Here is a 461,373-nt window from a genome sequence, read left to right on the forward strand (position 1 = left end):
AAAACAAAGAACCCCGGGAGAAACAGGGTTCTTTTTCCAAAGGAGGTTGGGTTTTAGCAGTATTTCCAAAACTAATATACACATTGCGTATTAAGATCATATTATTGTATCGTAAACAATAGGTTAAGATTTTTACTTATCTCTCTTCCTTCTGCTCTATTCTTCTTTGTTCTTCTCCTTTATAGTATAATGGAAATGGAGGATTTGAGATGCAAATATTGAAAAACGACTGGCATGATTTGCTTAATGAAGAATTCCATAAAGATTACTACTTAAAATTGAGACAATTTCTGATTGAAGAATATCGGACAAAGACAATCTATCCGGACAAATATGATATTTTCAATGCCTTGCATTATACCGCTTATCAGAATGTCAAAGTTGTGATCTTGGGACAGGACCCTTATCATGGCCCAAATCAGGCGCATGGTTTAAGTTTCTCTGTTAAACCTGGAGTACAGCCTCCTCCTTCTCTCGTTAATATTTTCCAGGAACTGAACAGCGATTTAGGCTGTCCCATCCCCAATAACGGCTACCTGAAAAAATGGGCCGACCAGGGGGTTATGCTTCTGAATGCCACCTTAACGGTCAGGGCCGGTCAGGCTAACTCCCACAGTACCATTGGCTGGGGGAAATTCACAGATAAGGTTATTGCCGTACTCAATGACCGCCAGGATCCTATCGTCTTCATCCTGTGGGGCAGAAATGCCCAATCCAAATTGAGTATAATTACAGACCCGAGACATTACATATTGAAGTCCGCCCACCCCAGTCCCCTTTCTGCTCACGCCGGCTTCTTCGGCAGCAAACCGTTTTCCAAAGCCAATCAGTTTCTGGCTTCCATTGGTAAGGAGCCTGTCGATTGGCAGATTGAAGATATCCAGGTTTAATCAGATAAAGGAGTAAGAACCCGGTTTGAGCTCTTACTCCTTATACATTCTGACGTTTATATTGATTCCGCTATTTTAATTAGTTCTTCTTTAGGAAAATCTCCTTTCCCCGACATGCTATACAGCACCTGATTCGCTTCCCAATCAATACTGGTATCATCGCTTATTACAGCATTAACACCATTGACTTTTACTTCCTCTATTTTTCCGTCAGTGCCTATTGTATATTTAGTTTCCTCTTTGGAAGCTCTTTGCTGCATAAATATTACTTTTCCGTTCTGCTCATTAACAAAGAACAAGTCTACATAATCCTTGCTTATCTTCCCTTTTTCGCCCTTATACAATTCAGCCCGATCGAATGTATAGTTTTCCGGCAAATAGGCCGGCAGCTTAACATCAAAGGACAGATATCGGGCTAACTGTGAATAATCTTTAATGACTTCTTTCCTTACAGACATTTGTTCACGCGTAACGATTTCTCCATTTGAAAAACCAGTGATTTCTTGACCTTGGGCATTATAAATTCCGCTTCCATCCTGGGGATATTCTTTGATTGCTTGACCATCCTGATTAAAAATCTTTCCTTGCAGATCATTCGGAATAGTCCTGTCTAAATTGCTTGGTTCAGACTGTATAACTGTAATATTACCCAGGGAAATCGCTTTGATTACTTTATCGACAAGGTCTGTTGCGAAGGCTGTTTGCGAGAAGATGCCGCATATTATGGCAAAAGAAGCTGCACTAACAGAAACTTTTTTCAACAGCTTGTTATGACTTCTTTTCTCATTCAAGCTTTTCAGAACTTTATTGGCAACACTTTTTTTATTACTGCTCTTGCTGAAATCATTGCCGGCTAAAGCTTGACTAAATTTCAGCATCTCCTCATATTCTCTGTCTTTTATTTCGGCTTCTGATTCTGTTCCATTGAGATAAGCCTCTAAATCTATTGAGAAATTCTCTTCAAGATATTCTCTCTCTCTCATCATTAAGACTCCTTTTCCATTTCATTTTTCAACTTTCGGATTGCCCGGTATAAAATTACGGCTGTATTACTTTCCGTAATATCGAGTATTTCTGAAATCTCTTTATTTTTGAGGTTGCCTCCAAACTTCAAAGCAATCAGATGCCTTTCTCTTGAGCTTAAGATATTCAAGGATCGTGCAAGGTCATCATTGGTCTCAGCCTTGACAACCAGATCTTCGGGATTTTCCTCCCTGGAAATAAGATTTTGAGGATCATTGATTAACGTAAGCTTTTGCTTTTTTAAACTTCGAAAATAATCAGTTATGACATTTCTGGCTATCGCGAATAACCAGACTTCAAAGGGAGATTTCCGGTCCGAATATGTTTTTATACTCAGCATTGCCTTCTCAAAAACCCGGCTGGTCAGGTCTTCAGCTTCTTCCTTACCGTTGATCCTATAGAAAATATAGTTATAAATTCTTTTATAGTAGGTCTCAAAAATATAGCTGAATCCTTTATCTTTGATTTCCTTACTGATTAATACATTACTTATCGCAATTTGCTCCATCCATCCAAAAACTCCTTCCTTGTTTTTCCTTAGCTAAGGTTCATCTGTTAATACGTTTAAATTGGCTTTTCATTACACGAGTATCAAGAATTTTTTCATAAAAAATAAAACCCTTTTCACTATTTTTATAAAAGGAAAAGGGTTGATCTATTCTTCTTAATAATTACAGGATTATTCTATCCGCACAGCCGTCCCGGAAGCACTGACCATCAGCATGCTTCCGCTTTGGCCCACCACTTCGTAGTCCAGATCAATCCCGACGACAGCATTTGCTCCCAGCTGGACGGCTCGTTCCTCCAGCTCTTTCAACGCCAGATTGCGTGCATCCTGTAATTTTTCTTCATAAGCTGCGGAACGGCCTCCGATCACATCCGTTACTGCGGCAAAGATGTCCCGCACAATATTTGCTCCCATAATGGCTTCTCCGGTGACCACTCCAAAATAGGCCGTAATCTTGTGTCCCTCAACAGACGGGGTAGTTGTCAGGATCATTATAGAATCCTCCTTTATTTTTATCCTGTTTTCCAGTTACATGATAATTCTTCATTAACAAAAAATATATTGTAAACCTATCGGCATTTCGGATTAGAAATCAATTTCTGGTTCCTTTATTTGCAAACATCGCTTTAATCTTATTCCAGACTCCCTTGCCAACCATATTATCGGCAATCTTTATGATTTCCTTGACTTTAATCAAAATATCCCCTTCGCCTGCCCAGTGCCGGCTGATCACTTCCGGAGCAGTATTATTGATGATGGAATTGAGAACAAAAGCCGCAATAGCTACATCGTCAAGATATCCTGCCGGACCAAGAAGGATTTCCGGGATCAGGTCAACCGGTGAAACAAAATAAGCGATTGCTACTGCCAATTTCGCCTTGTCTTCTACATTGACCTCTTGCTCTACGGTCAGTTTACAGAGAAGATGAAACAAGTCGGGGGCAAGCAGGACATATTCCGCAAACCTGTTTGTTTTACCTTCTTCGCTTTTAAAATAATCCCTGATTTTCCCCCTCAAGGATTGATAAAAATCCTCATTGTTCTTCATCATTTCCCTCTTTTCATTTTCCGTTTAAAATCAAAGTTCAAACGTTGATTATCCTGCCAGATCAAACACCCGAAATCATATGTTGACTAATATTATTGTATATTATCAATATATGATAGGCAATAGAAGTACCGGAACATTCAAACGCTCCGGCCTTCCCTTCCGCTTATTTGAAAGATATCTTGCTCTAATCGGTTGTTTTTTTTCTGCTTCTTTTATTGTTCGTCATGATTTCTACCCGGAAGCCTTTCCTGCTTTCACGAACCGTAGCCGCCATGAAGCCAAAGAATATGAGCGACCAGATCCCGCCGGTTAAAATAATCCCCAATCCTATTCGTAACACAGGAAGCCAGAGCAAAGGACGGCTCAAAAGATACAGACCGTAAAGGATAGTGGAGAAAAACTTGCCTTCCAACACGGGAGGTGAAATCACCAGCGCAATGGAGGTGAGCTCTGCAGGGGGGAAAAGATAGCAAAGACTCAATCCTAACAGGAGAATAAAAAGAAAATTAATCAAATACATGATCAGGGAGGCACCTGGAGAAATCCTCATCTGGGGTTTATCCGGGTTAAAGCGGCAGTTATTGATCGAATAGTAAAGTCCGATCGCACTGGAGCCCAAGCTGAGGAGCACCGCGGCTATCGCCAGGACAAAAACCACTCCGGCCGAAACCCCGATTGCCAAAGATGTCCCCACTAACAGGGCTTCCATTAATACCAGAGTAGGCAATACGGCTGCCATTAATTTCCCCCAGATTACCGGCCATCCCGCCAGGGGAACGCTGTTTAACAGCCAGTCGGACTCTCCCTCCCGGCCAAAGGATTGCAGGGCCAGATTGCCGCTCATCATTACAGTATACATCATGAGGATATATAACAAAGAGGTCAGATTAGCCTTGGTGGAAAAAAAGGAAAATTGAGCAATAAAAAAAGCCATAAATATCAGGGGGAGAAGATAGCCAAACCATTCTCTGGCATCCCGTTTGAGGGAAAGCAAATCCTTTTTGGCAACTGCCCACATGCCGGGCCAGGAAGAAGTTTTTGGCGCCGCTTCTTTTTCATAAAGAAAAGCCATTTTCGCAGGAGCTTTATCCTGAGTATTCCGGGTTTCTAAGACCGGGGCCTGTTTTTGACGGCGTCTTCCCCCTTCTCCCTGTCCAAGTGCAATAAATCCCTGCCTGAACCCCCGTTCTAAAAGGGCCATCGAGAACAGAAACATTAAAATACTGCAGATAAAAATCAAAACACTCCAGGCAAATCCGGCAAGAAGGTCTCCTGATACCCCTTTAATCAGAGCGAGTGAAGCCCACCCCCAAGGAAAATAGTTCATGATGGCCAGTGATTGTTCTTTCCCTGTCAGCAAATTACTGATATCCATGGTTCCCTGACTGCTGAGAAGGAGATTGGGAACCTGAAAGATTAAAGCAATGATCAGTCCGGCTACAACCCCAATCAGACCTATTGCTTCTTTACTCCTGTGAGGGGGGACAATACGCATGACAAGAAGATTAATCAGTTCGGCCAAGGCCGCACCCATCAGCCATAGCCCGCAGCCGATCAAGAAAACCAAAACATAAAAAAATACACCGGCATGATAAAGCAGCCCGCAGAAAATTCCCGGCAAAAAAGCAAAAAGTAAAGCAATCAGTAAAGTGCTGCCGAGTACGGAAACGGACTTTACCGCAAATACTACCTTTAATGGGACAGGTGTCATAAAAAGCAGCTCTAAATCCTCGGACATATAAAGAGCCGCAAAAGCGGCAGTAATCCCGAAAAAAATCTGACCGGCCAGCCCGGTCATAAAGATAAAGGCTAAAAAAACCTGTGCTGACTGCAAGGATATGGTTTTTAAGGTCTGATAAGCTACCGTGCTTAAAAGGCCCATCAGAGACAAGAAAACCGCGGCAAGGACAATGATTCCCACAATAGATCCTTTGCGTTGATAACGGATCGAATTGAAAGTTACCCGCATTTGGTTCTTCAGGAGCAAAACAAAATCCCGAAAAAATGACTGTTTTCGAGGTAATTCCGTTAAAGGCGGAGGAAGGATGATCTTGGCGGCCATTACTGTTCCTCCTTCAAGCTTGCAATTAATTCAGCATTCTCTTTGTCGCCGGTCAACTCCAGGAAGATGTCTTCCAGGCTTTCCCCGCCGCGGCCCGTCTCTTGCCGCAGCTCTTCTGGACTGCCCTGAGCAATCAACCGCCCGTTTTTCAAAATACCTACGCGGTGGCACATTCTCTCAGCAATTTCAAGAATATGGGTTGAAACAAAAACTGCCGCTCCCTGCCGGGCCAATTCCTGCAGGATATCTTTCAAAAGCCGGGCACTGGCAGGGTCAAGCCCTACCGTAGGTTCATCCAGGAGGATAACTCTGGGCTGGTGGATCAAAGCCGACGCCAGCACTACCTTCTGTCTCATTCCGTGGGAATAGCCCTCCAAAAGTTCATCTGCCCGATTACTAAGATCGAAGATAGCCAAAAGCTGTTCCACTCTGTCTTTGGCCATGTCCTTCGGAACCCGGTAAAGGGCTGAAATCAGAAACAAAAATTCCCGAGCCGAAAGCTTATTGTAGATTTTCGGCTGGTCAGGTACATATGCGATTAATGCCTTGGCTTGAGCCGGCTGTTTCCGTATCTCATAGCCCCCGATAAAGATTTCTCCTTCACTGGGGTCGAGCAATCCTGTCAACATTTTGATCGTCGTCGTTTTTCCGGCACCGTTCGGCCCTAAAAAACCAAAAATCTCTCCGCTCTTTACCTCCAGGTTCAGGCCGTTTACCACCGGAACAGAACCATAACGTTTAACCAGTTGTTTTGTCTTTATCAGAATGTTATTCATTGATCATTCCTCCTGACTGCTGCCAATCCTATTTTGCCCTACAGGGTCTATTTTTTACATATTTGTTAGTATACCACAAAATGCCCTTTCTTAAATTTGCATTATGGGTTTCAAGCAGAATGATCTTTTCTTGCCGGAAACCGGTACAAATTCTGATCTGGCAACCCTGTCTCTTGAAGATTTTTACAGATGGTCTTTTTTCATAATGTCTCATAAAACAAACCATACTATAACCACCAATATCAGAGGATGAAAGTGAATGATGTCAATAGAATGGTTTATTGTAACCGCAATAAGCGTAATGGTCTTTTTATCCGTTTTTTATGTGCCGAAGGCTAAACATAGACTGGCATTCATCAGTTTAATCACCTTCGAAGCAACGACTTGGGCGTCCATAAATATCCTTGTCCAAAGTAACCAGATCTCTTTTCCGGTACGGGAATTCGCTAAAGCAACCCAAGTCGGTTTTCTGCAAAATTTCTTATTTTACCCAATGATTTTTGCCTGGTTCATGATTTTGTATCCTGCCGGGCCGTCTAAATTGAAAAAAATCTTGCATTATCTCGTCTTTGTATCCATTGTCGTTTGGTTTATTTACTTTGTCAGCGTATATACTGATCTGGAAAATTTCATCAGTCACACAAAGTATTCCCAACTTATTCGTTTATATTTAAGTTTTCTGTTGCAATTTATTTTCAGCCGCACTTTTATCAAATGGTTTGCCAAAGAAACAAATCTGCAAATAGAGGTGTAATTCTTGTACATACTCGAAAGATTATTCTTAATCAGTTCACTGACCATTATTTTTATCTCGGTTTGGTTTATTCCGAAAGAAAAGAGAGCCCAGGCATCATTCATTTTCTTTACGACCCAGTTCTTTACCTGGATCATGGGGCTTACCGTTGTCGAATTGAATTGGCTTGAATACCCGGTACGGGAATTTTATAAAGCAAATGGTACGAGCTTCTCCTTTGAGTATTTCTCCTTACCTGTCATTACGATCTTTTTTATTCTCTACTATCCTTCAAATAAGCCCTATATAATCAGATTAATCTATAATCTGTCCTTTAGCTTATCTATTACGGTCATTGAACACTTTATCGAAAAATATACTCTGGTCATTAAATATCTTTCCTGGAAATGGTACTGGACATCGATTAGTGTCCTCATCGTATTTCATCTTGTCATGTTTATCTATAAGTGGTTCTTTAAACTCAATGGTTCAAAGGATTCTTTGGATTAAATCACAATGATGTCTTTTCCCCCACCCGTAATGCACCTGCCGCCTTGGGGGGTAACAATATAGGTATCTTCCACTCCTACCATCCCAAGATCAGCCAAGCCCTTTTTGGGTTCAAGCGCAATAACCATGTTTTCAGCGAGTGGATCCTTAAAGCCATTGGCAATCACCGGAAACTCATCAACATGGAGACCCACTCCGTGACCGAGAAATTTTACTTGTCTTTGGCCAAAGCCCATAAAGTTTTGTTTAAAATCATCACTCAACTCATTGGTCACCGTCTGGTAAATCTCTGAAGGAACAGCTCCGGGTTTTAGAAGTAAAGCCAGGCGTGCCTGCACTTCGATACAGGCTCTTTGGAGCTTGATCATCTCATCAGTGGGCTTACCGCCAAAAAGATATATCTGAGTCTTGTCTGTATGATAGCCGTCATAACCAAAACCGATATCTACAAAAATCAGATCACCTTTCCGGAGTTTTCTTTCCCTGCTGCCGCCAAGCGGTACTGCAGGGCACAGCCCATATGCACCCCCCGGTCCATCAAAACTTGTCGGATAGATGGAACTTTCTCCAAACCCGATCTGACCAACAACCATTTCCGTTTGAAACATCGAGAATCGGCATATGCCCTGATGCCCAAGTTCCACCATCTTTACTAAAATCTCGGCGACAAACTCAGCTTCATTCATCCCTTCCCTGAGCAGGGCAGGCACAATATGTTGGAGCAAATCATCATGCTGTTTTCCGGCATGCTCCAGCTTTTCAAGCTCAAGCGGTGACTTTACCGATCTGACGGCAAGGATCACCCTGTCCAATGAACTGATTGTTCCCATCTTAAAATATTTTTGCAGGCGATCCATTATGCCCCATGTCACAACCTCAGTTTCCACAAAGGTATTGCCGCAGTCTCCGCCAGTCACCGCCACGGCATCCCGGTAGCTTTCCATCGGATAAATATCCGAGAAAAGCGATTCGGCCTTAGCGCGTTCGAAGCTTCGGCGGACAAAATAAAAAGCCTTCCTTTCTTTTGTGACCAACAGCATGCCATCCTGCATCGTGCCGGTAAAGTAATATTGATTGACTTTGCTTAGAATAACAGCGGTATCCCAATCGGGATACACCTCATTCATCAGAGAATAAAATTTGGTCAGCCTGTCGTCCAGCTCTTGTTTGGGAATGGGTGTTTTGAACATTTCTGCCTCCGTTTAGTCAATTTTATTTCGTATGCTTAAAAATAAATCAGTTTATATAGGCCCGATGTCAGCAGGACAAAGGAGCTTGACCAAAGGTTTTTATTATATGGAAAAACAACATTAAATAACTCCGCTGCCAATAACAACAAAATTCCGCTTCCGGCAAAAACCGCTGTTTTCAAGAGCGGATTAGATGACTTTTGCATGATCATACCTATAATAAATAATTATATCATTCCTGCGACATATACAATCAAATATGAACTGGGTAACAGCAATAACAGAGATGCGAATGTACCTATTGTTTTACTCCCCACCAAACCTATTACACATAACCGAAACTGCTCCTGAGTGCATTTGCCGTCAATTACGTCATCCGTCATCATAGATAATTGAGGATCAATAAAAATCGTCATTAATATCGTGGCAATTCCATTGACAACCGGAGAAAGAGTAATACATGTCGCTCTCAGATCCGGTTCTAAAAATCCTGCATAGATCGGAGCAAGAGAGCCAACCGTAATCAGCGCAACAGCAGCAAGATTATATACCATAATCCTCTTTGGCAGCTTTCTGTAAGATATTTGTCTGACATTTTCTTTGGCTGGCACGGAAACACATTCCTTGATATATCGGATTCCGGACTTGGAAAAGCTATGTAAAATCAACTTTGATAATGACCTGTCTATGGAGAATGACATCACCCCCTTGTAGAGAATTCTTTGAAATGTTGGAATTAAAATAGCCCCAAAAACTGTTGCCACTCCGGAAATCAAAATTATGATATTGAATATGATTAGCAGATCACCGGCTCCGGGGTTACTTTCAACATATTTGGTCAGGATCGGGACCTGAAAGGTTACTGCAATTCTGGACACCAACATCAACATATTGAATAGTGCAAAAGATACAGCAATTTTTCCCGTTCGCACTCCTACAAGTCTGACCGAGTAAGCCAGGGTCCCGATCAGCGATATGATAAAATTCAGGGTGATGACCAGTATAATTTGACTGTTCATGTCCGACTCCTTACATCAATTTCCGATTTTACCGAATCTCAAACCTCTTTTTCAAACACCAGATCAAACTGTTTAATTAGACCATTTTTATCCAGATCCCTTCTTTTTGAGGGTTCATTTTTCCTTTGCTTTTTACTTCCAACCATTCTTTTCCTAAAATGCTTTGATTAATGATAACAAGATATGTTATAATCTTTCAATCTCACTTTTTACCTCAAACGATTAAGCAGTATCTCAAACTCTAATTTATCTCATTCACTACATATTGTACTTTATAAAGGAAGGATACATCATGAAACGCAGTCTGGAAATGGGGAGTCAAAGTATTGGCCGGTTACTGTGGGAATTTTCCCTTCCCGCGGTGATTGGAATGCTTTTGTACTCTCTTTACAATATTGTTGACAGGATCTTTGTCGGGCGTGGAGTCGGCAGCATAGGGATTGCTGCGATAACAGTGGCTTTTCCCATCATGATCATTTTGCTGGCTATTTATGTTTTTATCGGTATCGGATCAACAGCTTTAATCTCCTTACGGCTGGGCGAACAGAAATATGAAGAGGCTGAAAAAGTTGCAGGCAATGGTACTCTTATGCTGATAATATTACCCCTGCTGATTTCTGGTATTTATTTTTTATTTGCAGAACGGATTTTAATTCTGTTTGGAGCAAGCCCAACCGTTTTACCTTATGCTCTTGATTTTACCCATATTATTATTCTGGGTTCAGTTTTTGGTTCTCTTGGTTTTGGCATGAACAACTTCATCAGAGCGGAAGGCAATCCAAGATTCGCTATGATGACTCAGGTCATTGGGGCTTTATTAAATGCGGTTTTAAATTACATCTTTATCTTCAAATTGGGGTTGGGAATTAAAGGGTCTGCACTGGCGACAGTATGCGGTCAATTATTTTCAACGATCTGGGTATTAAGCTATTTTTTGTCCGGGCGCAGCATGATGAAAATCAGACTAAAAAACTTAAAACCACAGATGTCGATTCTTATTGGGATTATGTCCATTGGTTTTGCTCCTTTTGCCATGCAAATAGCAAGCAGTGCCCAGCAGGTTATTTTAAATAATACTTTGATGATTTATGGTGGAGATAAAGCACTTTCAGCTGTCGGAATAATTATGAGCATTGCCACCCTGCTGTTCATGCCGGTGATCGGAGTCAGTCAGGGGGCTCAGCCTCTTATTGGCTACAACTATGGTGCCGGGCAGTATGAAAGAGTGAAGGAGACATTAAAAAAGGCTGTCATAAGCGGAACCTATATTGTTTTGGCCGGTTTTCTGCTGATTCATATTTGGCCTGAAGAAATTGTAGGGCTTTTTAGTAAAGGCGATGTCGAACTGACCCAAATTACAACCCATGGCCTCTTGATTTTCCTGGTCATGCTTCCGGTTATTGCCTTTCAGATCTTATGTTCCAACTATTTTCAGGCTGTAGGCAAACCTGTGCAGTCCACAATTCTCAGTTTGTCCAGACAGGTATTGCTGTTTATTCCGCTTCTTCTGATTCTTCCTCGTTTCTGGGGTATGAACGGAGTCTGGTTGACTGCCCCTATTTCGGACGGAATAGCCGTCCTCTTGACTGCGGCTCTGATTTTTGCAGAAATGAGGGGCCTTCCCACAACTTCCTCTACAACCAATAAAATAAGAGCGGACCAATAAATATCATTCTCGCCGGCACGAACCGGTTAGCGGCTGATTAGCATAATTTGTCTGTATTCTTTTCCCATGTTATGCTAATCATACAATGATGGGATATTTTGTATGGGAGGTTCGTTATGGCTACAACTGCTTTAATCATAACGATTATCCTGTTTATTGCAGGTTTAATCGGAACCATATTACCCGTTCTGCCCGGTGCGGTCCTTATTTACGGAGGCATGGTTTTTTATGGGTTTATGACGGGTTTTTCCACTTTGAATGCTTACTTCTACGTCCTGCAGGGTGTTGTTTTCATCCTGATATTTTTCATTGATTACTTTGCCTCAGCTGTCGGTACAAAACGCTTTGGAGGCAGCAAGCAAGCTGCCTGGGGATCGGTAATCGGGTCGATTATCGGCATCATAACAATGGGACCATTAGGCCTTGTCATCGGGCCATTTGCCGGCGCTGTTATTGCTGAATTAATCCGGGGAACAGAACTAAAACAAACACTGCGGGCCGGGTTCGGAACGCTTGTCGGTCTTCTTGGCGGAACTGTGCTCAAGTTGTTTGCGGAAATCATTATGATTATTTATTTCTTTATGCGTATCTCTTGAATTGTAAACCATTACTCCGAATCCGCGGGAAAGGTCATCCAAAGCAGGTCAGGTTACCATCCTTGCTTTGGGTGACCTTTCTTGCGGGGATACGAGTTCAAGCGGCTTATTGTTTAAACTAAAATGACGATTTCCATCCCATCAGGTAAATAAATAAGCTGTGTACCGGATATTGAGAGGTACACAGCGATGATCTGTCAGCTTACTTTTTTACCGGTTCCCATTTACACCTTACCGGCGAGGCAATAGCTTCATCTTTTTTCAGTTCCTTGAACGCCTGATCAATCTCCTTACGGTCTATACCGATTATTTTTTCCACATCTCCGGCACTCAGCGGTTTTCCTGCCTCAATCATAGCCTGCAAAACTTTTTCTTTCGTTCCCATGATGATTGCCCCCTTTAATCCTTTTCATTATATGTAAGGAAATGATTAATCCTTGCTCAAAGAGTCCAACAGCTTCTGCAAATAATCTCTTTGCTCGGTTGTAAGTTTTTTGGCTGTATTCAATAATCGACGCAGTTCAGGCTCCAGTTCCTGATTATCCTCGGAGAAAAAATCAGCCAAAGAAATTCCTAAAGCTTCACAAATGCGTTCCAAAGAACCAAGCGATGGTTTAGCGTCATTCGCTTCAATTTTATAAATCGTTGTGGGATCAAGACAGACATTTTTCGCCAAAGCATTTGCTGATATTCCTGCTACATCACGAAAATACTTCACCCTTTTTCCGTAATTCATTCAATCACTTCCTGAATAATATTCAAGTTTATTATATCTCAATATTATTCAAGTAAATATCATGAATTTTATTCGTTTAAAGATATTGACTTAATGAATTATATTCTGTAAGATTTTATATGGGGTGGTATATTTTGGTTAGACCGGGAATTCAAATTAAGGCTCTCCGTAAATCATTAAATATGACCCAGAAGCAACTTGCAGAATTGGTTAAACTTGATGAAAGCATGATTAATAAGATCGAGAACGGGCACTCTGTCGGCTCAGTACAAACACTGAGCAAAATCGCTGCTGCCCTGAAGGTAAGCATAACTGAACTCTTGGATGATCCATGCTTTCCCCTAGAAAATAAAAAGCCGGAGGATGATCATGCCTGAAAATAATCAAAGTGATTTTGAAATCGGTTATAATTATGCCCGTCAAAAGCATTATTTATTAACAAACCGTGATTCTCGATTTTTTCTGGAGCTTGGTCTGGCCTTTTTATTTGAACAAGGAGTGACAGCAGAGCTTTCCAAAGGTATGGGGACATATTATTTAGAGCAGGTCATTAATCTCTTTACTCCGGAAAATACACACTTTTCTGGTTCCTCTTGACTTCATTTCTCTTCTTATGTAAACTACTCCTAACCTTTAATTTTTTTAATGCTGAATAAGAGTCGGCCGTAGAGTTTCTTTCGCTACCGGCGGCTTTTTTATTAAGGCATGTTTCTTGCCAAAAATAGGAATTTACAATAAGGAGGCTATACTTATGGCGTATTTATACAATGAACCATCGAGAACTTTTAATGAATACTTGCTTGTTCCCAATTTGACGAAAAAAGATTCTGTTCCTGATAATGTATCCCTTAAAACTCCTATTGTCCGGTACAAGAAGGGTGAACAATGTCCTCTATCCACCAATATCCCTTTAGTTTCGGCCATCATGCAGTCTGTTTCCGATTCCAACATGGCCATTGCCCTCGCAAGATGCGGAGGCCTCTCCTTTGTCTTTGTTTCTCAGCCCATTGAACAACAGGCTGAGATGGTCAGGAAAGTTAAAAAATACAAAGCCGGTTTTGTGGTTAGTGATTCCTGTCTTAAGCCTGACCAAACCCTGAAAGATGTCTTAAATCTGAAAGCGCGGACAGGACACTCCACCATTGCCGTTACTGAAGATGGTTCCTCGACAGGGAAGCTGCTCGGACTCATTGCCAGCAGGGATTACCGTCTGAGCAGAACTCCCCTGGACAAAAAGATTTCTGAATTTATGACTCCCTTCTCTTCCCTGATTTATGGTACGGAAGGTATTACCTTAAGTGAAGCAAATGATATGATTTGGGATCATAAACTGAATTCCCTGCCGATTGTCAATAAGGATCAACTTTTGGTTTATATGGTATTCCGCAAGGATTATGATGCCCATAAAGAAAATCCGCTTGAACTTCTGGATCAAAGCAAAAGACTTGTGGTTGGAGCGGGGATCAACACCAGAGATTATAAAGAAAGAGTACCTGCTCTGGTCAAGGCCGGAGCCGATGTTTTATGTATTGACTCTTCCGATGGTTATTCTGAATGGCAAAAAGACACCATTCAGTGGATTAAACAGGAATATAACGGTGAGGTTAAAGTGGGAGCCGGTAATGTGGTGGATAAAGAAGGCTTCCTCTACTTAGTCAATGCCGGAGCGGACTTCGTTAAGGTAGGTATTGGCGGTGGTTCAATCTGCATCACTCGTGAGCAGAAAGGAATTGGCCGCGGCCAGGCTACCTCTGTTATCGAAGTGGCCAAGGCGCGCAATGAATATTTCAAGGAAACGGGAATTTATGTACCGATCTGTTCTGACGGCGGGATTGTTCACGACTATCATATGACCCTGGCTTTAGCTATGGGAGCCGATTTCATCATGCTGGGAAGGTATTTTGCCAGATTTGATGAAAGTCCTACCCGCCGGCTCAAAATGGGTTCAAGCTATGTCAAGGAATATTGGGGCGAAGGCTCTAACCGCGCTCGCAACTGGGAGAGATACGACACCGGCGGTGAAGAAAGGCTTGAGTTTGAAGAGGGTGTGGATTCCTATGTCCCTTATGCCGGAAGCTTAAAAGATAATGTGGATATTGCCATCAGTAAAATGAAGTCTACGATGTGCAACTGCGGCGCTGTCACCATAGAAGAGTTCCAAAAAACTGCCCGTCTGACTCTTGTTTCCTCAACCAGCATCATTGAAGGCGGTGCTCACGACGTTATATTAAAGGAAAGCTGATCCCGGATAAAGATCACTTAAATGAAATAGGCTGCCCGTTGAAACAAAATCAGTTTCATCCGGGCAGCCTACTTCATTTGAAGGCTTTGTCTTCCACCTTCCCCCAGCACCTTCCATCCGTAAGCAATACCATCTATTGTCAGCCCGGCTATTGTAAATTCCTTTCTGTCCACCTCCTGTCCGCCCAGTTCTTTATAAAACCCGGCATATTTATTCCCGGCCAATACCCAGACAAGCAGCGAATCAAGCTTCAGCTTTTTCAGGGAGTCAAGCGCCGCTTGCCAGAGAAGCCTGCCAATACCCTGGCCCTGGTAATCGGCCAGAACATAAATGGCATAGATTTCCCCTTTAAAAAGGGTCTCTCCTGACCTTTCCATCCCTCCGAATACGTAGCCGACAATTTTCCCTGAATCATCCTCCGCAACATGGACAAACTTTTTGTGGCTGCGGTTATTAATCATATTTCGATAGAACTTTTCTCTTTCCTCATGAGAAAGAGAAGCAAGCTGCTCATCAGGCAAAAGCCCCCGGTAAGTTGTCAGCCATGTTTCAATGTTCACGCTTGCTATCGCTATGGCATCTACCGGTTCAGCTTCCCGGATTTCCATTTTTTCACCTCCCCGCTAAACCCAGAGACTCTCTTCACCTATTTTTGCTGGTTCATCTCAAATCTTTCAAAATAGCCGATCAGCTCTCCGTTTTCATCCCTGACAGGGACAATATATACCCGTTCATTTCTGACATTGACATGCAGAAAAGCCTCATTGCCATGATTTTTCAACCGCTCCACCGTTTCACGGATAATTTCCTCCGACTTTGCGTTTTGGTGGCAGTCAAACAGGGACTTCCCAATCAGGTCTCTGTATCCGCGCTCCCTGTAATAATGGTATTGGGCTCTTTTATTCATATATCTGATGATATGGTCACAATCCGCAAACAAAATCGGGTAAGGATAAGAATCCAAAATATACGACAAGAGTTTTTCTCTTTCCATAAGTTTTCCTCCATATTGGCATGATTCTAATTAAGGAATTTCAAGGATACTCTCTGTTAAAAGTGCCCTCGCTGTCCTTGACTTTTTATCAATTCTTCTTACACTTTTCTGCCCATCATCACCGCGAAGAAATACCATTTATACACACAATCCACATCAGTGAAACCGGCTTCCTTTAACCAAATCAGCTGCTGGGAAAGAGGGGCTTCCCTGTCCAGCTTAGTCCTGTCATAGGCCGCTGAAATATCGGCTTGGCTGAGTCCGCTTTTCTCAATACTTTCTCTCCAGTGCGTCTTGTTTAGGGAATCCAGGTATGGGGTCTCTCCCAGCACCTGGTCACAATTAATAAATATCCCTTTGGGGTTCAGTATGGAATAGCATTTATGATATAGTTTGATTTTTTCCTCGTCACTGAGATGATGGATGGAAAAAGCCGAAATAATCATGTCATATTTTTGCTGAAAATCATATTGGGCATAGTCATCAACAATATACTCTACTCCGGGAATATCAGAAAATCTCCGTTTAGCCATCTCCAGCATCTGATCAGAGAGATCAATCAAGGTAATTTGGGCGGTGGGTATTTTTTCGATAAAAAAAGAAGTCAAAAGTCCGGTCCCCGCTCCGATATCTAAAATCTTAGGTCTTTCTGTCACAGGCTCGATTAATGAGACAGGGATATGATAAAAATCATCAAAACAAGGAATCAGTTGCCTTCTTTGCCCGTCATAGACTTGAGAAACATCATTGAATTTTGCCCTAATATCGTCCTTCATGTTTACACCCCGATTAATCCTTTGTTCCACCTTCATCATACTCTATCTTTATGGTTTACTGTCTTTACTTCTCTATTTTTCTTTACTTTCCTTCTGTCCCTCAAATGAAAAATATTTAAACATAAAAAAGCTGCCGCAAGTATACGCAACAGCCCTGAGTGTGAATGGTTAATTGTTAATGATGGTCCCGCCGTTCACGTGGACAATTTGTCCTGACATGTAAGATGAATCTTCGCAAGCAAGAAACAAATAAGTACCCGCCAGTTCAAAGGGCTGCCCCGCTCTTTGCATAGGTGTGGTACTGCCAAAGACTTCTACTTCTTGCGCGCTGAAAGAGGCTGGAATCAACGGCGTCCATATCGGTCCGGGCGCTACACCATTGACCCTGATTCCCTGTTTGGCCAGGGATTCGGACATTGACCTTGTAAAAGATACGATTGCGCCTTTCGATGAGGAATAATCAATCAGACGGTCATGTCCTTCATAAGCAGTGATCGAAGCTGTATTAATGATGGCTGCCCCGGCCTTAAGATAAGGCAAGGCAGCTTTCGTCAAATAAAACATGCTGAATACATTTGTCTGAAAGGTCATCTGCAATTGCCCGGCTGAAATATCCAGCAAAGAATTTTGAGGATACTGGACTCCCGCATTATTAATCAGGATATCAAGTTTTTTAAACGTCTCGATTGTTCTGGTTATGACCTGGTTGCAAAAATCCTCATTGCCTGTATCTCCTGCTATTGCTAAGCATTGTCTTCCTCTTTGTTCGATTTTACTTTTGGTGAATTGGGCATCCTCATGTTCATCCAAATATGTAATCACAACATCTGCGCCCTCTTTGGCAAAAAGAACAGCGATTGCCCTGCCTATCCCGCTGTCTCCCCCTGTAATCAACACTGTTTTTCCTTCAAGTTTACCTGTTGCCTGGTAATTGGGATGTTCAAAAACGGGCAGGGGGTTCATGATTGATTCCACTCCCGGCTGTTTATCCTGATGCTGGGCCGGGAAAACCGGTTTGGCTGTTTTGCTGCTGCTCATAAATTTACTCCTTCTTTTCTTTTTTATCCGGACCTGTTTTTATTTTCCGCAACTTTTTTCTTTCTATACTTTTTATCCAAAACAGCTCTGACTTAGCCTTTTTTATAAAATAAAAATAATGAATCTCCCAAACCGGGATCACGACAAAATCATGAAAAAATAGAGTATACTAGACGATAAGACAGTTTTTAAGGAGATGATCATCATCATTCGGATCGGAGAATTCAACAAACTGAGAATAAACAATTTTACTTCAATTGGAGCCTATTTAGATGCGGAGACCTCCAACCGTTCGGATAATATCTTGTTGCCCAGAAAGCAGCTACCCTCTGATGTTCAAATTGGGGATTACCTGAAGGTCTTTATCTATAAAGATTCGGAAGACCGCTTGATTGCGACAATACGGGAACCCTTGGCCAAGGTTGGGGATTTGGTCTGTCTGAAAGCCAGCGCCAAAACCACTTTAGGTACTTTTATGGATTTCGGACTTGAACGCGGACTTTTCCTTCCTTTTAGCGAGCAGAAATATTTGATTGAAGTTGGCCGCAGTTATCTGGTGTACGTTTATTTGGACAAAAGCTTGAGGTTATGTTGTACCACCGATGTTTACAAGTATTTAAAAACCGATTCCCCTTATCAGAAAGGGGATATGGTTGCCGGTACAGTCTATCAGATCCGCAGAGAAATCGGGGCCTTTGTTGCTGTTGATCATACATACAAAGGTCTGATCCCCCGGAGTGAATTATATCAAAATCTCCGCAATGGAGACCAGATCCGAGCCAGAGTGCTGAGAGTCCGCGAAGACGGCAAATTAGATTTGTCTATTCGAGAACCCGCCCATAAACAGATGGATATCGATGCCGAAACTCTCTTGCAGGATATGAAAAACAATTTGGGCTGCCTTCCTCTCACCGAGGACGCCGGTCCGAAAGAAATTGAGGTTAGGTATCAAATGAGCAAAGCCGCCTTTAAGAGAGCGGTCGGCGCCTTACTCAAAGCAAAAAAAATCATCAAGGAAGACGGCAGACTTAAACTTGTTTAACAGCAACCCCCCTGCTTTGGCAGGGGGGTTGTACCGGAAAGATTTTTTATTTTTTTAATTTCGCCAGTGCTTGAGCGAGAGCATCATTGATCATGCCGTTATCTTCCTGTTTATTCAGGTACTTTTGTACATCTTTTTTGTTAACTTTCCCTGGATTCTCGCTTTTCCTTTGAGTGAAAGAAGCCAGTTTTTCCCGGTAGCCGCATGTACAAGTAAAAATCCTGTTTTCGCCCTCTCCCTTGAGATCCATTTTTTTATGGCAATTCGGGCATCTGGCATTGGAACTAACCGACAGACCTTTACGATAACCGCATTCCCGGTCCTGGCATATCAGGAGCTCACCTTTTTTTCCCTTGACCTGTAAAAGGAATTTTCCGCATTCCGGACATTTGTTTCTGGTCAGATTGTCATGCCTGAAGACTTGATTATTTTCGCTGACTGTTGAAACAAGCTGACGAGCATAGCTTCTAATTCCATTCAAAAATTCAGTGCTTTTTACTTTCCCCTTACTGATTTCGCTTAACTGCTGCTCCCACTTTGCTGTTAATTCCGCAGATTTTAAATCGACCGGTACCAGTTCGATCAGTTGAAGACCCTTGGAGGTGGGGAAAATCTCTTTCCCGTTGCGTTCCAAATAAAACGAACTGAAAAGCTTTTCAATGATCTCCGCTCTGGTGGCCGGTGTACCTAAACCCCCCGTCTGCTTGACCGCTTCTCTAAGTTTTTCATTTTCGATGTTTTTCCCCGGATGCTCCATGGCAGTGAGCAGGGTTGCTTCCGTATATCTGGCCGGAGGTTTCGTTTTCCCGGCTTTTGTTTTGACCTCAAGTATCGGAATACGCTCTCCCTTATGCAGATCTGGCAGAGTTTGCTCCCGCTCTTCATCCTCCTGTTCTTCTTCCCAATTGCCGGTCCCCTGATAAACTTCTTTCCAGCCGTTTTGTTTCACGATTTTACCCTTGACTTCAAATAATTCCCCCCGGATGTCAGCCTTTACTGTCGTTTGCTCATATTCAAACGGTTTGGACAGCACAGCAAGAAATCTTTTCACGATCAAATCATATATTTTATACTCTTCATTGCTCAGTTTCTGCAAATGAACCGGTTGTTCAGTCGGAATGATGGCATGGTGATCACTGACTTTGGATTGATCAACAAATCTCTTTGTTGTCGTTATCTTATTTTTTAATATCTTCGCCGCAAACTGAGCATAAGGACCCACGGCAATACTGTTCAACCGTTCCGGTAAGGTGGAGACAATATCTTCGGTGATATAACGGGAATCTGTCCGAGGATAGGTGACAATTTTATGGTATTCATACAACTGCTGCATGACTGAAGAGGTTGTCTTAGCAGAAAAACCATATTTTCTATTGGCATCTCTTTGCAATTCCGTCAAATCATAGGCCAGAGGCGGCAACTCCTTTTTGCTTTCTTTTTTTATTTCTGTTATTTCCGCATCGTGTCCTGAAATTTTTTTGATCATTTGGTCTGCTTTACTCTGGTCAAAGATTCGTGACTGTCCGTTGGTTTTGTCGTGCCAGGTCATTGAGAATCCTTTCGTGAAAGCTTGAATCGTCCAGAATTCCTTGGGAACAAAACTCTTGATCTGCTTTTCTCTTTCCACAACCATAGCCAGGGTAGGTGTCTGCACTCTGCCCGCAGACAACTGAGCACTGAACTTGCAGGTCAATGCTCTGGTCACATTAAGCCCGATCAGCCAGTCAGCCTGGGCCCGGCATTCAGCGGAAGCATAGAGATGATCATATTCTTTGGCGGGTTTTAGCGCAGCAAAGCCCTCTTTGATTGCCCTTTCGGTCTGAGAGGAAATCCATAGCCTTTTGATCGGCTTGCGCCAGCCTGCTTTCTTGATAATCCACCTGGCGACTAGTTCCCCTTCTCGTCCGGCATCCGTGGCAATGATCAACTCATCCAAATCCGGCATTTTCATGAGATTTTTGATTACACTAAATTGCTTGGATGTTTCTTTAATCACTACCAATTCCATTTGTTCCGGTAACATCGGCAAATCGTCCATTTTCCAAGTCTTATATCTCTGATCGTACTTTTCGGGATCCGCCAAAGTGACCAAATGACCCAGTGCCCAGGTAACAAGGTATTTTGGACCGGTAAAATAACCCTGGTCTTTTTTATGACAACTCAACATTTTGGCAATTTCCCTGCCGACAGAAGGTTTTTCAGCGATAACCAAACTCTTCCCCATTTCGATGCTCCATTCTTTTAAGCAAAAACCCGAATAACACTTCTGCTAAGTTGAATTATTCGGGCAGGGCTTTAATTTTTATGATTAATCCTCAAAAATAAAAGGTCATTTGAGCTTTAAAACTCACTTCAGAATTATGAACTGGCATACTGTGCGTAACTTTTTTCCAACCATTGTCCATATAAAGCCGTTCAATATGTCTCAATGTTTCACAGTTATATGTTCCATCAAGAATAATAATTGCCCTGTCATTATTCACCTGATCGGTAATTAACAATTTCTCGTCAATCCTGCGGCAGATATCGGCAATTACGGCATCTCCCTCTTTGAATATTGAATTTAAGATTTTATTTTCTTTCTTCACTTGCTCCGGTGTTAACATTCTCTTTCCCCCTGCATAATTTTTTTGTCTCATATCCTGGTGCCATAGGCTTCCTGATTCTCTTCGCGCTTACAAGACCGGTATCTTACCTTCTTTGACTTCCCTCTTTGAGAGAAAAGCCCTTCACATTTTTTACACAAAAAAATCTGATCAAGCGATCTAAAATAAACATACTCATTTTCTTTAAAATCATAACCACAGAACTGGCATTCGGAGATAGCTGTTGTTTCAATTTTGTTTAAAGAAAAGAGCATTCCCATTTTTATTCTCCTATTACATCTGTATTTTAGCATACCATCCTTCTGTTTACTATTTCAAATATTTAAATTTATATAATTCGCCCTGCATGTTCCATAATATTCCAATCATCATATAATATCATGTAATTTAAACATCACTGAGAAAAGGAGTTGAAATAAATGTACGGTGCTGGTGTTGGCGGTTGGTCCGGAAGAGGCGGCTATGGCATTATTGCAATTGCTATCCTTATTCTTATTGCTTTAGCTGTTATATTCTAAATAGCAGTATTTAATTTTAAAGGAGGTGCCAATATGTCAATAGGTGCTCTCGGTTCCGGCGATCATGGTGTAGGCGGATCCTTCTGCGGTATAGCTATTGTTGTCATCATTATTCTCTTATTGATCGCCTTAGGAATCGTCTTCTAGAACGTTTATCCTTCAGAACTGAATGAACAACGGGGGCTATCATTTTTTGATAGCCCCCGTTGTTTTATCCTCAGTACAACTAAATCAAGATCGTTTTATAATCACAAAAAACATATAGTTTCTTCCCATCCGGAAGGATAAGTTCCTCTTCGGGTTCATCATATATCCAATCTTCAAGCATTGGGCCCAGAAAATCGGATAGAGATTCCAGCCCTCCCTCTCCATCCATTCCCTCTATATTGGCATAACCATAGGCTGAGACATTATTTTCGTGTATTTCAAAAGGAATGATTTCACAGTCCGGATTTAAGTGGTCAAGCATTTTTTGAATATGTCTTGGTCTTAAAGTCTCATCAATGGATATTATACTGATCACAATATCATACTTTTCCATCGTATTATTCCCTTCCTGAAGCAAACCCTTTTTTCCATAATCTTGACATGAAAACTGTTACGATTAAAGCAAAGGCAATTCTGATCAACAGCAGATACACTACATTAATTCCCAAAGGCAGAAAAACAAGAGTATCTTCGACTACCGCATGGCAGGAAACCAGAAAGATCGTTGCCAAATAGAGATCCTTCTTGCCGAGGTTTTCTTCTTTAGCAGTCTGAATAATCACACCGGCTCCATAAGCAATCCCAAACATGATACCCGCCATCAACGGTATCCCTGTTTTGTCGTCCACACCGATTGCCCTGGTAAACGGTTTGAGGACGCCTGAAAGCCGAGCTATCGCGTTGATATCTTTAAGCACCTGAATAAAAACCATAATCGGAATAACGATTACCGCGACTTGTAAGACTGCCAGTCCGGCAATCTTGACAGCCTGAATGCAAATCTCCGGCCATCCGGACAATGCCTGATTCGAGGATACGATCAGTCCAAATTTGGCCATCTCCTGTCCGCCCGACCAAACTAAGTTAATCCCCAAAGCCATAGAGACCGCTATTCCCAGTCTCAAGCAGGCGATAAAAACTGGATTAACCCCTATTCTGGTACTTATTGAGGTCTCAACCAGAAGATTGTGGGAAAAGCTGAGCATCACTGCCAGGATAAATACTGATTTCACCGTCAGCTGCATTGCTGCGATCGCACCAACCGCCGCATAAAGATTCAGCAGATTCCCCAAAACGAGAATCACCGCACATTCTCCGGGAAGCCCAAGAATTCCTATCACCGGGGTCAGTAAATCTGCAATCCAGCCAATGACAGGGGTATATTTTAGCACGGATATGAGAAGGGTCACCGGAAAAATAATCCTTGAAAGACTCCATGTTGTAGAAATGCCTTTGCAAAGACCGTCCCTCCAGGTAGATCTTGTTACCCTCATGTTAAGACAACAGATAATTCATGTCTTCTAATTCATCTTCAGAGAGCGAGAACAATTCTTGACCTTTACTGCGGCAGAATATAACTGTACCAAATATAGGCTCCCCACCGATAAGCCTATTCAGAGTATGGACGTCCTTGCCGTCGGGATCATATAATATGGAAAGCCCGTCTTCCTCGACAACATGGATAATATAATCCCCTCCAATAATTTCCTTTATTATCTCCGTCCTATTTTCTATTGTACCCAGCTCAGGCTTACTTTGCGGTTTGCAAATCAAAACTGAAATCTCTTTTTCCGCCATCATGATCTCTCCTCTCAACACATTTAATTTTAATATTATTCCTATTATAAAGATAAATAACAATATAGAGCAAGAAAAAATCCTGCTCTATAAAAAACTTTCCGTAACTTTGCAGCTTAATCTTCAACAACCTTGCTTCTCAGTTCCCCTACCATTTTGGGTACATCAATTTTCATTGGACATTGTTCTACACATCTTCCACATCTCAGGCATGTATAAAGCATCGGTGCCGCCACATCAGGCCCGCCATCGACAAACGCAGTCCAGATTGAACCGATGCCACTTAAATATGTTCTGCCATAATGACCTGCCGTCACCTGGAATACGGGACATTCATACATGCAGCCGCCACATCTTAAGCAAAATAATGCCTGATTATAGTCGAGGTTATTAATCATCTCACTCCGACCATTATCAAGGAAAATAACATGGAACTCTTTTGGTCCATGGGCCCCATAGGTAATCACTTTCTCAATATCCCCTGTCTTACTGGGACCGCTGATGACGTTTACATAGCTGGGTGCATCATACTGGGCATAGCGCCAATTGACTTCCGCCACTTTCATGGCGTCCTGAAACGAAGGCACAACCTTTTCAATGCCCACGATCACGATATGGACAGGGGGGGTCCCTGTTACCAGTCTGACATTGCCCTCATTCTCAATGATCACAATCTGCCCCGTATCAGCAGCCACAACATTAGATCCGCTAATACCGACATCAGCTTTAAAATATTTATCTCTTAAAAATTCCCTGACCGCAGCCACTTCCGCAGGGATATCCGGCGGAACTTCTTTCTGAAAGAAATTGCTGAAAATTTCCGCAATCTGTTCCCTGGGAACATGTACGGCCGGTGAAAGAATATGCATAGGACGGTCATTTTTCAGTTGAAGAATAAACTCTCCAAGATCTGTTTCCCATACTTCGTTACCCAATTCCTCCAGCCTGTGCCTTAATTGAATTTCTTCACCGAGCATACTTTTCCCTTTTATCACAACTTTGTCTTTACCGATAATCTGATCTACAATTTTGATTGCCTCATCTCCGTCTTTGGCAAAATAAGCGCTGCCATGGTTTCTCTCAATAGAAGCCATCGCTTTTTCCAGAAGTTCTTTATTGTTTTTCACGGCACTTGCTTTAATTTCCCTTACTTCCGCCGCTAACGCTACAGTATGAGGGAATCTTGCCAGAGTAGAAGCTACATTTGTTCGAAAAGACTTTACCGCTCTGGTGACCGCCCTATTGATATTCTCATCTTTGCTGGCTTTATTCAGGTTTTTTGTATAATCACTGATTTCTTTATTCAACTCGCTCATTATCTTCAAACCCCCTATAGATAAATTCAACAAGGTCCTCCAAAATCAGACTGTCATCTGTTGTTTTCAAACCGCCTTCCAATGCCGACAAGCAGTAGGGGCAGGAAATCAGTGCCCTGTCAGCCCCGGTCTCAGCCAATTCAGTGATTCTCCGGCCAGACACTACTTTTGATACATCAGGAAAAAGCAGTTTGCTTGGTCCGCCGCAGCAAGTGGTCCAATCCTTATTCCTTAATGGTTCCACATATTCTGCACCCATCGCCTCAAGTATGACCCGTATTTCATCAAATACACCGAGATCCCTGGCCAACCTGCATGAATCATGAATCACTACAGGCTTTTCCAATTTTATTTTAGGCAGCTGATTTGCCTTTTCCGCTACCATATCCACAAAAGTACGTACCTTCACGTCAGGGAACCCTGTCATTTCAGGGAAAATCAGTTTAAACATCTCAGCAGCATGTGGAGAAAGACAAATTATTGTCTCTGCTCCTGTCTTATTAATATACTCAATTACCTTTGGAGCATGTTTTTTCAAGTCTTTCCAGAACCCCAGCTCATAGAGTAAAGCACCGCTGTACAGTTCTTCCGCCCCGTTATAGCAAAGATCATAGCCCAGCCTTTTCAGAATGACCGCTGCCTTATAATTGATTGACCGATATCTTTGTTTATCCTTGGCCAAAATTGAAGCATAGATCTTCTCGGCATTAATTCCGGTCTTATTGACCAGCCCTCTTACTTTCATCAGCAACGAAAACAAGCCGCTGTTCGGATCAATGATTGACATGGTCTTGACCAGAGAATCAATGTAGGGAAGTAACTGATATTCTCCTCCCGTATAGAACAACAATTTGCCTGTAGTCGGCAAATTGAGTTCTTTGGCCCATGATGATATCTCTTTTCCGTTTAAAGCAAGCGGATTGCCATATTTCATTATGTTCCCACGAATTATTTCAAACGTTGCGGGAAGTTTCTTTCTACCAGCCACTGAGGTCAACAACCCTTCCGCAAAATATAGTTACACTAGCATACTATAATATTAAATAAGAATATCCTCTTTGAGTAAAGAGCTATCAGTGAAGTATTTTGTATTCTTGATATCAAAAACCTGATCGTTTTCCTACTTATTCCAGTGTTCCAGCTTGACCTTTTCTGATGATTCCGATTTCAATATTTATAGATTTTAAAATTGAGTTATGGTAATATTATACTAAACTCCAAGAGCATTCTGAAAGGGGCGATTTCCATGGATGCTGAATCTTCAGCTTCCCAGCCTAAAATTCCCCGATTCACTCATTTTAAAGGTAAATTGATCAAATTTGTTATCCTGTTGGTTCTGATTGCTTTGATTATTGCAGGTATGATCTTTAAGGCATATACGATTATCCCCCCTGGACACAGAGGGACTGTTGTTCAGCTTGGTGCTGTCAGTTCACGGATATTGAGTGAAGGCTTCCATTTTAAGGTGCCTTTTATTCAGGAAATCATCCCTATGGATGTCCGTATGCAGAAAATTGAATCTGATCATGAAACATCCTCTAAGGATCTCCAGGTTGTTCACGCAACAGTAGCTGTAAACTACAGTCTTGATCCGGAAAAAGTTAATGTTCTGTACCAAAACATACCTGACTATGCGTCTAATGTTGTTACCCCTGAGATCAGGGAATCCCTCAAATCTGTGATCGCCCAGTATACTGCCGAGGAATTAGTGTCTAAAAGGGCTGAAGTCAGTGCCAAGGTCAAGGATGTCCTTAGGGAGAAATTATCCAATTATTATATGATCCTTCATGAAGTTAACCTTACCGAATTAAAATTCAGCGATCAATTTGATCAAGCGATTGAACAAAAGCAGATTGCCGAGCAACAGGCTTTAAAAGCTAAGCTTGATTTACAGAGAGTCCAGGTCGAGGCCCAGCAAAAGCTTGAGCAGGCCAAAGCTGAAGCCGAAGCTTTAAAAATCCAAAAGGATTACGTCACCCCTGAGTTAGTGAAACTCAGACAAGTGGAAGCTCAACTGGAAGCAATAAAAAAATGGGACGGCAAACTGCCGGCTGTAAATGGCAGCAACGTATTCCCCTTTATTAATATGGATGGTTCAGGCTTCGGAACCCAGACCCCTTAAGAGTCTTCATTTATGGACTTTTTGCTATTCTTTGCAATCTAACGGGGCGGCAGATGATTACTGCTGCTGTCAATATCAACTCCTATGCTTTATTAGAGAGGGCGTAACAAATTTTTTTGTTGCGTCCTCATTTCTTATTTGTAACTTTAGTCCATACTGAGAATTTTTTCAACATTCACTCGTCTTGTATTTAGAAAAATTAAATTGGTTATACCCTGCCAAATTTTTATGATCTTAACACATGCTTGATATGTCAAAAAGATTTTTTTGATGTAAATTCGCCATTCTACCTGGAACACTTTGTCCCAAATCGCATAGATTGTTTCATAGAAGAGAAAGGAGCGATGCTATGTCAAGCCAAATTCTACCTGCATCGGGAACAACATTTGTTTCCAATGCTTTACCTGATACCAACCTCTCGGCGACAAACATCATCGTTGTGGGAACAGACCCTGCATTCCTTAATTCCATCGGTTTCCTTCAGTTTGATATTTCTCTGCTGTCGGGACCGGTTGACAGTGCGGCACTGGTATTGTTTGTGTTATCTAAAACAGGGACTACCCCCAGTCCGATTATCGTCAACCGAGTGACATCACCCTTTGATACCGGGACTGTCACTTATAACACCCAGCCACCCTATGTGGCAACATCTTCAATGGTTAATGTTGTTGCTTGTGATGTACTGGAATATGTGGCGATAGATATAACTGATCTGGTAAATGGATGGATAAATGGTCTCTTTCCCAATTTTGGTATTGCCTTGACCAACCCAGACGGAACAACCTCTGTTGTCTTCGGAGGTAATGGCGCCGGTTCCGGATACGAACCTCTGATTGTCACTTTTACAAGTGACCCTTCAGGGCCTACCGGTGCTACCGGGGCTACAGGACCAACCGGACCGACCGGGGATGTCGGACCTGCCGGGGCAACCGGTGGCACCGGACCGACTGGACCGACCGGTGATGCCGGACCTGCTGGACCAACCGGTGGCACCGGACCGACTGGACCGACCGGTGATGCCGGACCTGCCGGGGCAACCGGTGGAACCGGACCGACCGGTGATGTCGGGCCTGCCGGGGCAACCGGTGGAACCGGACCGACTGGACCGACCGGTGATGCCGGACCTGCCGGGGCAACCGGTGGAACCGGACCGACCGGACCGACTGGGGATGCCGGACCTGCTGGACCAACCGGTGATGCCGGACCTGCCGGAGCAACTGGTGGCACCGGACCGACCGGACCGACTGGTGATGTCGGACCTGCTGGGGCAACTGGCGATACTGGACCAACTGGACCGACCGGGGATGCCGGACCTGCTGGGGCAACCGGTGGAACCGGACCAACCGGACCGACTGGTGATGTCGGACCTGCTGGGGCAACTGGCGATACTGGACCAACTGGACCGACCGGGGATGCCGGACCTGCTGGGGCAACCGGTGGAACCGGACCAACCGGACCGACTGGTGATGTCGGACCTGCTGGAGCAACTGGCGATACTGGACCAACTGGACCGACCGGTGATGCCGGACCTGCTGGGGCAACCGGTGGAACCGGACCAACCGGACCGACCGGGGATGCCGGACCTGCTGGGGCAACCGGTGGAACCGGACCAACCGGACCGACCGGGGATGTCGGACCTGCTGGAGCAACCGGTGGAACCGGACCAACCGGACCGACTGGTGATGTCGGACCTGCTGGGGCAACCGGTGGAACCGGACCGACCGGACCGACCGGGGATGTCGGACCTGCTGGGGCAACCGGTGGAACCGGACCGACTGGACCGACCGGTGATGCCGGACCTACTGGGGCCACTGGCGATACCGGACCTACTGGGGCCACTGGCGATACCGGACCTACTGGGGCCACTGGTGGAGGGGCCATTATACCCTTCTCATCCGGTTCTCCAATTGCAGTTACTGTTCTAGCGGGAGGACTAGTTGGCTTACCCGGGCTAATCGGTTTCGGTAGCTCCACTCAGGCGCTTACAATCCTCGGCCTTACGATTGATCTCAGCGGGCTGACCAACTATTCGTTCTCTATGCCACGTGACGGTGTCATCACCTCACTGGCCGTATACCTGAGTGCAACGGCCTCTCTAACCTTGCTTTCCCCTCTGACCTACACGGCACAGGTATACAGTTCGGCAACTCCGGATGATATTTTTGCCCCGGTGCCCGGTGCCCTTGTCAATATTGTAATTCCAGGCACAATCGGCATTGGGGATACCTTCAACGGCATTGTGACAGGTCTGAATATCCCAGTAACCGAACAGACAAGACTCCTGCTTGTAGCCAGCGCAACAGGCGGCGGCCTTTTAATAGGAGGATCGGTTGCAGGCTATCTCAGTGCAGGACTTGGCATTGAGTAATCACCTTCGTTAATGGGAGTATCGCAAACTACTTGGATAAGTAGTGAGCGATGCTCCCTTTTTCTTTGATAATTCCGTGTTATTTGACTGCTTCATCCTAATCTATCTGGAACACTTTGTCCCAAACCGCATAGATTGTTTCTATAGAAGAGAGGGTGATGCTATGCCAAGCCAAATTGTACCTGCAACAGGAACAACGTTTGTTTCCAATACCTTACCTGATACTAACCTTTCGGCGACAAACATCATCGTCGTGGGGACTGACCCCACATTCCTTGATTCCATCGGGTTCCTCCAATTTGATATCTCACTGCTTTCAGGGTCAGTTGACAATGCAGCACTGGTATTATTTGTGTTGTCTAAAACAGGGGCTACCCCAAGCCCGATTATTGTCAACCGAGTGACATCACCCTTTGATACCGGGACTGTAACCTATAATATCCAGCCACCTTATATGGCAACATCCTCAATTGCTAACGTTGCTGCTTCTAATGTACTGGAATATATCGTGATAGATATAACGACACTGGTAAATGAATGGATAAACGGTATTTTTTCCAATTTTGGTATTGCCTTGACCAACCCTGACGGAACAACATCTGTCGTTTTTGGAGGCAATGGCGCGGGTTCCGGATACGAACCTCTGATTGTCACTTTTACAAGTGACCCTTCAGGGCCTACCGGTGCTACCGGACCGACAGGGGCCACTGGACCTGCCGGGGCCACTGGTGATACCGGACCGACAGGACCAACCGGCGATACCGGACCTGCTGGCCCAACCGGGAATGCCGGACCGACTGGACCAACCGGGAATACCGGACCGACTGGACCAACCGGGAATACCGGACCGACTGGGCCAACCGGGAATACCGGACCGACTGGACCAACCGGGAATACCGGACCGACTGGACCAACCGGGAATACCGGACCGACTGGACCAACCGGGAATACCGGACCGACTGGACCAACCGGGAATACCGGACCGACTGGACCAACCGGGAATACCGGACCGACTGGACCAACCGGGAATACCGGACCGACTGGACCAACCGGGAATACCGGACCGACTGGACCAACCGGGAATACCGGACCGACTGGACCAACCGGGAATACCGGACCGACTGGACCAACCGGGAATACCGGACCGACTGGACCAACCGGGAATACCGGACCGACTGGACCAACCGGGAATACCGGACCGACTGGACCAACCGGGAATACCGGACCGACTGGACCAACCGGGAATACCGGACCGACTGGACCAACCGGGAATACCGGACCGACTGGACCAACCGGGAATACCGGACCGACTGGACCAACCGGGAATACCGGACCGACTGGACCAACCGGGAATACCGGACCGACTGGACCAACCGGGAATACCGGACCGACTGGACCAACCGGGAATACCGGACCGACTGGACCAACTTCTGTCCTCCGGGGGATTCAGGCTCAACTTCAGGGAAGCCCAGCTACGATAATTAATGACAATTCGGTTGTCGTTTTTGACACAGTCCTTATTAACCAGTCATCCAATATCAGCTACAATAATATAACAGGAGAATTTACCGTTTCAGACTCAGGAAACTACTATATCGCATGGTGGTTGAATACCGACGGTTCCGCCGGCCCTGTCAACATGATGTTTTCCATAATGGTTGACGGGATCCCGACCTCCTCAGGAAATTCCCCTGTTGTGACCGGTCAAGTAAACGGTGACACATTAATTACGATATCCACTGCTCCTGCTGTTATAACTTTAGTCAATCAGACAGGCGCAGATGTGCTCTTCGGTGCTACAAATATTCAGGCAAATATTATAATTTTTACTATAACAGCCTAAGGTGGCCGTTTCCCAGGCATTTAAGTTCTCCAGCCCTTTTCAACATCACGGAACATTATTACTCTGTTTTTCCTTATCCTGAACAGATCAAAAGGCAGAGCATATAATGGGATAAGCTTTCCGGTATGTATAATAAACTATTTAGGAAGCTGGACAAGGAGGAACCCCATGGGGAATCAAGCTTTACAAATCCAAAGATTAGCCGGCGGCAATATTGGGGCCACAGAAGCTGTCCTTTTTGATACAGTTGTTTATTCTGCCGGAAATATCCTTTACGATCCTTTAACAGGCATCATCACTTTTCAGAAACCGGGCAGATATTTTGTGAATTGGAGCGTAGCAACTCAAACAGCCATATTGCCGACCGGAATTATCTTTGCGCTTTCCTCATCCCAGGGAGAATTTTTACAGGGCAATTCACCGCTGAAAACAGGGGAGGTTACCGGAACAGGCATCATTAACGTTGTCGCCGCTCCTGTCACACTATCGCTTGTCAATGCGGTCGGGAACAACATCTATTATGCCTCCCAACTGCCAATAAAAGCTGACCTGATCATATTTTCGGACACCTCCGGAGGGTTAGCGGATACTTCGGCCTGCTTCAGCATGGCCCAGCTTGCGCATATTATCGAACAGCTTATTGTTTTGTACCCCACCAGCACCATGTCTGTTTTCACCACAAATTTGATCACCGTCACCTCTATGCCCTATCAACTCTATACCTCTCCAGCTGCCGATGGCCCGGGACTTTTTATTCTGAAAGATGCCGGCAATCGAATTGATATCGTACCCCTTACCTCTATCGTCGCGATTTATGTGGGCGCAGACACCGTATATAATCCGGCCATCACCTACCTTCCTCCTCCTTCACCGCTGCCCTTAGGCTGTGATACCAACTTAATCGCCGCTATGCGGGATTACCTGCCCATCGGGACGGATGTCGTCATCCGTTTGGGAGTCGCCGCCCAAGCCAGCGGAGCAATTTACAAAAGCGATTATGGCATTATTGTCCTGTCTGATGCAGACGGCAATACCCCCATTTTTATCCCGGTGATGCAAACGGCCTCTGTTGCTTTGACAGAGTAATCATCGGCTATTAAATAAATACCCTGTTGGTTCTAATTTGTATGTTTCTGAGCGAACATACAAATTAGACTCAACAGGGTATTCTTGTCAGATTTATCCTCGCTGCTATGACTCTTAGGCTCTCCCGTTATAATAAATCTCAACGTTTGTATTGCTGGAGGCCACAACCCTTAATCTGGCATATTTCATCGCTACAGTCACGGAAGTGATATTATTGTTTCCTGCGGTAACTCCTTGAGCTGTTGAATGGTCAACATAGTACGCGTTTGAGTCCACCGGTGCGATCTGGAGGGTAACGGTGATCGTAGAGGAGCCGGTGTTGCGGATAAAATAACTATTTTCCCTGTAGGCACTGATATCTTTGGTAAGAAGAAAGCTGGTACCCGAAGGCGCTGTTGTTGAAAGGCTCTCCTCCACAAACCCGAGATTATAGAGCTGAACAGAATCCTGAGTCCCACTCAAGTCCCTGATATCCAGATTGTTTGCTGTGACAACGACCGAATCCCGAGCGGAGCTTAAACTCCGGATATCCAGATTATTTGCCGTAACAGTAATTTCACTGAGAGGAGAAAATAGAAACAAGCCGTCGGCATCCACAGCTATAGGCTTAGGTTCGTTATCATCCATCCCGTAAATGACTGCCTTAAGGTTTTCTGCGCTGGTATTAAAAATTAAATAGTTCATTGAATTCACCGCTCCGTTTCCATGGGCATCAGGACTGCCCAAAATAATTGACGATTACACTACCCAAAAGTACGGCTGATACTCTGATCCTGACATATTTCATCAGTTTGGACGGTGTAAATATCTGGGTACCGCCGGCAATCAAGCTAAAAGAACTCCCATCATCGACATAATAATTGTCACTGTTTACCGGAGCGATCTGTAACGTGACGGTAACCCCTACCCCTCCCACATTTCTAACCACATAATAATTTCTGCCATACCTACTGACATCCTTGGGAAGAAAGTTCCTGCTGCCTAAGGCTACAATTGTACCTGACTCCATATCTTCGGTATAATTCCTAGCCTGTATTTGTACAGAATCCTGGGAGCCGTTTAACGCCCTTACATCAAGATCTGAAGCAAGAATAGTCAGGCTATCCCTAGCCGCGGTTAAATCCCTGATATTAAGGTTGTCCGCCTGGATATCAACATCAAGAGTTGACGATAAAATCAGTCTTCCTTGGGAGTCCGTAATGAACGGCAGATTTTCTTCTCCGTTTTTTCCCTGTGCTTGCAGTTTCAACCATCTGGCTTCATTATTTCTAACGTCCTTGTTCATCGAAACGTTTCCTTCTTTATTTATATAGATACTCTTTACGGATACTTCGATGTTGGATTTATAACATTTCTGTTTATAAACGATTATATGTTAACCATAGATCAGGTGTGCACTTGTCCGTAAACCAGATCGATAACTTGTCGCCTTTTGTCACTCCGAAGATCGAAACAGCATAACTTACAATACAAGCTATCCTGAGTTTATTGGAAAGAAGGATTGATGCTATGAATAATCTGGTTTTTAATACTAAAGCCGAAGAACTGAAAACCAGTATTTACGCCCAAGCTCCGGATTTGAGCACAAAACCGTTGCAATTGGACGCTAACGATAATTTGCTGGTCGCCGGGGACTTTACCATTTCTGAAATTACCAACCCTGTTACCATTGCCAATGCTTCCCTCACCGTCGCCGGTACCGTTACTGTTTCCGAAGTCACCAACCCTGTCACCATTGCCAATGCTTCCCTCACTGTCGCCGGTACCGTCACTGTTTCCGAAGTCACCAACCCTGTTACCATTGCCAATGCTTCCCTCACTGTCGCCGGCACCGTTACTGTTTCCGAAGTCACCAACCCTGTTACCATTGCCAATGCTTCCCTCACTGTCGCCGGCACCGTTACGGTTTCCGAAGTCACCAACCCTGTTACCATTGCCAATGCTTCCCTCACTGTCGCCGGTACCGTCACTGTTTCCGAAGTCACCAACCCTGTTACCATTGCCAATGCTTCCCTCACTGTCGCCGGTACCGTTACGGTTTCCGAAGTCACCAACCCTGTTACCATTGCCAATGCTTCCCTCACTGTCGCCGGCACCGTCACGGTTTCCGAAGTCACCAACCCTGTTACCATTGCCAATGCTTCCCTCACTGTCGCCGGTACCGTCACTGTTTCCGAAGTCACCAACCCTGTTACCATTGCTAATGCTTCCCTCACCGTCGCCGGTACCGTTACTGTTTCCGAAGTCACCAACCCTGTTACCATTGCCAATGCTTCCCTCACCGTCGCCGGTACCGTTACTGTTTCCGAAGTCACCAACCCTGTTACCATTGCCAATGCTTCCCTCACTGTCGCCGGCACCGTCACTGTTTCCGAAGTCACCAACCCTGTTACCATTGCCAATGCTTCCCTCACCGTTTCAGTTGGTGGTTACCTGTTTACGTCTGACTTGGTGGCAGACAACCCTATCACCGGTACAGGCGTATTATTTAACAATACGGATATCTCCCAGGTTAAAACGGCATCCCTGCTCTTGTATAACCAGGGAGCTGTTCCCCTAACACTTTCTCTGCAAATCAGTCCCACAACAACAGACGGGGATTATATCGACGATCCCAGTTATACCAATGTGGTTTTAGAAGCGAATGAGAAAAAATATATGGCCATAAGCTCTTTCGCCCATTATGTCCGCCTGCAATATCTCATGGGCGGTTCCACCGGAACAATTACCGCTTACTACAACGCACAAACCTAAGAACAACCACTGGTCAGACACAATTCTCTTTCTGTCTGTATGGAATTCCATCAGTTCATCAAGATCCATACAGACATCCTATACCTGGGCTCAGCCGCCCTACCATCTATTCTCCATAATAAATAGAAAGCACGAGGGATTCTTATGGAAAAACAAAAAACCGTCAGCCTCTGCATGATTGTCAGAAATGAAGCCTTACTGCTAGAACGTTGTTTAAACAGTGTTCAGGGCCTGGTAGATGAAATCATCGTTGTCGACACAGGCTCAACCGATAACACGAAAGAAATCGCCCTGCGCTTTGATGCCAAAATCTATGATTACCCATGGAACGACAATTTCAGTGAAGCCAGAAACTACTCGCTCGCGAAAGCGGCTTGCGACTGGATTCTGCTGCTGGATGCGGACGAAGCGTTGTGCCCGCGGGACAGAGATAAATTCATTCACTTAATCAACACTTGCCCTTATGATGGGTGCCATTTCACCATCTGCAATCATATGAGCAGAGGAAATGAGTATAACCTTCATCAGGCTTTTCGCTTGCTGAAAAACAACGGACAATATGAATTTTGCGGCGAAATCCATGAACAGATCACCAGAAAAGATCGCCAACCGGCCTTTAGCCGGCTTTCAGTGGAAGAGATCACGATTGATCATTACGGCTACCTGCCTGAAATCGTAGCCGCTCAAAAAAAGAGGGAGCGTAACCTGCCAATTTTACTCAAACAAATCGAAGCCGATCCGGAAAACGCCTTTTCTTTATTTAATCTCGGAAATGAATATCTGGCGCAAAACAAAATTGACGATGCCCTAAGCTGGTATGAAAAAGCATATACCCGTATGGACAAAGGTCAGGCCTATGCTCCTCATTTGTATTATCGCCTGATTATTTGCCTAAACGCGAAACAGGAGTTCCTCAAAGCTCTCCGCCTGGCGGAGGAAGCTTTACTGGTTTACCCTCGTTGTACAGATATCGCCTACTGCAAAGGATTGATCTATGTCCAGCAATACAATCATCTCCTGGCCGCAGATGCTTTTCGCCGGTGCCTTGATTTGGGTGATCCTCCAGGAAACTTGAAATTCCTGGAGGGCTGCGGCACTTACCGCCCCTATCTTTCTTTGGGAGAGATTTATTTACAAAATGAAGCCTATGACCAAGCCATCGAATATTTGACCAAAGCCTTCAACCTTGATCATACTCATTGCGAAGCCTTATACGCTTTAGGTAAAGCTTATGCCAAAAAGCATAACGACCCAAGCAAAGCGGCAGATGCTCTATCCCACTATTTCTCTAGCCTGGAGCATGTCCCCAACAGCATCGTATACACTGACATCCTGATCAAGGAAAAGATCTATGGTCCCGCCCGTGCCGTTCTGGAACGCTTCGACACCGACCCTGATCATCAAGCGGAAATCACCTTTTTGCAGAGCAAGCTTCATTTTTTCACCAAAAACTATCCCGCGGCTTACGAAGGCTTTAAGAAAGTTGCCGATGTCAGCTCTCTTCAAAGTGTGCTGCCCAATCTTCAAGGAGAAAGCATCCGCTTCATGGCGATCATCGGCCTGCTCCTGGATTCCTTGGGAAATGAATCAATGTCCTATCTGGAGCGTGATTTTGATCCACTTTTGTTTCAGATCTACGACCGGCTTCATTCCCTTAGGCAAAACAAGAAACCGGCCGCTTTGGATGCCGATCCCTCCCGTTGTTTACAGATTATTGATGAATACCTGGCAATCATCTTAAAAGTGGGAGAATTTGACCTGTTTACCTGTTCCCTGGAGGTGCTGAACCTGGTCGACAGCAAAGAAGTCTTACTGCACCTTGCCAAGCTGTATCATCAAAATGGCTGTCCCGAACTCACCGTTCAAACCATCCTGTGGTCGATTAAAGAGCTGGACGCCATCGATCTGGAAAATGCCTTTTTATTGAGGAAAAATTTAATCCATCTCCCTTTTTCTCATTCCACTGTGTCTTGTTGAGACAAAAAAGGTGCCGCCAGAAGCTGGTTGTTTCCTGGCGGCAGAATATTACATCGAAAAATCATGCGTATATAACCGGTTCTTTTCTTGTTCAGATTATGATCACGATCTCATGTTCCTTCCCATCATCAGCCAAAGTTATTTGCGGCTCCAAAACAGCCTGACCATCCAGCAGGATTTTTTCTTCTGCCTTTGAGGCATTAATGACCTCGATATGATATTGCGTGCTTCGATATTTATATTTGATCTTAAACCCGGGCCAGCTTCCCGGAATACAAGGCTTGACAGATATTTTATCCCCTTCAATGCTCAGTCCCAGGATGCCTTCCAGAGCAACCTGATACATCCAGCCTGCGGCTCCCGTATACCAGCTCCATCCGCCGCGGCCGTTATTGGGAGGATATGAGTAAACATCTGCTGCCATAACATAAGGCTCAACCTTGTATCTGACGGCTTCCTTGTCTGTACGGGCATGGTTAATGGGGTTAAGCATATTAAACAATTCCACAGCCTTCTCCCCGTCATGCAGTTTTGTATAGGCCCAGACGGCCCAGATGGCAGCATGAGTGTATTGTCCGCCGTTTTCTCTGACTCCCGGTACATATCCTTGAATATATCCCGGATAAACGCCTGATTGATCGAAAGGAGGGGTCAGGAGCTTCAGGATTCCCTCATTTTTATCCCATAAATAATTCTCCAAAGCGAGCATGGCGTCTTTTGCTCTGCTTTCCCTGGCAAACCCTGATATGACCGCCCAGGACTGGGCAATGGCATCAATTTGGCATTCCATACAGGTGATTGATCCCAGCGGATCGGCATTGTCAAAAAAGGCCCGCCTGTACCAGGCTCCATCCCAACCGTGTTTTTCTATATGATCCTTTAGCTCTTCCATTACTTTTTGATATCTCTGTGTATTCTCGCTGTCATGCATTCTTTGCGTAATTGGAATCATCTTCTGCAAAACAGAGAGCAGGAACCAACCCAGCCAGACACTTTCTCCTTTTCCTTCTCTGCCCACAGCACTGAACCCGTCATTCCAGTCCCCTGTCCCAATGAGCGGGAGTCCGTGCTCCCCGAATTTGAGGCTGTAGTCTATCGCTTTTAAACAATGTTCGTAAATTGTTCCCGTAAGCCCGGACTTAGCCGGAACGGAATACCTCTCATCTTCATCCGCGGCTAAAGTCTGATCTGCCAAATATCCTGCCTGCTCATCAAGAATGGAGTAATCGGTTGTATGCTCAATATAGTCTAGCGTGACATAAGGGAGCCATAACAGATCATCCGAAAATTTTGTTCTGATCCCTTTACCGTTTTCCTGATGCCACCAGTGCTGGACATCCCCTTCCTCAAACTGCCTTGAGGAATTTAACAATATCTGCTGTCGGGTGATTTGCGGTTCGATCGCCGTCAGCGCCATCACATCCTGCAGCTGGTCCCTGAACCCAAATGCCCCCCCTGCCTGATAGTAGGCTGAACGAGCCCAGATCCGGCAAACCAGGGTCTGGTAAAGAAGCCAGCGGTTGAATAAGAAATTGAATGATTGATCCGGCGTCTCTATCTGAATGGTGCTCAGAAGAGTATCCCAGTAGGTTTTGACTTTGTTCAGGTCATCCTCCACGCTTTCCGGACTGAGCGTCTGAACGGCTGCTCTGGCTGCAGCGGCATCTTTTTCATCCCCGATCACAAAAAACAGTTTACTTTCTGATCCTGGCCCTATCTTTACTTCTGTTTGGAGGACACCGCAAGGGTCAATTCCCTGCAATGCTTCCAGCTTCCGTTTCCCTAAACCGGCCGGTCTCTCCAGGCTCCTGTTATTTCCGATGAATTCCTCCCGGCTGCAGGTATAGGCAAAATTGTCCCCGCCCAGCACTGTCAGATAAGCTGTACGACCAGTAAATTCCTCCTGATAAGTATTGCGGGCAAAGATTGTTCCATTCTCCTCTTCAGAAAGAATAAATTGAGCGTTCTGATTGCGGTTTACTCCCAATACCCATTCCATATAATAGTAAACGGCTAAAGTTTTCGTTGTTTTTGTGGTATTGTTCAGCTTAAGTTCCACTACTTTACAGGATTTATCCATCGGTACATACATGATCGTCTCCTGAACAATGCCCGACCTCTCATGGCTGAATACGGAATACCCCTGTCCGTGCCTGACCAGATAGGAGCCGTTGCCCATAGCGGGCTTGGGTAAAGGAGACCAGTACTGTCCGCTTTCAATTTCCTTAATATAAACCGCTTCCCCCGTCTTATCCAATAAAGGGTCATTAAACCAGGGTGAAAGCTTATATTCCCTGCTGTTTTGCGACCAGGTCCAGCTTGAGCCCGCTTCTGACACTACAGAGCCAAAGACAGGATTGGCTATGACATTGACCCAAGGCATAGGGGTGGCCTTTTCGGGGCCAATTTCGATCACATATTCTTTTCCCTCGCATGTAAACCCACCGAATCCGTTATAGTAAAGCAACCCGATTTTGTGATTTTGCCGGGAATGTTCAATTTTTTCAATTTCTGCTTTACTCTGCTCAGCACTCAGAGCATTTTGGTTCAGCCCAATCGTACGCTCGCCCAGTTTCACCTGCTTGAGAATCTGGTTCCTCAAGGATCCGTTTTCACCGGAAAAAACCAGTCTGGCTGTACTGAATAAGAGATACTGGATATCTGGAGGCAATTGGTCTCTCTTCAGAAGGAATACTCCTCCGGGCTTATTCATCAGCCTGCGGGCATGACTGATTCCGATTTTTTCGTTGATTCTTTCTTGAACGGTCTGATAATAGCCGGTCTTATCCTCATTCATCACGACCAAATCAATAAACAGGCCTTTGATTTTCCAATATTCATGGATCTTCAGCATTTGCTCAAGAATATTTAACTGGTCCAGCTCCTGCAGACGGAGAATAATGACCGGCAAATCTCCGGAAATCCCATATGCCCATAAAGATGACTGGCCTTTACTGTTATTTTTGACAAAACCGCTTCTTTGCTGATTACTGAGAAAAACCACATGACTGGCCAGGCTCATTAGGAGGTTGGCCTCTTCAAAGCTGAGATCTAAGCTGGTCAACTCCATCAGGTTATGGGACCAGGATAATTCCCTTGCTTTTTTCAGCATATTGGAATTTCTGTATTTCTCACTCAAAGTCTTGATGCTTTGTTTATCTTCCGAGACTCCTGTCAGAAAAAAAACCTCTTTTGTTTTGCCTGGATGGACTCTGACTCTTACTCTCATGCTCATGATTGGGTCAAGGACAGAACCTGCTGAATTAGATAAGGGCTGATTTGTCTCTAAAGCCCTGGGATTGGCATAGTCCCTGCCCCGTCCAATAAATTTCACTCTGTCGGTTTCAAATTCCAAATCACCAATTTGCTCCCCTTCTACAAAGACCGTATGCATCAGAAAGAAATCACTGCGGTTGCAATGGTGGCGCGACCTTTTCGAAGCATAAAGGGTCCCCTGATCAAAGCCTGTTTGGATGAACAGCTTATTGAAGGCAGGATGGGCCTGGTCTGCCGGTAATTCATCCAGGACGATTTCGGCAAAGCTTGTCAGTTCAATATCCCGATCATATTTACTTTCATTGGTCAAAGAAACCTTTCTGATTTCCACCGGATCTTCAGGTGATACAAAAATTTCGGTTTGTGTGATCACATTTCCGTCTTTTCTGGAGTACCTGATCAAATTGGGAAAACAGGTCACTTTATACTCCTCAACTTGATGATTCAGAGGCTTGGAGAAAGCCGACCAGACACTGCCTGAATTGAGGTTATGCACATAGATATAGCTGCCGTACTCATCCATTGTCTGATCCTCTCTCCAGCGGGTCAGATACTTTTTATTGTATTTGCTGTAACCCGAACCAGAGAGAGTAAGCATAACAGAGTATTCACCATTAGATAAAAAATGGGTCCTTGGCAAAACTGTATTTGGGTTACTGTAAGTAACCGGTTTCTCCCCGAGTTTCTTGGCTTTGCTTGATAATTTTTTTTCTCTGGTTTCTTCAATGATCGGGTTAAATGTATATTCTTTGAGCGGAACCTGTTCCTGAAGAATAAGCTCCACCGCTTTGATCTGTGGTTCTCTGTGAAACCTCTCTTGCATGCTCTGGTCAAAGACAGCATTGGTTAAGGAAGCCAGGCTCATCCCCTGGTGATGGGCCATATAGCTTTTTACGATGCTGTATTGCCGTTTATACTGCACTCTGTCCGGTGTAAAATCTATCGCTTCATAGAGACCGAATTGACCGTTAAAACCGTAGCCCCGCATTTTTCGCAAATTGGCCAAGGCGGTTTTCCCGTCCACCATTAAAGCCATAAAGGTTGAATACGGAGAAATCACCATATCCCTGGTCAGTCCTCTTTTCAGTCCTAACCCCGGAACGCCGAAGGCTTTGTATTGATAGTTATTTTGAACATCAAAGAGAAAAAAACCTGATTCTGAGATACCCCATGGGATTTGGCAACTGTCTCCATAGCTTTTTTGAATTTTGACCACGGCCTGATAAGTCTCATCAAGCAAAGTATTTTTAAAATTCTTGATCAATACCAAAGGCATTAAGAATTCAAACATGGTTCCGCTCCAGGATACCAGGCATCTCTGTCCTTTAATTTTGGTCAAAGGGCGTGACAGCTTAAACCAGTGACTTTGGGGCACATCCCCTTTAGCAATCGCTAGGAGGCTGGTCTGCCGGGCTTCTGAAGCCATTAAATCATAATAGGATTTATCCAGCCTTTGCTCTGTGACATTGTAGCCAATGGCAAAAAGCTTTTTTTGCTGATCAAACAAAGGTTTAAAATCCATACTCATTGCCTGCTGGTACAGTTCTTTTTGAATCCTGCCGCTCCTGTTAAACAAGTCAATGATATTGCTCAAGCCTTCGGCAGCCTTTTGTTTGAATTCAGCGGAAAGATCCTCTTCCAGAAGTCTCCTGTATACAACTGTCAGTTCCCGGTAAGTGCAGTCTCTGAATTCCGGATCTGATCTTTCCGGCCAAGATTTTCGTTCAAGGCTGAGCCAGGGGAAAAATCTATCCATTTCCGCCTGAGTATCCTCAATCATCTTCCAGAGACTGTATCTCCAGAACTCCTCACCGCTTCCGTCCGGCTTTTTGATTTCCCGCCGCCATTTTTTCAAGAATCCGTAAAGCTTCTGAAGATCAATTTCGACCTCAAATTGCTTTAATTCCTCCAAAAATTGAATGATTGTCTCCGTATTTTTCTTTTTTTCATCGAAGGCATTCAAGACTTGGCAAGTATCTTTGAACCCCTGAATGATTCTCCGGTCAATGACCTTCTGATCAATCAATTCCCCTAACCCGTTTTTAAGAGCCAGGTAATATCCGGCCAGATTGCCGCTGTCTACGGTTGAGACATAGATTGGATGCAGAGGCTTCAGGGTCTCCGTATCATACCAATTGTATAGATGCCCGTTCCATTTGCCCAGCTTGCCGATAGTCTGCAGCATTTTCTCAGTCCGTTCGATCATCAGGCCGGCTGGAATATAGCCGAAATCATAAGCTGAAAGATTGGCCAAAAAAGCTAACCCGATATTCGTTGGTGAGGTGCGGTGAGCAATTCCTTTATTTGGCTCAAGCTGGACATTATCCGGGGGCAGGTAATGATCGGCCTCATTAATGAAACGGTCGAAAAACCCCCATATTTCCCGGGCAAAAAATCTCAGTTCCTGAATTTCTTCTTGATTAAATTTTTGCTCTTTTTCCGAAGAAAGGCTTAACCTGTAAGCCGCCCAGGGTGAACCAAGCCAGCCAAACATCAAACATCCGAGCAAGATTGCCGCCGAAGTACTTAAAGAGGGGAATAAGACTGCCATCACCAGACTGACCATTAGCCCCGGCAGCATCTTACGGTAATAGGTCAGAGCATTTGTGCCAACTCTTCTCTCCGAATCCGCCGCGGTTTCCCACTCCAGCAGGTACCTCCCTGTAATTTGCCTGACCAGACTGCGAAAAACAGCATCAAGCTGAATCAAGGCCTGATACGGCAAAACAGCCAGAGCAAACAGGATTCTGATAAACTCTATCTTTATTTCCCGGTTGAAAATTCGATAAGTCAGACTCCTGGTGATGATTCTTTCCGAGAGATTGATGATGAAGGGCAGCCCCATACTGAACAGGACAAGGCCCATAATATAGGGCAAAACATTTTCGAAAACAGCAAAGCCCAAAATGATCAGGGTAAGCTGAAAGGGCTCTTCCAGACTTCGCCGCAGATTATCGAGAATCTTCCAGCGTGACACGACAGGCAGCTCACTGTGAAAAATATAGCGGGCGATCTGCCAGTCCCCTCTGATCCAGCGGTGCAAACGGCTGGTATAAGCTAAATATTTGCCCGGATAGGCATCAAAAAACTCAATATCCGTAGCCAGTGCCGTACGGGCAAATAATCCCTCAATCAGGTCATGACTTAAAATTCTGTTTTCCGGGAACCGGTTTCCCGTCACCTGATTAAAGCTTTGTAAATCATAGATTCCCTTTCCGGTAAAAATACCTTCGCCGAAAAGGTCCTGGTAAATATCTGAAATGGCACAGGTATAGGGATCTATTCCGGCATTACCGGTAAAAAGCCTGGAGAAGCCCGTTGCTGAGGCACTGCTGGCCAGAATCCCGATTCTGGGCTGGATGATGCCGTAACCGGTGTTGATCAACTTTCCTTCCGCATTTAATTTGGCACTGTGCAAAGGATGGGCCATGATCCCGACCAGCTTGATCACTGCCTGGCTGGGCAGCACAGTATCGGCATCAGCCGTAACAACATAGCGGATATTATGCAGCTTGGAGATCGCGCCGATCCGGATATTGTAGTCTGAGTTTTGATCATTATTGATCAACAGATTGTTAAACTGAATGAGTTTTCCGCGTTTTCTCTCCCACCCCATCCATTTTTTTTCTTTTTCATTCCAGGTTCTTTTTCGATGGAAATAATAAAAGCAATCCGTATCATACTTTTTATTCAGTTTGAGAATTTCCTTTTGGGCTGTATAGATGATTTCTTGATCATATTCTGCTTCTTCCTGGCGACAGTCCGCAAAATCACCCAGTATCGCGAAGAAGAGGTTGCTTGAACGGTTATTGAGATAATGCTGCTCCAGATGGGCAAACAATTCCTTGACCTTGGCTGCCTGCTTAAAAATTGCCGGAATCACAACGATCGTCTTATTTTCTTCGTCTAATCCCTGTTCGAAATCGATTTTCGGTAAAAAGGCAGGAGGAAGCAGCTTACAGGCAACTCGATTAATGGTATAAACCGCTATTCCGTTTCCAAGCACCAAAACAGAAAAAAAAAGCAAAACTAAAGGCAAGCCGGCGTTAAGATGCTCCGTTCCCGTGATCTTCCAGAAAAAAATCCCTATGATCAGAAGGGTAATCGCGATAATTGCGGAGAAATATCCTGATCCAGGTTTTTGCCTGAAGAAGCAATTGATGCTGTGGAGCTTTCTTTTTACCCTGCCGAAGCTGATCGCCAGTTCTTTTTCAATTTCTATTCTCCCTGCCCCCAAGAGGTAATATCCTACATGTTTTTGGGGAAGTTCTGCTGCATCCCGGGCATACTCCCGGATCAATCTGGCCACAGATATTTCTGATACTTTATATTGATGGGCCAGGTTTTCAATTTCATGTCTGTATTTGTCCCTGGACCCGAAATCCATTTGATTAAAGACACCGGCCGGATCATTTCTCAATATTTCCTGGACCAAACTGACATCCTCAAAAAACGCCGACCAGTTTTCGGAATTGACCAATTTGATGGCAGCAATAATATTGCCCATTCCGACACCGGAGGAAGTTTGTGAATATTGTTCCGCCGCCATAATATCTTCAACCGTTTTATTGCTGTTGGCCGCAATATTGTCCAGCCAATTCAACAGCACTTTAGCATCAGGACCATAATCCTTTAATCTCCTCGCCACTCTTTCTATGAAAACAGGTGAGTATTCCTGGCGCGGATTTTGCCTGATTCTTTGTTTTTCTTCCAGATCGCTGTTTAATATAGATTTCAGCCAATTTTCAGCCGATTCTCTCTCTCTTTGGGTGGATATGATTTTTTCTACTTGAGAATGGAGTCTTTCCAGGAGAATAATCCGCAAAATAATCGGAATGGCCCATATCTCGGCTGAGGATAATGGCGCTTCTTTCTGGTATCTGCTGACAAATAGTCTTAACGCATCAAAATCAAGCTCATCATGGGCATATTTAATATACTCTGTAATCAAAACATAAATCCTGGGGTAGCCGGAATGATCTCCTTCTTTAAAATAATTCAGCTTTGCTTCACAAGGCCTGGACAGGTCTTTTTCCGTTTCTTTCAGCAAATCATTGATCAGATAATAATTATCCAGGTACCATTCCGCCGCCGGTATGACATCCTCGGTCATGTAATAATAATTATTGATTTCCGTGTAAGCACTTTGAATAGAGGCTTTTTTTGTTTTGATATAATCCTGAAGGCTTATTCCGTTTTTACTTAAACCCATCCAGTTATGATACTGGGCCAACTCGAACGCTTTATTCTCTAAATCTAATTTATACCCGTCCATATTTAAACTTTTTTCATTTTTGGTGGTATTTATGCTTTTCATTGTTCAACCTCATGTAAAATATAATCACTTTTCCATTATGTCCATTTTTTTCTGGCTAATTCGTTTTTGTATTGGAACAAAATAAAAACACCTTCATCCGAAAATGGATAAAGGTGTTTTTGTTCTAAGATTTAATCCAGAAAAGCATTTTGAAATTGCTCCATATTCATGAGGATTTGTCTCGGCTTATTTCCGTCATATCCGCCTACTATACCGCCTTCTTCCAACATATCCATCAATCTGGCTGCCCTCGAGTAACCGACTTTGAGCTTTCTCTGCAGAAAGGAAACTGAGGCGATTCCTGTGGCAATGACAATTTGAGCGGCATCCGTAAACTTATCATCATATTCTTCATTCGCCATCTCATTGGCCTGTTCCAAAACCAGTGCGTCTTCCTGAATCGCATAGACAGGGTTTCCCTGAGCTTTCCAGTGGCTGATCAGGTTCTTCTCTTCGTGATCATCAATAAAGCAACCCAGGACTCGGACGGGCTTATTCAACCCCAATGGATTAAAGAGCATATCTCCGCGTCCAAGCAGTTTTTCCGCTCCGCTCCCATCCAGAATCGTTCTTGAATCGATCTGTGAAGATACCGCAAAGGAGATTCTGCTGGGGACATTGGCCTTTATGACCCCTGTGATTACATTCACCGAAGGCCTCTGGGTGGCAATGACCAGATGAATCCCGGCTGCTCTGGCCATTTGGGCCAGTCTGCAGATCGACTGCTCAATATCATTGGCCGCTACCATCATCAGATCAGCCAACTCGTCAATAATGACAACGATATAAGGAAGACTTTTTTCCCGGTTTTCCTGTGCTTTGTTATAGCTGTCAATATCCCTGACCCCATTGGCGGCAAAAAGCTCATATCTGTTTTCCATCTCCGAGACAATATGTTTGAGAGCGGCGGTTGCCTTTTTCGGATCCGTAACCACGGCGGCAAGCAAATGCGGTATCCCATTATACTGATTCATTTCCACCATCTTCGGATCAATCAGCAAAAATTTGACATCATCGGGGGTGGCATGATAAAGCAGTGAACAAATCAGGCTCTTAATAAACACGCTTTTTCCCGCCCCTGTCGCTCCCGCCACAAGCAGATGGGGAAGCTTATCCAGCTCAGCGGTGATTGGACTGTTTGCGATATCTTTGCCTATGGCAACTCTCAATTTTGATCCGGTTTCTACAAATTCAGGCGAAGAAAGAACTTCATAAAAGCTGACCGGTCTGGGATAAACATTAGGGATCTCTATCCCGATAGCGGCCTTGCCGGGAATTGGCGCTTCGATCCTCACATCTTTTGAAGCCATGGCTAAAGCAATATCATCGGCCAGATTTACAATTTTACTGATTTTCACACCCGGTGCAGGATGCAGCTCATATCTTGTTATGATTGGTCCAACTGTAACATTAATCACTTTTGCGCTTACTCCAAAACTCTCAAGCACCTCTTCCAAAATATGATCTTTCCGGGGTTCCTCCTGGACCTCTATATTTTTTTTCTCCAGTAGACTGTCATCAGGCAGTCGCCAAACCCCTGATTTTTGCTCAGCCGTATTGGTCTTATTGCTGATCTTTTGCTCATCCTGCCTCTCGTCAACAATCTTCTTTTCTATCCGTTCGCTCATCTGAAAACCGAAGTTTTCCAGGCTCTGATGATTGATGGCAGGCTTTTCTTCGCTTTGCTGATCAAAAGAGTTGTTTTGCTGACTCAAATGAATATTGATGTTTCTATCGGGACTAATCTCCGGTAACGGGGTCTTGGGAACAACATATAAGCTGCCGGCTTCCTCTTTAGCTTTCGGATGATGACTTAAAAAGTAGCCCCGGAAACCCTGTAAACGAATTGGCCTGGAAGGCAATACGATACTTTTTTTCCCTTGACCGAAATAAGTCGAAAAATCACTGCCCAGCTTTTCATCATTTCCTTCAGTCCTTCGTTCATCCAGCTCTTTAATCGATAAGCGGTCGGCAAAGTACAGAGTAAAATTATCTTCTTTCTCACTTGGTTGAGTCCTGAAAATAATATTATCAAGCTCATTTCTATTTTTATTTTTTCCTTTTTTGGAATATCTGGCCTGTTTTTTAACTTTATTGGTTTTCTTTCTTTTTGTTGGCGGGGAAAGATCTTCATTATCCGGGAGTTCTTTGTCGGTTCCGGCTATTCCCCCGGCATACAGCCAGCTGATCGTTCCGAACAAAGCAAATAAAATAGGGATGGACATTGAATAAATCCCCAATATGTTATAAAAAAAATCATACACATTTTGAGCAAAATCAGTGATTTTCCAGTAGCCAAACAAAAACACTCCCACTACTGCAAAATAAACGAAAGCCAGACATTTCAAAAATATTTTTCCTATGCTTGCCATCTATTGCCTCCATCTTCGGTCAAATCATTCATCCTCTATTTAGTTTATGTCCAAATATCGTTTCAGTTTTGATACACAATCAAAGGGCACCTCTATTTCACCGATAGCCACAGGACTAAAAAACCCGTGATAATCACTGCCTCCGGTCGCCAGAAGCGCTTTCCCCTTTGAGATTTGTTCATAATGCCCGATGATCCCCTTTTTATTTTCCCAATAGCCATAATATACTTCTAAACCTATTTTACGATAGGTCAGGAGCTCATTCACCATGCTTGGCTGTTTGATCAGCCCGGGGTGGGCCAAAACGGGCAGTCCTCCTGTCGCAAAGATAAAATCCACCGCTTGTTCAAATGGATTCCCCTCATAAGGGACATACGCAATGCCTCCCGGACGAAACCAAGAAGCAACTTCATTCCAGTCTATTTTTTGCTGAGGCAGTTTTTCCCGGATCTTTTTTTCAAGTGCCAGCAAAATATGCGTCTTACAGACCACCCCGCGATAACTTGCCTGCAGTTCTACTTCTTCCCAAGAAATCTTCACTCCATATTCGATGAGTCTTCTGACCATTCTTTCTGTTAAGGAAATTCTGTTCCGGCGGATTTGTTCTAACTTTGTCTGAAGCTGGTCGTTATCGACGCTTTTATAATAGGCCAGCAGATGGATTTCCTGATTTTTATAATCTGTTTCAATTTCAACTCCCGGAATAAGATTAATCTGATAAACTTCAGCAAGCTTAAAGCTTTTTTCCACACCCACAGTTGTTTCATGATCGACAAAAGCAATTGTCGAAAGTCCGGCCTGAGCGGCAGTTTGAAATGCTTCTTCAACTGAAAGCAAGCCATCTGATTCTTTTGTGTGGATATGCAGGTCCGCTTTGAATTGTTTCTCCATCAATATCCTCTCAACTCAGGCTTTCATACTATTTTATTCTTTATTTTATGAAAAAATCCTTCATTTTTGTTCTTTTAAGCTTCGCCGAAGAAGATAATTTGTTCTTGTGTTTATTGACACTTGGCAGGATTTCAGCTATAATACATCTCGTCTTTCAAATACAGGGGATTAGTTTAATGGTAGAACAGCGGTCTCCAAAACCGTCAGTGCGGGTTCAACTCCTGCATCCCCTGCCAAAACGCAAAAACACAGTCAGGTTTTAGAGTTGGCAAGAAATTACCGGCTCTTTTGTTTTTTAGACCGTTCTCTTCAATGTTATAAAGGATAACCGACTTAGGTTTAAGAACAGCATAAGAGAGCGTTTCAGATTTTGTGTAAACCTTCATGTTGATGCTAAGATAAGAGCATAAACATGGAGGTTTTTTGTTAATGGCAAAGAGGAGAATCACCCCCGAGAGAAGAGAACAGCGGAAAAAGTTACTGGAAATGCTGCAGGAAGCAGGGATCAACGACGTCTCAGGCGTACAGAACTTATTCAAAGAAATGGTCAGTACCGTCCTGGAAAACGGGCTGGAAGCAGAGATGGAAGACGAACTGGGTTACAGCAAATACGACTACCGGAATAAAGAAACAGACAACAGCCGCAATGGCTACAGCGAAAAAACCATCAAAACCAGCCTAGGAGATATGGATATTTCCGTTCCCCGTGACCGCAAAGGTCACTTCGAGCCGCAGATCATTAAAAAACAGCAGACCACACTCTCCGGAGACATCGAAGAGAAGATTCTGTCCATGTATGCCAAAGGCATGACCACAGGAGACATTGAATCCCATATTCGTGAAATTTACGGCATAGAAGTTTCAGACAGCACCATAAGCCGCGTCACCGACAAAATCCTGCCGGTAGTCAAAGAATGGCAAAGCCGCCCGTTGGAAAACATTTATGCCGTCGTATTCATGGACGCAATTCATTTTCATGTACGCAGCGAAGGTCAAATTGTCAAGAAAGCAGTCTACATCGCCATTGGCGTCCAAATGGATGGCATCAAAGACGTCCTGGGCATGTGGATCGGTGAGAACGAAAGCGCGAAATTCTGGCTTTCCGTGATGAATGGGATTAAAAACCGTGGCACAGAAGATATTCTTATTGCGTGTGTAGACGGCCTCACAGGTTTCACCAGTGCCATTGAAGCAGTGTTTCCCAAGACGGAAATTCAGCAATGCATCATCCACCAGATCCGGAACACAACAAGGTTTGTGTCCTATAAAGACATCAAAGCTCTTATGGCTGACCTGAAGAACGTTTACGCAGCTGTTGATGAACAAACCGCCCTTTATGAGCTGGATACCTTTGATGGAAGATGGGGAAACAAATACCCCAAAATAGCCCTGTCCTGGAAAGCCAACTGGGCTAATTTATCCACCTATTTCAAATATCCACAGGAAGTCCGAAAGCTGATTTATACCACCAACGCCATTGAAGGATTTAATCGTCAGCTCCGTAAAGTCACCAAAAGCAAATCCGTCTTTCCAACCGATGACAGCTTACTCAAAATGCTTTACCTGGCCATGATGGACATAACGAAAAAATGGACAGGCAGGCGGCAGGACTGGGGGCAGATTCATTCCCAGTTGCAGATTTTCTTCGGAGACCGGTTGGAATAATTGGACTAAAACTTTGCTACCCTCGCGCCGCGATTTTTGGGGTTGTCAATTGACAACCCCAAAAATACTTGTATAATGCAGACAAAAGGAGCAACAGCCACATAAATTCTATTGCTCCCATAAAATATTCGCCTTATCTTTCATCAATTTTGAAGTTTACACAGAGTTCGGGATACACCCCAGCATTAAGTTCAAAGTATAGTTGCCTACGACCAACGATACTTTGAACTTTGTCTACCAATGGTTGCGCTTTTGATTGTCTGCGATCTTTGACTTATCCTTTTCTTTGATTTCTACAATAAAATACGATGCAAATAGACCTTAAGCAAATTTCCGGACAGATTTTGCTGAAAAAGTCCTTTTCTATTGTTCAGAACATGTCTAATTTTGAACTTATGGACATATCTTTTACTATAAATATCTTTCATTTGAAAGGTATTCCGGTAAAGCAACCAATTCTTCTGGAGAGGAGGAATTGGGGAATGAAAAAAATTTATCAGTTATCGATGATCGCCCTCGGTTCCTGTTCCCTGCTGATCAGTCTTTTATCCCTGGTCATACAGATTATAAAAATATCCCATAAGTAGGATTTTTACTCAGAAATGCTGTAAAAAGTAGCCGTCTGCAAAACCGAACTACTTTTTACATACTCATAAAGGTTGCTTTGCCCTTATCTATAAGAATATCTCTTATAGATTTTTTGTGCTCACAATTTTATTATATTGAACGGATTAAACTTTTATATCAAAATAATGAACTTTTATCTGGAGATACCGGTTAAGAATTATACACCCTCCAAATCAATTCTCCCATTCTCAGTCTTCAGTTCTATTCTGGGCTTCGGATCACCCAGAATACCTTTAAACTCAGTCCCGGATTCTCTTCTTTCTTCTATTCTGGGTTCCGAATCGCCCTGGATACCGTTTAAATCAGCCTCGGATTCATCAGGAGTACGTTTCAAATCATAGCCTTCACAACGGATTTCCCCATTTTGGGATACTGCCGCAAAGGTACCTTTTTGGGCCTTCGGCAAGGTTGCCCGGATATCTCCATCCCGGCTGGTTATGATGATATCCTGATCTGTAACGGAAAGATTTTTTAAGACAATACTGCCGCCATACTGCTGATCAAGCTTCAGCCTGCCTGTATTGTTTTCCACCCTGATATCTCCCGAGGAACTCTCCGCTTCAAGCTCCCCCTGATGCTCCTTGACCTGAAGATCTCCGGCCTGGGAGACAATCGTCAGCTTTCCTCTCACTCCTTCCACGAAGGTATCGCCATTTTCATTGCGAATTTTGTAATCCACCTCTTTGGGTACTCTCACAGTATAGTTGACCTTCACCTGAAAGGTCGTATCAAAGTCTAAAATATCCTCATATTTCGTCTCAATTTTCAGGGTTTCCCCTTCTCTCACCATCACCAGCTGATCGGCAAGCTGGACAGCAGTCTGCTCCTGATTGCTTTTGATGAGCATTTCAGCATCTATCTCCACCGAGTTTCCTTCGTTTTTCTCAATATTGATATTGCCTTTACTGTTACGGATATCAATACTTTTTACTTTAGCCGCATCAATTGTATATGATTTATTGTGCAAGGACTCGTATTTATACAGGCCGAGCCCGTTGAACAGGGCCGGGGAGTATTCACCGGCGAAGATACTCTGCGCTGCATATACCCCCGTGCTTGCCAGGATGACCAGGAGCACCAGAAAAATACTCAAGCCGTCAAATTTTAATTTTGGCTGCTCTTCCCGCGAAAAAAACAGATAAGCAAGAATCTCTGCCCCGAGGACAATCAGGATCAGCGGCCACCAGCGCATAATGAGAATTGCTCCATTAATCCCGTTAAACTGACCGCCAAGCAGCAATATTCCGGTTGCGATGAGCATACTGCCCATGGATACCGTTCCAACTCTCCACTTTCTCATCAAAATTTCTCCTTTTGCTCTTCTATGTTCGGTTCAGCAGCCTCATTTGCCGGGATCTTGGCCATACCGGTGATATTTGGAGCAGCTTTAACTTTGCTGCCCATTAATAGCTTGATCCCTCCGCCGATAAACAGCAGGGCGATGATTCCTGTCCGCAGATATTCTTTGATTTGCTCGCTTAACCAAAGACCGATTTGCGGCATAACAATTTTATCAAAAATCATAATGCCGCCAAGAGCGATCAAAACAATGCCTGCAACCTTTGCCCAATTGTCTGCCATCTGATGATCTTTCCATAATTCAGTAAAGAAAACTTTCTGTTTTTCCTCAATGACAGGATCGGAAAATTTATGCAGGACATCAAATACACTATAAAACCATAAGAGCGGCGCGAACATCAAAAGAAACGACAGGTGCAGGAAATCGTTCAAATATAAGGTCAGAAAAAAGCCCGCCATTAGATTCAGTCCTTTTTCCATCAAACCGAGATACATATGACCGGCCCCGGGAATCACGGAAAATACCAAGGCAAGGATTTTACGGTTCTCAAAAATAAACTCTCCGGTAAGGTCAACGGGACTGTCCCCAGCATCGAGCCCCGTTGGCTCCAGTGCTCTCCTGTTGATTTTATCCACTAAAACGAAACTGTCGACCAAGGCCGCCAGCCAAATCACAGGCACTGCGATAAGCGGAAGGGGTGCATTGAAAAAATTGACGATGGAAAAAAGCATACTCATCGCAAACACAAAACCGGTGGCCGTCAAAAATACCAGTCCTCTGGGAATCAGCTCCAGGTAAATATGACCCAAACCGGGGATAAAGGATAACATAAAGGTGATCAATTTACTCTTTTTCTTCATACAATTGCTTTACTCCTTTCACGTGTGAATCTCCAAATTTCTGTCCGGACATTTTGATCTCTTCCTTTTTGATCTTTCATTCGCCCTGGACTCATCTTCTATTCCTTTTTCTTTCTAAGCTGTTCCATCAAGGATGGCCTCTGTTCAAAGACCCTCTCTGTCCAGCCGGGCCGGATAATTTTGTCCTCCCATCTCTCTGCAACGACATGATCCCGATCGCCCCCGGCAATTTGAAAGATCTGAATATCCCCGCTGAACACACCGGATAGCCCATTAAACAATCCTCCTGCCCAGAAAAGCAATGCTATACCGGCTACCGCACAGTAATAGAGAAACAGATTATCCTTTGTTCTCCTCTGCTGCTGACGGATATCCGGCGCAATCAAATTCATGACTTTGTCCGTAAAGTCAGGCGACAAGCGGCAATCTGCAGAATGATCCGAACTGTTTGGGGTGAGCAGAGAAGCTTGCATTGTTTGAAGATAGATTTCCAGACATTTGCCGCAAACAAGCAAATGCTCTTCCATCTTCCAGGCCAGCTGTTCATCAACTTGTCCCTGCCGGTACATCTGCCAGATATTTTTTTCATAGCACTGATTGTTTATCTGCTTCTCGCTCATGTCTTATTCATCTCCTGGAAATATTCTCTCAGTATCTTTCTTCCCCGGTACAATCTTGTTTCTACTGTTCTTGGACTGATATTTTCTTCAACGGCAATTTCCTTACAGCTTTTTCCTTCCTCGTAGCTTTTTTTTAGAACCCTCATATATGGCTCCGGGATCTTTTGCATACAGGCTTTCAGGATTCGAATTTCTTCTCTCCTGTCGATCATTTCCTGGACCGACATCCCATCATCGATTATTTCCTCAATATTTTCGAAAGACCTGATTTCTCTTTCAAGTCTTGACCGGGCTCTGCGCTTGTAATCTATGGCCTTATTGATCGCAATCCTGCTGAGCCAGGTCTTAAATCCTTTGAATTGATACTGCGGAAGGGACCGATAAACCTGTAAAAATGTTTCCTGGGCCAGGTTTTCTGCCTCAAATGAATCCTGCACAATATTCAGACATATGCTGAATACCAGCTGTTTATATTCTTCGACGAGTAAGCGAAAGGCCTCCTGATCGCCATTTGCTGCTTTTTTCACGACTAATTCAGAGTCTATTGTCCCCTCCTCCTTTCCCCTCATCTATATAGACGATAGTAAATCAACATTTACTTCAGCAAATTCGATGAAAAAAGACTGTCCCTTTTCTAGACAGTCTGAAGTATGGCAATAAAGTATTGTACTGTATTATTGTTGATCGCTGTTCGGGGAGCTTAAGGCCTGAATCAATCGGGCAGTCATTTTCACAAGCATCTCTTTAACGATTGAAATCTCGTCCTTGGTTGCCTTATCAAGATGTATCCCACAGCAAACAGCAACATTTTTATTCAGGGCCGAGGAAATTTGATCGGCAACCACTCCGATCACTTCCCCCTCCCGATGTCCCGGAAGGACGATCATTTTCATATCGCCGGACCAATCTGAGCCCGGAGTGACTTGCCGGACAGCAACAGCCCCAATGTGCGGAGTATCGCCACCGGAAATAAGGATACATAAATCCTCACCCATTCGGACAGCGTAAAAAAGGATTTCGATCCGACCCTGTTTTTCACGGAAAATCAATAGATCGTTTTCCATAGGCTACCTTTGATCACATCCCGACAAGCAGGTCATTCCTGCTCCGCCCTGTTCGCATATACATGGTCTCTCCTCAGCCGTTCATCGGCATGGGGCTCTTTTTGTTCATCAGGATAGCCGATCCCTATGATACAAGCCAATTTGAGACACTCCGGTATGTTCAGAATTTTTCTGACATAATCCTCACTTGTGATCTCTTTACTGTGTTTTCTGTTTCTCACCTGAACCCAGCAAGACCCCAGTCCCAAAGCCTGTGCCGAGAGTTGAATATAGGTTGCCGCAATACTGCTATCCTCAATCCAGGCATCCGTCGTTTGAGGATCAGCGCTCACAACGATACACAAAGGGGCGTTTTTGAGGAAAGAAGATCCTACTTCCCTGGCCTTGGCCAGCTCAACGATCAGCTCCTTGTCATTGACAACAAAGAATCTGGTTGGATAAATTGCATTTCCGGAGGGAGCCAATAGGGCTGCCTTAATGATCGCATCAACTTTTTCCTGCTCGACGGCGATCTCTTGATATTTTCTGATGCTTCTTCGATTGGCCATGATATCCAACATTGCAAATTCCCCCTTTTGCCTTTTTATTTCTTTATCATTATTTTAACAAATTATTGGAAAAATTTTAACTGTCAAAAATAATATCCCGGCAATTTTAAGCAGACTATCTTCAGCTGAGAAGCTAAGCCGATCATATTGAGCCCTTCAACAGATCGGCGGTGATCAGGCTTTAACAGATTCTGGGGAGACCTTCCCCCTGTAAAACATCAATGATCCTGCTGCCGCCCAGTTTTGTTTTTACTGTAACCAGCTGGTTCCCCGTCTCTGTGACTTTGCCAATAACCCCTGCCATTTTTCCCAAAGAATTCTTTCTTAGGATTTCCAGTGCTTTTTCCTCATCCCTGGAATCCACGATCACCATAAATTTGCCTTCGTTCGCCATATAAATGGGATCTAACCCTAAAATATCACAAAAGCCTTTCACTTCCGGATCTATGGGGATCAGTTTTTCTTCTATCTGAATACTGATTTTACCGGCTTCGGCCACCTCATTCAGGACCGTGCCCAGTCCGCCCCTTGTGATATCCCTCATGATCCTTAAGCCGAGACCGCTGTTTAATAAGGCCTCAACCATGCTGCCTAAACAAGCGCAATCACTGGTGATTTTGTTTTCAATCTTCATTCTCTGAGCGAAGATACAGGATTGATGATTACCCAATGTGCCGCTCACAATAATGGAATCACCCGCCTTGATCCGCTCTGCGCCCAATTGATGCCGATGTTTGATAAATCCCAGGCCGGCAGTATTAATATACAGTCCGCCGCTGCCTTCGATGACTTTTGTATCACCGGTAACGATTTTGACATTGATCTCTTTGGCCGTTTGAGCCATTGTTTTGACCGCCGCTTCCAAGACTTCCAGTTCAAGCCCTTCCTCAAGAATAAAGCCCGCTGTGATATACTGCGGCTCCGCCCCGACCATCCATAAGTCATTTGCCGTCCCGCAAACAGCCAGTTTTCCGATATTGCCCCCTGGAAAAACAATAGGGGTAATGACATAGGAATCCGTGGTCATGGCCAAAGGATAAGCGGTCGGAGGCAAACATGCCGAATCCTCTAATCTGTCCAAAAACTCATTGGAGAAATACTTTTTAAATAAATTGCTGATAAGTTCCCTGGTGGCGTTTCCGCCGCTGCCGTGGGCTAAGTTAACCTTCATCTTGTCACCTGCTTTGAGAGATTACTTTGAAAATCTGTACCAAATCCCGCAAGAACCTTCTGCCGATACCATACAAGGGCCTTTGGCCTTTGTCGGCGTACAAACTGTTTTAAACAACGGGCACTCATCAGGATTTATCCTGCCGATAATGACTTCCGCGCACCGGCAGGGTGATGAGGCATCAACCTGTTTATCACGAATATCAAATGATCCGGCGTCATATTCCCGGTACTCAGGACGCAAATAGAGACCTGAATCCGGAATGTCGCCCAAGCCCCGCCAGGCGGCTGTTCCCTGTTCAAAGTATTGATCAATTAAATGTAAAGCCTTAATGTTGCCCTCTTCCCGGACTGAGGAAGAATATAAATTATGAACCTCCGCCTTGTTTTTTTCCTTTTGTTTAACCAGGTCATAAATTGCCGCTAAAATATACTCTCCCTCAAAACCGGCGACAGCGAAGGGACGGCCATAGTTTCCGGCCAGTTCGGCATAGGCCTTGGACCCAAGGATTGAACTGACATGTCCGGGAGCGATAAACCCGTTTATCCCCGTGTCACTGGCACAGACAAATTCCAGAGCCGGTATCACTCTGCGCAGTGCCGTCAGCAATTTAACGTTATTTAAACCGCCGGCAATGATCTGCTGCAGCACCAGCGCATAGGATGGCACCGTCGTTTCAAAGCCAACAGCGGCTATGATAAAGGTCATACCTGGTCTTTCTTTCGCTCTTTTTAAGACATCTAAAGGGGAATACATGATCTCGACTTTGGCCCCTTCCCCTTTGGCTTCACTGAGGGACTGCTTTGTTCCGGCAACCTTCATCATATCACCGAAGGTAAGCAGTAAGCAATCCGGCTTCTTTGACCATTCTATGGCCCGGTCAATATATTCAGCCGGTGTGATGCAGACCGGACATCCCGGTCCGGAAATCAGCCTGATCTTATCGGAAATCAGGCTTCTGATGCCATGACGAAAAATACTGGCGGTGTGCGTGCCGCAAACCTCCATAATATTAACCTGTTGATCATAGGCTTTGAGTTCACTGATGATCTCTTCGATATTCATTTGGTTATTGACTCCAATTCAGCAAATATACTGATGATTTCTTCTGCCATATCCTTTTGTACGGTCTCTATCGCGCAGCCGGCATGAACCAGAACATAATCCCCTTCTTTGGCGTCCACCGCGCCCAGCATAATATCGACAATATTGCCGTTAAAATCCACTTTTCCCGTCATTCCATCCGTTTCAATGACTTTTCCCGGAATAGCCACACACATTGACAACTCACATCCTATTTTCAAAATATAGACACGATCTCTAGATCGGCAGGCTTCCTTAGAATTATGATCATTATACCATGATCCTGTCTGCAAATAAAAAATATGAAAATTGAAATATATTACAAATAAAATAAGTGTGGATATTGTCATTGCTCATCCACACTTCAGTTTATTTACTTGCTTTCCGCAAAAGCACTTATCCCATTCCGTTGTCTTGTTCAGCCGACTTTTTGGCTGATCCAGTCAGCCACTGCGTTAAACCCTTCGCCTGTCTTGGCATTGACTTCGAAAATTGGAGCAGTCTTGTTCAGCGCCTTGATTCCTTTTGTAAAGAACTCATCGTTAAAGTCGACATAAGTTTTCAGATCGCACTTCGTCAGCAAAATGATATCTGCTTTTTCAAAAGCCAGAGGATATTTATAAGGCTTGTCACTCCCCTCAGCCGCTGAACAGATTAACATTTTTATGTGTTCACCGATCTGAAATTCGGCAGGACATACCAGATTTCCAATGTTTTCAATAAAAAGAATTCCCGACTGATCAAGGGGCAGCCCCTTCAGAGAAGTCTTAATTGTCGGCGCATCAAGGTGGCAAGCCCCGTTCGTATTGATCTGAATGGTTTCTATCCCCAGCTCTTTCAGTTTGACCGTATCAATATCCGATTCAATATCTCCTTCGATCACATAGATCTTCTTAGAACCAAGATGTTGAACCATGCTAATGATGCTTGATGTCTTTCCAGCCCCCGGAGCACCCATGATGTTCACACAGAATATTCCCTTGCTCTCCAGTTCTTGGTTCGTTTCTGCCGCGATTTTATCATTCTCATCGTAAATATCCTGAATAACTTCAATTTCCGTATTCGCCATTTGATTCACCCCAATTAAGTTTCGATTTCAATATTTTTTACATAAAATTCTTTGCCGATCTCACTTGGTTCGCCGTCTTTCCCACACTCCGGACAGGCGAAGGAAAGAGGCTTTCGGACATAATAGATCTCACAGTCCGGACATCTCATCTTGGCCTTGACATTCTCTATTTCCAGAACCGCCCCTTCACAGGGCGTGTCCTTGGAAATAATGTCAAAATACATCATAATCGAATCTCCGATAAATCCGGAGTACTCCCCCACAACCAAGGCAATGCGCGTAACTTTACGCGCATTATTCTCCTTGGCTTTATCCGAAGCAATTTTAATAATTTGTTTGGTTATCGGAAACTCATGCATTTTCCTGTACTGTTTCTCCGGTAATGGTCACCAAACGCTGTGTATAGTCCGTCATCGGCTCAGCATATTGTTTTCCGGTGTTTAAGCAGTTTTTCGGACAAACTTCCACACAGAAGTTGCAAACAATGCATCTGGTTCTGTCAATTTCCCATCTTTTATCCGGTCTGCTGACAGAAATCGCATCGGCCGGACACCTCTTGTCACACATTCCGCAGAAGATGCAGTCCGCGACATTAAGCTCGATCCTTCCGCGTGTTCTGGGATAAAACTCATTTTTGATTATCGGATACATCGCTGTAGCAGGTTTGCCGAAAAGGCTCCTCATTACAGTTTTTCCAATCACATTAATGGCCACAGAGATCACCTTACCTTTCTGTACAGCTGATGCACGGGTCGATTGTTAAGGCCAGAATAGGAATATCGGCCAAATCAGAGCCGGGAATCATCTTCAAAAGTGGAGGGATGTTCGCAAAGGTCGGTGTTCTTACCCGGACTCTGTCAAGGAACTTCGTCCCGTTTCCTCTCGCGTAATAAACAACCTGTCCGCGCGGCTGTTCCAAACGGGACATGTATTCTCCCTTAGGAGGATTTCCCTTGACCTTGACCTCAATCTCACCGTCAGGAATCCTTTCGACTGCCTGACGGATAAGATCTATTGCCTGGAAAAGCTCACCGATACGCACATTGCAACGCGCATAACAGTCTCCATCTTTTTCTACAATCGGTTCAAAGCTCAAATCACTGTATGCCGCATAACCAAGTTTTCTGAGATCCATGGCAATACCGCTTCCCCTGGCCACGGGTCCGGCTGCTCCAAGCTCAAAGGCCTCCTTATAGGTTAAAACACCTACGCCCTTCGTTCTCTTCTGCACCGTAAAATCCTTGACAAAAACTTTCGTCAGTTCTTTCGTTTCGGTTTCAACAACCTTAAGAACATTCACGATTCTCTTCAGTGTATCATTGTCAATATCTTTCCAAACACCGCCGACTTTACAAACACTGAAAATTACGCGACCGCCGGTCGTTTCCTCAAAAATATCCAGAACCTTTTCTCTTACTCTCCAGCAATGCATAAATAAGCTTTCAAAGCCAAACGCATCGGCCATCAGGCCCAGCCACAATAGATGACTGTGGATACGAGAGAGCTCAGCCCAAATTGTCCGGAGATATTTCGCACGATCCGGTATTTCAACACCCATGATGCCTTCAACTGTCTGCACATAGCCCTGGCCATGCATGAAGCTGCAAATGCCGCAAACACGTTCAATCACATAAGCCATTTCGTTAAAGTCTCTTTTTTCAACCAGCTTTTCCAAACCTCTATGGACAAATCCAATCGAGGGCACGGCTCCAACCACTTTCTCATCTTCTAAAATCAGATCGAGATGGAGTGGTTCTGGCAGTACCGGATGTTGTGGTCCGAAAGGTATAATTGTGCGCTCACCCATGGTTTACCAACCCCTCCCTGCTATTTCTTACTAGAATCCGGCGGAATTACAAAAGGATGCTTGACCGCTGTCTGATATAAGGTCCCTTTAAAGTCAACAGCCATTCCGGCTACATTTACCCCATACAAGTCATGAATTTCATTTTCATACAGAAACGCATGAAGAAAGATTCCGCTGACACTTGGTATTGTATCCCCAACCTCTACCGGCATTTTCAGGTTTATCATTTGATAGTTTTCCTTTTCGAAGGTATAAATGATATCCATTTCGGTAGCGCTTTTTGTACAACACATCTGGATCAGGCGAAAACCTTCTTTGGCATATTGTTTTGTCCGGTTCTCGATTTCAGAAGCTGTGACTGGAAGGTAATTTTGTACTTCGATCATTTATTTCGCCACCTTCCCCATATTCTTATATTTACTTTCAAGAACGGCCAATCCCTGGACAACTCCATCAATGATGGCTTCCGGTCTCGCCGCGCAGCCCGGGACGTACACATCTACGGGAATCACTTTATCTACCCCGCCCTGGACATTGTAGCACTGACGGAATACTCCGCCCGATGTCGCACATGCTCCAATAGCCACGACTACTTTGGGCTCAGGCATCTGATCATAAATATTCTTGATGACTGTTTTGTTCTGCTCATTGACTGATCCGGTTATCACGAAAATGTCCGCATGCTTCGGATTGCCGATATTTAACACTCCAAAACGTTCAACATCATATAAGGGAGTCAGGCACGCAAGCACTTCGATGTCACAGCCGTTACAGCTCGACGCATCATAGTGTACCAGCCAAGGAGACTTCGGCAAGTAAGACATTAATTTCACCTCTATCGCTTTAGATATATTCTTACACGCTACTGAAAACTATTTAAGAGCCAGGACCGCAATGTTGCCTACTCCTAAGATCAAAGCAACAATCCAGGCGCTCCCCAATGTGGACTGCCATTTCAGACGGGAATTGTTGTTGTCAATAAAGATTTCAAGGAAGTAGGTCAGGGCCGCAATGACAAGCGCGATAATCGGATTTGAAGCAAAGAACAGACAGACAATACCCAGTAAGAAAACATTTTCATACCAGTGGGCAATTTCTACATAAGCAAGTTCTTTACCGGAGAATTCGGTCAGGATACCGCGGACAATTTCCTGATGGGCATGATGGGACGCGGAAATATCAAAAGGAGATTTTCTGAACTTAATGGTCAGGATAAAGAGGAACCCGAGGAAAATTCCCGGCAGACTCAGAATCAAAGGCTGACCATAGGTGGCTATGTCAAGAACGTTAAAGCTCTTGGTCACCATATACATCCCGACAATGGTCAGAATAACCATCGGTTCATAAGCCATCATCTGGATCATTTCTCTTTCCGCCCCCAGAAAGGCATAAGGAGAAAATGTCGAATAGGCGGCAATGATCAGAAATACGCTGGCCAGGGTCAAAGCAAAAATCGCTAAAAGCAGATCCCCGCCGGAAAAGAAAATGCAGCCGGTAATGATCACAAAGATCAGAAAACATAAAACATAGAACTTCTGGTGTTTGTTTACCACAATGTTCTGTTTGGAAAATAATTTCATGACGTCATAAAAAGGCTGAAGTAAGGGAGGTCCTACCCTTCCCTGCATTCTGGCTGAAATAATACGGTCAATACCTGCGATCAATCCTCCGATAAAGGGTGCGAGAATGACGTATAAACCTACAGCCAACCATGTATTCATACCACTCATTATACTCCCACTCCTATCATGATGATAATTAAAAGGATACAAGATACCACTCCAAGCTTGAACAGCTTGTCTTCACCAAAGATGCTGTCCAGGTAGAAGCTTCTCAGGCTTAAATCTCTGGTAATCCCCATTGAACCGTAGAATTTTTCTCTCTCCGCGAGATTTGTGCCTGCCAGATATTGAGCCTTATAATTCAGCTTATTGCCATAAGTGAGCAATCTTAACGGCAGAACAATAATCAGCCCCATCATTAAGAGAAGAATGATCATATTGCCCTGACCGAGCAGATAGGTTTCTCCGTAGATTGCCTGAATGAACGGCTCTAAGGCAAAATAGGAGATGGCGGGGAACCCGATACATACCGCTACCGTGAAAAACGCCAGCAAAGATAAGGTAAAGGATTCTGTAGCCGGAATCTTGGTCGTGAAATCAGCAGGCTTGTCTTTGATCATCAGAACCTTGCCGAGCCACTTCGTCCAGAAGAACAGGGTCGCAGCACTGCCAAAGGCAATAAATACCGTCAGAATAGGATTGGCTGCCACTATACCTTCCAGGGCGGCCCATTTGCTGATCAGCATACCGAACGGCGCCAGGAACATGCCGCAAATCCCTATGACTACGCCGATTGCCACCTTGGGCATCTTAACAATCAGACCGTCCATCGATTCAATGATCCGGTCGCCGAGATTATGCTCAATTGTTCCGACAGAAAGGAACAAGAGAGACTTCGCGATTGCGTGGAAAATGATTAACATCACAGCGGCCCAGGCCAGCTCATAAGATCCGATCCCGGCACAGACAACGATCAGGCCCAGATTGGCAATTGTAGAGTAAGCCAGAACCCGTTTGGCGTCGGACTGGGAAATCGCCATGAATGATGTCAGGACGAACGTTACGGCGCCAACAAGCGCGACAAACAGTCCGATTGTGGAACCGCCTTCAACAAACGCAAAAACAGGTGATAATCTGACAATCAAATAAACACCCGCTTTAACCATGGTACTGGAATGAAGAAGAGCAGAAACCGGTGTCGGAGCGACCATGGCTCCCAGAAGCCATGAAGAAAACGGCATTTGAGCCGATTTTGTAATTCCGGCAAAAGCCAGCAAGGCGGCCGGAAGGAGAACGGCGGCAGATGCCAGGGTCGGCAGCTTGTCAAGTTCAACCGTATGTGCTTGTGTGTACAGGAAAATAATTGCGACCGTAAAGCCGATTCCTCCCAGAATGTTCATCTTAGCTGCTCTAAAAGCATTTTTGATGGCAATCTCTTCACGGCTGTAGCCAATGAGGAAGAATGAGCAGAAGGTCGTGATTTCCCAGAAGAATAACAACCACATCAGGTTATTGGAAAATACCACACCATACATCGCGCCCAAAAACGCAAAAACGATGAAGAAAAAGAAGGGTGTTCTATTCTTCATCTTAGGATGGTGATGATGATAGTCTTCCATGTAACCCAGTGCATATACTGCGATAAGCGTACCAATAATTCCGATGATCAAAGTCATAATCAATGAAAGATTATCGACAAATAAATTATGTGTTGCATGTATTTCGCTTCCATGAGCAACTTCAAACCAAATGACCAGCACAGCTCCGATCAGCATCAGAAGTGCGGCCAGAAATTGCTTATAACGAATGGAAATCCCGATGATCAATGCAGCCAGAGCCACCTCGATCGCAAACATGCCCAAGCTGATCTCATGAGCATATTCTCCAGCCTCAAAATATACTGCCCCCGTTTGAAAATACTGTACAACTAAAAATAATGAAGCCGCAATAATGGCAATTGATGATGCTCCAACGATTATTTTCCTGATGAACAGTTGTGGCAGAATGAGCAAGAGAAACGCTACAATTATCGGAAAAAGTATTAAAAAAACCATTGTGTTCATGTTGGCATCCTCTTTCCCCTCAAGTAGAATTTAGCGTAACCATAGAATACAGAAACCAGACACTTGAAACAGTCCAATGCTTCATATTGGACAATAAGAATCTCCTGTTTCTTCCAATCACTCCTTTCAATTCAATATCGCTCTATTCGACGATATTACGTTTTTTATATGAAGAAAATAGGCTTACAAGTCATGTTTATTATAATGATAATCCGTCATAATAGCAACTGATATAGATAAACTTTTCACAATGCTTTCCTAAAATTTATTGTTGTTCATCAAAACGCTCTGCCATATTCAAACTATTCTGCTAATATTATAAACAGAATCTTGCATTTCTATAAATAACCGGATTAAATTTACAAAGATTAACGCATTTTTCCATTTACCTTCAAGGAATTCTATCCTAATCTCATTTGATCAAGCAAGCAAATCAGCAATAAAAACTGGCGGTCATCCCGTCAGTTTTTATTAGCTACTTTCCCTTATTTCGCGTTTGCCAGAGCCAATATCTCAGTTACGACGATTTCAGTTGCTTATCCCTTTCTTTCTCTTCAGCCTGATATGATTTGAGCTTAGCCACCAGAGCATCTGTCAGCCGGGAAGGAACTTCTTCATAGTTATAGAAGCGGAAGGTAAATGTCCCCCTGCCCTGGGTAATCGAGCGCAAATCTATGGCATACCGCATGAGTTCCGCTTGGGGCAAATGGGCTTTAATGACTTGCTCTTTGCCGTCAGGCTCCATGCCTAAAACCTTGCCCCGTTTCGTATTCAAATCCCCGATCACATCCCCCATGAATGCTTCCGGAACACGAACCTCAACTTCGGCCACCGGTTCCAGCAGGACAGCCCCGGCCTGTTCGGCACCTTTACGGAAAGCTAGGATCGCGGCCAGCTTGAACGCCATTTCCGAGGAATCCACACTGTGATAGGAACCGTCATAAAGTGTAAATTTGACATTTGTCATGGGATAACCGGCAAGAAATCCTTCATTCATGGCTTCGCGCAAACCCTTCTCCACAGCGGGAAAATAGTTGCGCGGCACAGATCCTCCAAATATCTCTTCCTTAAATTCAAAATCCTTGCCGGGATTGGGCTCGATTTTTATCCATACATGTCCGTACTGCCCATGCCCGCCGCTTTGCTTCTTATGTTTGCCTTCAACCTTTACTGTCTTTTTGATGGTTTCCCGGTAAGGTACCCGGGGGACGTCCATCTCTACCGCAACCCCGAACTTGCGGAGAAGTTTTTCACTTACGATATCTAACTGGGTCTCTCCTCTGCCCGATAGGATGGTCTGTTTTGTCTCGGTATTTTTTTGGACACTGATTGTCGGGTCTTCATCCATCAGGCGATTCAGGGCTGTGCCCAGCTTATCTTCATCTCCCTTGCTTTTCGGCTTAATGGAGACCGGCAGACAGGGCAGGGGAAATTTGATCCCATCCAGTTTGACCATTTGGTCTTTACCGCAAAACGTGTTTCCGGTCTTCGCTTCCTGAAGCTTGGCGATCACAGCGATATCACCGGCAAATACCTTTGCGGTGTTTTCCTGATTTTTTCCTCTGAGGAAAAATATCTGGCCCATTTTTTCATCGGCTTCCCTTGTGGAATTATACACAAGCGTTTCGCTGGAAAATGAACCGCCATATACCCGAAAAAAGGACATTTTCCCCAAGTAGGGATCGGCCAGAGTCTTAAAGACCAATGCTGCTTTATCTTCAATAGGAGCCGGAGCCGGGACATAATCCACTACAAATTGGGTAAGCTCTTGCACCCCTATATTTTTTTCCGCGGAACCAAAAAGGACCGGAACGATAATATTCTGAGCCAGGGCTTTTTGCAAAACTGTTTTCAGCTCGGCATCCGTAATCTGTTCCCCGTCAAGATATTTCATTAAAATATCATCATCGGCTTCAACTACTGTTTCCAATAAAGTATCCTTAAGAATTTCAGCCTCATCACTGTATTCCGGAGGAATCTGAGACTGTAAAATATCGATGATTCCTTTAAAGTTTTCTTCTTTTCCTACAGGTATCTGCATCTGGACAAAATGGGTCTGAGGATACGCCTGCTTGAGTTCCTCAAGAATCTTTTCGGAGGCGGCGTTTTCCCGATCCATTTTATTGACATAGATGATTCTGGGCAGTTTCTTTTCCTCCATCATGTCCCAGATCATTTCCGCCTGAACCTCCAGTCCGCTTGCCCCGCATATGACCAGGACCCCTGTTTCCGCTACCCGCATCGAGCTGATCACTTCACCGATAAAATCCGCATAACCCGGTGTATCCAGAACATTGATTTTTACTCCGTTTGACTCAACAGGAACCAAAGATGTGCTGATCGAAATCCTGCGCTGAATTTCTTCCTGCAGATAGTCTGATACTGTGTTTCCATCAGCAACTTTGCCTATTCTGTTTATTGCGCCTGAATGAAAAACCATGACTTCAGCCAAAGAAGTTTTGCCACTGCCTCCGTGGCCCATTAGACAGATGTTACGAATATTGTTGCTTTCGTAGATCTTCAAATGTCATCTCCCCTTTGCTAAAATTTCTGAATATTGAAATTGATCTTATTATAGATCATTTCCCTACAATAAGATATGTTTTTTAAAAATTTGGAAAATGAGGTGTTGTCCGCTCCATTTAATTATTCTGAACTCTTAGGTATTTGCTTTGATCCGGCCGCATAAGTTGAATAAACGCAATGCTGATTTTCATTATGCCCAAGGAGATGCCCATGCCGAAGAAAAGCTTAATTCAAGGTGCCATCATTCTCTTTTTAGCGAATTTGTTTAACAGGATACTGGGCTTCATCTATCAGTACTTAATCATGAAATATGTCGGCAGCGAGGCCTATGGCTTGTACCAGATGGTCTTTCCCCTCTATATGACAATTTTAGTTTTTTCTACCGCGGGGATTCCTTTAGCGGTCTCTAAAATGATTGCGGAAAAGATTTCTTTGGGCCGGGAGGGGGATGCCGCAAGAATATTCCGGGTTGCCATCCTGCTCCTCAGCTTTTCCTCTGTTGTGGTTACCCTACTCATCTACATCAATACTCCTGTGATTGTTGCCAAGTGCTTCCCGGACGCCAGAGTTTTTTATGTCTTCAGAATATGTATTCCCGCGATCTTCATTGTTTCGGTCTCTTCTGCTTTCCGGGGCTATTTTCAAGGTCATCAAAACATGGTCCCTTCCGCCGTCAGTCAAATCTGCGAGCAATTATTCCGGATTGTCGTCGGCTTTTATTTGGCCATCAAGTTTTTGCCTTATGGTATCGAATTCGGGGCCGCCGGTCTGGCCGTTGGTATGCTGGTCGGAGAGTTCGCCGGTCTTTTCGTGATCATGATTCACTACCTGATCAGCCGAAGAAAGCGTACTCACCGTCCCCAAGCGGTTACCCGCTACCATGAGATCATCAGAGAAATGTTCGGTCTCTCCCTGCCTGTTACCGGAAGCAGACTGGTTTTCAGCGGCCTTTCCGCACTCGATGCGGTAATTATCCCCCGTCAACTGCAGGCAGCCGGTTACTCTTTAAGAAAGGCAACGACACTTTTCGGTGAACTGAACGGGACAGCCTTCACTTTGCTTGCCTTTCCCAGTGTCTTTACTTTTGCCCTGGCGACTTCTCTGGTCCCGGCCATTTCGGAAGCAGTGGCAAAAAAAGAATACAGGCTGGCCAGATCCCGCTGCTCAGACTCCATCCGCCTGACCATTCTGATTGGGCTCCCCTGTATTGTGATCATTTATTGCTTTGCCGATCTGTTTGCCGGTATTTTTAACAGCTCCGATATCGCACCGATTCTGAAACTGCTTTCTCTAGGGGGAATATTTACCTATCTTCACCAAACCACAACAGGGATTCTGCAGGGACTTGGCAAAACCCATTTGCCCCTCGTTCATTCCGTGATTGGCGGCATGATCAGAATTCCCCTGATGATTTACCTGACTGCGATGCCGCACTTGGGTCTTACCGGCACTGCCGCCGCATATTTAATCGGGTTTTTCATCGTCGCTGTTTTGAACATGATTGCTGTCAATCATTATATTAAATTGAATCTGGACTTCGAGAATATTATTCTCAAGCCCTTGATCGCCGGAGCCGGGATGCTCCTGCTGGTGTTTCTTTTCCTCCGGTTTGCCTTACAGACTGTTGCCGGCAGTCTTTTGATCTCAGTGGCCGGATTAATCGTTTATTTCAGTATTTTGCTTTTTAACGGCGGCATGCGTAAACAGGACCTAAACAAAATCCCCATTCTCAATAATCTTTTCAAATAGAAGAAATGTTCATCACCAGCCGATGTGCTTTCCTTCATTCATTAAGGTTCCCCTTAGAGCCACCTTCTGAACTTGTCCTTCCATTGCCAATAGGAAAACAAAATCAAAACCGCACCGATAATGACGAACAATATCTTATAGATCACATATAGCTTGATTACCGACAGTAAAGATAACACTAAGGCAAACAGTGCCGGTAACACAATGATGATTCTCAGATTAAGAGGCTTGCCCTTTTTTCTGGATGATAAAAAGATAAAAAATAAAACAATAAAATAGAAGAAAAAAATGCCTAATTTCATTCGTTACTCCGTTCCCTCCGGCTCCATTCAGACAATACCTTTATTTGCTCATCGTCTGTCAAGTCACTGTGCAAAGGCGTAATCGAGACATAACCGTCTTTTATCGCCATCAGGTCCGTATCCGGATCATCCTGAGATATGATTGAACCGCTGGTCCAGTAGTAGACCGGACCGAAAGCGCTTTCCTGACACTCAAATTTATTATCATAGATTGTCTTTCCCAGTTTGGTGATCTTCATTCCCTTCCAGTCTTCCTGATGACTGCCGGGAAAATTAATATTTAACAGGCTGGCTCGGCAGTTCTGAAGAAATTCCTCCTGGCCGATCCATTCCCTGATTAATCCCGCGGGTTCCGTATAATCCACCATCTCGCTTTGGGCCAGGGAAACCGCAATTGAAGGGACTCCCAATAGAACACCCTCCATGGCCGCCGCCACTGTTCCTGAATAAAAAACATCACTCCCCAGGTTCCAGCCATAATTTATGCCGGAAATCAGCAGTTCCGGCTTTTGGGAAAAAAGATCCCCCTGAAGAGCCAACTTTACGCAGTCGGTAGGTGTACCGTCAACTGCAAAACCATATACGTTTTGTCTCAGCTCATATTTTGTCACAAATAACGGCTCATGGATCGTGATTGAACGGCCTGTCGCCGATCTTTGCCCGGCAGGGGCCACTATGGTTATTTCATGCTTATTTTCTTTGCTCAATTCCTGATACAACGCCCTTAACCCGGCCGCAAAATACCCATCATCATTCGTCAGCATGATTCTCATGAAAATCTTTAATCTCCTTGCGTCCCCTTCATTCCCCAGGGATTTTCATCACCGATTGTTATTTTCCCATGATCAGAGAAAAAGCTTCCGCTCTGGTTGCCGAGCTTGTTTGAAATATTCCTCTTACTGCTGAGGTTACTGTTTTGGAGCCGGGCTTTTTAATTCCCCGTAAGGTCATACACATATGTTCAGCCTCAATGACCACCAGAACACCCCTGGCTTCCAAAGAATTCTTTATGGTATCGGCAATCTGGGTTGTCAACCTTTCCTGAAGCTGGGGCCTGCGGGCATAGCCGTCAATCACTCTGGCCAGCTTGGATAACCCTGTCACTTTACCGTTGCGCGGGATATACGCGACATGAGCCTTTCCGAAAAAAGGAAGCAAATGATGTTCACACATGGAATACATCGGGATATCCTTGACAATGACCATCTCTTCATGGTTTTCATCAAAAATCACTTGCAGGTGCTTACTTGGATCATCATGCAAGCCCGCAAAAGCTTCCGCATAAAACTTCGCTACTCTTTTCGGTGTATCGATCAATCCTTCTCGTTCAGGGTCTTCACCAATTGCTTCGAGCAGCATACTTACCGCCTGTTCCAGCTTCTGAGTATTGATTTCCATTCCTATTGCCTCCTGTTATTGCGTCAATGACTAAAAACCTTTCTTCATATTATAATACATCTAAGCAAATTCTAAAAATTCTTTGCTATGGTTAAGCTAAGCCATAAGAGGCATTGTAACAATCAACGGCAATAGAGTGCTTCTCCATATTGTCGTAAACATTCCCCAGCAGCATCCAGGCTCCCCCATTATTGGGGTTAACATCCAGGATCTTATTCAAATGGACGATCGCTTCATCCCACATTGCCCTTTTGACCAAACACACACTTAAATTATAGAGTATGGTCTGATCATCCGGGGACATGTTCAAAGCGGAGCGGTAATAATCGATGGCTTTCCTGAACCTGCCCATATGATAGAGGATAAAGCCCAGATTATTCAACATAATGTAATCATGATTATTTAAGAGGTACGCTTTCTTTAATAGGGAATAAGCCTCCTCAATTTTATTGTGATTACTTAATATTCCGGCCAGATTACAAAGGACATCGTAGTTGTGCGGTTCATATTTTAAGACTTTCCGGTAAAGTCTTATTGCTTTATTTACCTTTCCGCTTTGAGCAAGACAATACGAATTTCTGGCCAGCAGCTCTATACTCCCCCCACACCTGATTGCTTTGGCAAAGCATTTGCCGGCATAGTCTATATGATTGAGTTTAAGCAGTGTCTCCGCCTTCATCTCCCAGCAATAGGAGTCGAACGGCCTGATTCGGCAGCAGCCGCAAAAACAGTGATAAGCTTCCTGATAATCTCCTTTGGTAAAATAAAGGCTGCCCAAACGAAGATTGGCTTCAATATGCTGCGGGAAGGCTCTGATCGCTTTATTCAGGCACTCAATCGCCTCCCCTTCCTCGTCTCTTTCAAAATGAATGTTTGCCTTGATGTTCCATAGATCTGCTGTCGGTCTGTCACGGGTCAAAGCGCATTCAATGTTTTCCAGAGCTTCTCCCAGCTTTCCCAGCTCATAACAGCATTTTGCCAAAAGGGGCCAGACCTCATTCTGATTTGCCAGCCTGTGCCCATTCTGACCTATCATCACTTTACGTGACAAGTGCTGATAAGCTTCCGCCCAAGCGTCGTTCTCGATCAAAACCTTGATTTCAAGTAGAGATAACTCCTCAGTTCCTTCTTTCATTTTACCTAAAACATTTTGGTAAACGCTTTTCTTCCTGCCGGTTAATAACCAGCGGTATTCTTCCATCTTCCCGGACAAAAATGGTTTGGTCACAAGAGCCTTGCGCTGAAGATTGGCAATGAGAGATTCGATCATCATCGTCATAAACACTCCTTTCCTCTATGGGGGATATTCTTGGAAAGGAGCTTCTATCCCTCCCTGCCATGACGATTTTCAATCCCGAAATTGTGCCTGAATCAGCGGCCAAATCAGATGATGTTTATTTTTTCGTAATTATTTACGAAAATATGTATAATAACATTAATAAGAATTTTTATCATGATTAGGAGTTTATATGTTTAAAATCAGGTTGAAGCTATTGATCTTCATTTTATTCCTGTCCTTCATCCCGCTTAACGGCTGTAACATATTTAAATCAAAGGATGCAGATATCGAAAGAATATCCCCCTTATCACCCGACTCTGTCCTTTTTGATTCCCAAGCGATAAAAACTCTGACTATCAATATGATTAATCATGCCGCAAAATCCGTCTATCTTCAGCAGTTTGCCATGGATGACCAGGACGTGCTGAAGGCCCTTGTGGAAAAGGCCCATCAGGGAATAGACGTCAAAATTCTATTAGACCCCTGGCAAAGAGAAAATGAAAATACCCTGAATTACTTAAAAAATGAGAATCTTTCCGCCCAGCGGTATCCATCTGAAAAAGGACAGTATGACAGGGTAAAATATATGGTTGTTGACAACCAGACTGCTGTCTATTACGGGGCGCCTCTGACCTCCGCCGGGTTCAGCACCCATACGGTTGCTGTTCAATTGAGCGGTACCAGTGTGTCAACCATTTCTAATTCTTTCAGCAAGGATTGGGAATCTACAACAACGAACAAGCTCTCGATTGACGAGAATCCTTCTCTGATCGAAGATCAGATTACCTTTTCTGTCAACGCCGGAATTAAACAAACCCTGCTCAACCGGATCAAGGCTGCCCAATCAACAATTTGGATCGAAGTAGATCAGCTTACAGACACAGAGATTAAAGATGCCTTGATCGCCGCCCAAACACGCGGCTGCACTGTTCAGATCATTGTCAACCCTTCCTCTGCCCCCGGCGGGTCGACTTCCGTCAATGAGATGAAGAACTCCGGTATCGCTGTCCGCAGCTATAAAAACCCGGCCAACCTGCCTCTGGGCTTTAACTGGGCCATCTTTGACCAGAAGACCGTCCTCATGAGCAGCTCCGGCTGGACATATTCTGCTTTTGTCATGTGCCATGAATCCTCGATCACCATCCCGTCCCCTGATATTGCCGCTAAAGTCAGCAGTGTCTTTCAGCAGGACTGGGAGAAGGCGACTCCGTAAAAGACACCCACAAGAAAGCTAAAATGGACAGAAATTATTCTGTCCATTTTAGCTTAAGGGGGACGTTAACGAAACTATCGTCTCGTTAACGTCCCCTTTTTTTCGCCCTTTTCAGGGAATTTTTTACTTGTTGACCAGCTTATCTTCAACATCCGCTACTCTGTCCTGCAGTACGGAAATCGTCATCTCCTGAGTCCTGATTCTTTGCCGGAGCTGTTCCAAAAGATTGGACATACTCTTAATCTGCCCGATCAGCACCTCTACATTATCTGGATCTGTCTTTATCTCAGAAAATTTATTCTTTTCCTTATCGGCTCCATCTCTGGTCTCATTTAAGTATTTAAATTTCCCGTAACGGGTATTCCTCCCTTGTTCAACGGCAATGATCCCATCCTCTTCCAGGATCTGAATCGCTTTTTTCAGAGTTATGCTGGCGACCCCGGTTTCCATTTGTATTTCCGAATAGGCGGCTTCAAATTCCTTTCCTTCATTTTTTTTCGCTAATTTCTCAAAACAATCAATAAACTTTTTATATGTCTTATCCTTAAGTTTCAATTCCTTCATCCTTTCACTAAAGCTGTATTCTTTTTCACGATATTTTATGTTATTTATACTTTTTTTCTCTGATCAATATAATTATATATTCTTTGCCCCAAAAATTAAATACAAAACGATAAATATTAAATTTCAGATATTGGTTATTTCAATTCTTTGTCTATTCTGTTCATGATTTCTTCATCTATTTTGTAAGAATGTTCTTCTGCGGGAAAAACTCCGGTTCTTACATCTGCACAATAACGTTTTAAGGCTTCAACCGCTTTTATTCCTAACGTGTCATACTGTTTCACAAACTTGGGCACAAACTTATCGTATAAGCCCAATAAGTCATGATAAACGAGAACCTGGCCGCTGCACTCATTGCTCGCGCCGATTCCTATTGTCGGAATATCTATGGCTTCCGTAATTTTCCCCGCCAGCTTAGCCGGAATAGCTTCTAAAACCAGCATGAAAACGCCTGCCTCTTCCAGAGCGCGGGCATCATGAAAAATCCTCCGGGCACTGTCATAGTCCTTCCCCTGAACCTTGAATCCTCCCAATTTCGTGATGGTCTGAGGCGTTAACCCGATGTGTCCGACAATCGGAATCCCGGCTTTGACAAGGGCTGCCGCCATCTCCCTGATCTCCTCCCCGCCTTCCATTTTCACCGCGTCCGCTCCGCCTTCTTTCACCAGTCTTGCCGCATTATGCATAGCGTCCTCAATCGTCGCATAACTCATAAAGGGCAGGTCCACAACGACAAAGGTATCGTGAGCTCCCCGCCTTGCCGCTTTGGCATGGTGCAGCATTTCCTCCATGGAAACGGGCACTGTAGATTCATATCCCAGCACAACCATTCCCAAAGAATCTCCCACCAGAATCATGTCGGCCCCTGCTTTTTCTACCAAGCCGGCACTGGAATAATCATATGCGGTGACCATTGTAATTTTTTCTTGTTGGCGGGACATCTTCCAGAAATCAAGAATCGTTTTCTTCATCATCCAAACCTCTTTGTTTTTATTCTCAGATAAATATTATCCGGACCACAAGACATAAGCCTTATCTCCCAAGCATATTTTGTATTGTTACAATGTTGCTGCGGCAAGGAGGTAACTTCATGGAAAAAACATTTCAGCTTTCCTTAATCATCAAAGGTCTTCTGGTTTCTGCCGTCATTTCGCTGATTTTGTCCCTGGTCCTTTCTTTAATCTACTATTTCTCCGATCTATCTGAGTCCGTTCTTTTCAATTTTTTGTGCACCGCCCTTGGCGTTTTTGGCGGAAGCCTCTTTATTTCTTATAAAGCAGGTTCAAAAGGCCTGTTTTACGGTCTCGCCGTCGGAATTGGTTTTGTGATCTTTACGATGATCCTTTATTTCGTGTTCAGTACAACCGCTCTATCCTGGCTGGTTTTAGGCGAAAAATCCGCTGTTTCGATTTTTTCCGGGTGCCTGGGCGGTATGACCGGGGCTGTTATCCGCCGTTAGCCGGATGTCTGCTTTTGACTTTAAGATACCCCAGAATGATTATGGCTAAAATAATTGTTACCGCACTGGTCCATTGGGCAGCTGTCCAGCCAAACAAGTATCTGATGCTGTCCCCTCGGAGATACTCCAGAAACATCCTGCAAAAATTATAAGAAACAAGGTAAAAGAGAAAGATAAACCCCGGAGTCCACTTTCTGATCTGTAAAATCAGAAGGATGGCAAAAATGACGATATCAATCTGCCCCTCCCATATTTCCGCCGGCCAAAGAGGCTGAGCCCCATAGGTCTCGGCTGCTATCGTCTGTGAAGGGTAGAGGATTCCAAAATTCCCTCCGGTCGGCGCTCCGAAAGCGTCTCCATTTAACAGATTGGCATCCCTGCCGATACTCTGCCCCAAAATCACAGCCGGGGCCACTAAATCGGCAAATTCCCAAAATGGCAGCTTATTCAGCTTAACATAGAGAAATCCGGTTATTAATGCCCCGGCAATTCCGCCCTGAATAGCCAGGCCTCCATGCCAGACAGCCAGTATTTCTCCCGGGTTTGCACTGTAATAGGCCCAATCAAAGAAAAATACTTGCCAGGCCCTTGCTCCGACCAGGCCTCCGATCAGGACTAAAGGGGCAATATCCAGAATGTGAGGAATGTACTCCTCCTTTTTTTGCACCTTGGCTAAGAAAACAGCTACACCGACACTGAGAACAAAGGCCAGAACCAGAACCGTTCCATAGGCCCGGATCGGGAAACTTCCAAGATGAAACCAATATTGATGCATGTTTAACCTCCAGTTGTCCAAGTCAAGGCAATCCGGTCTCCCCGATTGAGTTCGCTTGAATAATCCGCATGCTTACCATTGACCATCATCAGCAACCTGGCATTTTCCGGTCTCTTTTCCAGATCAAGATAATGCGCCAATACATCTGCCAGAATCGGTTTTTGTTCAAAAGCCGCCGCTCTGATCTCCATCCCGTTCTCCAGAAACTCTTCACCATTCATCTCTTGACCACGATAATAGAACTTCACTTCTTTCGGCGGCAGCAAGGTTTCCTCATTATTGACGAAAAAGTTCATGGGCTCCGGTGTATAGTTTAATTGGTTTAAATTGATTCTTTTCGGAATATAGACAACATCGTCTTCCTCCTGCAGCAGGTATTCTTCCGTCTCAATTTCTCCGTTGACATAGTAATCAAGTTTACTGGAAATGATTTGTTCCGACCCATTAATCCAGATGCTCAGCTTTTTTTCTTTCATTTCCGGCAGCTTTTCCCGTTCGATGAGCTCTCCCAACGTCACGGTTTCTTCCAATTCAATTTTCGCGCCGTCTTCTAGCCAATCTTCCAGAGAGGCCTTTTTCTCATTAACCTTAAGGAGAGGAGCCAGCTCGATTTCCTGACCATTGACATAGACCTTCTTCTCCGGCAAGACTTCAAGAACCTCTCTCAGCCTGACCTTCGCATCACTGCCCTGGGTAGCGGGAACAAACTCGATGACATCATTAGGGGCTAATTGCCGGTCTAAGCCTGCCGGCTCGCCATTTACCATGATTTCCGCCTGGCCGCCCAGTCTTCCCTTGATCACCTGCATATTGCCATTTACCCAAAAGAGTAATGCCAAGCCCGGTTTGCCCGAAAAAAACCTTGGATCGAGCCCCGCGGCCAACAGGGCTTCCGCTACCGTAGCAAGATGAGTCTCAAAAATCGGAACAGATTTCTCATTTACACCGACCGTATAGTATTTTAAACCCTTATCCTCCAAGGCTGTGATCCCTATCCCTATGGGTGTAATGACATCTGCTCCCTTCAATGAGGAGTCGCCTGTAATCTGTGTCAATCTTTCTCTGATCTGAATACCTACTCTTGCTTTAGACAATTGCAGTTTCTCTGCAATGCAGTCGACCAGATTGGGAGTCAGACTCCCGCCGCCGATCAAAATGAGGGCCTGAGGCGGTTTACCGTTTAAATCCAAAATTTCCTTGCTGATTTTTTTTGCTAATTCATGGACACAGGGCTGAATCAATTCTTCGATATCTTCTTTATTTGAAATCGTCTCCTGACCGAAAAAATTACTAAAGATAAATTCCGTGTCTGTTGATAATCTTCTTTTGACATCCTCCCCTTCCTGAAAATCCAGCAGATAATGCGTGCAAATCGCCTCTGTGATTTCATCTCCGGCCATCGGGACCATACCGAAGGAAAAGAAGGTCCCTTCATTTGTCAAGGCAATATCTGAAGTTCCTGCCCCAATATCAACCAGAGCGAGGTTCATTCTCCGCATATCCTGTGGTATTGCTGCCTGCCCGGCCGCAATGGGCTCTAAAGTCAGGCTCTGCATTTTCAGTCCCACTTTTTCCAGAACGGACAACAGCCCGTCGACAACTGTACGGGGTAAGAATGTTGCGATGACTTCAACACCGATCTTTTTTCCACGCTGTCCGGAAATTCTGGATAGCTGCTCATCCTCAACACTCTGGGAAACCGTACTGTAACCCGCACAATAATAAGCGGATTCTTTCGCGGGATCGATCATGGTCTCTATTTTTTTCCTGGCTTCCTGCACTGCCTCCATTTCCAGGGCCAGAATATCTTCCTGCCGCCAATGCATAATATAGGTTTCTTCCCGGACCGCGGAAGCCGATTCTGTTTTTAACGCTCTGCCGGCGGCAGCCACAGCCACCTTATCCAAAGTCATACCGGTTTTTTGCTCAAGGCTGTTCTTCACTTCTTTAACGGCCTGGGCCACTTCTTCCACATCGTGGACCTGACCATCATACATCGCCCGTTGTCGATGTTCAGTTCTGGCACTCGCCAGGATCTCATAACCCGCTAAATTTTTCTTCAGCACCAAACCCATAACCACCCTGGTGCCGATATCCAACGCAAAAACAGTATCCATTTCCAACACCTCGTCTAAGAGCTCTGCTTCGTCTAAATTGCCAGCTCATCTGCAGTTTGATAAATCTTTTCTTTAGAGTATGGTTTGGGCGCAAAGGCAATATCCAGGCTTTTGGTGACGATTTCGTTTCCCGAAGAAGCGATCATCACTTCCGACTGTCCTTCCAGCAGGGCCTCTACGGCCTTGGCCCCCATAAGACCTGCCAGCACGGCATCCGCTGAAGAAGGAGACCCGCCCCGCTGCACATGTCCTAAGATGGTCACCCTGTTTTCAAATCCTGATTGATCTGTGAGCTGTCTGGCAATATCGATCACATTTCCAGCTCCTTCAGCCACCATAATAATGCTGTGGTTCTTCCCTCTTTGAAATCCTCTTCGCAATTTTTCACTGATTTCTTCCAGGTCAAACGGAATTTCGGGAATTAAAATCGATTCAGCACCCGTGGCCAACCCCGCGTGCAGAGCGATATCCCCACAGTTCCTGCCCATTACCTCCACCACAAAGACGCGTTCATGAGAAGTGGCCGTATCCCTTAATTTACTTACGGCCTCGACGACAGTATTTACAGATGTATCGAATCCGATGGTAAAATCTGTTCCATTAATATCATTATCGATCGTACCCGGAATCCCGACGACCTTGATCCCCAATTCGGCTAATTTTTTTGCTCCCCGGTATGTACCGTCTCCGCCAATCGCCACCAAAGCGTCTATTCCTCTGGCAATAAGCTGGTCTGCCGCCAGCTTTTGCCCTTCGGGCAAAAGCATCTCCTTGCACCTGGCGGTTTTCAGGATCGTTCCCCCGCGATGGACAATATCGGCTACAGAACCAAGTTCCATTTGCGTGATCTGACCATTGATCAAACCAGCAAAACCATGGTATACGCCAAAAATCCTCAGATTATGAAATATTCCCTTCCTGACGACAGCTCTTATCGCCGCATTCATCCCCGGAGCATCTCCTCCGCTTGTCAACACGGCAACCTTATCAACAGCCCGCATGCCTATCACTCCATATCTTCGTCATTTTTACTCCGGACTTCCCTATGAGGAATCCCGCAGAAGTTCCATGGTATTTTTCAGATTTACCGGCGATTTCAACATGATCTGATCAATATCTATTTTGCCGGAAAAAAATTGTTGATTGCAGTACCTGATGAACTCCTGTATTTCCAGTTTTTCCGGCTGAAAAACCGGTATGCTCACCGAGCTTAATAATCTGGAAGCAAACCTTTCTCCCAGGTAAGCAAAGGACAAATGAAGGCCCGAACAGGATATGGCGAACTTTCCGCCTTGAAGAATAATTGAGTCATAGGTATAGAAAAGCTCTTCTATTGTTCTCTGTTTTCCGGTCAGTTTATGCAGATCATCCAGAATGAAAAGATCAGCTTTCCGAACTTTGTTTCGGAAAGCTTTTATTCTCCCGGCAGATAAGGTGTAAGCAAATTCCCTGGAAAATTTTTCAGCCTGGTAATAAATTGTCCGATACGGTTCGTTTTGCATTTTATGATACAGACTTTTCAGCAGTTCACTTTTTCCGACCCCGTCATCTCCGTAAATGATCACAGTCTGCGGACCGTTCTCCATGGAGAACCTGTCCAGGGCCTTAAACGCAACTTCATTAAATGTGCTGATGAACACCCTTGTCACCCCTGGCAATCATTGTGCCGACGCTTTTTGACGGCAAGATTAATACGTTTCCAGATAATTGTCTATTTCCCATTGATGTACGGCAATCCGGAAATTATCGTACTCTTTTTGTTTCGCTTCAATAAACCTGTTCATAATATGCTCGCCCAAAGCTTCCTTAATCACATCGTCCCGGCCCAGCTCCTCCAGCGCTTCGGCCAGATCGCCCGGCAGGGAAGAGATCCCGAGCTCTTTACGCTGACTGTCATTCATGGCAAAAATGTTCAGGTCTACGGCAGGAGGAGGAGTCAAATTATTCTTGATCCCCGCCAATCCCGCTTTCAATTGCACGGCCAAAGCCAGGTAAGGATTACAGGAAGGATCCGGGCTGCGCAATTCCACTCTGGTTGAAGCGCCTCTTTTGGCCGGAATCCTGATTAATGGACTCCGGTTTCTTCCTGACCAGGCAATATAACAAGGTGCTTCATATCCGGGAACCAGCCTCTTATAGGAATTTACGGTCGGATTGGTCACTGCGGTGAAAGAGCGGGAGTGTTTCATCAGTCCGGCTATGTAATTATAGGCAATTTTAGACAGACCCATTTCGTTTTCCGGATCATAAAAGGCATTTTTCCCGTTCTTAAACAGTGATTGATTGACATGCATGCCCGAACCATTAATGCCAAAAATGGGCTTGGGCATAAATGTGGCATGAAGGCCGTGCCTTTGAGCGATTGTGCGGACAACAAACCTGAACGTGACCATTTTGTCCGCCATATCAAGCGCATCCGAATATTTAAAATCAATTTCATGCTGGCCGGGTGCGACCTCATGATGAGAAGCCTCAATCTCATAGCCCATTTGTTCCAGATTCAGAACCATATCCCTGCGGGCATTTTCCCCTAGGTCAATCGGAGTCAAATCAAAGTACCCTGCTTTATCGTGGGTAATTGTCGTCGGGCGGCCTTCAGAATCCACATGGAACAGAAAAAACTCCAATTCCGGACCGACAAACATTGTATATCCCAAATCGGCCGCTTCTTTCAGCGCTTTTCTCAAGGTACTTCTGGGACAGCCGGAAAACGGAGTCCCGTCAGGATGATAAACATCACAGATCAGCCTGGCAACGGCGCCATCACCCGGACGCCAGGGGAAAACCACAAAGGTATTGGGATCCGGTCTCAGGTACATATCAGATTCTTCAATCCGCACAAAACCTTCAATGGAGGAACCGTCAAACATAATTTCGCCGTCCAGGGCTTTTTCCAGCTGCTCAATCGTAATGGCCAGATTTTTTAATATCCCGAAAATATCCGTAAACTGCAGCCGGATAAACTTGACTCCCTTTTCATTCGCTTCGCGCAGCACATCTTCCTTGGTCATCATCAAAGTAATTACCCCTTTCAAATACGTTCCATTCACTGTCCCTGAATAATTTGACATAACATGGGATGGATATAAATCACTCCCTGGTCTTTTTGAATAGCCGAAAACTTTTTGATGGTTTGCCTGCCGAAATGCAGGGAGAAAAATAATTTTATGATTGACTTTTCATCTTTGGAGCGCAGCTCCACTTTGTCCGGATAAAAAAAATAGTGAAAATCAATATCCCTCCAGGACAGCTCCAGATCACCGGCTTGAATATTGATTAAACCGAATTGATCTATTTTAATATTCCTGATTACTGAAAAAGGAAAATTGATATTTGACGATTCCACGGCCATTTGTCCTGATTTATCCTTTAATACTAAGACATGTTCCAGAATCATCCGGGCCGGAACAGAGATTTCCTCAATAATCCTGGCATAAGCCTGTATCTCTTCTTCAATTTCCATGATCTTTTCAACATGTATGGATTTTATCTGTTTCAGCCGGCTGATTTCAGAATCTAGTGCCCTGTAAATGCGTTCCAGGCTTTCTAACAATAACTCGTCTTCTTGCAGCAAGATAATCTCCATCCTTTATATGACTTTAAAATTATTCTATACTATTCAGCCTATTTTTCCCAGCATTATTTTTATTCTTTACTTGTTTCTTCTTATTTTTTGTGAGAGCTCCTGAATGAATGTTTCGATTTCTTCTGTTTCATCCTCCAGCAATTTTGCCAGTTCCAAAGCCTTCCAGCCAAATTTTAACGCATTCATGTTTTTGCCCGTTCCTTCCATGGCCAGGGCAAAATAAAACATCAATTTGTGTTTGGGCAATTTTGCGTTCTGGCTTCTTAAACTTAAAAGATCAACAAAGTTTTCTTGAAATAAATTTTCATACTTTAAGAGATAAGTCAATTCTTCACAGATCTCCCCGATTTTTAAACTGTCCCCAAATCGCTGGTAGTACCTTAGGGCCTCGGAATAATGTTCCTTCGCTTTTTCATATTTCTTTTTCAAAATCGAGATAATGGCGATCATTTGAAAACGGATCGCATAACCCAAATCGTCGCCCCGGTAAAACTTCATGGAAGTAAAAACGGAGGCTTCCGCTTCATCAAGAAGCTTTAGGTTCTGGCAGATATTGGCGAGCAGATAATAGCTTTCACTCAATTCCCCGGAAGCTTCCTGTTTGGCGTAAATACAGATGGCCCTGTTCAAATACAGCAGTGCCTCATGATACCTTCCCTCTTCTAAGAGAATAAAAGCCAGATGCTGCAAAGCATTCGCCAGAAAATACCAGTCTTCAATTACGGCAAAAATCCTGGCCGCCTCAGAAAAATACTTTTTTGCTTTACTGCACTCCCCCTGACCGTAATAGACCTCCCCCAACAGGAGCATAAGCTCTCCCTGCCCTTTACTGAAAGAAGAACGCTCACAGATTTGACAAGCCCTTTGAAACAACAATTCTGCTTTTTCCCACCTCCGCGTTTTGCTGTAAACATTTCCAAGATCGGTATACAGCATGGCCAGTCTGATCCGGGAGGCATCTTCCGGGTAGGCCTCGATTGCCCTTTCATACCACTTTTCTGCCTGATCGTACAGCTCCAAACAATAGTATACACTGCCTAACCCGGCTGTCGCTTCGGAAATCCCCTTGCGGTTCTCCAGCTTCTCACAATAAATCAGGGCTTTTCGAAACCCCTTCTCCGCCAGTTCGAACTTCCGGTTCTTCACCTGAGCCGTTGATAAGAGCCTGAGCGAAAAAGCGATAAAGACTAAATTTCCGTACTTTTCCGCCTCTTGCAGACTTTTTTTAAAAAAGCTTTCCGCCTCAGCTGTATTTCCTTCTCCCAGATATTTTATCCCATATTTAATATAGTTTTGCCATTCGTCAAAATTTATCCCCATCATCTGACCCCCTTATGTAATATTAATAATATGCAGAAGATCATGCAGGGGCTAAAAAGTTGTTTTCCGGCCAAGATAAGAGAAGATCAAACAAATCTAGACAAGATTTCAAATCTATGATACGCTCACCGATAGGAGGTGGTTGGAAATGAAGAATATGAGTCATTATCGCTCAAATGTCTGGAGAACCCTATTGAAAGTATTGCTGCTGGTCTTCGGATTGTATTTGGCTTACATTGTCTTGATTCCCCTTCTGGGCTTTCTTTTAGGAATCGGTTATTGGATGATGAAAATTTTGATTTATCTTGCTGCCGGACTTTTTGTTTTCCACCTTCTTTTGAAACTGCTTTTTGGCGTTAATTTTTCCGAGATCATCTTTGGCCCGGATTGGCGCAACCGTTTCTGAGGATCATTGTTCTGTCTTTCATATCGAAGCCGATGAAGATGTCTCAAACTTTTGCTGAGACATCTTTTTATCTGCTCATAATCACCCTTTTCCGGAATACATATATTCTGAGGAGGGGTCAGATAAATGAGAGTTATTGTTCTCAAACGGAAGCCCTTGATGATCATGGCTGTCATTGTTACCTTGAGTTCATTTTCATTTTTCTTAAAGCAGGAAGCGATTGTCTCGGTCTTATCCAAAAACCTTAAGCCGATTTACTCCACGAAAACCGCCACCAATAAAATTGCCCTCACTTTTGATATCAGCTGGGGGCGTACCAATGTGGTACCCATTCTGGACATCCTGGCGAAGGAAGATGTTAAAGCAACTTTTTTTCTTTCTTCTCCCTGGTCGTCGGACAATCAGGACCTTGTGGAAAAGATCATTGCTTCCGGCAATGAGGTGGGCTCGCACGGCAGAAAGCATGTCGATATGAATAAACTCAGTGCCAATGATCTGGAGACAGAGTTAACCGCAGCCCAGGAAACTTTGGAAAAGCTCACCAATAAAAAAATCACCGTATTTCGTCCTCCCAACGGAGCCTACGACAACAAGGTGATTCAGACTGCTTCCGCTCACGGCCAGCGCGTCATTCAGTGGAGTATAGATTCCCTGGATTGGAAAAGGCCCGGTAAGGAAGCCGTGATCAAAAATGTTTTAGAAGGCCGTAAAAGCAATGACGGGGCCAAACCCGGCGATATTATTTTGTTCCACGCCTCTGATTCTGCTCCGGATACGCCCGGCGCCCTTCCTGAAATCATTACGGCTTTAAAACACAAAGGGTACGAACTGGTCACGGTCAGCGACCTTCTGGCCAATTCCAGCGAAACCTGGCCTCCGGAATCACAGCTTCCTGAATAAGTCCTGCAAATCAGTGGCCTTTCCAAGCGGAAAACCCCTCGCCGACAACCTCGGCAACCTCTCCGATCGCGACAAAGGCTTGGGGATCATGTTGATGAATAATATCCTTCAGCTGGGACAGCTGGGTTCGGTTCACAATGCTGTATACAACTTTTTTGTCCTGCTTGGAATACGCTCCTTCAGCCTGAAAGTACGTCACGCCTCTTTCCAAATTCAGAATAATATCTTCCGCAATCTGCTCAGGTTTGTCTGTAATCACCATAACACTTTTGGAATAATCCAGCCCCACCTGCACCAAATCAATGACCCTGGCCGCAGTATAGGCATAGATCATGGCAAACATCCCCATCTCAGGCTCAAAAATTATTGCTGCACAAAGGAGAATCAGCGCGTCCATCCCTAAGAGAATCTGACCCACACTGAATGAGATCCTTTTCGTCAGGATCAGAGCCAGAATATCGGTGCCGCCTAAAGACCCGTGAAACCTGAAGATGATGCCCATTCCGATCCCGGTGACCAGCCCGCCGAAAATCGAGGCTAATAATTGATTATCCGTAACCGCCGGGAGCTGGCTGGTGAACTTTAACGATACGGAGAGCGCGGTTACTCCCAATATGCTGTTCAAGAGCATTCTTCTGCCGATAATCTTATAACCCAGCATAAACAGGGGAATATTGATGATAAAGATGGCTAATCCCGTGTCCCAGCGGAACAAGTAATGAAGGATAATGGCAATGCCTGTTATGCCCCCGTCGGCGATCTTATTGGAAATAATAAAGATGTTAATACTGGTTGCCACAATGACGGCCCCGATCAAAATACCGAGACTTTGTTTGAATACTTTCCAAACTTTTAACAATATCGTCATTTTAATGATCTCCCTGCTATGATTTACCTTGACAAAAAAACCGGTTTCTAGTACATTAATCTAGCAGTTTAAATGCGCTCGTAGCTCAGGGGATAGAGTGACGGTTTCCGAGGCCGGAGGTCGCAGGTTCAAATCCTGCCGGGCGCACCATTCTAGATATCGATACCGCAAGGGATTGCGGTATTTTTTTTTACTCACTTCATTATACTATGCACCGACAGAATACCGGCACTCACCCGTGAATTTGATTTTCTCAACTAAAAGGGAAACGTATAACAGACCATTTAAAGTATACCATTGATTACTGTTTACTTAAATTTTATCCAGTTTAATTCCTTTTTAACAGCATCATTAACTTAAAAAAGCTAAAGCCATCTTTTGATCATTCCTTACGAAGAGACTTTTTGATTATGTATGATGATTGATCGTCATGATAAATGGTTTGTTTTTTAAAAATCAAATGTAAATTACCCAGGAGTATTATTGTATTTCTACTTCATGTTCTTCAATTTTAATTTAGATAACGGATTTTGTAAGTATTCTTGCCAATAATCATCCCCAACTATCCAGAAATTTGGATTATTTCATATGCAGATAAACAGGATTTGCCGATCAGTCTTTGAGAATACCCTGCCTTATCGTTAGGGCTGATACATTTTCCGCAGCAAAGTGTGCAAAAATTGAAGTAATGTTTAAGTATATGGAAATATATTCTAAATAACCGCGCAATAATTAAAAATTTGCACAGATTTAGCCGGAAAACTGGTTTTTAATCTGGGATATTTGCACAATACTTGAAATTTTGCACACCTCACAGTATGATTCTTAGATGAAAGAGTATTTTAGTTATTTTTCAGCTGCCGCCTTTTGGAATATCCCATATATTGAAGCCGTGCTCGGTTCTGAAATCGCCGGAACAGACTCGGTCGATTTTACATTAGAAACTTCGGGTAAACGAGGATACACTAAATAAGAGGACAAAAACTGTGAGGATCAAAAATTAGGTCCAGCCTTTAATAAAAAAGGTGATAATTCCGGTCGCACCAAGAGCAAGCCAACCCATGCCTTTATAAAACCGTACCATCTGCAAAATATTTTTCATATTGTGTCACACACACATGGAAATGTTGTCTAATTATACGGAGGAACAAAAATGGGGAAAAATGAAATTGACAATTTAATTGAGCATGCCATTTCCGGTGACAAAAAAGATCTCGAAGAACTTTTACTTAGTGTTCAGGATATTGTGTTTAATTTATCCCTCCGGATGTTGGGAACCTTAACCGATGCCGAGGACGCGACGCAAGATATTCTTGTTCATATTATGACAAATTTATCATCTTTCCGAAGAGAAAGTACATTTCAAACCTGGGTTTACCGCTTATCTGTCAACTATTTAATTAACTACAAAAAGTCGATGTTTTCTCAATATCCAATGGATTTTGAATTCTACGGTAATGATATAAGATTTGCTAAAACAGATGAAGTCGAGGCTTTGACCGAAGAAATGAGCAGGGAGTTGCTGTCTGACGAATTAAAAATGTCTTGTACAAATGTGATGCTTCAATGCTTGGATTCGGAAAGCCGCTGTATTTTTATCATGGGAACAATGTTTAAAATTGACAGTCGTATTGCTGGCGAGGTATTGCATATAACTCCTGAAAATTATAGGCAACGGCTTTCAAGGACCAGAAAAAAGGTTGCGGGGTTTTTAGCATATCACTGTGGCTTAACAGAAACCGGATTTTGCCTATGTCAAAATCGAATAAACTATGCTATTTCACAGGGGCGTGTCAATCCTAAAAAATTAGAATATACACAGCTTCGTCCGTTGGATAAGTCCGTTCTCTTTCAGTGTAAAGAGGAAATGGAGCATTTGGACGCGCTGGCTTGCTCTTTTGAAAAGCTGCCTTGTTACCAATCCACTGTTACCGCTTATGCGATAATCGAAAAGTTGTTCCACTCAAAACATCTAAAGAAAATACAGGAATTTTAGGAGGATAATTTATGGCGAGCTCCATACTTACATATTTGGCGGCATTGGAATCCAATAATAACCGTGAATGGTATCAGGCTCATAAGGCTGATTTTCAACAGGCTAATAGTGAATTTGAAGGTTTAATTCAATCGCTCATTTTTGAATTGGGAAAAAACGAACCAAACATACTGATGCACGAACCCAAAGACCTGACGTTTAGATTGGTTAGGGATACCCGTTATAGCCACGACAAATCGCCCTATAATCCAACATTCCGTTGTCATATTTCTTCTGCCGGAAAATTGCCTATACCTGTTGGCTACTATCTCTCTATCCGGCCCGGTAATCGTTCTTTCTTTGGTGGCGGGCTCTTTGCCGATATGTTCAAAGAAGCCACCAATATGATTAGAATGCACATAAATACTCATGCCGAAGAATTTAAACAAATTATTACAGAACCCGCTTTTCAGCAGAACTTTGAAGTGCGAGGTGAATCATTGCACAATGTACCCAAAGAGTTTTGCAAAGATCATCCGCTGGCTGACTTTTTGAAATTCAAAAGTTGGTATATCGAATATTCCGTCAGTGATGATTCGATTGACCATTCGCAAAACTTTATTTCAATGGCCGTCGAGAAGTACCTGCTTATGAAGCCATTTAATGATTTTCTCAACGATGCACTACACGGCTTTACAATGCCGCAAAGATAAAGGGAGAAACAAAAATGGCTTCAAGCGAGGATTTTGCAAAATATGTTGCAGAGCAACTTAGTGATGCCTGGACAATTACCTAAAAGAAAATGCCTGGGGAATATGGACTTTACTGCAACGAAAAGTTTTTTGCTTGTGTCTCTGACAATCAACTTTTTGTCAAAATTACTGATAGAGGGCGAGAAGTATTGCGAACGGTTGAAAAAATTGGTGCCGTACAACACATAGATTGGAATAATGTTATGTGGAAATTACTTAAAAAGTCATCTAAATTGCAATGGCTTGGCCTTATCGGAATAGTGGGCAGCGTTTTTGAAATAACCAGTCTAACCTGGTTTTACCTGTTCTGGCTATTTGCGTGGATAGACATTTTTTCGCCAGTTCGGAGCGTGACAAACAGCCTGTTGTTTTTACTGCAAAATCTGGCTATGCTGTTGAGTATTCCTCTTACTCCATTGTTGCATGGCTTTAGATTGCCAAGTAAAGAAAGCTACGTCCCCCAATGCCAATATTCCCTGCCCTTTGAGGGAAAATGGCACGTTGTAAACGGTGGCGTTGATAAGAAAACTTCCCATTCATGGTATATGTATTCTCAACGATACGCTTACGATTTCTTTATTGTTGATGAAAAAGATAAATCGCATAGCGGAAGCAGAGACATTTTGAGCGACTACTACTGCTACAAGAAAACTGTTCTCGCACCCGCTGACGGCATTGTTGTCGCCGTAAAAGGCAAGTATTACGATACGCCAATTGTCGAAGTCGGACAGGCTGATTGCGCGGCTCCAGACGTTAGAGGCAATCATATCATTATCCGTCACAGCGAAAACGAATATAGTATGATTGCCCACTTATTAAAGGACAGCATTTGCGTGAAGCATGGCGATAAAGTTAGCAGAGGGCAAAAAATCGCTTTATGCGGGAACAGCGGGAACACAAGCGAACCTCACATACATTTTCAAATTCAGTCAGGAAAGAGTTTTCTCTTTTCTGCGGGGCTACCAATATCTTTTACAGCTATCATGATTGACGGCATGATGAAGATGAAATCTTGTTTTATTACCAATGGAACAACTGTTCAGAATATATAGCCAACTTTGCTATATCTAAGACAGGAGGGAGTGGAATGAACGCCAACCATATTCTCGACACATTGGAAATAATTGACGACAAATATATCATACAAGCAAAGGAGCATAATGCTATGGATATCACTTCTACGAAAGGCACACAAAAGAGGGTTAGAAACTGGAGGCGCACCCTCGTTTTAGCTGCTGCCATTATCGCAGTCTTGGCGCTTTGCGGATTTGAGTCCTATCAATTCGGCTTGTTTGACCCGTGGTTCCAGAAGCCTTCCGCGAACCCGATAGAAACCGTCCAAAGTGCAATCGAAAATCAGATAGACAAAGAGTACACATTAAGTGTGCAAATTGAAGAAATAAAGGTGGATGATGAAGAAACTATGCGCGTCGTTCAGATGTATTCAAGCAGTGAGTTGGCCGAGACAAGAGGCTGGACAGATGAATATTTAGCGGAGCATTTTATTGTCGTATGGGCGAAATACGCTGTCAAGTACGATCATACAAAGACTTTTTTGGATGACGGTAATACAGAGCAGTATTTCTATTTGACGCAGGATGAAGATAGCGGAGACTGGACGATTGTAGACAATACCAGTCCAAATATTTCCAACGATATTCACCCCCATGATGTACCAGTTCAATGAGATGTTTTCATAAAGAATGGTATAATTTATACGACAAACCCACAAGGCGGTATTATCAAAGCTGGAACAGCCGACAGATGCTCAAGAAGAGTATCCGTCGGCTGTTCCTTTCTCACAGAGATAATCTGGATAACTTGGAACGATTCTGAAAATGATGGATATGGAGAAAATTGCTCATTTTTCGCAGCAAAAATCACTCGAACAAATTGCGCTGCTTTTGCAAATTGCGTTTTTTTCGGTATACTTGTAAAAAACCAAAAGTAATAAATAAACCAAGAATTAGGCTTGTTATACCGAAAATAAGATTAGCGGTCGTTTGGGTTCCAATATTACCCAAGCCAGTGCATATACTTGTAATGCCGATACATCCAACAAGTGTCAACACGCGGTTCAAAAGTTTGATACGAGATGCATTATCGGAATACAGGTTAAATTCACCGTTATCTGTTTTCCTTCTAAAATATACCCAGCGCATAACAGATCCCAAATACTCAGCACCGCTTTCCTCAAGGAATTTTATATATTGTTGGCTTTCTGCGTTTGTGGGAACGTTATTCAAAAGCTCAAGACGAACGTTATATTCACCTGGCAAGCACTCTTCAAAAGTATATCTGCAAAAGCCTATCGCCACAAGTACAAGACCCTTGGCTGCCATTTCATTGAGCCAAATTTCTTCTTTTTCAAAATCCCATGCCCAAAAGCATTTACTGATTGTTCTTCTCATAATCGCTTACCCCCAGTATTATCTTTCCATTTTTTAAAAGCTCTTCGAGTCTGCACATTTCTACTGCAACAATTTCTTTGCCCAAGGAAGTTATTTGATATTCTTTTTTTCTACTATCTTTTTCTCCGGGAATTGCAGTAATCCACCCCTTTTCAAGCATTGTACTGATTGCACCATATAACGTTCCTGCTGCAAGCCTTACTCTTCCGCTGGATAGTTGCTCGATATTTTGCATAATTCCATACCCATGAAGTGGTGTTTGTATCGAAAGCAATATATAATATACCGCTTCGGTTAGTGCTCCATTTTGATTTGCTGACATATTAGCTCGTCCTCCTTTATATCCTTCTACGTTATATCGTCTAACGGTATATTCATAATAACAGTTGACTCTATAATTGTCAAGATATAAACAAAATTGCAGACATTCGATAAATGCCTGCAATTTGCAAAATATGAAATTTACTTATCCCACACTGGTGTAATAAAAACAGAATATCACTCTACATATCCAAGATACCACAATTCTTTATTCTGATAAAATAAGTGGTTTAGAGTTCTTTCAGCCACTCAGTAAACTCCTGCAAGCCGATCTCCCCGGCATCGCACATGGCTTTTCTTCTCTTGCTTTTTCGCTCCAAGCGTAGAATTCCTCCTGCTCAATTTTCCCGGCCCTAATCCAGCCAAAGCGCTTCTTGTATTCCCGGCGGTAGACCTTGAAAATGAGTGGTATGGCAAAAATACCAGCAAGAAAATCCGTGCTGTGTAGCAGGCCAAAGGAAAAAGCGGCGAACACCTTGCCGCCCCGCCTTGATGGGTTTAGGGGCATAAAAACTGAATATGTGGGCCCAGTGCCGTTACTATAACGCCGCCGCCCGCCATGAGTTTATGCTTCCCTTAGGACACTGTCCTAAGGGGCAGGGCGGAAAATTCAAAAATAATTCTAAAGGTACCAGGCACGGTTTTATTTATTGATCAGGAGAGAATCAACTTTCTTGCTTATCCTATCGGCGATATTCTCAACCGTATCCTCTCCATCCAGCTCTAAAATATTTTCCCCCTGGCTGCCCCAGGCCTCCTTGATTTTGATGTAGTTGGCCATCACTTCCTTTAAGATCACTTCTTGCTCAAATACATCGATTTGAAACCTGTTCTGCCTGATTCGCTCCATCGATACCTGAGGTCTGACCTTGACAAAAATCGTCAGATCAGGTTTGAGCGCATATTTATTCGTTTCCAGTATCCACTGTTCATCGATTTTTATCCCCTGATAAGCAAAGGAAGACCAGACATATCTGTCGCAAATGACAAGAGCCCCCTGCTCAAGGGCAGGAATAATTTTATGCTGGAGATGATCCATCCGGTCGGCCGCGAACATCAGGGTCAGGCTTTCCTCCCGAATTCCCTGCACCCGGTGGGTCAAAACCTGGCGGATCAGTGTCCCTATCGGCCCTTCACTCGGTTCTTTCGCTAATAGGACTTTTTTTCCATGCTTATTCTCTATATACCTTTTCAACAGAGCGGACTGGGTACTGATCCCTGAGCCGTCCGTACCTTCCAGAACGATAAATTTTCCCGAAAATTGCTGTGTTTGCATTGATTTCTTCACTCCTTCCTTTTATTTTATCACAAAATACCCGTATACAATTAGGAGGAAATCTACTTGTATACGGGTATTCTCTTGATGATTTAAACAGGATGACCTGTTCAAATAAACCATTTATTTTCAATCTTGATTTTTTCCGGATCAATTCAATCTCCTGAACTGGTGATTGATTTTTTTCTCATCCCGATTGATTAAATAAAATATTATTAATAAAAAGATTTCGTATCATTTAGCCTACTTTACTCATGACCCTTAATTTATCCGCGAGGAGAGCAATAAATTCCGAGTTGGTCGGCTTTTGCCTTTCTATGTTCATGGAATAGCCAAAAATTCTTTTGAGGGTTTCCATATGTCCTCTTTCCCAGGCCAGCTCGATCGCATGCCTGATCCCCCGTTCAACTCTGCTCGGCGCTGTGTTGTATTTCTTGGCAATTGCCGGATAGAGTTCCTTTGTTACGGCCCCAAGCAACGAGACATCCTCAATCACCATCATTATGGCATCCCTGATATATTGATATCCTTTGACATGAGCCGGAATTCCCAGCTGATGCATCATGGTTGTTACCTCAACATTGAGATTGATTGCCTTACCTGCGGTCGCAATTGAGGTGCACACCTGCAAGGGAGGGGTATTTGTCACTTCGATATCCTGGGTAAGAGTGCGGATTCTCTTGCCAAGGATTTCAAGGTCAAATGGTTTAAGAATAAAATAATCCACTCCCATGACCATTGCCTGATGGGTCAGGGTTTCATGCCCAAATGCCGTCAGCATGATAATTTTAGGCCTATTTATCGAAGCTCTGCCATTAATCCTTTCCAATACCTCCAACCCGTCAAGATTTGGCATGACTAAATCCATAATAACAAGATCAGGATCCTGCTTTTGAATTTGCTCCCAAGCCTCCAGTCCATTGTAAGCCATCCCAACTAATTCAAAATTATCATCTCTTTGGATATAATCCTGAAGTATTTGGCATAAATTCTTATTATCTTCCGCGACAATAATCTTAACCTTGTTTGTCATTTTCACTTATCCCGCCTTATTTATTTTTTCTGGTCCTTTATCCCCGGCCAGTGACTAAATTATAAAACAATCCGAGTGTCGAATTCTTAAAAAATAAGTAATCCCGTACTTTATTGGCAATTTATTCTACTCCAGCATTTCCAATACCTGACTCTGTTCTCCGATTATTTTTTTTAACGTCAAATTTTTTTCATTTTTACAAAACCTGTGAATCCGATCGCTTCCTGCCAGTAAATTTGGCTTCCTTAGAAACCCTGTCTTCTTGGGGCGAGTATTGGACAATAAAATAAAAAACAGCAAAGTCCGCTCCGGCCTTGCTGTTTTTTGCCCGATTTTATTCTGTTTCGTCGTAATTATCCTTTCCTTCGTTCTTTTCTTGATTTAGTTGATGATGATTGCTTCAGTCGGACAATTCTCCGCCGCTTCCTGAGCGGTTTCCTCCAGCTCTTCCGGCACATGCTCATTTAACGTTATGGCCAGCCCGTCATCATCCATTTGATAAATTTCCGGACAAATTACCGGACAGTTTCCGCATCCTATACATGCGTCTTTTTCTATTGTTGTGATCATGTTCTCACCTCATTAAAAAAGTTAGTTTATTTTACCCATTCCGGATGATGATATGCATTTACGGGTTGAAGATCAGCCTGACGAATGCTGAAACAGAAGCATCCGGTTTGCGCCAGAGAACAATTGTACTGATGAATAAAATCGCGGTTATGGCAAAAATAAAGTGGCGGTTGTAAAACATAATTTCCCTCCTTACATTTTTTACTAATGATTATGCAAGGAGGGCTTAGAATATTTAGTCCAAACAGTTTTTATGGATTATTTTCTCTTTAATCCGCCGGTTGTTTTCTTATCCCTGTTTTTATCTTCTTTTATTTTTGGCTCAGAGAACTTTTCTCCATATTTTTATGGATCTGCAATCGTCTTTAGTTTTGTCGGCTTGACTTTTATTTATTTTTAAATACTTTTCTCAATATGTTTAGAAACGGTTCCGGTAATCTGAAATAATAGATTCTCATTTTCTTCCCTCCCTTCTAACCGATTTGGTAACTGCTTACGGCGGCTTCCAATTGCTTGATCAATTCTATCTCCTCGGCAGTTTTTGCGGTAAAGTAGAGTTTTCCAATGATTGAGGTAATCATTTTAATCACATCTTCAAATTTCATATTATCTTTCATGGCAATTTTTTCACTGGTTTCAATCATTGCTACGCCGAATTGATGCCCCACCCCCTCTTTAATCATTCTGGTGCATGTTTTGCCTAACAATTTCATGACCAGGGCTGCTTCTTGATTGTCCAACTGCCTTACAGCATCTATTGTGGTATTTAGTCCTTGTACTATTCTTACCCCAATACCCATCCAATCGACCGGCTGAGTCATATTCATCCTCCCTCTAAACTAAAATCACCTGTGCCATACTATATGCACAGGTGATTTTGGGGGTGAAAAAGATGAGATGTTGTTATTTTCCAAGTTTGGGTACTTGCAGGGATGAAATCATCAATACACTCAGTAAGAGCATCATTACAGGAAAGACCTGCCAGGGAATAGTCTGGGCAAACAGCAGCAGGAGAGCCATAAATCCACCGGCAAAAGTAATGGGAACGCCGATAAAGTAATCCGAAACATTTAAAACATTAAACCTGGCCAGCCTGAGCGCCCCGCAGATGGCAAAAAAAGCCGACAGCCACAGGCCCCAGAAGGGAAGATGCGTTTGGTATACCACCACATAGATCATCACAGCGGGAGCCAGACCAAAGGAAACAATATCACTGAGGGAATCAAGCTCCTTGCCGAAATCTGAGTTTGCTTTTAATTTGCGGGCAATCTTGCCGTCCATTGAATCCATCAACACAGATAATAACACCATGCCTGCCCCAAGATTGACCTGAGAATCAATAATAAAAATAATTGCTAAGAAACCAAAAAGCAGATTGGCAACCGTCACCAGACAAGGCAATACCCTTGTATAATCGATTTTGGACAAATCGTTCACTCTCCCCGTTAAATTCACAAATCGTCTTTTTTCTTTATGCGTCATTTAACACACAGCTGATTATTCCGCAACCAGCTTGTTCATCTTTGCTAATACTTCCTCACTTCTTCCTGTAAAATATTGTTCGATCGGCAGCGCGTCCAAAAAGTATCGTCCATAATACTTTTTCAATACCCTGTCATCAAGTAAAATCATTACTCCGCTGTCCGTCCCGGAACGGATCAGTCTGCCGAACCCCTGGCGAAACCTGATGACAGCTTCCGGCAATAAAAGCTCGATAAATGGATTCCTTCCCTCTTCCTCCAGCTTGTTCGATCTGGCTTGAACCAAAGGCATTGAAGGGGACATAAACGGCAATTTGACGATAATCACACAAGACAGTTTTTCTCCCGGCACATCTATCCCTTCCCAGAAGCTGTTTGTGCCCATCAGAACACTGCGGGGATTCTCCATAAAGCTCCTCAAAATGGATTCCCTTCTCCCGTTGATGCCCTGGGCCAGGAGATCCAAGCCTTCCGCAGCCGCCCAGTGTTCTGATTGATGATAGACATGCTGCATGAGCTGATATGAGGTGAATAAGACCAGGGTCCGCCCCTTCAGCAGCGCGGCCGCCCTGCCGATAAAGCCGGCGATTTCTCCGGCCATCAAAGACCCGGGCGCCGAGCTGACATCGAGCCCTTTGACAATGCAAAAGGTCACATTTTCTTTGTAATCAAATGGAGAATGATAAATGACGGTCTGGAAATTTTCTGTCAGACCAATATCTTTCGTAAAGTAATCAAAATTCCCGTTGACACTTAATGTTGCCGAAGTCAGCACCGTAGAGGCGTTTTTCTCCAGAATACGTTCCCTGATGATCGAGCTCACATCAATACAGGAATGTTTTAAATATATACCGTTGTTTTTTTCAAGATATGTTACTCTGCCCTGCCTGTCCTGCTTTAAAATATCCTCTAAACCCTTGATCATCTCTCCAAGTTCTACGATATTTTTAATCATATCATATTTTATGGTGCTGATCTGATCATTATCGCTAAATAAAAGTTTATTTATGGACTCCAGAACCATTTTCAGTGTTCTGAACCTTTCCAGATAGTTTTCCAAGCCGACGTAGAAAAAGGAAAGGTCTTCTGATCCGACATATGCTTCCTCAAGGATGATCCCATTTTGGTTTCCCATCACTGAAGCAAAAAAAGAAAATAACTCGGCGGATTGTTCATGCAAGCTCAAACAGCTTTGAGAAACAGACTGGATCTTATCTCTGAGTTCTGAACCGTTCAGATTGAACTGTTCTCCTCTGAGCAGGCCGGTCAACGCAGCGACCAGGCTCAATCGGCCTGTACCGGCGATTCCATTCAGCAGCCAGTCGATACTCCTTGCCGATAATTCAAAGCCAAGCTGGCTGATTGCGGTCTGATACAGGTTATGGGCCTCATCAATAATCAAATAACTGTATTCGGGAATAATCTGGTTGTCTGTTTTTACATCAGAAAAAAGCAAAGAATGGTTAATGATGATCAGATCAGCCTTTTCGGCCCTTCTTCTGGCCATCAGCAGATAACAGCTCTTGGCGTAAGGACAGCGGCCGGGTTCACATAGAGAATCCGCCCCCAAACTGCTCCAAACGGACGTCATTCCCGGCTGCTGAGGCAGTTCGCTCAAATCCCCTGTCCTTGTTTCCAGGCGCCACACGAACAGGCTTAAAAACGCCGTTTTTTCCTCTCCCGTAAAGTGGGTCCTCTTTTGGCGTTCCAGCTGGTCATTCCTTCTGCAGTAATAATTGCCTTTTCCTTTCAGCACACAGCCGCGGAATGAAAACGGCAATATTTTATGGAGAAAAGGCAGGTCTTTCTGATCAAGCTGAGTTTGCAGGGGTATGGTATGGGTGGCGACAACAACCTTTTGCTGATTTTTTCTTGCCCACCATACTGCCGGAAGCAAATACGCGATAGACTTGCCTGTTCCTGTACCCGCTTCGATCACGGTATTCCTGGACTGCAAGAATCCGTCGATCACCTTGCCGGCCATCTCCACCTGCAGGTCCCTGCTTTCGTATCCGGGCATTGCCGCCGCCAACAGCCCGTCCTGCCGAAAACACTCCAGCACCCAGTTTTTATCCTCAAGAATCTGTTCCTTTCTCGGCTGATAAAACAGCCCTTCCTCCGGGAAATCATTTTGATCGATGACCCTCAGTGGTCTGTCCGGATAATCTTTGAGGACAGCGCTCTTCAGCATTTGAAAAAAGCAGGCTAATTCGGGGTGATCCAGCCAATCTGCCGTTTCCGAAAAAAAAGTAAGATCAAAGGTTCTCCCTTTTTCCTCACATTTTTGTAAAATACCGCTGATCAGATCCAATTCGTTTTCGCTCTTTGCTATCCCCAGTTTTTCCGCCAGCTGATACAGGCGGTAATTCCCTTCCCGGGGAAAAAGAATCATCGCCAGTTTTTTTACATTGATCCGGGTCTGGGGAATGCCCCCCATTTTCCTGAAGTACCCGAGATCGGCCTCCTCATAGTAAGCAAAAACATCCGCTGCGGAAATTAAGCCCTGGAGCTCTTCTGCCTGATCAGGATCAGAATAACCGTACTGCGGTTCCAGATCCTCTTTGATCAGCAGTGCTCCAATGCTGTCCCCATCGGACAAAACAGGACGTACAAGTTTGATGATCATTACCGCATGTCCAAACATTCAGACCCTCTCGCTTATTGGCTCGAATTGTTACGCTATCCAGAAAAATGATCATGTATTTTGGTGATCATCAGGTATAATTAAAGAGATAAAAAAGATCATTGAACAAACTTTTTACATCACGATACCTGAGTTCATGATATACTTTTATTGTCATCCTAAAGGTATTCGGAGGAGAATAAGATGAGACTTCATTTTTTACAGACGAATTTCCCCAGTGGGAGATCCCATATCCTCATGCGCAATGCAGATCATTCAAATACAGAACTTTATCATTATATCATGGTTTTAAGCAACAGGGGAGAACTATGGGTAGACGTTTTTTGGCCCCTTGATGAAGAATCAGAGAAAAAAACATTCAGCATTTCAGAACAGCAATTTTGGCATACCTTCAGAGAGTGGAGGCTGCTGGGGCTTGAATTAGGGAACTCCAGTCAGGTTGCCCAAATGCTGGCAAAAAAACAGCTGGACAAAAAAGCCGGCCTGAAAAAGCTGGTTTAACATTGCCGGCAGATGATCACCGCTGATCTTTAACTGTCCTGATCGAAGACTTGTTTGACCTTGGATTTGTTCAACCTGTAAATAAACGCCAAGACCTGGGCAACCACCTCGTACAATTCAACCGGGATTTCCCCTGATAGTTCCACCAGCATTAAAGCATTGACCAAGGCTTCGTTTTTTTGGATCGGGATGCCTTGTTCACCGGCCTTCTCAATGATTTTTTGGGCAATATACCCTTCCCCTTTGGCGACAACGCGCGGCGCACCGGTATGTTCATAAGCCAGGGCAGCCGCTTTTTCCTTGGGAATTTGAATTCTTTTATCCAAATAAATCAACCCCGCTTGATTCCCCAATCAAAAATTTGCCGAATTTTTCATTAGGGGTTAAATTTTTGACCTTGATCGACTTTAACTCAATCCCGATCTTACTGAACCCCAGCATGGATTCAGAGAAGAGGCCGGCGACCAGTCCTTTGATTAATTCCGGATCATCATGTAAAATACATAATTCCAGTGAACGGTCATAGACAACGATATCCGCCCCGACAGGACCCAGGGCCTCCGTATCAATCATCAGCCCGATCCTCATATGCTTATGATCGATCTTGTTCCCTTTTCTTTGTCCCTCCACCGCCACCCTGGCCTCATAGATCTCCCCATTTTCCCGGCAAGGAATGTTCATCAACAGAAAAGCATTTTCTTCCGAACCGCTTTGCAGCCAAATCTGTTGCCCTGTAATCTGGCTCAGCAGATTTTCCAATGCCGCCTTTTCCCCTGGCGGAATAGTTCTATGGCCGAAAAGATAATCCATAATCTTTCCTTTGAGCTCGGGCTCAGAATGCTCCTGTTTGTTGAGAAGCTTTTCCGCCAATTTATTTTCATGCTCTAAGCCAAGCATCCTAAAGAATTGGAGGATGCTCCCGGCATCAATATCCTTCCATTGGGGTATGGCTTCAGACAGGTTTGTGATGATCGCATTTGTCAGTTCGCTTACTTTCCCGAGATCATCGGCCGGCAGCACAGCGGCCGTCGTTTTATTCTCTATTTCCCTGAAATTCTCGATCAGGCTCTTGACCTCATCATTGAGGGGAATCCCCCTGTTTAAAACAGCCTTATCTTGAGTGATTCTGACCAGGACCGCGCCTTCATCGCTGATTTCCCTCACAACAGCCGGAAAGGAATCTCCTGTTCTTACCTTGGCCTCGACATTGGCCGCTATCTTCTGACCGCCGATCCTGATTTCCGCTTCGCCATTGCTCTGCATCTTAATGATATCGATCACTACTTTTTGGCCGACTTCCAGAATCATTCCCTGGCCAATTTTCTCCGAATTAATATTTATGGAGTTCAAAGCTCCTCTGTTCACCGCATTGGGCTCTCTGTTGACAACAAAGGGCTCTCTCTGCACAGCATTGGATTCTCTGTTTATCGTCCCTGATTCTCTGCCTGCGGCAGCGGGCTCCTTATTTGCGGCACCAGACTCTCTGCTTGCGGCAGCGGGCTCTCTGTTTATCGCAGCGGGTTCTCTGTTTATCGCGGCGGACTCTTTGCTTATGGTGTTGGCCTCTCTGTTCCCGCCAATAGCTTCTCTGGCCATGGGATTGGCCTCTCTGTTCTCCCCACCGGCACCCTGGTTTCTATTCATCCTGTTTGCGGCCCCCTCGGCCTCAAAGGTGTCCCTAAGGCCGGGATCCTGGTTGCTGTTCTTCCCTTCTGTCGTTTGATTGAAGGAAACAGCCTTTCCGTTTTTGCTCAAAATTCCCATTTCCAGAATAAGCTTATCCTGGTTGGCCTTAAGCAGTGTAACGCTGTCTTCACTGATCTCACTGATGACGGCTGTAAAAGACTCTCCCGCCTTGACACTGTTTTCAAAACTGGCTAAGTATTTCTGATTGCCGATAGAAACTTCAGCCTGGCCGCCATCCTTTAAGCTGATGATATGAATGGCCAGGCTCTCCCCGACTTTGAAGGAGATCCCTTCGACCAGGTTGGCGATTCTCATCGGAAGAATCAATGAATTCACATAGTTTAGTCCCATATCACTTACCACACTTATGATTTTATCTTCTAGCTAAACTATCGTAAGAACTGCTGAAATCCTGAATATTGACCTGCCCCTGAACGGCAAACGGCCATCGAATATTGCTAAACATTCGATGGCCGTTTATCTGGCCGCACGAGGCTTCCCTTAAGCCCTTCCCCATAAACTCTCCAAACCCTGAAGCTTTCTGATTTTACAGGCTGGAATCAATGATTTTTACTAAATCCCCTTTACCTCTGAACCCTACCGTCTTTTCCTTGATCTGACCATTTTTAAATAAGAGGAGCGACGGAATACTCATAATTCCATATTTTTGGGCAATCTCGCCCTGCTCGTCAACATTAAGCTTGCCAACAATCACTTTCCCGTCATAGTCTCCGGCCAATTCTTCCACTACCGGACCAATCATCCGGCAGGGACCGCACCAGGAAGCCCAAAAATCCACTAAAACAGGCTTGTCGGCATCGAGGACTTCATTCTGCCAGTTTTGAGAAGTAAATGTTTTTACATCAGCCATTGTAAATCCCCTCCTAATGTTTATTTGATGAATCGGTTAAGCAAGTCCATTAAATTATCTATCTCTTTTTCCTTCTCGCCGTTCAAAACATTTTCCAGACATTGCTTCGAATGGGTCTGAAAGATTAAGATTCCCACTTTATTCATTGCCGCTTTCACCGCCGCGACCTGAACCAGCACCTCGGAACAGGGCTTATCTTCCGTAAGCATACGTTGAAGACCCTTGACTTGACCCTCAATTCTCCTGAGTCTCTTGAAGACGTCTTCCCTGGTCAATTCTTGATCTGAGTCCTGATTTGATCTGTTGTTGTTCATCTTTTCTTCGTTCATCAGAAGCTCCTGCTCACAATACCCCAAGGGGGTAGCTTTAACCTCACTATAGCCTTAAATGATCCACTTGTCAATAGGATTGTTTGATCTGCTCAATGATTCTATCATGATCAATTATTCTGGGTTTTATTCTGTCCATTTTTGACGCCGCTCTCTGTTTTGATGTGCAGTTCTTTCAGCTGCTGCCCGGACACTGCCGAAGGCGCTTGCATCATCAGGCAGCTGGCACTTTGCGTCTTGGGAAAGGCAATCACATCTCTGATGTTATCCCGGCCGGTCAAAATCATGATTAGTCTGTCTAAACCGAAAGCCAGTCCGCCGTGGGGCGGAGTCCCGTATTCAAAGGCATCCAGCAGATAGCCGAATTTTTCATGAGCTTCTTCCTCGGATAAACCGATAAGCTTGAAAATCTTTTCCTGAATATCGCGCTGATGGATACGGATACTGCCCCCGCCCAGCTCCATGCCGTTCAGCACCATATCATAAGCTTTGGACCGCACGTTAAGCGGATCAGTATCCAACAGCTCCCTGTCTTCATTCATCGGCGCCGTAAACTGGTGGTGCTTGGCGGCAAAACGCTTTTCTTCCTCATCATATTCCAGAAGCGGAAACTCCGTAACCCAGAGACAATTGACCGCATCCCCGGGGATCAACCGCAGGCGTTTGGCCAGCTCTATCCTCAAGTTCCCCAAAGCATGAAAAACAATATCCTCTTTATCGGCGCAGAAGAAAATGATATCACCGGTTTCTCCGCCCACTGCGGCGATGATCCGCTGAATTTCTTCTTCTGTAAAGAATTTAATAATCGGGGACTTCATTCCCTCTTCGGCCAGGACAATATAGGCTAACCCTTTCGCTCCATACTGGCTTACGAATTTGGTCAAATCATCCAGTTCCCGGCGGGGCATACCCGAACATCCCTTCGCACAGACGGCCATCACCCGTCCGCCTTTGGCCACCGTATCGGCAAAGACTTTAAATCCGCTCTCCCTGACAACCTGGGCCACATCCACCAGTTCAAGGCCAAAGCGGGTGTCCGGCTTATCGGAACCATATCTCTCCATTGCTTCAGCATAGCTGAGGCGCGGCAAGGGAAGAGGGATCTCTTTTCCTGTCACTTCAAGAAAGATCTTCGCGATCAGCTGTTCCATCAAAGGAATAATGTCTTCTATTTCAATAAAGGACATCTCCATATCCAATTGGGTAAACTCCGGCTGCCTGTCGGCCCGGAGGTCCTCATCCCTGAAACAGCGGGCAATCTGAAAATACTTTTCCACGCCCGCAACCATCAGCAGCTGTTTATAAATCTGAGGAGACTGGGGAAGCCCGTAAAAACATCCCTGATTGACCCGGCTCGGCACCAGGTAGTCCCTTGCTCCCTCCGGTGTCGACCTGCCCAGGATCGGTGTTTCAATTTCCAAAAATCCATTTTGGTCTAAAAAGCTTCTCATGATTTGCATCACTTTATGCTTAACCATCAAGACTTTTTGCAGCTCCGGTCTTCTTAAATCAAGATAGCGGTACTTCAGCCGAACCGTTTCATCAACTTCAAGATTATCCTGAATATAGAAAGCAGGGGTCTTGGCCCTGTTTAAGATCGCAAACTCACCGACAACAACCTCAATCCCGCCGGTCGTCATGCTGGGATTTTCCGAACCCTCCGGCCTCTGTCTGACCAATCCTTCCAGTTCAACAACATATTCTGAACGCAATCTTTCCGCCGACAAAAAACCTTCATTCGCCATGTCAGGATTGAAAACAACCTGGACGACACCGGAACGGTCCCGCAGATCAACAAAGATAACACCCCCGTGATCTCTCCTTGTTTGAACCCAGCCAAACAGCTTGACCTTCTGCCCAATCATTTCTTCCGTTAATAAACCGGCTTCAGTTCTTCCCTTTAACATGATCGTCCTCCTATTTTACTATGTATTCAATGATTGCCCCGGTGACAGTTCTTACCGCAAAAATTTTTCATGATCTCTTGAACAGTTCTTCTATTTTTTCCGCCAGTAAATCCAAGGGAATTTCAGCCTGTCCGCCTGTTTTCATATCACGAAGAACAGCTGTCTTTCTGGCCAGCTCATCTTCCCCGATGATGACTGCTATTTTGGAACCGGCCCGGTCCGCCGCTTTCATCTGGGATTTCATATTGCGCCCTAAAACGTCCAGGAAACTCTTTATTCCTCTTTTCCGGAGAACGGAAACAAGTTTAAAGCTTTCCAGGCGAGCCGCTTCTCCAAGTGCGATAATCGTGACACTTTCGGCCTGTTCTGCCGCGATGTCAATCTTTTGGGACTCCAGGGCGCTGATCACTCTCTCGATCCCCATCGCAAAGCCGATCCCCGGTGTTGACGGCCCCCCGATTTCTTCGACCAGACCGTCATATCTCCCGCCGCCGCAAATGGCACTTTGCGCTCCGATTTCCCGCACAAGAACCTCAAAAGCGGTTTTGCGGTAATAATCCAAACCGCGGACCATTCCGGCATCAACAACATAAGCGATACCCACTGCTTCTAAGTATTCCTGCAGCTTGGTAAAATGATCCCGGCAGTCGGCACAAAGCATCTCCAAGATCGTCGGTGCGCCTTTGATTAATTCTTTACAGTGTTTGCTTTTACAATCCAAAATTCTCAGCGGATTACGGTCAAATCTTGACTGGCAATCGGCGCAGAGTTCTTCCTTTTTGGGTTCTAAAAACGCCTGAAGCTTTGATTTATGTTCTGCCCGGCAAACAGGACAGCCCACGGAATTGATCTGGATGACCAGATCCTTCAATCCGAGGCGGTTAAACAATTCCCAGACCAGCTGGATGACCTCGGCATCTACAAGAGGATCTTCTCCCCCGAACACTTCCGCCCCGAATTGGCTGAATTGCCGGAACCTTCCTGCCTGCGTATTCTCATACCTGAACATTGGTCCGCGATAATAGAGCTTGACAGGCTGAGGCAAGGCATAAAGCTTATTTTCCACAAAAGCCCGGCAAACTGCCGCCGTTCCTTCAGGCCGCAGAGTCATGGACCTGTTCCCTTTATCCTGAAAGGTATACATTTCCTTGTTGACGATGTCGGTCGTTTCCCCGACCCCCCGTTGAAACAGCTCTGTTGCTTCAAATATCGGTGTTCTGATCTCTTGAAAACCGTATTCCTCGCAGATTTTTCGGATCTGCCCTTCAAGAACGTGCCATTTCTCAATGATGCCCGGGATGATGTCCTGGGTGCCTTTCGGTCTTTGAATCTTCATCTTAAATCCCCCTAAAAGAAACGGTAAAGCACTACTGCCGCCGCAAAGATATTGCTGCAAACTAATTTTATATTATACCATATTCCGTTTTATTTCAGAAGAATAAAATAGCTTGCTTCTCCTGGCGTGAACTCTCTCGTACCCTTCCATGTAGGTCAAAACATCAATTGGCTGGTAGATATTCTGATGCCCGGCAAAATCCTCCGCCATAATTTTGCTGCAGGCGCCGGCCCCCAGCCCCAGAATATTTTGGTTTTCCTCAATCACGGCGATATTATAGCGGCCTTCTTTGCCCGGAAGACAGAAGCCGACATTCTCCAGATTGCCGGAAATATTTTTTTGTCTGTATAAATAATACGGACCATAACCGGCCTGTTGGATCTTCCGGAAAACACCTTCCTGAACCTCCTGCCAAAGCACCCCTCCATTGATGGCCGCACCTGCTTCCCATTGCTTGGATCTTCTCTTTAAAGACATGGCATGAACTGCCAGATTGTCGGGCTTCAGGCTGAGAACCGCCCGCACGGTTTGTTCTACCTCTTCCGGTCCTTCTCCCGGCAGTCCGAGAATGATATCCATATTGATGATCCAATCCCCGATTTCACGGGCCAAAGCATAACAGTCCAAAATATCCTGGACTGTATGTCTTCTGCCGATCGCTCTCAACGTGCCGTCATTCATGGATTGAGGATTTATGCTGAGTCGGTTGACCCCATAACGCTTTAAACAGAGAAGCTTCTCTTGATTCATCGTATCCGGCCGGCCGGCCTCAACCGTATATTCCACATCATCTGCCAGAGGGATCTCTGCTTTGATCTTTTTGAGCAGGATCTCCAGCCTGGCGCTGTCCAGAACCGTAGGGGTGCCGCCGCCGATATAAAGATGATTGACCAAAAAAGAAGTCCTTGTCAGCAAGCCTCCCGCAAGCTCAATTTCCCGGACCAGGGCACTCAAATATCCGGAGATCGTGCTGTCCTGCCCGGTGCTCTCCGCAAAAGCAAAGGAACAGTAAGAACAGCGGCTCGGACAAAAAGGTACGGAAATATATAAAGAAACAAACCGTTGTTGTTTCTTTGTTTGTGGCTGGAAAGGCTCCTGGACAGAAAAAACTGTTTGAAGAAGGCGGATCTTTTCCGGGACCACCAGGTATTTCCGGCTGAGGACCCTCTCCTGGTCCGTTTCGGGGATACCCAGCTTATGCATTGCTGTGACCAATTTTCCGGGCCTGATCCCGGTCATGATCCCCCATGGCGGCATCATTCCGGTAACTCTGGCCAACAGGCGGCAGATCACCTGTTTCACGGCTACCTGGATCGTTGTTTCCCTGCCTGCAACAGGAAGGTCCCCTAAAAATTCTATTTCCTCCGCAGACATCAGGACTGTTTCGGTTTCCCTGTTTTCTACGATCCATTTCCCTCTGATCCAGCCGGGATCAGTGAGTGTTTCGGCCTCAATCAGGATGACTGCCGGACACTCAGAATCCGGATATTCTTTTTCCTCAGGCTTCCCGGCCCCGGCTTCTCTGACCACAATATTTTTGTGTTGAACAAAGGCGGAAACAAGAGCCCGCGAATTGGTTAAAATCTGGGAATCCACCTTTAACCCGTGCAGTTCAATCTTATTCGTCATCCTCGTAATCGCCGTTCAGATAAGGATTGTATCTCCTTTCCTCACCGATTGTGGTCGTGCTTTCATGTCCCGGAAATACTTTGGTCTCATCCCTCAGCAGCATCAGCTTGCCATTGATGCTGTTCAGGATGTTTAACATACTTCCTCCCGGAAAATCCGTTCTGCCGATCGACCTGCAGAAAAGAGTATCCCCGCTCAACAGCCCGTCCGGGCCCAGCAAGCATATGCAGCCTGGGGTATGTCCGGGGGTATGAAGGACCGTATAGGTCAGTTGACCGATTTCCAGGACATCGTTTTCCTGCAGGAGAACATCCGCCCCTTTCTCTACCCTGATGTTTCTCCCCCCATAGGCTGATAAATTCTTTTGCGGATCTGCCAGCATCGGCGCGTCGTCCCGGTGAATATAAACCTTTACCTTTAAAGCGTCCCGGACTTCTTCCAGTGCTCCGATGTGGTCATAATGTCCGTGCGTCAGTAAAATCCCGATAACCTCTACATTTTTTTGGCTGATCCATTCCAGGATGCCCTCGGCTCCCGCTCCCGGATCAACCAGTAAGGCTTTTTTTGTTTCCGGACAGGAAACAAGGTAACAATTTGTTCCCATTCCGGGTGTTTTGATCCCTTCGATCATGCTTGATCCTCCCTGTTAAAAATTTTTCCTGCTGTCCAGAAGAAGAGTGACCGGTCCCCAGTTGATCAGGTCAAGATCCATCTCCGCCTGAAAAATTCCTGTGCTTACCGCAATTCCTTTTTCCTCAAACCTTTTGAGCAGCCTGTCGTAAATCGGCTTTGCCTCTTGGGGTGGACAGGCCTCTGAAAAGCTGGGACGTTTTCCCCTGCGGCAGTCTCCAAACAGGGTAAACTGAGAAACGATCAAAATTTCTCCCCCTATATCCATGACCGACAGGTTCATTTTTCCTTGTTCATCCTCAAATATGCGCAGTCCGGAAATCTTCTCCGTCATCCAGTCGATATCTTCCTCTTGCTCATTCCGGCCGATCCCGATCAGGACCAGCACTCCCCGGCCGATCTGGGAGATGATCTCATGATTTACCCGCACTGAAGCCTTTTTCACCCGCTGCACGACAGCCCGCATCGTTCCGCCTCCGTGTCATATTCTTTCTACTACCGTAACATCCTTGACCCGTCTGATTTTATTCAGGACAAACTCCAGATGCTCGATATTTCTGGCCTCAATTTTCAATTGAATTCTCGCTACTCTATCTTTCCCCACTTTGGCGTTGATCGTTAAAACATGCGTCCTGGTGTCCATGAAAACATTCATAATATCTGAGACCAGCCGGGCCCTGTCTTGTCCGATCACTCCAATATCCACCGGATAAACAGTGGTCATCCCGTCTTCCCATTCTACCTCGATCAGCCTGTTTTGATCTTCCTGCGATAAGCTGAATAGCTCCGGACAATCCCTGCGGTGGACCGATACTCCCCTCCCCCTGGTGATAAAGCCGATGATATCGTCTCCGGGCAAAGGGGTGCAGCAGCGCGAAAACCGGATCAGAACATTGTCCACGCCCTTGACTCTGACCCCCTGAGACGTGGTTGACACCATCTTGCTTTCATTTAAAGGGAGAACAGGCTGCTCATCCTCCAACGCCGGATCATTTTTCAGCACTTCATCTTTCAGACGCATTAAAGCCCGCTTGAATGTGATCGCCCCATCGCCCAATGTGGCGTACAGATCCTCTATTCCATTAAAATTAAAGCTCCGGGCCAGCTTAAGAAGATAGTCATTCTTGAGGGAGATCACCGGGTCCATTCCCAGTTTCCGGGCTTCTCTTTCTAAGCCCTCCCGGCCCCGCACAATATTTTCTTCTCTTTTTTCCTTTTTGAACCACTGGCGGATTTTATTCTTAGCCTGAGATGTTTTGACTAAACATACCCAGTCCCTGCTTGGTCCAGAAGGGATTTTAGAGGTTAATATTTCCACAATATCCCCGTTTTTTAGTTTGGTGTCCAAGGGCACGATGCGGCCATTGATTTTTGCGCCGATACAACGGTGTCCGACATCCGTATGCACACGGTAGGCAAAATCGATCGGGCAAGAATCTCCGGGCAGCTCAACGACGTCACCTTTGGGGGTAAAAACAAAAACCTCGTCGGCAAAAAGATCCAGTTTCAGGGATTCCATAAAATCCCCGGCATCCTTGGAGTCATGCTGCCATTCCAGAAGCTGTCTCAACCAGGACAATTTTTGTTCCAGGTTGCTTTCAACCTTTTTTCCTTCTTTGTACTTCCAATGAGCGGCAATCCCGTATTCCGCCGTACGGTGCATCTCCCAGGTCCGGATTTGGATTTCAAACGGTTCCCCCAGAGTGCCGATCAGAGTGGTATGCAGGGACTGGTACATATTGGGTTTGGGCATGGCAATATAGTCTTTGAATCTTCCCGGTATCGGTTTCCATAGGGTATGGATCACCCCTAAAGCGCCATAACAGTCATTGACTGTCTCCACAATCACCCGGATTGCCGTAAGGTCGTAAATTTCGCTTAAATCCTTATTCTGGGTGATCATTTTTTTATAAATACTGTAAAAATGTTTCGGCCTGCCGGCGATATCCGCCTCTATCCCGACTTCCCCCAACCGGGCCTTCAGGTGCTCGATCACCTTATTGATCTGCTCTTCACGTTCCTTCCTTTTGAGCGCAATCCCTTCGACCAGGTCATAATACTCCTGGGGATGAAGGTAGCGGAAAGAAAGGTCTTCCAGTTCCCATTTTATTCTGAAAATCCCCAGGCGGTTGGCCAGGGGAGCGTAAATTTCGATTGTCTCCTGAGCGATCTCTTTCTGTTTTTGTTCAGTCTTGAACCTCAATGTGCGCATATTATGGAGGCGGTCTGCCAGCTTGATCAGGATCACTCTGATATCCTTGGCCATCGCCAGGAACATCTTGCGCAGGTTTTCCACCTGCACTTCCATTTTGCTCTTATATTCAAGCTTGCCCAGCTTGGTGACGCCATCGACCAGGCCCTCGACTTCCTCCCCAAACACCTTTCGGATGTCTTCCAGTTTTCTCTCCGTATCTTCCGCGACATCGTGAAGAAAGGCGGCGATGATCGTGGAGTCGTCCATTTCCAGCTCAGCCAGAATTAAGGCCACTTCCAGAGGATGCTGGATATAGTCCTCGCCGGAAACGCGCAGCTGCCCGCGGTGAGCTTCTTCCGCATACCTATAGGCCGCTTTTATTTTCGCCAGGTTATATTGGGCATGATTTTGCTTAAGCCTTGCTTCAAGATCATCAAAAGTCACTGGCAATCAAACCTTTCCATCAAGTATGGGGCTGTTGGAAACCCGGTATCGCAGAGAATGGTCCAAATTTAGTTTGTCCTTTACCTTGTTCAGCTTTAATAAAAAAGGCCCCGCGCCTCCGCAAACTGTAAGCATACCCATCTCTTCAAAAACCTTAAGGATACTTTTTTCGGTTTTATTCTGAACCTCAAACAGAAACGGGTTGGCTTTCTCCGCCCTGTTTTTCAGTTCCAGATAAAGCCTGACCAGAATGCCCCGGTTCAAGACCGGCATTGCGTCTGTTTGAAAAAGGCTCTGCCGGATCACGATATCCAGTTCCCTCTCGGACACGAGATCATAATCCCGGATACTGATCTGGATTTTCTCCCGGCCCAAATACTCATTTTTATCAATATTATATACTAAATCCACTGTTTGAGCAGTCTGAAATGATTCTAAACTCTCCCCTATGTTAAAGGCCATTGCTTCAATGACGGACTGCTTTGCCGCTTCAAGCCGGAGCTTCAGGTGTTTTTTTTCCTTTCCCACCGTACAGGCTTCCCGGATATTCACTCCTTTTGTCACAAACAGGGGCGCCGGATTCCCCATTCCAAACGGGGCCAGCTGTTCGATCTCCGCAAAAAGCCCCAGATCGATCTCCTCCATCATGATTTCCGAATCAACCGCGACCTTCTGCTTAAACAGCTCCCCGCCCAAACTGCATATCCCTTCGTTCAGTGCTTTCCGCAGCAAGGCAATATTCTCTATGGGCAGAGTAAAACCGGCAGCCTGCTGATGTCCGCCGAAGTGAGTCAGAAGACCGGCCTGCTCTTGCAGCTCCTTGAGCACATGGTACCCGGAGATTCCTCTTGCCGATCCTTTTCCCACCCCATCGGCCTCGGCAATGATAAAAACCGGCCGGTAATAACGCTCCACCAGCTTGGAGGCCACTATCCCGATTACTCCATGGTGCCAGTCCGGTGAGGAAAGAACAATGACATCGGGCAATTGTTCCTGATCAAGCATTTCTTCCGCTTCAGCCAGTATCTTTCCCTGCACATCTTGTCTGTGCGCATTTTCTCTGCTTAATTGCGCGGCTAATGCCAAAGCCTCTTCGTCGTTTTCTTCCAGCAGCAGATTCAAAGCCGCCTTCGCCGTATCCAGTCTGCCCGCGGCATTGATTCTGGGGGCGACGATGAAGGCAATCTGTCCGGCCTTTGGTACCCTGGCCGCCAGACCGCATTCTGCCAGCAATGCTCTTAAGCCTGTATGAATCGTGTTTTTCATCTGCCTCAGACCACTGGCGACAAGAATCCGGTTTTCTCCGGTTAAAGGCACCACATCGGCAATCGTGCCCAGAGCAACCAGGTCAAGATATGCACACTCGCAAAAATCCGCGGGCGCCCCTTGCCCGAATTCCTGACCGAGAGCCTGGACCAGTTTATAGGCTACCCCCACCCCGGCCAGTTCTCTGAACGGATAACCGGAACCGGGAACTTTGGGATTAATGATGGCCAGAGAAGCAGGCAGCTCATTCTGCGGTTCATGATGGTCGGTGATAATAAAATCAATCCCGATCTCCGCGGCCAGGAGAACTTCTTCCACTGCCGTGATCCCGCAATCCACACTGACGATGAGTTTGACTGCGGATTGGGCCGCCTTTTCCACCACATCTTTTTTTATCCCGTATCCCTCTGAACGGTGCGGGATATAAACATAAGCGTCCAGCCCAAGCTTTTGAAAAACCTTATAGAGCAGAGCCGTACTGGTTATCCCGTCAACATCGTAATCACCATAAATAAGAATCTTTTCCTGATTTTCTTTTGCCCTGGCGATTCTGGAAATCACAGCCGCCATATCCTGAAAGAGAAACGGAGAATGAACATCAAGCAGGGACGGGCGCAAAAAATCAAGAATCCCTTCCGTACTGTTGATCCCGCGTTTCTGTAATATTGATAATGTTGTGGCCGTTAATCCGATGTCCAGGCCGGAATATTCGGTTTGAGAATTTTCCTGAAGCTGCCAAACTTTTTTCATGATTTATTCTTGTTTTGCTCACTGTCGTTTTTATCCTTGTCGATTTGCCCGTCTTGATTCGGCCCGGCTTGATCCGGTTTGTGATTGTTCCGCTCTTCTTGAACCGGGGTATTTTGCCGGGTGTCCGCGGGATTTTTGCTTTCCTTGATTTTTATCGGGTTATGCTGAATTTTATTTCTCAAATCTTTCGTGATGGAGAGCAAAAACATAATCAGAGCGCCCAGAAAGAAAGAGCCAATAATGATTAATACGAGCGGAACGTTTGTTGTCCAGAGAAAAAACTGAACGGTCACCGCAGCGGCATTTTGCACCGCGAACGTGACAATAACCAAGGTAATCATGATCGAGATCAATAAAATAATCATTGACAACTCCTCCCTTAAATTCTATTCTATTATATTTCTTTATCTTTTTTTCTTCAATGACAAAAATCCTGCCTGTCAGATCAGATAATTTCCAAGAACGACCGTAAAGAGCGTCAACAGGATTCTGGTGCCGATGTCCAGGTATAGCCACTTTTTTTCAACATGCCTGGCCGTGAAAAAAACCGGTATCCCAAAGATGATGAACCAGATTAACATTGCGGGCAACAGGGCGATAAAAATGATCAAAAATATGCTGAGCCCAAATCCGCCGAAGGACAGGTCAACCGTCTGCTTAAGGTTGCTTTTCCGGCCGCAGAAAAGCACTGCTCCGGTTCCGATCACGGTCACCAGAAAGATCACCAATTCCCAGCGCCAAAACAAGTCCCTGTCCTGGAATAAAAAATTGAGGATGCTCAAAACCAAAAAAGCACCGAACAGTCCTCTTTTCGGGGAAAAGAGACATAACAGCCCTGCTGTTGTTAAGATCAGTTCCGTTCCAATCCACTCAATCAGTGTCAATTCGCTCAGACCTCACACCAGGTAATAAGATGGTTACTGTATATTCTGTCCCTCACTCCTGACAATCATCCAATAGTGAAACAGCCTTCCCTTAGCGGTATGACATTACCGAGGAAGGCCGGTTTTTTTATCCTGATTAAGCGCCGTCAGCGTTTTTTCCGGGGACCATATCCTTGCTTAGATTTCCTTGGCGGCCAGAGCCCCCCTGCAGATCGCCACTTTGCCTGTCCGTACAATCTCTTTGATTCCGTACTCTTTCAGCAATTCACAAAGCGCATCGATTTTCATGGTCTCGCCGGTCAGCTCAATAATCATGGTATCTTTATTGACATCGACAATATGGGCCCTGAAAATATCGGCGATATTGATGATATCCGCCCTGCTTTCCGGAGAAGCTGAGACCTTAATCAAAGCCAGCTCCCGGTGAATCCGTTCTTTGCCGCTCAAATCAATGATCTTAATGACATCAATCAATTTCGAAAGCTGATTGACGACCTGTTCCAATTCATACTCGTTATCGGCTTCGACCTCGATGGTTATCCTGGTCATATCAGGTTCTTCCGTATATCCGGCGGCGATGCTTTCAATATTGAATGCCCTGCGGCTGATCAAACCGGAGATATGGGTCAATACTCCCGGCTTGTTTTCTACCAGTACGGCTAATGTATGTTTCATCTTTCTCAACCTCCCATGATCATTTGGTCAAGCCGGGCCCCGGACGGGACCATGGGCAGGACATCTTCCGTCTCAGGGATAGAAAGCTCAATCAAAATCGGCCCTTTGGTCCGGAAATATTTGTCAAAGTTTTGTTCAAACTCTTCCTTATTCCCTATCCTCACGGCAGGAACACCCATCGCTTCGGACAGCTGAACATAATCCGTCTTTGTTTTCATGCAGGAAAACGCATAATGGGCATTGTAGAAAGCTCTCTGCCATTGGGCGACCATTCCCAGATAGCCGTTGTTCAGCAAAATAATCTTCACCGGAAGGTTGAGGTCGGCAAGGGTGCTTAACTCCTGACAGTTCATCATAAAACCGCCGTCCCCGCAAATACAGACAACCTCTTTATCCCCTACGCCAACCTGAGCTCCCAGGGCCGCCGGCAAGCCATAGCCCATTGTCCCCAGGCCCCCGGAGGTCAGCAATGTCCTTGGATTCTTGAATTGATAAAACTGCGCGGTCCACATCTGGTGCTGGCCCACATCCGTAGCAATAACGGCCTTGCCGTCTGTCAACTCACTGATCCTCTCAATAACCTGCTGAGGCAAGATATCCCGGGTCTCTTTGTTATAGGTCAAAGGCTTATCTTTTTGCCATTCCAATAACTGCTCTTTCCAGGGCCGGACCTGCCTGGCCCAAAGCTCGGCCGGAACCTCCAGCACCTTTTCCAGCAAGAGCTGAAGCGACCATCTGAGATCTCCCACTACCCTGATGTCCGCAATCAAATTTTTATTGATTTCCGCGGGATCAATGTCAAAATGGACGATTTTGGCCTTAGAGGCAAACTCCGCCAGCAGCCCGGTTACCCTGTCATCAAAACGGGCTCCCAGCCCGATCATCAGATCTGCTTCCGTTGTCGATAAATTACCGGCATAGGTTCCATGCATCCCAATCATGCCAAAGAAATTTTCATCATCCGGGGATACGCAGCCATACCCCATTAAACTGGTCACTACAGGAATACCGGTATGGGCCGTGATTTTCCTCATGATATCCGAAGTATCGGAAAGATTGATTCCCCCGCCCACGAAAAAAAGAGGTTTTTGCGCTTTCATCATCTCTCTGAAAACAGCATCGACCGAAGAAGGATCACCCTTACAAATCGGCTGATATCCCCTTAAGCTGATTTCTTCCGGATAGGAAAAATCAAGCTCGGCCGCAAAAACATTTTTGGCGATATCCACAAGGACCGGTCCGGGACGCCCTGTTCTGGCGATATGAAAAGCTTCTTTGATCACCTTGGGAAGCTCCTGAACATCCTTCACTAAAAAATTATGTTTGGTGATGGGGGTGGAAATCCCGCAAATATCCGCTTCCTGAAAAGAATCCCTGCCGATCAGGGACACGGCCACCTGCCCGGTAATGGCCACAATGGGGACAGAGTCCATATAGGCCGTGGCAATTCCCGTAATCAGGTTTGTCGCTCCCGGTCCTGATGTGGCCACACACACCCCGACCTTGCCGGTCGCGCGGGCATAACCGTCCGCCGCGTGAATGGCCCCCTGTTCGTGCCTGGGCAGAACATGGGGAAAATCAGCCAGAAACAGTTCATCATATAAGGTCAGAACAGACCCCCCGGGATATCCGAATATCACATCCACATTTTCTTTTCTAAAACACGCAATCAGTGCTTGTGCCCCAATCATTTTCATGTCGATTCTCTCCCCCTCTTAGGGTATTATAGTACAGCGGCAAAGTTTTTGCACGATCTTAATTTTTCTTGACCGGCGGTCATTTAGAAAGAATGACCGGGGTAATGGATTGCTCTTTTTCACTATTGTAGATCAGAGATTAAATTTGGTGAATGTCCCCGATTTCAGCCAACCGCACGGCCCCTGAAAAATACCGGGACGCTTCCCGCGGCATCCGGTTCAGGTCCCCCTTATGCGGGAAATGGGTCAGAATCAGGTTCTTAGCTTGGGCCTTTTCGGCCAATAAAGCAAGCTCTTTGGTGGTCATATGGGTCTCAACCATCCCGCTTTCCTCTTCAAAAAGACTGGTTTCCCCTAAAAGAAGGTCGGCTCCCCGGCAAAAATCCGTCAATTCACTTTTCGGCCCCATATCTCCGGTATAGATCAGGACTTTCCCCCCGTATTCAAAACGCATGGCCAGATTGTACCCGTCATGGACCGTTTCCTGAAAAGATACTCTTAACCCGTCGATTTCCAGACTGTCCCCGCTTTCCACCCCTATACCGGCGGTATATTCATCGTAAAACAATTCGGGAAAATGCGGCTCCTTCTTATTGGCATAGATCTTCAGCCTATCCTGGCGCCAGCCAAATACTAAGGCAAATTTCATGGCGTATTGCAGACATCCCAAATCAGCCTTATGATCTTGGTGAAAATGGGACAGGAACACTCCTTTAAGCTCACCGGGGGTGATGTACTGCCATGCTTTACTCAGTACTCCGCTTCCGCAATCAAGCAAGTAATTTCCCCTGTCTGTTTGCAGCAAATAGCCCGCCGTAGATTCTCCCGCTTCAGGATAAGCTCCCCATCTCCCCAGAATGGTCAGTTTCATTTTCATACCCTCTCCTATTGAATGTTCTCCTGTTTATTTCTGCTTGGGCTTATCTGTCCCGGTTTTTTTTCTTTCCTTATCGTATGATCCCATCATAGTATGATCCCATCCCGCAAAAATAAATCCCGGGTGATACCCGGGATTATTCTTTATCCTTCTGCGCAACCGCCATCAGGCATTTTGGGGTTTGTCCTTTAATCTGGCTCTGATTTCCACAACAAGCTGGCTGCAAACGAAGATTGAAGAATAGGCGCCGCAGAATACCCCGATCAACATTGCTCTGGAAAAGACCTTTGTCGATTCCCCGCCGAAAATATTGATGCAGAGAAGCGCAATCAGAACTGTAGCTACCGTACAAATCGAGCGGCGCATGGTCTGCCATAAGGATTTGTCAACCATATCGGCAAAGCTGTCCTTCTTGCGCAGCCTTTTCTCATTTTCACGCATCCGGTCATAAATCACAATCGTATCATTGATAGAATAGGCAAATACAGTCAATATCGCGGCAACAAAAGGCGCGTCCACCTGCCATTGGAAGAGCGAGAAGATACCGAGCACCATGAAAACGTCATGCAGGAGGGCGATAATACCGGATACGGCATAAACAAACTCAAATCGGAAGGCAATGTAAATCAGCATCAACACCGCAGAAACTGCTAAGGCTTTCACGGCACCGGAACGCAATTCGGCGCCCATAGCAGGTCCAACCTGACTTTCTTCAATTTTGTCCTTATGAAAGGGACCGGCATTTTTTTCGATAGACGCCAACAGCTCACTCCGCTTTGTCTCGTCCAAAAAAGATGTTCTGATGATTGCCTGCGTGTTCTCCTGAGATAACTGGACATTGTCACCTTGCAGTCCAACCTCTTCCAACGCCTTGGTAACGGAGGCCTGGGTCACGGCCTGGGTAAACTTAATATCCAATAGAGCGCCGCCGGTAAAATCATTGCCGTAATTCAGCCCTTGAACAAAAAGGGAGATGATCCCCGGAATCAGCATGAGCAAAGACAAGGCAAACCATAAATACCGCCTTTTGACAATATTAAAATAAAACCTGTGCGCTTTTTTTACCTCATCATAGGATGCACTGCCTGTGGAAGGAGAAACCGGATCAGCCGCCTTTTCCTTATTCCTTGTTTTGACAAATTTATCTTTAGCCGCCATGTTAAGCTCCCTCCTTTGCGCCAAACCATGTTATTGGAATACGGGGATTAATGCCGACAATCAAGCGCAAAATCCAGCGAGTAAAGGTAATCGCGGTCACAAAACTGACTAAAATCCCAATGGCCAGGGTAACGGCAAATCCTTTGACAGCGGCGGAAGAGCCGGAAAGGATGATCAAAGTCGCCGCACAGATAAGGGTAGTCGTATTGGAGTCGAATACGGTCATGATCGCCCTGCTGAATCCGGCGTCAACCGCTGACCGGAGCGATTTGCCAAGGGCGATTTCCTCTTTTATTCTTTCATAGACAATAATGTCCAAATCCACTGCCATCCCGATCGAGAGAATAAAACCGGCAATCCCCGGCAGAGTCAGAACTGTCCCGAATCCTTTAAGTATCCAAAGGGTAATCAGGGCAAAGACAATCAAGGAAAGGTTTGCCACAAGACCGGGGAGACGGTAAAGCAGCAGCATAAAAAGGAAAATAAAAATGACCGCATACAGGGAAGCCTGCATACTCTTATTGATCGAATCGGCTCCCAGCAAAGCTCCGACCTGACGTTTTTCCGCAATGGTCATACTCACGGGCAGGGAACCTGAGCGCAGCAGTACGGCGTACTGGGCCGCTTCTTCAAGCGAAGCATATCCTTCAATAATGCCTTCACCGGTCGTAATCGGACTGTTTACCCTGGGATTTTGAATCATGTCTTCATCAAGATAAATGCCGATGTTTTTATTCAGATTCTTGGTCGTGATCTCTGCAAATTTTTTGGTCCCTTCCGAAGTAAACTTGATTTGCACCACATGCTTTGCAACTCCGGAGGAAGTCTCTGTCGTCGCTTTGGCCTCTTTCAGCTCAGAACCGTCAAGGAGAATATTGCCCTCCGCATCTCTGAAGGTCAGTTTGGCTGTGGTTTTCAGAAGGCTCACCGCCTTATCCGGGTCCTGAATACCGGCCAATTCCACAATCACTCTTTTTTTCCCTTGATCGACCTGTATGTATGGTTCGGAAACACCCATTCCATTAACACGCTGCTCAATAATCGCCTTCGCCTTGTCCATATCATCAGCCGTGATTTCCGATCCGTCTGCTTTTGGTTCAGCCTGCAGGACCAGATGGACTCCGCCGCGCAGATCCAGTCCAAGCGGGATACCGCTTTCCGGATTGCTCAGAGGGCTGATGGAAAATCCCACAGCCAAAGCAATAACAATCAGACAGGCGATGAGTTTAACAAAATTTCCCCGTTTCATTAATGTCCCTCCCTGGTTGAATAAATGGGCAAGCCCATTAAATTTCATTATATCCCTTGACAATCTTTCGTGTCAATGAGCTTTCTTTCCGCAAAAAATCACTTTTTCAGACAGAAAAATCAGCAAGCACCGGCAATGCCTGCTGACTGTTCCGCGGATCATGATCTGTCCTGTTCTTGATTATGCTTTCACTGCCTCGGCTTTCGCCTCCCGGTTTGTGACAGCTTTCAGAGCACTCTTTTCCACTTCGATTTCCGCGGCTGTGGAAATCTTCAACATGATGGTCTCTTCTTTAACCTTTGTTACTGTGCCGTGGATCCCGCAGGTAAGGATCACATCATCCTTGACCCTGAGGCTTTCCAGCATCAGCCTTTTCTCTTTCTGTTGCTTATTGCTCGGCCTGATCATCAGAAAATATACCAGTCCGATAAGACCACCGGTCCAAAGTATAGTCCCAATCAAGTTCTGATCCATGAAAACAGCCTCCTTCAAAATAATCCGTCAACAGTGTTGGTGAATTTTGAGACTTATTATACCATGTTCTGGCTCCCTCTTTCAATCAGCCGGTCTATTCTGTTTATCCTGCCGTTCCTCCTCATACCCGTATTCCCGGAAGAACCTGTCCCGGAATTCCAGAAGGGTATCCCCGGCTATGGATTTTCTGATTTCAGCCATCAGATTTTGAAGAAATCTCAGGTTATGGATGGTCATGAGCCGCAGCCCGAGAATCTCCCCCGCTTTAAACAGGTGTCTGATATAGGCCCGGGAATAATTCCTGCAGGCATAGCAATCACAGCCGGGATCAAGCGGTTTAGGGTCTTTGGCGTATTCGGCATTTTTAATGACAACCTTGCCGGACCTGGTCATGGCCGTGCCATTACGGGCAATTCTTGTGGGCAGGACGCAGTCAAACATATCGATGCCCCTGATCACCCCTTCGATCAAGGCATCGGGAGACCCCACCCCCATCAGATACCTCGGTTTATCCTCCGGTAATTCCGGCACCGTATAATCCAGGACCTCATACATCGTCTGTTTATCTTCCCCAACACTCAGTCCGCCGATGGCATATCCGGGGAGGTCATATTCTACAGTTCTCCTGGCGCTCTCTATCCGCAGATCTTTATACATGCTTCCCTGGACTATCCCAAAAAGGGCTTGGGTCCGGGTTGTTTTCAAGGTATCCTGACAGCGTTTCAGCCATCTTAACGTCCTTTCCATGGAAGCTTCGGCATATTCGCGGGTGCAGGGATGGGGAGTGCATTCATCAAAAGCCATCACGATATCTGCCCCCAGGGCCATTTGGATTTCCATGGCCTTTTCCGGACTGAGAAACTGTTTGGACCCGTCATGATGAGAACGGAACTCCACCCCTTCCTCCGTAATTTTCCTGAGATCGCCCAGACTGAAAACCTGGAAACCTCCACTATCGGTCAGGATGGCTCCATCCCAGTGCATGAAATGATGCAGGCCCCCAAATTCCCTGATCAGCTCATGTCCCGGCCGGAGGAACAAATGATAGGTGTTTCCTAAAATGATTCCGGCCCCGATTTCCTTGATTTCCTCAGGTGTCATGGTTTTTACCGTCGCCTGTGTCCCCACCGGCATAAAAACGGGGGTATCAATGACTCCATGCGGAGTGTAAAGCTTCCCCAGACGTGCCCTGGTGCTCTTTTCTTGTTGCAGGATCTCTAAATGAACCGGAGACAAATGCTTCACTCCTGTCGTTTTCTATGATGATTTTGTTTATCGGCCGTCTAGCAGATGAACATCGCGTCCCCAAAACTGTAAAATCTGTATTTTTCCCGGACTGCCGTTTCATAGGCCTTCAACATGAGTTCCTGTCCGGCCAGGGCACTGACCAGCATCAATAATGTGGAACGGGGGAAATGAAAATTCGTAATTAAGGCGTCGACAATCTGAAAAGTGTACCCCGGATAGATAAAGATATCTGTCCAGGATGCCCCCGCCTCTACTTTTCCATTCACAGCCGCCGCTTCCAGGCTTCTGCTTACTGTTGTCCCCACCGCGATAATGCGGGAACCCCTTGCTTTGGCCGCATTGATCGTTTCGGCAGCCTGGAGTCCGATCTGATAATATTCCGTATGCATCAGATGGTCTTCGATGTTTTCCGCTTTAACCGGCCGGAAGGTCCCCAGCCCCACGTGGAGGACAATTTCCTGAATGTCCGCCCCTTTGGCTTTAATCTGGTCCATCAGCCTTTCAGTAAAGTGGAGACCGGCAGTCGGTGCCGCCGCTGAACCGCTTTCTTTGGCATAGACGGTCTGGTACCTCTCCTGATTTTCCAATTTCTCGGTAATATAGGGGGGCAGGGGAACCTGGCCAAGCTGATCCAAAATATTTTCGAAAAGCCCCTGGTAAAGAAACTTGATGATTCTGTTGCCGTCGGGCAGGATTTCAAGCAGCTCCCCAATGAGCCTTCCCTCCCCGAATATGACCCTCTGGCCAATTTTAAGCCTCTTGCCGGGCTTAACCAGAACCTCCCAGGTATCCGTTTCCTTCCGGTTGAGCAGTAAAATTTCTATTTTGGCCCCCGTACCTTCTTTTACTCCGAACAGCCTGGCCGGAATCACTTTAGTTTTATTGACAACCAGGACATCTCCGGGTTGGAAAAAATCCACGATCTCTTTAAACAGAGCGTGAAATAATTCACCTTTTTCTTTATTCACCACCATCAAGCGGGAATGATCCCTCGGTTCAACAGGATGCTGGGCAATCAACTCCGCTGGGAGGTCGTAGTCAAAATCCTTTACTCTCATGATGCTCCCCCTGCAAACAAATCGCACAGAAAATATTGACGATTACTCTTTCCTGATGTTCATCTGCTTATAATAAAAGCCCAAAATATCCTGATAAGTCAACCCGTTTATCGCCATATTATAGGCCCCCCATTGCGACATCCCCACTCCGTGCCCCCATCCGCTGCCCTGAAATTTAAAGATCCCGAATGAAGACAAGGTGTCGGATATCCCTTCATTGGAGTTCTTGATATAACCTAACCTTGGCCCGTTCTTTTCTCTGTCGGAATTCTTTGCGGCCTGATTATCGTCACCTGTCATTCGGTTCTTTATCCGGTCCTCGCCAAGTCCGATGATCCCCTGGGCATGGCTGCTTTCCGCAGGCAGATAACTGACCGTGAACAGCCTCCCTAAAAATGCTTCCCGGGAAATGTCCTTGTCAAAGGGATAGAACTGATTCACAAACTGGGAACCCTTGACCGTTTTCCCGGCCCCCAGCCAGTCTTTTAACTGTACCTGGGCTACTCTGCCCGAATCGTATTTTTCCAGAGTCACCGACTTGATTGGGGCGAGTCCGTAGGTCTTGCCCAGATTCTCCGCCGAGATCAGGAAAAACCAGCTGTCGGTAAATCCTCCGATCCCTCTGGAATAAGGGTCGGCATAGGACTCATAATGACTGTCGTGATTAGACCAGACATTTTCCGTGACTTCCGTGTGCCCGCCATTATGCGCAGAATAAAATACACTGATCGGCTGTCCGCTCTTTTCATCGACAAGAATTTCCCCGCTGGTTGCCGCCACCGCCTCACTTGCCCGGCCCTCGGCCGATCTGCCCTTATAAGCCTGGTGGATATTCGGGGAATCGGTGATATATCCGCTTCTGTCCATATTTTTTACCAGATAGGTACGGGCTGTGACCGCCTGAGCCTTAAGCGCCTCCATGCCCTTGTCGGCCCAGGCATTGCTCATTTCAGCAGGAACAACCCCTTTCAGGTAATCCTCCCGGTCAAGGGTATTGGTCAGCTTCCAGGAAAGCTTTTCCCTCGTGATCTCCAGGCTCCCCCGAAAGCTCTTCCAGCTTTTCCCCGGCTCCCTGACCTGAAACACACCCTGGAGGTTCTTCAATTCTATTTTGGCGCTCTGCAGCACTTCCGGTTTATGATTAATATTAATATACTGGACCAGCCCGCTTTGGCCGATTTGAATCTTGTCCCCGGAATTGACGGTTTGGGAACGGCCGTTGCAGACAAAAGTATACTCCCCCTGGAGACATTTAACCTCCAGCCACTTGGCGTCAGGATAATTCCACACCAGCCGGACGGAAACATTCTGTGCTGAACAGGCTGCCGGACTGGTCAGAAAAATCGCGGCGGCTAAAACAATAATCAATTTGGCCATCTGCTGAACAGATAATCTCTGCATGAAAGCTTCCATCCTCTATCCTAAACTCATTTCTGCTAGATCCTATCTATTCAGATTTCCCATATTTATCTTCTAATATTCATTCCGGTTCAAAAAGGGACAGCCCCAGGTGCCTCAGAGCCAAATCAGTTACTGTCCTGCCCCGCGGTGTCCGTTGAATAAAGCCTTTTTGCAGGAGAAAAGGTTCCACTACATCCTCGATGGTCTCGGCTTCCTCTCCGACAGTGGCCGCCAAGGTATCCAGTCCCACCGGTCCGCCGTTAAAGCTGGTCACAATCGTCTGCAAGACTTTCTTATCGATATTGTCCAGGCCGAGGTGATCAACTTCCAGCAGATTTAAGGCCTGTGAAGCCAAGGCCAGGTCTATCCCCCCGTTTTCCCAGACTTGGGCATAATCCCGCACCCTCTTCAGCAGTCTGTTGGCAATTCTCGGGGTCCCTCTGGACCTTTTGGCAATTTCTTCAGCTCCCTCATCGGTTAGACCGACGTCAAGAATAACGGCTGTTCTCGTTACGATTTCCACAAGCTCTTCCTGGGTGTAAAACTCTAATCGATTGATCACGCCAAACCTGTCCCTGAGGGGAGAAGTAAGCTGGCCTGCTCTGGTCGTCGCCCCGATCAGCGTAAATGGAGTCAGAGCCAGGCGCATGCTCCTGGCTCCGGGCCCTTTGCCGATCACAATATCCAGGCAGCTGTCCTCCATCGCCGAATAAAGCACTTCCTCCGAGGTCCGGCTGAGCCGGTGAATTTCATCGATAAACAGCACATCCCTGGGTTCAAGAGAGGTTAATAATGCCGCCAGATCTCCCGGCCTCTCGATTGCCGGCCCGGAGGTGGTACGGATATTGACCCCCATTTCCGAGGCGATAATATGAGCAAGTGTTGTTTTTCCCAAACCGGGAGGCCCGTAAAGCAGAACATGATCCAGAGACTCTCCTCTTTTCAGCGCCGCTTCGATAAAGATTTTCAAATTCTCTTTGACCTTGGACTGCCCGATGTATTCCCGGAACCTGCTCGGTCTGAGCTCTTCCATTCCCCGGTCCGCCTCTTGGTCAAACACACTGACGACTCTTGTTTCCATTTGTTCACCCCTGTCTGCTCATTAGGCCCTGGCCAAAAGACGCAAGGCTTCCCGGAGCTGCTCCTCAAAGGTCAGTCCTTCCAGCTTACCGACCGCATTTACCGCGGTTCTGGTTTCACCCGGCGTAAAGCCCAGGGCCAATAAGGCCTCCATAATCCCCGGCTCCGAACCTGGTCCGCTTTCACTGCCCGCAAAGGTTTCGCCTGTTAAGCCCTCCAGATGATAATCCTTAAACTTCTCTTTCAGCTCCAGGGTCAGCCGGCGGGCAATTTTGCTCCCGATACCGGAAATCTCCGTGAACATGACATGATTTTCCTGCACAAGCGCCGTAATGATTTGCACTGAGCTGAATGAGGACAAAATCGACAGGGCGGCTTTAGGGCCAATACCGGAGACACTGAGCAGTTTAATAAACAGCTCTTTATCCTGTCTGTCGGCAAAGCCAAAAAGGGAAAGATCATCTTCCCTGACCAGCAGATAGGTATGAAGGACCACCTCCTGGCCGATCCGGACGCTGCTTAATTTCCCGGAGGGAACGTTTAATAAATAACCGACACCATTGACATCGACAATCAGCTTATCCTTGTCCATTTCCCACACTGTCCCGCGCAGCAACGCAATCATCCTCTAACCCCCGTTTCTCATCTGATCGTGAATGCGTGACAGATCCCTATGGCCAGGGCATCTGCCGTATCATCCGGTTTCGGACATTCCTTCAGTCCCAATATCGCCTTGACCATATACTGCACCTGCTGCTTGGTGGCCTTGCCATAGCCCGCAACGGCCTGCTTGACCTGCAACGGGGTATATTCATAGGCGGGGATTTTATATTTGGCCGCGGCCAGCAGAATGACCCCTCTGGCCTGACCGACCGAGATGACGGTCGTCACATTGCGGTTGAAAAAAAGCTCTTCCACCACCAGATGACTGGGTGAATATTTTCCCAAAACCTCTTCCAGAAATTCGGATAACATCAAAAGCCTTTGCGGCATCGGCAGGCCCGCCGGTGTCCGCCAGCAGGAATATTCCACTGGAGTGATTTTCTGGCCTGTTTTCTCGATCAGCCCGTAACCTGTTGTCGCCGTACCCGGGTCAATCCCCAAAATCAACATCTTCATCCCTCAAAGAACTATACTTTTCGCTCAATAGATTAAAGGTCTTCACCCGAGATTCCCTCAGCCAAATCAAAATTGGTGTAGACATTTTGCACATCGTCGTGCTCTTCCAAGGTGTCGATCAGCTTGATGATCTTTTTGGCCTGATCCAGATCGGATATTTCCATCCTGTTTTCCGGAATCAGGCTGACATTTGCCGTTTGAATCTGAATCCCGCCGTCAATGAGACTCTGCCTGACTTGCTCCATGTTTTCCGGTGCTGTGAATACTTCGTAGCCTTCATCTTCCGTCTCAATATCTTCCGCTCCGGCCTCCAAAGCGAAAAGCAGCAGATCATCCTCATTTAAGGCCAGGCCTTCTTTGGCGATACTGAGCTGCCCCTTTTCGGCAAACATCCAGCCGACACAACCGCTGTCACCCATATTGCCGCCATTCTTGGAAAAGATATGGCGCATTTCCGAGGCGCTCCGGTTGCGATTATCTGTCAGGATTGTGGCCATGATCGCCACTCCGCCCGGACCATAACCCTCATAGCGAAGCTCTTCATAATTTGTGTCATCACCTGTGCCTGAGCCCTTCTGAACCGCTCTTTGAATATTCTCGTTCGGCAAATTGGCCGCTTTGGCATTATCTATGGCAATCTTTAAGCGAAAATTGTTGTTGGGATCAGGTGAGCCTGCCCGGGCTGCAATAAAAATCTCCCGGGCCAGCTTCGTGTAAAGTTTCCCCTTGGCGGCATCTGTTCTCGCCTTTTTATGTTTGATATTCGCCCATTTTGAATGACCGGACACGCTGAATTCCTCCCAGTAAGTAGAATTGATTGGTCAGTGATCAGGATCAATTTCCATAACGCTTTATTTTAGCATGATTCGCCCACAAGTTCAAAACAGGGCTTAACGGGGTCCTTCCATCCGCTTTAAACCGGTCCCTCCTGCCAGTGCTTTTGCCCGATCAGGACCTGTCCGAAAGCAATTCCCCCGTCCCCGCAGGGCAATTCCCTGTGTCTGTCTATTTTTATTTCAAGCTCCCGGGCCAGGTCAAGCAATAATTCCGTGAGCAGTTTGTTCTGAAAGACCCCTCCGCTGATGACGATCTTTTCCTTTTCCGCACCCAGGAGCCCGATGGTCTCCAGTATGGCCGCCGCTATGGACAGGTGAAAGCAAAACGCGATTTCCCCTTTGTGTTTTCCTTCTATAATATCCGCGGCCAAACGGCTCAGGAAGCTTTTTAGCTTTAACACCAAGGCTTCCTGCCTGGAATAGTTCATCTGGTAAAGGCGCTTATCGGAGCCGGCTGCTGCTCGTCCCTCCGGCCTTCTCCCGCCCTGTTTTTCTCCGGCCATATCCTGCTCTGCCTGACCTCCTTGCGGATCAAATTTTCCCCAAGCGTTTTTTTGTTCTTTGCATTGTTTTACCGCTTCTTCGTACATTTGTCTGCGCGCAGCTTTGATTTGTTCTTGCTTCTCCTGCGCCTCATCACCGCTGTTTAACCAATTCCAGGCCGTACTCTCCAGCTCTATGGCCGCCTGTCCCTCATACGTCACCTCGGTACAGATGCCCAGCAAGGCGCTGACCACATCAAAAAGCCGTCCGGCACTGGAGGTATCGAACACATTCAAGCCGCTCTTCAGCTGGCCTTCGAGGATATTTTTCTCCGGCAAGGACAGGTTTGCGAACAGGGTGTCAAGGACCGCCGGATCGGCAGGCTGACCAAGTTTTTTTAAATAAGCATAGGCAATCCGCAGCGGGTGTTTGGCCCCGGCATCTCCTCCGGGCAACGGCAGGTATTCCAGGTGGGCCTTCCGTTCAAAACCTGAGGCGTCCCCGGACAAAAACTCAAAACCCCAGATTTTGCCGTCAAGACCATATCCGGTGCCATCACAGATTATCCCCCAGACCTTGCCCTTCAAACGCTGCTCACCGGCGGCACTGATCATATGGGCATGATGATGCTGAACAGCTAATTTCGGGAGATCCGTCTGCCCGGCAAACTTTGTCGTCATATATCCCGGATGAAAGTCATAGATGATCCGCCGGGGATAAACATGGACCGCATCCTGAAAGGTCCGGTACTCCTTTTTGAATCTTTGAAAATTCTCATAGCCGTGCATATCTCCGATATACTGGCTGACAAAAGCATAGTGCCCTTTCGCCAAACAAAACGCGTTCTTCATCTCCCCGCCGAGTGCCGCCGCCGGGATTTCCACGTTTTCCTCCAGGAGGACAGGCAGGGGAACATAACCCCTTGCCCGGCGCATAAACAGCGGAGCCCCGGCTACGACCTGGACTACGGAATCATCACAGGGGTGAAAAATGTCCCGGTTATGGATAAGAAAATAATCGGCGATCGCACCAAGCTCTTCCAAGGCCCGCTCATTTTCATAGATCAGCGGCATCCCGCTTAAATTGGCACTGGTCATCACCAAAAAATCATATGCCCCCTTGAACAGCAAATGATGAAGAGGAGTGTAGGGCAGCATGATCCCCAGAGTGTGGACCCCGGGCGCTACCTCCGCAGCCAGAGCTTTTTCAGCCCTCAGCCGGCTGAGAATAACAATAGGCGCGGCAGGGCTTGATAACAGTTCCTCTTCCAGCTTGGTGATCCGAACTGCTTTTTGGGCCGCCGCAAGATCCCGGGCCATCAGGGCGAACGGCTTGCTTCCCCGCTCTTTAAGCTGACGAAGCTTTTTTACCGTCTCTGTATTCCCGGCATCACAAACGAGATGAAAGCCGCCCAGCCCTTTAACAGCCAGGATAGCCCCCGCCTCAAGCAGACCTGTGCCAATACCCTTATCCGCGATCTCCCGGCCCTGATTGTCCAGCAAGGCCACTTGGGGCCCGCAGATCTTACAGGCGACAGGCTGGGCATGAAATCTCCTGTTCAAAGGATGCTCATATTCCTCCCGGCAGCCCGCGCACAGGGGAAAGCCGCCCATCGTCGTCCTGGGCCGGTCATAGGGCCTGTCCTTGATGATGGTATAGCGTGGACCGCAGTTGGTGCAGTTGATAAAAGGATACTGGTATCGGCGATCCGCCGGATCAAACAGCTCTTTTAAACAATCCCCGCAGGTCGCCACATCAGGCGAGATCAAAACATCCCGCTCTCCGGAATTCTCACTGGAGAGGATCGTGAACTCCTTAAAATCTTCGGCAGGAACCTCTGTTTTCTGGCAGGACACAATCCTGGCCAACTGCGGGGCTTCCGCCAGCACCCTGCGCAAGAAGTCATCTCTGTTTTTCCCTTCGGCATGAATGTCCAGACCGGCTCCGGTATTGCCGACCCATCCTTTGATTCCTAAATCCGCGGCTGTTCTGTAGACAAAAGGTCTGAAGCCAACCCCCTGGACAATTCCTTTTAATTGGATCTTCAAGGCTTTTTCCGCCAAAATTTCAACCATCTTTCTCGCTAAATGATGAATCGACTGTCTTCCTTCATTTTACACTTTGCCGGGTTATTGAACAACTTTTGCGGTTATTGTTGCTCCGGCCTGCGTTTCCTATATTTTTGATTTTTGCTGTTCGGCTTATCAGGAAGCGTCATCTCAATTAGCTGGGAGTTCAAGGCAGGCTGCAGATACGTTTTTCGGAAGGCCGGACGATTCTTTAATCCCATACGTGCCATGATTTCAGCAGCAGATAGTTCATCATTACCCAGCTTATCTAAAAATAACTGAATATGCAGGCTGACTTTTCCGGTGGGGATTTGATCGCGTTCAATCTCTATGAGTGTGTCGAGGATTGCCTGCAGCAAAAACTCCACAAACGGCGTGGCGTTGGCCATCCTGTCCGCTTCACTGAGAGCGTCGTAATAGACGTCCTGCTTTTCCCGTATAACTGTTTCTACAGGTATCCACGCAAATATTGGCTTCCATTGGTACAGCAGCAGAGTATTCCACATTCTTCCCATACGGCCATTCCCATCCGCAAAGGGATGGATAAACTCAAATTCATAATGGAATACGCAGCCTTTAATCAGAGGATGCGTATTTGCGGTTTTTGTCCAATACAGGAGATTGGCGATATGCTGAGGCACCATATCGGCTGACGGAGCCATGTGTACGATCTGTTCACCCTTAAACACGCCTACACCACCAGAACGGAAACGCCCCGCTTCTCTTACCAGATCAGCCATCAGGATGCCGTGTGCTTTCAGTAAATCGTCAACTGAATAAGGATTGAAAGACAACAGCCTTTCGTATGCCTCGTAAGCGTTTTTGACCTCACGGATTTCGCCGGGCGCGCCGAGGACCCGCTTGCCATCGATAATGTCCGTCATTTGATCTAAAGATAAAGAGTTGTTTTCTATGGATAAAGATGCGTGAATGGTACGAATGCGGCTATCCCTGCGCAGTTTCGGATTGGTATTCATGTGCTGCCATGCCGTAATGGCGCCTACCTTTTCGCCAATTTCTACAATTAGGTTTGTTATGGATTCCGTCATGGTATATGGCGGCAGATATGCGTTTTCAATCATTTTTCGCCCTCCATCTTATATCATCATCTTATCATACAAGACGCACATGCACAACATTTCTCGAAGTTATCGCACAGATGCTCCAGCACTTTACGGCAATACATCTTATATCATATATACCAGCCAAGATGATGATACAAGATCAATCGCAGGCATAAAAAAATACATGATGACTTTTGTACTCGTGTTGGGTTTTAAATCCCTCCGCATCAAAACGGATCGTCTACTCTGCAATGGGGATATGGAATTGCCCATCTTCTGCATTAAACCATCGTTTTTCATATTCGGAATATTTCTTTTCCTCATTTGATAGAAACCATGAGATGTTTAGCTTTCACCGTATCACCCCTCAGGATTGCTGTTCTCATTTGCTATAGCTTGCATTTTCAAGGCTTTTACCGGCATTAAACAAAGATAACATTTCTGCTCTCCGCTTGATCGTCCGTTTGAATTCTCTGCTCAAACGGCGGCAACTACAGACTCCACCCAACTGCTTTTCTTCTTGCTTGAATAAACTCCGAATAAATTCCTTCTTCATTCATTAATTTTTCATGTTTTCCCTGCTGGACAATATGTCCGCCGCTCAACACAAAAATATGATCGGCGTCTTTGACCGTCGAAAGGCGATGAGCAATCATAATCACCGTTTTGTATCTGGTCAGTTCTTCAATAGCCAGCCGCAATTGTTTTTCATTTTCCGGGTCAACACTTGAAGTAGCTTCATCAAGAATAATAATGGGAGCATCTTTTAAAATTGCTCTGGCAATTGAAATACGCTGTTTTTCACCACCTGACAAACTGCAGCCTCCTTCTCCGATCATTGTGCTGTATCCATCCGGCAAATTCGATATAAATTCATGGCAGCAAGCTTTTTTCGCAGCCGCGACCACCTCTTCCATTGTTGCCTTTGGACGCCCGAATTTAATATTATTTAAAATAGTGTCTTGAAATAAATAAACATTTTGAAATACCATGCTGATATTGTTCAACAGGCTTTCGCAAGTATACTCTTTGACATTATATCCCCCAAGCCTTACTTCGCCTTCATTGACATCCCAAAACCTGGCAATCAAATTGCAGATTGTACTCTTTCCTTCGCCGGACGGCCCTACAAAGGCAGCTGTTGTATTTTGCGGGATAGAAAGGCTTATGTTGTCAAAAATCTTTCTTGAATCATAGGAAAATGAGACATTTTTAAATTCAATGTCATAATTGTCAGGTTTAATATCCATCCCGTTTTCATCCATAAGGGGTATCTGTTCCAAGGTGTTGACCTTATCCATACTGCTGTCCATCATGCGCAATAAAGAGGAAGAGTTGCCGGCGGCTTCGATTTGAGAAAAGATAACGAAACTTGAAACAATAATCATTAGGGTATTCGACAATGAAAATTCACCGCCGCTAAATAAGTAACATGCCATCATCAGCATAGCACCGCTTGCAACTTTAAAGACAAACAGATAAAGAGCAATTAATTTTATAAAGGCTTTTTCTAATCCTATATTGCACCTGCGGCTTTCCTCAATGGCATCATCTACTGCACGATTGGATTTTTCTCCGAGATTAAAGGCTTTTACAACCGCTATTCCCTGAATATATTCCAGGACTGCGGCCACAAGCCCGCTTTGAGCTTCCTGTCTCTTGGGCGAAACAGCAATACTTTTTTTCTGCAGAAGGGAATTTACAAATAAACCCGTAAGAATTGCGCCAATAGAAATCAGTCCGATACGCCAGTCAAAAAAGCTGATCACAATAGCAATGACCACGGCATGAACAACACCAACGACAAGATTATTCAAGATATGGCCTGCCTGGGTTTCAATATCGCCAATTGTTGTTGTGACTGCAGACGCAATCTCACCAAGGCGGTTTGAACTAAAATATCCCATAGGTATTCTTTTCAGCCTGTCACCAATTTCAATCCTTTTATCCGCGCACATCTTAAAACAAGCAACTTGGGCCTTACTGTTGGCAATGGACCCAAATATGATTTTCCCTATTACCCCAACAAGCAGAATCAAAAATGCGCCAATTAGTGTTTTTATCGTGATTTGATTTCCATTTTCTTTGGCCAGAATCATACTGTTTAAGCTATACACAATCGCCAAAATGGGAATAACCTCACAAATGGTCAATATAACACGATAAACAAAAGATTGGATCAGACTGCTTTTATTTCTGCCGGAAAACTCCAGCAGCCCTTTTATCGTCCTAACCATTGTTTTTCCCTCCTTGCTTCAAGTCCCTGTCCCTTGTTCCAATATGAGCTTCCCACATGTTTTGATATCCTTTACATTTCTCCAGCAGTTCTTGATGGGTCCCCTGGGCGGCGATTTCACCTTGATTCATCACGATAATATTGTCTGCCGATATTATCGTAGAAAGCCTATGGGCAATGACAATCAGTGATTTCCCTTTGACAAGCCTGGAGATGGATTCTTGAATGATTGCTTCATTTTCAGGATCGGTATATGCTGTGGCTTCGTCCAATACAATAATCGGGCTGTTTTTAATCATTGCTCTGGCAATCGAAATACGTTGTTTCTCGCCGCCCGAAAGATGATTGCCGGCTTCACCGGCCAAGGTATCATATCCATGTTCCAGCGACAAAATAAAATCATGGCAACTGGCCTCCTTGGCCGCCTCTATTACTTCCTCATTTGTTGCGTCTTTTTTACCAATACGGATATTCTCTTTTACAGACATATTGAATAAAAAATTATCCTGGGACACATAGGAAATGATGTCACTTATTTGGCTTAACGGCAGTTCCTTTACATCGACATTTCCTAAAGTGATTTGTCCGCTTTTTGCTTCCCAAAAACTTGCCATAAGTTTGGCAACCGTGGATTTTCCCGAACCGGAAGGTCCTACTATGGCAGTCATTCCCTGGGGAATGGTTTCAAAGGATATGCCATGCAAAATTTCCTTATCATCATAGCCGAAAGAAACATCTTCAAATTTTATGATATCATTCTTTAACGTTTTATCGTCCGAAGGACGGTTCAGTTCATTGGCCTCAAGGATTTCTCCTATCTGTCCGATCATGGTGCCCAGGGAAGCGATCCCGTCCGTAAGATTCATCGCCTGAATTAACGGACCGACCAGACCAAATGATAAGACAAGGCATGAAATAAATGTCGCCAGTGTCAACGTACCGTCCATATAAAAATACAGTCCGAAGGGCAGGACAAAAAGCAAAGTTGCCGGCATCGTATACATAACTGCCGAATACAGAAATAAAGTATTTTGAAAGAATGAAGTAACCGCCGAACAATTATGATTTACGGAATTCGTGTATTTCTCATAGGAACGCGCAGACTGATTAAATGCCTTAATGGCTTCAATGCCGCTGATATATTCTACAACGGTTGCATTCATTACATTTTCAGCTTCAACACGTTTTTGATAGGAATAAACGTATTTTTTCATCAAAAGTTTATAGAAAATCAATCCAATCGGTATGGTGATCAAAGAAATTAGAGCAATGCGCATATCCAGATAGAACAAATATAAAAATACACATACAGAAATCAATACATTTGACGTCATTTCCGGTATGATATGTGCAAGCGGTTGTTCCATTTTTTCCACCGTATCAACAATCGTTGTTTTTAGTTCACCGGACGGAATTTCCATTACATCACCAAGCGGTAATTTCGAGAGCTTTTTCACCAATTCACTGCGGATATTTTTCAAAATAGTAAATGCAGACTGATGGGATAATGTCGTAGATATTCCGTGAAAAACCACTTTCCCTGTATATCCCGCTAAGGCAATAAGCACAATCATCAGCAGCTCCATAAAGGTATAATCTTTATCTACAATTTTTATTGTAATGCTTGCAGCAGCAAAATACGGGATCATACCGCAGCCGACACCCAATACCGCAAAGATCGCTGATAAGATCATTTTTTTTCTGCATTGTGAAGCAAATAACAATAACCTTTTAAAAGCATTCTCTCTCTTCGCTTCCATTGCGACCTCCTTAATTTGAGAAATATTTTTCAGCCTCATAGAAAAGAGGATATAACCGTTAAGTTAGAATTTTCTAACCTTCCTGAATTATATCCCACATCCGGTTCTCTTATCTGCTCCAATAACCGCTTTTTACTCCAAAGCTGAGGCTGAATTATTCTTTCTGCAGTCTCAGCTTCGCTTTCCGCTTATTGCGCTGGCTTGATATTGTCGATCTCAAACATGGACGGTGTATCTGTAAAGACATAATCTTCAATTTTATCCTGATTAAACAATATCATGTCCTTTCCATAGTACAGCGGCAATTCAAGCACATTGTCATTGCTGAAATTGAGAATCCTGCCGAATAACTCATTCACTTTCGCTTGATCATTGGTCACCAGGGTTTCCTGAATATCCGCCAGGAACTTGTCGTTTCCCGCGATAGCCTTTAACGACGGGGTATGAGGTGAAGAATTGATCATTTTGGGGAAGTTTATTTGCGGTTCCGTATTTTCTTCGGTTCCCCAGATGATCAGCCCGTAATTGCCGGCCACCCCTTCCTTCCACCAGGTCATCATATCCTGTCCCTGAGTCTGAACATCGATTCCGATTCCCTTCAGCTGGCTTTTTATTGTTGTTGCCAGCATTTTATTCATCGCTTCACCGGAATCATAGGTTAACTTAAAGGAAAGAGTCTTGCCGTCCTTTTCACGCAGGCCGGTGCTCCTATTCATTTTCCAGCCCGCGCTGTCCAGCAGCTGTTCCGCTTTTCCTTTGTCGTAAGTGCGGACAGTATTAAGCTTTACATCTGAAAGGAAATTGCCGTCAGGGAAAAGGTCCGGAGCAGGATTCTGATTACCGTAAAACAATCCGTCGCAAATAGCCTGTTTATCAATACCGTAGGCCATTGCTTCCCGGACGGATTTGTCTGAAAGCATCGGATTTACCGCATTCAGGACAACACTGACTGTTTTGGTGTCAACGGGGGACACGATGCCTTTGATCTTATCGTGGGCGGTAGCCTGCTTGTAATCGTCCCAGGAAATGAGCGTGCTGCCGTAAATCATGTCAATCTCCCCTTTTTGCAAGGCAAGCAGGCGGGCGGAGGCTTCCGGTATATACTTTACGATGATTTCATCGTAATAGGGCTCCTCTCCCCAGTAGTTTTTGTTCTTCACAAACTGAACGTACTCGCCGTCTTTAACCTCGCTGTAGACATAAGGCCCTGTTCCGACAACTCCCTTCATGGTTTGAAAATTACCTTCTTCAATAACCTTGGGTGAAACGCAAACCATAACTTCACGATAGGCGAAATCGTTCAGATAACCAAAATAAGGGGTGCCATAACGGAAGGTAACGGTATAATCATCGACAACTTCAATTTCCTTGATATTGACTACTCCCATCCACGCACGGAAATTAGGATTTTTATTTTTGGAAATAAAGTTGTCTTTCACTGCCTGGGCGTTGAATTTCTCGCCATCGTGAAAGGTGACGTCTTCTCTCAGCTTAAAAGTCAGGTCACAGCCGTTTTCAGAAAAACTCCAGCTTTTGGCAAGCCATGGTTCAATTTTACCGTCCTCGTATTTTACAAGTTCTTCATAGCAAAGTCTTGTTGCCGAAAGATTTTGAGCATCCATATTGAGCGGATACAGCGTAGTCAGCTCCGCCCCGACCGCCAAGGTAAGCGTTTTTTTCTCCTTTCCGCTGGTCGCTTCACTGGAAGGATTGCCGCAGCCTGCAAATACGGTGCTGAGCAGCACCAAGCAGATGCCAAGGGGCAGTAACCTGGACATAAATTTGTTTTTCATTCTTACTCCTTTCCTGAATTAAAAAAAGATTTATTGTGCAACGCCCTCACGGGCAATTCTGCCGTTTTTCATCACAAGCACTTTATCGGAAATTCTATAGGCACCGGCTTTATGATGCGTGATCAAAAGACATCCGAATCGGTACTCTTTATGATAGGCTTCAAGCAAACCCAAAACCGAATTTTGGGAAATTAAATCCAGCCCGCCCAATACCTCGTCAAGCACAAGATATTTGGGGTGCACGGATAAGGCGCGAAGCAGGGACAGCCTTCGCTGTTCACCGCCTGAAAGTTGTTTTGTCGGTACTTTCAGAAGCTTTTTATCCATTCCCACAAGTGACATCAGTTCAAAAATGCGTTTTTTCCTTTCGGATTTGCTCAGGCCGGTTAAGTTAACAAGAGCTTCTTCAACATTATGATAAACCGAAAGCTTTGGGTTCAGTGTTCCGCCGGTATCTTGAAACACAGCCTGGATTTTGCTGCGGAACTGACGGTATTCAGACGGCTTTAACTCCGGAACACTGCGGCCATCCAACACAACCTTGCCGGAATCAGGTTTTTCAATTCCTAAAACGATTCTCGCCAGCGTGCTTTTGCCTGTTCCTGATTCACCGGTTACGGATACCAATTGGCCGGGTGATATTTTCAAATTGATATCAGACAGCACACTGAACATCGCGCCCTTATGATCGGAGTAGTTCTTATTCAAGCGTTCAATTCGTATTCCGTCCATATGAAGTTCCTTTCTTCCACTTTTCTATGGGCTGCCGCAAATTCTCTTGTCCACTTTTCCCGCGGTGCCGAAAGCAGTTTTTCCATCGTCCCTGTTTCAGTTATTTTGCCATGCTCCATGACAAACACGGTTTCACATAGTGCACTTAAAGCGTCAACATCATGTGAAAGGAAAAGAATACCCGTCTTTTCTCTCTGCTTTTTCAAAATCCGCGTCAATATTTCCCGGTTATCCTCATCCAGCGCACTTGTCGGTTCATCTGCCAGTATGTATTCCGGTTGGAGGGCCAGCATCAAGGCCACGGCGATCCGCTGCAGCATCCCCCCTGATAATTGCCCCGGATAACTTCGGAGAATTCTTTTGCAGTCTTTTAAATTAAGCGCCATCAGCTTTTCTGCATTTAAACTGTCAGCATCACTTTTGGAAATTCCGAGACGAATAGAAAGGGTTTCCCTCATCTGTGTGCCGATTTTCACTCTCGGATCAAATGCAGTCATGGGATTTTGGGGAATAAACCCGATGGTTTTACCGCATAATTCCCTCCGTTCCTTTGTGCCCAATTTGCTTATCTCCTCGTTATCCACTACAATACGTCCTTTAATCATAGAACAATTTCTGTCCAGCATTCCCATAATGCTTTTCAGCAGAGTTGTTTTCCCTGAACCGGAGGCTCCGGTCAAACCTATTATGTGGCCCGACGCAACAGCAAGAGAAGCATTGTCAAGCAGCAGCATGCCGTTTCTGGCTTTAACCGATAAACCATCGACTTTAAGCATAATAGCCACCTTCTTTCGAGGCTGCACGTCCAAGCAAATGAAAAGACAGTGTGCTCAAAAAAATGAATACCACAGGATAAAGCGTCAGTCCCGGATAAGACAGCATCATCTGGTTGGAATCAGACACCATTGACCCCCAATCAATAACATGATCACCGAGGCCAAGGCCAATAAATGAGAATCCGACAATCGCCAGCACCATATCCGCGCAGGATAAGCAAATAAACCTTATCACGTCCGAAACCAGATTAGGCAGTATCTGCCAGAACAAAACTCTCAGCCTTCCCGCACCGGAGGTAACAGCACACATAACATAGGCACGGCCCATTTCAATTTCGGCTCTTGTTTTGACTAATTTGATCAGTCGCAAAAAGAGCGAGAGAGTGATGGCAACCAGCATTGTTAAAATACCATTACCCCAGGCGGCTATAAAAATAATTAAGTAGGCGATGGGCGGAATTGCGGTTACAGCATTCAAAATGCTTTCAAACAATACTCCCTGTTTGTCTTTAGGCCTGCTGATCAGCAATCCGGTAACCATACCTAAAATGGCGACACAAAGACAGCCGAGTGCAACAATTCCGATGGTTGTTCTGCCTCCGTACAAAAGACGGGAAAGTGTACATCTTCCAAGAATATCGGTGCCAAGCGGATACGCTGAACAAGGCCGCACCAGTCTGTTTGCCATATCAGCAAAATACGGATCGTTTGGCGCAAACAAATATCCAAAGCAGCACAAAGCTAAAACCAAGATTGGACCACCTATCTGTAAGATCTTTATTCGTTTCATTCTTTTGCCTCCTTGATACGAATATCCCGTCTGAGATACCATTGAAGAATTGTTGCCGCAAAATCAAGCAGCACAAGCATGATGGCAAGAAACAGTACGGAGGCGTGGATAAGGGGAGCATCACGATTAATCACGCTGTGTACAATCAAATAGCCGAGCCCCGGTAGTGAAAACACACGCTCAACAATTGCAGCCCCCGCCAGACAAAGTCCGATCATCTGAGCAAAATTCGGCACTAAATCAATGACCGCATGCGGCAGAGCGTGAAAAAGCAATATCCGCTCTTCCTTCAACCCTCTGCATCGCGCGAAAAAAACATAATCCTCATTCATTTCTTTTTCTAAGCTTCCGGCAAGCATTTGTGAGTAAAACGCAGCCCCGCCGACCGACAGGCAAAGCGCGGCAGGCAGATACTTCATCAGTCCGGTGTTGCCCGTAACCGAAATAAAATCGGACTGAAAAGCAAAATACTGGATAAAGAGCAGCGCGAGATAGAAAGCAGGAATAGAAATCCCAATAATACTGAGTACAGTCAGGGCCTTTCCCGCCAGTCTTTCTCTTGTCAAGTATTGCAGACAGCCGAACAACAGCACACCGCTTATCATTAAAACGGCTGAAACACCAACCACGCGCAGACTTACCGGAATTGACTTGGAAAGCTCCGTTAAAACAGGTTTACCGCTTGCCAGGGAAATGCCGAATTCGCCGCCGAGGGCATCCTTTACCCATGTGAAATATTGAATCGCCAAAGGCTTATCGAGCCCCAATTCTATCCGAGCTGCGGTAATTTGTTCTTCTGTGACAATTGCCGAATTGCGCATCACATAAGCGGCCGCAGGATCTACCGGCGATAAACGCATAAGCATAAAGGACAGCAAGGTGACAAACAACAAAGAAAATATCATCACTGATATTCTCCTTGCCATGTAACGCCACTGTTTTACCTTCAACATCTGCCACCTCTGGTATTACTTGATTAAGTTAGCTCATTCTAACTTTGCCGCAATAAAAAATGCCCCGGGACGGGTGCATTAACCTGAAATAACCATACCCCATATGTACAATAGCATAACGTGGAACAAAAACGTTAATCCCCAAAGTCGGATTCAGTCCCTTGAAGACAAAATTTTCTTCTGTAGTCGGAAGGGGATAATTTCATTGCCTTTTGAAAAACCGACGAAAACTTGGCCGGATTTTTGTAGCCTATTTTTTCGGATATTTCAGCTATACTTAATGAAGAATTTCTGAGCATTTCGGCAGCCGCCTGCAATCTGTACTCCCGCATATAGGTAAGAATCGGAACACCATAGATCCCTTTAAAGCATAATTTCATAGAAGTTATAGGGATAGAGAATTTTTTAGATAATTCAACGAGTTTATAACGATTTTCCAGATGTTCAATTAAGAATTTCCGCATCTCTTTTATGGTATCCACCTGAGGCTTGTAAAAATACTGTCTTTTCTCAGTTATTTTTGTCTCATCAATAGAACTTAAAAACATAAAAAGTTCCACAAGTTTGAGCTTAATATATCCCTCACGCATTTCATCCGGCGCATTATACAGCTCAGAAAAAATATGTTGGATTGAATCTGTCGCCCGCATAATGAAGCGGCCGGTATCCGATGCGGTTTTCTTTCGGATTCGTTCAAAATCTATTTTGACATTTCCTAAAGTGTCAAACAGCTTTTTTAAGGTTATGGAGGCCTTGGGAATATCGATAGCAATGGAAATTCCATGGTAATGCGAAAGCGGAAAACATAAGGAATCTCCCGGGTAGGCCACCATATTTATCGTTAAATCTCCCTCGCCCAAATATTCACAGCCGCCTGACTTAAACTCACATTCAGCCCGACCCTCGCGGCAGTGATTAATTTCCATAATATCGGCATTCGACATATTTTGGCGCTTAAACCCATCAGACATGTGGAAATCATTGTAATAGACTTCAACACCCGGAAAGATGCTGTAATATGTAATCACTCCGTTACCTGTTTTATTTTCAATGTAGTATACAGTACAAATCTCGTTTTGCGATAGTACACGCATTTCATTTCCGGTCAGTTCTGTTTTTATACGGTTATCCGAACAATAACTTGCCGATTTATTTTTATGTCTCTTTACTCGCGCATCTCTGGGCTTTTCTGCGTCTGCAGGTATTGCCCATGAATGTCCAAAGCGAACAACGCCATCAATACGGTTTTCATCACACAGTCTTTGGATGCGGCGTTCAGAAATATCCCAATTTCCGGCTGCTTCTTTAATCGAAATATAATTAAACATGATTTCCTCCCGATCAGTGATGGGTAGATTATATACGGGAAAACGAAGACCTGAATGTCGTATGTTTCGCAATTTCAGCTAAATTGTATGCGATTTGCTCCGGTTTCTGGACTGCCAACGCTAGAATGGATCAACTCATCGTTTTCTTTTTGCGGATTAGATTTTGACTCAATACGAACACCGGTTTACTTGTAAAACCGGCCCGTCTTTATTCATCTATTAACACTCTGGAAACTCTGCTTTCGGTTCTGTCAATGATTTCTTGCGGATACCCCAGGTACTTCATAATCTTGATTGCATTTTTGGTCTTAGAGCTTCCTCCTTTTATTTTATAATCAAAAGAGATTTCCTTTTCGCTGATTTTTTCTGTAAAATAACAACATTGAAATACCCCTTCTAAAATTTCGGTAATTTCGAAATCATGCGTCGCTATTATTGTCAGAGCATGATTATGGGCCAGATAATTTAAGATTTCTGCCGAGGCATTAATTCGTTCAAGCGAATTCGTTCCCCGGAACATTTCATCGATAATACATAAACAAGGAAATTGACCCTCTGCTGCTGTTTTTACTATTTTCATCAAAGTCTCTGCTTCGGCCAGGTAGAAACTTTTACCCCCGACCAGATTATCTCCTTTACTGATAGATGTCATCAACTGAACAAAATGACCCCGGTAAGATTTGGCTAGACAGGTTCCTATCGTCTGGGCAAACAGGGCGTTTACCCCCAGGGTTCTTAAAAAGGTGGATTTTCCGGACATATTGCAGCCGGTAAGGATCACTCCGGCCTTTTCAATTTTTAAAGAGTTTGGAACCGGTTTTTGCAGAAGAGGATGAACCGCGTCAATCATTTCTATTGTTGCCGATTCTTTGCCTTGATCCGCAAGGTTATGATTAAAGACCGGTTCTGCATATTGACTGAGACTCTCCCGGTATGAGGCAATGGACAACAGCGCATCAATCTCACCGATAAGCAGATAGATGTTTCTCAAATGTTTCTGATTTTTCTTCAATTCATCCCTAACCGCATAAAAATTGCGCACGTCAATTAAAAAATAAATATTGACATATTCATAGATCGCTTTAACTGCCAGCTCCGTAGTGTCGGGAACAAATTTACCTGCTCTTTTCATCATTTTCGAGCAGAATTTCAATTCACCAGCTATTTTTTCTCCGTATTCCCTTTTCATTACCTGATCTTCAATCCTGGCGACCTTTTGGGCTGTCCCTAACAATGAGGCCAGATACCCCATAGCATAAAGCTCAGCCTCAATTACTTTTTTTAAACGGTAATAAATTAAAGCATTAATACAAGACACTCCCAAAATCCCCAATATCCCGATTTTGGGAATCAGAAATATGACCAGCAAGGCCAGTAATCCCATCACCGAAAATAGCATCCTGTACCGGCTCTGAGGAGGCAAATCTTCCCCAATCAAGGTCGTAATATATGCTCCAGCCTGCCTGCCTAAACGATCGAGCCTAATCTGAATTTTTTCCCTTACTTCCCTCTCCCGCTGGAAATCATTAATCAGATTTATTCTTTGCTCAATCCGCTTCTGTTCAAAAAGCGGCACTCTTAACATCTGATATAAAACCTGTTCTCCCGGAGAAGTCAGGGTTCGATCCAACGTTAAGAAAATTTTCTGCATGTCAAGATCATCCCAGGTCTGATCTTCCAGATAAAACTGCCTTTCTTTCTCATACAATGGGCGCTGCATTTTGAATAGTTTTTCTATATCATTGAAAAACCTTGTTCTGTCATCTTTTCGCCCCCACCTGTCTCTTAACGTTTTAAGCTTACGGTTGAACACCAGCTTACGGTGACAATAATAGCCGGCAGCCACCAAAGGTGGTATGATCGCCCATAAATAATAATACATATGGGTTACCGTATGTCCCAAGGTATATCCGAAATAGCTTAAGGCCAAACAACAGCCGGCCAGGATAATTTCTGCGAGTTTATAAGTCTGTTCATTTCTGTCATTTTTCTCCTGGTTCTCCGCATACCGGCGTACTCGTCTCTTCTTTTCTTGCACTCCTAGCCTCCCCTTTTCTTCGGACTAATCAATCTAATCAATTTATTTGTCGATACGGATTTCCGCAGGCTGATCATCGATACTGCTGCGATTGATGTTAACAGCTTGCCTTGCCATTTTACCTTTTTGCTCAAATACGCATCCAATCTCTAAAGAATTCCACACTATTTTTTGTTTTCCTTTCGATTTATTGTCTTTTCCGTCTGATCTATACCGTTCCTATGAGAACTTTAGACAGCTTGTCCCAAATTCGTCACCGGTGACGAATTTTGGACAAGCTGTCTAGAAGATAACTAAAAAGCTAACCTAATTTAGTAGTGAAAACAATTGACTTACCGCTTGCTCTGGGTCATTTGGAAAAAGATAGAAACAGCACAAGAGACTCTAACATGATTATACTTTATAAACATATTTTACTAGAATTAAAAAAATATATAAAAGTACAAACTAATGCTATGATTAAAAGATTTTTATTCTATGGATTTATCGGTTGGTGTACCGAAATCATGTGGACCGGTTTGAATTCCTTGATGGAAGGCGACCTTCGTCTGATGGGTTTCACTAATCTTTGGATGTTTCTGATCTATGGCTGTGCTGTCTTTCTAGAACCTTTACATGATCGGATCACAGGCTGGAGGTGGCCAATACGTGGTTTATTGTGGTTGATGATGATTTGGGGGATAGAATATCTGAGCGGTCTCATCCTGATCAGCATCCTGGGGGTCTACCCGTGGCGTTATACCGATCCTCTGGCCGTAAACGGTTTAATCACCTTGAGTTTTGCACCGGTTTGGTTCATCGGAGGACTGCTCTTTGAAAAGCTACACCTTATCTTGGACCATACTGAAATCCAAACCCGGTTTTCTTTCCATCGACCAAAGAACCCTAAAGAAAATCTTTAGGGCAGGTACCTTTTCGATTTTAAATGATGTTTTTAGCAAACATTCCTAAACAACGATTAAACAAATCGGGTTCTTCCCAGAATGGGAGATGGCCGCTCTGATCGAACCAGTTGAATTGAACCTGCGGGGGTAACTGTTCATATTTAAACAGCACCCTCCTTTGATTATCTCTAATAGAGATTTTTCGTTAAACTACTCTTCAAAAGATAGATTTTGGGGATAATCTGCAAACACCTCATGAGGATCAAATTCAGTGGCCGGTACATTGCGGTCTACCTCCTGAACGCTGACGTTATCCAGCCACACTTGCCCTTTGCCGGTCAGTAGTACTCCGATATTGAGAATGGCTGCATTTTCAGGTACATCCAATACACAGGAATAGTGGTTCCATTCCGTTGTTCCGACAATTGGCCGACTTTGCATATTATCCAGTTTCAAGGCGACGCTTAAAGCACTATCTATCCTCATCCATAATCCACACCAGCCAGCGACATCCTGAGTTTTTACGAAACCGGAAAAACGAACTCTCTTGTCCAAGAATTTTTTGGCGCTAAATTGCTGCATGATCGTTGCGTATTCCCCAATCCCAAATTCATCGGCAATGGATTTTATCGTTGAAGATTTTGTGCCTGTGTTATAAATTTTATGGTCAATACTTACTTGATATTTTTCAGGGGCCGTCCCTGTTATCATCCATCCTTTGATTTCTGTCTGATTATTCATATTGGCACCCCCTGTAATTAAATCCTTAATCGCTGTCCTGTATTTTCCTGGCGGTAATTGATAAACGCTTTTAAAAGCTCTTGTAAAAGCCTCCTGCGACTCGAAACGGAAATTCACGGCAATGTCGAGTATAGAAATGTTAGTGGTAAGCAGGAGAGATGCGGCGTTTGCGAGTCTGCGTTTTCTAATGTAGTCATATATTGGCATGCCGATTTCGCTTTGAAATGTCCTGTGAAAATAAAACTTTGAAAACCCAGTGATATTCGCAATTTTATCTAAAGACAATTTTTCGCACAAATTCATCTCAATATAATTTATCGCAGTCTGAATTTCCTGACTGTGCGTCACCACCTTCACTTCCTTACGCTAAGCATTATAACATGGAATCCTGTTACATATTTGATTATTCTTGCCTTCTTATTAATTCAAGACTTGATCATATTATTGTTTGGGTTATGCGGGATTGCGTCTTTCCCGTTGAAAGCGGTAAAGACAGTATAACCATGATTTTATTGCTGTCCATTGTGAAAATCTCCTGAATTTAGGGGGTTAGGATTGCTCTTATCTATGTGAAAAGCCCCAAACGCGGTAGGCCATTGCCGCGTCGGGGCTTGGAAATTTTTGTAGAATTGTTCACGGTTTTGGGGTATAATATTTGTTTAGAAATGATGATGGAGGTCCAGTACATGAAGCAAGTTGTTTTTGGCGGATTGCTATTTGTCGGCGGTAGCGTTATCCTTGTCATGGGACAAAGTGAAGCTCCATACATTGGTGCTTTTTTTATGTTGGTAGGCTTGGCCGTTGGCATATTTGGCTTGATGCGCAAAGAGAAATAACTCGTTGGAAACGGCGGGACAAATGCTGCGGTTACATTATGGAAACGGACACGAACCTTCCAAGAGAAAAAGCCATTGAATTACTCAATGGCTTTGATGTTCTTTGCCCCAACTGCGGCGCGGCCTTACCATCCTTGAATAATTTCTAGAAGAATTATTACTCCGCATACCAATATGATTGCTAATAATGATAAGATTAAATAACTGTCCTCGCTCAAGAACCTCGCGATGAGGGGATCATTGTATCTGGATTTCAGGTAATACATTCCGGTTTCTTTATCATACTGGTATCCGGCATAAGTGATGTTGTTATTGACATTTCCCGTTTGTTCCAGGATGTTGCCAAAGGCGTCATAGTAATAGCTTTATTAAAAAGAAAGGGCGGTGAATGATTATTTATTTCAAAATAGTACCTTACCCGTGCGAAATAACTTCCGGAATTATTATTGCCGCCAAGATTAATAGTGTAATTATTAATGTGAAAATTAATCTAATCACCTTTTTTCTCTTTTTAGGATCAGATTTTGAGTCAAGATATGCACCGATCATGATTAGAATAACTGCAATAAAAGCTATTATTGTTATAAGCAAAATTAACCAAGGATAATATGATTTGAAAAGCTCAGCTGTTTGTAAGAATTTTGCAAAAGCAGCTAATATTATACCTGGAACTAAAAGCCATTGACCGTATCTTATTATGTTATGATGCTTATTTGGTTTGTGCAAAAGTTCAAAAACTAACAAAACACCTAAAATTAACACAAAAATTATATAAACTGGTGCGGGTAAATAACTAAATGTCATATAATCGTACTCCTCCGATTATTTAAAAAATGTTCTTTTTATATAGTTCCCCGTAAGTCCTACCAATGTTCCGACTACAATACCCGTAACAAGTGATCCTCCTAATGCAGCAGTTACTCCTCCTACCACAGCCCCAACAGCTACCGCAGCCGCTTTATAAAAGTTATTTCCTTGATAACTCTGGTAGTCATCAATAACATCTATTGCAACAGAAACAACTGGTACTGTGCGTTTTGTAACTTTCAATACATCCGCAACGGTTGAGGCTTTTGGCAATGCATTTATCTTACGTTCGAGTGCTTCATTAACTGATTCTGTAACGGTATTTTTAAATAATTCCTTAGTTATAGTCCCTAACCCCACCGCGGTCGTTCCACCAGGACCTGCTGAACTGCCTGAATTACTGGAATTATTATTTGTACTGCTATTTGTTTTGCCGCTCGAATTGCTATTTGTTTTGCTGCTTGAGTTAGAGTTAGAGTTAGAGTTAACATTATTCGACGGTTTTGAAGAAGTATTTGAACTTCCTGTTGACGAGCTTGAAGAACCGTTTTGCGGCCTGTACTTTGTTACATCTATTTTTGTTCCTACAGACATGGTATTAGGGTCACCGGAATAATTCAGTTCTTTCCAATTACCTCCCCAGCCCGTGTAGTAATTAGCCAGGCTCCATAAGGTATCCCCGGGTTCGGCTGTCTCATATACTCTTCCGTTTACAATTGTTTGTTTCCAACGTCCGCTTGGATCAAAATACATCAACGGTTCATTATGACAATACGTATAGAGATTTAAACTTAACGGATCATTTTGATCTCCCCAATAACTGTCCTCGCTCAAGAACCTCGCGATGATGGGATCATAGTATCTGGATTGCAGGTAATACATTCCGGTTTCTTTATCATACTGGTATCCGGAATAAGTGATGTTGTTATTGACATTTCCCATTTGTTCCAGGATGTTGCCAAAGGCATCATAGTAGTATGTTGCCTGTATCGTTCCGGTGGCATCTATCAGTGCGGTTACATCTGCGTGCCCATTGTACATGTAGTAAAGGGTTGTTCCCTGAACTGTGCGGGAGATGAGGTTGGTCCCGTAGAGGTTTCGGGCTATCTGATTGCCCAGCCCGTCCAGTTCCAGAACGATCTTGTCTCCCTCATACACATATTTCGCCACTTGCCCGTTGACATCCTTCCGCACTCTAAACCCTTCGCCGTTGTAGGCGTTGGTCACGTTGGTTCCGTCAGGCATACCGGTTCCGATAAGTCTGTTTAAAGAGTCAAAGGTATTGGTCATTGTTTCGGTTGTCCCGGCAATGCCGTTTTGATATGCAGTGGTGCTTACATTGAGTTGATTTCCGTTATGATCATAGGCATAACTGACCGTTTTGGCTGTTACCCCGTTTAGAGCTGTCACCAGTCCGGTAAGCCTGTTCTGTGTGTTATAGGTATAAACATCGAGAATCGTGCTGCCCTGATATGTTTCCGTTTGAGTCAACCTGTTCCCCGCCCCATCAAAGGTATAGCCGGTTATTTTCGAGCTGGGTTCAGTGACGGTCTCCAGCCTGTTGAGCGGATCATAGGTATACGTTGTGGTGCCTTTGCCGTCTGTCTTGGAGATCATGTTGCCGGCTGCATCATAGGTATAGGTATAAGCGTCGATGACCGTTTGATCGGCTTTTTTGTTGGTCAGAGTACGGAGCCATCCATTATCATAGTAGGCATATTCTTCGCTGAAACCGTCCGGATAGATCGTCATATGTTTGCTGCCATTGTCATAATAAGTATAGTTCGTTGTCTGTCCACCGGAAGTGACACTGAGAATTCGTCCGGCCTGATCCGAGATTTTGGCTGTTACATTATTCTTAGGATCGGTGCTGATCTCAGCCACCTGACCTTGAGGCAAATCGGCTAGGCTATCATATAGGAACGTCATCGTCCCGATATCCGGAACTTCTTTCGTTTTTACCCGGTTTAAATGGCGGTCTTTCCCATGCCATCCGTTTTGATGTGAATATTGCCGGCATCATCATGTTGATCTGGGTTTCATTTTTCGCTTCTTTAATGTAAAATTATTCTAATAAAAAAATATGTTACCATTTTAACTTAATGCAATATTTTAGTTTCTCAAATTATCTCTAATTATTCTGTATCCAGAAAAGCGGGCGTAAAATGTGTTTATATTTGCTACGATAAAAAACGAAAAAAAGCGCGGAAAACTTGAGGAATTATACATAGCTCAAGCTTCTTCGATGTATAAAGTGGCTTACAGAATTCTAGATGATGAATATTTGGCCCAGGATGCTGTTCATGAAGCTTTTATCAACATCTCAAATAATTTTGAAAAAATCATGCAAACTGACTGTAATAAAATGGGTGCTTTATTAATTATTATAGTTAGAAACGTTTCCATCAATATGTATAACCGGAGAAAAAAATCGGGCTTTTCTTATGAAGAACTGGGAGAAGAAATATCTGATTCAGGACCGGGCATTGAAGAAATTCTAATGAATAAAGAAATGTTTTCTATAGTAGTAGAAAAAATTAAAGAATTACATCCCTCTTATGCCGATATTCTTTCTTTAAAATATTTTTATCACTATGAAGATAGTGAAGTATGCCGAATTTTGAGTATCACACCAGAAAATTTTAGAACCCGGCTCCACCGGGCACGACATAGTTTGATCACTTTATTATCTCGGGAGCAGGAGGGAAAAAATCGTGAGTGAACGTGAATTAGCGAAGCCCCAAGCAGAAGAAAAAATCCTGGAAGCGCTCTTCGAATACGCTGCCGCCTGTCATGTTGATAATATAATGGCCGAGTATCCGGTTGAAGCGAGTTCTGATTTTGTCTTTCCATCTGAGTTTGAACGAAGAATGAAAAAGCTCATTGCCAGACATAACAGAAAAGAACTTTTAAAGAACATAAGGAAAAAGACGATCAAGATATTGCCTAGAGCGGTAATTTTCTTATTCGTATTGATCGGAAGTTTTACAATAGTCGTGGCCAGTGTTGAAGCCTTGAGAGTGAAAGCATTAAATATCATCATGAATATCCAGAGTCAATATACCAGTATTGAAGTAAAGAATAAGAATAACGGTCAAACGGAACAGATTAAGGAGCAAATACCGCAGAACTGGAATGGATATGCTCCTACCTATGTTCCGCATGGATTTAAAGTCGATAGAACAGAAAAACGTGAGATGAAGGAATCTATTTACTTTACCAATGAACAAGGCCAAATCATTGAATTTATCCGGTATTTAGCCGGCGACACAGACTTAAGAATAGATACGGAAGGTGCTTCTGTTCAAGATACTTCAATACACAATAAGGATGCTCTTTTAGCTGAGAAAGCAGGATTTATCACTATTGCCTGGAAGGAAGAATATCTCTTTTCTCTGATCGGAGAAGCAGATAAAGCAGAGATGATTAAAATGGCCGAAAGCATTGTAAAAAAATAATGAAAATTTTTCCTGAAAAAGTGTAACAAAAAGCCTCCCTTATTTGTTTATTTGGATGAAAGGCTAAATGGAGGGTGGTGATTAATTTATGACCAAAAGGATATCTTTATCCAAGGATACGAATGGAAAATGGTATATCATTGGATCAACATGGAATCTTGCCCCGGGAAGCAAGCCGTAATTCGCAGCAAACTCACACAGTTATTTCTAAAAACGATACTAGACGGCAACATTTACTAAAAAGATTTGAAGAACTTTAAAAATGAAGGTGTGTAATGATGAATAAAAAGAGATTATTCAAACCGCTTCCAATAGGTGCGGTTGTATTATCCTTAGCTGTTGTGCTATTCGGGAATGTTAATCATGTTTATTCTAAGACTAGTCATTCAGATAGGGAAATTGCGATTAAAGATTTAGCTGTCGAAAATTTTAATATTGACACAACAAAAGTCAAACAACTTTATAGGAGCGATTTACGCGGTGATAGTAATGTTGTGTCTAACGAAATAAAAAATAAAACATTGTTTGCTTTTACAGAACTAATTAAAAATGGGGGGTTAAAAGAAGGGGATTATACCCCAGTCTATTTCTTGGAAGGTAACAATGTTTCAATAGCAGTCAAGCATGCTGATGGCTCTATGACAATGACAAACTACGATATATCAGGAGATGGAGAACCTTCTATAATTAGTGAAGATTCTAAAAAGGCAAGATGAGTGGCGAACAAATGAATAAAAAGGGATATTTTTTAACTATTGGAGGAGTATTAGCCCTATCAATTGTATTATTGATCACATTTCAGAGTAGTGCTTTTTCTGATGATGTCATCAAAAAAAGCAGCAAATTTATTGAAGTAGAGACAACCCTCAAAGACTTGGCTATAAAAACTTTTGATATTAATATAAATAATGTTAAGGTTCTTTATCATCGCGATGTGTTTAATGATAAAGTTACCAAAGAAAGTGCCGATTTAAGATCCAGACTATCATCTGCCCTTGCTATGTTGACGGATGATAAGATTTTCGTACCTGGTGATAAAATTCCAATATATTTTCTTGAAGGAAGCAATATGGCTTCCATAGCAATAAAGCATGTTGATTGGACTGTCTCTCTAACAAAATTTGACATATCGGAAACAGAACCCGTGAAAATCAATCATATCGTTAAGGAGGCAAAATAATGGGCATTTTAAAAAACAGATTTTTCATTAATATCTTTATCCAAAGATATTAATGAAAAATGGCATATTGTTGGATTAATAACACCCATAACTAAAAGAAGCATTCGCGCAAAACGAATGCTTCTTATCTTACCTGGCAACCTGCTATTTTCCCGTAAAGTATCGTCGCCCCTGGAGGTCTTAACTTCCGTGTTCGGGATGGGAACGGGTGGTACCCCTCCGGTATTGTCACCAGATCACTTGAAGGCCTTTGCCTTTATCCGGGATGTTCAAATTCCTTTGCCATCCCTGGCTGTGTTCCTTCAAAACTGCACAGAGCTTTTTACATAGGTTTCTTTATCTTCCTTTAGGTCAAGACCTCGACCGATTAGTACCGGTCCGCTCCACACGTCACCGTGCTTCCACTTCCGGCCTATCTACCTGATCTTCTTTCAGGGGTCTTACTAGCTTTCGCTATGGGAAATCTCATCTTAAGGCCGGTTTCACGCTTAGATGCTTTCAGCGTTTATCCGATCCGGATTTAGCTACCCAGCTATGCACCTGGCGGTACAACTGGTACACCAGTGATCCGTCCATCCCGGTCCTCTCGTACTAGGGACAGATCCTCTCAAATTTCCTGCGCCTGCGACGGATAGGGACCGAACTGTCTCACGACGTTCTGAACCCAGCTCACGTACCACTTTAATGGGCGAACAGCCCAACCCTTGGGACCTACTACAGCCCCAGGATGTGATGAGCCGACATCGAGGTGCCAAACCTCCCCGTCGATGTGAACTCTTGGGGGAGATAAGCCTGTTATCCCCAGGGTAGCTTTTATCCGTTGAGCGATGGCCCTTCCACTCGGTACCACCGGATCACTAAGCCCTACTTTCGTACCAGCTCGACTTGTTTGTCTCTCTGTTAAGCTCCCTTTTGCCTTTACACTCTTCGCGCGATTTCCACCCGCGCTGAGGGAACCTTTGGGCGCCTCCGTTACTCTTTAGGAGGCGACCGCCCCAGTCAAACCGCCCGCCTGACAATGTCCAATGTCCCGCTTAGGGACACTTGTTAGAATTTCAGTACAAAAAGAGTGGTATCCCACCGGCGGCTCCCCGAATACTGGCGTACTCGGCTCTCTGCCTCCCACCTATCCTGTACATTTTATACCAAAATCCAATGTCAAGCTACAGTAAAGCTCCATGGGGTCTTTCTGTCCTGTCGCAGGTAACCCGCATCTTCACGGGTATTACAATTTCGCCGAGTCCCTTGTTGAGACAGTGTCCAGATCGTTACGCCTTTCGTGCGGGTCGGAACTTACCCGACAAGGAATTTCGCTACCTTAGGACCGTTATAGTTACGGCCGCCGTTTACTGGGGCTTCAATTCAATGCTTCGCCTTACGGCTAACATCTCCTCTTAACCTTCCAGCACCGGGCAGGCGTCAGCCCCTATACTTCTCCTTACGGATTTGCAGGGACCTGTGTTTTTGTTAAACAGTCGCCTGGACTGATTCTCTGCGGCTCTATTTCTAGAGCACCCCTTCTCCCAAAGTTACGGGGTCATTTTGCCGAGTTCCTTAACAAGGGTTATCTCGCGCGCCTTAGGATTCTCTCCTCATCTACCTGTGTCGGTTTACGGTACGGGCACCTTCTCTCTCACTAGAGGCTTTTCTTGACAGTTTGAACTCTGCGCTTCGCTACTTTTTTTCGCTCCCCATCACTGCTCAAGGTTTCGCACTGCGGATTTGCCTGCAGCACCCTCTTGCAGCTTGGACGTGCTCTACCAGTCACACGCTCGCTTTGTCCTCCTGTGTCACCCCATCGCTCAAACAATCAAAGGTGGTATTGGAATTTCAACCAATTGTCCATCACCTACGCCTTTCGGCCTCAGCTTAGGTCCCGACTTACCCTGGGCGGACGAGCCTTCCCCAGGAAACCTTGGATTTTCGGCGGGAAGGATTCTCACCTTCCTTTTCGCATACTCATACCGGCATTCTCTCTTGTCACTGCTCCACCAAACTTTACAGTTCAACTTCTACGCTGTGACAATGCTCCTCTACCCAAGGAATCGATTCATTAAACCCTCAGCTCTCTTTGCTTTTTCCCTGAGTCCATTTGGAAATTTTGCTTCTGTCTTATTCTTTCTCTATTCTGTGGCAAAATTTCTAATGTCGTTCTCTCTTCTGAAGTCTTAATGAATCGATCCCTTGCCGTGGCTTCGGTGTGACGCTTGAGCCCCGTTACATTTTCGGCGCAGAACCACTCGACCAGTGAGCTATTACGCACTCTTTAAATGGTGGCTGCTTCTGAGCCAACATCCTGGTTGTCCGGGCGGTTCCACATCCTTTCCCACTTAGCGTCTCTTAGGGACCTTAGCCGTCGGTCTGGGCTGTTTCCCTTTTGACTATGAAGCTTAGCCCCCACAGTCTGACTCCCAATTTCTTATATCTGGTATTCGCAGTTTGATAAGGTTCGGTAACCGATAAGGCCCCTAGCCTATTCAGTGCTCTACCCCCAGATACCATTCATTGAGGCTAGCCCTAAAGCTATTTCGAGGAGTACCAGCTATTTCCGTGTTCGATTGGCATTTCACCCCTACCCACAACTCATCCCCTGCCTTTTCAACGACAGTGGGTTCGAGCCTCCAGTGGGTTTTACCCCACCTTCACTCTGGCCATGGGTAGATCACACGGTTTCGGGTCTGCAACATGCAACTCGACGCCCTATTCAGACTCGCTTTCGCTTCGGCTCCATATCTTTAATACTTAACCTCGCTGCATATCACAACTCGCCGGTTCATTCTACAAAAGGCACGCCATCACACAATTGCTTGTGCTTTGACTGCTTGTAAGCATACGGTTTCAGGTTCTATTTCACTCCCCTCCCGGGGTGCTTTTCACCTTTCCCTCACGGTACTTGTTCGCTATCGGTCGCTAAGGAGTATTTAGCCTTGGGGGGTGGTCCCCCCTGCTTCCCACGGGATTCCTCGTGCCCCGCGGTACTCAGGATCCTGCCTCCGATTCTAAACTTTTCGCCTACAGGGGTTTTACCTTCTTTGCCCGAACTTTCCAGTTCGCTTCGCCTAAGTTTATCTTCTTTATTGGCAGTCCTACAACCCCACACTCCGAAGAGTCTGGTTTGGGCTCTTCCCCTTTCGCTCGCCGCTACTCAGGGAATCGATTTTTCTTTCTTTTCCTCCGGGTACTTAGATGTTTCAGTTCCCCGGCTTGTCTTCACATAACTATGGATTCATTATGTGATAACCGGATATGACTCCGGTTGGGTTGCCCCATTCGGGTACCCACGGGTCGTCGCCTGCTTACGGCTCTCCGTGGCATTTCGCTGCTGACCGCGCCCTTCTTCGACTCTTAGCGCCTAGGCATCCACCGTATGCCCTTTCTATCTTGACCTATTCCTAATCTTTTTACGGATTAGTCAGTTAGATTCTTCTTCCTACGCTTTTTTCTCTGTGCAGTTTTCAAAGAACTGGATGCCCTTTGTGTCGTGTAGGACACGGATGTCCGGGAACGACCTAAAAGAACTCTAGACACATGGATGTGTCTGGTTAAATGCGTCATGGATGACGTTAGCATTTAACTTCCTTTTTGATTGACCGTTTATTGTTTTGGTGGAGGTAAGCGGGATCGAACCGCTGACCCCCTGCTTGCAAGGCAGGTGCTCTCCCAGCTGAGCTATACCCCCACGTCTTTGTTGATAAATGGTGGGCCTGGGTGGACTCGAACCACCGACCTCACGCTTATCAGGCGTGCGCTCTAACCAGCTGAGCTACAAGCCCATTTTTTTACGGTCACTCAAAACTAAACAGCGGAATGGACAAACTTAAACTCGTCTTGCTCTAGGGTTAAGGCTCTTACACCCATCCCCTATGCACCGACCTGGAAGTGGACTACTTAAAGTCCGGTTCTCCCTAGAAAGGAGGTGATCCAGCCGCACCTTCCGATACGGCTACCTTGTTACGACTTCACCCCAATCATCTGCCCCACCTTCGACGGCTGGCTCCCTTAGGTTACCTCACCGGCTTCGGGTGTTGCAAACTTTCGTGGTGTGACGGGCGGTGTGTACAAGGCCCGGGAACGTATTCACCGCAGTGTGCTGACCTGCGATTACTAGCGATTCCGACTTCATGATCTCGAGTTGCAGAGATCAATCCGAACTACGAACGGCTTTCTCGGATTTGCTCCACCTCTCGGCTTCGCTTCCGTCTGTACCGCCCATTGTAGCACGTGTGTAGCCCAAGACATAAGGGGCATGATGATTTGACGTCATCCCCACCTTCCTCCGGTTTGTCACCGGCAGTCTATCTAGAGTCCTCAGCTTTACCTGTTAGTAACTAAATATAGGGGTTGCGCTCGTTGCGGGACTTAACCCAACATCTCACGACACGAGCTGACGACAACCATGCACCACCTGTCTTACAGTTCCCCGAAAGGCACTCCCGAATCTCTTCGGGATTCTGTAGATGTCAAGCCTTGGTAAGGTTCTTCGCGTTGCGTCGAATTAAACCACATGCTCCACCGCTTGTGCGGGCCCCCGTCAATTCCTTTGAGTTTCAACCTTGCGGCCGTACTCCCCAGGCGGAGTGCTTATTGTGTTAACTGCGGCACAGAAGGGGTCGATACCCTCTACACCTAGCACTCATCGTTTACGGCGTGGACTACCAGGGTATCTAATCCTGTTCGCTCCCCACGCTTTCGCGCCTCAGCGTCAGTTACAGTCCAGAAAGTCGCCTTCGCCACTGGTGTTCCTCCACATATCTACGCATTTCACCGCTACACGTGGAATTCCACTTTCCTCTCCTGTCCTCAAGCCGTACAGTTTCCAATGCTTTACGGAGTTAAGCTCCGCACTTTCACATCAGACTTATACAGCCGCCTACGCGCCCTTTACGCCCAATAATTCCGGACAACGCTCGCCCCCTACGTATTACCGCGGCTGCTGGCACGTAGTTAGCCGGGGCTTCCTCGTCAGGTACCGTCAGGTATATGCATTATTTACACATATACGGTTCGTCCCTGACAACAGTACTTTACAACCCGAAAGCCTTCTTCATACACGCGGCGTTGCTCCGTCAGACTTTCGTCCATTGCGGAAGATTCCCCACTGCTGCCTCCCGTAGGAGTCTGGGCCGTGTCTCAGTCCCAGTGTGGCCGTTTACCCTCTCAGGCCGGCTACTGATCGTCGCCTTGGTAGGCTTTTACTCTACCAACCAGCTAATCAGACGCGGGTCCACCCTCTTGCACTAGCATATTCAGAGGCCAGCTTTCCTTCCGGTAAGATGCCTTACCAAAAGCTTATCCGGCATTAGCAGTCGTTTCCAACTGTTATTCCGGTCATGAGGACAGGTTACCCACGCGTTACTCACCCGTTCGCCACTAAGAATATCAATTCGCAAGCTTCCTCAATATTCTCCGTTCGACTTGCATGTGTTAGGCACGCCGCCAGCGTTCGTCCTGAGCCAGGATCAAACTCTCCATAAAAATCGGAACTTGCGTTCCTATTTAAACACCGGATTGCTCCCTGTGTTCTCTTCTTTTTATGAGAATCCAATTCGCTCTACTTTTTCGCTTAGCTTTTGTTTCTCTTTTTTTGACGAGTTCTTGTTTGTCTTTTTCCTTGCTGTTCAGTTTTCAATGACCTTGCGTTCTCTTGCTTTCGCCGCTTTTTCGGCTCCCTGGCCTGAGGCGCTTTATTATATTATCATTGAGCACAGATACTGTCAACACCAAAATACAAATAATCTTTTTTTCCGGCTTCACTTTGAAAATCAAAAGCCTTCTGCCGCAATGTGACATCAAGCAGAAGGCTTCAACAATACAGGGACCTGTTAAAGAATACAAGAACAGAGCCACGAAAGGGCGATCAGCTTATTGGGGCAAATAACGCGAATCAACCAGATTATTCACCAAAGCTGTGGTATCGACTTCATCTTTGATCATTTGGTTTTGTTTAAGCAGCTCAGCCGATTGTTTCAAATTGGTGATCGTCGATTCATCCATTTTGATCCCAAAATCATATTTTGGGTACAAAGCCTGAACGATTTTAATGTCCAATTTATTGAATTTTGCTGCCAGGTTCAATGCTTCTTCCTGGTTTGCTGAAACCCAGGTCAGCGTTTGCTGATGCAGCTCCAGGAATTTTTTGACTACTTCAGGGTATTTCTGGACAAACTCCGTTCTGGCCGCAATAAAGGTTTCCCCGGGGATCAGTCCTTCAGCGGTTGTAATCAGGGTAACCTTCTTTGAAGCAAGGGCACTTGTCAATAGGGGATCAGGAATAATGGCCGCATCAACCTGCTTCTGCATGACCGCATTGGCCGCTTCCGGTGAAGCCAGGCTCTCTATCTCCACATCTTCGGCTTTCAGGTTTGCCTTGGCCAAAGCTTTTAACAACATTTCATGCAGCATGGTATTTTTTTGCAGGGCAATTTTTTTCCCTTTCAGGTCCGCAAGCTCGCTGATCCCGCTTTCCGTGCCGGCGACCAAACCGATTGCCTTGGGGAAGCTGGAAAACTTGGAAATAAACTTGATGTCATTCCCGTTGGATTTGGTCACTAAGCCGGTAACATAGTTTAATGAGGTGGCAATATCAATTGATTTTGCCGCTAAAGCTTCTGTTGTTGCCGGACCCTCCAATTCCACCCACTTAATCGTTATTCCTTCTTGCGCAAACTCTTCTTCGAAGGTTTTCTTCTCCAGCGCTGCAATCGAAGGAACGTTAATTGGCCTGGTCGCGTAGGAGACATTGACGACTGTCGGCTTTTCCGGTGCCTTGTCCTGGTTTGTACTGCATCCCACCGGAGAAACCAAAAGCATCAGCCCGACCAAAAGAAGCATTAATCTTTTTAATTTACCCATAAGTACTCCTCCAGATATCAACGATGTATTCAGCATCTTATTGCGAATCATCATTCTTTTCATTGTTATTCTCTCCATTTGGCGAATACCCTGCAAAATTTATGGCCTGATCGAAATTAATTTGGAGAATTCTCCTCTCCTGGCTGATCGTCAGTCTTTCCCTGGCATTTATCTGATGTGCTCAGTGAGGTATTTTTTCAGCCTGATCAATTCCCCGCTGTCCGGATCTCTCGGATAAGGCAGATTGATTGGGATGATTTCCTTTACCTGACCCGGCGCGGGAGTCATCACCAGAACCTTTTGGCTTAAAAGCAAAGCTTCTCCGATATCATGCGTCACAAAGAGGATTGTCTTGTTTGTTTCCTTCCAGATCCCCAAAAGCTCATGCTGCATTTTTGCTCTGGTTTGCGCATCCAACGCTGAAAATGGCTCATCCATCAGCAATACCTTGGGATGAAAAGCCAGGGCCCGGGCGATGGCCGCTCTTTGGGCCATTCCGCCGGACAGTTCATGCGGGTAAGCTTTTTTCACATGCTCCAGGCCGACCATTCGCAGAATGTTTTCCACTGAAACACCTGTCAAGTGCGCATGATCCTTCAGACCGAAAGAAACATTTTTTTCGACCGTCAGCCAGGGGAAAAGCCTAGGCTCCTGAAAAACCATAGCCCTGTCAAATCCGGGGGCGCTTGTTTTTCGGCCTTCGATCTCAACCTCCCCCGCCGTCGGCAGCTCCAGTCCGGCTATGATCCTGAGCAAAGTGGTTTTTCCGCAGCCGCTTTGCCCAATGATCGCGGTAAATTCCTTCGTTTGGCATTCAAAACGAATCCCTCTCAGCGCTTCAACCTTCCCCCGCTTACTTTCATAGGTTTTATGAATATTGTTGATTTGCAAGAGAGAAGCGCTATTGGGGATCTTTTCTAAACTTTTTTCCATGGCATCAAACCCGCTTCTGTTTTTAACAGGATTCCGTCGATTACTATCCCGGCAATCCCTATGGTAAAAATCCCCACAAACATCATATCGGGCTGAGAGCTTTGACGCGCCTGGGTGATCAGTGCTCCGATCCCTGTCGATGCGGCAATCAGTTCAGCCCCCACCAGCGCCCGCCAGCAATTGCTCATGCCCAGACGCAGGCCCACAAAAATAGGCATGGTTGCCGAAGGGATATAGACTCTTTTAATCATTTGTCCCGGCGTAAGCATAAAGGCCCTTCCCACTTCCACTAATTTGGGATCAACACTTTTTACCCCATAAACCGTATTCAAAAAAATCGGAAAAAACGAGGCATAGGTAATCACCGCAACTTTGGACGCTTCCTCAATCCCCAGCCAAAGAATAAATAAGGGAATCCAGGCTATTGGAGGAATATGCTGAAGAAATGACAATGTCGGGTTAAGCCATTGCGCAAAGCTTTTCGTTTTGCCGATCAGAATGCCCGCCGGTACGGCGAGAACTGCCGCCAGACAGAAGCCATAAGCCAATCTGCCCAGACTGGCCATGAGATGTTCAAGCAGGGTTCCATTTTCAAGCATCAACCAGCCGGCCACATAGATTTTTGAAGGAGACGGGACCAGAAAATTATCTACCAAACCCTTTCGGGCCGCTATTTCCCACGCGAAAATCAAAAACAATGGAAACATTGCCCCTTTAACCATTACCTTTATTCTTTTTTCCCCTTTTTTTAAGGGGCCTGCCTCAATATTTTTCTCCATTAAAAATCAACCTTAAACACCTTACTCATAAAAAATACAACCGGAACCCTTCTGCTTTCATCCGATCAGGACTTATACGATCTGTCCGTTTCCGTATATCGTATACTTTACTGTCGTCAGCTCCGGAAGCGCCATGGGACCGCGGGCATGCAGCTTCTGCGTGCTGATCCCAATCTCGGCCCCAAACCCGAACCGGTTCCCGTCCGTAAATCTGGTTGAGGCATTCACATACACCGCCGCCGCATCGATTTCATTCAAGAACCTTTGGGCCGCCGAATAGTCTTCCGTGATGATGGTTTCCGAATGTTTTGTTCCGTACTGATAAATATGGTCCAATGCTTCATCAAGGTCCTTGACCACCTTGACACTGATCACCAGATCGAGATATTCCGTACCCCAGTCTTCCTGCTTTGCCCTGACGGCCTCGCTCCATATCCCCGTGGTTTTTTCGCATCCCCTGATCTCAACCCCGAACCGGCGGAATCTCTCACCGATCAGCGGCAGAAAGTCTTCGGCAATCGCTTCCTCAACAAGAAGGGTTTCCAGAGAATTGCACACTCCGGGATTCTGGGTCTTGGAGTTAAAGACGATTTCCACCGCCTGCTCCAGATTGGCTTTGTGGTGAACAAAAGCATGGCAGAGACCGGTTCCCGTTTCGATCACCGGTATTCTGGAGTTCTCAAGGACACTTTGGATCAACCCCGCCCCGCCCCGGGGAATAATGACATCGATAAATTTGTTCATTTGCATCAGCTGCAGGACATATTCTCTGTCCGTTAAGGTGACCAGCTGAATACTGCCTTCAGGCATGCCGGCTCTGACTGCGGCTTCTTTGATCACTTCGGCCAGAACGATGTTGCTTTGGATCGCTTCCGATCCTCCCCGCAGAATGCAGGCGTTCCCCGATTTTAAGCAGAGTGCGGCAGCATCGACCGTCACATTGGGGCGGGCCTCATAAATCATGGCAATCACCCCTAAAGGCACTCTTGATTTCTGGATTCGCAGCCCATTGGGCCTGGTCCAGAATTCCCCGCCTCCGACCGGATCAGGAAGATTGACCACTTCCTGAAGAGCATTGCTCATTCCCTCAATCGCTTTTTCCGTCAAAAGCAAACGGTTAACCAAACTGCTGCGCAGCCCTTTTTCCTGTGCCGCTTTAATATCGAGAGCATTGGCCTCCAGTATTCTCTCCTTATGGGCCAGCAAAGCCTCCGCCATCGCGGATAAAGCCTGATTCTTGGCCTGCGTCCCGGCAAATGCCAGCTTCCGGGCTGCCGCTTTCGCTCTTTCTCCGATCGCGACCAGCCTTTCATCAATCCTGTCCGTCATGGTTATACCCCTTTCCTCTCTGATCCGTTCTCATCCCTCTGTGCTCTTGTTTCTCCGCAATATCCCATCTCAATCCTCAAAGACGGTCATCTTGTCCCTGTGGATGACCTCGCGGCCTTTGGTATCCGGAATCAGTCTGGCGATTTCATCAGAATGCAGGCCGATTACCCGGGCGACTTCTTCACTGCTCAGCTCAACGAGGCCTCTGGCGATTTCTTCTTCCCGCAGGTTGAATACCCTGACCAGATCGTTTCTTTCCCAATAACCGTCAATCTTCGTTATTCCCGGAGCCAGCAGGCTTTTCCCTCCGTGCAGCAGGGCTTCCTGCGCCCCGTCATCAATCATGATTGTTCCCATGGAGAGACCGGCGTAAGCTATCCAGCGTTTTTTACCGGCAAATTTATGCTCACAGGGAGGGAAATATGTACCTCTGGGCAATTCCCCGTTTAAAAACTGATTGACCTCATTCAGGTAAGCGGTGTTCATAAAAAAAACATCTATGCCAAAACGAGTGGCCATTTCAGCGGCTTTGAGCTTAGTGACCATCCCGCCGGTTCCTGCCATCGAACCCGAGCCTCCCGCAAGATCGAACACCTCCGGGATGTTTTCTACGGTTTTGATCAGCTCAGCTGTGGGATCTTTCACCGGATTGGCGGTATACAGACCGTCAACATCGGTCAGAAGAATAAGCAAATCGGCATCGATCAGACCCGCGACCATTGCCGAGAGCCTGTCATTATCCCCAAAGCACAGCTCTTCAACCACAACCGTATCATTCTCATTGACAATGGGCACTATCCCGTATTTGAGCAGTTTTTCTAAGGTATTTTTAGCATTCTTATAATGAGCCGATTCTACCAGGTCGATTCTGGACAGTAAGATCTGGGCGCAGGTTAAACCATATTGCTCAAAGAAACAGGAGTATTTTTCTATGAGCACCCCCTGCCCTACTGCCGCCGCGGCCTGCTTTCCCGCCAAATCCTTCGGTTTTTTCCGCAAATTCATTTTGGCCAGCCCTGCGGCGACTGCTCCTGAGGTCACCAGTACACATTCCAAACCCTCCTTGACCAGACCGGCGATCGTACCTGCCAATCTCTCCATTACAGGGCCATTGACCCCGCCCTGAGGGAAAGTCAGGCTGCTGCTCCCTATTTTAAATACGACTCGTTTGAGAGCCTTATTCACTATATTCTTCCTCCATCTCTTCCGCCCTTTTTTGACAAGCCTGCAGGGCCTGCCAAACGATGCCCTCCAGTCCCGCTTGTTCAAAACTGCAGATTGCGGCAGAGGTGGTTCCATTGGGGGATGTCACGGCTTTTCTGAGCTCGGCAGGCTCCCGGCCTGTTTGGGCCAGCATTTTCCCGGCTCCGACCAGCGTTTCTACGGCCAGCAGAGTTGCCTGCTCCTTACTCAACCCCAGCTTTTCCCCGGCCTGGGCCATATATTCCGCCAGCAAATAAAAATAGGCCGGTCCGCTGCCGCTGACTGCGGTGACGGCATTGATTTCTTCATCCTTAACCCATAACACCTTTCCCAAGGCGGAAAAAACCTTTTCCGCACTTTTGGCCTGACTCTCGCTGACCTTTTTGCCCCTGGCCAAAGCAGAAACAGAATGCAGCACGGCAGCGGAGGTATTGGGCATGACCCTGACCACAGCTGTCCCGGGCAGTTTTCTTTCATAGTATTCTAACCCAATCCCGGCCGCAACCGTAATCAAGAGCTTGCCAGCCAAATCATCCTTGCCCAAAGCGGCCAGCAGCGCCGGAATATCTTTTGGTTTAATTGCCAGGACAATCACATCGGAATCACGGATTACCTCAGCCTGAGTGCAGACTTTGGCCTGGTATTGTTCAGCCAATTGCCGCGGTTTTTCCTCAAATAAGTCAAAAAGATTGATGACTGCCGGGCTCCCGCTCTGCCTTAGTCCTTTCACGATCGAACCGGCCAGGTTGCCGCAGCCGATAAAGCCTAACTTCTCCACTGCTCATTCCTCCAAATAAAACAAGCTTCTTCCATCATAAGGACGAAAGAAGCCTTTCGTAAGATTATTTTAACATAAGCATCCCGCATCTTGAAAGCCTCGAATATTCCAATATCCCTAACTTTATCTTAAGGCATCGACGACCGCGTCGCCCATTTGCCTGGTTCCTAAAATCCTGCCGGGATCTCCGCCGAGATCGGCTGTCCGGTACCCCTGATCCAATACCTTCGTTACAGCGTCCTCAATCAGCTGTCCCTCTTTATTCAGGCCAAAGGTCCATTTGAGCATCATCGCCGCGGATAAAATCGTGGCCAGGGGGTTCGCTTTATTTTGTCCGGCAATATCCGGCGCCGAGCCATGGGCCGGTTCATACAGGCCCTTTTTCCCGCTCATGCTGGCCGAAGCCAGCATCCCGATCGAGCCGCCGAGCATGGAAGCCAGGTCGGTCAAAATATCGCCGAACATATTCTCGGTGACGATAACGTCAAACTGCTCGGGATAGCGAACCAGCTGCATAGCGGCGTTGTCCACATACATCTGGCTGACTTCAACCTCAGGATATTGGGGCGCAAGATCAAGGACAATTTCCCGCCAGAACCTGGAGGACTCCAAAACATTGGCTTTATCAACTGAACAAAGCTTTTTTCTTCTTTGTCCGGCCAGAACAAAAGCGAACTCAACGATTCTTCGGATTTCCTCTTCAGTATAGACAAGCACATCATAAGCGGCCTTCGGATGCTCCTTGCGGCCTTTTTCCCCGAAATACAAGCCCCCGGTCAGTTCTCTGATCACAACCATATCCACATTTCTGACAATCTCTTCTTTCAGGGCTGATGAAGAGATCAGGGAAGGCATCATTTTAATCGGCCGGATATTGGCATAAAGCTCCAGCTCCTTGCGCAGGGCCAGAAGCCCGCCCAATTCCGGTCTTTCCTGCGCGGGCAGGGTATCCCACTTGGGACCGCCGATTGCTCCGAGCAATACCGCATCCGCTTCTTTGCATGCGGCTAAAGTATCCTCCGGAAGAGCCTTGCCTCTGGCATCGATCGCCGCTCCCCCAATCAGATATTCCTGGAACTGGAATTGTTCCCCGCTGTTTTTCAACACAGCATCCAGGACCTTAAGTGCTTCCGGTATAATTTCCTGACCGATTCCATCACCAGGCAATACAGCTATTTTAGGCATTTTTCTTCTTCTCCTTTACATAAGGAACAAGTCCCCCGGCTTTGATCAGCTCCTGCATGAATGGCGGAAACGGTCGGGCCTGAAAGGAAGTACCTTTGGTCATATTCTTAATCGCACCCGTTTCCAGATCAACTTCAACCTCATCCCCATGCTCGATTCCGGCAACCGCTTCCGGACATTCCAGAATCGGCATGGCAATATTTAAAGAATTGCGGTAGAAAATCCGGGCAAAGGAATTGGCAATTACCGCCTTCACTCCTGCCGCCTTGATCGATAAAGGCGCATGTTCCCTGGAGGAACCGCAGCCAAAATTTTTGCCGCCGATAATGATATCTCCGGTTTTCACTTCCCGGGCAAAATCCGGATCGGCATCCTCCATGCAATGGGCGGCAAGGTATTCAGAATCTGACCTGTTTAAATGCCGTGCCGGTATAATGACATCCGTATCAATATCATTGCCAAACTTCCAGGCCTTACCCATTTTTCACAACCTCCCTCGGATGGACAATTTCTCCCTTGATGGCAGAAGCAGCCGCTACTGCCGGATTGCAAAGGTAAACTTCACTTCCAGGATGCCCCATGCGGCCCACAAAATTACGGTTCGTAGTGGAAAGCGCTTTTTCCCCTTTGGCCAGAATACCCATATGGCCGCCCAGACAAGGGCCGCAGGTAGGGGTACTGACCGCAGCCCCGGCTTCAATCAGGGTTTCAATATAACCCCTGCGCATGGCTTCCAGCATGATTTCCTGCGTGCCGGGGAAGACCAGGCATCTGATTTCTGGATGAACGGAATTGCCTTTAAGAATCCTGGCGGCAATCTCCAAATCTTCCAATCGCCCGTTTGTACAAGACCCGATAACAACCTGATCCATCTTGATTCCGCTGACTTCATCGACCGATTTGGTGTTTTCGGGAAGATGGGGACAGGCAACCTGCAAGGGAATATCCTTGGTCTGATAATCGAAAACCTGAGCATATTTGGCGTCACTGTCACTGTTATAGATCTTATACGGCCTTTTTGCCCGGCTCGATACATAAGCCAGAGTGATTTCATCGGGCTCAATCAGTCCGGCCTTGGCTCCGGCTTCTATGGCCATATTGGATATGGTCAGCCTGTTGTCCATCGATAGGGCTTTGATCCCCTCTCCGGCAAATTCCATGGCCGAATAGAGCGCCCCGTCCACCCCGATCTGACCGATGATATACAAGATCAGGTCCTTACCGCTTATCCAGGGCTGATACTGATTTCCATGAAAAACAAACCTGATGGTTTCCGGTATTTTGAACCAGGCTTCACCGGTCGCCATCCCGGCCGCCAGGTCGGTGCTGCCGACACCTGTACTGAAGGCCCCAAGAGCACCATAGGTACAGGTATGGGAATCCGCCCCGATAATTAAATCACCGGGCAGGACAACACCCTGTTCAGGCAGGAGACAATGTTCAATTCCCACTCTGCCTGATTCCCAGTAATGCGTGATCTCCTGCTCCCGGACAAAATCCCTCATGATTTTGCACTGTTCAGCAGAAGCAATATCTTTATTCGGTGTAAAATGGTCCGGGACAAGGACAACTTTATCCCGGTCAAAAACCTGATCGATCCCCAGCTTGCGGAATTCCCTGATCGCCACAGGACCTGTCACATCATTCGCCAAAACAATATCCAGCTTGGCATTGATGATTTCTCCGGGTACTACCCTGTCCACACCGGCATGGGCCGCCAGGATCTTTTCGCTAATCGTCATTCCCACTGGTTATTCCCTCCTCATCATTAATCTCTGCACCTTCAGATATAATATTATCCCACCACTACTTGTTCTGACAAACATTTAGTGATGAGATAATCTTTTTCATCCATATCTGGGATCAGGAAAGCTGAGCTATCTTTTTTTCACCATGACCCAGCCTTTGCCTAAAGCCCGGTTCACCGCCTGCAGGTAGGCCTTGACACTCGCTTCAATAATATCGGTGCTGATTCCCCGTCCGGCAACAATATGCTCCCTGAATTTGACGGTGACATTGACCTCTCCCTGGGAATCTTCCCCGCTGTCAATGGCCTGCAGATTGTAGTGCAAAAGCTCACCGTCAATCCCGACAATTTTGTCAATCGCCTTGTAGGCCGCGGCAACAGGTCCGTCACCATAGGCCGCCTTGATCAGCTCTTCCTTTTCTTCGCCGTTTTTATGCTGAAGGCCGATCGTTGCCGTCGGTTTAAGGTTATTCCCTGTCACAACCTGCCAGTAATCGATCGTCAATTCTTCTTCCAGTTCATGAACATCGGCCAGAGAGAACAGATCAGAGCTTGTGACAACCTTTTTCTTTTCGGCAAGCACCTTAAAGTCTTCAAATAATTTTTGAAAACGTTCCTCTCCAATATCTATGCCGAGATCGTCCAGGCTCTTGCGCAAAGCATGTCTGCCTGAATGCTTGCCCAGGACTATGGTGTTCATATCCAACCCGATCATTTCCGGTGAAATAATCTCATAGGTAGAGCGTTCCTTGAGGACTCCGTCCTGGTGAATACCGGCTTCGTGGGCAAAAGCGTTTTTTCCGACAATAGATTTATTGTGCTGGACACTCATTCCGCTTAAACGGCTGACCAGGCGGCTGGTTTTGGTGATTTCCCGGGTCACAATTCTCGACTGGGCCATGTACTGGTCTTTGCGGGTATACAACGCCATGGCCAATTCTTCCAGAGCGGCATTTCCCGCTCTTTCCCCCAAACCGTTGACCGCACATTCGATCTGCTGGATTCCGGCCTTCACCGCTGCCAGGGAATTGGCGACAGCCAGTCCCAAATCATTGTGGCAGTGAACACTCACCTTCACTTTTTCGATGCCTTCGGTTTTCGTCATGATCGCTTTGACAAACTCGGCAAATTCATCCGGCACCGCATAGCCGACTGTATCGGGAATGTTGAGCACAGTCGCCCCCGATTTGATGGCCAGAGAAAATACCTGGGCCAGAAAATCCACTTCGCTGCGGGAAGCATCCTCGGCACTGAATTCAACATCACTGACCTTGGACTTGGCCAGCTCTACGGCCATTTTCGTATGTTCCAGAACCTGTTCTTTGGTTTTGCGCAGCTTATACTGCATATGAATGGGCGAGGTCGCAATAAATGTGTGAATTCTGGGACTTTCCGCCTTTTTCAAAGCTTCCCAGGCTCGCTCAATATCCTGAACTTCCGCCCGGGCCAAACCGGCAATCTTCGTATCGCGTACTTTTTCAGCGATTAGGGACACTGCTTGGAAATCACCAGGAGATGTGATCGGAAAACCTGCTTCGATGATATCAACACCCAGTTTTTCCAGTTGTCTGGCGATTTGCAGTTTTTCCTCGACATTGAGAGCTACTCCGGGCGATTGCTCGCCATCCCGTAAAGTAGTATCAAAGAATTCTATCTGTCTCATTCTTTAATCCCCTCTCTTTCCTTGGATCTCCTCAAATTTTCTGCTGTCTGATTTGATCATCAAGTGAATTACTTGCGTTTTTTCAACCACTTCATCATACCGCGGAGCTCTTCGCCCACTTTTTCGATCTGATGCTCTTCATCACGGCGGGCGGTCGCATTAAATACCGGCCGGTTAATCTGGTTTTCCAGGAGCCATCTGTTGGCAAAAGTACCGTCCTGAATTTCAGTGAGGACTTTTTTCATTTCTTTACGGGTTTCTTCCGTGATGATGCGTCTGCCGATCATCATGTCCCCATATTGGGCCGTATCGGAAATCGAATAACGCATCCAGCTGATGCCGCCCTCATACATCAGGTCAACAATCAGCTTCAACTCATGCAGGCATTCGAAATAAGCGCTTTCCGGCTGATATCCGGCTTCAACCAGGGTATCGAACCCGGCGCGGACCAATTCCGTCACTCCGCCGCAAAGCACAACCTGTTCTCCAAAGAGGTCGGTTTCTGTTTCTTCTTTAAATGTCGTATCCAATACTCCCGCCCGGGTACAGCCGATCCCTTTGGCATAAGCCAGTCCGATCTGTTTGGCATTGCCCGTGGCATCCTGATGTACGGCGATCAGTCCTGGTACGCCCGCCCCTTCGGTGTATGTGCGGCGAACCAAATGTCCCGGACTCTTCGGGGCAACCATGATCACATCCACATCCTTGGGCGGAACAATCTGACCAAAGTGAATATTGAATCCATGGGAAAAGACCAAAACTTTTCCGGCTTTCACAAATGGCTTGATCTCCTGATTGTACACTTTGCTCTGAAATTCATCAGGTAAAAGAATTTGAATAATATCCGCTTTTTCAGCCGCTTCAGCTACCGTAGCGACCTTTAGTCCCGCCGCTTCGGCTTCTTTCCACCTGCTGCTATCTTTTCTGAGACCTACGATAACGTCAAGTCCGGACTCTTTGAGGTTCTGAGACTGAGCATGTCCCTGACTGCCCCATCCCATTACCGCGATCGTCTTTCCTTGAAGAATCCCCAGGTCTGCATCCGCATCATAATAAATCTTTGCCATTGTCTTAAACCTCTCTCTTTTATATAAAATTTTTGAAGATCAAGCACCTTAATTTTCAGAACGCATGACCGAAATCTTGCCTGTCCGGACAAGCTCCTGAATCCCAAAAGGCCTCAGCGTCTTGATAAAGGCATCTATTTTGTCGATATCCCCGGTCATCTCAATCATGATGCTGTTTTTTCCCATATCCACAACTCTGCCCCGAAAGACATCGACAAGCTGCAATACCTCCAGCCTTGTCTCTGTCCTGACTTTGACCCTGATTAAAGCCAATTCCCTCTCCACAACATTTTCATTGCTGAGGTTGGTCACCTTATGCACCACAATCAGCTTATGGAGCTGTTTGGTCACCTGTTCGATCACCTGGCCGTCTCCCTCCACCACGATCGTCATTAGGGACAGGGCGGGATTTTCCGTTTGGCTCACAGTCAGACTATAAATATTATACGCTCTCCTGGCGAAGAGTCCAGAGACCCTGGCCAAAACTCCGGGATTATTTTCCACGAGAACCGCTAACGTATGCAGCATGGCCCTTACCCTCCCAACACTTCAATAATTGTTTTTCCGGGAGGGACCATGGGAAGAACCGCCTCATCAGGTGAAATCCGGCAATCAATCAGAACAGGACCGTCTATGGACAGGGCCTCCCGCAAGGCCGGTTCCACTTCTTCGGGCATTTCAACTTTGAGCGCTTTGATCCCATAGGCCCCGGCAACTTTAATAAAGTCGGGATTGGCATGTAATTGGATCTCACTGAACCTCTCATTGTAAAACATTTTCTGCCACTGTCTGACCATCCCCAGCACACCATTGTTCATGAGCACGATTTTAATCGGCAGCTTATATTGTACCGCAGTTGCCAGCTCTTGTATATTCATTTGGAATGATCCGTCTCCGGTAACCAAATAGACCAGTTTATCCGGCATGGCGATCTGCGCCCCGATTGCGGCCGGAAGACCGAATCCCATGGTCCCCAAACCCGCGCTCGTGACAAAATGGCGTCCCCTGCTGAATTGATAAAACTGGGCTGCCCACATTTGATGCTGCCCGACATCTGTTGTCACAATGGCATCTTTTCCGCCTGCCTTGGCCATTGTTTCCAGAATGGTCTGGGGATTAAGGTGTCCGTCCTGTTCATAACAGAGAGGATAATCCCTTTCCCACCGGCGCAGCTGGTCCCACCATTCCCCGATCTCAGGCTGGGAAACTTTTTTGAGAAGTTCCTCCAGAACCAGACCGGCATCCCCGACGATCGGAATATGCGCCTTGACTACCTTACTGATTTCCGCCGGGTCAACATCAATATGAATAACCTTTGCTTTGGAAGCAAAGTGATCGGTCATCCCGCTGGTTACCCTGTCATCAAAACGGACCCCGACGGCCAGCAGCAAATCACATTCATGAACCGCAAAATTGGCCGTCACCGTTCCATGCATCCCGACCATACCCAAGTGATTGGGGTGGTCGGAAGGAACACTGCCAATCCCCATCAGGGTCGTGACAACCGGGAGGCCGGTCTTTTCAACCAGCTCTACAAGAAGCTTGCAGGCACCGGAAGCAATCACCCCGCCTCCGGCATATATGACCGGCTTTTTACTTGCCCCCAAGGCTTTGGCCGCTTCACTAATCTGACCGGGATTGCCCTTGGTAAAATATTTGTAGCTTTTGATCGATACTTGAGGAAAAGGCGTTTCTTCCGCCTCGGCGGCGAAAATGTTCTTCGGAATATCGATCAGGACCGGACCGCGGCGCCCGGTACCGGCAAGATGAAACGCTTCTTTTACGATGCGCGGAATATCTTTGACCTCTTTCACCAAATAAGAATGCTTGGTGATGGAAAACGTCATCCCGGTAATGTCCACTTCCTGAAAGGAATCACTGCCCAGCAAATGGGTCGGCACCTGGCCTGTGATCACCACCAGCGGGATAGAATCCATATAAGCATTGGCGATCCCTGTGACCAGATTTGCCGCTCCCGGTCCCGATGTCGCCAGACAGACCCCGACCTTTCCGCTTACCCGGGCATAGGCATCCGCCGCATGAACACAGGTCTGTTCATGCCTGGGCAAAACATGCCTGACCGGACTGTCTAAGAGCGCATCATAGAGGGTCAACAGCGATCCCCCGGGATAACCGAAAATGACCTCTGCTCCCTCATTTTTCAATACATCCAGTAATAATTTGGCCCCATTGAGACCGGAAGATTTCACACATTCTTCGTTTTCCCAACAAGTCTCAGCATCTCTCGCAATATAGTTTTCCTTCCCGGAACTCATGTCTAATCCTCCTTAGTTGCCCGAAAAGCCGCTCCTTTGTTGGCCGATTGAACGAATTGCGCGTATCGTCCGAGGTACCCTGTTCTGCCGGCTACTTCAAAAGCCTTTTCCAGCCCTTTGGCCTGATCAAATTGTTGTCTGCGCTTCTCTTTTTCTTCCTCCGGCAAAATCCAATCTATCGTTCTCTTCTTCAGATCAATCCTTACCAGATCCCCATCCTCAATAAAAGCGATCTCTCCGCCTAAAGCGGCTTCAGGAGCGATATGGCCGATGGAAAGCCCCCTGCTGCCCCCGGAGAAACGGCCATCCGTCAGCAAAGCGACGGTTTCATCCAGGCCCATTCCGGCCAGAGTGGCCGTCGGACCGAGCATTTCTCTCATCCCCGGTCCTCCCTTCGGGCCTTCGTACCTGATGATCACCACATCGCCCGCAACGATCCGTCCGGCGCTGATTGCTTCAGAAGCGAGATCTTCACCATCAAAAACCTTTGCCCTGCCTTCAAAAACAAAATCTCTCTGTGCCAGCGCACCCACTTTGATGACGGCCCCTTCGGGAGCCAGATCACCAAAGAGGACGCTCAAACCGCCTTTGGCGGAATACGGTTCGGTCAAAGAACGGATAACCTTAGTATCTCTCACCACAGCGTCTTGAATTCTTTCGGCGAGCGGACCTCCTGAAACCGTTTTGACTGAACCGTCGATAAGTCCGGCATCCAGCAGGGTTTTCAGGACTGCGCTGATTCCGCCGGCCTCATTCAGATCGACTAAATAATGCCCGTGAAGAGCCGGACTTAACTTACAAATCTGAGGCGTTTCTTCACTTACCCGGTTTACCAGGTTTAAATCAAATTCAATTTCCCCTTCAAAGGCCACCGCCGGTAAATGAAGGATGGTGTTGGTCGAGCATCCCAGGGCCATATCTGCCGCGACCCCATTCAAAATGGATTCTTTTGTGACAATATCGCGCGGTCTGATGTTTTGACGCCAAAGATCAACAACCTGATAACCGGTCTCTTTGGCCAATATCAATCTTTCCGAATATACGGCCGGGATCGTCCCATTGCCCGGCAGGGCCATACCGAGAACCTCTGTCAGACAGTTCATCGAGTTGGCCGTAAACATTCCCGCACAGGAACCGCAGGTCGGACAGGCCTTGCTCTCCAGCCCTTTCAGCCATTCTTCGCTTTCCTGGCCGCTGAGCACTTTGCCTACCCCTTCAAAAACGGAAATCAGGTTAACTTCCTCTCCCCGGAACCGGCCGGGAAGCATCGGTCCGCCGCTGACCACAATTGCCGGCAGGTTCAGGCGCATAGCGGCCATCAGCATGCCGGGCACTACCTTGTCACAGCTCGGGATAAACACCAGGGCGTCGAGCCCGTGAGCGCGGGCCATTATCTCAACAGAATCCGCAATCAGTTCCCGGCTTGCCAGGGAGAAGTGCATCCCCACATGTCCCATGGCAATCCCGTCACAGACGGCGATCGTGGAAAATTCTAAAGGAGTTCCGCCATTTTCCCTGACCCCGGCCTTAACGGCCTCGGAAATCTGGCGCAAATGCATATGACCAGGCACCAATTCATTAAAGGAATTCACCACACCGATAAAAGGCTGATTGATTTCACGGTCAGTGAGGCCCAAAGCCCGAAAAAGTGACCTATGGGGGGCTCTGGCCGCACCTTTTTTTACGGAATCGCTGTTCACAGGGAGACCTCCTCTATTGATAAATCAATTCCCCCACATTTGGGGTAAACTCTCTGAATCTTGTCAAAAGCTTCTGAAAGGCTTCTCCCGGCTTACCCTCCCCTATTTGTCTGCCGTCAGCCTTGACAACCGGAATCAGCTCGGCTGCCGTACCTGTCAGGAAACATTCATCGGCATTATACAGCTCATGGAGGGTAAAAGGCTGTTCCAGGGCTGCGATTCCCATTTCTCCGGCCAGATCAAGCACGGTGTCTCTGGTAATCCCTTTGAGTATCCCGACATAGGTCGGAGGGGTTTTGATTATGCCGTCTTTGACAATAAAGATATTATCCCCCGTTCCTTCACAGACATATCCTTCCTGATTCAGCATAATCGCTTCCATGACACCCGCTCTGTTGCATTCTATCTTAGCCAGAATATTATTCAAATAGTTTAAGGATTTAACCATCGGATTAATCGCATTGGGATTGTTCCGTCTGGTGGAAACCGTAATTACTTCCAGGCCGTTTTCATACATGGACTGAGGGAAAAGGGTAATTTGACCGGCAATACAGAAGATTTCACTTCTCCGGCATTTTTGGGGGTCAAGTCCAAGATCCCCCGTTCCTCTGGAAACAACCAGCCTGATATAGGCATCCTGCAGCTTATTGCGGCGAACCGTTTCGGTGACGATAGCAATCATCTCTGTTCTGGACACCTCAATTTTTAAAAGAATCGCATTCGCAGATTCATAAAGCCTGTCAATATGCTCTTTCAGCTTGAAGACCCTGCCGTTATAGGCCCGTATCCCTTCAAACACGCCATCCCCATAAAGGAACCCGTGGTCAAAAACAGAGATTTTCGCTTGCTCCGCCTCAACAAATTCCCCGTCACAAAAGACGATCATGATCATTCCTCTCCTTTTTATCCGCATTTCAATTGATAGTAATTTATAAAAAAACAAACCCGGGTAGTTTCAAGGGTGAAACCATCCTCGCGGGTCAACCGGCTGGAAATATTTTATTGTGTCACGGCACATCAAACATATATTGTCAGTGTATAAGATCCCGTTTTCCCTGTCAAGATAAAAATAGCTTTCGAGGATTTACTCTTGCGAAAACTACGGGAACTTGATATAATGTCCACTGTATAAGTACAATTGTATTCCCAGCAAGGATGAACCGAAAATCATTATTCCGGGAGGAGAAAGCCTTTTATGAAAAAAGTATCTATAGGACTTTTGGGGATGGGAACCGTCGGCAGCGGGGTTGCCGCAATTCTTCGGAACAATTCCCTCGATATCAATACCCGGGCCGCTGCTGAAATAACGATCAAAAAAGCTTTAGTGAGAGATATCGGGAAGAAGCGGCCTGATTTGGAAAATATCCTGCTGACCGATCAGCCTGACGAGATCCTCAACGACCCGGAAATTGAGATCGTAGTCGAAGTCATGGGCGGGATCGATCAGTCCCGGGATTATATTTTGCGCGCCTTGAAAAACGGCAAACATGTGGTAACCGCCAACAAGGATTTGCTGGCCTTACATGGCCCGGAGCTTTTTGCCACAGCCCAGGAATATCAAAAAGACCTCTATTTCGAAGCAAGCGTCGCCGGAGGAATCCCCATTATCTCCGCTATCCGTCAATCGCTTACCGCCAACCGGATCACCTCTATTCTGGGGATCATCAATGGAACGACTAACTACATTCTTACCGCGATGACCGGACAGGGAAGAAAATTTGAGGATGTTCTGGCCGAAGCTCAAGAACTCGGTTATGCGGAAGCCGACCCCACCTCGGATGTCGAGGGTTTGGATGCCGCCCGCAAGCTGGCCATCCTTTCCTCTCTGGCCTTCAATTCCCGGATCGGCATCAAAGATGTTTATGTTGAAGGAATCTCCAGGATTACACCTGAAGATATTGTTTATGCCGATGAATTAGGCTGTGTGATCAAGCTCCTGGCCATTGCCAAAAACCTTGATGATCAAAGCGGAATTGAACTGCGTGTCCACCCGGCCCTTCTGCCCAAAAGCCATCCTCTGGCCAATGTCGCGGGAGTATTCAATGCTGTCTATGTGACCGGGGACGCGGTGGGAGAAACCATGTTTTATGGCAAAGGGGCAGGTTCTCTGCCCACAGGAAGCGCGGTTGTTTCCGATATTATCCAGGTTGTCCGCAACACCAATTTCGGAGCCAATGCCATGCTTGTACACGATCACTACCGCAATTTCCCGATCAAATCTTCCGCCGATTTTACAACAGGCTTTTACATCAGAATCAAGGTCAAAGACGAACCGAGAGTCTTTGCCAACATGGCCTTGTTTTTTGCCGAAGCCGGAATAAGCTTTGCCTCCATTATCCAAAAACCCAGGAGCAATCACAACGCGGAAATTGTTCTGGTCACCCACCCTTGTAAAGAAAGCCAGTTAAGACAGGCTTTGGCCTCCTTAACCTCCTACAGCAAGCTCGATAAAGTCTACAATGTGATCAGGATGGAAACCGCAAGCAGTCCGAACGCTTAAGCGGATCATCCGTCATGAGGGAGTATTTACACAAATCCCAAGATGGTTTACAATTTACTGACTGAACGAAATCAATACGGTGAGACTTACGGAGGCGAAAAATGTTTCTAGTTCAAGTGCCGGCTACCTCGGCCAACCTGGGTCCCGGCTTTGACTGTATGGGGCTGGCTGTCCAGCTTTACAACCGTTTTACAGTTGAAGAAAGCGATCAATTAAGTTTGATCTTAAAGGGAAGCTATACCGATAATATTCCTGCGGACGAAAATAACCTTCTTTGGCAAACCATGCTGAAACTGTGGCAGCTCATTGATTTCCGGCCGCAGCCGGTTAAAATCACTTTGGAGAGCCATGTCCCGCCGGCCCGCGGTCTCGGGAGCAGCTCCACAGCCGTGGTCGGCGGCCTGATGATCGCCAATACCCTGGCCGGATCACCTTTTGACAAATTTGCGCTCCTGAAAGTCGCCACAGAAATTGAAGGACATCCCGACAATGTCACTCCGGCCCTGTATGGAGGGATCACCCTGACTGTGATGACCGAAGATAGCGTCATTCCCCGGGTCCTGGTCAAAAATCCCGGCTTTCGGGCGGTCGTGATCATCCCTGATATCCTCGTTGAAACTGAGAAAGCCAGAAAAATCCTCCCTGTTGCGGTTCCCCGCCAGGATGCTGTCTATAATTCTTCCCGGGTCGGCCTTCTGGTCGATGCCTTTATCCACGAGGACTATTCCCTGCTGGGCGTTGCCACTCAGGACAAACTCCACCAGGCGCAGCGGGCCTCTTTGATCCCCGGCATGACCGCGGCTTTACAATCCGCCGGGAGAGCGGGCGCCTACGGCGCGGCCCTCAGCGGCTCCGGCCCGACTCTGATCGCCTTCTGCCCCCCCGGTCTTGAGGATCGGGTCGCTTCTTCCATGACAGACGAGCTGGCAGCCAAGGGGCTGAATACCCGGGCCTATTTCCTTGACATCGACCCCGAAGGCGCAAAGGTCACGGTTCCTTCTGACTGACCTAATACAATTTTGAATATTCCTGATGATATTTGAGCACTTTCTCCACATATGTTCTGGTTTCCGGAAAAGGAATATCCTTGACCGAGTAATTATCCAGCCCGAGACCGGTTGTTTTCAGCCACTCTTTAACCCGACCGCTCCCGGCATTATACGCGGCAAGGGTTAGGACTGTATTTCCGTCATACTGTTTACTCAAACCGGCCAGATACATACTTCCATATCTGATATTTGTTTCCGGATCTTTTAAATCGATCGCTGCATAATCCTCACCCAGCTTTTGACTGATTTCCCTTGCCGTGTCCGGCATCAGCTGCATTAAGCCGATGGCCCCTTTATCTGAGGAGGAGAACGGCAAAAAGCTGCTTTCCGCCTTGATCACGGAAACAACCAGCAAAGAATCGGTATTGTATTCTATCGCGTACTTATTAATGATCTGCTTGTATGGATAAGGATAAAACAGCTTCGGAATCAGGTTCGATTGAGCGACCAGGATTGTTAATACGAGGACAAGACCAAGGATGGAAGACTTGGTCTTGTTTTTTAATACTCCCTGAACGACTCCGGCCAAACGGCTTTTCCTTTTGTATTTGGCTTTGTTTCTTTTCTTTCCGGGATATTTCAACCTTTTCAGGGGTTGAGACGAAAGTCTTTGATAAGATGCTTTTAATGATTTCCTCACTTTTTCCAACCATCCGCTATTTATTCCGATCAAAATTCTCAAAACTGGTTCACATCCATTCACATCAATATCGTTTTGGCTCTATTGTCCAAGGCCTGAATAATATATTGATATGCTTTGCTCTGCTCAGTTAGAAAGGTACTCTTTCCAGAATATTTCAAGGTTTTGCTCAGTCTTTTTCCAGTCTTCGATATTTTCAATGATTCGCGCGGCCTTCTTGATTTTCTCTCCAATCGGGATTTGGGCCTTTATCCTTCTCTCGGCTTCTTCGACAGGGACCTTATCCCGGGATACAATTCTTTCCAGCTGAAGCTCTTGGGGGATATACACCACCCAAACCTCATCTGCGTATTTTTCCCAGCCCGCTTCAAACAGCAAAGGCACGTCCAACACGGCTATCTTATGACCTTTTCTTTCGCTGTCAAGGCAGAACTGAAGCATGTTTTTCAATACCAAAGGATGAATCAGCCTCTCCAGGCGGATTCTATCCTCTTTATTTTTAAAGACCAGATCAGCCAGCGCCCTGCGGTCGACGGTATGGTTTTCGATATACTGCCCGCCAAATTCTCCGGCAATCTTTTGGGTAAATTCTTTGCTTAACAAGATCTCATGAACCGCCCGGTCGGCATCAAAGACAGGGACTCCTTTACCCGCGAACCACTGGGCAACCGAAGATTTTCCCGTTCCTATTCCACCGGTCAGTCCTATTTTTAACATTATTCGTCTCCTTAAAACATCTTTATTGATCCGACCAGAATCAGTAACACTCCCGGCAGGAATTTCGCCCGTTCCAATAATTTCGAGGACAGTTTTCCCACCAGGGAATGCCCGGTCCTGATCATGATAAACTGCGTAAGCGCAACCAAAACAATCGAATACGCCGGTATTCCGGCCATAGACGCGGCGATTCCCGAAGAAAAGGCGTCTAAAGACAGCGCCAGTCCCAGCAGAAAGCTTTCCAGGATACCGATCGTCCCGGAATTATCGATATCGGCTGCCGATGGTGTCTTGAGGATCTGAATAACCAAACCGAATATACTGAGGTTCAGTCTGAACAGTTGCCGGGTTTCCTCATCTTCGACCCTTGCGCTGTAAGAAGCGAACACCGGGACAGCTTCCTCTTTTGCCTTCTCCTTGTTCAGCGCATCATTTTTTGTCGGGGATAAGGCCTTTATCAGCTGAAAACAGCCGATCATGATCAGGACCGCGGCACCCAATACCTTGGGAGAGACCATATCCAGATAAGGGATGAGCAGGTATCCGAAAAACATCGATATCCCCATGGTCGCCACCGTACAAAGACCGATGATACACATACTGCGAAACGGAATCCTTATGTTCTTTAGGCCGTAGGCCATCCCTACTCCAAATCCATCCAGACTTAAAGCAAAAGCGACAAGTAATGTCACTCCCATATCGTTATCCCTCCAATTATCTTTTCAGAGATAATATATGGGTTGACAAAATTAATGGTGAACCTGTTCTGAGATTTCCAGCCAGTACTCCATTAACTTGTCCAGCTCAGCCTTGGTCTGATCATGCTCTTCCTGAAGGGTGATGATTTCCCGGTAATCCGTTTCTACCCCCTCCATTTTTCCCTCAATTTCCTGGAGTTTTTTTTCATGCTCGCTGATTTTCGATTCCAGCTGCTTCAGCTTGTTGTCTTTTCTCTTTTGCTCCCTGGCTTCTTCCCGGTAATTCCGGGCAGAGAAAACGTCCTTCTCCTGCGCCAGGGCGGCCTGCTGATCTTTTTCCTGTTCGCTCCATTGGGCATAAGCCTGCCTGAAGCTCAAATAGTCCCCCCTGTGGAGTCTTATCCCCTCCGGGGTAAGCAATGCCACTTCATTGATTATCCGGTTCAGAAAATAACGGTCATGGGAAACGACCAGAACAGTGCCCTCATACTCAATCAAAGCCTCTTCCAGCATTTCTCTGGTCTCAGCATCCAAATGGTTGGTTGGTTCATCCAGCAGCAGAAGGTTGCCGTTGGCCAGCAGGAGCTTGCATAAAGCCAGACGGCTTTTTTCCCCGCCGCTTAAGACTTTTACCTGTTTAAAAACATCGTCTCCTCTGAAACCGTACCTGCCCAGCAAGGCTCTGATTGCCGGGTCTTCCATTTTGCACACGTCCCTGATTTCTTCGATGATTGTCGCCTTCCTGCTGAAATCTTCATGTTCCTGGGCGTAATAACTGACCTTGACATTTGCTCCAAGCCTGATCCGGCCTTCATGATTTATTTTCCCCAGGATTGCTTTGAGCAGAGAGGTTTTCCCTACTCCATTTTTGCCTAAGAGGGCCACCTTTTGACCGCGGCGCAGATCTATGGCGGCATTTTGGAAGATCCTTTTGTTGTTGTACGTCACTGCTAAATCCTCTATTGCCAATACCCTGTCCCCGCTGCGCGCTGTCTCTCCAAAGCTGATCGATACCTGTGACGCCGCTCCGGCCGTTTTGACCGCGGAGGCAGTTAATTTTTGCAGCTGTATTTCCCGGCCATGGGCCTGCTTTGCTTTGACTCCGGCCTTGTAACGGCGGACATATTCTTCCAGAGAACGGATTTTCTTGGCTGTTTTCTCCGCTTCCCGGTCCCCTGAGATCTCTTCAATTTTGCGTTGAAGCTCAAATTCGGAATAGTTGCCTTTATATGACGTTAGTTTCCCTTCTTTGACAAAGAAGACCGTATCAAGGATTTTATCCAGAAAAAAACGGTCATGGGAAACAATCAGAACCGCTCCCTCATAATCCCCCAAAAACCCTTCCAGCCATTCCAAAGCATCCAGGTCAAGGTGATTGGTCGGCTCGTCCAAGATCAGGAGGTCCGGTTTTCTGAGAAGAATCCTGCCCAGTCTCAGTCGTGTCTTTTGCCCGCCGCTTAACGTGAAAAGCAGTTTGTCTTTCTCCTTTTCCAGTCCCAGGCCGGCCAATATCCGGCGTATTTGGGCTTCCAAAGCATAGCCTCCCGCGTTTTCAAAGCGGGACATCACTGTGCTGTATTGTTCCAGAATTTGTTCTTCCGCCTCCTGGGCCATCCTGATTTCCAGGAACCTCATCTTTTCTCTCAATTCAATGATATCTTTTCTTTCCGCCAGCATGGAATCAAAAACCGTCCCTTCCTCTAAGCCGAAGATCACGGCCTGAGGAAGATAACCGATTGAAGCTGTACAGAATATTTCTCCCCGTGAACAGGGAATTTCCTGAACAAGAGCCCTGAGCAAAGTTGTTTTTCCCGCTCCGTTGGCCCCGATCAGCCCTGCTTTTTGTCCCGCCTCTATGCGGAACGAAATATTGTGCAGAATGGTTTCACCTGCTGCATCGATATTCACACCATTGCACACTAAGATGCTCATAAACCTTCCGAACTCCTCCGTCTATATTTGACACACCGGACAAAACACGGTTGTCCGGCCTGCTGTTTTCGTTTTCCCAAGAACAGAACCGCAAACTTTGCAATTCTGACCGGCCCGCCCATAAACATAAAGATTTTCCTGAAACAGGCCTTTGTTGCCGTCCCCATCCCGATAATCGCGAAATGATGTCCCCCCGGCCTCGATTCCTGCTTTGAGCGCTCCTTGAATCGCATCGTACAATAAAATCACTTCCGAAATTTTAAGCGATGCTGTCCTTCGCTCCGGCCTGATTCCAGCCATAAACAAGGCCTCATCAGCGTAAATATTGCCGATCCCGGCCACCGTCTCCTGATCAAGCAAAGCCGATTTAATGGTGCTTTTTTTGCCGGAAAGCCTTTGGCCGAAAACTTCTATAGAAAAGCGCTCATCAAACGGTTCCGGTCCAAGTTTGGCAATTGCCGGCACCTTACCCAGTAAAGCGGTTTCCACCAGTTGGATTCGTCCGAACTTCCTCATATCCGAATGATGGATTTGCCCGTTCTCCAGATAGAAGACAGCATGAGTGTGCTTTTCAGGCTCATGTTCCCCCTGATAGTAGATCAGTTTGCCGGTCATGCGGAAATGCAGGATCAGAGTCACGCTGCCCGCAAGGTGAATAAACAAATATTTTCCCCTGCGGCCGAGGCTTTCCACCTTTTTTCCAATCAGCAAGTCATTGGGGTCAAGGTCGGTGGCATTGACAAAAACGTCCGGCCAGAAGAGTTTAAATTCTTTGATTTCCTGACCAATAATATTTTTGGCTAGTGAAAGCCTGATATTTTCTACTTCAGGTAATTCCGGCATATTTTAACCCCTTCCTCTTTTACCCCTTTTCCCGCTGATTAAAGCCCGCTCAACCCTTTTCCCGCTGATTAAAGCCCGCTCAATCCTTTTCCCGCTCAGATATGGTATTTTCCCATATCACACCAGTTCACCCCTGTCTTACAGTCCACCTGCAAAGGAACCGTCAGCAAAAGAGCGCTTTCCATTTCCGTTTTCACGATTTGGGCCACCTCAGGCAAGGCCCTGGCTGAGACCTCCAGCAGCAATTCGTCATGAACCTGAAGCAGCAAATTTGCTTCCAACCCTTTCATTGCTTCGTCAACCCTGATCATTGCCAGTTTCATAATATCGGCAGCCGTGCCCTGGATCGGACTGTTCATGGCAATTCTCTGTCCGAACTGTCTGACTGTCCGGTTCTGGTGGTTCAACTCGGGAGTCTGGCGCAGCCTGTTGAGAAGTGTTCTTGTTTCTCCTGTTTCCATGGCATTCACCACAGAATCATTCAAATATTTCTTGACACCGCTGTACCTCTGAAAATATCTTTCTATATAAAATTTAGCCTCTTTCCTGGGGATACGGATGTCACGAGCCAGGCCGAAGTCAGTCAGTCCGTACATCAATCCGAAATTGACGGCCTTGGCTTTACGGCGCATGTCGGGAGTGACCTGCTCCAGGGGAACACCAAATACCTCCGAAGCTGTTCTGGCGTGCACATCCTCTCCTGTCTGGAAAGACTGACAAAGGATCGGGTCCTGAGAATAATGGGCAAGCACCCTGAGCTCGATCTGGGAATAGTCTGCCGAAAACAGCTCCCAGCCTCCTCTCGAAGGAACAAATACCTTGCGCAGCTTCCTCCCCTCTTCCATCCTGATGGGGATATTCTGCAAATTCGGCTCTGTGCTGGATAATCTTCCGGTCGCCGTGACCATCTGCTGAAATGTGGTATGGACTTTGCCGTCCCGGAGCTGGCCAAGCAATCCTTTCACATAAGTCGAATTCAGCTTTACCAGATGTCTGAATTCCAATATTTTTTCAACGATACAGTGTTGACCCGCCAATTCCTCCAAGGTTTCGGCATCCGTTGAATAGCCTGTTTTTATTTTTTTGAGAGGCGGAAGCTCCAGCTGCTCAAAAAGAACCTTACCCAGCTGCTGAGGGGAATTAATATTAAAACTGACTCCGGCAATCTGATAAATGTCCTCCTCAATGACTGCGATTTTCTTTTCCAGTTCAAACCCGATTTGCTCCAGCATCTCTCTGTCTACAGATATTCCCTGTCGTTCCATTTCCGCTAAAACAATACTTAATGGTTCCTCCAGCTCATGAAGCAGGGAGGATAAGCCCAGCTCCTCAAGCTTTTTCCGGCTGTTTTCAAACTCGTGGGCCAGAAGGCCGGCTTCCCTGGCCGCAGAGAAAAAAAGTTCGTCTGCCTGACCGCTTAACAATTCAGCCGCCTGATAGGATGATCTGGTCGGATTCATCAAATAAGCGGCCAGACTAAGATCATATTTGAGGCCGTCCAGACGGACCCCCTCATTGGCCAGAGCAGAGTACAGTGTTTTATGATCAGCCATAATCTTGAATACCCGCGGTGAGCCAAGAAGCTCATGCCACTTCGCCAGCACATTTTTATCTATTTGGGTTCTGTCTAAGGAATAGGTATTTCTCTGGTCGCAGATCCCCATTTCGTTCCAGACAGAGAGATGGGCAGCTTCCCCTTCCAGCCTGTAGCTGATCACCAGCTCCGTTTTTTCCGTCATCCAGCTGCTGATCTGTTCCAGCCAGCCGCCGGGATCAAGAATCCGTTCCTCATAAGACGGCCCTGCTTGACTGTCCCGGTTATCCTCCTGATTATCCTGACTGTCCTGATTGTTTTTGTTGTTCCGGTTGTTTTTCCCGTTTTCGTTGTCCCGCCTGTCTTGACTTTTGGCCGGTCCCCGCGAACGAGCCGGCCCCTCTTGATCTTGATCCAGAGTCTGCTCAAACAGCCTGCAGATCATACTCAGACTGTACTGGTGCAGAAGCCCCAGCGTTTTTTCGCTGTCCGGCTTGGTGCGGACAAAATCCCCGATTTGAAAATCTATCGGCACCTGATCAATCATTGTTGCCAGCTTCTTGCTCAACAAGGCCTGTTCAGGATATTCCTTCAATAATGCTTTAAGCTTGTTGCCCGGCACCGCATCAACATTTTCCAGCACCTGCTCCAAACTGCCGAAACTCCAAAGCAGTTTCAAAGCGGTTTTTTCGCCTATGCCCGGAATACCGGGGATATTATCCGAAGGGTCGCCCATCAGACCCTTTAAATCAATGATCTGTTCCGGTTTCAGCTGGTATTTTTCAAACAGCTTGTCCTTGTTATAACACTCAACCGTAGAAATTCCCTTGATCGTCATCTCAACTGTGGTTTGATCGGAAACGAGCTGAAAGGCATCCTTATCCCCGGTGATGACGATAATTTCCATCCCCTCCGCCTCTGCCCTTCTGGTCACCGTGGCAATCAGGTCATCCGCTTCATAGCCCTCACTTTCCAGAACCGGCACGGACATCGCGCCGAGAATTTCTTTAAGATAGGCAAATTGAGGCTTGAGAGTCTCGGGGGTTTCCTTACGCTGAGCCTTATATTGATCATACATTTCAATTCTTTTGGTTGCCTTTGTTTTATCAAAAGCAACGACCCAGCAATCCGGTTTTTTTTCTTTCTGAATACGTAAAAGCATGGCTAAAAATCCGTGGACGGCATTTGTCGGCAGTCCTTCAGCCGAAGTCAGCGGCGGCAAAGCGTAAAAAGCCCTGTTGAGCAAACTGTTGCCATCCATGATCACTAAACGAGCCATTAATAGACTCCTTTCTCCGATACCTTGATCTTAATCTATCATAACCTTTCTTTGCTTTTGAAACAACCTTGGGCACTGGAAATACCATAACTTACCCAAAGCAAACGGGAATGAAAAAAACGATTTCATGAATAATATAAATAACAGATTGCTTAGACAAAGAATAAACGATGAGGCGGAGAATAAAATGATTAAAGCAAAACGGCGGTCTAAATCCCAATTCCATTCCAATTACGATCAATTCAGAATACATCTGCTGATTGGAAAAGACCATATCAGTGTCAGTGAAACCCTCTTAAGGCAGCCCTCCGACCAGCTATAAAGTTGAAAAGCAGCAAACATTTATCGGAAAATTAGATGTGATCAATTCTTTATTCAAATCCTTCACCCCTATTATTTTGCTAATGACAATTTTATTTAAATTCTCCAAAAGCATACAATAATCCTTTTAGGATCAGAAAAGCCGATTTGGACCGGGATTGTTCCAGCACACAAAAAATAATCTTTGCAAAGAATTGACAAAGCGTTTATCACTTGATAAGATAAAAAAAAATAGTTCAAAATGACTGTGATAGGGAATATTAAGCTGACCGGCAGGTTCAGAGAGCTGTTGTTTGGTGCGAAGCAGCCGAAGCCAAAGCCCAACTCCCCCTTGAGTCGCCGGCTGAACAGTTTAAGTAGGTTGGACGGAAACTTCCACCGTTACAAGGAAGGGAATATCGGATCACAGATCCCGTATTCTGTTTGAGTGAACGGAATGAACCCCGTTAACATGAGTGGTACCGCGAAGGAATAATAGCCCTTACGTCTCATACGAGATGTAAGGGCTTTTTTATTTTTATTTTTAAGGAGGTCCAAACGATGAAAAAGCTCTATTTTTTTGATACAACGTTAAGGGATGGTGAACAGTCTCTAGGAATAACGTTAAATGTCCGGCAAAAATTACAAATCGCCGAACAGCTCGTGCGCCTTGGCGTCGATATCATCGAGGCGGGCTTCCCTGTCTCTTCACCGGGAGACTATGAAGCGGTCAAAGAAATCAGCAAAAATATCAAAGGAGCGGTGATCTGTGGTTTGACCCGCTGTGTCCAAGCGGACATTGATCTTTGCGCGGAGGCCCTCAAATATGCTGAAAATCCCCGGATTCATACCGGGATAGCTGTATCTGATCTTCACATGGAGAAAAAACTGCATCTGAAGCCTGAGGAAGTGATTGATTTGGCCTGTGCCTGTGTCAAACACGCCAAAACGTATTGTCATGATGTGGAATTTTATGCTGAAGACGCGTTCAGAAGTGACCGTAACTTTTTGGCCAGGATCCTTCAGGAAGTCATTAAGGCCGGGGCGACCGTCATCAATATCCCGGATACAGTAGGCTATGCCACCCCCTGGGAATTCGGGGAACTGATCTCATTTGTCAAAAACACTGTGGAAAATATCGATCAGGCCATCATCAGCATTCATTGCCACAATGATCTCGGTATGGCCACGGCCAATTCCATGGCCGGCCTGTTTGCCGGTGCAACTCAGATTGAAGGAACCATCAACGGGATTGGCGAACGGGCGGGCAACACGTCTTTGGAAGAAGTGATCATGGCCCTGCACTCCAAGAAAAAAGAATATCCCTTTGCCCTCAATATCCACACCAGGGAGATTACCGCGACAAGCAGTCTGGTTTCCCGGATAACCGGCATTCCCATTCCCTATCATAAGCCGATTGTGGGCCCCAATGCCTTTAAACATGCCTCCGGGATTCATCAGGACGGGATTCTGAAAGAAAGGGAAACCTATGAAATTATTGATCCGGCCACTATTGGCGCCAGCCAGAATCAGATCATTCTCACCGCCAGATCGGGCAAGCACGCTTTAAGGCACAAGCTTTTTGAACTGGGCTACAGACCGGAATCAAATCAGCTGGACCGGCTTTATGGGGACTTCATCCAGATAGCCGATCAGAAAAACGAAATCTTTGATCAGGACCTCCATACGCTGATGAACTCCCACCCCGGTCATTAATCACTCGTTCATCACCTTTGTCCATCTTCTTTCAGATCCGGATGTCAAACAGGCTTTGATTTTGCCTTCATTGATCTGCCGCCACGGCTTTCAGGATCGTTTCTTTCAATTGACAAACCATCTGCCCGTTGAAGATTTCCCCGATTCCTTTTTGAAAAAGGCTGTCTTCTTTTTGGGGAATATCAACATCAAAAGCTACCGTTTCCTGGAATTGTTCATTGGAGATTTCCCAGCAGTGGTTGCGGATAAAATATCTGACTTGTTCATAATTGGCATAAGGAATGGTCAGGCCGTAAACCAGATGCGGAGTAAGCTTCTCTATGCAAGCATGTTCAATCGCCATTCTGGCCGTCCCGCCATAGGCTCTGGACAACCCGCCTGTACCGAGCAGGACTCCGCCGAAGTACCTGACAACAACAATCTGAACATCCCACAGTTTTTTATGCTGCAACACATCAAGGACCGGCCGTCCTCCCGTCCCCTGCGGTTCACCGTCATCTGATGATTTTTCCAGTTTCCCCCTGTTCAGGCGGTAAGCATAGACATAATGCCGGGCATTAGGGTATTCCTTTTTGACATCGAGGAGCCGGGCCGCTGTTTCGCCTGAGTCTGCGGCGGGGACAGCAACAGCAATAAACCTGGATTTGTCGATAACCTGCTCTGCTGATGACGGCTTGCTGATGGTAATAAGCTCTTCCATTTTCCTTTATCCTTATCTCCTGACCGGCATTTGAATTCCCCTGAGCTATTGCTCCGGGTTACGTTCCTTGATTTCCTTGAACTCCTGATCAGGATAGTTTTGCATAGGCTTTCTCCAGAAACTTTTCGGCATTGATGATGAACCTTTCATGCTCTCCCTCACCGATTTTTTCTTTTTCATCATAAGCCTCAATTTTGAAAGACAGCTTGCGGCCCTCAATCCCGGTGATTTCGGCAACTGCCCACACCTTCATCCCCACGGGAGTCGCCGCCAGATGCTTAATCTCCAGATAGGTGCCGACACTGGTCTGACCTTCCGGCAAATCAAGGGCTCTGGTCGCCGCGTTCTCCATGATGGCCACCATAATCGGGGTGGCCAAAACGTCGAGAGTCCCGCTGCCCAATGTTTTTGCCGTCACTTTTTCTGTCACCACTGTTTCCGACTTTCCCTTGGCACCGATTTCCATATTGATCAGCCTCTTTCTCAAAAACTTTTTTCTCTCTTTTTCTTGTTCCGGGCAAAAAAAGAATTCCCGCTTTGTCTTCTTCTCCAATTCCGGCCTGATGCCCTTGCGCCCCTCACCGGAAACCTTTCCGTCTAAATCGGAAATAAAATTCCGGCCATGTATATGGCCGAGGTCAGCGTAATGGCGCCGAATATCGTGGATACCATGACTTGCTGCGAGGAGAAATTTTCATAGTTGTTGCATTCGATGGCAATCAAAGCTGTGTTTACCGCCGTCGGCACGGAATAGGAAATAAATATGGTCTGAGCGACAACCCCGGAAAAACCGAACAGTTTTATGCCGGCCAGTGCCAGCAAAGGGCCGATAATGAGCCGGGTAAACACGGCGATATTGACATCAATATTTCTAAAATCAAATTCTGTTTGCGAAAGCTGAACCCCTAAGGTGAATAAGGCCATTGGCACAAGGCCGTCTTTGATGTATTCAAGCGTTGGCCATAACGGAGTTGCTGTGATATCAACCATAAAATATTTCAGTACGATCGCCAGCAAAATCGCATAGATTGACGGCATCGTTAAAATCTGGTCAACAGACTCCTTCCAATCCTTCTTGGCTTTCCCCGCATTGTAGAAACCAATGGTATTCATGGTGATATTCATAAAGGTCAAAATAATGACCTGAGCGGTCAGCGCCTGGTTCAAGTAAGGGGTTTCTCCATCAATGACATAAGGGGCATGACTGAAAATAAGGGTGATCAGGGATATTCCTATATTCCCGGCATTGTTAAACATAATCGAATTTTTGAACGCACTGGTCATCCCGATATCATATTTCCGGATTTTAGCGATTACTCTGGCCAGTAAATCATTGGCGATCATGTAGGCCAGCCCGAAAAATAAGATTTTCAGAAGGGTTACGGATAAGCTGGCCGTATAGAGATTAAAAAAGATAAAACACGGAATAAATAAGTAGAAATTAAATTTACTGAGTGTAAATAGATTCAGGCTGAATCTTTTGCTTAACAAAAACCCCAATCCGACCATGATAAAAACAGGTAAAATATTATTCCCCAGGATGTATAGAAAAATAGACATTTTGACTCCTTCATACCGTTTCCTCATCAGCCGAGCTTATTCTGCTTCTTATTTTACCAAGCGATTGCCTCTCTGTCTTTATTTTTCGGACAATTTATCACTGAAAATCCGGGATCCCTTATCCCTAAGGTTTCTTCTTCTTCAGAATTGTGGCCCACCACTCCACCGCGGCATATAAAAAGAGGTGCCTGCAGACACCCCATGATCATTTTAAGGAAAAGAATCTATTTGGATTTTAATGGGTGATTCCCCTGGCTATCCCACTCATGGCATCCGCCTGGTCCGTATTCAGGTGCTCAATGGCCAGGTCGCCCAAAGTGATGATTCCGACCAGTTTTCCACTTTTCAGCACCGGCAGCCTTTTGACCTGGTATTCTGCCATCAGATCGGCGGCCTGGCTGATGGAGTCCTTTTCTTCAATACAAATAGGGTCTAAGGTCATCACCTGCCTGGCCAGGGTTTTCTGCAGGTCTTTTTTTTCGGAAACCGCTCTGACAATGATATCCCGGTCCGTAATAATGCCTAATAGTCTGTCTCCTTCACAGACTGGGACAGCCCCGATATCCTGCTCTTTCATGATTTTGGCAATATCAGACAAGCTGGAATTTTGGTCTGCTGAAAATATTCTTGCAGACATGATCTCACTCACACTCATTTTTACTACCTCCACAGAAAATATGATTTAACGATATTCTTTACTGAAATGAAACAAATATGTACATCTCTTCGATTGGCCTTCCAGAAAAATGAAACGGACCGTTTGCCCGGAAATCTGCCTAAAATTTTTATATGTATACAGTATTCAATGTTGTTTGATTAAGGAAATTATTTCTGAAAACCCCTAATTCTAGCGGATATTTTTGTGCTTGCTTTTCATTTTTCTAATCTTTATAATGTATACAGTAATTTTTTTGGCAAAGAAGCCTGATCAAACTTATGCAAATTTTGCATAGGTTTTGTCAGGCTTCTTTATTTTATAAAAATCGTCATAACTTAGGAGGAGAAAAATGAATACTGGCGACATTGCTTTTATGTCCGTATGTACCGCATTAGTGTTTCTGATGATCCCCGGCCTGGCCTTTTTTTACGGAGGCCTGGTCAAGAAGCGCCATGTCCTTTCCATCATGATTCAGAGTATCGCCGCAATCGGAATTATCACTATTTTATGGGTAGGTATCGGTTATTCTTTAGCTTTTGGACCGGATGTCGGCCACTTTATCGGCAATCTCGATTTTGCCGGTTTGAACAATGTCGGTCTGGAGCCAAAAAGCGAAGGGGCTACGATCCCCCACTTGTTATTTGTTCTCTTCCAGCTGATGTTTGCCATCATTACCCCGGCCATTATTACGGGCTCAACAGCTGAGCGCCTGCGTTTCCCGGCCTATGTGCTATTCATCGCCTTGTGGAGTATCCTGGTTTATGCTCCGCTGGCCCACTGGGTCTGGGGCGGGGGCTGGCTGGCCGACCTGCATATTCTGGATTTTGCCGGAGGTATGGTTGTCCATATCAGCTCAGGTTTTTCCGGTCTGATTGCCGCCCTGGTCATCGGCAAACGCTTAAACAGGGAAAACGACCCGCCTATTCCCCACAATATGCCATATGTCCTGCTTGGGACAGGCCTTCTTTGGTTCGGCTGGTTTGGGTTTAACGGCGGAAGTGAATTGGCGGCTGACGGGATATCCGTTTTGGCCATGACAACTACACATATTTCTGCCTGCGCGGGCTTGCTGGGATGGATGCTGATCGAAAAACTCCATCACGGCAGACCTACTGTTCTCGGCGCGCTCTCCGGAGCAGTTGCCGGGCTGGGGGCGATTACTCCGGCCTGTGCCTTTGTTACCCCTCTTGCGGCGATTGTCATCGGCTTGGTTTCCACCGGCTTATGCTATATTGGGGTAGCCTATCTCAAAGAAAAACTCGGTTACGACGATTCCCTGGATGCTTTTGGAATCCATGGTATAGGCGGTACCTGGGGGACTCTGGCTACCGGAATATTCTGTACGACACTCGTCAATCCCAATGGCGCCGACGGTTTGCTCTACGGCTCTTCCGCCCAGCTGCTCGTTCAGTTTCTGGGCGTTCTTGCAACCTACGCGTATTGCGGCCTGGCAACCTTTGTGATTTTAAAAGTAGTAGGGCTGGTCACCCCGCTTGCCGCTTCCCATGAGGAGCAGGATTCCGGACTGGATATTACCCAGCATGGGGAAAGCGCCTACACTGATTTGGATGGAAGAACTTCTGTGGCTGATCCGGGCTGGAATATCTTTAACTAACAGCGGGAACTGCTCAAATCCAGGAAAATACTCTACCATAAACCACGGGCTGCCGCCTGAACGGATTACTCTGTTCTCTGCGGCAGCCCCTGATGATTAATGCAATCCCTCTCTGTCCAGCCGCTCAGAAAGTGGTCATTCTCACCGCACTGTCAAAGGCCAGCCGGCTGCGCTCACATTCATCATCATTTAATGTGATCTGACAGCAGTAAGGGCTTCCTTTCATCCGTTCGGAGGCAAAGCTCAGCCCATTTGTCCGGCTGTCCAGATAGGGATGATCAATTTGATCCGGATCTCCTGTTAAAATAATTTTTGTGCCCTTTCCGGCGCGGGTAACGATTCCTTTGATCTGTTTCGGAGTGAGATTCTGGGCTTCATCGATCATGACCCAGTTTTTCTGGATAGACCTGCCCCGAATATAAGTAATGGCTTCGGTCGTAATAATGTTGCGCTGGAAAAGCTCGTCTATTTTATCTCTAAGTTCTTTTTCGTTCTTATATCGTTCCTCTTCATCATGGTCAACAAGAATTTCCAGATTATCAATTGCCGCCCGCATAAAAGGCGCCAGCTTTTCTGTTTCACTGCCCGGCAGATAACCGATATCATCGTCAAATTTGACATTGGGGCGGCAAATCAGGATTTTACGATAAGCCCGGTCCTTCTGGTTCATGATTTTATGCAGACCGATAGCCAGAGAAAACAGGGTTTTTGCCGTCCCGGCCGCGCCTTTTATGATCACTAGAGGGATCTCTTCAGAACTCATCATCAATGCTTCCTGCATAAAACGCTGTCCTACATTGCGCGGTCTGATCCCGTACGGACGCTCGTCCGCATATTTCAAAGGAGAAACCTGCCGGCCGTCAAATCTGCCCAGTGCCGTCTGTTTACTGCTCTCAACATTAACCAGAGTGACAAACTCATTCATCACCAGCTGAACATCTTCCTTTTTTCCCGATGCTTCATTAATGATAAAAAGATGCTTAGGGTTTAAGCATTCTTTTTGATAAAAATCATCCATTTTTTTATGTGTTGTATAAACTATGGTTCTGCCCCTGTACTGGGAATCAGGCATAACAACCTGTTCATTCTGAAAATCCTGAACCGTCAAACCGATGATATCCCCTTTTATCCGGACAAAGATATCCTTCGTCACCAGGATAGCCTTTTCATTTCTTTTATTGAGGCCTTTGCAGACCTTTAAGATCCTGTTATCCGCCTTTGCCGGGGACCACCCTGCGGGAAGTTCAATATCATGGAAATTAAGCTCGATGCGCAAAAGCCCCCCTCCCGGCAGTTCAATCCCTTTTGTTAAGTCGCCTTTTTCTCTTAACAGATCAATGATTCGGGCTGTTTGCCGGGCATTTGCCCCGTTTTCCGAAGATTCTTTCTTGAACCGGTCAAGTTCTTCCAAAACCACCTCAGGAATAATCACATGATTGTCTCCAAACGCGAAAATAGCCTGAGGTGATTGCAAAAGCACATTCGTATCAATAATGTAGCTTTTTTTCACAGACTTGCCCCCTTGTTCGTTCTTTAAGCAACAGTATTGACCACGATCATCAAATTCCTGTTACAGCAAGGTAAAGCCCCTGTTACTTTTTAACTTTTCTTTTCCTGCGCCAGAAAAAGCCCTGGGCTTCAGCAGGATTGGTTAAGGCTTCTGTCCATATACAATCGCCACAGCACCACCCATTAAATTTTTATAGCCGGTATTGGTCAGTCCGCATTCACAAAATATCGCCGCTAATTGCTGCTGTGACTCAAATTCGCAGGCGGAGCTGTAGAGGTACTCGTATTCCTTTGCCTTTCCTGCCCATAATTTGCCCATCAAAGGAACCAGCTTACGGAAAAGCAGCCAATAAACCTGCTTAAAGACCGGCATCTCAGGCTTCCCCATATCTATTGAGACCACCATCGAGCCAGACTTGATTACACGGGCCATTTCCCGGACAACCCGGCGAAGCTCAGGCACATTCCTCAGGCCCCAGCCGACTGTTACCCCATCAAAAGTCCCCTGCTCAAAGGGCAACTTCATCGCATCGCCCTGAATGAGGTCTACACGGTCCCGATAAGGGTATTCCAACAAGTTTTCCCGGGCCTTCTCCAGCATCTGCTCAGAAAAATCCAAGCCTGTCACCCGCCCGGAAGGTCCGACACGTTTTCCGATTTCCATCACCATTTTGCCCGTTCCACAGCAAAGATCAAGAATGTTCAAGCCCGGTCCGGCCTTGACTGTTTGTACAGTTTTGCGCCGCCAGGAACGATCCATCCCCATGCTCATCAAGGAATTCATCAGATCATATCTGGAGGCAATGGAATTAAAGGTATCCTGAACATACTGAGATTTATTTTTTTGTCCATACTCCATTTTTAGTATTTCCTTTATTTGTTTATCCTCATTATACAATAATCCTGCTGATAATAAAAAGCCAACTTATTTTTTCGTTTATTTTAAACGAGAATTCCGTCGATCTTATATTTTTTTATACCATTTTTTAGAATTTAATAGTATAATGATTATTATTATCTTTTAGGGAGATTAAAACTAATGTGTGAAATTAAGAATCTTACTGAACTGTTAGTCAGAAAAGCTCTCGATGAATATATGGAACATAATGAACTGCCCTGCAAGTGCGAAAAGTGCCGTGCCGATATCATCACTTATGCGTTGAATCGCTTGCCGCCGAAATATTTCAGTACCCGCAGGGGGGAGATCATCAAGAATGCGGAATCTCAGCTCTTATATGATAAAACAAGAATCTTGACTGAACTTGTTGCCGGAATAACACTAGTTGCCGCCAACCCTGCTCATGAAAGATAATATGATTTTGGCAATGTTGAGGAAAGAAGATTTGTGTTTTGCACAAGCACAGGAGAACTGCTTTTGGCCTAAAGCTGAAAAGCAGTTCTCTCTCTATTTATTCTGAAAATTAAACTTTGGTAATTTTACTTTTTTAGGATAAAATAGTAACTGAGAGATTTTTCCGGGATTCTGTTTCAAGGACAATTATGGAGGATAATATGCGCCAATACAAAGGTCTGCAGCTTGATCAATTTCAAATCGATGCTTTAACTGCCATCAACAATCATTTATCTGTCATCGTTTCGGCCCCGACCGGTACGGGGAAAACCCTTATTGCCGATTATCTCGTGGAAAAATCCCTGAATGAAAATAAGAGAATTGTCTATACAGCCCCGATCAAAGCCTTGAGCAATCAGAAGTTCAAGGACTTTTCCAGCCAATTTGGCCCTGAAAAGGTTGGTATCCTGACCGGGGATATTGTCATCAACCCCGAAGCAGGCCTATTGATTATGACCACAGAAATTTTCCGCAACCAGGTCATCACGGAAGACCCTGAGCTCAATGATGTTTCCTACGTTATTTTTGATGAGATTCATTGGCTCAATGACGAGGACCGCGGCACAGTCTGGGAAGAATCCATCATCCTGACACCTATGCACATCAAGATTCTCGGTTTGAGCGCCACAATCGCCAATGCCGCGGAATTGACCCAATGGATTGAATCAATCAGGGGGGAAGAAGTATTTCTGGTTGAAGAGCAAAAGCGAATTGTCCCTCTGGCCTATTATTATTACACGAAAGATACCGGATCAGTGACCTATGAACAATTAATTGAATTTTATACCTCAAAAATCCGTTCCGGCAGCAATCAGGACGGAATTTCTCTTTTTCAGCCCACCTCTCACCTTGATTTAATCGAGAACATTAAAAATGGCTACCTGCCGGCTTTATATTTTGTTTTCAGCCGCAAACAGTGTGCGGAAAAAGCTCATGAACTGGCCAATACAAATCATTTCTTAACACCTCTTCAGAGTTCCAAAGTGAAGGATTTTTTCCTCGAGCAATTCGGACCCGAAGAAGGCTGGTCTTCCTCAACCAGAAGACTCTTCCGGGTCTGCCGGAAAGGAATTGGCTATCACCATGCCGGCCTGCTTCCGGCCCAAAAATCAATTGTCGAGGATTTATTTTTGCAAAAATACATTTATGTTCTTTACTGTACCGAAACCTTCAGTGTCGGCATCAACTACCCTGTCAAAGCAGTCTGTTTTGATTCCCTGAGAAAATTTGACGGCAGGGATTTTCGGGAGCTTAAAAATCATGAATTTTTTCAAATGTCCGGGCGGGCGGGCAGGCGGGGTATCGATGAAAAAGGTTATTCCTTCGCTGTTGTCGACCTGAATTATCTGTATAAAAATACCCTGCCCAAATTTAATATCAATAAACTGGAACCGCTGTCCAGCCAGTTTAAGCTTTCCTACAACACTGTTCTCAATCTGATGGCTACACTCAATCTGGAACAGATAGAGGTTTTTTTCAAAAAAAGCTTTGCTTCTTATTCTCATCATGTTATATCAGAACGTATTGACCGGCGTATCAGGGAATTGGATCAGGAACATGCGGCCATTCGTTCCCTTTCCTGCCACAACTTAAGCTCTTACCGCTGCCCGGCCAATTATTATCCGAAGCTTAAGGAGTTGGAACGGCTGCGCAAATCATACAACAGGCTTGAGCCCAGAAGAAAGAACAAAATATACGGCAGGGAGATGCTGCGCAAAATTAAAAAATGGGAGAAAGTCCTCCACTCTTCCCCCAAAAAATGTTCTCTGAAAAAACAGGAAAATTGCAAATCCCTGTCTTCCAGATGGCGGGAAATTAAAACGATGAAAAATGATCTTCAGGCTCAATTGTCCGTATTGGCCGATCACAATACTTTCTTAAATGAATTCTTATATAAAAAAAATCAGCTGGCCCAATTAAAATACATTGAGGGTGATCTTATTCTGCCCCGCGGCGAATTTGCCCGTCATATTTATGTCCAGGAATTACTGGTCACAGAATTGATTTTTTCCGGGTATCCGGAAACTCTGGACGATGATGAACTCAATGCTTTGATCTCCTGTATTGATTATGAAAATAAAAAGAATGATTTCTTTATCAAAAATGACTCTTTAGATTTTTCCGCTGTTAAAGAAATGATAGAGTATCTCCAGTCCATTTGCGGTACGGAAGCGGTTCGTTTTGAATCTCGTGTCGCCGGAATCACCTATGCCTGGAGCAAAGGGGCTGAATTCAGCCAGATCCATCATTTGTGCAATTTAGATGAAGGAGACATTATCGCTGTTTATCGCCGTACAATCGATCTCCTGCGGCAGATCAAAGAAGCTTCAACTGATCCGCTTTTCCAAAAAAGAATTTCCGGCTGTATGAAAAAACTGGATCGGGACGAGGCTTCCATCCTTGAGCTTTGAGTCATCCTTTAAATTATTGCCCTGGGCTTGCAGGGAAATCGAGTAGGAGGCTACTTCATTAATTGAGTAGACCGACCTCACTCTACGATACGTACTGATCTGTATACGGCGCGGTTCAACCGCATAAGTGCAATTTCCATTGAGACTCGTATTGCGCAGAGAAATCATAATATCCTGCTCGTGCTAGTCTCTTTCGTTGTTAATAGCTGTGCTGAGAATTGGGCTTCCGACTGTTTTGCCGCTCTTTGGCTCTTTGACGTACAGTTATTCAGCTGAAAAAAGAAGATGTCTATTCAACATTTAAAGTAAATCTATAAGAACTATCAAGCGGCCTATATTCAGTTTTATCTGCATCAAAGGGATCTTTAATTACCCAACCCATTATTTCATATTCTCCTTCTTGCTGCGGTGCATTTATGTTCACGATACCTCGAACCAACTCACCATTTTCAACTTCACATAAGATGTAATCCTGATTATTAATATTAGACTGCTCCAATCCAATAGTAATAATAACGGCTACTTCCTCACAATCTTCATAACCGCCGACTTGATACTGTAAAGAAAATTTTTCACCTGCTGGTAGCTTTAATTCTCTACCTGGCATCGTTCTCTTATATTCTCTGGTGTCAGTATTCAACAGTAGTCCAGCCGCTTGATACCCTGTGACGGTTTCTGTCTTTTCGATATTATACTCTGATTGTGCCATAGCATTATCTCTTCCAAAAGATAGCATGTGATCAATTGCGATAGAATAATTATTTGACATTTCAAAGTTAACTTCATTTGTTAATACATCAGTTCCTGCAGTGAGTATTGCCAACAATGAATGATTATAATTTGTGTCAATAGGCTCAGCTAATTGAAACGTAAAATCACGTCCGAAATTTTCAGGAGCATCTATGAAAAACGTATTATACTCTGTACCGTCAATCTTTATTGGTACTTGCCTACAATCTATGAAAACCTGTACTGAAAACTGTCGCTGCTGACCTCCGTTTTCAACTCTAAAAAGCATATCATCATTATATTCTTGTAATTCTATGATGCCTTTTCGTTCTAGATTTTTTGACTTAGCAGTATATAAGTCAAAGTAGTATCCTCGAGTATTCTCGCTCACTAAATGTTGTACTCCATCATTTTCTTCGCGTATTCTAGAATTATTGCATCCCGTTAAGGCAATTATTTGCATTAAAACAATTATAAGAATACAGAATTGATAAATTCTTTTTTTTTGTGTGTTCATAAATATTGCCCCTCCCAAACGACTTTTGATTTCACATTATTGTAAAAATGTAAAATCAATGCGTATAACAAAGTCGAAGTGTATTCAACTTTGCTATACGCTGTATTGTAAGCAGTTCCTGCTTTCCTTTTTATAAACATAACACGCCCTTTCTCGTACAATTATTTTACGGTATTTTCACCACTAACTATGTAATATAATTACAACGTCATTAAATCATTCAATTATATATTTGTCAAGTAATAATAAAACATTCAATTAAAATGATTGCAGGTCTATTATTGATATGTTTAATTTTTTTGTATAAAATAAACTCATCTAGATAAAGGGAGAATTATAAATGTCAAAGCAAAAAAACAACTCAAGATTAACCGAAAGAGAAATGGATATACTGAATATTTTGTGGTCATCGGACAAACCTCTGGTCGCTTCCGATATTGCTAAGATGGGTAATTCATTAAGTATCAATACCGTACAGGCCGTATTAAGAAATTTGTTGAGTAAAAAGCTGGTTGGGATTGCAGATATTGTTTACAGTGGCACAGTTCTTTCACGTAGTTATCAAGCAACTGTAAGTTCAAGGGAATACACTATGCGGCAACTTATCAACCAGTTTCAAAATTTAAATGAAAGTGTTTCAATGCCTAGCATTATATCAACTCTGTTGGAGTACGAAAAAAACGAAGAATCTGTTATTGAGGAATTAGAGAAAATGCTGAAAGAACGCAAAGAGAAAATTAAAAGAAAAGGACAGTGATCCATTTGGAGTTTTCTTTCACCTCTTTTTTTACCATGATATTATTCAGTAACGTTATTATTATCATTATATGGTTATTCTTAAAAAAGAATAAGAATGTTGATCCTATTGAAATTAACTTTGCTCTTTTTTTAATAGCAATCGTAATTATACGCCTATTCGTTCCAATTGAACTTGATATAGCAAATACTGTGGATTGTACATTTTTGCTACCTGATATGGTTTCCTTCATGAATTTTCGTTTGGTACCCATTAGCAACAGTTATTTGTATGTCTATCATATTTTATATACTGTTATGATGACAGGTACTTTAATAGGATTTATAAGAAGCCTTATTATTTTTCAGAAATTTAAAAGCTCAATATGTCAATTACCAGCAGAGATGCATAGCAGAATACAGCCTATTCTACAGAAAGTTTTAAAAAAGTATTCTAAGCCTGGCCACTTTACTATTATGCTATCATCTACAATTACAACTCCACTTATATTTGGCCTGAAAAAGCCAACCATTGTTTTACCTGACTTAGACTTTTCTGATGATGAATTGTTTCATGTTTTTAGTCATGAAGTTAGACACTATTACAATCATGACCTTTTAGTTAAATTCGTTATGGAATCATTGTGTTTACTGTATTGGTGGAATCCGCTCGTTTTATTACTTAAAAAACAGGTATCTAGGGCACTTGAATTACATACGGATATCATGACTACTAAATCAATGAGTGAATTAGAACGCATCAACTATATGGAATGTCTTCTAAAAACAGCTAACTACCGAAGAAAAATAAGACAAGGCAATTTAATGTCAACACTCAATAGTGATGGTTGTACTCTAAAACAGCGTTATCATATTGTCATGGATTGTAGAAATTCGAAACCTACAAACAAAAATATGAAAAGTATATTTTTAGCAGGAACGCTTGTATTAACATTAACAATCTTTTCATTCTCCTTTGTGTTTAAACCATACTATTTTTTACCAGAAAACGAAGCGACAGTTTTAGTTGAATTGACAGCGGAAAACGCCTACTTGATAAAAAATGATGAAAATAACTTCGATTTACATTTAAATGGTGAATATTTTTCCACCATAAATGAGATTAAGGAATCCTATTCAAATTTACCAGTTTATGAAAATTTTAGCGAGGTGCAAAAAAATGAAGGTAATTATGAAAACCCTATTCGCATTTCTCAATAACTAACTCTAATACTTTTAGCATGATAAGAGAAGGAGAAATGCAGGATTTATATCCTGTTTTCTCTATATCCTCTCTTTTATATATCTCTTTCGCCCAATAGAAAAGACGCCTCACCTGATGTGAGACGCCTTGGGTAGACTGTGTTTTGTTACCGCCGCTTGCTTTTTTCTCAGCTTTTCGCAGATTCATTCTGCTTTTCTAATTATTTTTCTTATTTGTAGAAAGCGTATCTGCCGTCTTCAGTCATAATTCCTACCGTAGGTTCATCACCTCTGTGACTGAAAACACTGAAGTTTTCTGACAGGAACAGGAACGCCAGGCAGCCGATAGATATCAGTCCCAAGCATACGATGACTTCGATCCAGGACGGGAAATACGCGCTGCCATATTGTCCGAAGTATTCGCTTACTCCGGTAAATACCATGTTGAAGCGGTTTAGAACTACACCTCCGACCGTTAGCAGGCCGAAGATCGTTTGTCCTTTGCTGGTTCCCGCTGATTTACTGAAGGCAATGAAGATCGGGATCAATACGCCGGCTCCTAATTCAATTAAGAACATGATGCTGGCATAATCAAACGCGAATACTCTGCCCAGATTTCCCGCTATCGCCAAATCAACGATCTTCATCCCCAGGTACAGAACCATCAGTGCACCCGCGATCCGGATCAATCCTTTTAAAACGGATGGATCGACATCATAGTTGAACGCTTTTCCACAAAGTCTGATCACTACCGCCATCATAGCCGGGCCTACAAACAAGGAGGTCACCAGGAAAAACGGAGCGATTAACTGTGATGACCAGAGGGGATCAAGTTTGCCAAGCATCAGGTAATACAGTCCGCCCAGCGAAGATTGGTGCAAAGTCGGCAACGTGACTCCAATAACTAATAATACCGGCAAAGCCGCTTTAAAATATTTATGATAACCTTTAAAAACCTTCTCTGTCGCCACTTCACAGAATTCTAATACCTGCACTATCGCGTAGATCGTGATACAAACTAAGACTTCGAACAGGACACTCTCATGACCCCAGGATACGAAGGGTGTCCAGAAGTTGAACCATTGTCCGATATCAACAAACAGCCCAAGGATACCGGTAATATATGCGATCAAAGATATGAGCATCCCTATTCTGGCTACCGGGAAAAATTGGTCTCTGCGCAGTATGAATACCATGAATGCCATGGTAAATCCGCTGCCGCCTAAGGCAATTCCTGTGAAAACAACAAATTTCCAGAGCCCCCATGTCCATTGGTCGTTTTGGTTGGTTGCAACACCCAGACCCCAGATCAAACGCACCAGAATCATGAGTATCCCTAATACAGCCAAGGCCGCAAATACAAGCCTCATTGGGGTTATTGTAAAACTCCATCTCTTACGAGCCGTTTCCATTCTTTTCCCTCCTTACGTTCTTATCATTATCCCAGGTGATCTTTACCTTTATTATTGTATACGTACAGTCCGGCCAGAATCGCTGCCCAGCTCAAACCGACAATCGGGGTCATCTTCATGTAACCCGCGGTATAAGACGGCATCGGTTTGGTTGTCACATTCGTATTGAATCTCATCTGTTCAAACGGCACATCAGAGATATACAGCCACTGGGTTCCCCCTGCTTCTTTTTCTCCAAACACTCTGTCCACATAACCGTTTTCTTTAATTCTCTTTTTCGCTTCGGCCAAAAGTTCTTCTCTTTCGCCAAAGATTATCGCTCCCGTGGGACATACTGATGCACAAGCTGGAGCTTCGTTATTGGCCACCCTGGTCGGACACATCTGACACTTTTTTACACCAGGTATTGCTTTTTTCCATTCATACGTCAGAACGTCGAACGGACAGGCCATCATACAATAGCGGCAGCCGACACAGAGGCTCTGGTCATAAATAACCGGGCCCTGCGGAAGCTTCTGAAACGCTTTGGAGAAACATGCTGAGGCACAGACCGGTTCCTCACAGTGCATACATTGTGTTTTTACAAACCTCCAGGCCGGAGATCCGTCCTTTTCTAAGTCATAATGGTTGATTGCCGTCCACTCTTCCGGCCAAAGGCCTTTATTGGGTTCCTTCGCTCTATCTATCGCTGTCTTGGTCTTTTCCTCTGCCGTCCATTCCAGCTCGTTCCACAACTTACAGGCTACTGAACAGCTCTCACATCCTATGCACTTCGGTATATCTACCAATACTCCATAACTCTTGCTGTTTTCTGTTTTTACTTCACTGCTCATTCCTCTTCACCTCCCGGGCATTTTAATACTCTGATGGTTTTTTCGCAGTTAAAAGATGATCCTTCGGTACATAATGAGTATGCAGAAGCAGTTCCGCCTCTTCACTTAACGGCTGTCCTAAAAATTCAGTATAAATCTTTTTAATTTCCGGATTTTCATGACTTAAACGAATTCTCATGCTCTTATCGATTTTATAGACAGCTTCGATTCTTTTCTCTCTGACCCTATCCTGAGGAGGCACCGAGGATCTTGGCTGTCCACCGCCGCTGATACAACCGCCGGGACATGCCATAACCTCAACCAAACGCCAGGGCGCCTGACCGGCATTGATCATATCACAAATTTTTCTGGCATTGTTTAACCCTTGAGCAACGGCTATTTTCTCCTCACCAATACCGGGGATTTCCAAAGTCGCCTCCTTGATGCCCTGCAAGCCATGGACGGGCTGCAAATCAAGCACTACAGCCGGAGGCTGCTCACCGGTAGCCAGGAAGTAAGCTGTTCTGACAGCCGCTTCGATAACTCCGCCGCTATTGGCAAAAATATAACCGGCACCGGAAGCTTCACCGACCAGATTGTCAAAATCGCTGTCTTGAAGCTTCGCCAGATCGATCTTCTTCATTTTAAGCATCTCTGAAAATTCTCTGGTGGTCAGGACCACATCAATATCCCGCATACCGGGTTTGTTGTGATATTTTGCGGCGCTGTTCAATTCTTCACGAGTACATTCATACTTTTTAGCGGCACATGGCATAACCGCCACTGAGACGATTTTACTGGGATCAATACCCTTCTTTTCGGCGAAATAGGTTTTAATCATGGCCCCCATCATCGCCTGAGGGGATTTAGATGTCGAATATTTCGGAATCATTTCCGGATAGTAATATTCCATAAATTTTACCCATGCCGGGCAGCAGGTCGTAAACATTGTATAAGGGGCAGTGGGATCCTTCAATCTATGGACATGCTCCGAAGCTTCTTCCATAATCGTCAGGTCGGCAGCCCAGTTCGTATCCGCAACATAGTCAAACCCGATTTCTCTCAAAGCCGCGACCATTTTCCCTTCGACATTGGTTCCGATCGGGAATCCGTAATCATCACCAATCGCAACTCTGATCGCCGGCGCAGTCTGGGCAATCACAATTTTATCCGGGTCGGCGAGGGCCTCCCAGACTTTTTGGGTATCATCGACTTCAGTGATGGCCGCAGTCGGGCACCAGTGGGTACATTGTCCGCAATTCACACATATTGTTTCATTTTTAATCGGCAGCTTGTAATATCCGTATACCGTCTGAACATTTTGACATACCTCGATACATTGCCCGCAAAGGATACATTTCTGGTCATCCCGGGTAATTGACGGATTTTTAGGATCAATTGATATTCTTCCTTTAACCTGAGTGGGAAAATCACCCCGATTATCGTACTGAGTCGGCAGCCAGCCATCTCCTCCTGCCGCCTTTTCAGGCGTAAGCGGTTTACCGCAGCCGGCAAGTCCTAAAACAGCTCCTGTCACACTCAATCCTCCGGCAAATTTCAAAAAGGAACGCCTGGATAATGTAATTCCTTTTTTAACTTTTTCTGCCATATCTTTACCTCCTTGCTTTAAGAATTTTTAAAATTTTATTATTTTGTACTTATTATAATTTATTTTTATTTTGTTTACCAGATGAATTTATCGTTAATTTATAATTTCTGCTGCCAAAAACAGCAACACATGGAATCCAGCCTTTATTCTCTTCTTTGTTTCCTTTCTTTACGGTCTATTTTAAGACAAAAAATCTTAAAAACCCGTAACAATTGTTACTTATTCAAAATATTCTCTTCGGGAGCAATAAAAAAAAGCAACCACCCTAATCCATGAATAGAGCAGCTGCCTTTTCTCAGCTTTTCGCAGATTCATTCTGCTTCTAATTATTTTTCTTATTTGTAGAAAGCATATCTGCCGTCTTCAGTCATAATTCCTACCGTAGGCTCATCACCTCTGTGACTGAAAACACTGAAGTTTTCTGACAGGAACAGGAACGCCAGGCAGCCGATAGATATCAGTCCCAAGCATACGATGACTTCGATCCAGGACGGGAAATACGCGCTGCCATATTGTCCGAAGTATTCGCTTACTCCGGTAAATACCATGTTGAAGCGGTTTAGAACTACACCTCCGACCGTTAGCAGGCCGAAGATCGTTTGTCCTTTGCTGGTTCCCGCTGATTTACTGAAGGCAATGAAGATCGGGATCAATACGCCGGCTCCTAATTCAATTAAGAACATGATGCTGGCATAATCAAACGCGAATACTCTGCCCAGATTTCCCGCTATCGCCAAATCAACGATCTTCATCCCCAGGTACAGAACCATCAGTGCACCCGCGATCCGGATCAATCCTTTTAAAACGGATGGATCGACATCATAGTTGAACGCTTTTCCACAAAGTCTGATCACTACCGCCATCATAGCCGGGCCTACAAACAAGGAGGTCACCAGGAAAAACGGAGCGATTAACTGTGATGACCAGAGGGGATCAAGTTTGCCAAGCATCAGGTAATACAGTCCGCCCAGCGAAGATTGGTGCAAAGTCGGCAACGTGACTCCAATAACTAATAATACCGGCAAAGCCGCTTTAAAATATTTATGATAACCTTTAAAAACCTTCTCTGTCGCCACTTCACAGAATTCTAATACCTGCACTATCGCGTAGATCGTGATACAAACTAAGACTTCGAACAGGACACTCTCATGACCCCAGGATACGAAGGGTGTCCAGAAGTTGAACCATTGTCCGATATCAACAAACAGCCCAAGGATACCGGTAATATATGCGATCAAAGATATGAGCATCCCTATTCTGGCTACCGGGAAAAATTGGTCTCTGCGCAGTATGAATACCATGAATGCCATGGTAAATCCGCTGCCGCCTAAGGCAATTCCTGTGAAAACAACAAATTTCCAGAGCCCCCATGTCCATTGGTCGTTTTGGTTGGTTGCAACACCCAGACCCCAGATCAAACGCACCAGAATCATGAGTATCCCTAATACAGCCAAGGCCGCAAATACAAGCCTCATTGGGGTTATTGTAAAACTCCATCTCTTACGAGCCGTTTCCATTCTTTTCCCTCCTTACGTTCTTATCATTATCCCAGGTGATCTTTACCTTTATTATTGTATACGTACAGTCCGGCCAGAATCGCTGCCCAGCTCAAACCGACAATCGGGGTCATCTTCATGTAACCCGCGGTATAAGACGGCATCGGTTTGGTTGTCACATTCGTATTGAATCTCATCTGTTCAAACGGCACATCAGAGATATACAGCCACTGGGTTCCCCCTGCTTCTTTTTCTCCAAACACTCTGTCCACATAACCGTTTTCTTTAATTCTCTTTTTCGCTTCGGCCAAAAGTTCTTCTCTTTCGCCAAAGATTATCGCTCCCGTGGGACATACTGATGCACAAGCTGGAGCTTCGTTATTGGCCACCCTGGTCGGACACATCTGACACTTTTTTACACCAGGTATTGCTTTTTTCCATTCATACGTCAGAACGTCGAACGGACAGGCCATCATACAATAGCGGCAGCCGACACAGAGGCTCTGGTCATAAATAACCGGGCCCTGCGGAAGCTTCTGAAACGCTTTGGAGAAACATGCTGAGGCACAGACCGGTTCCTCACAGTGCATACATTGTGTTTTTACAAACCTCCAGGCCGGAGATCCGTCCTTTTCTAAGTCATAATGGTTGATTGCCGTCCACTCTTCCGGCCAAAGGCCTTTATTGGGTTCCTTCGCTCTATCTATCGCTGTCTTGGTCTTTTCCTCTGCCGTCCATTCCAGCTCGTTCCACAACTTACAGGCTACTGAACAGCTCTCACATCCTATGCACTTCGGTATATCTACCAATACTCCATAACTCTTGCTGTTTTCTGTTTTTACTTCACTGCTCATTCCTCTTCACCTCCTGAACTTAGGATAATTTACTTCCTGATTTTTGGGGAGTAAACGTATTTGCTCTGGATTCGTATTCTGTATGCAGTATTTCTTCTGCCAAATGGCTCATTGGTGCATGCAGGTAATCTTTATAGATCTGAGTAATTTCTGTATTTTCATGACTGTTACGCACTTTAGCGTTCTTATCCAGTGTATAGAGAGAATTGGAACGCTGGGTACGGATCGTATCACTCGGGGGAGCAGCAGCTCTTGGCTGCCCGCCGCCATATTGGCAGCCGCCCGGACATGCCATGACTTCAATAAAGGCCCAGGAAGCATTCCCTGCCTTAACCTGATCCATAACTTTACGCGCATTAGCCAAACCTGAGATAACGGCAACCTTCACATCACCGAGACCGGGAATATTGACAGAAGCTTCCTTTACACCAGTCAAGCCTCTAACCGGGGTCAAATTCCACAAAGCCGCAGGCGGAGCCTGTTTCGTGACAAGATAGTACACGGAGCGGATCGCTGCTTCCATAACTCCGCCGGTTGCACCGAAGATTACACCGGCACCCGTTCCTTCACCCATGAGTTTGTCATACTTTTCATCTTGAAGGGAAGCAAAATCTATGCCTTTTTTCTTGATCATTTTGGCCAGCTCTTTGGTCGTCAGGACAACATCTACATCCGCCGTAGCTTTGCTATCCTTAAACTCTTTGTCTGCCGAGGAAAATTCTGAACGCTGAGCCTCGAATTTTTTTGCGGTACAAGGCATGATGGAGACAGAAAAAATCTTTTCCGGATCAATCTTTTGTGTTTTGGCAAAATAAGTTTTGATCAACGCTCCCGCCATTTGCTGAGGTGATTTTGCTGATGATAAATTTGGAATAAGATCGGGATAAAAATATTCAACAAATTTCACCCAACCCGGGCAGCATGATGTGAGCTGAGGAGTAGGTTTATTCAGTTCGCCCGTCACACGTTTTACTAATTCAGTGCCTTCTTCCATGATGGTCAGGTCGGCTGTGAAGGTTGTGTCAAAAATCGTATCAAATCCTAATTTTCTCAGAGCTGCAACTTGTTTTCCTTCAACATTTGTTCCAATCGGCATCCCAAATTCTTCACCCAGACCAACTCTTGTTGCGGGCGCGGTTTGAACAACCACAGTGATTTCCGGGTCTTCGATTGCCTGCAGCACCTTATCGATTTCGTCTTTTTCAGTGATCGCTCCTGATGGACACCAATGTGTACATTGTCCGCAGTTCACACAAACGATCTCATCTTTAATCGGAAGCTCATAGTTTCCATAGACTGTTTGAACATTTTGACATACTTCAATACATTGTCCACAAAGAATACATTTTTGATCATCTCTGACAATCGAAGGATTTGCGGGATCAATAGAAACCCGACCACGAACATTGGTTGGCCAGTTTCCTGGTGCATTGTACTGTGACGGCATCCAACCATTTCCGCCGACGGCTTCTTCTGCCGTTAACGCTTTACCGCATCCAGCCAGATTCAGCGAGACACCGACCAAACTTGCTCCCCCAACAAGCTTGAGGAAAGAACGTCTGGACAATTTTTTAGCTCGCCCTGCTTTACTTGCCATGAATTTACCTCCTTTTTTTATGAGACTCTCTTAGTATAAATCATAAGCTAAGAGTTTGTATTATATTCTATCGTGGAGCATTCACTGTTTTGAAGGAAAAGCCGTGACTACTCACACGTGATAGATAAATAAAACCATTCGGGCGTCAATGGTCAGACCATCGACATGTTAAATGGTCTGACCAGATTTAAACAAAAACAACTCCTTTAGTTACTTTATTCACTAAAACAACCAATCATTTCCTGATTATTCACTTATTTTTAATGCTATTATATTTGATAATTCGACATTTAAAGCATAAAAGATGTACAGTTTAGAGTTTAGAGTAATTGCAAATGATAAATTTCTTATATTTATGTCACCTATATGACATTATACCAGAATTTTTAGTCAATGCTAGAGATAAATTTCAAAAATTTAATCTTGTCTTAATATTTTTTTAATCATATTAAGGTTCTGAATAATACAATTGTCGAAATATCTTTTCTTCCATAAATAAAAAAGCGGAGCCTTTTCGGCTCCATAGTCCAGACTGTTTGAACGTTGTTCAATAACATCTGTTTTCTTTTTTTGAGATTGATGCCAAGCATAATTTCTTATTTTAACCACTATCTGAACCGTAGAACATACCCTTCCTGCAGCCAAATCTTTCATCCTGCTTATGTAGTAAGACAATGATTAAAGTATGATTTTAACCTGGCAACCTCCAATCAATCTCTACCCGATAACAAGAACTTCCTTATTATTTGCGGCTCGCCGCATTCGTGACAACTCATTGTCTCAGCTATAAAGAGGAAGTAATTGTTTCTTACCAATATATTCTTCGTTTATAAAACTTATCCTTTGAAGAATCATATCTTTTTTTCAAAGAATATGCTCTAAACAAAACTAATTTTGTTTGATTTTAGACTCCTTTTAGCGGGCCTGCTTCAACCCAATGATATCTCATGCCGTATGCCTTACCAGGCAAATTTCTCTCCAAATATAAGAAGCGGCAAATATTTTATGAAAAGATTCGCCGCTCCAAAGTTAAGTATTCAATTTAATGAAGAAAAGACAACTTAGAACTTATTCTTGTATTGGTTAGCCATTCTTTTCTTGAGATTTTCAGCAATACTAGCTGGATCGATTGGATTTCTTGCGATTCCTGAATCAATAGCAGCTTGAGCAGTAGCCGCAGCGACTGCAGGAGCAACTTCAGGATTAAATGAGCTGGGAATAATATAATTCGCATTCAGTTCTTCCGGTTTTACACAATCAGCAATTGCTTTAGCAGCAGCAACTTTCATGGCGTCATTGATATCGGTCGCTCTGACATCAATCGCACCGCGGAAAATACCGGGGAATGCCAATACATTATTTACCTGATTTTGAACATCTGAACGTCCAGTAGCAATAACAGCCGCACCAGCGTCAAGAGCTCTTTGGATCGGCCAAATTTCAGGGATTGGATTAGCTTGAGCAAATATAATTGGATTAGGAGCCATGCTCTTAATCATTTCTTCATCAAGCATTTCCGGAGCAGAAATACCGATAAATACATCTGCGCCTTTAATTGCTTCTTTAAGATCGCCTTTAACCAAGTTGACATTGGTTCTTTCAGCAATTTCGTCTTTATATTTGTTCATCCCTTCGGCACGACCTTTGTAGATAGCACCTTTCGTATCACACATGATTACATTTTTCAGACCCATATGCATGAGCAGCTTAATAATGGCGATACCGGCAGCTCCCGCACCATTAGCAACAACTTTGACATCTTCAATTTTCTTGCCGACAACTTTCAACGCATTGAAAAGTCCGGCAAGGGTTACAACTGCAGTTCCATGTTGGTCATCATGGAAGATCGCGCCTTTAAACTTACCGTTAGCTTTTAATGTATCTTCAATAACAAAGCACTCCGGAGCTTTGATATCTTCGAGATTCACACCGCCAAAGCTTGGAGCGATTAATTCAACAAGTTCAACAATTTTAGCTGTATCAGTGGTGTCAACACAGATCGGATAAGCATCTACATCACCGAAAGCTTTGAAGAGAAGCGCTTTACCTTCCATAACAGGCATAGCGGCAGCTGCACCAAGATTACCGAGACCAAGAATAGCTGTACCGTTGGATACGACACACACCGCATTGGCATGGTTCGTATATACATCAAGGTTATCTAAATCAGCGGCAATTTCTTTTACCGGTTCAGCAACACCAGGTGAATAAGCAAGAGTAAGATCATCTTTGTCTTTTGCAGGACAGGTAACTCTCACTTCGATTTTACCAGGACCAATTTTGTGAAATTCAAGTGCTTCGTCCCGCAGATTTTTAATACGTGACATGATTTATCTTCCTTTCATCTTTCATTTATTTTTTTAACAACAGTAAATATTATGAACGATATTCCTTGTTATTATGAGTATCATCAAGATACAACATATACCTTGTTAAAAAACGAACATGCATAGAGAAGTTCCAGGCCCCCTCAACAGAGGTGGCCTTGGATACTCTTCAAGCCATCTCTGCGAGATGGCTTGAAGTATTGAATTTAGCCCTTTTTCTGAGCTTCTTTTGCCTGAATTTCATTGTAGGCGGAAAGAATGTCGCGAGCATTATCATAAACAGGTGTATCAACCATTTTACCATTGAGGGTAACGGCTGCTTTACCTTTGGCGATTCCTTCTTCTTCAAACACTTTAACAACTGCTTTTGCCCACTCAACATCAGCAGGATCGGGAGCATACAAACGGTTTGAAGGTTCAACCTGGCTAGGATGAATGATCATACGGCCTTCATAACCCATTTGTCTGCCGGTTGCAACATTCGCTTCAAACGCAGGAACATTCTGGAAAGAAACGAATGGAGCATCAACAGCGACGATACCAGCTGTGCGGCAAGCAACACCAACTTTGAAACGTCCATATAACTGTTCCTCTGCTGCGTCTGTGATTTTAACTCTCATATCACGGCAGTAGTCAACAGCACCAAAGATCGCTGCAACATTGCGTTTGCTGGCTAAACAGCATTCTTCGGCATTAGCAATACCTTTAGCTGTTTCAAGAAGCATGGAAATTTTCACTGTACCAACGGGAATGCCGCGGCGTTGTTCCAATTCTTCGAGTTTCCATTCCAAACGTTTAACGTCATCAGCAGAACCGGTTTTGGCAAGTGTAACACCGTCAAGACCAGGAATTACAACTGCTTCAAGGTCGTCATTTGTTAAAAGAGTTTCCCAGTTGTTGATACGAACCCATACTTGAGCACCGTTTACTGCTAAAGTTCCGCCTTTGATGGTATCTGCAATCATCACACGGGTTGCTTCTTTTTCAGCTGGTGGAATAGAATCTTCCAGATCCAGTGTGTAAACATCTGCAGGAATGCTTGGAGCTTTTTCGATAAATCTAGGATTGTTTCCAGGAACATAGAAAATAGATCTCAAAACAGCCATTCTAGAAAGCGCCTCCTTCGATTTGCCCTTTATATTTTAGCTTATCAGCCATAGAGCCTAACTTATTTTATCCATTCTTGTTTGCTAAAATAATTTATTTAAGCTTTTGTTTCAGGATTTTAGGAATATCGGTTGGTGTGTCTGCCACAAAACCGCCTGCAGCTGTAACCGCTTCCATTTTGCTTTTTGCAGAACCACGACCACGTTCAACGATGTTAGAAGCATGTGAAAAACGCTGGCCTTCCGGAGCCCAGGCACCGGCAACATAAATAACAAAAGGCTTTGTAAATTTGCCTGCGGCAATTACTTCAGCACATTCTTCTTCTTGCGAACCACCGATTTCAGCATATACGGCAACACCTTCGGTCTGCGGATCGGCCTCAAATAATGGGAGCAGGTCTGCCATGGAAGTACCAAGAACCGGTTCTGTACCGGTATGCACAACTGTGCTGACTCCAAAACCGCCTTCTCTCAATACCCAAGGAATGGTTCCGGACTGACCGCCACTGCGGGAGAACACACCAATGTTTCCACTCTGGAAGAACTTGTTGGCCCAGTCAACATTACCGCCAAGCCAGCCAACTACAGCTTCTCCAGGAGTAATGATCCCGATAGAACCAGGTCCGACCAGACGGGCGCCTTTTTGTTTGACATAAGCAACCATTTCCATGATGTCATGAACAGGGGTGCCTTCTACGCAAGGAATAACGTTTTTAACACCGGCGTCAACTGCTTCGAAAACAGCGGTTTTCAGCCCTGAACCAGGAACGAAAACTACGCTGAAGTCAATCTCGCCCTGATCTCTAACAATTTCTTTTACCGTGTTATAAACAGGAATTCCATGAACTTCTTCACCTTTTTTACCAGGGCTGGTACCACCGATTACTTTTGTTCCGTAATCTTTCATGTACTTTGTTCTAACTGAACCTTCGCGGCCAGTAATACCCTGAATTATTACTTTAGTATTCTTATTGATTAAAATGCCCATACTAATTCCCTCATTTTAATTTTTCAATTATATCAGGCTAAACCTCTTTTAGCGAGATATTCAGGAAGTCCGTCAACCTCAATATCGATGCTGATTGCTTTATTGCCGTCAAACTGACAGGCAATTTCGCAAGCGAGACATTCTGTGCCGAGGCGAAGCACTTCACTTTCGGTCAAATGCGCAACAGAAGGTTTGCCGTCTTTAATCACAAGTATTCCTCTGGCAAACTTTTTGCATGCTTCCGCACAAGCTTTTGATTGACAAGCATCACATTTGCTTGCGTCAACACTAACGGTAATACTTTTTTCTTTAATTTCAAGCATGTTTACACCTACTTTCCCTGAGCTTCTTTTTCAGCTCTGTAGTCTTTGCTTAGAGCTAAAAGTCTTTCGCCAATAAATTTCGTATCGGTAACATGCTCTTTCCCGTAAACCTCTACTCTCTTGCCGGGGCCGTCCGGAGTGATCAGATCAGCTAAGCCTTTACGCAGGATTTCAAGAGATTCGTCTTCTCTGTTTCCGCACAACAGGAGAACACAAGGAAGACCAGGTTTCTTGGGAAGCTCTTCTCTCAATACTTTAACCATTGCATTGGCATGATGCCATTGCTCCTGGTTAGCCATCATGAATCCACCAAGTACATAGCCGTCAATGTTTGGCTGAGAAAGAACACATTTTGCAACCCTGTAAATTTTAGAACCAACAGGATTACCGCTGGTATCAGCAAAGTTAGCAGGTTTGAGACCTACTTGGTTTAATGCGTCTAAGCCCATCATGGCAGATCCGCCACCGATTGGATGATAACCAATATATCCAGGGCTTACTTCATCATAACCCATATTCATCAAGAAACCGGTACCTCTGGCATCAGTTTCTTCAATACTCCAGCCGATAATATCAAGCTCAGTTGGTTCACCGGGAAGGTCACGGGCAATTTTAATGCCGAACTCCGGATGACGGCCAACAGCACTGTTGTCAATTTCCATTTTGCAGTCAGCACAAATCAGATCACCTTTACCGGTCATGATAAAAGGATTAATCTCTAATGTCTGGCAATCATATTTTTTAAAGGTCTGACTAAGCCTAGTGAAAAATGACGCGAATTTAGTGAGATCCTTAGCCTGTATTCCTGCTTTTACCGCAAGATCAATCGCATCATACGTCTGCAGACCTTTGATCGGATCAACATTCACTTTGATGAGCAATTCTTCCGGAACACTTTCAATGTCCATACCGCCTTCGGTACTGAACATGACCATTGGTGATCTTGCTTCTCTGGAGTTGTTAATCACAAAGGAGCAATAAAATTCTTTTTTAATATCTAATTTTTCTTCGATCAGGACTTGTCTGATTGGAAGTCCTTTAATTGTTTTAGCAAGAATTTCTGCTGCTGCTGCTTCAGCTTCTTCAGGTGTATTGACTAATTTAACAATTCCTGCTTTACCACGTCCGCCCGCTTGAATCTGGCCCTTAACCGCAACTGGACCACCTATCCATTCAGCTACTTCTTTAGCTTCCTGAGGAGTTGATGCCGGACGTCCTTTTGGTACTGGCATGCCTGCTTTTGCAAGCCATGACTTACCTTGATACTCTAAAAATCTGGCCATAGTTTATCCCTTCCATGAAAGATTTTTTGTACACTGAAACAAATGTGACAAAGACCTTTATTAAGAGTTTGTCCCCCCCTTCTTTCCTCTTAAACTATTCTATTTTAAAATACATTAAATTGGAAACACCTAACTTAAAACAAACCTCATTTGTATCAATATATAAGACAAAGTTTCGTTATTATTATTATACTTTTTTGCCCATTAGTCAATAATAATATCCCTTAAGACATCAATCCATATTTTAGGGCAGAATATTACTCTCAATCGCTTTTCTGGCTAAAAAATCACAACGGTTATTATAAAAATTATCTGAGTGGCCTTTCACTTTTATCCACTCCAGTTCATGCTTATTCACGACTTGCAGAAGCCTTTTCCACAAATCCTGATTAGCGACCGGCTTTTTCGCGGTGTTCAACCAGCCGTTTTTCTGCCACTTTTCCAGCCAATTCTGCCTGAAGGCATTAATCACATAAGCACTGTCAGAAAAAAGCCTCACCGCACAGGGCTCGCTCAGACGCTCCAAAGCCTCAATTACTGCCGTAAGTTCCATGACTTGATTTGTGCTGTCTCTGGAAAAGCCGCTGATTTCTTTAATGGTCTCACCATATTTTAAAACAGCGGCCCAGCCCCCGGGTCCAGGATTACCTGAGCATGCTCCATCGGTATAGATATCAACAGTCTTTTTCATCAATTCTCCCAAACAGCTGAACTTAAAAGGATTATACCAAGCCATCTATAATACCGGCCTGTTTATAATACCGGCATCACCATAGCGTTTTCATCACAGTTCGGAAATTTTACGCAATTAATGCATTCTTTCCAGACCTTATGGGGCAGGTTTTCTTTGTCAACCAGCCGAAAGCCCATGTGTTTAAAAAAATCAACCTGATAAGTCAGCGCAAATACTTTCGGACAACCTAAATCTTTTGCTTCCTCATACAAAAGCTCGACCAGTGTTCCTCCGATCCCCTTGCCTAAAAAATCTTCCCGAACGGCAAGTGCCCTGATTTCACATAAATCTCCCCATAACACATGAAGGGAACCCGTCCCGATTGTCACCCCGTCATCCTGAGCTACGATAAATTCCCTTATTCCTTCGTACAGCGTATTTCTGGTTCTCGGCAACATCAAACCTTTTTCCGCATAAACATTGATCAGATTAAGTATATCTTCAGCATCAGCCAATTTCGCTTTGCGGTATGTAATCATTTGTTTTCTATTCTCTCCAGTATGCGGGCAACCCTTTTTTACCTCGAAACGATTCTAAATCCAGTAAGCTGCCTTTACTAAGTTTATCTTACTATGTCCTTAAGAATAAAGCAATGTCATTCAATGATTTTCCTTTTATTCTTCTCATTCTTTTAGCTGTCTTAACCCCTCATCTCGCCAGTGATCAGGAAGAAAAATGACCGGAAAATCCTGCATATCTTTAAGCCATTGGCTGCATAATCCGATTTCTTCTTTATATTCGGACAAACATAACAGAAAAATTTTTCCATTCCATTGAATATTCACCTCCGGCTTGTTTTCTTCTCTCCCCATATGATTACAGCAAAGGACAGCATTTATGATCAGAGCGCAGACTATTTTAAACATCGGTTTTTCAATAACCGGGATAATGATATTAATCTCATTTTCATTTTTTTGAAAGAAATAGAGGTTATACGGATCAAATAGCTTGACCTCCCGTTCTTTAAACGTCCATGGACATGCTGTCCATTTCCCGAACTGACTCTTGATCGCCTCTTTATCATAGATCAGCTGGAGGGCCAATTTATCTTTGGCCTCTAAGCCGTTGGTCATCTCCATGTTTTCCAATAAATCAATCATCCCATCAACAGCCTGGCAAAACTCCTCATTGATCTTCCCCGCACTATCTATCCACCCGGTTTTTTGAAATTTCAAGACAATGTCCTTATTTCTCGTCCATCTGACCTTCGTTGCCAATTCGATTCTATTCTCTCTCATTTTTATTTCTGCAATCTCCAGATTGCCCCAGCAAAACAGAATTTGTTTTTTCTTGAATACTGTTCTGACCCTTCTCTGGATTAAGCTTTCAAAGTATTGTTTAATGATGAGTAAATTCCGGCGGTCAACCGGGTTAATTTGTTTTTCCCACTTGTTCCAGCCGCTTTCAAATTTCTCTAATGTGAATTTACTGGACAGAGTGCTGTAATTCCGAACCAAATAGAGGCTTGGCGTAAGCTTTTTCCTCCAATAGACCGCTTTCGCTATGATTGAACCGCCTAATTGCGAAATCGCCTTGAAAAAGACCGCGTTAAAATCCGGGGCGACAAAATAAATGAGTGTACGAACCCCATTTCCGATCCTGCTCCCAAAAAGCACTCCCGCAAGTAAAAAGTCTTCCTCCTTATAATCTTTTTGAGCGGCAATGATCCCTATCCTTAAATTCATCCCCCCCGCTTGCAGGTAACAATATTGGGACGGCAAATGCCATTTTCTTCTTTTTTCTTCCGAGAAAATATTCCATTCTGATGCTGCGAAGACTTCAGGATTTTGTTCACATAACAATTTCCAGTTTACTTCATCCACTAATCGCTTCCTCCCTGCATTATCTTTTTGTTAAATAATTACGCCCCCGGAGCGCCAGAAATACCATCCTGGAATTTTAGACAAAAAAATAACTTTTACAGTGAGGCTTCGCTCCTTCACCGCAAAAGTTATTTATCCATTCATCTTTATTTGCTCATACTTTGGTCACAAAACACACCGGATTAATCCTTGTTCAAATCTTCTCTGATTCCCAGTTCCATATAGATGACTTCTTCTCCGATGTTGGTGCAATAGTCTCCTATTCTCTCAACGTAGCGGGCGACCAGGAGAAGCTGCACTGCCTGCGGAACAGTTTTGGGGTTTTTCTCCATGATCTCGAGAACCTCAACAAAAATTTTCTTATAGTAATGATCCACTTCATGATCCATTTCGGCCAGTTTTCTTGCCGCATCCACATCGATATTGATATAGGCGCCTATGGAGTGATGGATCATCTTAATCACGATTTCCACCATCTTAGGCAGATCGATCAAAGGCTTTATGATCGGCACATCACCAATACGAATCGAAACTTTAGCGATATCTACGGCAAGATCGCCCATTCTTTCCAGAGATAAAATGAGTTTATAAGCAGCCACGATTGTCCGGAGATCTGAAGCAAAAGGCTGCTGGGTTGCAACAAGATGAGTACACAGCTGCTCAATTTCATGTTCAAGATTGTTGATTAGTTCATCATTTGCAATCACCTTTTTGGCGATTTCAATATTTTTTTCCTTAAGGCTTTGCATCGCCATTTCAATCGATTTCTCAACCATCTTGCCCATGTTGATGATTTTTTTTCGAAGTTCTGTCAATTGTCCTTCAAATTTTGTTCTCATTTCATCCTCCGTCAGTATGCTTATTGGGACGAATTATATAAAATAGTGGATGATTAGCCCATCTTCAGTATTCAGCCAGCGGGCAATACATTTCTGTCTCACAAATGGCGCTTCATTTTCAATAAGATGATCGCTGCAAAGAGCTTTTTCCAATCTACAATGTTCACAAACAGCGGTTCTGTTGTGTACGGTCTGATAACAGCGTTCCCCCAATTTGATCCCTTGATCCTGAGCCAAGGCATTGGCCGCCACGACGAGCCTGTAATCGGTAATGATGAAAGCCGGACTTTCAATGAGGTCTAAAAATCTGACGAAACAGCCAATATATTTTTGCACCCTTAAATCCATTTCGACTTTTCTGAATTTTGTATTTTTTATTTTATACATATTCAAACAGTATATCAAACCGTTTATATTTTGAAAATCAACAAATTTCATGCCATATTCATATGTGGTGCCCTTTTTTATTTTTCTAATAACCCGGGCGCATACATTAAAATTTTGGTTTTCAAATTCAAAATTAATATTTAAGATAATCACATCTATCGGCAAATTGTAGGTCATCCGAATCCGCAGTCCGCTGCCGCTCAGATTAAGCAAAGTAACAGGAATTATTTTATTAACCTCAATTCTCCTGCTGTTCACAGCATAAATTTTTGCCGAAGCGGGAATTGCCTGAAATAAATCCACACGAAAATATTGTCTTTTTTCTTTATTTTCTAGCATTTCAATTGTCCCCTTTGAACAAAAACAACTATTGTTTAGTCTGATCAGACAAACCGTATTAATTTTTTTGGACATGTTATTACAGTTTTGTTTGTTATTTGAGTAATTATATGCGGAATTCTCTAGATAATCAATCGTTATTCAAATAAAAATAAATCTTGTATAATCAAATAGAGTGAACTAAGGATGGTGGCTTATGTTTTATCGGGTTATCCAATTGTATAAAGCGGTTTTTCCAAAAATCACCCCAAAAGAAAAAGCCTTTGTGGAAGAAATCCTTTCTCCCTCCCAAACAAACCTTTTTTATCAGCAATCCCCTGTTGAACAACGTCATGCTTTGGATGTTGCCGGTGATCTGCCTGCCCAGGGGCTTTCGGAAGATGAGTTCCACACATTGATGACAGCCGCTCTTTTGCATGATTGCGGCAAATCACTGTTTCACCTGTATCTTTGGCAAAGAGTATTTATTGTATTGTTTTTCCACCTGCCATTCTCCCTGCAAGAACGGATTTGCTTGAAAAAAAATTTATTGACAAAAACGATCAGGATTCATAAAAGACACCCTATATGGGGGAGCTTTCTTGCCCGCAAGACAGGAGCAACCCCTGAGGTTCAGCATCTAATCAAACATCATCATAAACCGAAATCAAACCTCGGTCTGTTACTTTATCATGCCGATAACCGAAACTAGGCGATAAAAGGATCGATCAACTCAACAGAAGCGCACAAAGAAGCTGTTGCAGGAACATTTTAGTCCGCTGCAACAGCCTCTTTATGGGAATGTATCTCAAGCTTCGTTTTTACTGGATACCAGGATATTCTTCATCACCTCTTCCAGATTGAACCCGTCATCAAGAGTTGTCGTATCTCCGATCATTCTGCCTTCGGCAATATCTCTGAGAATCCTTCTGATGATTTTGCCGCTTCTTGTTTTGGGCAATTCTTTCGTGAGGTAAATATCTTCGGGTCTGGCTATCGCCCCGATTCGAAGAACAATGTGTTTCTTCAATTCTTCCGCCAGCTCCACCAAGTCCGAATCTGGGCATACACCTTCTCTGAGGGTCACAAAAGCGACAATTGCCTGCCCTTTAATTTCATGATTCTTTCCTATACAAGCAGCTTCCGCCACGACCGGATGTTCAATCAGAATATTTTCCACCTCGGCTGTACCGATCCTATGCCCTGAGACATTGATGACATCATCGACACGGCCCAGTACCCAAAAATACCCGTCTTCATCATATTTCGCACCGTCTCCGGCATAATAAACACCCGGTATCGTATTCCAGTAAGTTTGTTTGAATCTTTCATGATCATTATAAATGGTCCTCAGCATTGAAGGCCAAGGCTCAGTGATGACAATAAAGCCTTTTTCTCCCGGAGCAACAGGCTGTCCGCTCTTATCAACAATTTCAGCTTTAATCCCCGGAAAAGGAGCTACACACGATCCAGGTTTCAGATTGGTGCCGGGAAGCGGGCTGATCATAATCATTCCGGTTTCAGTCTGCCACCAGGTATCCATGATCGGGCACCTGCCGCCGCCAATATTTTTATGGAACCAGTTCCATGCTTCGGGGTTGATTGGCTCCCCTACCGTTCCGAGGATTCTCAGGCTTGAAAGGTCCCATTTTTCCAGATAGGATACTCCCCACTTCATGAATGTCCTGATTGCGGTCGGTGCGGTGTACAGAATGGTCACACCATGCTTCTGGACAATTTCCCAGTATCTGTCCTTTGACGGATAGTCCGGAGCCCCCTCATACATGACAATCGTAGCCCCGTTGAGAAGCGGACCATAAACAAGATAACTGTGACCTGTAATCCAGCCTACATCAGCGGTACACCAGTAAACATCATCTTGCTTCATGTTAAACACATATTCCAGGGTTGTTGAAGCCCCTGTCAGATAGCCGCCGGTCGTATGAACGATCCCTTTAGGTTTGCCGGTTGAACCGCTGGTATAGAGAACAAACAGCATATCCTCAGAATCCATGATTTCAGGCGGACAGTCTTCACCGGCCTCCTCCATTGCCTCATGATACCAGATATCCCGGCCGCCAATGATTTCAATATCAATATTGGCGCGTTTAACGATAAATACCTTTTCAACACTGTCTGCTTCCTTCAAGGCCGCACAAACATTTTCCTTTACACGCAGGAGGTTTCCTCTGCGATAAGCGCCATCACAGGTAATAAGGAATCTTGATTTTGTGTCATTGATCCTCTCTCTCAATGCTTCCGGACTGAAGCCGCCGAAAACAACATTATGCGGCGCTCCCAGTCTTGCGCAAGCCAGCATTGCGATGATGGCTTCCGGAATCATGGGCATATAGATTGTGACAATCTCACCCTTATGGACACCGCGCGACTTGAGAACATTGGCAAATTTGTTTACTTCGGCATGCAGCTCTTTGTATGTGTAAACCTTATGGTCTCCTTTTTCCCCCTCAAAAATCAAAGCCGGCTTATTCTTTTTCCAGCTGTCTAAATGGCGATCAAGACAGTTATAGGAAGCATTTAACTTTCCATTGACAAACCATCTGGCATCAGGGTAACTCCATTCAAGAACCTGATCCCATTTTTGGAACCAGCTTAACGTTGAAGCCCTTTCCTGCCAAAATTCAAGTCTTCCTTCCGCTTCCTCAGTTCTGCTTCTGAGATGATCATTGGCCTTTTTGGATTGAAAGCTATTTGCTATATTTGTTATTTTTTGTTTGTATTCATTTCTTTCTTGTTCTGTCAAAGCCATTTTTCTTCCCTCCATCTAAAATCAATACTTTAGCACCTTTTGTTTCGCATATTAAAACTTCGTTTCATATTATGCTGAAAATTAACCAGATACCCATCTTTATCGCTATTCTCTATAGCCATTTTTATTTTCTTTAGATTATTTGCTTAGGGCTTCTCTATTACTTACTAAAAACCGCAAACTTTGTTTCATATAACAAAACGCAGTTTCTCATTTTTAATAAAAAAATTTTTATTAGTTCTGATTTAAACTCCTAAGTCGATTTAAGGTCCTTATTTCTGTTCTAACAGGTTTGTTTCTTTTCATCAAAGCAACCCTCCTACCATCAGCGTTTTACTATAAGAAACAGTGTTTCATCACCTTTAGACTATAGTATATGATCAGAAAGGAAAAAGCAATATGTTTTTGATGAAAATTATGATTTTCTTAAGTAATTTTTTATCTCTAAAACTGCCCCTTGTTTGTGACAGACGTTTTTCCCGGTCAAGAGATTTTTTTGCGTTTTCCTTCCCAGCTTATGCATTAAATTGTCCTTTTCTTTCTCAACCTGTTCTAAGAGATCCATCAGGACCCTTCTGCTTAATCTCAAATGATCAAGCTGCTTTTCCAGCTCCAGAACCCTTTTTTTGAGGCTTATTGTCTCTTGGTTTATTGTATTCATTTTCTGCTCCCAAATATAGATATATTTTATTCATATTCTATACCTGAAGCATCTTTTTTAATCCTCTTATTTAAAAAATCCCGGACAATTTCAACCGCCTTCTCAATCTCCTTTTCTTCTTGCACCAGGCCAATTCGCACATATCCTTCACCGTGTTTGCCAAAAGCCGCTCCCGGAATAAGCATAACACCGGCCTTAGCCAGGTCTTTGGAAAAAGAAAAAGAATCCTGCTGTGTCGGAACAGGAGCCCAGATATACATTGATGCTTGGGAAACCGGCATCTTCCATCCCGCCTGAGCACAGCCTGCTATCCATATATCTCTTCTTTTCTTATACACTTCCCGGTTTCGTTTTGCCGCCTCATCACAAATTCCCGATAATGCTGCCGCACCGGCGGATAATACGGGCCTGAATATCCCATAGTCAATATTGGATTTCACTGTTTCCAAAGCTTTGATGATCTCTGCATTGCCCACAATAAAGCCGAGTCTTGCTCCGGCCATATTATAGGTCTTGGACAAAGAATGGAATTCCACTCCTACCCCTTTGGCCCCCTCGGCCTGTAAGAAACTCGGGGGCTTGGGCTCTTCAAAATACAGCTCAGAGTATGCGGCATCATGGCAAACAATAATATTATTTTTTTTGGCAAAAGCAACAACCTCCTGAAAAAAATCCAGAGGTGCCGTTGCTGCCGTTGGATTATTCGGATAGTTCAGCATCATCATTTTAGCTTTTTGCGCAGTATGTCCATCGATCGATGATAAATCCGGCAAATAATGATTTTCTTCTTTCAGAGGCATGGGTGCTTTAATTCCCTCAACAAGAGCCAGCCCATCTGAATAAATCGGATACCCGGGGTCCGGAACCAGCACATAGTCGCCCTTATCCACAAAAGCCCAAAATATATGGGAAAGCCCATCTTGGGAGCCCATCAGGGGCAGAACCTCACTTTGAGGGTCCAATTCAACATCAAAACGCCTTTTATACCAATCTGCACAAGCTTGCCGGATTTGTTCCGTGCCTCTGGTTAATGTATAGTCATAAGCTTTTGAATCCAGAGCACAATCGCTGATTATTCTTTTAATCTTTTCCGGCGGCGCCATGTCCGGGGTCCCAATACTGAGATCGATTAATGCCGTACCTTCCCGAAAAATTTCTTCCTTCAATTCTTTCAGACGGGAATAGATTGATTGTTCAAATCCTTGAATTCTATGGGCAATGTTCATTCTATTACTCCAATCTCAGCAGATTTGGCGATTAAACAACTCTTTTAATCCGGCAACCGTGATTTTATCCACTCCCCAGTCGCCAATACCGATTCCCGGTTTAATGCTTTCCCCGTGAAAATCTGATCCCCCGGTAATCACCAGTCCCATTTTGGCTGCCAATCCTGTATATTTTTCTATACTCTCTTCATGATGTTCAGGATGATAGACCTCAATCCCTTGAAGTCCCGCATCTTTCCAGCGGCTTATTTCCCAAAAAAGACCTTGCGCTCCGGGATGGGCCAGTACAGCCACCCCTTTTGCCTTTCTGATCATCGCAATGGCTTCTTCGGGTTTCAGCTTGTATCTCGGCACATAGGCTTGCGTTCCTATCCCCAAATAATTGCTGAAGGCATCTTTTACATTCCGGGCATAACCCCGGTCAACCAATACTTGAGCTACATGAGGCCTGCCGATAGATACTCCCTTTCCTTTACTCTCCACTTCTTCAATGCTAATGTCCAGGCCCAATCCCCTGAGCTTCTCCACAATTTTATTGATTCTCTCCTTGCGTTTGTCTCTGATCACAGCAAGCTTATGATTGAATTCCCGGGATTCGGGATCAATCCCATAGCCGAGAATATGAACTTCCCTGCCACACCAATCTGTATTAATCTCAATGCCCGGAATAAAATCTATGTTGTATTGCAGAGCTGCTTTCTTCCCTTCGGCAAAGCCCTGAATCGTGTCATGGTCTGTAATCGCAAGGGCGCTTAAGCCTTTTTGGGCCGCGATCCTCACAACCTCCGCCGGATCCATCAAGCCGTCGGACATGTTTGTATGGCAATGCAGATCAGCTTCAATGTTCATTTTCATCTTTCTATTTGCCATCCTTTTTGCCCTTTCAGCGTAAATTAGAATATGAAGCTATTTTAGCACATCATTCAGCACTCTTTCAAAATTCTCATAGCATATTTTCTGGATTTCTTCTTCACTAAAACCAGCTTTATCTAATTCTTCCAGCAATGCCGGATACTTTGCGGCCGATTCCAAACCCCGGGGTGTTTCCTCAATTCCATCAAAATCCGATCCCAGTCCAATAGTCTCAATACCCGCGATTTCCGCAATATGGCAGATATGTTCAACCAAATCCGGGATTGACGCTTTGCCGTTCATTTTTACAAAATCAGGGCAAAAATTTATTCCGGTCAGACCTTTTCTGTCTCTTAGCGCCCGTAACTGGTGATCCGTGAGATTTCGGGGATGAGCGCATACGGAATACGCATTGGAATGTGAAGCGATAAACGGCTGATCGGAAATTTCCAGCACATGCCAAAAACAAGGTTCACTGAGATGGGAAACGTCGATTAACATTCCCAAGGCATTCATTTTCTTTATGACTTCTTTCCCGAAATTGGACAACCTGCCACAGCTCTCCCTTTCTCCTACTCCGTCACCTATGGCGTTGCGCTGATTCCAGGTCAATCCCAGGCTGCGGACTCCAAGGCGAAAAATAATATCCAGCATCCACAGATCTTCCCCCAGAATTTCTCCGCCTTCTACACTTAACAATAATCCTATTTTATCCTCCTGGCCCAGTTTGGCCAGATCTTCTTTATCCTTGACCAGACAAACATCATTTTTGTTGCGGTCAACAAAGGCAAGGGCTGCTTCGATCAGCTCTAGACCCCTGTGCCGCGCCAGAAATGGCTTGTATTCACTTTCGATATAAGCGGCAAAAAACTGCAGAGCAATATCTCCTTTGCGGGCCCTGACGAGGTCCCAGTGCCCTGTCAAAGTTTCCTCCACAAGACTCCTTTCCCCTGAAACCAACTGGCCAAGACTGTCACAATGACCGTCAATAATCCGGAATTTCCCCATAAGTACCTCCATGACCGTCAAATTAATATTCTTCATCAAGTATAAAAAACCACCTGCCCAAAGGCAGGTGGTTTTTTATACTCATTTATCTCGGCTCAACAATTAGTTTAATCGCTGTCCGTTCTTCCTCTTCAATCTGGATATCAGTAAAAGCCGGTATACAAACCAGATCAACTCCACTGGGAGCAACAAATCCTCGGGCAATCGCAACTGCTTTAACTGCCTGATTAAGCGCACCTGCCCCAATAGCCTGTAATTCGGCCCCGCCCTTTTCTCGAATGACCCCAGCCAACGCTCCTGCCACAGAATTTGGACTTGATTTTGCTGAGACTTTTAAGACATCCATTCAAAATACCTCCTATTAACCGTTTACATGTATTTCCACTTCATGTTATACATATTCGTGATATAGAAAAAAAATCCTTTTTATCCAATAAGAGTTTTTTGAATTTTTTTCAATTAATTCTATTAATTAGTTTTTTAATATCTTTGAAGAGGGAGTATCTTTTTCGCTTTACCTGTTTGAGAATCAATTTCTAAAAAGACGCCATTGATTTGGACAGCTCCGTCTGCCACATCAAATCTGGCCGGCATTTGAGTTAGAAAATTATTGATTATGATTTCTTTTTTGACTCCTAAAACCGAATTCCGCGGGCCGGTCATCCCCGCATCCGTGATATAGCCTGTTCCATTGTCCAATATTCTGGCATCGGCTGTCTGGATATGCGTATGTGTTCCCAATACCGCACTGACTTTTCCATCAAGGAACCATCCCATGGCGACTTTTTCCGATGTGGCTTCTGCATGAAAGTCAACTAAAATAATCGGGGTTTCTTCCCTGATTTTATTGACTAAAGAAATGATCATGGTAAATGGATTTTCCAGCGGGGTCATAAAAACCCGCCCGGCAAGATTAATGACCCCAATTTTAATCTTATTTTTAGAACACACCAAAAAACCCTTTCCCGGTACCCCTCTGGGATAATTGGCGGGACGGACAAGTTTATTGTCCTCATCAATAAAATGTATAATTTCTCGTTGATCCCATACGTGGTTACCCATCGTAATCACATCTACTCCATGCTGGTAGATCTCCCGGGCCACATCCTTCGTCAGACCCCTGCCGCCGGAAGCATTCTCCGCATTGGCAATGACACAGTCCAGTTTGTACTCATCCCGAAGTTCAGGCAGGTATTTCCTGATTGCCTCTCTTCCTGGTTTTCCAACAATATCACCAATAAATAAAACATTCACCCGTTTCACCACCCAATCGAACAGAATCATTATCCATTAAATACAAGTACTTTTCCCTCTTCACGTACTGCCGTAAAGCTTTTTTCAGTACCATTAGAACGAAGCACAGCCAGCATATGATTAATCACCTCGTCCTGAAAAATGATATCATCTTCCGGCAGGTTGCTTTCTTCCTGAACTAAATTTTTTCCGCATTCCATTTTGATCATCTCTACCAGAAGATTCATTTCAGTCTGAGACATGCTGGCAATATCTCTTTTAATCACCAGGATACTTGGATCAGATCCCTGAATATTCATCTCAAAAAGACTCATTTTTCTTCCTTCGATTTTATGATAGATCTCCAACGCCTGCCTAAGCTTTTTCTCTAAGCTTTCATAGTTATGATCATCCGTAACGATGAATTTTATGACCAAAGCCTGGTTTTCCCGCACACAACTCATCGTGCCTATTTCCGGATATCTCAGCAAAGCGGAAACCAACAAGTTGGCGGAATAATTGCTATAACTGCTACTCATATTGACTGGATCATGAACAGACATCTTATTTCCTTCCTATTCTCTTTCTGAATATAAAATATATCCTTGATTATTCTGCAAATATCATGAGATGTCCTTCTCGGATTGATTGGTAATATAACCCGAATCATTGAACAAAGCAGGTAATCTTTTCAGACACCCGCCTTGTGCTGGAGCAATGATCATACAAATCAAAAATTAGATCAGGAATTACTTTGCGTAATCAACAGCTCTGGTTTCCCGAATAACCACCACTTTGATCTGTCCGGGATAATCAAGCTCTTCCTCGACTTTTTTAGAAATATCGCGAGCCATTCTCGGTGCCAATACATCATCAATCTTCTCCGGATTCACAATAATTCTGATCTCTCTTCCGGCTTGGATGGCATAAGATTTTTCGACACCTTCAAAGTTCTCTGCAATTTCTTCCAGTTTTTGAAGACGTTTAATGTATGTTTCCAGTGTCTCGCGTCTGGCCCCCGGACGTGCGGCAGAAACCGCATCGGCGGCCGCAACCAATACTGCGACGATTGTCTTGGGCTCTGTATCGCCATGATGAGCTTCGATTGCGTGAATCACATCCCAGGATTCTTTATATTTCTTGGTAATATCTACGCCGATTTCAACATGAGTTCCTTCTGTATCATGATCAACAGCTTTACCGATGTCATGCAGCAGCCCCGCGCGTTTGGCAATCTGAACATCAACACCTAATTCCGCGGCCATCAGTCCCGCAAGGTGTGATACCTCGATAGAATGTTTGAGCACATTCTGCCCATAACTTGTCCTGAATTTCAAACGACCGAGCAATTTAATCACTTCGGGATGAATTCCATGTACAGCTGTTTCAAAGGTGGCTTGTTCACCTTCCTCACGAATCTTCTGTTCAACTTCTTTTTGCGATTTTTCAACCATTTCTTCAATTCTGGCCGGATGAATCCGACCGTCGACAATCAACTTCTCCAAGGCCAATCTGGCCACTTCTCTTCTTATTGGATCAAATCCGGACAGAATCACGGCTTCAGGAGTATCATCAATGATCAGGTCTATTCCTGTAAGGGTTTCCAATGCTCTGATATTTCTGCCCTCACGTCCAATAATTCTGCCCTTCATTTCGTCATTGGGTAAGGCGACAACCGATACTGTACTTTCTGCCACATGATCGGCCGCACATCTGTGAATAGCGAGAGAAATAATGTCTTTTGCCTTTTTCTCCGCCTCTTCTTTTGCCCTGCCCTCAATTTCCTTAATCATTATGGCGGATTCATAGCGGACCTCATCCTCAACACTTTTTAACAGAATCTGTTTTGCCTCTTCCGGTGTGAGTCCTGATAATCTTTCCAGTTCCGCCATCTGTTTATTGACAAGTTCTTTCAGTTCATTTTTATGTTCTTCGGCTTCTGCTTCTTTTTTAATTAAATGATCTTCTCTTCTTTCAATCGCCTCAATTTTTCTCTCCAGGGTCTCTTCTTTTTGCAGATAACGCCTTTCCATTCTCTGTAACTCACTCCGGCGTTCCCGGGTTTCTTTTTCAACCTCATTCCGGATCTGCATTACTTCTTCTTTTGCAGCTACAACAGATTCTCTCTTTTTCGCTTCGGCATTGGCCTCCGCATTTTGCAGGACCTTTTTTGCCTCTATTTCAGCAGAGCCAATCGCCTTTTCAGCAACGTTTCTGCGAACAAGCCAACCAGCAACAGCACCAACCAGCAACCCAGCTAATATGCCTAATACGCCAAATATTGCTGATGATCCCACATTTTTCACCTCCTTAGTAATAAATGAATAAATAAATTTTTATTAACACTAAAAAAAACTGGTATGACCAGCCTCTTTCATTCTAACCCAACAAGGATATACTTTTCCCTTTGTATATTTAAATATCTTTACTTGTCACGCACTCCATGTTCAAGAAAAAAATATATAAGAGAAACCGTTAAGGTTATTAATTCAAGAGACAAAGTCTACAAATTTTAGTTTAATGAAATGTAACTGCAATGTCAAGCGGCATTCCTTGAAGGAATGCCACAAAAATGTTTTTTCTATTCTTACGAATTAATTTGTTTCTCTTTTTTCTTTAAATATGATTTGATTCTTCAAGCGCTCTTTGAATAGAACGATAAGGATACCCTTTTCGGTATAATCTTTGTCCAACTTTTTGGCAGATATTCTCGGCTTGTTTTTTGGCTTCTCTTCTTGCCATTTTATTTTTTTCTTCTTCCATGTATTTAGAAAGAATGCTCTTGAGATAAGCATATTCAGCCTCTTCCGGATAAAGCCTCTCAAGCACTTCAGAAATTATTCCTTCTCCTATCCCTGAGACGACCAGTTCCTGTCTTATGCGAGCCCGCGAATACTTTCCGGCTTTTGCTCTGCAAAAGGCCTCGGCATATTGCCTGTCATCAAGATAATTCCAAGCTTTCAGCTTCTCTATCGTTTCTTTGATTTCCTGCTTTTGATAATTTTTCCCGCTCAGCCTGGTCTCAAGCTGATCTGATGTGACCATACGGCGGGAAATGATTTTCAAGGCTTCGCTTAGAGCGCTCTTCATCAATGCTCCTTTCGCTACTCTTCGCTGCTTTCCGGATCAGCTTCACTGCTTGCAGGACTCTTGCCTTTATTAACCAATAGCTTCTCGCGTATCTTTGCTTCTATTTCCTGCCTGACCTCAGGATGATCGCGTAAATATTCCTTGGCGCTTTCTCTTCCTTGCCCAAGCCTCTCCCCCTGATAGGAATACCAGGCCCCCGATTTTGTTACTATCGTTGTTTCCGCTCCCAAATCTACCAGACTGCCTTCCCGCGAGATACCTTCCCCGTATATGATATCAAAGTCCGCATGATTAAAAGGAGGGGCAATTTTATTCTTGACTACTTTTACTCTGGTTCTGTTTCCGATCACATCCTGTCCCTGCTTAATCACATCCTGTTTTTTCACTTCAAGCCTTACGGAAGCATAAAACTTCAAAGCCCGGCCTCCTGTGGTTGTCTCCGGGTTGCCAAACATGATCCCGACTTTTTCCCGTATTTGATTAATAAACACTACACAGGTCCGGCTTTTGCTGATTGCTCCCGTTAACTTTCTCAGGGCCTGAGACATCAGTCTGGCATGCAAGCCAACATGAGAATCTCCCATTTCCCCTTCGATTTCCGCCCTCGGCACAAGCGCCGCCACCGAATCAATCACTACAACATCAATTGCTCCGCTTCGAACCAGAGCTTCACAGATTTCCAAAGCCTGCTCACCCGTATCGGGCTGTGATATCAGCAGCTCATCCGTGTTCACACCAAGTGCTTTGGCATACTCGGGATCAAGAGCATGCTCCGCATCAATAAAGGCCGCAACTCCGCCCGCCTTTTGCGCTTCAGCTATCACATGCAAAGCCACTGTAGTTTTTCCTGAGGATTCCGGTCCATAGATTTCCACTACCCTTCCTCGGGGCACTCCTCCGGCTCCCAGTGCCACATCCAGAGCCAAGGCCCCGGTAGAAATGACTTCAATCGCCATTTTTGTTGAAGCCTCGCCAAGACGCATGACTGCTCCTTTGCCAAACTGCTTCTCTATTTGTCCTAAAGCGATATCCAAGGCTTTGAGTTTATCTGTACCTGACATTTCTCTGTATCCTCCTCTAATTCTCTCCAAGAAACAAAACATATGTTCGATTTATTTTATTATAATAATTCTTCAAACTTTTTGTCAAACGGTTTTTTCTGATTAGAGAAAATCTTTTCTTATTTTTCCTTATTCGAGCAAATACAACCTCAGCATATTGATTGCTGTTTCAACCGTCATGTTTCTGATGGATTTTCTGTCCCCGTTAAACAGACACCTTTTTACTTCAGTATGTTCAGAAGTCGCCAAAGCAATATACACCAGGCCCACCGGCTTTTCATCATTTCCGCCGCCCGGCCCGGCAATGCCGGTTGTTGCCAGCGCCAAATCAGATCCCAGAGCTCTTTTTACCCCTTCGGCCATTTCTTTCGCCACAGTCTCACTGACCGCCCCATATTTTCGAAGGCTTTCGGCCTGAACCCCGATAAGCTTTTCTTTGGCCTCGTTAGCGTAAGTAATCACCCCTCCAAGGTAATAATCGGAGCTGCCTGCTTCATTGGTTATTGCCCCTCCCAGCAGTCCCCCGCTGCAGGATTCCGCTGTTGAAACGGTAAGTTTATTTTGCCGCAGCAAATCTCCGGTCACAGATGCGTGGGTCTGGTTATCCACAGCAAATATCCTGCTGCCAAGCCTTTTCCTGATTTCTGCTTCTTCTGAATCCAGAAGCCTGCAGGCTTCCGATTGATCGTTTGACCTGATCGTTAAACGAAGGTCCATAAAGGTATGGCCGTCGATCAATGTGATAAAAGGATTTTTTTGTCCCAGCAGTCCCTGAAGCTCCTTTTCCAATTCCGCTTCCTGCAGGCCGAAGACTTTTAAAATCCTGGTATACAATCGCTCACAATGGTTCTCAAGTTTATGCCGCAAAACCGGTAAAATATGCTGCTCAAACATTGGCTGCAATTCACCCGGAGGCCCGGGTAAAATAACGACGGTGTGGTTTTCTTTTTCGATAATCGCCCCCGGCGCCGTCCCTACCGAATTGGGCACGATTTGAGAACCTTCGGGAAAACAGGCCTGTTTGTCCGACCCTGGAGGGGTTTTCTTTTCCGCATAATAAAAGTCCTTTATCTTTTCCATTGTTTCCTGGTTAAAAACCATTTTCAGTTCCAGGACTTCCGCAACCAGGTCCTTTGTCATATCATCGGCCGTAGGGCCCGTTCCGCCGGTGAGAAAGACCAGCTGAGACCGATGTATGGCCTGTTTTAATGCTTCTTGCAGTCTCTCCTTATTATCTCCTACTGTCGTATGGTAATCGACTTCAATGCCCAGACCTGAAAGCTGCCCGGTGATGTAATTTGCACTGGTATTCAACGTTTTTCCCAGAAGAAGCTCCGTTCCTGTCGAGATGATCTCTGCTTTCATTGACATATCCTCCTACAGGTTTGATGTATTTGTCATTATACCCTATCCTTCTTTGATCATTCCGTTTTTTCTTTGTCGGATGATTTTTTTGTCGAATCGGCGCTTCATTCCGTCAAAATAAATAAGCAAGAATACTCCTTTTGCGGTAATTCTTGCTTTCCTTACTCCGATAAATCGTTCTTATTTCTTTTTCCGGATGATCCTTGATGCCCTGATTGTTTTTCTGACCTTCCCGATATCTTTTTTGCTTAATAACTTACGTGCTTTAACAATATAATCCACCCCGGAAATTATGGTCAACACCAAAGCCAGATAAATTAAAGGCTTTCCCGGATAAATCCCCAGGTAGGAGAAAGGCCAGTCATTTAACAGCATTATACTTATGGCGATTACCTGGGAAACAGTTTTGATCTTCCCAAGCTTGCTGGCACTGATGACTACCCCATCGGCAGCCGCTATGGCCCGTAAACCTGTGACTGCAAATTCCCTGGCCAGAATGACCCAGACAATCCAGGCGTAAATTTTATGCATCTGTACAAGCGATATCAATGCGGCAGAAACCAGCAATTTATCTGCCAGGGGATCCAAAAATTTCCCCAAATTGGTCACCTGATGAAGTTTTCTGGCAATAAACCCATCCAGACCGTCGGTAGCTGCCGCAATGATAAAAATCGCCGCCGCCACGAAATTCTGATAGGCAAAATACGTCTTGCCTCCCGGCAATTTCAACAGAAGGATGACCATAAAAACCGGAACCATAACGATTCTGACTAATGTCAGGATGTTCGGAAGATTTAGCATCTTGCTTCTCCTTCCAAATCGTAAATATCTGCGTTGGTAACCGTGACTTCAATCATATCTCCGGTACTGAATTCTTTTTTCTGCGCCCTGACATAAACCTGCCCGTCTATCTCCGGGGCATCACCCTCACTGCGTCCCAGCCACTGGGTATGATCGAGCCGTTCCTCCAAGAGGACTTTGACGGTCTTTCCAATCCATTTCTTTTGATTTTCCTCAGCCTGTTCAGCCTGAAGTTCCAGCAGTCTGTTCTTTCTGTCCTCCCGCACTTCTTCAGGAACCTGATCCTTTCTCATTCCGGCCGGAGTATTTTCTTCGCGCGAATAGGCAAAAACACCTAAGCGATCAAATTTCATTTCCCGGACAAAATTTTGCAGTTCGGCGTATTCTTCTTCTCCCTCTCCCGGGAACCCGGTAATAAAGGTCGTACGCAAGACAATATCAGGTATGGCTTTTCTTAATTTATTGATCAGCCTTTCGACATCCTGCTTCAAATATCTTCTGTTCATTTCCGTAAGGATTTTATTATTGGCATGCTGCAAAGGAATATCCAAATATTTGCAAATCTTGGGTTCCTTCCTCATCACTTCAATCAATTCATCCGTGAACACTTCCGGGTAACAATAAAGAAGCCTGATCCATTCAATTCCGTCAATCTCTGCGATTGCCGCAAGCAGATTAGCCAATTCCAGCCCTTGATAGATATCCATACCGTATCTTGTCGTATCCTGAGCCGTAACGATGATTTCTTTCACACCCTGCTCAGCCAGCCACGCTACTTCCCCAAGAATAGATTCTTTTGTCCGGCTGCGGTAAGAACCTTTAATCTGTGGAATGACACAATAGCTGCAACGGTTATTGCATCCTTCCGCAATTTTAATATAGGCATAATGACTTTCTTCAAACCTTTGCCGGGGCATTTTTTCATCGTAAAGAAAGCTCTGTGTTTCTTGCCAGGTGAGCAAACGTTTGTCTTTTGCTTCCTCGATATGATCTAGGATATTGGCTAGGTTGCCATCGCCCAGAACCATGTCCAGTTCCGGGATTTCCTCAATCAGCTCTTTACCGTAACGCTGTGCCATACAACCTGTAGCAATGACTTTCTCGCAAATCCCATTTTTTTTATACTCCACCATTTGACAAAGCTCATTGATTGATTCCTGTTTCGCTTCATCAATAAAGGTACAAGTATTAACAATGATGATATGGGCTTTGGCCGGCTCGTCAACCAGCTGATATTTTCGGACCAAAAAACCTGCTAAAACTTCGCTGTCAACTTGATTTTTGGGACAGCCCAAATTAATCACCGCGACTTTTTTCTTCAACTGTCCACTCCTCGATTTTAATCCGTCAAAAATACTTGCTTAATTTGAATGCTTTCGGAAAATGACCTTATTAATTATATGCCTATTTTTTCATAAAATAAACAATCTATTTCAAGCTCAGCTTAAGGGACTGTATCCATGGGTTCCAATAATCCGCTGTCCCTCTTCACTGAAGATAAAGTTCAGAAAAGACTGGGCCTGTTCACTGAGCGGTGAGCTTTCGCTGTAGACATAATATAAGGGCCTGATCAGCGGGTACTTTTTCTCTTTCATCGTCTTGACCGTCAATTCAACCCCATTGATCTTTAAATCCTTGACTTTATCATCAACAGCACTGAAAGAAACATAGCCGACAGCATTTTGGTTATTGCTCACAGCTTCCACAACAGCACTTGAGGAGTTGCAAACGGTTCCCGCTTTACCCGCTTCTTTCCCCAGCAGCTTATCCCGGAACACTTCAAGAGTTCCGGAACCTTCCTCCCGGTTCAATAATAAAATGGGGGCGTCCTTTCCGCCTACTTGATTCCAGTTTGTCATCTTCCCATTGTATATCCCTTGAATTTGTTCAATGGTTAACTCTGAAACAGGGTTATTCCGATTAACAACTATAGCCAAACCGTCATAAGCAATTTTCACAGCTACAAGGCCTGTTTCCTCAGGTCTCAGTTCGCGGGACACGGCACCGAAATCTACGGTTTTGTTCTGTGTTGCCTGAATGCCCAGCGCCGTATCTCCTCCGGAAACATTAATCAATACCTTAGGGTTTTTGGTCATAAAAATCGAACCTAAATCCTGTGAAAGAGTCTGGGCCGAGGTGGATCCGGCAATCGTGACCATACCGCTGATCGCTCCCGGTCCCCTGCTGACAATTTCGTTCGTGACACTCTCTTTATTACATCCTGCCATAACCAGGGAAAAGACTAAACACGCCGGCAATAGCAGTCTCATTATTCGTCTTGACTGTCTCATAAAACATATCTCCTAAGTTTTTCATAAAAAAATGCCTCTGCTCAAGGCATAAAAAATCTCGTCCAAAGTCTCTGCTCAGCTGATGCTATCATTTTTTGCCAGAGATTCCGGAGTAATCACATAATTTCTGACCACTTGTTTAGATGAACCGAGGGGCGCGAGCTGGGTTCCGTTAACCTTGATCATCAAAGCTCCCGCATTACCAACGGTCACAAATTCTATCTTTTCTTTCCCCTGAAGATTCTGTGTTTCCCCTTGAACCTTATAACCGTCCACAACAGTTTTGCCGTCGACTTTGACCTGAAGCCAGCAATCTTCTTTAAATGTCACCTCTGCAACCAGGCCATCTGTTTTTTCTGTTTCCGAACCCTGCGGGTTTACCTGATCGCTTTCATTAGAAGGAGAGGAGCCCTCCTGGGTCTGGGGGGAAGCAGGCAAAGGCGCGGGGATATATCCGCCGATATCAGGTTTTTCCTTGATTTTTGTGATATAGGTAATCCCCACCACAAACCCTATGGCGATAAAAGCCATCGTGAACAAAACAGCGGGCTTAAACCAAACTGAAGAACTGGGAATTGGGGATAATACCTTCTCAACTTTCTCTTCCTCATCTTTAGGAAACGAGGAATTAAACATCTCAATGATTTGATTGGAATCAAGACCTAAAAATTTGGAATAGGTCCTCAGAAAACCTCTTGCATATGTTGTCCCGGGAAGTGCGGAATATTCTTCTTCCTCCAAAGTTTTTAAATAGAAAGGCCTTATTTTAATCTGTTTTTCGACATCTTCAAGGCTTAATCCTTTCTCTTTTCGGGCTTCTTTGAGGAGGATTCCTTCACCCGCCATTTTAATCACCACCTATATAGATACAGAAATACTTTAAATATCCAACTGTTATTGCCAAAAATCTATTAAAAATGCTTTTCCTTCTTTATTATATCTTATTCTTCAGCAAAAAAATTTATTCTGCAAAAATTTTTTTATTCCTTCTTCGATCAGCAAATTTTTTTGATACTTTTTATTTATGCTTGATTTTCTTCAATACTCTTATATTTTTGTTCAAATTGGCTCCAGCTTAACAGAACTTCCCTCGGTTTAGAACCTTCATAAGGGCCGACCACTCCCTTTTCTTCCATGAGATCCATCAATCTTGCTGCGCGGGTATATCCAATTCTTAATTTTCTCTGTAAAAGAGAAACCGAAGCCTGACCATTTTCCAGAAATACTTTCGCCGCCTGATAAAACAATTCATCTTCAGGTTGCTCCACCTTGTTCTTGGTTTGAATACTCCGTTCAGGTATTTCCATATAATCAGGCACTGCCTGCTTCTTTAAAAAATCAACGATATTTTTCACTTCCCGGTCGGATAAGAAGCAGCCCTGGACTCTGAGCGGCTTGTTCATCCCGATAGGGTTATAAAGCATGTCCCCTCTGCCTAAAAGCTTTTCTGCTCCAGCCATATCAAGAATTGTCCTGGAATCGATTTGTGAAGACACGGCAAAAGCAATTCTGGATGGAATATTTGCTTTTATCAAACCGGTAATGACATCGACAGAAGGCCTTTGGGTCGCGACAATCAGATGGATTCCGGCCGCTCTGGCCATTTGGGCCAATCTGCAAATCGCATCCTCCACATCTCCCGGCGCTACCATCATCAAATCTGAAAGCTCATCTATGATTACGACCACGAAAGGAAGAATCTGCTTATCATCTTCCTTAGAAACAATATAGTTATACCTGGTAATATCTCTTACTCCCGAGGAAGCAAACAGCTCATACCTGCACTCCATCTCCGTAACGATCCACTTTAATGCCCCTGCCGCCTTGGACGGATCTGTCACTACTGGAGCGATCAAATGGGGAATACCATTATAATTGGTCAGTTCGACCATCTTAGGATCAATCAGCAGCAGCTTTACTTCATCAGGCTTGGCTTTGTAGACTATACTGGAAATAATGGTATTAATACAAACAGATTTTCCTGAACCCGTTGCCCCTGCGATCAGGAGATGCGGCATCTTTCCCAGGTCAGCGATGACCGGACTCCCGGTAATATCTTTTCCTAAAGCCAAACTCAGTCTGCTGGGAGAGCTGGCGAACTCGTCGGTCTCCAAAACCTCCCGTAAATGGACTACAGAGATTTGCTTATTGGGCACTTCTATCCCCACAGCGGATTTTCCCGGAATGGGTGCTTCTATCCGAACATCTGAAGCAGCCAGACTTAAAGCAATATCGTCAGCCAGGCTGGTTATCTTGCTTACTTTCACTCCCGGAGCAGGCTGGACTTCATACCGGGTGATGGCAGGTCCCTGAACCACTCTGGTTACTTTGACCTTGACGCCGAAGCTGGCCAAAGTTTCTTCTAGAAGATGGACATTATCTGCCAAATCCTTATGGATTCTTTGACTCTTGGTTTTTACTGCCCGATTAATGAGGGATAACGGCGGGATCTGATAATTTTCCTCCGAAGAGCCTTTTTTCGAATTTGTATTCACGCTTGCCGGGATTATCGGGGGCTCCGGTTCTTCAGGCTCGGAAAAGATATGCGGGCTATCCTCTGCCGGTATCCCGACCTCCGGCTCAGGTGCATCAAAAACCTGCTCCACAACAACATATTCTTCCTGATTAGAACGATACTTTTCTTCGTCTTGATGAATTGCCGTAACCTTTGCTTCCCTTTTTTTTATCTCCCTTTTCTTCTCTTCTTTGCGGTCACTTTCATTGTCTGAAAGCACTACTGTAAAGTCCTTGACCTGTTTCCCGAGGAAAGCGATAACATTGCCGGTCCCTTTGATCATATCTTTACCGCTCTCGACGATTGAACGGTTTAATACTAAAACCGTGGCGATTGTGCCGACCACCGTCAAAACTACATAACTGCCTGTTACTCCAACTGACTTTGCTAAAATCAGGGTAAGCATCCGGCCTATGATCCCGCCGTCAATTCCCCTTGAAAGAAATCCAAGCTGCAAAAACCCTTCGATAACCAGCCAGAGAATCGTTAATCCGACCATTCTGGTCCGCAGCACCTTTTTGTTCTGGCCCATTATCATAAAACCGGCTGCTCCCATAAACAAAAAGAAGACTGCACTGCCGCTTCCCATCAGGGTTCTGAATACCTGTCCCACGCTCTGGGTAATTGCCCCGTCATTATCAGCATAAACCATAAGAAAACCTAAACAAGCAAGGCCAAATATCATGATTCCTTTTATCTCGTTTTTCAGTTTATCATTCAGCGGTTCTTTTTTTCTTCGACCGGTACGAGCGGTTCTTTTGGCCATTCTGTTCCAACCTTCCAATCATTAAGCTTATCCAATCTTTTTGTCCAATCAATATTCCACGAAAAACCACTCGTTTCCTTTCATCAATGAGATTTATTTCTGCTTTTCCTTTTAGCAAATTTTGCTTAGATCAAATGTTTAACCGGTTCCAAAAATGATGCTTGAATTGTTGAGATCTTAGCGGGCAAAAGCGCGGGGCTGTCTTCCCTCACACAAAAATAAAATTTGATTTTAGGCTCGGTCCCCGACGGTCTGGCCAGGACAAATCCGCCGCCCTCAAAAATAAACTTCAGGATGTTGGATTTCGGCAGAAGGATCTCCTCTTCTTTGCCGGCTCCAAACAACATTCTCTTTCCACTTTGAAAATCCTCTGATCCCATTAATGGATAACCGGCTATTTCCCTCCGGGGATTCTTACGCAGGATTTCCATTATTTCAGCTATTCTTCCTTTGCCTTCTCGTCCTTCAATCGTCACCGATATCTGTTCGTTCCCAAAGTACCCGCACATCAGATTGATCTCTTCCAAAACTTCATCCAGAGTTTTATTTTCTCTTTCCTTATAATATAAAGCCGCTTCCGCCAAAAGGGCGGCGGTCTCAACCGCATCCTTGTCCCGGGCATAGGTTCCGGCCAGAAACCCATAGCTTTCTTCAAACCCAAAAATATACGTTCCCCAGCCCGCTTCTTCCATCTCTTTGATCTTTTCTCCAATAAACTTAAAGCCAACCAGAACATTGATGACCTTAATGCCGAGCTTTTCCGCCAACGCATCTCCCTGATCGGAAGTGGCCACGGTCTTGACAATAACGGAGTTTTCAGGAAGCTTACCGGCCTTTTTCCGCTGAACCAAAAGATAGTATTCCAGGATCACTCCGATTTCGTTGCCGGTAAATCTTCTGTAGCTCCCGGCTCGGGTTCTGGCATACATCCCCAGGCGGTCAGCATCGGGATCGGTGGCAAAAACCAGATCTGCATGCTGTTCCGCCCCGTATCCCAGGGCCAGTTTAAATGCCTCAGGGTCCTCGGGATTGGGGAACCGAACTGTGGAAAACTCGGTATCCGGTTCCTTCTGCTCCGGAACCAGAAACAGCGAAGAGAACCCTGTCTCTGTCAATATCCGCTGTACAGGGATTTTGCCTGTTCCATGCAGCGGAGAAAACACCAGCCTGAGTTTTTTCCCCTCAGCCAAAGTTAACTCCGGGTATAAAAGCTGTTTTTTGACCGCATCCAGATAGGCCTTGTCAACCTCTTCCCCAATCAGGTCAAACAGACCGTTCTGTCGGGCTTCTTCTTCGGCGGCAACTTCAATTGCCCAATTTTTCCGTTTATCGAGTTTCTGGGCAATAAGATCCGCCTTTTCCGGAGGAAGCTGTCCCCCGTCTTCCCAATAGACCTTGTATCCGTTGTATTCTTTCGGGTTATGGCTTGCCGTGATCATTACTCCCGCTATCGCCTTGAGATACCTGACCGCGAAGGATAACTCCGGTGTAGGCCTCAACCCGTCAAACAAAAAAGCCTTTATCTTGTTTGCCGCCAAAACCAATGCCGTTTCCATAGCAAACTCAGGTGAAAACCGCCTGGAATCATAGGAAATCACTACCCCCCTGGCCCCTGCTTCCGGGCCAAGCTCCAAAACACTGTCCGCAAGCCCCTGGGTTATTTTCCGGATTACATACTGATTCATCCGGTTTGTTCCGGCTCCGAGTCTCCCCCGCATGCCTCCGGTACCGAACTCCAGGTCACAATAAAATCGATCTTCGATTTCTTTGGGGTCAGAAACTAATCCCAGCAGTTCCTGCCGGGTTGCTTCGTCAAAATATAAATCCCCGGTCCAAAAAGCATACCTTTCTTGAATTTTTTCCTCTACGGTCATTTTGGATCGCCCCCCTGATCGTCATATTTGCCCAGCTGTTTTCTTCCTCAGTTTGTCCGAACGGACAAAATCCTGTCCTGATGAAAACCGCTTATCCGCGATAATAATAGACATATTGAAAAATGTTCATATTTGGCGAATCATTCTTTTCAACCTTTATTCCATGCTCCGGATTATGGACCAGATGTCTTAGAATACTAAACATCGCTTCAATATCCTCTTCCCCCATTTTCTCCGCCAAAGCCTCAACTGTATATTTGCAGCCCGAACACTTGCGCAAATCGTCCACAATTCTGTTCTTCAGGCTGATCATTTCACCGGCGCTTTTCTTGCCTAATTCTACACCCGGCTGATGATAAGCATTGATCCTGATCAGAAAAGCATAGAGTCCTACCGTCCGTTCAAAAAGCGCTAAAACCGCGCCCAGGGTAATCTCATTCACTTCACTGATCGTTATTGTGATTGATTCCCTTTCCTTTTTGCTGATCGCATTTCTGGTCCCGAGCAAAAACGAATGCAGGAATTCTCCGCTGGTACTGTTATCGGCGATAAACGGAGAGCCTGTTTCCCTATCCTTTAAGACCTCAATGAACGTAATAAAAAAATTATCCGGACCTTCCAATAACTGTTGAATGAAAGAATGCTGATCAGTTGATCCTTTATTCCCATAAACGGCAATTCCCTGTCTTACGATATTCCCGTCCAGATCCAGTTCTTTCCCCAGGGATTCCATAATAAGCTGCTGTAAATATTTAGACAAAAGAATAAGCCTGTCTTTGTAGGGCAGCACCACCATTTGTCTGCCCCCTTGACCTTTTGTGGCATACAGCCACATTAAAGCCATTTGAGCGGCCGGATTGGACCGGAGATCCTCATTGCGCGTTAGGGCATCGCATCTTTGCGCTCCCTCCAGCAACAGACTGATGTCTACCCCCTGCAGGGCCAGAGGCAGCAGCCCTACCGGTGATAAAACCGAGGTCCTTCCTCCTACCCAGTCCCACATCGGGAAAGTGCCCAGCCATCCTTCTTCTTTATGCGTTTCATCCAGCTTACTTCCGGTCTGGGTAATACTCACCGCATGCCGGGCAAACTCCAGTCCGGCCTGACGATACATCCCCTTGACTTCCTCCATACCGTTTCTTGTTTCAATCGTACTGCCGCTTTTGGAAATCACCACAGTTAACGTTCTGTCTAAGTCTTTATCCAAAAGCTCCATTACCCGGTCGATTCCATCAGGGTCAGTATTATCAAGATAATATGCCCTGATTTTGTCGCCGGATGTTCTTAAGGCATCCCCGACAAAACGAGGACCCAAGCCGGAACCTCCCACCCCTATGACCAAGATATTTTTAAATTCCCTGCCGAATTGTCCTTTTATTTGGCCGGAATGTATCTTCCGGGCAAATTCATGGATTGAGCGGATGGCCGCATTAATCTCTTCTCTGATCTGTCCGTTTGGAGCCAAATCGGGATTTCGCAGCCAATAGTGGCCAACCATCCTGTTCTCATCAGGATTGGCAATTGCCCCATTTTCCAGTTCACGCATCATGGCAAAGGCCTTTTCTATTTGCGGTTCGGCCTGCCTGAAAAAGTCGTCTTCAAATCTCATCCTGCTGATATCCAGAGATAATGATATGTCCTCATGATAACAAAGGTACTGACGGAATCTGTCCCAGTGCTTGAGTTTATCCATTTTATCCCTCCGATCCTTTTGGTCTTTATTCATGTTTTGCACCAACCGGCTGCCATTGTCCATCTCATTCGTTAAGATTTTCCTATCAGGCTTCATAACCAGTTTCCCTCAACAATATTCGGTATATTCATTTGCTCCCCGCGCCACCGCGTCAATCCGAAGCATAATTGCATCAGGAGCCCATATGGTGAAGTCAACTCTCTGCTGCCGTTCGACTTTACCTTATGAGCTCCAATTTTCAAATAGCTTAAAATCGTCACCTCTATAGAAAAACATCATTGCTTAATAATCATGGCCTTTCATTCATTAATTGCCCTTGCTGACACCTATTTTTCACTCATATTTCCTATCTCTATGTAACCTTTTAGAGACCAATCATTAAACCCTCTTGAAAATATTGTAACATCAGATGTTTTATTTTGAAAGCCCCGATTGTCCTGTCGCTTTGAACCCCGTCTTTGATTGTCTGCACTCAAAGCTGCAATTTTCAGCTTTGGAATCCACTCACTGCGGGATATGTTCCAGCACCTACTTATTTGATTACTTTTCTAAAAATGGCTTGACATTTCAACCTACATATTATAGATTAATATTATTCTACAATACATAGACTAATCACGGGAGTGGTTAGGACTGCGAAAGGACTGATCCCTTATATGAGTAAGATTCAACGAATGTCGGATTCCGAAAAACAAATTGCGGAAATCATGTGGGCCGTCGGACACCCGATTACCACAAAAGAAATTATTGCTAACTTACCTGAAACTAACACATGGAAACAAAATACCGTTATTACATTCTTGGCACGTTTAATAGAGAAAGGCATTGTCAGTGCTACCAGAGTGAGCAAAGCAAATTACTACCAGCCCACCGTGACAGAGCAAGAATATCTCAACTTTGAGACACAACAATTTATTGCCGATGTCCATAAAGGCTCTGCACTTGGAATTATAAGTGCCTTGTGTGATAGCGGCGACCTGACTAAAGAGGATATAGAGGAACTAATCCGTAAATTAAGAAAGTAGACGGGTTCGGAGAAAAAGGAGGTCATTCATGCTGATAGGTATCTACAAATATTTGTTGATTTTATCAGTGCAAATGACTTATTCCCGCAAAGCATTCTTTCACCCATAACTAAAAGAAGCATTCGCGCAAAACGAATGCTTCTTATCTTACCTGGCAACCTGCTATTTTCCCGTAAAGTATCGTCGCCCCTGGAGGTCTTAACTTCCGTGTTCGGGATGGGAACGGGTGGTACCCCTCCGGTATTGTCACCAGATCACTTGAAGGCCTTTGCCTTTATCCGGGATGTTCAAATTCCTTTGCCATCCCTGGCTGTGTTCCTTCAAAACTGCACAGAGCTTTTTACATAGGTTTCTTTATCTTCCTTTAGGTCAAGACCTCGACCGATTAGTACCGGTCCGCTCCACACGTCACCGTGCTTCCACTTCCGGCCTATCTACCTGATCTTCTTTCAGGGGTCTTACTAGCTTTCGCTATGGGAAATCTCATCTTAAGGCCGGTTTCACGCTTAGATGCTTTCAGCGTTTATCCGATCCGGATTTAGCTACCCAGCTATGCACCTGGCGGTACAACTGGTACACCAGTGATCCGTCCATCCCGGTCCTCTCGTACTAGGGACAGATCCTCTCAAATTTCCTGCGCCTGCGACGGATAGGGACCGAACTGTCTCACGACGTTCTGAACCCAGCTCACGTACCACTTTAATGGGCGAACAGCCCAACCCTTGGGACCTACTACAGCCCCAGGATGTGATGAGCCGACATCGAGGTGCCAAACCTCCCCGTCGATGTGAACTCTTGGGGGAGATAAGCCTGTTATCCCCAGGGTAGCTTTTATCCGTTGAGCGATGGCCCTTCCACTCGGTACCACCGGATCACTAAGCCCTACTTTCGTACCAGCTCGACTTGTTTGTCTCTCTGTTAAGCTCCCTTTTGCCTTTACACTCTTCGCGCGATTTCCACCCGCGCTGAGGGAACCTTTGGGCGCCTCCGTTACTCTTTAGGAGGCGACCGCCCCAGTCAAACCGCCCGCCTGACAATGTCCAATGTCCCGATCAGGGACACTTGTTAGAATTTCAGTACAAAAAGAGTGGTATCCCACCGGCGGCTCCCCGAATACTGGCGTACTCGGCTCTCTGCCTCCCACCTATCCTGTACATTTTATACCAAAATCCAATGTCAAGCTACAGTAAAGCTCCATGGGGTCTTTCTGTCCTGTCGCAGGTAACCCGCATCTTCACGGGTATTACAATTTCGCCGAGTCCCTTGTTGAGACAGTGTCCAGATCGTTACGCCTTTCGTGCGGGTCGGAACTTACCCGACAAGGAATTTCGCTACCTTAGGACCGTTATAGTTACGGCCGCCGTTTACTGGGGCTTCAATTCAATGCTTCGCCTTACGGCTAACATCTCCTCTTAACCTTCCAGCACCGGGCAGGCGTCAGCCCCTATACTTCTCCTTACGGATTTGCAGGGACCTGTGTTTTTGTTAAACAGTCGCCTGGACTGATTCTCTGCGGCTCTATTTCTAGAGCACCCCTTCTCCCAAAGTTACGGGGTCATTTTGCCGAGTTCCTTAACAAGGGTTATCTCGCGCGCCTTAGGATTCTCTCCTCATCTACCTGTGTCGGTTTACGGTACGGGCACCTTCTCTCTCACTAGAGGCTTTTCTTGACAGTTTGAACTCTGCGCTTCGCTACTTTTTTTCGCTCCCCATCACTGCTCAAGGTTTCGCGCTGCGGATTTGCCTGCAGCACCCTCTTGCAGCTTGGACGTGCTCTACCAGTCACACGCTCGCTTTGTCCTCCTGTGTCACCCCATCGCTCAAACAATCAAAGGTGGTATTGGAATTTCAACCAATTGTCCATCACCTACGCCTTTCGGCCTCAGCTTAGGTCCCGACTTACCCTGGGCGGACGAGCCTTCCCCAGGAAACCTTGGATTTTCGGCGGGAAGGATTCTCACCTTCCTTTTCGCATACTCATACCGGCATTCTCTCTTGTCACTGCTCCACCAAACTTTACAGTTCAACTTCTACGCTGTGACAATGCTCCTCTACCCAAGGAATCGATTCATTAAACCCTCAGCTCTCTTTGCTTTTTCCCTGAGTCCATTTGGAAATTTTGCTTCTGTCTTATTCTTTCTCTATTCTGTGGCAAAATTTCTAATGTCGTTCTCTCTTCTGAAGTCTTAATGAATCGATCCCTTGCCGTGGCTTCGGTGTGACGCTTGAGCCCCGTTACATTTTCGGCGCAGAACCACTCGACCAGTGAGCTATTACGCACTCTTTAAATGGTGGCTGCTTCTGAGCCAACATCCTGGTTGTCCGGGCGGTTCCACATCCTTTCCCACTTAGCGTCTCTTAGGGACCTTAGCCGTCGGTCTGGGCTGTTTCCCTTTTGACTATGAAGCTTAGCCCCCACAGTCTGACTCCCAATTTCTTATATCTGGTATTCGCAGTTTGATAAGGTTCGGTAACCGATAAGGCCCCTAGCCTATTCAGTGCTCTACCCCCAGATACCATTCATTGAGGCTAGCCCTAAAGCTATTTCGAGGAGTACCAGCTATTTCCGTGTTCGATTGGCATTTCACCCCTACCCACAACTCATCCCCTGCCTTTTCAACGACAGTGGGTTCGAGCCTCCAGTGGGTTTTACCCCACCTTCACTCTGGCCATGGGTAGATCACACGGTTTCGGGTCTGCAACATGCAACTCGACGCCCTATTCAGACTCGCTTTCGCTTCGGCTCCATATCTTTAATACTTAACCTCGCTGCATATCACAACTCGCCGGTTCATTCTACAAAAGGCACGCCATCACACAATTGCTTGTGCTTTGACTGCTTGTAAGCATACGGTTTCAGGTTCTATTTCACTCCCCTCCCGGGGTGCTTTTCACCTTTCCCTCACGGTACTTGTTCGCTATCGGTCGCTAAGGAGTATTTAGCCTTGGGGGGTGGTCCCCCCTGCTTCCCACGGGATTCCTCGTGCCCCGCGGTACTCAGGATCCTGCCTCCGATTCTAAACTTTTCGCCTACAGGGGTTTTACCTTCTTTGCCCGAACTTTCCAGTTCGCTTCGCCTAAGTTTATCTTCTTTATTGGCAGTCCTACAACCCCACACTCCGAAGAGTCTGGTTTGGGCTCTTCCCCTTTCGCTCGCCGCTACTCAGGGAATCGATTTTTCTTTCTTTTCCTCCGGGTACTTAGATGTTTCAGTTCCCCGGCTTGTCTTCACATAACTATGGATTCATTATGTGATAACCGGATATGACTCCGGTTGGGTTGCCCCATTCGGGTACCCACGGGTCGTCGCCTGCTTACGGCTCTCCGTGGCATTTCGCTGCTGACCGCGCCCTTCTTCGACTCTTAGCGCCTAGGCATCCACCGTATGCCCTTTCTATCTTGACCTATTCCTAATCTTTTTACGGATTAGTCAGTTAGATTCTTCTTCCTACGCTTTTTTCTCTGTGCAGTTTTCAAAGAACTTGTTTGGAGCAGGATTACCAGCTTATCATTTCTGCTTCTGCTTGGCAATCTTTACTTTTTTCCTCTGTTTCCGGTTCTTTCCGGTCTCTTTGGATTTTAAGTTCCCACTAAAATGAGCGTACTAAATGGTGGAGGTAGTCGGGATCGAACCGGCGACCTCTTGAATGCCATTCAAGCGCTCTCCCAGCTGAGCTATACCCCCAGTTTTACGTGGTCACTCAAAACTAAACAGCGGAATGGACAAACTTAAACTCGTCTTGCTCTAGGGTTAAGGCTCTTACACCCATCCCCTATGCACCGACCTGGAAGTGGACTACTTAAAGTCCGGTTCTCCCTAGAAAGGAGGTGATCCAGCCGCACCTTCCGATACGGCTACCTTGTTACGACTTCACCCCAATCATCTGCCCCACCTTCGACGGCTGGCTCCCTTAGGTTACCTCACCGGCTTCGGGTGTTGCAAACTTTCGTGGTGTGACGGGCGGTGTGTACAAGGCCCGGGAACGTATTCACCGCAGTGTGCTGACCTGCGATTACTAGCGATTCCGACTTCATGATCTCGAGTTGCAGAGATCAATCCGAACTACGAACGGCTTTCTCGGATTTGCTCCACCTCTCGGCTTCGCTTCCGTCTGTACCGCCCATTGTAGCACGTGTGTAGCCCAAGACATAAGGGGCATGATGATTTGACGTCATCCCCACCTTCCTCCGGTTTGTCACCGGCAGTCTATCTAGAGTCCTCAGCTTTACCTGTTAGTAACTAAATATAGGGGTTGCGCTCGTTGCGGGACTTAACCCAACATCTCACGACACGAGCTGACGACAACCATGCACCACCTGTCTTACAGTTCCCCGAAAGGCACTCCCGAATCTCTTCGGGATTCTGTAGATGTCAAGCCTTGGTAAGGTTCTTCGCGTTGCGTCGAATTAAACCACATGCTCCACCGCTTGTGCGGGCCCCCGTCAATTCCTTTGAGTTTCAACCTTGCGGCCGTACTCCCCAGGCGGAGTGCTTATTGTGTTAACTGCGGCACAGAAGGGGTCGATACCCTCTACACCTAGCACTCATCGTTTACGGCGTGGACTACCAGGGTATCTAATCCTGTTCGCTCCCCACGCTTTCGCGCCTCAGCGTCAGTTACAGTCCAGAAAGTCGCCTTCGCCACTGGTGTTCCTCCACATATCTACGCATTTCACCGCTACACGTGGAATTCCACTTTCCTCTCCTGTCCTCAAGCCGTACAGTTTCCAATGCTTTACGGAGTTAAGCTCCGCACTTTCACATCAGACTTATACAGCCGCCTACGCGCCCTTTACGCCCAATAATTCCGGACAACGCTCGCCCCCTACGTATTACCGCGGCTGCTGGCACGTAGTTAGCCGGGGCTTCCTCGTCAGGTACCGTCAGGTATATGCATTATTTACACATATACGGTTCGTCCCTGACAACAGTACTTTACAACCCGAAAGCCTTCTTCATACACGCGGCGTTGCTCCGTCAGACTTTCGTCCATTGCGGAAGATTCCCCACTGCTGCCTCCCGTAGGAGTCTGGGCCGTGTCTCAGTCCCAGTGTGGCCGTTTACCCTCTCAGGCCGGCTACTGATCGTCGCCTTGGTAGGCTTTTACTCTACCAACCAGCTAATCAGACGCGGGTCCACCCTCTTGCACTAGCATATTCAGAGGCCAGCTTTCCTTCCGGTAAGATGCCTTACCAAAAGCTTATCCGGCATTAGCAGTCGTTTCCAACTGTTATTCCGGTCATGAGGACAGGTTACCCACGCGTTACTCACCCGTTCGCCACTAAAAATTTCAATAAGTAAACTTACTCAAATTTTCCGTTCGACTTGCATGTGTTAGGCACGCCGCCAGCGTTCGTCCTGAGCCAGGATCAAACTCTCCATAAAAATCGGAACTTGCGTTCCTATTTAAACACCGGATTGCTCCCTGTGTTCTCTTCTTTTTATGAGAATCCAATTCGCTCTACTTTTTCGCTTAGCTTTTGTTTCTCTTTTTTTGACGAGTTCTTGTTTGTCTTTTTCCTTGCTGTTCAGTTTTCAATGACCTTGCGCTCTCTTGCTTTCGCCGCTTTTTCGGCTCCCTGGCCTGAGGCGCTTTATTATATTATCACGGTGTTTTAAGGCTGTCAACAGTAATCTCTAAATAATCTCGTACAATTTTAGTCATTTCTTATTTTTATCAATGACAGCCCTCAAGAGAAGATATGGGAGCAAAAAACCAACTCATTTTTTGCCCCGATTCTTTTGACGGTTTTTCACATGTAAAATTGATTCGATAAATCATGAAGATGACAGGCTGCATCGGGATTACGGATTTAAAACATAAAATAACGCTGCGTTAACGGAAGGCTTTGCGCCGGTTCACACGTTATAACCTGGCCGTCCAGCTTTACCTCAAAGGTATTTGGGTTCACTTCAATATGTGGTGTGGCATCGTTGAACATCATATTCTTCTTCGTGATGTTCCTGCAGCCGGCAACAGGATATATTATCTTGTGCAAACTCAACTCTTCTGCTATGCCGTTATTAATTGACTCACCCGAAACAAACGTAACTGAATTTTTATATTTGGCCCTGCCGAACGCCCCAAACATATTACGGTAGATCACAGGCTGCGGAGTTGGGATGGACGCGTTGGCATCTCCCATTCTGCTTGCCGCGATACAACCGCCTTTGATGATGATTTCCGGTTTAACCCCAAACAGGGCCGGCTTCCAAAGCACAATATCCGCCAGTTTTTTTGTTTCCAAAGAACCCACATGATTTGACACACCATGGGTAATTGCCGGATTAATCGTATACTTTGCCACATAACGTTTGACTCTTTGGTTGTCATTATTCAGACCATCACCCGGCAGTGCGCCGAACTGTTTTTTCATTTTGTCCGCAGTCTGCCATGTCCTGATAATCACTTCGCCGACCCTGCCCATGGCCTGAGAGTCCGAATTAATCATGCTGATTACCCCTCTGTCATGCAACACATCTTCGGCGGCTATCGTATTGATCCGTATCCGAGAATTGGCAAAATCAACATCTTCCGGCACATTTTTATCCATGTGGTGACAAACCATCAGCATATCCAGGTGTTCAACGAAAGTATTCACCGTATAGGGTAATGTTGGCGTGGTAGACGAAGGAAGAATGTTTGTAAACTCAGCCAGTTTAACGGTATCAGGCGCATGTCCTCCGCCCGCTCCTTCTGTATGATAAGTATGAATAGTCCGGCCATTTATCGCCTTGATGGTATCTTCGACATATCCGGCTTCATTAATGGTATCGGTGTGAATGGCAACCTGGAGGTCATACCAATCAGCAACATTAAGGCAGTTATCAATGGCTTTCGGAGTGCTTCCCCAGTCTTCATGGAGTTTGAATCCGATAATACCCGCCTTCACTTGTTCGATTAACGGTTTTTTATCCGAAGCGTTTCCTTTTCCCAGAAAACCGAAGTTCATCGGAAATTCTTCAACCGCCTCCAGCATTCTCTTAATATTCCACGGGCCCGGTGTACAGGTCGTCGCATTTGAACCGTCTGCCGGTCCGGTTCCCCCACCGATCATTGTCGTTATTCCACTATAAAGCGCAGCTTCAACTTGTTGGGGACTAATATAATGAACGTGCGTATCCACTCCGCCGGCAGTCGCAATCAACCCCTCGCCGGCGATCACCTCGGTCGCCGCGCCGATGATCATCCGCTCTGTAACACCGGACATTATGGCAGGATTGCCGGCCTTGCCGATGCCGGCAATTTTTCCGTCTTTAATCCCAATATCCGCCTTCACAATACCCCAGTAGTCAAGTATAACAACATTCGTAATCAATAAATCCAAAGCCCCTTCAGCACTCGTTGCCGCACAGGCTTGAGCCATTCCGTCACGAATCGACTTGCCGCCGCCGAATTTGCATTCGTCACCGTATACCGTATCATCCCGCTCAATCTCAATGATAAGGCCGGTATCAGCAAGCCTTATCCGGTCACCGACGGTGGGACCAAACATGCTCACATAGTCTTTTCTCGCCATCAATAATCCCATACCCGTTATACCCCCTTGAAATTCAACTCTTTCAATCTTCTTATTGCGTTGGCTTTCAATTGACTGTCTGTCGTCTTTCCATTCGTTACCGCATTCAGCCCGAAAACTTCCCGGCTCCCGCTTAATTCCACCAATTCCACTTCTTTGACTTCTTTTGATTGAAATCTTATCCCTGTACCTGAAGGTATGTTCAGTCTCATCCCAAATGTTTTTCCGCGATCAAAATTCAAATGCTTATTTGCTTCAAAAAAATGAAAATGAGAACCGATTTGAATCGGACGGTCCCCGGTATTCTCAACAATAATCGTTATTGTTCTCTTCCCGGTATTGCACTCTATCGCTTTATCATGAACAAAAATCTCCCCTGGGATCATCAACTTTAATCCTCCTATCGTATCGGTTTATGCACCGTGACTAATTTTGTTCCATCAGGAAAGGTTGCTTCTATTTGAATCTCATTAATCATCGACACCACGCCATCCATGACATCATCCGCGGTTAATATCGTGGTGCCGAAAATCATCAGCTCTTGTACACTTTTCCCATCTCTCGCCCTCTCCATCAGTTCAGCACTGATCAGAGCCACAGCTTCCGGATAATTCAGCTTAAGTCCTCTGTTTTTTCGTTTTATCGCCAATTCCCCGGCAAAATGCAGCATAAGTTTTTCCATCTCTCGCGGCATTAAATGCATCTTTGCGCATCCTCCTTCACATTAATATTTGAAAAATTCAAATGGCGATCTTTTTTCGTATCTCGTCATAATTTAATTGATCGGTCAGCCCCTGCATGATCATCTGCCCTTTATCCATAACATAATAATAATCCGCAACATCCATAGCAAAATCCAAATACTGTTCCACGATTAAAATCGTAGTTTTACCTTCCCGTTTAAGATGTTTAATCACACGACCGATATCCTGGATCACTGACGGCTGTATTCCTTCCGTCGGTTCATCGAGAATCAGCATTTTCGGATTTGCCACAAGCGCCCGCGCAATGGCCAGCTGTTGCTGCTGTCCGCCGCTTAAATCTCCCCCTTTGCGTTGCTGCATCGTTTTGAGGACAGGAAACAAGTCATAAATCTCTTCATGAATACAGCCAGTACCTCCGCATACCTCCAAGCCAAGCAGAAGGTTTTCCTTTACCGTTAGTTGCGAAAAAATATCCCGTCCCTGCGACACATAGCCAATACCCTGACGAGCTCTTAAATAAGTCGGCTGTGAAATCATTTCCCGACCGGCCAAGCGGACACTCCCTGCCGGTGTGTTCACCAGACCCATGATGCTTTTCAAAAAAGTGGTTTTCCCAACCCCGTTTCGCCCCAGCAGACAAACTGCCTGGCCTGGCCTGACGTTCAAACTTACTTTGTTCAGCACGACGCTCTGTCCGTAGCAGGCTTCAATATGTTTTACTTCAAGCATCCTGTTCTCCACCTCGCCCCAGATAGACATCAATCACCTTCGGATTGTTCTGCACATCATAGACGCTGCCTTCGTCTAAAATCGCGCCCTCATGCAGCACCGTCACTTTAGTCGCATAATCGCGGACAAATTGCATATCATGCTCAACTACCACCACTGTACAGTCGACGGCAATGTTCTTTAACAGTTCCCCGGTTTTCTCTGTCTCCCGACGCCCCATGCCGGCGACCGGCTCATCCAGCAACATAAGCCGGGGCTGTTGAGCCAGCAGCATACCTATCTCAAGCCACTGCTTCTCCCCATGTGATAATGCAGCCGAAAGTTGCCCCCTTTTTTCATCCAGGCCGATTGTATGCAGGATATGATCAATTAGCTCAACCTGTTCTTGAGTTGCTTTATGGAAAATCGACGCCGTCAGGGACCGTTTTTTCACTGCCGCAAGTTCCATATTGTCATATACCGTCAAACCGGCAAACACCGACGGCACTTGAAATTTCCTGCCGATGCCGATATTTACGATCTGATCCTCCGCATAATTCGTAAGATCAACACTGCCGTTAAAAATGATATGACCGACTGCCGGTTTAACCCGACCGCAAATTGCATCAAGCAGAGTGGTTTTACCTGCTCCGTTCGGCCCGATAAAAAAATGAATTTCACCCTGCCGTACCGCTGTGTTCACATGATCAACCGCCTTAAAACCATCGAATTTCACCGTAAGATCCTGAATGTGCAAAATATCTTCCACCGTCCCGCCTCCTCTAAAATGACTAAACAAGCCTTTTCCGTTTTTCAAGCCACTTCAGTAGGGTTGTCTATACCGGTCCCGGATCCCTGTTCCGGTTTGCGCCGGTACTTCTCTGCTGTTTTGCGCACCAAGCCGACAATGCCCAGCGGCATATACAGAACAACAAAGATAAAGACCAGCCCGATAAAGTAGGACCATATTTCCGGAAAGCTCTCACTGATCCCGCTTTTTAACGCGTTCACAACCATCGCTCCGATTACGGCGCCGATCAATGTTCCCTTTCCTCCGATAGCAACCCAAATCACCATTTCTATCGAAGGCACTATTCCCATTTCGGCAGGGGAAATAATGCCCACCAGCGGGACGAATATCGCTCCGGCCAGCCCGGCAATCGCCGCTGATAAACAATACACAAATACCTTATATGCTGTCGGATTATAGCCGGAGAATCTGACCCGGTTTTCCCCATCCCGTATTGCGACAAGGATTTTTCCGATCCTTCGCCCGACTAACATTTTGCATAAGCCATACGTCAGAATCAAAAGCACAACGGCGATATAATATAACACCATTTGAGTCGCATTGTTGGCCAAAGAAAAACCGAACATATGGCGAAAACTTGTTAACCCGTTTGTCCCGCCAGTATAAGCCTGTTGCCCCACAAACAGCACCACAAAGATGATCGCCAAAGCCTGGGATAATATCGACAGATAAACGCCGCGAATACGGTTTTTAAAGGTCAGATACCCTACCACAAACGCTAATACTGTCGGAATGGCAACAGCCATCATAAGCGAAAAAAATCCGTTGGAAAACGGTTCCCAAAACCATGGTATAGCCGTCAATCCACTCCAGGACATAAAATCAGGAACTTTTCCTCCGGCGGCCTCCAACTTTAAATACATCGCTACGCAGTATGCGCCAAGACCAAAGTAAACGCCGTGGCCCAAGCTCAAGATGCCGGTATAGCCCCAGATCAAATCAATCCCGATAGCCAATATTGCATAGGCAATAAATTTCCCCAAAAGGTTGACCCGAAAGTCGGACAAAAATAACGGGGCAAGCAATAAGGCAATAGCGATTACGAAAAATACCAGATTTTCTTTGGATTTCAGACGATTAAAGATCAAAACCAGCACCACCTTATCGAGGGATTATATTTAATCATCCAGTGACCGGCTGCTTATCGACAATAGCCCTTTCGGTTTCCACTGCAAAAAAAGAATAACCAACATAAACACCAGTGCTTTCCCCATTGAGGTATTCGTAAAAAATTCAAAGGTGGTATTTGAAATGCCGATAACAAGTCCGCCGGCGACAATCCCCCACAATGTCCCTACCCCGCCAAGCACAACAACCATGAACGTGTCGACAATATAAGCGCTCCCCAGTGTCGAGCCGACAGAACCCAGCAAAGCCAGGGCACAGCCGGCAATCCCCGCCAGCCCTGAACCGATGGCAAAAGTGTACGCATCTATTTTTCGCGTATTGATCCCCAGACTGGCCGCCATGTCACGATTCTGCATAACCGCCCGGATACGTCTTCCGGTTGTGCTTTTATACAGCAGCAGAAACACACCGACCAGGCACGTCATCACTAAAAGGATAATAAACAACCGTTTATACGGAAATTGCAGAGCCTGATTAACAACCAGACCGCCGTCCAGCCAGCCCGGGCTTCTTACATCCACATTTGGAGCGCCGAAAATGCTGCGAGCCAACTGTTGCAAAACCAGACTTACCCCCCAGGTTGCCAGAATGCTGTCCAACGGTCTTCCGTAAAGATGACGGATTACCGCCGCTTCCAGGATAAGTCCCATTAGTCCGGCAACGATAAACGCCGCTGGAATCGCCAAAATAAAATACCAGCCGAAAACGTGCTTATCCAAATGCGTAATAAACAGATTTTGAAGCAAGTAAGTCACATATGCACCGACCATGATAAATTCACCGTGCGCCATATTGATCACTTTCATCAGCCCAAAGGTGATTCCCAGCCCTAAAGCCGCTAAAATGAAGATCGAACTGACACTGATTCCGTTAAAAAACTGAACAATATATGTATCCATTAATCCACCACCTTAACGACTTAAACCGAAAAATACGGTCTTTTTCCGGCGGTTACTTTACCGCCATCCCGAGAGTATTTTCGGTTATAGCGGCACAAGCCTTTCTTGCACCGCTGTAACCGGAGAAGAACGGCTAAAGATTGCCGATGGATTCAGCCCATTTGTAAGCCTTAAGAAATGGGTCGGGCTTTACGGCCTCCACGCTGCTCCAAATTTCCTTGATCAATCCATCTTCCATCACTTCGCCAATACGTACGGGTTTCCAAAGATGTTGGTTCTCACCATCAATTTTCACTAAACCTTCCGGCGCCTTAAATTCGAGATCCTTCGCTGCTTCTTTTACTTTGTCGATATCTGTGCTGCCTGCTTTTTTAACCGCTTCGGCCCACAGATACACTTCAATATACGCGGCTTCAATCGGGTCATCCGTCACACGGTCCTCTCCGTATTTCGCTTTGTATTTTTGAACAAACTCTTTATTTTCCGGTGTATCGGTTGTCTGATAGTAATTCCAGGACACCAGATGTCCTTTCATGTTGTCTGCCCCGATCCCGCGGATTTCTTCTTCGGCAACGCTGACCGAACAGGTTGTCAGATCCTTCGCCGTAACACCGGCGTCTTTCAGCTGCTTAAAGAATGCCACATTGCTATCACCATTTAAGGTATTGAATACGACATCCGGATTCGATGCTTTAATTTTGTTAATGATTGTACTGTAGTCAGTATGACCGAGCGGAGTATATTCTTCGGCTATCGTTTCACCGCCCATTGCCGCTAACTGGGCTTTAATAATTTTATTGGCGGTACGCGGGAATACATAGTCCGAACCAATTAAAAAGAATTTTTTTCCTTTATTCTGCAACAACCATTCCACAGCCGGAACAATTTGCTGGTTCGGCGCGGCCCCAGTATAAAAGATATTGGGTGATGCCTCCATCCCCTCATACTGAACTGGGTACCACAACAGTCCATTGTGTTCTTCGAATACCGGTAATACAGCCTTACGGCTGGCGGAAGTCCAACAGCCGAAAACCGTGGCGACCTTATCTTTTTGCAACAGTTTCTTGGCTTTTTCAGCAAAAGTAGCTGGATTGGATGCCCCATCCTCAATAACCGGCTCCAGTTTTTTACCCAAGACTCCTCCCGCAGCGTTAATTTCCTCAATGGCCATTAACTCGGCATCCTTTACTGACACTTCACTGATGGCCATTGTCCCGCTTAATGAATGCATAATCCCCACTTTGATGGTATCCTCGGAAGCGGGACCTTGCGCGGTCTGATTCGCTCCGCATCCGGTCAGAACCATGGAAAGAATCAAAATCACCATGATTCCTCTTGCCATACCACTTTTGAACCTTTTCGCACCACTGTTTTTCATACACTTGCCGCCTCTCTTTTTTGTTCAACATGATTATGGCCATAATCATGTCCAGGGTGTCGGTAGCATGCCTGCCGCATACCAAAACAAAAAGCGCCGTGCCGTATATCGCTCTCCTCTGAGCAGCCGAATATACTTTGCACACAGCGCCTCTGCCGGTATTTCCACTTCATTTGAATAATCTTATTTTAACGATTCTATCGGTTTATTTGAACATGACAAATCGGCTATTTTACCCTAAAAAAATGCAAAACCGCCTCGTGCGAGACGGCCCGTCAGTTTGATCTTCATCCTTGTTTTTTAAATTCAAGCGGCGTATACCCGCTATATTGCTTGAATAACCGGCAAAAATAATCCGGACTGCTATACCCAAGCCGTTCACTTATTTCATAGTTCTTATACTCTCCGGTCCGTAAAAGCATTTTAGCCCGTTCCATTTTTACCTTCGTCACATAATCGGTAAAATTGCAGCCGGTTTTTTGCTTAAACAGTTTGCCCACGTAGCTTTTGCTGACATGGACCTCCCCTGCGATGTCTTCCAGCGAGATCTCCGCTTCCGGATGCTGCATAACATACCGGCAGGTCTTGTTGATAATGCTGTCGGTATGATACAGTTCGTATTTTTTGATTACGGCCAGCATTTTCTGAATATATTCCAAAAACATCAGTCTAATCTCCGGCACCGATTTCAACTGTCCGGCAGTCACCTCAAAGGTCTTGTTTTCTATTTCCTTCAGCCAGGGGAAAGCTTGATAAATTTCTTCACCGATATTTGCCCGCAGCTTTTCAAATACTCTGTCGGCTTTAAATAAATCTTCACCTACCGCCAGCACCAGTTCGGAAAATATATTTTCCGCTTCAGCGACAGCCGCGTCGCTGCCTGTCAACAGCAAATCCAGCAATTTTCTCTCCTGGCGCAGCGGGTAGTAGAGCTTAAGACTTTCCTCAATCAGCTTTTGCTCTTCCGCGAGTTGACGCCGGCGCAGCCGCTTTTCCTCCAAATGACCTTTTGCCCTCAGCAGTGTTTCACCGAGAACACTATCATCCAGGGGCTTCGTCATGTAATCAAAGACACCAAACCGGATGCCTTGCTGCGCATATTCAAAATCGTTATACGTGCTGAGCAGGATCAAACAAATATCCATAGCGTGGATCTTCAGCTGGTGTAAAAACTCAATGCCATCCATCCCGGGCATGCGAATATCTGTAATGACAAGATCAAACCGGCCGCCCGCGAGGATCTTCAGCGCTTCCTTGCCGTCACAGGCCTCGGCGTCGATCACGAAGCCATAGTTATTCCACTGTTTAAAACGCTTCAGCATATATCTTACTGTGCGATCATCATCGACAATCAATACCCTGTACATAGCCCACACTCCCGGCGACAGCCATCTAAATGAATGGATTTCAGTACCGCGTGATGCTCTGAATCACCATTGCGTATGAAAACAAAAAGCACCGTGCGTATATCGCTCCCATCCGAATATACTTTGCACACAGCGCCTCTGCTGGTATTTTACACTTTCACCTTGAATGATTATAGTTTAACGATTTTATCGGTGTAAATGAACATGACAAATCCGCTATTTTACCCTACAAAAATGCAAAAACCGCCGCCATCAGCTCTGATTACCGTAGATTTTGATAAGGTCCTGCAATTCCACAGCCGCTTCATCAAGACTGTACTGGAAAATTTTTTCATGCAACCGGTGATATTCCCTATCTGTCAAGCCTTTGGCAAAACAATGCCGGTAGCGCTCAAAAAATCGTTTTGCTTCGGCATCCCCATCCTCCGACAACTTCAACAATCGTCCTAAAATCTCACCTAAATTGACGGTTTCCGTTTTCTCCGCATCATTTGCCGTTAATGTTTCAACGAACTGCTCTGCGGCGGCGCAGCTTTCCGAAAGCGCGGCAACCAGAACCGCCGCTTCATGATCTAACTCTGACCAATTTGAATCCCGCAAGGCTTTTCCCACTGCCTGTGCCGCTTGCTTTAGAGAGTTCGCCCCAATATTAGCGGCAACTCCCTTGACTGTATGCGCCAATTGCCGTGCTTCTTGAAGATGGCGGGCCCCAATAAACTCTTTTAATCGCTCGCCATCGCCGCGATGATTGGCAATAAACTGGACGAGAATACTGCGGTAGACGTCCCGCTTGCCGCCAATACGCCTAAGCCCGCTTTGCAAATCAATATCCGCCTGTTGTTTAGAGCCCTCAATCACATCCTCTGTTAACGCCGTTTGATCTCCTGCATTAAAGATCTGCCGCAAAACATTAATCATCTTTGCCGGATCTAACGGCTTTGTCAGGTAATTATTCATCCCGGCCTGTTTCGCTTTAGCCACTACTCCTTCAAGCGCATCAGCCGACAGTGCGATAATCGGGATATTTTCCCCGTCATCCAGCATTCTTACCCTGCGGGCCGTTTCATAGCCATCCATCTCCGGCATGCGAATATCCATGAGTATGGCGTCATACTGATTTTCACCGACCATCTTTAAGGCTTCAAAACCGCTTTCAGCCCCCTCGACAGTAAAGCCCAGCCTCAGCAAAATTTCCTTTGTCATTTCCAGATTGACGGCATTATCTTCGACCAGTAATAATTTTTTGCTGCAAAAAATTTGCCAAAGTCCGGTCGTTTTCTTTTCCTTATGCCCTGCCGGCAACCGCTCGCCCAGTTCGAACATTGCGGTAAAACTAAAGGTTGAGCCTTCCCCTACTACGCTTTTTAAAAATATATCCCCGCCCATAAGACGGACAATTTTTTTGCTGATCGCCAGCCCCAGCCCACTTCCTCCATATTTGCGGGATGTCGATGTATCGCCTTGGGTAAAGACTTCAAAGAGCTGCTCTATTTGTCTTTGTGGTATGCCGATCCCTGTGTCCGCTACATGGAAACAAAGCATAACGGTTCGGTTTTTCTGTTCCTTCAATTCTACAAAAAGCTGCAGGCTACCCTCATGCGTAAATTTAATCCCATTGGAAAGAAGATTCAAAATAACTTGTTTCAGTCTTGTCGTATCGCCCTTTAAATAACGCGGCACATCAGGCTTAATCGTAAAATTAAACTGCAGCTTTTTACGTCTGATTTCAACCTCCAGCATACTGCAGAGATCCTCGATTAAAAGATACAAATCAAAGTCAACGGCTTCAAGCACCATTTTTTTGGCTTCCAGCTTGGAAAAATCAAGAATTTCATTAATAATCTCCAATAAGTTTTTTGATGCCAGTCCTAAATTCCGGACATATTCGGTTTGCTTCTCTTCCAAAAATGTGTTTTCCAGTAGATATTGATAACCGATAATCGTATGTAAAGGTGTTCTGATTTCGTGACTCATCTGAGCCAAAAATTCACTTTTTGCTTTATTTGCCGTTTCCGCTTCTTCTTTAGCTGCTTTCATGGTCTCTTCCGCCTTTTTCCTCTTCACCAGCTCTTCTTGAAATGAATTGGACAAAGCGTTGAAGGTCTGCGCAAGCATACGCAATTCCAGGGACCCGTCAGGGACTAAACTGAATTTTTCATCGCGGAAAGAGAATACCTTTAATCGTTCTGTATACTGATTGATGGGTGAGGTAACCTGCCGAAAAAGAATTCTAATGAGTCCGGCAACCGCGCAAATGATAATCACCGCTAATACTGTCTGCAAGATTGCCGCTTTCGTCGTCGCCTGACGGGCAACGGCCAATTCCGCTTCCAGGCGATTATTCATAATGGATTGGAAACTGGCAATCGGTCCCATGATACTCTCCTTATCCTCGGCATATTTTGCATCAAACATAATATTGCGGGCTTTGGCTAATTTCTCTGTCGGATTTAATTGCTGATCACCGGCATTCAAATGAAATGCCGCCACTTCTATCGGCATATTCGCTTCAGGAACATCATCCGCTTCTAAAACCAGCCTCATGGAATGCCGCTCGGTTTCCACAAGTGCGTCGGAATTTCTTTTCGCCTCTGCTAAAAGCGTCATTTCCTCACTTGGCGAATTCAGCTCGCCGAGCCGGGCGATCACCTCATCCCGTGTTTTCGTCGTATTGATTTCCTCCCAGTATTTGTTCATATGATCAACATCTTTAGTCACAGCGTACTTTCTCGCTTCATCTGTTAAATAGTCCGAAGCTGTTGCAAGATTAATTCCTAATTGCTTAAACTCCGTTCGGCGCTGCTCGGCAACTCGCTCGTCATGAATACTGGAGTTCATGTATAAGATGCTGCTGCCTAATAAGATTGCAATCAAAAAGAATATCCCCAGCATAAGCGCACTGATCGTTGAATGCTTAATGACAAATTTCCCAGCCATACCAGCCACCTCCATCCACCACACCTTACTATCAGAAAAAGCACAGGGGCCAGCTTGATTACTCAATGCGGCCCCTGTGCCCCTCACTATTCCTGCTGCTTATTGTAAAATAAAACCGTGATTTTTACAACTCCGTTTCAGCTGTCATACAGCTTGTTTTTACCTGCCCGCTCATTTATAATGGATTATCATTTATACATGGAGATGAATCGTATGGAGTACAGCGATCCGTCAACACAGCCGGAAATCCTGCTCGTAGACGATACCCCGGAACATATCGAAACCGCAGTATCCGTATTGTGTGATCATAATTTTAAAGTTCGCATCGCTACCAAAGGAATTACAGCCCTCAAATTGATTGACCAGCATTTACCCGACCTTATTCTGCTTGATGTATATATGCCGGAAATGGACGGGTTTGAGGTATGCAAAACAATAAAAAGAAATCCGGATTACATTCATATTCCCATCATATTCCTTACCTCCAGCAATGACGAGGAAAGTATAAAAAAGGGCTTTGCTTACGGGGCTCAAGACTATGTAATCAAGCCATTCAACAGTTCGGAACTTCTGGCCCGTGTGAATACCCATATTAAATTAAAGCAGCAGACCAAATCCCTGCTTCAAGCCAATCGTGAACTGGATAGCTTTTGTTATTCTGTTTCACACGATCTAAAGGCTCCGCTGTTATCGATCAGCAGGCTTATCGATTACTTAGTTTTGGACTATTCTCCAAGGCTGGATAACGACGGGCATGAACTTCTGGACAATATCCAAAAAAAGTCCAACGAATTGATCATGATTATTGATCATCTGCTTGAATTCTCTAGAATGAGCGAAATGGAACTCAGGATTGAGAAAGTTGACCTTGAACACTGTTTCCGCACCATATGTAGCGAACTAATCAAACTGGAACCTCAACGGAAAATCCAATGTATCATCAAATCCCTTCCCATCATCTGTGCCGACCCCATAATGATGAAGCTGCTCGTCTCCAACATTCTCTCCAATGCCTTAAAATACACCCGGAATAAAGCTGCGGCAAGCATCGAAATCACATCAGCGGAAACGCCAGAAGAATACATTGTTTCCATAAAAGATAATGGAGAAGGGTTTGATATGCGCTACTCAGACAAACTTTTTAAAGTCTTCCAACGTCTTCATGCTCAAAATGAATTTGAAGGCTCCGGCGTAGGCCTTGCTATCTGTCAAAAAATATTGCAGCGCCATCATGGAAGAGCCTGGTTAACAGGCAAGATTGATCAAGGCGCTTGTTTCTCTTTTAGTTTTCCCAAACAATAATGATTTCCCTTTTCCGCCCGTTCGATTCCCATCGCTAGCGATTAAAAAACTCCTGCGCTTTGCGCAGGAGTTATTTTCTTTGGAGCGGGTGATGGGAATCGAACCCACGTAGCTAGCTTGGAAGGCTAGTGCTCTACCATTGAGCTACACCCGCGTATTATGGTAGCAGGGGGGGGATTTGAACCCTCGAATGAGCGGGTATGAACCGCTTGCCTTAGACCACTTGGCTACCCTGCCGTGGCTCCCCGAGCTGGACTCGAACCAGCAACCTACCGGTTAACAGCCGGTTGCTCCACCATTGAGCTATCGAGGAAAATTACTGGCGGAGAAGGAGGGATTTGAACCCTCGCGGCAGTTGCCCACCCTAACGGTTTAGCAAACCGTCCTCTTCAGCCACTTGAGTACTTCTCCATGACGATCTAAACAAAACATTCTGGTGCGGAAGGCGGGACTTGAACCCGCACGGTGTTATCCACACGCCCCTCAAACGTGCGCGTCTGCCAATTCCGCCACTCCCGCAAGCAATTTACTGGAGCCGTTAACCGGGATTGAACCGGTGACCTTATCCTTACCAAGGATACGCTCTACCTACTGAGCTATAACGGCGTCTCGGATTTTATCTGGTGCGCTCGAAGGGATTCGAACCCCTGGCCTTCTGATTCGTAGTCAGACGCTCTATCCAGCTGAGCTACGAGCGCAAATACCAACTTTGTTGGAGCGGGTGACGAGATTCGAACTCGCGACTTTCACCTTGGCAAGGTGACACTCTACCACTGAGTTACACCCGCATGATATTTTGGTGAGCCATCCGCGACTCGAACGCGGGACACCCTGATTAAAAGTCAGGTGCTCTACCGACTGAGCTAATGGCTCAAAAATACACACTGAAAATATAAATGGTGGGCCATCAGGGATTCGAACCCGGGACACCCTGATTAAGAGTCAGGTGCTCTACCAGCTGAGCTAATGGCCCAAAAAAATCTTTGGCTGGGGTGGCTGGATTCGAACCAACGAAATGCCAGAGTCAAAGTCTGGTGCCTTACCCCTTGGCTACACCCCAATATCGATGTTAGGAGGCCCGATGCTCGAAGCTCAAATTTCAAACTCAAACGACAAGCTTCTTTTTCCTTCGGGTATCTGACCTCTGATCCTTCATTGCGGTAATGGCGACCCCGATCGGACTTGAACCGACGATCTCCTGCGTGACAGGCAGGCATGTTAACCACTACACCACGGGGCCTTAGTTTAGATATCCGTCTTTCAGACGAATATCAACTCACCGGTTACGATATTGGTGGGCGATGACAGGATCGAACTGCCGACATCCTGCTTGTAAGGCAGGCGCTCTCCCAGCTGAGCTAATCGCCCAAAAATTGGTGACCCGTACGGGATTCGAACCCGTGTTACCGCCGTGAAAGGGCGGTGTCTTAGGCCGCTTGACCAACGGGCCGCATATGCGGAACATTTGATAGTATAGCTAAACCCATAATAATTGTCAACTGATTTTAAGATAAAATATATAATTTGGTCATAAAATTTTTATTGAAGGTGTCCGGTCCGCTTACGGTACTTCCTGGATAATGGGAAGAATAACCGGTCTGCGGCGGGTCTTTTCATAAAAGTGTTTGCCGAGTACGTCTCTGATTTGATTCTTGAGCAACGCCCATTCTATATTGCCGCTGACTAAACAACGCTCTGTCGTCTGTCTGATTTTAGCTTTCGCCTCATCCAACATGCTTTCCGACTCCCGGACATAAACAAAACCTCTGGTGACAACATCTGGTCCGGCCACAATCCGTCCTGAGGAACGGCTTAACGTCATCACGACGATTAATATTCCTTCCTGGGAAAGCTGCTTTCTGTCCCTGAGCACAATATTGCCTACATCTCCTACGCCCAGGCCGTCAACCAGTATTCTGCCCGATGTGACCTTGCCGGCAATACAGGCGCTGTTTTTGGTGAATTCGATGATACTGCCGTTTTCGGCAATAAAAATATTTTCCTCGGGAATCCCAAGCTGCTCCGCCAGCTGCCCGTGCTTGATCAACATCCTGTATTCCCCATGAACCGGCACAAAGTATCGAGGCTTCACCATATTCAGCATCAGCTTTAATTCTTCCCGACTGGCATGGCCTGATACATGTACTCCTGAAGCAGACTCATGAATGACATTGGCTCCCTGTCTAAACAGTAAATCAACGGTTTTCGCCACAGATTTTTCATTGCCCGGAATTGGGGTCGCCGAAATGATTACGGTGTCTCCTGGCTGAATCTCGATCTTCTTATGATCATTCATGGCAATTCTGGTCAGAGCAGACATCGGCTCACCCTGACTGCCTGTTGTGACAATACATATTCGATTGCTTGGAAGGTTTAAGATTTCGTCAACATCGACCATCGTGCCTTCCGGAATCTTTAAATAACCAAGTTCAGCCGCTATCGTCGCATAATTCAGCATACTTCTGCCTACAATCGCTACCTTGCGGTCTGTTTTCACTGCCGCGGCAATGACTTGCTGAACCCGGTGGACATTAGAAGCAAAGCTGGCCAGGATAATTCTTTCCTTGGCTGCCCGAAAAACTTCATCAAACATCTGCCCTACTTTGCTCTCCGATTGCGTAAATCCCGGTCTTTCTACATTCGTACTGTCCGACATCAGACAAAGGACACCCTTTTGACCAAGCTCGGAAAACTTATGGATATCCAGGATATCCCCGGAAACAGGGGTATGATCGAGCTTAAAATCCCCGGTATGAACGATTGTCCCTAATGGAGTATGGATCGCCAGTCCCACGGAATCAGGTATACTGTGGCTGACCCTGATAAATTCAATTTTAAAATGCCCCAGCCTAATGCTTTCTCCAGGCTTTACCGCAGTTGCCTGAAATTTGTTAATGCTGTTTTCCTTAAGTTTGGCATGGATGAGCCCTAAGGTTAAAGTTGTGGCATAAATATGCGTATCAACATCTCTTAACAGATAGGGCAGGGTTCCGATATGGTCTTCATGACCGTGAGTGACAAAAACCCCCAGTAATTGATCTCGGTTATCAATAATATATGAATAGTCGGGAATCACGATATCGATCCCGAACATGTCATCTTCCGGAAATGCTAATCCTGCATCAATCAGAATCATTTGGTTCCCATAACGGATGACCGTCATGTTTTTCCCAACTTCACCAAGTCCGCCGAGAGGAATAATTTGCAGTTTGTGTTCTTTAGGCAAAGATGCCTCACCTCCAATTTTTTTCATTTTCGTTGAACCTAATCATAATCAGAATATATTTTTCTAAATATATTTCAATCCATTCACACTGTAAGGAAATACTGGCGACAGAGATGAAAATTACTGAAAAAAATATTCCAATAAATAGCACAATTAATGATCAAAGAAAATCAGATCTTCTGCCGGGCCCAGAAAACCTTTGCCTTCGTCATGAAAAATGCAGCCGATTATTCACTTTACCGTCCAACATCGTTGTATACATTATATTATTCTAAAACGTGACATGCAAGTACACTTGAGCAAATATATCATTAATTGTCTTGTTTCTCTGATAAAACTAAAACTTCGGCATAAACCGAAGCTTTAAACAATAGATAGTATAACCATTTTAAAACGATTTAGCCCGGAACGTAACAGATTATCCGAATCATTGCTTAAAATCTTATACTTCCTCCGGAAGATTTCTGATCAATTCAATCAGGTTGTTCAGTCCGGTTTTTTCCGGAGTACCGGGTCCAACCAGAGGCAAACGGTATCCCCCGACATTAAAGCCTGTTTCATTCAGGATGTATTTAACGGGAATAGGATTTGTCACAACAAACATTCCTTTAAAAACAGGATAAAGACTGAGATGCCATTTCAAAGCCTTTGCCGTATCTCCTGCCTGCCAGGCCGCAATCATCTTCTGAATCCTGGTTCCGACCATATGAGCAGCTACGCTGACAATCCCCCTACAGCCCAGAGAGAGCATGGGTAATGTCAAGATATCGTCTCCGGCATAGATCGTAAAATCGGCAGGAAGAATACTTTTCAGCTCGCTGACCTGTTCAAGTGAACCGGCTGCTTCTTTAATCGAAACAATATTCGGCACTTCAGAAAGCCTCAGAACGGTCTCCGGCAACATATTTAAACTTGTCCGGCCGGGAATATTATAGAGCATTACAGGGCAATCTGCGGCCTCTGCAATAGCTTTAAAATGACAGTACAGCCCTTCCTGAGAAGGTTTACTATAATAAGGGACAACAGTTAACACTCCGTCGAGATTCAGGTGATTAATCCTGCTGGCGAGCTCCACGCTTTCTTTGGTCGAATAGGTTCCGACTCCGGCAATCACTTTGCATGAATTGCCCACAGCCTGTTTCACCTCTCGAAAGAGATTTATTTTTTCTTCTTTGCTGAGGGTTGGTGTTTCCCCAGTAGTTCCGGCTACCACAATACCGTCAGACCCATTCTGCGCAAGATGGATAGCCAAATCGGCTGCTGCTTTGTAATCGATTTCCAGCTTGTCATTCATGGGGGTGACCATGGCCGTCAATACATTTCCAAACATAATCAGTCTCCTTGTTTTTTCTCCTTAGCAGTCCTCTTGAGCTTATTATCCAAGCTGTAATTTTCTGTGCAGCGCCTGAACCGCCGCTGCCATATGTTCTTTTCTCACTAAAACCCAGATCGTTGTATGTGAATCTGCTGATTGGAGAATAGCAATACCCTGCTCGGATAAGGCCTCAACAACACTGGCCATTACCCCGGGAACATCAGCTATTCCTCCGCCAACCAAAGCAATTTTGGCACAACTGGCCAGACATTCGGGTTCAAAGCCTAAGTTTTTCAGGATACTTACCGCTTTATTGGCAACCTCATCCCTAACCGTGTAGAGAATACTTTCCGACTGTACACTGATAAAATCAACATTGATATCTGCAAGGGCCATCCCCTTAAAAATCTTTTTAGCTGTCTGGGTTTTATTTTCCTGATCTGCAATATTGACTCTGATCTGGGTCAGATTGGGGGTATGAGCGATCCCTGTAATGATACGGTCCCCGATCGCATCCGCCCCGGCAACGACATCCGGCTGAATATTGGTAACCAAAGTTCCCGGAGCATCGGTAAATGTACATTTTATTCGCATGGGTATGTTTTTTTGCATGGCTATTTCTACTGCCCGCGGGTGGATCACTTTAGCTCCCTGATGGGCCAAATGGCAAATATCATTATACGTCACAACATCCAGTATTTTGGCATCTTCGACTATTCTCGGGTCAGCGGTCATGATTCCTTCTACATCTGTATAAATATCTATGGCTTCGGCATTTAAAGCCACTCCGATCGCCGCTGCTGAAGTATCGCTGCCCCCCCGGCCCAGAGTTGTAACCTGTCCGTCTTCAGTCATACCCTGAAAACCGGAAACAACAACCACTTGTCCCTGATTAAGCCGCTGAAAAATCTTTTCAGGCTCTACCCTAATAATCCTGGCATTACCAAAATGATCATTGGTAATGATCCCGGCTTGCCCCCCTGTCATTAATACGGCATCAATGCCCGCACTTTGGAGAGTGCTTGCCAACACGGTGCCGGAAATAATCTCTCCACAGCTCATAAGCATGTCCATTTCCCGCTTGGGCATTTCGGAATAGATGTTTGAAGCCAGTTTGATTAAGGTATCTGTTGCATAAGGATCCCCGGCTCTCCCAATAGCTGATACGACTACAACGGGCATAAACCCCTGACTGATTGCCTCCGAGACTTTGGCCGCAACCTGAGCCCTTCTCTCAGGAGATGCAACCGAAGTCCCCCCAAACTTTTGAACCAGAATCCGAACACTCACAGAATCTCCTCCTAATCGTTTATCCTAACAATTCGGCAATTTGTACCGCGTTTGTTGCCGCGCCTTTTCTAATCTGATCGCCGGCAACCCATATATTGATCCCGTTTTCAATTGATTGGTCTTCCCTGATCCGGCCGACAAATACTTCGTCCCTGTCCGCCGTTTCCAAGGGCATTGGATAAGTATCTTTCGACGGTTCATCCAGAAGAATCACTCCGGGGGCCTTGGCAAGCGCCTCCTTGACCTCAGCTATCGTCAGCTTCTTTGCTGTTTCAATATTAATTGACTCACTGTGGGACCTAAATACGGGGACTCTGACACAGGTTGCCGTAACCTTGATCTCGTCAGAATGGAAGATCTTTTGGGTTTCCTTGACCATTTTCCATTCTTCCTTAGTATAATCGTCATCCTGAAAAATGTCGATCCTCGGAATAAGATTGAAGGCAATCTGATAAGGAAAAACCTCCGGCTGATAAGGTGACTCTCCCTTGCTCCAGGCCTTCACCTCAGCCTCCAGCTCCGCTATTCCTTCCTTGCCTGCACCGGAAACTGCCTGATAGGTGGAAACAACGATACGCTTAATCCCGGCCAGATCATTAATCGGTTTTAAAGCCACAACCATAATAATGGTTGAACAATTGGGATTGGCAATAATTCCATTATGCCATTTTACATCTTCAGGGTTAACTTCCGGTACAATCAAGGGGACTTCAGGGTCCATTCTGTAAGCACTGCTGTTATCAATAACCACCGCTCCGTTTTTTACTGCTGAGGGAGCAAATTCTGTACTTGCGGACCCTCCGGCAAAAAGGGCAATATCAATTCCTTTAAAACTATCGTGAGTTGTCTCCCGGACTTCATATTCTTTTCCCTGCCAGGTCATTTTTGTTCCGCTTGATCTCTTGGTCGCCAATAGACGAAGTTCCTCAACAGGAAATTTGCGTTCGGCAAGAATTTTCAGAAATTCCTGGCCTACCGCCCCCGTAGCTCCAACAATTGCAATATTCGGCATGATTTATCCTCCTGCATTATTGATTTATGGGGAATATGGTGCTCCACGTTTAAGGAACACCATATTCCGTTATTCAATATTGTATTTTTATCCGATTAAAATGTTATTCCTTCTTATATTCAACTAGGACAGGCTGAATTTGCTTGCCTTGCTTAGCCAATAGAATTGTATCCGGAATCATTTCCATGTGAGCAACCAGAGAATTGGCTTTATTTTGATAATCATCTTGTCCAAAAGGGACAAAATAAATATTTTTGGCCGTCAATAGTAAACCAATGTTTTTGGCATTTATCCCCAGGGCATCATTTGTTGAAATCGCCAACACCAAAGGTTTATGATTTCTCAGGTGGGCTTTTGCCGCCATAAGAACAGGGGAATCGGTGATTCCGGAGCTTAATTTGGCAATAGTATTCCCTGTACAAGGAGAAATGATCATACAATCAAATAATTCCCGGGGGCCGATAGGCTCTACCTCTTGGATCGTCCTTAAGGGTATCTTTCCCGTCACTGTTTCGAGCTTCTGTTTCCATTCCTCCGCTTTGCCAAACCTTGTATCCATCTGATCAACGGCATTGGACAATATCGGAGTGATATCGGCTCCTTCTCTGACAAGGTCTTCAATCACTTTGATTGCCTTAGCCAATGTACAATGCGAACCCGTTAACGCGTAAGCAAGACTGATTCCCTTAAACCGCATTCCCCTCACCTCCTTCAGAACACTTGGCTGAAGAAGCTGCGCGATTATTCTTGCTTACGTATTCAAGGATGATTTTTGGATACACCTGGGCTAGAATCAATCCTGCTGTTTTTGGTGCGACAACACCTGGAAGCCCGGGAGCGAGAAAGGCCTTAATGCCCAGCATCTGAGCATATTCGAAATCGGTTCCCCCCGGTATTGACGCCAGATCAATGATGACAGCATCCCTGGACATTTTTTCTTGAATTGTCCTATTTAGGATTAACTCCGGTACCGTGTTAAAAATAATCTCCGCCTCGACGATTTCCTGTTCCAGTTCCTGAAAACTAAGAGGCCTTACTCCCATCTCAACGGCCCTGGCTAAATCGGCCGTTCTTCTGACCACTGCCGTTACTCTTGCTCCCATTCCTTTCAACAAATGAATCAGTGTTGTCCCGAATCTCCCCATTCCCAAAACAAAACTCCGGCTGCCGTGAATCGTGATATCCGTGGCATCCATCGCCATTTGTACCGCACCCTCTGCCGAAGGAACAGAGTTCAGGATAGCCACATCATCCCTGTTGGCAATTTCAACAACCTCGATTTTCATTTTCTGAGCGGCCGCTCTCAGTGCAGGTCTTGCCCATCCGATAAATAAAGGTATGTATAAAGGGATCGACTCAAGCACTTCATTGTTCAGAATGATGGGATCATTTGAATATTTCGCTTTAACCAGTCCCCTCTCATCTGTCCCAAACATGGGAAGGAGCAAGGCATCGGCTTCATCGATAATTTCCTTAAATGAATTGAAATGTTCAATCCTCTGTCCAAGCGGCGATTTTTCCAGTCCGAGCCCAATGATCCGGGCCCCCAGCTTTTGCAATTCCGGAATCAGATAAACCTCTCTATCATCTCCTCCAACAACTGCTAAGCAAATTCCTTCAAGTACCGCACCCATTTTTTTGCCTCCTTGTTGGCCAGTATCGTCTAAACTACTAACCATTATATGAGGGTAATTTGGGCACGGTGCCAAAGCGTTGATTAATCGAGAAAATTCTCCAGTCCTACGACAAGTCCTTTGATTTTGTATGACTTCCTAATCGCCAGCAAAATTCCCGGCATATAGGTTTCTCTGGTATAAGCATCATGTCTGATGGTCAGTGTCTGTCCAGATCCGCCGAACAAAACCTCCTGATGAGCGATTAAACCCGGCAAACGTACTGAATGAATATGGATGCCCTGGAAATCCCCCCCACGGCTTCCGGGAATTTTTTCATATTCGTTTGGATCACCCTGGATCATCGGCGGGCGCTCCTGAGAAATCTTTTCCGCCGTCCTCAAGGCTGTGCCTGAAGGGGCATCAAGCTTCTGATCATGATGATATTCAATAATATCAACATGCTTAAAATACTTTGCCGTTTCCTGAGCGAATTTCATCATGAGGATAGCGCCGAGTGCAAAGTTTGGCGCAATAAATACTCCGCCGTTTTGCTTGACAGCCATATCTTCCAATTCCGCAAGTTCCTGCTCATCCAGACCTGTCGCCCCGATCACCGGTACGACATTGGCTCTGAGCGCCGTTTTGGCATTGGCAAAAACTGAAAGAGGGTTCGTAAAGTCAACCAGAATATCTGTTTTTGCTGCCTCCAGGATCTGTTCATCAAGAGAGCCTTGGAGCTTTATTCCTGTCTCGTTCATTCCGAGAATTTTCCCTATATCTTCTCCCTGGTTGCGAATATCCGATGCTCCGACAATTTCTATATCACTCTGGCTTAGTAAGGTTCTGATTGTTTCCGAACCCATTTTTCCGCAAGCTCCTGTGACAAAAACCCGTATCCGTTCCAATATTTTTTCCCTCCTGATAGCATAAAGCGAAACCCCGTACCAGATGGGGCCTACGGGGGCATGTTTTTACTATTTTATTACACCTGTTGACTGCTGTCAAACAAAAGTATTTATTCAAGCATTGCTAAAGGGAAGGAATGTCGATATCGACAATAATAACTTCATTTCCGATTTTCTTTACCGCTTGCCAGGGAATCACAATATTTTCATTTTCACGGTTGCTGTTTTTGGCTAAAAACCAAACGTGATTCGCTCTTGGAGAAACAATAATCGCCTCAATCCCACCTTGATCATTAATCCTGATATCACTTTCTCCCATTGTTCCAAGCTTTGCGCCATCGTGCAGATTGACGATTTCTTTTTCGGCCAGCTCACTTAACAGCATCAGATTCTTCTCCTTTTTCTAAGATCCAGCCATATTTTCCGGCCCCATGGCTGTAAAATGGCGATTGCTAAGGAAAAAACAGCCAGGGGCTTGATAAAATACAGGGAAGGAGGGTCCCAGATCCGGCTTGGCACTCCTAAAAAATCAAGCAGCAATTCCAGAGAAATATATATTCCGCCCGCAGTGCCGACAAGCTGAGTGATTGCCTTAGCCAACGGACTGTGATCTTCCGCGCTTCTCCACATATTCTGCCTTCTGCGCAAATATAAGGACAAAGTGATTCCAACAACCAGAATCATTGTAATGATTACTTGCAAATAAATACCCCCTTTTATTGGGATACTATGCTTGTATCAGCCAAACTATTACCAAACGCCAAGCTGAACATTTGTTCTTTATCCTGAATTATTGAAGGAATCAAATCAGTTCCCTGAACTTGTAGATCCCATCCCGCCTAATCGTTCACTTTGCCGTGGATTGTCATCCTCTGTCAATAGATATTTTTGAAAGACACCTTGAGCAAAAGCTTCTCCTTTTTCGACCCGTAATAATTTGTCTCCTCCATTATAAATGGCAATCTGAATATGTCCTTCATTTAAAGCATTGGCATAATCTGCATCAATCACTGCAACTGAGTTTTTTAGTCTCACCCCGAACTTGAATCCATGTCCGCTGCGTATGTAGAGCCCCAGCCATTCATCCTCATTCATGATTGCCCGGATCCCGGTCGCCAGCTTGATCTGCCCCCCGGGTTCAAGCGCAAAAGCTCTGGGCGCATAAAAATCATAACCCGCCGAACAGCGTGTCGCCCGCCGGGGTAGAATAATGTCTTCATACTCTTTTGACAGCTCGCCGTTTTCTTCCCCGTCATCTGAATCTTTTCTATATTGTTCATAACTGACCTTAAGAAATCTCCTCATCCTTCAATCCCTTTCTTCAAAATTGTGCATTAATGATTTGATCAAAATCCGGCGTAAATTCTTTTGAACCAATCGTAAGCATGGAAACTTTATCTTTGTGCCATAATCTTTCCATCACCCGGTCAATATCCTTTAAGGTTACTTTCTCTAATTTCTCCACAGTTTCCTCAGCCGTCTTAACCCGGTCGAAGCTCAATTCGGTTTTCCCCAATCTGCTCATGATGCTGCTGGATGATTCCATACCGAGATAAAGATTGCCCTTAATCTGAGCCACAACTCTCCGCAGTTCCTCCTCGGATAGCCCTTTGCTTCGAATTCCATTAATCTCATGAAGGATACATTTGATTACTTCCTCGATATTTCCCGGGCTGGCCCCTGCATAAACCGCAAATAAGCCTGTATCTACATAAGTGGCATGATAGGAGTATACAGAATAGGCAAGTCCCCGTTGTTCTCTGATCTCCTGAAATAAACGGGAACTTAAGCCTCCGCCGAGAATATTATTAATGACATGTAAAGCATACATATCCTCATCATTCTGACCAATTCCGGGAACACCCAGGACCAGATGCATTTGCTCGGTATCTTTCGGCATAGATGTTCTGATTACCTTTGCCACAGGATGACAATAAACACTGACTTCTTTTTGGCGCTCGAAACTCCCGAATTGCTCCAAACTTTTCCCGATATGATCATGTTTGATCTTACCGGCAGCAGAGATGACGATCTTGTCGGGACAATATTGGGTTTCCAGATAATCCATGATTTTATCCCGATCAAGGCTTTTAATGGAACCTTCATCTCCAAGGATAGGCATACCTAAAGGATGTTCGTTCCAAATATATTGTGAAAACAAATCATGAATCAGTTCATCCGGGGTATCCAAGTACATCTTGACTTCTTCCAAAACCACATTTTTTTCTTTTTCAATTTCTTTAGGATCAAACAAAGAATGAAAAAACATATCACTTAAGACATCAATGGCCAAATCGATATCCTCATCCAGTACTTTAGCATAATAACAAGTCATTTCTTTTGTGGTGAAAGCGTTTAACTGTCCTCCCACTGATTCCAGAGATTCCGCCAATTGTCTGGCCGTTCTTTTTTTTGTCCCTTTGAAAAACATATGTTCAATAAAATGTGATATCCCTTCGTATCCGCTTTTTTCATATCTTGATCCGGCTCCTACCCAAATTCCTATTGCCGCTGATCTGAGATAATCAATTTCTTCGGTGAGAACTCTTACTCCGTTAGGAAGCACTACTTTTTGATACAATTGCTCTATCCCCCCAAAATCAGATTCTTCATTCATACTACATAGAAGAAGCCCTTTTTTCAATGTTTTTCCTGTGATTCTCCTTTTGTTAATTGGATTTGGTATTTCCGAATCCCCAGTTAAACAACTTTTGAGAATCCCCATAACGGTCGGGAGCATTTAACACAACGCAGATTAATTTTCTGTTCTCTTTATTTGCCGAGGCTACTAAACATTTCCCGGCTTCATTTGTGGTTCCTGTCTTCACTCCGCTAGTGAATGGATAGCTCCAGAGAAGCTTGTTTGTATTCTTAAACTGTTCAATTTTAGGAGGTTCATCAAAGCTTATCGAAGCATATTTTGTTTTTACAAGCTCAGAAAATTGATCGTTTTGCAGTGCATACCTGGCCATGATCGCCAGGTCGTAAGCACAGGAATAATGATTTTTGGCCGGTAGTCCGTTAGGATTAACAAAATGTGTATTGTACCCTCCAATGGTCAGCACTTTTTTATTCATTAGCTCTACAAAGGAATCCACGGTTCCGGCCGTTTGCTCTGCTATCGCTACACAAGCGTCATTTCCTGATTTCACTAAGGCCCCTTCGATCAATTCGCTCATTTTGATTTTATCGCCTTTGTTTAAATAAATGGAGGACTCTCCCACTGCCCCGGCTTTCTCACTGACCGTGACAATTTCATCTCCCTTGGATAATTCCAGAGCCAGAATAGCTGTCATTATTTTTGTCGTACTGGCCGGGGGACTCACTTTACGGGACTGGCGTTCATAAAGCACTTCTCCCGTCTGCGCATCCATCAGAATAGCCGTGTGCGCCGTTATTGCGGGCACACTCCAGTGTTGATCAATCATGGTCATGGTTTCAACTGTAATGTCTTCGGAAACTTCTTCTGCTCGAACAGGACAAGCTGCTAAAACCATGAAAATGAAGACGCCTCCCGCAATTTGCGTCCATTTTTTTCTTCTGAACAAATATACCACCTCGTTTATTTACTATTGGTAGTATATCCAGTACAATTCTCAGTTATCAATTTTCAGAGAGAGTAATTCTTCCATGGTAACAAAGCTAAATCCTTCCTGCTTCAATTTTTCTAAAATAATGGGCAAGGCCAAGACAGTATTTGGTTTGGGATGCATCAAAACAATGGCTCCTTTTTTCTCCGGCTTAACTCCAAAGCGGGTTTTAGGATTTACTACTCTCTGCACAATCAAATCGACATTGCTGGCTGGCTGCCAATCCACTGTATCCAGCGTCCAGAGTACTGTCGTATATCCTGCTTCCGAAGCGGCGCGAACCCCGCTTTCCCCTTTCTCTCCATAAGGAGGAGCATAAAACGTTGTTTTTTTGCCGATTGTCCTTTCAATAATCTTTTCAGTTTTCATGATTTCCTGGTTATTCCCCTCAACAGAGAGCTGGTCAGGATGGGGATGCGAGTAGCCGTGATTTTCTATTTCATGCCCCTTGGCCGCAATTTCCTTGACAAGCTCACTGTTTTTGTCCGCCCATCTGCCTGTCAGAAAAAAAGTTGCTTTGGCCTGATCCTTCTCCAAAATCTCCAGCATTTTAGGAATTTGCTCTTCTCCCCAATCTACATTGACTGTTAGGGCAATTACGTTTTGAGCTACATTCACTTTTTCCAAAGGTGCCTGTATATTGTTCTGACCAACCGTAATGGTTCGTGTTCCCATAAAGAAAATTGTCCCCATTGTGAGTCCCAATATTGCCGCAATTGCAGCATAGAATTTTTTTTTGGCCAATAAAATAAACATCTGCATTCCTCCTAAAAATTTATATGTTTAGGAACAGGACTACAGACGTTATTTTTAAACTATTTAATGGCTAACCTTTAGTCCTCAATTCTTGCCTTGGCTGCCTATCGCTTCTTTCCTGGAAAGATTGAGTCTCCCCTGTTTATCAATACCGATGGCTTTAACCAGAATCTCGTCCCCTTCGTGTACAATATCTTCTACCTTGGCGACCCGGTTGACATCAAGCTGAGAAATATGGACTAATCCTTCTTTGCCCTGCAGGCCCAGCACCCCGGGAATGACTTCTACAAATGCCCCGAAATCCATCACCCGGACAACCTTTCCCTTATAGATTTGTCCAATCTGAACTTCCTGAGTCATGGATTGGATAATGCTATGCGCTTTCTCTCCGGCTTCGCCGTCAACAGCAGAAATAAAGACTCTGCCATCATCCTCAATATCGATTTTAACCCCTGTTTCCTCGATGATTTTTTTGATCGTTTTCCCTCCGGGACCTATCACCTCTCTGATCTTATCAGGGTGAATGGTAAAGGAAATGATTCTCGGGGCGTGGGGAGAAAGTTCCTTACGCGGCTCACCGATAACCGCCAGCATTTTATCAAGAATGAACATTCTGCCTTCTTTAGCTTGTTTTAGGGCCTGAGCAAGGATTTCCCTGCTTACCCCTTTAATTTTGATATCCATTTGCAGTGCTGTAACACCTTTGGCTGTCCCGGCAACCTTGAAGTCCATATCTCCGTCGTGATCTTCAAGACCCTGGATATCGGAAAGAATAGCATATTGGCTTTCTTCCTGAATTAGTCCCATGGCTATTCCGGCAACCGGTGCCTTAATCGGAACCCCCGCATCCATCAAGGCTAATGTGCTGCCGCAAACAGAAGCCATGGAGCTTGAACCGTTCGATTCCAATACTTCCGATACCAGCCGAAGGGTATACGGGAATTCAGCCTCACCCGGAATCATGGGAATAAGCGCCCTTTCCGCCAGATTTCCATGTCCAATTTCCCGACGGCCGGGAGCACGCATAGGTCTGACTTCCCCTACACTGAAGGGGGGGAAATTGTAGTGATGCATATACCGCTTAGATTCTTCCAAACCTAAACCGTCAATGATTTGCTCATCACTGACTGCCCCAAGAGTAGCCACAGTCATCACTTGAGTCTGACCTCTGGTAAAGACGGCGCTGCCATGTGTTCTGGGCAATGCCGCTACTTCTACGGTAATCGGTCTAATCTCATCCAGAGCCCTGCCATCCGGTCTGATATGCTCCACCGTGATCAAACGACGAACAATCTGATGGATAAAGGATTCCATAATATTATTAATTGTCGCCATAATCTCAGGCTCTTCTCCATATTGCGGTTCAAAATATTCTATTGTTTCCTGTCTGACCTGATCAACAGCTTCTTCACGGGCCAGCTTTTCTTCCACTCTGACGGCCTGATCAAATTTTGCATAGGCAAAAGCTTTTACCTGATCAATCAAGTCCTGTGGTCTTTCCTTGCGAACGACTTGAGACTTTTCCTTGGCAAGGCCGGCTGCAAACGCCTCTTCCCTGTACTGTTCAATAAATTCGGCAATCTTTTTAATCTCCTCATGAGCAAATATCATGGCATCCAGCATCTGCTCCTCAGAGATTTCATTGGCACCTGCCTCAACCATAACAATCGCATCTTTTGTCCCGGCGACAGTCAAATACATTTGGCTCCTGGCGGCCTGGTCAACTGTAGGATTAATAACAAATTGCCCATCCACAAGACCAACGATTACTCCGGCAATCGGCCCTTCAAAGGGAATATTGGAAATGGTCAGGGCAGCGGAAGCCGCATTGATTGCCGATACATCTGTCGGACAATCTTGATCTACCGACATGACCATGGTGACAACCTGAACATCATTTTGATATCCTTCCGGAAAGAGCGGTCTGATCGGCCGATCAATAAGCCTTGCCGTCAGTGTAGCCTTTTCACTGGGTCTGCCCTCTCTTTTAATAAACCCCCCGGGGATTTTCCCCGCTGCATATAATCTCTCCTCAAACTCACAAGTAAGAGGAAAAAAATCAATACCTTCACGCGGCTTAGAACTGGCAGTAGCAAATGCTGATACCACTGTATCACCATATTTCAGGAAAATTGCTCCCCCTGCTTGGCGTCCGATCCTGCCTGTTTCGAACGACATTGTTCTGCCCCCAACCTGGAGCGACTTCACAAATGTCTTTTGGGTCACGGTCAAACCTCCTTAAATCTTCTCTCTTTTTTTTCCTTATTATTCTCAAAAAAAATTCGACATATTTTCTATTATTTCCTGCCAACCGATAAATAAATCAAATATGCAAAAATGTAGGGAGCGATTCTCTCGCTCCCTGCTGTTATTCATTGGTTATTAGTGACGCAGCCCCAAATCATTGACGATTTTACGGTAACGGTTAAAATCGCTCTTTTTCAAATAATTCAAAAGTCCCCTGCGCTGACCAACCAGTTTTAACAAACCCCTGCGGGAATGATGATCTTTCTTGTGCGTTTTAAAATGTTCCGTAAGCTCAACAATTCTGGCTGTCAGAAGGGCGATCTGTACTTCCGGTGAACCGGTGTCGCCTTCCTTTTGTTGGAATTTAACAATAATTTCCTTTTTCTTCTCGGGGTTTAACATAAAAAATACCTCCATATTTCGGGTCAATACCTGTTGCCACGTAAAGCGTCGGAGATTCGCTTGACCCAGTCAACGGTTCCCTTTGATCTACCAGTAATTCTAACTCATCAGACTGGTTTTGTAAAGCGTTATGACCGCTTCCCTGTCTTTATTTAACTGAGCAATCATTTCCTCAACGCCTGAAAACTTCTTCTCAGTCCTGAGTCTGTCGTGAATACTGATCATGAGATCTTGATCATACAAGTTTCCTTCAAAATTCAAAAAATGGATCTCAATTGATTTTTCCGGTCTGGAATGGAAAGTTGGCCGATAGCCAATATTCATCATTCCCCAAATTTTTTGCCCGTCAATCGCTGAGCTGACCGCATACACCCCGTTTTTGGGAATAAGCAGGTCTTCATCCGGTAAGATATTTGCTGTGGGAAACCCCAGGATCCGGCCTCTTTTTTCACCATGAACAACCTTCCCGGAAATCCCCGGCCAACGTCCCAGCAATTTTTTCGCGGAGATGATCTCTCCATTTAGGAGAAAACGGCGTATCTCCGACGAAGAAATGACCCTGTCCTCAATTTTCTCAGCCTGAATGACACTGACTCCGAAACCACATTCCTGTCCGTAGCTTTCCAAGTCGGAAGGAGTACCCACTCCCCTGGCCCCGAAAGAATAATTAAAACCAACAACAATATGTACCGCTCCAAGATCTTTGATGATCCCGCAGGTAAATTCTTTGGGCGATGTATTGGCGACTTCAGCTGTAAATTTAAGCAAAAAAACTTTTTCGACACCCATTTCTGAAAAAAGTCTGAGCTTTTCTCTGGTTGTTGTCAGCAAATTCAGCTTTTTGTCCGGATGCAATATCTTAAAAGGATGGGGGTCAAATAAAAGCACACAAAGCCCAACTTTCATCTCCCTGGCCTTTTCTGCTCCATACTCCAAAAGTTTGCGGTGTCCGAGATGAAGTCCATCAAAATTGCCCAAGGCAATAATCGACGGCTTATCTTTCTTTCCTGGCTCGATATCGCACACTTCCACTGCAGAGAAACCTCCATGATCTTTAAGTCGTTCTATTTACAATACTTTATAAGGAAACAAGCTGTCTTCTTTCCAAATCCCTATTCCGCAAAAAATCATTTCACCGGAGCCAGCATCCCTGGCGATTACCTGCAGTGGTTTTTCCTCTCCCCAGTCCTCCTCCGGAACAAGGCCCGAGGATGGCAATCCGTTTTTAAAGGCCTGAACCCTATGATCGGGAATTTCCGCCTTCGGTAAAGCCAACCCAAAATCCAGGGGATATAAAAAATCCCGACTGCCCTCTGCCAGCATCAATTCTATTTCGGAAAAAGTGCGGCTTTCCTCAATACCAAAGACACCGGAACAGGTTCTGACCAAAAAAGACATATGAGCACCACAGCCCATAGCCTGTCCGATATCTGTGCAAAGAGTCCTGATGTATGTCCCTTTGGAACAAGTAACATCAAATATCGCTCTCGGATATTCCTCATCATACCACTCAACAAGATCCAGCTTATCAATGGAGACCTGGCGTTCCGGCCTGTCAACTTCCAATCCCTTCCGGGCATAATCATATAAATGTTTTCCTTGAATCCGCACCGAAGAGTACATGGGAGGAATCTGGCAAATATCCCCTAAAAAATTTGATGTAACCTGCAAAAAATCTTTTCGGGAGATCTCCGTTTTGGTTTGCGTAAGTATTCGGCCAAAGCTGTCTTCGGTATCTGTCGTGATTCCGAATTTGATTTCCGCCCTGTAAGCCTTTGTCTGCATTGTATGATATTCTGCCAGCCTGGCGGCTTTTCCGATACAAATGGGCAAAACCCCTGCCGCGCCCGGGTCCAAAGTTCCGATATGGCCAGCTTTGTTTACTTTCAGCTTTCGTTTCAGCCAGTATACAACATCTGTCGAAGTCATCCCGACCGGTTTTAAGACATTAACGATTCCGTCCAAGCTTCAGGGCCTCCTCCAAAACAGTAAGAACCTGCTTTTTGACTATTGGCAGTGAATCGTGCAGCGTACATCCGGAAGCTCGAACATGACCGCCGCCGCCCAGCTTATGGGCAATTTTATTTACATCAAGCCACTCGTTTGACCTGAAACTGACTTTTACCTCAGATTCACTGTATTCTTTCAGCAAAACCGCTGCCTCGACATGGTCAATATTGCGGGCATAGTTCACAAATCCGTCACTTAGGCTTGCTTCGGCCTCAGTCTCCCTGAAATCCGCTTTTGTCAAAGTTAATAAAGCCACCTTGCCCTGATTTAAAATTTCCAGACTGTTCAGGGCTCTTTGGAATAATCTGATTTGCGGCAAAGTTTTCTGTTCAAAGAGGGTATCATTTAAGATCACGAGATCAATACCGATCTTGACCAATTCCGAAGCAATCTTTAAACTCTTTGGCGTAGTATTTCCATAGCTGAACCTGCCTGTATCGGTAACAATTCCGGTATACAAATTAATTGCGATTTCTTTCGTAATGGTGACCGATAATTTTCTCAGCAATTGATAAACGATCTCTCCCGTAGCCGCTGCCCCCGGTTCCACATAATTCAAAGAACCATAATAGGTGTTGGAAATATGATGGTCAATATTTACGGTCACCACATTATGGTATTCTGCAGGCGGGGAAGCTGCTCGCCCTATTTCCGCGCAATCAATATAAACCATCATTTCAGGAGGTGAATCGGGTAAACAGTTTTTTATCTGTTCAGCTCCCGGCAGAAATTTTAAATTCCCGGGAACAGAATCGGGGTTATAATAATGGACCTTCTTCCCCATTTTTTCCAAAGCCAATCCCAGTGCCAGCATGGAACCAATTGTATCTCCGTCCGGAGACACATGAGAAAGTAATACGATATTCTCCGCTTTGATAAATGCTTCTGTAATCTGCTTAACCCTGTTATTCCTTTTCTTCGCCATCAGCAGAATCACCTTTCAATCCAACTTCACGCAACAATTTTGAAATATGGGCACCCTGTTCTATTGATTGGTCGTATTTAAAGGATATCTCCGGAACATAACGCAGACGGACAGTTTTGCCTAGTTCGCTGCGAACGAAACCAGATGCTCTGTTTAATGCTTCCAGGCTATTTTTTACTTCTTCTTCGCTACCCATAATACTGACATATAGTTTGGCATAGCGCAGATCTTCAGCTACTTCTACATCAGTGAGGGTAATAAAGCCAATTCTGGGATCTTTAATTTCTTCCAATATAATGCGGGCGACTTCTTCTTTGATTGTTTCCGCCAGACGAACCGACCGATGCTTTCCCATTAAAATTCCCTCCAGAGTGAAAATATTACAGTTCCCTCTTGATCTCCTCCAGAGTGAAAGCTTCTAATATATCCCCTTCTTTAATATCATTGAAATTCTTAATTCCAATCCCGCATTCGTAACCTTCGGCAACCTCACGGACATCATCTTTGAACCTCTTCAAGGATTCCAGTTCTCCTTCGCAAATCACAACGCTGTCTCTGATTACTCTGATTTTTGATGAACGGGTTATTTTGCCGTTTGTCACATAGCTGCCGGCAATTGTCCCGATTTTCGGCACTTTGAATACCTGCCGGATTTCCGCTTTACCGACAATTACCTCTTTAAATTCAGGCTCAAGCATACCTTCCATGGCATCCCGAATATCGTCGATCGCCTCATAGATGACTCTGTAGAGCCTGATATCCACTTTTTGGTGCTCGGCTGTAGTTTTAGAATTGGCATCAGGCCTGACATTAAAGCCGATGATAATCGCATTGGAAGCTGCCGCCAGCATAACATCAGATTCGCTGATCGCTCCGACACCGGAATGAATCGGATTTACTCTGACCTCGGATGTTGAAAGCTTAAGCAGAGATTGTTTAATGGCTTCAACAGAACCTTGAACATCACCTTTAATAATAATATTCAGATCCTTGACTTCACCTTCCTTGATTTTGTCAAACAGATCATCAAGGCTTATTCTGGATTTTTGTTTGATTTCTTCTGCTTTTCGTTCATCATTACGGGCCTGGGAAATTTGGTGAGCGAGCTTATCGTCACTCACGACATGAAAGATTTCCCCCGCTTCAGGAACTTCAGATAATCCTTGGATTTCCACGGGAATCGAGGGGCCTGCTTTTTTCACGCGCCGGCCCTTATCATCAACCATAGCCCGGATTTTTCCGAAAACTGGTCCGCTGACAATCACATCTCCAATATTCAAGGTTCCTTTGGAAACAAGTACGGTTGCCACAGGACCTTTTCCTTTATCCAGTTTTGCTTCAATGACGGTTCCTGTAGCTGCCCGGTTGGGGTTTGCTTTTAGATCCTTTATTTCAGCAACAAGAAGGATCATCTCCAAAAGGCCTTCAATATTGTTTCTGGTCTTTGCGGAAACAGGCACAGCGATGGTATCACCGCCCCATTCTTCAACGACCAGCCCATGTTCGGTAAGCTCCTGCTTAACCCGATCCGGATTGGAATTTTCTTTGTCAATTTTGTTAATTGCAACTACGATGGGGACATTTGCAGCCTTGGCGTGATTAATCGCCTCAATGGTTTGAGGCATTACCCCGTCATCAGCCGCAACAACCAGAACCGCGATATCCGTAACTTGGGCCCCTCTGGCTCGCATGGCCGTAAAGGCTTCGTGACCGGGGGTATCAAGAAAGGTAATTTTCTGTCCTTTGATTTCAATCTGATATGCTCCAATATGCTGGGTAATCCCACCTGCTTCGGAAGCCGTTACATTCGCTGATCTTATGGCATCAAGCAGGGATGTCTTACCATGGTCGACATGACCCATAACTGTAACAACCGGTGAACGGGGTTTCAGGTCTTCTTCCTTATCTTCAATTTCGTCAATAACCGAAATCGACTTTTCTATCTTTACCTCAACAGTAACTCCCATTTCGTTGCAGACAATCACTGCTGTCTCTGAATCAATCTCTTGATTGATTGTGGCCATTACTCCCAATTTCATCAGCTCTTTGATGACTTCCCCCGCCTTGCGGCTCATCCGGGAAGCGAGTTCCTGAATGGTAATTGATTCCGGTATGACAATATGCTTTGCTACCGTTTCTTTCTTTTCAGGCGGGTGGCTCCTATCGCTTTTTTTATAGCTGATGGGAAGCTCTTTTTCGTTAGTATGCCTGCGTTCAAATATTTGGGTTTTATTTTCATGAAGTTTCTTTTTATCCGGGGACTGGCGTTTTAATGGCTGTTCCGCAACCGAAAGCTCCGTTATTTTTCCGTCTATCTTAATCCGCTGCATTTGAGGCTTTCTGGTGTCAGCCATTCCTCTCGGCCCCTGCGGCCTTCTGGCATCATCACCAAACCTGCCTCCCTGAGATCTCCTCTGATCACCCTCCTGCGGCCTGGACTGGTATGGCGGTCTGCCTCCACTCTGCGGCCTGGACTGGTATGGCGGTCTGCCTCCACCCTGCGGTCTGGACTGGTATGGCGGCCTGCCTTCACCCTGCGGTCTGGACTGGTATGGCGGTCTGCCTTCACCCTGCGGTCTGGACTGGTATGGCGGTCTGCCTTCACCCTGCGGTCTGGACTGGTATGGCGGTCTGCCTTCACCCTGTGGTCTGGACTGGTATGGCGGTCTGCCTTCACCCTGTGGTCTGGACTGGTATGGCGGTCTGCCTTCACCCTGCGGTCTGGACTGGTATGGCGGTCTGCCTTCACCCTGTGGCCTGGACTGGTATGGCGGTCTGCCCTCTCCTTGTGGCCTTGGTCTTTGAGGCCTGCCCTCACCTTGTGGTCTGGCTCCTTGAGGCCTGCCCTCACCCTGGGGCCTGGCTCCTTGAGGCCTGGCTTCCCCCTGGGGCCTGGCTTCATTTTGCTGTGGGATCTTTTCTTCCTCAATCTTCGATAGTTGCTGCATATTTTGTTCCCCTGTTGTCTTTTTTAAAACATTCTTGATCTTCACCGCATCAGCATCATTCACCGCACTAAGATGGTTTTTTACGACAATCCCCATCTCTCCCAACTTGTCGACAACTTCCTTACTTGAAATATTCAGTTCTTTAGCGAGTTCATGAACTCGGATACTCGTCACACCTTCACCCCCGAATTAACTTTTCAATACGACTGTTCAACCGTTTTCTTGATTGCTTCTGCAAAACCTTTATCCATAATCATTAGCACAGCTTTGGGTGACTGTCCGATAGCCCTCCCTAAAGCAACTTTACTCCCCCCTGTTAAAACCTGTATTCCGAGATCTTTAGCCCACATCTCATACTTTGCCGTGGTTGAGGCATCTCCGGCCACGATCAGAAGAAAACCCTTTTTTCTTTTTAATACACCCTCTACCTGAAAAGAGCCGAAAGCAATCTTTCCCGCCTTCATGGCCATTCCGAGCAAAGATTCAAACCTTTCCGTCATGGTAAGTCGCACTGCTTTCCAAGCTTTCCAAGCACTTCTTCACTAGGATCAAGACCCAGTATTTTTTGAAACTTGCGCTGCTTCACAGCCTTCTCCAGGCATGCTTGGTCTTTACAGAGATAAGCTCCGCGTCCGTTCTTCTTGGAGGTTTCATCAAATTCCAGAACATCATCCTGTACTTTCACTATACGGAGAAGTTCTTTTTTGGGTTTCATCTCCTGACAACCCAAACACATTCGCATTGGTATTTTTTTCGTTTTCATCAATACCCCATCTTATCTTTATTGAGTATTATCGGTGTCTTTATCACGGATTTCGTTGTCATGGACTTCATTATCATGGACTTCATTGTCATCATACTGTTCATCATATTCCCCGTACTCGTCATCATATTCCTCGTATTCTTCATAATCCTCGGCATACTCGCCGTCATACTCCTGATAATCATCATATTCTTCATAATCATCATATTGATCATCAGCATAGCTGCCGTCATAATTTTGATATTCTTCAGAATCCAAGGGGAAAATATTTTGAGCGTAAGCCTGAGTCTCATTCTTAATATCAATTTTCCATCCTGTCAGCTTAGCCGCCAGGCGTGCATTCTGTCCCTCTTTACCGATTGCTAAGGACAATTGGTAATCGGGAACAATCACTAAAGTTACTTTATCTTCAAACCTTGGAAATACCCCGAGAACCTTGGCCGGGGACAAGGCATTGGAGACAAATTCAACCGGATCCTGCGACCACGTTATAATATCCATTTTTTCGCCTTTGAGTTCGTTGACAATATTCTGAACCCGGCTTCCTTTGGGTCCTACACAAGCCCCAACCGGATCAACATTCTCATCCTTGGAATAAACCGCAATTTTTGATCTTGCTCCCGCTTCTCTGGCAACAGCTTTGATTTCAACAAAACCATCATGGATTTCCGGTACTTCCAATTCAAACAGTCGTTTAATCAAACCGGGATGGGTGCGGGAAAGAAGCACCTGTGGACCTTTAGGGGTTTTCTTTACTTCTACTACATACGTTTTGATTCTCTCAAAAGGCTGGTAAGTTTCTCCGGGAATTTGTTCCGAGGGAGGCAATACTGCTTCAACTTTCCCCAGATCAACGATAACATTTCTTTGTTCATAACGCTGTACAACGCCTGTCACAATATCGCCTTCCCGGTTGATATACTCGCCATAAATCAATTCTCTCTCTGCTTCGCGTATTCTCTGAACAACCACTTGTTTAGCAGTTTGAGCCGCAATTCTGCCGAACTCCCGGGGCGTAACCTCAAATTCAACGATATCATTTAAATCGTAATTGGGATCAATTTTTTTTGCTTCTTCCAGAGAGATTTGCTGCCTGGAATCATCTACTTCCTCCACAACATTTTTTCTGGCATATACTTTTATTTCTCCCGTGTTTCTGTCAACCTGCGGTCTGACATTTTGCAGGGAAGAATAGTTTTTCTTATAAGCTGAAACCAAAGCTGCTTCTATTGCTTCAAACAATTTCTCTGACGAAATCCCTTTTTCTTTTTCTAATTCTCCAACAGCTTCAATGAATTCAATGTTCATTGCCGTTTTCCTCCCGCCTTAAAATTCGCACTCCAAATGTGCTTTTTCTACAATATTTATAGGAATAGCCGCTTCCTGGCCCTCATATTCCAAAATAACCTTTTCATCAAGCAAACCTTTCAAATAACCGCTGAACTGGGTATATCCCAAAAATTGCTCAGAAGTATGCACCCTGACAAGCTTACCGATATACTTGTCATAATCCTCTCTTTTGCTCAAAGGCCTTTCAATTCCCGGTGACGATACTTCTAACATATAGGCTTGAGGAATCAGATTTTTACTGTCCAAGATGTTGCTTAATTGATGGCTGACACTGGCGCAGTCATCAATATCCACCCCTCCGTCCTTATCGATATACACCCTGAGGTACCAATGAGCGCCTTCTTTGACATATTCAACATCAACCAATTCCAATTTTAGCTCCTCTGTAATCGGTTCAACGATCTGCCAAACCTTTTGGATAACAGGATTGCCCATTTTCAGCTTCTCCTTTGGATACAAATTAAAGAGTGGGTATTCCCCACTCCAAAACCTTGCCTCAACAACTTAATTCCTGCATATAATATAGCATATACTGATCTGATCTGCAACATTCCCATAAAATCTGTCCGGTCCTTAAAACAAAGAAAGCTGATTTCTTTCCGGCAGCCCATTGAGACAACCGTGCTTTTGCAGCACTTCAACAACTGGTTTAGATATTTTTCCGAAGGTTTGCATGTCTTCAACCGATCTGATCTTATTTTCCCGGCGCAGGGCGACCAAGGAATTGGCCGCTGTCTCCCCCAAACCCTGAATAGATGAGAATGGCGGCAAGATGCCTGTGTCCGTAATTTGAAACGTTGTCGCATCTGATTCCCAAAGGTCAACCTTCCTCAGGGAGATCCCCCGGCAATACATCTCTATCGCCAGTTCCAGAATCGTCAGCAGACCCTTTTCCTTTTGTGTGGCTTTATTCCCAAAGCCTGCCATCTCAGCCGCTATTTTTTTACAGTGATCCAGTCCCTGGCAAATCATCTCTGCATCAAATTCCTCTGCTCTGACCGTGAAAAAAGCGGCATAAAAGGCTTCCGGACAATTCAATTTAAACCAGGCTATCCTAAAAGCCATCATGACATAAGCAACCGCATGGGCTTTCGGAAACATATAGCTGATCTTCTGACAGGAATCAATATACCACTGAGGTACATTAAATTGCAGCATTTCTTCGACATCATCAGCTTTCAGACCTTTTCCCTTCCGTACCTGTTCCATGATTTTAAACGCTTTTTGAGGATCAAGACCTTTTTGAATCAGATAGACCATAATATCATCACGGCAGGCAATAATCTGAGAGATATCGGCAGTCCCGTTTAGAACGAGATCCTGAGCATTTCCCAGCCAAACATTTGTACCGTGTGAAAGACCGGAAATCCGGACCAGATGAGAAAATGTTTTAGGCTTGGTGTCCTCCAGCATTTGTCGGACAAATTTAGTCCCAAATTCCGGTACCCCAAATGTCCCTGTATTGCTGCCAATGTCTTCAGCCTTGACACCCAAAGCTTCCGGTGAAGAAAAAAGAGACAGGGTTCTCTCATCATCCAGTCTGATTTCTTGGGCGTCTATCCCTGTAAAATCTTCAAGCATCTTGATCATCGTCGGATCATCATGACCCAAAATGTCCAGCTTGACCAGTCTTCCGGAAATGGAGTGGTAATCAAAGTGCGTGGTGATTGTTTCTGTCTTGGAATCGTTAGCCGGTTTTTGCAGGGGAGTGAAATTATAAACATCACATTCCTTTGGAATGACCATCAAGCCTCCCGGATGCTGGCCGGTCGTTCTTTTTACACCGGCGCATCCCCGGACAAGTCTGTTCAGCTCTGTTTGGTTATATTTTATGCTTCTCTCGTCCAAATAATTCTTGACAAACCCAAAAGCTGTTTTTTCTGCGACAGTGGAAATCGTTCCTGCCCGAAAAACATTTTCTTTGCCGAAAATTTCTTCGGTGTACTTGTGGGCTCGCGGTTGATATTCGCCGGAAAAATTCAGATCAATATCCGGAACCTTGTCTCCCTTAAATCCCAGAAAGGTTTCAAAAGGAATATCATGCCCGTCTTTACTCAATTCAAGACCGCAGCGAGGACAAGTTTTGTCCGGAAGGTCAACCCCTGAGCCTGCCGAACCATCGGTCAAAAACTCTGAATAAAGGCACGAGGGATTTGTGCAATGATAATGAGGAGGCAGTGGATTAACCTCGGTGATCCCCGTCATGGTAGCAACCAGTGAGGAGCCTACGGAACCCCTTGATCCCACCAGGTATCCATCCTCATTGGATTTCTTCACAAGCAGGTGGGCGATCAAATATAAAACGGCAAAACCATTCCCGATAATGGAATGAAGTTCTTTTTGCAATGCTTTGGCAACTGTATCCGGTAAAGGATCGCCATATTGTTCAGCGGCTTTTTTCAAAGCCATTTCTTTAATCCGTTCCGCCGCCCCCTCGATTTTAGGTTCAAAGAAGCCATCGGGAAAGGGTTTGAGATTTTCGATTCCTTCAGCGATTGCCACAGTATTTGTCACAACCACTTCATAAGCCTTGTCTTCGCCTAAGTAAGAAAATTCCTCCAGCATTTCATCGGTCGTCCTGAAGTAAAGGGGGGCCTGGGTATCCGCATCCTCATACCCTTTGCCGGCCATCAGAATTCTGCGAAACACTTCATCTTCAGCATCAAGAAAGTGAACATCACAAGTGGCAGCCACAGGTTTACCTAACTCGTCACCCAATTTTACAATAGTACGGTTCAGATCCCGCAGTCCCTCTTCATCTCTAATCTCCCCTTTAGGGATTAAAAATTGATTGTTTCCTGTCGGCTGAATTTCCAGATAATCGTAAAAAGAAGCTATCTTTTTCAAATCTTCCCATGAGGCTTGACGAAGTACCGCCCGCATAAGCTCGCCGGCTTCACAGGCTGACCCGATGATCAGACCTTCACGGTATTTCTTGAGCTGAGACTTACTGATTCTTGGCCTGCGGTAAAAATGCTCAATATGAGAACCGGTAACAAGTTGATATAAATTGTTTAAGCCTGTCTGGTTTTTAGCTAAAATGATCACATGGTAGTAGCCTTGGCTTTGGGGATCATCCTCAATCAAATAACCTTCCATTCCCAAGATCACTTTAATTCCTGATTTTTCCGCACTTTCCACAGCATCGGGGAATGCCTGGACCACTCCATGATCGGTAATGGCAATCGCCTGATGTCCCCACAGTGCTGCTCTTCGCACCAGACTCTGGGCCGAAGACACGGCATCCATCTCCGACATCTTGGTATGAAGATGCAGCTCGACCCGCTTGACTTCTGCCGTATCCATTCTGACCTGCCCAGGTATTTTAACGATGTCTTTAGGCATCATGGTCAGCTCTGTTGTATACCTGTCAAATTGAACCGGCCCCCGCAAGCGCAGCCAGTCCCCTTTATTAACATTAGGCTCCGGCTGCCCTTCCTCCAGAAAGAGTTTGCATCCGAGAGAGTTGGTCTTATCCGTGATGCCGAAGGTAAAGAGCTGGCGTCCGCTTTTGAGCCTGCGGATTTCCGCTTCACAGACTTCGCCCGCAATAATAACCTGCCTTTCTTCATCATTGATCCCTCGTAAGGGCACTGCTTCGCCTTTAAAATCTCTTCCGATAACAAGATCTGATCCCTTTTGATCCTTCTTTTTCTCGGCAGAAGCAACCGCCATGATTTGTTCGACATATTTTTGCTCTTCGATCTCTGCCGAAGCCCATGTTTCATTAATATCGGTCTCTTCAGTGATTTCCCAGCAAATTTGATATTTAACCCCAAACTTTCTTTCCAAAAGATCCGTCATTAAGCCCTGCCTGGATCGCAAAGACTCCATCAGCACCAGATTGGGAACTGAAAAAGTCAGGCTTTGGCCATTCATCGCAACCAGAGAGCCGGAATTGATCAATCCCTTTAAGGCCGGGATAGCTTCTGAGAACTCACAGAGAATATTCTGCCAGCCTTCGGGATCCTCCGGAGGATCGCTGTATCCTCTAAAATGCTCGTCATCGTAATCAACCGAACCGTCCTTTGTCCTATGCTCCTGTCCGTCATGATCTTTAACGGTATTTTCTTTCCTCTCCCGTTCAAATCGGCATTCTATCTTTATTTGGCCTTTTACCGTCTTCTCCAGATCCTCCGCCAACCCGGAAATCTCTTCCGGTGTAAATGACGTGCATGCGGAAAGGTGGAGAATCCATTTCCTTTCCTCCGGAATAACCTCCACCTCTGTAAGCTTGATTGTCTCTGGATCAAATTGTTTGGCATTGAACAAGCCTGCTTTTTGCGAAAAGAGTGCGATATCTTTCAGTTTTACGGCAGTCGACACCTTTATTCCTCCTGCTTCAACTATCCTCTGCGATAAAAATTCTGCTGACTCGTTTTTGGTATAAAACTGTTTAGATTATCCCTGCTTAATCATACTCATGACTGTTGTCATCACTTGTTCAATATCAAGCAGCTCCATTTGCCCGGTCTTCCGCCGGAAAAGCTCGACCTTTCCCTCTGCCAGAGATTTTTCGCCGATATTGATCCTCAAAGGATAGCCAATAAGGTCGGCATCCTTAAATTTAACTCCCGGTCGTTCATCACGGTCATCAATGATAACCTCTATCCCAGCTTCAAGCATTTGGGCATAAAGCTTTTCTGACGTTTCCACAACAGCTTCACTCTTCAGGGAAACCGGTACGATAATACACTCAAACGGAGCAATCGGTATCGGCCAAATCACCCCATTGGTATCATGGTTCTGTTCGATGGCTGCGGCCATCGTTCTGCTGACTCCGATTCCATAGCAGCCCATATAGCACAGTTTTTCCTGTCCTTTTTCATCCAGATAAGTAGCCTTCAGCGCCTCACTGTACTTCGTGCCCAGGTTAAATACCTGCCCGACCTCAATCCCCCGCGCTTCCTGCAAAGGCACCCCACAGCAGGGGCAGGGTTCTCCTGCTTCGACCATACGCAGGTCCAAAACATAGTCAGGCTTAAAATCTATGCCCGGGATAACATTAAGCAAATGATAATCTTTTTTATTGGCCCCGCATACCGCTCCGGGCATTTTCATCACTTCCAGGTCAGCCGCTGTGGTAATCCCATCCCTTAACCCTACCGGTCCGATAAAACCCGGTTCGGAGCCGAACAGCTCCCGCACTTCCCCTGGTTCGGCCATCCGAAGGTTAATGAATGGTCCAAGGGTATTATTAATCTTAACCTCATTGATCTCCCTGTCCCCGCGCACCATGACAACGAGAAATTGATCATCCCCTTTGAACACTACGGTCTTAATCAGCTTAGCCTTCTCAAGATCGAGAAATTCAGCAAGCTGTTCGATCGTTTTGACTGTGGGAGTATGTACTTCCTTCTTTCCTTCAACAGGAGCGTTTCCCCCTATATCCGCCGGCTGACTTTCGGCTTTCTCGACATTAGCGGCATACGCACAGGCCGGACAAAAAACCACGGCGGCTTCTCCCGAATCCGCAAGCACCATAAATTCATGGGTTCCTCCTGTACCGCCGATCGCTCCGGCATCCGCTTCCACCGGGCGGAAGGTCAGTCCGCAGCGGGAAAATATCTTTGTATAGGCCTCATACATTTTGCGGTAGCTTTCAGCACCGGCTTCGGCATCACGGTCAAATGAATAGAGATCCTTCATGATAAATTCCCTGCCGCGCATCAGGCCGAACCGGGGCCGCCGTTCATCCCGGTATTTATTCTGGATCTGGTAAAGTAAAAGCGGCAGTTGTTTGTATGAACGCACTTCTCCGCGCACCAAATCTGTAATGACTTCCTCATGGGTTGGCCCCAGGCAGAATTCACGATCATGCCTGTCTTTCAGTCTAAACATTTCCGGGCCGTAAATATCCCAGCGTTTGGTTTCTTTCCAGAGCTCGGAAGGCTGAACGATGGGCAGCAACAGCTCCTGCCCGCCCTTTGCATTCATTTCTTCCCTGATGATTTGTTCAATTTTCCTTAATACTCTTAAAGCCAGAGGAAGATAAGTATATACCCCGCCTGCAACCTTACGGATAAATCCGGCTCTCAGCATCAGCTGATGGCTTACGATCTCCGCTTCTGCCGGAACCTCGCGCAAGGTGGGATTTAATAATTGTGACACTCTCATTCCTTTTCCAACCCTTTCTGACTATAATCTTTGACAAATTCGTCGATCCTGGCAAACAAAGCCGGCAGCAGTTCTTTCTCGGGGAGCCTGGCAATGATCTCACCTTTTTGAAAAAGCAGCCCTGATCCCTTACCTCCCGCGATACCGATATCGGCTTCTCTTGCTTCCCCTGGACCATTGACAATACATCCCATTACGGCAACTGAAAGTTTTTTCTTCAGAGGCGGCAGCTTGCTCAGCTTTTCCTCCACCTGCTCAGCCATCCTTTCAATATTCACCTGGGTTCTGCCACAGGTTGGACAGCTGATCAATTCCGTTCCCTTATCCCTCAGACCTAAGACCTGCAAGATGTCCAGCGCGATCGGTATTTCCGCAGCCGGATCCCCGGTTAAGGATACTCTGATTGTATCTCCAATCCCTTCAGCCAGCAATGTTCCTATCCCAACCGCTGATTTGACTACCCCTGAACGCACCGTTCCTGCTTCTGTCACTCCCAGGTGCAGAGAATAGGGAACCAGGCCGGCAATCTGTCTGTAAGCATCAAGCATCAGAGGTACACTGGATGCTTTCAGAGAGATCTTCAAATGATCATATCCCTCTTCTTCCAGAATACGTACATGGCGAAGAGCGCTTTCGACCAAGCCCACGGCTGTTGGCCCTCCATGGGACTCCAGGAGGTCCTTTTCCAGGGAACCGGCATTAACCCCGATCCGGATCGGCAGACCTTTCTCCTGAACAGCCTTGATTACCTCACGAATCTTCCACTTCTCACCAATGTTCCCCGGATTGATCCTCAATCCCTGGACACCGTTTTCCACTGCCTCCAGGGCCAGCTTATAATCGAAATGAATATCAGCAATGACAGGCAGCCTGCTTTGACCGCAAATTGTCTTGAGGGCGGCAGCGGCTCCCTGATCGGGAACCGCTACCCGGACAATTTGACATCCGGCTTCAGCCAATCGGGTGATTTGCTTCAATGTCTCCTTGACATTTCTGGTATCGGTATTGGTCATGGATTGGACAATAATCGGATTTCCGGCACCAATGACAACATGACCGACTCTGACCTCCGTGCTTTTTCTTCGCTGCAATTGATTTCCTCCCCGGAGAATACATTAGATCATGATCAATAAGCTCTATGTGAATGGCCAGTTGCCGCAATCAACTATCTTGCGATGATCTTAACAATATCTTTATAGGTCACAGCGATCATCAAGGCCATGAGAAGGGCAAATCCGGTCAGTTGAATCAGCCCCTTTTTTTCCACGCTGATCGACCTTCTTCGAATCTTTTCATAGGAAAGCACAGCCAGCTGTCCCCCGTCCAACGCCGGTATCGGCAACAAATTCAGGATACCGAACTGGATGCTCAATATGCCCGTCAAACTCAAAAGATCGGCGATACCCTGTCTTGCCCCTTCCCCGATCACCTGGGCAACGGCCACCGGTCCTCCCAGATCGACAGGAACCTTACCTGTCACCATTTGCACCAGATACATCACAATCATTTTCGTAAAATCGGCCGTTTGGGTAAGGCCATACTGAGTAGCTTTCAGGACAGAAACCTTTTGGTTGATGACCTGCGGCACAATGCCGATCAGCCCCTGTCCGGACTGCTGGTCCAAAACAGGAGTAATGACTGAGGTGACAATTACCGGAGAATCTGCTTTCTGAATTTTGATCTCCAATTTTTTGTCGGGATTGGCATGAATGATGTTGACCAAAGAGCTCCAGTCCGGAGTCTCTACCCCGTCAATAGCCAAGATCTTGTCTCCAACCCCCAGGCCGGCCGCCGCAGCCGGCTGCCCTTCCATAACTGTTCCCACTATGTTCTCCGTAGCGACAGCAGGGACCCCGTACCAGGCATAGACAATGATAAACAAAACCGCGCCCAAGACAAAGTTCATGATCGGACCTGCCGCGATGACAGAAGCCTTCTGCCAATATTTTTTGCTCTCAAAGGTCCTCGGCCATAGAAATTGTTTTTGCTCTTCGGATTCTTCTTTCAGCTCTTCCTCGCTTAAAAACCGCACAAATCCGCCTAAGGGCAGAATTCTTATTGAATAGACGGTTTCCCCGCGCTGTACCCCAAATAATTTCGGACCAATCCCAAAGGCAAACTCTAAAACCTTGATCCCTGATTTCTTTGCCACAAAGAAATGTCCGGCTTCGTGGATCAAAACCATTAACCCAAAAACAAAAATTGTCGCCAGAACTGTTATCAACAAAATCACCTCAACCTTAGATTTTTCATTTACCGTTAATCACTATTTTATCATATTACAGATCAATTCTTCCGAACGTTCTCTTGCCCAAAGATCTGTATCCAGTATAACGGCAAGCTGATCTGCTTTTTGTGCCTGATGCTCCAGACAGACTTTTTCAACCAGATTAAACAGATCAAAATATTTTATGCGGTTTTTCAGAAAAGCATGTACACATACTTCATTGGCCGCATTCATTACTGCCGGCAATGTACCGCCCTTTTTCCCGCAAGTATAGGCAAATTCCAGAAAAGGAAACATTTTATGATCAGGCTCGGAAAAAGTCAGCGTTTTTCCGGCCAGGTTCAATCTCGAATAAGCACTGGTCCATCGTTGAGGATAGCTTAAAGCGTACTGAATCGGGTGTCTCATATCAGGTTCACCCATTTGAGCCAGAATTGAAGCATCGTTAAACTCCACAAAAGAGTGAACAATACTCTGCGGGTGAATAAGCACTTTGATCTCCTCATAGGAGAACCCGAACAGCCAATGGGCTTCAATCACTTCCAAACCTTTGTTCATCATGGTTGCAGAATCAATGGTAATCTTAGCGCCCATTTTCCAGTTGGGATGCTTCAGCGCTTTCTCAGCAGTAGCCTGTCTAAGTTCTTCCCTTGTCCAGTTCAGAAAAGGCCCCCCGGAAGCTGTCAGGGTGATATTGGCCGCCTCTTCACGCTTTCCATTCAGACATTGGAAAATTGCCGAATGCTCACTGTCTACAGGAATAATCTCAGCATTGGTTTCCGCTGCCGTTCGCATCACTAATTCCCCGGCAGCAACCAAAGTTTCCTTGTTGGCCAAAGCAATATTCTTACCCTGTTTGAGGGCGGCTAAAGTGGGCTCCAGCCCTATCCTGCCGCTGACCGCCGTCACCACCGTATCTGTCTCGGGGATGACAGCGGCTTCAATCAATCCTTCTATTCCCCAGGATATTTTAATCCCAGTATCAGCCAGAGAAATCTTAAGTTGCCTGGCCGCGTTTTCATCCATCATAACGACAAGCTCCGGCTGAAATTCTCGGGCCTGTCTTTCCATAAGCCTGAAATTGGTCCCGGCGGTAAGTGCCTTAATGTGCAAAGAATCTTTGGTTTTACGCACAACATCCAAAGTCTGGGTCCCGATTGAGCCGGTTGAACCAAGGATAGATATCGGTTTCAAAATTATTTTACTCCTTACGATTAAATAAACCCGCTTTGCGGCAGGCCTCATAAATGACGATTACTGTCGGCCCGAGAATTATTCCGGCTGCGCCAAGCAAATTAAGCCCCACATACATGGAAATCAGAGTTGGTAAAGGATGCAGTCCGATGTTGTGCGACATAATCTTAGGCTCCAAGATTTGCCTGATTACAGTGGCCGCTGCATAGACCGCCAAAATCTTCAAGGCGGGACCAATCCCGGAACTGATAAAAACAATTATTGCCCAGGGGATGAAAATCACCCCCGGACCAATGACCGGCAGCAAATCCATCAATCCTGTCAGCAAACCTAAAGTGAACGCATATTCATTGCCAATAATCAGTAATCCTGTAATCACGACCAAGGATGTGACGGAAAGCAAAATTGATTCTGCCCTCAAAAAACCGATCAGCGCGCTTCCTAATTCAGCCGCCACTATTCTTGTCTTGGAGGCCAATGGTTCTTTAAATCTTCTGAAAAACCATTCCTTAACGGCTGGATAGCTGATGCTTGTCAGCAAAGTGGAAACCACCAGCACCATGATCACGACCAAGAATCCGGGCAATGATCCAAGAATATTTAACAAACCGATGCTTCCATTTTTTACGGCAACCTGAGCATAGGAAAAAATCTCCTGAGAAGATGATTTCAGTGCATTTTGGATTTCTGGATTCAGCCGGATATATTTTTCAATATTGTCGATCTGATTGCCGACAAAAGCCATATTATTTTCATATAATCCCGGAAAAGCCGCTGTTAAGTCCGCCAGTTCATGGTACAACCGGTTTCCGGCTATTATCATCAGCAGGATCATTAAAAATACGATGCAGGATAAGGCCAAGATCGAAGAATACACCCTTTTTATTCTAAAATTCCTGCACAATTTCTGCACCAGCGGCTCCATCAGGAAAGCAAAGATAATCCCCAGGATAAATGGACTGAAGGCAGAGAACAATCTGCTTAATACGGATCCCAGTACGGGGAGAAAATCAACAAAAGTATATGTAAATAATTTTAGCGCCAAGAGAATAGCCGCAATCTTAATCAATAAATTTAGGTTTCTGATCAGAGTGCTCTTTTTACTCACATCAGCCATCGTCATCCTCCAAACCGTGATATTGTCGAGGACCTTATTTACCCATAAATCCCAGCAGGACCGCAAAATAAACTACCGGCAAAGCGAAAAGGAGACTGTCAAACCGGTCTAAAACTCCGCCATGACCGGGAATAAGTGTCCCTGAATCTTTTACTCCGGCCATCCTTTTCAGAGAAGACTCAAAAAGGTCGCCGATCATTGCCGCTACGGATGAAACAACAGCAAGCAGTACCATCGCTAAAACGGTCCCTATCTGAGTAAACAGCGCAAAACCCAAACCAATAAGCGCCCCCGCCGCTATCCCGCCCAAAGCCCCTTCTATGGATTTGTTTGGACTTACCTTGGGCGCTAATTTTCTTTGTCCAAATGCCGAACCAATAAAAAAAGCGCCAGTATCCGATAGCCACACGACAAAGAAGGTAAACAAACACCAGAGCAATCCCTGCTCCAGCCCTCTTAAATTGTTTAAAAGGCATAGAAGCCCAACAGGATAAAGGATGGCCAGAAAAAGATATGAAACCTCGCTAAATGCGATATCCGGATAATAGATGGCATAGCTTCCAAAAATCAAAATAAACCAGCCCATGATTAATGGAAGAATCAGATTGTTTAAACCGGCCAAAAGCACGACACTCCATACCATACAATAAAAAATGATGATCAGCCTGTTATGTTTAAGAATATCTGCTTGTTTCCCTATGAGCAAATACTCGTTTAACGCAATCAGGGAAATGACCATAACCATTGCCGCTAAAAACCATCCTCCGACCCATATGAAGAATAACAGAAATGGAACCCCTATTACAGCGCTTAATATTCTTTTTGCCATATTTATTCCTCAACCTTCATGATTCCACCAAATCTGCGTTCTCTATTTTGATAGATTTCTATAGCGTTCAATAAAGATTTCTCCTTAAAATCTGGCCAGTATTCCTCGGCCACGACGATTTCCGAATATGCAACCTGCCAGAGCAGGAAATTGCTTAATCTCATCTCCCCGGAGGTTCGGATCAAAAGCTCCGGGTCGGGGATGCTCGCCGTATATAAATGGTCTTCGATGATTTTCTCATTAATTTCTTGTACACTGATCTCGCCGTTTCTTACTTCCTGGGCAATTTCCCGCACTGCTTTTACGATTTCAGACCGACCGCCATAATTTAAAGCAAGGTTAAAAACCAGACCGTCATTATTCTTGGTTTTTTGACAGGCCTGCAGGACATCCTCATAAACATCCTTCGGAAGCTGCTCGATTTCACCGGAAACACGTATTTGGACATGATTGGCGACCAGTTCCATCAATTCCCTTTTCAAATATTCCTTTAATAAAGACATTAAAATACCGATTTCTGATTGAGGGCGTTTCCAATTCTCCGTTGAAAAAGCATACACCGTCAGATATTTGACTCCGATCTCATCACAGCAACGAACAACCGCCTTCAGTGCCTCTAATCCTGCCCGGTGACCTATCCCTCTGGGCATCCCCTTCTTTTGGGCCCATCTGCCGTTTCCGTCCATGATAATCGCAATATGTTCAGGAATATTATCCCAATCAATTCCTTGAGGCGTATGTTCATTTTTATTCCTGGGCCATATTTTCAAGGAAAATTCACCATCCAGTAATAATAATTGTTGTTCAAAGACCCCCAAAAGGGGGTCTTTGGTTGCCTGCCACCCTTAAAATTTATCACGTGTCAGGGTAAAATTCAATTTTTCCTTTTCTTTTTTTATTCTTATTATCCGCAGGTCACCGATATGAGCTTCCTTTCCGGGCGGGAAAATAATGTCCGTCCCAATCTCACCACCGGTTTGGGCTATCTCCGCTTGGATATCATCCCATTTTTTGCCCAGCCACTTAAGATTCCATGTGTTTAACAATACTACACTTCCGTAATTTCTTTTTCTTTTTTGCTCAGAACATCATCAATATCCTTAATATATTTGTCCGTCAGTTTCTGAATTTTTTCCTGACCCTTTTTGCTCTCATCCTCGGAGACGGTTTTGTCTTTCTCCATCTTTTTGATTTCCTCATTCATATCCCGGCGGATATTTCTGACGGAAACCCTGGCTTCTTCCGCCTTCTTTTTCACTGTTCTGACGATTTCCGTACGGCGGTCGGCCGTAAGCTGAGGAATCACAAGCCTGACCACACTGCCGTCATTAACGGGGTTGATTCCAAGGTCGGATTTCATGATCGCTTTCTCAACAGGCTGAATCATCGTCTTCTCCCAGGGCTGGATTACAAGCATTCTTGGTTCCGGGACGGAAATATTGGCAACTTGATTGATTGGTGTGGGAGTTCCGTAATAGTCAACCATAATCTTGTCCAGCATGGACTGATTGGCACTGCCGGCCCTGATTGTGACAAACTCTTTACGCAATACCTCAAGTGTTTTTTTCATTTTCTCTTCGGTTTCCTTGACAATAGTATCGACCATGTTAATCCCTCCCGATATACGTTCCTATCGTTTCACCTTTGACCGCTTTCAAGATATTGCCGTTAAGATTCAAATTGAAAACGATCAGCGGAATATCATTATCCATACATAAAGAAGCCGCTGTAGAATCCATCACACCTAATCCGAGATTTAAAACATCGATATAAGTCAATCGATCAAACTTTTTCGCTTCAGGATTTTTCAGCGGATCAGAATCATAAACACCATCTACTCTTTTGGCCATCAGAATCACATCGGCCTCAATTTCGGCAGCTCTTAAGGCAGCTGTGGTATCTGTAGAAAAATAAGGGTTGCCTGTACCGGCCGCAAAAATCACCACCCTGCCTTTTTCCATGTGGCGAATCGCTCTTCTTCTGATATAGGGTTCGGCAATCTGCCGCATTTCAATTGCTGAAAGGACTCTGGTCTGAACCTCATACTGCTCCAGGGCATCCTGAAGGGCAAGCGCATTAATCACTGTGGCCAGCATCCCCATATAATCAGCGGTTGCACGGTCCATCCCCTGAGAACTGCCGGCAATTCCTCTCCAAATATTGCCGCCTCCTACAACCAGGGCAACTTCAACACCCAGACTACGCATTTCACGCACTTGGCGGGCTACCGATGCCAGCATTTCGTGCGCTATTCCAGCACCTTGCTCTCCGGCCAATGCTTCCCCACTTAATTTTAGAATCACACGGCGGTAGCCTTTTGACATAAATTGACCCTCCACTAACAGTAGTTTCTACATTGATAAAAAAAATCCTCTATGCTTGAATTCTCCTTATTTCGGAAAAAGAGAACACCTTGGTGTTCTCTGAGCTGACTAAAACTTAACGGTTTATTTCTTTCATGACTTCGTCGGCAAAATTATCCTGACGTTTTTCAATTCCTTCCCCCAGCTCATACCGGGTAAATCTGCGAATAACGATTTTCTCACCAATTTTGGATACTTTCTCCAGCACCAGATCCTTGATGGTTTTATCGGGTTCCTTAATAAAGGATTGCTCTAAAAGACAAACTTCTTTATAGAATTTCTCAACCCGGCCTTCAACCATTTTATCCACAATTTTTTCCGGTTTGCCTTCATTTAAGGCTTGGGCTCTCAAGATTTCCTTCTCATGTTCGACTTCATCAGCCGGAACATCTTCCTTGCTTAAATAAAGAGGTTTAGCAGCAGCAATTTGCATGGCGATATCTTTAACAAACAATTTAAATTCGTCGCCACGGGCAACAAAGTCAGTCTCACAGTTCACTTCCACTAATACCCCGATACGTCCGCCACCATGAATGTATCCCTCTACCAATCCTTCAGCGGCGATACGGCCTTCTTTTTTCGCAGCCGCAGCCAGGCCCTTCTCTCTGAGAAAGTCAATGGCCTTGTCCATATTTCCTTCACACTGCGTTAAAGCCTTTTTACAATCCATCATTCCTGCCCCGGTTCTTTCTCTGAGTTCTTTCACCGCGGCAGCACTGATTTCAGCCATAACCAAATCCTCCTTAACATAAAAAGAGCAGGGTAAGTCCACTATTCCTGACAGAACCTCACCCTGCAAATTAATTATTCTGCTGCTGCTTCCTCGCCTGCTTCTTCCTCATTATCGTCGTTTCCCTGTTGTCCCTCGATAATAGCATCGGCGATTTTAGCCGTTAAAAGCTTGACAGCTCTGATTGCATCGTCATTCGCAGGAATAACTACATCAATTTCATCCGGATCACAATTTGTATCAACAATCCCTACAATAGGAATGTTCAATCTTCTCGCTTCAGCTACGGCGATTCTCTCTTTGCGCGGATCTACGACAAAAAGAACATCAGGCAGCTTCTTCATTTCTTTGATTCCGCCGAGAAAACGTTCCAGCTTGCCCATTTCATGACGCAGAGCTGCTACTTCCTTTTTCGGCAGGACTTCAAAAACTCCCTCTTGTTCCATCTTTTCCAGTTCGCGCAATCTTTGCACTCTTTTCTGGATTGTTTGGAAATTGGTCAGCATTCCGCCCAGCCAACGCTCATTGACAAAATACATTCCGCAGCGTTCTGCTTCTTCCTTCACGGATTCCTGAGCCTGTTTTTTTGTTCCGACGAAAAGCACTGTTCCGCCATTGGAAGAAAAATCCCTGACAAAATTGTAAGCCTCGTCAACCTTCTTTACCGTTTTTTGCAAGTCTATAATGTAGATTCCATTTCTCTCTGTAAAGATATAACGAGCCATTTTCGGATTCCAACGTCTTGTTTGATGTCCAAAGTGTACACCGGCTTCCAGCAATTGTTTCATTGAGATTACAGCCATTGTGTGACACCCCCTCTCCTTGTTTTTTTCCTCCGCAAGCTTCATCCCCGAATACCCCTTTTTAAGGAACAATATCCGGGTCCCTCCTGCGTGTGTAATCCTATACCGCCTATTAGAATATCATACAGCGGCATCTTATGCAACCTTTTCCTAAACAGCCTCATAATGCCGTGCCAGATTATTGCGAATTTCATTTTGAGAAATAAAATCTTCCAGATCAGTTAAAAGTTCATTGTAGGGAAAATATAAGTCACTGAGAAAATACCTTTTTTGTCCTGAATAAATTTGAACGATTTCCTCCTGTCTCTTGGTCCAGAAAAACAAGATCTTGCTGATATTGTCCGGTTTCAGAACAACATTTCTCAATGGTGAAGACAAAATCAGCTTATTATCTTTAAAGATAACTCTTTTCCCTTTTCCATTCAACCAGAGAATAAGAATACTGAAAAAAGTAAAGAGATAGATTCCCGTAAAAATCTTAACATAAATTTCCGGCAAAAAGAAATAAAAGCTTAAAGGGCCGAAGACTAACGGATATAAAAGAATAAACAGAACGCCCGGAACAAGCAAAGGCTTTAATCTGTAAATATATTCATTTTCCATGATCAATGTTCTCCTACCTTTTATGAACTAATGCTTAACATATTTCTCCAGTTCTTCAAGCAAGTAATCATTAAGTACCCGAATATATGTCCCCTTCATCCCCAAGGACTTCGATTCGATCACCCCGGCTGATTCGAATTTACGCAAAGCATTGACAATCACCGACCTGGTGATTCCGACCCGGTCAGCTATTTTACTGGCCACCAAAAGGCCCTCGCCACTCCCCAGCTCGGCAAAAATATGTTCCACCGCTTCCAGTTCAGAATAAGATAACGTTCCAACCGCAATTTGCACCGCCGCTTTTTTTCGAGCTTCCTCTTCGGCTTGTTCGGCTTTGGCTCTCAAGATCTCCATTCCGATTACCGTCGCCCCATATTCGGCAAGAATTTGGTCGGATGAAGTAAACTTGACTCCAAACTTTGCTAAGATCAGGGTCCCTACTCTTTCTCCACCCCCGAGTATCGGCACAATCGTCGTCATCTTATTGTTGAAATGACAACGCTCATGTTTGACGAACACACAGGTGTTTTCAACCAGTGATACATTCGCTTTTGTTTCGGTAATCAGAAGCAGGCCTTCGTTATAGCTTTCCGGAAACCTTTCCGAATGAATCACGATGTCTTCCATCGCTCCGCATTTAAAACTGGGAACAAAACTATATCCCAGGATTTTTCCTCTACGACCGACAATATAACAATTCGCATCAATTTTGCTGGACAAAACCTTGGCCATCTCTTCAAAATCAACGGGTTTACCCGCTGCGCGCTGGATCAGTTTGCTAATCGCTCTGGTCTTCTCCAATAAAGTATCCATATTAGCGTTAACCCCCTTATTTTAAAAGTTATATCCATTAAACTTCCATATATCTCTATTTTCCAGTATATATGAATTTTTTGAATATTTAAAGTATATACTTTGACAAATCCTGATTTTGAACAACATCATTAATTCTTTTCCGAACATAATCCTTATTGATGGTGACCGTATAATCCTCCGGAAGCTCCGAAGCCTCAAAAGAAAGTTCCTCCAGAACCTTTTCAACTATGGTGTGCAGCCGCCTGGCTCCAATGTTTTCCGTTGTGGAATTGACATCATAGGCTACTTCTGCCAGCTCTTCAATGGCATCTTCCGAAAATTTCACATTGATCCCTTCCGTCTGCAAAAGAGCACTGGACTGTTTAATCAGTGAAAAATGCGGCTCGGTTAAAATATTCTTAAAATCGGCGACACTAAGAGATTCCAGTTCAACCCTGATCGGGAACCTGCCTTGCAGCTCCGGAATCAGGTCTGACGGTTTGGATACATGAAAGGCACCGGCAGCAATAAATAAAACATGGTCTGTTTTGACCGGCCCATATTTGGTGACAACTGTAGATCCTTCGACCAGGGGAAGAATATCCCTCTGAACACCGCCTCTGGAAACATCAGGCCCTGAACCGTCTCTGCCTGCGATTTTATCGATTTCATCAATAAAAACGATGCCTTCCTGTTCGGCGCGCCGAATAGCTTCTTGTACGGCATCCTCATGATCAATCAAATTTTGGGCTTCTTCCTGGGCCAAAATCCTTCTCGCTTCTTTCACCGTAACTCTGCGTTTTTTTCTTTTTTTCGGAAACATCCCCGACATCATATCCTGAATGTTAATGCCCAGCTCCATACCTGCTCCGCCTAACATATCAGCATAAGACGAAGATTCCTCAACTTCCACTTCAACGATATGCTTTTCCAGTTCTCCGGTCTGAAGCTTTTGGGCAATCAATTGCCTGTCTTTTTCCAGTTCAGGTGTTACAGGCTGTTCCTGTTCTTTTTGTTCCTGTTCCTGGCTGAATAAATATTGAAAAGGGTTCAAGGAACCCGATTCTTTCTTTTTTGAAGGAACAAGAATGGAAATCAGCCTTTTCTCAGCATTTTTTTCCGCCTGGACTTCGACTTCCTTCATTTTCTCAGCTTTGACCATACGAAGAGCAATCTCAGTCAAATCCCTGATAATCGACTCCACATCGCGGCCAACATAACCGACTTCCGTAAACTTTGTCGCTTCAACCTTAATAAACGGGGCTCTGACCAGTTTAGCCAGCCTGCGGGCAATCTCAGTTTTTCCGACACCGGTTGGGCCAATCATCAAGATATTTTTGGGCAAAACATCCTCCTGCATGGCCTCAGGCAGGAGAGAACGCCGGTACCTGTTTCTCAGCGCAACCGCAACTGCGCGTTTCGCTTCCCTCTGTCCAACAATATGTTTGTCTAATTCAGACACAATTTCGCGGGGTGTGAGTTGTTCCATGGCTATCCCTCCTAAGCTTACAGTTCTTCAACTGTAATGTTCTCGTTGGTGTAGACACAAATTGACGCCGCTATTTTCAGTGCTTCCCTGACCAGTTCACCGGCGCTTAGATCAGCATGCCGCGCCAAAGCCCTGGCCGCAGCAAGCGCGTAATTTCCTCCCGAACCGATCGCCGCAATATCATCATCCGGTTCAATGACTTCACCCGAACCGGAAATAATCAAAATCCTTTCCTTATCAGCGACAATAAGAAGTGCTTCCAGATGCCTGAGCATTCTGTCCGTACGCCATTCTTTGACCAATTCAACAGCCGCCCGCTGTAGATTGCCGTGAAATTCCTCCAGCCTGCCTTCAAATTTCTCAAAAAGAGTGAAGGCATCGGCTACCGAACCGGCAAACCCGGCGACAACTTTACCGTGATACAGCTTGCGGATCTTCCGGGCACCATGCTTCATCACCGTAGCCTGCCCGAAGGTGACTTGACCGTCACCGGCAATCGCTACCTGATTATTCTTTTTTACAGCCACAATCGTCGTCGCATGAAACATACAGATCCCTCCCTTAAAGTTCTTTCGCAACTTTTCCCAGGTGGTCTTATTTCGAAGTTTACTGGAAAGCAAGTTGGGGCGTCAAGTAAATTTTCAAAATTTATATGATATTTTTGAAAATTCAACACTGTTTTATGCAAATATTCTTAATGATTTTTCGCTCTGGGGTGAGACTGTCGATAGACTTCCCTCAGCTTCTCCCTTGTCAGGTGAGTGTAGATCTGGGTAGAAGACAGCTTCTTATGTCCAAGCAGTTCCTGGACACTACGAAGATCAGCGCCCCCGTCCAGAAGGTGGGTTGCAAAAGTATGCCGGAGCATGTGGGGATAAATATGCTGATTGAGGTTTGCCTTTTTCTCCAGTTTATCTAAAATCCTGCGTACTGAACGCGTGCTCATTCTTGTTCCTTGATAATTCCGGATAAGGGCTTCCTGATGTTGAGACCGGCCCCACCTGTCCAAATACCGTCTGAGCTCCAATACTGCCGGCTCTGTCAGCGGGACGATTCTTTCCTTGCCGCCTTTGCCTCTGATCCGTACAAAAGCGCTTTCTAAATCGAGATCCTCAATATTAATGCCGACCAGTTCGCTGACTCGGAGACCGGACCCATAAAGGAGTTCTATGATCAGTTTGTCTCTTTGACCCATTTCCGATGAATCATCGAGCACCGCGAGCAGCTTTTCCATATGCTCGGGATAGAGAAAACGCGGAAGGGTTTGCCCAAGCTTCGGTGTATTGATCTTGAGCATCGGACTTTGCTTTACGATACCCTCCCGGGACAAATAGCGGAAGAATGCCCGTATAGCGGCCAGCTTTCTGGCAACGGTTCTGCGACTCAACCCCTTATCCGCAAGCTGGAAAATATAAGTCCGGACAATGATTTTATCAACAAGGTCCAATTCAACCTCGGCAAATTCAACACCCAGCTCGGCAGCGGCAAATTCAGTGAATTGAACCAGGTCACTCTGATATGCGCTGATGGTGTGTAAAGACAGATTTCTGGCTTTCTGATAAGAGGCGAACCGATCAATGCCTTCAAGCGCGACCATCATGAATCTCCTTTAAATGATTGTTACAAAGGTATTCTTCCAGGATTCCCAAAGCCCGCTCGGATATTCTCTTGTTTTTTTCCCGCTTGTTCCGGGTTCTTTCTTTGAGCTGCGAGATGAGGCCAAAATTAATATTCATTGGCTGGAAATCAACGGTGGGAGAACGCTCAAGGTGTCCGGCCAATCCTCCCAAAGCTGTTTCCGGAGGAAAAACCAGAGTCTCCAGTCCTCGCAAGAACCTGAAGGCATTGATTCCGGCCAGCAGTCCGCTTGCGGCGGACTCCACATAGCCCTCAACTCCGGTTATCTGCCCGGCAAAAAATATTTCCGGCTTATTCCGCAGTCTGAAATCAGCCTGCAAAACCTTGGGGGAGTTCAGAAAAGTATTGCGATGCATGACGCCATACCTGGCAAATTCGGCATTCTCCAAGCCCGGGATCATTCTGAACACTCTTTTTTGTTCGCCCCACTTCAGATGGGTTTGAAATCCTACTAAATTCAACAAAGAGCCTTCGAGATTTTCCTTTCTTAACTGGACAACAGCGAAAGGTTGTTTTCCCGTCCGCGGGTCGACCATCCCCACAGGTTTTAAGGGACCGAAAGCCATGGTCATCGGCCCTCTTCCGGCCATCACCTCAATCGGCATACATCCTTCAAAAACCATATTTTTTTCAAAACCTTTGACCTCTGCGGTCTCTGCTTTGATCAGTTCCTGGTAAAAATGATTGTATTCCTGTTCATTCATTGGGCAATTGAGATAATCCGCTTCACCCTTGTCATAACGCGAGGCCCAGAATGCCTTGGTCAGATCAACAGAATCAAGTTCCACAATCGGAGCGGCGGCATCAAAAAAAGAAAGCGCTTTTTCTCCGGTCAAATCCATGATATCCTCAGCCAAAGAAGCTGAAGTAAGCGGCCCGGAGGCTACGATCACTACGCCCTTTCTGGGTATTGCAGTGATTTCCTCCCGTTTAATCTTCACTTTGGGGTGGTTTTCCAATCTTTCAGTGATCTCAGTTGAAAAAAACTTGCGGTCAACGGCTGTCGCTCCTCCCGCAGGGACAGCATGCTTGTCCGCCGCCAGCATAATCAGTGAATTCAGGCGGCGCATTTCTTCCTTCAGAAGACCGGCGGCATTCTCCAAGCCGGCAGCCCTGAGGGAATTGCTGCAAACAAGCTCGGCAAAATCACCGCTGACATGAGCAGGTGTGGAAATCCCAGGCCTCATCTCGCATAGGGTAACCTCCACATCCCGGCACGCAAGCTGCCAGGCCGCTTCAGACCCAGCCAGTCCCGCTCCGATAACGGTTATTTCATTCATCTTTTCCCAGCCACCTTAATCTCTACTCTTTCTTCTCTTCAACCTTCTCTTCCGTGTGCCGACAATCTTTATTTGTACAAACATAGTTTACCTTCTGCTTAATCGTCTTTTCCGTCATTAAGCTGTTGCAATCCGGGCAATTTACCGGAGCGGGTTTTTCCCAGGAAATAAAATTGCATTCCGGATAATTGCTGCAGCCGTAAAATTTACGTCCTTTTTTACTTCTTCTGACAACAAGCTTTTCACCGCATTGCGGACAATTGACACCTACTTCTTCCAGCAAAGGTTTGGCATTCTTGCAGTCCGGGAATCCCGGACAGGCTAAGAATTTGCCGAAACGCCCCATTTTGATGACCATTCTCCGTCCGCAAAACTCGCATAAAACATCAGATTCCTGATCCTCAACCTTTATCTTTCCAATGATGGCTTCCGCTTTGTTCAGTGTTTCTTCAAAAGGAATGTAAAAATCCCTGATCACGGATTTCCATTGGGTCTGGCCTTCTTCAATATTATCAAGTTTCTCTTCCATATTCGCGGTAAATTCCAGATCAACAATATCTTTAAAATGTTCTTTGAGCAGGGAAACAACGATTTCTCCGAGTTCAGTGGGCACCAGCTTCCTCTCTTCCTTCACGACATAGCCTCTGGTTTGGACCGTGTCAATAGTCGGAGCATAAGTACTCGGCCTTCCGATTCCTTCTTCTTCCATTTTTTTAACCAAAGAGGCCTCCGTATAGCGGGGAGGCGGTTCCGTAAAATGCTGTTTTTCTTTGATCTCCGCTAGTTCCACCTTTTGGCCCGGAGTCACATTTACTTTCAGACAACGATCATCCCCGTCTTGTTTTTCTTCCGTTTCATCAGTACTTTCCTCATAAACAGAAAGATAACCGGGAAACTTTACGGTTGAAGCGTTAGCCCTGAGCGTATACTTATCTGCCGCAACATCGACCGTTAGCGTATCATATACCGCCGCACTCATCTGGCTTGCTAAGAACCTGTCCCAGATCAGCCTGTACAACCTCAACTGATCCCTGCTCAAAAATTCTTTGGCCGAATCAGGCGTACGCAAAACAGAAGTTGGCCGAATCGCCTCATGGGCTTCCTGGGTTCTGCGCTTACTGGTATAATTCTGCCGGCCCGGATAAAAATCCGAACCAAAACTGGCCAGGATATACTCTTTGGCCTCATCCTGGGCAAGCTCTGATATGCGTACAGAATCTGTTCTCATATAAGTGATCAGGCCAACCGTCCCCTCTTTGCCCAAATCGATTCCTTCATAGAGCTGCTGAGCCAGCATCATCGTTCTTTTCGGGGCAAAATTCAGTTTCCGATAGGCCTCCTGCTGCAAACTGCTGGTCGTGAAAGGCGGGGAAGGCTGCTTCTTTTTCTCTCTGTTTTTGACATCGCTGATCACACAGACAGCTCTGCGGAGCTGTACGATGATTTCATCAACTTCCTGTCTGGATTTGATCTCAATCCTTTTTCCCGCTTTGTGAATCAATTTGGCGGAAAAATTCCCCCCCGGACAAAGAAATTGGGCAAGCAGTGTCCAGTACTCCTGAGACTCAAAAACCTTAATCTCCTCTTCTCTGTCGCAGATAAGCCGCACCGCTACAGATTGGACCCGGCCTGCGCTGAGACCTTTCTTAATTTTCTTCCAAAGGAGGGGGCTTAATTTATAGCCAACCAGCCTGTCCAATACTCTGCGGGCCTGTTGAGCATCAACCTTATGCAGATCAATTTTGCGGGGATTTTTTATGGCTTTCTGAATCGTTGGTTTCGTTATTTCGTGAAATTCTACTCTGCTGCTTTTTTCTTGATTAATCCCCAGAAGGTGCATCAAATGCCATGCTATTGCTTCCCCTTCACGGTCCGGGTCAGAAGCGAGCAGAACTTGATCTGCCGTCTTCGCTGCTGCCTTCAGCTCCTTGATCAGATCGCCTCTGCCTCTGATCGGGATATATTTCGGTTCAAAATCATGCTCAATATTAACGCCCATTTGGCTTTTGGGCAAATCCCGCAAATGGCCCATAGAAGCTTTGACCTGATAGTTTTTGGATAAAAACTTGCTGATTGATTTCGCTTTGGCCGGGGATTCTACAATGACCAGAGTTTTTGGCATATTTCACCTCAAAAGTTATTCTTTCGGATTTATCCGGTTTTTTCGGAAAATTATCTTCGTGCAAGTACATAATATTGGCCCGGCAGCTGTTTCACAATCTCCTGCAGCTCCAGCTCCAAAAGGCCAAGGGCAATGGTATGGGGTGACATTGAACAGTTTAAAGCAAGTGTATCAATATGTAAAGGAACATCACTCAAATAGTCCAATAATTGAAGGTTTTCCGTTTTCATGTCCAAATGGTCAAATAAGGTATTGCCGTTCTTCTGCTTCTCTATATTTTGACCTTGAGCGGACTGTTCATACTCTTTTTTCATAGAATATAATGTCTCATTTTCCATTTTGATTTCCGCCAGAACATCTTCGACATTTTCCACTAATTTTGCTCCTTGCCGGATAAGCTGGTGGGTACCTCTGCTCATTTCACTGAAAATCGGTCCCGGAACGGCAAAAACTTCCCTGCCTTGTTCTAAAGCGAAATCTACGGTGATCAAAGAACCGCTTTTTTGAGCCGCCTCTACAACCAGTACTCCGCGAGCCGACCCGCTGATCAGCCTGTTACGCGCAGGAAACTGCCCGGGTTCACACGGGCGTCCGGGGGGATATTCGGAAATCAGAGCTCCATTTTCAATGATCTCTGCGGCAAGCTTCCTGTTCTCCGGCGGGTAAATCCGATCCAGTCCTCCGGCTAAAAAAGCCCAGGTCAACCCTCCCGCTTCTAGAGCACCCTTATGGGCGGCAGAATCTATTCCCCTTGCTAGACCGCTCACGATGACATAACCTTTGCCCGCCAGCTGTCCCGCCAGACAGGAAGCCGCAGACCTGCCGTAGGCAGTAGGCCTGCGAGAACCGACGACGGCCAATCCTTCTCTGCCGGAGTCAATCATTCCTTTGTAAAAGAGCAGCGGCGGCGCATCGGAACATTCCAACAATAATGGAGGATAATTCTCTTCCCCAGGCATCACAAGCAAAATTTCCTGATCGGAAAGAGCCTGTTCAAGCTCATCTAAATTCAACTTTTTCCTGGATTGCTGAAACACATTCATCCACGAAGGACGGTTTCCGCTGGGAAATCTTTCTTCTGCAGCATCAAAGGCCTGGATTGCACTGCCAAACAGGGCCAGCAGATAACGCAGCCTTCGGCTGCCAATCCCGGGAAGAGTCAGAATCGCTGCTCTGGCAATCTTCTCTCTTGCGCACTCCATTGATCTGTTCTCCTTTTCAGGTTGATGAACAAATGTTAACCCAATAATCGATAGGTTTCTTGCAAGAGTAAAGTATCTTTCTCCATATTAGGACTCTCGCAAATCACCGTTCCCTGAATACCGAATGTTTTCAGAGCTTTAAGCAGATCCGCATAATTCAAATCTGCTTCTTGCAAAATCAAGTGTTTTTTTTCACCCTTTAATCCATAGTCAATCCCCGAGACATGAAAATGGGCATTTTTTGTCCACTGATCTCCCAGCTTCTCCGCTGTCTTATCCAGAATAGCGCAAAATTCATCATAGCTGTTGTACAGCCCGTTCGATCTGGCATGAAGATGGCTGAAATCTATACAAGGCAATACCCCTTCTACTTCAGCAGCCAAGGCAATGGTTTCCTCAAGACTGCCAAACTGGGAGGGCTTTCCTGTGGTTTCCGCTCTCAGGATAACCCTGCAGCCTTCATCATCAAGAATCCTTCTTATTTCAGCAACCCCATCCAAAACTTGAGCAAATACTTTTAGAGGATCATCACCCGAATAAAAAGCGGGATGGAATATGATCGAATGTGCTCCAAGAAAATCAGCTGTTCTGGCCGTCTGAATCAGTCTTTGCTTGCTGGCAATGATCTTCTCTTCTTCTTTGGAATTGAGATTGACATAATAGGGGGCATGGCAGGAAAGAGAGACGTTCTCCTCTCTCGCAGTCCGGCCGTTCAAGCGGGCCTTTTCTTCCTTCATTCTTACGCCATGAACAAATTCAACTTCCATGGCATCAAGCCCCAATTCTCTTATCCTTCTGATCCCGGCCTCCGTTGAACTGTCGGCGGCTGAAAGCGGCACTCCGGCCGTTCCGAACTTAATCATTTTTCTTATCCCTTATCATCGATTTGCCACCTTAGCTTTCTTAAAGATCGAAATATACTTTTTTCACATTCTGAATGCCGTTAAGCTGTTTAATTTTATTCATGACTTCAGAGCCAATATCGCTTTGGACACCGACAATCATAATATTCATCCCAATATCCTCAGTTTTTTCTACCTGCATGCTATTAATATTAATGGAGTACTCTCCGAGAATTGTTCCCACCTTACCGACCATGCCCGGATAATCCTCATGAGGAATAATGATCAGCCAGCCCTGCGGGTCTATATCCACCCTGTGCTTGTCAATCTGGACGATTCGCCCTTCCTTTTTCCCAAACAAAGTCCCTGAAACACGGTGTTCACTTTTATCTGTTCTAACCGTCACACTGACCAGACCAACAAAATTTTCCGTTTCCTGACTTTTAATTTCACTTACTGTGATTCCCCTTGATTTGGCGACCTCCGGAGCATTGACAAAATTAACCGCCTCTTGGAGAATGGGATTGAGTACCCCTTTGACAATGGCTAGAGTGAGCATTTTCGTGTCAACCTGGCTTACTTCCCCATTGTATTTCATTTCAATGCTTTTTATTCTTCCTTCAGCTAAATGTACGGCCAAAACGCCCATCTTCTCCACAAGATTAATATAAGGCTTAATGGTCTCCATACTTGCTTTGGACACCGGAGGGATATTGAGGGATGTCGTAACCGGCTCCGCCCTAAGAGCTGCCAGCACCTCTCTGGCCACTCTCACTGCAACCTCATTCTGCGCCTCGTGCGTCCAATTGGCGATATGCGGTGTGCAAATCACATCAGGCCTGTTTAAAAGCGGGTTATCCGTAGCTAAAGGCTCCTGTTCAAAGGCATCCAGAGCCACCCCTGAGACAATGCCGTTCTCCAGCGCTTTGAATAGAGCCTTTTCATCAATGATCCCCCCCCGGGCACAATTGATGATTCTTACCCCCTTCTTCATTTGAGCAAATGCTTCTTCATTCAGCAAATGCTTGGTATCTACCGTAAACGGAACATGAATGGTCAGAAAATCGGCTTTTTGCAAAAGTTCTTTGGCATTGACCAATTCAATTCCTAATCCCGCCAGATTCTCTTCACTGATAAAAGGATCATACGCCATAACCTTCATTTCAAAGGCCTTTGCTCGTTGAGCAACCCCCTTGCCTACTCTGCCCAATCCGATGACACCTAAAACCTTATCTTTTAATTCGCTGCCCGTATAAATATCTTGTATCCATCTTCCGTCTTTTACCGCCGTATATGCCTGAGGAATATTTCTGCTCAGAGCCAAGATCATTCCGAAGGTATATTCAATCGCAGCCGCGCTTTTCCCCTGGGGAGCATTTAAAACAACAATTCCTCCTCTGGTTGCGGCCTGTAGGTCAATATGCTCCACCCCGACACCGGCCCGGCCGATTACCTTCAGGTTCCTCCCGGCCTCAATGACTTCCTTTGTGACCTTCGTGTCTCCCCGAACGACCAATGCATCATAGCCATCAATAATCTTGATCAATTCATCCTGGGAGAGATGGTATAAAGCATCGACCTCATGCTCCTGTTTTAACAGTTCAACTCCTGCTTCAACAACGTCTTCGCATACCAGAATTCTCATGCTAAATCCTCCATGCAACCATAATACTTTAAACTGCAAAACCCCTTATCCAACGGACAAGAGGCTAATCCTGCGTTCCACCGCAAAAAGGGAACTTTGCTTATTTCAAAAACAATTTGAGTACGATAACTTAATCACTTAGGTGGACAGGCAATGATTAAACCCTTCCCTTAGCTTTTTTCGATTATAAATTCAATCCCTGTATTCTGTCAAGAAGGGGCACTGAACATTCCGGACAAGATATCTTAACATCCCGTCTCTCAGCATGTATTTCCGGTAAATCTCTTGCAAAAAGATAAATTCCGGCAGTTATCGACTGTTTACCTTTAAGTATTGACTATCCGGCGGCTTCCCCTGTAATGGCCGGACCAGTAAGAATCGTCCAGATTCTCAATTTCCACACAGTTTTTTGTTGCGGAAATAAATTGTCCTTCACCGATAAATATCCCGACATGGCTTGCACCGGTTCCTGCCGTACTGAAAAAAACCAGATCCCCTTCCTGCAGAGATAATTTAGCAACGCCGACTCCCATCCGGAACTGTTCAAAGGATGTTCTGGGAAGCTCTACTCCGTTTTCCCGAAAAACTTTTTGCACCAGTGCGGAACAATCGACTCCGCCTCTCGTTTGTCCCCCCCACTGATAAGGTACTCCCTGCCAGCATAATGCACTGGAAACAATGCTGTCTCTGACTTTTTTTTCTCCTTCTTTTTCCGCTTTCATCTGATCGAAGCCCTCAGAATCAAACCCCTTCGCTTCTTCAAAAACCTTGATTTTTGTTTGATCCATCAAGTATATATTATCGGGGGCTTGCTCTTTAATCTGACTTCCCCCAGCTAAACTTTCATTGACTGCTTCAGGGCTTATGCTCAGGTTGGCGGGCGGAATTGTTGAAATCCCGGCCAAAAAGAATGCGGCTAAACCAAATGCGCGGATTTGGACCGGTTTAATCTCCGGAATCTGTAAAAGTTCTCCCTGCATTTCATTTCCCCTTTCACCAAAGATAAAATGGTCTCTAATTTTATGTATGGTCAAAAGAAAAAATATATGCTTTTTTAATCAATTATGCTCAATAATTTTTCTTGATTTTCTTCAACTCAGATTTGAAATTTTTTCATCACATAATTTTTTATCAGCAACAAAAAATATAATCAGAAAGCTAAAAAATATTCAGAAAGGGGAATGAGGATGGCTAAAAACAATTCTTTAAATCAGCTCAAATATGAAATATCCAAGGAGTTAGGTTATATTCACAGCGGCCCGCAGGAATATCAAGGCTTTCTTGACCGTACCAAATACGAAGTCGCCAATGAATTAGGAATTACTTTGAATCAAGGGTATAATGGCGAGATCAGTTCTCGGGACGCCGGGAGAATCGGCGGCAATATCGGAGGTAAAATCGGCGGCAATATGGTCAAAAAATTAATTGCTTATACTGAATCAAACATGATTAAGTAATGAAAGAAAATTAAGTATGAATTCAACGATTAAACCGGGAACAAAGCGATCTTTCCTGGTTTAATCGTTTTCCGACAATAGATCGTTAATGACTTCACCAGCCATGAGCAGCCCCGCGACTGACGGAACAAAAGAAATACTGCCGGGAATTTGATTTTTCATTGCGCAATGTGCATCTCCATTGGGGCAAATGCAATGATTTTTACAACTGACCTGATCTTCAATTGGTTTGAGCGGATTATCGGGAGAATAGACCACTTTAAGCCCACTGATTATCCCTTCCTTTCTCAAAAGCTTGCGCACAGCTTTAGCCAGTCTGCAGCCGGAGGTTTTAGAGATATCTGCTATTCTGAAATTTTTTGCCGACAATCTGTTTCCGGTTCCCATACTGGAAATCAAGGGAATGTTTCTTCGCAGGCACTCTTTCGCTAAAAAGACCTTACTCTGCACAGTATCTATCGCATCAACAACATAGTCCGGTTTTTCGGCAAATATCGCTTCAGCTTCTTTTTCCGTAAAAAACATTTGATAGGTTTGGACGATTGCCCGAGGATTGATATCGAGAATTCTGTCTTTCATCACATTTACTTTTGCCTTGCCAATCGTGGAATGTAAGGCATGAATCTGCCGGTTGATGTTTGTCAGACAAATATCATCAAAATCTATTAATTTAAAATTGCCCACGCCAGATCTTGCCAGAGCCTCAACGGCAAACGATCCCACTCCGCCAATACCAAATACAAAAACAGACGCCTTCTTTATTTTTTCCTGGCCCTCTTCACCAATAAGAAGCTGGTTTCTGGAATATTGATTCATCGTATTGTTCCTCCGCCTAAAACGATATCGTGATCATAAAATACAACTGCTTGCCCGGGCGTAATCGATTTTTGGGGGATCTCGAAAACAACCTTCATTTTTCCTTCTGCGCGAGGATGTATCACAGCCGGAACGGCCTGGGCATTATAACGGATCTTGACCTGGACCTTCATCGGTCCGGTCGGCCCCTCTCCGGATACAAAGTTTAAATCTTCTGCCAGTAAAGCATCCTGAAACAGTTCTTCCATTTTTCCTACCCGAACCGTATTCGACTCTGGTTCAATTTTCGTCACATAAACCGGATAACCCATTGCCAAACCCAATCCTTTATGCTGTCCGATCGTATACCGGTATATCCCTTGATGTATACCCACAACAGAGCCATCAGCATCGACAAACTTTCCGGGTGTGAGCGGTGATTGCAGATACTCTTCAATAAATTGGGCGTGTGAGTGATCGACAAAACAAATTTCCTGGCTGTCCTTTTTAAAGGCTACGGGGAGCCCGCCTTCCTGCGCTAATTTCCTGGTCTCTTCTTTTTTGTATGTTCCTAAAGGAAACAGGGTATGCTGCAGTTGATCCTGTTGAAGATTATATAAAGCATAGCTCTGATCCTTGGTCTGATCCAAACCCTTCCGGAGTTCATACCTTTCTGTCTGCTCATTTCTCCTGATCCTGGCATAATGACCGGTTGAGATGTAATCTGCCCCCATAGCAAGCGCTTTCTGTAAAAACAAATCAAATTTCAGGTAACGATTGCAGGCGATACAGGGATTAGGTGTTCTGCCGGCAAGATATTCCCGGCAGAAGTACCTGATGACCTTTTCTTCAAAATCATCACGAAAATTTAATACATAATGAGGAATACCCAATTTCCAGGCAACTCTTCGGGCATCATTAACCGCATCCAGACTGCAGCAGGCCTTTTCTTTATCTTCCGGCTGCGGCCAAATCTGCATTGTCACTCCTACGACATCATATCCCTCCCGCTTAAGAAGCAGTGCCGCCACAGAACTGTCCACGCCCCCGCTCATCGCAACAAATACTTTTGCCATCTTAATCTCTCCAGTCTAACCTCTCACTTATTTTGCTCTTCTCCATACAATAAAGGGGACAGGTGTTACATGATTACTCTGCTGAACTGGGTATATATTGTCGCTTTCCCTTCACGAACAAAGCCGGCCAGCAGAATATTCAACTCTTCGGCCATCGTAATGGCCAAGTCGGTCGCTGCCGCTCTTGATATGATTGCCGGAATTCCGGCCCTGGCCGCTTTAATCACCATCTCCGAAGAAATTCTGCCACTGAGAAGCAGGGATTTATCTTGCAGAGAGATCCTATGCAGACAGGAATAGCCGATGATCTTATCCACAGCATTGTGCCGGCCTATATCTTCAAATCGGACAATCAGAGAATCTCCTGCCAAGGCCGCATTATGAACTCCCCCGGTCTTCCGAAATATTTCCGCCGCCTCTTCCATTTCGTGCAAAAGCTCAATTTGCTTGAGCAGTACAACTTCTGGGGAGTTCTCCAAGGGTTTCATTTCTCTGGCATCATTAATAAAATAAAAATTTGCGCTTCCTCGCCCGCAGCAGCTTGCCAGGTTCCTCCGTAAAAAGCTTTCTTTCCTCTTCTCCGGCTCCATTTTCAACGCAAATCGGATCAGTCCCTCTTCTTCCTGACAAATATAATTTTGAATGTCCGAAAAGGAGCCGATCATTCCTTCACTGATCAAAAACCCAACAGCCAGTTCCAAATAGGCATCCGGGGAACAAATCATGGTAACCAGCTCAAAATCGTTCACAAACAAGGTCAGCGGACGTTCAACGGCAACCAGATCCGCTGAATCCTCTCTCTTTCCCTTTGCAGATTTCGCAACAGTGATTTTTTTCAGCATTTTTTCAGACATCATATCAGCCCCTTAACTTTTAAAGCCGTAAAACCGTCTCTGACAAGTATAAGGCTATTATTTGCGAAATAATTTTCCTTGTCAACCAGGATTAATTTTAATATAATAAAGATTGATCTTATTCCGACTATTTTTGTCGGAATAATAAAAATAAATCTGTTTAGAGTGGAGTTGGCCTAATGAGCTTCCTGAAAAACATTAAAGAAGACATCTCAACCGTATTTGAACGAGACCCCGCTGCTAAAAGCACTGCGGAAATATTGCTGTGCTATCCGGGTTTGCATGCCATTATTATGCACCGATTTGCGCATTTTTTATATAAGAAAGAACGTTTTCTTGCTGCTCGCTTACTTTCTCATTTCAGCCGCTTTTTAACCGGTATAGAAATCCACCCCGGTGCCAAAATCGGACATAGGGTTTTTATTGATCACGGTCATGGAACCGTGATCGGAGAAACTACCGAGATTGGCGATGATGTCACGATTTATCAAGGAGTTACCTTAGGTGGTACCGGTAAGGAAAAAGGCAAACGCCATCCGACCATTGGGAATAACGTGGTCATCAGTGCCGGGGCCCAGGTTCTCGGAGCCATCTATATTGGGGATAACTCAAAGGTCGGCGCAGGCTCGGTTGTTCTTCAGAATGTGCCGCCCAATTGTACTGTTGTCGGTATCCCCGGTCGTGTTAAAGTCCGCCGGGATCCTCCACTCCAAGGCCCAGACCTGAACCATCAGATCATCTCCGACCCCGTTGATGAGATTCTCACGGATATGCAGATTAAGATCAGTAAATTGGAACATTCCATAGAAGACCAAAACTGCCCGCAGGCCTGTCCCAATCCTTGCCCTCTTACAGAACCGGACCCGGATGAAAGTCCGAAAAATAAGACTTCCTGATCTGCAACGCTACCGGCAGAATGGCTGAAAAAAGAAGCAGGCACCCCAGATGGAGTCGAAATGCCTGCTTCTTTTTCGTGTTTATTTTCTAAAAGATCACATCGCTTCTACTTCTTTAACAAGATCATTGATGATTTTGCCCGCAGGAAGGATTTCATTAATTTCATCGATGTATTCCCCTGAAAAGATCAGACCTTCGTCCAAATCTCCCCTTTGGGCATTGTCCAGTGCCTTCATGATGCAGAAAGAATGACTGCACTTTTTTAAGCAATTCTCACATTTTCCAGGGGAAAGATCTTCTCCCGCCAGCAATTTATCGACAAATACATTACGGATTGCCCTGCCTGGAAGTCCCACCGGACTTTGAATGACCACAATATCTTCTCTTTTGGCCTTAAGATAATACTGTTTCAGATTATCCGCTCCGCCCGCCTCTGCACTTGCCGCAAAGCGAATTCCCATTTGAACCCCGTCGGCACCCATATCAAAAGCTTCCTTCATTTCCCGGGCATTGACAATTCCACCCGCAGCTACGACCGGGATGGAGAGACTGCGTTTGATCTCAGGAAAGATCGCTTTCAAGGATTCTAGCGTACCGAGATGCCCACCAGCCTCTTTTCCTTCGACGACAACAGCGCCCGCACCTAACTTTTCGGCCATGATTGCTCCCTTTGTATTCGAAACAATGGGAACTAACGGAGTACCGGCTTCCCGGCACCACTGGAAAATATCCTTGGAAAAGCCCGCTCCCTGAATCACCAGATCTATCCCTTCATCCAAAGCTGTCATCACAGTTTCTTTGAATTTGGATACCGCAAACATAATATTAATACCGATGATACCCTGAGCTTTGATCCGGGCAGCACGAATCTCTTGTCTGAGTTCATTAAGATCCATTCCTGAAGCCGCAATAACACCGATCCCTCCGGCATTGGCTACAGCCGCGGCCAAGTTCGCAGTGGATAACCGCAGCGCCATTCCCCCTTGAATGATAGGGTATTTGGGTAAAAGGTTTCCAATACGCAATTCGGGCAGTTTCAAAATATAACCCTCCTGATTTTTGACAAAAACTTACTCCCAACACTTTGATATTCAAAGCAAACTACCATGCAGTATTTAATATTTTACCCTCATTAAGCATGATGTTCAAGTAAAAAAGCTTCAATTTCCAAAGAATATCGGCGAAACTGAGCAAATAACCTCTTATTTTCATTTACGATAAAAACTTCTTCATAAACAGGTTCAACATTGAAACAAATTGCTGCCATGTCCTAATCATATGTATGAAGTTTCGGTTGAAACAAATACTAAAATCAATACATTTATATTCCTAACATGATTATACAAGGAGGCTTGCCAAATGCATACTGTTTGGAAAGGATCTGTCAGTTTCGGACTTGTCAATATCCCGATAAAAATGTTTGCGGCCACTGAAGAAAAAGACATAAAATTCCGGTATTTGCATAAAGACTGCCATACTCCTGTCAAATATGATAAAATTTGTCCCACTTGCCGGAAAAGCCTGAAAGAAGAAGACATCGTCAAAGGATATGAGTATGAGTCAGGCCGTTTCATCATCATTGATGATCATGATTTGGACGCTCTTAGAGCTGAAGCCGGCAGTAAGTCTATTGAGATTCTTGATTTTGTCAATCTCTCCGAAATAGATCCGATCTTTTTTGATAAATCCTACTATCTTTCTCCTCCTGATGCCAACAATAAGGCCTATGATCTCCTGCGCAAGGCCATGAGTGATACGGGTAAAATCGCCATTGCCAGGATGACGATCAGGAATAAACAAACCCTTGCGGTTTTGCGGGTATTCCAAAATACCCTGGTTTTAGAAACCATTTACTACCCGGATGAGGTCAGACCGGTTTCCCAGATTCCCGCTCTGCCTGAGAACGCGGAGGTTAATCCTAAAGAATTAGATATCGCAGTGAAACTTATTGAAAATCTTACTGCCAATTTTGAACCGCAGAAATATCAAAACAATTATCGCCAAGCCCTCCTTGATCTGATCCAGAAGAAAATAGAAGGAAATGATATTCAAGTTGCACCCGAAGCTCCCCAAAAAAATGTGATTGATTTAATGGAAGCCCTTCAGGCCAGTCTCAAAGAAACACAACATAAACCTGATCAAAAGCCTTCAAAGTCACCCCGCCGGAAAACCTCTGTCAGCTGAGGCGGAATGTTATGCCCGATCATTACTGATCTTATCCTCCTATCCAAACAGAAATCGAATAAATCTTTCAAAACATTTTCCCCCAAAATATTCTAATATATGTTAATATGTACTAGATTGTGTTCATCTAAACTCGCATTGATCAAGCTCAGACTCATGCTCCCAATCAGAGTACCCTTTTTCAACTCACTTTTCACGCTAGCTAATGGCAGGGAAAACGATTTTTGAGAGGCTGATTATATTGCCATGGTGTCCAAAATGCAAAACAGAATACCGTGACGAGTTTCAAATATGCAGTGACTGTGGCTCTGATTTGGTCGAAGAAGCGGTTAAAGAGGAAGCCCTGCCTTCTGAACCCATTTATCAGGAATGGCTGCTGCTCGTGAACTGCGCCGACAATTATCAGACCGACATTCTGGAATCCTTTCTTCAACATGAGGGCCTTGAAACATTAAGGAAATATCCGGATATCGGTGATTATACCAAAATCTATACGGGCATGTCTTTATCCGGTGCAGATCTTTATGTGAAAAAAGATCAATTTATAGAAGCTCAAGAAATTGTAAAGGACTTAATGCCTCCCGAAAAAGCCGCTGATTCATTGATCAGTGATCCTTCCGATGCAACTGGAAGCGGACAAGAAAAAGATAAAAATCATGCCCGGCTTTTTGCTATCGTGATTTTATTTGCCGCTGTTGCCGGGCTTTTTGGCTCGTTCTGGCAAAATTTCAGTCATTGGTTCAGGTAGTTTTCTTTCCTTCAAACTCTTTTTCTGCCTCTTGTTCTCAAAAATATCTCTTATATCCTTTTATGAATGGAGAATTGATCAATGGGAAGACAAAAAATAAAAAAAATCACTTTATGCTTGTTATTATTTTCCCTAACCCTGACCTTAACCGTTTTTCTGGTCTTAAGGTATCCTCAGCCTGTGGCTAATCTCAATAATCAGGATACAGCCCAATCGATTCCTCTTCAAATTGACACAGACCAAATTCATGGCATCCCACTCTATATTGATCATAAATATATCGGGAAATCGCCTCTCTCTACGAAACTGCCTCCGGGTAAATATCGGATTACTGCCAAGCCAGCCGGCTATGTTGGCTCTGTCCGCTATCTTACGCTTAAGCCCGAAGATCCTGCTGATCAAAAAATTATTCTGCCGGTCGATCAGCATAACTATCAGGATTTTCTGGATGAGATCACCCGGCTGGGTTACCAGCCTGTCAGGGTTATGGATTACTATGACCATGTTCCTCTTACGAAGAAAACCATGGTTTTGAGGCATGATGTCGACGTATCCGCGGCCTATGCCTTAAAATTAGCTGAGATGGAGCATGCCAAAGGAATAAAAAGTACATTTTATTTTCGCTGGAGTACTGCCGATCCTCAGGTAATCAAAGCTATTCGGGATATGGGGGACGAAGTCGGCTTACATTATGAAACTCTGGCGACTTACGCCCTTGAACACAATCTTCAATCAGCTCAGGAGATCACTCCGTCCGTAAAAGAACAATTGAGAGAACGCCTGAAATCAGAAATAGCAGAATTCAAGCAGAAATTTGGTGACATCTCTACCGTTTCCTCCCATGGAGCGGATGAAAACATCAGGCTCGGTGTCTCAAATTATCAGGCTATCATGAAAGGGCAGGATCCTTCCGACTTTGGTGTGATTGGAGAAGCTTATGGAGAGGTTACGGATCACTTTACTTATATGAGCGATTCCGGCGGGTTCTGGGAACCTTTCCCTTATCCTCAACTTGAGAGTGATCGCGGCCCATTTTATTTTCTTATCCATCCCATCCATTGGGCCTCAAGTTTTCATTTCATTCATCCTGTGCATGTCTCCTCAAGCTTTAATAAGAATCTTCCTTTACCAAGATAAAGCTGGACCCTGAAATCGATCACTTAGGGGCAAATGGCCCCGGCATATCCTTAACCGACACTTCCGTCTCCCGGCAACATTGGTTCGTACATCATCATTGCATGATTCTCCGTGATGATCTCGTCGCCTACCGGATTGTTTTCCAAATCGAAAACCCTGCGGCTGATCACATTGTGGCGCAAATAACCTCCCCACCATTCCTGGGTGATCAAATGGTCACTTTGATAAACCTCATATGTATGAGTGAAGGGCTGCTCACTCCGCCACTCACCTTCCAGGCATCTTACCCCCACTCTGATTTGAAGCTGGTAACTGTATTGGGTTTCATTGGTGATTTGAAGATCGATATAATTGTAGACAACCGTTGCCCCGCTTCCGAAGGGCTGAGTTCTCTCAGCATCCGGAAATACATCGTGCGTATGGCGCCATCGTTCTTTTACCTGCAAGGGAGTATGTAAGGTCATCCAATAGATCAGATTTGAGAGCTGGCAAAGTCCTCCTCCTATTCCCGGAACAAATGAGCCGTTATTCAGAACCATTCCTTCTGTGAAGCCCTTGGCCCTGGTCGGCTTTCCTACCAAACGCCAGAAAGAAAAGGTCTCCCCCGGTTTGAGAACCAGTCCGTTGATTTTCTCCGCGGCCAGCTTCAAGTTGATTACTTTGTTTTCCTGCAGCCACATATCGACATTCCGGAGAGGACGATATAACGGGGTTTGATGTTCCGCAACCTTGAAGGGAAGCTGACTGGTCTGAAAAGTTGCAGCATAGCAAGCTGATCCGGCAAAATACCATTGAAAATAACGACGCCAGCTGAAGAAAAGCTTCCCCATAAACAACCGAAGTTTGGAACGGTTAACCGGCTCTTTCGATGGATATATCGGCTTCATCGCCAAGGTTTTTCACTCCTTTAACGCTGTGGATTCTGCTTCTGGCAATACTTTGTAAATCAATGGCGTGGAGCCCATAACATAATCGTTACTCCTACCAGACAAATTGCTGCTCCTATCCAATCATAATAATCCGGTGCCTTCTTATCAACGCTCCAGCCCCATAGCACTGCCAGAATAATAAAAACACCTCCATAAGCAGCATATACTCTGCCGAAATTAGGAAATTTCTGCAATGTCGGTATAATTCCGTAAAGAATTAAAATTACTCCGCCTATAATACCATACCAAAATGGCTTGGCTTCTCTTAACCAAAGCCAGACCAAATACCCCCCTCCTATCTCCGCTAAGCCTGCAAGTATGAATAAAATAATCGCATTAAACATCAGTAAGACTCTACCTCCAATTTTATCTGAGTTTATCCGTGTTCTAGGGCAAACATGGTCCATGATAAATGATTATGTACGGGCAAAGTTATCTTTACAAAATTTTTTCCATACAAATAGATTTTTTCATTCCCTTGTAAGGCCCATAGTTTTCTATAACCGTATAGCCAAGTTGATCATATAATCCCATAGCCTCCACTGAAGGAGCCCCTGATTCCAATACCAATTTATCAAAACCTTTTTCTTTGGCCCCCTTTTCCAGAAGGCTCATTAATTGCTTTGCCATACCTTTCCCTCGATATCCTTTCTTGACGAAAACCCGTTTCACTTCGGCGATTCCTTCTTCAAAAAATTTGAAACTAGCACAGCCGACAGGATTATCATTCTCATAGGCCACAATTACATCATGAATATCCTCTAAAATATTATATTGAAGATACTCTATCCGGTTTTCTTCTCCTCCCACCAGCTCATTAAGGAAAACATCCAGCAACTGGGAGAGATTAATAAAATCTTGATGACTGCCATCTGTATAGGCGAATTTTATTTTCTTTTCCAAATTTTATCGGCTCCCCCGGTTTAGATTATGATTCCCAGATACGATTTTCATTCATACGATTTCTTTGATATCCCCGGAAGCTAAATCAATCACATATTGCTTCAATGTCAAACCAAAAACACCAAAATACAACTTTCCATCCCTGATCCGATTCACCCGGAGATCATCATACGCATAGCTTGGGTAAAAGTTCAATGAACAGATTGGATCAATCTTCGTTGTTTCCAAGTTCACTCTGATCAGTTTATCATTGGCAAACAGATATCCTTTTTCTTTATCAATGGCCGCTCTGATCACCCCTCCTTCAACCAGCGTTCTGTACTTCTTTGTTTCTAGATCCAGCACTCCGAAATCACCGGGATGTCCTTCAGAAAAGGGTTCCCAGGTATCCGAAAGAAGGTATAATTTCTCGTTATATTTACAGAACAAACGATAACTGTAATTTCTGTCGCCCTGATACAAAATCTCGGTTTTTCCGGACTGACGGTTGATCCGATTGATTGTCCCTAAATATTCCTTAATCTTTTCTTCTTGTATCTCTTTACTTCTGGGCGGTTGAAAAATTTTATCTCCATAATAGGAGTAAAGATGATCTTCATAGATCACATTTTGATTTTCAGTTGGCCTATACTGGGTCTCAGGGACGGCGATAGGCGCAAGACTGGGGCTGAAATATTGCATAATGACATCTTTTGACAGCCAGGTTCCTTCCGCCCCGTATATTGTAAAGTTAATCCGCCTGTTTCGAATAAAGCCGTCACTCTCGACTTGCCCCCACCAATACGCTCCTTGCGAAGGCTTCACATCAAATGTCATGGCGGCGTCTATCCGTCCGGAATGATAAGCCTTCTTTACCTCCACGTTTTTGAAAGCATACTCTGATACGGCATAATCCGGGTTGCTGCTGTACAAGAAATTGTCAAGTATCAATTTTGCGTAAGTATCAGGGGCATCATCATAAGAAGCTGTGACCAGTTGCACATAACTCATCTCATGTCCGGGATCAACATTCAGTAATATTTCCCCGGAAGGTTCAATCGTTACCTTTCCCCTGGCAGAACAACCTGCCTGTGTTGAAGGATCAACCTCTGAGCTGTCGACTTGATGGATAATTCCTCTTTCGTCTACGGCTAACCAGACTTCACCCGTTTTCTTCACAAACACCAAATTTGTTTCATCATCTCCCGGTAAATTTGCCTCTTCTTCCGGAGGGGTTACCGTTTCGTTTGTTTTGGGGGTACATCCGATTAAATGAAAGATTAGGATCAATAGCAATGAAATTATTAATTTTCTCATTTGTTTTTTTACCTCTGTCCGGATGATTTATTTAGAGGATGATTATCTGCTATAGTGTTTTGCCCACTGATATTTTTGTCTATCTTTATTGAATAAGTATTTGGCTATACAAACCTTAACATCTTTTCCTGCTGTTTCAAAGACTTTTTCTATTTCATCCTCCATAACCTTAGGATTTAAGCCCAATTCCATTGCTTTGGCAAAATATTTGTCCCCTTTTTCCGGCCTTCCTCTGTGAAAATAAATTACTCCCAGTAAATGATATGGATAATAGTGATATCTGCTGGCCTTTATGGCTTTTCTTGCATATTTTTCGGCTTCTGTGCTTTCATTGATATCTTGGAATGCTGCTCCGCAGGTTGTCAATATTGTTGACATGAGCTTGCTGTCATTTGAACATTTATCTTTTAACAGCTCAATAGCTCTTGCCGCATTGGCTAATCTTCTCCAGTTTTCTGAAGCTTTGACTAAACTCCATAAATTCCCTGATTTTAAATACTCGCTTTCATAGTATATGGCCAAGACCTTAAATAAATTGTTTCGGTTTAACCACAGAAGATCTTCTTCATCAAGATTTTCTTCTGCTTTTAATTTCAGTAATATCGTATACAGAAGATGATAAAGATTTGGATGAAAACACAGTTCATCCAACCCATATTCCTGTTTCAATACATTGAATTCCTCCAAGAATTTTGCTTCTTGCAGGGCCTGTTCTTTCTTTTGTTCCTCAGCTTCAATTACTTTTTTCGTCAAACAATCCTGCTCTTTTCTGTTCCTCATCTCACAAAATTCCTGAAAACCGGGGAAAAGAGCAAAATCTACATTGATATTTCCAAAGTAGCCCTCTGCAAACGATATATTGGAAAATATTTTTATCCTTTCACTTTCAGGTAAATGAATAAACCTTATTTTAATCAGGACACTGTCCTTAAGTGTCGTTCCACTGATCTTTTCAATTATCCCAATCCCAAAGGTTCGATGTCTGATTTCACATCCAATCAGTTTTTCCCAAAGAGAATAATCCGAACCGGCAAATTCTGCGAAGGTGCTAAAGCTGTCCACATATATTTTTGAATCCATTGCTACTCCCCCCAAAGCACTAAACAGTCTCATGCCTATCTTCTTCGCTTTCCTGAGAGCTTAATATCGAGCACCTATATCGGAATTTCCCTATTTCGGCAGCTGGATTTAGTGTTCGATTTGTCTGTCCAGTGTTCTGTAGTTCAGTGCTTCCGCCAAATGTGCCGGGTGTATATTTTCACTGTCCGACATATCCGCTATGGTTCTGGCGACCCGGAGTATTCTGTCGTGGGCGCGGGCACTTAACCCTCTGGCATCAAAAACATGTCTTAAAAGCTTTTCCCCCCGGTCATCCAGCCGGCAGATTTCCTTTGTTTCCCGGCTCGTCATTTCTGCATTTGTTTTGTTTTTTCCATACCTTTTACTCTGGATCCCGCGTGTTTTTTCCACCCTCTTTTTTACTTCCTCAGTCTTTTCCGGATTTGGGGAGTTTTTTTTAAGTTTATCATAACTGAGGCGGGGCACTTCTATTTGAATATCCATGCGATCCATTAGAGGGCCTGAAACCCTGTTGCGATAATGGCTAACCTGAGTCGGTGTACAGGTACAAGTGATCGCCCCGTCACCAAAAAAACCACAGCGGCAAGGATTCATCGCGGCGACCAGGCTTACGCGCGCGGGATATTCAACACTGCCTCTCTGCCGGATGAGCACGATTCTCCGGTCTTCCAGGGGCTGACGAAGTGATTCCAGCACTTCACGTGAAAATTCCGGCAGTTCATCAAGAAACAGGACGCCGTGATTAGCCAGAATCAATTCTCCCGGCTTCATTTTATGACCTCCGCCAATCATGCCGGCAATCGTCGCCGTATGATGGGGATGACGGAACGGACGCCTGGTAATCAATTTTCCTTCTTCACTAAAGAGCCCTGCCAAACTGTAAAGCTGGGTAACCTCCAGGCTTTCTTCATCGGAAAGAGGGGGGAGTATACCGGCAAAGGCCTTTGCCAATAATGTTTTTCCTGATCCTGGAGGCCCGACCATCACGGCGTTATGCCCTCCGGCCGCCGCAACCTCCAGCGCCCTTTTCGCCTGTTGCTGACCATATATTTCAGACCAGTCCACATCTTGCTTGTGTTCTTCCGCGCCTTTACAAACCTCTGCTTTATCGTCCTGAAATGACCCTTTCCCCTGGAGTATGGAAATCAGTTCACTCAGGCTGCCTGCACAAACACTGGACAGGGAATTGTTTAATCTCGCTTCGACAACGTTTTCCGGTGAAACCACCAAATCAAATTGCGTATGCTTATTCACTTCCACCGCCATACTCAGAATCCCGGATACTCCCTTTATTTTCCCCTCAAGCGAAAGTTCCCCCACAAAGACATAATCCCCGATTTTCGGGGAGTCTATTTCCCCCATGGCAGCCAGTATTCCGACAGCGATCGCTAAGTCGAGTCCTGAACCTTCTTTACGGATATCGGCCGGTGCAAGATTAACTGTGATCCTCTGCAGGGGAAGCGGGCACCCGGAATTTTTAAGAGCGGCCCTCACCCTGTCCCGAGCTTCCTTAACGGCCATGCCGGCAAGCCCGACAATATCTAAAGACGGCAGACCATTGGATATATCAACCTCAACTTTAATGATATTGGCTTTTAGCCCGTCCAAAGCTATTCCGCGAACATGGGCATACATACTTCTCCACCTCACGAAATATTTCAACGAATGTAAACTATTTCCTGCCGGATTTCAAAAGCCCGGAAAATAAATTCCGAGCTTTCGTACAATTCGGTAATATCTCAATCAATTGCAGTTCTTTTTGTCCCACAGATTAGGTTGGAACCTTTTCCTGGTTTGTTTCAAGTTTAAATTGCTGCATTAGCTCCTGCATTTCCAAAGCATTTTTCATTAATAATTGCGCGGAAGATGCGATTTCTTGGGAAGCCGCTGTTTGTTCCTGGGCAGAAGCGCCGATTGTTTGAGTCTGGGCGGAAATATGTTGACTGACTGTATCGACTTCATTTACAGCCTTTACAATTTTTAAATTATTATCGAAATTCTTGCTTAAATTGATGACGGCAACATTGATTTTTTCCGCAACATCATTGATCATTCGGATAATTTCTTTAAATGTGTTACCGGAGTAATTTACAGCATCCGTACCTTCTTTTACCCTTACAGAATCCTCATTCATAGCTGTTACAGCCTGTTCTGTATTTTCCTGGATAAGCTTGATGAGATTTGAGATCTTCTTCGCCGCTTCCTGGGATTGTTCCGCCAATTTACGAACTTCATCCGCAACAACGGCAAAGCCTTGGCCGTATTCACCGGCTCTTGCGGCCTCAATTGCCGCATTTAAGGCCAAGAGATTCGTTTGCTCGGCGATCCCGGAAATCGTCTCCACAATTAGTCCGATTTCTTTTGAACTCTGACCCAGATGATTGATCAGTTCCTGAGCATGTCTTGTCGATTCTTCAACCGCATTCATTAAAGAAATGGTGATGTCAATATGTTCGCTTTCCTGTTGAGCACTTTGCGATGTCTTATCCGATAGTTCTTTAATTCCCTGAACCTCGTTCAAGATATCTTCATACGAATGATTAATCTCTTCCACAATGGTGTTTACATTGGAGACAGATTCTATTTGCCTGACCGTTCCGCCCACTACATCAGAAACGGAGTCGGATACAGAAGAAGCGGTTGCCGCAAGCTCTTCAGCCCCCGAGGATAACTGTTCCGATGCCGAAGAGCATTGATTGGAGGAATGCTTGATTTGATGGACAATATTTTTAAGATTCTCACTCATGCGGTTAAATCCCTCGGCCAGCTGGCCAATTTCATCTTTGCTTTTTAAGCGTATTTTCTCAATATCTAGGTTCCCTTCCGCTAAAGCATTGATCCTTTTGGCAATTTGAATGATCGGGTTGGCAATTCTTCTGGCAAGGATAATTCCTGCTAAGGTGGAAAAAATCAACGCAGTGATGATCACGATCAAAACTGTTGATAGGTTTTTTCTTAGCTGCTCCTGAGCTCTCGCTTTTTCCTGAGCAACGACTTCATTAATGTCATCAATGTAATTCCCGGTGCCGATAACCCAATGATAAGGCTCATATACCAGCGTATAAGCTCTCTTCAGAATAGGCTCCGTTTGTCCCGGCCGGGGAAAAGTATAATCTGTATACCCGCCCTCTTCTTTCAGCCCATTATTAATAAAATCGCGTACATAATATTTACCCTCAGAATCCTGAGCATCATATCTATTGCTTCCTTCTTCCGAGTTTTCGGACAGAACGATATTTTGCCCCTCGATTGTATCAATCCAAAAATAAATATCTCCATCTAGCTGTAAATCGCGGACCGTGTCAGCTGCCAGTTTTTTCGCTTCCTTTTCAGTGAGTTCACCTTTGATCTGCCGGTCATAGATTTGATCAATTAAGCCAATACAGATCTCGACTTCAATTTTAATTCTCTGGTCATACTGTTGATTTACCGTATCGTCTGCTGCCTGATTTAAAGCGAATATTTCATAACAGCCCATAATCGCAATTGTCAGTAAAACGCAAATCAAAAAGGAACCGATTATTTTGTATTTGATACTCATTTTTTACCTCCCCATTATTTAATACACCTCTCGGTGTTCTCCGCACAGACAGTCATGATTTTTCTTGTCTCTATATTTATTTTCTGATTTAAGCATTAAAGACAATACAACATTCTAATCATTTTGTTACATTTCTCTTCCTAAACAATCCTCTTATATTAAGCGTTCTATTGATTTTTTCATAAGCTTGATACGGATTTGAATGAGATCATCAATTCATTTTTTTATACAATATAACCATAAAAGATACATTTCTGAAAACAGGAAACAAAATTGGTCAAATCACAAAAAAGCCAAGCTTAAACAGCTTCCCCGATACTTAGATGGAAGCTGCTCCAAAGCTATGCTACTGATTTTTAAAATTTTATCTTGGTTACATACCAAAAAAATTAATGACACTCAATTAAGATCAGCAAAATCATTTTCAACTATAAGGTTGTTTTTCGGGGAAAATATTTATTATAGTAATTATAATGACATAATAGTCCATATATTGACATTTCTATTGTAGTAATATACAATATGTTAGAAATAAATGTAACAAAATGATTAAAATGTTGTATCTTTTGGTTTAGTTTACCAAATTTTTTTTATTTGTTTAAAAAATAGAGCAGGAGGCTACCCAATTAATGAGTAGCCTCCTGCTCCATTTTTTAAAACTAATCAAAGTTTATGATCATCATTAAAATTTATTGAAAAAATTTTGCAAAGAATCCGCCAGCTTTCCAACATGTATTCCATCTACAAAAGAATGATATACCTGAATTGCCTCATATTTATTATCCATAGTGGTTGTCTCCTTTAACAATAATCGACCGGAATCTTATGATCTGTAATCTAGGTCTATCCTGTGGAAAAAGCGTTCTTTATCCAGCGATATTGCGCTTTCTCCCCTTCCATATTGATCGCAATAAGATCAAACCTCAGCCTGGGCCATTCCTTGTAGCCCTGTTCAAGCAAATAATAGGCTGCTGTTTTCTGAATCCTCATGATTTTGCGTTCAGTTAAGCTTTCCTCGGCAGATCCTCGGATAGATGTCGTCCTCAACCTCACTTCCACAAAAACTATGGTATTTTCTCCGTCACCGGCGATCATATCTATCTCTCCCCTGGGACAACGGTAATTCCGGCATAAAATTTTCATCTTCTGCTCGATCAGATACGCAGCGGCTAATTCTTCCCCTTTTTTGCCCAGTTCTTTTCTATTCATACCTTGCTTTCTTCTCTTCTTCTCCGCCATATCAGGCCAGTTCTGAGGAAGATCGAAATGCCAGGGCTTTGACCGGTGCAAAACTATACCGGTGAATTGGACATGGACCGTACTTTTGGAGTAATTCAAAGTGAAGCCTGGTTCCATAGCCTTTATGTTTGTCAAAGGCGTACTGCGGATAGAGCATATGTAAATCATCCATTATCCTGTCTCTGGTTACTTTGGCCAAAATAGATCCGGCCGCTATGCAGGCGCACTTTGCATCCCCGCCTATAACGGCCTTCTGTCTGCACACAATATCTATTTCATCCCGGCCATCAACCAGGACATAGCCTGGAGGAATATGAAGAGCTTCAATCGCTTTCTTCATGGCCAGTTTGGACGCATGAAGAATGTTCATTCTGTCGATTTCCTCAGCTTCCACCCCGGCGACAGCATAAGCTGACGCCTGATCCTTAATCCGTTCAAAAAGGTCTTCCCTTCGCCTGGCTGTAAGTTTCTTGGAGTCATTAAGATAAGGCAGGTCAAAAGACTCCGGTAAAATGCAGGCGGCGGCAATAACCGGCCCAGCTAAAGGGCCCCGACCGGCTTCGTCTACTCCCGCCACAAACATAAACCCTTCCTTGACCAGCTTCCTCTCCAGATAAAGAAGTTCTTCTTTGAATAAAGCTTCCAGTTTACTCTCCTCCCTTTGCCTAAGCCTGAATCGGTCTATTCCAAACGATCCAGGGTCGCTCTGGCGATTTTGGCACTGCGGAATTCCCGGAAAAAGATCTGGGCGGCTTTTAACGTGTCTACTCTGCCCCCGCTAATCAGACAGCCCCGCTCTTTGCCGATTGTCTCCAGATTGATTTCTTCCTGCTCGGTTTTGTAATACTTGTTTAAAGCTCCCTGATAATTTGTCTGTAACCAGGCAATCAGCCACTGCGCCAGTTCTTCTAAATCAAAGACTTCATCCCGGACTGCGCCGCTGGCCGCCAATTTTCTGCCGATTATCTGATCATCAAACTTCGGCCAAAGCATACCCGGAGTATCAAGAAGCTCTATTCTGCCGTGGATTCTCAGCCACTGGCTTCCTCTCGTTACTCCCGGTTTATTCCCTGTCCGGGCTTGGGCTCTCCCGGTCAACGTATTAATGATCGTTGATTTCCCTGTATTCGGAATTCCGACAACCATCACTCTGATTGGCTTCTTGATCCCCTTCTCCGCAAGCTTCTGCCACTTTTCCGCCATCAATTCTTCCAGCATGGGAATGATCTTTTTCATTCCCGCACCGGTTGAAGCACTGACCGCCAGCACCGGGCCTTCCTGCTCAAGCTTTTTCAGCCATTTGCCGGTCTGGTCTTCATCAGCCAGATCGGCTTTATTTAAGACCAAAAGCTTGGGTTTCGCTCCAAGCAATTCCCGAAGCAAAGGGTTGCGGCTGCTCAGGGGAAGTCTGGCATCGCCTGTCTCAATAATCACATCTACCCACTTCAACTGTTCGAGCAGCTGTCTTTTTGTTTTGGTCATGTGACCGGGAAACCATTGTATATCCATATCATACCATTACCTTGTCTAATTTGCTCCGTCAGACTAAAAAAGAGCCGAATCACTCCAGCTCTTCTCTGATCCTTTTTTATTCCTAGCGGCGTTCCCGGATACGGGCCGCTTTACCGGATAACTTGCGAAGATAGTACAATTTGGCCCTTCGAACAATACCCTTGCGGACAATTTCAAGTTTGTCGATTCTTGGGGTATGTAGAGGAAATGTTCTTTCCACACCTACTCCGTTGGTTACGCGGCGCACAGTGAAAGTCTCCCTGAGACCGTCACCTTTTCTTTTGATCACGACACCCTCGAAAACCTGAATACGTTCCCGGGAACCTTCCACGATCTTCACGTGTACCTTAACGGTATCTCCTGGACGGAATGAAGGAATATCATTTTTCATTTGCTGTTCTTCAATCATTTTGATAAAATCCATTACAATTCCCCCCTTCCTTGCCTAGATGTTCGTAACTTCTCTTGCTAAGCCAGAGGACCATCCGTTTTTCATACTGTACTATATTATCATAGCCTTGCCGATTGTGCAAGATTTCCTGCAACATTCTCTATCTACCTTCCGCAAAGTCTGTCCAGGATGACTGCTGCCGCCGAACGGACAGAAAGATGATTATACTCACCAGGTCCATAGACAGGCTGCAGAATATAATCAGAGCTTTGCACGACTTCTTTGAGCAGACCCCAGCCTGTGCCGAAAAGAAGAAGGAAAACAGCGGGGGTTTCTTCAATCTTTTTGCGCATGCTTTCATAACTGACCGCATCTGGATAAAGACGGGCATCGGTTGCTATGACATGGACCCTTTTGCCTTCCTGTTCTCTTGCTATATCTGATAAGGCATCCTCCACTGACGCGACCAGGCGTACCCTGGAAAAAGCCTCATAGCGGTCAGGATTGTACTCGGCTCCGAAGCCCTCCCGCCAAAAACCCATAATTCTCTGGGCCAAAGCATGCTGGGCCGGAGCGGGGTGTACGACATAATAGCGTTGAAGCCCGTAAGTTGCCGAGCAGCGCGCAATATCGTGCAAATCAAGATTCGTGATAGAAGTGGCCACTTCCTCCATATTCTTGTTATAGACCGGTGCATGAACTAATGCGATATATAATTCCCCCATAAGGAAGATCCCTCCGCGGTTTTTCTTTACCATTCCTTAGCTTTTTTCAGTCTTCCTTTGCCGGAGCGCTTTCTTGGAAGGGGGCTTTAAATGCTCCCATTTTGGCCTGGCCTCTGCTATGGCCTCCGTCTCACCGGCCAGCTCCTCCAGCAGCTCATAGTCAGCAGAGCAGAACTTGGCCGTCAGGCTTAAATCAGGGCGCCGTAAAAAGGTACGCCGGATTGCTTCTTTGCGCCGCCAGCGCTGAATATTGGCATGATGACCGCTCAGCAGGATGTCCGGCACTCTCATTCCTTCAAAATCAGGAGGTCGGGTATATTGGGGATATTCCAGCAGTCCTTCGGTTAAGGAATCATCTACAGAGGAATCCGCTTTACCCAGGACTCCCGGAAGATGCCTGCTGACAGCATCAATAATAACCATAGCAGCCAGTTCTCCTCCTGTCAGCACATAATCCCCGATGGAAATCTCTTCATCGGCCAGAGATCTGATTCTTTCATCATATCCTTCATAATGTCCGCACAAGATCACCAGCTCATCTGCCCTGGCCAGTTTTTTGCCCATTTCCTGGTTAAAAAGCTTGCCCTGAGGAGTCATGAGCAGAATCTTTCTCCGGCCTTCTGCCGGAGGCAAATCCCGGACAGCGGCATAGATCGGCTCCGGCTTTAAAACCATTCCCGAACCGCCGCCAAAGGGAACATCATCAACATTTTTATGCTTGCTGACAGCATATTCTCGAAAATTCACCAGTCTGACAGAAATATGTCCGGCTTCACCGGCCCTTTTCAGAATGCTTTCTCTAAGCGGGGCAAACATTTCCGGGAAAATCGTCAGTACCGTAAAATCCATATGCCTCACCTCTCAGTCAAGTAAACCTTCCGGCAGGATGACATCCATCCGGCCGGCCGGAACATCGACCTTTTGCACAACAGATTTGAGAGCAGGGATATAGAACTCTCCTTTGGCTCCCTTGATCAGGTAGACATCATTCGATCCGGTTTCCAAGACCTGAGTCAAAGTCCCAAGAAGAATATTATTTTCATAAACCCGCATTCCCTCCAGCTCGAAATAGTACCAGCCTTCGGCCAGAGGGGGAACCTTATCTCTGGTGATTCTCACTTCAAACCCGCGCAGCCTTTCACTCTGTTCCCTTGTTTCCAGCCCTTCCAACTCAAGAAATACCATCCCTTTGGGATCTATCCGGGATTTAAGCACCTTGTATTGAGTTACGACTTCTCCCTTAGCCAGAAAGACACTTTGCAGATTCTTGAACCTGCCGGCATCATCGGTAATCGGGTATATTTTCAACTCGCCGTTAATTCCCTGAGGTTTGAGGATTTCACCCACCAGAACTGTCTCTTTGATATCCACAAAAGCGACCTCTTTTCCAATATCCGCCTCTTCCCGAGCCGTTTAGGCCGGGAAGTCAAAAAGGGCCTGCGCCCTTCTTAACATCACTGGTCTATGTCAACGATCACTCTACGTCCGTCTTTAACGGCTGCAGCCTTGACAACTGTACGGATGGCATTGGCAATTTTTCCCTGTTTGCCGATTACCTTGCCCATGTCCTCAGGAGCAACTGTCAGTTGAAGATGAATACTTTTCTCCGTTTCGGTCTGGGAGACAATAACCTGATCAGGCCTGTCTACCAGAGCTTTGGCCATGACTTCAACAACATCCTTCACAGGATCACCCCTAGCTACTATTTCTTGGATTGATGAAACTTTTCCATAATGCCGACTTTCTTAAATAAGGATTTGACCGTATCGGAAGGCTGAGCGCCTTCTTGAAGCCATTTCATTGCTTTAATTTCATCAACCTTGACGTCGTGGGGATTCTTTGTCGGATCATAGTAACCGATTTCTTCAATAGGTCTTCCATCACGACGGGATGCCGAATCACAAACAACCACACGATAGAAAGGATTCTTTTTTGCGCCCATCCGGCGCAGGCGGATTGCTGTTGCCATAATATCACCTCCTCATCAGGATAATTCCGATTTTTTATGATCTTTTTTCTATTTATAAGGATTGATGATGAACGATCAGAAAGGGAAAGGCAATTTGAACGGCAATTTTTTGCCGGCAGCTTTTTTCCCTTTTTTATTCTTCCCGGACTTGGGCGGCCCGCCCATTCCGGGAAGCCCGGACATCTGCTTCATCATTTTTTTCGTCTGCTCATATTGTTTAATCAGCTTGCCGACATCCTGAACTGAAGTCCCGCTTCCTCTGGCAATCCTTTTTTTGCGGGAATCTTTAATCACTGCCGGTCTGGTGCGTTCTTCCACTGTCATTGACTGAATCATCGCTTCAACTCTGGCAAACTCTTTATCATCGATCTGCACATCTTTAAGCTGTTTGCCGATTCCCGGAATCATTTCCAAAACCGAGGAAAGTGATCCCATCTTACGCAGTTGATTGATCTGATCCAGAAAATCATCAAGAGTCAATTCCTGCTTGCGGATCTTTTCTTCCAGCTCTTTGGCTTTTTTGTCGTCAAAGGCATTCTGAGCCTTTTCGATTAGGGTCAACACATCTCCCATGCCCAGAATTCTTGACACCATCCGGTCCGGATAAAAAACTTCCAAAGCATCCATCTTTTCTCCGACCCCGGCATATTTAATCGGGCAACCGGTAACAGACCTGACGGAGATCGCGGCCCCGCCGCGTGTGTCCCCGTCGAGCTTGGACAAGATTACCCCGCTCAGGGCCAGCTTGCTGTTAAATGTTTCAGCAACATTTACCGCATCCTGACCGGTCATGGCATCAACAACAAGCAAAATCTCATGGGGTTGGACAACAGCTTTAATGTCCTCCAGCTCCCCCATCAGCTCTTCATTGATATGGAGACGGCCCGCCGTATCAATAATAACCGTGTCATGCCCGTTCTTTCCGGCATAATCCAGGCTTTCCCCTGCTATCTTAACCGGGTTTTCCTGTCCAAGAGAAAAAACAGGTACTTTAATTTGCTCCCCTAAAACCTGGAGCTGTTTAATCGCTGCCGGTCTGTAAATATCACAGGCGACCAAAAGCGGGTGTTTACCCTGCTTTTTCAGCATATTGGCCAACTTGGCCCCATGGGTCGTCTTCCCCGCTCCCTGCAGCCCCACCAGCATAACCACAGTGGGAGGTTTAGAGGATATGGCCAGCTTGCTCTCCGACCCGCCCATCATTGCGACCATTTCTTCATTGACAATCTTAATCACATGCTGGCCCGGTGTGAGAGATTCCAGGACTTCCTGACCTACCGCACGCTCTTTGATTTTGGCAATAAGATCCTTGACTACCTTGAAGTTCACATCAGCTTCCAGCAAGGCTACCCTCACTTCGCGCATTGCTTCATTCACATCGGCTTCAGTCAGTTTGCCTTTACCTTTTAATCTTTTAAATGTTGCCTGCAGTTTTTCACTTAGCCCTTCAAACATGGCCATCCGTGTCAACCCTCTTCTCTTGACAATTCATTATCTCATTGATCTTTGCCTTACCCATTATTTCAAGGTATCACTGATCATCTGTTTTATTTCAAATCCAATATCCTGTTTTTTCATCCATCCTTCTTCCGAACAAAAAGACTCCCGCTCCAGACTCTGCAAAAGAGCCTCTATTCTGGCAAGCTTTTCCCTCTCCATTTCAAATTTTTGAACAAGAAGAAGCTTGCTTTCATAATCATTGAGGATCTTTTCCGTTCTTTTCAGAAGGTCATGCACCGCCTGCCGGCTGATTTCTTCTCCCTCGGCAATCTCCGCCAGAGAATAATCCAGATTATAATATAGATCCCATATTCTGCTCTGCTTTTCAGTAAGCAGAGGCCCGTAAAAATCAAATAAGAACGCCCTTCTGGCCAGATCCTTCATGATTAGACGCAACCTCTCGGGAAAAAGTTTAATTTTCGATCAGTCGTACCTGTAAAGCAGTTTTCCTTTACACTTTGGTATTTTATAATGAGGGAAAACATTTGTCAAGTGCCTTCCCTCTGTCCGTATTTTATCCTACAGCTTCTGCGATTCTTTTTGCTCTATTCTCCGTTTCGGTACAGACCTCTTTTTGATCAATCTTGAAAAGCTGCCTGTCTGCCATCAGTAAACACCCGTCAACCATTACGGTACGAACATCATTGCCTTTGGCACAGTATACGAGATGAGATACCACCGAGAATCGGGGATAAAAATGGGGCTGGTCAAAATCAACGCTGATCAGATCCGCCTTATACCCCGGTTTCAGCATCCCCACCTTATCCAAGCCTAAAGCCTTTGCCCCGTCAACTGTAGCCATTTTTAATACAGTATAAGCGGGTAAAGCTTCGGGACCGGATACCAGTTTTTGCAGAAAGGATGCTGTGCGTATTTCGGAGAACATGTCCAAGTCATTATTGCTGGAAGTCCCATCAGTCCCGATACCGACAAGAATTCCCCTGTCCAGCAGAGCTTTGACCGGGGCAGCCCCGCTATTCAGCTTCATATTGCTTTCCGGATTATGGGCAACAGCGACATCGTTTTTCCTCAGAATATCCATCTCCTCTTCGTCAAGATGGACACAATGAGCGGCAAGCACCGGCCCACCGAAGAAATCCAACTGTTCCAGCCACTTTGCGGGGGATAATCCATACTTCTCTTTGATTGTTTCGACTTCAGTCAACGTTTCTGCCAGGTGAATATGTATTCCTGTCCCAAGTCTGTCTGCTTCCTTTTTAACCGTCCGCAAAACATCTCCCGGACATGTATAGGGGGCATGCGGTCCAAAATAAACTTTAATCCGTCCTGCTCCTGCCCCATGATATTTCTCAAATAATTCAATATTGTTTTTCAGAGAACGAAGACCGGTCTCCTTCTCCAAAGCGACGATACCTCTGGCCAATACCGCTCTGATTCCCGTGTCGATTACGGCCCGGGCTACATCTTCCATAAAAAAATACATATCGGCCATCGCTGTCGTACCTGATTTGATCATTTCGGCAAAGGCCAGTTTACTGCCCCAATAGACATCTTCCCCTTGCAGCTTTTCTTCAAACGGCCAGACTTTCTTTTCCAGCCAGGGCATCAAGGGCATATCGTCGGCATATCCGCGCAGCATCGTCATCGCCGCATGAGTGTGGGTATTGATCAGTCCCGGCATAATGACATCATTTTGCAGATCCAGGATTTGATCAGGCTCAAATCCATCCGGTTTAGATCCCCGGGGGCCGACGGAAATGATGAAATCATTCTCAACGGCAATTTCCCCCTGAGGGTAAAAATCATGTTCTCCGGTCATGGGTAAAACCATGCCTCGTATTAAATATTTAGCCATCGCGAGTCTCCTTTCGCTGCCCTGCCTTCAACTGTCCGGTAGAAATCACTTCACCAGTATCTTCACGAGATTAACGGAGTAAGGAGGATGGATAATTCCCTTTTCGGTGATTATTCCGTGAATATATTTCGCCGGTGTAATATCAAAAGCCGGGTTATAGACCTTCGCTGTTTCAGGAGCGATCTGTACGCCCATAATTGTCCTGACTTCACAAGGGTCTCTTTCCTCTACCGGAATTTCCTCCCCGGAAGAGATCTTCAGATCAATGGATGAAGTCGGGGCCGCAACATAAAAAGGTATCTCATGCTCCTCGGCAAGAACCGCTAAAGAATAAGTGCCGATTTTATTGGCCGTATCCCCATTGGCCGCTATTCTGTCCGCTCCTACGATAACCATATCTATTTTGCCCTGCTGCATAAGAAAGCCGGCCATATTGTCCGTAATCAAAGTTACCGGAATCCCGTATTCCATCAGTTCCAGCACGGTCAGGCGTGCCCCCTGAAGAAACGGTCGTGTTTCCCCCGCGTAAACATGAAGGTTCTTGCCCGAATCATGAGCCGACCTGACAATTCCCAGAGCTGTGCCATAATCAACTGTAGCCAGCGATCCGGCATTACAGTGCGTCAGGATGTTCACCTTATCCGGCAAAAGTGTATTTCCATACTCGCCTATCTTACGGTTAATCCTGACATCTTCGACGGCAATTGCCTTGGCCTCTTCAACAAGAGCTTCCTTGATCTTATCGATATCCCATTCTTTTTTCATTTCATACATTCTATTCTGCATTCTGCGCAAACCCCAGACAAGATTTACAGCGGTAGGTCTGGTCTCCTCCAGCTCTGCGCGGACGGTCTCCATATAATCCCAGAAATCCAGGCAATTGCCTTTAAAAGCAAGCGCCCCAAGAGCAAATCCAAAGGAAGCAGCCGCTCCTATTGCCGGAGCCCCTCTGACTTCCATTTTCTTGATCGCCTCGGCAACTTCCTGATAGGTGCATGCTTCCCTGTATTTGATTTCTGTCGGCAAACAGGTCTGGTCCAATATGATCAAGCAATTCTCTCGCCATTCCAGTGTTTTCACATAAATTCCTTCCTTCTTAAAACCCTAGATTCTCCTGTTCAACGCCGTCCCTCACGTATTGACGGCAGCACAGCGGAGTCAAATACCAGAGGTCTTTTTCGATCAGCCTGGCCTCAGCCTTAGCGATATTGGCCGCTGTCTCCCGCCCAGATGCTTCTATTATATCATCTCTGATCCGGGAACAGTATGGCTAAATGACACCCACATGAGGCACTCCCAGTTTGCCGCCTCCTAAAATGTTTGAGAACGATTTTGGTCAATCAATTGATTTTCAAGAAGCCAAAATATCTGCCCTGTAGTTTATGTAGTGGGAGAAAAAACTGTGCATGATTATTCCTCTTCCTCCTGTTCGCCAAAAAGCGCTTCGGCAAATTGATCTGGCTCAAAAGGCTTCAGATCTTCCAGCCCTTCACCAATCCCAATCATTTTTACAGGAACCCTGGCCTCGCCTTGAATGCCGAGGATAACGCCTCCTTTAGCTGTGCCGTCCAGCTTGGTCAGGATGATTCCTGTTACCTCTGCGGCCTCCTGGAAAATCCTGACTTGCTGGATAGCATTCTGCCCGGTAGTCGCATCCAAAATGAGCAGCACTTCATGAGGAGCTGAGGGGATTTCCCTTTCGACCACCCTCTTCATTTTCGTCAATTCTTTCATCAGGTTAACTTTATTGTGCAGTCTGCCCGCCGTATCGACAAGAAGAATGTCTGTCTTTCTTGCTTTCGCTGCCTGAAGAGCATCAAAGGTTACTGCTGCCGGATCGGCTCCTTCACTTTGCTTGATTACATCAACTCCGGCCCGCTGTCCCCAAGCTTCCAGCTGTTCGATCGCCGCTGCTCTGAATGTGTCTCCTGCCGCCAGAAGGACACTTTTCCCTTCGTTGCGAAAATGCCTGGCTAATTTGCCTAAGGTTGTTGTTTTCCCTACTCCATTCACTCCGACGACCAGATATACGGTTGTGCCGCTATCATTGAGTTTTAGTTCGATTTTTTCACCAAGGAGTTCAACAATATTCTCCTTGAGTACCTCATTAAGCAGCAGGGGATCAGCTATTTTTCTTTCTTTGACCTTTTTACGCAGATTCTCCACAAGCTCCATAGAAGTGCTGATTCCCACATCCGACTGGATAAGCGCCTCTTCCAATTCCTCATACAGATCTTCGTCAATCTTGGTCGCACCCGTAAAGATTCGTTCAACTTTATCGACAAACCCCTGACGGGTTTTGGTCAGTTTCTCTTTTAACTTGCTAAATAATCCTGCCAAAACAATCCTCTCCTTTGCCTCGTTCTAAGCTATAATTGACCGGCCGTTTGTATCGTCCATCTCAACAGTTAAGAGCTTGGACACGCCGGACTCTTCCATCGTAATGCCAAAAAGCCTGTCTGCCGCCTCCATCGTCCCCCTGCGATGGGAAACGAGGATAAACTGGGTACTTGCGGAAAGAGTACGCAAGTATTCTACAAAACGTTTCACATTAGCCTCATCCAAAGCCGCTTCAATCTCATCCAGGAAACAAAAGGGACTGGGTTTCACTCTAAGAAAGGCAAACAGCAAGGCTATTGCCGTCAGTGCCCTTTCCCCGCCGGAAAGAAGAGACAGCAACTGGGCTTTTTTTCCGGGAGGCCGGGCAATAATTTTCACACCTGTTTCCAGAATGTTGTCCGGATCATCCAGGATCAGTTCGGCACTGCCTCCATGGAACAACTCGGCAAATACTTCCTGAAATCCTCTATTGACAGACTTAAACCCTTCCTGGAAACGTTCTGTCATATTCTCATTGAGCTCTATGATCAGCTTGTTCAGAGTCTCTCCCGCTTCAGTCAAATCATTGCGCTGATCACTCATAAACTCATATCTCTCTAAGGTTTCCGGATACTCATCAAGCGCTGTATAATTGACCGGACCCAGTTCTGTGATCTGCCTTTTCAATTCAGCCGTTTTTTCTGTCAATGCTTCTTTTTTCTCGGTTGTCAGGTAAGGCTTTGTGTCCTCCCACTCCAGGGAATATTCCTGGCGGAGTCTTTGTATTCCCGTTTCCCATTCAGCTTCCCAACGGGCATTTTTCAGCTCGTTCTGATGAACCTGCTGTTCGAGATCCCCGGCTTCTTGCCTGATGCGCTTCAGCTCAGTTTCTAAAGCCAGAAGCTTCTCCCCGTGATGTTCCCTGTCCCGTCTTAAGCCGATCAGAGCAAACTCTTTGGATTCAAAGGCTTCATTAATTTCTTTGCGTTTACCCTCTGTTTCGAGAATTTTGCTTTGAACTTCTTTCAGCTGCAGTTCAATATTTGCCATTTCCCCGGCTTTCTTCAGGATATTCTGGGCAAAGGCCTCCAACCTCCCCTGTTCTTCCTTCATTTGTTTCTCCGTCTGGGACAGCTCCTGCTCCCACCTGGCTGTTTCAACTTTGGAAGATGTCATGACTTCGTTCAGATCATTTGCCTCTTTATTTTTCTCCTGAATGAGACTCTCTGCCTCGGCCTGTTTGGCCTGCAGCTGAATAAGGGAACTTTCTGCGCCTTCCAAGGCGGCGGCAGCTACCTTGCTTTGAGCATTAAGGTTTTCCAGGTTATGCTCCAGTTCCGTTAACTGATAGTCCAACAATTTCTCTTCTTTTTCCAGTTGCTGCTGTTTCTGCTCAAGATATTTTTTATCGGCAGCCTGGATATGGCGTTTCTCACTGATCTCTTTTTGTTCCGTCTCCAATTGGTCTTCTGCTTGAACCAATGTTTTTATTTCCCGGTCAAGGGTGAGAATCTGCTCCGTCAAAGCTTCCATCTCTCGTTGGATTTCGATTGCTTCCTTTTTCAGGTCTTCAATTTCTCTTGGCCTGCCGATTAATCCGTTATTTGCTGATCTGCTGCTCCCCCCGGTTAGAGATCCGCCCGGATTAACCTGATCTCCCTGTAAAGTGACCACCCGGACTTTGTGCCCGGTCTTTTGGGCAAGCTCGACAGCACAGTCCAGATTTTCAGCGACAATAATTCTGCCCAGAAGTGATTCCATCACCTCAGAATATTTTCCATCATACCTGATCAGTTCAACCGCCAAACCGTGGAAGCCCCTGTTTCCTGCCAATTGGGGATTCAGAGAGTATTTTCCTCCCCTTATGGTCTCCAAAGGCAAGAAGGTTGCCCTGCCCTTATCACTGGCTTTCAAATAGGCAATACATTTTTTGGCATCTTCAGTTTTCTCGACGATAATATCCTGCAATGCGCCGCCCAGAGCCGTTTCAATCGCAATTTCATATTTTTTGTCTACCGATATCACGTCCGCTACGGTGCCCAATACCCCGCAATCCTTGATCTTTCCGTTTTTCCAGGCAAATATTGCTTCCCGGACTCCTCTATGGTACCCTTCCATGTTTTTTTCTAATACTGAAAGGGCGTTCAACCTGGCTTGTTTGCCGTCTGTCTTTCGTTGAAGGGCATTTTTCTGCTCATTCAGACTAATTCGTTCCTGAGATTTTTCTTTCTCCGCGCGGTCTATTGAGCTTATCTCCTCCGCCAGAGCGGCTAATCTTGCCGCCATTTTCTCATCCAGCCCGGTCAGTTCCTCAATCTCTGCCAGTACCTCAGCTCTTTCCCCTGCTTTTTTTTCTTTCTCCTGCAGATATCCGCTTTGGTGTCTGACATATTCCTGACGGCGGTTTTCTAATTCCAGCACTTCGTTGGAATACTTTGATCTTGCGGATATTTCTTCAAAAATTTCCGCCTTGATGGTATTCATTTCCGACCCGGCAACGATTGTCCGAAGCTCGGCCAGCTTTTGCTCGTGTTCGGCCAGACTGTCTTTCATTTCCTCTAAAGAGCGGGTTAATTCACGTTTTCTTCCAGCCAGCTCTCCTGTTCTGTCCTTGCACAGCTCCTTCTCGGCTTTATCGGCAATCATCTCTTTTTCCAGCCTGTCCTTCTGTTCGGAAATAAAACCTTGCCTTTCCGTCAGAATACTGATTTGATGCGTTTCTTCCTGGGCTGCATTTTCCAGCTCCCTGATTTCTTCCTGTCTCTGCTGAATCGTCTGTTTCAGCTTTTCCAGATCATGTTCTTTCACCAGATGAATGCTCTCATGTTCAGCGATCTTAGCAAGGACCAAGGCCTTTTTTTCCTGCATTTCCTCAGCACCATCAAGAATCTCCTGCAGTCGGTTTTTAACCTGTTCAAGCTCACAAACAAGTACGCTGATTTCCGTTTGGGCCAGTTCCTGATTGAGCTCTTTGCTCAGCCTGGCCGTTTCAGCCTGCTCTTTTAACGGTTCCAGCCTTCCCTCAATTTCTACGATAATATCATTCAGTCTTTCCAGATTTTTCTGGGTATCTTCAAGCTTTTTCAGCGCTTCCTTTTTCCGCATCCGATATTTGCTGATTCCGGCTACCTCCTCGATCAGCAAGCGGCGTTCATCGGATTTAAGATTCAGGATCTCATCAATCCTGCCTTGTCCGATAATAGAAAACCCTTCTTTGCCGGAGCCCGTATCGAGAAAAAGTTCCTGAATATCTCTCAGCCTGCATAAGGAACGGTTAATATAATATTGGCTTTCACCGTCCCGGTATACTCTCCTGGTAATGGTTACCTCCTGAAAATCTAAAGGGAGTGTTCCTGCAGAATTATCAAAAACCAGAGAGACTTCAGCCATTCCAACCGGCCTCCTGGCCGAGCTGCCGGAAAAAATGACATCTTCCATTTTCGATCCCCGCAGGCTTTTGACACTTTGCTCCCCAAGCACCCAGCGCACGGCATCAGCCACATTGCTCTTTCCGCTGCCATTCGGGCCGACAATCACACACATGCCGGCCCCAAATTCGAGCTTCAATTTATCGGCAAAAGATTTAAAGCCCTGTATATGCAATGCTTTAAGAAAAATACACGTATCCCTCATCGCAGTCAATTTTTCTTTTCCTCCCACAATTCCAATGCCAAACGGGCGGCATGCTGTTCAGCTTCCTTTTTGGTCTTGCCTGTCCCTTTGCCATAAAAATTGTTTTGTACATAAACACCTGCGGTGAACAGCTTATTATGATCGGGGCCTTGCTCGTCTATGATGCGGTAGGATACTTCCATGTCCTCTTTCTGGGCCCGCTCCTGCAGTATGGTTTTGAAGTCTCCATAATTGCCTTTATCAATAGCCTCAATCTCAGGGACCAACATTTTGAGGATAAAACTACGGACCTCTTCAAAACCATATTGCAAGTATACTGCACCGATTACAGCTTCTAGCGCGTCAGCCAGAATCGATGCTCTCTCTCTTCCGCCAGAATACTGTTCCCCTTTTCCTAAAAACAATGCTTGTCCGATTCCGATACCCCGCGCCTGGCGGGCCAGTGTCGATTCATTCACGACAGCGGCTCTCATTTTGGTCAGTTCTCCCTCCGGCTTATCCCGATATTTGAGATAGAGGTATTCTCCGATAACAAAATCAAGCACCGCATCACCCAAAAATTCCAGCCTCTGGTTGTTCTCCCTGCCGCTTGCCGGGTTCTCAAAGGTATAGGACGGATGAGTAAGAGCAGTATACAACAATTGATTTTCGGGATTTTCCAGACCGAGCTTAGTGATAAAAGCTGTGGCAAAAGATTCCTTTTTTAAGTCATTTCCCAAGTTTCTTCCCGCTATGCCCCTTTTCTTTTGACGGTTAAGAAAGTATTTTTTGTTCTGCTTTTTCAATACACCAACCCCTTAAATACATAAAAACCCCGTAGTTAACCACTACGGGGCATATTTTGTTATTTGTTCGCATTAATATAATTGATAATATCCCCCACTGATTGAATATTTTCAACCTCTTCATCCGCAATGTCAATATCAAATTCTTCTTCCAAGGCCATAACAAGCTCGACGATGTCCAAAGAATCCGCATTTAAAGACTGAAATGTAGTCTCCAGTGCAATCTCCTCATCATCCACACCCAACTGGTCAACAACAATAGCCTTAACTTTTTCAAATATATCCAATAATGCCACCCCCTCTCGTCTATGATGAAATCCTGCAAATGTAAAACTATGATCTGAGGTATAAAACCTTTTATTCAGAATTGTAGCCACTATTGATTAATAATGCAAGAATCTTTTATGTTTTATCATGATTTATTTGCCCAAACTTTTCTACTTCCATTGCTATTTTTTCAATAATGCCGCGTTCTATACACTCCTTGGCAACTCTTATCGCATGAAATATTGCCGTTTCGTCGGAACTTCCATGACAAATGATACTGGTCCCATTGACTCCCAGTAAAGGGGCTCCTCCATACTGGGAATAATCCAGATCTTGAGCGAATTCCTTCAACCCCGGTTTTACCAGCAGGGCGCCAGCCTTCCTCAGCGCGTTTGCCGTAAGCTTCTCTTTCAGCAGTTTAGCAAAGCTGGATGCCAGGCCCTCCATGGTTTTCAGGACAATATTGCCGACAAAAGCATCACAAACGATGACATCGGCATTCCCTGCCGGAATGTCCCGTCCCTCAATATTCCCAACAAAATTCAGGGATGATTTCTTCAATAGCTCATAAGCCTCTTTCACAAGCTCATTCCCTTTGCCTTCTTCGCTGCCAATATTAAGCAGCGCTACCCGGGGCTTCTCTATCCCTAAAACCAGTTCAGAATAAATGCTTGCCATCATCGCAAATTGCAGAAGATTTTCCGGTTTCGCATCAGGGTTAGCCCCGACATCAACCAGAAGCTTCCCCCTATGCAGGGTCGGAATGATTGTCGCGATACCCGGACGGCTGATCCCCTTAATTCTGCCCAGACCAAACAAGGCCGCAGCCATCTGCGCGCCTGTGCTGCCGGCACCGACGATTGCCCCGGCTTTGCCTTCATGCACAAGTCTGGTCCCTACTACAATAGAGGAATCCTTCTTGTTGCGTACCGCTGCAGCAGGGTGCTCGTCCATTTCAATCATTTCGCCGGCTTCGACGATTTCCATATTGGGAGGCAAACCGGTTCCGGGAATACATTCCATAATTTTTTCCCTGCTGCCGACCAGGATAATTGTGATCTCTGTGAATTTGTTTGCAGCTCTGATTGATCCTTTGATTATTTCCGCCGGAGCATGATCCCCGCCCATAGCGTCAACGGCAATCTTCATCTTACAACTCCTCCTATGATACAGAAAAAAGCCGTTGCTTTAAAAATAAGTCAACAGCCTTTTATCCATCAGCATAGCATTATTCATTAACAGTAATGACTTCTTTGCCCTTATAATGGCCACAACTGGGACATACTTGATGCTGAGCTTTCAGTTTATGACACTGGGGGCATTCCACCAGATTAGGAGCGGTAAGCTTATCCATCGCCCTGCGCTGCCGAACTCTGGCTTTTGATTGCTTATTTTGATGAACACCCATAAATTACACCCCCTTATTCCAACGTGATAATATTTCCAGGCGAGGGTCAATATCCTCATCCGTACACCCGCAATTGACTTGGTTCAAATCCACACCGCATTTTGGGCAGAGACCCTTACACTCTTCCTTACAGAGCAGTTTCATCGGAAGGTGCAATAAGATATGTTCATCAATACGGCCATCGATTTCAAACTCGTCCTTTTCAAAGATAAGGTCGACATCCCTGGCCTCTTCTTCTCTTTGCTCGCTTGATGCCCATTCATCCTCAAACGCAAATTGCAGGGGATAAAGAAATTCGTTCAAACATCTGGAACAGGCTGCTGCGATTTCGGTTTTTACAGTACCGTGAACCAGAAGGGACTTGCCGCTGTTCAGAAGATCAAGATGAACCTTGACAGGGGTTTCAAACTTGAACAGATCATTTTCGAGTTCAACCGGCGGGAATTTTTCTTCAAAATCGTAGCTTTTGCTGCCGCCTTCTATTTTCCTTAATTGGGAAACATTAACCTTCAAAAACACTCACCCCTAAACGCAACACCTGTTATTATAGATCGGGCCTTTTTCTTTGTCAAGTACGATTACTTGTCCGAATAGTTTCCTCAGCACCTCTTTTGTGTCCAGGGCGATCATCAGCTCTTCATTCGTCGGAATGACCAACACCCTGCATTGGGATTCCGGCGTCGCGATATCCATTTCCCGTCCTCTGGCCATTTCATTTTTAAGAGGATCGATCTTTAAGCCAAGAAAGCCCAATGTGCTGCAGATTTGTTGGCGGATAGAGGGCGAATTTTCCCCGAGACCGGCCGTGAATATTAACGCATCGGTTCCATCAAGAATTGCTGCATATGCTCCCACATATTTTTTTACATGGTAAGCAAAGGCATCAATGGCCAGCTTTGCGCGGGAATTTCCTTCATCAGCGGCAATCTGCAGATCACGAAAATCACTGCTGATCCCGGACAGGCCAAGGACACCGCTTTTCTTATTGAGAAATTCGTTTACTTCATCAGGAGTCAAATTCTCCTTATTCTGAATATAAGCGACTACAGCAGGATCAATATCTCCCGAGCGCGTTCCCATCATCAGTCCTTCCAGCGGTGTCATCCCCATGGATGTATCCAGACACTTCCCGGCCTTGATCGCGCTGATGGAAGAACCGTTGCCCAGATGACAGCTGATCACTTTGAAATCCGCGCTATACCCGCCGAGCATTTCAGCGGCTCTTTGACTGACATATTTGTGAGAAGTCCCATGAAATCCGTATCTTCTGATCTTATATTTTTCATAGTATTCGTAGGGAATACCATACAGATAAGCTTCGGGAGTCATCGTCTGATGAAATGCATTATCAAATACGGCAACCTGAGGCACATCGGGCATAAGCTTCTCACAGGCATTAATTCCCGCCAGATTGGCCGGATTATGAAGCGGCGCAAATTCGAAACATTCCCGAATCGCCTCTTTTACCTCCGGCGTAATCAAGACCGAACCTGTTACCTTCTCTCCGCCGTGCAGGACTCTGTGCCCAACCGCATCTATTTCTGAAAGAGCCTTGACGATACCGTATTCCGGGTCGGTAATCGCCTCAAACAACAGCTGAATTGCCCGGTCATGATTAGGAATATCCGCAAGCATCACTTCTTTTTCTCCGTTGATACAATGATGTGTCAGCATTGCCCCCGGCAATCCAATTCTTTCAACCAGCCCTTTAGCCAGAGCTGTTTCAGAATCCATATCCAAAACTTGATATTTTAATGATGAACTTCCACTATTAATAACAAGAATTTTCATAGATCGGCCCCTTTCAAGTTTATATGGTCCGGTCACCATGCCGCAAAATCATTTTCATAATAATTCTAGATAAAAATCCATTATTCCTTTAAGAATTGTTTATTCTTCTTCGACCCTTCTCCAAATTTTGAAACAGCTTTCCCTCATCTAAAATAATCTCCCGGTTCTGATCATATAGATTAAGGTACTCGGCTTTAAAAAACCTCAATTGGTCTGATTTACCTTGTATGGAGAAGACAGCCATGAAAAGTATATTCAAAATACTGCCTTTTTTATTTTTTGCTTTTGCTATGTTTTATTATCCCCAAGAAGTATTTTTTTCTGCAATAACAGGACTCAAAATATGGGCGAATATTGTCCTTCCGGCCTTGTTTCCTTTTTTTGTTCTCTCAGATTTGCTGATGAAGCAAGGTTTTGTCAGCTTTATCGGCGTTCTGTTTGAACCTTTGATGCGCCCTCTTTTCCGGCTTCCCGGCAAAGCTTCTTTTGTTTTGGCGATGACTCATATTTCGGGTATACCGATCGGTGCTGTTTTGACTTGCCGAATGCGTCAGGAAAACGATCTTACCCGCCTTGAAGCCGAAAGGCTTCTGGCAATCACCTGTAATCCCAGCCCCGGCTTCATGCTTGGAGTTGTTGCCGCCGGGATGCTTAAAGACCCCGGTCTCGGAGTGATGATCAGCGCATCAGTTTATCTGGCCAACATTATGGTTGGTTTGATTTTTCGTTTTTATGGTCACCGGGAAAAAAAAGTCCGGCAAAGACTTTCCTGGCAAAGCGCACTGAGTGAATTGAGAGCCGCTCAGCAGAAAAATAAAAAGGCTTTCGGCGAATTGCTTGCCGATGCCATAAAAAACAGTACCAATACGGTACTGCTCGTCGGCGGTTATATTACTTTTTTTTCGGTCATGATTCATTTGCTGACCATCACGCAATTTCATTACTATTTTGCCCATATTGTTGGTTCTCTTTCCGGCGGTTTACTGAAAGAAAGCGCCGATGCCCTGATCCAGGGACTATTTGAGACAACTCTCGGCTGCCAAACCGCGGCCTTAAGTATACCGGCCATAAAACTCAAAATCGCTTTGATCACTCTATTTATGGGCTGGGGAGGACTATCGGTCTTCGGACAGGTAGCCAGCTTTACGGCAACAACTGATCTCCGTTTCCTCCCCTTTGTCATTGCCCGGACTTTGCACGCTTTTTTCGCTATGCTGTTGAGCCAAATTTTCCTGATCTTTTCTCCTTATCCCGCCTCTTCAATCCTATCGGCGGTCAATCTGTCCCACTCCTGGCCCACAGTTCTGCACTGGAGCTTTATTTCTCTGTGGTACTCCACAATCATCATGGCATTCATTCTGCTGATCATTTTCCTGGTCAAAGGCTATTTCCTTATTGTTTATCGAAAACATCGTCTCTAAACACAAAGATTCTACGACACGTCTCCTGGTCTTAAATATCAGGACTCTGTTGTCGCCTGCACTCGGTCATCCCATCTTGCCATCCGGACAAGTTCTTCCCGGCTGGATTTGATCGCGTTGAACGCTTCTTCGAATCTTTTTTCCAGGTCATCCAGGAGTTCGTCCGAGTATTTTAAGGTACCCATTTTCACTTCCCGCGAATATTCCTGAGCCTTCATCACCAATTCTTCTGAGTAAGCTTTAGCCTGCAGGGTAATTTCATTTTCGGTCAAAAGCTGCTCAGCCTGGGCCTGAGCCCTCTCGATCACCCGTCTTGCTTCAGTGCGGGCATCTTCAACCATGCGGTCTTTTTCAGCAATGACAAAGTTTGCCTCCTTGATTTCTTCAGGAAGTACGGCTCTCATTCTATCCAGGATTTCCAGTATGGAATCTTCATCAACCATGATTTTACTCATCAGGGGAACCTTTGTCGCCCTATCCAGTATTTCTTCCATTTGTTCAATAAGTAAATATATCTGATTTTCCAATTCAAACCCTCCCTGTATTTTTTCCCTGAATAAACCAGACTTTTGTATCTCCGTATTCTCTTTCTATTCTAACCTCCAGCATCTCCGGCAGGTTATCAAAAACTTCATCAGAAGCCGTTTCAACAACAATTACCCCTGCCGGTTCCAGATACGCGCCGAAATGCAAGGCTTCTATGGCTCTTTCAGCCAAATCCCTATGATAGGGCGGATCAAGAAAGATCAAATTGTAGCTTTCTCCCCTATGCTGTTGCAGAAAACGAAAAGAATCGGACTTATATGAAAATAATCTTTTCTCATTTTCCAAAAAACAAATATTATCTTTGATGATATTCCAGGCCATAGGATCTTTTTCCACTAAAACAACTTTCTGTGCACCTCTGGATAACGCTTCAAGCCCTAAATTACCGGTACCCGCAAAAAGATCAAGAACCTTGGCCTCCATTACTTTGGTTCCAAGAATATTAAAAACAGCTCCTTTGACTTTATCAGATGTCGGCCTTGTCGTCATTCCTGGAACCGCCTTAAGCTTACGTCCTTTGAAGTCTCCTGCTATGATACGCATTACAGGCCCCCATCTGCAAAATCGAATCATCAAATGATAATTAATAGTTAGTATATCATATAAAAGAAAAAATTTGGCATCAAAAAATTGAATAACTTAAAATGAAAATTACCATACTTGTAATGCTTTCAATAATATTTTAACCTTCTCATCATAAATCATTTAACTGGCTTAATTTAGCCAGTTCTTTTTCAAAATACACTTAATGGAGGATAAAAATCAGTGAAAAAATCCAAGCTTTTTGAAAAATGGAATGTTCATTTGGATTTGGCCGTTGAAGCACATGAGCTTCTGCGGGGAGAAACCAACCAAGATGTTCCCGGGGTGATTGAAAAGAAAGAAACTTTTCGCCATGCTTCCGTTAATACCATTACGATTACAGACCAAAGAGGGGAAAAGCTTTTGGGACGCCCTCAGGGGAACTATGTTACTCTGGAGGTTCCGGAAATAAAAGAAAACAATTTTGAACATCATAAAAAAATCTCTGAAATTCTGGCCCAGAAGCTGTCAGACCTCATCCGATTTCATGAAAAAGCGAGTTTTTTAATCATTGGGTTAGGCAACCGCAACGCGACTCCCGATGCTCTAGGCCCTAAGGTTGTTGAAAAAATCATGGTAACCCGTCATTTATTTCACTACGCACCCGAAGAAATCAAAGGCAATCTCCGCAATGTGGCCGCGATTTCTCCAGGTGTTTTGGGTATCACGGGGATAGAGACTGCTGAAGTCATTCGCGGCCTGGTCGAGCACGTGAAGCCAGATTATGTCATTGCCATAGATGCCCTTGCCGCAGGTGCCTTAGACCGTATCGGCAGCTCGATCCAGCTGGCGGATACCGGGATAAATCCTGGCTCGGGAATCGGAAATTTCCGCAAGGGCCTGAATGAAGAGACCCTCGGCTGCAAAGTAATCGGAATCGGAGTGCCCACTGTCGTGAATGCGGCGGTTATCGCCCATAAAACCATTGAAGAACTGTTCGCTGAAATGGAGACCCATCCCTCTTTAGCGCAAATCTATGATGAAGAAAATGAAGAAAGCATCGTGTCGGTTATGGAAAAAGCCCTTTCTCCCTTTAAAGACAGTCTGATGGTCACTCCTAAAGAGATTGACGAACTGATTGAAACGACCTCCCGCATAATTGCCAATGCTTTGAATATGAGTATTCATCCCGGTATTGACCCGGGAAATGATGAAACCTATCTCATGTAAGGTTCTATTCTGCCGAAAGACCGAATAATTGACTGGCATTGCCTGATAATATCTTTCTGACCTCCTCTTGTGTCAGACCCAGTGAGTGTATCCGCTCAAGCTCCGTCTGATGAGACCACATGGGATAATCCGTACCGTAGAGAACCTTTTCTACACCGTGCCTTCGGATAAGATCGACAGCTCTTTGCGGCGGTAAAAACATCAATGCGCTTGACGTATCAATAAAGAGATCTTTGCCAATAAGAACATCACCCAACTCATCCCAGACAGTATATCCTCCTAAATGAGCCGCGATTACGGTCAGCTTGGGAAACCTGTCCAATACTTTGAGCAGCCTTAAAGGATTGGAATAATCCATTCGGTAATCCCCGATGTGAAAAATAACCGGCAGCCTTCCTTCTAAAGCTTCATATATTGGGTACATTGCCCGGTCGTCAATATTATACTCCTGAAAATCAGAATGGAGCTTTATCCCTCTGAGGCCAAGCGCGATGATCCGGTCAATCTCCTGTGCGGGATTGGCAAATGCAGGATGGATGGACCCGAAGCCGATCAGTCTGTCATCCAAAGCACTTTTCTGTGCGATAAAGTTATTAATCGCGGTGACCTGTTCCTTTGTCGTCGCGGTTGAAGAAATCACAAAATGACCAATACCTGCACCTGAGCGCAGCATGTCTTCCACAGTCCCCTTGCCTTCCATGACCGAATCATAAAAGCAACCGATAGAAGCAACCGCCCGCTCGGCAATATTTTCAGGGAAAATATGATTATGAAAATCAATAATTTGATCGCTGTTTCTGTTTGGCATTGCCACTGCTGTCCTTAACGAGAATTTTTCTAAAGTATAGCATATTTTCCCAACAAAGCGAATGAACTTCTATTTCAGAGAGATAAAAAAAGGCTGCTGCAGACCAATTGATTTCAATTCGTTGCATAGCCCATTTTTTTTAAATCTCAGGCTTATCCTGAGGCTTGTTCAAAACATCAATTTTGTACAATGATCTTGACCTGGTTATCCCGGCAGCTTGCTTTTTTTCGTCTTTCCTTTTCTTCTTTGCGGAAGCCCCATTTCTTGAGCGACTTCGTATTTGAGATTCTCGATGTCTTTCCTCTCTTCATTGTCGCTGGTCATGCATTCTTCCCTCCTAAGATAAAATCACTTATTGGTCAGGATTAAGTTATTTTGACAGTATATTTTGACCAATTGGTTCATTTTCTATGCTTCATCTTCGAAGGCAATCATCATGCTCTTTTTTCTGCTCAAGCAAAAGCTTTCGAGACCAAAACCTTAATTTATTCCCGTTTTGTTCCTGGGGTACTGCTTTTCCACTTCTTGATAAACTTCCTGGTATTTTTCCGGTTCCTTAAGTATTTTCTGCAACAAAATATAAGCTTTCTCGACTAATCGGCCATCTCTGGCCAGATCGGCCAGCTTCAGTTCCGCCGCCCCATGCTGTCTTAATCCCAGCAGCTCACCCGGCCCTCTCAGTTTGAGGTCCTCTTCGGCTATTTTAAAGCCGTCTTCCGTTTCACAAAGAACATTGAGACGGGCACTGTCTCTGGACTCACTGACCAGAATACAAAAGGACTGATGATCTCCGCGTCCCACCCTGCCTCTAAGCTGGTGCAGCTGGGCCAGGCCAAAACGTTCCGCATTTTCGATGACCATAACCGTCGCATTGGGCACATTAACCCCTACTTCAATCACGGTAGTGGATACCAGGATATTGATTTCACCCTGATGGAACCTTCTCATGACTTCTTCTTTTTCCTGACCTTTCATGCGTCCATGAAGCAAGGCCACTTTCCATGCGGGAAACCTCTCCGCCAAAACCCGGGCTTTTTCCGTTGCGGAGATAAAATCTGTTTTTTCCGTTTCCTGAACCAAAGGACAGACCACGAAAATCTGTCTTCCTGCCGCCACCTGCTGTTCCAGGAACTTCTCCAGCTGTGCTCTGCTGCGTTCGGTCATTTTCCTGGTCATAACCGGCTTCCTGCCCGCAGGCATCTCATCGATGACTGAAAGCTGGAGATCCCCGTAGAGAGTCAGGGCCAGGGTCCGGGGAATCGGTGTGGCCGTCATCACTAAGACATGAGGACTTTCACCTTTATCCTGAAGCCGGGTCCGCTGCCTTACGCCAAAACGGTGCTGCTCATCCGTAACCACCAGCCCCAGGGCATGGTAACGGACCTGATCCTGAATCAAGGCATGTGTCCCAACGATCACATCGATCTTTCCCTGTTCCAGGTCAACTAAGATTTCCTCCCGTTCACTTTTGCCTTGACTTCCCAAAAGAAGTGCTGCCCTTACTCCGAGAGGTTGAAAAACACGTGTCAAAGAGTGATAGTGCTGTAAAGCAAGCACCTCGGTAGGGACCATCATCGCCCCCTGGTAACCTGATCCCACGGCTTGGAGCAAGGCAGCCATGGCCACCGCGGTCTTACCGGAGCCGACATCACCCTGTACCAATCTGGTCATCCCTCTGGTTGTCGCCATATCTCTGAATATCTCGCCAATCACCCTTTTCTGGGCACGGGTAAGCTGGAATTCCAGGATGTGCAGCCATTTGTGCAGCAGCTCTTTGCCCTTTTGCAGAACCGGGCTTGAATTTCCGGAAACGGGATCTCTGAGCTCGGCAATGGCCAATTGGAAGAATAGGATTTCTTCGATAATGAGTCGTTCCCTCGCTATTTTGGCTTTCTCCGGGGAAGAGGGAAAATGAATCTCCCGGATTGCCTCGGGCCGCTTCAACCATCCCTGACAATCTTCGTCTGGAAATACCTCCGGAAAAATCTCCTCAATCTGGGCCGAAGCATTTCTCATGATAAACCTGATCGCTTTGGAATTGAGCCTGGCAGTCTCGGGGTAAATCGCGACGATTTCGGTCCTTTGCCGGTCATTGTTCCCCTTTTCAATCTCTGTAGCCAAAAGCTCCGGGACTTTTTTGTTCCACTGTACCTTGCCTGTTATTGATACAACACTGCCCGCCGGAAATTGCCTGGGAATATGTGTCTGATTAAACCATACGGCATCGATATAGCTGCCGTCCTGTTCAATCCTTAATTTGGTCACCTTCACTCTTCCCCTGCTGATCTGACTGCCTGAAACAGTGCCTGTGACAACAGCGATTTCCCCGTCCTGAAGCTCGTTGATCAGGCGGGATGTCCGAATCTCATAGCGGCGGGGATAATGCTGCAAAAGCTCCCTTACCGTTCTGATCCCCAAATTCTCAAGCTGTCTGATTCTCTGCGGCCCTACCCCTTTTACATATTGAAGCTGAATTGCGGAGTCCCCGGCAGGAGCCGTTGCCGAAGACTTCATCTTTATTTTTTCAGGCAACAAAGTCAACCGGTTTTCTATGATCTTGATCAAAGCGTCCAACAAGCCTTTTCTTTTCCGGGGGGGCGCTAGTTCATACTCCCGGACAATTTCCTGAACCACTTCCCATTGTTCGGGAGTGGCCATTTTCTGCAGAACCGGCAGAACATCATGAAGAAAAGCACCGAAACCGCCGATGGCCCCGGTGTTCAGATAACCCTGTTTTTCTTCCGCCCGCAAAGCGTTTTTTATACTGACAACTGTTTTATTCTCCATTTTGTCTCCCCAAGTCCTGCTCTAAAGTTTTGCATAAGACTTTTTGCACGAGGATTTTTGCCTAAGAATATGATTCAAGGATCTTCAAATTAAAATTCTATTTATTCTGCAAGATAGGTTTCTTTTATTCTTTTACCCGCAGGGGTTGCTGCCAACCCCCCCATCGCAGTTTCTTTCAACGCACAGGGGATTTGCTTCCCGATCGATGCCATCGCATCGATGACCTCATCAACAGGTATTGCGCTCCGGACCCCTGCCAGAGCCATTTCTGCCGCCGTCATCGCGATTACCGCCGCCATAGCGTTCCTTTTAATACAAGGCACCTCCACCAGTCCGGCAACCGGATCGCAAACCAGCCCCAAAAAGCTTTTCAACGCCATGGCCGCGGCATGTCCAATCTGTTCCGGCGACCCGCCGGCCAGCTCCACAGCCGCTCCGGCCGCCATGGCTGAGGCAGAGCCGATTTCAGCCTGACATCCGCCTTCCGCCCCGGAAACGGTGGCCCTTTCCGCAATAACCATTCCCAGACCGGCCGCTGTGAACATCGCCCTCACCACTTCTTCTTCCGTTACCCCTGTAACCTCCTGAACAGTCAGAAACACGGCAGGCAGCACACCGCACGACCCTGCCGTAGGTGCGGCCACAATCCTGCCCATTCCGGCATTAACTTCCGCTACCGCTACCGCCCTGGCCACAGCCTTATTCAAGCTGTCCCCAATAATGGTTTTTCCTTTTTTCCGGAACTTCTCCATTTTCGATGCATCCCCGCCGGCCAAGCCTGACTGGGAATGCCAGTCTCCCGTGAGCCCTCGGGCTGCGGAGTCTTTCATCACCAGAAAATGATCGGTCATTCTTTTGATTAACTCGTCTTGATTCTTATTCATCTTTTCAGCTTGATCATTTAAGACGACCTGACTTATTTTTATTTGCTGTTCTTGAGCAGAATCAATGATTTCCCGGCAGGAACGCATATTTGTTCTCTCCTTAATTCATCGGTTCAATAAAGATGACCTCTTCCACCTTGGCAAGTTTTCTGATCTTTCCCAGGACCTCAATTGGCACGATATCATCGGTTTCTATCACTGTTAATGCTCTTTTCCCGCGCCCCTCTCGTGATACCTTCATTTTGGCAATATTGATAGAAGCCTTAGCCAGCACGGCTGTAATTTCCGCAATCATACCGGGATAATCGGCATAAACAGAGACAATGGCAGGATATTCTCCATTAAACTCCACCGGGAATTGATTAATCTCCCTGATCACGATCATCCCCCCGCCAATGGAAGAACCGGTCATTTCAATCCTTTTTCCGTTCAAGCCGGTCAGGCAGATCTTTGCTGTGTTGGGATGTGTCTCCCCCAAATCCCCTTTTTCAAATTTTACCTCAAGCTGTTTCTCCCGGGCAATCTGCAGCGCTCTTCTTATCCCTTCATCATCAGGCTGCATACCCAGTATTCCTGCTGTCAACGCAAGGTGAGTCCCATGTCCCTTCCCTGTCTCTGCAAAAGAACCGTGGAGAACGATCCCGGCTTTTTGTACTTGCTCCCCAAGGATCTTGCGGGCCATTAACCCCAGTCTTACCGCTCCGGCAGTATGGGAACTGGAGGGGCCAACCATTACCGGCCCCAAAAGATCAAAAACAGAACTTTCCGCCATATCATCACCTGTCTTTTTATCTCATCCGCGCGTAAAAAAATCCTGTTTCCGCACAGATCCATTCTCTCCGGATCATTCTTTCCAAATAACAATCGCTCTCTATATCATGCTCTTTTTTACAGACAGTTAAACAAAAAACCTCCGGGAAAGCCGGAGGTTCCAAGTTCTATTCAACCCCAAAAATATAATAATACAAAGGCTGCCGGCCCGCATAAATTTCCACTTCAATATCCGGTTTTTCACTTTCCAGCCAATATTCCAGGACCTCAACATCTTCTTCCATCATATCTTTTCCGTATATTATTGTGACCAGATCTTTATCCCGCCAATTCATTTCTTCGAGAACTTTCTTGGATACCTCCAAAATCTCTTTTCCCGTCGCCGTGATTTTTTCTTCAACTAAGCCCAGGATATCCCCTTCGGATATTTGGAGATCGCCGAACTGGGAGTTTCTTACGGCATAGGTTACCTCCCCCGAAGCAACCTGAGTTATTGCTTTTTTCATACTTTCCAGATTTGCTTCCGGTTCAGAATCCGGATTATAACCGAGCAGGGCGGCAATCCCCTGAGGAATAGACTTGGTCGGAATAATATAGGCCTTACGGTCTTCCAGCAATTCGGCAACCTGTTGAGCAGCCATAATAATATTTCCGTTATTCGGAAGAATGAAGATATTGCGGGCAGCGATCTTTTTTGCGGCTTCCGCTAAATCATAGGTACTGGGGTTCATTGTCTGACCGCCGAATACGACCTGTTCTACCCCCAGACTATGAAAGATTTCCGATATCCCTTCACCCATAGCTACGGCCACAATGCCATATTCTTTTAAATCTTCAGGTTTTACCGGCACTTCTTCGGCTGAAGGTTTTCCAGTATTCAACCCATCGGAGAAATCTCTCCGGTCCTCCCCTTTAGCCTGATGTGAAGCCGCTTCGTTCTGGGCAAGCATATTATGAATCTGGACCTCATGCAAACTGCCGTATTTCAACGCATAATCAAGGATTTCCCCTGGGTTGGCGGTATGGATGTGTATTTTGAGAATACTTTCAGTCCCAACAACGAGAAGACAATCCCCCTTCTCCATAAGCTCATCCCGGATCAAATCCGGATTCATGGACTGTCCTTTGACCAGGAATTCAGTACAATAAGGATATTCAAGGGTATCAACTCCTATAATCCCTTGGACAGCAGGAGTATTCTCACCGGTTATATCCTGAACGACCTCCTCAAAGATCAAGCCCGGTCCTGCCCCTTCCAGGGCACCTATCCAGCCCTTGACTATAGTTAAGAAACCTTCGCCACCGGCATCCACTACCCCGGCCTGTTTTAATACAGGCAGCATTTCCGGGGTCTTTGCTAAAGCAATCTGTCCTTTGGCCAGACCGGCCTGCATGATTTCCAAAAAATCTGTTTCTCCCGCTCTGGCTTTTGAAAGAGCACTTTTGGCAAATTCCTTGGACACGGTGAGGATCGTCCCTTCGACCGGTTTCATCACCGCCCTGTAGGCAGTATCGACTCCGGCTTGCAATGCTGCCGCAAACTGGACTGCATTTGCTTCAGTCAATCCATCCAGACCTTTGGCTATCCCGCGCATAATCTGGGATAAAATCACCCCGGAATTTCCCCGCGCGCCCATCAGCGAACCCATGGAAGCAGCATTGGCCACTTCCGATATTGAGCTGCTTTCTATCTTAACTCCTGCGGCTGCCGCAGAACGGAAAGTCAAACACATATTCGTGCCTGTATCTCCATCCGGAACAGGAAATACGTTCAGGGAGTCAATCTCCTTCTTCTTTGCTTCCAGAGTCTTCGCACCTGAATCAAGCATTTCCTTCCATTTATTTCCGTCAATCGCTTTCAAGATTTATCCTCCTAATCATCTAGTGTCAAGCTGCTGTTTTATTATTCCAGGAAACGCACACCTTGAACATTGACATTCACCTGATTGATCTTCAGACCGGTCATTGTTTCGATAGAATAACGCACCCTGTCCATCACATTGGATGCCACTTCGGATATTTTAATTCCATATCCCACAATGATATTTAAGTCCACAGTGAGGTCATCATCCTGAATTTGAACAACAACACCTTTGCCCAGATTTTCTCTTTTCAGCAAACCGGACACCCCGTCGGAAATTTTACGGGAAGCCATTCCAACCAATCCATAACATTCAATTGCTGCCGCCCCGGCAATCGTAGCAATCACATCTTCACTGATATTGATTTTTCCAAGCTTGGTTTCAAGCAATTTCCCCATTTTCCGAACCTCACTTTCCCATTAAAGATTTGTCTTTTATCTTTAGCGTATTCATCATTCAAACAATATTTGCACCTGTAAAATAGAATATTACAATTATAAATAGGATAATATAATACCTGTTTGTAGTCAAATGCTAACTGAATCCGCAAAAGCAGGCAAAAAGAAACATAAAATAAAGCAGCTCACCCTTGCCTTTTTTTTTGAGTTCTGTTAATATATTATAGTGTCATTTCGGGTGAAAAGGAGGTAAGTTACATGTCAAATGTTTGTGCTATTTGCGGTAAAGGGGTTTCCACAGGGATGAAGGTCAGCCATTCACATATTCGTACAAAACGCACCTGGAAACCGAACCTGCAGCGTGTTCGTGCTGTTGTTAACGGTACCCCCACCCATCTCAGGGTATGTACAAGATGCTTGCGTTCAGGCAAGGTTCAGCGCGCTGTTTAAAGCTGCTTGAATGATAATATCAGGGGAGCGTCGCCAAACTGCTTACATTAGTGGTTAGCGATGCTCTTTTTATCTGCCGATTTTTCCGCTATTGTAATATCTTCAGGATGAAATCATTATAGGAAGTTCTCAAAGCAATCATAATTACGCTGTTTAACAATCTTATGATTCTTAAACTGAAAGAATTGCGCAAAATACGCTTTCATCTCATCCCCAGCCTTTAACTTTCCTAACGGAATGGATAATTCTCCACTCCAGATCGCTTCAATAATTACCGTATCCCCGATGGAAAATGATTTCACGATTTCATATCTCTGGTTTGCAATAACCTTTTTCCCACTGATCGATGCATCTTTAATTTCATGAAGATTTCTTTCAATAAGTCTTTTGGTTAATAAATTTGGATATTCAATCTGTACTGCAGACTCATCATAAAACTCATTCAACTCTTCCCCGGATTTCCCGTCACCTACGGCTTTCATAAAACGAACAGCCAATTCCAAATTATCCTTACTCATGATTACCTCCCCCCAAAGTTCAGAGAACTTTGGATTTAACGACAAGGATCCTGCCTTTGGCCACCTTTATTTTTGCTTCGTCTTCGATCAGAACATTACTGATCCCTCGCGGTGAGTGCTGGTACATCGTGGAATTCTTCAACGGATAGTAGAGTCCGTATGAATCGACGACAGCCTCCGCCGAAAGAGGGATAATCGAAATCACTTGCCCCTGGGTTCCCTTGACCATCTCCTCTCCCGGAGCAAGGACCCAGGCTTCCTGGGACGGCTCGATCATTCTCACCATCCGTCCCCTCTCGGCAAAGGCCAGCATCATGCTGATATTGCCCATTAAATGGTCAAGCCTTTTTCCGCCTGCTCCATAGAGGGAAATTTCATCCTTGGGTTTTCCGTACTCCCGAAGATATTCTTCCGCATATTCCATCGCCAGTTCAAGATCGGTTTCATCTTTTTGCGCCGGATACTTTTTTATTTTTGTTTTGCCCTGTGCGCAGATGAACAGGTTTTCTTCTTTAATTGAATCCATATCACCTACCAGGATATCGGGCAGCCTGCCGGAACTGATTGCCGCATTGCCGCCGCCATCGGCACAGATTAAGACCTCAATATTGCCGGGGGCAATCTCCTGACGCCCCCATTCTATATCCCATTCGCCATTGGCCAAAACAGCAATCCTCATCTTTTCAACCACCTGTTATTCGGCTGCCGCCAGCAGCTCTTTTATGGCCAGGACAGGATCTGGTTTAGTGAACACCGCTGCTCCGGCCACGATAATATCCGCCCCTGCCCTGCTGACCAGGGAAATCGTGTCCGTATTGATCCCCCCATCCACCTCAATCAGACAACCGGGATTAACCTGGGCAATAATCGTGGAAAGGGCAACAATCTTCGGTAAGACTCCCTGAATAAACTGCTGCCCGCCAAACCCCGGATTAACAGACATCAGCAGGACCATATCCAGGTCCTGTAAAACATAAGTCAATACTTCTATAGGTGTCGCCGGATTAAGAGCCAGTCCGGCTTTGACCCCCATAGATTTGATTTGTTGAATCAGCCTGTGAAGATGAATACTGGCTTCGGCATGGACAGTAATGATATCCGCTCCGGCATTAACAAATTCTTCAAGATAAAGCTCCGGTCTCTCGATCATCAGGTGAACATCGAATTTCATTGATGATACCTTGCGCAGAGCCTTGATCACAGGCGGTCCGATCGTCATATTGGGAACGAAATGTCCGTCCATAACATCTATATGCAGGATTTCCGCCCCTCCGGCTTCAACCCTTTTTACCTCTTCCCCCAATTTGGTAAAATCCGCTGACAGGATCGATGGTGCAATCTTAATCGGCATAATACCCTCCCCTGACTTTTCCTTCGTTTAAGCAATAGATCATTCTACAGTTTCAACCTATTTTTTATAGATTACGGCAAATCTATTTTATCACATAAAAGACTCTGTCAATACTTATTTTCGGCAGCTTTTACTTCCTCAAGAAACTGCCGGTAATGCTCATACCTTAAGCCGGTCATCTCCCCTCCCTGCACTGCTTCTCTTAATGCGCACCCCGGCTCTTTGACGTGAAGACAATCCTTAAAGCGGCACTCTTTACGGTATGGTCCAAATTCAGGAAAATATTCCTGGAGCTGTTCCTTTCTCATGGGGGGAAGGTAGAGGGATGAAAATCCCGGGGTATCGGCAATCAGCCCTTTGGCCGCCTCTAAAAGCTCGACATGACGGGTCGTATGTTTCCCTCTGCCAAGCTTGTCACTGACAGACCCTGTTTTCAGCTTCAAACTCGGTTCCAGTGAATTCAGCAGACTGGACTTCCCGGCCCCGGATGGACCGGCCAGAACAGAAACTCTGCCGCGAACAATTTCTCGGACTTCTTCCATACCCTGAGCAAGAATATTGGAGACATAAAAGACCCTGCACCCTATTGTTCTGTAATATTCATATGGTGACAGGTCGCTCTCTCTAGCCAAATCATACTTTGTAAAAACAATCACCGGTTCGATTCCCGCATGAGCAACCTGAACAAGCAGCCTGTCCAGCAAGTTAAAATCCGTATCCGGAGTACTCATGGCCAAAACAAGCAAGGCTTGATCAACATTGGCAATATTGGGTCTGATCAGAGAGTTTTCCCTGGCCAACACTTCTTCTATTGTCGCCTTGATCCCCCTATCCGACAAAATCATGACTTTGTCCCCAGGGATGAAATCCTGCTTTTTGACACGAAAACGACCGCGCAGGGAGCATTCCCACACACGGTCCTCACTATAGACATAATAAAATCCCGAATACCCTTTCAACAGTGTCCCTTTTAAAAGCATAAATCCCCTCCCCCTCAATTGTTCTGCTTCCCTGGTCTATTATGCGCCGTCCGGCCCCGGTCCCTGTGAATAGATGATTTCGATTTTGTCCCCGGGTTTGATCGGGCGACCCTGAGTAGGCTCTGTTTCAATCACAATATTCACATTATAATCATAAGACCGCCGGGCCACAAGGTCAATGTTATATCCCGCAAGAGAATCTTTAGCAACTGCAAGATCCAGCCCAATCAGATTCGGCATGGTGGATGGACCGGCTCCGCTGCTGATAAAAATTCGCACTTCGCTGTTGGGGTTCCAGCTGGCACCGGCGGACGGATCCTGGCTGACCACCCTTCCCTGAGAAACAGTAGTGCTGGCAACTTCATAATATTTGATTTTCTCCTTGGAAAATCTCCTGTCCAGAATCATTTTTTCGGCCTCATCCTTTGTCGGGGCTCCTGTTGTGACATCCGGCATTTTCAGGAATTCAGGCCCTAAACTCAGTGTAATGTTAATCGGACGGTTTTCTTTAACCCAAGAATCGGGAGAAGGATCCTGGTCCATTATTGTATCCAGAGTATAGGTGGAACTATAATCTTTAGAGATAGTTCCCATCACAAGCTTTTGTTCATCAAGCTCTGCCTGGGCCTCTTCGGCTGTCTTGCCTTTAAGATCAGGAACCTTTACCTCCGAGGAAAAAAAACTGTTCAACCCATAAACCAGCCCGGCAATCAGGAAAACTCCCAGCAGGGCTAACCCTACAATCAGCGGCTTGCTCAGTTTCTTCCCATCGTTCCGGCCCGTCGGGCTGATTCTTTTCTGTACTCTGGTTGCCGACAGACTTTCATCCGGACTTAACCGAACAGCCTCTATTTTCTGCCCGTTTTCCAGCTTATTGATATCCTCCATTAATTCCTGGATGTCCTTATAACGGTCATTTGTGTTTTTGGCGATGGCTTTCATAATGATGTCATCAAGCTGTTTGCTGATACCGGAAACCAGTTTCCCGGGCAGCTCCGGAATATCCTGAATGTGTTTGAGGGCGACCGTAATCGGTGTATCTCCGTCATAAGGCACCCGGCCGGTGACCAGTTCATAGAGAATGATCCCCAGGGAATAGATATCTGATTGAGCCGTGGTCTGGTCCCCTTTGGCCTGTTCGGGCGATAAATAGTGGACAGATCCCACAATATCTCCGGTATGGGTCAGGGTGGCCGCCGATACGGCTCTGGCTATGCCAAAATCGGTGACCTTGATTCTCCCCTCAGGAGTGACAAGAATATTCTGCGGTTTAATATCCCGGTGAATAATTTCGTTGGCATGGGCATGGGCCAGGGCCTCACCGATTTGCCTGATGATAAATAATGCTTCCGAAACAGGCAGCGGCCCGCGTTCCCGGATCATATCCTTTAACGTTCGTCCATGAACATATTCCATCACAATATAGTCGTTATCGTTTTCTTTCCCCACGTCATAGATTGAAACGATGTTGGGGTGAGACAAACTGGCCGCTGATTGTGCTTCCCTCCGGAAGCGTCTGACAAATCCCTCATCAGACACAAACTGCTCCCTCAGGATTTTCACCGCGACAGGCCTGTTGAGCAGGGTGTCTTTAGCCTTATAGACAATGGCCATCCCGCCTGAACCGATTTTTTCTTCGATTTTATATCTATTTCCCAATATATTCTCCAATTACCTGCCGCCTACCTTTCCTTCCAGCGCTTTTTCCATTACAGCTTTTGCGATCGGAGCTGCCGCCGCTCCTCCTGTTCCACCATGTTCGGCCAGCACAGCCACCGCAATCACCGGGTTATCGGCCGGTGCAAAAGCGATATACCAGCCATGCGTATTGCTGCCATTATCCCCTGTTTCCGCCGAACCTGTCTTGGCCGCCACCTGGACTCCTGCTATACCTCCAGGTGCGGCTGTTCCGCTATTTACCGCCAAGATCATGGCGCTTTTTACTTTTTGAGCATCCTCTTGCCTTAGAGGGTTGAGCCAGACTTTTGCCTCGCTCGTATATATCGTATTTTGCTTGTAATCCACCACTCTGTCAATAATATGCGGTTCCATCATCTTTCCCTGATTGGCGATGGCCGCTGTGATCAAAGCCGCATGAAAGGGGGTAACCATGACTTCCCCCTGACCAAAAGTACTGGCCGCGAATAAATTGATATCCATATTCTCCGGCATGCTTTTAGAATTTGTGATTGAGCTTTCCGGGACACTGAGTTCAAACGGTATGCTCTTTCCAAAACCGAAGCCTGCCGCCGCTTTCAAAAAATTCTGCTGCCCTGCTTTAACCCCGTACTCAGCAAAATAAGTATTGCAAGAATAAGCCAAAGCCAGATCATAATTCACCCAGCCATGAATTTTATCATTTTGTTCTTTAAAGGTTTGACCATTGATTACTGTCGTTCCCGCACAGTGATAAAGATTAGATGTATCCTGACCCGCCAGGAAAAGCGCTTCCGAAGTAACCACCTTCATAATTGACCCGGGAGGAAATTTTAGAAAAGCATGATTAGCCATTGGGCTTAAAGGCTGCTGAATAATGCTCTCCCAGTCCTTTTCCAGAAGATTGGGATCAAAGCTGGGCTGGCTGACTAAGGCCAAAACATCACCGGTTTGCGGATCTATGGCGACCACAGCGCCGCTCTTTCCTTTCAGTCCCTGATAAGCGGCTTCCTGAAGTTTGGCATCAATGGTTAGAATAACATCATTCCCCTTCTTTTCCGGTTCAAACAATTCCTGAAACCTCTGGGTAAAAAAGCTGTTGTCAAGCCCCATTAAAGTCTTTCCCAGTGTTGATTCCAGACCGGCCGCCCCGTATTTTACCGTAGCATAGCCCAGAAGAGGTTCAAACATTTCCCCCTGAGGATAAGTTCTCTTTTTCCCTTGACCGGTATTTTCCGTTGCGGCCAAAACTACGCCGTTTCGATCATAAATTCCGCCGCGGATAATCCTGCTTTCCATCAGAACAGTCCGCCTGTTGGCCGGATTATCCAGCATAGAATCTGCCCGAACAACCTGCCAATAGACCAGACCCAAGCTTAGGAAAATAAAGCTGAACATCAGACACATCGCTACTTTGCGAATTCCACTGGTCATATCGCTTTAACCTGCTTTCCCTTTGCCGCATCAGCAATTCTCCTGCCGGTATGCCGCGAAATATTTGCCAGAATACCCAAGAGCAAAAAGTGTACCAGCATGGAGCTTCCCCCATAGCTGACCCAGGGAAGAGGTATTCCTGTCAAAGGCAAAAGCTTCGTTACTCCCGCCAAAATGATCAGGCTTTCAATCGCAATGATTATCCCGATCCCTCCCGCCAGAATCCGGCCGAACCTGTCTGGTGCTCTCATGCTTACCGTGAAAGCCCGCATCACAACAATGATATACAGACTGATTAAAGCCATGGCTCCCATAAAGCCGGTCTCCTCGGCAATGACCGAAAAGATGAAATCTGTGCTGGATGCCGGTATCTGGAAAGCCCCGATCCCGTTTCCCAGCCCTGTTCCCGTCACATAGCCGCCGCTGATCGCAAAGAGAGACTGGCTGATTTGATATCCTCCGCCGGAAGAACTTAGCCAGGGATTAAGCCATACCGAAAATCTTAAGCGAACATGGCTGAACAGGAAATATCCCGCTGTTCCCGTCAGAGCAATGAGTGGCAAAGACATGATCAGGTAGATTTTCCGTTCTGTCACCATGTAAATCATCAAAAGAATAAAAAAGAAAAACACCATTGCCGTACCTAGACTCTTTTGAGCCGCCAACAGGGCGAGGACCAAAAAACTCAGCATGGCAAAAGGACCAATCGCTTTTTTATCAGGCAGGGACAGCCTGCCAAACTGCACTGTTCCAATGCTTAACAGCTCTTTCTTTTGATCAAGATACCCCGCCAGGAACAATAGAAGGGTTACTTTTACAAGCTCTTCAGGTTCCAGGCCGATACCCCCGATTTTGATCCAGCTGGTAGAACCGTTAATACTGAATCCGAAGACAAGTGTGACCAAAAGAAGAATTAACGCCAGCAGACCCCAAAGGTATTGATATTGTCCGAGCTTGCTGTAATCTTTTATTCCAAACAGAATAAAATAATATGTGATATGGCCCAGATTAGCCCAGAAAAATTGGGCCCCTGCCAGTTCCGGATCAATTCTGACCAGAAAAACAAGGCCAATGACCAAAATCGTCTGTACAACAGGAAGAATCAGGAAATCTTCCCGGCTTTTTCGTGTAAGTTCCAAAATCAAACCCAGCAAGACAAGCAGGGAAAATACCACAGCCTGCCAGATATTCTCCGGTACGGCATTGCCATTAAGTTTTAGTACTCCTAAACCCACCCAAAGGATCAGCAAAGTCAAAAACCGAAAAATAATGCTGTTTCGCATAATTCAATTCTCCATAATACAACAAACAGCCGTAAAATTGTCCGGTGCGCCTCTCTGTAAGACAAGAAGCTTTAAATTCTCCAGGTGCTCCTGCCATCCGCCCGCAGCTGAAAATTCCCGGGCAATTTCCTCTTTTTCCACCATATTGGAGAATCCGTCGGTACATAGCAGATAAACATCTCCCCCTTGGACTTCGAACTGCAAGCAGTCGACATCCACCTGTTTTTCTATGCCCAAGGCCCGTGAGAGATAATTTCTCTGCGGATGGTTCCGCGCGTCTTCTTCGGATAGCTGCCCCATTCTGAGCAGTTCATTGACCATGGAATGGTCTTCAGAAAGCAAAGAAATGGACCCGTCCCGCCAAAGGTATATCCTGCTGTCGCCGACATGACCGATAACCGCTTTATCTTTTTTTATCACCAAAGCAGTAAGCGTTGTTCCCATCCCTTCAACGCCCTCTTCATATAAGGACCGCTCAAATATGGCCTGATTGGCTTCTTTTACCGTATCCAAAACCCACTGTTCAATCCCGTCAACCGGGATATCCTTTAGTTTTTCAGCATTGTTCTTCAAACTCTCAATCGCTATCCCCGAGGCGACTTCCCCCGCATTATGCCCTCCCATCCCATCGGCAACGGCAAATAAACCGATATTGGTCAGCGCCAGCAAAGCATCTTCATTATTTTTTCTTCTGCTGCCGGTCTCTAAAATACTAAATGCCTTCATTTCTCCACCTCGTGTATTGGAAAGTCATGCTGCCGATTTTCACAAAATCACCGGGGACAAGCTGGATTGGTGAATTGATTCGTTCACCGTTAACCCATGTGCCATTTGTACTCCCCGTATCCTCTACGATTATCGCACCGTGAGTATATTTGAATTCGGCATGGTCTACGGAACAAAAATGATCAGGAACAACAATATCATTTTGTTTCCCGCGCCCAATCTTCAGCCCTTTAGGTTCAATACGGATTTTCCTGCCTTTAGGCAGCATGTCGGCTCCGTTTAAAACTTCCAAACAGCCAAGTTCCGATTCTTCCTTGGTCAAAATCCCCTTGTTTTTCAAATCAGCCAAAAGAACGGTTAACAGCCTCAATAAAAACAAGTAGATCACCAGAACAAATACGATCCTGCCTATGACAAGCACTGCCTGCAACCATCATCACCCGAACTTCTTATTTTCTTTTAAAAACCATAACCGTCTGACCGGCCCGAATTTTATCCCCGGGATGCAGCATATATTTATCCACTTTAAGCTTATTGACATAAGTCCCGTTTGTACTCCCCAGATCCTGAATAAACCACCTGCTGCTTTCCTGATACAAACGAAAATGCTTGCGGGACATCTCCTCATCTTTGATTTCAACATCACAGTCTCCCTGCCGGCCGACAGTGACGATATCCTGCTCCAGACAATAAATCCTGCCTTCTTCATTTCCTTTAATTATTTCGAGACCGCCTGCGCTTTTCCTGCTATTTTCATTGATGATCGCATTTGTTAATCTTCTATCATTCGGCATAATTGTCGTTCTTTCCAGCTCATCCTGCACAATCATTTCTTCAATCGCCTGTTTTTCCCAATTTACCTCAATAGAATCATTATATTCCGTTTCGATTTCTATTTCACCACGGCCGATTTTCTGATTTGCATATAGTTCAACCAGAGGCAAAGTCAGAAAAGTATATCCCTGCTTACCGGCTTCGGTATAAAGATGCTGAGCCAGCTCAAGCAGGAATGTTTCACCGAAATTCTCCATAATCTTATAGTCTTCCTTATTGAGCTGCACCCGGTAAATATTGGGGACATAAACATGGGAGATACTGACCTGTTTATTCCTGAGCATGGCTTTCAGCAGTTTTCCGGCCACTTCAACAGGCTGAATACTGCTGGATGTCTTCTTAAACATATTGGTAAAAAGATATTCTGCAGCCGTTTCGAACTTATTTAACAGGCTCATATTTTTAACACTCCAGACGTTGTCTTAATTGCCCACAGGCCGCATCAATGTCCGTCCCCTTTTCCTCACGAACAGTAACCGATAGATTCTTTGCTTCCAGCAATGTCTTAAATTCCATTATTTTTTCTTTTGCCGGCCTCTGCATACTGCTTTCCGTTACAGGATTGACCGGTATCAGATTAATATGAACCGGCATTCCCTGAATTAAGCGAATTAAGGCCTCTGCTTCATCCTTATTGGCATTGGCCTCGGTTAAAGCGATTTCTAAGGTTACCCGCCTTCCCGTCTGATTAACATATTCCCGGCAGGCACGCATTAATTGCTGAAGGGGATAACGTCTATTCATCGGCACAAGGATGTCCCGGAGATGATTCCGGGCTGAATGGAGGGATATCGCCAGTCCCACCTGCTTGTTCTCTTCCGCTAAACGGATAATTCCCGGAACTACCCCGCTTGTCGAAATGGTCATCCTTCTCATGCCGATCTTTTGCCCATTCTCACTATTAAGGATCCGAACGGCCTTGAGAACGGATTCCTCGTTTAGAAATGGTTCTCCCATTCCCATAAAAACAATATTGGTTACGTTAAAGGAAGGGTCATTTATCCTCATCCGCCGGACGATCTCCAGCACTTGACCGGTTATTTCGCCAGCGGAAAGGTTCCTGTGAAATCCGTTCACTCCGGTGGCACAAAAAGGGCAGCCAACCGGACAGCCAACCTGAGTGGAAACACATACCGTTTCCCGGTTCCTGGACAGATCTTTTTCATAATCCATCAGAACAGTTTCTATTCTTTCTCCGTCAGGAAGACGAAAAAGAAATTTCCTTGTCCCGTCTTTAGAAACTTGTTCTTTGACGATTTCCAAAGGCTGAAGGCAGAATACTTTCTTTAATTTATCCGTATCCTCCTGTCCGATGTTCTTCATCTCATCCCAGCACCGGACACCTTTTTGCTGCACCCACCTGAAAACCTGATCGGCCCGGAATTTCTTTATTCCGTTTTGCAGGCACAGTTTTTCCATCTCAGGTTCCGAAAGGCCTCGGCAATCATATTTTTCCATCTTAAATATTATTCACCCAATCCTGACTTTATAAACCTGCCCGTCTAAATTTTGCCAGAAAAAATCCATCCATGTTGTAGAGATGAGGCAGGATTTGAAATACCCCTTTAGCCAGCTGTTTTTTGTCCCCGGCCGTTACCGGAAAATTGATTTCACCTGTCAAGGATACGGAAGAAAAATCCGGGCGTTCGGCACGAAACACTTTGACAACCTCAAAATTTTCCTCAGGCTCAATCGTACAGGTAGAGTAAACCATTTCTCCCCCCGGAGCGACAAAATCAGCCGCCCTCAGCAGAATTTTTTTTTGGATCTCGGAAAGCTCTTTTATCTCCTGCTCGCTTTTCTGCCAGCGCAAATCAGCTCGCCGCCTGATCACGCCCAATCCTGAGCAGGGCGCATCGACCAGAACTTTATCGAACCGGCCTTCAATCCCCTCCAGAATTCCGGCGTCCCCTGCCTGAGTTTGAATTATGCCGATCCCGAGACGTTCCACCAATTCATTGACCAGAGAAAGCTTAGCCGGATAAAGATCATTTCCTATGATGGTTCCCTGATTGTTCATCAACTGGGCAAGATGAGTGGTCTTCCCCCCCGGGGCACAGCATACGTCAAGCACTCTCTCCCCCGGTTTTACCCCCAGAATATGAGCCACAAGCTGGGAACTTTCGTCCTGAACGGTAAAAAGGCCTTCCTGATAAGAAAGAAGCTCATCCAGAGCGCCAAAATCTTCGATAAACAACCCCTCCGGGGTTTTCGCGCTTAGGGTAACCTGAATTCCCTCATTCTCCAAACGTGAAACAAGGTTTTCCCGGCTGATCTTAAGGGTATTGGTACGGATACAGGTAGGCGCGGGAAGATTGTTGGAAATGCACAATTTCTCCGTTTCCTCCAACCCCCATCTTGCCAGCCATCTTGCCGCCAGCCACTGCGGATGGGAATATTTAACCGCCAAATAACGGGCCGGTTCCTTTTTCTGATCGGGCCAGGGAAATTCCCAGCCTACCTCCGCCACTCTGTGCAAAACACTGTTCACAAGGCCGGCAAATTTCGGTTCCTCTGCCTTGACACTCTTGACCGCCTCATTGACTGCCGCTGCGGCCGGGATCCGGTCCATATACAAAAGCTGAAATGCTCCGGTCCGGAGAATCGCCCTGACCATGTGAGGCAAAGCAGACATCGGCGTCTTAAGATGCCTGCGGATAGCATAATCCAGAGTAAGCCTGTTTTTCAGCGTACCGTTTACCAGGGCGGCTGCCAGCTGCCGGTCGCGGGAATCACCCAGCTCTCGAAGCTGTCTTTGCAGAAGGAGATTCACATAAGCCTTTTCTTTTTCGGCCCTTGTAAGAATACGCACAGCTGTCCGCCGTGCGTTGTGATCGTTACTCAACGGTCTATCACTCCCCAAAGAATTCACCTGGACTGATCCTCCTGCCATTAATAAAGTCCCGGGCTTTCATTCTGGTTTTTCCGGCAGGCTGTATCTCTAAAATCTCAATATACCCTCTGCCTGTGCTGCAAATAAACCCCTTCGCGGTCATGGCCAGGATCGTACCGGGAATGGTTGCCTCTGCCCGGTTTTCTTTCAGTGCTTCTTCTTTCGCCGTTTGCTCTGCCAGCTCCGGCCTCCATTCCCCCACGATTTCGCTTGACCAGATCTTGACTTTTTCCCCGCGGAAAGAAGTGCAGGCTCCGGGCCAGGGATTGAGCCCCCGGATCTGATTATGGATTTGAGTGGCTTCGCCTTTCCAATCAAGATATTCGTCTTCCTTTGTCAGCATCGGGGCATATGTAAAGTCCTGAGACTGCGGGGTCCTCCGCAGGGTTTTCTCCTTGATCTTCTTTAATGTATCCAACAGTAACTGAGCTCCTGTCTGGGCTAACTGATCATGGACAACACCTACCGAATCATTCTGCTCAATAGGAATCTCAGCCTGTAAGAGAATATCACCGGTATCGAGGCCTTCATCCATAAACATGGTGGTTATGCCGGTCATCTTATCCCCGTTCAATACTGCCCGGTGGATAGGAGCAGCTCCTCTGTATTGGGGCAGAAGGGAAGCATGGACATTAATACAGCCGAAAGGCGGAATATGAAGAATCTCCGCCGAAAGTATCTGCCCGAAGGCAACGACAACAATACAATCAGGGCGGAGCTCGCGCAAAAGAGCCACAGCTTCCGGTGCTTTAATCCGCACAGGCTGAAATACAGACAGCCCCAGCTTCATTGCCGCTTCTTTCACCGGCCCGGCTTTCAGTTTATTTCCTCTGCCCGCCGGTTTATCGGGCTGAGTAAAAACCCCCGTTATTTCATAACCGGTCCGGTGCAAAATTTCAAGTGTAGGCACTGCAAAATCAGGAGTACCCATAAAAACTATGCGCATCTATCCCTTCACTTCCTGTTATCCAAATCATACTTCTCAGGCCAGGCCTGAATCACATTGAGCAATATATATCCCTTTTGAAAAATTAAACCTTATATACTTCAGGGGCCAGATCGACGAAAAGCACCCCATCCAGGTGATCGATTTCATGTTGAAATGCCCGGGCCAAAAAACCTTCTCCGGCATATTGAACAAGATTCCCTTCTCTGTCCTGGCATTGGACAACAACCTTGGCCGACCGTTTTACCTCCCCTTGTATCCCCGGGATACTGAGGCATCCCTCTTTATCTATTTCTTCACCGTATCTCTCAATAATCACAGGATTGATCAGCTCAAAAAGACCGTCCCCGATATCCACTACTGCTACCCGTTTGGATATTCCAATCTGAGGCGCAGCCAAACCTACTCCTTGAGATGCGTAAAGGGTATCAGTAAGGTTTTCCAGCAGTTTCAAGATATTCGGCGTAATTTTTTTTACTTCCTGAGCTTTCTCCCTAAGAATATCTTCACCCATCTTCACGATTTGATAGACGGCCATATTAAAGATGACTCCTTTCTGTTGTCTGTGTTTATTCATTATACCTTGAATAGAGTGCTTAAGCAATTCAAGACTGTCTCTGTTCCTGCCCCATCAGGGTGATACCGGATTTACATCTATACTGATCTTGATCCCGCTGCTCAAACCTGCCTCAAAAAACTTTTTTACCCCTTTATAGGCCATCTCTCTGAGAATCTCGGGATCTTTTCCTTTGATGGATACCTGCCAACGATACTCATTTTTCAGTTTTGTCAAAACTGAAGGAGCAGGACCGAGGATCTGATAGCTCTCTGCTTTCAGCATTTCCTGTTCATTTTTCAGGCATACCGCAAGTTCACCGGCCGCCCGGGCAACTTTGTCTTCTTTCTCATGATAAAGCAGGATACGCAAAATATGGGCAAAAGGAGGGTAGGCCCTTTCTTTTCGGAAGGCAATCTCTTCCCAGAAAAAAGAGGGATAATCATGCCTGGCTGCATGGAGAATAGAACGGTCGTCAGGAGAATACGTCTGGATCACGACCTCCCCTGGTTTCTCTCTGCGTCCTGCCCTGCCGGCAACCTGAGTCAGGAGCTGAAAGGCCCTTTCTCTGGAACGGAAATCAGGCATATTGAGTATTTGGTCAGCCGCAATCACCCCGACAAGAGTAACATCGGGGAAATCCAATCCCTTGGCCAGCATCTGAGTCCCTACCAATACCGCAGGTTTAGTCCTGCGAAATTCTTCGATGATCTCACGATGTTTTTGCGGTGCCGCTGTCGCATCGGCATCCAGCCTGAAAATCGGGACTCCGGGCAGAAATACCGCTGCTTCCTCTTCGACTTTCTGAGTGCCCTGGCCAAAAAATCGGATAAATTTGCTTCCGCATTCCGGACATTTGCTGTAAACCTCTGTCCGGTAATTGCAATAATGACAACACAGTTCCCCTGTTTGGCTGTGATAAGTAAGAGAAACATCACAGTTCGGACAGCGGGCCACATTGCCGCACTCCCGGCAAAATACAAACGTTGCGTAACCTCTTCTGTTCAAAAAGAGGATGCTTTGTTCTTTTTTATCCACTCTTTCCCGGAGTTTCCGGATGAGCAAATTGGAAAAAATACTTGTATTTCCCTGCGCCAATTCCTCTTTCATATCCACTGTCCGCACTAAGGGCATTTCCATCTGATTATACCTTCCCCTCAACGCAAGCAACTCAATTTTCCCTCTATGAGCAGCGGCATAAGCTTCCAGGGAAGGTGTGGCGCTCCCCAAAAGCACCAGTCCGCCGCTTTGTTCTATCCTGTACCGGGCCACATCCCGAGTATGATATTTTGGGTTTTCATCTTGTTTATATGCTGAATCATGTTCTTCATCCAAAATGATTAAGCGCAGGTTTGGCAGGGGAGCAAAAACAGCCGACCGCGCTCCAATCACAACTCTTTTCCTGCCCGCCAGAATATCCGACCAGATTTTTTCTTTCTCAGCCGGTTTGAGCCCTGAATGCACCACGCTCAGTTTATCCTCAAACAAGCAGAGAAAAGAAGCCGCGATTTGGGAGGTCAGTGAGATCTCGGGAACCAAAACAATGACATCCCCGCCCTGCTTCAGCACCCGTTCCGTCAAAGCCTTATAGATCTCCGTCTTGCCGCTGCCGGTTACTCCATGTAGTAAAACAGTATTCTTCTCTTTTTTTTCATAGGTTTTCCATATAGAATCGAGAACCTCTTCCTGCTCCCCGGTCAACCGAACCGTTTGACCTCCGCCGGCTGATACCGGGGGAAATTCGCTTACTGTTTCTTTCAGACGGTTTTCCGAACCCGGAACCTGGATCGTCCCCCTTAACCTTTTTTCCCCACTGAGCCGGGATGTTTTTCCGATCCACCCTTGTTGCAGGAGTTCGTTAATCAACTCCTGTGTCACCCCCGTTCTCTTTAACAGGATATTTTCGGGCAGACCTCCTTTGCGGGCTCTGTTCAGGGCGGCTAAAACTTTGTAAGAATCCGGATCGAGAAGCTTCATGACTTCTACATCCCCATCTTCCAGACCGGCTCTGGGAATAATAAAATCTTCTACCTTGCCGCGCAGGAACGGCCATACCGTATGCAGACACTGAGCAACAGAAGATACGGTCGTCTTGGCCATCCAACAAGCCAGCTCCATCAGTTCTCCCGGAATCAAAGCATCTTGATGGATAATCCTCTCAATCGGTTTGAGCATGGACTGCTTGACTTCTTCCGGTAAAATATCCGTTATTTGGACAACGAGCCCCTGAACTGCTCTCTGCCTCAAGGGAACAAGCAATGTCATCCCGGCTTTGACCGTCATTCCTTCCGGAATAAGATAATGGTAACTCCGATCCAATCTTCTGTTTGCCACATCTACCAATACTTCGGCATATTTTGCTGTTTCTTCCATGCCCGGCCACCACTTTCGCTTCCTGTTTTCATTCCGCCCTGATACCTTTTTGCCCGAACCTTACCGAAGTCAAGGATAACAGAATAAGAATAGAGAAATTTCAACTTTCATGAAATCCAGTCCGTTCTCACTTTATACGGAAGAATAGAAAAAACCCTGACCAAATTATGAAATAAATTGGCAAAGGTCCTCTATGATTCCATCAAATGAATACAATAAAATGACGATTTTCAACAATACTCCAGAAAACACTATATTCTGCAAGCAGGGATCTAATAGATATTTTCCTTAAGCTCCGCTATCTTATTATCAATCGCCTTGAGCAGGTCATCCCACTTTTTATCATAGCTTTCCAGAAAACCCCTGGGATCAGTATGGTCTGTCTCATGATACATCATTGAAATGCCATAGTGGCTGAATACATTATCCGTCGTATTCCAGCCATACCGGACACAGGCCTCGGCAACCAGGAGCACTGTGCGGTTCCAGACCTCCTGGAATTGAGCGGGATCTTTTGTTTTCGGCTCGCACATTTCGATTGAAAGATACCTATAGTTTGCCGTCGGGCCTGCATGCCAGGCCACTTCACTTTCCGGAATCATTCTGATGATTTCGGTCCAGTCCGCAACATAATGCGATGAGGCCTGACGGTCCCCGGAACTAAAATAACCATAAATTCTTTCGGCCGTTGCCCCTGGCGACGCGGTTGAATGGATTACAAAGCCCTTAGGCTCAAGAGCGGTACGCGGACGATTATATGAGATGAGCTTTTCGGAAATTCCGGCAAGCTCGGTGGCGTGGGAAATAAACGTTTTGGCCCCTTTCCCTGTTCCTGAGCTGGGAAGGATGTCTCCCTCGCCATCCGCATCAGCGAAAATCCGAAAGGCATAGTTTCCTACACCGGGTACAGTTTTATTTGCTAGCGTCAGGACAATTTTTTCGCCGGCGGCTGCCGTTATTCCCGAAATGCTTAATTTCCGTCCCTCATCCAAAACCTGTTTTGCCATCAGGGAGTCCTCCCCGCCACTGCCGATTTTAATCTTATCCAGCTCGGGAGCAGCGGTAATCTGTGCCGGCAAAACATATTCCAGAGTGCCATTGTCCATAGCGGAGGCTAAAGTATAAGTCAGGGTCACTGTTTGCGTATTGCCGTTTACAGAGCTTGTCGGTGTAATTTCCAGCATCCCGTCGGGCGTCTCTTCCTGTCCCGCGATGATTTTCAGGACGTTCAAACTCACGACACCTTCTCCGCCGAGTCCCGTTATTCTTGCGGCAGATGTCATTTTAGTTTTCAAATAGCTTTTCGTATACTGCGGAACCTCTTTGCTGACAAGAATCAGAGGTGAAGACGTATTTGCGGCGAGAACGGCTCCCGTTAAAGCGTCCGCAAATTCATTCCCTTTCGGTCCGCCTCCGACAGCCGCATAAACGTGGGAAAAATCAAAATCGGTTTCGAAATTTTTCATGACATTAATATTCGTCTCATAGCGGTCAACCCCCTCAAGTCTGACCGCTCCCGGGACAGCACTCTCAATTTGGCTGCTGATTGCTCCTTCGCCGCCGATGACATAAGTTTTGGTGATTTTTTGTTCGGATATGTATTCTTTCACCTGGTCCGGCAGGTTATTCCGGTTTGTAAGCAAAATCGGCATCCCGAGCTTGGATGCGACAACCGATATGGAAAGGGCATCCGGATAATTTTGTCCTGTCGCCAGAACAGCCTTGGTACCGGATAATTCCCGGGCTATTTTCACCGAAGTCTCATACCTGTTGCTGCCGCTCAATCTTGTGATCTCTTTTATGCCGCTTTCCTTGAGGGTTTTTTCTATACCTTCCGAAACGGCCCCTGTGCCTCCGGTAATGATGACATGCTTCGCTCCGAGCCTTTTAATTTCTTCAAGCGTACTCTGACTGATTTCCGCCGGCTGGGTCATCAAAATAGGCGCATTATACTTAGAAGCTAACGGTCCTGCACATAACGCATCGGCAAAATCGTCTCCCCTGGCCAGAACGACATAATCAGATTGCTCCCATCCCTTTTGGGATATGGCATTGGCAGTGATATACCGGTCCGATCCTGAGATCCGATCAATATTGTTTGTGTCCGCATAAGCCCTGCTTGGCTCCAGCCCGTAGAAAATAACAAGACAAATTGTCCAAAAGAACACAAAAAGCTTTAGACAGTTTTTTGGATTCATCTACTTAATTCTCTTTCTTTTTACTTCTTTCGTCATTTAAATTCTATTTCTTGCCAATTATCATTATATTCTAAAGAGATTCCATTATGCAAACCTCCGGATATGCCATAATATGCAATTATTTTTCATATCATTCATTATTCTGCAGATAACTGCCTGTTATTTATTTTGCCAGTTTAGCCGGCAGGTTCCAAATCAGCGCTGAACATTAGAACCAAAACTTGGGATAATCCCTGTGAAAAACAAAGCGGTTCAGCAGGATACTGATCACTGTTAAAATCAAGGCACCGGTCAGCATTATTTTCCTTATCCGAAAATACCGCGCAAATATTCTTCAAGCCCGGTTCTTATCGGCATAAAATAAATATTGTCTTTACGGCTTTCCGTTAAGGCCAAAGCCTGTTTGGCAAAGTTCACATTCCATTTTAAGGTTGGCTCAAATCCCCGGGGAAAAACCACATTGTTTTTGGTTTCCCAATAATTCACCGATTTTTCACCGGTTACAGGAGAAATTCCCCAGAAAACCTCGCAACCATCCAGGATCTCCGCATAAATTTCCATTAACCTTAAATCAAAAAACGGCTGGGTAAAAAAACCGTCTGCTCCGGCCTCAAGCTTTCTCCGGATATATTCAAGTTCTTCCCGCACACTTTTTCTGTAAGGATCTACCGCGGCATAGACCTTTATTCCCGGCATTTCCCTTTTGAATTTTTTAATGACCTCGATACTGGTTGAAGGGTAGATTTTTTTCGTCATATCCTGAGGCAGATCCCCGGTAACAACCAAAACCTGATTAATCTTGTGTTCAATTAAAAACCCTTGCATCGGCAGCTCATCGGAGAGCTTAATATCCATAGCCCGGATATGGGGAATGACATCCTGAAAATACCTTTGAGCGATCCTGCAGCCTTCCCAGCTGCGAAGATCAAACCTGAGCAGGTCGGGAAAATTAATCGTTTTGATCAAGGGAAATCTGCTATTAATTAAGGATAACTCAGAGATTAATGACCGTTCATCCCTGGGTACCAACTCAACCGCAATCTTGTTCATTTTATGGCCCCTTCCTTTTCTATTCTGATTAGATCAACTGTTCTGCTAACGAACAAAATGTGTTGACTTTGACGTTACGTTATCGTTTATGCTAAAGATAACCTGATCAGGATATCCTATTCGACAGAGGTGATGACATGACCTTCAAAATTAAAGAGGTCGCCGACTTGGCAGGAATAAGTGTGCGCACACTCCATCATTATGACCGGCTTGGTTTGCTTAAACCTGAGTCCACCAGCGCAGCGGGGTACAGGCTTTATTCGGATCAGAACCTGGAGCAATTGCAGCAGATTCTTTTCTTTAAGGAGCTGGGATTCAGCCTCAAGGAAATAAAAGCCTTCCTTGCCGATCCGGATTTTAATCACCAACAAGCCTTAAGAGCTCACCATAAGCTCCTTCTGGAAAAAAAGAAAAGGCTGGGAGCAATCATTTCTCTGGTGGAAAAAACGCTGAACGCAAAAGAAGGAGGAAAAATAAGCATGTCTAAAAAAGAAATGTTTGAAGCCTTTGATCTGGCCGAAATAGAAAAGCACCAACAACAATACGCCGAGGAAACAAAACAAAAATATGGCGGTTCAGAAGCTTACCGCGAAAGCCAAAAGAGAACCTCATCCTATACCAAAGAGGACTGGGCAAGGATTCAGGCTGAGCGTAATGAAATTTATCAAAATCTTGCTTTCCTGATGGACAGGGATGTCGCCGACCCTGAGGTTCAAGAGACAATCGGAAAATGGCGCCGGCATATTTCTGATCACTTTTATCACTGTACTCCGGAGATCTTCCGGGGACTTGGGGAATTATATGTGCAGGACGAACGTTTCACCGCGAATATTGATCAATTCAAGCCCGGTCTTGCCAAGTTCTTTCGTGAAGGGATTAAATTTTATTGTGATGAACGGTAAAATATAGCCGTTAAGAATGTCTGACGGAACTGTGGCTAACTGTACAATATTTTGGGTTTAAAATTGGGTCCGACAACCGTATTGTAACTTTTTCAGTGGCAATGTCACTCAATTTTAACATTGCCACTGATTGCTTTTTCAAAAACATGATTTGAATCTGTGAAATATAGGTCCTCGATTTTCCATTTATCCGTTAATTTACTGAAATGGATTGAACATTTCTGTTCTTCAATTCTACCATGATCTGATATGAACAAGGTTACTTCTCCTTTTGGATAACCATCGTCCACATAAACTGTAAGATCTTTATACTCCTGTAGATAGATATGATCTTGTTTCAGCTTAGTCATTCTGGATAGCCAAATTTCTTTCGCTTCTTCGTAAGAAGTTTCAGGTTTAACGTCATCGCCTGCATCATAATAATCGACAAATTTAAAGGCTTTCTCAAAATTTCCCTTCTCCACTTCATTGAAAAAGTTTCGGACTCCACAATAATTCAAGATGATTTCTTGACCTGAAAAAGCCAATACCCCTCCAACAATGATTATAAAAGCAATGGCGACAAACAATAATTTTTTCATTATCCTTTTTCTCACCTCACTTTAATGATCATTGTGCAAATTGGATCATTTGGCTGTCAACAAGGCACAGCTTGTATAAAAATATTTCAACGTCTTGTATGCTTTCGGCTTTCATCCCCCGGAACACTTCCTCGTTATAAAAAGGAGCCGCCCCAAGATTCACTTTTGAAACGGCTTCTTCCCACACATGTTTATTTTAATCGCTTATTTTGCTGTATGCCTATTACAATATTTTTTACTTGAACAGCCCTTTAACCCCAATATCAGTCCGGTAATGCGCATCAGGGAAATCGATCTTTTCCACCAGCTCATAAACACGGGTCCTTGCCGCCGGCAGGGAATCTTCCCGAACGGTAACTCCGAGGACACGTCCTCCGGAACTGACTGTTTTTCCTTCCTGCAAAGCGGTTCCGGCATGAAAAATCATTTCCCTTTGCCCGTCAACCTGGGGGAGAGTTATCGGAATTCCTTTCTCATAATCTCCGGGATAGCCCGGCGCGGCCATCACTACACAAACAGCTGTATCCTCATACCATTCAGCCTGAACTTCAGCCAGGCGCCCATTAATACAGGCTTCTATGACCGGGAGCATATCCGATCTCATTAATGCCATGACAACCTGAGTTTCAGGATCACCGAAACGGACATTGTATTCCAACACCTTTGGACCACTCTCTGTCATGATCAGTCCCAGAAATAATACTCCGACAAAGGGCGCGCCTCTTTTTTGCATAATATTGAGGGTCGGCATCACGATTTTGTCCACAACCTGATTTTCGATGTCTTTCGTCCAGAAAGAAGGAGGGCTGTAGGTCCCCATACCCCCGGTGTTCAGGCCCAGATCACCGTTTAAGGCTCTTTTATGATCCTGCACCGCGACCATAGGCAAAGCCGTTGTTCCGTCGCAAAAACAAAGCAGGCTTACTTCCTGCCCTTCCAGATATTCTTCGACAACTACCTTCGTACCGGCTTCACCAAAGGAACCTCCCATGATCTTGTCTACAGCTTCCACAGCTTCATCAAAGAGTGAGGCCACAATGACTCCTTTGCCTGCCGCCAATCCGTCCGCCTTGATCACAATAGGGGCACCTACCCGGCCAATATAAGCCTCCGCCTCTTCTTGATCAGTAAACACCTTGTATTGTGCCGTAGGAACAGCCGCCTCATCCATGATCTCCTTGGCAAAGGCCTTGCTTCCCTCCAGTCTGGCCGCTTCTCTGGTCGGTCCGAAAATTTTCAGTCCTTCGGCTTGAAAAGCGTTAACTATCCCTAAACTGAGCGGATCTTCCGGCCCAACTATGGTGATCTCTATCTTTTGCTCCTGCGCAAACTTAATCAGAGCCGGAAAATCATCCGCTTTGATGGGAACATTCCATTCAGCGGTTCCGGCATTTCCCGGTGCAACGAATATTTTAGCGCAAAGCGGACTTTGAGCAAGCTTCCAAGCCAGGGCATGCTCTCTGCCGCCTCCGCCGATAACCAAAATATTTTTCCCCTGAGAAACCTCTGCACTCATGATTGACGTATCCTCCGATCGAATCAGAAATTATTATCGAATATAACTATACCATAACAGGGGCTTTATTTCATGACGAATTAAATCGGTTCAAGAGTAAAGTTTAATCAATTAAATATATTTCAAAAACGTGAAACTCTTTGCGGCTCACTCGCCGCTATATATTTGCCAAGTGCTTCTGCAATCTGGCTTCGACAAGAGTTATGGACGCAGATAAAAGCAACTTTAGCCATATAGAACCTCCATATTTTTAGCAGCAATCTCCGCTGCCAGAACAGTCGCAGCTTGGTTCGCTTCCGGTAAACCAACCCCGGATGATAGCGGCGGCACACCCGACACTTGCCTCCACTGAAATAGCATTTACCGGACAATTCATTGCGCAGGCGCCACATTCCATACAGCTGTCCCTGTCCTTTAGCTTTGCTCTCTTATCGGCTATACCGAATACACCATGAGGGCAAACCTCAGTACACCTTTCACAGCCCACGCATTTTTCAACCAATAAATTCAAAGTAGCAACATTCTTCAAATATCTATGTTTCATCGCAATCCCCCCTTATCAAGCCATAAAGCTCTTTATCAATACCAGCACGATTCCTATAACAGATGAAGCAAGAATGAATGGCAGCGATAATTTCATTTCCTTAATGACACCAGAGAAGGACGTGTAGGTCGACGAGCCTGTGAAATCCATCGCGAGAAATGCTGAAAGCGAGGGCAATACCAGTAAGTATCCTATGCCAAGCAGTAGGTTGTCCGAGACAAGCCAGCCTCTAAACCACACAAATACAGCGGTCCATATGAACCCCACCAGCCAGCCTTTCCATGCAAATGCTCTGCCAGGTATGAAAGGCAGCAGCAGTGGCGTGATGACTGTTCCCATCATGACAGAACCTGCCCCAATTATGAAGTCGGAAAGCCCAAAAAGCCTTATCGCAAACAAATTAATGAGGAACAACATGCCTAACACCATTAGTCCAGATTTAGCTGCCTGCATCAACTGTATAGGTGTGAGTGCCAACCTATCCCATGCTGTAAATCTTACGGTGCGCATTTCTTCCGTAGCTTGAAATCCAGAATCGACAAATTTCTTTATCTCTTTTGCCCTGACCGGACCGTATATTACTGAAAAACCTGTCCGTTTAGTCACTTCATGTGCGCTCACGCCGACAGCGCCAAGCTGAGGTAAAATCAGTTTTTTCTGTGACACGACTTCAGATAGACCGGTTGCTGATATACGGCTGACCAACTCATCGGTTCCGAAAGTTCCTTTACCGGCCGCGCACCAGACGTTAACACCTTTTGTATCCAGAATGAGAAGCCAGCAATTCAAGGCGGATAGTTCTTTTCTCAGGGAATCGAATGTCAGCTTATAATTGGCGCTAACCAACACAGGAGAGGTTCTATCCGGTGAACCCACGGCATAAAGACCGGGGGCAACCGTGTAACTCATCCTGCCAATACCCCAACGCACTTTCCATGCCCCTAGAATATCCTTGAAGCTGATTTCCGTTGAAATCACCGGAATATTTTGTTGGACGGCACTGTTTTCAGCGTCCTCTGCCCCGCAGCAGCATCCGGATGAACAGCATGAGGATTTTCGGATTCTTGCTTTCATTTACCGCACCTCATTCCCGCGACCTCATCGTCATCTGTTATCGTTGTCAGCTGGCTCAACAACCTGGCGGCATATAGGCTGCCACCCTCGCTGATAGAGTAATACGTCCATTTCCCTTCTCGGCGTGCGGATACAACCCCGCTCTCCACAAGAATTTTCATATGATGAGAAAGGGTCGACTGACCAACATTGACTTTTTCCAGCAGTACACAGGCGCATTTTTCACCGCTTTGCAGCAGCTCCAAAACCATAAGTCTCGTTTCGTCACAGAAGGCTTTGAATACTTTAGCATGTTCAAGAAATTTATTTTCCACAACCACACCTCATATCTAATGTTTTGGATATGTTATCAGAGTATTCCTCAGATCTAAAAATGTCAATATGTGATGCTAAAATTTTTTTCATATTGACATAGGTTAAAAGGCAGCCAGGCACTATCCCTTGTGAGATCGTGTCTGGCTGCCTTTTTCGTATTGATTCTGGGTAATCGTTCAACAAGTTTCCTTCTTAAACCGTACCTTTATGTTGAGTTCTTTTCTTATTTCTGCTTAATGTCTGAAGTGCCTGCGTCCCGTAAACAGCAGAATCATCCCCAGCTCATTAGCCCTGTCGATGACTTCCTTATCCCGGATTGACCCCCCTGGCTGGACAATTGCCTTGATCCCGTACTCATAGGCGACATCCACAGAATCGGAAAAAGGAAAATAGGCATCTGAAGCCAGATAGGCATCTTTAGCTCTTTCCCCGGCCTGTTCCAAAGCGATTCCTGCCGAACCCACTCTGTTCATTTGGCCTGCCCCTACCCCCAGTATTTTTCTATTATTGGTCACTACGATAGCATTTGATTTGACATGCTTACATACTTTCCAGGCAAATTCCAGCTCGGCCAGGTCATCCTCGGTCGGGCGGGCATTGGAAACGACCTGCCAATCATGTGATTCCACTGTGGCAATATCTTCATCCTGAAGAAGAAATCCGCCGTTGACCGTCCTGATTTTACAGCCCCGGATAAAGGCTGCTTCTTCCCGTCCTACCGCAAAGAGCCGCAAATTTACCTTAGCAGCTAGAATTTTCTGTGCCTCCGGAGTAAAGTCGGGTGCAATGATCACTTCATAAAATCTTTTGCTGATCGCTTCAGCGGTTTTATCATCTACTACCCGGTTAAACGCAATGATCCCGCCAAAGGCCGATACAGGATCACAGGCTAAGGCCTTCTCATAGGCCTCCACTACTGAATCCGCTATAGCCAGCCCACAGGGATTGGTATGTTTGATAATCGCACAGACATTTTCCCGATATTCCTGAACCAAACACCAGGCGGCATCCATGTCCATCCAGTTGTTATAGGACAATTCCTTTCCCTGCAGCTGACGGCCATAAGCCAATGTTCCCTTACCGGCTTCAGGGTCAGCATAAAAAGCAGCCTTTTGACCTGGGTTTTCCCCATACCGTAAATCCTGCACCTTCGTGGCAAAAATACGGAGGTTTCGAGGAAAGTAAGCTTCCTGGTCAATCTGGCCTTCCAGGTAACCGGCGATCAGCCTGTCGTATTCGGCAGTATGGGCAAAAGCTTCTGCCGCCAGGCGCTTACGCAAAGACAGCGGCACATGACCATGTTTCTTTAACTGCTCAATCACTTCCCTGTAATTCTCCGGATTTACTACGATCGTGACTCTCTCATGGTTCTTTGCCGCGGACCGGACCATAGTCGGCCCGCCGATGTCGATATTTTCAATGGCATCTTCAAAGCTGACTCCTTCTTTGGCAATCGTTTCCCGGAACGGATATAGATTGACACAGACCAGATCAATCAATTCTATCCCATGTTCTTTGCACTGCGCCTTATGCTCCTCGGAATCCATCGCTAAAATACCGCCGTGAATAACAGGATGCAGAGTCTTCACCCTGCCGTCAAGAATCTCCGGAAACCCTGTTATTTCGCTCACATATATTACAGGAAGACCTGCCTGTTCCAATGTCTTATATGTTCCGCCCGTCGAGATGATTTGAAAACCCAATTCCGCAAGACTTCCGGCAAATTCAACAATTCCGGCCTTATCCGATACACTGATCAGAGCCCTTTTGTTCATTATCCTTGCCCCCCTGAATATAAGTTCCTAAACGATCTTCGTTTAAACCTGTTCGCTGATCCCGTCTAAGCTTTTGATAACCCCTATTAACCATATCGTCAAAATTCCGGTCCCTGTTTAACTGTCCCGGTGGATATGTACTTTTCTGCCCCGGCGATGAACCTTTCCCGCTGCAATAAGCCTGATTACCTCCGGATAAATCTCGTGTTCAACCTTGAGTATTCTTTCAGCCAGTGAGTCTTCCGTATCTTCGTCAAAAACCGGCACCGTTTCCTGCATGATGATCGGGCCTGAATCCATTCCCTCGTCAACAAAATGTACGGTACAGCCGCTGATCTTGACACCATACTCCAACGCCTGTTTCTGAGCGTGCAGGCCGGGAAAGGACGGCAAAAGGGAAGGGTGAATATTGACAATGGGATAGCTTACTTCTTTCAAAAATACCGGACTGAATACTTTCATATACCCGGCAAGAATAAGAAGCTGCACATTCAAATCCTCCAGCCAGTCCCGGATAGCCTTTTCCTGTTCCTCCCGGTTTGGATAGCCTTCTTTAGGGAAAGCAGCCGTGGGAATCCCCGCCTCCTGAGCCCTGACCAGGGCATAGGCATCCGTTTTGTCCGAGCCTACACCGACAAATTCCACCGGCAAAAAACTGTTCTGCCATTCTTCAATTAAAGCTTGCAGATTCGTCCCTCTTCCTGAAGCCAGAACAGCAACACGCAGACTGCTCATCTGTAAGCCACCCCTTCACCCCGAATTACCCTGCCGATTCTTACCGGTTCTTCTCCGGACTGTTTAAGTACAGTGATCGCCTGCTCTTCTTCCTCAGCGCGAACAATTAGAACAAATCCGATCCCCATATTAAAGGTCCGGTACATTTCTGCTGTTTCTACTCCTCCAAGCCTTTGCAGCAGCTCAAACACCGGCGGAACCGGCCAGCAGGTTACGTCAAGCTCCACACCCAAATCTGCGGGCAACACTCTGGGGATATTTTCCGTAAGTCCCCCCCCCGTGACATGAACCATCCCGAGGACAGAAACCTTGTCCAGCAACGGAAGTACAGCTTTCACATAAATCCTGGTCGGGGTCAGCAGGACTTCACCAAGCGGTTTCCCCAGTTCAGGAAAAACCGTGTCCATAGCATACTCCTCAAAAATCCTGCGGACCAGAGAATACCCGTTGCTGTGCAATCCGCTTGACCTTAGCCCGATCAAAAGGTCTCCTTCCCGGATCTTTGATCCGTCAATCAGGTTTGCCCTGTTCACGGCCCCCACGGAAAAGCCGGCGATATCATATTCTTCAGTATCATAGAATCCGGGCATTTCCGCAGTCTCCCCGCCAATCAGGGCACAACCGGCAAGCTCGCATCCGGCGGCAATTCCGGCGACAATATCGGCGACCTTTTCCGGAACCAGCTTGCCGACCGCCAGATAATCGAGGAAAAATAAAGGCTCCGCCCCCTGAACCAGAACATCATTGACACACATCGCCACTGCGTCCTGGCCAATGGTATCATGCTTATCCAGCTGAAAAGCCAGGCGAAGCTTTGTCCCAACCCCATCAGTCCCGGCGACAAGAACCGGATTGGAATATTTGTTCAGATCAAGCTGAAAAAGACCTCCGAATCCGCCAAGCCCGCCGAGAACCTCCGGCCTCATGGTGCGGGCTACGGCAGGTTTAAATCTCTCAACCGCTCTGTTGCCGGCTTCAATATCCACTCCGGCATCTTTATATGTGTAACCCACAGATTTCACTCCTTACACCTTTTTCTTCCCTTCAGCACTCTAAACCACTCTTGCTGAAATCCTTCGGTACCTGTACAGGATATTTTCCATTAAAACAGGCCAGACAAGCTGGAACATTGCCGATAGCTCTCTTTAAGCCTTCTTCAGAAAGATAATACAAAGTATCTGCGCCGACAAATTGGCGGATTCCCTCAATATCCATTTTATTGGCAATCAGCTTTTCTCTTTCCGCTGTATCAATCCCATAAAAACAGGAATGACAGACAGGAGGTGAGCTGATCAGCAAATGAACCTCTTTGGCCCCTTTGCTCTTTACCATTTCCACGAGTTTTGAACTTGTTGTTCCCCGGACGATAGAATCATCGATCATGACAACCCTTTTCCCCTTTAAAACTCTTGCATTGGCATTGAGCTTAATTCTTACGGCAATCTCCCGCATTTCCTGAGTCGGCTGGATAAAGGTCCGGCCTACATAGCGGTTTTTCAGCAGTCCTTCTTCGATGGGAAGCCCCCGTTCATGGGCATAGCCAATAGCCGCCGGTGTGCCCGAATCGGGAATAGGAATAACAACATCCGCATCAACAGGACATTCCCGGGCCAATTCCACACCCATCTGATACCGGCTTTCCCAAACATTGATATTGTCCAGAGTACTGTCCGGTCTGGCAAAATAAATATATTCAAAAGAACAGTAGGCCGGGGCGCTTGCTTGAGATCCTATCCGTGAGCTGATGCCGTTTTCATCAAGGGTCACAACCTCCCCGGGCTGAACATCCCGCACAAATTCCGCCCCAATCGTATCCAGAGCACTGCTTTCCGAGGCAAAACAGTAGCGCCCGTCCAGGACCCCTATACATAAGGGCCTTATCCCATAAGGATCGCGTACCCCGATCACTTTATTCTCAGCCATAACGACCAGGGCATAGGCTCCCTTGATGTCAATCATCGTCTTAATAATGGCATCTTCCAGACTCTTGCGATAATAACGGGCAATCAGGTTCAGAATGACCTCGCTGTCAATTGTGGTCTGAAAAACCGCCCCCTGGTTGTTTAAATCCTCTCTCAGTTCAATCGCATTGGTCAGGTTGCCGTTATGGGCCAGAGCGAGCATCCCTTTCTGAAAATGAACGACAAGCGGCTGGGCGTTAGTCAGCAGGCTTGAACCGGTCGTTGAATAGCGGACATGGCCAATCGCCATCCTGCCCTGCAAAGACTCAATGATTTCTTCGGAAAATACATCGGAAACAAGACCCATTCCTTTATGAAGCTGGATCTTGCGTCCATCCGAAACTGCAATCCCCGCGCTTTCCTGCCCCCGGTGCTGAAGAGCATACAGTCCGAAATAAGTTAATTGTGAGACATCCTGTTCAGGGGCAAAAATACCGAACAGACCACACTCTTCTTTTGGTTTGTCATCCCAAGGCACGCTCACTGCCGAAATCCCCTTTCATCGTTTATCAGGCTTTCATCATTTTTCTGATTGTGTTTTCATAGATATCCGTATATTTTTCTCTAGGGATATTGAGGAGTTCCCTGCCATTCACGCGGATAACCAGGCTGCTGCCTCCGGCAAGGCCGATTTTCGTTAACATCACTTTAGCCTTAGCTGCTGTTTTCTCCAGCTCTTCGGCTTTAGCCGGATCAGCTGCGATAATTATCCGTCCAATCCGTTCCCCGAATAATGTTCCTAAACTATCTTCTGTCTCCAGTGAAACCACTGCACATACCTTACCGCTCATTTCGGCAAGGCCTACGGCAAGGCCGCCTTCACTGAGATCATGTGCGGAACGGATGAGTCCTTTTCTATTCGCTTCCAATAAGAAATCAATGTTCTCTTTTACTTCAGACAGGTTCAGCTCCGGCAAAGCGCCGGCTTCCAGTCCTTCAAACATCGCAAGGTATTCCGAACCGGCCAGACTGCCTTGCGGATTGCCCAACAAATAAATGTTGTCTCCGGAATGGGTCAATTTACCAGAGGGGATTTTACTGATCTCTTCAACCAAACCTACCATTCCAATCATGGGAGTCGGATATACCGCGCTTTCGGGAGTTTCATTATATAAGCTGACATTCCCTCCGATTACAGGAGTATTGAAAACCCGGCAAGCTTCGCTTATCCCGGCACAGGCTTGTTCAAACTGCCAGAAGATCTCCGGCTTCTCCGGATTGCCAAAGTTCAGGCAGTCTGTAATGGCCAGGGGTTTGCCTCCCTGACAGGCGATATTTTGGGCGGCTTCCGCAACCGCCAGTGCTCCTCCGATATAGGGATCAAGATAAACAAAGCGCGAATTACAATCCGTGGTCATGGCTATTCCTTTTTGGGTTCCCCGGATTCTGAGCACACCGGCATCACTGCCCGGAATCACTGCCGTATTGGTCCCAACCTGGTGGTCATACTGCTTATAGACCCACTCCTTACTGGCAATGGTGGGATTGGCCAGCAGGGCCAGCAGGATGTTTTCCGCAGAGTCCTTAAGCTTGATCTCTGAAAGATCCTGCCCTCTCAGTTTTTGATAATATTCCGGTTCCCGTGATTCTCTGCGGTATTCAGGCGCCTCATCCGTCAAGGCCCTGACGGGAATCTCGCAAATCATTTCCTTACCGTCAAACAGACGGTACATCCCGTCATCAGTAACCCGCCCAACAACCGTAGCCTCGAGTCCCCAGCGCTGAAAGACCTCTTCCACCTGGGCCTCCTTGCCGGCTTTCGGCACAACCAGCATTCTTTCCTGAGATTCCGAAAGCATGATCTCATAAGGAGTCATCCCTGTTTCCCGGCGGGGAACCAGGCTCAGGTCCATTTCAATTCCGCTGCCGCCCCGGGCCGCCATTTCAGAGGAAGAGCTGGTCAGCCCCGCCGCACCCATGTCCTGAATTCCGATGACATTCCCTGATTTGATCAGTTCCAGGCACGCTTCCATCAAGAGCTTCTCCATGAACGGGTCGCCGACCTGAACGGCTGAACGTTTGGATTCCGATTCCTCACTCAACTCAATGGACGCGAATGTCGCTCCATGAATACCGTCCCGCCCGGTACGCGCTCCCACAGCCATCACCGGATTGCCTACCCCGCTTGCGACCCCTTTGGCGATATCCTGATGTTCTAATAAACCTACAGCCATCGCGTTGACTAAAGGGTTGCCACTGTAACATTTCTGGAAGTAAACATCACCGCCAACTGTAGGTATCCCGATCGAGTTGCCGTAACCGCCGATCCCTTCGACTACTCCGGCAAAGAGGTATTGATTATTCCCCTCATCCAAGGGACCGAAACGCAAAGCGTCAAGTACGGCTACCGGGCGCGCGCCCATGGTAAAGACATCTCTGAGAATACCCCCAACACCGGTTGCCGCGCCCTGATAGGGTTCTATTGCCGAAGGATGATTATGGGATTCCATTTTAAAGACCACTGCCTGATTGTCTCCAATATCCACAATTCCGGCATTTTCTCCGGGCCCTTGCAGGACTTGCGGCCCTGAGGTAGGGAATTTCCTTAATACCGGCTTCGATGTCTTATAAGAACAATGCTCCGACCACATGACCGAAAAAATACCTACCTCGAGATAATTGGGCTCCCGGCCTAATAAAGCAACAATCCTGTCATATTCCTCATCTTTGAGTCCCATCTCCCGCCAAACTTTAGGATCCACTGGACATCCTCCTCTCCCATGCTTTGATTACGGAAAGGAATATCCCTCTGCCGTCGGTTCCGCCCACGATCTCTTCGACAACACGCTCCGGATGCGGCATCATGCCCAAAATATTGCCTTCTTTATTCACAATACCGGCAATACTGTGACGCGATCCATTAGGATTACCCTGAAGATTCGGAGACCCTTGCTCCGTCACATAGCGGAAAACAACCTGGTTATTGGTTTCCAGCTCATCCAAACCCCGGTCATCAATGGTATAATTGCCTTCCCCGTGGTTAATCGGTATTTGAATAACCTGGCCTCTCTCATACTCGTTTGTAAATGCCAGGTCATTACGCTCCACCCGCAAATATTGCCTGTCACAAATAAAGTGCAGGCCGGCATTGCGCAAGAGGGCTCCCGGAAGCAGCCCGCACTCCGTTAAAATCTGAAATCCATTGCAGATTCCCCAGACCAAACCGCCTTCGCGGGCGAATCTGATCACATCTTCCATAATGGGAGAAAACCGGGCTATCGCTCCGGTTCTGAGATAATCACCGTAGGAAAATCCTCCCGGCAGCACAATCAGGTCAAATCCCTGAACTGATGTCTCCTGATGCCAGAGCATCACCGGTTCTTCACCGAGGACACGCCACGCTTCCAAACAGTCAACCTCACAGTTTGATCCTGGAAAACGCACTATTCCGATTTTCATTTTAGTCCTCCAACTCAAACGTGTAGTCTTCTATAACGGGATTGGAGAGCAATTTACGGCAGATTTCATCCATAACCTGTGTCGCCTTTTCTTTGGACTCTTCATTAAGGGTAACTTCCATAAATTTGCCGATACGCACAGAATGGACCGGATAGTCCATACTGCGCAAAGCTTTTTCTACCGCACTGCCCTGCGGGTCAAGGATGCTTTTTTTCAAGGTTACGTTTACCTTGGCTTTAAGCATTTTCAACGGCCTCCTTCAGACGGCTGTAGACTTCTACATAAGCTTCTTCAACTTTACCCAGGTCTCTGCGGAAACGGTCCTTATCCAGCTTTTCCTTGGTTTCCGTATCCCAGAAACGGCAGGTATCAGGGGAAATTTCATCACCCAGGAATATTTTACCGTTTGCTTTACCAAACTCCAGTTTATAGTCAACAAGTGTAATTCCCGCTTTAGCTGTAAGCTTAGCCATTTCTTCATTGACCCTTAAGGCGATCTTCTTCATTGTTTCGACCTCTTCAATAGAAGCCCAGCCCATCGCCTGGGCATGTGTTTCGTTCACCATGGGATCACCAAGACTGTCATCCTTATAATAGAGCTCGAGAACTGTGGAAGCCAGTACATAGCCCTCATCTTTCCCGACACGTTTGGACAGGCTCCCGGCAACAATATTACGGACAACGACCTCCAGCGGCATCATGTCCAACCTTCTGACAATCTGTTCCCGGTCATTGAGCAATTCGACAAAATGGGTTTCAATCCCCTTGCCTTCCAAATACTTGAACATCATGGCCGACATCTTATTGTTGATGATCCCCTTGTCCACAATCGTGCCTTTTTTGACGCCGTTAAAAGCTGTCGCATCATCCTTGTATTCCACCCAAAAACAGTTCTGGTCATCCGTGTCATAAATCTTTTTGGCCTTACCTTCGTAAAGCATAGCTGATTTTTGCATGTTCAGTCTCCTTTTTCTTCACATTCAATATCTCCGGACCATTGATCCATGTTCAATATTAATGACCATTTTCCCCTGATCCTATGTTTACTCATCAATTAACCCTATCCTGCGGAAAACATAGTTGATATTCTTGGTATGATAGGAATAATCAAACAACTCTTCTACTTCTTCAGCGGTCAAAACAGCCATGATCTCTTTGTCCGCCAAAACATAATCCTTAAAATGAACCTTCGTCTCCCAGGCCTTCATGGCATTCCTCTGCACCACGGCATAGGCTTCCTCCCTGCTTACACCATGTTCAATCAAGGCCAGCATGACGCGTTGGGAAAAGATCAGTCCATATACTTTGTCAATATTGTTTTGCATATGCTCAGGGAAGACTCTCAAACCTTCGATGAGCTGGACCATTTTATGCAGCATATAATGAAGGGCAATCGTGCTGTCCGGAAGAATGACCCGTTCTGCGGAAGAATGGGAAATATCCCTTTCATGCCACAAGGCGACGTTTTCTAAGGCCACCTGGGCATTGCCCCTGATCAGCCTCGCCATACCGCATATCCTTTCCGCCGTGATTGGGTTCTTCTTATGGGGCATGGCGGAAGAACCTTTTTGCCCCTTGGCAAAGGCCTCTTCCACTTCATGGACATCCGTTCGCTGCAGATTGCGAAGTTCCGTCCCTATTTTATCCAGAGTGGAGGCGACACCGGCCAATACAGCCACATAGAAAGCATGCCTGTCTCTCTGGATAATCTGCGTCGATACCGTAGCCGGTTTCAGATTCAGACTTTTGCACACCCATTCTTCGACCTGCGGCTCGACATTAGCAAAAGTTCCAACCGCTCCGGATATCTGGCCGACCCGCACTTCTTCCCGGGCAAAAATCAATCTTTCTTTTTGCCTTTTCATCTCTTCATACCAGAGAGCAAACTTTAAGCCGAATGTAATTGGTTCAGCATGTATCCCATGTGAACGTCCCATTTGCATGGTATCTTTATACTCAACGGCTTTTTTTCCCAAAAGATCGATCAAGATATCCGTTTTTTCTAAAATCAGATCGGCGGCTTCAACCAGCTGCATGGAAAGCGCCGTATCCAGAACATCGGAAGAAGTCAGCCCCAGATGAATGTACTTGGCTTCATCGCCGACATTTTCAGCGAGATTGGTCAGGAAAGCCAGCACATCGTGGTTCGTTGTCTCTTCAATTTCCTTAACCCTGTCCCAGGTAAACGCTGCTTTTTCTCTGATTGCCTGAACCGCTTCCGAAGGGATCTTCCCAAGCTGTGCCCAGCCCTCACAAGCGGCAATCTCAATTTTCAGCCAGAGAGAAAGCCTGTATTCGTCCGTCCAGATTCTCCCCATCTCGGGAAGTGTATATCGTTCAATCACCTTTATTTACCCCTCACTTGCCCAGCTGCGCAAGCTTTTCCTGCAGAGCGGCATCTTTGGCCTCAACATCAGCGGCCATCTTCCTGCGAAAAACTTTCACAGCTTCTTTTAATGATTCGTCAGCGACCGCAAGGATCTCAATAGCCAGAAGGGCGGCATTCCGCGCATTATTGATCCCAACAGTAGCTACCGGTATGCCCGGAGGCATCTGGACGATCGCATAAAGAGCGTCAACCCCTTCCAGGGCCCCGCTGCGAATAGGAATACCAATCACAGGCAGGGATGAAGCCCCTGCAACAACTCCCGGCAAATGAGCGGCCAGGCCTGCTCCGGCAATGATGACTTTACCGCCCTGTTCTTCAAAGTTTCTCACCCACTCTATCGTCCTTTCCAAAGTGCGGTGAGCCGAAGAAACTTTAACTTCAATGGGGATTCCGAACTGTTTAAGTGTTTTGACCGCATCCTCCATTACACTGTAATCCGAATCGCTTCCCATAACAATACCGACAGGAATCATCAAACACGTCCTCCTTACAAGCCATTTTCGGCATTTTTCTTAGTATCTATGCTTCACCCTAATTTTACCCGACAATTCTCCAAGGGTCAATAAATCTTCCGAACATTTATTCAATTATTGCTCCAAATGTTCGGTAATAATTAAGCCTGTCCTTGAACAGCGGACAGGCTTCTTTTTTTTTCATTTTTTCTTGATCCCGGATCTAACGGTTTTCCACTTTGTCGATCATGAGCGACAGGTGTACAGATAAATCAAAATCAATCGGCTTTTCAATTGGTTCATTTCTAAAATATATTGCCCGTACTACCGGCCGCGAGGGAAAATAGTGATTCTGCCTGATGACATTTCCCCTGTGTCCATTGCTGAGCAGCACTCCTGTTCCTGTCGGGTAAACAGCAACATTTCTCATAAAAACCTTTACGATCTCCGGGTCAAATTGATGCCCGGATTGAGCTACCACATATTCATAAGCCTGATAAGGCTGAATCGCTTCCCGATAAGGCCTTTTACTGATCAAGGCGTCGTAAACATCCGCAATCGCGGCTATTCTGCTGTATTCATGAATTTCCTTCCCTTTAATCCCGCGCGGGTAGCCTCCTCCCTGCCATCTCTCATGGTGCTGGAGGGCGACATGGGCCGATAAAAGACTGAAATCCTGGTTCTGCTTTATTGCCTCATACCCATAATAAGTGTGCTTTTTTATTTCCTCATATTCTTCATGATTAAGAGTACCGCTGCTATTGATAATAGAATTGGGAACTTTGGTCTTCCCTACATCATGCATAAGAACGCCCATTCCAAGCTCCAAAAGCTTGTTCGTGGTAAACCCCATTCCTATGGCGATCACAAGAGCTAAAATTGTTGTATTGACAGAATGATGATAGGTATATTCATCATAACTGATAATTTCTATAAGATTATTAAGAATATCTCTACTGTGGAGAAGATCATCGACAATCTCCAGCACCGCTTTCCGAACATCTTTCGCTTCATCATTAGATGCGGTTTTGTCTGCGCCAATACTTGAAGTAACCCTGCTTACTGCTGAATAGGCCAGTTGTTTTGTTTTATCCGAAACAGGGAAAAAAATTTCAATATCTTTAAATTTCTCATCTTTAATAAAAAGCATGTCAAAACCAAGATATCGTAATTTATTTAAATAAAGAGAAGAAAGCATCATTCCTTCTCCCAGCAAAACCCTCCCAGCTGCATCCCTGACTGGTCGTGCCAGTGCATCTCCTTCTTGCACATAATTGATATTTACAAGCCTCATCCTTTAAATCTCCGCAAAATGTTATGATGTCTCTTCATCTTGTCGTTATGACATTTTTCACATTAAATAGACAAATTCATTTTATCATTATGTGATGCATTAATATATCCGTACAAAGTCCTATCTTTAAGAGATTTTGGGATTTTGAATGAAATATTTCTCTATGCTGAACCCCTTCTCCAACACACCAATATCATTTTAACCTGCCAAACAGCAAATTTCAAATATGATAACCTTTTTTCTTTATCGAAGATTTTTTTTAACTTTTTTTAAAAATAGCATTTTATTTTAAAACAATATACTTTTTTCATAAAGCTAATCAATTTCTTGAGACTTCAAGAATAGATCAAATTATCCCCTGAAACAGACCCCTTTTCTTCTTTTTGGTAAAAACAGGGCAGCCTTTTGGTTTAGGCTGCCCTGCCAGGTGTTGAGTTCTTGTGATGAATCAGCTATTTTACAATATTAAACGTCTCTTGCAAGCCATTCCAACTAAGAGTCATCGTGTAGCTCCCATCCTCTTCCAGTGTTCCTTCCCCACTGTTTGAGCCCAGTTCTACATACCCTTCCGGATCGACAAAAGAGCCGTCAAACTCAAATTCTCCCCGACCGGCTCCGCCCGGACCTGTATACATGCACTCCAAGCTTTTTACAGAATCGGGATTGGCGCCAAGATATTTCACTCTGATATTCTCTTCGTGCCATCCTTCTGACTGTTCTACTCCATTTTCATCTATCCAGGAATATTGATAATGCTTTAAGATAACCTTCCCTGACCAGTTGGTGCCTTTTCCGTAATAATACTCAGATACCCCCTGATTGATCTTATACACTGCCTCCCTGCTTTTCTCGGAATTCGGGGCATATGTTTGTTGAAATTTCCTTACTTCAGCCGTCGTTGCAATATCTTTCGCCGCGGAAGGATCGTATTCAACAATATAAAACATCAGCAGGTTTTTTGCCTGAAGTGGCGTAAAAACATATTTTCCCGCTTCCTGAAGCCGAATAAAGCCTTCACCTAACCCCTGACCATTATAAATTGCCGCAATTGCCTCATCTCTTTTGTCTATAGATGGAAAAGCATAAACAAACAATTTCTCCCCGGTTCCTTCAAAATTGTAGGTGGCGGGTCTTGTCTGATTTATTGTGTATTCTTCAGCTAAAAAGTCATGGCCGGGATAGAGCGTAATCCCTTCTTCACCGAACGCATCCGCAACATTTGAAGCGCTGACGATGACATCATTCTTTGCTGCCGCATCATTTTGGGAAACACTATGCAAGCCTACGACCAAGGCAAACAGAATGATACAAAGACCAATGATATACCTTAATGGTTTCACCTTTTCTTCCTCCTGACTCTCGTTCGCTTATCATGAAACAAGTGAAAATAAAGACTTTTTATAGTATAGCATATTTGCGGAATATTTCGGAGAGAAAAAATGATTATTTTCCTCCAATTTCATCCTTTTATTCATTGATCACCGAAATTTACCTTCCCTAGCTTTGTCAGCACTTTTTTGTTCTTATAGAAATACCATTCCATTTCAAAAGCCTTTTGGATCTTTTTATCCTTGTTCATAACAAAAAATTTAAACCCATCCACAATTTTCAGTGCCTCAAAATACCTTTTCTGAATTTCCAGATCATCGGCCCCAAATTTTATCTGAAAAACCATTTTAGCTTTATGAAACATAAAGGTGAATTCTATGTACAAATCATAATCAGCCTTGCCTCGTCCTTTTTCAATGCTTGTCACCGTTTTGAACTTTACCGTTTCACTTGATTCCGCAAGAAAAGGCTGCAGCAACTTATCATCAGCAGTGATCAGAAAATTTACACTTAAATCTTCACCACTGCCGGAAATTGAAGATGCGATGGCGTTTACAGGAATTTCATTTAAATTGGGGTATAATTGCTCAATAAAAGGCTGGAGTTCCTGCATCTCACTATGATTGTCCGTCAAGATATCACTCCTTCATCTTTAAACTCTCTGAGGACAACATTTCATCTCCCTAGAAACAAATGTCTTAGTGCTATTTTAATATAATATCAATTTTTTTACAAAAGAAGATTTTGTCCGGAATCATCCTGCCTTGCGGTCAATCCTCCACTTTTAAAGCGATCGCTTCTATTTCCACAAGGGCCCCCTTGGGCAGATCCGCCACTTCCACACAAGACCTGGCCGGAAAAGGTTCCGTAAAAAATTCGGCGTAAATTTCATTAACCACGGCAAAATGGCTGAGGTTTTTCATAAATATCGTTGTTTTGACCGCATGCCTGAGACCGCTCCCCGCTGCTTCAAGGACATTTTTGAGATTATCCAGCACCTGGTATGTTTGGTCCTTGATCTCATTTGATTCAATGACACCTGTTTTGGGGTTTAACGGGACCTGTCCTGAAGCAAATACAAGATTCCCCGCAATAATCCCCTGAGAATAAGGACCGATCGCTGCCGGTGCCTGAATGGTTTTAACTTCTTGACGCATCATTTTTCATACCCTTCCTTTTTTCTTATCAATGATCATTTATCGGCTCTCGGATGCCATACTTTCATTCATGCTCCCTGTTCTGTATCCGATTAAATCAAGTGCGACATAAACGAAACCAATTGTTCTGAACTCAGCATAGACCTCTGTTCTCAAGTCAGGCTTCATCAGCTTTTCCCATCCATCTTCCCCTGTCTCTATCCGGGCAACATCTCCGTGATGTCTGACTCTCACCTGCCTGATTCCCTTGTCAAGCAGATATTGCTCAGCCCGGTCAACCATGACCAGTTTCTCTAACGTGATTTTCTCTCCGTAGGGGAATCTTGAAGCCAGACAGGCAAAGGACGGTTTATCCCATGTCTTCAAGCCAAGCCTCAGGGACAGTTCCCTGATTTCTTCTTTGGTCAGGCTTGCTTCTCTAAGCGGACTTAATACTCCAAGCTCCTCTATTGCTTGCATTCCGGGCCTGTAATCGCCAAGATCATCAAGATTAGAACCTTCAGCAATATTCATCAGCTGATATTCGTCCGCTATTGTGATGATTTTGGAAAACAGCTCTTTTTTACACATGTAGCACCGGTTACGGGGATTTTCGGCAAATCCTTCGATATCAAGTTCCTCAGAATCGACGATCAGATGTTTTATCCCGTATTTCCTGGCAAATCCTACCGCTTCATTCAACTCCCTCTCCGGGAAAGAACAAGATCGGGCCGTTACCGCAATGACCTTTTCACCAAGGACTTCATGGGCAACTTTTAATAAAAAGGAAGAATCTACTCCTCCCGAAAAAGCAATGGCAAGCCCATCGAGATTTATTAGAATGGCTTTTAGTCTCTCCAGCTTTTCTAAAGAATTCATTAATATGATACCCCCACATTTTTGGTTCGGATTCAGTTTCATACTTAGATTATATATTTACTGGACTTTAAAGTCATCAAAAAAAGAGACCGTTGTCCAAGAGTTTTGGCCTGACTCCTGTCTTTGGTCTCTTCAACCCTCCCCCTGGCTCTCAAATCATCTCCCCTTCGGGTGTAATGACAATCTCCTTGTATGGAACAATCACTTTTGCATTCAGCATTGCTTCTTTAACAGCTTTCTGCAGTCCTGAGCAGCAAGGAACATTCATCCGTACCAGGGTGATGCTTTTCGGCCCTTTTTTAAGAATTTCGGTCATCTTTTCAATATGATATTGATTGTCATCCAGTTTTGGACAAGCGATGATCGTGATTTTGTTCTTCATGAAATCCTGATGGAACCGGGCATAGGCATATGCGGTACAATCAGCCGCAAAGAGCAGCTCTCCTCCGGCCAGATAAGACGCATCGGGATTGATCAGCTTTAACTGCACCGGCCACTGCCTTAACTCAGACTGAAGAATATCATTCGAACTTGTATCTGCCTGTTTTTTGTTTTCCTCGGAAATTGACTCTCTTTTCGGTTTCAGGCTTTTTGCCAGAGTTCCAGGGCAACCGCAGGCCAGGGAATCCTTTTCCGCCGGTTTTTCCGCTCCGGCGTTTATTTCTTTCTCAATAACGGAAATTGCTCCTGTCGGACATTCAGGCAGACAGTTTCCCAACCCATCACAGTGATCCTCCCGCACAAGTTTTGCCTTTCCCTCCACCAATTCAAGCGCACCCTCGTGGCAGGCATCAATACACAGCCCACAGCCGACACATTTTTCCTGGTCAATCTCCACAACTTTTCTCAGCATAATTTTCACCTGCTTTATTTAAAATGAAATTTAAGCGAATTCACAGGTTAACTATAGGACAGACCAGGAAATCATGCTGTAACTTATGTTACGACAACAACGAAAAGAACGCATCCCTGTTTTTTACCTGAAAGTGCCGGCGTATTTCCTCCGGATGGTTGCCTTAAAAAGATCTGTGGGCGCGGTAGTTTCCGAGCAGTCGGAAATTTAAACTTTCCTCACCGATGACCTTAAGCGCCCTGCTTACTCTTTCATCAGTTAAGCTGCCCTCAAAATCGATATAAAAAACATATTCCCATGGTTTATGAAGGGCAGGTCTGGATTCTATCTTCAGAAGATTAATCCGCGCTGTTTCAAAATGTTTCAGGACCCTAAACAATGAGCCGGGCTCATGAGGCAAAGATAACGTGACGCTGATTTTATCCGGAATTTCTTTTTCTCTAATGATTCCGGAAAATTTCGGATCCTCTATTTTACGGTTTTTTATGACCACAAACCTCGTATAATTATTCGGATGGTCATTTATGGCTTCAGCCAGAATATCCAGGCCGTAAATCTCAGCCGCCCTTTTACCGGCTATTGCCGCTTTTTTCAGAGAACCCATCTCCAGCACTTTTTCTGCGCTCCCGGCTGTGCTGGCACAGGCTACCTGATTCCAGGAAGGATTGTTCCTGATAAATATTCGGCACTGGGTAAACACCTGCGGCATGGAATAGACCTCTTCAATATCCTCCAGCTTAGTTCCCGGCAAGCCGATTAAAAAGTGCACAACTTGAATAATTCTTTCTCCTATTATCTCCGCAGGGTAACGGCCAAGCAGGTCATATACCTCGGAAATTCCCCCGGTTGAGGAATTCTCAATAGGAACAATACCATAATTGATTTTATTTTCCTTCAGGGCTTCAAAAATCCCTTCAAAGTCGCGAAAGCTCACAGCCTCTTTATCGGTGCCAAAGTATTCGATCAAGGCCTGTTCACTATAGGAACCGGGTACTCCCAGAAAACCGACTGAAGGCTTATCTCCCATCTTATTCCGTTCTGTGATTTCAGCTTTTGTCATTTCAGCTTTCCCCCTCTGCCAGCAAAAGATCAAGCACGGCAAATGCGGCCACCGCTTCCACCACAGGCACTGCTCTGGGAACAATACAGGGATCATGGCGTCCTTTAATCTCGATGATTTCATTGGTTTTGGTCCGGAGATTCACCGTTTTTTGCGGGACGGCAATAGACGGCACAGGTTTAAATGCCGCTCTGAATACTACAGGCATCCCGTTTGTTATTCCGCCTTGAACCCCTCCGCTGTGATTGGATAAAGTCCGGATTTCTTCTATGCCGTTAGCCTCGGTCATCCCATACTGATCATTTGCCTCAGATCCACGCATCTTGGCAAGCTGAAATCCTGCTCCGAATTCCACCCCTTTGACCGCGGGAATAGAAAACAGCATATGCGCCAGAAGGCTTTCCACAGAGTCAAAAAACGGCGACCCTAAACCTGCCGGCAGACCGAGTATCACACATTCCACAATTCCGCCGACTGAATCCCCCTCCGCCTTGGCTTTTTTGACGATCGCTTTCATCTCCTCAGCTTTTTCCTCGTCAAGAACAGGAAAGCGTTTTTTGCGAAGCCCGTCCAAAGCCCCTTCCTCAATCTTCATAAGATCAAAACCCGGTTCTTCTATTCCTCCAATACTCTGAATATGGCTGCCAACCATAATCCCTCTGCTCTGCAGAACTTGTTTGGCCGCGGCGCCCGCCCAGACAAGAGGGGCTGTCAGCCTGCCTGAAAAGTGCCCTCCCCCGCGGTAATCCTGAAAGCCCTTGTATTTGATCTCCGCGGCATAGTCGGCATGACTTGGCCTGGGCATATCTTTCACTTTAGCATAGTCCCCGGATTTGGTATTTCTGTTTCTGATCAGTACTGTCAGGGGCGCACCGGTAGTCGCCCCGTTGAATAGACCGCTCAGGACTTCAAATTCATCCTTTTCAGAGCGCGGTGTCGAGAAATCATCCTGCCCGGGCGCCCGGCGCCCCATTTCAAATTCCAGATATTCCAGGTCAAGTTTTATTCCGGCCGGGAACCCGCCCAGCACCGCTCCGATCCCCGGACCATGGGACTCCCCGAAAATAGAGACCTGCAGATTTTTTCCCCATACATTACCCATCAATCCGGCCTCCCAACTTCCGATAATCTTCCCAAAAATGCGGATAAGATTTACTCACTGCGTCGCTTCCCTCGATCAGCACCGGCTCCGTACAGCGGCAAGCAGCCACTGCCAAAGCCATCGCAATCCGGTGATCGTTCCAGCTGCTGACAGGCCCCCCGTGTAAATTCTTACAGCCAAGGATATCCAGCCCGTCCGCAGTTTCCTCCACCTTTGCCCCTAATTTATTCAGTTCTGTTGAGATTGCCTTCAGCCTGTCGGACTCTTTGATCCTCAGTCTCTCTGCATTAATGATCCTGGTTTCTCCTTCACTGACAGCGGCCAAAGCGGCCAGTACCGGAATGATGTCCGGACACTGGGAACCGTCGATAACAGTGCCTTTTGTCAGAGAAGCCCGGGCCCGGATACTCTTTTGCCCTGCCGTTATCCTTCCTCCCATTCCTTGCAGGATATTCACGATTTCCCTATCTCCCTGAAGAGATTGGCTGTTCATGTTCAGACAGTCAATTTCTCCTCCCAGAAGTCCGGCCGCCAACCAAAAGGCGACCTGGGAATAATCCCCCTCGATATCGGTATCCTGCTTTTGATAGCGCTGGTTACCCTTAATGATAAATTCTTTATCATGATTGTTTTCTATTTTTATAGAAAAACGGGAAAGCATATCCATTGTCAAATCAAGATATCCTTTGGACTCCAGCTTTGAGGTAATGACTATTCTGGAATCGGAGGCCAAAAGCGGAAGCAAAAACATCAGTCCCGAAATAAACTGTGAACTGATATCCCCTTCTACCCGGTATTCACCCGGCTGTAAAAGCCCGTTAACCTTGAGCGGGAGGGATGAATTTCCCTGTTTTTCAAATGAAACCCCATGTTCATCAAACAGCCTGAAATAAACATCCAACGGGCGGGAAACCAATCTCCCCCTGCCGGTAAAGGTCACCCAGGAATTTTTCAGCCCGGCCAGAGGAAGCAAAAATCTCAAAGTAGAGCCTGATTCCTGACAGTCAATCAACCGGTCTTCCTCAAGATGGTTCTTTTCTCCCCCCTCTTGAAAAAGATTCGCTCCGATTCCTGTGATACGCAGAAGATGAATCCCCTCCGCGCCCTGCTCTTCAGCTTCGATCCCGGCGCCCAAAGCCCTCAATCCATTCATGGTGGCCATCATATCATCAGATATCATAAAATTGCCGATATTGCTGGTCCCCTCTGCCAGGGCCGCGCAAATCAAAGCCCTATGACTGATGCTTTTCGATGGAGGAACAATCACACTTCCTTTGAGAATTCCGGGCAAAATTGTCATACTCGCCATATTAAAACCTCATTTGTCTTTTTTATTCAATTCAGGTTATTTGCAGCTTCGGTTCATTTCAAGCAATGTCTACAACAGATCGCCGATCCGTTCTTTATCGCAATCCCGGATAAAACCTTCTCCTATGGACCTTATAAGGCATAAGCGCAGCTTTTTATCCGTATTTTTTTTGTCTACCCCGATCGCCTTTAGGACGATTTCTTTATCCATCAAAGGCATTTCATACGGAAGCTGATGTTTAACCAGCAGGCTTTTGATTCTCTCGGCGGTTCCCTTTGCGGTTAATCCCCATTGTTCACTTTTCAACGTGATGTTGTACATCCCGATTGCTACCGCTTCCCCGTGGGAAAAGGACTCAAAACCAAAGTATTTTTCCACGGCATGACCCAGCGTATGTCCAAAATTCAGAAGGAGCCTGTCCCCGGTATCTCTCTCATCCCGTTCCACAATATCTCTTTTAATTGTTAAACAAGCCAGAATAATCTTTTCACTAAGGACAGCAAAGTCCTCCTGCCCCTGAACTTCTGCAATCAGTTCAAAAAGCTCCTCATTCCTGATACAAGCGCTTTTGATCGCCTCACTGAGGCCGTCACGGAAAAATTTTGGTTGTAAGGTTTTCAAAAGCTCGGGATCAATATAGACCGCCTCAGGGTGATAGAAGCTGCCTACCAGATTCTTGCCCTGAGGCAGATCGATCGCCGTTTTTCCTCCGATACTGCTGTCGATCTGGGCAAGCAGAGTAGTAGGGACCTGGATATAGGGAATTCCCCGGTAAAGGGTGGAAGCGGCAAAACCGGCCAGATCTCCGACTACTCCTCCCCCAAAAGCAATCAGCAAATTGCTCCTGGTCATCCCGGCTTCGATCAAAGCTTCATATAATCTCAGCAAAGTCTCCGCCGATTTGCTTTTTTCACCGGGGCGCACCGCAATCAGACTGACCTGCCAGCCGCCGCTTTCCAAGCTGTTTCTTATCCGCTCCCCGTACAGCTCCTCAACATTGGAGTCTGTGACAACAACAGTAGAGCCCGGCCTGAATTTGGCCGCCAACAAGGCACCAAGCCTGTCAAGCAGTCCTTTTTCGACTTGAATGGAATATTTTTTGGAGGCTGCATTTACATCCAATACTGCCATTTTAGAACAACACCTCTCTTTTCCGGGCACCTTGTGCCATAATTTCCTGCAGACTCTGCTGATCATGGTCTGTTAAGGCTTTTTTCAACTGTTCTATGTTCTTCTGAAATCGTTCAATCTGGTTCAGCAAATTTTCCTTGTTGGTCAAAAAGAGCTCCGCCCAAAGCTCAGTGTTGATCGCAGCCACTCTTGTGTAATCTTTAAAACTGCCCCCGACAAAATCACTGATATCATCCGAGGCTATACAGTTCGCCAGAGAAATCGATATGACATGGGGCAGCTGACTGGTCAGCGCTATCATTTCATCATGGTACTCCGGTGTCGCTGAGGTCACTTTGGCAAAACCAATATCCAGAAACAGCTGTGCTAAAAATCTGATGTTCTGTGTCTTGTTCCTTACTGTGGGCGTTAAAATATAGTTCGCCCCGGCAAAAATACTCGCTGAAGCATTGGCAAATCCCCAGGACTCCTTGCCGGCCATAGGATGCCCGCCTACAAAATCCAAATCCGGACGCAAAAAGTGATTGATCTGAGCAAGCAGACTGGTCTTTATTCCTGAGACATCGGTAATTAAAGCCCCTGTCCTGAAACATTCCCTGTACTTTTCCAAAAAATCAGCCACTGCCTGGGGATATAGACAAAGAATAACCAAATCGGATTTGCCCAGGGGAAGTGTCGGATCAGCAAAAACTTCATCCGCAACCGCGGCCGCAGAGGCCATTTCCCTAACCTTACTGTTCTGATCAACCACCCATAAGCTGCGGGGCTCAAGCTGTCTGATTGCCAGGGCCATTGACCCGCCGATCAGTCCGAGTCCTATTATGGTCACATTCAGCTCACTGATACCTTTTAACTGCGATTCCTCCCTGATCATACCATACCTCTTTTACTTGTGATCTTCTCGCCTTTACTTGCGGTTCTGATCATCTGATTAAGACGATCATTCTCCACTTCATTTTGTGATTTGTTCATTTAATTTGTCAAGTCAATGATACCATTCATTTTTTATTCGTTCCGCGATATCTTTTTATGAATCACCGTGCCAAGCTCGCGTAAAGAATCCATTAGATGTTTGAATTTCTCCGGTTTTAATGATTGCTCGCCATCACATTTGGCATGGGCCGGGTCATTATGGACTTCAATCATAATACCGTCTGCTCCGGCCACCATTGAAGCTTTAGCCAGGGGTTCAACCAGCCACCATATGCCTGAAGCATGACTGGGATCAACGATCACCGGAAGATGAGTAAGTTTTTTCAAGATAGGAACAGCACTTAAATCAAGGGTATTGCGGGTATACTGTTCAAAAGTCCTGATGCCCCGTTCACAAAGAATGACATTCCCATTTCCTTCATCTAAAATATACTCCGCCGCCAGAATAAATTCCTCAATCGTCGCCGCTAACCCTCTTTTCAGGATAATCGGCTTGCCTGTTTTGCCCACTTCTTTTAACAGTTCATAATTCTGCATATTTCTGGCCCCTATCTGGATCACATCAACCTCTTCCATAAAGGCTTCCAAATGCTGAACCGACATTAGTTCGGTCACTATCGGCAATCCGGATTTTCTGCCGGCCTCTTTCAGGAGCTCCAATCCATCTTCCCGCAAGCCCTGAAAACTGTATGGAGAGGACCGGGGTTTAAACGCTCCGCCCCTGAGCATAGCCGCTCCCGCTTTCTTGACATCCATCGCGATCTGCTCAATTTGCTGCGGACCTTCCACTGAGCAGGGACCGGCAATCACTGTAAAGTGATCTCCCCCGAAGGATTCATTTTTAACTGTAATCACTGAATCCTCAGGATGGAAAAATCTGTTTGCCTTCCTGAACGGTCGATCAATGCCGCATTGTTCCGTTTGGTCCTCCTTAGGACTGATCATCGTATTTCACTCCTTTCAGCTCGGTTTCCAAAAACTGTTTATCCTAAATGGGAGGTCGTTCTGGTGTTCTTCCCCAAAGAAAAAGGAAGGCCCATCTTTTGATGAGCCTTCCCGAATTTGCTTGGGAATATCAGTTCGTTTTACACCCCGGCCCGCAAAACAGGCTTAAGATCCGAACCCCGGTCCTGACTCACCAAAGGAAAACATTTTTTCGCAGCACGCCAAAAGCCAGTGCGAAAGTAATCACCAAAAAAGCACTGGCTAAAAGAATAAAAGCTAAACCCATTGAGTTGTCGTGCAAAATCTTTTCTCATCGTGTCCATCAAAACCTCGTATTCTGCTCACGGCAAAACCGCATAAGATGATCCTGATAATTGGGTGTAATTATATTATAAACCATTCAATGTGTCAATGGAACGCTCTTTCATTTTCCTGGTCCCGGTTTCAATTTCTTCCAGAACGGGAAGCTCTTTTTTCCCGGATGAAGCCCCAAGCTCCTTAAGCCTTCGTGAACTGGGGGATACTCTGCTTTCCCAGGAACCAACCGCCGAATTAAAATTTTTCACAGCACTTTCCAGACCTTTTCCGACATCAGAAAAATGCTCGGCAAAAACACAGATACGTTCAAAGAGTTCCTGACCTGTTTCCCAAATCCGATTAGCATTTTCCGTAATCTCCTGCTGTTTCCAGCTGTAAGCGACCGTACGCAGCAAGGTAATCAAGGTCGTAGGTGTGGCAAGGATAACTCTGGAATTGATGCCGTCCAGAATCAGATCCCTGTCCTGCATAAGTGCCGCTCCAAAAGCTGATTCGACCTCTATATACATCACCACAAAATCTACGGAATCCTTAAACTGAGCCCAATAAGCCTTGGATGCCAGGCTGTTCATGTGTCCGCGAACATCCTTGGCATACTTGAGCAAGAGGCTGCTGCGCACAGTCTCGTCCTCCTGTTCAATTGCATCCAGATAGGCATTCAATGGCGCCTTGGAATCGATAATCACACTTCTTCCTTCGGGAAGTGTGACGACCAGATCAGGCCTGAGCCGCCCGTCTTCACTTTCTATACTTTTTTGCTCTGTGAAATCACAATAAGCCGACATTCCGGAAAATTCCACAATTCTTTTTAAGCCGATTTCACCCCATCTGCCGCGTACCCGCGGTGATTTGAGCGCTGTCACCAGTGCATTTGTTTCCTTTGTCAACATTTCCTGGCTGATTCTCAGGTGATCAAGGTAGGTACGTAACCCGCCGAAGGTCTCTTTCGTCGAGTTTTCAAGATTTCTGGAGATTTGTTCATGCTTGTCCAGACTTTCTTTAAAAGGCTTTAAGAGCTGCTCGATCGCCTCCTGTCTTTTCCCGAAATCCCCCTTGGCCTGATTGAGGTAATTTTCCATGGTCTGTCCGGCCAAATCAAGAAAAAGCCGGTTATTGTCTTTCAATGCGGCAGTCGCCGCCGAATCAAATGATTCTCTGAGCGTCCTGCTTGTTTCTTCCCATACTCTTGTCTTTTCATCAAGCCTGGCTTCGGCCGCAATCCTTTGCCTGGTCTCCGCGGCAAGCCCCGCTTCAATTTTATTAATTTTTCGGGAATAAGAGACCCTGGCCGCCAGCCGGCCGAGCAGCCAGCCAGTCAAAATCCCGCAAACCAATGCCGCCAGAAGATCATCATACTGCAATGTCAACTTACCGCCCTTTCATCAAACCGAAATAACAGGCCGGAATATCCCATCCAAAAATTCAAAAAGATCACAGTTGATCAGAATCAATCCAAATTAACTTTCATTATACCGTTTTTCCTCCGGCGCTTCTACAGCCCTCAGTCATGTTTTTGGAATCCTGTCCAATATACTGGATAATTTTCTGCATCTTAACGAAAACTATGAAAAAACAAGCGAGGTGAGCTTATGTTCTTTCATCGAAAAAAATGGAGCTTATTGATTGCTTTAGCCTTGATCCTCCTCATCTCAGCAGTAGGCTACTCCGCTCTGGGCGACAGGACACTTTCCAGAGGTTCCAGGGGACCTGAGGTCGTCGATTTGCAAAAAAGACTGTCTATGCTGGGATATGTAACCGGACCGCAGGATGGTATCTTCGGTCGTAAGACAAACGCCGCTGTCCGGCTCTTTCAAAAAGAACACGGTCTGACTGTTGACGGGATGGCCGGGACAAACACGATCCGTGAATTAAAAAGGCTGACTGGAACAACCACGTCCAGCGGGGGCACATCTGTAGGCCTGAAAAATTCAGATATTGATCTCCTCGCCCACCTGGTGAGCGGCGAAGCCAGAGGGGAACCCTACCGGGGACAGATAGCGGTGGCTGCCGTTGTCCTCAACCGAATAGACAGCCGTTCCTTCCCCAATAGTGTCTCTGATATTGTTTATCAGCCCGGCGCTTTTTCCTGTGTGGATGACGGACAACTCTACAGAAACCCTACTTCTTCCTCTTATCGCGCTGTTTACGAAGCCTTGGCCGGAACTGATCCATCTTATGGAGCAATCTATTTCTTTAATCCCTCTAAGACCTCAAACCGATTTATCTGGTCAAGATCGCAAATCCTTCAGATAGGAAACCATATTTTTGCCCGCTAGGAGAATGCCATATGAGAAATAAGAATTATCTGATCACTGTTCTTGGTGTCCTTTTGGGACTTAGCCTGATTTGGGGCTTGGTTGAACAACGCAATAACGCCCAGCTCAAGCTTGCTTCTGAAAACGAATACCACCGTTCATTCTCGGACTTCGCCGCTACTCTGGATAATCTGGAAACAAATCTGTCCAAAAGTTCAGCAGCCAGCACTCCTACTCAGCAGGTACTCTACCTCAGCCAGTCCTGGCAGCAAAGTCAGACTGCGGTCAAAGACCTCTCTTCACTTCCTTCAGAACAATTTGGCATTGGCTATACCCATGACTTTATTAACCAGATCAGTGAATATACCCAAGTCTTGACCCAGGAAGCAGCCAAAGGAACAAAAATAACCTCCGCTCAGCTGAAAACCCTTGACGAAATGCATGAACGCTTGCTGGCGGTCAACAGTAAGATTCAGGATATCGCTTCCCGCATCACAAGTGAAAACCTTGCCTGGATTGATGATGAAAAAACCGCTCAAAAAACTGCCTCGAGCAGTTCACAAGCGATCCCGACTGTGGCGGAAACCAATGAAGATGAGGCCCCTGTTGCTGCCAGTTCTGTTCAGGGGAGTCTAAAGAACCTCGACAGCAGCTTGCAGAAACTCCCTCCTTTTTCTTATGAAGGGCAGACGGATTCTCATTATGTCACTACGCCTCTGGGGCTTGGAGACAAAACCATTACCTTGGATCAGAGCAAAGAAACTGCCGTCCGCTTTTTTAAGATTGTGGGCTGCTCATCTGACAAGATCAAGAACACAGGGACGTCCAGCGGGCCCTTTGCCGGTTTTATCTGGAATGACAGTGATTCCACTATCGATGTCTGCAAAAAGGGCGGTGCAGTCACCATATTCAGAAATGAACGCGCTTTGGGTGTCCGTCAATTGGATACCGACACTGCCCGCAGCAAAGCTCTCCAAACACTAAAAGAGCTGGGCTATGACCTGACAATCACTTCTACCGAAGATTTCGGCAGTTATTTACAGCTTTCTGCGGTTAACCACCAAAAAGATATTCTGCTCTATCCGGACAAAGTGAAACTGACCGTTGCCACAGACACCGGCCAAATCATCAGCCTGGATTCTACGGCATATTGGGCTTATCGCCACGACCGGGAGCTGGTCCCTGCCCTTACGGTTCAGCAAGCCCAGGCAGTCCTCCGGTCCGATATCAAGGTTAAAGAGTCCCATTTGGCCGTCATTGCCCAGCAGGGCAACAAAGAAGTCTTTTGCTATGAATTCAAAGGCGTCCTAAATGATGAGGAGTACCTGATCTATATTAATACCCAAAATGGCCGGGAAGAAAAAATCATGCGTATCCTGCGCACCCCCCGCGGCGAATACACCCAGTGACGGCCATGGAGTGACAAGGCCATGGAGGGCCTAATGTCGCGGTTACGCCTAGAAAAACCGCCCGACCAGGAGTGCCAGGGTAAGAATGATCAAAACGGCCACAGTGCTAAAACCAATCAGATTGTTTAAAGGCTTATTCACATATTTGCCCATGAGTTCTTTGTTATTGACGATCAGCATCATGCAGATCAGCACCACAGGCAGAAAAATTCCGTTCAGAACCTGTGACCAGAGTGTGATTGAAATCAAAGGGGCGTCCGGGATAAGAATGATCGCCACCGATATGACCAAAATAGAGGTGAACAACGTATAAAACTCTTTGGCTTCACTAAACTTTTTATCTATTCCGGCTTCAAAGCCAAAGGCCTCACAAATGTAAAAAGAAGCCGCCAAAGGCAGTATTGTTGCTGAAAAGACCGAAGCTACAAACAAGCCCAGGGCAAAAACCTGCGAGGCCAAAGCCCCGGCAAACGGCTCAAGGGCCATCGCCGCATCTTTAGCCTCTTCAATCACAATACCATGGGAATACAGAGTTGAAGCACAGGATACCACAATAAAAAAGGCCACGACAATGGTCGCAATACTGCCGATGATGATATCGATCAAGGTAAACTTATAATCCTCAATCTTCAGACCTTTTTCAATCACCGCCGACTGCATGTAAAATTGCATCCAGGGAGCGATTGTTGTTCCGATCAGGCCAATCACCATGAAAAGATAATTCGGAGAATAGTCTATCCGCGGGTGAAGAATGGCTGTTCCGATGGTCCCCCAATCCGGTTTGCCCATTAAAGCGGAAATGACATAAGAAAATAAAAATACACTGAAGATTAAAAAAATCTTCTCCGTAATCCGATAGGTGCCTTTAACCACCATCAGCCAAACAGCGACAGCCGCTAAAGGAACCGCGATATACTTGCTGACATGAAAAACCTGCATACTGCCCGCTATGCCGGCAAATTCTGTTGTCGTATTGCCAATATCCGCAATCAGAAGACCCAGGAGGATAAAAAAAGTAATCTTTACCCCTGCTGATTCCCGGATCAGATCAGCCAGTCCCTTACCTGTCACAATTCCCATCCTGGCATTCATTTCCTGGACAACAATCAGGGCAATAAAAGCGGGAATAAGTGTCCAAAGGAGATCATAGCCGTACATTGCTCCGGCAACGGAATAAGTGGTGATTCCACCGGCATCATTATCCACACTTCCGGTTATGATTCCCGGTCCGAGAATGGCCAAAAATATAGAAATATTTCTGATCATATTCATCTTTCTCATCTTAAACATCTGTCTCACCGCCTGCTGTATTTCTTTCTTCTGACTTTAAGCAGATTCGTCATAATATCATCAATAATCACCATTCCGAGCAAGGTCTCCTTCTCCTTGTCTACAACCGGTACCGCCAACAAGCTGTACTTAGACACAATTTCGTTCAACAGGTCTATCTCATCCAGATCGTAAACAAACAGGACCTTGGCATCCATGATATCCTGAAGTATTGTCTCCGGCTCGGATACGACGATATCCCTCAGAGAGACCGCCCCTGTAAGCTTGCCGGCCTCGTCGACAATATAGAGGGAATAGATGGTGTCAATCTCCGGCTTAATGCTGCGAAGCTCCTTTAAAACCTCGTTGACCGACATTTCTTTCTTGAAAGAAATGTAATCCGTCGTCATCAGAGCGCCGACAGAGTTTTCGGGATATTCCATCAGTTCACGGATTTCTTCGGAGGTTTCCTTCTCCATTTCATTGAGAATTTCTTCCGCTTTATGGTCGTCAATTTTCTCCAGAATATCCGCAGCCTCGTCCGCAGGCATTTTTTCCAGGACATCCGCCGCCCTGGAAATGGACAGGCCTTCTAAAACATTGACCTGGGCTTCACTTTCCAGTTCCTCCAAAACCTCAGCAGCCCGGTCCTCATCCAGGGAAGAAAATACTTCAACCTGAGTATAGCGGTCAAGGTCTTCAATGATATCCGCAAAGTCCGAAGGATGAAGGGTTGATAATTTTGTATATGGTTTGGACAGCTTGATGCCTGTGTTTCCGGAAGGAACGGCTTCAACATCCTCCCACAGAATATAGCGGCCGGACAACGATATTCCTAATGATCGCAGTCCTTTCTTTATCGGCTTGGCTACGCCCAGCCTGCGCAGAAGCCCTTCCAGACCCACATCAACGGCGATAAGATAGGTTCCGTTGGATAATACGGCCAGTCTCAAGTCATTCACACGGACGATCTTTCTGCCGTCAATATCCACAATTTGTTTATCCATAATGTTTTTATTGAGAAAAAGCTGATTGGTTCCGGCTTCGGTGTAATCCCTGACCTGTCTGCATCTGAACGCATACTGGCCTTTGTTCTTGTCAATCTCCAAGAAAGAAAAATCAAGGATTCTTCCATTGCCGAGCTTTGCCGCCACAATCTTTGGTCTCACCTCATCAAGGTCGGCAATTAAATCCTTAATTTGCCCCAGCACCTGGTTGTCTTGGGTTATCACCCTGTTCCCCAAAATCCTGCTTAAATAAAACGTTAAAAATTTGGCCATTATCCAACCCCCCTCTCCGATGCGGAATCATCAAACATAAAAAAACTTTACCTGTTTGAACAGGTAAAGAGAGATGGCTTCACTGATGCCCGTTCAAGTTTTGGCACTTCAAGGCGTGAAATTGCGTTAGGTTATGCCTTGTTTTTTCGGCAAAACCTGCTAACCAGTTCAGGGTGTCTCCATCCTTTCACGGCAGCAATCCATATCCTTGGAGTAACCTCACCTACCGAGAGATATTCAATTCAGTCTATTATATAATTTACAAAAGGCCAATACAATAGCGACAAGCCTGTCATGGATTTGTTTTCTCACACAAAAGTGCTGCCGGAAAACTCCGGCAGCCTCTTCGCATCAATTTTAAACATTCTCCCGGGATAACCCTTTTCCTCACAGCTTGGGAGAGCTCGAAAAATCCTGTTCTTGTATCCATAGCTCGGTCAGGTTCTCGTGAATTTCATTGAGCTGGTTCAGGTGATCTCCTTCCCATTCTACAAGTATGGTATAGATTTTCTTGGCCTCTTCATTCTGCGTACTCGCCGCCGCCTTTGTATAAAAATCAATAGACGCCTGTTCCATCAGGGCCCCGGCTGAGAAAACCGCCATATCGGAAAGGGCCAGTTTAAATTTTCCGCCCGCTTGTGAGAAAAGCTCCGGGGACTTGCCTTTTTTCCGGAGTTCAGCCTCTCTGATAAATTCAATTTCGGCCAGGGTTTCCCATTCGAGATTTGCCGAAGATGAAGCCACCTGAAGAACCAGCCTGTCATAAAGCGACCTGAGCCATTCCTCATGCTGGACTTCCTGGTCCTTCAAGTAACCAAACGCCTCTTTTGAAGAAGTATCCGCTGTTTTTTCGGCAGCCATAGCGTAAAATGCCGCACCTTCGGCTTCGTTAAGTATGGCCTGTCTCAGTACATCCAAATCATTCATTGAAATCACTCCTTCTGAATTTTGTAGGTTACTGCATTATACACATTTTATAATCTTTTCTCAAGTCGAATAATAGGGAATTTTCTTTCTTTTGTTAATATTTTGTTTTCAGCCTTGCCATCGATGTGATTTGGATGTCTGTCTGTTTGATTCCCCGGGAGCTCCGCCGTCATTTCGTCCTGTCGCCGAGCCGGAGCCAGCCTGCCGGCTTCCTGTCTCCGTCAACATCGTAGCCGCCATCTGTTTTGACCAGCTTGTATCGTTTGCGCGGGACTTCCGAGTTCTGCTGGACAACCTCAATCCAGTCCTCCCCTGTTGCGGAAATGATCGCGACATGGCCGTATTTTCCATCGGTAAATACGATCAGGTCGTCTTCTCTGGGCTTGACATCCCCGCCGTTCTTATATTGGAAAAGGCCCCGTTGATTATTGTACTCCCCCTGCTCAAGCATCGGATTAAAATAATATTTGGCGTTTCCCGCTCCATCAGGCATTTTATGCTGATAAACCGTATAATAAAAGCGTTTGACATACTCCGTGCACTGCCATTTCAGACCATAATAATAGCCGTCGTCACTGTAATTCAATCCATGGCTGGCCGTATAATCCTTGCCATTGGAAAAAACCACCACTCCCTTATAGGCGTCAATTTTTGTTCCGATATCCACTTCTCCCTGCGGTATGGATAAAGACTGCTCTTCTTGTCCGCCGCCGTACTCCGGCTGCTCTTCAATGCTTTCACCCTTATTCAATGAGCCGATTGAAGCAGAAATAAAAAATAAGACTATAAGAAAAAGGAGATATCTAAATTTTTTCCTCATCGTTCTCTATTCCCCTTAATTTTCCATATAGTCAAATTATAATGTTTCTGCCTGCTGTTAAGCAATAGAAACCATCTCCCAAACCTCGACCATACTTGTCTTTAAGGCTTGTTTCTTGACGTTTTCTTCAATTAGATCCCTTTTTCTTGATCTTCCCCCAAATAAACTTCATTTTTTACGCTGTTTGTTATTCTGCCTTTTGATCGTGACCTGCCTTTTTGTCCGCTTTCAGCTTCATGCGTCCGGCCTTGCGTATACTTTCACGCAACAGGTATTCAATATGGGCATTCACACTGCGAAATTCGTCAGCCGCCCAGCGTTCAATCGCTTCATACAGTTCGGGATCAATTCTGAGTGGAAAACCTCTTTTATTTGCCATCTCAATCTTCAACCCTAATAAATTGTTCCTGTATTAATTACAGGCTGGGCGGAACGATCGGATACGATTGCGACAAGCAGATTATTAATCATCGCCATCCTGCGTTCATCATCCAGTTCGATCGTCCCATCTTTTTCCAGACGTTCAATTGCCATTTGGGCCATACTTACAGCCCCTTCCACGATTTTCTGCCTGGCGGCCAGGATGGCGTTGGCTTGCTGACGCTGGAGCATGGCACTGGCAATTTCCGTTGCGTATGCCAGATGAGTCAGCCTGGCTTCAATGACTTCTACCCCGGCTATGGCCAAGCGGGCCTGCAGCTCCCCGGCGATTTCCCCGGCGATTTCTTCGGCATTTCCTCTCAGGGAGCATCCCTCTTCTTCAAAATGATCATAAGGGTACCTGCTGGCAATATGTCTGAGGGCCGTTTCACTCTGGATTTCAACAAAATGTTCATAGTTGTCAACATCATAGACAGCCTTGGCGGAATCAACCACCTTCAGGACGACTACCGCTGCGATTTCAACCGGGTTTCCCTCAATATCATTGACCTTGAGCTTTTCACTGTTAAAATTACGCACTTTTAAAGAAACCTTTTTGTTTTGAGAAAGAGGGACGGTCATCCAAAACCCCGGTTCCCGGATACTGCCCATATATTTTCCGAAAAAAGTGAGCACTTTAGCCTCATTCGGTGAAACAATATGAAAACCGCTGAGACAAACTGTCACAATAATAAAAATCACACATCCCGCCACTACAGAAACTATGCTTAAATTCAAAAAACTGAAGACACCTAAAACCGTTAAAACAAACATCATGATCAGTGCCAGAAAACCGTTAATCTTCCATGCTTTTTCCTCGATCATCTGATATCCTCCCGTCAAATATTGATACTAATATGATATCATTTTTATATCATCATTGCAAGCGACAGGCCTATTCAATAGTATTGGGACATCTTCCTCAAAATATGATTGTTTTTTCTTCAACAATATCTTAGGATTTTTCTGAGCAAAGCTCAAGCGGGAGATCAAACACCAGTACGGCATGAACTGGAGTCCAGATACGAGAAAATCATTGCAAATCACCTGAAATAGAGTATATTTATTATGAATATCCTATTTTTCAGGGGAACTGGAAAGGCGTAGGAATGCTTTGAGTGATTATGCTCAATTTGCTTTGATCACCACAAGTGCCGCAACGGATTTGTGGTGATGTTTTTTTAACATATTTTATTGATCTTGGGAGGGATTCCATGAAAAAAGCTTTGACTATTGCAGGCAGCGATTCCAGCGGGGGTGCCGGAATTCAGGCTGATCTTAAAACCTTTTCCGCCCATGGCGTCTTTGGGATGAGTGTCATTACGGCAATTACGGCCCAGAATACCCAGGGAGTTTTTGCGGTTCAGGATATTTCGCCTGAGATGATCGGCAGGCAAATTGACGCCATCTTCGACGATATTGATGTCGATGCCCTGAAAATCGGTATGGTTTCCGTCACTGATACCATTAAAGTGATTGCCGAAAAGCTTCAGGAATATCATTTTTCTCAAATCGTGCTTGACCCCGTGATGATTTCCAAAAGCGGCTATTCTTTATTGCAGCCTGAAGCCGGTGAAGCCTTGATCAAATACCTGCTCCCCCTGGCTATGGTTGTGACCCCCAATATTCCCGAAGCTGAAGTCATTACCGGACTGCATATTGAAACACTGGCTGACATGAAAAAAGCGGCTAAAGCAATCCACGATTTAGGAGCGGCCAATGTCCTGATCAAGGGCGGTCATATGGAAGATGATGCCACTGATATCCTTTTTGACGGTGAAAAATATCTCGAATATCCCGGGCGGCGGATTGATACAAAACATACCCACGGTACAGGCTGTACCTTATCTTCTTCCATTACGGCCAATATTGCCCGGGGAATACCCGTGGAGAGAGCCGTTGAACAAAGCAAGAGATATATTACCACAGCGATTGAGCATTCTCTGGCTATCGGCAAAGGGGTTGGCCCCACACATCATTTTTATGAATTATATCAAAAGGCGGGCATGACAGATGAACAGTAATTCTCAAAGTATTCCTTCTTTTCATTTCTTTTTAATCTGGTTTGGCGCGGCGGTCTCCATCTCTGAAATATTAACCGGCGGCCTGATTGCCCCGCTCGGTTTTGCTCAAGGGCTGGCTGCTATCGTCATTGGCCATGTCATAGGCGTGTTATTGTTAGGCCTTTGCGGGATCATTGGTTTTCGCAATAAAATCCCCGCTATTGAGTCGACCAGGATTTCCTTCGGAAAGTTCGGCTCCTACGGTTTCTCGGTTCTAAATATCCTGCAGCTTGTCGGCTGGACTGCCGTGATGATTATTATGGCCGCACGCTCGGCTAATGATATCAGCAATGCCCTCTGGGGTTTTAACAGTACCAGTGCCTGGTGTATCGTTATCGGAGCCTTGATCTGTATTTGGATTGCAACCGGTATCAAAAACTCGGCAAAGTTGAATTATGCGGCAATCTCCCTTTTATTCATCTTAACCGTTATTTTGAGCACTGTAGTATTTAAGGATACCAGTATTTTCAGCAGGACATCCGACGGTACAATGTCTTTTGGTGCTGCCGTAGAACTTTCCGTAATCATGCCTTTGTCCTGGCTTCCCCTGATTGCCGATTACACACGGTTCGGCCGCAGCAGCAAAGGCAGCTTTTGGGGGAGTGTCTCCGGTTATTTCCTGGGAAGCTGCTGGATGTATATCATCGGCCTGGGCGGCACACTCCTTACCGCGAACTATGAGCCATCGGCCATGCTTTTAGCCGCGAATATGGGGATCGCTGCTTTAGGGATTGTCGTTTTGGCTACAGTAACCACAACCTACCTCGATGCTTATTCCGCAGGTGTCTCTTATCTCAATATCCACCGAAATGCCAACGAAAAAGTGATCGCTCTGCTGATGTGCGCAATCGGAACATTGATTGCCATTTATACTTCTATAGAACAGTATATTGATTTTCTCTATTATATCGGCTCGGTTTTTGCGCCTCTTTTTGCTATCCTGCTGACAGAATACTTTGTTTTCCGTAAGACTGGAATCCGGGAGGGGCATAACCTCTTTTCTGCCAACGTGATTCTTTGGCTGATCGGGGTAGGCCTTTATTATCAGTTTGTCAAGTATGATTTGCCCTTTGGCAGCACAATCCCTGTGATGCTGATCATTTCCCTCTTATGCGTCGTAAAGGAATGGCTGTTGACTTTGTTCAATAAATTGAGGTCTTAAATTCATCCTAAAAAAGAAGAAGGAGCGAGGAAAAATGGAAATAACCAGATTATGCGCCAACGCTTTGTCCGAGCTGCAAAATAAAAAACCTCTTGTCCATAATATCACCAACTATGTCACTGTTCATGATTGTGCCAATATCATCCTGGCTATCGGCGGGTCTCCCGTTATGGCCGATGATCTTCATGAAGTTGAGGACATGGTTTCTATTTCTTCCGCTTTGGTCATCAACATGGGGACTCTGAACACCCGCACTGTGGAGTCCATGATTGCTGCCGGCAAAAGAGCCAATGAACTCGGTATTCCCGTTATTTTTGACCCTGTTGGTGTAGGGGCTACCCCCTACCGCAATGCCACAGCGAAAAAGATTATGGACGAAGTCAAGCTTGCTGTTGTTCGCGGAAACATGTCGGAAATCAAATCTTTAAGCGGAATGGCTGTCCAATCCAAGGGAGTGGATTCTGTTGCCGATGAGACTGACGGCGCAACCGTTGCCAGAGCATTTGCCCGGAATACGGGCATCGTGGCCGCAATCACGGGAAAAACAGATGTGATCTCTGATGGCGGCCGAGTATGCCTGATCAATAATGGCCATTCCCTGCTCTCCGGTGTGACGGGAACGGGCTGTATGGCCTCCGCTTTAGTGGGGACTTTTTGCGGTGCTGTCCCGGATTATTTGATTGCGGCAACGGCCGGGGTGATGTGTATGGGCCTGTCCGGTGAACTGGCCGAAAAAACATTATCTGAAACAGAAGGAATTGGAACCTTCCGCGTCAAACTCTTTGACCAGATCTCCCGGCTTAATGAAGAGACAATCATGAAGGAAGGAAAGATAACCCTTGCTTAAATGGGACTATACCTTATACCTGGTCACCGACAGGAGCTATATTGGCGACAGAAATCTGGAGGATTGTGTTGAAGAAGCGATCCTCGGCGGTGCAACCATGGTCCAGCTGCGGGAAAAAACTGCGTCATCCCTTGATTTTTATCACCTGGCTGTTAAAATCAAAGGGGTTACAAGAAAATACCAGGTTCCTTTGATGATTAATGACCGTTTGGATATTGCCCTGGCCATTGATGCCGACGGTCTCCATCTCGGTCAGGATGATCTGCCCATTGAGATCGCGCGCAGATATTTTGGCCGGGAAAAAGTGATCGGCATCTCGGTAAGTACGGTTGAAGAAGCACTCCTCGCTGAAAAAAGCGGCGCCGATTATCTCGGGGCGGGCGCTGTCTTTCCAACCGGGACCAAAACAGACGCCAAGCTCGTTTCTTTACCGGAATTAAGCCTGATCAAAAAAGCAGTAAAAATCCCGGTCGTGGCCATCGGCGGAATTAATGAGACCAATGCCTGTGATGTTTTCCATACCGGAATTGACGGTCTTTCTGTGGTTTCAGCTATTCTGGCCAGGAAAGATCCCAGGAAGGCTTCTGCGGAAATCAAAGCAAGAATAACAGGATAAACGAAATAAATCCTTGCGAGGGCTGATATGCTGAGAACATTCTTTTGGTTTATTTATTTTTGGCTATACTTGATTTCGGTTCTTCCCGCGCAATTTAAAATTGAGCGTTTAGCGAAGGAAAACAATACGGCTTCACATGATCAGCTTGTTGACCGGACTGTCAAGAGATGGGCTCAGTCTTTGGTTTCTTTAAGCGGATCAAAAATCAAAGTAACCGGTGAAGAAAATGTCCCTGCCGAAAGACCTGTTGTGTTCGTCAGCAACCATCAGGGCAATTTTGATATCCCCATCTTACTCGGGTATATTCAAAAACCCAAAGCATTTATTGCCAAGGTGGAATTGGCCAAGATGCCTATGGTCAGCACCTGGATGCGCCACATGAAATGTGTCTTTATGGACCGTTCCGATATCCGACAGTCCCTGCGCACAATCGCCGAAGCCGCATCTTATCTTCAAAATGGTTATTCCATGGTGATTTTTCCGGAGGGTACAAGAAGCAAAGGCATGGCATTGGGCGAATTTAAGCCGGGAAGCTTTAAACTGGCCGTAAAAGCCAAGGCCCTGATTGTGCCGGTTACCATACGCGGGTCATATCAGATCATGGAAGCTCAGAAGTTTATCATCAAGCCGGCCGAGGTTGAAATTGTTATCTCCAAGCCTATTGAAACCAAGAATCTGACCAAGGAGCAGGAAGCCCTGTTGCCGGAGCAAGTCCGGTCAATCATTCAAAGCAACCTCTGATTAAAGAGGGACTGTCCAGTGAAATCCATATCATGCCGATGAGAAAATGTCGAATCGAGCAGACAAATGAGACACGAATGTGAAAATAATCTTAATTCTTGACAACCTGAACCGGTCGTAATACAATGATTCTACAACAGCAAGACATCGTTCTTGTCAGCAAACCTTCACATAACTGGCGGAAGTGGGAAAACCACAGGGAGTGTGAAGCGTATCGATTAGCCGACCGCCTGGGCAGTTTTATAAACTACCCGGGTTTTTTTATTGCCCGGGATACAGGAGGAATGTCTAATGCTTACGCAATGGGCCGGATTCAAACCGGGTAACTGGATAGATAATATTGATGTCCAAAATTTCATCGCCGCAAATTATTTACCTTATGATGGGAACGAGAACTTTCTGAGCGGACCATCCCGGCGCACCACGGAGCTTTGGCAAACATGTGAAAAGCTCCTTCAGAAAGAAGCGGCAAATCATGGCGTGCTGAATATTGATACCGAACGCCCCGCCAAAATCAATTCTCATCTTCCCGGTTACATTGATCGGGAAAACGAAATGATCGTCGGCTTGCAAACAGACGCTCCTTTAAAAAGAGGGGTGAATATTGTCGGTGGCCTTAAAATGGCCCGTGAAGCATGCCGTGCTTACGATATGACCCTTAATCCTCAGCTGGACCAGTTCTTTGCGGAAAACCGCAAAACCCATAATGACGGTGTTTTCAGCGTATATCCTGAAGAAATCAAGCTTTTACGCAAATATAAGCTCCTTACCGGATTGCCCGACGGCTATGGGCGCGGCAGAATCATCGGTGATTACCGGCGGGTCCCTCTCTATGGAGTGGACCGTCTCCTGAAAGAAAAAAAGAAGGATTTAAAAAAATTGCCCTTTGAAATGACTGAGGGAAACATCCGTTTAAGAGAAGAAATCTCTGAACAGCTCTGTGCCCTTCAAGATCTCAAAAGCATGGCCTTAAGCTATGGTATTGATATCTCAGAACCGGCTGCCAATACCAAAGAAGCGGTGCAATGGTTGTATTTTGCCTATCTGGCGGCAGTTAAGGAGCAGAACGGTGCTGCGATGAGTATCGGCCGCAACACTGCTTTTCTGGACATTTACATTGAAAAAGACCTGCAAAATAAAGCCTTGTCAGAACAAGATGTCCAGGAATTGATTGATCAATTCCTGATCAAACTGCGCATGGTCAGACAGCTGCGCACCCCGGAATATCACCAGCTTTTTGCCGGAGACCCTCTGTGGATTACGGAAAGCCTCGGTGGGATAGGCCTGGATGGGCGGCACATGGTGACCAAAACAGCCTATCGCTTCCTCAACTCCCTCAGGAATCTGGGAGCCGCGCCTGAGCCAAACATGACCATACTTTGGTCGGAAAAACTTCCCGCACCATTCAAAGAATTCTGCTGCGCTCTTTCCATCGAAACCAGTGCAATCCAATATGAAAATGATGAGCTTATGCGGCCGTATTACGGTGACGACTATGCGATTGCCTGCTGTGTTTCCCCCATGCGCGTCGGTAAGGAAATGCAGTTTTTCGGAGCAAGATGCAATATTGCCAAACTACTGCTTGTCGCTTTAAATGGCGGCAGGGATGAACTTAGCGGTGTTCAGATCCTTCCTCCGACTGAACCCTACCGGGGGGAAATCCTCGATTATCAAGAAGTGCTGTCCAGGTTTCAATCCTACCTTGATCTTTTGTGCTCCTACTATGTGAACACCATGAATATTATCCACTATATGCACGACAAGTACGCTTATGAGCGGCTGGAAATGTCCCTTCACGATTCTGAAGTATCCAGGAATATGGCTTTTGGTCTGGCCGGATTGTCCGTTCTCGTTGATTCCCTCAGTGCCATCAAGCATGCCCGGGTCACCCCCGTTTGGGAGAAAGGCCTGATTAAAGATTTTCTGATTGAAGGAGAATACCCCGCCTATGGCAATGATCTTGATGAAGCGGACAATATCGCCAAAGAAATCGTGGAACTGGCCTTAAACGCTTTGAAGAAATACAAAACTTACCGGGATGCCGTTCACACCTTATCTGTCCTGACCATCACCTCCAATGTTGTATACGGGCAGAACACCGGCAACACCCCGGATGGCCGCAGAGCAGGGACTCCCTTTGCTCCCGGCGCCAATCCCTCTAATGGCAAAGACATCTCCGGGGCCATAGCCTCCCTTAATTCTGTTTGTAAAATCCCTTATGAACATTGCCGGGACGGTATCTCCTACACTCTGACCCTGACTCCGGGCTTATTGGGCAAGGAGAAGACGGCCAGAAAAAAAATCCTGGCTGATTTACTGGATGGCTATTTCCTGTCCGGCGGTCATCACGTAAATATTAACATCCTCAATCGTTCGGATCTGTTAGAAGCTATGGAGCACCCGGAGAAATACCCCAATCTGACTATCCGGGTCTCAGGCTATGCCGTCAAGTTCAATTCCTTAACCCGAGAACAGCAGCTTGATGTGGTGAGCCGGACATTCCACGAGCATATTTAGTTTTCAGAGCCAAAGCACATTCGTTTGCCGGGAGGTCAATATGAAGGGATATGTTCATTCCGTTGAGTCATTCTCGACCCTGGATGGCCCCGGAATCAGAAGTGTAGTTTTTCTTCAGGGCTGTCCTTTACGATGCCAGTATTGTCATAATCCGGACACCTGGCAAATGAATGAAGGCAACTTGGTGGATTCTGCCGAGGTTATTGCCAGAGTTTTAAAAAACAAGAACTATATTGCCCGAAACGGCGGGGTCACCATCTCGGGAGGGGAACCGACGGCCCAAATTGACTTCCTGGCTGAACTTCTCAAGGGATTTAAAGAGGCTGGGCTCCATACGGCTGTAGACACCTCCGGCTATGTCGATTTGGATGATATTGACCGGATTATTGATGATACAGATCTATTTATCGTCGATATCAAGCATATGGACCCGGAAAAATGCCGGGAACTTACCGGCCGGTCCAATGAAAAAGTCTTGGCTTTATTAGGTCATCTGGAAAATCTTCATCAAGCCGTATGGATCAGAAATGTGCTCCTTCCGGGTTTTACCGATACGGAAAAGCATATCTCAGATTTATGCGCCTATGTTCAAAAGCTTCAAAATGTCCAAAATTTTGAAGTTCTCCCTTACCATGCCCTGGCTAAAGCAAAATATCAAGACCTGGATTTGCCATACAAGCTGGACGGCATTTCTGAGTTTGATTCTAAGCAATTGCTCCAATATCAAGACATGATTCAGAAATATTACAGCAAGAAATTTTCCATCCAGCACGATGCCTGGATGTGAGTCCTCAGGGAACCACGGTTCATTCCAAGGCTTTCCTCCTGAAAAAATATACGATCAGCACGATCAGAGGCAGAATAAAGATCCCGACATTGCCGATATAGGGCAATAAGGTAAAAATTTTGTTGATTGTAACGGACGTCATTATTTTGAAGAAGGATACGGTGATAAAGGCGACGATACATAAAGGGATAATCAGCTTTTTGCTGTCTTTAATTTTGAATATTTGTCCCAAACCCATCGTTACACAATACATATAGAGAGAAAACTTGATAAATTCAATAATTACCCATGCTACGACAGAGAGGGATTCAATTCTTTCTACAAATTCAAAGACTTCAATTGTCCGAACATATTTATAGTAGGGAAAAGAAGCGTGTTTCCCAAATTCAATTCCCAAAACAGCCTGAGCCGTAACCACAAAAACAATTAAGAATATAATCGATATGCCGATGAAATAGAGCGCTATTTTTTTGATATCCTCTTTTTTCTGCAGATTCGGAACCAGCATGGCGAAAACCAGCAAATCATAATATCGGGAAGCCACGATAAAGCCTCCCTGAGCAATGTCCACAAGCTTGCTGTCTTTTAATACCGGTAAAAACAGACTGAAATCCATGCGGGGAATATTTAACGTTGTAAACAATACTGTGACCACAAAAAAATAAGGAATAAGAAACTCCGCCATCCTGCCCATTGTTTCTACTCCTTTATATGTCGTGTAAATACAGGGAATCAACATGGTGATCATGATGGCGTATACCGGAGTCTCCGGTAAAATCGTCGTATGAATGAAGTTGACCATATCAGCCAGGATGACGATCAGGAGAAATAATAATATTCCCATAAACAGCATTCCCATGATACTTCCGATCAACTTCCCCATGATTCTTTGACAATATTGAATGAGATTCTCATCCGGAAACCTGCAGGCCAAAAATACCAGGGGCGCCGCGAAAATAAGGTAGAGAAAGGCAGAAAACACCAAGGCAATCCATAAATCCTGATTGCCCGGGGGGGCTGTTAATTGCAGGTAAAGAAATCCGGTAGTCATCCGGCAGGCAAAGAGCAGTAAAATCATTTGCAGGGTGGAAATTCTTTCTATTTTAATCATATTCCATGATCTCCTCGCCTGTAAGGGTATGCGTCGGCAGACGCAACAATCCCGTTTCTAAAATCGTTGTTTCAACTTGAACATTAACCTGAGCTGTTGAAAATTTTTGATTCCAATCGTATTTTATTCTTTCCCATTCCTGCGGATATTTTTTGTGAAATTCCAAACCAAAACCAAAAACATCGCTTTGAAATTCTCTTTGTGTTTTGGTGATGACCTCTTCGATTTGTTTTTTGGTAACCTCCGAATTGGCATCCTGGATCTTCTGGAGATCAATCTCGGTAGAGTCCTCCACCATTGTCTTTCCCTGACCTGTTAATTCCCCAATGGAACCGGATATTTTTAAATTCAAGTTGATGATGATGCTCCCGTCTTCTTGCAGCAAGACCTCTCTCTTGCACTTAGATTCCAGGATTTCCACAGTCTGGACTCTGTCCGGCTTCTTGGCCACGATTGTTCCGCTTGAAACTTTATTATTGACAAAGTTCACAGCCTTCGTCTCTTCCCCGCCTAAGAATCCCACCAGCCTATCTTTAAGAAAAACCGCAGCGCCTTCATCCAGTATTTCCTTTTCTTTGTCGGGGTCATTCTGCGGTAAATCTCCATTCTTGCCGGACTCCTCAATCGTCATATCTGCCTCTCCTCTGGATTCAGAACTATTGGCCTGGTCACTTCCTGCTTTTTCTGTGGACTTCTTTTGACCTTGGCTTTCCTCCGTTTTCATCTCCACCAGTTGCAAAACTCCGCAGACCGGTTGTTTTCCGATAGAATAGTATTCCTTGATAAAGTCAAGCAATTCAATGGAAACGCTTTTGGAATTCGCTCTCTGAGCCTTGGCCAGGCTTTGCAGGTATATGGAGGGAATATCCTCGATCCCTTCAGATTTACCCATCACATCGGAGGGCTTTGCTCCCTTTACAACAAAAACATAAGCATATAACCTTGATTCATGATCTCTCATCCAGAAATCCATATAGTCCATAAAACCTTTCTTGGCTGCTTCTTCACTGAGAATAAAGACCTTGCAATCGGCCAGAAAGATTTTTCTGTCAAATTTCTCCGTTGCATTTCTCAACGCTTCCAGAACTGAATCCCCTGTTGTCTGGTCCATCACAAACGATTCTTGATTTGAGCGGGCTTCTCCCCCGTAAGCTTTTGGCCTGATGATTTCTGTCGTTACAATTATCTTTTCTCCTTGAATATCAATTCCTACGGCCCCCAGTATACCGATATTATTCAGCTCACGCCGGTTCCAGCAGCCTGAGACCGGTATCAGAATCAGAGCGGCCAGCAAGAGGATCAGTACTTTCTTCTTTTCTGCAGTTTTTGCTTTTTTCATTTTTTTATCTCTCTCATCTTTTTTGTCTGATTAGCCAATTTTTCTCCACTGAATTTCTGCTGATCATTTCTTGCGAGTATTATCCTGCCTTCGGATATTTTCTTTAACCACCGATTCTGGTCTTTTTTTCAACATCCACAGGGGATAACGGATAATGGAATCCTTCAGTTCCCCTTTATTGATCGGCGCAAAAGAAGTCGTATAAGGAACTCCGAATGAACGCAAGGAAACCGCATGGGCAATTCCGATAAATAACCCGCTCACAATTCCATACAAGCCCATAAAACCGCCTAAAAACAAAAAGATAAACCGGTAGAAGGTGATCGATTCCGTCAGCGTTGGCAAGGCAAAGCTGGTGACGGCCGTAAGGGCAGTGATGATGACCATCGGCGTGCTGACCAGCCCTGCTTTTACTGCCGATTCCCCAATGATCAACGCTCCGACAATACTGATCGCCGAACCGATTGGCCGGGGGAGCCTGGTTCCGGATTCTCTTAAGATCTCAAACATAAAAATCATCACAAAGCATTCGACCAGAGAAGGCAGCGGGATTCCTTCCCTGGCTCCGGCCATGCTTACGAGAAGCACAGTTGGAATCATTTCATGATGGAAGGTTGTTAACGCCACATATAATGAGGGGAGCATGACACTGATCGAGAATGAAAGAAACCTGATTATTCTTAAGAAAGAAGCCTGGTACGGCCGCAAAAAATAATCCTCGCTGGTTTGAATGCCTTCAATAAAGGTATAAGGAATGGTCAAAGCATGCGGTGTTCCGTCACAAAGGATGATCACTCTTCCCTCAAGTAATTTTGCCGCCGCCACATCAGGTTTTTGGGTATTGCCGACGGTAGGGAAAATGGAAAATGGTTCGTCTTCTATGTATTGTTCAATATATCCGGTTTCCAGGATTGCATCCGTATCGATTTGACCGATTCTTCTCTTCACCTCTCCTAGAACCTCTTTATTGACAATTCCTTCAATATATCCGATACACAGATCAGTTTTTGTTTCTTTCCCCAGAACAATATTCTCAAAAATAAGATGATTATTTTTGATTTTCCGTCTGATCAGAGAAGTATTCACCCTGATGCTCTCGACAAAACCCTCTCTCGGACCCCTGATCACAGATTCCACATCCGGCTGCTCGACAGCCCTTTTATCCCAGCCCTTTGAATCTACGATGTAAACCGCGTCCAACCCTTCAAGCAGGATAACCGTATTCCCTTTGAGGATCTCTTGTACAGCCTGTTTGATGTTCTCCGTATATTTGATATTTGCCGCTGTGATATATTTTCGAGGGTCTTCCTTTTCCACTTTATAGTTTCTGATTAATGGACCGAGGATATCCCGGTTGATGATATCTTTGTTGATCATCCCGTCGAGATAGACGCTTAGACCGCGGATATTTCCTGTCGTTTGAAATTCAGCCAGGATCAGGTCCCCGCTGTTTTTAAATTCCTTTTGAAAAGCTTCCTTGCTTTTATTAATCGTTGAGGGAATACGGCTAAACGTATTGTTTGTCCTCCCCTGTATTCTTTTATTCTTATCCGGTGAATACTGGTTTATTTTTCTGATCATTTTTCTTATTGTTTTGAACAAAGCACTGTCCCCCTGAAAAACGGGATAATCTCTATTATTTTTCATTTCAGAAAGGAATTTTATACATTAAACATTTTTATCTTTTATTGTCTGGAACTATTTTCCATAATATAACATATTTTATATTGTTCATCGGTTATTATTTCCAAAATAAAAGGGGGCTTTTGTCATGTCTGGTGCTTTTGGTGGAGAAACATGCTGTCCTTGCAGCTTCTGCGGAGTTGCCATTGTAACGATTATTATTCTTCTCTTAATTGCCTTGGGTATCGTTTTCTAATGATTCAATAGTTTTTAAGAGGAAGGTGAAACACATGTCTCATCAAAGCTTTCTTTCCGGCGGAACTACAGGTGCTGCAATTATTGCGATTGCTGTCTTAATTCTTATTGCTCTGGCTGTTATTTTTTAAGCCATTCACAAATAATATTCAACTAAAGGGGACGGACGAAACTTTGGTTTCGCATTGTCTCCTTGCTTTTATTTTAGGAGGAAATAAAAAAAGCGCACCTCCAAATGTCCGCTCATTTTTGTCCAACATTTGAGGTGCGCCATACATCAGTGACTGCCATCACCGGTCGTATTCAATACGAAAATCAAATTTCCCTTTATGAGGAGAATCCCTTACATTTTTGTTGCTATTCTTTCCAGGGCCTCGATTGTATTTTCCCTGGTGCCAAAAGCCGTCAGCCTGAAATACCCTTCACCGTTGGCTCCAAAGCCCGCTCCGGGAGTCCCTACCACATTGGCCGTTCGCATAAGCCGGTCAAAGAAGTCCCAGGAACTGAGCTGATCAGGAGTCTTCATCCAGATATATGGCGCATTGACCCCGCCAAAAACCTTATAACCGGCCTTTCTCAAACCTTCCCTGATGATCCTGGCATTCTCCATGTAGTAATCGATTAATTCTTTTACTTGTTTTTTGCCTTCTTCGGAATAGACAGCAGCAGCAGCAGCCTGTACCGGATAAGACACTCCATTGAATTTTGTGGTTTGCCTTCTCAGCCAAAGAGAGTTCAGGCTGTACCCTTCTCCTTTGGCGTCATAAACCTTGACCTCTTTAGGTACTATGGTATAAGCACATCTTGTCCCCGTAAAGCCGGCGGTTTTAGAAAAACTCCTGAATTCCACAGCGACTTCCCGGGCCCCTTCAATTTCAAAAATACTGTGCGGGACCCCGTCTTCCCTGATAAAAGCTTCATAGGCCGCATCAAAGAGGATGATCGATCTGTTTTCTCTGGCATGGTCTACCCACTTTTTCAGTTCTTCCCTGGAAAGTGTCATTCCGGTGGGATTGTTCGGAAAGCACAAATAAATCATATCTACCCTGGCTGAAGGGAGAGCGGGTTTCATCCCGTTTTCCTCAGTACAGGGGAGATAAACCACTCTGTCAAATTTACCGTCTTTATGGACCCCTGTACGGCCGGCCATCACATTGCTGTCAACATAAACAGGATAAACCGGGTCAGTCACCGCAAAAATATTGTTTAGACCAAAAAGCTCCTGAAAATTAGCCGTATCGCTCTTGGCCCCGTCACTGACGAAAACCTCATCAACAGCCGCCTCTATTCCACGGGGAGTCAAATCATTTTCAATAATCTTTTTTGCCAGAAAATCGTAACCCTGCTCAGGACCGTAGCCCCTGAATGTTTCCGGGCGCCCCATCTCGTCTACAGCCTTTTTCATTGCCTCAATCACAGCCCCGGGGAGCGGCCTGGTCACATCGCCAATGCCTAACCGAATCATATCAGCCTTTGGATGCTCAGCTTTGAACTGTTCGACTCTGCGGGCAATCTCCGAAAAAAGATAGTTTCCAGGCAATTTAAGATAGTTTTCATTGATTAATGCCATTCTTCTCAATCTCCTTATTTCACCTTGCTGGATATGTAAAACATTATTAATGACTATAACATGACATCAGCTCTTGTTCAATACGGCGGCATCATCAATTTCGGGTTAGCTCTGCTGTCCCTGTTCCCCGATTGATCCTGACACGCGTCAGTGTGTTCGCGGCGAATATGATGATCAAGGACATTACGGGATATGCATAACGAGAATAAGTAAAATACGGGAGATGGACCAGATTAACATATGCGATTACTCCGAATAACAGCAACAGAAGTTTATTTTTATCGTTGGACTTCAACATTCTGACCATACTGCGGACTGCCAGAATCAAGAGAATGACATGGCAAATAACCATGATTGCCAGCGGAATGCCGAACAGATCAAAAGGATAAAACGGCATCGCCCACAGAAAAACTGTCTTGCCCAAGGTATACCAATAAATGTATAGAACCGGATTTTTCCTGAAATTTTCCCTCAGCCTTTGTTTTCCCGCTTCCAATTCGCTCTTATCACGTTCTATGGCATCATCGGGGCAATCATAGATGAATCCCTCACTCTGGTCATAGTGAACAAAGGTCCCCTGTAAAAAAGGATTCCCGGAAGAGGCCGTTAAGGGGATGAAACGGGAGAATTCCAGATAATTGCGAATCCACCAGGGGGATAATACCATGATTAATAGACATGCGACCAAAAGAGAACGCGCAAGCATCTCTTTGATTGAATAGTTCAAATAAATCCACATGACCAAAATCACTATTGGAAATAGAAGAATAGTCGGTCTGACAAGAACAGCCAGCCCTAAAATCGTCCCTCCCAGCAGATAGTATTTTTTCTCTTTGCTTTGAAGTGCTTTCATACTGATATACACCAATAAAATAAGCAGAAAAGTAAACACGGTTTCTGTCAGAATCAGTACCGCGCCGACAATATTCGGGAAATATAATAAATAGAGGGTAATTGCTGTCTGCGCGGTTTTTTTATTGAACAGCTCCTGACAAATGCAATAAATGATGCAAAGAGATACGATTTGTAATATTCCCTGAAATACCCTGACTGCCGTCAATCCGGCCGTGTACCCGAATATCTTCATAAAAAAGGCTAACACAAAGGGGTATCCCGGCATAATAAATACTGTCGGCTCATTCACATCATGATAAACCAAGCGGTGATCTTGGAGTAATGTCCAAGCACTGCGAATATATTTGACGTCATCATTATTCATGGTCTCAAAATTACCCAAATACCAGCTGTCGCCATATAGATATATCGCGGTAAATTGTAATAATGCGTAAACGAAAATGATTAAGATTAAATAAAGATGATTTTGCCTGATATGCTTTAATTTCATCCGTTCTCGTCCTTTATTTTATTAGCCGGTTCGCTTTATGACAATCCATTTATTTTCATTTTTTCTAAAATACTACACTATTGATTAGTATATCACATCATCAGCCTTATTGATATGATTCATTCCATAAAAAAACCGGCTGGTTTCCCCATCACCGGCTATACCACCTCGATAAATTGGTGGGAAGCAGAAATGCATAAAGACACATCCCTGCTTCCCATAAATAAAGCGGAAGTCAACCTGTAAGCCGAATTCTGTCCCCTTGCGGGTGATAATCATCTATCTGGGACTGCTGTTACCAGCAGCCTCAAGCGACCTTACCCGGGAACGGAGCGGGCCGCTCCAATGTTCCCCTATTTGGTCTTGCTCCAGGTGGGGTTTGCAGGACAAACCAGTTACCTGGCTGCCGGTGAGCTCTTACCTCGCCTTTCCACCCTTACCGTCCCAAGGACGGCGGTATATCTCTGTTGCACTTTCCTAAGGATTTCTCCTCCCGGGCGTTACCCGGCACCCTGCCCTATGGAGTTCGGACTTTCCTCAGAGTTGGCCTTGCGGTCTCCTCCGCGACTATCCGGTTGACTTTGCCACAATATCATACTAGATATCAGGATATCCGTCAAATTATAATTTTGGAAATTCGGATAAAACAAGAAAATAACAGCCAATAAATTCCACAATATTGTTCTATCAAAAATTCTCATCTTCACTCAATTGTCGGAAAAAAATCTCCTTTATCGCAAATATCTACTTTATTCAATTTTATTATCATTCTAAGTTTATCCACAAACTGTGGATAAACTGTGTGTAAGTTTTCCTTCTGAGACAAAACCGGTTTTCTTTTTCAGGATATTCCAGTCATTTTTATGTGGATAACTTTCCCCCCCAAATACTTCTCATTTGCTCCAGATCGTTTTATTCTCATTACTAATAATCATCTCCACACCATTTAGTGCTTTTTCCGCTTTAAGATACTCGTAAAGCGACCTGATCATTGGTATTTCACTAAGAAAATGACCAAGAACGCCAACCGCCATATCCGCTTCCAGAGCATCCAATACGCCATGGTGGTCGATATCTCCTGTAATATATAAATCTGCCCCTTGAAATATCCCTTTATGGATAAAGCTGCTTCCGCTGCCATTCGCAATCGCGACTTTTTTGATCTTTTTCTTGGGATCCCCTGCCAGCCTGATTGAAGAAAGCTCATATTCCCGGGGCAGCACTTGAGGAAGCTTGGACAAAAACCTTTCCCAAAACTCATCAAGCCTGACTGTTTCCGGTAAGACGCCGATCGCTCCATACCCTCTTGGTTTCCCCGTGTTCTTTAGTGGTATGAGGTCATAAGCAGGCTCTTCATAAGGATGTGTCTTATGTAAGGCCCGGACTGCTCTGGATAGATCCCGTTCCTGAACTATGCTCTCCAAACGAACTTCCTCGACTCTGTTCACCTCTCCAACCTCGCCTATCGCCGGATCGGCTCCTTCCAAAGCCTTGAAGGTCCCCATTCCTTCGGTCTGGTAGAAGCACTCGGCATAGCTGTCACTATGCTCTCCATCTGTTATCCCCGCTCCTACCCCTTCCGCGGACAAAGACAAACGAACCTTTTCCACCGCATCCCGGGGTACAAAGGTTACTATCTTGAACAGTTTTTCATTTGCGGTCACTGCTAAATACTCTGTTTTTTGCAGACCAATCATCACTGCCAATGTCCTGCTGGAAGACAGAACAGATTGATCCAGATTTGTATGGGCCGCATAATAGGATATCCCGCTTCTCAATAAGGAAAGGGGGATTTGGGCTGAAGGATTATCTGCGTTCAGGTTTTTCAGAGGTTTAAACATTAATGGATGATGAGCAATGATGATCCCTGCTTTTTCTCTGATCGCTTCTTCGACCACCTTCGTCGTCCCGTCAAGCGCCAGCAATAATTTATCTACCCGGTGAGAACTGCTGCCGACCAATAGTCCTGAATTGTCCCATTCTTCCGCCCATGATCTCGGCGCGGCTTTTTCAATGATCTGTTCAATTAATCCGACTGAAACAGCCATGCTTGCATAACCTCCAGTATTTTTCTCTCCTTGAGCAACCTGTCCATTTTCTGTCTGGCCTCTTCTCTCCCGGTTTTCTGCATCTGACCGGCAATCCGCAGAATATTGTTCAGATCATCCGCGATTAGACCCTTGAGCAGAGCTTCTCTCTTTTCCATAATTAATGGACCATACATCCAGACAAATCCGGATAAAATCTTTTTATCTTGTTGATCATCCAAACTGTGCTTCAGCCTGTCCTCCCAGGTCTTGATTATTTCCCGTACTTCTTCAAACCCTATCCCCTTAAGTCTGTTAAAATGGATAATCCTATAGATTTGATCCTCCTCCTCAACGAGGGCCTCCTCAACGATCCTCCAGCCTTGAGCGATCAATTCCCTTCTGACGTTTGCTTCCATTCCCTGAGGCTGAAGGATCAAATCCTTCACTTTGGCCAGGACCTCCGGTTTGCTTTGAAGGATCTTCAGAACTGTGGCTCCTCCCATTCCGGCTATCGACAGGGTATTGACTTCTCCGGGGATCAACGGCTTTAAGCCGTCACCGAATCTGATCTCAATCCTATCGTCCAATTGATATTGGCTCACCGTCTTTTTCGCGGACAGGAAAGGACCTTTGTGGATATCTACCCCGATGGCTTTTTCTATCCTTCCTTTTTGAAGCAGATAAACCGGAAGATAAGCGTGATCCGTTCCAATATCCCCAAGCAGGCTTCCCGAAGGGATAAAGTCTGCTATGATGTTCAAACGGCTGCCAAGTTTCATCTGATCGGGTGCGCAAGCCCTGATCCCTTCCTGATCCGTCTTCTCATTCATATCACTGCTCATCCTCATTCATGCATCTTCTTCATGGTATTGTTCACCCTGCTGTTTATGTTATTGTTCATGCCATTATCGTATCCTGATCTCTGATTTCCACTCTTCTTGCTCCTGATCTCCATCGCTTCTGATTTCTGTTTTTTTATGCCCCTTACCCTTCGAAGCTTTATTTTTTCCTATAAAATAAACCCTGGCAGGCCAGCCAGAGTTATGATCAGTCAATTCATTTTGGGAAGATGGTGGGCCCACCTGGGATCGAACCAGGGACCAACCGGTTATGAGCCGGCCGCTCTACCGCTGAGCTATAGGCCCAAAATATATGGCTCCCCGAGCTGGACTCGAACCAGCAACCTACCGGTTAACAGCCGGTTGCTCCACCATTGAGCTATCGAGGAACGCCTGCGTCGTTTATTATACTCAATTATCCCAGTGAGGTCAAGCTTTTTCCCCTCTAATTTTTCTCCTTTAATCCGGATAATTCCGCATATTAGAAAAACAATCTCATGATCACCATTTTCCAGCGCAACCGTATTGCCATCGCTTTTGGCAGCTCATTTGTCCGCAGTATGGCTTCGCTCATTATGCTCCCCGCCTTTACTGAAATTACGTTTATTGTAATCCAGCAGCCTTGAGTTCTTCTAACGCCAGTCTGAAGCTCTGTAGATATCATCGGGTTTCTCTGCCCTGGTGTATAACACATTGCACCGGGAACTTTTCAGCCCGGTGCAACTCTTTTTTAGCAATCTATCTTTAATTTGCAGGACAAATCATCACTAGGCCTTGAGAAAAGATAAGAAAATAATAAATACTGAAACTGGTTTGATTTTAAAAAGGTTTTCCTGTTTTATATAAGATTTTTATAAGATTTTCCTGACCTTAATCCAGATAATCCTTGAGCTTTTTACTGCGGCTGGGATGACGAAGTTTGCGCAGCGCTTTGGCCTCAATCTGTCTTATTCTTTCCCGGGTTACTCCGAATTCCTGACCTACTTCCTCCAAGGTTCTGGTTCTCCCGTCATCCAATCCAAATCTTAAACGCAACACTTTTTCTTCTCTGGAAGTCAGTGTTTCGAGAACCTCTTCCAATTGTTCCTTTAACAGGAGGAAGGATGCTGCTTCCGAAGGTGCCGGAGCATCTTCATCCGGGATAAAATCGCCGAGATGGGAGTCCTCTTCTTCACCAATCGGTGTTTCAAGAGATACCGGTTCCTGGGCAATCTTCATGATTTCGCGAACCCTTTCTTCCGGTATATCCATAACTTTGGCTGTTTCTTCCGGGGTAGGGTCCCGGCCCAGCTCTTGTAAAAGCTGTCTGTTCACCCTGATCAGCTTATTGATCGTTTCTACCATATGAACGGGAATGCGAATGGTCCTCGCCTGATCGGCGATTGCCCGGGTGATCGCCTGTCTGATCCACCATGTAGCATATGTGCTGAATTTGAATCCTTTGCGAAAGTCAAATTTTTCCACAGCTTTAATCAGACCTAAATTCCCCTCCTGAATTAAATCCAAAAATAACATCCCTCTGCCTACATAACGTTTGGCTATGCTGACAACCAGGCGCAGGTTGGCTTCCGCAAGGCGACGCTTAGCCATCTCATCCCCTGCTTCCATGCTTTTGGCAAGTTCAATTTCTTCTTCTGCCGTGAGCAGGGGGACTCTTCCTATCTCTTTCAGATACATACGGACAGGATCGTCAATCCCCACTCCTTCAGGAATAGAAAGATCAATATCTGTTTCTTCCGAAATTTCTTCAGCCAGTTTTTCTGTTTCCTTGTCTATGACAATGTCTGTCTCACCTTCAGAATGTTCATCGATAACATCAATACCAAGTGTACTGATTTGATCATACACTTCTTCAATTTGTTCCTCGGATAAATCAATCTTTTGAAGGGCATTAGCGATCTCGTCATAGGTAAGGTTTCCCTTGGTTTTCCCTAATTCAATGAGATGTGCAACACATTCTCTTTTATGATCTTCAGCGTGCAACGAATTCCCCCCTTCCGTCGGGTAATTCGAACGAATATCTTGTTTCTTGACGTTATTTTTCGCCACTTTTTAACCGCTCCTGTATTTCCCGGAGAACTGCCAGCGCACCGGCGGCATCACCGTAATTCTCCAGATGAATCATCTTTACCTGTAAATCCTGGATCTGTTTTTTATTTTGAGATTCACAAATTGCATTAATGCAGTCCTTTAATAAGAACTCTGCTTTCTCTATATCAATATTCAGCTCATATAGTTCGGCCAAACGCTTTTGTACCAGTGCGTATAAGTCTTCGTTTGCTGCAGGTACATTTAGATTGGCTGGGACCGCTTCAAAAATATATTTATGTTCTTCCAAGCACCAAAATTCATTTCCCAGTTCTTCCTGCACTTTATTCTTAACATCGGGGTCATTAAGCACCAGTCTTAACAAGATTTGTTCGGCCCTGTAAGCACCGTTGGCAATCGTATTTTCAATGAATTGATTTGTCGCCACAGATATAGTATTACTGATATGAGGAGAAATATCCTGTTTTTGAGAAAAAATTTCTTGGTATCCTTTATTTTCTAATCTTTTCTGGTCAATCCCGCCGATTTCTTCTTTTACTGCCTCTAAAGTAAGACCAAGCTCTAAACTGAGAAATCTGGCATATCCCTCTCTTTCTGCTGCGCTTTTTATACGGAGGATATCGGGAGCCATTCTTCTGATCAATTCCGCCTTTGCCGTAATCGTCTCCGGAACAGCATCTGCGACAAGCATCTCATATTTAAATTCAATATAAGAAAGGCTCTTTTGCAGCTCCTGCAAAAATTCTTCCTTGCTGTGTCCCTGGAGATACTCATCCGGATCTTTGGCCCCCTTAAGCTTAAGAACCTGCACATTCAGCCCTTCATTAATTAAGATCTCACCCGCTCTGAATGCTGCCTGAACACCTGCTTCGTCAGAATCATAACAAAGGATTACCCTTGAAGAATATCTTTTCAGAATTCTGGCTTGGTCCCTGGTCAATGCCGTTCCTAAAGAAGCCACAGCATTGAATAGTCCTACTTTCTGGACCGCAATCACATCCATGTATCCTTCAAGCAGTACAGAATACCCTGCCTCCCTTATCCCTCTGGAAGCGGTTTGGATTCCATACAAATTACGACCTTTGTGAAAAAACTGAGTCTCAGGCGAGTTCAGATATTTAGGGAGTGAATCATCTAAAACCCTGCCCCCAAAACCAATGGGTTTTCCGTGCACATCCAGAATGGGAAAGATGACCCGTCCTCTAAAACGATCATAAAAGCTGATCCTGCCATCACCATTATCTTTTTTCACAGACAGTCCAGCTTCTGAAAGTTCACCGGGAGTAATCCCGTGTTTAGCCATCTCATTGATCAAGCCATCCCAGCTGTCGGCAGTGTAGCCAAGACGAAATTTCCTCATTGTGTCCCGGTCGATGTTCCGGCCGTCAAAATATCTCCTGCCCCGTTCCCCCTCCGGTCTTTCCTCAAGCATTTTCTGAAAATATCCGGCACTAAGCTCGTGAATCTCCTGCCAACGGAGGCGCATGCTTTCTTTTTTCCGTTCTTCCGGGGAAAGTTCTCTCTCCGGAAGCTCCATTCCAACCCTTCTTGCGACCTCCTGCAAAGCTTCAAGAAAGGGCAGATTATTTTTCTTCATGAGAAAAGAAAATACATTGCCGCCTGTATGACAACCGAAACAATAAAACATTTGGCGCTCGGGATTGACATTAAAACTCGGTGTCTTTTCAGAATGAAACGGACAAAGTCCTTGGTAGTTCTTGCCCGCACGTTTCAAGACCACATATTCTGAAATAACCTCTACAATGTCCGCCCGTTGGCGCACTTCCTCAATAAAATCTTCGGAAATTCTGTTGTCCACAGTAATTCGCCCTTTTTAGGTGGAGTCTCTTAAATTAATCTTAAATTTCATTAGATATTTGACAGTGCTTTATCATTTTCGATAAATTATTTAAAAATCCTGCTTCTAATGTTAAAAATTTGTATGATTCGTGTTTACAATTATCCTTTGGGGATAAATATTTGCTTAAATGTACTGATCGCATAATTATCAGTCAGACCGGAAATATAATCAACCACAGCCGTCTGCAAGTCTCCGTTGGCCCATTGCAGATAATTATTCGGCAGTATTTGCGGATGCTTTAAATAATAATCATAAAGAATTTCTACGATAAGGCTGCCTTTACTGCGTTCTTCACTCAGATGATCAGCTAAATAAACTTTCTCAAACATAAAGGTGCGAAATCTTTGCATGGCGGACTGAACTTCTTTCGACTGGCAAATTTGGTTTTGGCCTTCTGAAAACGCAATCATATCAGTGACCATTGTTGTAATCATCTCACTGGTATGACCGCCCAGGATTTCCCGTACTTCCTCCGGCATATCTCCCGGGTAGATTATCCCGGCCCTCAACGCATCATCAAAATCATGGCAGAGATATGCGATGCGATCTCCGATCCGTACAATTTGACCTTCCAGAGTTGCCGGTGTTCCTTTGCCTGTGTGATGCAGAATACCATCCAGCACTTCATTCGTCAGGTTCAAGCCTTGTCCCTGGCCTGTAAGCACTTTAAATACTCTTATCGACTGTTCATTATGTTCAAAATGTCCGATTATTCTCGCCAGAACCTCTTCCCCGACATGACCGAAGGGGGTATGTCCGACATCATGGCCAATGGCGATTGCCTCTATTAAATCTTCATTGAGCCTTAGCCCTCTTCCAATCGTCCGGCAAATCTGGGACACCTCTAAGCTGTGGGTCATCCTGGTTCTATAATGGTCTCCCCGGGGAGCAATGTAGACCTGTGTCTTATGTTTTAGACGACGAAAGGGCTTGCTATGCAGAATTCTGTCCCTGTCACGCTGAAATTTGGTTCTGATCTCGCATTCCTGCTCCTCACGTTCGCGCCTTGCCCGGTCACTTTTAGCCGCAAACGCGGATAATCTTTCATATTCCTCGGCCTCCGTACGTTGTCTGATCTTCAGATTCATTTTCATTGGACATCCTCTGCCTTTTTCTTGCAATCCTTTTATTCCTCAGCTGTTGCTGCCTTTTTCCTGCTCCTGATTTTTATGATTAATTTTCACATTATTTCTGATATTATTTTCCCTGAAAGTATTCCATACATATTGTTTTTTTCCTTTAATCATTTAAAAAATAAGAACGTCAAACGATAATTCGAAGCAGACCAATCCTTACCCATTATGGAACACTTTTAAAAAGGCAAATGAATTAATGAGCAGATGATATTTTCAATCCTATAATTCCGATCAGTATAAATCCAATACAAATTAACCTGATGAGTTCAGCCGGTTCTTTGAATAAAATTATCCCCAATATTACAGTGCCAACCGCACCGATTCCTGTCCAGATCGCATAAGCTGTTCCTAATGGAAGGTCCCTTAGTGCTAATGATAAGAAATAAATGCTTGCGATCATCCCCATTACGGTAAAGATACTCGGCAGGAGCTTTGTAAAGCCTTGAGAATATTTCAAGCCTATAGCCCAAGCTACTTCCAAAAGCCCCGCTGTGATTAATAGTACCCATTTCATCTGATCCACTCCTTTTAAATCCACTAAAAATAAGTAGCCCGGAAGATACTTTACAATATCTCCCAGGCTTTTATCCTTCCGTGTACATAGATCCAGCTATGCGTTTTATCTTGGTCCAGGCCAGTTCTTCTCCTTGGAACTGCGGAACCCTATAAAACTTTAAAATATAAGATTTTCTCTTGAAATCGTATCATAATGTGTAACCCAATTCAAGCTTATTCCCTTTTTTATTGATCCTATTTGATCTCGTTAGGGATTTACTTGTATACAGGAATAATCTATAATCAGTGAAAAAGAAAGGTTTCCCTGAGAAACCTATCATGAATTAAACAGTTTACACACAGCGGCTATGTGAAGTACGATAGTCGCTCTATATTTATATGAAAGAAAGGACGTAAAAATGGCTAGGACAATTGAGATTACTTTTAAAGACCGCGAACGCATTCTTAAACTGATTGAAAGAGAGAAAGAATTCGGAACCGGAAGAAACAAAGAACCTCTGAGAGATCTTGAACAGGAGCTGAACCGGGCAAATATCGTATCCTCAGAAGAAATACCACATGAATCCATAACAATGAACTCAAAGGTTCTTTTAAAGGATTTGGCCTTGGGAGAAGAAACCATTTATACCCTGGTCTATCCTGAAGATGCCAAATTGAGTGAGAATAAAATTTCCGTACTCGCTCCTATCGGAACGGCCATACTTGGGTTTCGAGAAGGTGATGTGATTGACTGGAAAGTTCCCGCGGGAACCGTCCAATTAAGGGTAGAAAAAATCCTTTATCAGCCTGAGGCAAGCGGGAACTATGATCTATAAACAAATATTTGGTCATCATTCTTTTTTCAAGGCTGTCAGTCGTAAGTAAAATCAAGAGGTACGCCAAAGGCTTCTATCTAATATTGGCACGCAGATTTCACAGCAATGTTTATTTATCATTTGCATTGTGTAGCGCTCTAGAATAGGTCTCTTATCATCAAATTCATAATTTCTTTTTGATAACTCCGAAAATATCTCCATCCATGCTTTTTGCATAGCATCTACCGTATGGCTTATTTTAAATACGCAATATTTTCCACCAGCAATTTTTCCAAAATCAACATACTTATTAACCTCAAATTCATCCGAGACGACTAAACACGTATCATATCGACAATCCTTAGGTTCTGTGAATTGAGGGTTATCCTGGACTATTCCCAATATAATTGAACTTTCATTAAGTAAATTTTTTTCGCTGGCCCAACTTTTTAATTGCTCCATTATCTGCACATTATCTGAACCGTAAGGACCGGTTTTTCTTATATAAGCAATTTTGCAGGATGATGTCATTTCAATATTAATCTCCATAACTTACCTTCTCTTTATAGAGTACATCGATGCCTGACTTCAGGCATATAATGCTTTAAAATGGATTACAACTTGTTTTTTAAAATTGCAAAATTCTTATTTGGGATTACAATTTACGGTAATTCGATCGAACAAAATAAAAAAACAGGGCAATACAAATGTATTACCCCGTTTAATTATTAAGCTTAACCTTTCAACGCCGCCTGGGCGGCAACGAACAAAATAGACCTATCGCATTATGGGACACTTTTATTTTGCCAGCTTGTAAAGAATAAACTGGTTCAGTGAAATGCCCTCTTTTTTAGCGTCCTCGACAAGCTCTTTATGAAGAGATTTCGGAACACGCAAGGATATTTTTCCGTTGTATTCTGTTTGTCCAGCTATCTTCAAAAGTTCTAAATCTTCAGCATCCGGTTCGACCTCAGGAATGGTTTTCAGCTTTTTTTCAAATTCACTCTTTATCATGTTCACGACCTCCTTATCCTATATATGCTTATAAAATTCTCCACGCGGATGTATTGCTTCAACAAGTATGATATTTATCCAAGAACTCCGTCGGCGTAAGTATTTCAGGACGGTCTATACCTATCCCGGTAAAGTCCTTATCTCCTGTTATCAGGACATCCACATCGGCAGTGATCGCTGAAAGAAGCACAGGCCTATCCTTTTCATCTCTTATTTCTGGCGCCGTTGACATATCCGTAGGAGTATACGCCATTTCAAATGACATTTTAATAAAAAAGCATCTAACACTGCTTTATACGTTGACGATTTTCTTGTAATAACGGCATTGGCTTCTTCAATTACATACGAACACAGGACCAATGTATGCTTGTCTGCGATATCCTCAATCAAACCTGCTATTTTTGTACTTCTAAACACGAGAGCCGACAAGAGAACATTTGTGTCAATCATTATCCGCATGTTTCTTCTCCCACAACTCTTTTCTTACCTCTTTGACAAGATTAATCACATCATCTTCAGATTTCAGCCCCAATTCTTCTGCTAATCCCTCAAAAGCCTCCTGTGCTTCTTTTACTGCAAGCCTTGTTGGGTTCTCCATGATAACCCTGCCGCCTTCAGTCATAAAAACAACTTTATCTCCGTCTTTAAGATTCAGCATTTTCCTGATTTGGATAGGTATCGTTATTTGTCCCTTTGATGTGATTTTCGCTAACTCCATAATATAAACCGCCTTCCAAGAATTCAATGATTTCCTTACATTAATAGTATATGCTGCTTTATGGAAAAATCAAGTTCCATAATTCAACCATAAAAAGTGTGCCATAATGCATGTTTTTCTGCTTCCAAATCATTCAAAAGGACGTTTATTATCAAAAAACAGAATGCTGGCAGCCAAAACTCCAACTGCCAGCACCCTAAACTTGTGATATTAATTTTTTCTCAAACCGTTGCAGTACAAGCCTTTTAGGTCACATATCCTACACTCAACCCAACGCTTACTAACCTTTTAACGCCCACCTGGGTATAATGCTATCAAAATAGACCAATCGCGTTTTTTTACACATTATGGAACACTTTGATAATATTTTTTCCTATTTGGTGGAAATTTTTTCGCCCCAAGAAGGATTATTATGCTTACTTTGCTTTCAGCGCCGCCTGGGCAGCAGCTTACAAAAACGACCTATCCCATTATGGGACATTTTTTGTGTCTCATTTTACTTTCTTTATAAGTCACATAACCGCTTGGTTATGTCACTGGCGCTGTATAAAAAATTTGTAACGATTACTCGTTCTTCTCTGATATGAAAGAATACCGAAAAGTTATCAACTGGCATTTACCTGATTTTCAGCGCATATTCTTCTTCTGACTCCATTAACTTTACACGTTCCGGAAAGGTATCAAGCGCTTCAATTGCGTCAGCTATTCTGTTATACTGGCCAATAGCCGTTTCCGGTGCCTGTAGCTGTTCTGCGATGTAATTATAAATTTCCTCCATATCGGTAAGCGCGCTGTCAGTTATCTGAACCTTATATTGCTTCATGCGTGCGTCTTGCGAAATTTCATAAAGGCAGCAGTCGCATCCTGTACTTTACCTTTTTCGATATCGTTATATCCTTCCTTTAACTTCGCATGAATTTCATCCGTTGTCATCAAATCGGTGTTGACAGAAGCCGGAACTTTCGGTAGCGTCACAGCAAAAGGTATGCCTCCGGTCATGGAAATCTGCTTCAGATAAATATCTATCGCTGTAGACATAGGTATGCCAAGCTGGGAAAGGACTTCCTCCGCACTTCTTTTCACGTCAGGGTTGACTCTTAAATTTAAAGTCGTCGTTTTTTCCATGTTAATCATCTCCTGATAATATTGTAACGCTTTTGTCGTTACAATTCAATAAAATGTTTTGACACGTTAATAAAGGGTATTATCCCTTAAACTGGCAAGCGATAATACCCTTATATAGCTTTCTGTCCAACAGATAGGTCTTACTTGCTAATCGCTGCTTGGACCGCTGCTATCAAATACCAACAATCTCATTTTTCACATTATGGAGCACCTTATGCCATAACGGAAATTCAGAACATTGCCGAGACTAAAGATGAAGAACTATTCATTATCAACGGATAAAATATGTAAATATTTCTCGACAACCATTTTAGTGTTTTCAGAAATGGATTTTGTGCCATCTACATGTATTACAGGACATACGAGAGTCTCTGCCCATTCTTCAATTCTTAATAGAGAACGTGATGCTACAAAATCAACAAACTTCAAGTGTTGCTCGTACATATCACCTCCTTCACGGATGCGTTCTCCATGCTGCCCATAAGCTCGTTGTTTTATGCGTTCAATACGCGTTTCAAGCGGCGCTGATATAAATACGGCAAAGGTATATGTCGACGAAATCTCTTCACCAAAATCTCCGATTACGGCAGAAATAACGAATGAACAATATTTTTCAATATCGGCAAGCATTAAATCTAAAGATTCCTCACGTGTACGCTCTATGGTATATGTCCTGGTAAGAGTGAGCATCAAAACATCATTTTCGACAATATAAATCAGTAGCCAATCCGGTTGAATATGACACTCTCGAAATCCTTCAAAGCTGCCTTTCAAGGCGTGGTCATTATATTTTTCTGCCAATGGCCTACCATTTGCTAGTTCTCCAACCACATACTCAAACAGCTTGGAATCATAGCCCCGCTTCATCATTTGCCTGTATTCCTTCTTGAAGCGAGATGTTCTGTTAATCTTCATCATCGCTGTTCAAGTCCTCCATCAGTTCTGCTACTGTGCCATAACTTTTTGTCGGGACTTTTCCAGCTATAATATCCCGCGCTTCCTGCATAGCGGCAAGTGTTTCAGCGTTGTACTGAGGATTCTTAACCTCAAAGGGCAGCCCACCCGCAAGAATAACCTGATGAAGAAATATATTTATAGCTTCAGTAGTCGAAAGACCTAATGTTTTAAGCGTAGCTTCAACACCAGCTTTAACGGCAGCTTCAACCCGAATGTGCAGTGTTTCCGATTTAGCCATATTGCTCACCTCCTGTATCATCATATGCATTGTATCACGTTTTATATACATATTTAATGCGTTTTCTGTTAACAATATAGCATAGAACCAAACAAATTATAAAATAATGGCTGCAAGCAGAGCAATCTTATTTTTTCCGGAAAAAGAATTCACGATTAAACTGTAGCAATGCCTACAAATAGGCCAATTCCCATTTTCCCATGTAAAAATTGTGTTCCATAATTCAAACCTGAAAAGTGTTCCATAATGCATGTTTTTCTGATTCCGAACCATTCAAAAGGACGGTTTTTATCAAAAAACAGGGTGCCAACAATCAAATTCCCATCTGCGAGCACCCTGTTTATGTGATATTAAAATTCGCTCAATTCGTTACGCCGCAAGGCGTTTACGCCATGCATCTACAATTGCCCCAACGCTTACTAACCCTTCAGCGCTGCTTGGGCCGCGCTCAGCCTAGCAATCGGTACTCTGAACGGGGAACAGGATACATAGTTGAGGTTGATTTCCTGACAGAAATCTATCGATGAAGGATCTCCGCCATGCTCGCCGCAGATACCGATTTTCAATTCAGGATTTGTGCTTTTAGCCAGTTCAGCACAAATTCTCATGATCTTACCCACCCCGTCACGGTCAAGCACCGCAAAAGGATTATTTTCCAGTATTCCGCTGCTCATATAGTGAGGCAGAAACTTCCCTTCCGCATCATCACGGGAAAATCCGAAAACCGTCTGGGTAAGGTCATTGGTGCCAAAGGAAAAGAAATCGGCGAATTGCGCTATTTTATCAGCAGTCAGGGCGGCGCGCGGCATCTCGATCATGGTTCCGACCTTGTATGCGATAAGAACGCCCTGTTCCAAACATATTTCAGTTGCTATTTTATTGATCATCTGACGGAGAATCTCCAGCTCCTTATAATGAATCACCAGAGGGATCTTGATCTGGGGATAAATTATATAGCCTTCCTTCACAAGACGTGCCGCAGCCTGAAAGATCGCCCTGCACTGCATAGCGTATATCTCCGGATAGGTGATGCCGAGTCGGCAGCCCCTGTGCCCGAGCATAGGGTTCATTTCATGAAGCGCTCTGACCTTTTTGAGCAAGGATTCTTTGTCATAAAGCTTTTGCCGGGCCTCCCTGTCCTCCTGATCAGATAAGCGCAATTCAGCTATCTCTGTGATCAGATCTTCGCTGTTGGGTAAAAATTCATGAAGAGGAGGATCGAGGAGGCGGATCGTCACCGGCAAACCATGCATGGCTTTGAGGATGCCGTAGAAATCTTCTTCCTGCATTGGTTGAAGATGAGCTAATTCTTCCTCTCTTTCCTCAACTGTCTGGGCCAGGATCATTCTTTGAACGATCGGTATCCTGACCGGGTCCATAAACATATGCTCAGTACGGCAGAGTCCGATACCCTCAGCCCCATATTCTCTTGCTTTGGCCGCGTCGACTGGATTATCGGCATTGGCCATGACCTGCATTGTCCGCAGCTCATCAGCCCATTTCAGGATAGTCTGAAATTCTCCGCTCAACTCGGGATCCCGCATTGGAACCAGGCCCTGAATCACATGGCCTGTCCCTCCGTCGATAGAAATGACATCATTCTCCGTATATTCCTGATTCTCAATCGTGATTTTTCTACTGTTGTAATCTATTCTTAAAGCCTCACAGCCGCATACGGCCGGTTTGCCCATATGCCTGGCCACTACGGCGGCATGGCTGGTCATCCCGCCTCTGCTGGTCAGGATTCCCTGGGCGGCAAGTACCCCGTGAATATCGTCAGGGGTCGTTTCCGTCCGGACCAAGATGACCTTTTCCCCGGCATTGCCCAGCTTTTCGGCGATATCCGCTTCAAAAACAATCTTTCCGGAAGCAGCTCCAGGTGATGCCGGAAGCCCCTTTGCGATAATCTTCAGCTTGGCTCCCTCATCAATCCTGCGGTGCAGCAATTTGTCCAGCTGGTGCGGGTCAATTTTCCGCACAGCCTCTTCTTTGGTGATCAATCCCTCAGAGACAAGATCAACAGCGATTTTAATCGAGGCCGCTGCCGTACATTTGCCGTTTCTGGTTTGAAGAATATAGAGCTCGCCTTTTTCGATGGTGAACTCGATATCCTGCATATCGCGGTAATGCTTTTCCAAATTGACGGCGATTTCTTCAAACTGGCCATAGAGTTCCGGATGTTCACCAGCAAGGCTGCTGATGGGCAACGGAGTACGAATCCCGGCTACGACATCCTCGCCCTGAGCATTCATTAAATATTCACCATACAATTTTTTTTCTCCGGTTGATGGATTGCGGGTAAAGGCAACCCCCGTTCCGGAATCTTCACCCATATTGCCGAAAACCATGGATTGCACATTGACAGCCGTTCCGATATGATCAGGGATATGATTGGTTCTGCGATAAAATATGGCTCTGTTGGTATTCCAGGAACGAAATACCGCAATAATCGCCTCCTGAAGCTGTTGACGCGGATCATCGGGAAAAGCCTTGCCGGTCTCTGCCTCAATCAGTTTTTTAAATTGACTGACAAGCTTTTTCAGGCTTGCTGCGGATAAATCAGAATCAAAATAAACACTTCCCCCTTTTTCCCGGGCCTGATCCTCTTTGGCTTGATGAATCATCTGCTCGAATTTGTAGCCTTCCACGCCCAGGACAACATCGCCAAACATCTGAACAAAACGGCGGTAGCAGTCATAAGCGAATCTTTCATTGCCGGTTGCTTTTGCCAACCCCTGAACCGTTTCGTCATTCAAACCAAGATTAAGAATAGTGTCCATCATTCCCGGCATGGAAATTTTGGCTCCGGAACGCACCGAAACCAAAAGAGGAGCCGTACTGTCCCCAAACTTTTTGCCGCTTTGTTTTTCCACTTCGGCAATGGCCGGCTGAATTTCCTCCCATAATCCGTCAGGGAGTTTTTCGCCGGTCCGGTAATATTCACGGCAAGCCTCGGTTGTGATGGTGAATCCCTGGGGAACATGAAGTCCGATATTGGTCATTTCAGCCAGATTGGCCCCTTTGCCTCCCAAAAGGTCCCTCATCTCTGCTTTGCCTTCTTTAAACAGATAAACATACTTTATCCCCGTCATCTCTATTCTCCTTTGTACACCTTCTGCATGATAATACTGGCTGTTTCCTCAACAGCTTTATTGGTTGTATCGATAACCGTGCATCCGATTTTCTTCATGATTTGCTCGGCATATTTCAGTTCCTCAATGATCCTGTCAACATTAGCATAGTCGGCCGTAGGCCCTAATCCCATAGCCTTCAGTCTTTCACTGCGGATGTGATTAAGCTTTTCAGGGCTCAAAACAAGACCAAAGACCTTTTTAGGCTGAGCCAGGAACAATTCTCTGGGCGGATTCACTTCCGGCACCATGGGGATATTGGCTGTCTTCATTCCTTTATGGGCCAAATACATGCTTAAAGGGGTCTTTGATGTCCGTGACACTCCGATCAGGACGACATCGGCAAAAAGGACTCCCCTGGGGTCCTTCCCGTCATCGTATTTGACGGCAAATTCAACCGCTTCAATCTTTTTAAAGTATTGCTCATCCAAACGGTGAATAATGTTGGGAACATTTTTGGGCAGCAGACCCGTTTGCTCCGCAAGGGCATTAATAAGAGGACTGAGAATATCTATCGCCACCAGTCCTTTTTCACGGGCGCATTTATCTATGTATACCCTGAGGTTATTCAGGACTAAAGTATAGACGAGAATAGACCTCTCCTCCATTGCTTCCGCGATAACCTCATCAATATGCATCTCATCCTGAACATAGGAGATACGTCTGATTCGCGCTTTAATTCCGTTAAACTGGGCGACAGCCGCTCTGCTCACAAATTCAGCGGTTTCACCCAAAGCATCGGAAATCACAAAAATCACCGGGGTCTGGTTAGACACAGATTTCTACCTCTCTTCCATCATCACTCTTTTTAAGATTTGCCGCTCAATAGCCCAATTCAACGAACAGATTCGCCACATTTGTTTTGGTAAACCTGCCCACCACATCGCACCGTTCATTCCCTGTCTCATCAATGAGAATGTCTACGACCGGCAAAGAATCAATCTGGTGCCGCACAAGCTTGTGCGCCGCCTCCATTACCGATTCGTCCGAATAAGCCATAATGATATTGGGCATACGGGTCATGATCACACTGATCGGTACTTGCTGCAATTCTGTTTTACCGAGAGAAGCTTTGAGAATATCTTTGCGCGAAACCATCCCTCTAAGTTCCCTCTCTTGACCGACAACAATCAAACTGCCGACATTATTTGTAAACATCGCGACGACAGCATCGTAAATTGTAATGCTCTCTTTGACAGAGGAAGCAACAGATTTAAAATCGCCCACACGCAAATAACGCATCCGTTCTCTGATTGAGGAACGCATACTGTCATCTTTATAAAAATATCCTACTCTCGGCCGGGCATCCAGGACACCCGTCATGGTCAAAATTGCCAGATCGGGCCTCAACGTCGCCCTGGTCAGATTAAGCTGGCCGGCAATCTGCTCACTCGTCATGGGGCTTGATTCCTTGACCAGATTGACAATCTTCTCCTGACGTTCCGTCAGCTTCATCCCATTATCCTCTCTTTCCCGAAGATCATGATCTTCCTTTGACAATTATATGACGGACCACTGAATTGTGTTATCAAATTATTCCTAATAATCACATATAATATGTCACATTTATCATATTTATAACATATTATTTGGACAAAGTACAGCTATCAATCCCTGAAAAACAAGAAAACAAGAAAAGACCTCTGCTGTGAACAGCCCTTCTCAAGCAAACAATAAAAAAACGGCCAAACTACAATCCCTAGTTTGGCCGCTCTGATCCATGCCTTCTCTAGACCAGTACGCTCAGCTCTCCCAGGCAGCTCAGGACTTCCACGCATTGGCCCAAAAGACCAAGGCGGGCCCGGCGGAGGTTTTCTTCTTCAACCATGATCATTACTGAATCAAAGAGCTTTTCAATATGAGGCACAATTTTCGCCGCTTTCTGATAAGCCAGTTCAAAATCATTTTCCTGTACGGCCTGAGCCACCTGCGGGACTGTTTCAAACAACTGGCTGGCTAATTCCAGCTCAAAACGGTCGGCAAGATCATCAATACTCCATTCTCCCCCATCCGTTTTTTTGCTTAAATTGACACAGCGTACATAAGCATTGACATAGGAAGTAAAACCTTCTTCCTCCCTTTTCCTGGAAAGAACTCTGGCCTTTTTCTCCACGCTGTAGGGAAAAGCGCAGCCCTGGGCCATAACAGCCTCAACCGTATCATAGCGGAGACCTTCCTCCTGGAAGATAAAGCGCAGCCTCTGCGCAAAAAAATCCTCAAGCAGGGGCTGTATTTTGGTGAAAGATTCGAGCGCCAGCCCTTGTCCGGCAAAGATTTCATCGGAAGCCTTGATCAGATCTCTTAAAGAAAGATTATGCCGGTCCTCTTTCAACATGCTGACAACACCCAGAGCCTGTCTCCTCAGGGCATAGGGGTCCTGTGAACCTGTCGGCTGGATTCCGCAGCCAAAAGCACCGACAATTGCGTCCAGCTTATCTGCGATACTGACTGCTCTGCCGGTATAGGAAACGGGCAGGCTGTCTCCTGTAAAGCGGGGCAGGTAGTGCTCTTTGATCCCGCATACCACCTCAGGGCTCTCCCCATTGCTTTTGGCGTAATAGGCCCCCATGATTCCCTGCAGTTCAGGAAAATCATAAACCATGTGGGTAACAAGGTCGGCCTTGGCTAATCGCGCCGTACGTTTGACCAGCTCTTTCTCCTCAGTGCTCAGCGCCATTTTTTCAGCCACAATCCCGGAAAGCTCAACTATTCTTTCTACTCTTTGTGCCACTGTTCCCAGTTTATCATGATAAATCACCTTCTCCAGCTTGGCGCCCTGAACCTCCAGCGGAACCTTCAGATCTTCCCTGTAATAAAAAGCGGCATCCTCTAAACGCGCTTTAAGAACTTTTTTGTTCCCGTCTTTGACCTTGTCCAGAGCAGTGCTGTCTCCGTTGCGCACGGTAATAAAGTAGGGCAGAAGCTTGCCTTCTTTGGACCGCACCGGAAAATAGCGCTGGTGTTCTTTCATCGGGGTAATGATCACCTCTTCAGGCATCATCATATAGTTCAGATCAACTTCCCCGATCAGAGCCGTCGGATATTCCACGAGGTGGGTGATTTCACTGAGAAGACCTTCATCCTCCTCAACATATCCTCCTACAGCGGCCGCCAGAGAAACCACCTGTTCCCAGATGACCCTTTTGCGCTTCTCCTGGTCTCCTAAGACAAAGACGTTTTCCAAATCCTCTAAATAATTGGAGGCTTGGGACAGGACGATGGAGTTTCCCAAGGTTCTGTGTCCTCTGGAAAGTCTTCCTGATTGCAGGCCGGCATAACGAAAAGGAACAATCTCCTTATCACATAAGGCAGCCAGCCAGCGGATAGGCCGGGCGAACCTGACCTCATGATCTCCCCAACGCATGGGCTTAGGGAAGCTTAGACCGGTGATCATATCCAGGCAAAACTGGGGCAGGATGTTGATGATTTCTTCACCTTTGAGTGTTTTTCGTGCATACACATAAGGAACCCCGTTCCATTCTTGCACAAAAAGATCCTCCAGCCTTACTCCCTGGCCCCTGGCAAATCCCTGAACAGCTTTAGTCGGGCTGCCCTCGCTGTCATAGGCCGCTTTCTGAGCAGGGCCTTTGACTTCCTCACAGACGTCCTCCTGCCTGTCGGCCAGACCGGAGAGAAGAAGGGCCAGGCGGCGCGGTGTTCCATATCCCTTGATCTCTTTACAGACAATCCGGAGTTCGTCCAGCTTTTTGCGGGCATTGTTCTCCAGCTGAGAAAGTACCCCCGGAGCAAACTTTGCCGGCATTTCTTCCATACCGATCTCCAAAAGAAAGTTTTTAGCCATTTCTTTATTTCTCCCCTTCCTGTTTCAGCATCGGGAAGCCCAATTGTTCCCTCTGTTCCACATAAGCCTGGGCACAGAGTCTGGCCAAAGTACGAACCCTGGCGATATACCCCGTTCTCTCGGTCACACTGATTGCCCCCCTGGCTTCCAGCAGGTTAAACGTATGCGAGCATTTCAGGACATAGTCATACGCAGGGATAACCAGACCGTTTTCAACGACTCTTTTGGCTTCTCTTTCATACATATCGAACCACAATCTCAGGGCTTCGATATCCGCCACTTCGAAATTATAGCGGGAATAGTCTTTTTCATTTTGCAGGTAGATGTCTCCGTATGTCGTGTCCCCTACCCATTCGATCTCAAATACACTGTCTTTGCCTTGAATAAATGTTGCCAGTCTTTCCAGACCGTAGGTTATTTCAGCACTGACCGGCTTGCAGTCAATCCCCCCGCACTGCTGGAAATAGGTGAACTGGGTGACCTCCATACCGTCAAGCCAGACTTCCCAGCCAAGACCCCATGCTCCCAGTGTGGGCGATTCCCAATTGTCCTCAACAAAACGAATATCATGCTCTGCGGAATTGATCCCTAACCGCTCCAGGCTTTCCAGATAAAGCTCCTGGACATTGTCCGGAGAGGGCTTCAAAATCACCTGATATTGGAAATAATGTTGGAGACGGTTGGGGTTTTCTCCGTATCTGCCGTCAGTCGGTCTTCTGGAAGGCTCTACATAAGCTACATTCCAGGGTTCCGGACCCAGCGCTCTCAAAAAGGTGGCCGGATTCATCGTTCCCGCTCCTTTTTCCACATCATAAGGTTGAGCAATGATACAGCCCTGCTCCCCCCAAAACTGATTTAAGACCAGAATCATATCCTGAAATTTCACGGCAATTTCTCCTCTCAAGCAATAAATAAAAAACCCGCCCGTGCAGCAATCATGCTGCAGGGACGAGAAATACTCCCGCGGTTCCACCCTGCTTGGTTGTCAAACCCTCTTTAACAGGTACTTCATCTGCTCCAGGCCGCCCCCTTGCCAGTCCGCCATCCGGCTTCCACCATCCCGGATTCTCTATCGGCCACCAAACAAGTTTTATCCTATCATGACAGAACAAAATACAAAATCCCTGATTCACTTCAAATGGTTCACTTCACAACTTTGAAATCATAGCCATTTCCATTGATTGTGAAATATTATATTCCTTTTCACCTGCCGCTGTCAATCATTGCGCAGCTGGCGACCCTGCCGCCAGGCTTTAAGCCTGCGTCCAAACCGGCCTTCACAATAAAAGCACAGTCCCTGCAAGACTTCTTCCTTCATTTTACTGTTCCATCTCAGCCTGTCGAGTTTTTCCAAATCGGTTTTCAACAGCTGCCGCATAAGGGCCAGGCTTCCCGCTCCCAGCCCGCTCCCCTGCCTGGTGCCCAGACAGGGAAGACAGAGGATACCGCCTGTTTCCGCATCTAAAACATACTGTTTCTCCGGACTGCTTTCCCCGCAGTCCAGACAGGCCCCTATATCCGGCAGATATCCGAGCAGCCTCATCAACCTGAGGGAAAAGGCCGCCTGGGCCAAATAGGGATCAATCCCCTCCAGTAAGAACAAAAAACTCAAGAAAAGAACAAATACCTGCGGTTCCGGCTGTTCTCTGATTGTTGCCGCATCCAGAAGCTCGGCCATAGCTGTCCCAGCAATATTACGGTCAAAATCTTTCCAAATATGTCCGAAGCTTTCTTTGGGGTGGACCTGGTTGATCAGATCCAACGTTTTCCCTTTATAGATAAGGAAATCGGCATAAGTAAAAAGCTGGGTTCCTCCTCTTTGCTTACTGGCCGGTTTACGGGCCCCCTTGGCAATGACCTCCAATTTTCCTTTTTCCCTTGCAAACAAGGTCAGCAGCTTATCTGCCTCTCCATATTCCCTGGTGCGGATCACGATGGCATCCGCATGATAGAACGCCACTTTTCCACCTTCCCGTGCTGCTTATTGGTCAACGGTGACGATGGCCAGACCTGAGCTTGTACCCAGACGGTCGGCGCCGGCCTCCAACAGTTCCAAGGCAGCTTCTCTTGTTTTTATTCCCCCGGAAGCTTTAATCTTCACCAGAGGCCCCGCCCATTTGCGCAGACTTCTGACATCCTCCGCAGTTGCTCCGCCAAAAAATCCGGTCGATGTTTTGATGAAATCCGCCCCGCTGTCCCGGACAATTTCAGCGGCTTTTTTCTTTTCCTCCTGGTTTAACAGGCCCGTCTCAATAATGATCTTAATCCCCAGCCCGCAGGCATGGGCAGCTTCGACCGTTCTATTGATGTCACGACTTAGCTCATCCCACTGCCGGGATTTGGCCATACCGATATTCATCACCACATCTACTTCCCGGGCGCCAAAGGCCTTGGCAACCAGGATTTCCTGAACTTTGGTTTCCGTCAGCACCGCCCCCAGGGGAAACCCCACCACAGTCACAGGGATGATGTTTGTTCCGTGGAGCAAACGGGCCGCCGTACAGATATATGAAGGATTGACACAGACCCCGACGAAATGGTGTTTGACTGCCTCATGACAAAGACTGACAATATCTTTTTCCGAAGCATCCGGTTTCAGGAGGGTATGGTCTATTTTTCCGCCCAAGTTCATTACTGCTTCATCCTTTCCACACTTGATCATGGTTTGTCACACTATCCAATCATTGAATCCTATCTAGCTTTTTGTCGAATCATATCCAAATTCTCTGAGAATGTTTTGCTGGTTTCGCCAATCCTTGCGAACTTTAACCCACAGTTCCAAAAATACCTTATTGTCCAGTAAAGCCTCTATCTCTTCCCTGGCCTGGCGGCCAACCTCCTTCAGCATAGCGCCGTTTTTACCGATCACAATGCCTTTCTGGGATTCTCTCTCCACAAGAATCACTGCGCTGATTTTCAGGAGTGCCTTTTGCTCTTCCATTTTTTCCACAATAACGGCAGCCGAATGCGGCACTTCCTCTCTGGTTAACTTCAAAAGCTTCTCCCTGATCAGCTCGGCCACGACAAACCTTTCCGGCTGGTCTATGATATGGTCTTCCGGATAATACATCGGTCCGGGCAGTAAATTCGGGAAAATCAGATCAGTCAATTTCTTGGTGTTTTCTCCCTGCAGGGCAGAAATAGGAACAACTTCTTTAAAATCAGCCTGTTGGCTGAATTCAATAATTTTGCTCAATATTTCCTCTTTGCTTAACAGGTCAATTTTGTTTAAGGCCAGGATAGACGGAATCCCGCTTTCTTTAACCATATTCAAAACATATTCGTCACCTGTCCCAAACGGCACGGAAGCATCCACAACATAGATGATCAAATCTGTTCCCCTCAAAGAGCCTTTGGCCGTATTGACCATATATTGGCCCAACTGGTGTTTGGGCTTATGAATTCCCGGCGTATCGATAAAAACAATTTGCCCCCGTTCTTCCGTCAATATGCATTGAATCCTGTTCCGGGTAGTTTGCGGCTTTTCGGAGATAATCAATACTTTTTGCCCGACCAAAGTATTCAGCAGGGTGGATTTTCCGGCATTGGGACGCCCGACCACAGCCACAAAGCCCGAACGGAAATCTTTAGTTTTCTCTGTTTTATCCGGCAATAAGTTTACCTTCTTTCATTTTTTTCAAGAAATTCCGGGCCAAAGGAGTTTGGCAGCAGTTCCCGCAGGCTGCTTATGGCGATCTTTCCCTCACCATTCTGAAGGATGATGGGACATTCCTCCGCAAATTCTCTGATCACCTGCCTGCAGGCTCCACAGGGCGACGGCATTTTGCTGTCCTGAACACTGACCGCCAAGGCCGAAATTTTTCTTTCTCCTTCACAAATCCCTTTGTAAATCGCATTGCGCTCAGCGCACACCGTCAGTCCATAGGATGAATTCTCCACATTACATCCGGTGGTGATTCTTCCGGTTTCCCAGAGGATTGCAGCCCCGACCGGGTACCGGGAATAAGGAGAATACGAATTGGCCCCGGCAGCCTTAGCTTCAGCCAGCAGGTTAAGATACCGATCTTCCATGCCATCACCTCTTCTTCAAAATTCCTTCATTGCCCATGGCAATGAAATACGGCAGAAAAATAACCAGCCCAATGACAACGGCGATAAAAACCACAAAAAGAACCGCCCCGGAAGCGATATCCTTCACTTTTCCCGCTGGCTCCCTGTATTCAGGGGAAACCATATCAACCAGATTTTCAATGGCCGTATTGAAAAGCTCTGCGGAGATTACCGCTGCTATAGCGAAAAGCACAACCGCCCATTCCACCTTATTCAAACCAAAGAAAAAGCTTACCTCTACAACCAGGAAAGCAAAAAAGACATGAAATCTCAGATTCCTTTCGGTTTTCAAGGCATAGACAATTCCATTCAAAGCGTACCTGAAGCTATCCGTGAAAGCTCCCGTTTGCTTTTTCTTCCTCATAGAATCACCGTCATCTTGCCAGTCCTATCTTTTCCATAATCCTCTCTTCCAGCTCTCTCATGCCGGATCTCTGCTCTTCAGTCTGATGATCATACCCTAACAAATGCAAAGTACCATGTACTGCCAGAAAGACAATTTCTCTTTCCAGTGAATGACCGTATTCTGCCGCCTGCTCCCTGGCTCTCTGCACAGAAATCACAATATCGCCGAGCATTGCTCCTAAGTCCGGAAAACCGTCATCCTGATCTTCATCATGATGAAAATAAATGTCCGGTTCCTCTTCCGTTTTTTCCTGAAGAGCAAAAGATAAGACATCAGTTGGGTTGTCTATCCCTCGATAATCTCGATTCAGCCCCCGGATCGTTTCATTATCCGTAAACAATACTCCGATTTCACCATTTTCAGGACCTTCCGCTTCTTGAAGGGCCCGGGTGATCCCCTGAGCGATAAGGACTTCCCACCCGGCTTTTTCTTGGGGGGATATTGAAGGTTCTTCCCAGGTAATATCAAGCTCCATGCTTGCCCTCCTCACCGGCTTTCTCGTTCTCCGGTTTTTCTTCCACAGCGTTTGCTTTCTCCGTTTTGCGGTCCGTATCTTCCCGCTCCTTCTGCGGGTCTGTTTCTGCCCTTGCTTCAGCTTTTACCTCTGTTTCGGTTTCTGTTTTTTCTTTATCTGCTTCTTTCCCTTTATCCCTGTTCCCCTCAATCAACCTTGCTTTGCTTGGAGACAGCTCAGGGTATTCCACTCTGGAATGAAAGATTCCGCTTAACACTTTCACAAAAGCTATCGCGATTTTATCAAGGTCTTTAAAGGTCAAATCGCACAGGTCCAAAAGTCCTTCATCGAGTTTTTCCTTGATGATTTTGCGGACAAGCCCTTCGATCCGTCCGGGGGTATTATTTTTATGAGAACGCACCGCAGCTTCCACATTATCAGCCAGGAGAACAAGGGCTGCCTCTTTGGACTGCGGTCTGACTCCGTCATAACGAAAAGCTTCTTCAGGCACATCCGGATTCTCTTCCAGAGCCTTATGATAAAAAAATTGAGTATAGCTGTCGCCATGATGCTGGGCAATAATATCCTGGATAGACTGGGGAAGTTTATGTTCACGCGCCATTTCCAAGCCGTCCTTGACATGGGCAATCACGATCAGGGCACTGAGCGTGGGGGCAATTTTATCATGGGGATTATCTTTGGCAAATTGATTCTCAATAAAAAAGTAAGGCCGTTTGAGCTTGCCGATATCATGATACAAAGCCCCCACCCTGACAATAACCGGATCGGCATTGATGTCTTCCGCAGCGGTTTCCGCCAGATTACCGACAAGAACACTATGATGATAAGTCCCCGGAGCCTCAATCAGCAGCTGTTTGAGAAGGGGCGCATTTGGATTGGATAACTCCAGGAGGCGCACCGCAGAAGTAATATTAAACCCCGATTCAAACCAGGGAAGGGTCCCGATGGTCAAGACCATAGAAAGCAAACCATTACAAAAACTTAAAATGCAGCCGATAAGCCAATACTGCCAGCTTAATCCCAAGACCAGCGATACTCCGCTGATCAAAGCAGCATTGGCCAGCATGACAAAGATTCCCGCTTTTGCCAGATCGGAGCGCTGCCCCAAATGCGCTACACTCAGGGAACCAATGAGACCGCCGACCAGAGCGATCAGCCCGGCCAAAGTCCCCGCAGAAGCATAAGAAGAGGGATCAGCCATGATTCCTACGAAGATCCCCAGGATAATACTGACCACTACAGCGACCTCAGTACCGATCAAAATCGTTAGGGTCATTGTCACCCATGCGGCAGGAATCAACGTTGCTGTCAACGTATTGAGATCGGCGTTGCCAAGATTGATGGCCAGAAAAGCTTTACCCAAAATGAGAACTAAAAGCATCGATATGCCGATCAGCATAAATCTCTTCCATTGATCAAAAAATTCCCGTTTAAAATGCATCCCAAACAGGATAAGCACCAGCATGCCCAGTAAAACCTGCACCGCAATTCCCAAGGCAGGCTTCCATGGCGACTTGACCTGAATCAGTTCATATGTACGCAGGACCTCAAAAATTCTTTCATCAACAATCTCTCCGGCTCCGACGATCTTCTCATTTGCCCTGTAGGTGCGCACCTCTGGTTTAACGCTTGCCCTGGCCTCTTCCCTGAGCTCTTTCGTTTCCGTTTCATCAATCGCCAGCGTAGGGCTGATGATTTTGACATCTGTAAATGTCTGTAAAAGAGTCTTCATTTCTCTGGAGATATCCTTTTTATTGATCTCCGTCTTAATGTAGCCCCTGAGATCGGGCACTTCGTTCTGAACTTTAGCCCCGGTGTTCAGATCCTCTGAAAAACCGATAATCACATCTTTGGCGATTTGTTGCGCATTCTCTACTTCTGCGGGGGACAACGCGAGAATACTTAAAATTGTCCCTTCCTGCAGTGCGGAAAAGGGAACGTTCTTTTTCAATTTCGCTGCTTTTTCTGAAGCGTCCCTTTGAGAGGAGGCTTCTTCCTTCAGACTGGAAAACATCGCAATCAGATCCGCTTCCACAGAGGCAGTATAGGTCCGATTGACTTCATAAACAGGATTGACCGCTTTCGCTGCTGCCTCCTGTTCTTTCATATATTTGGTTAAATCCTCAATTTCTCTGGTATATGGAGCGGAAAACGACTGTGGACTTGGTTCCTCCAGGACAACATTGAGCTTATTTCCGAAGAGCCCCGAAGAGATAATCGCTGTAAAAAAAACAAAAAAGACAATGAAAACCAAGACCTTGCTTTTCAAGATCTTGGTTCTGTCTTTCAAGTCATTTCTTAACTTGTTGGAAAGGAGAGTGTTTATTTTCAAAATGATTCAATCCTTGACCTGAGAGTGCTTGTTCTCATTCTTCATTGAAGATTATTTTTTGTCGCCGAAGCTTTATCCGTATTTTCGTAAGCCTGAATAATACTCTGAACAAGAGTGTTGCGGACGATATCACCCGCGGAAAAGTAATGAAAGGAAATTTCCGGGATATCCTTCAATATCCTTTGTACTTCAATCAATCCCGAATAATGGCCCTTGGGCAAATCCACCTGGGTAACATCTCCGGTCACAACCGCCTTCGAGCCAAATCCCAGCCTGGTCAAAAACATTTTCATCTGCTCCGGGGAGGTATTCTGCGCTTCATCCAGGATGATGAAAGAATCATCCAGAGTCCTTCCTCTCATATAAGCCAGAGGAGCAATCTCAATCGTTCCCTTTTCAATGTAACGCCCGGTTGTTTCCGGTCCGAGAAGATCAAACAGAGCATCATAAAGAGGCCGCAAATACGGATTGACTTTTTCCTGCAAGTCCCCCGGCAGAAAACCGAGTTTTTCCCCTGCTTCCACAACGGGGCGGGTGAGCACAATCCGGTTGACCTCCTTGGCCCGCAATGCTTTCACTGCCATAACAACAGCAAGATACGTCTTTCCCGTTCCGGCCGGCCCAATCCCAAACACGATCGATTCCTTCTCAATAGATTTGACATAGCTGGCCTGTCCCAGTGTTTTTGCCTTAATCGGCCTCCCGCGCTGGGTTGTGGCGATAACCCGGGATAAAGACTGGGCTATCCCTTGTTCTGAACCCTCTTCGATCCTGGAAGCGACGTAAGAGATATCGGCTATCGTCAATTGATTACCTTTTCTGATCATAGCGAGCAGCTCTTTGAGGATTGACTCCGCATTCCTGGCATTCGCTTCTTCACCTAAAACAGTCATTTCTTCACCGCGTACAATAATCTGGCAGTTAAGTCTCTCTTCCAGGAAACGCAAATGGACATCCTCAAAACCCAAGAGATTCAAGGCTTCCTCTCCGTCCTGTAAAGGTATTTTAACTTCAATTTGCAAATCAGTACCTCCGTTATCCGTTTTACTTCTGTTTTGCATAGACCGCCAGTTCTTCATATGACTCCACTTCTGCCCTTACTCTCTGGGCTCCTTTTTCAGCAGGCATGACGATAATTTTTTCGCTGAGAATTTTAGCTCCGGTGGGAATTGTTTTTTTGATTTCCTCCAAAGCAGTCGTCTCCGCAAGCTTCCTGGCTTCATCTTCCGTACGCTGAAGATGAAGCACGCCTGTTTCAATATAATTCGTACAAATTATTTCGACAGGAAAACGCCAATTCCTCCAAGCCGGCAGACGATATGTGCGGTTTTCTTGTTTTGAAGTCATAAACGGGCTATGTTCATTTGTTATCATTATTACTCTATCCCCTTTTTTTATACCCCATCCACTGGCCTTTTCACCTGTTTCAAGCAAGATATCTTCCTCCTGCTTAATTTGTACGTCTTTGCTGTACCATACCCGACCTCTGACAAATCCTTCCGCAATCGGTATTTCTTTGGTTTTATTTTCTCCCCCTCCCAGATCAAATCGATATTCATTGACATTGCTTAAGGTCCCTTGAATTAAAAGCTGTCCTGTCTTGACCAAGTCCCCTTCCTTCACCGCGGGCTGACCATGAATCACCATCAAATCCTGGACAATCCCGGTTTTTCCCGCGATCAAATCCCCCCCAAGCAATATTTTTTCAGGCAGAGTTTTTTCCGCTACCCTGATTTTTACCTCAGTACCTTTTTCCTCTATGCTTACCCAGGAAAGCTCAGGAATGCTTTCCAGCATTTTTTCATTCAGTCCATTGAGATCGAGACTATTCTTGTACGCCCACTTTTTTATACCCAGCTCTCCGGCTTTCACCGCAATCTGCTGAGAAGATATATTGTTGTTGCCCTCGATGGAAACCGTCAGGACAAACTGGGAAGTAACGATCAAAGAAAGCAGGAAAACAAAGATACCCGCAATAAGACCTTTTCGCCTGAGCCAACGAGCGGCTACGAAAGGAAAACCGTACCTTGTCCTTATTCTGATTTTTATTCCCGTATTGCGGGCACTTCGGCGCAAACGATAAAAATCATTAATTCCAACCTCGGCGAAAATTTTTTCATTGGTTATTCTGGTGTTATAAAAGACAATCTGATCCTGCCGGGCTTTATTGATAAAATCTGTGAACTTGTCTCCACTGATCTGAATGTACACTATCCCTTTGCCATAGCGTGAAAGCTTACTGATCATTTATTCCTCACGCTCCTCAAGGCTCAGATGATGAAAAATGCCCTTAATATGAATTTCCGTAGGCAAAACCGCAGTCAGAACAAATCCGCTTCCCCTTATGGAAAGTTTTCCGTCCGTCGTATCAAGTTCAATCTTTTGTTCTGAAAACTCTATGACTTCCCGGTAATACTCAACAATAATTTCATGGCGGCCAAGGACAGTAATCTTCGGCCCTTTCCCTGCAATGTCAGCAGGAAATTCCAAAACTTCTCCCGCCGCTTTTGTCAGTTTTTTCAACATAGACTATTCTCCCTTCCTCAGCATATGCCAAGCCTGTCTTATAGATTCTTATGCCGGGCCTGTCTTAAATAGTCTATTCACCTTTTAAATCGTCCTTAATATGTAAATATCCGCACCTCAAAATCTGAGATGCGGATATTATCATCCGTCCTAAAGTTCCATGTAATTGTTTAACCAAGAAGTTCACGGACAATCTGATTGACCAGTTTGCCGTCAGCCTTGCCTCTGGTTTTTGGAGTGATTGCACTCATTACTTTACCCAGATCTCTGGAACCTTGGGCACCCACTTCGGAAATGATGTCCGTCGCCAGCTGGCGAATCTCCCCTTCAGAAAGTTGCCGAGGAAGATATTGCATGAGGATGGCGACTTCCTCTTCCAACTCCTGAACTTTATCCGGGCGCGCTACCTTTTGAAACTCAATCATCGCGTCACGCCTCATTTTAACTTCGCGAGCAAGCACTTCAATAACCTGCTCATCGCTAAATTCCTGTTTCTTATCTATTTCAGCGTTTTTTATGGCTGCCCGAACCATTCGGATGACAGAAAGTCTTACCTTCCCCTCCTCTTTGGCCTTCATGGCGGCCTTCATATCTTCAATCAATCGATCTTTCAGGGACAACAGTGAGCCACTTCCTTACCTAAATTTGCGTTTGCGCGCAGCCTCCGATTTTTTCTTCTTCTTGACACTGGGTTTTTCGTAATGCTCATGTTTACGAGCCTCCGATAAAACTCCAGAACGTTGGCAATTACGCTTAAACCGGCGGAGTGCAGCATCCAGGGATTCGTTTTTACCTACTCTGACTTCACTCATTCTATTATCCCTCCCTCCACTGGCATCTCAAAGTAATACGAAAATAATTATAATAGAAGAAATAGGACACGTCAAGCAAGAACGGATCTGCCGGGTTCTTCATTCTCAGCCGATGTTCCCTCCCAGCTTTTTCCCTCCGATAAGATGAAAATGCAAATGCATCACTTCCTGCCTCGAATCAGGGCCGCAATTGGTCAAAATTCTGTATCCGGATTCTTCTATCCCCTCTTTTCGGGCAATGTCCCTGGCGACCATAATCATCTTCCCGGTCAAAAGGGCATCCTCCTCTTCCAGTTCATTGGTACTGGCGAGATGCTTTTTGGGAATGATTAAGATATGAACAGGTGCCACCGGGTAAATATCCTTAAATGCTAAAATTTCATTGTCTTCATATACCACCGCTGAAGGAATTTCCTTGTTCACTATTTTACAGAAAATACAGTCCGACAATAACCTCACCTCCAATTCTCCCCGTTTACTTTTCTATGGCTCATTCTAAGTACGTTTTGCGATCGTTGTCTTGGAAAGATAATCCCGGTCGGTTTTTTCCAAAGTGCTTTGTTCAGGTGTCATCACATAAAGGAAAATCGTTGCTTGATATTCATCAAAATATTTGGCGTAGATCCTGCCGTGCATGGTCATCAGCCCAAAATCCTTTTGACCCTCCCTTTTGACAGGCACCCCATATTGAATATACGCTCTCTTCCCGGCCCTGTATTTATGAGTAGGACTATTGACCACCATAATGGTATCTATTTTGGTCCAGTTCTCCTCCCCAATGTATTCAATATCTTTGGTTACTGTAATCTTGTCATTTTTCATGACCATTTTATCCTCTGTACAATCTAAACTCTTCAGGACCAGATATTTGTAATCATATTCCGGTACAGCCATAATGTCCTTTAAAACGAGCTCTCCTGCATCATCAAAACCAAACCGGCCGCCGTCTTTGTCCTTAATGACATAGCCTCCGTAAAAGCTGTTATACAGCGGTGACTCCGGAATAAAGAAATCGGAAGAACTCTGGTACCATTTAAACCCGCCAAAAGTATACAGAACGCTTAAGGAAAGATTTCTGCCGGTAAAATTGGAAATCCCCTTTTCATCATTATGAATATTCATCAGACGGTACCAGTCCCTTTGGCCGGTGCTTCTGCCATCAGGAATATTGAGATCGATTTTATTTTCGGCCATCACACTGGTATATCCCTCGTACTTATCCAAGAGAAACATAATCATATAACTCCGCGCCTGAGCATAGGCCGGTGCTTGGATAAAGAGGATGGTTATGGTAAAAATAAACAGGAGGATAATAATCATTATTCTCTTATAATCTCTTTTTTTGTTCATACACTGTTTTCCTTTTTGATATTGTCCAAAAAATCCATGCCAATCCGGCCCTATTATCTTACCTTTTTTTACACGAATTTAACAGAGGATTTCAATATTTTTCATTAATTAACATGCTTTTTTCTAATCTGACTCTTATTATATCACCGATCTTCCAGTCGCCAAAATTCAATTCCGCGGGAATTTCGACCTCAATATAATTGGCTGTATACCCCCTGGCATTTCCGGTTGCCGCAATTTTTTCCACAAGCACCTCTATCTCTTCCTTGATCCATGAAGAGACATAGTTCTCGCGGCTTGTTTTTCCTAATTCCAGGAGTTCCTTTGCCCTCACGGTTTTTTCCCTTTTTTCTATCTGCCCGCCCAGATCGGCCGCAGGGGTTCCCGGCCTGCGCGAATAAGGAAAAACATGCAGGTCCGCCAGCCGGCATTTCTGGATAAATTCCATGCTTTCCGTATGCTCTTCCCTGGTTTCTCCCGGAAAGCCCGTCATGACATCGGCGCTGATCGCCGCCTGCGGGAATCTGGAGCGTATCCGGTCCAGCAGGTCCCAATATTCGGCCGTTGTATACGGCCGTCTCATTCTTTTTAACACCGAATCGCTTCCACTCTGCAAAGGAATATGGAAATGAGGACAAACCACTTTCTGATTTTTTGCGATCACCTGGAGAAGCCCCGAAGAAATCTCTTTAGGTTCTATAGAACCTAACCTCAGCCTGGCCAGTCCGGGCAGGCCTGCGATCCTGTCAAGCAGACAGCCTAATTCATCACCGGTGTCTTTGCCGGTTTCTCCCCCCCGGTTCCAGTCCCGGCCATAAACCCCAATATGAATCCCCGTCAAAACCAATTCCTTATAGCCGCCTCTTAACAGCATCCGCGCCTCTTCCTCGATCTTTTCGGGAGGCCGGCTGCGGGAAGGTCCCCTAGCCAGGGGAACAATACAATAGCTGCAAAACTGATTGCACCCATCCTGGATTTTGATCATGGCCCTTCCTCTGCTTTCCTGCTTAACCAGGGGCATTTCTTCATATTCCGGTTGATCATCGTATTGGGTCACTGCCTTTAACGCAGATCTCTTTCCACCCGCTTCGATGGACCCAATATGTCCAAACCAGCTTTTCTCCAGGTGTTCCAGAATTGTCAGACGATCCTTGGTTCCCAGAACCAGATCCACTCCTTCCAGGGCGGCGACAACCTCCGGGTTGAGCTGGGAATAGCATCCCATAACCGCGATGAAGCTTTGAGGATGCTCCTTGATCATCCGGCGGATCAGCTTGCGGGATTTGCTGCTGCCTGTACCTGTGACCGTACAGGTGTTGATCACAATGATGTCGGGATTTTCCTTATCCTCAACCACATCATAGCCATGATCAGCAAAGAGCTGGGCTAAAGCTTCACTTTCGCTTTGATTAACCTTGCAGCCGAGGGTGGCGAGAAACACCTTTTTCTTCCTTGAAATTTTGCTCAAATTCCTGTCATCCATCATCCTAAATCTCCATAAAAAGCCAGCACTATGGTCAACGCCGCGATCGCCGCTGTTTCCGCCCG

General features: G+C 45.3%; 423 protein-coding genes, 21 tRNA genes, 6 rRNA genes, 1 other RNA gene, 3 pseudogenes and 3 riboswitches (1 of these 457 only partly in view). Of the genes and pseudogenes, 64 read left to right on the plus strand and 390 right to left on the minus strand.

What is annotated here, in order from left to right; translation table 11 throughout:
• Positions 1–209 precede the first annotated feature (209 nt).
• A complete protein-coding gene (locus SGLY_RS09945; protein WP_013625158.1) occupies positions 210–890 on the plus strand; it encodes a uracil-DNA glycosylase in 681 nt (226 codons plus the stop codon).
• 56 nt (positions 891–946) lie between these two features.
• Here SGLY_RS09945 and SGLY_RS09950 read toward each other — a convergent pair whose 3' ends face one another.
• The 6 genes from SGLY_RS09950 to SGLY_RS09975 form a co-directional block, all read right to left on the minus strand.
• A complete protein-coding gene (locus SGLY_RS09950; protein WP_013625159.1) occupies positions 947–1,873 on the minus strand; it encodes a DUF4367 domain-containing protein in 927 nt (308 codons plus the stop codon).
• A gap of 2 nt (positions 1,874–1,875) precedes the next feature.
• Positions 1,876–2,421: a sigma-70 family RNA polymerase sigma factor gene (locus tag SGLY_RS09955; protein ID WP_013625160.1), complete on the minus strand. Its 546-nt coding sequence runs from the start codon at positions 2,419–2,421 to the stop codon at positions 1,876–1,878.
• Between the two features lie 171 nt (positions 2,422–2,592).
• Positions 2,593–2,913 (minus strand): heavy metal-binding domain-containing protein, encoded by a 321-nt coding sequence (locus tag SGLY_RS09960; RefSeq protein WP_013625161.1) that lies wholly within the window; start codon positions 2,911–2,913, stop codon positions 2,593–2,595.
• A gap of 100 nt (positions 2,914–3,013) precedes the next feature.
• Positions 3,014–3,469 (minus strand): YkvA family protein, encoded by a 456-nt coding sequence (locus SGLY_RS09965; RefSeq protein WP_013625162.1) that lies wholly within the window; start codon positions 3,467–3,469, stop codon positions 3,014–3,016.
• A gap of 187 nt (positions 3,470–3,656) precedes the next feature.
• Complete coding sequence (locus tag SGLY_RS09970) at positions 3,657–5,534, minus strand: putative ABC transporter permease subunit (RefSeq protein ID WP_013625163.1); 1,878 nt, start codon at positions 5,532–5,534, stop codon at positions 3,657–3,659.
• Positions 5,534–6,310 carry an ABC transporter ATP-binding protein gene (locus SGLY_RS09975; protein ID WP_013625164.1) on the minus strand — a complete coding sequence of 259 codons (777 nt, stop codon included), beginning with the start codon at positions 6,308–6,310 and terminating at the stop codon, positions 5,534–5,536. Before SGLY_RS09975 ends, SGLY_RS09970 begins: the two co-directional genes overlap by 1 nt.
• Positions 6,311–6,569: 259 nt before the next feature.
• Between SGLY_RS09975 and SGLY_RS09985 the strand changes: the two genes are divergently transcribed.
• Both SGLY_RS09985 and SGLY_RS09990 read left to right on the plus strand, forming a co-directional pair.
• Positions 6,570–7,064, plus strand: coding sequence for a CBO0543 family protein (locus tag SGLY_RS09985; protein ID WP_013625165.1), 495 nt, complete (start codon positions 6,570–6,572; stop codon positions 7,062–7,064).
• Between the two features lie 3 nt (positions 7,065–7,067).
• On the plus strand, positions 7,068–7,553 hold the full coding sequence (locus tag SGLY_RS09990) for a CBO0543 family protein (protein WP_013625166.1): 486 nt from the start codon (positions 7,068–7,070) through the stop codon (positions 7,551–7,553).
• Here the strand turns inward: SGLY_RS09990 and SGLY_RS09995 are convergent.
• Both SGLY_RS09995 and SGLY_RS10000 read right to left on the minus strand, forming a co-directional pair.
• Complete coding sequence (locus SGLY_RS09995) at positions 7,550–8,743, minus strand: M24 family metallopeptidase (RefSeq protein WP_013625167.1); 1,194 nt, start codon at positions 8,741–8,743, stop codon at positions 7,550–7,552. The genes SGLY_RS09990 and SGLY_RS09995 overlap by 4 nt on opposite strands.
• A gap of 227 nt (positions 8,744–8,970) precedes the next feature.
• On the minus strand, positions 8,971–9,762 hold the full coding sequence (locus tag SGLY_RS10000; protein WP_013625168.1) for a lipid II flippase Amj family protein: 792 nt from the start codon (positions 9,760–9,762) through the stop codon (positions 8,971–8,973).
• Between the two features lie 292 nt (positions 9,763–10,054).
• Between SGLY_RS10000 and SGLY_RS10005 the strand changes: the two genes are divergently transcribed.
• Entirely contained in the window at positions 10,055–11,428 is a 1,374-nt protein-coding gene (locus tag SGLY_RS10005; protein WP_013625170.1) for an MATE family efflux transporter, read from the plus strand.
• A 116-nt stretch (positions 11,429–11,544) separates the two neighbouring features.
• Positions 11,545–12,024 (plus strand): DUF456 domain-containing protein, encoded by a 480-nt coding sequence (locus SGLY_RS10010; protein ID WP_013625171.1) that lies wholly within the window; start codon positions 11,545–11,547, stop codon positions 12,022–12,024.
• A gap of 202 nt (positions 12,025–12,226) precedes the next feature.
• Here the strand turns inward: SGLY_RS10010 and SGLY_RS10015 are convergent, their stop codons facing one another.
• The gene (locus tag SGLY_RS10015; protein ID WP_013625172.1) at positions 12,227–12,409 is read right to left on the minus strand and encodes a transcriptional regulator; all 183 of its coding nucleotides are present in this window, start codon (positions 12,407–12,409) and stop codon (positions 12,227–12,229) included.
• 45 nt (positions 12,410–12,454) lie between these two features.
• Positions 12,455–12,760 (minus strand): helix-turn-helix domain-containing protein, encoded by a 306-nt coding sequence (locus SGLY_RS10020; protein ID WP_013625173.1) that lies wholly within the window; start codon positions 12,758–12,760, stop codon positions 12,455–12,457.
• Positions 12,761–12,894: 134 nt separating this feature from the next.
• On the opposite strand from SGLY_RS10020, the gene SGLY_RS10025 reads away from it, so the two are divergent.
• From SGLY_RS10025 to SGLY_RS10035, 3 genes are all read left to right on the plus strand, one after another.
• Positions 12,895–13,137, plus strand: coding sequence for a helix-turn-helix domain-containing protein (locus SGLY_RS10025; protein ID WP_013625174.1), 243 nt, complete (start codon positions 12,895–12,897; stop codon positions 13,135–13,137).
• Positions 13,130–13,357, plus strand: a complete 228-nt coding sequence (locus tag SGLY_RS10030; RefSeq protein WP_013625175.1) for a hypothetical protein — start codon at positions 13,130–13,132, stop codon at positions 13,355–13,357. The genes SGLY_RS10025 and SGLY_RS10030 overlap by 8 nt, the downstream gene beginning before the upstream one ends.
• 154 nt (positions 13,358–13,511) lie before the next feature.
• On the plus strand, positions 13,512–15,002 hold the full coding sequence (locus tag SGLY_RS10035; RefSeq protein WP_013625176.1) for an IMP dehydrogenase: 1,491 nt from the start codon (positions 13,512–13,514) through the stop codon (positions 15,000–15,002).
• A gap of 68 nt (positions 15,003–15,070) precedes the next feature.
• Here the strand turns inward: SGLY_RS10035 and SGLY_RS10040 are convergent, their stop codons facing one another.
• The 4 genes from SGLY_RS10040 to SGLY_RS10055 all read right to left on the minus strand — a co-directional run bounded on the left by SGLY_RS10040 (position 15,071) and on the right by SGLY_RS10055 (position 17,810).
• Positions 15,071–15,610 carry a GNAT family N-acetyltransferase gene (locus SGLY_RS10040; RefSeq protein ID WP_013625177.1) on the minus strand — a complete coding sequence of 180 codons (540 nt, stop codon included), beginning with the start codon at positions 15,608–15,610 and terminating at the stop codon, positions 15,071–15,073.
• A gap of 38 nt (positions 15,611–15,648) precedes the next feature.
• Positions 15,649–15,996: a PAS domain-containing protein gene (locus SGLY_RS10045; protein WP_013625178.1), complete on the minus strand. Its 348-nt coding sequence runs from the start codon at positions 15,994–15,996 to the stop codon at positions 15,649–15,651.
• A 98-nt stretch (positions 15,997–16,094) separates the two neighbouring features.
• Entirely contained in the window at positions 16,095–16,772 is a 678-nt protein-coding gene (locus tag SGLY_RS10050; RefSeq protein ID WP_041444775.1) for a class I SAM-dependent methyltransferase, read from the minus strand.
• A gap of 168 nt (positions 16,773–16,940) precedes the next feature.
• Positions 16,941–17,810, minus strand: coding sequence for an SDR family oxidoreductase (locus tag SGLY_RS10055; RefSeq protein WP_013625180.1), 870 nt, complete (start codon positions 17,808–17,810; stop codon positions 16,941–16,943).
• 205 nt (positions 17,811–18,015) lie between these two features.
• Between SGLY_RS10055 and SGLY_RS10060 the strand changes: the two genes are divergently transcribed.
• Complete coding sequence (locus SGLY_RS10060; protein ID WP_041445326.1) at positions 18,016–18,852, plus strand: CvfB family protein; 837 nt, start codon at positions 18,016–18,018, stop codon at positions 18,850–18,852.
• Between the two features lie 46 nt (positions 18,853–18,898).
• Here the strand turns inward: SGLY_RS10060 and SGLY_RS10065 are convergent, their stop codons facing one another.
• From SGLY_RS10065 to SGLY_RS10100, 7 genes are all read right to left on the minus strand, one after another.
• Positions 18,899–21,076 carry a DNA topoisomerase III gene (locus tag SGLY_RS10065; protein ID WP_013625182.1) on the minus strand — a complete coding sequence of 726 codons (2,178 nt, stop codon included), beginning with the start codon at positions 21,074–21,076 and terminating at the stop codon, positions 18,899–18,901.
• A 91-nt stretch (positions 21,077–21,167) separates the two neighbouring features.
• Positions 21,168–21,458, minus strand: a complete 291-nt coding sequence (locus SGLY_RS10070; protein WP_013625183.1) for a hypothetical protein — start codon at positions 21,456–21,458, stop codon at positions 21,168–21,170.
• Positions 21,459–22,202: 744 nt separating this feature from the next.
• The gene (locus tag SGLY_RS10080) at positions 22,203–22,517 is read right to left on the minus strand and encodes a hypothetical protein (RefSeq protein WP_013625187.1); all 315 of its coding nucleotides are present in this window, start codon (positions 22,515–22,517) and stop codon (positions 22,203–22,205) included.
• A 4-nt stretch (positions 22,518–22,521) separates the two neighbouring features.
• A complete protein-coding gene (locus tag SGLY_RS10085; RefSeq protein ID WP_041444776.1) occupies positions 22,522–23,457 on the minus strand; it encodes a nucleoside recognition domain-containing protein in 936 nt (311 codons plus the stop codon).
• Position 23,458: 1 nt separating this feature from the next.
• Positions 23,459–23,761: a DUF3846 domain-containing protein gene (locus SGLY_RS10090; protein WP_041444777.1), complete on the minus strand. Its 303-nt coding sequence runs from the start codon at positions 23,759–23,761 to the stop codon at positions 23,459–23,461.
• A gap of 116 nt (positions 23,762–23,877) precedes the next feature.
• The gene (locus SGLY_RS10095) at positions 23,878–25,077 is read right to left on the minus strand and encodes an LUD domain-containing protein (protein ID WP_013625190.1); all 1,200 of its coding nucleotides are present in this window, start codon (positions 25,075–25,077) and stop codon (positions 23,878–23,880) included.
• Positions 25,061–26,011, minus strand: coding sequence for a (Fe-S)-binding protein (locus SGLY_RS10100; RefSeq protein ID WP_052298632.1), 951 nt, complete (start codon positions 26,009–26,011; stop codon positions 25,061–25,063). The genes SGLY_RS10095 and SGLY_RS10100 overlap by 17 nt, the downstream gene beginning before the upstream one ends.
• A 312-nt stretch (positions 26,012–26,323) precedes the next feature.
• Between SGLY_RS10100 and SGLY_RS10105 the strand changes: the two genes are divergently transcribed.
• The 4 genes from SGLY_RS10105 (at position 26,324) to SGLY_RS10125 (ending at position 32,496) form a co-directional block, all read left to right on the plus strand.
• Positions 26,324–27,199 (plus strand): prohibitin family protein, encoded by an 876-nt coding sequence (locus tag SGLY_RS10105; protein WP_013625192.1) that lies wholly within the window; start codon positions 26,324–26,326, stop codon positions 27,197–27,199.
• A 349-nt stretch (positions 27,200–27,548) separates the two neighbouring features.
• Positions 27,549–29,567, plus strand: coding sequence for an exosporium glycoprotein BclB-related protein (locus SGLY_RS17585; protein ID WP_013625193.1), 2,019 nt, complete (start codon positions 27,549–27,551; stop codon positions 29,565–29,567).
• Positions 29,568–29,730: 163 nt separating this feature from the next.
• Positions 29,731–31,410: a DNRLRE domain-containing protein gene (locus SGLY_RS17590; RefSeq protein ID WP_013625194.1), complete on the plus strand. Its 1,680-nt coding sequence runs from the start codon at positions 29,731–29,733 to the stop codon at positions 31,408–31,410.
• 168 nt (positions 31,411–31,578) lie between these two features.
• Entirely contained in the window at positions 31,579–32,496 is a 918-nt protein-coding gene (locus SGLY_RS10125) for a hypothetical protein (RefSeq protein ID WP_013625195.1), read from the plus strand.
• A 114-nt stretch (positions 32,497–32,610) separates the two neighbouring features.
• On the opposite strand, the gene SGLY_RS10130 is transcribed toward SGLY_RS10125, so the two are convergent.
• Positions 32,611–33,180 (minus strand): DUF6385 domain-containing protein, encoded by a 570-nt coding sequence (locus SGLY_RS10130; RefSeq protein ID WP_013625196.1) that lies wholly within the window; start codon positions 33,178–33,180, stop codon positions 32,611–32,613.
• A 28-nt stretch (positions 33,181–33,208) separates the two neighbouring features.
• On the minus strand, positions 33,209–33,781 hold the full coding sequence (locus tag SGLY_RS10135; RefSeq protein ID WP_013625197.1) for a DUF6385 domain-containing protein: 573 nt from the start codon (positions 33,779–33,781) through the stop codon (positions 33,209–33,211).
• 224 nt (positions 33,782–34,005) lie between these two features.
• Between SGLY_RS10135 and SGLY_RS18705 the strand changes: the two genes are divergently transcribed.
• Positions 34,006–35,250 (plus strand): DUF6385 domain-containing protein, encoded by a 1,245-nt coding sequence (locus SGLY_RS18705; RefSeq protein ID WP_013625198.1) that lies wholly within the window; start codon positions 34,006–34,008, stop codon positions 35,248–35,250.
• A 144-nt stretch (positions 35,251–35,394) separates the two neighbouring features.
• Positions 35,395–37,227, plus strand: a complete 1,833-nt coding sequence (locus SGLY_RS10145) for a tetratricopeptide repeat-containing glycosyltransferase family 2 protein (RefSeq protein WP_013625199.1) — start codon at positions 35,395–35,397, stop codon at positions 37,225–37,227.
• A 91-nt stretch (positions 37,228–37,318) separates the two neighbouring features.
• Here the strand turns inward: SGLY_RS10145 and SGLY_RS10150 are convergent, their stop codons facing one another.
• The 3 genes from SGLY_RS10150 to SGLY_RS10160 form a co-directional block, all read right to left on the minus strand.
• On the minus strand, positions 37,319–45,820 hold the full coding sequence (locus SGLY_RS10150) for a glycoside hydrolase family 94 protein (protein WP_013625200.1): 8,502 nt from the start codon (positions 45,818–45,820) through the stop codon (positions 37,319–37,321).
• A 131-nt stretch (positions 45,821–45,951) separates the two neighbouring features.
• Entirely contained in the window at positions 45,952–48,192 is a 2,241-nt protein-coding gene (locus tag SGLY_RS10155) for a DNA translocase FtsK (RefSeq protein WP_013625201.1), read from the minus strand.
• A gap of 39 nt (positions 48,193–48,231) precedes the next feature.
• Positions 48,232–49,083, minus strand: a complete 852-nt coding sequence (locus tag SGLY_RS10160) for a PHP domain-containing protein (protein WP_013625202.1) — start codon at positions 49,081–49,083, stop codon at positions 48,232–48,234.
• A gap of 162 nt (positions 49,084–49,245) precedes the next feature.
• Between SGLY_RS10160 and SGLY_RS10165 the strand changes: the two genes are divergently transcribed.
• Positions 49,246–49,319, plus strand: a tRNA-Trp gene (locus tag SGLY_RS10165).
• A 193-nt stretch (positions 49,320–49,512) separates the two neighbouring features.
• Positions 49,513–50,748 (plus strand): IS256 family transposase, encoded by a 1,236-nt coding sequence (locus tag SGLY_RS10170; RefSeq protein WP_013625203.1) that lies wholly within the window; start codon positions 49,513–49,515, stop codon positions 50,746–50,748.
• A 784-nt stretch (positions 50,749–51,532) separates the two neighbouring features.
• Here SGLY_RS10170 and SGLY_RS17150 read toward each other — a convergent pair.
• The 18 genes from SGLY_RS17150 to fusA form a co-directional block, all read right to left on the minus strand.
• On the minus strand, positions 51,533–52,675 hold the full coding sequence (locus SGLY_RS17150) for a DUF4097 family beta strand repeat-containing protein (RefSeq protein ID WP_013625204.1): 1,143 nt from the start codon (positions 52,673–52,675) through the stop codon (positions 51,533–51,535).
• A complete protein-coding gene (locus tag SGLY_RS10180; protein ID WP_013625205.1) occupies positions 52,675–53,535 on the minus strand; it encodes a hypothetical protein in 861 nt (286 codons plus the stop codon). Before SGLY_RS10180 ends, SGLY_RS17150 begins: the two co-directional genes overlap by 1 nt.
• A 98-nt stretch (positions 53,536–53,633) precedes the next feature.
• The gene (locus tag SGLY_RS10185) at positions 53,634–54,155 is read right to left on the minus strand and encodes a hypothetical protein (RefSeq protein ID WP_013625206.1); all 522 of its coding nucleotides are present in this window, start codon (positions 54,153–54,155) and stop codon (positions 53,634–53,636) included.
• On the minus strand, positions 54,152–54,724 hold the full coding sequence (locus SGLY_RS10190; protein ID WP_013625207.1) for an RNA polymerase sigma factor: 573 nt from the start codon (positions 54,722–54,724) through the stop codon (positions 54,152–54,154). The genes SGLY_RS10185 and SGLY_RS10190 overlap by 4 nt, the downstream gene beginning before the upstream one ends.
• Positions 54,725–54,829: 105 nt before the next feature.
• Entirely contained in the window at positions 54,830–55,219 is a 390-nt protein-coding gene (gene lpdD, locus SGLY_RS10195) for a prenylated flavin chaperone LpdD (RefSeq protein WP_013625208.1), read from the minus strand.
• A gap of 32 nt (positions 55,220–55,251) precedes the next feature.
• Positions 55,252–55,779: a nitroreductase family protein gene (locus tag SGLY_RS10200; protein ID WP_013625209.1), complete on the minus strand. Its 528-nt coding sequence runs from the start codon at positions 55,777–55,779 to the stop codon at positions 55,252–55,254.
• 169 nt (positions 55,780–55,948) lie between these two features.
• On the minus strand, positions 55,949–56,938 hold the full coding sequence (hypE, locus tag SGLY_RS10205; RefSeq protein ID WP_013625210.1) for a hydrogenase expression/formation protein HypE: 990 nt from the start codon (positions 56,936–56,938) through the stop codon (positions 55,949–55,951).
• Positions 56,939–56,959: 21 nt separating this feature from the next.
• Positions 56,960–58,003, minus strand: a complete 1,044-nt coding sequence (hypD, locus tag SGLY_RS10210; protein WP_013625211.1) for a hydrogenase formation protein HypD — start codon at positions 58,001–58,003, stop codon at positions 56,960–56,962.
• Positions 58,000–58,218, minus strand: coding sequence for a HypC/HybG/HupF family hydrogenase formation chaperone (locus SGLY_RS10215; RefSeq protein WP_013625212.1), 219 nt, complete (start codon positions 58,216–58,218; stop codon positions 58,000–58,002). The genes hypD and SGLY_RS10215 overlap by 4 nt, the downstream gene beginning before the upstream one ends.
• A 221-nt stretch (positions 58,219–58,439) precedes the next feature.
• The gene (gene hypB / locus SGLY_RS10220; protein ID WP_013625213.1) at positions 58,440–59,090 is read right to left on the minus strand and encodes a hydrogenase nickel incorporation protein HypB; all 651 of its coding nucleotides are present in this window, start codon (positions 59,088–59,090) and stop codon (positions 58,440–58,442) included.
• Positions 59,091–59,104: 14 nt separating this feature from the next.
• Positions 59,105–59,449 carry a hydrogenase maturation nickel metallochaperone HypA/HybF gene (locus SGLY_RS10225; protein ID WP_013625214.1) on the minus strand — a complete coding sequence of 115 codons (345 nt, stop codon included), beginning with the start codon at positions 59,447–59,449 and terminating at the stop codon, positions 59,105–59,107.
• On the minus strand, positions 59,442–59,804 hold the full coding sequence (locus SGLY_RS10230) for a 4Fe-4S dicluster domain-containing protein (RefSeq protein ID WP_013625215.1): 363 nt from the start codon (positions 59,802–59,804) through the stop codon (positions 59,442–59,444). The genes SGLY_RS10225 and SGLY_RS10230 overlap by 8 nt, the downstream gene beginning before the upstream one ends.
• A 10-nt stretch (positions 59,805–59,814) precedes the next feature.
• Positions 59,815–60,897, minus strand: a complete 1,083-nt coding sequence (locus tag SGLY_RS10235) for a hydrogenase large subunit (RefSeq protein WP_013625216.1) — start codon at positions 60,895–60,897, stop codon at positions 59,815–59,817.
• Between the two features lie 20 nt (positions 60,898–60,917).
• Entirely contained in the window at positions 60,918–61,283 is a 366-nt protein-coding gene (locus SGLY_RS10240; RefSeq protein ID WP_013625217.1) for an NADH-quinone oxidoreductase subunit C, read from the minus strand.
• The gene (locus tag SGLY_RS10245) at positions 61,284–61,721 is read right to left on the minus strand and encodes an NADH-quinone oxidoreductase subunit B family protein (RefSeq protein WP_013625218.1); all 438 of its coding nucleotides are present in this window, start codon (positions 61,719–61,721) and stop codon (positions 61,284–61,286) included.
• Positions 61,722–61,769: 48 nt separating this feature from the next.
• Positions 61,770–62,627, minus strand: a complete 858-nt coding sequence (locus SGLY_RS10250; RefSeq protein ID WP_013625219.1) for a respiratory chain complex I subunit 1 family protein — start codon at positions 62,625–62,627, stop codon at positions 61,770–61,772.
• A complete protein-coding gene (locus SGLY_RS10255) occupies positions 62,627–64,522 on the minus strand; it encodes an NADH-quinone oxidoreductase subunit 5 family protein (protein ID WP_013625220.1) in 1,896 nt (631 codons plus the stop codon). Before SGLY_RS10255 ends, SGLY_RS10250 begins: the two co-directional genes overlap by 1 nt.
• 517 nt (positions 64,523–65,039) lie before the next feature.
• Positions 65,040–67,046 (minus strand): elongation factor G, encoded by a 2,007-nt coding sequence (gene fusA, locus SGLY_RS10260; protein WP_013625221.1) that lies wholly within the window; start codon positions 67,044–67,046, stop codon positions 65,040–65,042.
• A gap of 212 nt (positions 67,047–67,258) precedes the next feature.
• Between fusA and spoVB the strand changes: the two genes are divergently transcribed.
• Positions 67,259–68,797, plus strand: coding sequence for a stage V sporulation protein B (gene spoVB, locus SGLY_RS10265; protein WP_013625222.1), 1,539 nt, complete (start codon positions 67,259–67,261; stop codon positions 68,795–68,797).
• Between the two features lie 53 nt (positions 68,798–68,850).
• Here spoVB and SGLY_RS10270 read toward each other — a convergent pair whose 3' ends face one another.
• The 4 genes from SGLY_RS10270 to SGLY_RS10285 all read right to left on the minus strand — a co-directional run bounded on the left by SGLY_RS10270 (position 68,851) and on the right by SGLY_RS10285 (position 71,770).
• Positions 68,851–69,099: a hypothetical protein gene (locus tag SGLY_RS10270; RefSeq protein ID WP_013625223.1), complete on the minus strand. Its 249-nt coding sequence runs from the start codon at positions 69,097–69,099 to the stop codon at positions 68,851–68,853.
• The gene (surE, locus tag SGLY_RS10275) at positions 69,096–69,872 is read right to left on the minus strand and encodes a 5'/3'-nucleotidase SurE (RefSeq protein ID WP_013625224.1); all 777 of its coding nucleotides are present in this window, start codon (positions 69,870–69,872) and stop codon (positions 69,096–69,098) included. Before surE ends, SGLY_RS10270 begins: the two co-directional genes overlap by 4 nt.
• Before the next feature lie 58 nt (positions 69,873–69,930).
• Positions 69,931–70,497, minus strand: a complete 567-nt coding sequence (gene folE, locus SGLY_RS10280; RefSeq protein WP_013625225.1) for a GTP cyclohydrolase I FolE — start codon at positions 70,495–70,497, stop codon at positions 69,931–69,933.
• Between the two features lie 91 nt (positions 70,498–70,588).
• On the minus strand, positions 70,589–71,770 hold the full coding sequence (locus tag SGLY_RS10285) for a tetratricopeptide repeat protein (protein WP_052298634.1): 1,182 nt from the start codon (positions 71,768–71,770) through the stop codon (positions 70,589–70,591).
• Between the two features lie 196 nt (positions 71,771–71,966).
• Between SGLY_RS10285 and SGLY_RS10290 the strand changes: the two genes are divergently transcribed.
• On the plus strand, positions 71,967–72,989 hold the full coding sequence (locus tag SGLY_RS10290; protein ID WP_013625227.1) for a phospholipase D-like domain-containing protein: 1,023 nt from the start codon (positions 71,967–71,969) through the stop codon (positions 72,987–72,989).
• A gap of 123 nt (positions 72,990–73,112) precedes the next feature.
• On the opposite strand, the gene SGLY_RS10295 is transcribed toward SGLY_RS10290, so the two are convergent.
• Positions 73,113–73,553 carry a hypothetical protein gene (locus tag SGLY_RS10295; RefSeq protein WP_242822944.1) on the minus strand — a complete coding sequence of 147 codons (441 nt, stop codon included), beginning with the start codon at positions 73,551–73,553 and terminating at the stop codon, positions 73,113–73,115.
• Positions 73,554–73,687: 134 nt separating this feature from the next.
• Positions 73,688–74,524, minus strand: coding sequence for a 3-methyl-2-oxobutanoate hydroxymethyltransferase (panB, locus tag SGLY_RS10300; protein WP_041444778.1), 837 nt, complete (start codon positions 74,522–74,524; stop codon positions 73,688–73,690).
• A gap of 119 nt (positions 74,525–74,643) precedes the next feature.
• Between panB and SGLY_RS10305 the strand changes: the two genes are divergently transcribed.
• The gene (locus SGLY_RS10305) at positions 74,644–75,012 is read left to right on the plus strand and encodes a TIGR04086 family membrane protein (protein WP_013625230.1); all 369 of its coding nucleotides are present in this window, start codon (positions 74,644–74,646) and stop codon (positions 75,010–75,012) included.
• On the opposite strand, the gene lgt is transcribed toward SGLY_RS10305, so the two are convergent.
• The 7 genes from lgt to SGLY_RS10340 all read right to left on the minus strand — a co-directional run bounded on the left by lgt (position 74,999) and on the right by SGLY_RS10340 (position 82,813).
• A complete protein-coding gene (gene lgt, locus SGLY_RS10310; RefSeq protein WP_013625231.1) occupies positions 74,999–75,787 on the minus strand; it encodes a prolipoprotein diacylglyceryl transferase in 789 nt (262 codons plus the stop codon). The genes SGLY_RS10305 and lgt overlap by 14 nt on opposite strands.
• A 2-nt stretch (positions 75,788–75,789) precedes the next feature.
• Positions 75,790–77,904: a cell division FtsA domain-containing protein gene (locus SGLY_RS10315; protein ID WP_013625232.1), complete on the minus strand. Its 2,115-nt coding sequence runs from the start codon at positions 77,902–77,904 to the stop codon at positions 75,790–75,792.
• Between the two features lie 32 nt (positions 77,905–77,936).
• Entirely contained in the window at positions 77,937–78,905 is a 969-nt protein-coding gene (pfkA, locus tag SGLY_RS10320) for a 6-phosphofructokinase (RefSeq protein ID WP_013625233.1), read from the minus strand.
• A gap of 42 nt (positions 78,906–78,947) precedes the next feature.
• Positions 78,948–79,544, minus strand: coding sequence for a DnaA ATPase domain-containing protein (locus SGLY_RS10325; protein ID WP_013625234.1), 597 nt, complete (start codon positions 79,542–79,544; stop codon positions 78,948–78,950).
• A gap of 48 nt (positions 79,545–79,592) precedes the next feature.
• Positions 79,593–80,921 carry a type I glutamate--ammonia ligase gene (glnA, locus tag SGLY_RS10330; protein ID WP_148228196.1) on the minus strand — a complete coding sequence of 443 codons (1,329 nt, stop codon included), beginning with the start codon at positions 80,919–80,921 and terminating at the stop codon, positions 79,593–79,595.
• Positions 80,922–80,950: 29 nt separating this feature from the next.
• Positions 80,951–81,478 (minus strand): hypothetical protein, encoded by a 528-nt coding sequence (locus tag SGLY_RS10335; RefSeq protein WP_013625236.1) that lies wholly within the window; start codon positions 81,476–81,478, stop codon positions 80,951–80,953.
• Positions 81,479–81,556: 78 nt separating this feature from the next.
• Positions 81,557–82,813 carry a tetratricopeptide repeat protein gene (locus SGLY_RS10340; protein WP_083811227.1) on the minus strand — a complete coding sequence of 419 codons (1,257 nt, stop codon included), beginning with the start codon at positions 82,811–82,813 and terminating at the stop codon, positions 81,557–81,559.
• Between the two features lie 145 nt (positions 82,814–82,958).
• On the opposite strand from SGLY_RS10340, the gene SGLY_RS10345 reads away from it, so the two are divergent.
• Both SGLY_RS10345 and SGLY_RS10350 read left to right on the plus strand, forming a co-directional pair.
• Positions 82,959–83,216 carry a hypothetical protein gene (locus tag SGLY_RS10345; protein WP_013625238.1) on the plus strand — a complete coding sequence of 86 codons (258 nt, stop codon included), beginning with the start codon at positions 82,959–82,961 and terminating at the stop codon, positions 83,214–83,216.
• 126 nt (positions 83,217–83,342) lie between these two features.
• Positions 83,343–84,116 (plus strand): polysaccharide deacetylase family protein, encoded by a 774-nt coding sequence (locus tag SGLY_RS10350; RefSeq protein WP_013625239.1) that lies wholly within the window; start codon positions 83,343–83,345, stop codon positions 84,114–84,116.
• 10 nt (positions 84,117–84,126) lie between these two features.
• On the opposite strand, the gene SGLY_RS10355 is transcribed toward SGLY_RS10350, so the two are convergent.
• On the minus strand, positions 84,127–84,984 hold the full coding sequence (locus SGLY_RS10355; protein WP_013625240.1) for a YitT family protein: 858 nt from the start codon (positions 84,982–84,984) through the stop codon (positions 84,127–84,129).
• Positions 84,985–85,058: 74 nt separating this feature from the next.
• Here SGLY_RS10355 and SGLY_RS10360 point away from each other — a divergent pair.
• From SGLY_RS10360 to SGLY_RS10380, 5 genes are all read left to right on the plus strand, one after another.
• Positions 85,059–85,134 (plus strand) — tRNA-Arg (locus tag SGLY_RS10360).
• A gap of 1,003 nt (positions 85,135–86,137) precedes the next feature.
• Positions 86,138–86,980 (plus strand): RNA polymerase sigma factor, encoded by an 843-nt coding sequence (locus SGLY_RS10365; protein ID WP_013625241.1) that lies wholly within the window; start codon positions 86,138–86,140, stop codon positions 86,978–86,980.
• 11 nt (positions 86,981–86,991) lie between these two features.
• Positions 86,992–87,672 (plus strand): DUF2461 domain-containing protein, encoded by a 681-nt coding sequence (locus tag SGLY_RS10370; protein ID WP_013625242.1) that lies wholly within the window; start codon positions 86,992–86,994, stop codon positions 87,670–87,672.
• A 188-nt stretch (positions 87,673–87,860) separates the two neighbouring features.
• Positions 87,861–88,763: a M23 family metallopeptidase gene (locus tag SGLY_RS10375; protein WP_242822945.1), complete on the plus strand. Its 903-nt coding sequence runs from the start codon at positions 87,861–87,863 to the stop codon at positions 88,761–88,763.
• A 35-nt stretch (positions 88,764–88,798) separates the two neighbouring features.
• On the plus strand, positions 88,799–89,398 hold the full coding sequence (locus SGLY_RS10380) for a hypothetical protein (RefSeq protein WP_013625244.1): 600 nt from the start codon (positions 88,799–88,801) through the stop codon (positions 89,396–89,398).
• Positions 89,399–89,591: 193 nt separating this feature from the next.
• Here SGLY_RS10380 and SGLY_RS10385 read toward each other — a convergent pair whose 3' ends face one another.
• The 9 genes from SGLY_RS10385 to SGLY_RS10425 form a co-directional block, all read right to left on the minus strand.
• The gene (locus SGLY_RS10385; RefSeq protein ID WP_013625245.1) at positions 89,592–90,122 is read right to left on the minus strand and encodes a DUF2812 domain-containing protein; all 531 of its coding nucleotides are present in this window, start codon (positions 90,120–90,122) and stop codon (positions 89,592–89,594) included.
• On the minus strand, positions 90,103–90,444 hold the full coding sequence (locus tag SGLY_RS10390) for a PadR family transcriptional regulator (RefSeq protein ID WP_013625246.1): 342 nt from the start codon (positions 90,442–90,444) through the stop codon (positions 90,103–90,105). Before SGLY_RS10390 ends, SGLY_RS10385 begins: the two co-directional genes overlap by 20 nt.
• Before the next feature lie 642 nt (positions 90,445–91,086).
• Entirely contained in the window at positions 91,087–91,719 is a 633-nt protein-coding gene (tmk, locus tag SGLY_RS10400) for a dTMP kinase (RefSeq protein WP_013625247.1), read from the minus strand.
• A gap of 238 nt (positions 91,720–91,957) precedes the next feature.
• A complete protein-coding gene (gene spo0A / locus SGLY_RS10405) occupies positions 91,958–92,752 on the minus strand; it encodes a sporulation transcription factor Spo0A (protein WP_013625248.1) in 795 nt (264 codons plus the stop codon).
• A gap of 381 nt (positions 92,753–93,133) precedes the next feature.
• Positions 93,134–93,322, minus strand: a complete 189-nt coding sequence (locus tag SGLY_RS10410) for a ferredoxin (protein ID WP_013625249.1) — start codon at positions 93,320–93,322, stop codon at positions 93,134–93,136.
• Positions 93,323–93,380: 58 nt separating this feature from the next.
• A complete protein-coding gene (locus SGLY_RS18530; RefSeq protein ID WP_013625250.1) occupies positions 93,381–93,503 on the minus strand; it encodes a hypothetical protein in 123 nt (40 codons plus the stop codon).
• Between the two features lie 292 nt (positions 93,504–93,795).
• Complete coding sequence (locus tag SGLY_RS10415) at positions 93,796–94,143, minus strand: hypothetical protein (protein WP_013625251.1); 348 nt, start codon at positions 94,141–94,143, stop codon at positions 93,796–93,798.
• Between the two features lie 82 nt (positions 94,144–94,225).
• Positions 94,226–94,750 (minus strand): CDP-diacylglycerol--serine O-phosphatidyltransferase, encoded by a 525-nt coding sequence (pssA, locus tag SGLY_RS10420; RefSeq protein ID WP_013625252.1) that lies wholly within the window; start codon positions 94,748–94,750, stop codon positions 94,226–94,228.
• A gap of 69 nt (positions 94,751–94,819) precedes the next feature.
• Positions 94,820–97,447, minus strand: coding sequence for an ATP-dependent DNA helicase (locus SGLY_RS10425; protein WP_013625253.1), 2,628 nt, complete (start codon positions 97,445–97,447; stop codon positions 94,820–94,822).
• A gap of 183 nt (positions 97,448–97,630) precedes the next feature.
• Here SGLY_RS10425 and SGLY_RS10430 point away from each other — a divergent pair, with 183 nt between their 5' ends.
• Positions 97,631–97,948, plus strand: a complete 318-nt coding sequence (locus tag SGLY_RS10430) for a hypothetical protein (protein WP_013625254.1) — start codon at positions 97,631–97,633, stop codon at positions 97,946–97,948.
• A gap of 29 nt (positions 97,949–97,977) precedes the next feature.
• Here SGLY_RS10430 and SGLY_RS10435 read toward each other — a convergent pair whose 3' ends face one another.
• The 37 genes from SGLY_RS10435 to SGLY_RS10615 all read right to left on the minus strand — a co-directional run bounded on the left by SGLY_RS10435 (position 97,978) and on the right by SGLY_RS10615 (position 140,768).
• Positions 97,978–98,283, minus strand: coding sequence for an EscU/YscU/HrcU family type III secretion system export apparatus switch protein (locus SGLY_RS10435; RefSeq protein ID WP_013625255.1), 306 nt, complete (start codon positions 98,281–98,283; stop codon positions 97,978–97,980).
• Positions 98,267–99,985, minus strand: a complete 1,719-nt coding sequence (locus SGLY_RS10440; RefSeq protein ID WP_041444781.1) for a hypothetical protein — start codon at positions 99,983–99,985, stop codon at positions 98,267–98,269. Before SGLY_RS10440 ends, SGLY_RS10435 begins: the two co-directional genes overlap by 17 nt.
• 196 nt (positions 99,986–100,181) lie before the next feature.
• Complete coding sequence (trxA, locus tag SGLY_RS10445) at positions 100,182–100,505, minus strand: thioredoxin (protein ID WP_013625258.1); 324 nt, start codon at positions 100,503–100,505, stop codon at positions 100,182–100,184.
• A gap of 20 nt (positions 100,506–100,525) precedes the next feature.
• Positions 100,526–100,834: a metal-sensitive transcriptional regulator gene (locus tag SGLY_RS10450; protein ID WP_013625259.1), complete on the minus strand. Its 309-nt coding sequence runs from the start codon at positions 100,832–100,834 to the stop codon at positions 100,526–100,528.
• A gap of 110 nt (positions 100,835–100,944) precedes the next feature.
• Positions 100,945–102,741: an aspartate--tRNA ligase gene (gene aspS, locus SGLY_RS10455; protein WP_013625260.1), complete on the minus strand. Its 1,797-nt coding sequence runs from the start codon at positions 102,739–102,741 to the stop codon at positions 100,945–100,947.
• A 67-nt stretch (positions 102,742–102,808) separates the two neighbouring features.
• Positions 102,809–104,077, minus strand: coding sequence for a histidine--tRNA ligase (gene hisS, locus SGLY_RS10460; protein WP_013625261.1), 1,269 nt, complete (start codon positions 104,075–104,077; stop codon positions 102,809–102,811).
• Positions 104,078–104,149: 72 nt separating this feature from the next.
• Positions 104,150–105,706, minus strand: a complete 1,557-nt coding sequence (gene hemZ / locus SGLY_RS10465; protein WP_013625262.1) for a coproporphyrinogen dehydrogenase HemZ — start codon at positions 105,704–105,706, stop codon at positions 104,150–104,152.
• The gene (locus SGLY_RS10470; protein ID WP_013625263.1) at positions 105,696–106,337 is read right to left on the minus strand and encodes an MBL fold metallo-hydrolase; all 642 of its coding nucleotides are present in this window, start codon (positions 106,335–106,337) and stop codon (positions 105,696–105,698) included. The genes hemZ and SGLY_RS10470 overlap by 11 nt, the downstream gene beginning before the upstream one ends.
• Positions 106,338–106,352: 15 nt before the next feature.
• Positions 106,353–106,802 (minus strand): D-aminoacyl-tRNA deacylase, encoded by a 450-nt coding sequence (gene dtd, locus SGLY_RS10475; RefSeq protein ID WP_013625264.1) that lies wholly within the window; start codon positions 106,800–106,802, stop codon positions 106,353–106,355.
• 15 nt (positions 106,803–106,817) lie between these two features.
• Positions 106,818–108,920 carry a RelA/SpoT family protein gene (locus SGLY_RS10480; RefSeq protein ID WP_242823029.1) on the minus strand — a complete coding sequence of 701 codons (2,103 nt, stop codon included), beginning with the start codon at positions 108,918–108,920 and terminating at the stop codon, positions 106,818–106,820.
• A gap of 60 nt (positions 108,921–108,980) precedes the next feature.
• Positions 108,981–110,990 carry a single-stranded-DNA-specific exonuclease RecJ gene (recJ, locus tag SGLY_RS10485; RefSeq protein ID WP_013625266.1) on the minus strand — a complete coding sequence of 670 codons (2,010 nt, stop codon included), beginning with the start codon at positions 110,988–110,990 and terminating at the stop codon, positions 108,981–108,983.
• Positions 110,987–111,355, minus strand: a complete 369-nt coding sequence (locus SGLY_RS17155) for a LapA family protein (RefSeq protein WP_013625267.1) — start codon at positions 111,353–111,355, stop codon at positions 110,987–110,989. The genes recJ and SGLY_RS17155 overlap by 4 nt, the downstream gene beginning before the upstream one ends.
• A gap of 75 nt (positions 111,356–111,430) precedes the next feature.
• Positions 111,431–111,874 carry a hypothetical protein gene (locus SGLY_RS10495; protein ID WP_013625268.1) on the minus strand — a complete coding sequence of 148 codons (444 nt, stop codon included), beginning with the start codon at positions 111,872–111,874 and terminating at the stop codon, positions 111,431–111,433.
• A 177-nt stretch (positions 111,875–112,051) separates the two neighbouring features.
• The gene (ilvN, locus tag SGLY_RS10500) at positions 112,052–112,549 is read right to left on the minus strand and encodes an acetolactate synthase small subunit (RefSeq protein WP_013625269.1); all 498 of its coding nucleotides are present in this window, start codon (positions 112,547–112,549) and stop codon (positions 112,052–112,054) included.
• Between the two features lie 5 nt (positions 112,550–112,554).
• Entirely contained in the window at positions 112,555–114,246 is a 1,692-nt protein-coding gene (ilvB, locus tag SGLY_RS10505) for a biosynthetic-type acetolactate synthase large subunit (protein ID WP_013625270.1), read from the minus strand.
• 139 nt (positions 114,247–114,385) lie between these two features.
• The gene (locus SGLY_RS10510; RefSeq protein ID WP_013625271.1) at positions 114,386–115,123 is read right to left on the minus strand and encodes an MBL fold metallo-hydrolase; all 738 of its coding nucleotides are present in this window, start codon (positions 115,121–115,123) and stop codon (positions 114,386–114,388) included.
• A 165-nt stretch (positions 115,124–115,288) separates the two neighbouring features.
• Positions 115,289–116,281, minus strand: coding sequence for a protein translocase subunit SecF (gene secF / locus SGLY_RS10515; RefSeq protein WP_013625272.1), 993 nt, complete (start codon positions 116,279–116,281; stop codon positions 115,289–115,291).
• Position 116,282: 1 nt separating this feature from the next.
• Entirely contained in the window at positions 116,283–117,530 is a 1,248-nt protein-coding gene (gene secD, locus SGLY_RS10520) for a protein translocase subunit SecD (RefSeq protein ID WP_013625273.1), read from the minus strand.
• Between the two features lie 180 nt (positions 117,531–117,710).
• Entirely contained in the window at positions 117,711–118,004 is a 294-nt protein-coding gene (yajC, locus tag SGLY_RS10525) for a preprotein translocase subunit YajC (RefSeq protein ID WP_013625274.1), read from the minus strand.
• An 81-nt stretch (positions 118,005–118,085) separates the two neighbouring features.
• Positions 118,086–119,240 (minus strand): tRNA guanosine(34) transglycosylase Tgt, encoded by a 1,155-nt coding sequence (tgt, locus tag SGLY_RS10530; protein ID WP_013625275.1) that lies wholly within the window; start codon positions 119,238–119,240, stop codon positions 118,086–118,088.
• Between the two features lie 47 nt (positions 119,241–119,287).
• On the minus strand, positions 119,288–120,310 hold the full coding sequence (queA, locus tag SGLY_RS10535) for a tRNA preQ1(34) S-adenosylmethionine ribosyltransferase-isomerase QueA (RefSeq protein WP_013625276.1): 1,023 nt from the start codon (positions 120,308–120,310) through the stop codon (positions 119,288–119,290).
• A 42-nt stretch (positions 120,311–120,352) separates the two neighbouring features.
• A complete protein-coding gene (locus SGLY_RS10540; RefSeq protein ID WP_242822947.1) occupies positions 120,353–121,711 on the minus strand; it encodes a SpoIID/LytB domain-containing protein in 1,359 nt (452 codons plus the stop codon).
• 79 nt (positions 121,712–121,790) lie between these two features.
• Entirely contained in the window at positions 121,791–122,792 is a 1,002-nt protein-coding gene (gene ruvB / locus SGLY_RS10545; RefSeq protein ID WP_013625278.1) for a Holliday junction branch migration DNA helicase RuvB, read from the minus strand.
• A 21-nt stretch (positions 122,793–122,813) separates the two neighbouring features.
• Positions 122,814–123,416 (minus strand): Holliday junction branch migration protein RuvA, encoded by a 603-nt coding sequence (gene ruvA, locus SGLY_RS10550; RefSeq protein ID WP_013625279.1) that lies wholly within the window; start codon positions 123,414–123,416, stop codon positions 122,814–122,816.
• 17 nt (positions 123,417–123,433) lie between these two features.
• Positions 123,434–123,904, minus strand: a complete 471-nt coding sequence (gene ruvC, locus SGLY_RS10555) for a crossover junction endodeoxyribonuclease RuvC (protein WP_013625280.1) — start codon at positions 123,902–123,904, stop codon at positions 123,434–123,436.
• A gap of 38 nt (positions 123,905–123,942) precedes the next feature.
• The gene (locus SGLY_RS10560) at positions 123,943–124,698 is read right to left on the minus strand and encodes a YebC/PmpR family DNA-binding transcriptional regulator (RefSeq protein ID WP_013625281.1); all 756 of its coding nucleotides are present in this window, start codon (positions 124,696–124,698) and stop codon (positions 123,943–123,945) included.
• A gap of 125 nt (positions 124,699–124,823) precedes the next feature.
• Entirely contained in the window at positions 124,824–127,304 is a 2,481-nt protein-coding gene (gene hypF, locus SGLY_RS10565) for a carbamoyltransferase HypF (RefSeq protein ID WP_013625282.1), read from the minus strand.
• 74 nt (positions 127,305–127,378) lie between these two features.
• Complete coding sequence (locus SGLY_RS10570; RefSeq protein WP_013625283.1) at positions 127,379–128,380, minus strand: Fic family protein; 1,002 nt, start codon at positions 128,378–128,380, stop codon at positions 127,379–127,381.
• Between the two features lie 473 nt (positions 128,381–128,853).
• The gene (locus tag SGLY_RS10575; RefSeq protein WP_013625284.1) at positions 128,854–130,599 is read right to left on the minus strand and encodes an ABC transporter ATP-binding protein; all 1,746 of its coding nucleotides are present in this window, start codon (positions 130,597–130,599) and stop codon (positions 128,854–128,856) included.
• A complete protein-coding gene (locus SGLY_RS10580) occupies positions 130,592–132,358 on the minus strand; it encodes an ABC transporter ATP-binding protein (protein WP_013625285.1) in 1,767 nt (588 codons plus the stop codon). Before SGLY_RS10580 ends, SGLY_RS10575 begins: the two co-directional genes overlap by 8 nt.
• A 188-nt stretch (positions 132,359–132,546) precedes the next feature.
• Positions 132,547–134,151, minus strand: coding sequence for an ABC transporter substrate-binding protein (locus SGLY_RS10585; protein ID WP_013625286.1), 1,605 nt, complete (start codon positions 134,149–134,151; stop codon positions 132,547–132,549).
• Positions 134,152–134,181: 30 nt separating this feature from the next.
• Positions 134,182–134,883 carry an ATP-binding cassette domain-containing protein gene (locus SGLY_RS10590; protein WP_013625287.1) on the minus strand — a complete coding sequence of 234 codons (702 nt, stop codon included), beginning with the start codon at positions 134,881–134,883 and terminating at the stop codon, positions 134,182–134,184.
• The gene (locus SGLY_RS10595) at positions 134,856–135,659 is read right to left on the minus strand and encodes an ATP-binding cassette domain-containing protein (protein WP_013625288.1); all 804 of its coding nucleotides are present in this window, start codon (positions 135,657–135,659) and stop codon (positions 134,856–134,858) included. The genes SGLY_RS10590 and SGLY_RS10595 overlap by 28 nt, the downstream gene beginning before the upstream one ends.
• Complete coding sequence (locus SGLY_RS10600) at positions 135,652–136,449, minus strand: ABC transporter permease (protein ID WP_013625289.1); 798 nt, start codon at positions 136,447–136,449, stop codon at positions 135,652–135,654. Before SGLY_RS10600 ends, SGLY_RS10595 begins: the two co-directional genes overlap by 8 nt.
• Entirely contained in the window at positions 136,446–137,402 is a 957-nt protein-coding gene (locus SGLY_RS10605; RefSeq protein WP_013625290.1) for an ABC transporter permease, read from the minus strand. Before SGLY_RS10605 ends, SGLY_RS10600 begins: the two co-directional genes overlap by 4 nt.
• A 134-nt stretch (positions 137,403–137,536) precedes the next feature.
• Complete coding sequence (locus SGLY_RS10610; RefSeq protein ID WP_148228124.1) at positions 137,537–138,730, minus strand: helix-turn-helix domain-containing protein; 1,194 nt, start codon at positions 138,728–138,730, stop codon at positions 137,537–137,539.
• A 208-nt stretch (positions 138,731–138,938) separates the two neighbouring features.
• Positions 138,939–140,768 (minus strand): MutS-related protein, encoded by a 1,830-nt coding sequence (locus SGLY_RS10615; protein WP_013625292.1) that lies wholly within the window; start codon positions 140,766–140,768, stop codon positions 138,939–138,941.
• Positions 140,769–141,157: 389 nt separating this feature from the next.
• Between SGLY_RS10615 and SGLY_RS10620 the strand changes: the two genes are divergently transcribed.
• Positions 141,158–141,670, plus strand: a complete 513-nt coding sequence (locus tag SGLY_RS10620; RefSeq protein WP_013625293.1) for a putative ABC transporter permease — start codon at positions 141,158–141,160, stop codon at positions 141,668–141,670.
• Positions 141,671–141,862: 192 nt separating this feature from the next.
• Here SGLY_RS10620 and SGLY_RS10625 read toward each other — a convergent pair whose 3' ends face one another.
• Entirely contained in the window at positions 141,863–142,741 is an 879-nt protein-coding gene (locus tag SGLY_RS10625) for a helix-turn-helix domain-containing protein (protein ID WP_041444782.1), read from the minus strand.
• Between the two features lie 338 nt (positions 142,742–143,079).
• Here SGLY_RS10625 and SGLY_RS18160 point away from each other — a divergent pair, with 338 nt between their 5' ends.
• Positions 143,080–143,229, plus strand: coding sequence for a hypothetical protein (locus SGLY_RS18160; protein WP_013625295.1), 150 nt, complete (start codon positions 143,080–143,082; stop codon positions 143,227–143,229).
• 125 nt (positions 143,230–143,354) lie between these two features.
• Here the strand turns inward: SGLY_RS18160 and SGLY_RS17595 are convergent.
• From SGLY_RS17595 to SGLY_RS10635, 3 genes and pseudogenes are all read right to left on the minus strand, one after another.
• Positions 143,355–143,573 (minus strand): annotated as a pseudogene (locus SGLY_RS17595) (RHS repeat-associated core domain-containing protein); the annotation flags it as partial.
• Between the two features lie 70 nt (positions 143,574–143,643).
• Complete coding sequence (locus SGLY_RS10630) at positions 143,644–144,033, minus strand: hypothetical protein (RefSeq protein WP_013625296.1); 390 nt, start codon at positions 144,031–144,033, stop codon at positions 143,644–143,646.
• Between the two features lie 18 nt (positions 144,034–144,051).
• Positions 144,052–145,965: an RHS repeat-associated core domain-containing protein gene (locus SGLY_RS10635; protein ID WP_013625297.1), complete on the minus strand. Its 1,914-nt coding sequence runs from the start codon at positions 145,963–145,965 to the stop codon at positions 144,052–144,054.
• A 238-nt stretch (positions 145,966–146,203) separates the two neighbouring features.
• On the opposite strand from SGLY_RS10635, the gene SGLY_RS10640 reads away from it, so the two are divergent.
• The 4 genes from SGLY_RS10640 to SGLY_RS10655 all read left to right on the plus strand — a co-directional run bounded on the left by SGLY_RS10640 (position 146,204) and on the right by SGLY_RS10655 (position 148,674).
• Positions 146,204–146,758, plus strand: a complete 555-nt coding sequence (locus tag SGLY_RS10640) for an RNA polymerase sigma factor (RefSeq protein ID WP_013625298.1) — start codon at positions 146,204–146,206, stop codon at positions 146,756–146,758.
• Positions 146,751–147,494: a DUF4367 domain-containing protein gene (locus tag SGLY_RS10645; RefSeq protein WP_013625299.1), complete on the plus strand. Its 744-nt coding sequence runs from the start codon at positions 146,751–146,753 to the stop codon at positions 147,492–147,494. Before SGLY_RS10640 ends, SGLY_RS10645 begins: the two co-directional genes overlap by 8 nt.
• Positions 147,495–147,769: 275 nt before the next feature.
• Positions 147,770–148,210 carry a hypothetical protein gene (locus SGLY_RS10650; protein ID WP_013625300.1) on the plus strand — a complete coding sequence of 147 codons (441 nt, stop codon included), beginning with the start codon at positions 147,770–147,772 and terminating at the stop codon, positions 148,208–148,210.
• A gap of 11 nt (positions 148,211–148,221) precedes the next feature.
• Positions 148,222–148,674, plus strand: coding sequence for a hypothetical protein (locus SGLY_RS10655; RefSeq protein ID WP_148228126.1), 453 nt, complete (start codon positions 148,222–148,224; stop codon positions 148,672–148,674).
• A gap of 131 nt (positions 148,675–148,805) precedes the next feature.
• Here the strand turns inward: SGLY_RS10655 and rrf (SGLY_RS10660) are convergent.
• The 20 genes from rrf (SGLY_RS10660) to ilvE all read right to left on the minus strand — a co-directional run bounded on the left by rrf (SGLY_RS10660) (position 148,806) and on the right by ilvE (position 171,072).
• Positions 148,806–148,910: ribosomal RNA gene (gene rrf / locus SGLY_RS10660) — 5S ribosomal RNA — on the minus strand.
• A gap of 111 nt (positions 148,911–149,021) precedes the next feature.
• A 23S ribosomal RNA gene (locus SGLY_RS10665) occupies positions 149,022–152,061 on the minus strand.
• A 216-nt stretch (positions 152,062–152,277) separates the two neighbouring features.
• A tRNA-Ala gene (locus SGLY_RS10670) sits at positions 152,278–152,353 on the minus strand.
• A 17-nt stretch (positions 152,354–152,370) separates the two neighbouring features.
• A tRNA-Ile gene (locus SGLY_RS10675) sits at positions 152,371–152,447 on the minus strand.
• Positions 152,448–152,583: 136 nt separating this feature from the next.
• A 16S ribosomal RNA gene (locus tag SGLY_RS10680) occupies positions 152,584–154,149 on the minus strand.
• Together the 16S, 23S and 5S rRNA genes with 2 tRNA genes alongside form the textbook arrangement of a ribosomal RNA operon.
• 387 nt (positions 154,150–154,536) lie before the next feature.
• Positions 154,537–155,526 (minus strand): ABC transporter substrate-binding protein, encoded by a 990-nt coding sequence (locus tag SGLY_RS10690; protein WP_013625302.1) that lies wholly within the window; start codon positions 155,524–155,526, stop codon positions 154,537–154,539.
• A 168-nt stretch (positions 155,527–155,694) separates the two neighbouring features.
• Complete coding sequence (locus SGLY_RS10695) at positions 155,695–156,459, minus strand: ABC transporter ATP-binding protein (protein ID WP_013625303.1); 765 nt, start codon at positions 156,457–156,459, stop codon at positions 155,695–155,697.
• Positions 156,444–157,238, minus strand: coding sequence for an ABC transporter permease (locus SGLY_RS10700; protein ID WP_013625304.1), 795 nt, complete (start codon positions 157,236–157,238; stop codon positions 156,444–156,446). The genes SGLY_RS10695 and SGLY_RS10700 overlap by 16 nt, the downstream gene beginning before the upstream one ends.
• Positions 157,239–157,310: 72 nt before the next feature.
• Positions 157,311–158,567 (minus strand): glutamate-5-semialdehyde dehydrogenase, encoded by a 1,257-nt coding sequence (locus tag SGLY_RS10705; protein ID WP_013625305.1) that lies wholly within the window; start codon positions 158,565–158,567, stop codon positions 157,311–157,313.
• A 69-nt stretch (positions 158,568–158,636) separates the two neighbouring features.
• Positions 158,637–159,752 (minus strand): glutamate 5-kinase, encoded by a 1,116-nt coding sequence (gene proB, locus SGLY_RS10710; RefSeq protein WP_013625306.1) that lies wholly within the window; start codon positions 159,750–159,752, stop codon positions 158,637–158,639.
• Positions 159,745–160,548, minus strand: coding sequence for a pyrroline-5-carboxylate reductase (gene proC / locus SGLY_RS10715; RefSeq protein ID WP_013625307.1), 804 nt, complete (start codon positions 160,546–160,548; stop codon positions 159,745–159,747). The genes proB and proC overlap by 8 nt, the downstream gene beginning before the upstream one ends.
• Before the next feature lie 123 nt (positions 160,549–160,671).
• Positions 160,672–161,733, minus strand: coding sequence for a 3-isopropylmalate dehydrogenase (gene leuB, locus SGLY_RS10720; protein ID WP_013625308.1), 1,062 nt, complete (start codon positions 161,731–161,733; stop codon positions 160,672–160,674).
• Entirely contained in the window at positions 161,726–162,214 is a 489-nt protein-coding gene (gene leuD / locus SGLY_RS10725) for a 3-isopropylmalate dehydratase small subunit (protein WP_013625309.1), read from the minus strand. Before leuD ends, leuB begins: the two co-directional genes overlap by 8 nt.
• A complete protein-coding gene (gene leuC, locus SGLY_RS10730) occupies positions 162,207–163,481 on the minus strand; it encodes a 3-isopropylmalate dehydratase large subunit (RefSeq protein ID WP_013625310.1) in 1,275 nt (424 codons plus the stop codon). Before leuC ends, leuD begins: the two co-directional genes overlap by 8 nt.
• A gap of 129 nt (positions 163,482–163,610) precedes the next feature.
• Complete coding sequence (locus SGLY_RS10735; RefSeq protein ID WP_013625311.1) at positions 163,611–165,143, minus strand: 2-isopropylmalate synthase; 1,533 nt, start codon at positions 165,141–165,143, stop codon at positions 163,611–163,613.
• A 68-nt stretch (positions 165,144–165,211) separates the two neighbouring features.
• The gene (gene ilvC, locus SGLY_RS10740) at positions 165,212–166,210 is read right to left on the minus strand and encodes a ketol-acid reductoisomerase (RefSeq protein WP_013625312.1); all 999 of its coding nucleotides are present in this window, start codon (positions 166,208–166,210) and stop codon (positions 165,212–165,214) included.
• Positions 166,211–166,258: 48 nt separating this feature from the next.
• Positions 166,259–166,738 carry an acetolactate synthase small subunit gene (ilvN, locus tag SGLY_RS10745; protein WP_013625313.1) on the minus strand — a complete coding sequence of 160 codons (480 nt, stop codon included), beginning with the start codon at positions 166,736–166,738 and terminating at the stop codon, positions 166,259–166,261.
• A 5-nt stretch (positions 166,739–166,743) separates the two neighbouring features.
• Positions 166,744–168,486: a biosynthetic-type acetolactate synthase large subunit gene (gene ilvB / locus SGLY_RS10750; protein ID WP_013625314.1), complete on the minus strand. Its 1,743-nt coding sequence runs from the start codon at positions 168,484–168,486 to the stop codon at positions 166,744–166,746.
• A gap of 2 nt (positions 168,487–168,488) precedes the next feature.
• Positions 168,489–170,186: a dihydroxy-acid dehydratase gene (gene ilvD, locus SGLY_RS10755; RefSeq protein WP_013625315.1), complete on the minus strand. Its 1,698-nt coding sequence runs from the start codon at positions 170,184–170,186 to the stop codon at positions 168,489–168,491.
• Positions 170,187–170,199: 13 nt separating this feature from the next.
• Positions 170,200–171,072 carry a branched-chain-amino-acid transaminase gene (gene ilvE, locus SGLY_RS10760; protein ID WP_013625316.1) on the minus strand — a complete coding sequence of 291 codons (873 nt, stop codon included), beginning with the start codon at positions 171,070–171,072 and terminating at the stop codon, positions 170,200–170,202.
• 309 nt (positions 171,073–171,381) lie between these two features.
• On the opposite strand from ilvE, the gene SGLY_RS10765 reads away from it, so the two are divergent.
• Positions 171,382–172,686, plus strand: a complete 1,305-nt coding sequence (locus tag SGLY_RS10765) for a homoserine dehydrogenase (RefSeq protein WP_013625317.1) — start codon at positions 171,382–171,384, stop codon at positions 172,684–172,686.
• Between the two features lie 101 nt (positions 172,687–172,787).
• The gene (gene thrB, locus SGLY_RS10770) at positions 172,788–173,693 is read left to right on the plus strand and encodes a homoserine kinase (protein ID WP_013625318.1); all 906 of its coding nucleotides are present in this window, start codon (positions 172,788–172,790) and stop codon (positions 173,691–173,693) included.
• Between the two features lies 1 nt (position 173,694).
• Here the strand turns inward: thrB and SGLY_RS10775 are convergent, their stop codons facing one another.
• The 6 genes from SGLY_RS10775 to polA all read right to left on the minus strand — a co-directional run bounded on the left by SGLY_RS10775 (position 173,695) and on the right by polA (position 181,378).
• Positions 173,695–174,264, minus strand: a complete 570-nt coding sequence (locus SGLY_RS10775) for a lytic transglycosylase domain-containing protein (RefSeq protein WP_013625319.1) — start codon at positions 174,262–174,264, stop codon at positions 173,695–173,697.
• 237 nt (positions 174,265–174,501) lie between these two features.
• Entirely contained in the window at positions 174,502–175,092 is a 591-nt protein-coding gene (gene coaE, locus SGLY_RS10780) for a dephospho-CoA kinase (protein ID WP_013625320.1), read from the minus strand.
• 11 nt (positions 175,093–175,103) lie between these two features.
• Positions 175,104–175,790 carry a sporulation membrane protein YtaF gene (gene ytaF / locus SGLY_RS10785; protein ID WP_013625321.1) on the minus strand — a complete coding sequence of 229 codons (687 nt, stop codon included), beginning with the start codon at positions 175,788–175,790 and terminating at the stop codon, positions 175,104–175,106.
• A gap of 51 nt (positions 175,791–175,841) precedes the next feature.
• On the minus strand, positions 175,842–177,722 hold the full coding sequence (locus SGLY_RS10790) for an ABC-F family ATP-binding cassette domain-containing protein (protein ID WP_013625322.1): 1,881 nt from the start codon (positions 177,720–177,722) through the stop codon (positions 175,842–175,844).
• Positions 177,723–177,743: 21 nt separating this feature from the next.
• A complete protein-coding gene (gene mutM, locus SGLY_RS10795) occupies positions 177,744–178,565 on the minus strand; it encodes a bifunctional DNA-formamidopyrimidine glycosylase/DNA-(apurinic or apyrimidinic site) lyase (RefSeq protein WP_013625323.1) in 822 nt (273 codons plus the stop codon).
• 95 nt (positions 178,566–178,660) lie between these two features.
• Positions 178,661–181,378, minus strand: a complete 2,718-nt coding sequence (gene polA / locus SGLY_RS10800; protein WP_013625324.1) for a DNA polymerase I — start codon at positions 181,376–181,378, stop codon at positions 178,661–178,663.
• An 861-nt stretch (positions 181,379–182,239) separates the two neighbouring features.
• Between polA and SGLY_RS10815 the strand changes: the two are divergent.
• Positions 182,240–183,379: pseudogene (locus tag SGLY_RS10815) on the plus strand (2-isopropylmalate synthase); the annotation flags it as partial.
• Between the two features lie 82 nt (positions 183,380–183,461).
• On the opposite strand, the gene SGLY_RS10820 reads toward SGLY_RS10815, so the two are convergent.
• From SGLY_RS10820 to SGLY_RS10835, 4 genes are all read right to left on the minus strand, one after another.
• The gene (locus tag SGLY_RS10820) at positions 183,462–184,094 is read right to left on the minus strand and encodes an IMPACT family protein (protein WP_013625327.1); all 633 of its coding nucleotides are present in this window, start codon (positions 184,092–184,094) and stop codon (positions 183,462–183,464) included.
• An 88-nt stretch (positions 184,095–184,182) separates the two neighbouring features.
• The gene (locus SGLY_RS10825) at positions 184,183–184,560 is read right to left on the minus strand and encodes a thioesterase family protein (protein ID WP_013625328.1); all 378 of its coding nucleotides are present in this window, start codon (positions 184,558–184,560) and stop codon (positions 184,183–184,185) included.
• A gap of 131 nt (positions 184,561–184,691) precedes the next feature.
• Complete coding sequence (locus SGLY_RS10830; RefSeq protein WP_013625329.1) at positions 184,692–185,654, minus strand: AEC family transporter; 963 nt, start codon at positions 185,652–185,654, stop codon at positions 184,692–184,694.
• A gap of 235 nt (positions 185,655–185,889) precedes the next feature.
• Positions 185,890–186,309, minus strand: a complete 420-nt coding sequence (locus SGLY_RS10835) for a CBS domain-containing protein (RefSeq protein WP_013625330.1) — start codon at positions 186,307–186,309, stop codon at positions 185,890–185,892.
• A gap of 352 nt (positions 186,310–186,661) precedes the next feature.
• On the opposite strand from SGLY_RS10835, the gene SGLY_RS10840 reads away from it, so the two are divergent.
• Positions 186,662–187,927: an ammonium transporter gene (locus SGLY_RS10840; RefSeq protein WP_013625331.1), complete on the plus strand. Its 1,266-nt coding sequence runs from the start codon at positions 186,662–186,664 to the stop codon at positions 187,925–187,927.
• A 124-nt stretch (positions 187,928–188,051) separates the two neighbouring features.
• Here the strand turns inward: SGLY_RS10840 and SGLY_RS10845 are convergent, their stop codons facing one another.
• Together SGLY_RS10845 and SGLY_RS10850 are read right to left on the minus strand one after the other, a co-directional pair.
• Complete coding sequence (locus tag SGLY_RS10845; RefSeq protein ID WP_013625332.1) at positions 188,052–189,437, minus strand: PhoH family protein; 1,386 nt, start codon at positions 189,435–189,437, stop codon at positions 188,052–188,054.
• 141 nt (positions 189,438–189,578) lie between these two features.
• Positions 189,579–190,295 carry a demethylmenaquinone methyltransferase gene (locus SGLY_RS10850; RefSeq protein WP_013625333.1) on the minus strand — a complete coding sequence of 239 codons (717 nt, stop codon included), beginning with the start codon at positions 190,293–190,295 and terminating at the stop codon, positions 189,579–189,581.
• Between the two features lie 180 nt (positions 190,296–190,475).
• Between SGLY_RS10850 and SGLY_RS10855 the strand changes: the two genes are divergently transcribed.
• Both SGLY_RS10855 and SGLY_RS10860 read left to right on the plus strand, forming a co-directional pair.
• Positions 190,476–190,748 (plus strand): late competence development ComFB family protein, encoded by a 273-nt coding sequence (locus SGLY_RS10855; RefSeq protein ID WP_013625334.1) that lies wholly within the window; start codon positions 190,476–190,478, stop codon positions 190,746–190,748.
• Between the two features lie 200 nt (positions 190,749–190,948).
• Positions 190,949–193,198, plus strand: a complete 2,250-nt coding sequence (locus tag SGLY_RS10860; protein ID WP_013625335.1) for a DEAD/DEAH box helicase — start codon at positions 190,949–190,951, stop codon at positions 193,196–193,198.
• A 289-nt stretch (positions 193,199–193,487) separates the two neighbouring features.
• On the opposite strand, the gene SGLY_RS10865 is transcribed toward SGLY_RS10860, so the two are convergent.
• Positions 193,488–194,444, minus strand: coding sequence for a hypothetical protein (locus SGLY_RS10865; protein ID WP_013625336.1), 957 nt, complete (start codon positions 194,442–194,444; stop codon positions 193,488–193,490).
• A gap of 340 nt (positions 194,445–194,784) precedes the next feature.
• On the opposite strand from SGLY_RS10865, the gene SGLY_RS10870 reads away from it, so the two are divergent.
• Positions 194,785–195,201 carry a BlaI/MecI/CopY family transcriptional regulator gene (locus tag SGLY_RS10870; RefSeq protein ID WP_013625337.1) on the plus strand — a complete coding sequence of 139 codons (417 nt, stop codon included), beginning with the start codon at positions 194,785–194,787 and terminating at the stop codon, positions 195,199–195,201.
• A complete protein-coding gene (locus tag SGLY_RS10875; RefSeq protein ID WP_148228128.1) occupies positions 195,198–196,400 on the plus strand; it encodes a M56 family metallopeptidase in 1,203 nt (400 codons plus the stop codon). The genes SGLY_RS10870 and SGLY_RS10875 overlap by 4 nt, the downstream gene beginning before the upstream one ends.
• A gap of 212 nt (positions 196,401–196,612) precedes the next feature.
• Here the strand turns inward: SGLY_RS10875 and nrfD (SGLY_RS10880) are convergent, their stop codons facing one another.
• The 17 genes from nrfD (SGLY_RS10880) to SGLY_RS10960 form a co-directional block, all read right to left on the minus strand.
• Entirely contained in the window at positions 196,613–197,794 is a 1,182-nt protein-coding gene (nrfD, locus tag SGLY_RS10880) for an NrfD/PsrC family molybdoenzyme membrane anchor subunit (RefSeq protein ID WP_013625339.1), read from the minus strand.
• Between the two features lie 26 nt (positions 197,795–197,820).
• Positions 197,821–198,627 carry a 4Fe-4S dicluster domain-containing protein gene (locus SGLY_RS10885; protein ID WP_013625340.1) on the minus strand — a complete coding sequence of 269 codons (807 nt, stop codon included), beginning with the start codon at positions 198,625–198,627 and terminating at the stop codon, positions 197,821–197,823.
• Between the two features lie 22 nt (positions 198,628–198,649).
• The gene (locus tag SGLY_RS10890) at positions 198,650–200,215 is read right to left on the minus strand and encodes a [FeFe] hydrogenase, group A (RefSeq protein ID WP_013625341.1); all 1,566 of its coding nucleotides are present in this window, start codon (positions 200,213–200,215) and stop codon (positions 198,650–198,652) included.
• 335 nt (positions 200,216–200,550) lie between these two features.
• Positions 200,551–201,732, minus strand: a complete 1,182-nt coding sequence (gene nrfD, locus SGLY_RS10895; RefSeq protein ID WP_013625339.1) for an NrfD/PsrC family molybdoenzyme membrane anchor subunit — start codon at positions 201,730–201,732, stop codon at positions 200,551–200,553.
• A 26-nt stretch (positions 201,733–201,758) separates the two neighbouring features.
• A complete protein-coding gene (locus SGLY_RS10900; RefSeq protein WP_013625340.1) occupies positions 201,759–202,565 on the minus strand; it encodes a 4Fe-4S dicluster domain-containing protein in 807 nt (268 codons plus the stop codon).
• Positions 202,566–202,584: 19 nt separating this feature from the next.
• Positions 202,585–204,162 carry a [FeFe] hydrogenase, group A gene (locus SGLY_RS10905; protein ID WP_013625342.1) on the minus strand — a complete coding sequence of 526 codons (1,578 nt, stop codon included), beginning with the start codon at positions 204,160–204,162 and terminating at the stop codon, positions 202,585–202,587.
• A 417-nt stretch (positions 204,163–204,579) separates the two neighbouring features.
• Complete coding sequence (locus tag SGLY_RS10910) at positions 204,580–204,816, minus strand: hypothetical protein (protein WP_041444787.1); 237 nt, start codon at positions 204,814–204,816, stop codon at positions 204,580–204,582.
• Between the two features lie 407 nt (positions 204,817–205,223).
• Positions 205,224–206,489 carry an NAD(P)-dependent malic enzyme gene (locus SGLY_RS10915; protein ID WP_013625344.1) on the minus strand — a complete coding sequence of 422 codons (1,266 nt, stop codon included), beginning with the start codon at positions 206,487–206,489 and terminating at the stop codon, positions 205,224–205,226.
• Between the two features lie 206 nt (positions 206,490–206,695).
• Positions 206,696–207,595: an HpcH/HpaI aldolase/citrate lyase family protein gene (locus SGLY_RS10920; protein WP_013625345.1), complete on the minus strand. Its 900-nt coding sequence runs from the start codon at positions 207,593–207,595 to the stop codon at positions 206,696–206,698.
• Positions 207,596–207,689: 94 nt separating this feature from the next.
• Complete coding sequence (locus SGLY_RS10925) at positions 207,690–208,583, minus strand: succinate--CoA ligase subunit alpha (RefSeq protein ID WP_013625346.1); 894 nt, start codon at positions 208,581–208,583, stop codon at positions 207,690–207,692.
• A gap of 32 nt (positions 208,584–208,615) precedes the next feature.
• Positions 208,616–208,906 carry a hypothetical protein gene (locus tag SGLY_RS10930; protein ID WP_013625347.1) on the minus strand — a complete coding sequence of 97 codons (291 nt, stop codon included), beginning with the start codon at positions 208,904–208,906 and terminating at the stop codon, positions 208,616–208,618.
• A gap of 8 nt (positions 208,907–208,914) precedes the next feature.
• Complete coding sequence (locus SGLY_RS10935; RefSeq protein WP_013625348.1) at positions 208,915–210,189, minus strand: ATP-grasp domain-containing protein; 1,275 nt, start codon at positions 210,187–210,189, stop codon at positions 208,915–208,917.
• A 244-nt stretch (positions 210,190–210,433) separates the two neighbouring features.
• Positions 210,434–210,880, minus strand: coding sequence for a ribonuclease HI (gene rnhA / locus SGLY_RS10940; protein ID WP_013625349.1), 447 nt, complete (start codon positions 210,878–210,880; stop codon positions 210,434–210,436).
• A gap of 62 nt (positions 210,881–210,942) precedes the next feature.
• Complete coding sequence (locus SGLY_RS10945) at positions 210,943–211,401, minus strand: N-acetyltransferase (protein WP_013625350.1); 459 nt, start codon at positions 211,399–211,401, stop codon at positions 210,943–210,945.
• Between the two features lie 144 nt (positions 211,402–211,545).
• Positions 211,546–212,745 carry a hypothetical protein gene (locus SGLY_RS10950; RefSeq protein WP_013625351.1) on the minus strand — a complete coding sequence of 400 codons (1,200 nt, stop codon included), beginning with the start codon at positions 212,743–212,745 and terminating at the stop codon, positions 211,546–211,548.
• 182 nt (positions 212,746–212,927) lie between these two features.
• On the minus strand, positions 212,928–213,584 hold the full coding sequence (gene phoU / locus SGLY_RS10955; RefSeq protein WP_013625352.1) for a phosphate signaling complex protein PhoU: 657 nt from the start codon (positions 213,582–213,584) through the stop codon (positions 212,928–212,930).
• A 33-nt stretch (positions 213,585–213,617) separates the two neighbouring features.
• The gene (locus tag SGLY_RS10960; protein WP_013625353.1) at positions 213,618–214,310 is read right to left on the minus strand and encodes a PilZ domain-containing protein; all 693 of its coding nucleotides are present in this window, start codon (positions 214,308–214,310) and stop codon (positions 213,618–213,620) included.
• A gap of 196 nt (positions 214,311–214,506) precedes the next feature.
• Here SGLY_RS10960 and SGLY_RS10965 point away from each other — a divergent pair, with 196 nt between their 5' ends.
• Positions 214,507–215,001, plus strand: a complete 495-nt coding sequence (locus SGLY_RS10965; RefSeq protein ID WP_013625354.1) for an HD domain-containing protein — start codon at positions 214,507–214,509, stop codon at positions 214,999–215,001.
• A gap of 96 nt (positions 215,002–215,097) precedes the next feature.
• Here SGLY_RS10965 and acs read toward each other — a convergent pair whose 3' ends face one another.
• The 19 genes from acs to SGLY_RS11060 all read right to left on the minus strand — a co-directional run bounded on the left by acs (position 215,098) and on the right by SGLY_RS11060 (position 237,495).
• On the minus strand, positions 215,098–217,059 hold the full coding sequence (acs, locus tag SGLY_RS10970; RefSeq protein WP_013625355.1) for an acetate--CoA ligase: 1,962 nt from the start codon (positions 217,057–217,059) through the stop codon (positions 215,098–215,100).
• A gap of 415 nt (positions 217,060–217,474) precedes the next feature.
• Positions 217,475–217,720: a hypothetical protein gene (locus SGLY_RS10975; RefSeq protein ID WP_013625356.1), complete on the minus strand. Its 246-nt coding sequence runs from the start codon at positions 217,718–217,720 to the stop codon at positions 217,475–217,477.
• A gap of 26 nt (positions 217,721–217,746) precedes the next feature.
• The gene (locus SGLY_RS10980; RefSeq protein WP_013625357.1) at positions 217,747–218,946 is read right to left on the minus strand and encodes an aminotransferase class I/II-fold pyridoxal phosphate-dependent enzyme; all 1,200 of its coding nucleotides are present in this window, start codon (positions 218,944–218,946) and stop codon (positions 217,747–217,749) included.
• Positions 218,947–218,961: 15 nt separating this feature from the next.
• Positions 218,962–219,816: a PHP domain-containing protein gene (locus SGLY_RS10985; RefSeq protein WP_013625358.1), complete on the minus strand. Its 855-nt coding sequence runs from the start codon at positions 219,814–219,816 to the stop codon at positions 218,962–218,964.
• 36 nt (positions 219,817–219,852) lie between these two features.
• Positions 219,853–220,806 (minus strand): dipeptidase, encoded by a 954-nt coding sequence (locus SGLY_RS10990; protein WP_013625359.1) that lies wholly within the window; start codon positions 220,804–220,806, stop codon positions 219,853–219,855.
• Positions 220,807–220,891: 85 nt separating this feature from the next.
• Positions 220,892–221,152, minus strand: a complete 261-nt coding sequence (locus SGLY_RS10995) for a stage V sporulation protein S (RefSeq protein WP_013625360.1) — start codon at positions 221,150–221,152, stop codon at positions 220,892–220,894.
• A 134-nt stretch (positions 221,153–221,286) separates the two neighbouring features.
• Positions 221,287–222,060, minus strand: a complete 774-nt coding sequence (locus SGLY_RS11000) for a TIGR00282 family metallophosphoesterase (RefSeq protein ID WP_041445355.1) — start codon at positions 222,058–222,060, stop codon at positions 221,287–221,289.
• A gap of 29 nt (positions 222,061–222,089) precedes the next feature.
• Positions 222,090–222,602, minus strand: coding sequence for a hypothetical protein (locus tag SGLY_RS11005; protein ID WP_013625362.1), 513 nt, complete (start codon positions 222,600–222,602; stop codon positions 222,090–222,092).
• Positions 222,603–222,788: 186 nt separating this feature from the next.
• Positions 222,789–224,336 carry a ribonuclease Y gene (gene rny, locus SGLY_RS11010; protein ID WP_013625363.1) on the minus strand — a complete coding sequence of 516 codons (1,548 nt, stop codon included), beginning with the start codon at positions 224,334–224,336 and terminating at the stop codon, positions 222,789–222,791.
• Positions 224,337–224,655: 319 nt separating this feature from the next.
• Positions 224,656–225,129 (minus strand): regulatory protein RecX, encoded by a 474-nt coding sequence (locus SGLY_RS17160; protein ID WP_013625364.1) that lies wholly within the window; start codon positions 225,127–225,129, stop codon positions 224,656–224,658.
• Positions 225,130–225,143: 14 nt separating this feature from the next.
• The gene (gene recA, locus SGLY_RS11020) at positions 225,144–226,190 is read right to left on the minus strand and encodes a recombinase RecA (RefSeq protein ID WP_013625365.1); all 1,047 of its coding nucleotides are present in this window, start codon (positions 226,188–226,190) and stop codon (positions 225,144–225,146) included.
• Between the two features lie 129 nt (positions 226,191–226,319).
• Positions 226,320–227,555, minus strand: coding sequence for a competence/damage-inducible protein A (locus tag SGLY_RS11025; RefSeq protein ID WP_013625366.1), 1,236 nt, complete (start codon positions 227,553–227,555; stop codon positions 226,320–226,322).
• A 180-nt stretch (positions 227,556–227,735) separates the two neighbouring features.
• The gene (pgsA, locus tag SGLY_RS11030; protein WP_013625367.1) at positions 227,736–228,356 is read right to left on the minus strand and encodes a CDP-diacylglycerol--glycerol-3-phosphate 3-phosphatidyltransferase; all 621 of its coding nucleotides are present in this window, start codon (positions 228,354–228,356) and stop codon (positions 227,736–227,738) included.
• Positions 228,350–229,678 (minus strand): 30S ribosomal protein S12 methylthiotransferase RimO, encoded by a 1,329-nt coding sequence (gene rimO / locus SGLY_RS11035; protein ID WP_013625368.1) that lies wholly within the window; start codon positions 229,676–229,678, stop codon positions 228,350–228,352. Before rimO ends, pgsA begins: the two co-directional genes overlap by 7 nt.
• 117 nt (positions 229,679–229,795) lie before the next feature.
• Positions 229,796–230,647 carry a phosphate ABC transporter substrate-binding protein gene (locus SGLY_RS11040; protein WP_013625369.1) on the minus strand — a complete coding sequence of 284 codons (852 nt, stop codon included), beginning with the start codon at positions 230,645–230,647 and terminating at the stop codon, positions 229,796–229,798.
• A gap of 75 nt (positions 230,648–230,722) precedes the next feature.
• A complete protein-coding gene (locus tag SGLY_RS11045) occupies positions 230,723–231,493 on the minus strand; it encodes a helix-turn-helix domain-containing protein (RefSeq protein WP_013625370.1) in 771 nt (256 codons plus the stop codon).
• Between the two features lie 176 nt (positions 231,494–231,669).
• Positions 231,670–233,928: an FtsK/SpoIIIE family DNA translocase gene (locus SGLY_RS11050; RefSeq protein ID WP_013625371.1), complete on the minus strand. Its 2,259-nt coding sequence runs from the start codon at positions 233,926–233,928 to the stop codon at positions 231,670–231,672.
• A gap of 125 nt (positions 233,929–234,053) precedes the next feature.
• Positions 234,054–235,802: a phospho-sugar mutase gene (locus SGLY_RS11055; RefSeq protein WP_013625372.1), complete on the minus strand. Its 1,749-nt coding sequence runs from the start codon at positions 235,800–235,802 to the stop codon at positions 234,054–234,056.
• A gap of 91 nt (positions 235,803–235,893) precedes the next feature.
• On the minus strand, positions 235,894–237,495 hold the full coding sequence (locus SGLY_RS11060) for a glucose-6-phosphate isomerase (RefSeq protein ID WP_041445358.1): 1,602 nt from the start codon (positions 237,493–237,495) through the stop codon (positions 235,894–235,896).
• A gap of 656 nt (positions 237,496–238,151) precedes the next feature.
• Here SGLY_RS11060 and SGLY_RS11065 point away from each other — a divergent pair.
• Positions 238,152–238,520, plus strand: coding sequence for a BlaI/MecI/CopY family transcriptional regulator (locus SGLY_RS11065; RefSeq protein ID WP_013625374.1), 369 nt, complete (start codon positions 238,152–238,154; stop codon positions 238,518–238,520).
• A gap of 149 nt (positions 238,521–238,669) precedes the next feature.
• Here the strand turns inward: SGLY_RS11065 and rrf (SGLY_RS11070) are convergent.
• The 14 genes from rrf (SGLY_RS11070) to SGLY_RS11135 all read right to left on the minus strand — a co-directional run bounded on the left by rrf (SGLY_RS11070) (position 238,670) and on the right by SGLY_RS11135 (position 255,973).
• Positions 238,670–238,774, minus strand: a 5S ribosomal RNA gene (rrf, locus tag SGLY_RS11070).
• A gap of 111 nt (positions 238,775–238,885) precedes the next feature.
• Positions 238,886–241,925 (minus strand): 23S ribosomal RNA (locus tag SGLY_RS11075).
• A 204-nt stretch (positions 241,926–242,129) separates the two neighbouring features.
• Positions 242,130–242,205 (minus strand) — tRNA-Ala (locus SGLY_RS11080).
• 136 nt (positions 242,206–242,341) lie between these two features.
• Positions 242,342–243,906, minus strand: a 16S ribosomal RNA gene (locus SGLY_RS11085).
• Positions 243,907–244,334: 428 nt separating this feature from the next.
• Positions 244,335–246,053, minus strand: a complete 1,719-nt coding sequence (gene ureC / locus SGLY_RS11090; protein WP_013625375.1) for an urease subunit alpha — start codon at positions 246,051–246,053, stop codon at positions 244,335–244,337.
• A 5-nt stretch (positions 246,054–246,058) separates the two neighbouring features.
• On the minus strand, positions 246,059–246,427 hold the full coding sequence (locus SGLY_RS11095; RefSeq protein WP_013625376.1) for an urease subunit beta: 369 nt from the start codon (positions 246,425–246,427) through the stop codon (positions 246,059–246,061).
• 14 nt (positions 246,428–246,441) lie between these two features.
• On the minus strand, positions 246,442–246,744 hold the full coding sequence (gene ureA, locus SGLY_RS11100) for an urease subunit gamma (protein ID WP_013625377.1): 303 nt from the start codon (positions 246,742–246,744) through the stop codon (positions 246,442–246,444).
• Between the two features lie 37 nt (positions 246,745–246,781).
• Positions 246,782–247,474 (minus strand): urea ABC transporter ATP-binding subunit UrtE, encoded by a 693-nt coding sequence (gene urtE, locus SGLY_RS11105; protein ID WP_013625378.1) that lies wholly within the window; start codon positions 247,472–247,474, stop codon positions 246,782–246,784.
• The gene (gene urtD, locus SGLY_RS11110; protein WP_013625379.1) at positions 247,467–248,222 is read right to left on the minus strand and encodes an urea ABC transporter ATP-binding protein UrtD; all 756 of its coding nucleotides are present in this window, start codon (positions 248,220–248,222) and stop codon (positions 247,467–247,469) included. The genes urtE and urtD overlap by 8 nt, the downstream gene beginning before the upstream one ends.
• A 44-nt stretch (positions 248,223–248,266) precedes the next feature.
• A complete protein-coding gene (gene urtC / locus SGLY_RS11115) occupies positions 248,267–249,352 on the minus strand; it encodes an urea ABC transporter permease subunit UrtC (protein ID WP_013625380.1) in 1,086 nt (361 codons plus the stop codon).
• Positions 249,353–249,382: 30 nt separating this feature from the next.
• Positions 249,383–250,291 carry an urea ABC transporter permease subunit UrtB gene (urtB, locus tag SGLY_RS11120; RefSeq protein WP_013625381.1) on the minus strand — a complete coding sequence of 303 codons (909 nt, stop codon included), beginning with the start codon at positions 250,289–250,291 and terminating at the stop codon, positions 249,383–249,385.
• Positions 250,292–250,424: 133 nt separating this feature from the next.
• Positions 250,425–251,669, minus strand: a complete 1,245-nt coding sequence (urtA, locus tag SGLY_RS11125; RefSeq protein WP_013625382.1) for an urea ABC transporter substrate-binding protein — start codon at positions 251,667–251,669, stop codon at positions 250,425–250,427.
• Between the two features lie 287 nt (positions 251,670–251,956).
• Entirely contained in the window at positions 251,957–253,036 is a 1,080-nt protein-coding gene (locus SGLY_RS11130) for a response regulator (protein WP_013625383.1), read from the minus strand.
• A gap of 252 nt (positions 253,037–253,288) precedes the next feature.
• A complete protein-coding gene (locus SGLY_RS11135; RefSeq protein WP_013625384.1) occupies positions 253,289–255,973 on the minus strand; it encodes a hybrid sensor histidine kinase/response regulator in 2,685 nt (894 codons plus the stop codon).
• A 213-nt stretch (positions 255,974–256,186) separates the two neighbouring features.
• Here SGLY_RS11135 and SGLY_RS11140 point away from each other — a divergent pair, with 213 nt between their 5' ends.
• Positions 256,187–257,275: a response regulator gene (locus SGLY_RS11140; RefSeq protein WP_013625385.1), complete on the plus strand. Its 1,089-nt coding sequence runs from the start codon at positions 256,187–256,189 to the stop codon at positions 257,273–257,275.
• A gap of 80 nt (positions 257,276–257,355) precedes the next feature.
• Here SGLY_RS11140 and SGLY_RS11145 read toward each other — a convergent pair.
• From SGLY_RS11145 to SGLY_RS11450, 62 genes are all read right to left on the minus strand, one after another.
• A tRNA-Gly gene (locus SGLY_RS11145) sits at positions 257,356–257,429 on the minus strand.
• 6 nt (positions 257,430–257,435) lie between these two features.
• A tRNA-Met gene (locus tag SGLY_RS11150) sits at positions 257,436–257,512 on the minus strand.
• Between the two features lies 1 nt (position 257,513).
• A tRNA-Asn gene (locus SGLY_RS11155) sits at positions 257,514–257,588 on the minus strand.
• Positions 257,589–257,595: 7 nt separating this feature from the next.
• Positions 257,596–257,686: transfer RNA gene (locus SGLY_RS11160), tRNA-Ser, on the minus strand.
• Between the two features lie 23 nt (positions 257,687–257,709).
• Positions 257,710–257,794 (minus strand) — tRNA-Leu (locus SGLY_RS11165).
• A gap of 11 nt (positions 257,795–257,805) precedes the next feature.
• Positions 257,806–257,881: transfer RNA gene (locus SGLY_RS11170), tRNA-Thr, on the minus strand.
• 15 nt (positions 257,882–257,896) lie between these two features.
• Positions 257,897–257,973 (minus strand) — tRNA-Arg (locus SGLY_RS11175).
• A gap of 15 nt (positions 257,974–257,988) precedes the next feature.
• Positions 257,989–258,063, minus strand: a tRNA-Gly gene (locus tag SGLY_RS11180).
• Positions 258,064–258,072: 9 nt separating this feature from the next.
• Positions 258,073–258,148 (minus strand) — tRNA-Lys (locus SGLY_RS11185).
• Between the two features lie 24 nt (positions 258,149–258,172).
• Positions 258,173–258,248: transfer RNA gene (locus tag SGLY_RS11190), tRNA-Lys, on the minus strand.
• A gap of 11 nt (positions 258,249–258,259) precedes the next feature.
• A tRNA-Gln gene (locus SGLY_RS11195) sits at positions 258,260–258,335 on the minus strand.
• A gap of 104 nt (positions 258,336–258,439) precedes the next feature.
• Positions 258,440–258,515, minus strand: a tRNA-Asp gene (locus SGLY_RS11200).
• 52 nt (positions 258,516–258,567) lie between these two features.
• Positions 258,568–258,643: transfer RNA gene (locus SGLY_RS11205), tRNA-Val, on the minus strand.
• A 6-nt stretch (positions 258,644–258,649) separates the two neighbouring features.
• Positions 258,650–258,725 (minus strand) — tRNA-Glu (locus SGLY_RS11210).
• Between the two features lie 111 nt (positions 258,726–258,836).
• Entirely contained in the window at positions 258,837–260,501 is a 1,665-nt protein-coding gene (locus SGLY_RS11215) for a ribonuclease J (RefSeq protein ID WP_013625386.1), read from the minus strand.
• A gap of 442 nt (positions 260,502–260,943) precedes the next feature.
• Positions 260,944–261,831, minus strand: a complete 888-nt coding sequence (dapA, locus tag SGLY_RS11220) for a 4-hydroxy-tetrahydrodipicolinate synthase (protein WP_013625387.1) — start codon at positions 261,829–261,831, stop codon at positions 260,944–260,946.
• 45 nt (positions 261,832–261,876) lie between these two features.
• Positions 261,877–263,106, minus strand: coding sequence for an aspartate kinase (gene dapG, locus SGLY_RS11225; protein WP_013625388.1), 1,230 nt, complete (start codon positions 263,104–263,106; stop codon positions 261,877–261,879).
• 19 nt (positions 263,107–263,125) lie between these two features.
• On the minus strand, positions 263,126–264,118 hold the full coding sequence (locus tag SGLY_RS11230) for an aspartate-semialdehyde dehydrogenase (RefSeq protein WP_013625389.1): 993 nt from the start codon (positions 264,116–264,118) through the stop codon (positions 263,126–263,128).
• A 103-nt stretch (positions 264,119–264,221) separates the two neighbouring features.
• Positions 264,222–264,815: a dipicolinate synthase subunit B gene (locus tag SGLY_RS11235; protein ID WP_013625390.1), complete on the minus strand. Its 594-nt coding sequence runs from the start codon at positions 264,813–264,815 to the stop codon at positions 264,222–264,224.
• On the minus strand, positions 264,805–265,752 hold the full coding sequence (dpsA, locus tag SGLY_RS11240; protein ID WP_013625391.1) for a dipicolinate synthase subunit DpsA: 948 nt from the start codon (positions 265,750–265,752) through the stop codon (positions 264,805–264,807). The genes SGLY_RS11235 and dpsA overlap by 11 nt, the downstream gene beginning before the upstream one ends.
• Before the next feature lie 83 nt (positions 265,753–265,835).
• Positions 265,836–266,639, minus strand: coding sequence for a 4-hydroxy-tetrahydrodipicolinate reductase (gene dapB / locus SGLY_RS11245; RefSeq protein ID WP_013625392.1), 804 nt, complete (start codon positions 266,637–266,639; stop codon positions 265,836–265,838).
• Positions 266,640–266,763: 124 nt separating this feature from the next.
• A complete protein-coding gene (locus tag SGLY_RS11250) occupies positions 266,764–267,024 on the minus strand; it encodes a YlmC/YmxH family sporulation protein (protein ID WP_013625393.1) in 261 nt (86 codons plus the stop codon).
• Entirely contained in the window at positions 267,024–267,341 is a 318-nt protein-coding gene (locus tag SGLY_RS11255) for a hypothetical protein (RefSeq protein ID WP_013625394.1), read from the minus strand. The genes SGLY_RS11250 and SGLY_RS11255 overlap by 1 nt, the downstream gene beginning before the upstream one ends.
• Before the next feature lie 105 nt (positions 267,342–267,446).
• A complete protein-coding gene (locus SGLY_RS11260) occupies positions 267,447–267,944 on the minus strand; it encodes a dCTP deaminase/dUTPase family protein (RefSeq protein WP_013625395.1) in 498 nt (165 codons plus the stop codon).
• Positions 267,945–267,960: 16 nt separating this feature from the next.
• The gene (locus tag SGLY_RS11265; protein WP_041445360.1) at positions 267,961–269,220 is read right to left on the minus strand and encodes a M16 family metallopeptidase; all 1,260 of its coding nucleotides are present in this window, start codon (positions 269,218–269,220) and stop codon (positions 267,961–267,963) included.
• An 88-nt stretch (positions 269,221–269,308) separates the two neighbouring features.
• On the minus strand, positions 269,309–270,187 hold the full coding sequence (locus SGLY_RS11270) for a D-alanyl-D-alanine carboxypeptidase family protein (RefSeq protein ID WP_013625397.1): 879 nt from the start codon (positions 270,185–270,187) through the stop codon (positions 269,309–269,311).
• Positions 270,188–270,235: 48 nt separating this feature from the next.
• Positions 270,236–270,985, minus strand: a complete 750-nt coding sequence (locus tag SGLY_RS11275) for a polysaccharide deacetylase family protein (protein ID WP_013625398.1) — start codon at positions 270,983–270,985, stop codon at positions 270,236–270,238.
• Between the two features lie 84 nt (positions 270,986–271,069).
• Positions 271,070–273,163 (minus strand): polyribonucleotide nucleotidyltransferase, encoded by a 2,094-nt coding sequence (locus tag SGLY_RS11280; protein WP_427916614.1) that lies wholly within the window; start codon positions 273,161–273,163, stop codon positions 271,070–271,072.
• Between the two features lie 204 nt (positions 273,164–273,367).
• A complete protein-coding gene (gene rpsO / locus SGLY_RS11285; protein WP_013625400.1) occupies positions 273,368–273,634 on the minus strand; it encodes a 30S ribosomal protein S15 in 267 nt (88 codons plus the stop codon).
• A gap of 99 nt (positions 273,635–273,733) precedes the next feature.
• Positions 273,734–274,666: a bifunctional riboflavin kinase/FAD synthetase gene (locus SGLY_RS11290; protein WP_013625401.1), complete on the minus strand. Its 933-nt coding sequence runs from the start codon at positions 274,664–274,666 to the stop codon at positions 273,734–273,736.
• A 36-nt stretch (positions 274,667–274,702) separates the two neighbouring features.
• Positions 274,703–275,599, minus strand: a complete 897-nt coding sequence (gene truB, locus SGLY_RS11295; RefSeq protein ID WP_013625402.1) for a tRNA pseudouridine(55) synthase TruB — start codon at positions 275,597–275,599, stop codon at positions 274,703–274,705.
• Positions 275,583–276,569, minus strand: coding sequence for a DHH family phosphoesterase (locus SGLY_RS11300; RefSeq protein ID WP_013625403.1), 987 nt, complete (start codon positions 276,567–276,569; stop codon positions 275,583–275,585). Before SGLY_RS11300 ends, truB begins: the two co-directional genes overlap by 17 nt.
• Positions 276,550–276,924, minus strand: a complete 375-nt coding sequence (gene rbfA / locus SGLY_RS11305; protein ID WP_013625404.1) for a 30S ribosome-binding factor RbfA — start codon at positions 276,922–276,924, stop codon at positions 276,550–276,552. The genes SGLY_RS11300 and rbfA overlap by 20 nt, the downstream gene beginning before the upstream one ends.
• A 25-nt stretch (positions 276,925–276,949) precedes the next feature.
• Entirely contained in the window at positions 276,950–279,691 is a 2,742-nt protein-coding gene (infB, locus tag SGLY_RS11310; RefSeq protein WP_013625405.1) for a translation initiation factor IF-2, read from the minus strand.
• 23 nt (positions 279,692–279,714) lie between these two features.
• Entirely contained in the window at positions 279,715–280,017 is a 303-nt protein-coding gene (locus SGLY_RS11315; RefSeq protein ID WP_013625406.1) for a L7Ae/L30e/S12e/Gadd45 family ribosomal protein, read from the minus strand.
• Positions 280,014–280,280 (minus strand): RNase P modulator RnpM, encoded by a 267-nt coding sequence (rnpM, locus tag SGLY_RS11320; RefSeq protein WP_013625407.1) that lies wholly within the window; start codon positions 280,278–280,280, stop codon positions 280,014–280,016. Before rnpM ends, SGLY_RS11315 begins: the two co-directional genes overlap by 4 nt.
• A gap of 18 nt (positions 280,281–280,298) precedes the next feature.
• Positions 280,299–281,588 carry a transcription termination factor NusA gene (gene nusA, locus SGLY_RS11325; RefSeq protein WP_013625408.1) on the minus strand — a complete coding sequence of 430 codons (1,290 nt, stop codon included), beginning with the start codon at positions 281,586–281,588 and terminating at the stop codon, positions 280,299–280,301.
• A gap of 18 nt (positions 281,589–281,606) precedes the next feature.
• Positions 281,607–282,065, minus strand: a complete 459-nt coding sequence (locus SGLY_RS11330; protein WP_013625409.1) for a ribosome maturation factor RimP — start codon at positions 282,063–282,065, stop codon at positions 281,607–281,609.
• A 138-nt stretch (positions 282,066–282,203) separates the two neighbouring features.
• Positions 282,204–285,956: a PolC-type DNA polymerase III gene (locus tag SGLY_RS11335; protein WP_013625410.1), complete on the minus strand. Its 3,753-nt coding sequence runs from the start codon at positions 285,954–285,956 to the stop codon at positions 282,204–282,206.
• A gap of 75 nt (positions 285,957–286,031) precedes the next feature.
• Complete coding sequence (locus tag SGLY_RS11340; protein ID WP_013625411.1) at positions 286,032–287,747, minus strand: proline--tRNA ligase; 1,716 nt, start codon at positions 287,745–287,747, stop codon at positions 286,032–286,034.
• Positions 287,744–288,838, minus strand: a complete 1,095-nt coding sequence (gene ispG / locus SGLY_RS11345) for a flavodoxin-dependent (E)-4-hydroxy-3-methylbut-2-enyl-diphosphate synthase (RefSeq protein ID WP_013625412.1) — start codon at positions 288,836–288,838, stop codon at positions 287,744–287,746. The genes SGLY_RS11340 and ispG overlap by 4 nt, the downstream gene beginning before the upstream one ends.
• 74 nt (positions 288,839–288,912) lie before the next feature.
• A complete protein-coding gene (rseP, locus tag SGLY_RS11350; protein ID WP_345786549.1) occupies positions 288,913–289,974 on the minus strand; it encodes an RIP metalloprotease RseP in 1,062 nt (353 codons plus the stop codon).
• A 39-nt stretch (positions 289,975–290,013) separates the two neighbouring features.
• Entirely contained in the window at positions 290,014–291,168 is a 1,155-nt protein-coding gene (locus SGLY_RS11355; RefSeq protein WP_013625414.1) for a 1-deoxy-D-xylulose-5-phosphate reductoisomerase, read from the minus strand.
• A gap of 7 nt (positions 291,169–291,175) precedes the next feature.
• Positions 291,176–292,285, minus strand: a complete 1,110-nt coding sequence (ytvI, locus tag SGLY_RS11360) for a sporulation integral membrane protein YtvI (RefSeq protein WP_013625415.1) — start codon at positions 292,283–292,285, stop codon at positions 291,176–291,178.
• A 34-nt stretch (positions 292,286–292,319) separates the two neighbouring features.
• On the minus strand, positions 292,320–293,114 hold the full coding sequence (locus SGLY_RS11365) for a phosphatidate cytidylyltransferase (protein WP_013625416.1): 795 nt from the start codon (positions 293,112–293,114) through the stop codon (positions 292,320–292,322).
• Between the two features lie 2 nt (positions 293,115–293,116).
• Complete coding sequence (gene uppS, locus SGLY_RS11370) at positions 293,117–293,884, minus strand: undecaprenyl pyrophosphate synthase (protein ID WP_041445363.1); 768 nt, start codon at positions 293,882–293,884, stop codon at positions 293,117–293,119.
• 75 nt (positions 293,885–293,959) lie between these two features.
• Positions 293,960–294,160 (minus strand): hypothetical protein, encoded by a 201-nt coding sequence (locus SGLY_RS11375; RefSeq protein WP_013625418.1) that lies wholly within the window; start codon positions 294,158–294,160, stop codon positions 293,960–293,962.
• Positions 294,161–294,162: 2 nt separating this feature from the next.
• Positions 294,163–294,720, minus strand: a complete 558-nt coding sequence (frr, locus tag SGLY_RS11380; RefSeq protein ID WP_013625419.1) for a ribosome recycling factor — start codon at positions 294,718–294,720, stop codon at positions 294,163–294,165.
• Between the two features lies 1 nt (position 294,721).
• A complete protein-coding gene (gene pyrH, locus SGLY_RS11385) occupies positions 294,722–295,438 on the minus strand; it encodes a UMP kinase (protein ID WP_013625420.1) in 717 nt (238 codons plus the stop codon).
• A gap of 115 nt (positions 295,439–295,553) precedes the next feature.
• Positions 295,554–296,207: a translation elongation factor Ts gene (gene tsf / locus SGLY_RS11390; RefSeq protein ID WP_013625421.1), complete on the minus strand. Its 654-nt coding sequence runs from the start codon at positions 296,205–296,207 to the stop codon at positions 295,554–295,556.
• A gap of 74 nt (positions 296,208–296,281) precedes the next feature.
• Positions 296,282–297,010 (minus strand): 30S ribosomal protein S2, encoded by a 729-nt coding sequence (gene rpsB, locus SGLY_RS11395; protein ID WP_041445364.1) that lies wholly within the window; start codon positions 297,008–297,010, stop codon positions 296,282–296,284.
• A gap of 150 nt (positions 297,011–297,160) precedes the next feature.
• Positions 297,161–297,613: a hypothetical protein gene (locus SGLY_RS11400; protein ID WP_013625423.1), complete on the minus strand. Its 453-nt coding sequence runs from the start codon at positions 297,611–297,613 to the stop codon at positions 297,161–297,163.
• A gap of 27 nt (positions 297,614–297,640) precedes the next feature.
• Positions 297,641–298,426 carry a GTP-sensing pleiotropic transcriptional regulator CodY gene (codY, locus tag SGLY_RS11405; protein ID WP_013625424.1) on the minus strand — a complete coding sequence of 262 codons (786 nt, stop codon included), beginning with the start codon at positions 298,424–298,426 and terminating at the stop codon, positions 297,641–297,643.
• A gap of 88 nt (positions 298,427–298,514) precedes the next feature.
• Positions 298,515–299,897 carry an ATP-dependent protease ATPase subunit HslU gene (gene hslU / locus SGLY_RS11410; RefSeq protein ID WP_013625425.1) on the minus strand — a complete coding sequence of 461 codons (1,383 nt, stop codon included), beginning with the start codon at positions 299,895–299,897 and terminating at the stop codon, positions 298,515–298,517.
• 17 nt (positions 299,898–299,914) lie between these two features.
• Complete coding sequence (hslV, locus tag SGLY_RS11415) at positions 299,915–300,445, minus strand: ATP-dependent protease subunit HslV (protein ID WP_013625426.1); 531 nt, start codon at positions 300,443–300,445, stop codon at positions 299,915–299,917.
• 146 nt (positions 300,446–300,591) lie between these two features.
• Entirely contained in the window at positions 300,592–301,494 is a 903-nt protein-coding gene (xerA, locus tag SGLY_RS11420) for a site-specific tyrosine recombinase/integron integrase (RefSeq protein ID WP_013625427.1), read from the minus strand.
• Positions 301,481–302,815, minus strand: a complete 1,335-nt coding sequence (gene trmFO, locus SGLY_RS11425; protein WP_013625428.1) for a methylenetetrahydrofolate--tRNA-(uracil(54)-C(5))-methyltransferase (FADH(2)-oxidizing) TrmFO — start codon at positions 302,813–302,815, stop codon at positions 301,481–301,483. Before trmFO ends, xerA begins: the two co-directional genes overlap by 14 nt.
• Positions 302,816–302,837: 22 nt before the next feature.
• Complete coding sequence (gene topA / locus SGLY_RS11430) at positions 302,838–304,937, minus strand: type I DNA topoisomerase (RefSeq protein WP_013625429.1); 2,100 nt, start codon at positions 304,935–304,937, stop codon at positions 302,838–302,840.
• A 50-nt stretch (positions 304,938–304,987) separates the two neighbouring features.
• Positions 304,988–306,139, minus strand: a complete 1,152-nt coding sequence (gene dprA, locus SGLY_RS11435) for a DNA-processing protein DprA (protein WP_013625430.1) — start codon at positions 306,137–306,139, stop codon at positions 304,988–304,990.
• A gap of 35 nt (positions 306,140–306,174) precedes the next feature.
• Entirely contained in the window at positions 306,175–307,002 is an 828-nt protein-coding gene (locus SGLY_RS11440) for a TIM barrel protein (RefSeq protein ID WP_013625431.1), read from the minus strand.
• 40 nt (positions 307,003–307,042) lie between these two features.
• Entirely contained in the window at positions 307,043–308,626 is a 1,584-nt protein-coding gene (gene serA, locus SGLY_RS11445) for a phosphoglycerate dehydrogenase (protein WP_013625432.1), read from the minus strand.
• Positions 308,627–308,952: 326 nt separating this feature from the next.
• Entirely contained in the window at positions 308,953–309,606 is a 654-nt protein-coding gene (locus tag SGLY_RS11450; RefSeq protein ID WP_013625433.1) for a C40 family peptidase, read from the minus strand.
• Between the two features lie 207 nt (positions 309,607–309,813).
• Between SGLY_RS11450 and SGLY_RS11455 the strand changes: the two genes are divergently transcribed.
• The gene (locus tag SGLY_RS11455) at positions 309,814–310,083 is read left to right on the plus strand and encodes an alpha/beta-type small acid-soluble spore protein (protein WP_013625434.1); all 270 of its coding nucleotides are present in this window, start codon (positions 309,814–309,816) and stop codon (positions 310,081–310,083) included.
• A gap of 60 nt (positions 310,084–310,143) precedes the next feature.
• Here the strand turns inward: SGLY_RS11455 and SGLY_RS11460 are convergent, their stop codons facing one another.
• Genes SGLY_RS11460 through fdhD form a run of 3 tightly spaced genes read right to left on the minus strand, consistent with a single transcriptional unit; the run spans position 310,144 to position 312,808 of the window.
• Positions 310,144–310,899 (minus strand): tRNA threonylcarbamoyladenosine dehydratase, encoded by a 756-nt coding sequence (locus SGLY_RS11460; RefSeq protein WP_013625435.1) that lies wholly within the window; start codon positions 310,897–310,899, stop codon positions 310,144–310,146.
• Positions 310,896–311,960, minus strand: a complete 1,065-nt coding sequence (mnmA, locus tag SGLY_RS11465; RefSeq protein ID WP_169312038.1) for a tRNA 2-thiouridine(34) synthase MnmA — start codon at positions 311,958–311,960, stop codon at positions 310,896–310,898. The genes SGLY_RS11460 and mnmA overlap by 4 nt, the downstream gene beginning before the upstream one ends.
• Before the next feature lie 59 nt (positions 311,961–312,019).
• The gene (fdhD, locus tag SGLY_RS11470; RefSeq protein WP_041444789.1) at positions 312,020–312,808 is read right to left on the minus strand and encodes a formate dehydrogenase accessory sulfurtransferase FdhD; all 789 of its coding nucleotides are present in this window, start codon (positions 312,806–312,808) and stop codon (positions 312,020–312,022) included.
• A gap of 179 nt (positions 312,809–312,987) precedes the next feature.
• Between fdhD and cysE the strand changes: the two genes are divergently transcribed.
• Positions 312,988–313,704 carry a serine O-acetyltransferase gene (gene cysE, locus SGLY_RS11475; RefSeq protein WP_013625438.1) on the plus strand — a complete coding sequence of 239 codons (717 nt, stop codon included), beginning with the start codon at positions 312,988–312,990 and terminating at the stop codon, positions 313,702–313,704.
• A gap of 96 nt (positions 313,705–313,800) precedes the next feature.
• Here the strand turns inward: cysE and SGLY_RS11480 are convergent, their stop codons facing one another.
• Complete coding sequence (locus SGLY_RS11480; RefSeq protein ID WP_013625439.1) at positions 313,801–314,745, minus strand: NAD(P)H-dependent flavin oxidoreductase; 945 nt, start codon at positions 314,743–314,745, stop codon at positions 313,801–313,803.
• 319 nt (positions 314,746–315,064) lie between these two features.
• Between SGLY_RS11480 and ku the strand changes: the two genes are divergently transcribed.
• From ku to SGLY_RS11495, 3 genes are all read left to right on the plus strand, one after another.
• Entirely contained in the window at positions 315,065–315,889 is an 825-nt protein-coding gene (gene ku, locus SGLY_RS11485; RefSeq protein WP_013625440.1) for a non-homologous end joining protein Ku, read from the plus strand.
• Between the two features lie 241 nt (positions 315,890–316,130).
• The gene (locus SGLY_RS11490) at positions 316,131–316,637 is read left to right on the plus strand and encodes a bromodomain-containing protein (RefSeq protein ID WP_013625441.1); all 507 of its coding nucleotides are present in this window, start codon (positions 316,131–316,133) and stop codon (positions 316,635–316,637) included.
• 81 nt (positions 316,638–316,718) lie between these two features.
• Entirely contained in the window at positions 316,719–317,774 is a 1,056-nt protein-coding gene (locus SGLY_RS11495) for a PEGA domain-containing protein (protein WP_013625442.1), read from the plus strand.
• 50 nt (positions 317,775–317,824) lie between these two features.
• Here the strand turns inward: SGLY_RS11495 and SGLY_RS11500 are convergent, their stop codons facing one another.
• The 28 genes from SGLY_RS11500 to SGLY_RS11635 all read right to left on the minus strand — a co-directional run bounded on the left by SGLY_RS11500 (position 317,825) and on the right by SGLY_RS11635 (position 344,878).
• Positions 317,825–318,661, minus strand: a complete 837-nt coding sequence (locus tag SGLY_RS11500; protein WP_041445368.1) for a VanW family protein — start codon at positions 318,659–318,661, stop codon at positions 317,825–317,827.
• A 59-nt stretch (positions 318,662–318,720) separates the two neighbouring features.
• Complete coding sequence (locus tag SGLY_RS11505; RefSeq protein ID WP_013625444.1) at positions 318,721–319,047, minus strand: YnfA family protein; 327 nt, start codon at positions 319,045–319,047, stop codon at positions 318,721–318,723.
• A gap of 94 nt (positions 319,048–319,141) precedes the next feature.
• The gene (locus tag SGLY_RS11510; RefSeq protein ID WP_013625445.1) at positions 319,142–319,606 is read right to left on the minus strand and encodes a GNAT family N-acetyltransferase; all 465 of its coding nucleotides are present in this window, start codon (positions 319,604–319,606) and stop codon (positions 319,142–319,144) included.
• 51 nt (positions 319,607–319,657) lie between these two features.
• Positions 319,658–320,902, minus strand: a complete 1,245-nt coding sequence (locus SGLY_RS11515; protein ID WP_013625446.1) for a hypothetical protein — start codon at positions 320,900–320,902, stop codon at positions 319,658–319,660.
• 42 nt (positions 320,903–320,944) lie between these two features.
• The gene (locus SGLY_RS11520; protein WP_169312025.1) at positions 320,945–321,997 is read right to left on the minus strand and encodes a tetratricopeptide repeat protein; all 1,053 of its coding nucleotides are present in this window, start codon (positions 321,995–321,997) and stop codon (positions 320,945–320,947) included.
• Positions 321,998–322,090: 93 nt separating this feature from the next.
• Positions 322,091–323,617, minus strand: coding sequence for a YifB family Mg chelatase-like AAA ATPase (locus SGLY_RS11525; RefSeq protein ID WP_013625448.1), 1,527 nt, complete (start codon positions 323,615–323,617; stop codon positions 322,091–322,093).
• A gap of 136 nt (positions 323,618–323,753) precedes the next feature.
• Positions 323,754–325,523, minus strand: coding sequence for a methyl-accepting chemotaxis protein (locus tag SGLY_RS11530; protein ID WP_013625449.1), 1,770 nt, complete (start codon positions 325,521–325,523; stop codon positions 323,754–323,756).
• An 843-nt stretch (positions 325,524–326,366) separates the two neighbouring features.
• On the minus strand, positions 326,367–326,732 hold the full coding sequence (locus tag SGLY_RS11535; protein WP_013625450.1) for a YraN family protein: 366 nt from the start codon (positions 326,730–326,732) through the stop codon (positions 326,367–326,369).
• Between the two features lie 31 nt (positions 326,733–326,763).
• Entirely contained in the window at positions 326,764–327,492 is a 729-nt protein-coding gene (locus SGLY_RS11540; protein WP_427916615.1) for a ribonuclease HII, read from the minus strand.
• Positions 327,444–328,271, minus strand: coding sequence for a ribosome biogenesis GTPase YlqF (ylqF, locus tag SGLY_RS11545; protein ID WP_013625452.1), 828 nt, complete (start codon positions 328,269–328,271; stop codon positions 327,444–327,446). Before ylqF ends, SGLY_RS11540 begins: the two co-directional genes overlap by 49 nt.
• Positions 328,272–328,356: 85 nt before the next feature.
• Positions 328,357–328,698 carry a 50S ribosomal protein L19 gene (gene rplS / locus SGLY_RS11550; RefSeq protein WP_013625453.1) on the minus strand — a complete coding sequence of 114 codons (342 nt, stop codon included), beginning with the start codon at positions 328,696–328,698 and terminating at the stop codon, positions 328,357–328,359.
• A gap of 131 nt (positions 328,699–328,829) precedes the next feature.
• Complete coding sequence (locus tag SGLY_RS11555) at positions 328,830–329,390, minus strand: RNA methyltransferase (protein ID WP_013625454.1); 561 nt, start codon at positions 329,388–329,390, stop codon at positions 328,830–328,832.
• 36 nt (positions 329,391–329,426) lie between these two features.
• The gene (gene trmD / locus SGLY_RS11560) at positions 329,427–330,239 is read right to left on the minus strand and encodes a tRNA (guanosine(37)-N1)-methyltransferase TrmD (protein WP_013625455.1); all 813 of its coding nucleotides are present in this window, start codon (positions 330,237–330,239) and stop codon (positions 329,427–329,429) included.
• A gap of 12 nt (positions 330,240–330,251) precedes the next feature.
• A complete protein-coding gene (gene rimM / locus SGLY_RS11565; protein ID WP_013625456.1) occupies positions 330,252–330,761 on the minus strand; it encodes a ribosome maturation factor RimM in 510 nt (169 codons plus the stop codon).
• 83 nt (positions 330,762–330,844) lie between these two features.
• Positions 330,845–331,075 carry a KH domain-containing protein gene (locus SGLY_RS11570; protein ID WP_013625457.1) on the minus strand — a complete coding sequence of 77 codons (231 nt, stop codon included), beginning with the start codon at positions 331,073–331,075 and terminating at the stop codon, positions 330,845–330,847.
• A gap of 17 nt (positions 331,076–331,092) precedes the next feature.
• On the minus strand, positions 331,093–331,359 hold the full coding sequence (gene rpsP, locus SGLY_RS11575; protein ID WP_013625458.1) for a 30S ribosomal protein S16: 267 nt from the start codon (positions 331,357–331,359) through the stop codon (positions 331,093–331,095).
• Positions 331,360–331,434: 75 nt separating this feature from the next.
• Complete coding sequence (gene ffh / locus SGLY_RS11580) at positions 331,435–332,814, minus strand: signal recognition particle protein (protein ID WP_041445371.1); 1,380 nt, start codon at positions 332,812–332,814, stop codon at positions 331,435–331,437.
• A 63-nt stretch (positions 332,815–332,877) separates the two neighbouring features.
• On the minus strand, positions 332,878–333,243 hold the full coding sequence (gene ylxM, locus SGLY_RS11585) for a YlxM family DNA-binding protein (protein WP_013625460.1): 366 nt from the start codon (positions 333,241–333,243) through the stop codon (positions 332,878–332,880).
• Positions 333,244–333,373: 130 nt separating this feature from the next.
• Entirely contained in the window at positions 333,374–334,675 is a 1,302-nt protein-coding gene (locus SGLY_RS11590) for an amidohydrolase (protein ID WP_013625461.1), read from the minus strand.
• A gap of 45 nt (positions 334,676–334,720) precedes the next feature.
• Entirely contained in the window at positions 334,721–335,755 is a 1,035-nt protein-coding gene (mtnA, locus tag SGLY_RS11595; RefSeq protein WP_013625462.1) for an S-methyl-5-thioribose-1-phosphate isomerase, read from the minus strand.
• Positions 335,756–336,085: 330 nt separating this feature from the next.
• Positions 336,086–337,015: a signal recognition particle-docking protein FtsY gene (gene ftsY, locus SGLY_RS11600; RefSeq protein WP_013625463.1), complete on the minus strand. Its 930-nt coding sequence runs from the start codon at positions 337,013–337,015 to the stop codon at positions 336,086–336,088.
• 24 nt (positions 337,016–337,039) lie between these two features.
• Positions 337,040–340,627: a chromosome segregation protein SMC gene (gene smc / locus SGLY_RS11605; protein WP_041445372.1), complete on the minus strand. Its 3,588-nt coding sequence runs from the start codon at positions 340,625–340,627 to the stop codon at positions 337,040–337,042.
• A gap of 5 nt (positions 340,628–340,632) precedes the next feature.
• Entirely contained in the window at positions 340,633–341,412 is a 780-nt protein-coding gene (rnc, locus tag SGLY_RS11610) for a ribonuclease III (RefSeq protein WP_013625465.1), read from the minus strand.
• Between the two features lie 59 nt (positions 341,413–341,471).
• The gene (acpP, locus tag SGLY_RS11615) at positions 341,472–341,699 is read right to left on the minus strand and encodes an acyl carrier protein (protein ID WP_013625466.1); all 228 of its coding nucleotides are present in this window, start codon (positions 341,697–341,699) and stop codon (positions 341,472–341,474) included.
• Between the two features lie 115 nt (positions 341,700–341,814).
• On the minus strand, positions 341,815–342,828 hold the full coding sequence (gene plsX / locus SGLY_RS11620) for a phosphate acyltransferase PlsX (RefSeq protein ID WP_013625467.1): 1,014 nt from the start codon (positions 342,826–342,828) through the stop codon (positions 341,815–341,817).
• 79 nt (positions 342,829–342,907) lie between these two features.
• Entirely contained in the window at positions 342,908–343,087 is a 180-nt protein-coding gene (gene rpmF / locus SGLY_RS11625) for a 50S ribosomal protein L32 (RefSeq protein WP_013625468.1), read from the minus strand.
• A 3-nt stretch (positions 343,088–343,090) separates the two neighbouring features.
• Positions 343,091–343,606, minus strand: coding sequence for a YceD family protein (locus SGLY_RS11630; RefSeq protein ID WP_013625469.1), 516 nt, complete (start codon positions 343,604–343,606; stop codon positions 343,091–343,093).
• A gap of 6 nt (positions 343,607–343,612) precedes the next feature.
• Positions 343,613–344,878, minus strand: a complete 1,266-nt coding sequence (locus SGLY_RS11635; protein WP_013625470.1) for an acetate/propionate family kinase — start codon at positions 344,876–344,878, stop codon at positions 343,613–343,615.
• Positions 344,879–345,120: 242 nt separating this feature from the next.
• Here SGLY_RS11635 and SGLY_RS11640 point away from each other — a divergent pair, with 242 nt between their 5' ends.
• Positions 345,121–346,299, plus strand: a complete 1,179-nt coding sequence (locus tag SGLY_RS11640; protein WP_013625471.1) for a nucleoside recognition domain-containing protein — start codon at positions 345,121–345,123, stop codon at positions 346,297–346,299.
• Between the two features lie 38 nt (positions 346,300–346,337).
• Here the strand turns inward: SGLY_RS11640 and SGLY_RS11645 are convergent, their stop codons facing one another.
• Complete coding sequence (locus SGLY_RS11645) at positions 346,338–346,826, minus strand: SPFH domain-containing protein (protein WP_013625472.1); 489 nt, start codon at positions 346,824–346,826, stop codon at positions 346,338–346,340.
• 1 nt (position 346,827) lies between these two features.
• Positions 346,828–347,388, minus strand: coding sequence for a 16S rRNA (guanine(966)-N(2))-methyltransferase RsmD (rsmD, locus tag SGLY_RS11650; protein WP_013625473.1), 561 nt, complete (start codon positions 347,386–347,388; stop codon positions 346,828–346,830).
• A 222-nt stretch (positions 347,389–347,610) separates the two neighbouring features.
• Between rsmD and gpr the strand changes: the two genes are divergently transcribed.
• Positions 347,611–348,597, plus strand: a complete 987-nt coding sequence (gpr, locus tag SGLY_RS11655) for a GPR endopeptidase (RefSeq protein WP_013625474.1) — start codon at positions 347,611–347,613, stop codon at positions 348,595–348,597.
• Between the two features lie 4 nt (positions 348,598–348,601).
• On the opposite strand, the gene SGLY_RS11660 is transcribed toward gpr, so the two are convergent.
• The 7 genes from SGLY_RS11660 to SGLY_RS11685 all read right to left on the minus strand — a co-directional run bounded on the left by SGLY_RS11660 (position 348,602) and on the right by SGLY_RS11685 (position 356,107).
• Positions 348,602–349,405, minus strand: coding sequence for an amidohydrolase family protein (locus tag SGLY_RS11660; RefSeq protein WP_013625475.1), 804 nt, complete (start codon positions 349,403–349,405; stop codon positions 348,602–348,604).
• Positions 349,406–349,609: 204 nt separating this feature from the next.
• On the minus strand, positions 349,610–349,729 hold the full coding sequence (locus SGLY_RS17600; protein WP_013625476.1) for a small, acid-soluble spore protein, alpha/beta type: 120 nt from the start codon (positions 349,727–349,729) through the stop codon (positions 349,610–349,612).
• A 156-nt stretch (positions 349,730–349,885) separates the two neighbouring features.
• Positions 349,886–352,192 (minus strand): ATP-dependent DNA helicase RecG, encoded by a 2,307-nt coding sequence (gene recG / locus SGLY_RS11665; RefSeq protein ID WP_013625477.1) that lies wholly within the window; start codon positions 352,190–352,192, stop codon positions 349,886–349,888.
• A 101-nt stretch (positions 352,193–352,293) separates the two neighbouring features.
• Complete coding sequence (gene sdaAA / locus SGLY_RS11670; protein WP_013625478.1) at positions 352,294–353,163, minus strand: L-serine ammonia-lyase, iron-sulfur-dependent, subunit alpha; 870 nt, start codon at positions 353,161–353,163, stop codon at positions 352,294–352,296.
• 13 nt (positions 353,164–353,176) lie between these two features.
• On the minus strand, positions 353,177–353,848 hold the full coding sequence (sdaAB, locus tag SGLY_RS11675; protein WP_013625479.1) for an L-serine ammonia-lyase, iron-sulfur-dependent subunit beta: 672 nt from the start codon (positions 353,846–353,848) through the stop codon (positions 353,177–353,179).
• Positions 353,849–354,014: 166 nt separating this feature from the next.
• Positions 354,015–355,676, minus strand: a complete 1,662-nt coding sequence (locus tag SGLY_RS11680) for a DAK2 domain-containing protein (protein WP_052298676.1) — start codon at positions 355,674–355,676, stop codon at positions 354,015–354,017.
• 74 nt (positions 355,677–355,750) lie between these two features.
• A complete protein-coding gene (locus SGLY_RS11685) occupies positions 355,751–356,107 on the minus strand; it encodes an Asp23/Gls24 family envelope stress response protein (protein WP_013625481.1) in 357 nt (118 codons plus the stop codon).
• A gap of 258 nt (positions 356,108–356,365) precedes the next feature.
• Here SGLY_RS11685 and rpmB point away from each other — a divergent pair, with 258 nt between their 5' ends.
• Complete coding sequence (rpmB, locus tag SGLY_RS17605; RefSeq protein WP_013625482.1) at positions 356,366–356,557, plus strand: 50S ribosomal protein L28; 192 nt, start codon at positions 356,366–356,368, stop codon at positions 356,555–356,557.
• A 116-nt stretch (positions 356,558–356,673) separates the two neighbouring features.
• On the opposite strand, the gene SGLY_RS11690 is transcribed toward rpmB, so the two are convergent.
• The 17 genes from SGLY_RS11690 to SGLY_RS11770 all read right to left on the minus strand — a co-directional run bounded on the left by SGLY_RS11690 (position 356,674) and on the right by SGLY_RS11770 (position 375,355).
• Complete coding sequence (locus tag SGLY_RS11690; RefSeq protein ID WP_013625483.1) at positions 356,674–357,075, minus strand: nuclear transport factor 2 family protein; 402 nt, start codon at positions 357,073–357,075, stop codon at positions 356,674–356,676.
• 19 nt (positions 357,076–357,094) lie between these two features.
• Positions 357,095–357,754, minus strand: a complete 660-nt coding sequence (locus SGLY_RS11695; protein WP_013625484.1) for a thiamine diphosphokinase — start codon at positions 357,752–357,754, stop codon at positions 357,095–357,097.
• A 15-nt stretch (positions 357,755–357,769) separates the two neighbouring features.
• Complete coding sequence (rpe, locus tag SGLY_RS11700) at positions 357,770–358,426, minus strand: ribulose-phosphate 3-epimerase (protein WP_013625485.1); 657 nt, start codon at positions 358,424–358,426, stop codon at positions 357,770–357,772.
• 107 nt (positions 358,427–358,533) lie between these two features.
• Positions 358,534–359,406: a ribosome small subunit-dependent GTPase A gene (gene rsgA, locus SGLY_RS11705; RefSeq protein ID WP_013625486.1), complete on the minus strand. Its 873-nt coding sequence runs from the start codon at positions 359,404–359,406 to the stop codon at positions 358,534–358,536.
• Between the two features lie 39 nt (positions 359,407–359,445).
• Positions 359,446–361,077: a Stk1 family PASTA domain-containing Ser/Thr kinase gene (pknB, locus tag SGLY_RS11710; protein ID WP_013625487.1), complete on the minus strand. Its 1,632-nt coding sequence runs from the start codon at positions 361,075–361,077 to the stop codon at positions 359,446–359,448.
• Positions 361,078–362,496 carry a peptidoglycan D,D-transpeptidase FtsI family protein gene (locus SGLY_RS11715; protein ID WP_013625488.1) on the minus strand — a complete coding sequence of 473 codons (1,419 nt, stop codon included), beginning with the start codon at positions 362,494–362,496 and terminating at the stop codon, positions 361,078–361,080. It abuts the gene before it with no gap.
• Positions 362,493–363,779: an FtsW/RodA/SpoVE family cell cycle protein gene (locus SGLY_RS11720; RefSeq protein ID WP_013625489.1), complete on the minus strand. Its 1,287-nt coding sequence runs from the start codon at positions 363,777–363,779 to the stop codon at positions 362,493–362,495. The genes SGLY_RS11715 and SGLY_RS11720 overlap by 4 nt, the downstream gene beginning before the upstream one ends.
• A gap of 3 nt (positions 363,780–363,782) precedes the next feature.
• A complete protein-coding gene (locus SGLY_RS11725) occupies positions 363,783–364,505 on the minus strand; it encodes a Stp1/IreP family PP2C-type Ser/Thr phosphatase (RefSeq protein WP_013625490.1) in 723 nt (240 codons plus the stop codon).
• Complete coding sequence (locus tag SGLY_RS11730; protein WP_013625491.1) at positions 364,492–364,935, minus strand: FHA domain-containing protein; 444 nt, start codon at positions 364,933–364,935, stop codon at positions 364,492–364,494. The genes SGLY_RS11725 and SGLY_RS11730 overlap by 14 nt, the downstream gene beginning before the upstream one ends.
• A 19-nt stretch (positions 364,936–364,954) precedes the next feature.
• Entirely contained in the window at positions 364,955–365,737 is a 783-nt protein-coding gene (locus SGLY_RS11735; RefSeq protein ID WP_013625492.1) for an FHA domain-containing protein, read from the minus strand.
• A gap of 4 nt (positions 365,738–365,741) precedes the next feature.
• Positions 365,742–366,806 (minus strand): dual-specificity RNA methyltransferase RlmN, encoded by a 1,065-nt coding sequence (rlmN, locus tag SGLY_RS11740; RefSeq protein ID WP_174260715.1) that lies wholly within the window; start codon positions 366,804–366,806, stop codon positions 365,742–365,744.
• A gap of 19 nt (positions 366,807–366,825) precedes the next feature.
• Complete coding sequence (gene rsmB, locus SGLY_RS11745) at positions 366,826–368,232, minus strand: 16S rRNA (cytosine(967)-C(5))-methyltransferase RsmB (protein WP_083811230.1); 1,407 nt, start codon at positions 368,230–368,232, stop codon at positions 366,826–366,828.
• On the minus strand, positions 368,192–369,178 hold the full coding sequence (gene fmt / locus SGLY_RS11750) for a methionyl-tRNA formyltransferase (RefSeq protein WP_013625495.1): 987 nt from the start codon (positions 369,176–369,178) through the stop codon (positions 368,192–368,194). The genes rsmB and fmt overlap by 41 nt, the downstream gene beginning before the upstream one ends.
• An 85-nt stretch (positions 369,179–369,263) precedes the next feature.
• Positions 369,264–369,716, minus strand: a complete 453-nt coding sequence (gene def / locus SGLY_RS11755) for a peptide deformylase (protein WP_013625496.1) — start codon at positions 369,714–369,716, stop codon at positions 369,264–369,266.
• Between the two features lie 93 nt (positions 369,717–369,809).
• Positions 369,810–372,107, minus strand: coding sequence for a replication restart helicase PriA (priA, locus tag SGLY_RS11760; RefSeq protein ID WP_013625497.1), 2,298 nt, complete (start codon positions 372,105–372,107; stop codon positions 369,810–369,812).
• A gap of 272 nt (positions 372,108–372,379) precedes the next feature.
• Entirely contained in the window at positions 372,380–374,305 is a 1,926-nt protein-coding gene (locus SGLY_RS11765) for a cell wall-binding repeat-containing protein (protein WP_013625498.1), read from the minus strand.
• Between the two features lie 306 nt (positions 374,306–374,611).
• On the minus strand, positions 374,612–375,355 hold the full coding sequence (locus SGLY_RS11770; RefSeq protein WP_013625499.1) for a methylenetetrahydrofolate reductase: 744 nt from the start codon (positions 375,353–375,355) through the stop codon (positions 374,612–374,614).
• A 137-nt stretch (positions 375,356–375,492) separates the two neighbouring features.
• On the opposite strand from SGLY_RS11770, the gene SGLY_RS11775 reads away from it, so the two are divergent.
• Complete coding sequence (locus tag SGLY_RS11775) at positions 375,493–376,257, plus strand: MerR family transcriptional regulator (RefSeq protein ID WP_013625500.1); 765 nt, start codon at positions 375,493–375,495, stop codon at positions 376,255–376,257.
• Between the two features lie 104 nt (positions 376,258–376,361).
• Here SGLY_RS11775 and SGLY_RS11780 read toward each other — a convergent pair whose 3' ends face one another.
• From SGLY_RS11780 to SGLY_RS11920, 30 genes and pseudogenes are all read right to left on the minus strand, one after another.
• A complete protein-coding gene (locus SGLY_RS11780) occupies positions 376,362–376,838 on the minus strand; it encodes a DUF4878 domain-containing protein (RefSeq protein WP_013625501.1) in 477 nt (158 codons plus the stop codon).
• Between the two features lie 235 nt (positions 376,839–377,073).
• Entirely contained in the window at positions 377,074–378,354 is a 1,281-nt protein-coding gene (purD, locus tag SGLY_RS11785; RefSeq protein ID WP_013625502.1) for a phosphoribosylamine--glycine ligase, read from the minus strand.
• 152 nt (positions 378,355–378,506) lie between these two features.
• A pseudogene (locus tag SGLY_RS17610) lies at positions 378,507–378,587 on the minus strand (arsenate reductase/protein-tyrosine-phosphatase family protein); the annotation flags it as partial.
• Positions 378,588–378,604: 17 nt separating this feature from the next.
• Positions 378,605–378,898 (minus strand): mercury methylation ferredoxin HgcB, encoded by a 294-nt coding sequence (hgcB, locus tag SGLY_RS11790; protein ID WP_013625503.1) that lies wholly within the window; start codon positions 378,896–378,898, stop codon positions 378,605–378,607.
• Between the two features lie 15 nt (positions 378,899–378,913).
• Positions 378,914–379,972 (minus strand): mercury methylation corrinoid protein HgcA, encoded by a 1,059-nt coding sequence (gene hgcA, locus SGLY_RS11795; protein ID WP_013625504.1) that lies wholly within the window; start codon positions 379,970–379,972, stop codon positions 378,914–378,916.
• Complete coding sequence (locus tag SGLY_RS11800; protein ID WP_013625505.1) at positions 379,969–380,286, minus strand: ArsR/SmtB family transcription factor; 318 nt, start codon at positions 380,284–380,286, stop codon at positions 379,969–379,971. Before SGLY_RS11800 ends, hgcA begins: the two co-directional genes overlap by 4 nt.
• Before the next feature lie 234 nt (positions 380,287–380,520).
• Positions 380,521–382,062, minus strand: a complete 1,542-nt coding sequence (gene purH / locus SGLY_RS11805; RefSeq protein ID WP_013625506.1) for a bifunctional phosphoribosylaminoimidazolecarboxamide formyltransferase/IMP cyclohydrolase — start codon at positions 382,060–382,062, stop codon at positions 380,521–380,523.
• A gap of 117 nt (positions 382,063–382,179) precedes the next feature.
• Complete coding sequence (gene purN, locus SGLY_RS11810; protein ID WP_041445377.1) at positions 382,180–382,788, minus strand: phosphoribosylglycinamide formyltransferase; 609 nt, start codon at positions 382,786–382,788, stop codon at positions 382,180–382,182.
• A 5-nt stretch (positions 382,789–382,793) separates the two neighbouring features.
• Entirely contained in the window at positions 382,794–383,810 is a 1,017-nt protein-coding gene (gene purM / locus SGLY_RS11815; protein ID WP_013625508.1) for a phosphoribosylformylglycinamidine cyclo-ligase, read from the minus strand.
• 31 nt (positions 383,811–383,841) lie between these two features.
• A complete protein-coding gene (gene purF / locus SGLY_RS11820; RefSeq protein WP_013625509.1) occupies positions 383,842–385,242 on the minus strand; it encodes an amidophosphoribosyltransferase in 1,401 nt (466 codons plus the stop codon).
• Positions 385,243–385,267: 25 nt separating this feature from the next.
• Positions 385,268–387,460, minus strand: coding sequence for a phosphoribosylformylglycinamidine synthase subunit PurL (gene purL / locus SGLY_RS11825; protein WP_013625510.1), 2,193 nt, complete (start codon positions 387,458–387,460; stop codon positions 385,268–385,270).
• Entirely contained in the window at positions 387,450–388,157 is a 708-nt protein-coding gene (gene purQ, locus SGLY_RS11830; RefSeq protein WP_013625511.1) for a phosphoribosylformylglycinamidine synthase subunit PurQ, read from the minus strand. Before purQ ends, purL begins: the two co-directional genes overlap by 11 nt.
• A gap of 1 nt (position 388,158) precedes the next feature.
• Positions 388,159–388,401: a phosphoribosylformylglycinamidine synthase subunit PurS gene (purS, locus tag SGLY_RS11835; RefSeq protein ID WP_013625512.1), complete on the minus strand. Its 243-nt coding sequence runs from the start codon at positions 388,399–388,401 to the stop codon at positions 388,159–388,161.
• Positions 388,394–389,113 carry a phosphoribosylaminoimidazolesuccinocarboxamide synthase gene (gene purC, locus SGLY_RS11840; protein WP_013625513.1) on the minus strand — a complete coding sequence of 240 codons (720 nt, stop codon included), beginning with the start codon at positions 389,111–389,113 and terminating at the stop codon, positions 388,394–388,396. The genes purS and purC overlap by 8 nt, the downstream gene beginning before the upstream one ends.
• Positions 389,114–389,200: 87 nt before the next feature.
• Positions 389,201–390,502 (minus strand): adenylosuccinate lyase, encoded by a 1,302-nt coding sequence (purB, locus tag SGLY_RS11845; RefSeq protein ID WP_013625514.1) that lies wholly within the window; start codon positions 390,500–390,502, stop codon positions 389,201–389,203.
• Between the two features lie 13 nt (positions 390,503–390,515).
• The gene (gene purE / locus SGLY_RS11850) at positions 390,516–391,019 is read right to left on the minus strand and encodes a 5-(carboxyamino)imidazole ribonucleotide mutase (RefSeq protein WP_013625515.1); all 504 of its coding nucleotides are present in this window, start codon (positions 391,017–391,019) and stop codon (positions 390,516–390,518) included.
• Between the two features lie 202 nt (positions 391,020–391,221).
• Positions 391,222–392,292: an HD-GYP domain-containing protein gene (locus SGLY_RS11855; protein WP_013625516.1), complete on the minus strand. Its 1,071-nt coding sequence runs from the start codon at positions 392,290–392,292 to the stop codon at positions 391,222–391,224.
• 452 nt (positions 392,293–392,744) lie between these two features.
• Positions 392,745–393,632 (minus strand): hypothetical protein, encoded by an 888-nt coding sequence (locus tag SGLY_RS11860; protein ID WP_013625517.1) that lies wholly within the window; start codon positions 393,630–393,632, stop codon positions 392,745–392,747.
• Positions 393,633–393,763: 131 nt separating this feature from the next.
• Positions 393,764–394,255 carry a hypothetical protein gene (locus SGLY_RS11865; RefSeq protein ID WP_013625518.1) on the minus strand — a complete coding sequence of 164 codons (492 nt, stop codon included), beginning with the start codon at positions 394,253–394,255 and terminating at the stop codon, positions 393,764–393,766.
• A 136-nt stretch (positions 394,256–394,391) separates the two neighbouring features.
• Positions 394,392–394,781, minus strand: a complete 390-nt coding sequence (locus SGLY_RS11870) for a RidA family protein (RefSeq protein WP_013625519.1) — start codon at positions 394,779–394,781, stop codon at positions 394,392–394,394.
• A gap of 36 nt (positions 394,782–394,817) precedes the next feature.
• On the minus strand, positions 394,818–395,636 hold the full coding sequence (larE, locus tag SGLY_RS11875; RefSeq protein WP_013625520.1) for an ATP-dependent sacrificial sulfur transferase LarE: 819 nt from the start codon (positions 395,634–395,636) through the stop codon (positions 394,818–394,820).
• Between the two features lie 151 nt (positions 395,637–395,787).
• Positions 395,788–396,489, minus strand: a complete 702-nt coding sequence (locus SGLY_RS11880) for an ATP-binding protein (protein ID WP_013625521.1) — start codon at positions 396,487–396,489, stop codon at positions 395,788–395,790.
• 163 nt (positions 396,490–396,652) lie between these two features.
• Positions 396,653–397,549, minus strand: coding sequence for a prephenate dehydratase (gene pheA / locus SGLY_RS11885; protein ID WP_013625522.1), 897 nt, complete (start codon positions 397,547–397,549; stop codon positions 396,653–396,655).
• Between the two features lies 1 nt (position 397,550).
• Positions 397,551–398,651 (minus strand): chorismate synthase, encoded by a 1,101-nt coding sequence (aroC, locus tag SGLY_RS11890; RefSeq protein ID WP_013625523.1) that lies wholly within the window; start codon positions 398,649–398,651, stop codon positions 397,551–397,553.
• Positions 398,644–399,960, minus strand: a complete 1,317-nt coding sequence (aroA, locus tag SGLY_RS11895; protein ID WP_013625524.1) for a 3-phosphoshikimate 1-carboxyvinyltransferase — start codon at positions 399,958–399,960, stop codon at positions 398,644–398,646. Before aroA ends, aroC begins: the two co-directional genes overlap by 8 nt.
• A gap of 69 nt (positions 399,961–400,029) precedes the next feature.
• Positions 400,030–401,091 carry a 3-dehydroquinate synthase gene (gene aroB, locus SGLY_RS11900; RefSeq protein ID WP_013625525.1) on the minus strand — a complete coding sequence of 354 codons (1,062 nt, stop codon included), beginning with the start codon at positions 401,089–401,091 and terminating at the stop codon, positions 400,030–400,032.
• 1 nt (position 401,092) lies between these two features.
• A complete protein-coding gene (locus SGLY_RS11905) occupies positions 401,093–401,965 on the minus strand; it encodes a prephenate dehydrogenase (protein WP_013625526.1) in 873 nt (290 codons plus the stop codon).
• A gap of 131 nt (positions 401,966–402,096) precedes the next feature.
• Positions 402,097–402,969 (minus strand): 3-deoxy-7-phosphoheptulonate synthase, encoded by an 873-nt coding sequence (gene aroF, locus SGLY_RS11910; RefSeq protein WP_013625527.1) that lies wholly within the window; start codon positions 402,967–402,969, stop codon positions 402,097–402,099.
• 140 nt (positions 402,970–403,109) lie between these two features.
• Positions 403,110–403,292 carry a hypothetical protein gene (locus SGLY_RS17920; protein WP_148228134.1) on the minus strand — a complete coding sequence of 61 codons (183 nt, stop codon included), beginning with the start codon at positions 403,290–403,292 and terminating at the stop codon, positions 403,110–403,112.
• A 66-nt stretch (positions 403,293–403,358) separates the two neighbouring features.
• Entirely contained in the window at positions 403,359–404,648 is a 1,290-nt protein-coding gene (locus SGLY_RS11920; protein ID WP_013625528.1) for a DNA recombination protein RmuC, read from the minus strand.
• A 228-nt stretch (positions 404,649–404,876) separates the two neighbouring features.
• Here SGLY_RS11920 and sleB point away from each other — a divergent pair, with 228 nt between their 5' ends.
• Both sleB and SGLY_RS11930 read left to right on the plus strand, forming a co-directional pair.
• Positions 404,877–405,563 (plus strand): spore cortex-lytic enzyme, encoded by a 687-nt coding sequence (sleB, locus tag SGLY_RS11925; RefSeq protein ID WP_013625529.1) that lies wholly within the window; start codon positions 404,877–404,879, stop codon positions 405,561–405,563.
• An 11-nt stretch (positions 405,564–405,574) separates the two neighbouring features.
• Positions 405,575–406,951 (plus strand): PepSY1/2 domain-containing protein, encoded by a 1,377-nt coding sequence (locus SGLY_RS11930; RefSeq protein ID WP_013625530.1) that lies wholly within the window; start codon positions 405,575–405,577, stop codon positions 406,949–406,951.
• A 48-nt stretch (positions 406,952–406,999) separates the two neighbouring features.
• On the opposite strand, the gene SGLY_RS11935 is transcribed toward SGLY_RS11930, so the two are convergent.
• The 6 genes from SGLY_RS11935 to SGLY_RS11960 form a co-directional block, all read right to left on the minus strand.
• On the minus strand, positions 407,000–408,241 hold the full coding sequence (locus tag SGLY_RS11935; RefSeq protein WP_013625531.1) for an Nramp family divalent metal transporter: 1,242 nt from the start codon (positions 408,239–408,241) through the stop codon (positions 407,000–407,002).
• A 5-nt stretch (positions 408,242–408,246) separates the two neighbouring features.
• Positions 408,247–409,500: a magnesium transporter gene (locus SGLY_RS11940; RefSeq protein WP_013625532.1), complete on the minus strand. Its 1,254-nt coding sequence runs from the start codon at positions 409,498–409,500 to the stop codon at positions 408,247–408,249.
• Positions 409,501–409,577: 77 nt separating this feature from the next.
• Positions 409,578–409,738, minus strand: a riboswitch (M-box (ykoK) riboswitch).
• A 149-nt stretch (positions 409,739–409,887) separates the two neighbouring features.
• A complete protein-coding gene (locus tag SGLY_RS11945; protein ID WP_013625533.1) occupies positions 409,888–410,427 on the minus strand; it encodes a ferritin family protein in 540 nt (179 codons plus the stop codon).
• Positions 410,428–410,596: 169 nt separating this feature from the next.
• On the minus strand, positions 410,597–411,247 hold the full coding sequence (locus SGLY_RS11950; RefSeq protein ID WP_013625534.1) for a CHAP domain-containing protein: 651 nt from the start codon (positions 411,245–411,247) through the stop codon (positions 410,597–410,599).
• Between the two features lie 187 nt (positions 411,248–411,434).
• Entirely contained in the window at positions 411,435–411,626 is a 192-nt protein-coding gene (locus SGLY_RS11955; protein WP_013625535.1) for a type II toxin-antitoxin system antitoxin, read from the minus strand.
• 14 nt (positions 411,627–411,640) lie between these two features.
• A complete protein-coding gene (locus SGLY_RS11960) occupies positions 411,641–412,492 on the minus strand; it encodes an SPFH domain-containing protein (RefSeq protein ID WP_013625536.1) in 852 nt (283 codons plus the stop codon).
• Between the two features lie 389 nt (positions 412,493–412,881).
• Here SGLY_RS11960 and thiD point away from each other — a divergent pair, with 389 nt between their 5' ends.
• From thiD to pflA, 7 genes are all read left to right on the plus strand, one after another.
• Positions 412,882–413,691 carry a bifunctional hydroxymethylpyrimidine kinase/phosphomethylpyrimidine kinase gene (gene thiD / locus SGLY_RS11965; protein WP_013625537.1) on the plus strand — a complete coding sequence of 270 codons (810 nt, stop codon included), beginning with the start codon at positions 412,882–412,884 and terminating at the stop codon, positions 413,689–413,691.
• Positions 413,681–414,892 carry a putative hydroxymethylpyrimidine transporter CytX gene (gene cytX, locus SGLY_RS11970; protein WP_013625538.1) on the plus strand — a complete coding sequence of 404 codons (1,212 nt, stop codon included), beginning with the start codon at positions 413,681–413,683 and terminating at the stop codon, positions 414,890–414,892. The genes thiD and cytX overlap by 11 nt, the downstream gene beginning before the upstream one ends.
• Before the next feature lie 34 nt (positions 414,893–414,926).
• Positions 414,927–415,739 (plus strand): hydroxyethylthiazole kinase, encoded by an 813-nt coding sequence (gene thiM, locus SGLY_RS11975; protein ID WP_013625539.1) that lies wholly within the window; start codon positions 414,927–414,929, stop codon positions 415,737–415,739.
• Positions 415,732–416,355 (plus strand): thiamine phosphate synthase, encoded by a 624-nt coding sequence (gene thiE, locus SGLY_RS11980; protein WP_013625540.1) that lies wholly within the window; start codon positions 415,732–415,734, stop codon positions 416,353–416,355. The genes thiM and thiE overlap by 8 nt, the downstream gene beginning before the upstream one ends.
• Positions 416,356–416,382: 27 nt before the next feature.
• A complete protein-coding gene (locus tag SGLY_RS11985) occupies positions 416,383–417,096 on the plus strand; it encodes a lysophospholipid acyltransferase family protein (RefSeq protein WP_013625541.1) in 714 nt (237 codons plus the stop codon).
• A gap of 161 nt (positions 417,097–417,257) precedes the next feature.
• A riboswitch (ZMP/ZTP riboswitch) is annotated at positions 417,258–417,339 on the plus strand.
• A gap of 48 nt (positions 417,340–417,387) precedes the next feature.
• A complete protein-coding gene (gene pflB / locus SGLY_RS11990; protein ID WP_013625542.1) occupies positions 417,388–419,613 on the plus strand; it encodes a formate C-acetyltransferase in 2,226 nt (741 codons plus the stop codon).
• Positions 419,614–419,653: 40 nt separating this feature from the next.
• Positions 419,654–420,400 (plus strand): pyruvate formate-lyase-activating protein, encoded by a 747-nt coding sequence (gene pflA, locus SGLY_RS11995; protein ID WP_013625543.1) that lies wholly within the window; start codon positions 419,654–419,656, stop codon positions 420,398–420,400.
• A 19-nt stretch (positions 420,401–420,419) separates the two neighbouring features.
• On the opposite strand, the gene SGLY_RS12000 is transcribed toward pflA, so the two are convergent.
• The 14 genes from SGLY_RS12000 to sugE form a co-directional block, all read right to left on the minus strand.
• On the minus strand, positions 420,420–421,511 hold the full coding sequence (locus SGLY_RS12000) for a GerAB/ArcD/ProY family transporter (protein ID WP_013625544.1): 1,092 nt from the start codon (positions 421,509–421,511) through the stop codon (positions 420,420–420,422).
• Positions 421,504–422,850: a Ger(x)C family spore germination protein gene (locus SGLY_RS12005; protein WP_013625545.1), complete on the minus strand. Its 1,347-nt coding sequence runs from the start codon at positions 422,848–422,850 to the stop codon at positions 421,504–421,506. The genes SGLY_RS12000 and SGLY_RS12005 overlap by 8 nt, the downstream gene beginning before the upstream one ends.
• 63 nt (positions 422,851–422,913) lie before the next feature.
• On the minus strand, positions 422,914–424,452 hold the full coding sequence (locus SGLY_RS12010; protein WP_041444794.1) for a spore germination protein: 1,539 nt from the start codon (positions 424,450–424,452) through the stop codon (positions 422,914–422,916).
• A 619-nt stretch (positions 424,453–425,071) separates the two neighbouring features.
• A complete protein-coding gene (locus tag SGLY_RS12015; RefSeq protein WP_013625548.1) occupies positions 425,072–426,298 on the minus strand; it encodes an LL-diaminopimelate aminotransferase in 1,227 nt (408 codons plus the stop codon).
• Between the two features lie 94 nt (positions 426,299–426,392).
• Positions 426,393–427,643: an ArnT family glycosyltransferase gene (locus tag SGLY_RS12020; RefSeq protein WP_013625549.1), complete on the minus strand. Its 1,251-nt coding sequence runs from the start codon at positions 427,641–427,643 to the stop codon at positions 426,393–426,395.
• Between the two features lie 227 nt (positions 427,644–427,870).
• Positions 427,871–428,226: RNase P RNA component class A (rnpB, locus tag SGLY_RS17305), an RNA gene on the minus strand.
• 310 nt (positions 428,227–428,536) lie between these two features.
• The gene (locus SGLY_RS12035; protein WP_013625550.1) at positions 428,537–429,691 is read right to left on the minus strand and encodes a Nif3-like dinuclear metal center hexameric protein; all 1,155 of its coding nucleotides are present in this window, start codon (positions 429,689–429,691) and stop codon (positions 428,537–428,539) included.
• Positions 429,670–430,503, minus strand: a complete 834-nt coding sequence (locus SGLY_RS12040; RefSeq protein ID WP_013625551.1) for a tRNA (adenine(22)-N(1))-methyltransferase — start codon at positions 430,501–430,503, stop codon at positions 429,670–429,672. The genes SGLY_RS12035 and SGLY_RS12040 overlap by 22 nt, the downstream gene beginning before the upstream one ends.
• Positions 430,504–430,743: 240 nt before the next feature.
• Positions 430,744–430,818, minus strand: a tRNA-Ile gene (locus tag SGLY_RS12045).
• A gap of 8 nt (positions 430,819–430,826) precedes the next feature.
• Positions 430,827–430,901: transfer RNA gene (locus SGLY_RS12050), tRNA-Asn, on the minus strand.
• 481 nt (positions 430,902–431,382) lie between these two features.
• Positions 431,383–432,561 (minus strand): RNA polymerase sigma factor RpoD, encoded by a 1,179-nt coding sequence (rpoD, locus tag SGLY_RS12055; protein ID WP_013625553.1) that lies wholly within the window; start codon positions 432,559–432,561, stop codon positions 431,383–431,385.
• Positions 432,548–434,380 carry a DNA primase gene (gene dnaG / locus SGLY_RS12060; protein ID WP_013625554.1) on the minus strand — a complete coding sequence of 611 codons (1,833 nt, stop codon included), beginning with the start codon at positions 434,378–434,380 and terminating at the stop codon, positions 432,548–432,550. Before dnaG ends, rpoD begins: the two co-directional genes overlap by 14 nt.
• A 140-nt stretch (positions 434,381–434,520) precedes the next feature.
• A complete protein-coding gene (locus SGLY_RS12065) occupies positions 434,521–435,510 on the minus strand; it encodes a deoxyguanosinetriphosphate triphosphohydrolase (RefSeq protein ID WP_041445386.1) in 990 nt (329 codons plus the stop codon).
• A gap of 241 nt (positions 435,511–435,751) precedes the next feature.
• Positions 435,752–436,072: a quaternary ammonium compound efflux SMR transporter SugE gene (gene sugE, locus SGLY_RS12070; protein WP_013625556.1), complete on the minus strand. Its 321-nt coding sequence runs from the start codon at positions 436,070–436,072 to the stop codon at positions 435,752–435,754.
• A 57-nt stretch (positions 436,073–436,129) separates the two neighbouring features.
• Positions 436,130–436,236, minus strand: a riboswitch (guanidine-I (ykkC/yxkD leader).
• Between the two features lie 236 nt (positions 436,237–436,472).
• Between sugE and rnk the strand changes: the two genes are divergently transcribed.
• A complete protein-coding gene (rnk, locus tag SGLY_RS12075) occupies positions 436,473–436,889 on the plus strand; it encodes a nucleoside diphosphate kinase regulator (RefSeq protein ID WP_013625557.1) in 417 nt (138 codons plus the stop codon).
• A gap of 51 nt (positions 436,890–436,940) precedes the next feature.
• Here rnk and SGLY_RS12080 read toward each other — a convergent pair whose 3' ends face one another.
• From SGLY_RS12080 to SGLY_RS12225, 29 genes are all read right to left on the minus strand, one after another.
• Complete coding sequence (locus tag SGLY_RS12080) at positions 436,941–437,417, minus strand: AraC family transcriptional regulator (RefSeq protein ID WP_013625558.1); 477 nt, start codon at positions 437,415–437,417, stop codon at positions 436,941–436,943.
• Positions 437,418–437,666: 249 nt separating this feature from the next.
• Positions 437,667–437,882 carry a toxin-antitoxin system HicB family antitoxin gene (locus SGLY_RS12085; RefSeq protein ID WP_013625559.1) on the minus strand — a complete coding sequence of 72 codons (216 nt, stop codon included), beginning with the start codon at positions 437,880–437,882 and terminating at the stop codon, positions 437,667–437,669.
• Positions 437,883–437,940: 58 nt separating this feature from the next.
• Positions 437,941–438,147: a hypothetical protein gene (locus tag SGLY_RS18440; protein ID WP_242822950.1), complete on the minus strand. Its 207-nt coding sequence runs from the start codon at positions 438,145–438,147 to the stop codon at positions 437,941–437,943.
• A gap of 177 nt (positions 438,148–438,324) precedes the next feature.
• Entirely contained in the window at positions 438,325–438,600 is a 276-nt protein-coding gene (locus SGLY_RS12095; protein WP_013625560.1) for an AbrB/MazE/SpoVT family DNA-binding domain-containing protein, read from the minus strand.
• Between the two features lie 616 nt (positions 438,601–439,216).
• Positions 439,217–439,423 carry a type II toxin-antitoxin system RelE/ParE family toxin gene (locus SGLY_RS12100; protein ID WP_345786551.1) on the minus strand — a complete coding sequence of 69 codons (207 nt, stop codon included), beginning with the start codon at positions 439,421–439,423 and terminating at the stop codon, positions 439,217–439,219.
• On the minus strand, positions 439,420–439,725 hold the full coding sequence (locus SGLY_RS12105; RefSeq protein WP_013625561.1) for a type II toxin-antitoxin system RelB/DinJ family antitoxin: 306 nt from the start codon (positions 439,723–439,725) through the stop codon (positions 439,420–439,422). Before SGLY_RS12105 ends, SGLY_RS12100 begins: the two co-directional genes overlap by 4 nt.
• 261 nt (positions 439,726–439,986) lie before the next feature.
• Complete coding sequence (locus SGLY_RS18575; RefSeq protein ID WP_013625562.1) at positions 439,987–440,643, minus strand: type II toxin-antitoxin system mRNA interferase toxin, RelE/StbE family; 657 nt, start codon at positions 440,641–440,643, stop codon at positions 439,987–439,989.
• Entirely contained in the window at positions 440,630–440,920 is a 291-nt protein-coding gene (locus SGLY_RS12120) for a type II toxin-antitoxin system RelB/DinJ family antitoxin (RefSeq protein WP_013625563.1), read from the minus strand. The genes SGLY_RS18575 and SGLY_RS12120 overlap by 14 nt, the downstream gene beginning before the upstream one ends.
• Before the next feature lie 419 nt (positions 440,921–441,339).
• Positions 441,340–444,012, minus strand: coding sequence for a pyruvate, phosphate dikinase (ppdK, locus tag SGLY_RS12125; RefSeq protein WP_013625564.1), 2,673 nt, complete (start codon positions 444,010–444,012; stop codon positions 441,340–441,342).
• Between the two features lie 2 nt (positions 444,013–444,014).
• Positions 444,015–444,827 carry a pyruvate, water dikinase regulatory protein gene (locus SGLY_RS12130; protein ID WP_013625565.1) on the minus strand — a complete coding sequence of 271 codons (813 nt, stop codon included), beginning with the start codon at positions 444,825–444,827 and terminating at the stop codon, positions 444,015–444,017.
• Positions 444,828–444,873: 46 nt separating this feature from the next.
• Entirely contained in the window at positions 444,874–445,506 is a 633-nt protein-coding gene (ccpN, locus tag SGLY_RS12135) for a transcriptional regulator CcpN (protein ID WP_013625566.1), read from the minus strand.
• Positions 445,507–445,780: 274 nt separating this feature from the next.
• On the minus strand, positions 445,781–447,853 hold the full coding sequence (gene glyS, locus SGLY_RS12140; RefSeq protein WP_013625567.1) for a glycine--tRNA ligase subunit beta: 2,073 nt from the start codon (positions 447,851–447,853) through the stop codon (positions 445,781–445,783).
• 4 nt (positions 447,854–447,857) lie between these two features.
• Positions 447,858–448,739, minus strand: coding sequence for a glycine--tRNA ligase subunit alpha (gene glyQ, locus SGLY_RS12145; protein WP_013625568.1), 882 nt, complete (start codon positions 448,737–448,739; stop codon positions 447,858–447,860).
• A 330-nt stretch (positions 448,740–449,069) separates the two neighbouring features.
• Positions 449,070–449,813 (minus strand): DNA repair protein RecO, encoded by a 744-nt coding sequence (gene recO / locus SGLY_RS12150; protein ID WP_013625569.1) that lies wholly within the window; start codon positions 449,811–449,813, stop codon positions 449,070–449,072.
• A 21-nt stretch (positions 449,814–449,834) separates the two neighbouring features.
• Complete coding sequence (deoC, locus tag SGLY_RS12155) at positions 449,835–450,485, minus strand: deoxyribose-phosphate aldolase (RefSeq protein ID WP_013625570.1); 651 nt, start codon at positions 450,483–450,485, stop codon at positions 449,835–449,837.
• A 63-nt stretch (positions 450,486–450,548) separates the two neighbouring features.
• On the minus strand, positions 450,549–451,466 hold the full coding sequence (gene era / locus SGLY_RS12160) for a GTPase Era (protein WP_013625571.1): 918 nt from the start codon (positions 451,464–451,466) through the stop codon (positions 450,549–450,551).
• Between the two features lie 5 nt (positions 451,467–451,471).
• Positions 451,472–451,885, minus strand: a complete 414-nt coding sequence (gene cdd, locus SGLY_RS12165; RefSeq protein WP_013625572.1) for a cytidine deaminase — start codon at positions 451,883–451,885, stop codon at positions 451,472–451,474.
• Positions 451,886–451,889: 4 nt separating this feature from the next.
• A complete protein-coding gene (locus SGLY_RS12170; protein WP_013625573.1) occupies positions 451,890–452,288 on the minus strand; it encodes a diacylglycerol kinase family protein in 399 nt (132 codons plus the stop codon).
• 10 nt (positions 452,289–452,298) lie between these two features.
• On the minus strand, positions 452,299–452,805 hold the full coding sequence (gene ybeY, locus SGLY_RS12175) for an rRNA maturation RNase YbeY (RefSeq protein ID WP_013625574.1): 507 nt from the start codon (positions 452,803–452,805) through the stop codon (positions 452,299–452,301).
• A complete protein-coding gene (locus SGLY_RS12180) occupies positions 452,795–455,137 on the minus strand; it encodes an HD family phosphohydrolase (protein WP_013625575.1) in 2,343 nt (780 codons plus the stop codon). The genes ybeY and SGLY_RS12180 overlap by 11 nt, the downstream gene beginning before the upstream one ends.
• A 41-nt stretch (positions 455,138–455,178) precedes the next feature.
• The gene (locus tag SGLY_RS12185) at positions 455,179–456,159 is read right to left on the minus strand and encodes a PhoH family protein (protein WP_013625576.1); all 981 of its coding nucleotides are present in this window, start codon (positions 456,157–456,159) and stop codon (positions 455,179–455,181) included.
• A gap of 22 nt (positions 456,160–456,181) precedes the next feature.
• Positions 456,182–457,384 carry a sporulation protein YqfD gene (gene yqfD / locus SGLY_RS12190; protein ID WP_013625577.1) on the minus strand — a complete coding sequence of 401 codons (1,203 nt, stop codon included), beginning with the start codon at positions 457,382–457,384 and terminating at the stop codon, positions 456,182–456,184.
• Positions 457,385–457,663, minus strand: coding sequence for a YabP/YqfC family sporulation protein (locus SGLY_RS12195; RefSeq protein WP_013625578.1), 279 nt, complete (start codon positions 457,661–457,663; stop codon positions 457,385–457,387). It lies immediately after the preceding gene.
• 170 nt (positions 457,664–457,833) lie between these two features.
• Positions 457,834–458,283: a GatB/YqeY domain-containing protein gene (locus tag SGLY_RS12200; protein WP_013625579.1), complete on the minus strand. Its 450-nt coding sequence runs from the start codon at positions 458,281–458,283 to the stop codon at positions 457,834–457,836.
• Positions 458,284–458,298: 15 nt separating this feature from the next.
• Positions 458,299–458,475, minus strand: a complete 177-nt coding sequence (rpsU, locus tag SGLY_RS12205; protein ID WP_013625580.1) for a 30S ribosomal protein S21 — start codon at positions 458,473–458,475, stop codon at positions 458,299–458,301.
• Positions 458,476–458,580: 105 nt separating this feature from the next.
• A complete protein-coding gene (locus SGLY_RS12210; protein WP_013625581.1) occupies positions 458,581–458,925 on the minus strand; it encodes a histidine triad nucleotide-binding protein in 345 nt (114 codons plus the stop codon).
• A gap of 45 nt (positions 458,926–458,970) precedes the next feature.
• Positions 458,971–459,825, minus strand: coding sequence for a hypothetical protein (locus SGLY_RS12215; RefSeq protein ID WP_013625582.1), 855 nt, complete (start codon positions 459,823–459,825; stop codon positions 458,971–458,973).
• Positions 459,826–459,916: 91 nt separating this feature from the next.
• Positions 459,917–461,311: a tRNA (N(6)-L-threonylcarbamoyladenosine(37)-C(2))-methylthiotransferase MtaB gene (gene mtaB / locus SGLY_RS12220; RefSeq protein ID WP_013625583.1), complete on the minus strand. Its 1,395-nt coding sequence runs from the start codon at positions 461,309–461,311 to the stop codon at positions 459,917–459,919.
• A protein-coding gene (locus SGLY_RS12225; RefSeq protein ID WP_013625584.1) for an RsmE family RNA methyltransferase crosses the window boundary here: on the minus strand, positions 461,308–461,373 show its 3' portion. Its footprint extends 672 nt past the window's final position; 66 of the gene's 738 nt are visible here — the last part of the coding sequence; the start codon falls outside the window, past its right edge; it ends in the stop codon at positions 461,308–461,310. The genes mtaB and SGLY_RS12225 overlap by 4 nt, the downstream gene beginning before the upstream one ends.

The organism is Syntrophobotulus glycolicus DSM 8271 (assembly GCF_000190635.1).
Lineage (GTDB): Bacteria > Bacillota > Desulfitobacteriia > Desulfitobacteriales > Syntrophobotulaceae > Syntrophobotulus > Syntrophobotulus glycolicus.

Excerpts from the sequence above, each read along its gene's own strand:
- rnhA (WP_013625349.1), bottom strand. The coding sequence starts at position 210,880 with ATGAAAAAGACTGTTGATATCTATACCGATGGAGCATGCTCAGGTAAT.
- serA (WP_013625432.1), bottom strand. The coding sequence starts at position 308,626 with ATGAGAATTCTGGTATGCGAAGACGTTGTTGAAGCAGGAGTTGAACTG.
- SGLY_RS11725 (WP_013625490.1), bottom strand. The coding sequence starts at position 364,505 with ATGAAGGCATTTAGTATTTTAGAGACCGGCAGCAGAAGAAAAAATAAT.
- SGLY_RS11525 (WP_013625448.1), bottom strand. The coding sequence starts at position 323,617 with ATGTATGCCCATGTTCGCGGAATAGCTTTGGACGGGCTAAAAGCCAAT.
- SGLY_RS10635 (WP_013625297.1), bottom strand. The coding sequence starts at position 145,965 with ATGACGTTCCTATATGATAGCCTAGCCGATTTGCCTCAAGGTCAGGTG.
- SGLY_RS10860 (WP_013625335.1), top strand. The coding sequence starts at position 190,949 with ATGCGCCAATACAAAGGTCTGCAGCTTGATCAATTTCAAATCGATGCT.
- ilvN (WP_013625313.1), bottom strand. The coding sequence starts at position 166,738 with ATGCTGCATACGTTAGCGGTTCTCGTGGAAAATAATCCCGGAGTTTTG.
- SGLY_RS10585 (WP_013625286.1), bottom strand. The coding sequence starts at position 134,151 with ATGAAAAACAAATTTATGTCCAGGTTACTGCCCCTTGGCATCTGCTTG.
- SGLY_RS18575 (WP_013625562.1), bottom strand. The coding sequence starts at position 440,643 with ATGATGAAGATTAACAGAACATCTCGCTTCAAGAAGGAATACAGGCAA.
- SGLY_RS10985 (WP_013625358.1), bottom strand. The coding sequence starts at position 219,816 with ATGGCAAATAGAAAGATGAAAATGAACATTGAAGCTGATCTGCATTGC.
- SGLY_RS11685 (WP_013625481.1), bottom strand. The coding sequence starts at position 356,107 with ATGGGGAAATTGCTTGAAACCAAGCTTGGAAAAATCAATATCAGTGAA.
- SGLY_RS10820 (WP_013625327.1), bottom strand. The coding sequence starts at position 184,094 with ATGGAAGAGCTTATTACCATCAGCAAGCCGTCATCAGCAGAGCAGGTT.
- SGLY_RS09970 (WP_013625163.1), bottom strand. The coding sequence starts at position 5,534 with ATGGCCGCCAAGATCATCCTTCCTCCGCCTTTAACGGAATTACCTCGA.
- SGLY_RS10385 (WP_013625245.1), bottom strand. The coding sequence starts at position 90,122 with ATGAGAAGAACAATCAGTAAATGCTTTTGGGCATGGGATTTTGAAAAA.
- SGLY_RS10015 (WP_013625172.1), bottom strand. The coding sequence starts at position 12,409 with ATGGGAACGAAAGAAAAAGTTTTGCAGGCTATGATTGAGGCAGGAAAA.
- SGLY_RS10450 (WP_013625259.1), bottom strand. The coding sequence starts at position 100,834 with ATGAACGAAGAAAAGATGAACAACAACAGATCAAATCAGGACTCAGAT.
- yajC (WP_013625274.1), bottom strand. The coding sequence starts at position 118,004 with ATGGATCAGAACTTGATTGGGACTATACTTTGGACCGGTGGTCTTATC.
- SGLY_RS10170 (WP_013625203.1), top strand. The coding sequence starts at position 49,513 with ATGGCAAAGAGGAGAATCACCCCCGAGAGAAGAGAACAGCGGAAAAAG.
- queA (WP_013625276.1), bottom strand. The coding sequence starts at position 120,310 with ATGAGAGTAAAGGATTTTGACTACGACCTCCCAGCGGAGTTGATTGCC.
- aspS (WP_013625260.1), bottom strand. The coding sequence starts at position 102,741 with ATGTTAAAGGGAAGAACTGAAGCCGGTTTATTAACGGAAGAAATGATT.
- SGLY_RS11690 (WP_013625483.1), bottom strand. The coding sequence starts at position 357,075 with ATGAGTAAGGATAATTTGGAATTGGCTGTTCGTTTTATGAAAGCCGTA.
- hemZ (WP_013625262.1), bottom strand. The coding sequence starts at position 105,706 with ATGACGAATAAGATTGAACTGCACGGGTTAAAGGTGGATTCCCAGATT.
- nrfD (WP_013625339.1), bottom strand. The coding sequence starts at position 197,794 with ATGGAAACGGCTCGTAAGAGATGGAGTTTTACAATAACCCCAATGAGG.
- SGLY_RS10410 (WP_013625249.1), bottom strand. The coding sequence starts at position 93,322 with ATGATCACAACAATAGAAAAAGACGCATGTATAGGATGCGGAAACTGT.
- SGLY_RS10840 (WP_013625331.1), top strand. The coding sequence starts at position 186,662 with ATGAATACTGGCGACATTGCTTTTATGTCCGTATGTACCGCATTAGTG.
- SGLY_RS12085 (WP_013625559.1), bottom strand. The coding sequence starts at position 437,882 with ATGATAAAGAGTGAATTTGAAAAAAAGCTGAAAACCATTCCTGAGGTC.
- smc (WP_041445372.1), bottom strand. The coding sequence starts at position 340,627 with ATGAGGGATACGTGTATTTTTCTTAAAGCATTGCATATACAGGGCTTT.
- SGLY_RS11775 (WP_013625500.1), top strand. The coding sequence starts at position 375,493 with ATGACCTTCAAAATTAAAGAGGTCGCCGACTTGGCAGGAATAAGTGTG.
- panB (WP_041444778.1), bottom strand. The coding sequence starts at position 74,524 with ATGAAGAAAACGATTCTTGATTTCTGGAAGATGTCCCGCCAACAAGAA.
- SGLY_RS10130 (WP_013625196.1), bottom strand. The coding sequence starts at position 33,180 with ATGAACTATTTAATTTTTAATACCAGCGCAGAAAACCTTAAGGCAGTC.
- SGLY_RS10610 (WP_148228124.1), bottom strand. The coding sequence starts at position 138,730 with ATGTTTAATTATATTTCGATTAAAGAAGCAGCCGGAAATTGGGATATT.
- SGLY_RS10705 (WP_013625305.1), bottom strand. The coding sequence starts at position 158,567 with ATGACGGACAGGATTGATGAAAGGCTGGTCGCGATCGGAGAAAGAGCG.
- SGLY_RS10270 (WP_013625223.1), bottom strand. The coding sequence starts at position 69,099 with ATGAAATTAGGCATTTTTTTCTTCTATTTTATTGTTTTATTTTTTATC.
- SGLY_RS09965 (WP_013625162.1), bottom strand. The coding sequence starts at position 3,469 with ATGAAGAACAATGAGGATTTTTATCAATCCTTGAGGGGGAAAATCAGG.
- SGLY_RS11060 (WP_041445358.1), bottom strand. The coding sequence starts at position 237,495 with ATGGATAAACTCAAGCACTGGGACAGATTCCGTCAGTACCTTTGTTAT.
- SGLY_RS11640 (WP_013625471.1), top strand. The coding sequence starts at position 345,121 with ATGAAAAGTATATTCAAAATACTGCCTTTTTTATTTTTTGCTTTTGCT.
- SGLY_RS10090 (WP_041444777.1), bottom strand. The coding sequence starts at position 23,761 with ATGGCGGAAAAAGAGATTTCAGTTTTGATTTGCAAACCGCAAAGTAAG.
- SGLY_RS10630 (WP_013625296.1), bottom strand. The coding sequence starts at position 144,033 with ATGACATTTAGTTATTTACCCGCACCAGTTTATATAATTTTTGTGTTA.
- SGLY_RS12095 (WP_013625560.1), bottom strand. The coding sequence starts at position 438,600 with ATGGAGTTAGCGAAAATCACATCAAAGGGACAAATAACGATACCTATC.
- rpe (WP_013625485.1), bottom strand. The coding sequence starts at position 358,426 with ATGCCGATTAAGATTGCACCATCGATCCTGTCAGCGGATTTTACCAAA.
- acs (WP_013625355.1), bottom strand. The coding sequence starts at position 217,059 with ATGGCTTTGACAGAACAAGAAAGAAATGAATACAAACAAAAAATAACA.
- SGLY_RS11735 (WP_013625492.1), bottom strand. The coding sequence starts at position 365,737 with ATGAGCCTGTTAAATAAGTTCGAAACGGCTGCAGAATATCTTTTTACC.
- SGLY_RS10990 (WP_013625359.1), bottom strand. The coding sequence starts at position 220,806 with ATGGGGAAATTCCGGATTATTGACGGTCATTGTGACAGTCTTGGCCAG.
- SGLY_RS10215 (WP_013625212.1), bottom strand. The coding sequence starts at position 58,218 with ATGTGTGTGGCTATTCCGGGAAAAGTCATTGAAACGGATGGAATGACG.
- larE (WP_013625520.1), bottom strand. The coding sequence starts at position 395,636 with ATGAATTCTTTAGAAAAGCTGGAGAGACTAAAAGCCATTCTAATAAAT.
- trmD (WP_013625455.1), bottom strand. The coding sequence starts at position 330,239 with ATGGATTTTACGGTACTGACGATTTTCCCGGAAATGTTTGCCCCGCTT.
- SGLY_RS09960 (WP_013625161.1), bottom strand. The coding sequence starts at position 2,913 with ATGATCCTGACAACTACCCCGTCTGTTGAGGGACACAAGATTACGGCC.
- trmFO (WP_013625428.1), bottom strand. The coding sequence starts at position 302,815 with ATGAATGAAATAACCGTTATCGGAGCGGGACTGGCTGGGTCTGAAGCG.
- SGLY_RS11855 (WP_013625516.1), bottom strand. The coding sequence starts at position 392,292 with ATGAGGCTTGTAAATATCAATTATGTGCAAGAAGGAGATGCACTGGCA.
- ruvC (WP_013625280.1), bottom strand. The coding sequence starts at position 123,904 with ATGTTGATTTTGGGGATTGACCCGGGTACGGCGACAACAGGTTACGGG.
- SGLY_RS09945 (WP_013625158.1), top strand. The coding sequence starts at position 210 with ATGCAAATATTGAAAAACGACTGGCATGATTTGCTTAATGAAGAATTC.
- SGLY_RS11495 (WP_013625442.1), top strand. The coding sequence starts at position 316,719 with ATGGGAAGACAAAAAATAAAAAAAATCACTTTATGCTTGTTATTATTT.
- SGLY_RS10960 (WP_013625353.1), bottom strand. The coding sequence starts at position 214,310 with ATGCTAGAAAATAAAGAAAAAAGACAATATTTTCGTGTGGATTTATTT.
- recG (WP_013625477.1), bottom strand. The coding sequence starts at position 352,192 with ATGGAGAATAAAACAGTTGTCAGTATAAAAAACGCTTTGCGGGCGGAA.
- SGLY_RS10200 (WP_013625209.1), bottom strand. The coding sequence starts at position 55,779 with ATGTTGGATATCATGGCCAATCGAAGAAGCATCAGAAAATATCAAGAG.
- SGLY_RS11695 (WP_013625484.1), bottom strand. The coding sequence starts at position 357,754 with ATGAGGATTGCTGTTTTGGCCAATGGCGAATGGGATATAGAATGGGGG.
- def (WP_013625496.1), bottom strand. The coding sequence starts at position 369,716 with ATGGCCGTCTATCAAATCGTGAAGATGGGTGAAGATATTCTTAGGGAG.
- SGLY_RS10470 (WP_013625263.1), bottom strand. The coding sequence starts at position 106,337 with ATGATCGAAGGGATCAAAACACCCGGAATGGGAACAAATTGTTACCTT.
- SGLY_RS11130 (WP_013625383.1), bottom strand. The coding sequence starts at position 253,036 with ATGTACAGGGTATTGATTGTCGATGATGATCGCACAGTAAGATATATG.
- hypD (WP_013625211.1), bottom strand. The coding sequence starts at position 58,003 with ATGAATATCGAAGAGATCATCAGTGAACTCAAAGCCTATGATCAACAG.
- SGLY_RS12005 (WP_013625545.1), bottom strand. The coding sequence starts at position 422,850 with ATGAAAAAAGCAAAAACTGCAGAAAAGAAGAAAGTACTGATCCTCTTG.
- coaE (WP_013625320.1), bottom strand. The coding sequence starts at position 175,092 with ATGTTAAAAATAGGACTGACCGGTGGAATAGGAACGGGAAAATCTTCG.
- tsf (WP_013625421.1), bottom strand. The coding sequence starts at position 296,207 with ATGGCTGAAATCAGTGCTGCCGCGGTGAAAGAACTCAGAGAAAGAACC.
- SGLY_RS11450 (WP_013625433.1), bottom strand. The coding sequence starts at position 309,606 with ATGCAGGGAGAACTTTTACAGATTCCGGAGATTAAACCGGTCCAAATC.
- SGLY_RS11945 (WP_013625533.1), bottom strand. The coding sequence starts at position 410,427 with ATGAATGATTTGGATGTACTGAGACAGGCCATACTTAACGAAGCCGAA.
- SGLY_RS10245 (WP_013625218.1), bottom strand. The coding sequence starts at position 61,721 with ATGTCTTACTTGCCGAAGTCTCCTTGGCTGGTACACTATGATGCGTCG.
- SGLY_RS10095 (WP_013625190.1), bottom strand. The coding sequence starts at position 25,077 with ATGAGCGAGTTGAATAAAGAAATCAGTGATTATACAAAAAACCTGAAT.
- hslV (WP_013625426.1), bottom strand. The coding sequence starts at position 300,445 with ATGTTTCATGCGACGACGATTGTGGCTGTAAAAAAGAATAATCAGGTA.
- SGLY_RS10185 (WP_013625206.1), bottom strand. The coding sequence starts at position 54,155 with ATGAGCGAGAAGCAGATAAACAATCAGTGCTATGAAAAAAATATCTGG.
- purS (WP_013625512.1), bottom strand. The coding sequence starts at position 388,401 with ATGCTTAAAGCCAAGGTAAACGTAACCTTGAAAAAAAGCATCCTTGAC.
- pfkA (WP_013625233.1), bottom strand. The coding sequence starts at position 78,905 with ATGCGGGCTGTTGATAAGGTTGCCGTGTTGACAAGCGGAGGAGATGCT.
- SGLY_RS10865 (WP_013625336.1), bottom strand. The coding sequence starts at position 194,444 with ATGAACACACAAAAAAAAAGAATTTATCAATTCTGTATTCTTATAATT.
- thiM (WP_013625539.1), top strand. The coding sequence starts at position 414,927 with ATGGAAATAACCAGATTATGCGCCAACGCTTTGTCCGAGCTGCAAAAT.
- SGLY_RS10430 (WP_013625254.1), top strand. The coding sequence starts at position 97,631 with ATGAGACTTCATTTTTTACAGACGAATTTCCCCAGTGGGAGATCCCAT.
- SGLY_RS11365 (WP_013625416.1), bottom strand. The coding sequence starts at position 293,114 with ATGGCAAAAAGAATATTAAGCGCTGTAATAGGGGTTCCATTTCTGTTA.
- SGLY_RS10600 (WP_013625289.1), bottom strand. The coding sequence starts at position 136,449 with ATGAAACGAATAAAGATCTTACAGATAGGTGGTCCAATCTTGGTTTTA.
- pgsA (WP_013625367.1), bottom strand. The coding sequence starts at position 228,356 with ATGCTAAATCTTCCGAACATCCTGACATTAGTCAGAATCGTTATGGTT.
- hgcA (WP_013625504.1), bottom strand. The coding sequence starts at position 379,972 with ATGAAAGCAAGAATCCGAAAATCCTCATGCTGTTCATCCGGATGCTGC.
- SGLY_RS10850 (WP_013625333.1), bottom strand. The coding sequence starts at position 190,295 with ATGGAGTATGGACAAAAAAATAAATCTCAGTATGTTCAGGATACCTTT.
- SGLY_RS10370 (WP_013625242.1), top strand. The coding sequence starts at position 86,992 with ATGGCGAGCTCCATACTTACATATTTGGCGGCATTGGAATCCAATAAT.
- SGLY_RS18160 (WP_013625295.1), top strand. The coding sequence starts at position 143,080 with ATGAAGCAAGTTGTTTTTGGCGGATTGCTATTTGTCGGCGGTAGCGTT.
- sdaAA (WP_013625478.1), bottom strand. The coding sequence starts at position 353,163 with ATGCGTTCCTGCCGGGAAATCATTGATTCTGCTCAAGAACAGCAAATA.
- SGLY_RS11955 (WP_013625535.1), bottom strand. The coding sequence starts at position 411,626 with ATGGCAAATAAAAGAGGTTTTCCACTCAGAATTGATCCCGAACTGTAT.
- SGLY_RS10105 (WP_013625192.1), top strand. The coding sequence starts at position 26,324 with ATGGATGCTGAATCTTCAGCTTCCCAGCCTAAAATTCCCCGATTCACT.
- SGLY_RS17600 (WP_013625476.1), bottom strand. The coding sequence starts at position 349,729 with ATGACCAGCGACAATGAAGAGAGGAAAGACATCGAGAATCTCAAATAC.
- SGLY_RS09975 (WP_013625164.1), bottom strand. The coding sequence starts at position 6,310 with ATGAATAACATTCTGATAAAGACAAAACAACTGGTTAAACGTTATGGT.
- SGLY_RS17590 (WP_013625194.1), top strand. The coding sequence starts at position 29,731 with ATGCCAAGCCAAATTGTACCTGCAACAGGAACAACGTTTGTTTCCAAT.
- SGLY_RS18440 (WP_242822950.1), bottom strand. The coding sequence starts at position 438,147 with ATGTCATTTGAAATGGCGTATACTCCTACGGATATGTCAACGGCGCCA.
- SGLY_RS10080 (WP_013625187.1), bottom strand. The coding sequence starts at position 22,517 with ATGGAAAAGTATGATATTGTGATCAGTATAATATCCATTGATGAGACT.
- SGLY_RS10925 (WP_013625346.1), bottom strand. The coding sequence starts at position 208,583 with ATGGGCATTTTAATCAATAAGAATACTAAAGTAATAATTCAGGGTATT.
- urtE (WP_013625378.1), bottom strand. The coding sequence starts at position 247,474 with ATGCTTGAAGTAAAACATATTGAAGCCTGCTACGGACAGAGCGTCGTG.
- SGLY_RS10890 (WP_013625341.1), bottom strand. The coding sequence starts at position 200,215 with ATGGCAGAAAAAGTTAAAAAAGGAATTACATTATCCAGGCGTTCCTTT.
- urtA (WP_013625382.1), bottom strand. The coding sequence starts at position 251,669 with ATGAAAAACAGTGGTGCGAAAAGGTTCAAAAGTGGTATGGCAAGAGGA.
- SGLY_RS10835 (WP_013625330.1), bottom strand. The coding sequence starts at position 186,309 with ATGAGTGTGAGTGAGATCATGTCTGCAAGAATATTTTCAGCAGACCAA.
- SGLY_RS11635 (WP_013625470.1), bottom strand. The coding sequence starts at position 344,878 with ATGAAAATTCTTGTTATTAATAGTGGAAGTTCATCATTAAAATATCAA.
- hgcB (WP_013625503.1), bottom strand. The coding sequence starts at position 378,898 with ATGAAACATAGATATTTGAAGAATGTTGCTACTTTGAATTTATTGGTT.
- SGLY_RS11930 (WP_013625530.1), top strand. The coding sequence starts at position 405,575 with ATGAGAAATAAGAATTATCTGATCACTGTTCTTGGTGTCCTTTTGGGA.
- SGLY_RS10590 (WP_013625287.1), bottom strand. The coding sequence starts at position 134,883 with ATGGACGGAATACGAATTGAACGCTTGAATAAGAACTACTCCGATCAT.
- sugE (WP_013625556.1), bottom strand. The coding sequence starts at position 436,072 with ATGAAATGGGTACTATTAATCACAGCGGGGCTTTTGGAAGTAGCTTGG.
- SGLY_RS11300 (WP_013625403.1), bottom strand. The coding sequence starts at position 276,569 with ATGGCGAAGAAAAGGAATAACAGGGTTAAGCAGATTACAGAAGCATTT.
- phoU (WP_013625352.1), bottom strand. The coding sequence starts at position 213,584 with ATGAGAACAAAATTTGAAGGACAATTGACAGAACTTCGAAAAAAAATC.
- rpsO (WP_013625400.1), bottom strand. The coding sequence starts at position 273,634 with ATGTTAAACCCCGAGAAGAAAAAGGAAATTATTGTTAAATTCCAACAA.
- SGLY_RS11230 (WP_013625389.1), bottom strand. The coding sequence starts at position 264,118 with ATGCCGAATATTGCAATTGTTGGAGCTACGGGGGCGGTAGGCCAGGAA.
- SGLY_RS10910 (WP_041444787.1), bottom strand. The coding sequence starts at position 204,816 with ATGAAAGATTTGGCTGCAGGAAGGGTATGTTCTACGGTTCAGATAGTG.
- ylqF (WP_013625452.1), bottom strand. The coding sequence starts at position 328,271 with ATGGATATACAATGGTTTCCCGGTCACATGACCAAAACAAAAAGACAG.
- tmk (WP_013625247.1), bottom strand. The coding sequence starts at position 91,719 with ATGCAAACACAGCAATTTTCGGGAAAATTTATCGTTCTGGAAGGTACG.
- leuD (WP_013625309.1), bottom strand. The coding sequence starts at position 162,214 with ATGGGTAAGGCCTGGAAGTTTGGCAATGATATTGATACGGATGTCATT.
- SGLY_RS11960 (WP_013625536.1), bottom strand. The coding sequence starts at position 412,492 with ATGATCGAGGAAAAAGCATGGAAGATTAACGGTTTTCTGGCACTGATC.
- SGLY_RS10830 (WP_013625329.1), bottom strand. The coding sequence starts at position 185,654 with ATGTCTATTTTTCTATACATCCTGGGGAATAATATTTTACCTGTTTTT.
- SGLY_RS10030 (WP_013625175.1), top strand. The coding sequence starts at position 13,130 with ATGCCTGAAAATAATCAAAGTGATTTTGAAATCGGTTATAATTATGCC.
- SGLY_RS11935 (WP_013625531.1), bottom strand. The coding sequence starts at position 408,241 with ATGTTTAAGATGAGAAAGATGAATATGATCAGAAATATTTCTATATTT.
- leuB (WP_013625308.1), bottom strand. The coding sequence starts at position 161,733 with ATGCCTAAAATAGCTGTATTGCCTGGTGATGGAATCGGTCAGGAAATT.
- ytvI (WP_013625415.1), bottom strand. The coding sequence starts at position 292,285 with ATGGCTGATGTGAGTAAAAAGAGCACTCTGATCAGAAACCTAAATTTA.
- SGLY_RS10425 (WP_013625253.1), bottom strand. The coding sequence starts at position 97,447 with ATGTTTGGACATGCGGTAATGATCATCAAACTTGTACGTCCTGTTTTG.
- dtd (WP_013625264.1), bottom strand. The coding sequence starts at position 106,802 with ATGCGGGCTGTCGTGCAGCGGGTGAAAAAGGCTTCAGTGCGGGTAAAT.
- SGLY_RS10765 (WP_013625317.1), top strand. The coding sequence starts at position 171,382 with ATGAAAAAAGTATCTATAGGACTTTTGGGGATGGGAACCGTCGGCAGC.
- purH (WP_013625506.1), bottom strand. The coding sequence starts at position 382,062 with ATGAACAAAAGGGCTCTGATCAGTGTATCGGATAAGGCCGGAATTGTT.
- SGLY_RS10135 (WP_013625197.1), bottom strand. The coding sequence starts at position 33,781 with ATGAACAAGGACGTTAGAAATAATGAAGCCAGATGGTTGAAACTGCAA.
- SGLY_RS10380 (WP_013625244.1), top strand. The coding sequence starts at position 88,799 with ATGAACGCCAACCATATTCTCGACACATTGGAAATAATTGACGACAAA.
- SGLY_RS18705 (WP_013625198.1), top strand. The coding sequence starts at position 34,006 with ATGAATAATCTGGTTTTTAATACTAAAGCCGAAGAACTGAAAACCAGT.
- pyrH (WP_013625420.1), bottom strand. The coding sequence starts at position 295,438 with ATGTCAAAAGGCTACCGCCGTGTGATTCTAAAATTAAGTGGGGAAGCA.
- SGLY_RS11025 (WP_013625366.1), bottom strand. The coding sequence starts at position 227,555 with ATGAAAGCAGAGATCATCTCGACAGGAACGGAGCTTCTTCTGGGAAAA.
- SGLY_RS10255 (WP_013625220.1), bottom strand. The coding sequence starts at position 64,522 with ATGAACACAATGGTTTTTTTAATACTTTTTCCGATAATTGTAGCGTTT.
- cdd (WP_013625572.1), bottom strand. The coding sequence starts at position 451,885 with ATGGAAGATCGGTATCTTAACCTGCTGGCTGAAGCTAAGGCTGCCGGG.
- SGLY_RS12040 (WP_013625551.1), bottom strand. The coding sequence starts at position 430,503 with ATGAATGAGAAGACGGATCAGGAAGGGATCAGGGCTTGCGCACCCGAT.
- SGLY_RS17920 (WP_148228134.1), bottom strand. The coding sequence starts at position 403,292 with ATGGACACGATGAGAAAAGATTTTGCACGACAACTCAATGGGTTTAGC.
- SGLY_RS17150 (WP_013625204.1), bottom strand. The coding sequence starts at position 52,675 with ATGAGAAAGTGGAGAGTTGGAACGGTATCCATGGGCAGTATGCTCATC.
- SGLY_RS10340 (WP_083811227.1), bottom strand. The coding sequence starts at position 82,813 with ATGATGGGGATAAATTTTGACGAATGGCAAAACTATATTAAATATGGG.
- spoVB (WP_013625222.1), top strand. The coding sequence starts at position 67,259 with ATGCCGAAGAAAAGCTTAATTCAAGGTGCCATCATTCTCTTTTTAGCG.
- SGLY_RS10690 (WP_013625302.1), bottom strand. The coding sequence starts at position 155,526 with ATGGGTAAATTAAAAAGATTAATGCTTCTTTTGGTCGGGCTGATGCTT.
- rpmF (WP_013625468.1), bottom strand. The coding sequence starts at position 343,087 with ATGGGTGTTCATCAAAATAAGCAATCAAAAGCCAGAGTTCGGCAGCGC.
- rsgA (WP_013625486.1), bottom strand. The coding sequence starts at position 359,406 with ATGCTTTTAAAAGGGACACTGTTGAAAGGGTATTCGGGATTTTATTAT.
- SGLY_RS10005 (WP_013625170.1), top strand. The coding sequence starts at position 10,055 with ATGAAACGCAGTCTGGAAATGGGGAGTCAAAGTATTGGCCGGTTACTG.
- SGLY_RS12100 (WP_345786551.1), bottom strand. The coding sequence starts at position 439,423 with ATGAAGCAATATAAGGTTCAGATAACTGACAGCGCGCTTACCGATATG.
- SGLY_RS11235 (WP_013625390.1), bottom strand. The coding sequence starts at position 264,815 with ATGCGGTTTAAGGGAATCAGTCTTGCTTACGCGTTAACGGGTTCGCAT.
- SGLY_RS11770 (WP_013625499.1), bottom strand. The coding sequence starts at position 375,355 with ATGAACAAGATTGCGGTTGAGTTGGTACCCAGGGATGAACGGTCATTA.
- SGLY_RS10945 (WP_013625350.1), bottom strand. The coding sequence starts at position 211,401 with ATGATTACATACCGCAAAGCGAAATTGGCTGATGCTGAAGATATACTT.
- rsmB (WP_083811230.1), bottom strand. The coding sequence starts at position 368,232 with ATGGCAGGAGGATCAGTCCAGGTGAATTCTTTGGGGAGTGATAGACCG.
- SGLY_RS10035 (WP_013625176.1), top strand. The coding sequence starts at position 13,512 with ATGGCGTATTTATACAATGAACCATCGAGAACTTTTAATGAATACTTG.
- SGLY_RS11940 (WP_013625532.1), bottom strand. The coding sequence starts at position 409,500 with ATGGCCAAATTTTTAACGTTTTATTTAAGCAGGATTTTGGGGAACAGG.
- SGLY_RS09950 (WP_013625159.1), bottom strand. The coding sequence starts at position 1,873 with ATGAGAGAGAGAGAATATCTTGAAGAGAATTTCTCAATAGATTTAGAG.
- rpmB (WP_013625482.1), top strand. The coding sequence starts at position 356,366 with ATGTCAAATGTTTGTGCTATTTGCGGTAAAGGGGTTTCCACAGGGATG.
- SGLY_RS10700 (WP_013625304.1), bottom strand. The coding sequence starts at position 157,238 with ATGGAGAAAAATATTGAGGCAGGCCCCTTAAAAAAAGGGGAAAAAAGA.
- SGLY_RS10345 (WP_013625238.1), top strand. The coding sequence starts at position 82,959 with ATGAAGAATATGAGTCATTATCGCTCAAATGTCTGGAGAACCCTATTG.
- hypF (WP_013625282.1), bottom strand. The coding sequence starts at position 127,304 with ATGGTTGAAATTTTGGCGGAAAAAGCCTTGAAGATCCAATTAAAAGGA.
- aroC (WP_013625523.1), bottom strand. The coding sequence starts at position 398,651 with ATGGGTAATGTATGGGGAAAAAATCTGCAGGTCTCTATTTTCGGGGAG.
- deoC (WP_013625570.1), bottom strand. The coding sequence starts at position 450,485 with ATGAACTTGGGCGGAAAAATAGACCATACCCTCCTGAAACCGGATGCT.
- spo0A (WP_013625248.1), bottom strand. The coding sequence starts at position 92,752 with ATGACAAACAAGGTTAAGATTATTGTCGCGGAAGATAATAAGAATTTA.
- SGLY_RS10250 (WP_013625219.1), bottom strand. The coding sequence starts at position 62,627 with ATGAGTGGTATGAATACATGGTTGGCTGTAGGTTTATACGTCATTCTC.
- SGLY_RS10180 (WP_013625205.1), bottom strand. The coding sequence starts at position 53,535 with ATGAAGAAAAAGAGTAAATTGATCACCTTTATGTTATCCTTTATCCCC.
- pheA (WP_013625522.1), bottom strand. The coding sequence starts at position 397,549 with ATGACAAAAGCTGAAATCACAGAACGGAATAAGATGGGAGATAAGCCT.
- aroA (WP_013625524.1), bottom strand. The coding sequence starts at position 399,960 with ATGGCGAGTATGACAATTTTGCCCGGAATTCTCAAAGGAAGTGTGATT.
- SGLY_RS11505 (WP_013625444.1), bottom strand. The coding sequence starts at position 319,047 with ATGTTTAATGCGATTATTTTATTCATACTTGCAGGCTTAGCGGAGATA.
- SGLY_RS11985 (WP_013625541.1), top strand. The coding sequence starts at position 416,383 with ATGCTGAGAACATTCTTTTGGTTTATTTATTTTTGGCTATACTTGATT.
- SGLY_RS11780 (WP_013625501.1), bottom strand. The coding sequence starts at position 376,838 with ATGAAAAAATTATTGTTTGTCGCCATTGCTTTTATAATCATTGTTGGA.
- SGLY_RS10020 (WP_013625173.1), bottom strand. The coding sequence starts at position 12,760 with ATGAATTACGGAAAAAGGGTGAAGTATTTTCGTGATGTAGCAGGAATA.
- SGLY_RS11315 (WP_013625406.1), bottom strand. The coding sequence starts at position 280,017 with ATGACGGAAAGGTTTGAATCTTTGCTCGGAATGGCCATGAAGGCGGGA.
- topA (WP_013625429.1), bottom strand. The coding sequence starts at position 304,937 with ATGCCAAAAACTCTGGTCATTGTAGAATCCCCGGCCAAAGCGAAATCA.
- glyS (WP_013625567.1), bottom strand. The coding sequence starts at position 447,853 with ATGGCTAAAAACTTTCTTTTGGAGATCGGTATGGAAGAAATGCCGGCA.
- SGLY_RS09955 (WP_013625160.1), bottom strand. The coding sequence starts at position 2,421 with ATGGAGCAAATTGCGATAAGTAATGTATTAATCAGTAAGGAAATCAAA.
- SGLY_RS11500 (WP_041445368.1), bottom strand. The coding sequence starts at position 318,661 with ATGAAGCCGATATATCCATCGAAAGAGCCGGTTAACCGTTCCAAACTT.
- ureA (WP_013625377.1), bottom strand. The coding sequence starts at position 246,744 with ATGCATTTAATGCCGCGAGAGATGGAAAAACTTATGCTGCATTTTGCC.
- SGLY_RS10085 (WP_041444776.1), bottom strand. The coding sequence starts at position 23,457 with ATGAGGGTAACAAGATCTACCTGGAGGGACGGTCTTTGCAAAGGCATT.
- SGLY_RS17160 (WP_013625364.1), bottom strand. The coding sequence starts at position 225,129 with ATGAAGAGCGCTCTAAGCGAAGCCTTGAAAATCATTTCCCGCCGTATG.
- ffh (WP_041445371.1), bottom strand. The coding sequence starts at position 332,814 with ATGTTTGAAGGGCTAAGTGAAAAACTGCAGGCAACATTTAAAAGATTA.
- SGLY_RS10050 (WP_041444775.1), bottom strand. The coding sequence starts at position 16,772 with ATGAAGGACGATATTAGGGCAAAATTCAATGATGTTTCTCAAGTCTAT.
- codY (WP_013625424.1), bottom strand. The coding sequence starts at position 298,426 with ATGGATACTTTATTGGAGAAGACCAGAGCGATTAGCAAACTGATCCAG.
- SGLY_RS10225 (WP_013625214.1), bottom strand. The coding sequence starts at position 59,449 with ATGCATGAGTTTCCGATAACCAAACAAATTATTAAAATTGCTTCGGAT.
- SGLY_RS17155 (WP_013625267.1), bottom strand. The coding sequence starts at position 111,355 with ATGATTATTTTATTGATCTCGATCATGATTACCTTGGTTATTGTCACG.
- xerA (WP_013625427.1), bottom strand. The coding sequence starts at position 301,494 with ATGGTCGCGCTTGAAGGCATTGATCGGTTCGCCTCTTATCAGAAAGCC.
- yqfD (WP_013625577.1), bottom strand. The coding sequence starts at position 457,384 with ATGATCAGTAAGCTTTCACGCTATGGCAAAGGGATAGTGTACATTCAG.
- nrfD (WP_013625339.1), bottom strand. The coding sequence starts at position 201,732 with ATGGAAACGGCTCGTAAGAGATGGAGTTTTACAATAACCCCAATGAGG.
- SGLY_RS09985 (WP_013625165.1), top strand. The coding sequence starts at position 6,570 with ATGATGTCAATAGAATGGTTTATTGTAACCGCAATAAGCGTAATGGTC.
- pflB (WP_013625542.1), top strand. The coding sequence starts at position 417,388 with ATGCTTACGCAATGGGCCGGATTCAAACCGGGTAACTGGATAGATAAT.
- SGLY_RS11050 (WP_013625371.1), bottom strand. The coding sequence starts at position 233,928 with ATGGCCAAAAGAACCGCTCGTACCGGTCGAAGAAAAAAAGAACCGCTG.
- SGLY_RS10510 (WP_013625271.1), bottom strand. The coding sequence starts at position 115,123 with ATGAAAATGAAACTGACCATTCTGGGGAGATGGGGAGCTTATCCTGAA.
- hypE (WP_013625210.1), bottom strand. The coding sequence starts at position 56,938 with ATGAAGGTTAACTTAGCCCACGGCAGCGGCGGAAACGCCACCAGGGAA.
- SGLY_RS10065 (WP_013625182.1), bottom strand. The coding sequence starts at position 21,076 with ATGGGGAAGAGTTTGGTTATCGCTGAAAAACCTTCTGTCGGCAGGGAA.
- SGLY_RS10975 (WP_013625356.1), bottom strand. The coding sequence starts at position 217,720 with ATGAATACAATAAACCAAGAGACAATAAGCCTCAAAAAAAGGGTTCTG.
- SGLY_RS11140 (WP_013625385.1), top strand. The coding sequence starts at position 256,187 with ATGGAGTACAGCGATCCGTCAACACAGCCGGAAATCCTGCTCGTAGAC.
- SGLY_RS10390 (WP_013625246.1), bottom strand. The coding sequence starts at position 90,444 with ATGTCAGCAAATCAAAATGGAGCACTAACCGAAGCGGTATATTATATA.
- SGLY_RS10540 (WP_242822947.1), bottom strand. The coding sequence starts at position 121,711 with ATGCAGAGATTATCTGTTCAGCAGATGGCCAAATTGATTATTGTTTTA.
- dprA (WP_013625430.1), bottom strand. The coding sequence starts at position 306,139 with ATGGAGTGCGCAAGAGAGAAGATTGCCAGAGCAGCGATTCTGACTCTT.
- SGLY_RS10055 (WP_013625180.1), bottom strand. The coding sequence starts at position 17,810 with ATGAGCAGCAGCAAAACAGCCAAACCGGTTTTCCCGGCCCAGCATCAG.
- ybeY (WP_013625574.1), bottom strand. The coding sequence starts at position 452,805 with ATGGAGCTTGATATTACCTGGGAAGAACCTTCAATATCCCCCCAAGAA.
- ureC (WP_013625375.1), bottom strand. The coding sequence starts at position 246,053 with ATGGGATTATTGATGGCGAGAAAAGACTATGTGAGCATGTTTGGTCCC.
- rpsP (WP_013625458.1), bottom strand. The coding sequence starts at position 331,359 with ATGGCAACAGCAATCCGCCTGCGCCGGATGGGCGCAAAAAAGAATCCT.
- rsmD (WP_013625473.1), bottom strand. The coding sequence starts at position 347,388 with ATGCGTATCATAGCAGGAGACTTCAAAGGACGTAAGCTTAAGGCGGTT.
- plsX (WP_013625467.1), bottom strand. The coding sequence starts at position 342,828 with ATGAAGATTGCCGTTGACGCTATGGGCGGGGATCATGCTCCGGCGGAA.
- hslU (WP_013625425.1), bottom strand. The coding sequence starts at position 299,897 with ATGGAACAACTCACACCCCGCGAAATTGTGTCTGAATTAGACAAACAT.
- mutM (WP_013625323.1), bottom strand. The coding sequence starts at position 178,565 with ATGCCGGAATTACCTGAAGTAGAAAATATCAGGCTTTCACTAGCCAAA.
- purC (WP_013625513.1), bottom strand. The coding sequence starts at position 389,113 with ATGCAAAAATCAGCTATGCTTTACGAAGGTAAGGCCAAAAAGATTTAT.
- SGLY_RS10620 (WP_013625293.1), top strand. The coding sequence starts at position 141,158 with ATGATTATACTTTATAAACATATTTTACTAGAATTAAAAAAATATATA.
- SGLY_RS10155 (WP_013625201.1), bottom strand. The coding sequence starts at position 48,192 with ATGGCAAGCATAGGAAAAATATTTTTGAAATGTCTGGCTTTCGTTTAT.
- SGLY_RS11905 (WP_013625526.1), bottom strand. The coding sequence starts at position 401,965 with ATGATCAGGGAGGAATCGCAGTTAAAAGGTATCAGTGAGCTGAATGTG.
- lgt (WP_013625231.1), bottom strand. The coding sequence starts at position 75,787 with ATGCATCAATATTGGTTTCATCTTGGAAGTTTCCCGATCCGGGCCTAT.
- SGLY_RS10605 (WP_013625290.1), bottom strand. The coding sequence starts at position 137,402 with ATGTTGAAGGTAAAACAGTGGCGTTACATGGCAAGGAGAATATCAGTG.
- SGLY_RS11330 (WP_013625409.1), bottom strand. The coding sequence starts at position 282,065 with ATGGGCAATCCTGTTATCCAAAAGGTTTGGCAGATCGTTGAACCGATT.
- SGLY_RS17585 (WP_013625193.1), top strand. The coding sequence starts at position 27,549 with ATGTCAAGCCAAATTCTACCTGCATCGGGAACAACATTTGTTTCCAAT.
- SGLY_RS11590 (WP_013625461.1), bottom strand. The coding sequence starts at position 334,675 with ATGGCTAAATATTTAATACGAGGCATGGTTTTACCCATGACCGGAGAA.
- SGLY_RS10905 (WP_013625342.1), bottom strand. The coding sequence starts at position 204,162 with ATGGCAAGTAAAGCAGGGCGAGCTAAAAAATTGTCCAGACGTTCTTTC.
- SGLY_RS10355 (WP_013625240.1), bottom strand. The coding sequence starts at position 84,984 with ATGACGATATTGTTAAAAGTTTGGAAAGTATTCAAACAAAGTCTCGGT.
- SGLY_RS11680 (WP_052298676.1), bottom strand. The coding sequence starts at position 355,676 with ATGCTTGATTCAGGTGCGAAGACTCTGGAAGCAAAGAAGAAGGAGATT.
- SGLY_RS10915 (WP_013625344.1), bottom strand. The coding sequence starts at position 206,489 with ATGTCACGTATTAAAAATCTGCGGGACGAAGCACTTGAATTTCACAAA.
- thiD (WP_013625537.1), top strand. The coding sequence starts at position 412,882 with ATGAAAAAAGCTTTGACTATTGCAGGCAGCGATTCCAGCGGGGGTGCC.
- SGLY_RS11005 (WP_013625362.1), bottom strand. The coding sequence starts at position 222,602 with ATGTCTGTTCATGATCCAGTCAATATGAGTAGCAGTTATAGCAATTAT.
- cysE (WP_013625438.1), top strand. The coding sequence starts at position 312,988 with ATGAGCTTCCTGAAAAACATTAAAGAAGACATCTCAACCGTATTTGAA.
- ilvB (WP_013625314.1), bottom strand. The coding sequence starts at position 168,486 with ATGAGTTCCGGGAAGGAAAACTATATTGCGAGAGATGCTGAGACTTGT.
- SGLY_RS10885 (WP_013625340.1), bottom strand. The coding sequence starts at position 198,627 with ATGAGCAGTGAAGTAAAAACAGAAAACAGCAAGAGTTATGGAGTATTG.
- SGLY_RS11040 (WP_013625369.1), bottom strand. The coding sequence starts at position 230,647 with ATGAGACAGTCAAGACGAATAATGAGACTGCTATTGCCGGCGTGTTTA.
- SGLY_RS10070 (WP_013625183.1), bottom strand. The coding sequence starts at position 21,458 with ATGTTAACACCGGAGCAAGTGAAGAAAGAAAATAAAATCTTAAATTCA.
- SGLY_RS11460 (WP_013625435.1), bottom strand. The coding sequence starts at position 310,899 with ATGAATCAATATTCCAGAAACCAGCTTCTTATTGGTGAAGAGGGCCAG.
- SGLY_RS10900 (WP_013625340.1), bottom strand. The coding sequence starts at position 202,565 with ATGAGCAGTGAAGTAAAAACAGAAAACAGCAAGAGTTATGGAGTATTG.
- SGLY_RS10825 (WP_013625328.1), bottom strand. The coding sequence starts at position 184,560 with ATGGAAATCGGTGCCAAGGGAAAGTCGGAAACAGTGGTGACAGAAAAA.
- SGLY_RS10100 (WP_052298632.1), bottom strand. The coding sequence starts at position 26,011 with ATGAAATATGGCAATCCGCTTGCTTTAAACGGAAAAGAGATATCATCA.
- SGLY_RS10365 (WP_013625241.1), top strand. The coding sequence starts at position 86,138 with ATGGGGAAAAATGAAATTGACAATTTAATTGAGCATGCCATTTCCGGT.
- rnpM (WP_013625407.1), bottom strand. The coding sequence starts at position 280,280 with ATGAAAACGAAAAAAATACCAATGCGAATGTGTTTGGGTTGTCAGGAG.
- ku (WP_013625440.1), top strand. The coding sequence starts at position 315,065 with ATGCATACTGTTTGGAAAGGATCTGTCAGTTTCGGACTTGTCAATATC.
- ylxM (WP_013625460.1), bottom strand. The coding sequence starts at position 333,243 with ATGAAGGATCTGGCCAGAAGGGCGTTCTTATTTGATTTTTACGGGCCT.
- SGLY_RS10695 (WP_013625303.1), bottom strand. The coding sequence starts at position 156,459 with ATGGAAAAAAGTTTAGAAAAGATCCCCAATAGCGCTTCTCTCTTGCAA.
- SGLY_RS18530 (WP_013625250.1), bottom strand. The coding sequence starts at position 93,503 with ATGTTTTACAACCGCCACTTTATTTTTGCCATAACCGCGATTTTATTC.
- dapA (WP_013625387.1), bottom strand. The coding sequence starts at position 261,831 with ATGTTTGGAAATGTATTGACGGCCATGGTCACCCCCATGAATGACAAG.
- purQ (WP_013625511.1), bottom strand. The coding sequence starts at position 388,157 with ATGAAAATCGGAATAGTGCGTTTTCCAGGATCAAACTGTGAGGTTGAC.
- SGLY_RS10145 (WP_013625199.1), top strand. The coding sequence starts at position 35,395 with ATGGAAAAACAAAAAACCGTCAGCCTCTGCATGATTGTCAGAAATGAA.
- SGLY_RS11535 (WP_013625450.1), bottom strand. The coding sequence starts at position 326,732 with ATGAATAGAAAAGAACTGGGCAAAAAAGGGGAAGAATTAGCCGCTGCG.
- SGLY_RS12065 (WP_041445386.1), bottom strand. The coding sequence starts at position 435,510 with ATGAATCTGAAGATCAGACAACGTACGGAGGCCGAGGAATATGAAAGA.
- SGLY_RS11515 (WP_013625446.1), bottom strand. The coding sequence starts at position 320,902 with ATGAGAAAATTAATAATTTCATTGCTATTGATCCTAATCTTTCATTTA.
- SGLY_RS11400 (WP_013625423.1), bottom strand. The coding sequence starts at position 297,613 with ATGGAAAATGAATATATTTACAGATTAAAGCCTTTGCTTGTTCCGGGC.
- cytX (WP_013625538.1), top strand. The coding sequence starts at position 413,681 with ATGAACAGTAATTCTCAAAGTATTCCTTCTTTTCATTTCTTTTTAATC.
- SGLY_RS10000 (WP_013625168.1), bottom strand. The coding sequence starts at position 9,762 with ATGAACAGTCAAATTATACTGGTCATCACCCTGAATTTTATCATATCG.
- SGLY_RS11870 (WP_013625519.1), bottom strand. The coding sequence starts at position 394,781 with ATGATGCGTCAAGAAGTTAAAACCATTCAGGCACCGGCAGCGATCGGT.
- SGLY_RS11880 (WP_013625521.1), bottom strand. The coding sequence starts at position 396,489 with ATGCTGAGAAAAGTTGTGGAGATTGACCAGGAAAAATGTGTCGGCTGT.
- SGLY_RS10870 (WP_013625337.1), top strand. The coding sequence starts at position 194,785 with ATGTCAAAGCAAAAAAACAACTCAAGATTAACCGAAAGAGAAATGGAT.
- SGLY_RS11530 (WP_013625449.1), bottom strand. The coding sequence starts at position 325,523 with ATGAGTATCAAATACAAAATAATCGGTTCCTTTTTGATTTGCGTTTTA.
- SGLY_RS11055 (WP_013625372.1), bottom strand. The coding sequence starts at position 235,802 with ATGACCGTAGAGGAAAAAATTCAAGAAAGGTATGCTTTTTGGACCGGG.
- SGLY_RS10965 (WP_013625354.1), top strand. The coding sequence starts at position 214,507 with ATGTTTTATCGGGTTATCCAATTGTATAAAGCGGTTTTTCCAAAAATC.
- nusA (WP_013625408.1), bottom strand. The coding sequence starts at position 281,588 with ATGAACATTGAATTCATTGAAGCTGTTGGAGAATTAGAAAAAGAAAAA.
- sdaAB (WP_013625479.1), bottom strand. The coding sequence starts at position 353,848 with ATGGCGGAAAGTTCTGTTTTTGATCTTTTGGGGCCGGTAATGGTTGGC.
- SGLY_RS10855 (WP_013625334.1), top strand. The coding sequence starts at position 190,476 with ATGTGTGAAATTAAGAATCTTACTGAACTGTTAGTCAGAAAAGCTCTC.
- SGLY_RS10240 (WP_013625217.1), bottom strand. The coding sequence starts at position 61,283 with ATGATCGAAGTACAAAATTACCTTCCAGTCACAGCTTCTGAAATCGAG.
- ilvC (WP_013625312.1), bottom strand. The coding sequence starts at position 166,210 with ATGGCAAAGATTTATTATGATGCGGATGCAGACCTGGGGATTCTTCAA.
- hisS (WP_013625261.1), bottom strand. The coding sequence starts at position 104,077 with ATGAAGATTCAAAGACCGAAAGGCACCCAGGACATCATCCCGGGCATC.
- SGLY_RS10440 (WP_041444781.1), bottom strand. The coding sequence starts at position 99,985 with ATGGGACTAAACTATGTGAATTCATTGATTCTTCCGATGAGAATCGCC.
- lpdD (WP_013625208.1), bottom strand. The coding sequence starts at position 55,219 with ATGGAAAACGATCTATTGATTTTCCGTGAAAAACAGGGTCGGATCGAA.
- frr (WP_013625419.1), bottom strand. The coding sequence starts at position 294,720 with ATGGTCGATACTATTGTCAAGGAAACCGAAGAGAAAATGAAAAAAACA.
- SGLY_RS11280 (WP_427916614.1), bottom strand. The coding sequence starts at position 273,163 with ATGTCGTTCGAAACAGGCAGGATCGGACGCCAAGCAGGGGGAGCAATT.
- SGLY_RS10315 (WP_013625232.1), bottom strand. The coding sequence starts at position 77,904 with ATGGATACTGTTTTTGCGTTGGATATCGGCACCAGGGTGGTTATGGGT.
- rplS (WP_013625453.1), bottom strand. The coding sequence starts at position 328,698 with ATGGATTTTATCAAAATGATTGAAGAACAGCAAATGAAAAATGATATT.
- SGLY_RS10930 (WP_013625347.1), bottom strand. The coding sequence starts at position 208,906 with ATGCTTGAAATTAAAGAAAAAAGTATTACCGTTAGTGTTGACGCAAGC.
- SGLY_RS12080 (WP_013625558.1), bottom strand. The coding sequence starts at position 437,417 with ATGGAGATTAATATTGAAATGACATCATCCTGCAAAATTGCTTATATA.
- pflA (WP_013625543.1), top strand. The coding sequence starts at position 419,654 with ATGAAGGGATATGTTCATTCCGTTGAGTCATTCTCGACCCTGGATGGC.
- SGLY_RS10570 (WP_013625283.1), bottom strand. The coding sequence starts at position 128,380 with ATGATTGAAAACGCATATCTGCCGCCATATACCATGACGGAATCCATA.
- recJ (WP_013625266.1), bottom strand. The coding sequence starts at position 110,990 with ATGAAAAAAGTTTGGCAGCTTCAGGAAAATTCTCAAACCGAATATTCC.
- SGLY_RS10995 (WP_013625360.1), bottom strand. The coding sequence starts at position 221,152 with ATGGATGTCTTAAAAGTCTCAGCAAAATCAAGTCCAAATTCTGTGGCA.
- SGLY_RS10580 (WP_013625285.1), bottom strand. The coding sequence starts at position 132,358 with ATGGAAGCGAAGAGAGAGAATGCTTTTAAAAGGTTATTGTTATTTGCT.
- SGLY_RS11275 (WP_013625398.1), bottom strand. The coding sequence starts at position 270,985 with ATGTTTATTTTATTGGCCAAAAAAAAATTCTATGCTGCAATTGCGGCA.
- folE (WP_013625225.1), bottom strand. The coding sequence starts at position 70,497 with ATGGAAATCAATACTCAGAAGCTGGAACAGGCGGTAAGTATGCTGCTC.
- SGLY_RS12105 (WP_013625561.1), bottom strand. The coding sequence starts at position 439,725 with ATGGAAAAAACGACGACTTTAAATTTAAGAGTCAACCCTGACGTGAAA.
- urtB (WP_013625381.1), bottom strand. The coding sequence starts at position 250,291 with ATGGATACATATATTGTTCAGTTTTTTAACGGAATCAGTGTCAGTTCG.
- SGLY_RS10415 (WP_013625251.1), bottom strand. The coding sequence starts at position 94,143 with ATGACTCAGCCGGTCGATTGGATGGGTATTGGGGTAAGAATAGTACAA.
- SGLY_RS10920 (WP_013625345.1), bottom strand. The coding sequence starts at position 207,595 with ATGGCTGTTTTGAGATCTATTTTCTATGTTCCTGGAAACAATCCTAGA.
- hypB (WP_013625213.1), bottom strand. The coding sequence starts at position 59,090 with ATGGCGAATACGGAAATTGAAGTTATTCAGGATATTTACGATGAGAAT.
- SGLY_RS10150 (WP_013625200.1), bottom strand. The coding sequence starts at position 45,820 with ATGAAAAGCATAAATACCACCAAAAATGAAAAAAGTTTAAATATGGAC.
- SGLY_RS11720 (WP_013625489.1), bottom strand. The coding sequence starts at position 363,779 with ATGCGAAACAGCATTATTTTTCGGTTTTTGACTTTGCTGATCCTTTGG.
- SGLY_RS11765 (WP_013625498.1), bottom strand. The coding sequence starts at position 374,305 with ATGAATCCAAAAAACTGTCTAAAGCTTTTTGTGTTCTTTTGGACAATT.
- ytaF (WP_013625321.1), bottom strand. The coding sequence starts at position 175,790 with ATGGGAGTGACATTACTTGTCGCTTTTGCTTTAAGTCTGGATGGATTT.
- recA (WP_013625365.1), bottom strand. The coding sequence starts at position 226,190 with ATGTCAGGTACAGATAAACTCAAAGCCTTGGATATCGCTTTAGGACAA.
- SGLY_RS10290 (WP_013625227.1), top strand. The coding sequence starts at position 71,967 with ATGTTTAAAATCAGGTTGAAGCTATTGATCTTCATTTTATTCCTGTCC.
- SGLY_RS10980 (WP_013625357.1), bottom strand. The coding sequence starts at position 218,946 with ATGAACATTGCCCATAGAATTCAAGGATTTGAACAATCAATCTATTCC.
- SGLY_RS12035 (WP_013625550.1), bottom strand. The coding sequence starts at position 429,691 with ATGGCTGTTTCAGTCGGATTAATTGAACAGATCATTGAAAAAGCCGCG.
- ruvA (WP_013625279.1), bottom strand. The coding sequence starts at position 123,416 with ATGATTGCGTTGCTGCGCGGGACAGTGTGGGAAATGGACAAGGATAAG.
- SGLY_RS11455 (WP_013625434.1), top strand. The coding sequence starts at position 309,814 with ATGGCTAAAAACAATTCTTTAAATCAGCTCAAATATGAAATATCCAAG.
- SGLY_RS12215 (WP_013625582.1), bottom strand. The coding sequence starts at position 459,825 with ATGAACAAAAAAAGAGATTATAAGAGAATAATGATTATTATCCTCCTG.
- rbfA (WP_013625404.1), bottom strand. The coding sequence starts at position 276,924 with ATGGGAAAGCATCGGTCGGTTCGTCTGGCGGAAACAATCAAAGAAGAA.
- SGLY_RS12000 (WP_013625544.1), bottom strand. The coding sequence starts at position 421,511 with ATGATTAAAATAGAAAGAATTTCCACCCTGCAAATGATTTTACTGCTC.
- ilvE (WP_013625316.1), bottom strand. The coding sequence starts at position 171,072 with ATGATCGTCTTTTGTGACGGGGAATTTGTTGAGGCGGAGCAAGCGAAA.
- SGLY_RS12015 (WP_013625548.1), bottom strand. The coding sequence starts at position 426,298 with ATGGCATTAATCAATGAAAACTATCTTAAATTGCCTGGAAACTATCTT.
- SGLY_RS11045 (WP_013625370.1), bottom strand. The coding sequence starts at position 231,493 with ATGGCGGGTGAAGGAATCCTCCTCAAAGAAGCCCGAAAAGAGAAAGGA.
- fmt (WP_013625495.1), bottom strand. The coding sequence starts at position 369,178 with ATGCGCATAGTTTTTATGGGTACTCCTGATTTTGCAGTGCCTACACTT.
- SGLY_RS10595 (WP_013625288.1), bottom strand. The coding sequence starts at position 135,659 with ATGCTTAAAGTCGATGGTTTATCGGTTAAAGCCAGAAACGGCATGCTG.
- fdhD (WP_041444789.1), bottom strand. The coding sequence starts at position 312,808 with ATGTCTGAAAAAATGCTGAAAAAAATCACTGTTGCGAAATCTGCAAAG.
- SGLY_RS10190 (WP_013625207.1), bottom strand. The coding sequence starts at position 54,724 with ATGAGGGGAAAGGAGGAGGGGACAATAGACTCTGAATTAGTCGTGAAA.
- SGLY_RS11135 (WP_013625384.1), bottom strand. The coding sequence starts at position 255,973 with ATGGCTGGGAAATTTGTCATTAAGCATTCAACGATCAGTGCGCTTATG.
- surE (WP_013625224.1), bottom strand. The coding sequence starts at position 69,872 with ATGAGAATCATGCTGACGAATGATGATGGGTATTTTGCGGCCGGGTTA.
- purE (WP_013625515.1), bottom strand. The coding sequence starts at position 391,019 with ATGATTCCTGTCGGTATTGTTATGGGAAGCGATTCGGATTACAGTGTA.
- SGLY_RS10010 (WP_013625171.1), top strand. The coding sequence starts at position 11,545 with ATGGCTACAACTGCTTTAATCATAACGATTATCCTGTTTATTGCAGGT.
- SGLY_RS10935 (WP_013625348.1), bottom strand. The coding sequence starts at position 210,189 with ATGGCCAGATTTTTAGAGTATCAAGGTAAGTCATGGCTTGCAAAAGCA.
- ilvN (WP_013625269.1), bottom strand. The coding sequence starts at position 112,549 with ATGAAACATACATTAGCCGTACTGGTAGAAAACAAGCCGGGAGTATTG.
- secF (WP_013625272.1), bottom strand. The coding sequence starts at position 116,281 with ATGGCGGCTAAAGATAAATTTGTCAAAACAAGGAATAAGGAAAAGGCG.
- SGLY_RS10790 (WP_013625322.1), bottom strand. The coding sequence starts at position 177,722 with ATGAGCATCTTAGTGTGCAATGGTGTGAATATCGATGCAGCAGGTGAA.
- SGLY_RS10235 (WP_013625216.1), bottom strand. The coding sequence starts at position 60,897 with ATGGGTGAGCGCACAATTATACCTTTCGGACCACAACATCCGGTACTG.
- SGLY_RS11260 (WP_013625395.1), bottom strand. The coding sequence starts at position 267,944 with ATGAGGAGATTTCTTAAGGTCAGTTATGAACAATATAGAAAAGATTCA.
- SGLY_RS11340 (WP_013625411.1), bottom strand. The coding sequence starts at position 287,747 with ATGAGAGTGTCACAATTATTAAATCCCACCTTGCGCGAGGTTCCGGCA.
- priA (WP_013625497.1), bottom strand. The coding sequence starts at position 372,107 with ATGGAAGAAACAGCAAAATATGCCGAAGTATTGGTAGATGTGGCAAAC.
- ilvB (WP_013625270.1), bottom strand. The coding sequence starts at position 114,246 with ATGAAAATGATTGGGGCACAAGCACTGATTGCGTGTTTTAGAAAAGAA.
- SGLY_RS11715 (WP_013625488.1), bottom strand. The coding sequence starts at position 362,496 with ATGACCAGTGGAATTCGCAAAGTAGCGATGTGTCTGATGTTCAGCTTT.
- SGLY_RS12020 (WP_013625549.1), bottom strand. The coding sequence starts at position 427,643 with ATGAAATTAAAGCATATCAGGCAAAATCATCTTTATTTAATCTTAATC.
- SGLY_RS10285 (WP_052298634.1), bottom strand. The coding sequence starts at position 71,770 with ATGATGATCGAATCTCTCATTGCCAATCTTCAGCGCAAGGCTCTTGTG.
- ruvB (WP_013625278.1), bottom strand. The coding sequence starts at position 122,792 with ATGGAAACAAGAGTCGTCAGTGTGTTTGACCAAGAGGCGGACCGGGGA.
- SGLY_RS11950 (WP_013625534.1), bottom strand. The coding sequence starts at position 411,247 with ATGAGGAAAAAATTTAGATATCTCCTTTTTCTTATAGTCTTATTTTTT.
- SGLY_RS11095 (WP_013625376.1), bottom strand. The coding sequence starts at position 246,427 with ATGATCCCAGGGGAGATTTTTGTTCATGATAAAGCGATAGAGTGCAAT.
- rnk (WP_013625557.1), top strand. The coding sequence starts at position 436,473 with ATGGCTAGGACAATTGAGATTACTTTTAAAGACCGCGAACGCATTCTT.
- polA (WP_013625324.1), bottom strand. The coding sequence starts at position 181,378 with ATGGCTCGTTTAGTGATCATGGATGGCAACAGTTTGCTCAACAGGGCT.
- SGLY_RS10735 (WP_013625311.1), bottom strand. The coding sequence starts at position 165,143 with ATGAGACAGATAGAATTCTTTGATACTACTTTACGGGATGGCGAGCAA.
- rpsU (WP_013625580.1), bottom strand. The coding sequence starts at position 458,475 with ATGAGTGAAGTCAGAGTAGGTAAAAACGAATCCCTGGATGCTGCACTC.
- sleB (WP_013625529.1), top strand. The coding sequence starts at position 404,877 with ATGTTCTTTCATCGAAAAAAATGGAGCTTATTGATTGCTTTAGCCTTG.
- ppdK (WP_013625564.1), bottom strand. The coding sequence starts at position 444,012 with ATGACGGGGATAAAGTATGTTTATCTGTTTAAAGAAGGCAAAGCAGAG.
- SGLY_RS10295 (WP_242822944.1), bottom strand. The coding sequence starts at position 73,553 with ATGAAGGAATTGAAACTTAAGGATAAGACATATAAAAAGTTTATTGAT.
- SGLY_RS12195 (WP_013625578.1), bottom strand. The coding sequence starts at position 457,663 with ATGTTGAAAAAACTGACAAAAGCGGCGGGAGAAGTTTTGGAATTTCCT.
- mtaB (WP_013625583.1), bottom strand. The coding sequence starts at position 461,311 with ATGATGGATGACAGGAATTTGAGCAAAATTTCAAGGAAGAAAAAGGTG.
- rpsB (WP_041445364.1), bottom strand. The coding sequence starts at position 297,010 with ATGGCTGTAATCTCAATGAAACAATTGCTGGAAGCCGGTGTACACTTT.
- SGLY_RS10650 (WP_013625300.1), top strand. The coding sequence starts at position 147,770 with ATGATGAATAAAAAGAGATTATTCAAACCGCTTCCAATAGGTGCGGTT.
- SGLY_RS11660 (WP_013625475.1), bottom strand. The coding sequence starts at position 349,405 with ATGCCAAACAGAAACAGCGATCAAATTATTGATTTTCATAATCATATT.
- SGLY_RS12120 (WP_013625563.1), bottom strand. The coding sequence starts at position 440,920 with ATGGCTAAATCGGAAACACTGCACATTCGGGTTGAAGCTGCCGTTAAA.
- SGLY_RS11440 (WP_013625431.1), bottom strand. The coding sequence starts at position 307,002 with ATGATTAAGTTCGGAACGGCCGGAGTGCCGCTTTCAGCCGCCGACAGT.
- SGLY_RS11065 (WP_013625374.1), top strand. The coding sequence starts at position 238,152 with ATGAGTAAGATTCAACGAATGTCGGATTCCGAAAAACAAATTGCGGAA.
- ccpN (WP_013625566.1), bottom strand. The coding sequence starts at position 445,506 with ATGAAGCTGACGGAACGTCAGGAGAAGATTGTCAATCTGGTCAAGGAA.
- SGLY_RS10655 (WP_148228126.1), top strand. The coding sequence starts at position 148,222 with ATGAATAAAAAGGGATATTTTTTAACTATTGGAGGAGTATTAGCCCTA.
- dpsA (WP_013625391.1), bottom strand. The coding sequence starts at position 265,752 with ATGGGTGCGGTACTTGAAGGAATTTGCTTAGCAGTTGTTGGAGGAGAT.
- SGLY_RS10350 (WP_013625239.1), top strand. The coding sequence starts at position 83,343 with ATGAGAGTTATTGTTCTCAAACGGAAGCCCTTGATGATCATGGCTGTC.
- SGLY_RS11250 (WP_013625393.1), bottom strand. The coding sequence starts at position 267,024 with ATGCTGTTAAGTGAGCTGGCCGAAAAAGAAATCGTCAATCTGCACGAT.
- thrB (WP_013625318.1), top strand. The coding sequence starts at position 172,788 with ATGTTTCTAGTTCAAGTGCCGGCTACCTCGGCCAACCTGGGTCCCGGC.
- SGLY_RS09995 (WP_013625167.1), bottom strand. The coding sequence starts at position 8,743 with ATGTTCAAAACACCCATTCCCAAACAAGAGCTGGACGACAGGCTGACC.
- aroF (WP_013625527.1), bottom strand. The coding sequence starts at position 402,969 with ATGATCAGTCCTAAGGAGGACCAAACGGAACAATGCGGCATTGATCGA.
- SGLY_RS10305 (WP_013625230.1), top strand. The coding sequence starts at position 74,644 with ATGGAAAAAACATTTCAGCTTTCCTTAATCATCAAAGGTCTTCTGGTT.
- aroB (WP_013625525.1), bottom strand. The coding sequence starts at position 401,091 with ATGGCAGTATTGGATGTAAATGCAGCCTCCAAAAAATATTCCATTCAA.
- SGLY_RS11555 (WP_013625454.1), bottom strand. The coding sequence starts at position 329,390 with ATGGGGGAATTATATATCGCATTAGTTCATGCACCGGTCTATAACAAG.
- SGLY_RS12170 (WP_013625573.1), bottom strand. The coding sequence starts at position 452,288 with ATGAGGAAGAAAAAGCAAACGGGAGCTTTCACGGATAGCTTCAGGTAC.
- SGLY_RS10575 (WP_013625284.1), bottom strand. The coding sequence starts at position 130,599 with ATGGTTAGGACGATAAAAGGGCTGCTGGAGTTTTCCGGCAGAAATAAA.
- trxA (WP_013625258.1), bottom strand. The coding sequence starts at position 100,505 with ATGGCTGATGTAAAAACATTTACTTCTCAAAACTGGCAGAATGAAGTC.
- SGLY_RS10040 (WP_013625177.1), bottom strand. The coding sequence starts at position 15,610 with ATGGAAATCCGGGAAGCTGAACCGGTAGATGCCATAGCGATAGCAAGC.
- SGLY_RS10045 (WP_013625178.1), bottom strand. The coding sequence starts at position 15,996 with ATGGAAAGAGAAAAACTCTTGTCGTATATTTTGGATTCTTATCCTTAC.
- SGLY_RS10160 (WP_013625202.1), bottom strand. The coding sequence starts at position 49,083 with ATGGAGAAACAATTCAAAGCGGACCTGCATATCCACACAAAAGAATCA.
- SGLY_RS10125 (WP_013625195.1), top strand. The coding sequence starts at position 31,579 with ATGGGGAATCAAGCTTTACAAATCCAAAGATTAGCCGGCGGCAATATT.
- purD (WP_013625502.1), bottom strand. The coding sequence starts at position 378,354 with ATGAGTGCAGAGGTTTCTCAGGGGAAAAATATTTTGGTTATCGGCGGA.
- secD (WP_013625273.1), bottom strand. The coding sequence starts at position 117,530 with ATGAAACGGGGAAATTTTGTTAAACTCATCGCCTGTCTGATTGTTATT.